Below are 366,269 nucleotides of genomic sequence, written 5' to 3'. Positions count from 1 at the left end.
GCCCACTGGTCAACGCGATCCGCACCGCGTCCTTGCGGAATTCGTCCGTCCGTTTCAGTCCCATATTCAGTCTCCTTTGTTGCAGTAAATGCTATCAAAGGAGCGGCATCAAACCGCGACAGGTCCAATCCTGCCGTCTCGATCTGAGTGACTGCGTCCCGGACCATTCCACGTTCTCGAAGAACCGGCACGGGCGCTTCCGCGAGAGCGAATTGCTGCGGCACCTGTTCGACACGACCGTCGCGCGGTGCATCGAAAAAGGTCTCGTCAGCGGCCAGCGCATGGCCATCGACGCAAGTTTGATCGAAGCGGATGCCAACAAGCAGAACTCGACGCCGAAAGAGGATTGGGATGCGGGGCAGATCGATCCCGCCGACGCGCCCCGGGCGGTTCGCGAGTATCTCGCCACCCTGGATGAGGCGGCGTTCGGTGCCGCCAGCGAGGTTCAGCCCAAGTTCACCTCCCATTCCGACCCCGCCAGCCAGTGGACAGCGGCCCGCAAGGGCCCGGCATTCTTCAGCTATTCCGATAACTACCTGATCGACACGGACCACGGCGTTATCGTGGACGTGGAGGCTACGAGATCCATCCGACAGGCCGAGGTCGGCTCGACGAAGACCATGCTGAAGCGCGTGAAGGCCAAGTTCGACCTCCACCCCGAGCGCCTGATCGCGGACACCGCCTATGGCACCGCCCCGATGCTGGGCTGGTTGGTCGATCAGAAGATCGCCCCGCATATTCCCGTATTCGACAAGTCCGGGCGCAGTGACGGGACCTGGACCCGCGCCGACTTCGAATGGGACGCCGAGAACGACCAATACATCTGCCCCGAAGGTCACGAGCTGAAGCAGTTCCGCAGAAACTACTCAGACCCAAACCGGGGGCCGAGCGGCAAGGGCACGCCCGCTATCGCGCCCTGAAGGAACTCTGCCAAGCGTGTCCTTCCAAGCCGAAGTGCTTTCCGAATGCAGATGCCCGAAAGATCACCCGCGAGGGACACGAAGACGCCCGCCAGGTCGCCCGCGACTTCGCCGACGTCAACTTCCGCCGCCTGGGAGCCCCGGAGAGGTACGAAGTCGAAGACCGCCTGAAGAAGTTCCTCGCGAACTTTCGCGCCGAGCGAGACCCAGCGCGCTCTCTGAGGCATATCCCTGCTGATGACCGCGACAAGATCGAACGCCGGGTCATCGCGTACTTCGAGGCCGTCCATCGCGCGTCCGGCATGGGGCACCTGGACCGCAGGGATCGCGAGAAGATGGAAGCTTTCCGCGGTGGCTTGGACCTCATCGAAATCAAGAGCGAGCATCAGGCGGACGAGATCGCGAGCGCCCTGCACACGGAGATGCCCTGGATGGCCGCAGCGACCGAGCGGGTCTGGCATGACCTTCGTTCATCAGTGCGCCGGGGTGATGCCGGGCCACGCATATCGCCACTGCTCTTGGTTGGTCCACCGGGGATAGGCAAGAGCCATTGGGCCCGCCTGTTGGGAGAGCACATCGGGGTTCCGACCACAACCATCGAAGCAACCAGCGAACCGGCCTCATTCGCGGTGAGCGGCTCACAGCGTGGCTGGTCGAGCGCCGAGCCGGGCAAGGCTGTTCAATCCGTCATGGCGTCCAGAATCGCAAACCCAGTCATCGTGGTTGATGAGATTGAGAAGGCTGGGTCACCGCAGTCGACCAGTGGGCGATCCTTTGATCTGGCCGAAGGCCTCCTGCCGCTATTGGAGAGGACCACGGCACAAGGTTGGGCGTGCCCATACTTCCGGGTGAAGTTCGACATGTCCTGGATCATCTGGGTGTTGACCGCCAACAGCCTGCAGGGACTCACGCAACCCTTCCTGAGCCGCTGCCCACCACTGGAGCTGTCGTCCCTGTCGCTCGAGCACCTGAAGGGCTTTGCTGCTCGGGAGGGAGCCAGAAGGGGCCTGCCGATAGATGGCGTAGACGCCGTTCAAGAGGTGATCGATGCCATCCGGCGGCCGCAGCTCCTCAGTCTCCGGAACGTCCTCCGGTTGCTGGATGCTGTTGAGGTGACTGTCCACCAGCCAGTGCTGCACTGATGCTCCAGATGATGAAAGGTTCCGGCGGCTGCTCACGGTCGTCGGGCTCTTGCGAGAAGGATAGGTAAGATGGCTGACGACGACGAAAATCGATATTTCAGCTTCGAGGAACGGCAGAAGCAAAAGGCGCGCTCCAGGGAGCGCGATGAAAACCGGCTGGCGCGGGGAGAGATCTCCGCGGCGGAACTCCAGAAGGAAAATCTTGCTTTTCGAAACCTGCGGGTCGACAAGATCGGCATTCGGAAGCGGGATGGGTCCGGTGAATGGTGGTGGATGTCGATTGCACGCAAGTCTGTGATGCCTGTCGATACAAGTGAGGACGATTGAAACTAGGGGTGTCGTCTCGGGGCGGAATGCGGACCTTCGCCGCGACAGCGAATTCTCATTTCCACCGTTGCGATAGCAGACCTTCAGATTGTCTGGGTTGGTGTCTCACTGCCGCCGCGCCACATGGGCGGTACGAGCCCCATTTTGGTCTGTTTCCGGGGATGAGGAGGTCTGGCGATTGGGAGCGCTCAGGACCTGCTTGAGCGCTCTGCGCGGCACGGTCGGAGGTTCCGAATTGAACGAAGCATTAATTTCGGCATAGTGGTTTCGTAGACCTTTTGTTTAGAGATATTTGCCGGAGCCTTTATTATGCTGCTTACCCTTGAAATCCGCGATCTTCAGATCTGGCGGCATATCGATGGGCGCAGCGATGCTCTTCCCGACAGCCGGAAGGTCGGGCATGTCTCGATTCTGGACAATTGGACCCGGCGCTATGCAAAGGCGGTCGAGGTCGGGGATCAAAGCAGCATACTCTTGGTCGGCCGCGAGATGTTGGCGTGGCTCGATGTAGGCGGTGCGCTTGCCGGTTGGCTTGACGCGAACCGGCGCGGGCTGGAGATCCTCGGGGCTGGCGTAGGCGAGGTCACCGACGCGTTGCTCGCCGCGCCGTGGGAGGTTCTCGCCGACGACAACGGGTTCCTCGCCGAGGACCGCATGAAGGTCTTCCTGCCGCGGCGACGGGTCGCCACCGATACCACCAGTGTTACGCCCGATCACGCCGACTTGGCGATGCTCTTCATGGCGGCGGCGCCCGAGGGCCAGCACGAATTGGACTACGAGGCGGAGGAGGCCGCGATCCTCGACGCGACACGCAGCCGGTCCACCGGGCAACCGCTGCTGCACCTGACCGTCGAAGAGAGCGGCGAGCTGGAGGTCCTGGCCGAGCGCCACAAGACCGACGGCCTCTTCGACATCCTGCACCTCTCCTGCCATGGCGACATTCAGAAGCTGGACGGCGAGACACGACCAGTGCTGCTTCTGGAGACCGAGAAGGGCGTTGGTGACACGGTCACTCCCGACCGGCTGCTTGGGGCGCTTGGCGAACGGGTGCCGCCGCTCCTGTTCCTCTCAGCCTGCCGTACCGGCCAACGCGGGCGTGCTAGCGGCGCTCCGACGCCGGAGGGACGCCGGGAGGGTTCGGCCGAGGCGCCCAGGGTCTTTGCAGATCACCCGCGCAGGGAGGCCGGGCCCACGGTGGCACCGGACCTCGCGGAACCGCTGGCCCGGCAGATGGCGGCGGGGGTTCCGCATGTGCTGGGCTGGGACGGGTCGGTCTATGATGCCGATGCAGCCGCTTTCGCCGAGGCGCTTTATGCCGGGCTGGGACGGGGCGAGACCGTGGCCTATGCGGCGGCAAAGGCCCGCCATGCGGTGATGGAGGCGACCGACCGGGGTGCGCCGGGCCAGCACTGGCACCTGGCGCGGGTCTATCTTGGCCCGGGCGGCGGCGGTGCGCTTTGTGACCGGGCCAAGCCCGCGCGTCCGGCGCCGCCGCCGGCCGCGCCGCGGTTCCTCGATGCGGACAAAAAGGTCAGGGTCGCCGGGCGTAACGAATTTGTCGGCCGCCGCCGCCAGCTTCAGCGCCTGCGCCGCGGATTTGCCGGCGAGGCCACCGGTGCGCTGGTCCACGGGCTCGGCGATCTCGGGAAATCGAGTCTCGCCGCGCGGCTGGCCGATCGGATGACCGGTCACCAGCTGGCGGTGATTGTAGAGAAGTATGACGGGCTGTCGATCCTGGCGGAGCTGGAGCGCGTGGCGACCCCGCTTCTGGGCAGGGTGTTCGCGAGTTTTGCCGAACAGGCGGCTTTCAAGACCGAGTTCGACGCGATGCGCGAAGCAGTCCGACACGACGAAGCGATGCTGGGCGAGGTTCTGCGATTCCTCTTCGACGGCGTCTTCGCCGGACATCCACTTCTTCTCGTGATCGACGATTTCGAGCGTGCTCTCGAGGATCCGGCACCGGGCGTAAGCCTGGTTGCGTCGCGGCCCGCACTGCGACCCGCCCTGACAGCGCTGCTTGGCGCCTTTGCCGCGCACCACGGCCTGTCGCGCCTCCTGATCACCAGCCGGTACGACTTCACCCTGCCCGACGGGTCCGGAGACGATCTGGCGGCCGGGCTGATCCGGGTGCCGCTCGTCGGCATGCGGTCCCGCGAGCGGCAAAAGCAGTGGCGTGCCAAGGCAAGGGCGGAGAACGCCGAGGCGGCGACCGGCGGCGACACTGCACGGCTGGTGGCGGCGGCGCTCGAGGCCGCGGCGGGCAACCCGGGGCTGCAGGATGTGCTGACCCGTCCGATCCTCAAGGGTGAGGAGGCGGCGGCCCGGGCGGCCGTCCAAGCCGTGACCACCTGGCGCGAGACCCGCACCGTGCCCGAAGACGGCAACGAAGCGCTCGCCTTCTTCGCTCGGATGACCTTCGATAAATACGAAAAGGCGCTGACGGAGACCGAACGCACGGTGCTTGCCGCGGCCTGCGTCTTCGAGGCGGAGGTCCCGCGTGGCGCGGTGGCCGCCGCCGCGGGGTCGCTTGGGGTGGCCGACCCGGATGCGGCTCTGGATCGGTTGCTGGCGCTCGGGTTGCTCGACGATTTCGGGCCGATGTCGGGCTGGCATGGCATGACGGAGGTTCCGCACCTGGCCGCCAACCCGCTCGCCCGACCGCTGGCCCCCGTCCTGCCCGTCGACCTGGCCGCGGCGGCGGCAGATGCCGCGCTGCCGGAACTGGCACGTGCTTGGCGCGACACCGAGGGGGATTTCCCCGTCGATCCGCGCGGCCCCGCCGCCTGCCGCCTCGCTTTGCGCGCCACGGCGCCCGACCCCGAGGTCCTGGAGGCCGCCGCCCTGGCCGCGGTGCTCCACCTGTTCCAACGGCTCGGCTTGGCCCCTGCGGCGCTGGCGCTGGCGGAGCCGGCCCTGGAGCGCCTGGCGGAGGTCGGACATGACCCCGGGCACCAGCTCAGTGGCCACACGATCAATGCCGCACGGCAGGCCGGCGACGTCGCCCTGCAGGCGCAGCTTCTGGAACAGGCGCTTCGATCAAATTCGCTCGACCGTGTTGCCCGCGCGAAATTGCTCGGCCTGCGTGGAGACCTTCTGCAGGCCCGGGGCGATCTCGACGCGGCGCTGCGCATCCGGACCGAGGATCTGCTGCCGGTCTACGAGGCGCTCGGGGACAAGCGGTTGCTGGCGGTGACGAAGGGCAAGATCGCGGATGTGCTTCAGGCCCGGGGCGATCTCGACGAGGCCCTGCGCATCCGGACCGAGGATCTGCTGCCGGTCTTCGAGGCGCTCGGGGACAAGCGGTCGCTGGCGGTGACGAAGGGCACGATCGCGGATGTGCTTCAGGCCCGGGGCGATCTCGACGAGGCCCTGCGCATCCGCACCGAGGAGGAGCTGCCGGTCTTCGAGGCGCTCGGGGACAAGCGGTCGCTGGCGGTGACGAAGGGCAAGATCGCGGATGTGCTGGAGGCCCGGGGCGATCTCGACGAGGCCCTGCGCATCCGCACCGAGGAGGAGCTGCCGGTCTACGAGGCGCTCGGGGACAAGCGGTCGCTGGCGGTGACGAAGGGCACGATCGCGGATGTGCTTCAGGCCCGGGGCGATCTCGACGAGGCCCTGCGCATCCGCATCGAGGAGGAGCTGCCGGTCTACGAGGCGCTCGGGGACAAGCGGTCGCTGGCGGTGACGAAGGGCAAGATCGCGGATGTGCTGGAGGCCCGGGGCGATCTCGACGCGGCGCTGCGCATCCGGACCGAGGATCTGCTGCCGGTCTTTGAGGCGCTCGCGGACAAGCGGGAGCTGGCGGTGACGAAGGGCAAGATCGCGGATGTGCTCGCCGCCAAGGGGAACATCAACGCAGCCCTCGACATGCATCTGTCACGTCTTCCCGATGCCAAGGCTATGGGATATCTCGACAGCCTGGTTCACATCCGCTTCAGCTGTGCCCGCCTGCGGCTCGACCGTGGTGACCACCAGCGCGAAGGGTTGCAGACCATTGCCGGTGAGCTTGCCGAGGCTTGGGCGGGTGCCAATCAGCTGGGCCGTCCGGACGCAATCGGCGCAATCGGCAGCCTGTTCGGCCAGGTTCTGGCCGGGAGCGGGCTGCCCGATCAGGGCATCGCGGTCCTGACGGACGCGGCCCACGCCTGGGACAAGCTCGGCCAGGCCGAACAGGCAGACCACTGCCGCCAGATCATAGCGTCAATCAAGGAGCAACACCCGTGAGCCTGACCCTGATCCTGGCGGGCCCCGGCGCCCCCGATGCGCGTGTTGCCGCGGTTGACCTTCTGACCACCCTTACCGGCATCCCCCCGCAGGAGGTCGCGCCCGAAGCCGTCCCTGAGGCGACCCGCGACCTTGGTCTCGGCCTCGCCATCGCCGCGGTTGTGCTGGCCATCCCGGGTGCGGTCGTGGCAACGCTCAATCTCGCCGACCGCCTGAGACGACGGCGGGCCCTGGCCCCAAAGGTGGAGGCCGTCAAGCGCGTCCTGGAGGTCACCGGCACGGAGGGCACGATCCGCATCGACGACACTGTGATCCGCCTGCGCGACGAAAGCGCCGACGCGATCCTCGATCGTCTGCTCCCCCCTGGGGACGACCGGTAGCTCACGCTTCACTCATCACAACCGGGCACGCCGAAACCGTCCTCGACGACGACAAGCCGACATTCGGAAGCTGTCCGAGATTGTCCGGAAGGTTCGCGCTGTTCTCGCCACGCGGCGCGAGAATGCTGCACGATGTCCAAACGTCCGCATTGGAGAAGCCGCGCTGCGGCGACGAACCGGTAACTGGAAGGCGGCTGTGGGCCGAAACCGACCGAAGCTGCGCGCTGAACGAACGTCTGCTAGTGCATCTCTGAAAGTTCCCTGATCCAGTCTGAAATCTGGTCCAGTGCGCCGGGCGCAAAGGCATGGCGTCCCTCCACAAGGAACCTCCCGATAGCGTAGGACGACCAGTCTTCAGACAGTTGCCAGTTGTAGGCATGTGCCTTCAGGAGACCATGCGTCGCATCCGGCATGATCCGGATGCGGGTAGGTGCATCTCGCAAGCCGAGCGAGTCCTTGAACGCGGCCGCATTTCGGTGCGGGTCGACGTTTAGGTCCTCGGATCCCCAGACCGCAAGAAGAGGAAGATCCAGCACAGACAAGGCCTGCCGCGCATCAGCGCTCCGGTTCTGGTGGATGAACCGCCAACGATCAGGCGACGTTCCCGCAGGTGCATCAGCGACCGTTGCATCTTTGCCAAACACTTGCTCGTCATCGATGGCCTGCTCGGCAAGAGCGGACTCGATCTCCTGCTCGTCAAGACCGGCGCGGCGCAACCGGACTCGGGTGAAGTAATCGCTCTGATCCTGCCAAGACACCGCTGCGCCGATCAGGATCAGAAAGTCGGCATCGGCGCGTGTCAGTGACGGCAGAACCCATCCGGCCTGGGAAAAACCAAGCACGCCTATTTCCTTGTCCTCGAAACGCTCGTCCAGAAGCTGAAGAACGCGACGCGCTTCGACGGTCCGATCCATCATTGTTTGACGCAGCCAGTTCCCTTCCGACAATCCGACGCCGGGCTTGTCCCAGGACGCGACAGCAATCCTTTGATCTAGAAGAGCGTTGATCATCGGCGCGTAGCCGCCTGACATTGTACGATCTTGCGCTCCGTCCCCGTGAACCATCGCAACGGCGGCGATCACCGCTTCGTCCGGAAGCCAGATCGTGCCCGATAGCTCGATGCCAGAGACCGTGACCTCGAACGGCTCGCTCACTCTGCGATCCACATCATGATCGGTCATGCGCCAAAGCAAGGCACCCGCTGTCGACGCCAGAACAATCCCAGCGAACAGAACAACCCGTAAGTTCATTTGAAATCAGACGTCATCGTAGCCACCTCTGTTTAATTATGGAGAGATCTTGACGTGAAAACAATCTACGCAAGTGAGACATTTCTCATTGAAAGCGGCTTCCGGGCAGAACATCGCCACCAAGCTGCCCTCGGATACTGGCGCGCCTTTTCGCGCAAGCTCCGGTATCCCCTTGGACCAGAGGGAAAGGCCGTGTCCTTCATCGAAGGTGTACTGGACCCGACCCACGCCATATCTGCCGTATCGAACGAAGGGCAGTTTCTGGGGATGGTTGGCTTCAAAACGCCGAATGGGGCGCTCGTCGGTGGCGGTCTTGGCGATCTTGCGCGCACCTACGGATGGATCGGCGCCACTTGGCGCGGTCTCCTGATCAACATTTTGGAACGAGACTGCAGCGACAGGTCACTGCTGATGGACGGGATCTTTGTCGAGCCTGAGGCCAGAGGCAGGGGCGTTGGTACAGCGCTTCTACATGCCGTGGAAAGGCACGCAGCCTCTATGCAGCTGCAGAGGATCAGGCTGGACGTCATAGATACCAATTCGCGTGCCCGCGTGCTCTATGAGCGTGAAGGGTTTGCGCCACTGTCTGTCCTGTCGCTTGGTCCGTTGAAACCGATCTTCGGTTTTTCCTCCGCAACGCAGATGACGAAGTCCATCGGTCGCTGACCAGGCCCGCAGGCCGCCAAATGACCTGCAAAGCATGTCATCGTCGTCCGCCCAGCGGACCTTGGGCGGCCGGAATTGCTGCGCAGTGCATGAACGACCGGTCTGGGGAAGCCGCGGCGCAGCCTCGGGTCCGATGATGAACGGCAGGTAATGGGATTACCGGCTGCTCCACCCGGCAGGTTAGGCTGAGCCTATTTCTGCAAACAGGAGAAGTAGCATGGCGAAGAACGACTTTGATGAGCTGATGTCGATAGGGGTCGATATTGGCAAAGACACATTCCACCTGGTGGGCTTCGATCAGTCAGGGCAGCGGGTCCTGCGGAAACAGATTAAACGCCTCGCGTTGGTCGCGACATTTGAAAAACTGCCGCGTTGCGTGGTGGGCATGGAAGCCTGCTTGAGTGCGCATTTTGTCAGCCGGACACTGCGCAAATTGGGCTTTGAGCCTCGTATCATCCCAGCGATCTACGTGAAGCCTTTCAACAAGGGACAAAAGAACGACTACATTGACGCGGAAGCGATTGCTGAGGCGGCGCTGCGTCCGAACTTGAAGTCCGTATCCGAGAAGAGCCAGGATCAGCTCGACCTGCAAGCTTTGCATCGTGTGCGATCACGTTTGGTGTCGCGCCGAACAGCGACGATCAATCAAATCCGGGCCTTCTTGATCGAGCAGGGCATCACGGTCCGCAAAGGTTTGCGTGCTTTGAATAATTCCTTTGAAACGATTCTGGAGGAGCGCAAAGACGAAATCTCACCCAGGATGCGTTCGATCCTGATCGGTCTTTATGGGGACTGGATGTGGATGGATGATCGCATCGACAAGGTCACGCAGGAGATCGAAGAGATCAGCCGAACCGAGGAGAACTGCGTCAACATCATGACCGTTCCTCGAATTGGTCCGATGATCTCGACCGCGATGGACGCTTCCATCGGTGAGGGAGAAGCGTTTGATCGAGGTCGGGATTTTGCGGCATGGGTCGGGTTGGTACCCCGTCAATATAGCACCGGGGGAAGAACGGTGCTTAGACGCATATCCAAACGCGGCAGTCGATATCTGCGGATGCTGTTCGTTCAGGCGGCAAAGATCATCATGATGCGACCCCACCGCTGGCCCGACTTCAGTTTTGGTGAATGGCTCGCACGCGCTTCCGAACGCATGCATCGCAATAAGGCAGCCGTCGCGCTCACCAACAAGCTGGCCCGGATCGCCTGGAGCATTTTGAGACATAAAACGGCGTTCGACGCCCCAAGAGACGAGGTTGCAATCGGCGTTTAACGACCCGAAGCAATCCAAAGGAGTTCGCTACAGATCGAAAGCATGGAACGGAACAATTACAACCCCAGAATCTGACGGCCCAAATGGTCACAATCGACCTGTCCGGTAATGAGATCACGGCGCGTGCGTAACCCCAACAAGGCCACGACCCGCGTGTCGATCAACAGGCCGGATACATATGAGCGACTTCCGAGAACATGCCAGAAATTCACTTGCGAACAGCAGCCGGTACATACATTTGGGCCGGAAGCGACGACGCACGAGGGACGACCAGGCGCTTGCCCCTGCTGCGCCGCCGCAAGTCCGGTTTGAGCCCTAATGTTGTAAGTTTTCTGCTTCGCAGCGAACGTCGGCTGTCAGGAGACGGTCAAAAAACCTTCAACAAGGTCTTGGGTTTCGAACAGGGTTTGTGGCAGCGTCAATCGAGGTCGTTTACGCCCCTTCCAAAAAAAGAGGGTTTTTGAAACGGCTGCGGACTTTTGTGCGGCGGCGGTTTTTGGTAGAGTTCGGAAAACTGAGGGCAGAACTTTGATCTATCGTGTTTTATTGGGGCTGCTCATTATTGTTGCCATCGCGTTTGGTTATACAAAAGTAATGGCAAGAATAGCTTCAGGCATTCCGCCTGTTTCAGTAGAAGCTGAACATCAAGCAGATCATATTTACGTCTCCAAGGATGACAGAATGATGTACTTGATGCAGGATGAGATTGTATTGAAATCCTATAGTATTGCTATGGGTGCTCAGTGGGATGCTGGGCCCAAGCAGCGTGAAGGTGACGAGCGGACACCAGAAGGATCTTACCATATTGATTGGCGTAATCCTCGCTCCGTAGCACATCTCAGCCTACATATTTCCTATCCGGACTCCGACGACCGTGCGCGTGGACAAGAAAACGGTTATGACCCGGGAAGTAATATTATGATTCACGGACTGCCCAATGGTTGGGGCGCTCTAGGGTCATTGCACCGACTGCTCAACTGGACCGATGGTTGCATTGCTGTGACAAATAGCGAAATGCAAGAAATCTGGTCATTCACACCAAATCAGACACCAATAACTATCGTCTCTAACTGGTCACCTAATAATAACTAACCAACTCCTCTGGCGTTCCAAAACCACCGTTTGTTGAACGGTTCACCAGACCGTACATTGTTGCACGTGCCGCGAAGGTCTGAAAAGTCCCGCACTGCGGACCTTCACCCACGAAGAATGCCGCGCGATGCACGAATGGCCGCTTCGGTGACGTTGCGTTGCCGCATCGACGGTCGCTTCGAACGGCAGGTCTGGTGAAGGATTTTCGATGCGGGCCGTGGTGCTACGTTGCCTGGTGGCGCTTCGTCGGCCCGCGTTGGAAATCCTCCCAAGGTGGAAGCCGCGGTGGCCAGGCGCTTTCTATGGGGAAAGTGGGCTGAGGTTTCCAGCGACGGTGGAGCGTTGCTGACGTCTCGAACGATGTCGACCGTCTCCAAGGGCGCCCTGATCTGCCCAGGAGATGATGGTCGGTCTTGGATGGCGCGTTTCATCCTCAGTTCGCGGTCGCGCCACCACGTGAGGCACGTCTGAGCGAGTCCGGAACTGTCGTGAGAACCGGAGTGGTGTTTGTTGCAGTGACGGGCGTTTCGTCATGCGGCCTGCTCCCGAGGGGGTGCGCGCGACATCGGCTTTTGACCACGGCGGAAGATCTCGACAATGCGCATCGGGCCGCCGCACTATGGGCATGGTTCGCGCAGGGTGAGCGGGATGATCTCGGCCTCTGGTCCTGGGGCGACGGCCTGTTCCGGGCGCAGCACGCAAAGAAAGGCACGGATCTTCGTGATGTTGGCCTTGCGGGTTGAACTGGCCAGCAGGCCGTAATGGCGGATGCGGTGGAATCCATCGGGCAGAACGTGGATCAGGAAACGGCGGATGAACTCGGGCGTGGCCAGGCGCATCACTTTCTGGCGGTTGCCGGATTTGATGCGGTAGTCCTTCCAGCGGAACGCGACGGTCTCGGCGTCGGCGCTGATCAGGCGAGGGTTCGAGATCGCGACGCGGTGGGTGTATCGGCCGAGGTAGGCGAGCACTGCCTCGGGGCCGCCGAAGGGCGGTTTGGCGTAGACGACCCATTCGGATTTGCGGAACGGCGCGAGCCAGGCGGTGAAGGCATCCGCTCGTGCCAGTCGTTCGAGATCTCCGTAGAAGTCCAGCTCCCCGGCGTGATGCAGGGCCAGCAGCCCGTCGAGGAACAAACGCCGGAACAGGCGTGACAACACCCGCACGTGCAGAAAGAACCCCGGTTTGCAGGCGACCCACCGGGTGCCGTCCGGCGACAGGCCACCGCCCGGCACGATCATGTGGATGTGGGGGTGATGCGTCAGCGCCGATCCCCGAGTGTGCAGAACGCAGGTCATGCCGATCCGGGCCCCAAGGCGTTTGGGATCGGCGGCGATTGTCATCACCGTTTCCGCGGACGTCCGGAATAGCAGGCCGTAGACTGCCTTCTTGTTCCAGAAAGCGATCTGCGCGATCTCGGCCGGCAGGGTGAAGACCACGTGGAAATACTCGACAGGCAGAAGATCCTCGGCGCGCGCGGCCATCCAATCGCGCGCCGCCGGCCCTTGGCACTTCGGACAGTGCCGGTTTTTGCAGGAATTGTAGGCGATGTGATGGTGGCCACACTTGGCGCACCCCGCCACATGCCCGCCGAGCGCCTCGGTCCGGCAGGCTTCGATGGCTGACATCACCTTGAGCTGGGTCAGGCTGACATGCCCCGCATTTGCCTGCCGCCACGCAGGACCATGGGCGCGAAAGATGTCAGCGATCTCCAGCTTTGGCCGGGGCACCCCGGCGCCCGGTCACTCCAGACTTCGCTTCACGGCATGATCCTGCAGCTTGGCCAGCATCTCGTAGGGACTGACGGTGTCGCGGATGGTCTTGGTCGCGACATGCGTGTATTGCGCCGTCGTCGTGAGCTTGGCATGGCCCAGCAAGACCTGGGTCACCCGCACGTCCGTGTTGGCCTCCAGCAGGTGCGTGGCGAAGCTATGCCTGAGGGTATGGAGGGTGGCGGCCTTCTTTACCCCGGCCATGGTCTTGGCCGACGTGAACGCCCGGTTCAATTGCCGTGGCGAGATCGGGTTGGTCTTCGGCTTGCCGGGGAACAACCAGCCCTCGGGTCGAGCTTCGCGCCAGTAGTCGCGCAGGAGTTCGAGCAAGCCGGGGGACAGCATCACCTTGCGGTCCTTCCGCCCCTTGCCCTGCTCAACGTGGATCAGCATCCGGTCGCTGTCGATGTCGCCGATCTTGAGATTGCAGACCTCGGCGGCCCGGAGCCCCGCACCGTAAGAGATGCTGAGCGCGGCCCGATACTTCAGACCGGGCCCGGGCGCCGCCTTCAGGACGTCGGACACTTCTTCGACGCTGAACACGACGGGCAACTTCCGCGGCTGCGTGCGGAACTGCATGTAGCGCTTCATGTCCTCGCGCCCGCAGGTCATGCCAAAGAAGAACCTGAGCGCCACGATCCGCACGTTGAACGTGCTGGCCGTGACCCCGGCGTCGGTCATGTGCAATTGGTAGGCGCGCAACTCCTCCGGGGTGGCCGTATCCGGCGAATGCCCAAGAAACCGGGCGAAATCCTTGATCGCCCGGATATGCGACTTCTGCGCCTTGTCGCCCATGCCGCGGATGCGCATGTCTTCGATCATCCGCTGGCGCAGCGGGCTTATTCTCTCCTGTGTCATGGGAACCTCCTGTCTGATGATTGAGAAGGATCCAATCGTCAGGCAGATGCCCACATTCCCAAATGCACAGGGTGGCGATCAGTCCGGAACGCCAGCCACGGGCGCCAATGCCGCGCGAGCGGCTTCATCCTTGGGCCGTTCATGTCGGCGGTAAGGCGGGCACCTCGGATGTAAGCCTCACCGTCGCAGGTCGGCTTCGAACCAGACGTCATGATGCTGCGCCGTTCGTATGTCCGCTCTTGTCATAAGTCCGTGCGATCCCGATCAAAGTGCTACCTTTGCGTTTCGGTAACGCAACGGCGCCGTTCCCGTCCAGCGCCGGAAGGCCCTGGTAAAATGTGCGCCATCGCTATATCCCAACTGGAGCGCGATATCGGTGACATTATGGTCGGTTGACCTCAGTAGCGTTAAAGCTCGGTCCTTACGCATTTCATCCAGCAACATGGAATAACTGCACGCTTCGGAAACGAGCGAACGCTGTAGAGAGCGGCGGCTTGTATCAAGTTTGGACGCGATCCAGTCAATCTTCGGCGGCCCTTCGAGCAGTGCGATTGCCAGAAGTGTCTTTACCTCCTCCCGATAGCCTGAGACGGGCGGAAGAATATAGTCCACGCTTGTCTCGACAACAGGGTGACGGCAGCCAACGGCCGAAATCAGCGAAGCATCGAATTCAACTGCCGTGACCTTGCAACCGTGCAGGACTGGTGCTTGAAATACCTTTTCCAAGGCTGCGGCCTGTTTGGAACCCACGCATGTCGAACGGATCAAGGCTGGGCTCCACTTGCTTCCCGCAAAGTGGCGCACGCCATCTATCAGGTAGCTGACGCCCAGAAGCTCATTCTGAAATCGACCATCAGCCCCGGGGTCCAGAAACTCGATCGACCATCTCGCAGTCTTGCCAATGACATTGAACTCGAGAACGGTGCCGGTCTGAAGGTACCTGTTAAGACCCCGGTTAGACCGGTCGATCGCCCCTTCAAGCGTCGCAGCGCAAGAGACCCATATACCAAAAGCACTCAGTTTCTCCATGCTGACGAGACGCCCGAGGGCTGCACCAAAGAAAGGCTCGCCAATCTCGCGTCCTGCCTCGCTCAGAACGTTGAACTGATCTTTCAGTGGAAGGGGCTGGTCCCGACTGTCCAGCAGGCCCACCGGCAGATCCGCGCGCTGGAAGACTCGAGTGATCGAACCGCCGCGGGTCTCGACAAAGTCTGCGATCGGCCCCAGTGCGCTCGCGCGTGTATACCCCCTCATAGCGCCACCTCCTCTGGAAGGATGGCATCAAATGGCAAGTATCGGAAGCCGCGATGTGCAAAAATAAGGCGACAGCTTTGTTTGGGAGGACGCAATGAAAAAGACGATAATTACGCGGCGCGAGGGGCTTGCCGGGGCAGGGACAGCCGTGGCCGCAATCGCCCTTGGGGGACACGATATATCGGCCGGTACCCCTGCGGGACATTTCGACCAGTCCAATATCCAGTGGTACACGCTCGCAGGTTTCGATCACGTTTGGTATCACATCTTAAAGGTCGACCCCGATGCCAAAATTGTCGACCTGCTGCTGAAATTCGCTGCCAATGAGCGCATCGTGCTGCACCGCCACCACGCCGATTACAGCACCTTCATCATCCAAGGTGAGCTGCGCATCTATTCGGCGGACGGGGCGATACAGGAAATCCGGCCCACCGGGAGCTTCGTCGAAAAGCCGGCAGGCGGCGCGCCACACACTGAGGGTGGCGGCGATACGGATTGCATCGCCTGGTTTAGCAACCGCGGCACCGATGGGATGATCTATGAGATTTTGGGGCCGAACGATGAGACCGTTGCCACACTGGGGCTGCCAGAGTTCAAGGCCCTGCTGGAGGCCCAGGAGGCGCCGGTCCAGGCCTTCGTTCCAGATTAGATAGAAGCCTCATGGTGGCTGAGGTGGGGCTTGTTGCACATATCAGTGAGAGGGAATCACCTTTGGAATCCTGATGTTTAGATCGATGGCATGCCAAAGCCTGCCAACACCCGCTACCGCACGACGAACTGGGCTGACTATAACGCTTCGCTGAACCGGCGAGGCTCGTTGTCCGTCTGGTTCGATCCGACAATGTCGTGGCAGGCAGACCGAAGCGGCAAGCGCGGCCACCCCGAGACCTTCTCCGACAGTGCGATCCAGACCTGCCTCACGCTGAAAGTGCTGTTCGGCCTGCCGCTTCGCCAGACCGTCGGGCTGGTTGCAAGCCTGATCGAAATGGCCGGGCTCGACTGGCCCGTGCCCGACTATTCGACGCTTTGCCGACTTCAGGCCCGGATCCGGGTGCAGATCCCGTATCGGCGCTCCGGTCAGCGGTTGAACCTCCAGATCGACAGCACCGGCATTCGTTTCCGCGGCGACGGCGAATGGCTTTCGCGCAAGCATGGTGCGACGCGCAGACGCGAATGGCGCAAGGTGCATCTTGCGATGGACACGGCCACTGGCGACATACGCGCGGTCGAATTCACCTCGAGCAGGCAAGGCGACAGCCCGGTCCTGCCGGAGCTTCTGTCGCAGATCCCGACCGGAGAAGAGATCGAGACAGTCACGGCCGATGGAGCCTATGACACCCGCCGCTGTCATGCCGCGATCCTCGAGCACGGGGCAGAACCGATCATACCGATCCGTCGCAATGGCCGAGCCTGGAAGCCCAACTGCCCCGCCGCGATCTCACGAAACGAAATCCTGCGGGCGACGCGATGTCTGGGCCGCTCAATCTGGAAGAAATGGACCGGCTACCACGCCCGAAGTCGCGTCGAGGCCCAGATGAACCGGCTCAAGCTCTTTGGCGACCGGATCATGTCACGAGATCCTGACCGCCAGACCGCCGAAATCCAGATCCGCATCGCCATCATGAACCGCTGCTCGGCCCTTGGAAGGGCCGAGATCGAAGCCGTCGCCTGAGGCCAGCGGGGAAAGGGGCAGAGCGTCCTGACGCCAGATTAATGCAACAAGGCCCGTCAGCGCCCGCAGGCGTGGCGCGCCAAGGTCAGGGGCCTGCCGCGCTGCCGCAGGTCTGCTTCGAGCCCTTTTCGCTCGCGCTGCCGCCTTCAATGTGTTCAGGCATCACATGGAAACACCTAGTGAAATTGGCACATGACCTTCCCAAATTATATCGACCTCTATTGTGAGCGCACTTCACCGGGGCTCTGGAATGAGCCTATCAATGCCTTCAGTAATATTGCCTTTCTGATAGCGGCGTGGACTGCGTGGCGTGCGCTGCAAGGCACCGATCGACGCGGCGCCATGGATATGGTTCTTATCGGGATGGCGGCTCTTATTGGCCTCGGGTCCTTTCTGTTTCACACCTACGCCAACGGGCAAACAGAGTTGCTGGATGTGATACCGATCTGGACCTTTGTGGCGCTCTATGTCGGCACGGTGATCTTTCGCATCAGCAGTGGAAACTATCTGAAAACACTGCGTATCATGCTGATTGTTGCGGTCAGCATCGGCGTCAGCTTTTGGGCGACAGGTGGCGATGTTGTGACTGACAATTCAGCCGGGCCGAACCACCTCAATGGGTCATTGCAGTATCTGCCCGCGTTGTCGGCGCTTTGGATCTTTGTGATTGTAACACGCATGGGCCGTCACCCGGCCAACAGGCTGGTGGTCACGGCTGCCATTTGTTTCACGGTGTCTTTGGCCTTTCGCTCGATTGATCTCATGACCTGCGACGCGACAGGCGTGGGCACACATTTCATGTGGCATGTCCTCAACGGATCAATGGTTCTGGCGCTTTTGCTCGCCCTGATCAGGCATGTCCCGCCGGTCAGCCAGTGAGGCGCGTTGCCTGACATCCGCTCAACAACGGCTTTGTCCGCCCAGCCGACCTTCACCCACGAAAAATGCTGCGCGATGCACGAATGGCTGCTTCGGTGACGGTGCGTTGCCGCATCGACGGTCGCTTCGAACGGCAGGTCTGGGCCGGAATCGACGCGGTCCTGTGCTTGCTGAGTGTGACCGATGCTGCCTTGGCGCTTGTCAGCGTCGTGCCAATTTTGTTGAAAAAGTCGTCTGCAGTGGATGCCTGCCCACATTGGTAGGACGTATGTACTCCTCCGACAGATCTTCCCCAAAACGCCCGTAGATATGGCGGTTTCCAAGAACGTTGTTCTCCGCCACAATAGAATACGGTTTGCGGCGAGACTTTTGCAACAGAACAAGCCCTAGGCGAACAGTCTGCCTCAACGAGGCGGCATCTGAGTGGGATGTATAGATAGCATGAATGAGGACTACCGATACGCCAAAGGACGGTCCCCGGACCGGCTACACATCTCCAAGCGGTTTCCCCATCCAAAGGGCGTTGGATACCAGAGGTTCGGTCACCGTGTTCTCAGCGAAGAGGGGTATGTCGGGATAGTGCGCGAAGGCGAGGAGATGGTCCTGCGAGAAACTCCGTCAGGTAAGCAACAGGTTAAGGCAAAGTTCCTTGAAGACGATGACCGCCGCATCTCACACCTCTGGATTCAGAGATGGAACACAACCACAGGCTATCCGATCGGGGAGCAAGTCGTCCTGTATGGCGATGAGATAAGGAGGCTGAAGGAGTTTCTGGCGGGCGTGAAGATGTTGGACATACCGCACGACGGAACCTTTAACGTCGATTACGACGAACTTCGGCTTGTCCGGGACCCAGATGCCGAGGCAAACCGCGTCATGGAAAGCCGCCCAGATCTTGTCGCGGAGTTTGCGCGGAACAACATCACCGCCGAGGACATCGTAGCCTTGGGCTACCGTCGGGCCCAACTCGAGGTTTTCGAGAGTATGCTTGCGGACCCGAAACTGTCCGAAGACGACTGGCAAAAGTTTTTTGAGCAGAACCGGTGGATATTCGGCTACGGCCTTGCTTACGTCTTCCTCACCGGGCTTGACGGAAAGAGTCTCCAAGAGACACTGAGGGGCTCCAGTAGATTCAAGCCCGGCAAAATACCGGACGGTATTATGAAAACCCGAGCCGCGATTAACGCTCTGTGTCTCGTTGAGATTAAGAAGAGCGATACCCAACTGCTGAAGCAGAGCTCCTACCGCTCCGGAACTTGGGCACCGACAGCCGAGCTGAGTGGGGCCGTCGCTCAATCCCAAGAAAACGTCAGGGTCGCTTTGGACGAGCTAGGGGTTGAGCACAAGGTAGCGGATGGCAGCGGATACCTTACAGGTGAGGAACTCTATTCGGTTCAGCCCCGGTCATTCCTCGTCGTCGGGAACCTCAATGAGTTTCGGGGAGATTACGGCGTCAATGCCGCCCGCTTTCGATCCTTCGAGGACTTCCGCAGGAACATCCGCCAACCGGAGATCATTACCTTCGACGAACTTTAGGAAAGGGCAAAGTTTATCGTGGACTCATCGTGCGGACAGATCAGCGAGACGTCGCCGCAGGATGACGAGAACGAGATCCCGTTTTGAGTCTGTGACGGGCTGTGATTGGGTCGCTTCCGCCCTGCAGGGTTAGCTTGGACCGATGGAAATGATCCATGTGCTGCACCTGAGTGACAGCTTTGCACGCCCTCGACCAAGTCACTCTTTTTGGGGTTCAGCGCCTTCTTTCAAAACGCTCCACCCATTGACGTCGATGTGAATCACACCCGCAACGTAGTCGAAATGCGGTGGAAACTCTTCACTGACCTTAAAATTTAGGATCGTGCCGGGCCACATCCCTTTCTTGTACGACTCCATGCAGATCGTAACCTCTGCGCCTATTGACGGCACTGCGCTGGAGCTGGTGGTGAATACAGTGCTTCCACTGATGCAGAATTGAATTTCCATATTTCCCTCAATGCCTCGCGGATTCTACCTTTGCAGCGATAGAAAGTGTTGTCGAGGGACCAAGCAGGCGATTTGTGATGTTTGCTCCGAGCTGCTTGGCGTGAATCGTGAGTGTGCTGCGGGATGCTAGAAGAGCTGTTCTCACGAGCCGGTCAACGGTGCGGCGATGGCACCGACCGTCCGCAAAGGGCCGTGAGCAACGGTCGCTACGGCCCGCCAGACGTTCGGCTCGCTGCGCCGCCGCAGTTCGGCGCCGAGCCCTATGTGGCAGATGCTACGGGACGCCCCAATGGCGGCTTCTGGGCGAGCGAACCAAATATGATTTTGCTGGGGAAGGGGCTAGCAATGTGCATGGTGGGGGGGGGGCAACCTTGACCGCTCTTGGGCTACGGGTGGTCTGAGAAATGGAGCCGGAGTCACCAGCGTTGTATTTGCGACGCTAAGAGACTATGTAAGAGGTACGAAAGTTGCGGCTCTCCGCGGTATAGGCGCATCAGCCTGCCAGAGCGGACCACAACCCCCATCATGAAAATTCAGCTGTCACGTCCTGTAACAGGGATCTGATGTTTGGGAAGGTTGCCGATGTCATCGCGCACGACCACGTCAGCTGTGACATTTCTTCATCCGTTTGTGGTCACTCGGTACACCGATGAACTGCCCGCGGACGACTACAAAATGTTGGCAGATGACGACGTCATGCAGAGCTACGGCTTTGCCGCGTACCGACGGACCGCGACGTTTCCATTAAACAATTGGCGCGCAGGAAAGTCAGTGCTGCGCGCAGTGGATCACCGTGAGCTGGAGGGGGTTCGCCACAGGATCAAGCCAACGCAAACACGAACGCAATCAGAAATAGTGCGGCGGCGCTCTCTCCGTCAAAGGATCAAAAATGACGCTTCCCGAATGGACGAAACCCGGTGTTTACGGCGCCTTGGTTGGCGCAATTGCCGTCTCTGTTCTTGGCTTCACGTGGGGCGGCTGGACAACTTCAGGCAGTGCGCAGGAGATGGCTGATAGCTTTGCCGCAGAGCAAGTCACCTTGGCCACGGTGCCGGTCTGTTTGGGCCTTTCAGAAGCTGATGTGCAACGCGTCGAAAGACTGGCCACGCTTCGAGAAGCTTCCAGCTTTCAGCGGCGCAATGTGATGATGGAAACCGGCTGGGCCACATTGCCGGGCACAGATGCCCCGAGCCGGGATCTGGCAGATGCATGTCTTGCGGAGCTCGCCTTAGATGGATCGTAAACCACACATCACAGAGCCTCGGGATCCATATGCAATGGCTGCCTGCGCGCCGGCCCAAACACCGCCACTCTTGGCCCTCTTCATCGGTTCGATCTTGGCGGTCATGCTTTTGGGACTGCCTATCTTTGCTTGAACCGCCGCACAGCCAATGCCTGAGAATGCCAGTGCCAAAAGCTACTGCGATGGTTGGGAATGCAACATTTGGTTCCGACTGAACGAGGATACCTGCGTCGCGTGGTTGTGCCGCAAAGCGCAAATGACGCCAAACGGTTCTACGGTTCTGGGAGGGAATGGGCACCGATTTCGCAAAACGCCCGTCTGGACAGAGCGGGCAACCGCTGGGGATGCAACAAGATTTCCAAGATCAAAGCGGCTTTGCGTCCTTAACAACCAGGCGCGGGACACGACACCATCCCCGTTCAAAATCCGCATGTGAGGGCAATTCTGCCCTCCGTACCAACGTAGAGAAGAGAACCACAATGGAAATCAAATCTGAAACCATTGATACCATTCGCCGCCCTGTCAGGGGAGCGCAAGCGCCTCCTATAAAACAGATCAAACCTGCAGGCTTGACGTCAGACAAGCAGATCGCGTCCTCACCAACGGCGGTCGTCTACTGCGAAGGAAACTTTGCGCAAATCGATGGCAAAACGGCAAATGGCCTTGTGCGTCATTCTCAAGCGCATCGCATCCTTTCCGTTATCGACAGCACTGTTAGCGGACAAGACAGCGGATCCGTTCTAGACAACGTAAGCAACAACATACCTGTCTTTGGTCATCTGGACGCCGCGGTTGCCCATGAAGCCGTCCTTCCCGATACGCTGATCTACGAGATGGCTCCATCAACGGGGCGTCTATCGACTGCGGACCGAGGCGTTGTTCTGAAAGCAATTGAGCTTGGTATGAACATTGTGAGTGGGTTGCATGAATATCTGAGCGATGACCGAGAAATAGCAAACGCGGCATTAGTTCGAAATGTCACGATCCGCGACATCCGCAAGCCGAAAGCCAGCAAGGACATGCGCCTGTTTGATGGCAGTGTTGCTGACGTCAAAGCGCTGCGTATTGCTGTTCTCGGCACAGATTGCGCCATTGGAAAGCGGACGACGGCGACCGTATTGGCCCAGGCCCTGAATGGCAGTGGCATCAAGACGGTCCTTGTCGGCACGGGCCAGACCGGCCTGATGCAGGGCGCGAAATACGGTATCGCAATGGATGCCGTACCGCCGCAGTTCTGCTGCGGCGAGCTTGAAGGCGCGGTTGTTGCAGCTTCTGAATCGGAACAACCCGATGTCATTTTGATCGAAGGTCAGGGTGCTTTGAGCCATCCCGCGTTTTGCACATCCGCCTTTATTCTTCGGGGGAGCCAGCCGGACGCTGTCATCCTTCAGCACGCGCCGAAACGTGCCCACCGCTGCGACTTTCCAGATATGCCGATGCCTTCTGCGGCAAGTGAGATCGCCTTGATCGAAGCCTTTGCGGATACGAAGGTTATCGGTGTCACCCTCAATCACGAAGGTATGACAGAGGCCGAAATCACCGAAACCATCGCGGCCCAATCCCACAAACTCGGGTTGCCCGTTACCGATGCATTGGCCAGACCCGTTGCACATCTGCTTGCGATGGTGGTCGCTGCATATCCGGGGTTGACGCAAGGGGCGCCCGTGGCCGCGCTATGAGTTGCCCACGCATCGAAGTGGACCTGGCCAAGATACGCTGCAACACGCAGACCCTTGTCAGTCGCCTTGGGCCACGCGGGATCAGCGTCACAGGCGTTACCAAGGCTGTCTGCGGCAATCCTGCGATCGCTCAGGCTATGTTGGACGGGGGCGCTTTGGGACTTGCGGATGCACGTATCAGTAATGTGCAAAGGTTGCGACAAGCAGGCATGATATGCCCGGTCACGCTGATCCGCACGCCGATGTTAAGTCAGGTCGATGAGGTCGTTGGGTTCTGTGAAGTGAGCTATAACACAGAAAGCGCTGTCATTGCGGCATTGGCATCTGCCGCCATCTGCAAAGATAAGGTTCACGGCATCATACTGATGGTCGAGATGGGCGATTTACGCGACGGGATAATGCCCGAGAACTTGGCTGACTTCGCGAAGCAGGTCATGACCATGCAAGGGGTGGCTTTGAAGGGCATCGGGGCAAACTTCGCTTGTTTTAGCGGGCTTGCCCCGACTGTGTCGCAAATGGCCGATTTTTGCGACCTCGCGAATGAGATTGAGGGCGTTTGCGGCCCCTATCTCAAGACAGTGTCTGGTGGCAGCTCAGCCAATTTGCCATGGGCACTTGGTGAGCACGCGACGGGTCGCGTCAATGACCTCCGTTTGGGGGAGGCGATCCTTCTGGGTGTCGAGCCACTAACCGGGGATCAGATGGACGGGATGCACACCGACGCATTCACGCTTGTTGCCGAAGTCATCGAAACGGACGCAAAACCCACGCCTTTCCCTATCGCCCCGATCGATCCAACCAGAGAGCCACTTCGTATTGTGACACCCAGTGCCGCCTCCGCGCGCATGATCCTCGCGATGGGACATCAGGACACCGACATTCCGGGGCTTACAATGCCTGTTGGAAGCACATTGATCGGTGCAACCAGCGACCATCTCGTCATTGGAACGCTCCGCCCCCGGCCAACGGTTGGATCCGAGATGAGATTCCAGATGAATTACGATGCATTGATGCATGCCATGGCCGCGCCGGACATCGAAGTGACACTGTTGAGTGAGCCATCCATGCGCCCATCACGGCTCCCGCAAGGCAAGGTCAACCACTTGGCGTTGGTATGAAACACCTCGCTTGGTCCGGCCGACCTTCAACAACAAAGGAAACTGAAAATTGACGAAACTTACAAAAGACAATCTGTTCAAAGTGTATGACTCCAAACCGGAAACCGCGATGGATAAGACGACGCGTGTCGTCAGACAAATGGTCGACGAAGAAGCGGAACAACGTGACGCCAAGAATTCCAGGCTACGCAACGCCCGCGCTGAAAGAGAAGCAAACACGCCGCCTGCACCAAAGCTTCAGCAGCGTCCGAACCGCGTAGGATCAAAACCCGTTCGACGCGGTAGTTGAACTTTGGCCGGTTTGTTTGCGTGATGTCTTCCAGCGGTCAACAGACACTTCAAAGAGGTTGAAATCGGCCAAGGCTGCTCTCAGAACTTCCAATCATTCCAGTCGATCAAAAGGATTCATCAATGACAGACGCACAGCATTCCCCGGAGAAAACCCACTATATCTGTCAAACGTATGTTGAGACGAAGGCTGGGCGCAATGGGCAGCCCGGCCTGAAAATTGCCAAGCAATTTGAATACTCCACTGCGTCGGAAGCAAAAAACAGAGCCGAACGAGAGGCTCTGTCCGAGGATTGCGCAGGCGCGGACGCCTACATGGTCACCGAGGATCAAACCAGTGGAGAAGTCGGCGACCCAAGCTTCCTTGTAAGACTAGGCAACGTTCCTGAATCTGACGACTTCTAGAATTCAAAAGTGCGCGTGGGCGGGTAATCCCCCCCATTTTTGCGGGGGCTTGGTCGTAGAATTTACGGGGCCATTCTCAGCTTCTGCGCGGGTGTCATCCCGCCGTTGCCCATGTTGGGGCGCTCGTTGTTGTAATACCAGAGCCATTCGGTGGCAATCTGCTGCACCTCTTCAATCGTTTCGAAGATATGGAGGTCCAGCCATTCATGTCGGACCGTCCGGTTGTAGCGCTCGACATAAGCGTTCTGCTGCGGTTTCCCGGGCTGGATGTGGGCCAAGGCAATGCCCTTTTGTTCGGCCCATTCCATGAGGGTACAGCTGATGTACTCAGGGCCGTTGTCGACCCTGATCTTCTTCGGTGCGCCGCGCCATTCGATGATCTGGTTCAGCGCACGAACGACGCGTTCGGCGGGGAGCGAGAAGTCGATCTCGATGCCCAAACCTTCTCGATTGAAGTCGTCCAGGACGTTCAGCAGTCGGAATTGGCGACCGTCCCCGAGGTGACCTGCCATGAAATCCATGGACCAGACTTCGTTCGGTAGGTCCGGCACGGCCAACTCGTCGGGCTTCTCCCGCTTCAGCCGCTTGCGCGGCTTGATTGTCACCCGGCAGGGCATCCCGCAGGGATGTCCCGAGAGGGGCGCAGGTTCAGCTCCAGCTCGCGGTAGATCCGATACACGCGCTTGTGGTTCCACCCGTGGCCTTGGACATTCCGCATGTACAGGAAGCACAGGCCAAAGCCCCAAGTCTTCTTCGCGTTCGTCAGCCCAAGCAGCAGGTCGGCGATCTGCTCGTTCTCATCGTCCAGCTTCGGGCTGTATCGATAGCAGGTCTCGCTGACCTCGAAGGCTCGACAGGCCAGCGCAATGCTGACGCCTATCATCGCCACCGCTTTCACGGCCAACTCTCGGCGCTGAGCTGGCCGATTTATTTTTTCCGAGCGCTTCCTTCAGCAGGTCGTTTTGCATGCTGACATCGGCAAACATGCGCTTCAGGCGGCGGTTCTCCTCCGCCATTGCCTTCATCTCGCTGATCAGGCTGGCATCCATGCCGCCGTACTTCGCCCGCCATTTGTACAGCGTGGCACTGCTCATACCGTGCTCACGGCAAAGCTCGGCGGCAGGCACACCGCCCTCCATCTGGCGCCGCACGCCCATGATCTGGGCCTCGGTGAATCGTGTTTTCTTCATCGGAATCTCCTCGTTCATCCTGCCAAGAAAATTCTACTTCCGCATCCCCTTAAAATCGGGGGGATTACCGCCTGATCGGGCGCACCAACGGCGGTATGAATACCAAGCTGCACGCGGTCTGCGATAGCCAGGGGCGGCCGATCAGCTTGTTCGTGACCGCCGGGCAGGTCAGCGACGACATCGGTGCCCGGGCCTTGTTGAGCAGCGTGCCAAATGTCGACTGGTTGCTCGGTGACCGCGGCTATGACGCTGATTGGTTCAGAGAAGCGTTGCGAGACAAAAGGGATACGCGCCTGCATCCCGGGCCGTAAGCAGCGCAAGACCACAGTGAAATACCCCTCTCGGGACATTGCTTTGCAATGCCCTGCCGGGCAAGGGACAAGCGCCGCTAAAAACGCTGAAATAGCATCGAGATCATGTTCGGCAGGTTGAAGGATTGGAGAAGGGTCGCGACCCGGTACGACATGTGCCCAAAGATCTTCTTGTCCGCAATCGCTCTCGCTGTGACCATCATCTATTGGTTATGAGTCCAGACCCTAAGACAATGAACGGGCCTTTGAACAACACCGCACCGAAACAACGCGGTTCGCTTTCGATCTGGTTTGATCCCGGGATGATCTCGGTGCCGTCGCCTAGCGGTAAGCGTGCTCGACAGCAGCAATTCAGTGACGCGGCCATCCGGATTTGCCTGACCACTGCCCGACAGCGCACTGCGCAGCACTGTCCCGAGAGGGGCTGAAACTCCTGTTCCCGATGTTCGTCATCGAGAGCGCCATTGGTTCGAGCAACAATGACGACCCGGCAAACCACAGGTTTCGTAGAAAGCCTCCTGTGGCTGGCAGACCTGAGCCGGGCCGTACTAGTTTTCAGCACCCTTTGTCGGCGCCAGAGGTCTCTGGACATGCGCCAGTGCTATCGCGGTCGCACAGGCCCACTGAACCTCCCCATCGACAGCACCGGCACCGTCATCGGGGCATCTGCCTCGGCCCTCCAGCATGGGCGCTGTCCTCTTGAGCTACCGCAGGAAGTTGTCGCGCAACAGCGACACAACTTCGCGCAGGCGACCGTCGAGCACCGCCTTCACCCCAAAGAGCGTGGTCGAGGCGACTTGCCCCACCTCAACCTTTGGGGGCATGACCAGCTCGACCGAGCTGACGCGCACATCCAGAACGGAGGGACCCTCGGCGGCCAGCCATTCGGCCATCGCGTTTTCCAGATCGTTTGCGTTATCGACCCGCCAGCCTTTTAGCCCGCAGGCGATGGCCACCTTGCTGAAGTCGGGGTTTTCCAGATTGGTGTAGGTGTCCAGCAGACCTTCGACCCGCTGCTCCATCTCGACGAAGCCCAGCGATCCGTTGTTGTAGATCAGGATCTTGACCGGCAGTTTTTCTTGCTTGAGCGTCAACAGATCGCCCATCAGCATCGTCATCCCGCCGTCGCCGCTCATAGAGATGACCTGGCGTCCCGGATAAGCGGCCATAGCCCCCATCGCCTGCGGATAGGCGTTGGCCATCGTGCCGTGCAGAAGGCTGGTCAGAAAGCGCCGGTCGCCCTTTGCCGTCAGGTGCCGCAGCAGCCATACCATCGGAGACCCCCCGTCTGCGGTAAAGATCGCGTCGTCCGCGGCCAGCCGGTCCAGCGCATGGGTCACGAACTGCGGGTGGATCAGCGATGCATCGCTTTCCTCGGCTTCGTGCTTATATCCTTCCAGATCTTTCGCCCACTGCTTGCGGCTCTTGTCCAGATGGGTTGTGTCGGTCTTCTGGTCCAGCCGCCCCAGCAAAGCCTCGATAGTGGGGCCGACATCGCCGACCAGACCCATGCCCACCGGCGCGCGGCGTCCGATGTGGGACGGGTCGCGGTCAACCTGAACGATTTTGTCCTGACCGGGATAGAACTGCGTATAGGCGAAATCGGTCCCAAGGCAGAGCATGATATCGGCGGCGTCCACCGCCTCGACCCCGGCCTTGTTGCCAAGGATGCCGATCATGCCGATGTTGTGGTCGTTGCCCCGTTCGATGAATTCCTTGGACCGGCTGGTGTGGGCGATGGGCGCACAGAGCTTCTCCGCCAGCGCCAGCAGCTGAGGTTTCGCGTCGCGCGCGCCGATCCCGGCATAAAGCGTCACGGTGCCCGCAGCATTCAACCGTTCGGCCAGCGCATCCAGCTCGTCATCGGCGGGGCGCAGGCGTGACTTGGGTCGGTGGACGGACCAGGGCAGGGCGTCCTTGGTGGTTTCCTCGAAAATGTCGCCGTTGACGATGACGACGGCAACGCCGCCCTTGGTCAGGGCCGCCTGTGCGGCCTGCACGACGATCCGCCGCGCCTGATCGGGGTGCGAGATGTATTCGCAGAACACGCTGCATTGTTCGTAGATCTTGCGTTGGTTAAGTTCTTGGGGGAAGCCCAGACCGGCTTCGGTGCGGGCGACATCGGTAGCGATCAGGACGACGGGCGCGCCGTTGCGGTGGCTTTCGAAGATGCCGTTGACGAAGTGCAACGTACCCGGCCCGCAGGTGCCAGCGCAGACCGCCAGCTCTCCGGTGAAGAAGGCCTCGCCGCCGGCGGCCAGACCGCCGACCTCTTCATGGCGGACGTGGACCCAGGCCAGGTCGGATTTGCGCACGGAGTCGGTGAAGTGGTTGATCGTGTCGCCCACGATGCCGTAGCAGCGCTTCGCGCCTGCCTGGACAAGAGCGTCGACGACAACGTCTGAAACTTTGGTCATATCTGTAGTCCTTAAAGGGTCGTTTAGCTTGCGCGGACGCGTGCCAAGTCAATGGCAGGACGGAAACTATCCGCCCGCGCCGCGCGCCAGAAATCCGCATAGATTGTGTCGTCAGGCGCCTCCCGCAGCGCGCCTTCAGCAAGGAAGGTCGCGATCCGGTCCATCGGCAATGCCCGTTCGGGGCCTCTGCTTTGCATCAGGTGGTGGGGTTCAAGCTGCCCGGGATGGTCCAGCCCGGCGGAGGCGACGATCTCCATCAGCGCATCCACCGTCTTTTCGTGGAACCGGGCCGAGCGTTCGCCCTGCACCTCCGGGATCAGCCCGCGTTGCCGCGCCGGTTCCTGCGCGGTGACACCAGTGGGGCAGGTGCCCAGGTGGCAGCGCTGCGCCTGGATACACCCGACCGAAAACATGAAGGCCCGCGCCGCGTTGCACCAGTCCGCGCCCTGAGCGATGTTGCGCGCCAGCCCCATCCCGGAATAGACCTTGCCGCTGGCCGCCAGCCGGATCTGCGACTTCACGCCTGCACCGACCAGCGCGTTGCGCATCAGGACCAGACCTTCGGACAGGGGCATGCCGACCCAGTCGGACAGCTCCAGCGGGGCCGCACCGGTCCCACCTTCGCCGCCGTCCACGACGATAAAGTCGGGGTGAATGCCGGTCTCGATGATCGCCTTCATGATGGCAAAGGGTTCGTGCGGCTGACCGATGCACAACTTCAGGCCAACGGGCTTGCCGCCGGACAGGTCGCGCATCTTGGCGGCAAATTCCAGCATCTCGATCGGGGTGGAAAAGGCCGAATGGCCGCGCGGCGACAGGCAGTCCTCGTGCGCGGGCACTTGGCGGATCTTGGCGATTTCATCTGTCACCTTGGCGGCGGGCAGCAGGCCGCCGTGGCCGGGTTTGGCCCCTTGGCTCAGCTTGATTTCGGTCATCTTGACCTCTTCACGCTGCGCGGTTTCCGCGAATTTTTCGGGGTCAAAGTTGCCGTCCTTGTCGCGCGCGCCGAAGTAGCCAGAACCCACTTCCCAAACGATGTCGCCACCGTTTTCCAAGTGGTAGGGTGACAGCCCGCCTTCGCCGGTATCGTGGTAATAGCCGCCCTTCTTCGCGCCCAGGTTCAGCGCCCGGACCGCATTGGCCGAAAGCGCGCCAAAGCTCATGGCCGAAATATTCAGGACCGAGGCCGAATAGGGCTTGCTGCACTGGTCGGAGCCGACCTCGACGCGGGGCGATTTGACCGGGTTCTGGGTCGGAGAGATGGAGTGCCCGATCCAGTGATAGCTGTCCGCATCGGTGTCCCGCTCGGTCCCGAAGGGCTGGGTGTCGGTGGCCCCGTCCGCACGGGCGTGAACCAGATTGCGCGCCGCCAGAGAGAACGGCTTGCCGTCCAGGTCCCCCTCGACGATGTAGCTGTGCAGGTAGGGGCGCAGGTCGTAGAACAACCACCGGATCCGGCCCGCGACAGGATAGTTGCGGGTGATCGTCCAGCGGGACTGAAAGGTGTCGTAGATCCCCAGCAGCACGACGGCCGCCATCAACAGTCCGAACACGACCCAGCCCTGGAAAATGGCGATCATCAGAAGGGCCGCCGCCACGACAGGCACGACCGCACGTTTCGCCATATCAAGAAGGCTTTCAAAGGTGATATTCATGTCGTGTTCTCTCATGTTGGGGTGTTCACTCTACTTGGGCGACTTGTCTTTGAAGTCAGCTACCCAGTTTGCATCAATGTATCGGGTTTCTTACATTTTTTTCAGGTGGGTCCGGGGGCCGCAATTTCGCTTGCGTGGATCGGGCCATGATCTCAAAGTTTCAGGCAAACGCAATCTTGGACAGATGCAAGCGCAAGAGGGGGGGAGCGATGGGAAACCTAATGCACAAACCCGTGCCAGCCTCGCATTTCGACCTATCTGACCGACACTTGTGAAACCCGGGGCCGGGGTCTGACCCACGCGAAGACCCCGGCTGTCCGAACCAGCGAAGGATTGAAACAATGGACGTCACACAGATCATCCTGCACGATCACGCCGAACAGCGCCGCCTGTTTTCCGCGATCAGCGAAATCGACCCGAAAGAAACCAAGGCACTGGCAGCGATCTGGAACCGGCTGAAAAATCTGCTCGATTCCCATGCCGAGGCAGAAGAGCGGTTCTTTTACCCGGACCTTTTGAAGGTCGGAACCGGCGGTGGCGATGCCGACGACGCCGAGGAAGAAACCCGCGACGCCATCGACGACCACAACGACATTCGCGACACGGGCGAAGCGGTGCAGAAGCACGAGGTCGGCTCGCCCGATTGGTTCGAGGCTGTCTCTGCCTGCGAGGTCGCCAACAGCGATCACATGGGGGAAGAGGAACGTCAGGGTCTGGTGGACTTCCGCAAGCACACCTCGCTGGAAGACCGTCACAAGCTGGGCGTCCAGTTCCTCGCGTTTCAATGCGCGCACATGATGGGCGTCCCGGTCGAGGACAAGGACGTGGACGCCTACATCGACGACCCGGCGCAGACGCTGCGCGACGTCTGACCAGGGGCCACCAAGAATTGCGCGGCGTCGCATTGGCGCGGGGACGACCCGCGCCGTCGTGGCCGTCTGACCGGCTCAAGGGTCGCGTGATGGAAAGGGCGCTGCTGGTCCTGCACGAGCTGATCGTCGTCGGGTGGTCTTGCCCCCTGATCCCGTAACAGGGGCTTGTTGGATTAGGCCGACATTCTGGTCACCCTGTCCATCCTTGCTTGAACCTGCGTGCGTTATCCGATGCTGGAATGGCGCCGTTGGCGGCTTCAGAAGATCTCGATGTACTCAAAGAGCGCAGCTTTCTGCTCTCGAAAATCGTTCGGGTCTCTTTGATCAAAGCGTCCAATCTGGTCGTCCGCACCGTCCTTTCCGGTGCTGTGCGGCGCCACGCGTGGACCCAGCTGCAGCACCCGGCGTATCGACCGAACGGCAGGATCGTGAGCATGGCTGGCTATGAAAGCAGGCTTCGCTGTCATGTTCTCACCGGCCACTGTGCGGAAAATGAATGCTTTACGCATCGCCTCGTTTTCTTACTTAAGACGCTCCAGGTCACGCCGCAGCTGCGCCCACTCAGCTGCCTCAGATTTGCTCTGATCTATTGCCGCAGCCGACCCTGCCGCCAGCAATTCAAAGTGCCACGTCTTCAGCTGGCCTGGGGTGATCCGCAGTTCCTTCGACAAGCTCGCATAGGTAGGAGAGCCGGCCCCCGCCTGTTCCTATCCGCCGGCGTAAACAGCATTCCTCTTCGTCATGTTTTTCTCCCGGTTCTGAAGTTTCATTAGCCCCAATTCCGGGATCAGGGGGCACTTTCACCGCAGGATCGTCGCGACCTTCCGCATCCAATTCGTTCGGTATAAAGCGAGCTGTCGCGCTTTGGCGCGCGTCGCCACGCCGCGTTCGAACCCTACACCCTTCGCGCGCGGCGTTCAGCCTTTCGCCAGTAGGGCGGCTTCTGGACTTTCGCGGCAAGGATCACCAATGTCCGTAAAGCCCAATACGCCAGCTTTTCGCTCTTTAGAATTGCCGATCGGTGGTCATTTTAGCGGCTTCGACCGGCGTCGGCAGTCAGCGCGGTCAGCCTGTAGAAGCCATGCGCCATCTTGGTGAACGGCGTGAGCAGGAAAAACGTCAGAACCGCCCCAAGATGGATCGCCAGCAAGACCGGCATAACCGACGTCTGACCGAGCGCATATAGAGCCAGCCCACTGAAGCCTGTGAAACCCAGCAGCCCGATAAAGGCCACCTCTTTGCCGAAGGCACCGGAAGCGCCCAACTTACGGTCCGAGCGCAGCTTCAACCGGATCATCTCGAAACATCCCACCACCAGCAAAAGTCCACCGGACAGGCCCAGCAGTTTCGGCAAGGAGAACAGCCCATAGGGCGCAGGCATGTCGAATATGTAATGCATCACGGTCGCAGTACTGGTGGAGGCAAAACAGAGCAGGAAACCGTACATGACCGCCTGGTGAACCGCGCGGCGGGCGTGGGTGAACCGATCCTCGTCTTCGTAATTGCAGCCGTCGCCATGCCCGCCCTTGAGGTTCTTCATGTTGGCCGCCTGGCGCAGCGCCTCAATCAGATGCGCGGGCCGGAATGGACCGGCGCCGATGTGACGCCAATAGCGGCGAAGGCTGATGGCGATGCTGAGCAGCGGGAACAGGAAGGCCGGCACGAAGATCGCGACCATCGCGTTGTGCGACAGCACCGCATAGAATCCATCTCCCCCCGCCGACGCCAGAGCGCGGGCCGCCCAAAACAACAAGGCAAACCCGATGACGGTGGCAACAGCGATCAGCACGCCGTTTTTCTGAAACGCCTTTCCGGCGGCGCGGGGGAAGGCGAGTTCCTCCCAGCTGTCCTGCCGCACGTTTGCCAGCGCCTGTGGCAGGTTCAGGTCGAATTCATGCGGGGCGGTGTATTGGCAGGCGTAGTAGCAGCCCCGGCAATTGTGACAGAGGTTCGCTAGCTGCGTCAGATCTCCATCGCTGAACGCACGTTCGGCGTGCAGGGCAGGGAAGACCGAACAGTAACCTTCGCAATAGCGGCAGGCGTTGCAGATCTCGGCTTGGCGACGGGCTTCCTGAAGAAGATCAGTTTGCATTTGCATGGGCCGCGGCCTCCTTGCCTGCGATGCGTCCGAAGACGGTTCCGATGGTCATGCCGAACCCGGCAAGGTAGCCTTGGCCAAGGATCGACCCGGCCATGGTTTCACCCGCCGCCCAGAGGTTCGTGACGGGACGATTGCCGATGGCGCATTGCGCGGTCTCGTCGACCTTCAGGCCGAGATAGGTAAAGGTCACGCCGGTGCGTAAGCTGTAGCCGTAGAACGGCGGTTCAGTGATCGGGCGCGCCCAGTTGGTCTTGGGCGGGGTGAGGCCGGTGGTCGTCACACCATCCAGTTCTGTGGGATGAAAGCCCGAGGTGTCGCCGCAAGCGTCGTTGAATGCGCTCACAGTCTGCACCAGCGCGTCGGCGGGCAGGCCCATCTTGTCGGCCAGCTCCTCCAGCGTGTCCGCCTTGATCGGCGGGAAGACCGAGGGCATGAACAGCTCCAGCGACTTGGCGTCGATGATCACATAGCCCACCTGATCGGGCTCCGCGGCAAGAAGGCGGCCCCAGATGGCGTAGCGCTTGGGCCAGACGTCTTCGCCTTCGTCGTAAAAGCGCTGCGCGTCCTTGTTCACCACGATGGAAAACGGCACACAGTCGAGCCGGGTGACGATGCCGCCGTCGAATTTCGGCGCGCGCCCGTCGATGGCGACGGCGTGGCATTGCGTCGGGTCGCCCACCTGCTCGATGCCCTGATCCAGCAGATCGGCCAGCACCACGCCACGATTGTAGGGCGTGCCGCGAATGAGGAAGTTCTTCGCCGCTGGCCCCCAAGCGCGGGCGAGCCAATCGGTGTCGGCCTGAAACCCGCCCGAGGCGACAACAACAGCCTTCGGCGTGATCGTATGTGTCTGACCGTTCTGAGTATAGTCGATGCGGGTTACACGATCATCGTCCAGCTCCAGATGCGTGACGGCGGCCTCGTATTCCACCTGAACCCCCAGCTTTTCAGCAGTGAGATAATAGGCGTTCACGAGGCTCTTTCCGCCCCCGAGGAAGAAGGCATTCGTCCGCGCCAGCGACAGCGTCCCCGAAAGCGACGGCTGAAAGCGCACGCCGTGTTCTTCCATCCATGGCAGGCATTCCTCTGATGTGCGGATAGCCAGCCGGGCAAGCCCCTCGTCGGTCTTGCCGCCGGTGACTTTCATCAGGTCGGCGAGGTATTCTTCCTCGGTGTAGTTGTCGACGAGCGGCCCGAGCGGACCATGGTGCATGCAGCGAAAATTGCGGGTGTGGCGGGAGTTGCCGCCGCGATAGGGCTTTGGCGCGGTCTCAAGGATTAGAACGCGCGCCCCGGCCTCGGCGGCCGTAATGGCAGCGCAAAGCGCCGCGTTGCCGCCGCCGATGATGGCGATGTCTGGGGAGGTCACAGCAGGTCTCCGTCATAGCTGGGGGTCTTGTGGCTGCTGGCGCGCAAATCGCGGACGCGCACACGCTGGGCGGCCTCGATATGGGCGCGCATCGCCGCTTCGGCGAAGGCGCCGTCCCGCGCCTTTATCGCGTCGAGAATGCCGAAGTGTTCCTCGGCGGCCTTCCTGGCGCGGTCGGGTTCGGTCAGCGTCGTCGGGCCGAGGATCATCAGCGCCTTCTGCAGTGCGTGGATGGACCGGGCGAGAAAGCGGTTCTTGGCCGCGTCCAGCAGCGCCGCATGGAACTGACGGTTCAGGATGAACGCCTCGGGCGCGTTGCCCAGCGTGGCCATCTGCTGATTCATGTCGATCAGTTCCTCGATTTCAATGTCAGATGCCGCGCGTGCCGCCAGTCGGGCGGCGGTGCCTTCGAGCACGGCGCGCATCTCATAAAGCTCCATCACCTCGGCATAATCGAGCCTGCGGATGGTGGCGCCGTGACGCGGCACATGGGTGACAATGCCGTCGGCCTCGAGCTGACGAATGGCTTCGCGCACGGGGGTGCGGGACACGCCAAGCCGGTCCGCCAGTTCGGTTTCGCGCAGCCGGTCGCCGGGATTCAGCCGGCCTTCGCGCAATTCGGTCAGGAGGCGCAGATAGGCACCGTTGCCCTGCGGGGCGCTGTCGTCATCCATGGTCATCAGCCCTTGGTTCAGTATTGTATCCGGGTGGATACAAGCGTATGCATTAAGCGTCAAGACTGTCAGGAGGCCGGTTTGCGCAAACATTTATCTCATCCCCATGCGCGGCGCGCGTTGACCTTCGGTCTGGCGGCGATTGGCACGGCATTGTTCTGGTGGCTGGCCCTGCCGCTGCCATTTCTGTTTGGACCGCTGGCCTTTTGCCTTGCGGGCGCATTGGCGCATTTGCCGCTGAAAGGGTTCGGGCAGGTGTCGGTGGCGGCGCGCACGATCCTTGGGGTCGCCGTGGGCGCGTCGATCACACCGCAGGTCATCGCAGAGCTGCCGCGCATGGCGCTGTCGGTGGCGATGATCCCGGTCTTCATCGCGTTGATTGCCCTTGTCGGCGTCCCGTTCTTTCGCAGGATCTGGGGCTTTGATGCGCCCACGGCCTATTACGCGGCCATGCCCGGCGGCCTTCAGGACATGGTGATCTTCGGCACCGAGGCGGGGGGCAATCCACGCGCGCTGTCGCTGATCCACGCGACACGGGTGTTGATCATCGTGACCCTCGCGCCCTTTATCCTCAGCCATTTTTACGGCGCACCTTTAACCAATCCCATCGGCGCGCCGGTGGCCGACCTGCCCTGGTACGAGCTGCTGATCATGGTCGCCGCCGCGTGGATCGGCTGGAAGGGCGGCGAACGGCTGGGCCTGTTCGGGGCGTCGATCCTCGGGCCGATGATCGTGACGGCGACCCTGTCGCTGGCGGGACTCGTGCATTTCCGCCCGCCCGCCGAGGCGATCCTGGCGGCGCAGTTCTTTATCGGCTGCGGCATCGGCGTGCATTTTCTGGGTGTCACATGGGGCGAGCTGACGCGCGTGGTCGCGGCAGGTGTGGCCTATGTGCTGGTGCTGGCGGTGCTGGCCGCCGGGTTCTCCGGGCTGGTGACGGCGCTGGGGCTGGGCGACCCGGTGCCCGCCTTCCTGGCCTTCGCGCCCGGTGGGCAGGCCGAGATGACGGTGCTGGCGATCGTCACCGGCGCGGACCTTGGCTTTGTCATCACCCACCACCTGACGCGCATCGTGATCGTGATCGTCGGCGCGCCAGTGGTGGCGGGGCTTATCGCTCGTAGACGGAAGGATTGACCATGTGGATCGGCGCGCCCTGGGCGTAAGCATTTACCTGCGTGAAAATGTCGGCGAACTGCTTGTCGTACTCGTCCTCGGTAACGAACCCAATATGGGGTGTCGCGATCAGGTGCGGATGCGCCAGCAACGGGTCGGCGGGGTCGCGCAATGGCTCGGCATCAAAGACGTCGATGGCGGCCATGCCGGGGCGACCCGCGTTCAACCCGTCCAGCAGCGCGCCTGGGGCGATCAGCCCCGCGCGTGAGGTGTTCACCAGAACCGACTTCGGGCCCATACCGGCTAGGTCTTCCTTGGTGACGGTCCCGCGGGTTTCCGGCGTCAGCCGCAGGTGCAGGGAGACCACGTCGCTTTCGGCAAAGAATGCCGCGTGGCTCGGCGCGACGGTTTCGCCGTCCGCTTGTGCGCGGGCGCGCCCGGCTTCGGAGGACCACCAGACCACATCCATCCCGAAGGCACGCGCATAACTGGCCACGACCCGCCCAATGCGGCCATAGCCGTACAGGCCCAGTGTCCGGCCGCGCAGGGTCCGGCCAACACCCATCTGCCACCCGCCCGCCTTGGCGCTGGCCATCTGCTGCGGCAGTTGTCGCATGGCGGCAAGGATCAGCGCGAAGGTCAACTCCGCTGCGGCGTAATTCGCGCCATCAGCGCCCTTGTTAGAACACAGCAGCACGCCCGCATCGGTGCAAGCGTCCACATCCACATGCGGCCAGGCCCCGCGCTGCGAGATCAGCCGCAGGTTCGGCAACCGTTCCAGCAGATCGCGGGTGACATGGGTGCGCTCGCGGAACAGCACAACGCAGTCCGCCTCAACAAGCCGCGCGGCCAGGGCCGCAGGATCGGGTTCATGATCGGTCCAGACAGTGACGTCGTGATCCGCCAGCAGGTCGAAACAGGGCAATCCGCGCAACGTGTCAAACCAGTCGTCGAGAATGTGGACCTTCATGTCGTGGTCTTTCAGAAACTGCCAGAGAGCGCCTTGATCGCGCGGCTGACCCGGTCATGCAAGAGGATCAGGTCAGCCTTGTCGGGCGCATCTTCGGCAATGCGCTTCGACAGGTCGTTGCGCGTTTCTTCCAGATCGCGGCGTGCGCGGGCGAGTTTTTCGAAATCGCTCATGGTTGGCTCCTCAGTGCGACAGCAAAACGGGGATGGTGCTGCGTGACAGGATTCCTGTGGTCACACCGCCCAGGAAATCCTCGCGAAACTTGGAATGCTCATAGGCGCCGAGCACCAACAGGGATGGGTTATGCTTGACGCACCATGCCAGGATCGTCTCCGCCACCGGGTGCGTGGTCGGCCAATCGTGCTGCGTCGCCTCGACCCCATGGCGGGACAGGTGCACCATCAGGTCGTCGATGGGCCAAGAATTGCGCGGCCCGACGGTCAGCACACTGACGCGACCATCATCTTCGAGCAGACGCAGACTGTCGGACAGCGCGCGCGCGGCGGCCCGGCCTCCATCCCAGGCGAGGGCCGCATGGCTGTGCGTGGCGCCAGCGTCATAGCCCGCAGGCACAACGATGACCGGTCGGCCCGATAGAAGCGCAATACGGTCAGGATGTAGCGTGACGTGTTCGTCATCGGTGTCGGACCGTGCGCCGACAATCAGCATGTCGTAATGGCGTGCAGCTTCGGACAGGACGGTATCGACGCGGCCCGTGACCTCTTTGAGTTGCAAGGCATTGGCCAGTTCAAGCGCTGTGCGTTCCGCCTCGAACCGGTCTTCGATCTCGCGCAGGATCCCCGTGTTGGCGGCGTCCAGCAGGGCGCGGGCTTCTTTCGGGATCCAGCGCGAGCGTTTGTCGATCACCTCGTGGCCGCTATGAGCCAGCATGGCGGTGACATGTGCGCCCAGGCGGTCGGCCAACGAGGCTGCGTAGCGCAGGGCCGCCACCGATCCGTCAGAGCCGTTGAAGGCTACAAGTAGGTTCATCACCGGCATGTCAGTGCCCTTTCCAGACAGAGGCGGGCACGTAAACCTGCCCATCCGCCAGCTTGCGCGCAGTGCGCAGCAGTCCGGCGGAGTTCAACGTGAATTGGTCGTTCATCTCGAAATCGACCAGCACTTCGATGGTGCCAGAGGCGTGTTCCAGCACCACGTTCGCAGGGCCGGTGGCCGGGCATTCGAGCATTCCGTCCGCCACCGTCCCGGGGGTCAGCGCGCAAGAGGCAAGGCATTGCGAGCCGGTGACAGCCATCGACGGGTGCGTCGTCCAGGGCATGAAATACCGCGTTGCGATTGTGCCGCCGTCGCGGGCGGGGGCGAGCAGGCCGAACTTCGGCGTCACCGATTTCGACACGTCACCCATACCCATCGCGGCCCCGGCTTGCAGGCGGATCGCCTCCATACGGGCAAAGAAGTCTCGGTTTTCGTCCAATTCCTGTACAGTTTCATAGCCGGTCAGGCCGAAATCCGACGCACGGGCGATGACCATGGGCATCGCTACATCCATGCAGGTCACCTCGATCCCATCGAACGTATCGCGCAGGTTGCCGCTGGGCAGAAAGGCTCCGGTTGACGATCCGACCACGCCCATGAAGCTCAGCGCGATGGGCGCCGCCGTGCCCGGAACGCCCGCGATCGCGGCGTCGCCGTCATAGCGCATGGTGCCGCCCGGCGTCTGGACCCGGGCCAGCACCCGCGCGCCGGTGTTGACGGCACGGATTTTCACTTCGGTCTCATCCCCGGTTGGGGTGATCAGCCCCATTTCAACCGCCGCTGGGCCGACGCCCGACAGGATATTGCCGCAGGTCGGTTTGAAATCCACCAGCCGATCCTCGACCGAAACCTGCGCAAAGAAGTAATCCACGTCCGCCCAGTCATCGTCCGAAGCTGAGAGCATGGCGACCTTGGTGGTCACTGCCACACCGCCGCCGATACCGTCGATGTTGATCGCATGGCCAGACCCGATGGCGGCCAGAAGCACCTCCGCCAGCGTTTCACGATCCTGCGGCAGGTCCTTGCGGTTGAAGTACGGCCCGCGAGACGTACCGCCGCGCATGAAGACGAAAGGAATGCCTGTCTGTGTCATATCATTCACTCCGTTGGATTACTTAAGCGGCCAGGGCAGATCGACGGCGTGCTGCAGCAGCCCCGGCGGGAAGTCGCGGTTCAGCGCGCCCGCCATGACACACATCAGCGCAATGCCAGCGGCGGTCAGGATCAGCGTCTTGGGCCATCCGGCCTGCGCGCGAACCCGCAGGAACGACACGAGGAAACCCAGCAGCGCGAGGATGAAGCCGATGAAATACGTTGCCACGATCAGACCCAGGAACCACGCCAGCGTGCTCCAAAGGCCATAAGGTGCATCTGCATCTTCTCCGGCCAGTTCCTTGTCGGCAAAGACAGCATCGGTTTCGGGGCGCAGGATCATCTGCACCAGCAGGATCAACAGGGCCGCCAAGGTGATGCCACCAATGACCAGCGGCACGATCTTGTCCGTCATGTTGTAGTCGGGGATCATGTTCGCGTTGATCAGCGCGGCGACCACATAGGCCATGATGATCAGCAGGAAGACCATTGGGGCGCGCTTGGAACCCGATTTCACATCGCCTTCGGCCATGATGGATTTCGCCTGACGCAGGCCCAGCACGACCGAGACAACGGTCACGATCAGCAGCACGATCACGATGGGTGAGAAGATATAGCTCATGCCCTCTTCGAACGAGCTGCGGAACCGGAAGGACGCGATCTGGAACGCCTGGTTGGAGAATTTCTCGACCGGGTTGGACAACACGAAACCGATCAGGAAGGCGGGGCGCGACCAGTCGAAGCGGCGCAGGAAAATGCCGATCAGGCCGATTGCGAACAGCGCGAGGATATCTTCGAAGTTCTGACCCGACTGGAACGCCGCGAAAGAGATCAGCATGAAGAGGAAGGGCGCGAGATAGGTGAAGCGGATGGTGGTCAGCTTGGCGATGCCGCCCGACGCCGCGATGCACAGCAATGTGCCAACCACGTTGGCCAGCGCCAGCAGCCAGACGATGGAATAGGTGATGTCCAGGTTATCGCGCAGCATGGACGGGCCGACTTCGATATCGCCGGACCCCAGCAGCGCGATGGCGCCGATGAAAATCGCCATGGAGCCGGAACCCGGAATGCCGAACAGCAGGGTAGGGACAAGTCCGCCGCCTTCTTTGGCGTTGTTCGAGCTTTCCGGCCCGATCACGCCGCGGATCTCGCCCTTGCCGAACTGGCTCTTGTCCTTGGTGGTCTGAACGGCATGGCCATAGGCGATCCAGTCGACGACCGAGCCGCCGAGGCCCGGGATCACGCCGATGACGACTCCGATCAGAGAACAGCGGACCGAAAGCCATTTGTTGGCAACCCAGTCCTTCACGCCTTCGCCCCAGCCAGCGCCCAGCTTGGCGTCCTTGGCGATGGAACGGTCCTGCCGCAGCAGCGAAATGATTTCCGGCACGGCAAAGATGCCAAGTCCGACAATCACCAGCTTCAGCCCGTCCGTGAGGTAGGGGATGTCATAAGACGCCATGCGCAGCGAGCCGCCCGCGTCCGCCTCACCGATGGTGCCGATCAACATGCCGAGGCCCGCCGCCGCCAGCCCCTTGAGCGCGACACGACCGGCAAGGACGGCGACCATGGACAGGCCAAGGATCGAGATCATCAGCATTTCCGGCAGGCCAAAGGCCAGCACCAGTGGCCGCGCCACGATGATGAAGATCGTCAGGAAGGCCGCGCCGACCAACCCGCCGAACAGCGACGAGGTGAACGCCGCGGACAGCGCTCGCGCCGCCTGACCTTTCTTGGCCAGCGGAAAGCCGTCGAGCACCGTGGCCTGTGAAGCGGAACTGCCGGGAATGCCCATCAGAACAGAGGCGAAGGTGTCCGAGGTCGGCACAACGGCCACCATGCCCACCATCAACGCGAGGCCCAGAACCGGGTCCATGCCGAACATGAAAGGCAAAAGCAGTGAAAGCCCGGCGATGCCGCCAAGGCCCGGGAAAACACCCACTGCCAGGCCCATCACCACGCCGAGAACGAGGTATCCCAGGACTTCAGGTTGTAGAATCAGGGCCCATGCCTGGCCAAGCGCAGGCAGGGCGGTGGCGAACATTTCCATCGCACCGGCTTTCGATTTTGAATGTTGGGAAAAATGATTCAGACGGCCCCGCGCCGATCTGGCGCGGGGCCGCAGGGGTGGTGCTTATTTCAGCGACACGCCGTAGGAGTCTTGCAGCCAGTTCTTCACGAAAGCTTTCGCCTCGGGCGACACGGTCGTGCCGGCTTCGGTGGCTGTTTTGGCGTTGGCGCCGACGAAGACCTCGTATTTGCCGACGCGCTTGCTGGCGATTTCCGGGAAGTCCGGACGGTTGCGCACTGCATCAAACGCGTCAGAGTAGGTCTTCGCGACGTCGTCCGGGGTGCCGTTGGGCAGGAAGGCGATCTTTTGCACCGGGAAACCGGCCACGAAGAAAGCTTTCCATGCATCCCATGCTTCGCCGGAGGTCTCGCAGCCATCTGTGGCCTCGCAAACTTCCTTGAAGGTCGGAATATCCGGGAAGGTCGGGTCACGCACGATGTTGCCCGCGTCGTCCAGCGCACCCCAGGTCATCATCGGCACGGCCTTGCCCTGCGCGACCAGCTCGGCGGAGGCACCGAGGTAAGCCGACGAGGTCTGGTAGTCGATGGTGGCCTCGCCGCGTTCGAACATCAGGCGACCGTCACCGCGCCCCTTGATGCCAAAGACCGGCTCGACGTTCATGCCAAGCATTTCCCATGCCAGCAGCGGTACGAGGTCGAGGCGCGTCGCCCCCTGCGAGCCGTAGATGAAGTCGACGTCTTTGAGATTGTTCGCGGAGCCGTCAAACTTCTCGCCGTCTTTTGGGTTGAGGTACGCGACACCGCCGGTACCGGACGACATGACCGGCACCCAGTCGGAATATTCATAACGTACGCGCGGATCATCCAGCAGGAAGGGGAACTGGGTGGACCCGGACGTGCCGAAAATCAGAGTGCCCTCATCATATTCCTGTTCCTGGAACCAGTTCGCACCCTTGGTGGAGCCTGCGCCCGGCATGAATTTCACCACAACGGTAGGGTTGCCAGGCAGTTCTTCGGACAGAAGCGGCGCAAAGAAGTTGGCCCATTTGGCCGAGCCCCCGGTTTCCGAGAACGGGATCACCCATTCAACCGTCTTGCCGGAAAGGTCGATCTCGGCGAGCGTCGGGGATGCCAGAAGGGTGGCTGCGGCAACTGAGGCTGCGAGTGTCTTGATGGTCATTGGTTTCCTCCCGTAGACCTGTCGCGCCGGGACAAAGGCCCGACGGTTCATGTATTTCGTATCAAGGGAATGATTCCCTCCTCCAATGTCGGCACCATGCCGTCTCAACCTTGCGCGAAACTTGCGCATCATGACAAAGATGTAGGCATGCGTATCGCTGTGATCGAAGATAACGAAGCATTGGCCCAGGGGATCGCCTTTCGGTTGCGCGGCAGAGGCCATGCGGTGGACCTTCTGCACGATGGGTACGAGGCGGACGCGTTCCTGTCTCGCGAAGGCGCGGATCTGGTGGTGCTGGACCTGAACCTGCCGGGCATGGACGGGATAGACCTGCTGCGCGCATTGAGACTGCGCGGCGACGGCACGCCGGTGATCCTGCTGACCGCGCGCTCTGAAACGGCGGAGCGGGTCGCGGGGCTGGATGCCGGAGCGGACGACTACCTGACGAAACCCTTCGAGATGGATGAACTGGAAGCGCGGCTGCGCGCCATGGCCCGGCGCAAGAACCTGGAATTCGCGGCGCGGGATACATTGGGGCCGCTGGTTTTCGACCGGACGGGCCGCCAGGTGCTGAAGGACGATCAGCCGCTCGACATTCCGCGCCGGGAGATCGCGACGCTGGAATGCCTGTTCGAACGGCGGCGGCGGATCGTGTCGAAGTCGGAACTGATCACCCATGTCTACGGCACCGGCTCCGACGCAGAAGACAGCGCCATCGAGCCGCATGTCTCGCGCCTGCGCAAGCGGCTCGAACCTTATGGCATCAGGATCAAGACCGCGCGCGGACTGGGTTACATGCTGGAGATTGACTCTCCATGAAGTCGATGTCGCTGCGTCTGCGGCTGTTCCTCGTCATTTTGCCGCCGTTGTTCGTGGTCTCGGCGCTACTGGGATGGTGGCGGTTCGAGGTGGCGCAGGAAACGTCGGAGGAGCTGTTCGACCGTTCCCTGGTCTCTGCGGCCCTGGCCATTTCACGCGATGTGGCCATTTCCGAAGGGGATGCGCTGTCGCCCAGCACCCGGCGTGTCATCTCGGATGCCGGGGGCGGCGAGGTGTTCTACCACGTCACCGGTCCCGGCGGCGTCTACGTGACCGGCTATGCTTATCCGCCGCGTCCCGAAACGCCCGTCGCACGGGATCTGCCGTTCTACTATTTCGCGACCTACCGCGGCGAGGACATGCGCGTCATGCGCATGATCGAAAACCGCACCATCGGAACATTGACCGGCGACACGGTCGTGACGGTGTGGCAGCGCGTCAGCGACCGCCGGGCTTTTGCCCGGGAACTGGCCTTCCGCGCAGCGGCGCTGATTTTCGGTTTGATGGCGGCGCTTGCCTTGATCATCTGGTTCGGTGTGCAGATAGGTCTGCGCCCCCTGAATGATCTGGAGGCCGCGATCCGACGACGCTCTCCCGAAGATCTCGGCCCGATCCGCCGTGCGGTGCCGCATGAAGTGTCTGATATCGTTTCGACGCTGAACCGTCTTTTGGGGCAGGTTCAGGATAGTTTCGAGGCGCATCAAGCCTTTATTTCGGATGCAGCGCACCAGTTGCGCAATCCCGCAGCTGCGATCCTGACCCTGGCCGAAGCGCTTCCGCACGTGCATGACGCGGCGGAGCGGGCACACTGCGAAGAACAATTGGTAGATGCGGCCCGCAAATCCGCGCGGCTTTCAGAACAATTGCTGTCCCTGGAACGCCTGCGATACGATGAAAGCACAGGGATGGCACCTTTCGACCTGAACACGGTCGTCGAAGATGTCTGCCGCGCCTTCGCCGCCAAGGCGCTATCTCGTGATCTGGACTTTGCTTTTGCACCGTCCGAGGAACCTCTTTTGGTTCTTGGCAATTCCGTTCTCGTTGGCGAGGCCTTGATCAATCTTCTCGAGAATGCGCTGAAGCATGGCGGAGGAGAGATGACCGCAATCAACGTCCGGACATCTTCGGACGAGGAGGGTGTCATGATCACGGTCGACGATGACGGGTTCGGCATTCCGCCCGACAAGGTCAGCACAGCCTTTCGCCGTTTCTCGCAGTTGCAGTATGGCGAGGGGACCGGGCTGGGGCTTGCCATCGTTGAACAGGTGATGGTCAGACACGCAGGACGCGTCGATCTTGTTCCGAGCGAGACGGGAGCGACGTTTTGTCTTTGGTTTCCTCGCGTCGTAAAGGCCTGAGACACGAGCATCATTTCAGCCGCGTGTGCACCGTGGCTCGGCCAGACGACTGCGTGCCGGATGGTCAGGACATTGACCATCCGATCTGAAAGGTCCCTCGGAGGGACACCACTTGAAACACTCTCACGCCATGTCCTGAAAACAAGTGGGGTTGAGACCGGCATCCGCTGCGCCGAATAGGGAGGTCGGCTCTGGTCCGATCTAAATCAACTTTTCGGCGCTCATCAGGACGCCGTCGGCATCGGCGTAGATCCAGTTTCCCGGGGCGATCCGAACTCCGCCCAGTTCCACAGTCCCACCGACCTTGCCGAGCCCATCCTTGGCACTTTTCACGGGCGAGGTGCCTAATGCGAAGACCAGTGTATCCATTGCAGCGATCTCGGCACTATCTCGGATGGCACCGCTGATAACAACACCTGCCCAGCCGTTGGAAATCGCCAGATCGGCCAACATGTCGCCGAGCACGGCGATCCGGGTCGAGCCGCCAGCATCCACGACAAGCACGCGCCCCTCTCCGGGTGTTTCCAGCTGTCCACGCAAGGCCGTGTTGTCCTCGAAGCACTTCACCGTTTGCGCCGGGCCGCAGATGTGGGGTTTCTGGCCATAGCGGCAAAACGGAAGATGCACGAGCCGCAACTTGGTGGCATGTTCGTCGATGAGGTCGGCAGTTTTCATTGGATAGATCCCACGTCCAGTGTCGCCGCAGAAATCGCGACGTGTCTCGGGCACTTTGACACAGGTCGAATACGAACCACCACCCGCATATGCCTCCGCCGACGAACTGGCCACGAATATAAGGGGAGTGGACAGCTCAAGCGCTTCGACCGAATTCGACATTTTTGGCAGCGCATCTTATGTGTGCCGCACCCGGTGCCAATGTTCATGTGATTGCAAACGGCGCGACGTTGACCCGGTGAAGCCTGGATTTGAACCCGATCACGCACAAGAAGGTAGATCGAGTAGCCCGCTTCGCTCCGCGTATCATAGGACCTTGTTTTGTCGACCCATGCTGCGCGCGCTTGGAGGGGTTGCTTCCGGGACGCCGAACCGTCGCGATGTGCATCAAGCCGAGGGTCGACTTTGGGCGGGGCGTTGTGCAATTCTGAAGCAACTGTGCCCAGCGCCAGTCGCATCTATGGGAGAGCGAGCTGGGCCACAGGCGCTCGCGCGGCTCTTTTCACGGCAGGCTGCATACTCATTCTCAGGAATGTCTTTCGTGGCTTTCGCGATTGATTTCCTGATCGGCGACATGCGGGGTGCATCCAGCACGCCCATGTTGAAATGCGAGGCCCGGCTACGCCACACGGCGCAATGATCAAACATTTCGCCAGACAGAACCCCGGGCGAAACAGCCCATTGAGCGGCGCTGGCGGATCAACTGGCTTAGAAGGACGTCGCCCCTGCGTGGTGATCGCCTGTCGGCTGTGGGTGGGCCAGACGGCGCAGGTGCCTCAGATGTGACAGCTTCAAGCTTGGGTTCCTGGAGACGCGAAAGCCTATCACAGCAGAAAAACACGTATCAATTCAAGGTACTGAGGCAGTCTATCCTGCCCTCGGCTGTGTTTCGAAGCTGCTTTGGAGTATCGCAAGTGGCGGGCAGGGCATGGAAACCACAACAGCGCTCTGAGTGCGTTTGCGAATATCCTTGGAGTGGCCTCTCCAACCGCTCTTTGTGCTCGAAAGCTGCTGGAGAGCGCCTTGGGGCCGGGTGGCGATGGGCTTCGGGTCCGGTACATCTGCGATGACCTGAAGGGAAGCCTTCTGTGTGCCAGCGGAAATTCGACCGCGCTGCCCATCGAAGCTTGACTTGTACGACATGACCGATCCTCGGGAATCGCAGCGATACGTCGAGGTGGTCATCTTCGATCACATAAACGGCTTATAGAATCCGCGCCGTTGCCACTCTGCACCGGGTTGGAAAAACCTGTCGCCTTCGAGGGAGCGGTGGCCCGAACGAGCACCTGTGGTGCCGTTAAGGCGTGACAGACCCAACTTGGCGCGGCACGCTGATATTGCGAGCCAGTCAGCAGTTGCACGTCCTGCGTGTCAGAGTCTTTGGAATGGCGATCGGCTCACAACGAGTGTGCAGTGCAGACGCGACAGTTGCGTGAGGGCCCGTCGGGTCAGGCAGCCGCAGGGTGCTATATTGCGTTATTGGGAAGTTAATAAATCTTAGGGCTTTGTTCGGCGCTTTCTCATCGTTATTCATAAGTCTATGAAAATACGTCACAACAAACTATTGTCACGGTGCCTGTCAATCGATCTTGAGGTCGATCCTTCCAATGCGAAGATCTTTGGCCTTGCGGCCGTGCGGAGTAATGACCGGCCGGCACTGAAAACGATGGGAGAGATTTCCGAGGGATTTCTTGACCAGCTCGAGGCGCAGATTGGTGATGTCGCGCATTCGATTGGCCACAACATACTGAAGCACGACCTGGAGCATCTTCTCGCGAGGCGGCCCGGTATCGGCAAGCTCACTCAGGCGCCAATCGACACGCTGTGGCTGAACCCGCTGGCCTTCCCGCGGAACCCGTACCACCACCTTGTGAAGCACTATCATGACGGACGCCTGGCCTCTGGACATGTGAATGATCCTGAGTTGGACGCGCGTCTTGTGTTCGAGGTGCTCGCCAACCAGCTGGATGCCTTTGCAAAGATGTTGGAGGTCGAGCCTGACGCATTGGCTGCATTCCACTATCTGACCACGCGAATGGAACGCGCCGGCGGCTTTGATGCCGTGTTTTCCTACGTGCGCGGCCGGAGTTGTCCAAGCTATGACGAGGCCAGTGCTGCGATCATGCGTCTACTTGAGGCGCGCGCCTGCGGATTGCGTGTCGAACAGACGCTGCGACGCCTGAGCAGCCCTCAGAACGGCTGGCCGATGGCCTATGCGCTGTCCTGGATCACTGTGGCAGGCGGCGATTCCGTCATGCCACCTTGGGTCCGGGCGCAGTTCCGCGAGGCCTCGCTGATCGTCAGGCATTTGCGGGACACCTCCTGCGAGGATCCGACCTGCGGCTGGTGCGCCGAGCAGAACGATCCAGTGCGCGCGCTAGAAAAATGGTTCGGGTTTCCCAGTTTCCGCCCCAAGCCGGTAGACCCGGAGGGGCGCCCGTTGCAGGAACGCATCGTAGACGAAGCCATGTCAGGCAACAGCCTGCTGGGGATCTTGCCGACGGGGACGGGCAAATCGCTGTGCTACCAAGTGCCGGCGCTGTCACGGTTCGACAAGATCGGGGCACTGACAGTTGTCATTTCACCACTTGTCGCATTGATGGCGGATCAGGTTCAGGGGATGGAACGCGCTGGTATCTCATGCTCGGTCACGATCAACGGCATGATGTCCATGCCGGAACGTCAGGATGCGCTCGACAAGGTCCGGATGGGCGACGCCGGGATCCTCATCATCTCTCCCGAACAGCTCCGCAGTACCTCGATCCGCAGCGTTCTGGCGCAGCGTGAGGTCGGCCTCTGGGCCATCGACGAGGCGCACTGCGTGTCGAAATGGGGGCATGATTTCCGGCCGGACTACCGCTACCTCGGTCGCTTCATAAAGGAGTTCTCCGGGGATCAGTCACCTGCGCCTGTGCTCTGCCTCACCGCGACCGCAAAGCCCGAGGTGGTTGCAGATATCGTTGAGCACTTCCAGACCAAGGCCGGGATCGAATTGCTGCCACTTGACGGGGGCGCCTCGCGGACAAACCTGGCGTTCGAAGTGCGACCGACGAACAAGGCGTCCAAATTATCCGACGTCATGAGTGTCCTCGATGAACTGCTGCCTGCCGAGGGGCGCTCCGGAGCCGTGATCTATTGCTCGTCGCGCAAGGAAACCGAGCGGGTGGCCGAATTTCTGAAATCGCAGGGCGTGGACGCAGCGCATTTCCACGCCGGAATGAGCGCTGATGACAAGCAGGCCGTTCAGGAACAATTTCGGGTAGGCGCGTTGCGCGTGATCGCCGCGACGAATGCCTTCGGCATGGGGATCGACAAGCCGGACATCCGGCTGGTCGTCCATGCCGATATCCCGGGGTCTTTGGAAAACTACCTTCAGGAGGCCGGACGCGCAGGACGGGACCGGGAGGATGCCCATTGCGTCCTGCTGTTTGCCGCTGACGACGTGGAGCGCCAGTTCCGCCTGACAGCCAGTTCGCGCCTCGCCCGGCATGAAATCGGAGCGATCCTCAAGGCGCTGCGCCGGATCGATGAACGCACCAAGAAAACCGGCAAGATCGTTGCGACGTCGGGTGAAATCGTGCGATCCGAGAAAGACTTGGAGTTCGAGCGAGACAGCGCCACAGATGACACCCGGGTGAAGACTGCCGTGTCCTGGCTGGAGGAAGCGCATCTTGTTTCCCGAGAGGAGAACCGGGTTCAGGTGTTCCCGTCGTCCTTGCGGGTGCGGTCAGTGGATGAGGCGAAAAAGCGGTTGGCCGAGGCAGACCTTACGTCGGCGCATCGCAAGCAACTTATGGCCATCGTGGCGCATCTGGTGTCGGCACCGGCTGACCAGGGCGTGTCGACCGATGAGCTTTGCGGTGTCGCGGGGATATCACCCGGTGCGCTGCCAAAGGCCATGGCGACTTTGGAAACGCTTGGCATCTCACGCAACGACGTGGCGATGACGGTTTTTGTCCACGTTGGCGTAGCCAAATCCTCGATGCACAATCTGGCTCTGGCGTCGGCATTGGAGTCCGACCTGATTGCCCTGATGCAGGAACACTCGCCGGATCTGGACGACCGCGCCCCTGCGCCGCTGAACCTTGCGGAGACCTGTCAGAGCCTTCGGGACAAGGGCCATCCCGATGCGAGACCTGATGCGGTCGACAAGCTGGTACGAGGCATCGCCCAAGATGGGCGAAGCCAGGATGGCGGGCGCGGGAATATTTCCTTGCGCAAAGCCAGCCGTAACACGTTGATGGTGACTTTGGTACGTCCTTGGAAGACGGTTGAAGAAACGGCAAGGCTGCGCAGGCTGGCGGCGGAGCTGCTGCTGAATTATCTCATCGGGCGGCTTGCCAAGGGCGTACGGGGCAAGGATCTTCAGGTTGAAACGACCATCGGAGATCTTCTGGCACAGTTGACGCAAGATGCCTTTCTGAACTCCAGCGGCGTGCGCGACATGACCAAGCTGATGGAACGGGCCCTGTTGTGGCTGCATGAGCAAGGGGTGCTGACGCTTGGCAAGGGGCTGACGGTGTTTCGCTCTGCCATCACGGTTTATATCGATCCGGCCGGGGGCCAGTTCACCCAAACGCATTTCACGCCGCTGGAGGATCATTACGGGGAACAGACACTCCAGACCCATGTCATGGCGGCCTACGCTGAAACCGGTTTGCGGTCCAAGAACGATGCGGAACGTCTGTCCGAGGATTATTTTCTGCTCAACAAAGAGCAGTTCATGAAGCGGTGGATGCCTGGCATGGGCCGCGAGGTGCGACGCCAGACCACCAGTGCCTCTTGGGAGGCGATCGTAGAGAAGCTGGGCAATAAGGGGCAGCAGGAAATCGTGACAGATGACCGGGACCGGACGAATGTCCTGGTCCTTGCAGGGCCGGGATCAGGCAAGAGTCGTGTCTTGGTTCATCGGATCGCCTATCTGCTGCGCATGAAACGCGAGGACCCGCGGGGCATTCTGGTCCTCGCCTACAATAGGCACGCGGCGGCCGAAATCCGCGTGCGGTTGCGCGCTTTGGTCGGGGACGAAGCCATCGGCGTCACGGTCTGCACCTGCCACGCGATGGCGATGAAGCTGGTCGGGGCCAGCGTCATCGCCATCGCGTGCTGACAGTAAGGACTTCGATGACATTGTGATGGAAGCGGTGCGCCAACTGGAGGGCGAAGGTCTGTCGAAATCCGAAGCAGAGGCGCAGCGGGACACGCTGATCCAGGGCTATCGCTGGATCCTTGTGGACGAGTACCAGGACATTGGACCGGAAGAGTATCAGCTTATCTCCGCGATTGCGGGAAGATCTCTTGATGATGCCGACCTGAAGCTCAGCCTGTTCGCTGTGGGAGACGACGATCAGAACATCTATGCCTTCAACGGAGCCTCCGTCGGTTTCATCCGCAAGTTCGAAGAGGATTACAAGGCGCGGCCGGCGTTCCTGGTCGAGAACTACCGGTCGACCCACCATATCATTGCAGCGTCCAACGCGGTGATTTCGGCGGCACCGGATCGGATGAAGCTGGACCACGAGATCAGGATCAACGCGGATCGCAGGCGTGATCCTGAGGGCGGAGTCCTCGCACAGGCGGATAGTGTGGGGCAGGGCAGGGTTCAGCTGCTTAATGTTCCCGCGGGCGACGGGCCCCAGGCGATCGCTGCCGTCGATGAGATGATACGGGTGTCGAAACTGGATCCGGATTGGTCCTGGGCCCGTACAGCCATCATCTCCCGCGACTGGAAAAGGCTTGGCGCGGTTCGAACATATGCTGAAAAGCAGGGTATCAAGGTAGAAATGGCCAACCAGGACCTGCCGAACATCTGGCGACTGCGCGAGACACAGGCGCTGGTGGCAAGTCTTCGTCGGCGACAGGGCGAGCTGCTGGGCGTTGCCGACATCATCGACCTCCTTAACGAACAGTCGGGCAACAAGTGGGTCGACCTGTTGGCAGAAGGCATCGCCGAACTGGCGAAAGAGTTGAAGACCAAGACGATGCCAGTTCCCGATATCATCGAATGGTTGGCCGAATGGTCGCGTGAGACACGGGGCGAGCAGCGTGGGCTGCTCCTGCTGACAGCGCACCGGGCCAAGGGGCTTGAGTTCGATCATGTCGCTATTCTGGATGGCGGATGGGACAGGGCATCAAAAAAAGAAGACCGTGATGCGCCACGCCGACTTTTCTACGTGGCAATGACGCGTGCCAAGAAAAGCCTGATCGTCATGACAGCGGGGGAGCATGCCCTCCTGAAGCCCGGCAGTTCCTCCGTGGTTGAGAGACAGCTCAGACCCCTTTCCCCGGCTGCAGGTCTATCTTCGAAGGTCTACCATTTGCCAAACCTCAAGCATTCGGACCTGTCATATGCCGGTCGGCAAGGGGATCGGAACGAGGTTCACCGTGCAATCAAAGAGTGTCGGGTCGGCGACCCGCTGCACCTGAACTATCAGGCTCCCAACTGGGAGCTGCTGGACCGTCACGGCCGCCTCCTGGGGCGCATGTCGAAGGCATGGGAGCATCCGCCGGGGCAGGTCTTGCTTTCCGGTGCGGTTGGAGCTGTGGTCCAGTGGCGCAAATCGGATGGTGACGAGCAATACGCGCACTATGCGCGCCGAGACGACTGGGAGACCGTTCTGCCTGAGCTGGTTTTTGCTCTTCCGGGCCAAGGGTTCCCTGCAGAGACGTTGGCCGACAAAGCTGTCGGGAGTGTTGTCGTTCAGGCCAACCCTGCTGATTGCTCGGAGGCCGGTGCTGCGCAGTTTGTGACAACTGCCAAGTCCGATAATTTGGCCGCACTCGGTGCGCTTGTGCAGCGCATCTATAGCGAAAGCGGGTCGTGGGAAGAATTTATCGCCAGCTTCAAAGAACGTGGCTTTGCAGTGGCCCTCAAGGGTGAAGGCCTCGTGCTCAAAGACGGAACCGATGGGCGCGAACTTTGCAAGATGTCTGCGTTGGGCCTTAGCTACAAGGCGATGGTGCAGGGCTTCGAGGAGGGGTTTCCCGGCCATCGACCTATGAATAGCGATAGCCGAATTACGCATGCTTGAGGTCGTCCGCGTTGACATCGAAACGGCGAACCGTCGGCCCCGTTCTGCCGCCGCAGATCTGAGCTGAGGTCTTATCACTCGGAATTCAGCTGAGCTGCTTCAACACCGGCCAGCATTTGACTGGTGTTCGACGTTGCGAGTGGCGACGACTGTCAGGGAAAGTTGTCCACCGAATTTCAAGTCCCACACTCTCTGAGGGGCAAGGCGCCGCGCACCTAACCCGTCTGGAAATAAATTTTGGCGCATCCTTGCCCATATCGAACCGGAATTGCCCCTTGAGAGCCTGCTTCTGACGCCAGAGAACAGCCTGATCAATCAAAGCCTTGATCCGGAGCTTCTAGGCCACTGTTTTGCTGGGACGCCCGCGGAATAGGCCGCGAATAACCGCCATCGGACATCCTCGAACGTTGCTCTATAGGACGCGAAATCACCGCGCGGCGATGCTTATGGAAAAACTGCGCTGCGCGCCCGGTGGGGGCGGCGGACAGGAGCCGACACGGCGGATCAGTTGAACCGCCACGCGGTCGAGCGCAGCATTGCCCGAGCGACCGGCCAGACCGACGCCGGTAATCCGACCACTGCTGCTCACGCTGAACGATACACGGACTGTGCCGCCACCGGACACACTGGGTCTTCCTGCCCGCGACACGCAGGACATGACCACCCCGGGATAGTTGCTTGCGGCGGCATTGCCCGTCGCCTTTTGCTTTCTGCCGCCGGACCCGCTTTGGCGGTTGGTCGCCGCGCGAGACCCCTTGGTCGAGCCGGCGCGGGCGTTCTGCTTTGCATTGCCGCGCGGGGCTGCGGCGGGCGTCTTTGTTCTTGCGGGGCGGGCTGCGCGCTGCTTGGCTTCAAACACCTTGGCCTTTGGGGCCACCGTTTCCTCGAAGGCCGCAGTGCGCTTGGGTGGCGGGCGCAAGGACCGTGCCACGCTTGCATGGGTCGGGGACTCGCCGGAGACGGACTCGGTCGCAGCCTCGGGTGTTATGTCTGGCGTCGTCTCAGCCGCGGGTGGCGTCTCCGCCAAGGGACCGGTTGCGGAGGTCTCAGGCCGCACCGCCTGCAAAGGTTGCACGGGCAAAGCGGCGATGCGCTCCGGAAGAGGCTCGGGTCGTGCCTGTTCAGAGGGAGTGAGCGCAATACTGCTCAAGGTATCAAGCGGCGCGGAAACTGTCGCCTCCGGAATGACCTTGGCACTTTCGCGCGGCGTTTCGCTCGGGATCGATTGGGGGCGCTGGGGTTGCGCGGCCTCAGGTTTGTCGGCAGGCGGGAGCGGCTCAGTCTCCGCCCTTTCCAAGGGGGGCGCCTTTTCCGGGGCTGTGGCAGATGGCTTCGCCGCCACTGTCGGCTCCAGCAGATCCTCCGTCTCCGCGGCGTGCATTGTCCCGGCCACGAGATCCGCGAAGGACGCGCCCAGCTGCACCTCGGAACTGCCCGACGCACCTTCAGTTTGGACAGGCTCGCCGGTCAGGAGCGCCAGCGCGACCGCGGCATGGGCACTGGCCGCGACGAGAGCTGCCGCGAGTTTTACCGTATGAGAGTGTGCGATCATTCCAGCCCCCTTTCTGTCACCAGGACCACGCTTTCGGCCCCGGCTGTGCGAAGCGCGCGGCCCAGTTGCACCAGTTCCTTCGCTGGCAGGTCGCGGTCCGGCACGATCCGTACGCGGACGCGCTCTTCCTCGGTCAGGCCGGCCACATGCGCCTCGGCGGAGGCGACCTCGGCCCCGCGATAGGTCATCCGTCCGTCCGCATGCACGACCAGCGCATTCGCCGGGTTCTGCCTGTCGAGGTCTGCGGTGCGCACGAGGGTCAGGTCCTTGTCCAGCGGTTGCGCGAGGGTGCCTGCGACCAGGAAGAAGATCAGCATCAGGAAGACGATATTGATGAGTGCGGTGGTGGGTTCGCGGTCGGATGTGCGGCGTCGACGTTGCATCAGGACTGCTCCAGCACTGTGACCTTGGCCCCGGGCACCTGCCGCAGGGCCACCAAAAGGTCCGTCAGCCGTTGCGCACTGACAGCCTCCCGCAGAGCGACCAGCACGACGGGATCCTGCGTCTCTCCGAAACCGCCGCTAAGCGTGTCGAGCGCCACGGCGCGGCCATTGATGTCCAGCGTCTCAGGCCCCAGGCGCAGAAAGAACGGAGGTGCGTCGCTGGAGGCCGCCGCGGCACCACCGGCTCCGGCAGCCGATAGCTCGACCTCGGAGAAACGGGTAAACGTCGAACTCAGCATGAAGAACAAGAGCAGCAGGAAGATGACGTCAATCAAAGAGGTCATCGAGAGCCTGCGACGTCGGGTGCGTTTACGCATGGGACGGCCCGCGCGTTTCAACCGGTTCCGGCTTGCGCCCTTGCTGCGTGCCGCGCCCCTGATCCTTTCCGGCGGGCGACAGGATCGTACGCAGAGATTGCCCTGCCAGCACGCGCTCCTTGTCCATCCGCGCCTCGAACCAGCTGAGCACGACCGAGGTGGGCATGGCCACGGCCAGACCAACCGCTGTCGTCAGCAACGCCACCCAGATGCCGCCCGCCAGAATGGAGGGATCGACCTGGCTGCCCGCCTCCTGCAGAGCCTGAAATGCGGAGATCATGCCGAGCACCGTGCCGAATAGCCCCAGGAGGGGTGCCAGCTGCGCCACGGAATCGAGCAGCCGGAAACCACGCTCCAGCCGGGCAAAGCGTATCTCCGCCTCTGCCTCCAGCCGCGCGCCGTCCTGCTGACCGTCCATGGCCATGGCGATCACGGGAGCAAGGTAGCTTGTCGACCTTTCGAGGTGCTGTCGCGCGATGGACCGATCACCACTGTCCCATGCCGCCACCGCTTGCCCAAGCGCTTTGTGTCGCCCGACGCCAGCCGCCTGGAATTGCCACAGCTTGTAGAGAACCACAGAAAACACCATGACCGACATGGCGCAGAGCAAAAGCACGACTGGCCCGCCAAGGTCGTAGATCCGCTCGATTGCATTGCGCAATTCCATCATCATCCGATCACCTCCACGTCGATCCGCGAGCGCAGGTTCAGGGCCTTGCCGCAAACATCTTGCGCGGTGCTCGCTTCAATATCCGTTTCGCAGGTCTGCGCACCGTTGATCAATACCCGCCCAAGGCTGTCGCAGGCCAGCTGCGGCACCACGAATTGCCGGACCCTCGTGCGCGTCGCCGGCAGCGACCCGAAATCGAATAGTGTCATCCGGTCCACCGCACCGGCCTTGTCGAAAAGCACCGCTTCGAAGACAGCGGATTTCAGGTCGGTGTCAAAACCGTTCAGAACGACAAAGCTCATGCGGCAATTGCCGTCCTGCGCTTCGACGGAATTCAGTTCGATGGTCAGCTTGTCGGACGCATCCTCCTGCGCCTGGGCGGGCAAGGCCAGTAGCGCGATGGTGGTCACGGCAAGAAGCGAGGTCAATGAACGTGGCATTCTGGCGGTCTCCTGCAAGAGGTCGGGTATATGGCTGGCACCGTGGCAAGGGGCGTTCCCACCGGGTTGACTGACCAGGAAGGCCTGAGACGGGCTGCGCTTCAGGTCAAGCCTTAACGCGACAAATAAGTTTGTTAAGTGGACCGGAGGGGGTGCCCCCGGTCCAGCGGGCTTCAGAAGGACTTGGTGAGCGCCACTTTGAAGGTACGCCCCGGCGCCTTGCGTGTGGCCGAGGACAGATGGCCGACGTAGTCGCGATCCAGCGCGTTTTCGATGCCGAACCGCACTTCCGAACCTTTCATCCATGCGACATCGGCGGGTCGCCATGTGGCGCGCAGATTGTGGACCGTGACGTCCGACAGGTCGGTGCCGGTGGCATCACGGCGGTCATCGGCATGAACGACTTCCCAGCTCAGGTCGAGACGGTCGTCCCACTTCTTGCCGATGCCCAGTTGCACACGGTCCGACGCGCTGTTGCGCCACGTCGCGCTGCTGCCATCGGGGTTGAACTCGGTGCCTTCGCCCACATGGCCGGCGAGGTCGAAATACAGACCCGAAGCCATGCCATAGGACGCTTCCAGCTCGACCCCCTTGGTTTCCACCCGGTCGAGGTCCTTCGTGGTGTCGCCCACAGCGGTGTAGGTGGTGATGTCCCAAAGTTCGGTCTTGTAGAGGTTGCCGCGCAGGGTCAGGCTGTCGCCCTGAGCAAAGACATCCGTCCCGGTATAGGCCGCGCCCAATTCGAAGGTCCTGGATTTCTCCGTCATGTCCAACCGGCGCTGGGATGTGGCGGTGGTGGCGAGATCGTCGATCAGCGGCAGACCCTCGGTATAGGCGGCCGAGCCGAAGACCGAGACACCGTTGCCGAAGTCATAGCCCAACGCGAGCCCGCCCATGAGCGCATCCTTTTCGTAGGTCTGCTTGACACCGGGCAGCGTTTCGGAGCTTTCGAGCCGCGAGGATTCATACCGCAACGCGGGCGTGACGGTGACCTGCCCGATGGTCATCTCGTCCACGACGAAGGCTGCCAGCCGCCGATCCGTGCCGCCCGGTGCCGATGCCGCATCCAGCCGCTCCTTTCGGATGGCCTCAACCCCGGCCAGCATGTCGTGCTGAACCATGCCGGTGCCGAACAGCGCGCGGTTGGAAATCGTGAGCTTCGTGGTTTCGTAACGATTGTCAGCACAGACCACCCCGGTGAAGGCGCTGGCGCAGAAGTCTTCCGCGGTACCGAACTGGAAGGATGAACTGCCGTCGATATATGTCGTGTCGATCTGCTGGTCGGCATAGGACAGCGTCGCGGTCATATCGATCAGATCGTTCACGGGGTTGAAACGGTATTGCAGCGTGCTTTGCGCCGTATCCGTCACCCGGTCCACGCTTCCGAAGGAGTCGGCAGAGGTCTGGAACTGGTCGTAGGGCACGTCCTTGTCATCGGCCACTGTGCGGGAATGGCTGAAAGTCAGCGACTGGGCGTCGTCCTCGCCGAAGGTGAACTTCGCCTTTGCGAGATAAGAGGGGGTGCGGAATGCGCTGTTGCCGATCGTGTTTCCGTCTCCGGCAGTCAGGTCATCCTGATCGCGCAGCGTATAGTTGAAGAGGAACTCAGCGCCCTCTGCCGGCATCCACGCCAGACTGGTCGAGGAGGCATAGCCATCGCCGTTCGAGCTGTATTCAAGCGTTTGCGAACCGCCAAAGCCCGGCACGCCGCCAGTGAAGTCCGAGGCATCCTTTGTTTCCAGTTTCACCACACCGCCAACGATGCCTGATCCATAGGCAAAGCTGCCGATGGTCCCACGCAGAACCTCCGCCTGACGATAAAGGAGCGGATCGGTGAACAGCTGCGTCCCGATGCGGTAGATCTCTTCGGACCCGACGGTGGCGCCGTCGATCATGACGGCGATCTTCTGGTCGCTGCCGTAGGTCGTATTGGCGCCAAAGCCACGGATGTTGATCCCCGAACCCTGTGGCGTGGTGCCGTTGACCAGCGTGACACCGGGCACCGAATCAACGAGCTGCGCCACAGTGCTAGCTTGCCGGTCCTTGATTTCTTCCTCGTCAACGACCGTTCTGGACAGCGCTGTGCCAAAGCTGAGGTCGCGCTTTCCGGCGGTGAGAATCAGTGTTCCGAGAAAGCCGGGGTCGCTGTTCTGCGCCATGGCGGGCATGGCCAGTGAGAGGCAAACAAGTGCGGTCGTGCCGCGCATCAGAGAGGTAAGCATTGGCGCATCCTTCGTGTGTTTCTTGCCATGGCTTGCGAAGGCTTGCGGGGCGGTTTTGATAATTTTGCGATACCCATTATCGCGATGGGTTGCAGCGTTAACCTTATCAAACTAAAACAGTCAAGTAATTAGAGACAGCCACGCACCGCTTCCCTCCGGGCGCAGCCATCGGAAACATTAACCCTCCGAGGACGCCCATGACGCAGCACACCCAATATGACCCATACGCCATTCGTGCCTTTCTGGCAGACAATCCAAAGCTGCGCGCCCGTGATGCCGCAGATGCCATGGGAATTTCCGAGGCGCAGCTCGTGGCCGCCGGAATCGGTCAGGGCGCAACACGAATCGCAGCCCATCCGGATCTGATCATTCCTGCCGCCGAACGGCTGGGTGAGGTCATGGCATTGACCCGTGTCGGTGCCTGTGTGCACGAGAAGGTCGGCACCTACGGCAATTACCATTCGGGCGAACACGCCGCGATGACCCTGACGGAGGAGATCGACCTGCGAATCTTCCCGTCGCAATGGGTCCATGCCTACGCGGTCGAAACAAAGTCAGAGGCTGATCAGGCGACGCGTCGCTCGTTGCAGATCTTCGATGCAGCGGGCGACGCGGTTCACAAGATCCACCTTCGTGCCGGATCAAACCATGACCTGTGGGACGGGATCGTGGCGGAGCTTGCGCTGGACGATCAGTCCGAAGGCCAGGCGGTCGCACCCCGCACGCCGACCGAGGCCGCGAAGGCCCGCCCCGACAAGGTCGATGTCCTGCGCGCCGAATGGGCAAAGCTGACCGATACCCACCAGTTCCTGCGGCTGTGTTCCAAGCTCAAGATGAACCGCCTGGGCGCTTATCGCATCGCGGGCGCACCTTTCGTACGGGCGCTGGAGCCTGCTGCGGCCAATGCCATGCTGCAGGCGGTACAGGCGGCAGGCATCGAGGTGATGATCTTTGTCGGCAATCGCGGCTGCATCCAGATCCACAGCGGCAAGGTCGAGACGCTCAAGCCCATGGGGCCATGGCAGAACATCATGGATCCCGGCTTCAACCTGCACTTGCGGCTCGACAAGGTGGCGGAGGTCTGGGCCGTCGAAAAGCCGACCCAGCGCGGACCGGCGGTCTCGGTCGAGGCATTCGACGCCGAGGGCGGGATCATTTTCCAGGTCTTCGGTCTCGGCAAGGAAGGCCGCGATTCACGCGCCGATTGGACGCGGATCGTGGAGGCGCTTCCCGCCGCTGAAAGCGTGGATGCGTGAGGCGTGGCGAGGTTTGGCGCAACGGCGCTCTCAATGTCGCGATGACAGTCGTAACCGGATGCGTGAGCACGACATACGGATGCGGCCATCCCTGGCCGGATAGCTACGGATGCAAGGATAACGGCAGCAGTAGCATGCCGGTGATACAAGAAAGGGATTGAAGCGATGTTTTGCAAGGCAGGTAAATCCGGTGGTTTCGCGGCTTGTAGTGGGATCTTGTTGTCTATGTTCGGGGCCTTGGTCCCGCTGAACGTCAGCGCGCAACAAAGCACGGGCGTGCCGAACCCCCATGCCGACGTGCTCTCCATCGGCGGCTCGGTAACGGAAATCGTCGTGGCGCTGGGGGAGCAGCACCGGCTGAAAGCGCGCGACACGACCTCTAGCTATCCGCCTGAGATAACGGCGCTCCCTGACGTGGGATACATACGCGCGTTGTCGCCCGAAGGTGTGCTCTCTGTCGGCCCCTCGCTTATCCTCTCCGAGGAAGGCGCGGGTCCGGTGGAGGCTCTTGACGTGATCCGCGCGGCGGATGTGGACTTCGTCGAGGTGCCGAACGCGCTCGATGCCGAAGGGATCCTGCGCAAGATCGATGTGATCGGCGCGGCGCTCGACGTGCCAGACAAGGCCAGTGACCTTAAGGACGAGGTCGGCCAGGCCCTCGCCGCCGCAATTGGCGATGCGGACCGGCCCGAGGCAGAGAAGAAGCGCGTGCTCTTCGTGCTCTCGACCGAGGGCGGCAAAATCAACGCAAGTGGCACCGGCACGGAGGCGGATGCGATCATTCGCATGGCGGGCGGCGTCAACGCGGTGACCGAGTACGACGGCTACAAGCAGATCACCGACGAAGCAGTGGGCCTGGCAGCGCCCGATGTCATCTTGATGATGAAACGCGGGGGCAACCACGGCGCGGACGACGATACCCTCTTCGAGATGCCCGCGATCCGGCTTACCCCGGCGGCGCAGACACGCTCCGTCGTGCGGATGGATGCGCTGCTGCTGCTTGGCTTCGGCCCGCGCACGGCAGAAGCTGTGCGCGATCTCAACGCGGCGCTCTACGGCGAAGGGGCCTGAGCGGTGGCGGTTATAACCGACAGCTTCACCACGCCGCGAGACAGGGTGGCGCGGGCCCGTGCACTGCACGGACTGCTGGCGGCTGCTCTGTTGGTCGCCTGTGCGCTGAGCCTGCAGATCGGAGCGACCGACGTGCGCCTGACGACCCTGCTGGCAAAGCTGGCGCAGGGCCAGGATCTGAGCCAGATGGAGCGTGTCGTCCTGTTCGACATCCGGCTGCCCCGTTTGGCTATGGGAGCGCTTGTGGGCGCGGCGCTGGCCGTTTCCGGCGCGGTGATGCAGGGGCTCTTCCGCAACCCGCTGGCCGATCCCGGCATCGTCGGCGTCGGCGCGGGAGCGGGCCTCGGCGCGATCCTCGCTATCGTGTTGGGGGGGCTTCTGCCCCTGAGCCTCGCGTCGCTGGTCGGGCCACACCTCGTACCGATCGCCGCCTTTCTCGGCGGCTGGGGCGGGACGCTCCTGCTCTACAAGGTCGCCACCCGTCACGGACGCACGTCGGTGGCGACGATGCTTTTGGCGGGCATCGCGCTGGCCGCACTGGCGGGCGCGCTGTCGGGGGTGATGGTCTATATCGCCGACGACAGCCAGCTGCGCGACCTGACGTTCTGGGGGCTGGGGTCGCTCGCGGGTGCAAGCTGGGCCAAGGTGCTGGCCGCCGGGCCGCTGGTCATGCTGGCGCTTGCCGCGTCGCTCACCCTTGGACGTGGGTTGAACGGTCTGGCGCTGGGAGAGGCCACAGCTGCCCATATCGGCATCGACGTGCAACGGATGAAATCCATTGCGATCCTGACGGTCGCCGGAGCCACGGGCGCGGCCGTTGCCGTCGCGGGCGGGATCGGATTTATCGGCATTGTCGTGCCACATCTGCTGCGCCTTGCCTCTGGTCCCGATCACCGTACGCTCTTGCCCAATGCGGCGCTGCTGGGCGCGACGTTGCTTATTCTTGCCGATGTGATCGCCCGCGTGGTCATCGCCCCGGCCGAATTGCCCATCGGCATCGTCACCGCCGTGCTTGGCGCGCCGGTCTTTCTCTGGATCTTGTTGAAGAGACGCGGAATGGTGGACTTATGAGCCTGATTGCTGAGGATATTCGCGTCTTCTACGGGCGGCGCGAAGCGTTGCGCGGCGTGTCGCTGCGTGCAGAGCCAGGCGAATTCACCGCCATCGTCGGGCCGAATGGATCGGGCAAGTCGACGCTGCTTGGGGCGCTGACCGCGTCGCTTCCATACGCGGGCCGCGTCATGCTGAACGGGCGCGAGATCGACGGGTTGCAGCCTTGGGAGCTGTCGTCCGAGCGTGCCGTGCTCCCGCAGGCCTCAAGGCTCGCTTTTCCCTTCACCGTGCTCGAAGTCGTGCGTCTGGGTGTGCAGGCGGGCACCGCCGGGGATCGCCCTGAAGTGCCGATGCAGGCGCTGGCCAGGGTCGGCCTTGCTCACTACGCCGAACGGACCTTTCAGGAACTCTCAGGCGGCGAGGCGCAGCGGGTGATGCTGGCCCGCGTGCTGGCGCAGGTCTGGTCCCCGATCGAAGACGGGCGCCCCCGTTGGCTATTGCTGGACGAACCGGTCTCAAGCCTCGATATCGCGCATCAGTTGCAGGTCATGGAAATCGCCCGCGATTTCGCCCGCGCGGGCGGGGGAGTGATCGCCGTCATGCATGACCTGAACCTCACAGCGATGTTCGCCGACCGTGTCGCTGTGCTGGCAGAGGGGCGGCGTCTGGCTTTTGGCACGCCGCGCGAGGTCTTCAGCGATGGCATCCTGTCGCGCGCCTATGGCTGTGACCTGCGCGTTTCGGCACCGCCACCCGTTGGAACACCTTATATTCTGCCGCACGCGGCCACTGCCTGAAGGATAACAATGCCCATCAATGCCTCCATCCCCGCTGTCCTGCTGCTCTGCCTCGCGATACCCGCGGTGGCTGATCCCGTGACCGATATCGTCATTCTGGGCGAGGTCCATGACAATCCGGATGCACATTTGGGGCAGGCCGCCGCCCTGAGGGAGCTGAAACCCACCGCTGTCGTCTTCGAGATGCTGACAGCGGAGCATGCGCGCAAAGCCGATGCCGATCGCGACGCAATCCCCGACGCGTGGGAGGCCAGCGGTTGGCGCGACTTCGAAATCTATGCGCCGATCTTTGACGGTTTGGGCGACGCACGCATCCTAGGCGCTGCCGCCCCGCGCGAGGCGGTGTGCAGTGTCTATTCCAACGGGGCCGCCACGCTCTTCGGGCCGGAGGCTGGACGTTTCGGGCTGGACACGGAGCTGCCAGAGGACCAGCTGGAGGCGCGGATGCAGCTTCAGTTCGAGGCGCATTGCGAGGCTATGCCTTTGGACATGATGGGCGGGATGGTCGCGGTCCAGCGCTATCGCGACGCGGTCTTTGCCCGGGCAGCGCTCGATGCGCTTGAGACCTACGGCCCGCCCATCGCTGTGATAGCCGGCAATGGTCATGCACGCACCGACTGGGGCATTCCTGCGATGATCGGCCGCGCCGCCCCGGATGTGAGCACCTACGCCCTCGGCTTCGTCGAAGCGGACAGCAGCGTGCCGTTCGACGATTTCCGCCTCGTGCCGCCCGCAGAGCGCGATGACCCCTGCAATTCCCTGACATCCAACTGAGGAAACTCCCATGTATCTTGCGATGAACCGTTTTACCGTGCCGCTGGAAAATGCCGCAGAGTTTGAGGATCTTTGGCTGAGCCGTGAGAGCCGGCTTCAGGACATGGACGGTTTCGTGTCCTTCCACATGCTGAAGGGCCCCGAGACGGACGGCCGCATTCTTTATGCCTCGCACACAGTCTGGCAGACGGAGGCGCAGTTCCGCGCCTGGACCACCAGCGAGGAATTCCGCGCTGCCCACGCCCGCGCCGGTCAGACGCGCAAGCTGCACGAGGGGGCACCGCGCTTTGAAGGGTTCACCGCGATCCAGCAAATTGACGCCAAGCTACCTGCGTGACCCTGCGTGTCAGCCACAGCGCGCCGGTGTTCCGCAGCTTTGATGCGGCATTGGCGCGCGCCTTCTACGTCGACTGGCTCCAGTTCGACTGGGAGGGCGAGCACCGCTTCCACCCGGGCGCGCCGCTCTATGCTTTTCTGCGTCTGGGCACCTTCCACCTGCACCTGAGCGAGCATCACGGCGATGCCACGCCCGGATCCACCGCGCTGGTTTATGCTGAAGGATTGCGGGCGTTTCACGCAGCGCTTCCGGAAAATCCCAACATGTGCCCGGGTCTGGATCTGCAGCCCTGGGGTCTGGAGATGTCAGTAACGGATCCATTCGGCAACCGTCTGCGCTTCCTCGACCAGAGAGCGACCGCGGACTAAAGCCACATCAACCATTCTACAGGTCAAGAAAGACAGTGGTCATTTCCATCCAACGAGTTGCGTCCGCAAGGGAGATGCGGTCATGCCGCGCGGCAGGTTCTGAGGGGATCATGTCGGCTGTCGTTGCCGACCCATATCCAGGCAGGGGCTGCTTGTCGCAATTGATTTCTGGCATGTTCTCGGAAGCCGCTCATAAACATCCGGCGCGGGTGATGGCCTTGTTAGGGTTATGCACGCGCCGTGATCTCGTTTCCGACAGGTCGATTACGAGCATTTGGGCAGTCAGACATTAGGTTCTCCCGGATGGTCACATAAGCCCTCCTTGTCCAGCCCTATTCATGGCAAGATCGGTTCTGATGACGTTCGGGAGGGTGTGCGATCAGGCTGATCCATCTTCACAAGGAAGCCACGACGCTGCGGGAAGTCCGGGCCGCAATACTGCCGAGCCAAGGGACTGCGACCGAGTAGGCCGGGCGTTTCGGGGACGTGGAGCAGAATATCTACAAAAGGCGGCAGCGCGAGAATGTCGAGGACTTCGGCCACACGCCGCAAACGCCTTCGGACGAGATTGTCGGCGACCTTGTCCACGACACTGCTGGTCTCGCTCGACGATCTGCTGACTTTGGTGCGCGCGATCCTGTGCCGTCTTTGGCTTTTCTTGTCGCTCAGGCGAAACTGCAGTCTCAAGATCTTGGAGGCAGGGCGAGAACAGCGCCTCAAGACTCGTTTTCAGGCATCAGCCTAAACGCTAAAAACATACCCAGTCGCCATGCTCCTGCCGGTAACGACACAAGATTTCGCCGAATTCTTGGCCGAAGTTTTTCCCAATCGAACCGCAATCACAGGAGCTTTCCATGGCTTTCACGACAATTTTCGCCCACGCCGTTCTGGGACTGGCTGCGCTGACCTCGACAGAGGCCCACACTCCCAAAGACCTCATCCTTGCGCAGGGGCAGCCCTATATCGGTTCCCAAGGCTATGTCGCGCCCGTGGCTGGCAATTACTTGACCACGGCGGACGGCTGCACGTATCGCCGCACACAGGCACCTGGTTATCCACCGCGCTGGGTCCTGGTCGTCAATCCTCAACACCTCGGCAAGGCGCCGGCCACGCGCAAATGCCGCGGGATGATGTGATGTTGAAATCTGGCGGACCAAGGGCTGCTGAGGCCGACCCTCAGCAGTCTAGAGGCATGCGATCCACCTCCTGACAGAGCGGGTGAGATGGGTGTTTGGCGTATCAAGTATTTAATTTCAATTAATTCAGGTGCGGAAGCCAAATTCAGGGCGAGTCGCCCTTTTCCTATCCCTCTGAAATGTCTAGCCTCCCGACTGGACAGACCATCGCGCGGCAACGCAGCGGTAGCTTGGGTCTAACAGGGGGGGATACAACTTGATCATCAAGGCTATTGATGCGGTCAACGAATTCATTGGCCGCATCGTTGTTATTTTGGCCGTGCTTTTTGCAACGATTATTATCTATGACGTGATAATGCGGTACGCGCTGAACGCGCCGACCCGCTGGGCCTTCGATCTGTCGAAGCAGTTGTACGGTTTTTATTTCATTTTGCTTGGGGCTTACGCGCTGAAGCATCAAGCTCATGTACGTGTCGATCTGCTGCTTGAGCGGTTTCCGCACGGCGTACAGCGCGTCGTCGAAATTCTCGGCTACGTGATTTTCTTCTTTCCCTTCACATGGGTCTTTCTCACACGCTCCTATGACTTCGCATCGACCTCCTGGGCGCAAGGCGAAACAACATATGGCGCGGTGGCCCTGCCAGTTTATCCGCTCAAGGCGGCTCTCTGCGTTGCGGCCGGTCTCCTCTTGATCCAAGGCGTCAGCGAAGTGCTCAAGCTTATTTTCGACCGTCGGGAGGTTGCGCAATGACCGGGCTTGGCGGCGAGAGCATCGCGCTCATCATGTTTGGCATGTTGGTTGTGGGCTTGATGATGGGTCATCCCCTTGCGTTCGTGCTCGGGGGCACCGCGGTGCTGGGCGCGCTGATCGCGGGCAAACCTATGGTCCTCGGCATCGTCATCAACCGTATCTTCGGCGATGTCATCGACAACTACACCCTGATCGCCATACCGCTTTTCGTGCTCATGGCCCAGTTCCTGAGCAATTCGGGTGTCACCGACAAGATGTTCGAATCCTTGCGGCTTTTGATGTCCAACGTGCGCGGTGGATTGGCGCTTGCGGTTGTGTTCATCTCGATCCTGCTGGCCGCAACCACAGGCATCATCGGCGCGTCGATCACCGTGATGGGCGTCATGGCCCTGCGCCCGATGCTGCAATACGGCTATGCTCCGACGCTGACCACGGGTGTAATCGCGGCGAGCGGCTGTCTGGGCATCCTTATTCCACCGTCGATCATGCTGATCCTGATGGCCTCCTACTCGCCGCTGTCTGTCGGCGAGCTGTTCGCAGGGGCCATGCTGCCCGGCGTGATCCTCGGCCTGCTGTACGCGGGGTGGGTCGCGATCGTGGCCGCCGTGCGCCCGGATATGGCGCCCTCGGTTCAGCCCGACGATATGCCGCCGCGGCGGGAATTGGTGCTGATGCTGCTCAAGGAGGCGATGCCGCCGCTCTTGCTGATCTTCGGCATTCTCGGCTCGCTTCTCGCTGGTATTGCCACAGCTACCGAAGCCTCTGCCATCGGTGCAGCTCTGGCTTTGGCCATCGTGATCGCGCGCCGCAGGTTCACGCTTGCAGGGTTTTACGACGCGCTGAAGGAAACCGGCAAAACCAGCGCGATGATCCTCTTTATCGTTGTGGGAGCCACCGCGTTCACCGGTGTTTTCAACATCACGGGCGGTCTGCGGGCCACGCAGGAAATCATCCGCGGGCTCGACATGGAACCCTGGATGCTGATGACGGTGATGATGTTCATCGTCTTCATCCTCGGGGCGTTTCTGGATTGGACCGGGATTGTTTTGCTGTCTTTCCCGATCTTCCTGCCCATCGTGCAGGAGATGCCATCGGTGGATCTGCTGTGGTTCGTTGTTCTCATGTCGATCGTTCTGCAAACGTCGTTTCTGACGCCGCCTTTCGGATATGCGCTGTTCTACCTGCGCGCCATCGCCCCTAAGGAGGTCAAGACCACGGACATCATCAAAGGGGTTCTGCCGTTTATCGGGCTGATCCTGTTGATGTGTGTGGCCGTGGCGCTGGTTCCCGGTCTGGTGACTTGGCTGCCCGCCACGCTTTATCGCTAAATTCAAGGTTAAACAGGGAGTAAGACCATGAAATTGCACCACTCTACACTCGCCGCGGTGACGCTCAGCGTATCGCTTGCTGCGCCTGCCATGGCGCAGGACAACTGGATGATGACCACCACGTGGCCGTCGTCGCTGGAACTGATCGAGTTCGACAAGCACTTCGTCGACCTCGCCAACAAGCTGACCGGCGACACGCTGACCATCGACTTCTTCGAGGGCGGCAGCCTCGTTCCTGCGGGCGAAGTCTTTGGCGCGGTCCAGTCCGGCACGGTTCAGGCGGGCGCGGATTGGCCCGGCTACTGGGCGGGGCGCGACGCGGCTTTCACGCCGCTGGCCACGACACCGGCGCTGTTCAATGCCGTCGACTATGTCAACTGGATCCAGCAGTGGGGCGGTCGTGAGTTCTACGAAAAGACCTACGGTGAGTTCGGGATGGTCTACCTCCCGTACGGTGTGACCAACAACGAATCCGGTTTCCACACCAACAAATCCATGACCACGCTTGAAGATCTCCAGGGCATGCGCCTGCGGGTTTCCGGCAACGAACAGGGACGGATTCTGGAACGTCTCGGCGGCAGCCAGGTCTCCATGGCAGGTGGCGAAGTTTACCAGTCGCTGGAACGTGGCGTCATTGACGGCGGCGAGTTTTCTACCCCGAACGTCGATTACTCCGCAGGCTTCCAACAGGTTACGACACACTGGTCCACACCTGGCTGGCACCAGTCTGCTTCCGTGTTCGGCGTGGCGATCAACAAGGGCGCATGGGACGCTCTGGATGCGGACACGCAGGAAAAGCTGCGCATCGCGGCCGACGCGACAATGCTCTGGTCTTTGTCCTTTACGGAAAAGCGCGCCACCGAGGCCTACTCGAAATGGGATGAAGAAGTGACCGTCGAACGCTACACGGACGAGGCGCTGGCCGAAGTCCAGAACGTCGCCAACGAGGTTATCGTCGAAGTGTCTTGCGAAAGCCCGACTGCTGGTGCGGTCTACCTTTCCATGGCGGAATACTTGGGCAACTACAGCCAGTGGCGCGAAGCATCGGCACCTTACAATCTGGGCCGCACACCCAACGGCCCTTCGATCGAAGAGCTTCAGGCTTGCGTCGACGGCTAAGCCTTTCAACGACCGCAAATGCGAAAGGCCGCCTTACTGGGCGGCCTTTTTCGCAACCTTATGACGAAACGTTCCTAGGAAACGCCGCTATCTCGGCACCTGCGCTGCCACTTTCAAAGAGCAGCGCCAGTTCGTTGCTTTGCAAGGGCTCGACACCGACGGATTTGTTTTCTTGGCGCAGTTGTGGTGGCTTGCCTTCAGATGTGAACGCGCGGGGCAGGGGGTGTATAGGCCAAGAAAATAAAGGCTACGGCTCCGTGGGCAGAAGGTGTCCGGCGCGAAACGTCTGCTGTGCGGCCGAGCAATGCAACAGCGGCGTCCCGAGAGTCAGCGTGCGGGCTCAAAAAAGGGAAACCGCGATCGGGGTTCGGCAATTCAAAATGTCTTTTCAAGCCCATGATCTGCCTTCGGCGCAAGGAGATACCTTGACGGCGTTGGCGAATAAAGACTGCCCGGGTTTCACATCACGAATCCCTTGGGTTCGATCGGTGGCATGCCAAAGCCGTCTGCCCCCCTCTGCTGCTCCACGAACTGTTCCAGCTACAACAAGCCGCGTCGGAGCCGGAGGGCGCTGCTGGTCTGGTTTGACCGCGACTTGATTGGCCGGTGCCGGACTGCCGCACTCTGTGTGGGCGTCAGAAAAACTTGAATGTCCAGATACCCTGTCGCCGTGTGGACGCACCGTTGAACCTTCTGGTGCTCGCGCGGGACATTGCTTCGCAATACGCTGGCGGGTGAGAGGCAGCACCGGGATCAAGTGGATGGGTGACGGGAAGTGGCAGGTCCGCAAACATGGAACCAGCCGCAGAGGCCAGTGGCGTATGGCATCTGGCGAGGGATACCGCCACGTCGGACATCCGAGCGGTGAAGTTCACGCCCCGCGGTGACGACCCCTGTCATGGTTTGCAAGCAAACCACTGTCGGGCAGTGGACAGTCCTGTCCTTCCCGACCTGCTGGAGCAGAAACCCGATAACGAGCAGATCGGCACCTCTCGGCAGATTGCTTTGCAATCGCCTTACGGGCAGTGGACGGCGCCTACGATAGCAGCCGGTGCCACACGGCTATCATCGAGCGCGATGCCGAGGCCACCATTGCGGTCAGGCGAAACGGACGATTGCGGACGGAGAACGGCCCTGCAGCCACGGCCCGCAACGAGCTACTGCGTGCCTCAAAGTGCCCTTTTGCAGAGCATTCTGGAAACGATGGAGTGGCTACCGCACACGAAATCGTATCGAAGCCCGGATGCGATGCCTCAAGCCGTTCGGCGGGCATATCATGGCGCGGGGGTCCAGTTTGGCAGACCGCTGATCCGCGTGGCTCTCAAGAACCAGTTCCCGACCTTTGGAACGGCCGGGATCACCTGTGTCAAAAAATCAAATTGGGAAAAGTCGTAATTCGTTCACTACCCGTTTTAGGCAACAACGCCTTTTACCACAATCGCTGGCCCCCATCAGGCGCTTGCCATGCGCACGTGTGTGGAGGCATTTAACCAACGGCCTGCTCTGAGCAGATTTCGCCGGATCGTATCAAACGTGCCGCTCTGGGGCGGACACCGGTGCGTGACCCAGCGCAGGGCGGGGCTCTCCGCGATGCCTGGCGCGCTTTTATGACGGAGATTGTTTTTCCCGTCAGCCCAAAGCTGTTTTGCAGATCATCCCGGTAATCTGGCCCCCTTAGCCGTTTCCCGCAGTAAGCGGCCAATATACAAATGAAAACGAAACGGTTGGCTCCCTGAGCCAGGCGCGGCGAGATGATTACAGGAGGAATTTCATGTCCTTGGCCCTCATTGAACGGACCGGCGACGGCGTTGCCATCATTCGGATCAACCGCCCGGAGCGACGCAATGCGCTGTCGAGTGCGCTACGCGCCGATATCGCGCAGGCGGTCGCGGAGCTTGACGCCGATGCGGAAGTGCGTTGCATCATTCTGACCGGGGATGAAAAGGCTTTTGCCGCCGGGGCCGACTTGTCGGAGATCGCCGAGGCACGCCCGATGGCCGAAGTCTTTGATCGCATGCCGGTGGCCAAGCGCGCTCTGGAAGCTTCGCGGACACCGGTAATTGCTGCGGTCCGGGGGCTTGCGCTGGGTGGTGGCTGCGAGCTGGCCATGATGTGCGACATCGTGATCGCCGGGGACACTGCCAAGTTCGGCCAACCGGAAATCCGATTCGGGATCATGCCGGGCGCCGGGGGCACGCAGAAGATACTGCGCAGCGCGGGCAAGGCGAAGGCAATGCGTTACTTGCTGACCGGCGACCTTTTTCCGGCCGATGTGGCCATGGATCTTGGCGTCGTCTCCGAGGTTGTGCCAGACGCGCAGGTGATGGAGGTCGCCACCACGATGGCCCGAAAGATCGCCGCGCAGCCGACCAAGGCGGTGCAGGCCATCAAGGACGCGGTGCGCGAAGGGGCAAACGCACCGCTCGATACAGCGCTGATGATTGAGAACAGACTGTTCCAGATGCTCTTCTCGACCGACGACCAGAAGGAAGGGATGCGTGCCTTCCTTGAGAAACGCGAACCCAAGTTCAAGGGGCAGTAACCGATGGCCTATGCATTCGAAGACATCAGGAAGGTTGGCGTTATCGGCGCCGGTATCATGGGTGCGGGTATTGCGCAGGTCCTGGCGACCTCCGGCTTTGAGGTTGTCCTGAATGACATGAGCGCAGAAGCCATTGAAAAGGCGCGGGCCGGGATCGACGCTCGCATTGACCGTCTGACAGAGAAGGGCCGCCTCCAGCCGGAGCAGGCAGAGGCGGCAAAGGCGCGTTTGTCCGGCTCGTCCGAGCTGTCGGCGCTATCGGACGTGCAGTTGGTGGTGGAGGCCATCGTTGAACGGCTCGACGTCAAGCAGGGTCTATTTTCCGAGCTGGAAAAGATCGTCAGCCCCGAAACCATCCTGGCCTCGAACACATCTTCGCTGTCCATTGCATCCATTGCGAAGGCTTGTGACAGACGGGGCCGCGTGGTCGGGATGCACTTCTTCAACCCCGTGCCTTTGATGAAACTGGTCGAGGTGATCGGTGGTGCGGCGACGGACCGGTCCGTGATCGACACGACGCGCGCATTGGCCGAGGCTATGGGAAAGGTGCCGGTTCTGGCCAAGGACGGCCCCGGGTTCATCGTGAACCTTGGCGGACGTGCCTATTATACCGAGGCCTTGCACATCCATGGCGAAGGTGTGGCCGACCCAGCCCAGATCGACCGGATCATGAAGATGGCCGCAGGGTTTCGCATGGGTCCGTTCGAGCTGATGGACCTGACAGGCATGGATGTAAACTACCCGGTGTCGACCCTCATCTTCGAAGGATACAAGCACGATCGCCGTCTCGCGACAACAGCCGGTCATGCCTACATGTTCGAAGCAGGTCTGCTGGGCCGCAAGGTCGGGCAGGGATTTTACGACTACGATCAAGATTTGCCCAAGCTGCCTTCGGTGCCCGAAGAAAGTGCGCGAACCGAACTGTCGGTGGTGTTGCCTGAACGTGCCACTGACTTCGCAGCCTTGACGGACAGAGGGCTGAGCGCGGCTGCCGATGATGGCGCAATGCCGATCCTGGTCAGTCCACTTGGCGAAGACTGCAGCAGCATGGTTGCACGGCTTGGGCTAGATCGTCGGCGGACGGTGGCGGTCGATCTTTCCGGCGTGCAGATGGGACTTGTGACCGTGATGACGGCACCCGGCGGATCAGATGTGCTGGAGGATGTGACGAGGTGGCTGACGCAAGCGGGCCTTCACGTGGAGGTCATAAAGGACAGTCCCGGTTTTGTAGCGCCACGCATCGTCTCGATGATCGTCAACCTGTGCTGCGAGATGGCGCAGATTGGTGTCGGCAGCCCCGCGGACCTCGGGAAGGCGATGACCTTGGGCCTGAACTACCCGTTCAACCCGCTAGATCACGGCGATGCCATTGGGGCAGAGCGGGTTCTTGCCACCATGCAGGAGCTTCAGGAGACGACCGGCTCCGAACGGTATCGCCCGAGCCTCTGGCTGAAACGACGCGCCCGACTCGACCTTTCGCTTAGCGCGCCAGATTGAGGGAATGCAACGGTGGCGGCGTCGGGGAGGGGCCGCTACCTCAGGAAGGATGAGCCTATGACGACCGTGATCTCAACCGAAGACCTTGCCCATCGGGAGGCCATCCGCGATTGCCTGTTTCGCTATGCGCGCGGCATAGACCGAGCGGATGAGGACGCCTTGAAAAGCGCCTATTGGCCAGGGGCCTGGGACCAGCACGGGGCCACCTCTGGTCCTGTCGAAGATTTTTACGACCGCGTGCGCGGCGCCTGGGCGCGGGGTGCGCGCAACATCCACCACATCACCAATATCCTGATCGAGTTTCGGGGTTCCGGATCTGCCGCTGTGGAGAGCTACTTTCATGCCTTGCAACGCGGTGTCGGGCCTGACGGCATCAATCGACAGGCAATGCTCTCGGGGCGGTACTGCGATCTGTTCGAACGGCGTTCTGGTGAGTGGCGCATCGCGCATAGGGTGGTGGTGTATGACTGGGTCGAGCCGCAGGCCGTGCCGGAGACGAGCGAGATCGACCGCTTCGGTCCGCGCCAGCCTATCGGAGGCGTGTTTCCGGACGACCCGGTCTATAAAATTGGAGCTTAAAAAGGGCGACCCATCGTGCGGGTCGCCCATAAAGGGCCGTCGTAGGGGAGGTCTCAGGCGGCCCATGTGCCTCGGCGCAACTCGCCATTGTAGTTGAGCAGAGCACCTTCGGTTTCGCCGGAATGAGCGCCGACCACTCGCCCGACGAGGATCGTATGACTTCCGGAAACGTGTTGGCTGTCGCTGGTGCAGATCAGAGCGTGATGCGCGGTGGTCAAGACCGGTGCGCCCAGAACATCCTGCGTCCACAGATCGTCGAAACGGTCGGCCCCGTGGCGGTCACGTTGACCGGCAAAGAGCATGGCTTCTTCTTCCTGCTCGGACGACAGAATATTGATCGAGAACGTCCCAGCGCCCGTGACGCAGTCGTGCGACCCGGAGGCGCGGTTCAAACACACCAGCACCATCGGCGGTTCGGCGGACACCGATGAAACGGCCGAGACGGTCATGCCGCAGCGGGTAGCGCCTTCGCCCGCTGCAACGACGCAGACACCGGAAGCAAACCGGCGCATGGCGTCGCGGAACGAGGCGGCATCGACCGAGGCAGGGATCTGCACTTCGTCTATGTGAGCACGGAAGCGGCCGGTCTCGTCGGTCCATCCGTTGCGGGCGGCATATGTCATCATCTCGTCGAACTTTTCGGCCCAGGAACCATCGCCTGACAGCAAGGTCAGCGCTCGGACGGCGTCGGGGCGCACCCAGACGTGTCGTCTGTCTTCTGCGAGCTCGCCGACCGGAGCGACAAGCGCGTCCAGCCGGTCCTCTGTCGCGGTCGGCACCGCGACAGAGAAGGCTTTGAAATCATGTGCGCGCTCAAGACGGGGCAGAACCCCAGGGGTCAGAACAAGTCGCATGGCTTACTCCGCCGCGATTTTCGTGCCGGCGCCGACTTCTTTCTGGATCGCAGGGATGATCTTGTCGCCCCAGACTTCCATCTGCTTGAGCATCGTCTTGTGGTCGAAATCCCCAAGTTGCGTCTGTAGCGCGATATGATCGGGCTTGAGCACTTCGATCTCGGCCAGCAGACGGTCTATGACCTGGTTCACGCTGCCAACTGGAAGGTTCTTTTTCAGCTCGTCGAGCGACGGATCGCTGTCGGTGGGAACCTCTTTCATCAGGTAGCCGTCGTCGGTCTGCTGGTTGCGGTTCTTGAGGCTGAAGGACAGGCGTCGCTGGAACAGCGCGTTTTCAAGGTAGTGGTCGATCTCTGCCATGTTGTCCGACGCATAACCAACGCGCAGGAAGCCAAGACGGGATTTGGACCCGTCGGTGCCGGAGGCGTCGATCGCTTCGTCGACCTGGCCACGGACGCGCTTGATCTGGTCCATGCCTCCCAGGAGGGCGGTTGTGAACAGGTTCCACCCTTCGCGGAAGGCACGTTTGCGCAGCTTTGGATTGCCGGTGGTTACCCAGATCGGCGGCAGCGGCTCTTGCAGCGGGCGTGTCGCGATGGAGGAGGGCGGAATGTCGAGGTATTCGCTGTGATGCTCGAAGATCTTGTTGCCAAGCGCTTTGGGGATCACTTCGAGGTATTCTTCAAAGATCTTGCTCGACTCATCAAGGTTGGTGCCGAAACGCTGGAATTCGAAATCCTGATAGCCCGAGCCGATGCCAAGCTCCAGGCGCCCGCCAGAAAGCGAGTCGACGAAGCCGACTTCCGCCAGGAACCGCGGCGCATGATACAGCGGCAGGATGCAGACCGCCGAACCCAGGCGGATCGTCGTGGTCTTTGCGGCTGTGTGCGCCACCATCATCAGCGGCGAGGGCGACAGAGAATAGTTGTTGAAGTGATGCTCGGCGTACCACGCGTTGGCAAAACCGGCCTGTTCTGCCATCACGGTTTGTTCGACCGAATTGGCGATGACCTCGTGCGAGGATTGGTGGTAGCCGCGCTGCTGCGCGAGGATGAATGCACCAAAGTCCATGATTGTCTCCTCCCTGAAACTGAAACTGACCCAAGGATAAATTATTGCAGTATTTGCCGGAAGATGATCTGAATGCAGTTCAGTTTTTCATTTTCTGAAAAGGTGCGGCATGGACAAATTGCGCGCGATGGAACTGTTCGTCTCGATCGCCGACACCGGTAGTTTTTCAGCGGCGGGGCGAAAGCACGGGCTGTCGCCAGCTTCGGTGTCGCGACATGTCAGCGCTCTTGAAGAGGAACTCGGCGTGGCGCTGGTGCTGCGCTCGACCCGCGCTCTGGGTCTGACGGAAAGCGGCGAGCTCTATCTGCACGACGTGCGCGAGATCCTCGCGAGCCTTAAAGCGGCGGAGACGAATGCTACGGCGCAGCAAAATCAGGTGCAGGGTGTGCTGCGCGTGCATTCCCGCACGATGTTCGGCATCAGCGTCCTGGCGCGGCTACAGCCCGAGTTCCAAGAGGCGAACCCGGAGCTCATTGTCGATCTGCACCTGTCGGAAAGTCCGGTCCGCTTGCGTGAGGACCAGTATGACCTGGATTTTCGCATCGCACCTCCCAAAGAGGCCGGGCTGGTGCGTCGGCGGCTATTCCACTCGCGGCGCATCTTGGTGGCGACGCCCCGATATATCGCCCGCGCGGGAGCGGTAGAGCAACCCGCCGATTTGCACGAACATGCCTGCCTGACCTACTGGCTGAACACCGAACCGGTGTGTTGGCGGTTTCGTCGCGGTGAGGGCGAGGCGGCCACGGAAATCAACGTGCCGACCAGCTTCATGTCCAACAATGGTCTGGTTCTGCTGGAAATGGCGCGCGCAGGAAAGGGAATTGCTTTGCTCGACGAATACACGGTGACAGACGACATTCGTTCCGGGCGGCTGGTCGAGATCCTGCCCGATATCCGCGTGACCAACACAACGTTTGACGAGGGTATCTTCGTCACCTATCTGCAAACGCCCTATGTGCCGGCCAAGCTGCGGCGATACATAGATTTCGTGGTCGACAACTGGGATCGCGTTCGTCAGGGGGCATGATTTGCGCACCTTGACCGGCTGGTCAGTCACATGCGAGGCTGTGCCTTCAGACCATGCGGGCGGACACCTATGACAGACCAGATTGCCGATGATACTACATCAGATGAAGAAGGCGTTCCAAGCGAAAGGGTGCAGTTCATCCTCGATACCGGGACTAACCTCTTCGCGGAAAAGGGCTACGACGCCACCTCGATGCGCGACATTGCCACGGCATCTGGTGTGTCGAAAGCGCTGCTGTATCATCACTTCGCCAGCAAGGAAGACATCTACGCGCGGATCTCATTTCAGGCGACGCGCAACCTGAATGCTTTCGTGCGCGGGAGCATCCCGCAGGATGCCACCGCGGCGGAAAAGTTACGCGCCTTCATGAGGGCTGCGGCCCGGTTTTTCTCCGAACACCGCTCTGCTTGGGTGGCGGCAAGCAATGCCTTCTGGTCCGACCCTGATCGGCACCGCATGGAGCGGAGGCTTGCCCGCCGGCGCGAGTTCGAAAAGATGCTTCGCGACATTATCAAGGAGGGCATCGCACGCGGAGAATTCAATCCCGTCGATCCCGCGATGACCGGCCGTCTCGTGCTTTCAGGGATCAACTGGATGCATCGTTGGCATGACCCGGAGAAATCCCTGACCCCGGAAGAGATCGTTGATAATTACGCCGATATCTTGCTGGGTGGTGTCTGCGTCAAGCGCGACTGACCCGCATTCCGGTTTGACGCTGACGGCACTGGGCTGCGCAAGGACGTCTTAAAACGCACCGTATAAAGAACAGCGCCTGCTCCGAGCTGGAACAGGCGCTTTTCATGAAATGTCACTGTACTTACTGAAGGTGGATGTCATTTTCCTTGATGACGGTGCCCCAGAAATCTTTGTCCCAATCGAGTTGCGCCTGCATGGCGTCCATGCCGCCAACCTGCGGTGTCATGCCGACATTCGACATCTTTGTTTGCAGATCAGGGTCTTGCATCGCGTTTTGCAGCGCTGTGGACACCCGCTGGATGTCTTCCTCCGGGGTGCCGGTGGGCGCCAGCATCCCGAACCAGAATGACGACACCAGGTCCGGGTATCCCAGTTCGGTCGTGGTCGGAAGATCCGGGAACTTCTCGTGCCGCTCCGGCGAGGAGATCGCGAGCATTTTCACGTCGCCTGCGTTCTCGTATTTCACCAGCGAAATCGGGGTCGAAAAGTTCAGATCGTTAAGGCCACCGATCAAGTCCACAACAGCGGAAGGGTTGTCCGGGTAGGCGACGTCGATCAAGTCGATGCCGAGCTTGTCCTGCAAAACCTTGCCGAACAGATGTGTGACCGAACCCGGTCCAAGCGTCGCGTAGCGCAAGGGTTGCCCCAGCTCATCGGCGTATGCCTTCAGCTCTTCAAGGTTGTTGGCCTCTATCGAGGCAGGAATTGTCACCGTCAGTGGCCCGCTCATCATGGTGCCAACAGGGGTAAAGCTGTCAAGGTCATAGGTCAGCCCCTCCCGCAACATCACATTGAGCGACAGCGGCCCGGTGGCACCGATGAAATAGGTCAGGCCGTCGGGTTTGGCATTGGCGGCGTAGGTCGCGCCGATGATGCCGTTGGAACCGGGCTTGTTCTCGATGATCACCGGCTGGCCAAGATCGTCGGACATCATGCCGCCGATCTCGCGCACCAAACCGTCGATGAGACCACCGCCGCCGTACGGTACGACAAGGGTGATCGGATCGCCGGACTGTGCGAAAGCAGCGAAGGGCATAAATGCGGATGCGCCTGAAAGCGCTGCGGCAATGATCAGATTTCTGCGCGAATACGTGGTCATGGATAGTCTCCTCCCTCAGGTGACTGGACGGTTGGTTGGTCCGAGTCGCCTAGACGCTATGTGGTGACCGGTCGGTCAGTCAAGACGGAATCTGGTTAAAAAAATTCTTGCGAATTCTCAGCTAGCTGGCTAGACCAAGGTTGTGACTGACCGGTCGGTCAGGTGCTTGACCTGGTCAAGATTTCTGCTCGGTCACTCGGAGGAAGCCGTAACGGCGCGATAGGGAGGACCCAGTTATGATGGGCAAAGAGCACGTCCGCGTGGAGATGCATGGTATGGTCGCACTGGTGACCCTCGCGCGGCCACCTGTGAATGCGCTGAATCGCAAGATGCGTCACGAGATCGTCGAGATATTCGACGAGATTTCCCAGAGAGACGACATCCGTTCTGCCGTTCTGACAGCCGAGGGCAAGACATTCTGCGCCGGTGCAGACCTCAAGGATCGGCCAGATCCATCGAACCCCGGTGATTTCCTCGAACACAACCGGATCACGCGCGAGACAGGCAACTCCATACGGGAATGTGCCAAGCCGGTCGTCGCTGCCGTCAACGGGACCGCGTTGGGTGCCGGCTTGGGCCTGATGGCCTCCTGCGACATATATTTTGCCTCCGAGAACGCGGTTTTCGGCATGCCCGAGATCAACGTGGGCCTGGCGGGCGGGGCCTCCATGCTCAACAGTCTTTTCGGGCGGTCCACCACGCGTCGAATGTTCTTCACCGGGATGCGGATGACTGCGCAGGATCTACTGGACCGCTCCGTCATCGAGGCGGTGACCAAGCCCGAAGATCTGCTCGACACCGCCATGGCCACCGCGACGGAGATCGCGTCCAAGGCACCGCTGGCGATCAGATACGCCAAGGAAGCGGCAAACATGGTTGAAAACATGCCGCAGCGCGACGCCTACCGGCTGGAGCAGAACTACACCATGGCCCTTTCCAAAACCGAGGACGCCAAGGAAGCCCGCATGGCCTTTCTCGAAAAGCGCCAGCCGGAATTCAAAGGACGCTGACATGAACAATACGCGTGACAAGGCGGGGCTGACCGCGATTTTCGAACCGCGTTCGATCGCTGTGGTGGGGGCGTCGTCGGATCCGCAAAAGACCGGCGGGCGCCCGATCCACATGCTGCTCAAGCATGGCTTCAAGGGTAATGTCTTTCCGGTAAATCCCAAGGCGGATGAGGTGCAGGGGCTGAAAGCCTATCCTACCCTCGACGATCTGCCGGAAGTGCCGGACCTGGTCCTGATCCTGGTGCCGGGAGCTGCGGCCGTGAGCGTGCTGGAACGTGCAGCGGCACTCGGCGTGGGGTCGGCCATCGTTTTGTCCGCCGGGTTTGCCGAAAACGGGGCCGAGGGGCAGGCGCTTCAGGCGCGGGTCACGGCGCTGGCCGAGACCAGTGGCATGCGCATCGTTGGCCCGAACTGTCTGGGAGCCGTCTCTGTCGCCAATTGCGCCATAGGCACCTTTTCCATCGCATTGGAAAAGGAAATGCCGCGTGCAGGCGGGATCTCCATCGCGTCGCAAAGCGGCAATATCGGTTCTGTCACGCTGGCGGGTCTGTGCCGCGAAGGTGCCGGGATCGCGCGGTTCATCGCGACAGGCAATGAGGCCGACGTTCAGGCGGCCGATGCGGTCGACTGGATGGCAGACGATGAGGCGACGCGCGTCATTCTCCTGGTGCTGGAAACCTGCCGGGATGGCGCGCGGCTGACCCGTGCGCTGGCCAGGGCGCGTGCGGCGGGCAAGCCGGTTGTCGTCATGAAGATCGGCACCAGCGAGGCGGGGCAGAAGGCAGCCCTTTCGCACACCGGCGGACTGGCGGGCAGCGACCGAGTGTTCGATGCGGTGTTCGAGCGTTACGGCGCGGTGCGCGTCCAGTCGATCGAGGACCTCGTCCAGGTTGGTGTTGCTCTGGAAGCCATGGGCGCGCGTCGCATCGGGACCGATCCGTCGGCTGCGATGGTCGCCGCCTCGGGGGGCTTCGGCGTGATGATGGCGGATGCGGCGGCAGCCAACGGCGTCGCGGTCAATGCACTGGCCGAAGACACGCAGGCCCGGATCAGGGCGCGGCTGCCGCTGGCTTCGGCGGTGAACCCGATCGACGCGACGGCGCAGATGTCGGCCAGTCCGGAGATCCTGGAACATCTGGTCGATGCCGCACTGGAAGACCCGAACAATTCGACCGTCTGCCTGATGCTGGCGATGGGCATGGGGCTGCCGCGTTTGCGCGCTGTCTACACCGAGGCCCTGCGGAAGGTCAGTGCAGCGCACCCGAACAAGGCGCTCGTCGCCATCATTGGTGGTCCACAGGATGCCATCGCGGATCTGCGCGCCATGGGGATCGTTTGCTTTCCCACCATCGACGCGACGATGCGTGGCATCGCGGCGCTGGCTAAGGCCGGTGCTCTGCGTGACGTCGGTGCGGAGCAGGTCGAAGAGATTGCCCCAGCGCCACTCCCGGCGGGTGCGTCGTGGAACGAAGCGACGGCCAAGGCCACGCTGAAGGAGGCAGGTCTTCCCTTTCCCGAAGAGATCGTCGTTACAACGGCACAAGACGCCGCGCAGGCTGTCACGCAAATCGGTGGCAAGGTCGCGATGAAGATCCTGTCTCCTGACATCCAGCACAAGAGCGACATTGGCGGCGTCGAACTTGGTGTGTCCGGAGAGGAAAATGCGCGCGCCGCGTTCAACCGGCTGATCACGGCGGCGGAGTTGCACGCGCCAAACGCCCGGCTTGACGGTGTGCTGGTCGCACCGATGAGCAGCCAGGGCACGGAACTGATCCTCGGCACCACGGAGGACGCGACCTTCGGTCCAGTGGTCATGGTCGGGCTCGGCGGCGTGTTCACCGAGGTGTTCGAAGACACCGCCCTGGCGCTTGCGCCAGTCACGGTCAAACAGGCGGAGCGAATGGTGCGCAGCCTGCGGGCCTTTGCGTTGCTCGACGGGGCGCGGGGGCGTCCGAAAGCGGACCTAGCAACCCTGACGCAGGCCATCGTGGCACTGTCGCGCTTTGCGGTGACCCATGCCGAAGACGTGACAGAAATAGACATCAATCCGCTCCTTGTGAGGGGCGTCGGGAACGGGGCCGTGGCGCTCGATGCGCTGATCGTGCCCCGGCAGACCGAAGCGGAGGAGGCAGCGCAATGACGACGCAGGAACGCATCGAACGCAGCTACGAACCCGGGGCCTACGCCGCTCAGGCACGCGGCTGGATCGCGGCCAATCTGACAGATGCGCTGCGCACGGACCGCGCGACGCAGGAGGCCAGCCTCGCCGAGAAAATCGCCTTCGAGGCGGCACAGCACGAAGCGGGTCTGGTCGGCATCACCTGGCCTGTCGAATATGGCGGCCACGGGCTTGGTCTGCGCGAACATCTGGAGGCCAACCGCGAAATCGGCCTGTCGCCGATGCCCAATGCGGTGAATTCCATCGGCAAGGAGCTTGCGGGTCCGATCATCATGACCGTGGGCCGCGAGGATCAGAAGCGCGACTTGTTGCCGAAGATCTTGAAGATGGAGAACATCTGGTGCCAAGGGTTCTCTGAACCCGGGGCAGGGTCCGATCTGGTGGCCCTGCGAACCAAGGCTGAAAAAACCGCTGACGGCTGGAAGGTGAACGGTCAGAAGATCTGGACCTCCGGCGCGTCCAAGTCGCAATATTGCCTTCTGCTGGCGCGTACGGGCAGTGCCGATGATCGGCACAAAGGATTGATGCTCTTTGCGGTGCCGATGGACAGCCCCGGCATCGACGTGCGCGAAATCGTGTCGATCGACGGTGCGCGATCTTTTTGCGAGGTTTTCTTCAACAACGTCATGGTCGCCGAGGAAAACATGCTGGGCGCCCCGGACGAAGGCTGGGCCGCGGCGAGCCGTGTGCTGTCGATCGAACGGGCCACCAACCGGATGTACCGCTCCTGGCGTTTTGAGAGCGAGATCGATCACCTTGTGGCCGCCTGTAGGTCTGACAACCGCGCCTATCAGATCCTGAAAGGCTACAGCGCCGAGGTCGCGCAAGCGCGGATCGCAGTCGAAAACCTCAAGGGTCATGTGGAAACCATGGTCGCCGATCTTCTGAACGGTCAGCAGATCGGGCCGCGCGGCTCATTGCCAAAACTCTACTGGTCCGAGGCGCACCAGCGTTGGGCGCAGATGGCCTATGAAGTTACCACGCGCTTTCCGCTGGACGGCGGGCAGGCGTTGACTGACGCCCGTGCGCGGTTCGAGACCATCTATCTCGCCAGCCGGGCCGAAACGATCTACGCGGGGACGACCGAGATCCAGCTCGACATCATTTCCAAGCGTATTCTCAATCTCAAGAAGGCGGCCTGAATGATGGATTTTGATCTCGACCCGAAAGAGTTCGAAGACACGGCGCGTGCCGTCATGGAAGCCTGCGCCGAAGCAGCGCCTTCAGCGCGTGCAACGCTTCTGGCCGAGGCCGGTCTGATCGGCGTTGCGGCGCCCGAAACCGTCGGTGGGCTTGGCCTGCCGCTCGAATTCGCGGTGCCGGTGGTGGCCGCGGCAGGCGAGGGGCTCCTGTGCTTTCCGCTGATGGAGGCGATGCTTGTGGCGCGGGCGCTGGCAGAGTTCGACGCGGCAGAGGCCGAGGCCGTCATCACAGGCGAAACCACCGTCACGATTGCATGGCAAGGCGTGGCAGAGGACGGCGTCGTCGGTGCGGCACCCATGGGCGAAACCGTCGACCGGGTGGTGATCTTCCGCGCCGACGGCAGCGCGGTTTTGGCGCGGATTGGCGCCACCGTTGCCTCGCGCCGCGGCGCAACGCTCGACACTGAAACGCCGGAGGCGCGGTTCATCCTGACCGGCCAGCCGGAGGGCATCGAGCTGTCGGTGGATGCGGTCGCGACGCTCTGCTCGGACGCGATGGTTTTGCGCTCGGCCTTTGTTCGCGGGTCCGCCGAGACATGCCTGACACTGGCCGTGGAGTACGCCCAGGACCGCAGTCAATTCGGCAAGCCTTTGTCCGCAAACCAAGTGATCCGCCACCGGCTCTCCCGCGACAAGCTGGCCACCGAAACCATGCGTAACGCGCTGGCCCGTGCCCTGACTGAGGTGCCGGGCGGTGACGTGCATCTGGCGCGCGAAGCTTGCTGGCTGGCCACGGCGCGCGCCGGTATCGCGGTTGCTGAAAGTGCCATCCAGGTCTTCGGGGGCATGGGGTTCACTTGGGAGGTTCCTTTGCACCGGCATCTGCGCCAGATGCGCACGCAGGCCCAGGCCGGCGGCGTGGCCGAAAAGACAGAAGCCTTGGGGCAGCGCCTGATCGGTGCCTCGACAAACGCGTGGTATGGGGAGATTGCCAATGTCGTCTGACAAGAAAACCGTCCTGATCACAGGAGCAGGCCACGGGATCGGGGCCGCCACCGCAAAACTGATGGCCGCCCGAGGATGGATCGTTGCGGTGAACGACCTCAAGGCAGAATTTGCCAACGAGGCCGTCGAGATGATTACGGCAGCGGGCGGCGAAGCCTTTGCCGTTGTCGAGAACGCTGGTACGAAGGCCGGCATCGAAGCCGCCGTCGCCAATACGGTAGCACGCACCGGGCGTCTCGACGGGCTGGTCAACAATGCGGCATGGGTGCGCTATCAAGCGATCCCCGACATCATGCCCGAAACTGTGGACCGCATGCTCAACGTCGGCTTTTCCGGGATCATCTGGGCCACGCAGGCGGCGTCTGCCGTGATGACAGAGGGCGGGACAATCGTGAATGTCGCCTCTGCCGCGGCATTTCGGTCGGCAAAGAACTCCATGGTCTATTCCGGGATCAAGTCCGGTGTCACCGGTCTGACCCGTGCGGCGGCAAGCGAGCTGGGCGACCGCGGCATCCGCGTCAATGCCGTTGCCCCCTCCGCCATCCCGACCGAAGGCACGGCACGCAACCGCAACGCGGAACGTGACGCAGCCCGCGCCGCGGCAACTCCGCTGGGGCGGCTTGGCACCGTCGATGATATCGCGCGGTCTATCGGCTATTTTCTTGGTGATGAAAGCGACTTCGTCACCGGGCAGGTGCTGTCCATCGACGGCGGCATCGGGATCGCGATCCGCTGATGACCCGTCTCTTGTCTTCCAGTCCCACGGTGCGTTGCGCGCTGGTCACCGGTGCGGCACATGGCATTGGCTGGGCGATTGCCCGGGCCTTTGCAGCGGAGGGCCTGCGCGTGGCACTTGCCGACATAGACATGGAGGCGGTCAAGGCTCGGGCGTTGGAGCTTGGTGACGGACATGTGGCACTTGGCGTTGACCTGTGCGTGCCCGGTGAGGCGCGAGCGCTGGTTGATCGCGCGCGGTCTGCACTTGGCGGTCTGGATGTGGTCGCGAACAACGCCGGTATGACCGACAGCTCGGGCCGCAGTCTGATGGAGATCGAAGAAGCGTCCTTCGAGCGGCTGATCGCGCTCAATCTGACGGCGACGGCAGAGATCTGCGAATGCGCATTGAACACTCTGCCGCGCGGCGGGTCGATTGTCTGCCTCGCCTCCGGCGCCGCGTATCGGCCACTCGCGTTGCGCGGGGCGTATTCCGCGACGAAGGCTGGAGTCGTTGCACTGGTCAGGGACAGGACAGACGACGCAGCCTCCAAGGGCATCAGCCTTTGCGCGATTGCGCCAGGCTACACGCGCACGCCACTGGTGGAAACCTTGGCACGTGAAGGCCGCGTGGACCTGGACCGCATTGCCGCGCCCATCCCACTCGGAGAGATCGCGATGCCAGAGGATATCGCAGCCGCCGTGCTGCACGCCGCGCTGGACGGGGATTGCCTGACCGGCGTCACGCTTGGCGTGGACGGGGGCAGTGCGCTCGGCGTACCAAGCAAAGACACCGCGCCCACTCGGGGCGATGCGGCGAAGGGCCGGCAGGACGTCTGGGGAGACGCGGCTTTGGCACAGGCCATCGGAAAAGGCACGCAGAGCCATGTTGCTGCCGTGATCGACGCCACGTTCCTTGATGGTGCGCTTCCCGAAGCGCAAAGCATCTTGGGACAGATCCGCAGCCGCGCCATCCGCTGTGCCCGCGAGCTGCCGCGCAGCCGCGACTTTGCCTTGACCATTGTCATCGGCGCAGGGGAGAGCACCGATGCCGTGACCTTGGCCGTGGTGGACATGTTGACGCGGACGCTGGCGCTGGAATGGGCCCCCGCCGGATTGCGGGTCAACTCCGTGATATGGCGCAGCCCATCACGCGAGGGACTTGCCGGTCTGTGCAGGTTTCTTGGGGGTGAGCGGGCCCGCTTGGTGACGGGACAGGTCATTTATTCATACCAGACGGCGCGCTGACGACACTCGGCGCTGTGCCACGCAAGCAAGAGATCCATGGGAGGAGAACATGCGCTTCGTATTCAACCGATTAGAAGATATCTTCGCTGCCGTCATCACGGCAGGGATCGGCATCTTCATCATTCTCGAGGCGGGGAACTACCGCATGGGCACCCTGACCAGCATGGGGCCGGGCTATTTCCCGACCATTCTGGGCTGGTCCATGGTCGTTCTTGCGGCACTGATGCTCATCACCTCGCGCGTCACTGGTGCGCCACAGATGGCAGGGCGCGACCAACTGCGCGGTATGCTCTTTGTAGCGGCGGCCTTCGGCGCGTTTGCCTTGACCATCGAACGCTTCGGCATGATCCCCTCGATCACCCTGTCCGTGCTGTTGGCAAGCCTTGCCAATGAACGCACCAAGCCATTGGTGGGGCTGATCCTTGGTCTTGGCACCGCGATCGTCTGCGCCCTGATATTCCGTCTGGGCCTCGGCCTTCAGATCAAGGCATTCTGAAATGGATACGCTATTTTCCAACATCGCGCTCGGGCTTACCGTGGCCGTTTCACTGAGCGGATTGTTCTACTGTTTCCTGGGGGTGTTTCTCGGGACTTTGGTAGGCGTTCTGCCAGGCATCGGGATCATGGCGACGCTTGCCATGCTGATGCCGATCACTTTTCATCTTGAACCGACGCTCGCACTGATCATGCTGGGCGGGATCTATTACGGGGCCTCCTACGGCGGCTCGACCGCGTCGATCCTCATGAATTTGCCCGGCACGGCGACAAGCGCGGTTACCGGCCTCGATGGCTATCCCATGGCGCAGCAGGGACGCGCCGGACAGGCGCTGTTCATGACGGCCATCGCTTCCTTTGTTGGGTCGATCTTCGGTGTTATCCTGCTCGCTGGGTTTTCAGTCCCGTTGTCGCGGGTCGCGCTGCGTTTTGGTCCGCATGAATACGTGGCGCTCATGCTGCTTGGTCTGATCGCGGCCTCGGTCATCGGGTCAGGGCGTTCGTTACGCTCGCTCGTGTCGGTATCGCTGGGGCTGGCGCTGGGTTTGATCGGGCTGGACCTGAACTCCGGCGTGGCGCGCTTTACCTTCGGCCAGACGGTGCTGTTCGACGGCTTGCCGCTGGTCGCCGTGGCCATCGGGCTTTTCGGCCTTCCGGAGATCATCGCCTCTGCCGGGCGCAAAGAGATCCCACGTGTCCACGAAGGCAAGATCCGCCTTCGCGAGATGCTTCCAACCCGCGAAGACTGGAAGCGCTCGATCATGCCAATGGCGCGCGGTTCCGGCATCGGCGGGTTCTTTGGCGCGCTTCCCGGCACTGGTGGCCTCGTGGCGACCTTCGTGTCCTACGCGGTGGAGCGCCGTGTGTCGAAACATCCCGAGGAATTCGGCAACGGCGCCATCGAAGGCGTGGCCGCGCCGGAGGCCGCGAACAACTCTGCGGTGCAGGCAGCGTTCATTCCGACACTCAGCCTGGGGATTCCCGGCGACCCGGTGATGGCGATCATGCTTGGGGTGATGATGGTGCACGGCATCATTCCCGGTCCAACGGTCATTCAGGACAGCCCCGACCTGTTTTGGGGGCTGGTGGTCAGCTTTGTCATCGGCAACCTGATGCTGTTGGTGCTCAACCTGCCACTGGTTGGCATGTGGGTGCGCATCCTGAAGATCCCCTACAACCTGCTGTTCCCGGTGATCGTCGCCTTTACCTGCATCGGCATATACAGCGTGAACTACCAGGTGGTGGATGTCTTCGTGTTGTTGGGGTTCGGCTTTCTTGGTCTGGGGATGCGGGCGCTGAATTTCGAGGTAGCGCCCCTGCTGCTGGGCTTCGTGCTGGGGCCAATGATCGAGGAATACTTCCGCCGGGCGCTGATTGTCTCGCGGGGGGATATCGGCTCCTTTGCCGACCGGCCCATCGCCGCCAGCATCTTGGCCATTACGTTTGCGATCCTCGTTTGGGCCGTTGTGTCTCGATTGGTTTCCGCCGGAAAGAAAAGCCGCGTAAAAGAGGCCGACGCAAATGGCTGATCTTCGTTTCGAACGTCTGAACACGGGATCGGATGCATTGGGCGAAAGCCCTGTCTGGAACGCCCTCAGCCAGAGCCTGTGGTGGATCGATGGTGTCGCGGGGAAGGTCCGCGAACTGCGCGCGGACGGCACCGTTCAGACCTTGCAGGTGACCGGACATGTCGGCGCCATCGCGTTGGTCGAAGGCAACGGTATTGTCGCCACCATCGACCAGCGTGTCTTCTGGCTCGATCCAGAGACCAAGGCGGAACGGCTTCTGGTGGAGATTACGGATGCACCGGAGGCAATGCGACTGAATGATGGCAAGCTGGACAGGCAGGGCCGCTTTGTCTGCATCGGCATGGGGCGCGGCGGCGAACCTGTCGGGGACATACACGGGTTCGGCAAGGCGCGGCATCGGGTGCTGGCCGAAACGGGCGTGATGATTGGAAACGGTATCTGTTTCAGCCCGGATGGCGGGACGCTCTATTTCACCGACACGCGTGCCCGTACGTCGTTTGCCGCCGACTATCACACGGAGACGGGCGATGTCGGCGCCATACGGCCTCATATCGACTGCACCGCCTTGGGTTCCGGCATCGACGGGGCCACTGTGGATGCCGCCGGCAATATGTGGGCGGTCCTGATCCACACTGGCGAAATCGGCTGCTTTGCGTCTGACGGCAGGGTAATCCACCGCACCAGGGCCCCGGTGGATTACCCATCCAGCCTGGCCTTCGGCGGGGCAGGGATGGATGTGCTTTACATGACATCGATACGCGACAGTGGAACCGGGCGTGTGGTGTCAAAAAGCCCCGATGGCGGTGGCCTGTTCTCGACCCGCGATCATGGCGCGCGTGGGATCGAAGAGGCCTGCTTTCAGGGCATGATGGACTAGGGGAGGGAGCGAGATGCTCGATCAAATGGACGGTCAAGGACCACTCAAGGGCCTCAAGGTGCTCGACATCGCGACCATCATCGCGGCGCCCTTCGCTGCGTCATTGCTTGCGGATTTTGGCGCCGAGGTGACGAAATTCGAGATGCCCGGACGCGGCGACGGCCTGCGGTACTTTCCGCCCTTTCGCGATGACAAGCCGCTGTGGTGGAAGGTGACAAACCGGGGCAAGCGCTACGGTACACTCGATCTGCGCAAGCCCGAGGGGCTTGAGATCATGAAAAAACTCATCGCCGAGCACGACGTGCTGGTTGAGAATTTTCGCCCCGGTACGCTGGCGAAATGGGGGCTGGACCGGGAAACGCTCTGGGCGCTGAACCCCGACCTGGTGATCCTGCGCGTCTCCGCATTCGGGCAGACGGGGCCGAAATCCCGGCAAGGCGGTTTCGCCCGTATCTTCGAGGCGATGGGCGGCCTGACCTATATCACCGGCATGAAGGAAAGCGCTCCGGTGCATCCGGGCTATCCGATCGCCGATGCCTTTGGGGGAGTTTTCGGCGCGTTTTCGATCATGGCAGCGCTTTACGGAATCAAGGCGAATGGCACGCGCGGCGAGGAAATCGACCTTGCACTGACGGAGGCGACCTTCCGGCTGCTGGAGAACATTGCCATCGAATACGATCAGCTGGGTCAGGTGCGCGAGCGCGACGGCAACAACAACCAGTACACGGCGCCGGCGAACGTCTTTCGCACGAAGGACGGGCGCTATGTCACCGTCACGGGGTCGACCGACAGCATGTTCGCGGCGAACATGCGTGCCATCGGCCAGGCTCAGTTGATCGACGATCCGCGCTTTGTCGGCAACAGGGCACGGATGGCGCAACGCGAGACACTGGACGAAATATTCCGCGCCTACATGGAAAGCCACACGCTGGACGAAACGCTGGACGCGTTCGCGCGGGAGGGCGGGGCCATCGGCCCGATCTACTCGGTCGAGCAGATCTTTGAAGATGCGCAGATGCAAGCGCGCGAAGTGGTGACAGCTGTTGCCGATGACGATTTTGGCACGGTGCGTATGCAGAACGTGGTACCACGACTGACGAACAACCCCGGTCGCGTGCGCTGGTCGGCTAAGGACCTTGGCGTCGACACGAATGAGATCCTCGCCGATCTGGGGTTCGACGCCGAGCAAATCGCGACGCTCCGCGACAACGGCATTATCTAAGGGACATATCATGACAACACAGATCGAAAGCTCCCGTTCCAGCGGAGTGCTGACGCTGACCATGAACGGGGCCGCGACAAAGAACGCCATAGGTCGGGACCAGTACGAAACGCTGCGTGCGGCCTTTGTCGATGCGGGCCACGACCCTGACGTCCGTGCCATCGTGCTGACCGGAGCGGGCGGGTTCTTTTCCTCCGGTGGCAACGTCCGCGCCCTCGAAGAGAGCCGGAAATTGCCCCGTTCGGAGGTGGCGCGAAACACCGATGCGCTGTTCGCTATGATAATGGCGCTTCGTGACTGCCCGAAACCAGTCATCGCCGCTGTCGAGGGAGGCGCGGCGGGACTTGGTCTGTCGCTGGCACTGTCCTGCGACATGGTGGTGGCAAGCGAAGGGGCGAAGTTTACCGCCGCATACGTCAAGATCGGCCTCACGCCCGACGGGGGCGCGACCTACTTCCTGCGCGAGGCCCTGCCGCGGCAGCTCGTGTCGGAGCTGTGTATGCTTGGCCGCCCGGTGAGCGCGGAACGCCTGTTCGCCGCGGGGGCCGTAAATGAGGTGGTGGAGCCGGGCGGGGCGCTCAATGCAGCCCTTGCGCTGGCCGGCGCCTGTGCGCACGGCGCGCAGATGGCCATCGGCACCATCAAGGCGGAGATCGCCACCGCAGGTCAGGCCGCGCTGGCTGAACACCTCGCCTATGAGGGGCGCATGATCAATCATCATCGCTTCGGTGACGAGGCGGGAGAAGGGCTTGCGGCTTTTCTCGAAAAGCGAAAACCCGATTTCAGCAAAGGTGATTCATGATCCGTGATCAGGAAAAGCTCGATACGCTGCTGCTAAATGTTCACCGCTGGGTGCGGGACGTGGCCCATCCCAGCGAGGACCGCGTCGAGGCGGAGGATCGCGTGCCCGACGAGATCGTGGCCGACATGGCAGCGCGCGGCTACTTTGGCTGGTCCATCCCCGAGGAATACGGCGGTCTCGGCCTGACGACCGAGGAGCTTGTCCTTGGCGCGATGGAGCTCAGCCAATGCGCGGTCGCTTTTCGCGCACGCGTCGGCACCAATACAGGCATCGGGTCCGAAGCGCTTGTCGCTGACGGATCCGAAGCGCAAAAACGCGAGTACCTGACGCGCCTCGCAAGCGGCGAATTGACAGGCTCCTTCGCCTTGACGGAGCCGGGGGCGGGATCGGATGCTTCGTCGCTGACGTCAGTCGCGGTGCGGGATGGTGACGACTACGTGCTCAACGGCATGAAGTGCTATATCACCAACGCGCCCATCGCGGATATCTTCACCGTCATGGCACGCACCGATCCGGATACGCCCGGCGCGCGCGGGGTTTCAGCCTTCATCGTAGAGCGGGCCATGCCGGGGGTGTCTACCTCCGCTCCCTACAAGATGATGGGGCAGCGTGGGTCCCCAGTAGGTGAGGTGCACTTGGATAACGTTCGCGTGCCGGCGCGAAACCTGATCGGTGGTGTCGAAGGGCAGGGGTTTCGCACCGCAATGAAGGTGCTGAACAAGCAGCGCATTCATCTGGCCGCGCTATGCACCGGGCCGTCGATCCGGATGCTCGACCTTGCGATGACCCACGCCGAGGGGCGCGAACAATCGGGACAGAAGATCATCGATTTCCAACTCGTTGCGGCACTGCTGGCGGATTGCCGTGTGGATATCGAGGCCGCCCGCGCACTGGTGATGCAGACCGCGAGAGCCCGCGACGCAGGTGAGGACATTGCGCTCGAAGCCTCCATTTGCAAATATTTCGCCTCCGAGGCGGCAAGCCGGGTCGCGGATCGGGCGGTGCAGGTCTTTGGCGGCGCGGGTTACGTGGCCGACCACGCGTCGATCGAACGTTATTACCGCGATGTACGGCTGTTCCGGCTCTACGAAGGCACCAGCCAGATCCACCAGCTCAACATCGTCAAGCAGGAGCGCCGGCGTCGGCAAGGAAATGGTCGGGCATGAGCGAGCATGACGTCATCATCGTTGGCGGTGGCTCTGCCGGCGCGACGCTTGCCGGACTGCTGAGCGAGGACGAAAGCTGCCGCGTGTTGCTGCTTGAAGGCGGGCGGCGCGACGTAAGCCCTTGGATCCACATTCCCGCAACCTTTTTCAAGATCATGCAGAAGGGTCGTGATGCGGTGATGATCACCGGAGAGCCGGAAGACAACCTCGCGGGCCGTCCATTTGTCGTGCCACAAGGCAACGTTCTGGGCGGCGGATCATCGGTCAACGCGATGCTTTACCTGCGCGGCCAGCCGCAGGATTACGACGACTGGGCGGCGAACGGCGCCGAAGGATGGAGCTGGGCCGATGTGGGGCCGGTCTTCAAGCGGCTGGAGAACAACGACACTTTCGACGACGACCATCACGGCAGCTGCGGACCGCTCGCGGTCTCCAGCCCGCGCCACAGGCATCCCTTGTCGGAGGCGTTCGTAAATGCGGGGATGCAGGCACAGATCCGGCCAAACCGCGATTTCAACGGCGCGCGGCAGGAGGGGATCGGTTTTTTCCAGACCACCACGCACAAGGGTCGGCGCGCCTCGGCGGCGCGCGCCTTTCTTTGGCCGGTACGACAGCGCAAGAACCTCACTGTGATGACGAATGCCCGGGTCGACCGGGTTCTGATTTCGCAGGGCCGCGCCACCGGGGTCCGTCTGGCGGACGGTCGCGAAGTCCACGCATCGCGTGAGGTTGTGCTGTCTGCGGGGGCTTTTGCAACACCGCTCATCCTGATGCGTTCCGGCATCGGTCCGCGTGCTGATCTGGAGGCGCAAGGCATACCCGTCGTCGCTGATCTTCCGGGCGTCGGCCAAAATTTTCAGGACCACGCCATCGTGCCCATTGAGGTCAAGACCCGCGAACCGTTGTCGGTGGTGGGTGAGGATCGCATGCCGCGCGGTGCCCTGCACATGCTGCAATACCTTGCGACCCGGCGTGGACTGCTGTCGTCAAATATGGTGGAGGCCGGCGGCTTCATCGACGTTGCGGGGGGCGGACGCCCCGACGTGCAGCTACATTTCATGCCGGGCTACAACGCGGCCAAGGGGGTTGTGCAGCTCGAGGGACACGGCGTTGTCTTTTCGGTCTGCGTGCTGCGGCCGAAGTCGCGCGGCGAGGTGCGGCTTCGCTCGGCCGACCCTGCGGATCCGCCGGTTTTTCGGAGTGGCGTCATGAGCGACCCTGCGGACATGGCCCTGTCGATTGCGGCCCTCCGGAAGGCGCTTGGCCTGCTCGAGCAGCCAGCGCTGCAGGCGGTGATGGCCGAGCGCAAGCGCCCTGCGCCCGGGCCGGACACGGACGAAACCCTGACAGAATACATCCGCAGCCATGCCAAGACGGTCTATCACCCGGCGGGCACGTCAAAAATGGGCTCGGCATCCAATCCGATGGCCGTGGTCGACCAGCGACTGGCGGTCCATGGCATCAAGGGTCTGCGCGTTGCCGATGCTTCGGTTATGCCGTGCCTGCCATCGGGCAATACCAACGCACCGACCATCATGATCGGCGCGCGCGCCGCAGACTTCATCCGCGCCAGCGCGTGATTGAACGACAAAAGAGAGACAGACCATGACCGACGTTTTCATCTGTGACTACATCCGGACTCCGATCGGGCGTTACGGCGGGGCGCTCGCACCGGTGCGGGCCGACGATCTCGGCGCGATCCCGATCACCGCGCTGATGGCCCGCAACAGCGATGTCGACTGGGCCGCGGTTGACGAAGTCTACTATGGCTGCGCCAACCAGGCCGGCGAGGACAACCGGAACGTGGCACGCATGTCGGCGCTGCTGGCGGGATTGCCGACGGAGGTGCCCGGCAGCACGATCAACCGGCTGTGTGGGTCGGGTATGGACGCGGTCACCATGGCCGCGCGAGCCATCCGCGCCGGTGAGGCCGACCTGATCATCGCGGGTGGTGTCGAAAGCATGTCCCGCGCGCCTTTCGTGATGCCCAAGGCCGAAACCGCCTTTTCCCGCGCCAATGCGGTTCATGACACCACCATTGGCTGGCGCTTCGTGAACCCCATGCTGAAAGCGCAATATGGCATCGACTCCATGCCGGAGACCGCAGAGAACGTGGCCGACGAATTCGGCGTGAGCCGCGCGGACCAAGACGCCTTTGCGCTGCGGTCACAGGACAAGGCCGCTACGGCGATCAAGAACGGGCGACTGAAACAGGAGATTACTCCGGTCACGATCAAGACACGCAAGGGCGAGACGATCGTCGATACCGACGAGCATCCGCGCGCCTCGACCATCGACAAGCTGGCCAGCCTGAAGCCTATAGTGCGACCCGATGGGACCATCACCGCCGGGAATGCCTCGGGCGTGAATGATGGCGCCGCGGCTCTGATCCTTGCCTCCGAGAAAGCAGCAAAACAGCACGGGCTGACGCCTGTCGCGCGTGTGCTGGGCGGGGCGACGGCAGGTGTTCCGCCTAGCATCATGGGCTTCGGTCCAGCCCCGGCTTCGAAGAAATTGATGGCGCGATTGGGTTTGACGGAGGATGACTTCTCGGTGATCGAATTGAACGAAGCCTTTGCCAGCCAAGGCCTCGCCACATTGCGCGACTTGGGCATCGCGGATGACGATGCGCGGGTAAACCCGAACGGTGGTGCCATCGCGCTGGGTCATCCGCTGGGCATGTCCGGCGCGCGAATTACGGGAACGGCCATGCTTTCCCTCAAGCCCGGTGAAAAGAGCCTGTCGACAATGTGCATCGGCGTCGGACAAGGTATCGCTATCGCGCTCGAACGGGTGTGATCCTTGATTGCAACGGACCAGTTCATGCATCTGGTCCGTTGTCACTTCAGTGCGGTACCCGGCGTCAGTTGTACGGATCTGTGCAGAGGATTTTCTTCGATAATCCTGGGTCGTCTTCAAAGACCTTGCGAAAACCACCTTTTATTCGTCGAGGGCCAACCATTTAATTGGTCCTCGGACAAAGCGTACCGCCGGCAGAGATGTGGTGCGTTTACCGTCGGGCTGGTTGCGTCGGGCCATTATTTGACGCGTCGGAGAGACCAGATAGCGGGGCCATCCGGAAACCTTTTCCGATGAAGTCACATGAGTCTGCGTAATCTAGGCGCGATTTGGAAACCCGCTCAAGGCAGAGGACAGGCTCCTCCGACAGCCGGCTGCCTCTGGGAGGGGGCGGTTGAAATGTCCAAGACTTCATCACCTTGTGTCGCCGTCAAAAAAAACGGCACGTCACCCTCCCTAAACCTAGTGGGTTGGCGCCACTACGATCTTCTGACCGGCGAAAAGGCATGTACCGCAATAGGTCCGGAAACAATGCCGTACGCGACGAAAGCCGAAGGTGAAGGCGTTTGGGGGCCGATCGTCTAGAGGCGATTTGATCCCCCGGATAATTTCCGAGACGCCCAGTACCCCGCAAGCATGGTGGGCCAAAGAAGGGCCTTTGACGTAAGCTCTATCTCGGAATGTGTTGGGAAACACCGAGGTTTCATGCGGTTGGCATCACGACAGACGAAATCGGCCCGTCTCGTGACGTTTGAGTTGCAAACGCAGTTCCGGACAATGGATGCCCTGCTTCAAGCTGTTTGGCCACGGCTTTATGGCCCGCGACTAAGATGGAAAAGCTGCTGAACTTCAGGTCCGGAACGCCGTGCTTGCCCGTTAAAAGTTCTGGTCATACCCGGGACACAGTCCAAGAGATAAGTTCCTCCGGCGAAAGGGGAAGTCGATTGACACTCAGATTTGTGGAGCAGAGCCGGTATCAATGAGTGGAACAGGCAATCGTTACGACAATTCCATGGTTGAAAGTGTCTACTATTCTCTGAAGGCTGAGTTGATCTGGCGCAACCGCTGAGAAACCAGACCCCAAGCTCAGGCTGCAATGCGTCATTAGATCAACGCGATATAACCCAAAACGGCAGCACTCGTCGTTGGGTGATATCCCCTTTGGCCTGCGAACAAGGGCTTGGCGAATTGAGTTGAGGGGAACGTAAGCGCGACATGACCAATTTTTCCAATTGCAGATAGCTTCCTTGTTTAGCGTCTCTCCCGCAGCACGTCAGCGCTGGAGGTAAATTAAATCATCAGGATTGCGGAAAATGACGCGACTTCTGCGGCCCTGTCGGCCCGTTCAACGTTTCGGCGAAGGATGTGCTGAACAGCACCTGAAACTCATCGGAGTTAATACGGACCTGGCTTGGTCGCGCATATCACATAACGATGCTCTGATCGGCGCAGACGTGATTTCCGCCATCCTAGCTGAGCTGCCTGCGCGCGGTGGATAGGTGCCAGACGGGTGTCGCTGACGATTGGATCGAACCCCGCCGCTTTGAGCATTGGAACCACATAATCCACGCGCGCCCCTTCGCTGAAATGCACTCGAGAGAGAATATCCCGGTGGCGCAAGCTGTTGGCCGTGGGTGTGGCGCTTTGCGGTTTTGCGGCCATAAGCCGTGCCAGCATCCGATATATCCAGCCGCTTGAGACGAAGTCGCCGTCCACGATCAAGAGCGTCCCGCCGGGGCGCAGCACGCGGAACCATTCGTCAAAGGCTGCGGCCGGGTCGACCAGAGTCCAGACCAAGTGACGTGTGACAATCACGTCCATGCTGGCCGGGGGCAGGGTCGTGCGCTCGGCGTCCGCTTGTATAAAGGGAATGTCCGGCAGCTTGGCTCGCGCGCGCTCCAGCATCGGTTCCGCCCAATCAAGGCCCGTTACCTTGAACCCCAGGCGCTGGCATAGACGCGCGATTTCCCCGGTACCGGACGCGAGATCAAGGAGTGCCCGCCCGTCGCCATCGCCCAGGTGACGACGAAACAAGCTCTCCCATGCGGCCATCTCGGCGCCGTCGTCAATGCGATGGCCAGGCTCTTCGTCAAAGGTGGCCGCGCGATCAGACCAGTATTCTCGAATTTTGTCACGAAGATTTCGGTTGCTTGAGGTCATGCGGCTGCTCCGGTGGCTTTTTTTCTGATGTCATTTAGCTGATTGGTTTTGTCAACTTTTTAGTTGATGGAAAGTGTCGGATATACTAGGCGGGCCGAAGTGACCTGACTCAGGAGCAACTGATGACCCTTCATTCCCTTCTCGGCGCAAGTGCGTTGAGCCTCTTCGCAGCCAGCCTCGTGCAAGCCGATCCGATCACCCTGACCGACATCGCCGGCAGAGAAGTTACCGTGGATGCACCAGTCGAGCGCGTGATCCTGGGCGAAGGACGACAGATCTTTTTCGCCTCCGTACTGGACCGCGAAGACCCGTTCCGTCGCGTCGTCGGCTGGCGCGACGATTTTCGAGAGGCTTCCCCGGAAAGCTATGACATTTATGCGGAAAAATTTCCGGAACTGACCGATATTCCAACTTTCGGCGGCTTCAAGGACGGCTCATTCGACATCGAGCAGGCGGTTTCGCTGAACCCTGATGTGATGATCATGAACCTCGAATCCAAGGCTGCGACCGACGAGGCAGGTTACGAGCAGAAACTGGCCAAGGTCGGCATCCCCATCGTCTACGTCGACTTCCGCGAAAAACCGTTCGAGCATACCTCGCAGTCGATGCAGATCATCGGAGAGCTCTTCGGTGAAGAAGAGAAGGCCGAAGAGTTCAACAGCTTCTACGAAGCACAGATTGCGCGCGTCACCGACGTGGTCGCCGCGCAAGACGATCTTCAGCGTCCGTTGGTTTTCGTCGAGCGGGCCGGTGGTTACTCCGAGGATTGCTGCATGTCCTTTGGCGACGGCAACTTTGGGCGTTTTGTCGAACTTGCGGGTGGAACCAACATGGCGTCGGAGTTCATTCCCGGCACCTTTGGCACGGTCAATCCGGAACAGGTCATCGCCTCCGATCCGGATCAGATCGTCGTCACGGGCGGCAATTGGGACGCCTACGTGCCCGGTGGCGCGTGGGTCGGCATGGGGCCTGGCTCGGACATCCCCGAGGCAAAGAAGAAACTTGCAGCGCTGACGAAGCGGCCCGCGTTCACGGGCGTAAAAGCAGTGGAAAACCATCAGGTTCACGGCATCTGGCACCAGTTCTACAACTCGCCTTACAGCTTTGTTGCCGTACAGAAACTGGCGACCTGGCTGCACCCTGAGTTGTTCCCGGATCTCGATCCCGAAGAAACTCTCAAAGAGTTGCACGCGCGCTTCTTGCCGGTGGATTACAAGCCCGGCTACTGGGTGTCTCTGGGGGACGCTGCGGCCAACTGAGCCTGTTTAACCTCTGAATATGGCGGCCCATACCGGGGCCGCCACACGCCATTGGAGATGAGATGTCAACGACGGAAATACACGCCTCCGAACCAACAACCGCGCAAAGCTACCGCGGGCTGGTGGCCCGGCGCATCACGATCCTTGTCGGATTGACCATCGCGCTGGTGCTGTCGGTCGCGGTGGACGTGTCGCTGGGGCCTGCACGCTACGGCGTACCGGAGGTGCTGCAGACGATCTTTGCACCGGGATCGGCAGATTTGCAGATGCGCGTCGTGGTCTGGGATATCCGCATGCCCATGGCGATTTTAGCTGTGACCGTGGGGGCGAGCCTGTCACTGGCAGGGGCGCAGATGCAAACCATTCTGGCGAACCCGCTGGCCAGCCCTTTCACCTTGGGCCTTTCAGCGGCAGCGAGTTTCGGTGCGGCCCTGGCGATGGTTCTGGGCGTCGCGTTGTTTCCCGGTGCTGTGTCATTGATGGTGCCGATTAACGCCTTTGCCATGGCGATGGCTGCGTCGCTGCTGATCTTTGGCCTCTCGACGCTGCGGGGCGTGACAACGGAAACGATCATCCTGCTGGGCATCGCACTTGTGTTTTCTTTCAACGCGGCGCTGGCATTGCTGCAGTATTTTGCCTCTGAGCAGGCGCTCTCTGCCGTGGTGTTCTGGACGATGGGCAGCCTGACCAAGGCGACCTGGGGCAAGGTCGCCGTCACCGCCGTCATCCTAGCGGTCTGTACGCCGCTTTTTGCCCGCCGGGCCTGGGCTCTGACAGCAATTCGTCTCGGCGAAGTTCGCGCCTCTGCGATGGGTGTGCCGGTCAAGCGTTTGCGGCTTGAGGTGCTGTTGCTTGTGTCGGTCCTCGCGGCTGTGCCTGTCAGCTTTGTCGGAACCATCGGGTTCATCGGCATTGTCGGCCCGCATCTGGCGCGGTTGCTGCTGGGCGAGGATCAGCGGTTCTTTCTGCCCGGCGCGATGCTGTCGGGGGCGGTGATCCTGTCGGCAACATCTGTGCTGTCGAAGGCAATCCTGCCGGGGGCCGTCCTGCCTATCGGGATCATCACGGCACTCGTGGGTGTGCCCTTTTTCGCCGCACTGATCCTCACGAAAGGACGCAAGTCATGGTAAGTCTGACGCTGGAACGGATCGGCGCACGGTATGGTCGGCGCGAAATTTTGTCCGATGCGTCGGCGCGCGTGCAAGGTGGGGTGCTGACGGCCCTTGTCGGGGCGAACGCGGCCGGCAAATCGACCTTGTTTCGCCGAATTGCCGGGCATCTGCGTGGCGCCGGTCATGTGCGACTGGACGGGGCGGAACACCAAGACCTGCGCTACATGCCGCAGGACACGGGCATGTCCGCAGCACTCACTGTGTATGAATCGATCATCTTGGCCTTGAAACAGGGGGGCGGGGGATGGCGGTTGTCTTCTGCCGAGCTGAGCAAGGTGGACGAAACCCTCCGCCGTTTCAGGATCACCCATCTGGCTGATCAGCAGCTGCCGGAGCTGTCCGGAGGGCAGCGGCAGGCGGTATCGATCGCACAGACGCTGGTGAGCCGGCCCAAGGTGGTGCTGATGGACGAGCCGACATCTGCGCTTGATCTCAATCGCCAGTACGAGGTGCTGGAGGCGCTGAGGCTTTATGCCAAGGAAAATGACGCGGTGATGGTTCTGGCCTTGCACGACCTCAACCAAGTGATGCGCTGCTGCGCCCACACCATGGCGCTGGGGGAGTCGCGGATTCAGGCATTTGGTCCCACGCTGGAAGTCTTGACCCCCGACATGATCCGCCGCCTTTACGGTATCGACAGTCGGGTCGAGCGCTGCTCCCGAGGGTGCCCGATGATGATCGTGGATGGCCCGGCGGATCTGGTTTCAATGTAGTGGTTTATCGATAAAAAGGCGGCGCGAGACTGCCGACGATTTATCCCCAGTCTGCGACCGTCAAACCGTGAGCTATTGCCTAGCGGTCAAAGATTGCTGACAGGTCCGGCGCAGCGATCCTCATGACCGAGTTATCGATCCACTGGTTCGCAGCCGTATTGCGATGGTGGGTCTGACCAACGCTCCTCGCATGAACACGATGACCTTCTCTTGGCCGTCCCTCAGTCATGACGAGAGTCCTCGGTTTTGATGGTCGTCTGTTTCGGGTGTGGCAAGCCCGCCGGGGCGATGCCATCACGTAGCTTGAACGCGGGGCGCGCTTCTGCCGGGGTCTTGTTGCCGAGCCAATAATGCGGCCTGACCTTATTTTAATCGTAGCGCCAGAGGGCCGGTGTTCGCTGGCCGTCGCCGCGCCACACCATGGCTAAAGCGCAGGTTCCGACAGAAATCGATATCACATCTCTTCCGGAATCGCCCTGCGGTGGACAGGTTCTTGATCTCTTCATCGCTGTAGCCAAGCGTCGCCTTCAGGATGCTATGGGTGTCTTGGCCCAGCAGGCTGGGGGCGGTGGCAGCCGATGGACCTTCGCCATCGAAGCGTATGGGGCCACGAACAAGCCGCATGGTGCCCTCGGTTGGATGATTGACCGTTTCGAGCAATCCTCGAGCAAGGGCATGGGGCTGTTCCAGCGCGTCCCCAACGGACAGGATCGGCGCCTTCGTGACATCGAAATCGCTCAGACGTGCAAGCCAGTACTCTGACGTGTCGCGGCTCATCCGTTCGATGATGATCGGGTTCAGGGCATCGCGATTTTCCAGACGCTGCTCATAGAGCGAAAATTGCGGATCTTCGATCAGGTCTTCGCGATCCAGACTGCGTGCGAAATTATGCCAGAAGCGATCGGTCAGGCAGGCCACGATCACATCACCGTCGGACGTCGGGAACGAGCCATAGGGCACGATGCTGGGATGCTGGGTTCCAACCGGTCGAGGGCTTTGGTCGGTGACGACATAAATCTGTGACAGGTAGCCCTGCATGGAGATGAGACTGTCCAGCATGGCGACCTCCACTTGCCGTCTCTTGCCGGTGGCATTGCGCTCATGCAGCGCGGCCAGAAGCCCGAAAACCGAAAGGATGCTTCAGGCCATGTCGCCCAAGGGAATGCCCAGCTTGTTCGGCGCCTGACCCTAGCGCGACAATGTCCGGATCGAAACTGAACTCGGGCCTTTGGGTAGGGACTTGAGTTGGGGCAGGTGTCTCGATCAGAGTGGTTTCCCCGGAGATGTGAAGGGGCTCTTGGATTCCGATGATCTCGGAGGGGGTGCTGTCGAGGATTTCCCGCGCAAGGGCGCGTGCTTGTTCCAGGCTCGGATCTTCCCGACCTTCAGATGCGGTCCATGCGCGCGCCGTCGCCCAATCGAGACGCCGGTATTCCTCGGATCCATCCGGCTGATCATGCGTTGACGCTCGATGCGGTCAAGCTCGCTGCGCACAACCGAAGTCAGCCAGGCCTTGGCCTGGGCGGGGGTCAGCTTTTTATCGGTGATTGCATCCAGCATCCGGTCGCACTCGTAGTTCAATCTGCGTGCGATGATACACGCGATCGACCGGTCCGTAGTGCGCAGAGACAGCTGCCAATGTCGGGTTTTTGTGGAAAACTCAGGCACGCGCCGACGCCAGCTCCAAGTGGAGCCGCGTTGTAGGAGGTAGGGGGTGGTCGCCAAGATGAGGCCTCCAGAATTGGAGACGAGCGACCCGCATTTCAGGAATTTGTGCTACAGTGCTGTGTGACACTGTACTTGCCAGATTCAGCCTATGCCTTGGTGTCCAAGGACTTAGTGGATGAATTGGCTCCGGCGGTAGGGATCGAACCTACGACCAATTGATTAACAGTCAACTGCTCTACCGCTGAGCTACGCCGGAATATGTGGGGTGTATAGCTATCTGGATTCCGGGCCACAAGAGGGTTTTCCAGATTTTTTGAGAAATTTTTCAACCTGCCAAATTGCGCTGAAATTGCGCGTTGGCATTTAAGTCGGAAACCGGTGCCACGACGGATCTTACGGTTAAATCAATGAGATGCGCCAAAACGTTGCGTGCCGCAGCCGGAAGCAGGGCCTTTGGAGTATCGACATAAATGCGCGCTGCCAGTTGCGCTGCCGTGGCTGGGCCGTCCTCCAGAGCGCGAACGATGGAGGACTCGCGTCCCTGTCGGTGAGCGATCAAATCAGACAGGCGTTGAGCAGGCATGCCAACAGGTGCACCGTGGCCGGGGTGAAAGATTGACCACGAACGGTTTTGCAAGCGCCGCAAGGAGTCCATGAACGCCGTCAGATCGCCATCTGGTGGAGAGACCAGCGACGTGGCCCATCCCATGACCAGATCGCCGCTGAAGAGTACGTCGCCCCAAGCAAAGCTGAGGTGGTTTGCCATGTGACCCGGCGTGTGCAGGGCCTCCAGCTGCCAGCCGTCCCCCTTGACCACATCGCCATCCGATAAAATGACGTCGGGGGAAAACGCCAGATCGACACCTTCGCCGCCGCCAACCGAACCACTGCGCGCCAGAGCCTGCATCACCTCACTGCGTCCTGCGTGTGCGCCGCCGAATCCTGAAACAGGCACACCGACACGATCCGACAAAGCAGCTGCCAATGGCGAATGGTCAAGATGCGCGTGTGTCACCAGAATTTGTGTTATCCGTCCCCCCTTGGGCACTGCAGCCAAGATCGCTTCCAGATGAGACTCATCCATGGGGCCGGGATCGATCACCGCCACCTCGCGCGTGCCAAGCAGGTAAGTATTGGTCCCGCGGAACGTCATGGGCGACGCGTTGGGGGCCAATACTCTCAGCAGACCGGGTGCGAGCGGTTCGGCTTTCCCAGGAAGCGGCTGGAACTCCGGTTGCGGGTCTTGCATGGTAGTGTCTCCGTTCAGCATCGCAACAAGGATAAAGATGTCTTTCGAATGGCTCAAACGCTATATGCCACGCAGCTTGTACGGGCGGGCGGCGCTCATTCTTGTTCTGCCGGTGATCACATTGCAACTGGTGGTCTCCATTGTCTTTGTGCAGCGGCATTTCGAGGATGTGACCGAACAGCTCTCCCGCGAGGCTGCAAGGGCCGTCAATCTGGCCATCGACATGGCCCGAAACGACCAATCGGCTTTTCAACTTGGGCTACAGCCAATACCGGTTGAGGCCGCCCCATCGCAAGATCAGCGGCGGTGGTATGATCTGACGGGCATCGTCGTGATGCGGGTACTCCACCAGCGGGTCACTGGCCTTGAGGCGATCGAAATACCCGACGACAGCCAGGTCATCCTCTATATCAATGCGAGCGGCCAGACATGGCGAGTCGCTCTCGCCCGTGGGCGGGCGTCTCCGACAAATGCGCATCAGCTCTTTGTGAATATGGTCTTTTTTGGCGTCTTGATGACCGTGATCGCCTTCCTTTACTTGCGCAACCAATTGCGACCTATCACGCGACTGGCGGATGCAGCCGAGGCTTTTGGCCGTGGACGTGTCGTGCGGTATGCGCCCTCAGGCGCAACAGAGGTGCGCGCTGCCGGAAATGCCTTTCTGGATATGCGCAACCGGATCGAGCGTCACATCGAACAGCGGACGATGATGCTTTCAGGTGTCAGTCATGACTTGCGGACCCCAATCACGCGGCTGCGGCTTGGTCTGTCGTTGCTCGACCATGAGGACCGCGAGCCGCTGGAACAGGACGTGGAGGATATGCAGCGCCTGATTGATACATTCCTCGATTTTGCACGTGGCGATGCAGAGACGGCTGAAAATGAGCCGACCGACATTTTTGACCTGATCCATTCCATCATTCAAGACGGGCAGCGGGCCGGGCAAGCGGTGACGATTGGCCTTCTGACGGGGGAGGGGCTGGTGCCCGTGCGGCCAAGAGCCCTGCGCCGCGCCATCGAGAACCTCGTCGGCAACGCTACGCGATACGGCACGAAGTGTAAGGTTTCCGCGACACTCACCGACAAATCTCTGAGGATTCGGGTCGAAGATGACGGTCCGGGCATTGCACCCGAGGACCGCGATTCGGCGTTGAAACCGTTTGTGCGTCTGGACCCCGCGCGCAACCAGGATCGCGGATCCGGTGTCGGGCTTGGGCTTGCCATTGCGGCCGACATCGCCCGTGCACATGGGGGTGTGTTGCGGTTGGGGGAAAGTGATGAGCTTGGTGGTTTGCGTGCGGATATCGTGATCGCTCTCTAAGCGTAGGCGATGTTCGGCTACACCTATAGCAAGGCCATGACATGCGTCGGTCCGATGGGTCGAATGCCAGTGGGATTCAGGGCTTTGATCGAATAGTAGCCCCGCGTGATGTGGTCCATGTTGACGGTCTCACGGACACCAGGCAAGGCGAGTATACGCTCCAAATAGGGTTGAAGTCGTGGGTAGTCCGCGATCTGACGGCGGTTGGTCTTAAAGATACCGTGATAGGCGGCGTCAAAGCGGATCAGGGTCACAAAGAGGCGGATGTCGGATTCTGTGACGCGGTCGCCAAACAGATAGTCTTCGGTCAGCCTGTCTTCCAACATGTCGAGTGTTGCGAATACGCGCTCCACGGCTTCATCATAGGCAGTTTGGGACGAGGCAAAGCCCGATTTGTAAACCCCATTGTTCAGATTGTCGTAAATGACAGGGTTCAGCGCGTCGATCTGCTCGGCCAGATCCTGCGGGTAAAGACGCAGGTCAGACCCGACCAGCCCCTCGAACGCCGTATCGAACATGCGCAGAAGATCAGAGCTTTCGTTGTTTACCATGACGTTGCGCTTCATATCCCAAAGCACTGGCACCGTGGCGCGTCCGGTGAACAACGGATCGGCCCTCGTGTAGAGCTGATGCAGGTAAGAACTGCCAAACAGCGGGTCCTCGTCCGCCCCATCATAGCCGCCGAATTGCCAGCCTTGATCGGTGAGGGTCGGGTTCACAACAGTCACCGGAACGATACCATTTAACCCTTTCAGCACGCGCGCTATCAGAACACGCGAAGCCCACGGGCAGATCAGAGCCACATACAATCGGTACCTCCCGGCCTCGGCAGGAAAGCCGCCGTCGCCGGTGGGGCCGGGCGTACCATCCGGCGTGACCCAGTTGCGAAAGCTCGACACCTGCCGCACGAAACGGCCCTGTTCATCGGCCTTCTGCACAGGCTGCCAATCTTCTTGCCATTTACCATCTACAAGCATCTCAACTCTCCTTATGCGTGGAACACAAAAGACCGCATCGACACTGATCCCAGGTCGATGTCATCGGTCATGAACGTAAGTTGATCGCGTGCGTCTGATGCGCCGGCCACGGTCAGCGCAGGCATGTAGTGGTCCAAAGACGGGTGGGCCATTGTCAGCAGCGAGCCCAGAGCCTTTCTATCGGCCAAGCCGTCGAAATCCCGGTCTTCCAGCCGGTCTGCAAAAAGCCGGTCAAATTCCAGCGCGAAGTCCTGCGGCGCGACGTCCTTGCCCCAGCGCATTGCGCGAAGGTTGTGCACCACATTTCCCGACCCCAGAATCAGCACACCTTTGTCGCGCAAAGCAGACAGTGTGCGCCCGATGTCCAACTGGTGATCCAGCCCCCAGGTGTCGTCCTCTTGTGCGTGGTGGCTGGCAAGCAATGTTGTGACCTCACGGGCAAGTTCCGGCGCGCCCTGTGCTTCGTAAGTCTGGGCGAAAAGAGCCTCCGGAAATCCGTAGAAGTCGTGGATCGTCCGAGGCATCTCTGACACATCCACCAGTGTTGTTCCGCGTGTCATCCAATGGGCGGACACCACCAGAATTCCGCGAGGCTTTGGCAGGCTGCGTCCCAGGTCCGACCAGGCGCGACCGTAACGCGTGTTCTCGATGGCATTCATCGGGCTGCCGTGGCCGAGAAAGACCAGCGGCATTCGATCCGACGGGGAGAGACTGGCCTTCAGATCGTCCAGCGTGCGTGTCACGGGCATTGGGTGTCCTTTCTCGGGCCCAGAAGGGGGCCCTGACATTGTTGGCAGTGTCTATCGACCGCCTGACCAAGGCTTATGTAGTCGCCCGACATACTCCATGATATGAAGAATTCAGAGAATGACTTTCCACGTTTTGTTCGGAATGGCCTTTGATGGATATTGTAGATGAATTGCGTGCCTTCGTGGCGACGGCGCAGACCGGGTCTTTTACCGGTGCAGCAGATCAGTTGGGGGTCTCCAATCGGCTGACGTCTAAATACGTGGCCGAATTGGAGCGGCGCTTGAGCGTCCGCCTGTTTCAGCGCACCACACGCAAAGTGGGGCTGACCCCTGCGGGCGAAGATCTGCTGGCCCGCGCGCCTGCGGTGCTCGAAGATCTGGACGATCTTCTTGCAACAGTGACAGAGGAGGGGCGCGCCTTGACCGGGACGCTGCGGGTGTCTGCCCCTTTGACCTTTGGCGAGGTTTGGGTGACCGGCATGCTGGGTCGCTTTGGCGCAGCGCATCCGGGAATAAGCCTCGACCTGCGTCTCAAAGACGACTTCGTGGACCTTGCCGCCGACGGGATCGACCTCGCGTTCCGCATTGGCCATTCTGAAATGCTGTCTCTCAAGACCCGCAAACTGGGGGAGATGCGGTCGGTTTTGGTCGCCAGCCCAGACTATCTGATGACACATGGCGCGCCTTCGTCGCCTCAGGCTCTGGCAGAACATACCTGTATTCTCGACATGAACCGGCAGATGCCGCGCCGCTGGTCCTTTGACAAAGCGGGTGAGACGCTGACGGTCGATGTGAACGGTCGTTTCCGTGTGAATTCAGCCCGAGCCGCCACGGACCTTGCGGCGGCGGGGCAGGGCGTGGCCCTTATCCCACGCTTTTCGTTGCGGGATCGGCTGGACCGCGGTGAGCTCATCGAGCTGCTGACCGATTGGACAGGACCCGCGAGCCCGCTGAGCGCCGTCTATCTCGAAGGCCGTGTTCTGCCACGCAAAACCCGGGCCTTGATCGATTTCGCGCAGGCTGATCTTGGGAAGGCCGATATTCTCTGAGCGGCAACCTGGCTCACACCGATCAGCGCTTATGGACAGGACGGGACACGGGCGATACATGTGCCCGAAACCTAACGCATGAGGGGCGCGCCATGGCCAGCCTGAACGACATCCGTTCGACTTTTCTGAACTACTTCGAGAAGCAGGGGCACCAGATCGTGCCGTCCAGCCCGCTGGTCCCGCGAAACGATCCCACGCTGATGTTCGTCAACTCCGGCATGGTGCAGTTCAAAAACTGTTTCACCGGGGTTGAAAAGCGTGACTACAACCGTGCCACGTCCTCGCAGAAATGCGTGCGCGCCGGTGGCAAACACAATGACCTCGACAACGTTGGCTACACCGCACGCCACCACACGTTCTTTGAGATGCTCGGCAACTTCTCCTTCGGCGATTACTTCAAGACCGAGGCGATCCCGTATGCTTGGGAGGTGGTGACAAAGGAATTCGGCATCGACCCGACACGGCTGCTGACAACGGTCTATCACACCGACGATGAAGCCTTTGAAATCTGGAAGAAAGTCGGCGTGCCAGAGGACCGGATCATCCGGATCGAAACGTCGGACAACTTTTGGCAGATGGGCCCGACCGGTCCGTGTGGCCCGTGTACGGAAATTTTCTACGACCACGGCGACCACATCTGGGGTGGCCCTCCGGGATCGGCTGAAGAAGACGGCGATCGCTTCATCGAGATCTGGAACGTCGTTTTCATGCAGAACGAGCAGTTCGAAGACGGCTCCATGAAGGCGCTGGACATGCAGTCCATCGACACCGGCATGGGTCTGGAACGTATTGGGGCACTGCTGCAAGGCAAGCATGACAATTACGACACCGATCTGATGCGGGCGCTGATTGAGGCCTCAGCCCATGCGACCTCTGCCGATCCGGACGGTCCGGGCAAGATGCATCACCGCGTCATTGCAGACCACCTGCGCTCTACTTCCTTTCTGATTGCCGATGGCGTGATGCCGTCCAATGATGGCCGTGGCTACGTCCTGCGCCGCATCATGCGCCGCGCCATGCGCCACGCCCACCTGCTCGGCGCGCAAGATCCGCTGATGTACAAGCTGGTGCCGGCACTGGTGCGCCAGATGGGCGAGGCATACCCAGAACTGCAACGCGGTCAGTCGATGATCGAGGAAACGCTGCTTAATGAAGAGACGCGCTTCAAGCAGACCCTGGACCGTGGGCTGAAGCTTTTGGACGACGAGCTGGCTGATCTGGGCGAGGGCGCGCAGCTGCCGGGCGAAACAGCCTTCAAACTCTATGACACCTTTGGTTTTCCGCTCGACCTCACGCAGGATGCTTTGCGTGAAAAGGGGCGCGCAGTCGACACTGATGGCTTTGATACAGCCATGGCGGAGCAAAAGGCACGCGCGCGCGCAGCCTGGTCGGGTTCCGGCGAGGCGGCCGACGGGGCGGTTTGGTTCGACATCGCAGAGACCCACGGCGCGACCGATTTCCTCGGGTACGACACCGAGCGGGCCGAGGGTCAGATTTTGGCACTGGTCCAGGACGGCGCTGCGATCACCGCCCTGGACGCCGGTGACGACGGCTGGGTCGTTCTGAACCAGACGCCTTTTTATGGCGAAAGCGGCGGCCAGGTGGGCGATACCGGCATACTGCGCCGTTTGGAAAATGAACGTGACAGCGCCCAAGTGACAGATACACAAAAAATGGGCGGCGGCAGGGTCTTCGCGCATCATGTAAAGGTGGAAGAAGGCACCCTGAAGGTCGGTGATGCAATGGCCTTGGAGGTTGATCACGCACGTCGGTCCGCCATCCGAGCAAATCACTCGGCCACGCACCTGTTGCACGAGGCTCTCCGTGAGGCGCTTGGCGATCATGTGGCACAGCGCGGGTCGCTGAATGCGCCAGAGCGGTTGCGCTTTGACTTCAGCCATAACAAAGGTCTGAGCCACGAAGAGATGGTGGGTATCAGCGCTGACGTGAACGCGTACATTCGTCAAAACACCCCCGTTATGACCCGGATCATGACGCCTGACGACGCCCGCGGATTGGGCGCGCAGGCGCTGTTCGGCGAGAAATACGGCGACGAAGTCCGGGTGGTGTCCATGGGGTCCAAATCAGGCTCCGGCAAGGGCGCTGACGGCACAACCTACTCTCTGGAGCTTTGCGGCGGCACGCATGTCCGCCAAACCGGCGACATTGGGGCTTTTGTCCTGCTGGGTGACACCGCGTCGGCGTCCGGCGTGCGCCGGATCGAGGCGCTCACCGGCCAGGTGGCGCTGGATTATCTCGAAGCGCAGGACCGGTTGCTGACGCAGGTCGCCAGCGATCTGAAGTCCCAGCCTGCGGATGTTCCTGCCCGCGTCAAAGCGCTTTTGGACGACCGCAAGAAGCTGGAAAACGAGGTCGCCAATCTGCGACGTGAGCTGGCGATGTCTGGTGGCAGCGGTACCGCGACGGAGGCCGAAGAGATCAATGGTGTCAAATTCCACGCACAGGTGCTGACCGGCGTCACGGGCAAGGATTTGCCGCCGCTGATCGACGAGCATAAGACGCGCCTTGGCTCCGGTGCCGTGTTGCTGATCGCGGAGGCCGGTGGAAAGGCTGCGGTGGCCGCAGGCGTCACAGATGATCTGAAAGGCACGCTGTCTGCCGTTGATCTCGTGAAGGCAGCCGTTCCTGAACTGGGCGGCAAGGGCGGTGGTGGCCGACCTGACATGGCACAAGGCGGGGGCGCAAGCGTAGACAACGCAGAGGCAGCCATTGCTGCAGCACGCGCTGTAATCGCCGGATGACGCAGCGTTTTTCCCGGGCCGACACAAGTCCGTGACTTGACCCCGGACCGAAAATAGACGCAAAAAGGGGCCTCGGTATAACAGCCGGGGCCTTTGCCTTTGGAGAGCTTCATGTCCGCACTTTGGATCGCCCACGTCACCGTCACCGACGAAGCGTCGTACAGCAAGTACGCGGCCTTGGCGGGGCCTGCCATCGCGGCACACGGTGGGCAGTTCATCGCCCGTGGCGGACGATATGTGCAGCTTGAAGGCAAAGACCGACCGCGCAATGTTGTGGCGCGGTTTGCTTCCGTCGACGAGGCTGTTGCCTGCTATAACTCCGATGCATACCAAGAAGCTCTCAGCCATGCGCGAGATGCGTCCGAGCGGGAGTTGATGGTGGTCGAAATCTCCGACTGAGTATTTTGGCAAGCTTGGCTGGCCTAAGTTCCGTACTGTATTTCGAATTGGCAGCTGGCTGCCAATAGCCGTTCTTTTCCAGATAGTTGAGTTGTGTGTTGAATAAAATCATCCGCGCCCGTTCAGGCCCGGCTCGGCGGTGCTTTGCCGTCGGCGGAATACAGCCTTGGTGCGGTTTCTGCTGCTTGGATGATTCGAGAAAATTTCCGGTAATTGCAGGGTTATCCACAGCATCGCTTTCGCTTTGTGGAATGGTTTCCGTTATCGAAAATGCAAAACACCTCATAAATGGCTGGAACCGTGGCAAAAATATGGCACTTGGGTCACAGAATGCCGATTTTCTTGGGGAATCCGGGGAGGTAGGCGCTTTTTGGCCCTCAAGTAAGGAATTCCTGTCGCGTCACCTGAGAATGTTTGGCTAAGGTGCTCGCACCTACAACTTTTCTTGGGAGAAAGATCATGAAAAAAGTTATCGCAGGCGCAGCAATTCTCGCAGCTCTCGCAGCCCCGGCATTTGCCTGGGAAGGTCAGGTCGTGGCGTGCTACGATAAAGTCTGGGTTCCGGCCAAGTACCACACCTCCAAGACCCTGATCATGGCGGCGCACACCGAGTGGGAGCACAATGCAAACGGCCAGATGGTCAAAATGCATTACCCGGCCGTGTACAAAGAGAACAAGTCCATGGCGGCTCCGGGTCACTACGTTGCAGTGAAAGCACCCTGCAGCTAATCCTCTCTTGAGGTAGGCATTAGAAGGGCGCGGGGGCTGCCAACCCGCGCCCTTCATCTGTTTTGACGGGCTGTATATTGCGTCCTGAGGCTGTGGATGGACTGGCGTCCGCTACATGCTGTGTGTGTTGCAGCCCGGTTTCCCCGGTGGAGAAATCTGTCCCGCAACCGGCGTAAATCTTGTCAAACCCCAGAAAATACACAAGACTTCTGGTCGGGACTGATGACTGGGATTGATATGCGCATCGTTGGGTGGACACTTTTGGCCATGAGCCTCGCGGGCCAGGCTGTTGCCCGGGATGAAGGTCCTGGTCCGATGTGCTATCGCAAGGTCAACGTCGAGGCGGTTTACGAGACCTCCCGCCGTTTGGTGCGCAAGGCGCGTCTGGTGCACAACGAGGCCGAGACCGGCCAGATCACCATGACCCACTTCCCGGCAATCTATATCGAGGAAAAGGCGCTGGTCTCGCCGGCCTACGTGCTTTTGAAGCAGGTGACGTGTACCCGTCGCATCCTGCGCCGAGCGGAGAGCCTGCCAGACGGCCAGTGTGACCCATTGAAGGGCTGCACCGAACTTGAGCCACTTACCCTTGTGGATCCAAAATAAACTCAATCACTGTGCGCGTTCATCAAACCCCCGGCAAGTGCCGTAGGGGCGGCTTGCGCGTGGCTTCGAACGCATGACGGCACCCGTAAGGGTGCCGTTACTATATCTTCGCTCACATCATTTGACGCCTACCGAATGGCAGGCGTCAAATGCTATCATGCAGAGCGGGACTGACGCTTGCGCTCGTGAGGGTCGAGGTACTTCTTGCGCAGACGGATTGCGTTCGGCGTCACTTCGACCAGTTCGTCATCGTTGATGTAGGAAATTGCTTCCTCCAGCGACAGTGTGATCGGCGTGGTAAGGCGGACGGCCTCATCAGTGCCGGAAGCGCGCACGTTGGTAAGCTTTTTCCCCTTGAGAGGGTTCACCTCAAGGTCGTTTTCACGGCTGTGCTCGCCAATGATCATACCGGTGTAGACGGGGGCTTGCGCACCAATCATCATTTTGCCGCGATCTTCGAGGTTCCACAGCGCAAAGGCCACAGCCTCGCCATTTTCCATGGAAATCAGAACGCCAGAGCGGCGGCCCGGGATCGGACCTTTGTGTGGAGTCCAGCCGTGGAACACGCGGTTCAGAACCCCGGTGCCGCGGGTGTCAGTCAGGAACTCACCATGGTACCCGATCAGACCGCGCGAAGGGACATGCGCGATGATCCGCGTTTTCCCGGCGCCGGCAGGTTTCATTTCAGCCAGCTCGCCCTTGCGTGGTCCGGTCAGCTTTTCGATCACGGCGCCGGTGTACTCATCGTCCACGTCGATGGTTGCTTCTTCGACGGGCTCCATACGGACGCCGTTTTCTTCCTTCATGATCACCTGCGGGCGAGAGATCGACAGCTCGAACCCTTCGCGACGCATGTTTTCGATCAGGACCCCCATCTGCAATTCGCCACGGCCGGACACCTCGAAGGCATCGCCGCCGGGCGTGTCGGTGATGCGGATCGCGACGTTGGTTTCCGCTTCTTTGTACAGACGGTTGCGGATGACACGAGACTGCACGTGCTTGCCGTCACGCCCTGCAAGCGGACTGTCGTTAATGCCAAAGCTCACCGTGATGGTCGGTGGATCGATAGGCTGTGCTTCGAGAGGCTCTTCCACAGCCAAGGCACAGACCGTATCTGCCACGGTGGTCTTGGTCATGCCTGCAATGGACACGATATCGCCTGCTTCGGCTTCTTCGATGTCTTGCAATTGAAGGCCGCGGAAAGCCTGGATCTTGGTCACGCGGAACTGTTCGATTTTTTGTCCGATGCGAGAGATCGACTGAACCGTCTGGCCGACCTTGCAGCGACCCGATTCCACGCGTCCTGTCAGCATACGGCCCACAAAGGGGTCAGAGCCGAGCGTCACGGCCAACATGCTGAAATCCAGGTCGCGCTTCTTGACCTGCTTGGGCTCGCGGACGTGGTTGACGATCAGGTTGAACAACGCGTCAAGGTTTGACCGTGTGCCGTCCAGCTCTGCGTCGCACCAGCCGGAACGACCGGAGGCATAGAGATGCGGGAAGTCCAGCTGGTCTTCGTCCGCGTCGAGGGCGGAAAACAGGTCAAAGACCTCGTCCAACGCACGATCCGGCTCGGCGTCGGGTTTGTCCACCTTGTTCAGCACCACGATCGGACGCAGGCCAAGCGCCAGCGCCTTGGACGTCACGAATTTCGTCTGCGGCATCGGGCCTTCTGCGGCGTCCACCAAAAGGACAACGCCGTCGACCATGCTCAGAATTCGCTCGACCTCGGCACCAAAGTCAGCGTGCCCGGGGGTGTCAACGATGTTGATCCGCGTGCCTTTCCATTCGACCGAGGTCGCCTTGGCAAGGATTGTGATCCCGCGTTCGCGTTCAAGGTCGTTGCTGTCCATTGCCCGTTCGGCGACAGCCTGATTGGCGCGAAACGCGCCCGATTGCTTCAGCAGTTCGTCGACGAGGGTCGTTTTCCCGTGGTCGACGTGCGCGATAATCGCGACATTGCGCAATTCCATGTGTGTTTCCTCTTGTCCGGATTGCCGCTCGCCTAGCGTCATAAGGGCCAAAAGGCTAGACCCAAACCGCTGCAAAGCCGCTTGTTGTGGATTTATCACGCTTGTTTGCAGTTACACGAACACATGAAACCGGCACCTTTTGGCCTATGACGCAGGGTTCATGGGCACTCTTTGGCCGTTTAGCCAAGCTGGGCGGAAAGTTCGGAACCTAAATGCGGATTACGCCGTTGCAAACGGGCATGCAGGTACCAGATAGCACTGCAGAGACGCCGGATCAGTCCACTAAAGACACCTCAAAAACGGCCGGCGATGAACGAGGAAAAGGAAACCGAAATGAAAATCCGTAATTTTGTACTCACAAGCGCTGCCCTGACCGCAACCGCACTGGCCCCGATTGCCGCGACAGCTGGTAGTGCAGACGTTGCAGTCGTGGAAGCAGCACCTGCCGCACCGGTCGTGGTGGCGCCCGTTGCTCCGATGGGCAACTGGACCGGTGCATATGGTGGTCTCAGCCTGGGCGCTCAAATGAGCGAATCCGGTAGCTATGATGACACCCAAGCCGTTTACGGTGTGTTTGGCGGTTATGACTACCAAGTCGGTCGCGCCGTGTTTGGCGGCGAACTGGAGTTCTCCGGTTCGGACGAAGTTGACCTGAACGGTGTAGACGTTGAAAACGTCGCCCGCGCGAAAATTCGTGGCGGTTGGGACTTTGGCCAAACTCTCGTGTACGCGACAGCAGGTATGTCCAAGGTTGAAACCAACATCGGCGATGCAACAGCGCCCGTGGGTGGCTTTGGCATGGAATACAAAGTGACTGACCGTTTCGGCCTGGGCGCTGAGTACTTGGCCGAAAACTTTGAAGATATCGGCAGCACAAATGTGGATGTGGTTAACCAGACCATTAACTTGCGCGGCACACTGCGCTTCTAATGTGTTCGATGCGTAACGCATCTAAAATGCAACGATTGGGTGCTTAGACATGAACCCCGGAACCTGCGCGTTCCGGGGTTTTTCATTCAATGTGTGGAAACCTTCGAGAAAACTTGGATCACAACGATGCCGCCAAGGATCATGGTCATTCCAAGGATCGCCGCCAGATCGAGCTTTTGCCCGAAAACCAGCCGACCGATGATGGCAATGAGCACGATACCCAAACCGGACCACATGGCGTATGCAATGCCAACAGGCATCGTCCGCAAAACCCAGGCCAACAGATAAAAGGCCGCGCCATAGGCGACGACCACCAAGATCGTAGGCAAGGGCCGCGTAAATTGCTGACTCGCCTGTAAAGCCGTGGTGCCGATTGTCTCGGCCACTACGGCGAGAACAAGGATGAGGTAGGGCATGAGAGGTCTCCGTTCTCTCTCTCGTCTGTCTGGAGCGGTCTGAAGGGTCAAGGTCCGGCGCACCAAATACCGCGTCGGCTGGGATCCGAGACACGGTTTGCTCAAACTGCACCGAGATTTACCGACTATCTTAACGCCAGGTCAGGGGTCTGCGCGTATCTTGTGGGGATCTGACACCCATACCGGAGCGACCCAAATATGCGCGCAGCACTGTTCTCGGCCACCCTTGGCACCTTTATGACCCTCGGCCTGCCGACCGTCACCACAGCGGCCGAGCCCGCTGATGCGTTGAACACCTATCTGGAGGCGAATGTACTGCCCTGGGCCGATGACCCCGTGATTGTTGAAGCGGTCTCTGCGCAAAATGCTGTGACCTCCGGCTACGATCAGGCCCAGATCGACGCCCTCGACCGAACTTGGAGAGAAGAGGTCGGAACAGGCGCGTCGGCACTTGTAGACGGAGTTTTGATGGGGCCGGCTGCTGATTTTTTACGTGAGCATGTGTCGGCCTTGGGCGGCACCATGACAGAAGTCATTGTCATGGACTCGCAAGGCCTGAATGTCGCTGCCTCCAACGCGACGTCCGACTACTGGCAGGGGGATGAGGACAAACACCAAAAGACCTACGGCGTCGGCGTCGGCGCGGTTCATTTCTCTGAAATCGAATTCGACGAATCGACTCAGATTTATCAGGTGCAGATCTCCTTTACGCTCACCGACCCCGCAACGGGCGCGGCAATCGGTGCGATGACCGTAGGCCTCGACGCCGAATCCCTCATGTAAATGACGTCGGTCACCCGAAACGTGTTTTTGGGTGACCCCTATGAAGCGCCCCTCCGGGCGAGGAGACCGTCCATGTCCGTTCAAGACACAGAAATTAAACGTAAGTTTGTGTGGCACTCTATTTTCGTAAGATGTGCGCTGCTCATGGCCGCAACGACCATTGTTGTCGCCGGTGTGCTTTCAGCGGGAGCCATGCAGCTTTTTGACAGGATGGCGGTTTCCGATGTCAACAGACAAGCGGAACGAGAGGTGGCTCGAGGTCTTGAAGCACTGCAAAAACCGTTGCGTTTTCAAGTGGCGGACAAGATCGAGGAAGAGTCGCTTCTGTTGTTGCAGGGCCTTGGGGCCAACGCGGAGTCTGTCATCGTCTTGAATGCCGATGGAAACCTCGTCTCAGCTCACACGACAGAGGGTTTGGATGCCGAACAGGATACTTTGATAGAACTTGGCCGTTTGGCCTTGGCTGGCGCCAGCGCCGTCACAGAGCAGAAAAACAGGCTGCGGGCGGCGCCCGTCATGGCGGGACCGGAAGGACCGGTGATCGGAGCGTTGGCGCTGGCCAGCAGCTACGAGGCGCAGCGGGCACTCGTTTGGCAGGATGCACGTTGGATATTTGTCCTCGCCGGTGTTTCGTTCGTAGTGATGATGGGCTTGACCCTTTGGTTGCTGAACCGGACACTTGGCGCACCGTTGCGACGTCTGACAAGGGCCGTAAAGCGGATTATCGACGGCGATTATGACACTGAATCCAAGATGGTCGGACGCAAAGACGAGATTGGTGACATCGCTCGTAACACTTTGGCCCTGCTCAAAGTGCTGCGTGAAGGTCGCACGGCCGAACAGGCGCGGGCCGAAAGACTTGAGCAACAGCTTAAAGTGGTGGGCGAACTGGGGCAGGCGCTAGACAATTTGGCGAATGGTATTCTGCACATGCGTATCGCAGGACCATTCCCAAAGGAATACGAAGCCTTGCGCGCCAACTATAACCGCGCTGTCGAACACCTTTGCGAAGTGGTGACGGACGTCAAAGGTGGCGCTGAAGGCATTCTTGCCAGCTCCGACCAAATTGCATCGGCTTCCGATGACCTTTCGCGCCGTACCGAGACACAGGCCGCAACCTTGGAACAATCCGCCGCTGCCATGGAAGAGATGCTCGCCGCCGTAAAATCTGCCGCCCGCAATGCTTCTGACGCAAACACTACCATGTCGCACACCCGGGAGACCGCCGAAAAGAATGGTCAGGTGATGAAATCTGCGATTATCGCTATGAAACAGATCGAAAAAAGCTCGGATAAGATTTCTGAAATCACCTCCGTGATAGACGATATAGCCTTTCAAACCAACCTCTTGGCTTTGAACGCCGGCGTTGAAGCCGCACGGGCGGGCGAGTCCGGGAAGGGTTTTGCCGTGGTTGCATCAGAAGTACGCGGATTGGCGCAGCGCAGTGCCGAGGCTGCCCAACAGATCAAGGAACTCATCCTCGGGTCCGGCGAGCGGGTGAAGCAGGGGGTACATCTGGTGGAGGCCTCTGGATTGGCTCTTGAAGATGTATTGGCCAAAATCGCAGATGTTTCCGCAATGGTGGAGCAGATTGCCTCGAGCGCCGAGGATCAGGCGCAGGGCTTAAATGAAATTAACGAGGGGATCAGCAACCTTGACCGCGTGACGCAGCAGAATGCCGCCATGGTCGAGGAATCCAACGCTGCTTCTCAAATGCTCCAAGAAGAGGCTAATCGTTTGAGCAAGCGGGTCGCAGGTTTTGAAACAGATTCTCACGCAACAAATGGCCCCGCTCGAGAGCAGCACGCAGCTTGATTGTTATGCTACGGGGGCGTTCGGCGCCCTTGAAAACGGCTCAAGAGAATCCGCAATCGGAATGAAAATACTAAAACTCTCGACTTTTTCTAGGTGGTGCACGGCGGAAGATGTCGGCTGCAGCAAGCGTCGCATGCGAGCGCTGCGTATTCCGCCTAGTTTTAGCTTGGTCGAGTCTCCTGAAAGCCGGGTGCATTCTGCAATTCCGGAAATGTTGTAGGTGGTGCGGCAATGCTCAAAACAGTCTCTGGCTGTTTATTACGGGAAATAGACCGCTCAAGGTATTTGCTGCGCCACCCCTTCAAGGAACTGCGCCAGTTTGTGACGATCCAAGGGTTTCGCCAAAAGTTCAACACCCACGACCTTACAGTCTTGGCGAAGTTGCGGTGATTTGTCTGCAGAGATGATGGCGCATGGAAGTGGTGCCAACTGGCTCTCATTTATTTTTTGTGAAAGCGCCAGACCGGTTGGTCCAGACCCAAGCTGATAGTCTAGCAGCAAGACATCGGGGCTCAATTGCAGATCATCCAGCAGCGCAATGGCCGAGTCCGCATCTTCCGCCTCAATCACGTTCACACCCCAACTTTCAAGCATTATGCTCAACGCACGACGCAAAGCTGCGTCATTTTCTACCAACAGCGCGATCAATCCGGCGTGGCCCAGGTGCACGGGCCTTGGCGCGCTGCGCCGAGGATCACGCGGCCCGGACTGAAATCCAGCGATGGGGACATTCACCATAAAGCAAGACCCGCGGCCGACCTCGGACCACAGACCGAGGGGATGTCCCAACCGCGCACATGCGCGCTCCACGATAGCCAGTCCGAGGCCCAGCCCCTCATTGCGTGATGCTTTCGTGTCCAGCCGTCGGAACTCTTCAAAAATGGCGTTCTGGTCATCCTCGGCGATGCCGGGTCCTGTGTCCCAGACCTCGATCCGTGCGGAGCCGCCGTTGCGCCGCACGCCGACCAGCACTTTACCCGTCTCAGTGTATCGGATCGCGTTTGCGAGCAAGTTTTGTACAACGCGACGCAGATAGGTGGCGTCAGAGTCCACGATCAGGTGGCTGTCAACGATACGCATCTCCAGCCCCTTGCGCTCCGCCAAAACGCTCATTTCATCGCGCAAAGGCTGGAGGATTTCCGTCAACTTTACTGCGCGAATGTCGAAATGCAGTCCGTCGCCGTCGAGTTTTGAGATGTCCAAAAGCGCATCGATGATCTGGGCCGCAGAGGTCAGAGCCGACTCCGCCTTTTCCAGTACCCTGTGCTCCTCAGTACCCGGAAAACGATCCGCCAGGGACGAGACATACAGCTTCGCGGCAGACAGTGGTTGCAACAAATCATGCGAGGCCGCGGCCACAAAACGCGACTTCGACGCATTTGCCCGCTCCGCGGCCGAGAGAGCATCTTCCAACTCCAGCGTCCGCTCCATCACACGCTGTTCGAGCACTTCGTTCATCTCGAACAAGCGCCGCGCTGCCTCGCGTTCCGCGGTCACATCCGTCACAGAAATTACAAATCCGCCGTCTGGCATCCCGCGTCCGAAGACCTGCAAAACTGTTCGTTCCCCTTGGACGACTTCAAATGAGATCGGTGCGCGATGATTGCCTGTCAGTGCCCATTGCAAAAAGCCCTCTCGGTCGATGCCTTGGGCAAAGCGTACATCTTGCGCGAGCCGATCAATTAGCCCAGAAAAAGATGCCCCGATCTGCAAACGCCGCGCGTCCATCGCCAGCAGCGCGCCCAGCTTGCCGTTCCATCCGACAAGCTGCCCAAGTTCATCAAAAATCCCAACGCCTTGGTTCAGGTGATCCAGCGTGGCGCGCACCATAACCGCCTGCTTGTCGCGCAGACGGTCACGTTCCGCGCGCTCAATGCGGATCAGATCTGTCACGTCAGTCTGCAAGATCACCGTGCCTTCGGTGCTGGTGCGATGCTCCGACACCTGCAACCAGCGCCCCAGACGCAGCTGCACGTTGAACATAACGTGCCGATCCTGGTGGCGGCGGATGCGCCGTGCTGCCCAATTGTCTGGCGTTTCTTCCGATGGCAGTAGTAAGAATGGCGACCGGCTGACCTGTCGTACATATTCTGAAAACGGCAAGCCCGGTTTAAGATTCTTCTGCATCTCATGGAAATCACGGCAAAATCTCGAGTTGCACATGACCAGAGTGTCACCGGAATCGAACAGGGCGAACCCTTCGGACACGGCCTCGATCGCGTCGGCCAGGTTCTGTCGCGCAGCCTCAGTTTGCGCGTTCGCCTCTGACAATTGCGCGTTTGAATCGTGCAACAGGTTCAGCGTTCTTTCCAGCTCCAACGTGCGCTCTCGAACCCGCTTCTCCAGCAGGGCCGCGCGCTCGAACTGGGCATAGGCCGCGCCGTTCTGCTCCGCGCCATATTCCACGCGGTTCATCAGCGACTGTGCAATCTGCAGCAACTTTTCGTTCTGCCGCTCAAGACTGTCGGCGGGGTTCACAAGCGACATGGGGGCCTCAGGGGTCTAGTCCAATGGTGCGCGGGGCGGATAGATCGCCACGCCTGTCAACGTCTGGTTCACGTGCAACCCACCGATTTGTTCCCCGTAGGTAGAGAAGCCGACCACATTGTGCCGTTGAAGAATATCGGAAATGTCGCGCGTCTTCTGCACTTGTCCAGCGTCCATGCGCCGCAAAAGACAGTCGAAGCCCAAGATTTGGTCAGGCGCTCCGTCTTCTGCCAGTTCATCCAATGCCTGGTCCAGATGCGCCACCATGTCTTGGTGCCGGGCCAGTGTCAGCACCATCCCTTCGTTGATGGCGGAAAAGAACACCAGTTCGCCCGTATCGCTCACTCTTTGAATGGCGCGCACATGGTGGGTGTCGCCCAGCTTTACCACCACGGGATGCGCGGCAAATGTAAACGGATCCAGCTGGTTTGGATCTTTGCCCAGCAGGCGTGCATATTCAAAAGCGGCTGGTTCGGCATTGATTTCATGCACGATGCGGGTGTCCGGGCTGGCTGACGTTACGACCATTCGAATGTCTGTCGGCACCAAGTGGTCTAAGCTGAAGACCTGAACCGGGCAATGCGACCTCACGATGGCCACCATCGCGGCGTTCTGCATCACATTGCCATTAAACGACAAAAGCGTTTCGCCGAATTCCGTCCCATCCCCTGCGGAGCCTCCGAACAAGGGGATCGGCCCCAAACCGCTCGCCAGAACGGCCGTCAAATGCTCTTCGCGCAGAGACAATCCATCCACCAAGGTAAAGGCAAATTCCGATACCATATCGGGCGCGCGGCGTGTCAGGTCCAAACGCTGATGGATCAGCCGGTCGATCAGCGCTTGCTCGTCGATCCGGTCGAGGTCTTCGATGGCGAAGGAGGTCACTTCAAAATAGGCGCGTGGAAAACCGACAGCAACGATCTGGCTATCCTCGTATCCTTGCGCGCCAAGCTCCCCTGCAGTGGTGCAGGCCAGCACATCCGCACCGGCGAAACCCGCGTTGGCCGCTGATGTGAGCGCTTCAAAATCAGCTTCCGGAGATGCGAAAAGGCAAACCAAGCCAAGATCTTCACCCAATGCCTGTGCCAACATGTCTACCGGGTTCGGCACGAAACACGACACCTGCCCTGTGCGCAACGCTTTCAAAGGCTGCATCTGCGGTGCGGTCAAAAAGCCGGATGGGGTCCGCGTGGGCCCCTCAGCTGTGCTGTTCTTTCCATCCACGTACCAGTTTCTCCTCCCTGGATGGGCGGCCGCACCGGGGCGCGACACGCGATGTCGAGCCGTTGACGCATGATGGAAGGACGCCCGTGGGGCAGGGAGCGGGCCTCCTGTGCCGAGCGATATGTCTCGACTCCCGATCCGTCACTTGACCAACAACACGTCAATGGCAAGCGTTGAAAAGCAGTATGGCGCTAAAGACCACTTGGCAAGTCTTTGCGGAACCCGCTTTCGGCCGCATTGGAAAATCGCGCCTCTTGTGAAACCAGCACAGCCTGCGTGCGGCTATGGACGCCCAGTTTGCGCATGATTGCGGTCACATGCGCCTTCACGGTTGTCTCTGCGATTGACAGGTCAAATGCGATTTGCTTGTTCAGCTTCCCCTCACAGATCAGATGCAGAATGCGCGCCTGCTGGTTGGTAAGGCTGGCCAGACGAGCAAGGGCGGTGTCAGAGTCGGTGCTGTGCCCACCCGCGGGGTCGATGAACCCGTCGGGGACAAAGGCACGGCCCGAGGTCACCGCCTCGAAGGCACGCCGAAAGACAGAGCGTTGTGAGTGCTTTGGCACAAACCCGTTGGCCCCCGCTTTCAACGCGTGTGCGATCATGGTGTTGTCGGCCATAGACGACGCCACCAAGATAGGCGCGCGCGCATTGGCATTGCGCAGCCGGACCAAGCCGTCGAGGCCGTTCACGTCTGGTAAGTTCAGATCCAGAACAATGAAACCAATAGCCTGATCTTGCGCCAGCACCTCCAGCGCCTGTTCCAAGGTTCCAGAGGTCCGGATTTCCTGAAAGTCAGCGATGGATTGCAGCGTCAACGTCAGCGCGTCGCAAAACAGCGGGTGATCATCGACCACCAGCGCCTTGATCGGTGGGGTGATTTCTGCCTGTGCTGCGGTGTTCATCTCAGCCGTGCCTCATGTCGCGTTGGACAGACGATAGACAGTCCTGCCGGTCAAATCTCTTACCCATTGGTCTTATGCCGTGATGCAACAAGATCATTTCATATTTCATTGAATCGCAATCAATGGGTTAACTTTCTTCGCTAACCCATTGATTTTTTGTGTCTAAAAGGTGCAAGAATTACAGCCAGCTCTGCACCGTCCTCGACCCGGCGGAGATATCTTGTCCGATGCCGTCAACGGTCCCACAGGATGCAAGCGCCAAGGCCATCATCACGATCAGAATTTTCTTCATTGTCTGCCTCAATGTTCAGTTTTTTAGCCGCGGGTTTGGTTCAGTGGGACGACAAAGCCCCACCGATTGTCACTACTCGGTCTTGTCCCACCACCAGACGTCAGGCTGAAATTCCAGCCAATCACCGTAAATTGGCAGATCCTCGGAATACTTCAGTTCCTTAGCGTGGGCGATACGGGTCTTGTCGTAGCGGTACATAATCGGGATCACATACCGGCCAGAGGCGAGCACGCGGTCCAGAGCACGGGCCGCAGCAACAAAGTCATCGCGGCTTTCAGCGCTTAACATCGTGTCGATCATTGCCTCTGCAGCCGGGGAGTTCATGCCCATGTAGTTCCGTGAACCCGGCGTTTCGACGCCGTCTGCGCCCCAATAAAGCTTCTGCTCGTTGCCGGGGCTGAGCGAGGCACCGCGCTCATAATACGTCATATCGTAATCATAATTTGCGATCCGGTCCTCGTACTGGGCGGAATCGACTTCGATCACGGTGGCGGCGATGCCGAGGCGTTCCAGTGCGGTGACATAGATATCAGCGATTGCGGCGTTGTCGCTTTGCCCTTGGCGGATCAGAATTTCGAACTCGAAGGGCTGACCGGCGTCGTCGACCAAAGTGCCAGCATCGACAGTCCATCCTGCCGCTGTGAGCAGATCCATCGCCTTTGCCAGGTTGGCACGGTTGCGCGGGGTGCCGTCGCTTTCAGGCAAGCTGTAGCCTTCAAGTGCGCCGGGCAGAAGGTCATCGGCGAACGGCTCCAGCAACTCACGCACACGCCCCTCGGCCGGACCGTCCTGTTTTTCCAGAACGGAGTTGGAGAAGTAAGACGTTACCCGAGGCTGACTGCCGCCTGTTTGAACGTCGTTAATGTACTCGAAGTTGAAGGCCAAAAGCATGGCTTCGCGGACGCGCCAATCTGCGAAGGTCTGACGGCGCGTGTTCATCACGAATCCGTAAAGCCCAGTTGGCCGATCGTGACCGATCTCGGACTTCACCACCTCGCCGTTTTGCACGCGGGGGAAATCATATTGGGTGCGCCATTTTTCGACATTCGTCTCGCGAATCGAATTCAAGAGCCCGCCTTTGAAGGCTTCGAAATGCGCGGTCGAATCAGCAAAGAATTCCATTCGAATCGTATCGAGGACGTTTGTGCCTTTGCGAAAAGGGATGTCTTTTCCCCAGTAATTCGGGTCACGACTCAGTTCGACGAATCGGCCAGGCTCATAGTCGGAAATGAGGTAAGGCGCAGAACTGATTGGAACCACGTCCAGTCCGGAATTTGCGAAATCGATCCCGTCCCACTGGGCTTTCTTCAGAATGGGCCGCATGCCGACGATCATCGCCAGCTCTCTGTTGTCCTCGCTGAAGGTGAACCGGACTGACCGCTCGCCGGTCTGCTCCATGCTTTCGATCTGGGGCCACAGACCACGATAACGTCCGTGGCCCTTGGTGCCGAGCGTCTCGTAGCTCCACATGACGTCTTCGACCGTTACGGGGGAGCCGTCGGAGAATCTCGCCTCCGGACGAATCGTGAACTCTGCCCACTCTCGATTCGGGCCGACCTCGATAGATTCGGCTAGCAAACCATAAAGCGTGAAGGGCTCATCGTAACTGCGGCCCATCAAACTTTCGTAAGCCAGAAAGCGCAGCTGCCACGGTGCGGTGCCTTTCAAAATGTGCGGATTCAAGCTGTCGAAACTGCCCACTTCACCCAGTACGATTTTGCCGCCAAAGGGGGCATCGGCATTTGCATAGGGAAGCGACACAAAATCCGGTGGCAGTTCCGGTTCACCATACATAGCTATGCCATGCTGCGGTTCAGCATTGGCGATTCCCGCAACGAGAATCGCCGCAATGCTGACGGACCAGCGTCGCGTCTTTGAGAAAATGTTCGCGTTCATATTAGAAACAATCCCGATCTGCCCTTGTTTTCTTGGCCGTAGCGTACCGATGCTTTTACGCCTTATCAAACTTTTAGCTTGGACTCCTGCGGGAGATTGCTTATACAGGTGTCACTGCTCGATAGGTTTCTTGCCTGTATGAAACCTGCCTCAATGACTAAACCCCGGCTTCGGCCGGGGTCTTTTTTGTCCAATCGACAAGTGGAATGTCACGTCTTTGCCCGAACCGTTAAAGGTGGATCGGCAGAAGCCTGCAATACCCAAGACGCGCGGCGGTTTCCATGCACGAAACCGCGATCCGGCCTTTCTTTTGGCACACGGGCGGCTATCCTTCGCTGCAAAGCAGCATAGGAGCGTAGCATGTCACTCAAAGGTAAAACGGCGATCATCACGGGGTCCAATTCAGGTATCGGTCTGGGTGTCGCACATGAGATGGCCAAGGCTGGCGCGGATATCGTCATCAACTCCTTTAGCGATACTGAGGACGATCACGCACTGGCAAAATCCATTGCCGACGAACACGGTGTGACCTGTCGATACATACAGGCAGATATGTCGAAGCCCGATCAGTGCCGCGCATTGATCGAAAAAGCCGGGGCCTGCGATATACTTGTGAACAACGCTGGCATTCAGCACGTCGCGCCCATTGAGGAGTTCCCGCAGGAGAAATGGGATGCGATCATTGCAATCAACATGTCCTCGGCGTTTCACACCACAGCCGCGGCACTGCCCATGATGCGCAAGGCGGGCTGGGGCAGGGTGGTGAACATCGCTTCGGCCCACGGTCTGACGGCCTCGCCCTACAAGGTGGCCTACGTGGCGGCCAAGCACGGTATCGTGGGGATGACCAAGGTGACGGCGCTGGAAACCGCAAAGGAGCCGATCACCTGCAATGCGATTTGCCCGGGCTATGTGAAGACACCACTGGTCGAGGCGCAGATCCCCGATACGGCCAAGAAATATAACATGACGGAGGAGGAGGCGATCGAGAAGGTCATCCTTGAACGTCAGCCGTCGCGCGAATTTGCCACCACAGAGCAGATTGGCGGCACGGCGGTGTTCTTGTGCTCTGACGCGGCGGAACAGATCACGGGTACGACGATTTCTGTTGATGGCGGTTGGACCGCACTGTGATCCATTGATAAGATGGGCCGTGACGGGCAGCGGGGCACAGCCCCGTCACGGCTATTTGTTTAGTCCCTGATTTTCAAAGATCGACATACGAAGAGGACCATTGAATGGCGAAGCGGATCAACCTTGCTCTGCAAGGGGGCGGCGCGCATGGGGCCTATACTTGGGGTGTGCTCGACAGATTACTGGAAGACGAGGAGATCGAGGTCACCGCTATTTCCGGGGCCTCTGCGGGGGCGCTGAACGGCGCGGCGTTCAAGGCGGGCATGGTGCAGGGCGGGCGCGACGGTGCCCGAGCCGCCTTGAACCAAGTGTGGAACAAGGTCGGGTCGCTGGACATGTCAGCCGTGCCGGATTGGGCACAGGCGTTTCTGCCCGATCCTGGCTTCGTGTCCAAAGGCATCGAGTATTCCTGGGCCTATATGTGGTCGGACGCCGTGTCGCGGTCGGTGTCGCCCTATTCGTGGGGTGCGTTATACCGAAACCCTCTGGAAGACATTGTGAATGCGTTGGATTTCAACAACGTGTGCGCCGACCAGGGGCCGGAGTTCTTTGTCTGCGCCACGCTGGTACGGACCGGCAAGATCCGGGTTTTCGAGGGCGATCGTATCAACACACGCGCGATCATGGCCTCAGCCTGCCTGCCGACGATGTTTCAGGCGGTCGAGGTGGAAGATCCTGAAACCGGCGTGGTCGAAGCGTTCTGGGACGGCGGCTATACGGGCAATCCGGCGCTTTTCCCGTTCTTCAAACCTTCGCTGCCCGACGACATCATGGTGGTAAACATCAACCCGCTTGTCCGGGAAAAGGTGCCTGTGACGCCTTCGGAAATTCAGAACCGGATAAATGAGATCAGCTTTAACGCGTCATTGCTCCGAGAGCTGCGGGCGATTGATTTCGTGCAGCGCCTTTTGCATGACGGCACGTTGATGCCAGGTCAGATGAAGGACGTGCGGGTGCATATGATTTCCGATGATGCACTGATGAACGAGCTGTCCGTGGCAACAAAGGCCGTGGCCGTGCCGTCGCTTCTGACGCAGATGAAGGCCGCCGGTCGGCGCGCGGCTGGTGCCTTTCTGGCGGAGCACCGTGACGACATCGGGGTGCGGCAGACCACCAATCTGCGAGAAATGTTCGCCTGATCAGCCCGTGATGGTGGCGCGAACGCTTTGGTTGATCAGTTCCGCCGGGGCCTCGGAGTCGAGGAAGGCGATGTCGTAGGCGTCACGGCCTACGGCGATCACCACAAGGTCGTCGGCATGGCACATACCTGTCCCGTCCACCAGATGCCATGCATCGTCAAGCCAGACCTCTGCCACGGCGTGGAAATCCGGCGGATTGACGAAAGGGCTGTAGACCGCAGCCATCCGGGCGGGGATGCCCGCCGCGCGGACCATCGAGCACAACAGATGTGCGTAGTCGCGGCAAACCCCCTCGCGCGAGGCGAATGTCTCCAGCACGTTGGTGTCAGCGTCAGAAGCGCCTGGGACATAAGACAGGTTCTGCTCGATCCAGTCGCGGATGGCTGCGACCCTTGCGCCACCATAGCAAAATCCGAAGCGCTTGTTAACGAAAGACAGGAACTTGTCTGACTGGCAATAGCGCGAAGGGCGCAGGTAGGGGGCGGCCTGTGCCGGGATGTCGTGGCGGGGCGCAGCGTTGAGGGTCGACAGATCAGACCGAGTGCGGGTGACGTTCATCGTGGACGTGTAGGTGAGCCACATGTCGCCTTGCGGCACCTGTGCCCAGATACGTTCGCCCACATCCGAGTCACCTTTGATCCGTTTCACGATCGCACCCGGCATGTCGATCCATTGCGACAGGATGGTTTGCCCATCCGTCTCTGCCGCCTCGATCGCGATAAAGACCGTGTTGGCGCGGGCGAAGCGGTAGTGCAGGGCGACGTCGATCTGGATTTGCATTTGATCTCCGGGAGAATCGGCTTGGCGAAGGATGTCCACCTAACCAGACAAAGCTTTGGCCGCAAATGAGTTCCATGGAAAAGCGCACCCTTGTTGCCAAGGGTGCGCTTTTCAGAGGCGTGTCATCGTTGTCTTGCATCACGCTAGGCCTTAGGCTGGGGCGATATTCCTTTCGGCGTCAGTCGCGCAGATCGGTTCTCAGGCGTCCGGGTCAGGGATACCAAGCGTCAGGATTATGGCAGAGAGGCCGGAGCGGACTTGAGGAGGGCGGGCAGGCTCTGCGCGCATCTCAAACCAGAGTCCCACCAAGGTCGGGCCCAAAGCTGACCGAAATGACGGTAGACCTTTCGGCGGTCGATCTCCTGTGGGGCGACGAAGCAGATGCCCGCCGTGTCAGACACGAGCAGGGGAATTGCGCCCCGACAGAGCACTTGCTGAATGGCGAGCGTGGGCGTTCGCGCCACTTGCTTCAGGAGGCCTGTGCCCAGGCTTCAACCGCCTCTTTGGCATCCTGCCCGTTGGGGTAGACCAGACCGGCAGAGATTACGAGCTTGGCCGCATCCTCAATGCTCATGTCCAGTTCGATCACGTCCTCGTTCGGAAAGAACAGCAAGAAGCCCGAGGTCGGGTTTGGCGTTGTCGGCACAAAGACCGAAGTGAGACCGGACATGTTCGGCGCGCGTGCCTTGATCTCGCCCTTGGCTTGGGTGGAGATGAAGCCGATGGCCCAGATGCCCTTGCGCGGGTACTCGATCAGGCAAGCCGTCTCAAACGAGCGTTCGGACTGGGCAAAGATGGTTTCGGCCAGCTGTTTGATCCCGGAATAGATCGAGCGCACCACGGGCGTGCGTTCCACCAGCCTTTCACCGACGGTGATCATGGAACGGCCAATAATGCCCTTGGCGATCCACCCCACCAGCATGGTGAACAGCAGGAACACGACGACGCCAAGGCCGCGCACGTTGACCTCGATCCGTCCGGAGAGGTCGTTCGCCAGCAAGTTGTAAAGCCACGGCCAATGCGCCGTTCCGTTATCGTCCAGCAGCCAACGGTTGAGAAGCGATGCGGGTTGGTAAACCTCCGGCACGAAAGGCCAGACGAAGCTGTCGACCCATCCAACCACCGTCCAGATCAGCCAAACGGTCAACCCAACCGGGGCGATCACGACGATGCCGGTCAGGAAAGAGTTGCGAAGGTTTGTCAGAAGCGTGCCGCGTTTCTTCGGCTCGGGCTCGAAAGGGGCGTTCATGGTAAATCCGATACGGGCCAGCGAAGCATGGCAGGGCAAGCGATGCGACAAAAGTATGCGCTGGCGCGCGGCGCCACAATGGGGGCCGCGCGGATTTGATGAATTATCAGGCCAAGCTGCGCAGTTCGCGGGCAATCGCGGCTGCGAGACGGGCATTGTTCAGCACCAGCTCGACATTGGCATCGAGCGACCGGCCGTCGGTCAGCTCGAATATGCGCTGAAGCAGATAGGGGGTGACGTTCTTGCCCGAAATGCCGTGCTTGGAAGCATCCGCAGTCGCCTGAGCGATGATTGGCCCGATGACGCTGGACGGAATCTCGGCCTCTTTCGGGATCGGGTTCGCGATAAGCTGTCCGCCGGGAATCCCAAGCGTGCCGCGCAGATGATGGGCGCGGGCGATATCGATGGCGGTATCCATCCGCAGCGGGGCCTTGATGCCCGAGGCACGCGACCAGAAGGCAGGCATTTCGTCCTGACCGAAGGCGATGACCGGCACACCGAGGGTTTCCAGCACTTCCCAGGTCTTGGGCAGGTCGAGGATCGCCTTGGCCCCGGCAGCAACCACGGTCACAGGCGTCTGGGCGAGCTCTTGCAGATCCGCAGAAATGTCAAAGCTGTTCTCGGCACCTTGATGCACGCCGCCGATGCCGCCAGTGGCGAACACCTGCACCCCGGCACGCGCGGCGCAGATCATTGTGGCGGAGACAGTTGTCGCGCCGGTACCGCCAGTGGCGAGACACGCGGCAAGATCGGCGCGCGAGAGCTTGGCCACATGCCGCGACTGTGCCAGCGTTTCGAGCTGTTCTTCCGTCAGGCCGACGTGGATCTGCCCATCCAAGATGGCGATGGTGGCAGGGGTGGCGCCATGGGCGCGGATTTCGGCTTCCACGCGGCGGGCGGTTTCGACGTTCTGCGGGTAGGGCATCCCGTGCGTGATGATGGTGGATTCCAGCGCCACAACAGGTTGCTGGGCGTCCACGGCTTTTTGCACTTCGGGGGATAGATTGATCATGTCGGCATGTCTCCGGAAACATAGGCGGCGGCGGCGGTCAGCGCGCGCTCCAGCGCGGCCTCTGCGGTGGCCCCGTCGCGTTCAGCGGCGATATGCGCCGCCATGAAAGTATCACCCGCACCGGTGATCCGGGTCACAAGGACCTTAGGCGGGCAGGCATGGATCAGACCGGTGGCACTGGCATCGGCACACGTCTCGCCGCCATTGGTGACCACGGCGCGCGCGGCCCCACGGTCCAACAACGCTTGAGCCGCGTCGGTCGCGGAGGCAAAGCGGGCCTGACAGAGGAGCCCAGCTTCCTCTAGATTGACATACAGGGTGCCACGTCCCGCGCGCAGAAACGGGGCAAGGCGCAGCGCCTTGCCGGGGCTTGCGGGCGCGATGCGCAGATCCGCGGCTGAAAAACCGGGATGTTCGGCAATTTCCGACAGGAGGCTTTCCGTCAGATTGCCGTCGAGCGCGATGGGACCCTCAAAAGGTGCATCGGCAGAGCCGAGTGTTCCGTCAGTCAGAGGATGCAGGATCTTGGAGCCTGCGGCCTCAAGCGAATGGGCGTCAGCAATGGCCGCGATCAGGCCATTCGACCCTTCCACGGCCATGTAACGATCTGTCGGCAAGTCATCGGACCGATAGACAAAATCGGTATTCAGGCCCAGTCCGCGGCAATCCGAGATCAGCTCATCTCCTTCGGAGTCGCGTCCCACAGCGGAAAGCAAAGCGGGCTTCAGCCCAAAACGGGCCAAGGTCATGGCGATGTTCAGCGCCACGCCACCCGGCAGGCGGGTGATGCGTCCAGGCACATCCGAGCCGCGCTGCATATGCAACGTGGCACGTCCGATCACGTCCCACAGGACGGAACCAATGCAAAGAATGTCTGGCCTATCAGTCATATGTGCTCTCTTGACTGCGATTTTGGCGATGGGCAAGAGGCCGCGGTATCGGAAGCCACGATCTGCGCCAACCAGTCGCGGAACAGCCGCAAGGCGGGCGGCATGGGGCGGTCCGTTGGCCAGACCAGATCATAGCGTCCAAGATGCACCGACGGCAGGTTGGTGGCCGGAACAAGGCGGCCTGCTGATCGGTCTTGTGTGCTGAGGAAATCCGGCAGCAACGCCACGCCCAAGCCGTGTGCAGCGGCCTGTGCGATCGTCGGGAACTGATCAAAGCTGGTGCCGGGCAGGCGTGCGGGGCGCAGACCTTGGATTTCGAACCAGTGCGTCCAAGCCCGCGGGCGGCTTTGTATGTGCAACAGTGGCATGTCAGCCAGCGCGGCGGGTGTGATAGGTTCGGGCACGAGCAACGGGCTGGCAAGGGGTTGCACCGCTTCGTCCATCAGGCGAAGGGACTGCGTGGCTGACCACTGCCTTGTGCCAAAATGTATTGCAGCATCAAAGGGTTCAGACGCAAAGTTGAACGGTTTCAGCCGAGTGGTCATGTTGATCGTCACATCGGGATGGGCGCGGGCAAAATCCGGCAGGCGCGGCACCAGCCAATGCATCCCGAAACTGGGCAGGATTGCAAGCCGTAGCGATCCTGCGGCGGGATCGAGGCGCAAGGCCAGCGCCCCTTCGGTCAGGCTGTCAAGCGACTCGCGCACCACCTGCGCATAAGTTTCTGCCTGAGGTGTTAGCCGCAAGGCCCTGCGATCCCTCAGGAAAAGCGGCGCGTCAAGCTGTTCCTCCAGGGTTTTGAGCTGGCGGGACACCGCGCTTTGTGTCAGGTTCATCTCCTCGGCGACCTCGGTTGCCGAGCCGAGACGGTCGAGCGCCTCCAGCGCGCGCAGGGCGGTCAGTGGGGGCAGGGGTCGATGCATGACATTACCTCATGAAATCCTGCGGAATTATCGTTTTTACATGCGACAAGCGCAAGATATAACCGTCGCAAAGATGGAGGATCATATGACAGACCGCCCCACCCTGAAACCCAAAGACGCTCCGGACCTTGGCACGTTTACATGGGACGACCCGTTCCGGCTGGACGACCAGTTGACCGAAGAAGAGCGGATGCTGGCGCAAGGCGCGCGCGCTTTCGCCTCTGAAAAACTGGCCCCGCGCGTAACCAAAGGCTTCCTGAACGAAGAGGTTGTGCCGGAAATCTTCACCGAGATGGGCGAAATGGGCCTGCTCGGCGTGACGGTCCCCGAGGAATACGGCGGCATCGGCTCGGGCTACGTGAGCTACGGGCTTGTGGCGCGCGAAATCGAGCGCGTCGACTCCGGCTACCGCAGCATGATGTCGGTGCAGTCGAGCCTCGTGATGTATCCGATTTATGCCTATGGCTCTGAGGAGCAGCGGCAGAAATATCTGCCCGGCCTGTCCTCGGGCAAGCTGATCGGCTGTTTCGGTCTGACCGAACCCGACGCGGGGTCCGATCCCGGTGGCATGAAGACCCGCGCGGTCAAGACGCCGACAGGCTATAAACTGTCCGGCTCGAAAATGTGGATTTCCAACAGCCCGATCGCCGATGTCTTTGTGATCTGGGCGAAATCCGACGCGCATGATGGCAAGATCCGGGGCTTTGTGCTTGAAAAAGGCGCCAAGGGCCTGAGCGCGCCGAAGATCGAGAACAAGCTGTCGCTGCGGGCCTCTGTCACCGGCGAGATCGTGATGGACGGTGTCGAGGTGGGCGAGGACGCGTTGCTGCCACATGTGCAGGGCCTCAAGGGACCCTTTGGTTGTCTGAACCGCGCGCGCTACGGCATTGCCTGGGGCGTGATGGGCGCGGCTGAGTTCTGCTGGCAGGCAGCACGGCAATACGGTCTGGATCGCAAGCAGTTCGGGCGTCCCTTGGCCCAGACGCAGCTTTTCCAGAAAAAGCTCGCGGACATGCAGACCGAAATCGCGCTGGGGCTTCAGGGCTGTTTGCGGGTGGGTCATCTGATGGATGCAGCCAACGCCGCGCCTGAGATGATCTCGATCCTCAAGCGCAACAACTGCGGCAAAGCGTTGGATATCGCGCGGATGGCACGGGATATGCATGGCGGCAACGGCATTTCTGCGGAATTCCAAGTGATCCGCCACATGATGAACCTTGAGACGGTGAACACTTACGAGGGCACGCATGATGTTCATGCGCTGATCCTTGGGCGTGCGCAGACCGGGCTACAAGCCTTTGCCTGACCTTGGGTGACTTTGCGACGGGGCGCGATGCGCGGCCCGTCGCTTGACTCGGCTGTGAGGTGGGTCATCTTTTGCCCAAACACCGGGAAAGGGTGACATATGATCCGACTAGTGACCGCCATGTTGGCTTGCGTGTTCTGGCTGTCCGCCGCACAGGCACATGAGGTGCGCCCTGCCATTGGCGATCTGACGACAGAGGGACAGGATCTGTCGCTTGTGTTGCGCCTGTCTGCTGAGCCTATCGTTGCTGGCGTCGACCTGGAGGGCATACAGGACACCAACGCAACAGAGGGATCAAATGCCGTCGACGCGCTGCGCGAACTGCCCCCAGAGCTGTTGCAAGCGCGGATAGAGGCCGACATCGACGCCATTCTGGCCCCGATCAAGATGACCGCCGATGGCGAGATCGTCGACCTGGCGCTGACGGAGGTCAATGTCGAGACGGTCGAGAACACCGAGCTGCCGCGCGAAAGTCAATTGTTTCTGAACGGTACGCTGCCGGCGGGGGCGCAGGAATTGGTGGTCGATTGGCCTGCGCAATACGGCACATTGATCCTGCGACAAATGGGGGTCGACGATGGTTTTACCGGCTACCTCAACGGTGGCCCGTCTGATCCGATCTCGTTATCCGGTGGCGATGAGACCACAGGTTGGTGGACGTTTGCCAATTATATTCCCGTGGGGTTTGACCACATCTTGCCCAAGGGGCTCGATCACATCCTGTTCGTGCTCGGCCTGTTTTTCCTGTCTACGCGTCTGCGGACGCTGGTCTGGCAAATCTCGGCTTTCACGTTGGCGCATACCGTCACGCTGGCCTTGGGCGCCTTGGGGTATGTGAACGTCCCCGGCAGCATTGTGGAGCCGATCATCGCGGCCTCCATCGTCTATGTCGCAGTCGAGAACATCGTCTCTGATAAGCTGCACAAATGGCGACCTGCGGTGATTTTTGTCTTTGGCCTCCTGCACGGGTTGGGGTTTGCAAGCGTCCTGCAGGAATTCGGCCTGCCACAGGGGCAGTTCATTCCTGCGCTCATCGGCTTTAACGTCGGGGTCGAGTTCGGCCAGCTGACGGTTGTGGCGATTGCCTTCCTGCTCGTGGTATTGGCGCAGCGGGTGGACGAGATGAAGGCAGATCAGCGCACGGCACAAGTGGTTTACGGGTTACTGGCCATTGCCTTTGTTCTGGCAGGTTTCCTGCTGAACGGACCCGGATTTACCCAGATCATGGGAGCCAGCGCGCCGGTCTTCCTTTGGCCGCTGGCCGGGCTGTCGCTGCTGTGTCTGGCGTCTGCGCATTTCGTGGACCACATCAACGCCTACCGCCGCATCGTCGCGGTCCCGGCATCCTGCGCAATCGCTTGCGTCGGCGCCTATTGGTTTGTGGAACGCGTTTTCCTGTAATCTGGTTCTCTTGACGCCGCTTGTGCCGCCCGTGCCGTCATGTCGACGCGCGGGCGTCTTTCTTTTTCTTCTTCTTACTTTTCGGAGAGGACTTTGCAGAGACAGATTTACCGGCCTTGGCCATTTTACGCGCGGCGCTTTCCTTCGCGGTCTTTGCGTTCTTGCGGGCTTTTTTGTCTGCCTTGTCTTGTTTGTCCTTTTTGGCTTTCTTTGAGGACTTTGTGGCCTTGTCGGCTTTTTTCTTATTCTTCTTTTTCTTGCCGCCTTTGGCGGGCTTTATCTTTACCTTTGCAGCTTTCAGCTCTTCCAGAATTTCGAGATCGATAGAGGGATCAGCGCTGGGGATCAGGGGGATTCCATCGTCCTCGGCATCCTCGACAGCGGCCGAAGATGCTTGACCCAGCGCTTCTTTGGCTGCGGCAATCAACATCCGAGCACGGGCAAGCTGAACGCGGGGCAGGGCGCACAGGTCTTGCGGTTCAGCGCGCGCCACAGCGTCTGGCGTAGACAGCCCAAGCGATTTCATGTCACGTTCCATCGCAGGGCCGATGCCACGCACATCAAGCAATTTTACCATGTTTTAAGTCTCCTTGACGTGGCACTTAAGCAAACTGTCCCATATCTGTCCAGAATGTGCGGACACTCGCGACGCGAGGGGCCGTAAGATCCATTTAGATCAGTCTGTGCTTGCGTTTCCGGAAAAAGCACTTTAATGGCCGCGTCACGAACCCGCAGGCGGGGGCGGGCCTTGGTGGGGAGACATCCCAACAGGTCCACCGGTTGACTTGGAACCCCAAGACAAATCCCCCGCCGAGGCATAAACCGGAAAGGATAGAAGCATGGCTCTTCCCGAGTTCACCATGCGTCAGCTGCTCGAAGCTGGCGTTCACTTTGGTCACCAGACCCAGCGTTGGAACCCCCGTATGGGCGAGTTCATCTACGGCGCGCGCAATGGCATCCACATCATGGACCTGACGCAAACTGTTCCGATGCTGGACCAGGCACTGCAGGCAATCCGTGATTGCGTCGCAAAAGGCGGCCGCGTTCTGTTCGTCGGCACCAAGCGTCAGGCTGCTCAGCCGATCGCCGATGCCGCAGAAAAATGCGCACAGTATTACATGAATCACCGCTGGCTCGGCGGCACGCTGACCAACTGGCAGACCGTGTCCCAGTCCATCAACCGTCTGAAGCAGATTGATGAGCAGATGGAAGTCGGCGCCGAAGGCCTCACCAAGAAAGAGCGCCTTCACATGGAACGCGACCAGACCAAACTTCAAGCTTCGCTGGGCGGTATCCGTGACATGGGCGGCGTGCCGGACATGTTGTTCGTCATCGACGTCAAGAAAGAAGCGCTGGCAGTCGCAGAAGCCAACAAGCTGGGTATCCCGGTTGTGGCCATCGTCGACACCAACTGCTCCCCCGCAGGCATCGACTACATCATTCCGGGCAATGACGACGCGGCCCGTGCCATCGCTCTGTACACCGATCTGGTGTCCCGCGCTGCACTGGACGGCATGACCGGCCAGATGGAAGCGGCAGGCGTTGACCTCGGCGCGCTCGAAGAAGCTCCGGCCGAAGAAGCCTTGGAAGGCGCAGCGCAGTAATCTGCATTGCCGCGCGCCTGACCATTCGGTTTGGCGCGCGCCTCCACAGGCGCTGTCGTGTAAGCGACATACAGCCGTGACAAAAGCGGGTGGCTGACCGGGCCACCCGGACCCGTTGACGAGAATAGGAGAGCCAAGACATGGCGATCACTGCTGCACAGGTGAAAGAACTGCGCGAGATGACCGGCGCTGGCATGATGGATGCCAAAAAAGCCCTGGTCGAGACCGATGGCGACATGGAAGCCGCCGTTGACTGGCTGCGCACCAAGGGCCTTGCGAAGGCTGCCAAGAAAGCGGGCCGTACCGCTGCCGAGGGCCTCGTGGCCGTCGAAGTGAACGGTGGCACTGGCGTGGCTGTCGAAGTCAACTCCGAGACCGATTTCGTTGCCAAGAACGGCGACTTCCAGGCGATGGTTGGCGGCATTGCCAAAGCGGCCCTGACCGTGAACGACGTCGAAGCGTTGAAAACCGCGGACGTCGACGGCAAGACCGTAAATGACCTGATCACCGACAAGATCGCCACCATCGGCGAGAACATGTCCCTGCGCCGCATGGCGAAGGTCGAAGGGGATGTGGTCGCATCCTACGTGCACAACGCAGCGACCGCTGGCATGGGCCAGATCGGCGTGCTGGTTGCGCTGAAGGGCGGCACCGAAGAGTTTGGCAAGCAGGTTGCCATGCACGTCGCGGCGGCCAACCCGCAGGCGCTGAACGAAGCGGACCTGGACCCCGCTGTTGTTGAAAAAGAAAAGCAGATCCAGATCGATATCGCGAAAGAGTCCGGCAAGCCGGACGCCGTGATTGAGAAAATGATCGTTGGCCGCATGAAGAAGTACATGGCCGAGATCACTCTGGTGAACCAGCAGTTCGCGCTCGACACCGACAAGACCGTCCAGCAGGCAGCAGAAGACAACGGCGCAGAGATCGTTGGCTTCGTCCGCATGCAGGTCGGCGAAGGCATCGAGAAAGAAAAAGAAGATTTCGCAGCAGAAGTGGCCAAAGCCGCTCAGGGCTGATCTTTCACAGATCTTTGGAAATCCAAGGCGTCGCTGTTTCAGCGGCGCCTTTTTTTTACATTCAAGGACGTTTGTTGTCTGACATTTGTGGAATTTTCGCGCCACAGTCACAGGCCGTCGAACGCCTGGACGCGGCCCTAAAAGACCGCAACGCTTATCGCGGCCATACGCGCTTCAGCACGGTGACAACGCAAAGCGGACCCCCCGGCGAAGACGTTGGGGATAATGCCGGGAGGTCCTGTCGCGGTGCTGGCTGCGAGGCAGAAATTTCCCCGCCGCGCCAGCCCGGAAAGCCACAACGCCCTGAAATAAACGACGCACAGCCATTCCAAGTCCCATGGCCAAAGCCACCACTCACGGAACAGTGACAATCTCGCAATTAACCTGCCGTTAGGGAAGTCGGGATTTCCTGACCGTGCGGTAAAATGCGATTTAGGGTTAAAGATAGGGGACGGATTTCAAAATATGAACCGCAAGGATCGGAAAACCAATACAATAGGCGATTTCTGGTCCGCACTTTTGATACGACTTTACATATTCAAAACCGTATAACGGGAAGCTAAATAACTTTATCCTCGATAAAGTTGAGTTGGGTCAAGCTTCGAGAATGTACATCTGGTTGTGGAATGCTGCTTTCGCCACGGCTTGTGCGGTGGTTTCCACGTTTAGCGTTTCGCGCGCGAGGCGTAAGTGCTTTTCGATTGTGGCCTGAGTCAGGCCCATGATCTGCGCAATGTCCTGCATGGTCTTACCATCACCGACCCATTCGAGCGCCTCGCGTTGTCGGGGGGTCAGGTTCTGATTTTGCAGCGGAACGGGCAGGGTGAGGATCTTGAGGTGTACGATATTGTTTAACAAGATGATGTCAGACCCATGTTCCGCCCAAATGGCGTCTGCATCGTCTTGCGACATCTCTGGCAAAGTTGTCATGGAAATCGCACCTTTTGCACGGCTCGACACGGATTTGAAGCTGATGGTGTAGCCCGCGTGCACCTTGTGATGCAGGTTGAACGCCATAACTTTCTGCGCTTTTTCGTCGAGAGCGCCAGCAGATAGCTGATCCGCGAGAACCTGCCACGAGCAATGACCTTCATTCTGCAGCGCCCAACGCACCATGGGAGCGTGACGGTACAGCCCATCCTCGACGAAGCCTTTGCGGTAGGCATGCGTATGATTGGTAAGAACGACGAAGTCATTGGGATCGCCCAGTGAATTGGGCGTCATGAACCGCGTGAACCCGTAAAGAAGCCGGTCAAACCCGTAGGCCTCCATCAATTGGCAATGCCGCTGCCAGAGGGCTTCGACACGGTCGATGTTGGTCAGTTCGATGAGGATGTCACGCTGATCGGATGTCACGCGGCGTCCTCCAGATGGCCCAGCAGGGCATCGATAGCGAGAGTATAGCCGCGAACGCCAAATCCGGCCATCACTCCGATCGCGACTGCGCTGAGATAGGAGTGATGGCGAAAGGCTTCGCGGGCGTGGACGTTTGAGATGTGCAGCTCGACCATTTTGGCTTCAGTGCCTTTGACCGCATCCGCCAAAGCGACCGAGGTGTGGGTGTAAGCTCCGGCATTCAGAATGATGCCGTCATAGGTACCACGTGCCTCGTGGATCCAAGTCACCAGCTCACCTTCATAATTGGACTGAAGGCAATCGACTGTGACGCCGTGGGCTTTGCCATGATCGCGGCACATCTGCTCGACATCATCAAGCGTGTCGTGGCCGTAGACGTCCGGCTGCCGGGTTCCGAGCAGATTGAGGTTTGGACCGTTAAGTACGAGGATCGATGTCATGACGCGCTCCTAATGTGTCGCAAGGAGATACCGAGTGGAGGCCAGTGTTGTCCAGTGATGGCTTACCGTTTGGTCAACTTTGCCGAGACCCGTAACACAGTGGGTGCGTTGAGGTCAGCTTGTGTTATTACGATAATCGTTTGTGTATGGACCTCATTATAACATAATACTGATTATTGGCCTTGCGTATGTAGTCAGGCACATTTTAAACTGGGTTGCGACAAATCCCCTACCTTGCCGGAAAGCAAGGATACCGGATATGACCTATGCCGACCTGGATTTGCGTAAAAGACGCGCAATTGAGGACACGCTGAACGCGAAAGTGCGGTGAGCAAGATCGCGGCACAGATCGGCAGGCATCGCTCAATCGTCTATAGCAAGATCACGCGGAAACATTTCACCGACCAAGACACGCTCATCTCAACGTGGTTGCAAAATGGATGAAGCATTAAGTCGCTCGGAAATACGTGCCCGTTGATGCTAGGATTGTGCCAAGCTTTTTTGGAGACCTAAAACCATGCCGCTCGCCGTAGCCAACCCTGACGATGAACTTGTTCAATTCTTTCAAGAGGTTTTCAGCGCATCTGAAGGTTCTGCTGCAGGTGACGTGATCGGTAATCTGGTTAATGATCTACTGGAATTGCCTGATGGCGAGGTTCATGTGTTTCGATCTTTCAGGGAGCGAGACTTGATCGCAGCGTGCCTTTTCAGCCCGCTGAGGTTTCCCGAGGATCCGCGTCGTGTTGTTCTGCTGTCTCCCGTGGCGGTCGCACCAGAGGTGCAGCGCACAGGTGTCGGGACTGCGATGCTTCGAGACGCGCTGAGTGCCATACACAGCGAAGGCGCTGATGTGGCGGTCACCTATGGCGATCCGGCGTTCTATCATCGCGTCGGGTTTCAACCGATCACGACCGAGAATGTTCAACCACCACAGGCGTTGAGTATGCCGCATGGCTGGTTGGGACAGGTGCTGAAGGATCAGAGCGCGCCGACTTTGCGCGGCCCGTCAGAAAGCGTCCCGCCGTTCGACGCGCCAGATCTGTGGTAGATGGGGCACTGCGAAACGTAGAGCCGCGCCCTGCCCTTTGGTGGCACGCACGCCTATCCTAAAGCGTATCCCGCACCACGCACGGTACGCAACGGATCGCCGCCGCCGTGTTGGCTCAGCGCTTTGCGCAGACGGCCGATGTGAACGTCCACAGTGCGCGTGTCGACGTAGATGTCACGACCCCATACACGGTCGAGCAATTGCTCGCGCGACCAGACCCGGCCAGGTTTTTCCATAAAGGTCGAGAGCAGCCGAAATTCCGTCGGTCCCAGCTTCAACGCAAGCCCAGAACGCGTCACACGGTGGGTTTCGGAATCGAGCATGATGTCCTCATACTCCAGCCGAAGACCAGCCGCAGAAGGCCGCGCGCGCCGCAGTTGGGCACGGACGCGTGCCATCAGCTCGATCACGGAGTACGGTTTGATCACATAGTCGTCGGCGCCGGTTTCCAGACCCCGGACGCGATCGACCTCTTCGGAGCGCGCTGACAGCATGATCACCGGCGTGCTACGTGTCTCTGCGCGCGATTTGATCTGGCGGCAGACCTCGATCCCGGACACATTCGGTAACATCCAATCCAATACGATAATGTCCGGATTTTCCTCCGCCACCATGATCAGGGCCTCTTCGCCATTTTCGGCTTGGGCCACGCGAAACCCTTCGGCTTCAAGGTTGTAGGACAAGACCGCGCGCTGCGCGGCCTCATCTTCTACCAATAAAACAGTCGGCTGATCTGCGGACATGGTGTCAGTCCTTCCGCGTCACGAGGTTTGGGTTCGGACCCATTTCAGTGGACGTTTTGTCCATCTTTTCGCGGGTTTCGTCAGGCAGCGCACCAGAGGTCAAAAAGACCACCTGTTCGCAGATCGAGGTCACGTGGTCGCCCATGCGTTCGATGTTTTTTGCAATGAAATGCAGATGCATACACGCCGTGATGTTGCGCGGATCTTCCAGCATGAAAGTCAAAACTTCGCGAAACAGCGTGTTGTACATCTGGTCGACGTCGCGGTCGCGGTAGATCACATCAAGCGCCAGCGCCTCGTCCCGCTGGATGTAGGAATCCAGCGCGTCCTTCAGCATAAGTTCCACTTCGCGCGCCATGCGCCGCAGCGATGACGCAGTGCCACCGATGCTTTGCATCTGCGCCAGAACCGAGGTCCGCTTGGCCATGTTCTTGGACAGATCGCCAATGCGTTCGAGGTTTGCAGACATCCGCATCACCGACAGTACAACCCGTAAGTCTGAGGCGATGGGCGCACGCAAGGCGATGACGCGCGCCGCTTCTTCGCCAAGCGCCTCATCCATGGCATCAATGGCCTTGTCGCCATCGCGCACCTTTTGCGCCAGTTCTTCGTCGCGGGTTTCAAGCGCCGTGGCGGCAGACATGATGGCCTCTTCGACAAGACCACCCATTTTCATGATTTGAGCCTGAATGCCTTCGAGATCACGATCAAAGGCCGAGGCAATATGTTTGTTCAGGTCGCTCATGGCTTATCCGATCCGTCCGGTGATGTAGCTTTCGGTGCGCGGGTCTTCGGGGTTGGTAAAGATTTTCCCGGTCTCGCCATATTCCACCAGATTGCCCAGGTGAAAGAACGCGGTTTTCTGCGACACGCGCGCCGCCTGTTGCATGGAGTGAGTCACGATGACCACCGAATAGTCTTTGCGCAGCTCGTCGATCAATTCCTCGACCTGGCTGGTTGCGATGGGATCGAGCGCGGAGCACGGCTCATCCATCAGCAGCACCTCGGGTTCAGTCGCCACGGCACGCGCGATGCACAGACGCTGCTGCTGGCCGCCCGACAGGCCGGTGCCCGGCGCATGCAGACGGTCCTTTACTTCATTCCAGATGGCGCCGCGTTTGAGGGCCCGTTCCACAATTTCATCGAGATCGGTCTTGTTCTTGGCCAGACCATGGATGCGCGGGCCATAGGCCACGTTGTCGTAGATAGATTTCGGGAACGGGTTCGGCTTTTGAAAGACCATGCCGACTTTGGCGCGCAGTTGCACCGGGTCGACGCGCTTGTCGTAGATATCCTCGCCGTCGATGCGAATGTCGCCTTCAACGCGGCAGATATCGATGGTGTCGTTCATACGATTCAGCGTGCGCAGAAAGGTCGACTTGCCGCAGCCCGACGGGCCGATAAAGGCGGTCACTGTCTTGTCTTCGATCTGGACGTCCACGTCTTTTATGGCGTGGGTGTCGCCGTAGTAAACCTGCACGTTGCTGGCGGCGATCTTTATCTCGGTCTGCGTCACGTCTCTCTCCGTGGTGTGCGGTGCGTCGTACATATTCATGTTCCTTTGTTCCGCAACGGATTACCAGCGGCGCTCAAAGCGGCGACGCAGGATGATGGCAATGATGTTCATGCTCAGCAGGAACACCAGAAGAATGATGATGCCGCCCCAAGCGCGTTCATAGTATGCGGGGTCGGCGCGTTTGGCCCATTCGTAGATCTGCGCGGGCATGGCTGAGTTTGGCGACATGAAGCCTTCGACCAGGCCATCCGGGGCGTTGGTGGCGATGTAGCCGACCATGCCGATCAGCAGCAGCGGCGCGGTCTCTCCCAAGGCCTGAGCCAGCCCGATGATGGTCCCGGTCAGGATGCCGGGCATGGCGAGCGGAAGGACATGGTGAAAGACCGATTGCATCTTGGACGCGCCAATGCCGAGCGCCGCATCACGGATCGAGGGTGGAACGGCCTTCAGCGCGGCGCGGGTCGAGATGATGATCGTCGGCAGTGTCATCAGCGTCAGGACAAGTCCCCCCACCAAAGGCGCGGACTGCGGCAGCCCGGCGAACTGGATGAACACGGAAAGGCCAAGGATACCAAAGACGATGGATGGCACCGCCGCGAGGTTGGAGATGTTCACCTCGATCAGGTCGGTGAACCAGTTTTGCGGAGCGAATTCTTCGAGATAGATGGAGGCAGCGACGCCGATGGGCAGCGCCAGCGCCAGCACCACCAGCATCATGAAGAACGAGCCAAGCATGGCGATACCGATGCCCGCCTGTTCCGGGCGGCTTTCAGAGGCATCCGCGCCGAACACGAATTCCCAGTTAAAGGCCTTGGCGAGCAAACCCCTTTCCCTCATTTGGTCAACGATATCAAGGTGTACAGCATCGATGTTCTTGTCGCGGGCAAGGTCTTCGCGCTGCACGCGGCCTTTGAGGTAGCCATCGACCCGAGACGCCGCGAGGATGCGAAAATCTACTGTTTCGCCCACGAGATCGGGGTTGGCGATGACACGGTCGCGCAGCTGCGCCGCGGCGGAGGCTGAAATCAGAGCCTTCATTTCGCTGGCTTTATCCAGGGGCGTGTCGATCCCGGCGGCTTGCACTTGCTCCAGAATGGCATTCTGGATCAGCGGGTTGTAGCCAAAGGTCGAGACCTTTTTCAGATCTTCAGGATCGCGGTTGCCATTTTTATCGAGCTTTGCTGCATCAAGGTAGACGGGCACCTCAATGAAAGTCTGCTGAAACGCGCTGAGCCCGTTGGACAGGATGGCGCCCAGCAGCACAAGCAGGAAGAAGACCCCTGCCCCGATGGCCGCCAGACCATAAGCCTGAAAGCGTTTCTCGGAGGCGTTACGCTTTTTCGTGTGCGCGTCAGCCACCATGATGGACTTGCCGTGGCGCGGAGTGTCGGTGGGCATGGATGCGTCGGTCATCAGTCGTACTGCTCCCGGTATGTGCGCACGATATAGAGTGCAAAGACGTTCAGCCCGAGGGTCAGAACAAAGAGGGTCATGCCAAGGGCAAAAGCCACCAGCGCCTCTGGCGAGGCAAAGTCTGCGTCGCCGGTCAGCTGTGACACGATGCGGGTGGTTACGGTGGTCATGGCTTCGAGCGGGTTCAGCGACAGGCGGGCCGCAGCCCCAGCCCCAAGCACCACGATCATGGTCTCGCCAATGGCGCGGGAGGCGGCGAGCAGCACGGCGCCAACGATGCCCGGCAGCGCAGCAGGCAGAACCACCTGCTTCACCGTTTCGGATTTCGTCGCGCCCAGACCGTAGGAGCCGTCGCGCATCGCCTGTGGCACGGCGTTGATGATGTCGTCAGAAAGCGAAGACACGAAAGGGATCAGCATGATGCCCATGGCGATGCCAGCGGTCATCACCGAGCGTGTGCCGGTCATCCAACCTGCACCGTCGGGACCGAAAACACTGATCAGGAGTGGCCCGATGGTGAGCAGCGCGAACAGGCCGTAGACGATCGTCGGGATACCCGCGAGCACCTCCAACGCCGGTTTGGCAAAGGCGCGCAGCTTCGGGCTGGCGTATTCGGACAGGTATACAGCAGCGAACAAACCGATTGGAACGGCCACCAGAAGCGCCACGAAAGAGATATAGAGCGTCCCCCAGAGCAACGGCCAGATGCCCAGCTCGGACCCGCCGCCAAAGGACGGCTGCCATGTGAGCGAGCCAAAGAATTCCGACGCCGGATAAAGGTTGAAGAAGCGGATCGTGTTCCCGATCAGCGACAGCACAATGCCAAGCGTGGTCAGGATCGCGATCGACGCGGCTGCGATCAGCAGGTATTTGACCGTTTGCTCCACCGTATTGCGGGCGCGGAAATCCTTGTAACTGTCCGACAGGCCCCAGAAAAGACCACCAAATGCAACCAGCAAGACGACCACGGTGCGGATCAGAGCGCCGGTTTCGCCCATGGCCCGGTAGTGTTGCGCGGCGTTCAGGATGGGTGTTGTCAGCTCAGACGTGACGATTTGGCCCGCGCTGCGCAGGCTGTCCGTCATCGCGACTGGATCGGCCAGGGTATCGCGCGCCTGGGTATCTGCGATTTGTCCGGAGGCAACGGCGGCCTCCAGTCCGTTGGCGGTGCGGCGCACTTCGGCCAGCACCAGATCGGCGCTCGACCCATCGTTGACACTGGCCTCAGGGATCAACCCGGCGACCGTCGCGTTGGTGTAGAGCGGATAGGCCAGTTGCCAGACCACCAGCACCAAAAGCGCCGGGATCAGCACCTTTAGCGCGACGTTCCAGCCGTAGTAGCCCTTAAGCGAATGCAGCGCACGGCTGTCGCCTTTCGCGCTTTGCAGTGCACGCATCCGGCCGAGCACAAAGCCCACAGCCGCGATGGCAAGCACGATCAGGAAAAGCCAGTAAGCAGGCATATGCCCCCCGAGGTCTTGGTTCGTTGAAGGTCCTAAAAGGGAACGGGGGCAGCGGATAGCGCCGCCCCCGCAGACACCGGGGAAATATCCCGGTGTGCTTGATTACATGCCTTCGCCCATGGTGGTCTCGTTCTCGATCTTTGCCTGCGTGTCGGCAAGCTCAGGATCGGACACGAGGCCGTATTCGGCCAGCGGGCCGTCGGGGCCTGCGATTTCGTCAGCCACGAAGAAGGATGCGTATTCCTTCAGACCGGGGATCACGCCGATGTGCGCTTTCTTCACGTAGAAGAACAGCGGGCGGGAAACCGGGTAGTCGCCTGCGGCGATGGTTTCGGTTGTGGGCGCGACGCCGGACATGGTCGCAACCTTCAGAGAGTCGGTGTTGTTCTCGTAGAACGCCAGACCAAACACGCCGATGCCATTCGGGTTGGAGTCAATGGATGCGAGCGTCTCTGTGTAGTCGCCGTCGATGTCCACGGAGCGGCCGTCAGCGCGCACGGACATGCAGGCGTCCTCTGCGTCGTCTTCGGACATGCCGTCAGCGATCATGGCTTCCATCGCACCAGTGGCTTCGCAGCCGGCGACGAGGACTTTCTCTTCGAACACTTCACGTGTGCCGTGCTTGGTGCCGGGGATGAAGGCCATGATTTCGGCGTCGGGCAGGTCGGCGTTGAAGGCGTTCCAGGTGGTGTAGTCGTTGTCGACCAGTTCACCGTCCTTCAGGACCTTGGCGCCAAGCGCGTTGTAGATGTCAGCCGGTTCAAACGCGGTGAACGCCGGGCCGTCGATCTGCGAGGCAAAGACGATGCCGTCATAGCCAATGCGGGTTTCGATGATGTCGGTGACACCGTTGTCGGCGCAGGCCTTGATTTCCTTTTCGCGGATCGCACGGGACGCGTTGGCGACGTCGATGGTGTTCTCGCCCACACCTTCGCAGAAACGCTTCAGGCCAGCGGAGGAGCCGCCGGATTCCACGACCGGTGTCGGGAAGTCGAAGTTTTCGCCAAAGGCTTCGGCAACGATCGAAGCGTAGGGCAGAACGGTGGACGAACCAGCGACCTGCACGTTGTCACGGGCAGCGGCGGAGGTCGCGGCAACTGCGGCCATCGCCAGAGCGGAGGCGGTCATCTTGAGGGTCATATCTTGCTCCTGAGGTTTAGGATGCGATCGCCTGTGTGGTGATCTTGGGGGCAGACCTAGTGTCCCTGCACGATGCTTTTGTGACGCTTGTGTAACAGTTTCATGAACTCTGAGCCGAAGCCCTGTTTTTCGGCCAAATCACTGCCTGAAATGGAGTTGGGGGTTTGAATTACACCTATAGATAGTTTTTCCTACGGTTTTTCGAGAAGGTTGCGGGTCATGGCGATAACCTTTGGCGACAGTTTTCGGGTCCACTTGGCCCAAACGAGCCAGAGATTCCCTTGTCGAAGAGCCGTCAGAGCGGATTTATGACAGTTTGTTCACGAACACTTACGCCATCGGCAGGGAGAAGATGAACTGAGTGCCCTGCCCCGGCTCGCTTTCCACCCGCAGACGACCACGGTGGCGGTTCACGATGTGTTTGACGATTGCGAGACCAAGCCCGGTGCCGCCCTTCTCCCGCGAGCGATGGCCGTCCACCCGGTAGAATCGTTCCGTCAGACGCGGAAGGTGGTAGTGTTCGATCCCCGGACCGGTGTCCGCCACGGTGAACCGCACCGCAGGACCGCGCAGGCGCGGATCGTCGGCGACGGGTTCGACGGTGACCGTGACCTGTGCAGCGGCTCCGGCATATTTGATGCCATTCTCAATCAGGTTGGTCAGCACTTGCCGCAACTGATCTTCATCTCCCATCATGGACAGCGGCGCCTCAGGCAAGCTTTCGGCCAAGGTGACACGCGCCTCTTCGGCCAAGGGCTGCAATCCGTGCATGACAGAGCGCACGATCCCCACGGGGTCAATCCTGTCCGTGGGGCGCACCCGTTCCTCTGCCTCTACCCGACTGAGGGATAACAGGTCCCCGATAAGTCGGTTCATGCGCGCGGCTTCTGCCTCCATGATCGACAGGAAACGCGCCTGCCCGACGGGGTCATTGCGCGCCGGGCCTTTTAGCGTCTCAATGAAGCCGATGAGCGCTGTCAGCGGTGTGCGCAGCTCGTGGCTGACGTTTGCGACGAAATCACGGCGCATCTGTCCGGCTTGCGCCATCTCTGTTACGTCGAGAAATGTGATCAACGCGCCACGCCCGCTGTCTAGCGGCAGCGCGCGGATGGTCACGCGATACGTCGTGTCCTGCCGCCCGTTGCTGGTCAGGTAGTCACAGGTACGCCCTTCGCCATCGCGAAGGCAGTTTTCGATCCCGTCCAGCAGCGTTGGCGCGCGCAGGGCGGTGATGAAATGCCGTCCGCGGATTCCCTGGCCCAACAGCGCCAGAGCCGCGTCATTCGCGGCCTCGATCCGTTCATCGCGTCGCACCAGAAGACAAGGCAGCGGAACCGCCTCGACCACATCCGAAGCATCGGCGCGCATCAGGCAGACCGCGCGGCGCTCAGGCCATCGTCAAAACAGGCGAGCAGCGCTTCGGGGTCTTCGAGACCGACGGACACACGAAAGAAGCCTTCCGTGATTCCCAGAGCTGCGCGGCCTTCTGATGTCAGCGCGCGGTGCGAGGACGAGGCAGGGTGCGACAACGTGCTGCCCACATCGCCCAAGGTCGGTGCGAACGCGATCCCCTTGGCGGCCTCGGCAAAGGCATTGGCTTGCGCACGTCCGCCGTCGAGGATGAAGGACACCATGTTCCCGCCCTGCCCTTTCAAAAGCGATTGCGCGCGGGACATATCCGGGTGATCGCTGCGCGTCGGATACAGCACCTTGGCCACACCAGCCTTTCCGGCGAGGTGATCTGCCAGCCGCTTTGCCGTCTCTTGGGCGCGCTGGAACCGGATCGGGAAGGTTGCAAGTCCCCGCTCCGCCAGCCAGCAGTCAAAGGGGCTGGCCGTCATGCCGGTGGTCACGGCGAACACATTCATCCGTTGCATCAGCTCGGGATCCTTCGCAGCCACCCAGCCTAATGTCGCGTCCGAATGGCCCGCCAGCAGCTTGGTCACCGAATGCAGCACGATATCGGCACCATGCTCGAAGGGCTTGACCGCCAGTGGCGTCGTAAAGGTGTTGTCCACCACCAGCAGCACGCCCTTGGACTTGCACAAGGCAGCGATGCCATCGAGATCGGCAAGCCGAAGCGTCGGGTTGGACACCACTTCGATAAGCACCATCCGGGTCTCGGGACGGAGCGCCGCTTCGACGGCCTCCACATCACTCACATCCGCAAGCGTGGTCGTGATCCCGAGGCGCGGCAGGTCTTCGGCCATCATCCGCAGGGATCGTCCGTACAACTGATCGCCGCCAACCACGTGATCGCCCGCCTTGGTCAAGCCGAGCAACACCGCTGTCACCGCCGCCATGCCGGACCCCAGGACGATTCCGCCGGAGACGCCTTCCAGCGCGTCGATGCGCGCCGCCAGCACAGACGCGTTCGGGTGCCCCTCCCGCGCATAGGTGTAGCCAGAGGCGCGGCCCTCATATTGGCTGTCCAACTCATCAGGCGTTCTGGAGGCATAGACAACCGACGGCATGATAGGCGTGATGACCGGAGTCGAAAGGCTGTCAGGAATGGTAACGGGACGTTGGATGGTGGGCTTCATGAAGCACCCCTGTCTTTTGGCGGAGACGCTTGCCCCGCGCTTCGTGTCAGTTTCGAAAGGGTTGGAACCGTGTACAAAACGCCCGCACTGGCGTTTCAGCGCTTCAGATCTCCGTAAGGCCAGAGGCGTAGCGCCGCGCGTTACGCTGGTAGGATTCGGCAGACTTGCGCAAACCGTCAATCTGTTCGGGGGTCAGATCGCGCACCACTTTGCCGGGCATGCCAAGCACGAGGCTGCCTTCGGGCACGTGCATGCCTTCGGTTATCAGTGCGCCTGCGCCAATCAGGCAGTTGCGTTCAATAACGGCCCCGTTCAGCACCGTTGCCCCCATTCCGATCAAAACATTCGCGCCAATGGTACAGCCGTGCAGCATCGCCTTGTGACCGATGGTGCAGCCCTCGCCGATTGTCAGCGGATAGCCCATATCCGTATGGCAGACGACGTTTTCCTGAATGTTCGACCCGATCCCGACGCGAATTTCCTCATTGTCGCCTCGCAATGTGCAGCCGAACCAGACCGAAGACGTCTCGGACAACACGATCCGACCGATGAGATTGGCGTCCGGTGCGACCCAGGCGGATTCGTGAATGCGCGGCGTGTGGCCGTCGAGCGCGTATATGGTCATTCTCCACTCTCCTCGAATTCCGCTTGTAGTCCGCGCACATGATCGAGCAGTTCAGGCTGCTGCGTGCGGCGCAAACGCGTGGCGGTAATGATACTTTTCAGGCGTTCTTCCGTGGTGTCCAGATCGTCGTTCACCAAAACGAAGTCATAGGACCCCCAGTGGGATATTTCATCCCAGCTTTTCTGCATCCGTTTGGTGATCACGTCTACGCCGTCCTGGCCACGGGCCTCCAGCCGACGCTTCAGCTCAGCGATCGACGGCGGGAGAAGGAAGATAGACAACGTATGCAGCGCCAGTTCTGAGTTGGTCATCTGCTGCGCGCCCTGCCAGTCAATGTCGAACAAAACGTCCTTGCCCGAGATGATCGCATCGCGAACCGGCCCCTTGGGCGAGCCATAGAAGTTGCCGAACACATGGGCGTGTTCCAGCATCTCTCCATTGCCGACCGCCTTTTTGAACGCCTGGTCGGTCATGAAATGATAATCCTCGCCATCGACCTCGCCGGGGCGCGGCTCTCGGGTGGTGGCGGAGACCGAGAAAATCACCGATGGATCCCAGGCGCGCAGCCGTTTCGCCAGCGTCGATTTCCCTGCGCCCGAAGGCGAGGATAGAATGATCAAGAGGCCGCGGCGGCTCGTATCGGGCATGGGTTACTCCACGTTCTGTATCTGCTCGCGCATCTGATCGATGAGCGTCTTGAGGTCGAGGCCGATTCTGGTCAGCTCGGCATCGCCGGACTTCGCGCACAGTGTATTGGCCTCACGGTTGAATTCCTGGCACAGGAAGTCGAGCTTTCGGCCCACAGGCCCGGTCTGGGCTAGCAGGCCGCGCGCTGCGGCGAAATGGGCGGTAAGGCGGTCAATCTCTTCTGTCACATCGGATTTCACTGCGATCATAGCCAGTTCCTGCGCGATGCGCGCCTCTTCGATCCCGTCGATGTTCTCCATGACACGGGCCAACTGGCCACGCATCCGTTCCGCTTGCGCGCCAGAACGCGCGGCGATTGCGGCAGCCGCCTGCCCCACAAGCGCCTCAATACCTGTCAGCTGACGGTTCAGAATGTCACTCAAAGCGGCACCTTCGGCCAGCCGCATCTCGATGAAACTCTTCAGTGCGCTGTGGAAATCCTCCATCAGCCGTTTACGAAGATCGTCCTGGTCCACGTCGGCTGCTTCGGTGGTCAACATTCCGCGCAACGCGACAACATCGGCCGCCGTCGACGGAGCAAGGGACAGGCCCCGCTGCATTGCCTCTTCTTCGATTCGGGTCATGGCCTGCAGGACGGCTGAAAGCTGCCCCTCATCAATCCGGACGGTGCCCTCGGCCCCGTCGGAGGTCAGCTTTAATCCTATCTGAATATTCCCGCGTGTCAGGGACTTAGTGGTTTCAGCACGCACCAAAGGCTCGAGGCCATCGACCCAGTCAGGCAGCCGCAACCGCACGTCCAGCCCCTTGCCATTGACGCCGCGCAGTTCCCATTGCCACGACAGGCCCAAACCCGAACCTTGCGCACTGGCGAAACCGGTCATGGATTGGCGCATGGAAGTCTCCTTCATAACATGCTCATTCGGGTATCGGCTGCGCCCAAATTAAGCAAGTCTCCGGAGGCCCATCCCCAAGGTCGGACCGCCTCGCCGGTGCTGCTTTTGCGGGGCATTAACCCTTGAGCCAGAATTGGGGCGAAATTAGGACACGGCTCTGCTAGTAATGTTTTCACAATAAGGGTTACAATGCAGGCATGGTGGCCGGGGGCCCGTCACGCCGCATCCGACAAGATAAGGAGCGGAAAGCATGTTTGGTAAAGGTGAGAACGGACAAGGTATCGTATCCATGACCGAGCGGGAAAAATCGCGTCGCGAGGCGCCCCTGCGGCAGGTAGAGGCCTACTGGCGTGGGCTTTGCGACGGCACAGCCGTCCCTCTGCGCAGTCAGATTGATCCGCGCGGCATGGAGCAGGCGCTGGAAAATGCCTTCTTGATGGAGCGTATCGCGCCCACGATGGCAAAGGTCCGCGTGGCGGGAACGCATCTTAACGAATTGATGGGAATGCAGGTCGCCGGTATGCCGCTGTCCTCCCTGATCGCCCCGTCCGACCGTGAGAAATTTGGCGAAGGGGTCGCGGCGCTGTTCGCAGATCCCGCCATCGTCAGGATGGAGCTGAGGGCCGAAGGCGGCTTTGGCAAGCCGGACATCACGGCCTCTCTGATCCTGCTGCCGCTGCGTTCCGACTTTGGTGATCTGACACGTGGCGTTGGTGCGCTGGTCTCCCACGGCCGGATCGGTCGTACGCCCCGCCGGTTCAAGGTGGAGCGGGTCGAGATCATCCCGGCGCTGGAGAACAATAACGGCACCGGCGTTATCAAAGAGCGTAAGACGCTGGACCTGAGCGACAAGCAGCCCGTGCATAGTCTGAGCGAAGACCGCGCGCCGTTCCGTCCGAAGTCGATCGCTGGCAGTGGCTCTGATACTATCCGCAAAGAGACCGAGCGCCATCATTTGAAGCTGGTGGTGGATAACGGCTAGGACACAACCAAGCCTTTCGAGCATGTGATGCAGGCCGTTTCTCTTTGTGGGGGACGGCCTTTTCCTTTCTGAAAGCGCTGCATGAAAAGGAACGCCCACCTAGACGGACCCGCCGATAAAACGCGAAAGGCCGGTCCAACAGGACCGGCCTTTCACAAATCTTGAGAGAACCTTAACCGTGTGCAACGGCCTTTGCGTTTTCGCGGCGCGTCGACAGCTCTTCGGCCACCAAAAAGGCAAGCTCCAAGGACTGGGAGGCGTTCAGACGCGGGTCGCAGGCCGTGTGGTAACGGTCAGACAGATCCTCGTCAGTCACGGCACGCACGCCGCCGGTACATTCGGTAACGTCAAGCCCAGTCATCTCGAAATGCACGCCGCCTGGGACGGTGCCCTCCGCGTCGTGCACGCCAAAGAACTCGCGCACTTCGCGCAGGACGTTGTCGAACGGACGCGTTTTGTACCCCGTTGCCGATTTGATCGTGTTGCCATGCATCGGATCGCAGACCCAAGTGACCTTGGCGCCCTCTTCCTGAACCGCCTTGATGAGGCGCGGAAGATGCTCTGCCACCTTGCCGGCGCCGAAACGCGCGATAAGGGTGAGCTTGCCCTCCTCGTTCTTCGGGTTGAGCTTTCGCATCAGGACCTTGAGGTCGTCGGCAGTCGTCGTCGGACCACACTTCAGACCCACCGGGTTTTGCACACCGCTACAGAATTCCACATGGGCCCCGTCAGGCTGACGCGTGCGATCACCGATCCAGACCATGTGCCCAGAACCGGCAAGCCATTTCCCGGATGTGGAATCCATCCGCGTCAGGGCTTCTTCGTATTCCAGCAAAAGCGCCTCGTGAGAGGTGAAGAAATCAACCGACTGCAGCGAATGCGCCTGGTCGCCTGTCACACCTGCCGCCTTGATGAAGTCGAGTGTATCGGTGATGCGCTGCGCCATCTCGCGGTATTTCGCGGCTTTTTCCCCTTCGGTGAATCCCAGCGTCCACTGGTGCACCTGATGCACGTCCGCGTAGCCACCGGTCGAAAAGGCGCGCAGCAGGTTCAACGTCGCAGCGGCCTGAGTGTAGGCGTGCAGCATCTTCTTGGGGTCGGGAATCCGCGCCTCGGGCGTGAACGCCAGTTCGTTGATGATGTCGCCACGGTAGCTGGGCAGCTCCAGACCATCAATCGTCTCGGTCGGCGCAGAGCGTGGCTTGGCGAACTGCCCGGCCATACGACCGACTTTGACCACGGGCACCTTCGCGCCGTAGGTCAGCACCATCGCCATCTGCAACATCACCTTGAAGGTGTCGCGGATCGCATCGGCGCTGAACTGATCGAAGCTCTCGGCGCAATCGCCGCCTTGGAGCAGGAACGCCTCACCACGGCCCGCCGCGCCCAGTTGGTCCTTCAGACGGCGCGCTTCCCCGGCAAAGACCAGCGGCGGATACTTGGACAGCTGCGCCTCGACGGTCTTCAGGGCGGCTGCGTCCGTATATTCGGGCATCTGAACCCGCGGAAGGTCGCGCCAGTTCGATTTCTGCCACTCGGTCATCTGATCTCTCCGGTTTAGCAATGTCGACGGTAACAAAACAGTCCGTGGCTTATACTTGAGCATTCTCAGGCTGAAAACCCGTGTTTTTCGTAAGATATCTTGACGGGAAAACGACTCTCTGTCCTTGTGACCCGATACTTTTTTGGGCGTAGCGTTTTGTTAACGTTTCACCTGCTTCACTCACTTTTGCGAACGAGGCCCTCATGCTGCCCCCGAGCCAGCGCCAAATTGTCGAACTCGACACTGTGCCAGCCAAGCCCAAACGGGTTATCTTCGTTCTTTTGAAGGACTTTACGCTTCTATCTTTCGCCGGGGCGCTCGATTGTCTGAGGCTTGCGAACCGAATGTCTAACCGCAAGCTTTATGAGTGGCGCGTGGTTGGCGAAGGCGGTGACACGGTGAACTGCTCAACCGGAACCATGTTTCAATTGGACGGCGATCTCGAAGAGCTGCACCGTGACGACGTTCTGGTTTTGTGTGGCGGAGCAAATGTGCAGGACGCCACAAGCAAGAAGCTGCTGAACTGGCTCCGGCGCGAGGCGCGGCGTGGGCTTGCCGTGGGGGGGTTGTGCACAGCGGCCTATTCGTTGGCACGCGCAGGCCTGATGGACGGCAAGCGCGCCACCATCCATTGGGAGAACCAGGACAGTTTTGCTGAAGAATTCGAGGATGTGATCCTCACCAAGTCCGTGTTCACCCTCGACGGCAACCGTATGACCACGGCGGGCGGAACATCTTCCATCGACCTGTTCCTGCGGATCATTGCCCGCGATCACGGCGATGAACTGGCAAGCGCTGTCGCCGATCAGCAGATCTACTCCTCGATCAGGACGGATCAGGACACCCAGCGTCTGTCTGTTCCGACCCGCATCGGTGTCCGCCATCCAAAGCTGAGCCAGGTCATTCAAATGATGGAAGCCAATATCGAAGAGCCGATCAGCCCCGCGCTTCTTGCGAAACAGGTGGGCATGTCCACGCGCCAATTGGAGCGATTGTTTCGGCGCTATCTGACCCGGTCGCCAAAGCGATACTATATGGAATTGCGGTTGCAAAAGGCACGTAACCTGCTGATGCAGACCGATATGAGCGTGATCAACGTGGCCTTGGCCTGTGGATTTGCCTCGCCGTCGCATTTTTCAAAATGCTACCGCTCGCATTATGAAACCACACCCTACCGGGAACGTGGGACGCAAGCGACATCAAAGCTGTCGGTCTGAGGGGCGGCCGGGGTGCAGTGCCCCGACGCATTCGCCCATAGCAGACCGCCCTGAGTAGCATGTCTCTCGGCTCCTTGCGCAGATGACGCACACGCCCTCTCACTCGGCCCGACGAATATCTGTGCCTGCGACTCGATATAGTGTCTTGTCGCAGTTTGGAATAATTTCGCGCCTTTCCGTAAAGTCACCGGGCACAGGCACATTCGGCAAACCGCCCAGCCCTCCGGCTACGATATTGCGCTACTGCCCCCGCGTGGGCAACGCGATGCCGTTGCCCACGGTCAGCACGCGCACGCCCCGATTGGTCGGTTCAATCGGCACGTCGTGTGGTGTGCCAACGCTACCCAAAGTACGCAAGCACTTGGCGCAAAACATCAATTCCAGCTCTCTGGCGCGGATCTGCACGGCTTGCGACACTGGCGGCCCAGCCAGCAGGAACAGGTCTGCGGTCGCCATCGCGCGAGTGTCGAATATTTTGCAACGTTGTCACGTCCAAAGCGTCGTCCTTGGTCGATAGAAAACCGTTGCAAGCAACGTTTAACGCGGCGCGACCCATCACCGGGGGCTTTTCTTTTGATAAAACCGAAACTAGCCTCCGCGCAGAACACATCGTTCCAACACAGGGAGTTGAGACATGAAAAAAATGATGCTTGCGGTTTCCGCAGCTGCGCTTGCAGCAGGTGCAGCACATGCAGAAAGCCACGCCTCCGAGGCGAAAATCGGCATTATGCTGGGCTTTACCGGGCCGATCGAATCCATCACGCCGATGATGGCGGACAGCGCCGAGCTGGCTTTGACCGAAGTCAACGACTCCGGCCAGTTCCTCAGCGGCGTCACGCTTGTGCCGGTGCGCGCTGATTCGACCTGCGTCGATCCGGCCGCTGCGACCGCTGCCGCCGAGCGTATGATCACCTCCGACGGCATCGTGGCCCTGATGGGCGCGGATTGCTCCGGCGTGACCGGCGCGGTTCTGTCCAACGTGGCTGTGCCGAATGGCATTCCGATGATCTCGCCGTCGGCCACCTCGCCCGCCCTTTCTGACGCAGAAGACAACGGCATGTTCTTCCGCACCGCGCCGTCTGATGCCCGTCAGGGCGCCGTTCTGGCCGAGATACTCGCCGAGAAAGGCATCACCGAAGTCGCGGTGACCTACACCAACAACGACTACGGTAAGGGTTTCGCCGACGCATTCGCTGAAAACTTCGACGGCACGATCACCCTGTCCTCGCCGCATGACGACGGCAAGGCCGACTACTCTGCCGAAATCGGCGCGCTGGCCTCTGCCGGTGGCGAAGCACTGGTGGTGCTGGGCTACACCGACCAAGGCGGCAAAGGCATGATCCAGGCGTCTTACGACACTGGCGCGTTTGACACCTATGTCATGGGCGACGGAATGTATGGCGATACGCTGTTCTCGGAACTCTCCGACGCGCTCGAAGGCTCCTACGGCACGATCCCCTGGGCCGAGGGCGAAGGCGCGGATGCCTTTGCGGCGATCACCGAGGGCGCGGGCTTTGACGCCTCTTCCTCCTACACCCGCGAAAGCTATGACGCGGCGGCGCTGATCGCGCTGGCGATGATGAAGGGCGGCGAGGTCTCCTCCGAGGCGGTTGCAGCCAACATCATGGACGTGGCCAACGCACCGGGTGAGCCGATCCTGCCGGGCGAGCTGGGCAAGGCGCTTGAGATCCTCGCAGAGGGTGGCGACATCGACTATGTCGGCGCATCCGGCGTGGAATTCATCGGTGGTGGCGAAGCGGCGGGCTCCTACCGTCACTATAACGTCGTCGATGGCGCAACCGAGACCGTCGAATTCAAGTAATTTGACCTGATTGGTGGGGCGATCCGGACACCCTGTCCGGGCCGCCTCTTTTTGTATGCGGGACGCGTGTGCGCGCGATCCCTAAGGGAGACACTCCTTGATCAAGGTAGAGAACCTGCACCGCCACTTCGGGTCATTTCGCGCTGTGGACGGTGCATCGCTGGAGATTGCAAAAGGCTCGATCACCGGGCTGGTTGGCCCGAATGGGGCGGGCAAGACCACGCTGTTCAATGTGATTGCGGGTGCATTGCAGCCGACCTCTGGCCGCGTTGTGATGGATGGTGAGGACATCACCGGCCTGCCGCCACATGAGCTGTTCCACAAGGGATTGCTGCGGACGTTTCAAATTGCGCATGAGTTCAGCTCCATGTCCTGCTGCGAGAACCTGATGATGGTTCCGGGGGCGCAGAGCGGCGAAACTCTCTGGAGCACATGGTTCGGGCGTAAACGCATCGCCGAAGAAGAACGCGCGCTGAAGGCCAAGGCCGATGAGGTTCTCGACTTCCTGACGATTTCCCATCTGGCGGACCATCCCGCGGGCGCGATTTCCGGCGGCCAGAAAAAGCTTCTGGAGCTGGGGCGCACCATGATGGTGGATGCCAAGATCGTGTTTCTGGATGAGGTCGGGGCCGGCGTGAACCGCACGTTGCTCAACACCATCGCCGATACGATCGTACGCCTGAACACCGAGCGCGGTTACACCTTCTGCGTGATCGAACACGATATGGATTTCATCGGCCGCATCTGCGACCCGGTCATCGTCATGGCCGAGGGCAAGAAGCTGGCCGAAGGAACATTGGCCGAGATCAAGGCCAACGAACAGGTGATCGAGGCCTATCTTGGCACCGGCCTGAAAAACAAGGAACAGGTTGGATGAGCGGTGGCGGCAATCCCTATCAGGATGATCGAGGCAACCACGATGCATCCATCACGAAGCCCGGCGCTGGCGGCTCGGTCGATCCCACGCGGCGGTCCGGCCCGGTGATCGAAGGCTCAGGTGGCCCGTTCCTGATCGGCGACAGCATGACCGGCGGCTACGGCAAAGGGCCTGACATTCTGCACGATTGCACCATCGCCGTGGATCGTGGCGAGATCGCCGTGATCGTCGGTCCCAATGGCGCGGGCAAATCCACCGCGATGAAGGCTGTGTTCGGGATGCTCGACGTCAGATCCGGGGCGGTTCGTCTGGATGGCGCGGACATCACTCAGCTGACCCCTCAGGACCGTGTGAAGCATGGCATGGGCTTTGTGCCGCAGACCAACAATATCTTCACCTCCATGAGCGTCGAAGAAAACCTTGAAATGGGGGCCTTCATCCGCGAGGACGACATGCAGCAGACGATGGAGCAGGTCTACACCCTGTTTCCCATCCTGCGTGACAAGCGGCGCCAGCCTGCGGGTGAGCTGTCAGGTGGGCAACGTCAGCAGGTGGCCGTGGGACGCGCCCTGATGACGCAGCCCAAGGTCCTGATGCTGGATGAGCCGACGGCGGGTGTCTCGCCCATCGTGATGGACGAGCTGTTTGACCGCATCATCGAAGTGGCCCGCAGCGGGATCTCCATCCTGATGGTGGAACAAAACGCCCGTCAGGCGCTGGAGATCGCTGACAAGGGGTATGTTCTTGTCCAGGGTGCCAATGCCCACACCGGGAGTGGCAAGGAATTGCTCGCAAACCCGGAAGTGCGCCAATCTTTCCTTGGGGGCTAGAATGGGTGTTTCGATCAAGCCGCCGCTGGTCTGTGCGATGTTAGGGGCGGCGCTTCCGGCCCATGCCGACAAGATGAGTCTCTCTGATGCCCCGATACATCAGCCCATTGTTCTGAACTGCGATTTCGTCACCGAATGCTACGAGGCCGAGCCCTGTCAGGACACGCGCTTTTCCGTGACGCTGGAGGGACAGGCCAGCGGATTTGAGGATGTAAATCTGCTGGTGGATGTTCGGATGCGAAGTGAGGCAGCAGACGTGCCGCTGATGGGCAATCGATCAAACGGCGCACTGGCTTTGGCTGGCAGTGTCGACGGCGGGCGTCACATGGTGACAACCAATGCCGACGGGACAGCCCGGTTTACGGTGCACGACGCGGATGGGCCGATGATGGTGTCCTACCTTGGCAGCTGTGCGCCGCAACCATGACAGATATTTTCGATAACAAGACTGGCCCGACCGCGCGTTTTCGGTTCGTGACAGCCAGCGAGGAGAGATAGATGGATTTTGTGAACGCCATCGTGGCGCTGACGAATTTCGTGCTGATCCCGGCCATGACCTATGGCAGTCAGCTTGCGCTGGGCGCGCTGGGGGTCACCATGATCTACGGCATCCTGCGGTTTTCCAATTTTGCCCACGGCGACACCATGGCCTTTGGCACGATGGTGACGATCCTGTTCACCTGGCTGTTTCAGTCTTGGGGCATCAGCCTTGGCCCGCTGCCGACGGCCCTGCTTGCGATCCCATTCGGCATCGCGGGCACAGCGCTGATGGTGCTGGCCACCGACCGGGTGGTCTACAGGTTCTACCGCGCGCAAAAAGCCAAGCCGATCATCTTTGTCATGGTCTCCATCGGTGTGATGTTCGTGTATAACGGTGTGACGCGGATCATCCTTGGAACCGATGATATCCGGTTTGATGATGGCGAACGCTTCATCATTTCGGCGGGTGATTTCAAACGCTCCACCGGGCTGGCCGAAGGTCTGGGCCTGAAAACGACACAGGCGATCACCGTGATCACCGCGATCATTGTCGTGGTGGCCCTGTTCTGGTTTCTCAACCGCACGCGCACGGGCAAATCCATGCGCGCCTATTCCGACAACGAGGATCTGGCGCTGCTGTCCGGCATCAACCCCGAGCGTGTGGTCATGGTGACATGGCTGATCGTCGCCGGGCTGATCACCATTGCAGGTGTGCTCTACGGTCTGGACAAAAGCTATAAGCCGTTCACCTATTTCCAGTTGCTGCTGCCGATCTTTGCCGCTGCCATCGTGGGCGGTCTGGGCAATCCTCTGGGTGCCATCGCGGGCGGCTTTGTCATCGCCTTCTCCGAGGTGGGCCTGACCTACGCGTGGAAAAAGGTCCTGGGCTACGCCATGCCGGAGGCGCTGGAGCCCTCCGGTCTCGTGCAACTGCTTGCCACGGAATACAAATTTGCCGTCAGCTTCATGATCCTTGTGGTGGTTCTGCTGTTCCGCCCGACCGGCCTGTTCAAGGGGAAATCCGTATGAACCAGACAGTGAAAACCTATGCGCTGTTTGCGCTGGTGGGCGTGCTGATCCTCATGACCGGCCTTTTCCAAAGCTGGGATTATGCGCTGAAATTGGTGGCCATGGGTTTGGTCAGCGCGATCATGGCGCTGGGCGTGAACCTGCAATGGGGCATCGCCGGGCTGTTCAACGTCGGTGTCATGGGCTTTGTCGCACTCGGTGGCATGGCCGTGGTGCTGACCTCTGTGCAACCGGTGCCAGAGGCTTGGTCCGCAGGTGGCGTCCGGGCACTTCTGGCACTGGTGATCGGGGCCGTCGTCGTGGCGGCCAGCGTCGTCGTCTACAAACGCACCCGCAGCGCGCTGATGCTGGTGGCGCTGCTGGTAGCGGGGTTCGTGTTGTATCGATGGGTCCGCGACGACGCGGTCAACGCGATCGAGGCAGTGAACCCGGCCGCAACCGGCTACCTCGGCGGCCTCGGCCTGCCGGTGGTGCTGGCGTGGCCCGTGGGTGGCCTGCTGGCCGCTGGCGCAGCGTGGATCATCGGCAAGACCGCGCTGGGCCTGCGATCCGACTACCTGGCGATTGCGACGCTTGGCATTTCCGAGATCATCATCGCGGTGATGAAGAACGAGGAATGGCTGACCCGTGGCGTGAAAAACGTGAACGGGCTGCCGCGCCCCATGCCCTATGAGATTGATCTGCAAAGCGATCCTGCCTTCATCGACCGCGCGGCGAATTGGGGCCTAGACCCGACGAGCGCCTCTACCCTCTACGTCAAGCTTGGCTACGTGGGGATGTTCGCCGTGGTTCTCGTGATCCTGCTGGTGCTGGCGCAATTGGCGCTCAACAGCCCGTGGGGCCGCATGATGCGCGCAATCCGCGACAACGAAACCTCCGCCCGCGCCATGGGCAAGGACGTCACGTTTCGTCACTTGCAGGTCTTCATCCTCGGCTCTGCCATTTGCGGCATCGCCGGTGCCATGATGACCACGTTGGATGGCCTGCTGCAGCCGACAGCCTATCAACCACTGCGCTACACCTTCCTGATCTGGGTGATGGTGATTGTCGGTGGTTCCGGCAACAACTTCGGCGCAATCCTTGGCGGTATGCTGATCTGGTTCCTGTGGATTCAGGTCGAAACGGTGGGACCGGAGCTGATGGTCTGGGCCACAAGCGCCCTGCCTGATGGCTCTGCGCTCAAGATGCATCTGTTGGAGTCGGTCCAGCACATGCGCCTACTGACCATGGGCGTGATCTTGTTGCTGGTGCTCAGGTTCTCGCCAAGGGGCCTGCTGCCGGAGCGCTGACGCGGCGCCGCGCAAGGAATTATCCGCGCGCAACCATGCCAGAATATCAACAGGCCCTCGGTTTACCATCGAGGGCCTGTTGTCTTATCAGCCTGAAAGCTCCGCATGCGCGGCAGAGGCTCGGCCGCGCAGCTGTTTCAAGGCGCTATATCCGAGGGGACCTTCATGACCGACGACAAAAACGCACAGGCCGCAGCCCATCCACCAGCCCGCCCGACCGTCGCAGTGATTGCAGTGGTGGTCAAAGACCAAGATGTCCTGCTGGTGCGCCGGGCAAACCCGCCGGATGCTGGTTTATGGGGCTTTCCCGGCGGCAAGGTTGACCTCGGTGAAGAGATCACATGTGCCGCCCTGCGAGAGCTGCGAGAGGAAACCGGCATACTAGCCAAAGCGCAGCAGGTCATCACCGCCCTTGATGCCTTTGACCATGATGCAACGGGGGCCCTTCGCTATCACTACGTGCTGATTGCTGTTCTCTGCACATGGGTGTCCGGTCAGCCGGTGGCGAACGACGATGCGCTGGACGCCAAATGGGTTGCGATAGTCGGGCTGGAAAACGGCCCCCTAAGTCTGAGCCGCGATGTCGCGTTCATCGCCCAACAGGGGGCCGCTCTGGCCAGCACCCTTTAGGCTGGCCGCCCTCACCCCAGCGTCACATCGAGAAACATCATCAGCACCAGACCGACGATGAACCCCAGCGTCGCCTTGTCCTGATGGCCGTGACGGTGTGTTTCCGGTACGATCTCATGGCTGATGATGAAGAGCATGGCCCCGGCGGCAAAGGTCAGCCCCCAGGGCAGCAACGCCGCCGACACAGACACGGCCGCCGCCCCCAGAACAGCACCGACGATCTCTATGGCCCCGGTCAGCGCTGTGACCCCCAGCGCCGTCCAGCGGGAATAGCCTAAGCCCATCAGCGCCACTGCCACGGCCAGCCCTTCCGGAATATCCTGCAGTGAGATCCCTGTCATCACCGACAAACCGTTGGCCTGATCCACGCCAAAGGCCACGCCGATCGACAGCCCCTCTGGAAGATTATGGATCGAAATCGCTATGACAAACAGCCATATGCGGGCCACGGTGGCCTGATCCGCGCCGCCTTCGGGTCCGGATTTGAAATGCTCGTGCGGGATCTTGGCATTCAGCAGCCAGACAAAGCCCGCCCCCATGCAGATCCCCGCCGCCGCAATGGCCGCCGCCCACCAGACCGATCCGGTCTGCATCTCGGCGCGCTCCAGCCCCGGCAGGATCAGCGAGAAATAAGCCGCCGACAACATTACCCCAGCGGCAAAGCCCAGCATCATGTCCGAGGTGCCCCGGCTCATCCGGCGCCCGATCACGGCTGGGAAGGCGCCAGCGGTGGTGGCGATGGCGGCAACGGACCCGCCCAGAAAGGCGGTCATGAGAGGGGTCATAGTGTCTCCAGCACCGGCGGAGTGCCGGGGTCGCGCAACAAGATCAATCACTTCGCCCCCAAGTCAAGGGCCAGCGTTCAGCTGAGCGACGTCACCCAAAGGATCGTGGCATCCTCGGACGAGACGGAGACCACATTGTGCCCCATTGTCGCGTCATAATAGGCGCTGTCGCCGCGCTTCATTTCGATTGGCTCGTAAAATTCGGTGTAGAGCCGCACCACGCCGGTCAGTACATACAGAAATTCCTCGCCGTCATGGCGGACCCAGCCTTCGAACTCTTCCATTTTGCGCGCCCGGACGGTGGCGCGATAGGGCAGCATCTTTTTGCGGGTCAGGGTCTCGGCCAGCAGATCGTGTTCGTAGGTCACGGTGGCCTGCCGCTTGCCCTCGCCCACGCGCGTTACCGCCATGCGACCGTTCACCTGCGCCTGTTGCGGCGGCGTGAACAGTTGCGGCACAGAAATTTCCAAGCCCACGGCCAGCTTTTTGAGCGCGTCATAGGTCGGGCTCATCTGGCCGTTTTCGATCTTCGACAAGGTGGACCGCGCCAGACCGGCCTTGCGCGCCGCCTGTTCCAGCGTCCAGTCCTTGTCCTTGCGCAGCTCACGGACCCGCAAACCAAGGTCGAGCGGTTCTGCCTGCACGTCTTCGCCGCTTTCGCGCGCAAGGCGGATCAGGGCGGTGTTGTCTTTGGGATCGATGGCCATGGCGCACGCTTATAGGAGCGGTCCCAGCCCCTTGCAAGCATGCGTGGCCTTGAATACTCCATCATACATGACAGTTTCGATCTTCGACGAAGGCGCCTTCGCGCCCTGCCCCGCGCCATTCAATCTGGCCGAGCACGTGCTGCGCGCCGGCAGCGCCACTCCGGACAAGGTCGCCCTGTCGGTGGTCAAACCAACGGGCGCGCAACGATGGTCCTACGGGCGTCTTATCGCCGCCATCCGTGGCACGGCCACAGGTTTGTTGCAGGCAGGTCTGACCCCCGGTGACGTGGTGCTGATGCGCCTGGGCAATACGGTCGATTTCCCCATTGCCTATCTCGGGGCGATCACGGCAGGTGTCGTGCCGGTGCCCTCGTCCTCTCAGCTGACCGCACCAGAAGTCGCCAGCATGATAACGCAGTTGGCCCCGCGCGCCATTTTGCGGGCAGAAGGTGTTGCCTGCCCGCAGACCGATGTCCCTGTCTACGGCCCCACGACCTACCAAGGATGGCACGATCTGTCGCCTGCGGACTTCGAGATGGGCGATCCGGAGCGCATGGCCTACATCGTCTACACCTCCGGTACCTCAGGCACACCGCGTGCCGTGGCACACGCACATCGGGCAATCTGGGCGCGACAGATGATGGTGGACGGCTGGTACGGATTGCGACGGGAGGACCGCCTGTTGCACGCGGGCGCCTTCAACTGGACCTACACGCTGGGCACCGGTCTGATGGACCCATGGACCGCAGGTGCCACGGCGCTGATCCCAGCTGCAGGCACCGAGCCTGCGCAGATCCCACTGCTGATGAAGCGCAACGATGCTACGATTTTCGCCGCTGCTCCAGGCGTTTACCGACAGATTCTCAAGTTTCCCCTTCCGCCAATGCCCAAGTTGCGGCACGGGCTCTCCGCCGGGGAAAAACTGTCCGAAACCATCCGCGAGGGCTGGCGCAACGCCACCGGCACAGAGGTATTCGAGGCCTACGGCATGTCCGAATGCTCCACCTTCATTTCCAACGCGCCGGTCTCGCCCCCAGTCGCCGGCACCTTGGGACGGCCACAGGTTGGCCGCCGTGTGGCGATCCTCGGCCCCGACAATCACCCCGTGCCGATGAACACTCCCGGTGTCATCGCCATCGACCGTCGCGATCCGGGCCTGATGCTGGAGTACCTCGGCGCACCAGAGGCCACGGCTGAAAAGTTCAACGGCGACTGGTACTTGACCGGCGACATGGCCTCGATGGATGCAAGCGGGCAAATCACCTACGCAGGACGCGACGACGACATGATGAACGCTGGCGGCTACCGTGTCTCCCCGTTGGAGGTTGAGGGCGCACTCGCGTCACTGTCAGGTGTCACGGACCTCGCCGTGACGGATGTTCAGATCAAGGACGACGTGCGGATCATCGTGGCGTTTTACACCGCCGAAACCGCGCTTGACGACGACGCCTTGAAAACCGAGGCCGCCGCGCGGCTCGCCAATTACAAGCAGCCGCGCGCCTGGGTGCGCGTCGACGCCCTGCCGCGCAACCCGAACGGCAAACTGATCCGCAAGGCGCTGCGAGATCACGCGATTTGATCCGCAGTGGCACAAATTGCGCGCCGATGCTATGAAACGCGCCACAGCCCGCCAAAACCACGCCGGGAGGCGACATGACACAACTCGATATCTTCTCCGACCCGATCTGCCCCTGGTGCTATATCGGCAAGGCCAACCTTGACACAGCGTTGGAAGCAAACCCCGGCCATCCTTTCCGCATCCGCTGGTTGCCCTTCATGCTGAACCCGACGATGCCCAAGAGTGGTATGGATCGGCGCAGCTATCTGGAGGAGAAATTCGGCGGCAAGGACAAGGCGGTAAAAGCCTACACGGCCGTTCATGAACAGGCCGAAAAGGCCGGGCTGACGCTCAACCTCGACAAGATAGAAAAGACACCAAACACCGTCGACGCACACCGCCTGATCCACTGGGCCGAGGTCGAAGGATGCCAGACGCCCATCGTCTCCGCGCTGTTCAAAGCAAATTTCGTGGACGGACGTGATATCGGCGAGCACGAGGTTCTGGCGGATATTGCCGACAGCTACGGCATGGACGCCAGCCTGGTTCTGCGGCTGCTGTCCTCTGATGCGGACCAGCGCGAGATGGTGGAACGCGATGCGGCGGCGCGCGGCATGGGCGTGACATCCGTCCCGACATTCGTCGTGGCCAGCCAGCACGCAGTGCCCGGAGCGCAGCCGCCCGAGTTGTGGGACAGCGTGATCAAGGAATTGCGCAGCGGGGCTGCCGCGCAGGCATGAATCGCCTGCGTGTGATAACTCTGCTTGGTACTCTGGTCGGGATTATCCTGATCGGCACCATCTTCTTTCGCCATGTCGAAGGTTGGTCGTGGATTGACAGCTATTTTTTCACAGTGGTGACGCTGTCCACCGTCGGCTACGGCGAACTGGTTCCGCAAACCGCGATTGGCCGCATCGGAACAACGGTGTTCATCCTGGTCGGTCTCGGGATTTTTGCGGTCGCGGTGCAACAGTTCGGTCAATACGCCATGCGCAAACGCGAAGAGCACACCGAATGGCTGATCGCGCGGCTTGGATCGGCAGATCACGCCGCCGCCAATGAGGATGACCCGCCTCATACGCAAGACCGCAAGCCCTGACAGCATCCAAGAGACAGCGACATGACCCATCCCACTGAAGCGCCCCAAGCGGCGCCGCTGTCCAGGCACAAGCTGCCTGGTCGCCGCGAATTCATCGCGCTCATGGGGCTGCTGACGGCACTCGTGGCGTTTTCCATCGACTCGATGATGCCCGCCCTGCCCGCCATTGCCGCCGACCTTGCCTCCGCCAACCCGAATGCTGCGCAGCTGGTCATCACGAGCTTTGTGCTTGGCATGGGAATTGGCACGTTTTTTACCGGGCCGCTGTCTGACCGTTTCGGACGGCGCAGCATCATCCTGTGTGGTGTAGTTTTGTATATCGTGGCCGCGCTGGCCGCGACGCTTTCGCAGAACATGACATGGTTGCTGGTCACACGGTTGGTGCAGGGGGTGGGCGCTTCTGGGCCGCGCGTTGTGGTGATGGCCGTGATCCGGGACCTCTATTCGGGGCGCGGCATGGCACAGATCGTGTCCTTTGTCATGATGGTCTTTGCGATCATCCCCGCATTGGCCCCGCTTATGGGCGCGCAGATTCTGCGTGTGGCGGATTGGCATGCGATTTTTCTCGCCTTTGCGATTTTTGGTATTGCAAGCACGGCGTGGTTCCTGCTGCGCGTTCCGGAGACGCTGCCGCTCGACCGCCGTCGCCCGTTCCGCTTTGCCACATTGAAGGCGGCGGTGCTGGAGGTTCTGCGGCATCAGCAGGTCCGTCTTGCGATCCTTACCCTCTCGCTGGTGTTTGCCGGTCTGTTTGCAACGATTTCTTCCATTCAGTCGATCTACGACGTTTGGATGGATCGTGCTGATTCCTTTCCTGCCTGGTTCGGCCTGACGGCTATCGTCACGGCCTCCTCAAGTTATTTGAACGCGCGGCTGGTCATGCGATTGGGAATGCGGCGCCTGGTGAAGGCGATGTTCACCGGTTACATCGCGGTGACGATTGGGGCGCTTGTGGCCCTGAACATGTCCCCCGGGCCTGTCGCGCAGCTGGTGATCTTGCTTATCTGGCAACAGGCGCAGTTCTTTCAGGCCAGTCTGGGCATCGGCAATCTGAACGCCTTGGCATTGGAACCTATGGGACATATCGCCGGCACCGCGGCCTCCGTCATCAGCGCCGGAGCGACGACCTTTGCCGTGCTGTTGGCAGTCCCGGTCGGGTTGGCGTTCAATGGCACGCCATTTCCGCTTATGCTTGGCTGTATCTGCTTCTCCGGCCTTGGCTTGACCCTCATGATGCGCTTGCCGGAGGACAGCTGACAGCGGCCTAGTGCAACGCGACAGAGCGAAGTCCACCACGCAGCGTTGCATCGCCATTCTGTTCCTGAAAAACATCCCAGTTCAGCGCATCCGCCGCAGCGGTCTTGGTCTTCAGCTGCTTGCCCCCCTCACCCTGCACCTCCAGCGAAGCGGTCAACGCGCGCGTGGTTTCGCTTAGGTTCACGATGTTTGACAAGATTGTCCGCAACGCCTCTGTCATCTCAGTGTGTGTCATGGCAAACCGCGCGGCGCGTCCGATGATGTTCTGAATGCTCAGCGCGGCCTCCGCCGTGGTGCGGTACAGGCCACGCGCTTCGCCTGCGATGCGCGCGATCTGTGCGTTCTGTGCGCCACTGGCTTGCTTTGCTTCCGCCTCGGTGATCAGCGCCAGCATGTCCGCCTGCAGGGAAATGTCCTGTATCAGTTCCGAGATCCGGATGATCTGACGGGAACATTCGTCCATGGGACACGGACCGCGCGCGTCCATTTGCCTGGGTGTCAGGTTTTCCGCCGCTGACATGCAAACCGCCATATCCGCGGCGATTTCCCGGGTTGCAATGGACATCTGGGCAACCACATCGGCATGCATGGCGCTCATCCTTTGCAGTTCCTCGAATGCTGGCTGCGCCCCAAGAGAGTCCGATGAAAACGCTGAAATCACCTCCGACATATCGCGAAAAGCCTGTCGCAAGCCTGTGATCGTCAGGTCCAATTCATCCGTAAGATTGGCTTCATCTGCCACGGAAGGCGCTTGGACCGGGTCCGGCGCGGGCTTTGCCCTCAACTGAGCGAAGGCACTCTGCATCCCTCTCAACACGATCCCCGTGCGGGCGCGAACTGTCTGCACCTCCGACCTCGCAGCCTCCGCCGCGCGCGTGCGAAGTTCGGCCTCCCGGAGCGCGGCGTCCGCCACTGCTTGCTCGTGGCGATGGTTTCGAACCGCAATGACCAAAATGGACGTTTCAAGCAAAATCATGCCCACATGCAAAGCCGCACGCAACAATTCCATGCCCAATGGGACACTTCCAAGTTCAAGGGCGGGCAATGCGATCTCCAGAGAGAGGTCGTGCGCTATCACGACCGCGGCGGCAAAGATCACGGGACCGGCCCGCCCTCCGAGCGCAATCATGGCCAGCAGCACGAAAAAGAGCATGTGAATGTCCGATTCCCATGGGTGCCCGGCGAAAACGGCCACCAACAGGACCGCTTGCCCCATCAACGCGCCAGCCAATACATATTCGGACAACACGCTGGTCATCCGAAAGCTGAGCACCAGCACAAACCCTAAAGTCGAAGCAGCAACGACCGTTAAAGAAACGTCAGCCTGTGTCAAAACACTTGCCAAGGGTGCCAGAGGCAGCAACAGCAGAGACACCGCACGGACCAAGCGCCTTATGCGATTTGCATTTTCTTCGTCCTGAAGGTCGAACATATCAGGCTCCTTCACAAATTTGCATACAACGCTCAACCTCTACCGAAACCACGCACCACGGTTGCGCGGGATGGATTCTCGCAAGGATCCGTCAAAACCCGCCAGCGCGACTTTCAAAGCGGCTTAGAACGCCAAGACATCAAGATTACGAGGGGGAACCCTCCACCGGTGGGCAGATATTGAAACACAATTGCAATGCAAATTCGTAAGCCGACCAAACATGTTGAGACGCAGAATCCGACGGCGCGTGACCGTGTTGATAGAAGCTGAGGGTGGTGAGCGTGTCATACTCTCACCGATACCGCCTCAACGGTTACTATTATCTTCAGCCCCATCTGGAATGCGCAGTTTTTCAGCGGTCAAACCACCCCAGTTCGACAAAATTCGCCGCATTCCAAGGCGCTCAATGGGATTTTACAGTATACATTGGTGTACCATGTTTCTGTTTAACACTTCATACGTTAGAACTCAGGCAACGACTCACACTCAAAGAGGGATTTCCCATGACCCGGATCAAGGTCGACAACCCAATCGTCGAGATGGACGGAGACGAGATGACCCGCATCATCTGGGCCTTCATCAAGGAAAAACTGATCCTGCCCTATTTGGATCTGGATTTGCTTTATTACGATCTCGGGATCGAAGAGCGGGATCGCACAAACGACCAGATCACGGTGGACGCCGCTGAAAAGACAAAAGAAGTGGGTGTTGCGGTTAAATGCGCAACGATCACGCCGGACGAACAGCGGGTCGAAGAGTTCGGTCTCAAAAAGATGTGGAAATCGCCCAACGGCACAATCCGCAACATTCTAGGCGGCGTGGTGTTCCGCAAGCCGATCATCTGCCGCAACGTGCCCCGTCTCGTACCGGGCTGGACCAATCCCATCGTCGTCGGACGTCACGCCTTTGGCGATCAGTACAAAGCCACAGATTTTCATTTTCCGTCCGCCGGAAAGCTGACGATGAAGTGGGAAGGCACCAATGGCGAGGTGATCGAACGAGACGTTTACGACGCGCCAGACGCCGGGGTGTATATGGGTATGTACAACCAGGACGAGTCGATCCGCGATTTCGCCCGTGCGTCCTTCAACTACGGTCTGAACGTCGGCTGGCCCGTCTACCTGTCAACCAAAAACACAATCCTCAAAGCTTACGATGGTCGCTTTAAAGATTTGTTTTCAGAGATTTACGAGGCGGAGTTCGCAGATAAGTTCAAGGCAGCCCGCATCTGGTACGAGCACCGTCTGATCGACGACATGGTCGCCTGCGCGCTCAAATGGAACGGAAAATTCGTTTGGGCCTGCAAGAACTACGATGGCGATGTGCAGTCCGATACCGTGGCCCAGGGGTTCGGGTCACTGGGCATGATGGCGTCGCAACTTATGACCCCCGATGGCCAAATTGTGGAAGCCGAAGCCGCCCACGGCACCGTTACCCGCCACTACCGCCAGCACCAAAAAGGTGAGTCCACGTCCACGAATTCCATTGCATCCATTTACGCTTGGACCGGCGGGCTAAAGCATCGCGCGAAGCTGGATGACAACGCTGCCCTGCTCGAATTTGCGGAAACGCTGGAACGCGTGATCATCGACACAGTGGAATCCGGCTATATGACCAAGGATCTTGCTTTGTTGGTCGGCCCTGACCAAGGCTGGATGACGACCATGGGTTTCCTCGAAAAGATAGACGAAAACCTCAACAAGGCGCTGAAAGGCTAACCTACCCTTGCTGTGCAAATCGCGCGGGCAGCTCTGTTCGGATATCGAATTTGAGTGCCCGCGTTTTCACGAGACTGTAACGTTCCACCCTCGCTGGGTTGACGGACAACTTTGCATGAGCGCGCGCCTCGGCCTTGTCCCAGTTGACCACGGCCTTCTCGGCAAAGCTCATGTGAAACCGATCGGCATCTGCATCGGCTTCTGACCAGCCGACACCGGGCAGCCCGGCCGCATCACCCTGTGCAACCGCCATGCGGACCCCTATCGCATCGCGCAAAGCAGCCCCGTTGGCATATTTCAGATGCGCAAGGTACAGGCCGCGCGGCATCCGAAAGGGAAACCCTGCCAGTCGACGCTGCGCAACCTTCACCCCATGAAGATGAAACGGGATCGCCCGTCTGGCCGCAATCGCTTTGGAATAATGCCCAGAGAAAGCCAGAGCTGTGCGTTGCGCAAAGACAGGCTCGGAATGCATCGGCGCATCGCCAGGCTGCTCGACCAGGTCAAAACCAAGCGCAGTGACCACTGGCACGTCCTGTGCGGCCAAGACCTGTGGCACATCACGCCACAGATCGGGGTCCACGCAAATAAGCTCATCCGCGTCGGTTCGGATGACCCAATCATAGACCTTGGACAAACCGGCGTGGAAACCGTCCAGCATCTCCGCCCGGGCCCGATCGAAATGCGCCAGATCATCGCGCGGGATCGTCAGGACGGAGGCGCCGGGGCACAGGCGCGCAATCTCCGGATCGGCGCCGTGCGCCACGATAAACAGGTTCTCCGCCCCGAACTGCGCGGCGTGATGTGCATACCACCGCGACAGCGCCCAGTGGTCGCGGTACACCATCGTCAAGGCAGCAATTTTCATGAACGACCTCAAATGCCATTGGGCTGACTGTTCCAGAGCGGAGCACCCAGCACAACCGCCCGATGCGCAATTAGCTCCCAATCACGGGACATTGGTTACACTGCAGCGCAGCTCCCTGCGCTTTACAGCCATGTGGATTAACGCGACGACAAACGCTCATCATCACCTTCTTAAAAAAGTTCAAGGAGTGCTGTCATGCCCCTGTTTTAAAACAAAAAAAGGACCCCGGAACGGGGCCCTTTGAAGTTTCGCTGACAGGGCTCAAGATTGTACCGCTCGAGTGTTTTTGCCTGCGGCCCTGCCCGCGCTTAGGGTCAGCGCACCGACCCCTTGTTCGGATGGATATGGTCCCATCCCGACCGAAGCGCCGGGTCCCGGGGACACGGTTCCCTACGCCCACCCCCCCCACCGGGGTATCGCGTTGGGGCGACCCGTGAGGGCCGCCCAAATCCCTTAGCTACAGCCGGATGTGCCGCCGCAGGTGTTGCACTTCATGCAGGTGCCGTTGCGCACCAGCGTGTAGTTGCCGCAGTCGCCGCAGGCTTCGCCCTCGTAGCCCTGCATCTTCGCCTTGGTGCGTTCGTCCATCGACATGGCAGCAGAGGCCGCAGCAACAGTTGACGTCGCCATCACAGAGGCCGCGCCCATGCCGCCTGACGTTTCCGGCACCAGCGTGTTCAGCGCCGCAACCGTGTCGCCACCACCGCCCTGGAACACCACCAGCTCTTGCGGCAGACGCTTGCGCAGATAGCCTGTCGAAGAGATCTGCTTGAGCACCTCCAGAGAGCGCGTCGCAGCGGTTTCAGACAGCTCCTGCACGTTGGCGACGCCTTCCTCGGACCCGCGGCCCAGATCATCAAACGCAGCGCCCGTGGGTTTTACATGCGCCAGATCCGTGCGGTCGAGGTAGCTGACCGCCAATTCGCGGAAGATATAGTCGAGGATCGAGGTCGCGTTCTTGATGCTGTCGTTGCCCTGCACCATGCCCGCCGGTTCGAACTTGGTGAAGGTAAAGGCATCCACGAACTCTTCCAGCGGCACGCCATATTGCAGACCGACGGACACGGCGATGGCGAAGTTATTCATCATCGCGCGGAAGCCCGCGCCTTCCTTGTGCATGTCGATAAAGATCTCGCCCAGGCTGCCGTCCTGGTACTCACCGGTGCGCAGATAGACCTTGTGGCCACCGACCACGGCCTTTTGCGTGTAGCCCTTGCGGCGTTCCGGCATCTTGGTGCGCTCGGAACGGATGATTTCCTTCACCACGACCTTTTCGACGATCTTTTCAGCCAGCACCTGCGCCTTTTGTGTCTGGGTGCCGGTTTCCAGAATGTCGGCAGCGTCCTCGTCGTCCTCGACCAGCGCAGAGGCCAGCGGCTGAGACAGCTTGGAGCCGTCGCGATAGAGGGCGTTGGCCTTGATCCCCAGCGACCACGACAGCTCGTAGGCCTTCTGGCAGTCTTCGATCGTGGCGTCGTTTGCCATGTTGATCGTCTTGGAGATCGCGCCAGAGATGAACGACTGCGCCGCCGCCATCATGTAGATATGCGCGTCGACGGACAGGTACCGCTTGCCCTTCTTGCCGCAGGGGTTGGCACAGTCAAAGATCGACAGGTGCTCGTCCTTCAGGAACGGCGCGCCTTCCAGGGTCATGGTGCCGCAGACGTGGTCATTGGCGGCGTCGATCTCTGCTTTGGTATAGCCCAGATGGCGCAGCAGATCGAAGGTCGGATCGTTCAGCTTGGCCTGCGGGATGCCCAGCACTTCGGTGCAGAAGGTCTCGCCCAGCGTCCACTGGTTGAACACGAAGCGGATGTCGAAAGCGGTTGCCAGCGCGGCCTCGATCTTTTCGATTTGCGCCGGGCCAAAGCCGTGGCCGATCAACGAGGTGTGATTCACGCCCGGTGCGTTGCCAAGGGTCTGGTGCCCGACCGCGTAGGAGATGATCTCCTCGATCTGGCTGGAGGTGTAGCCCACCTTGACCAGCGCCGCAGGCACGGACCGGTTGATGATCTTGAAGTAGCCACCACCGGCGAGCTTCTTGAACTTCACCAGCGCAAAATCGGGCTCGATCCCCGTGGTGTCGCAATCCATGACCAGACCGATGGTCCCGGTCGGCGCGACAACAGACACCTGCGCGTTGCGATAGCCGTGCCGTTCTCCCAGCTTCAGCGCCTCGTCCCAGGATGTCTTTGCCAGTGAAACCAGCTTCTCATCCGGGCAGCCGGCATGGTCCAACGCAACGGGCTTCACTTCGAGCCCCTCATAGCCTTCGGTGCGGCCATAGGCGGCGGTGCGGTGATTGCGGATGACACGCAGCATGTGGTCGCTGTTGGCCTCGTAGCGGGCAAAGGCCCCCACTTCGCCGGCGATCTCGGCAGAGGTCGCATAGGCCACACCGGTCATGATCGCGGTCAGGGCACCACACAGCGCCCGACCCTCTCGGCTGTCATAGCCATAGCCCATGTTCATCAGCAGACCGCCGATGTTGGCATAGCCCAAACCCAGGGTGCGGAAATCGTAGCTGCGTTGCGCGATGGCGGCGGATGGGAACTGCGCCATGAGAACGGCGATTTCCAGCGTCAGCGTCCACAGGCGCGTGGCGTGCATATAGGTTTCCGCGTCGAATTCCCCGTCATGCAGGAACGTCAGCAGGTTCATGGACGCGAGGTTGCACGCCGTGTCGTCGAGGAACATGTACTCGGAACACGGGTTGGAGCCACGGATCTCACCATCTTCGGGGCAGGTGTGCCAGGCGTTGACGGTGTCGTGGAACTGGATGCCGGGGTCTGCACAAGCCCATGCCGCGTGACCGATCTGTTCCCACAGCTCGCGGGCAGAAATGGTCTTGGCCACCTTGCCATCGGTGCGGCGGATCAACTCCCACGGCTTGTCTTCGCGCACAGCCTTGAGGAAGGCGTCGGTGACGCGGATCGAGTTGTTGGAGTTCTGGCCAGAGACCGAGGCATAAGCTTCGCTGTCCCAATCGGTGTCATAGGTCGGGAACTCGATCGAGGCGTAGCCCTGCCGCGCGTAGTCCAGAACGCGCTTGATGTAGGTCTCGGGGATCATCACCTGCTTGGCGGTGCGCAGGGCTTTCTTCAGCTTGGCGTTGGCAGAGGGCTCGTAGGCGTCAACCTCGGACCCGTCAAAGCCACGGATCGCATCGAAAATGCCGTTGAGCATCTTCTCGTGCATCTTTGACCCGGCCACGATGGAAGCAACCTTCTGCTCCTCCTTGACCTTCCAGTTGATGAATTCTTCGATATCGGGGTGGTCCGCATCGCAGATCACCATCTTGGCCGCGCGGCGCGTGGTGCCGCCGGATTTGATCGCGCCCGCCGCGCGGTCGCCGATCTTCAGAAAGCCCATCAGGCCGGACGACTTGCCGCCGCCGGACAGGCTTTCGCCCGCAGCGCGCAGCGAGGAGAAGTTCGTACCAGTGCCGGAGCCGTACTTGAACAGACGCGCCTCACGCACCCAAAGGTCCATGATGCCGCCTTCGTTGACCAGATCGTCGGTCACCGACTGGATAAAGCAGGCATGCGGCTGCGGGTGTTCGTAGGCGGATTGCGATTTGGTCAGCTCGCCGGTCTTGTAGTCGACATAGCTGTGACCCTGACCTGGCCCGTCGATGCCATAGGCCCAATGCAGGCCCGTGTTGAACCACTGGGGGCTGTTGGGCGCGGCGACTTGGGTCGCCAGCATGTAGCGCATCTCGTCGTAATAAGCCTGCGCGTCTTCCTCGGTCGAGAAATAGCCGCCCTTCCAGCCCCAATAGGTCCATGCGCCTGCCAGACGGTCGAACACCTGCCGCGCAGAGGTTTCGCCTACCTTCGGAGTATTTTTGGTTTTGGGAACGGAGCGCCACAGGAACTCGGGCACGTCAGCTTCGGCAACGCGCTTGAGCTCGACCGGGACGCCGGCTTTACGAAAATACTTCTGCGCGATCACATCGCTGGCGACCTGGCTCCACTTGGCGGGAACCTCAAGGTTGTCGAGCGCGAAAACGGTCGTGCCATCCGGGTTGCGGATCTCGGATTTGGTGGTGACGAAAGGCACCTCCGCATATGCATCCTGCCCGGCCTTGGTGTATTTTCTTTCGATCTTCATCGCATCCTGCCCCGTCGATTGGTGACCAATTCAACGCCGCGTCGCAGTCACAGAATGCAGACATCAGCCCCCATGCGCGGTGGGCGCATATGTTCGGAGTGTCCCCTCCGTCCAATTGGCTGACTTGTCTGCTCCTGATCTCGGCGCACTATATCTTGTGGCACTCTCGACCGGCATCACAAAATGGCCACGAGGAGCCCGCGTCGTCAACGGCTTTTTTGGCGAAGCTACCATATATTTAGTGTTGACCATGGCGTCCTCCACAAGGGCCTGTGGGGTGCCCACGATTCACTCACAAGCTGTTAATATTTGCCACGTGGAAGAAACCGCGATTTTGAACGCATTTGCACAACGTTATCCACAACCAGCCACCCGGTGGCAGGCAAACGTGAGCGCGCGGGAAGCACCGAAAATTTCCTGTGGACAAAGGCTGGTGCTGTTGCGCGGCAGTAACGCGCAAGCGTCACATGCGCCACCAGCGGCAGAAATCTGTCCACATGCCCGAATTTTTGGCAATCCTGGATTCGCAGCGATCTAGATGTTGTGTTTGCTGGCAATATCAGAGCTGCGGCCATCGTCTGTGTGCATCGGAGGAATATGGTTGCAACCGTCCCGGCGACTCGATGCGCCGTCTAAAGCACTTGACCGCGTACAAGGCAAGACGCCCGAAGCAGCTGCACAGCCTTTCCATGCCGAACAGACCTTCCGGGACTTACCGGCGCCTGATCATCTCACAGGCGATAGCGCTGGGTGTGCCGTCTGTCAGATTGTTGCGGCCCAGTTCGGTCCAGCCCTGTCCCTTGTCCGGAAACCATGTATCCGCGCCCGTAACCGTCGTGTCCACCTGGGTGAGCAACAAGCGATCCGCCAATGGCAACATTTCTTCGTAAATAGCTTGCCCGCCAATGCCATAGATCCGAAAATAGCCCTCTGCATAGGCCAGAGCAATGGCCGCCTCGACCGAGGTGACCACATGCTCGTGCAAGGACATGTCACGCGACACCACAATATTCAGGCGATCTTTCAGAGGCTTGAACGGAAGACTGTCCCAGGTCTTTCGCCCCATGACAATAGCGCCCCCCAAAGTCTCACGCTTGAACAGCGCCAGATCCTGCGGGATGTGCCAGGGAATGTCACCATCCCTGCCAATTGCACGATTATGGTCATGGGCTGCGATCAACGTGATCATGGACGCTCTCCGAATATAGGGACGGACCGCCAGATCCCGGCCCTGCCTGTGGGCGCCGAGTATCCCCAAGTGATGGAATCCTCAATCTTAAAGTCATGGATCGGTTCCGTCTGCACAATCCCAACATCCGCCTTGTTCCGGTCGGATGCCGGCTAGGAAAACCAAACTTTGATGACGGAGTTTGCCGCACTTGAAATCGCATTGGTTTAATTGACGCACAGGCCATTCAAACTGGTCTCTTTATCGTCCCACGTTGAAAGCTGGCAGAACCTCCAAAGAGCGCACACATCCTGGCAGATCGGCTTTCTTAGCCCATGCACATCCGTCAGCCACGTGATACTCTCATGACTCCCAAATCCCGTAAGTTTGCAATTGCACATGGAAAAAGCGTAGCAACGGGACGTTTTCTCAGTCCAACAACGGTTGTGAGAGGGGCCAGACGAAGGTCGTGGGACGTGGCCGCTCTCGCGACATTTCTCGCAGACACCCCCTTCTGGGCAGTGGAAACCACAATCACGCAGCGGTCACCAGCAAAGGGCTGAGTTCTTCATATCGATCTCGGATCTCAAGACAGCTACAACCAATCGCCGCTTCACCTTCGGATATATCTGTCTTGAGCCGCCGGTCACGTGCTTCTGCGAGCGTTCGCCAGCCAAGTGCTTTGCGTGGTCTCGTAGCCGGAGCCTGGTTAAAAGCGCTTCTTTCTTGGCGGCCATGTCGGTTGAGATCTGCGTCCTTCGGAATCGAATGGTAGAGCAGACCTATACGGCCGCACAGCCAGAGACTTTTATGATCGAAAAACTTTACATCGAGATCGCTGTCGATCTGAGGTTAGTGCGCCTTGCCACCTCGCCGCCCTTATGTCAGCGCAAGGACCTCTGTCGGCCTGGTCGGTCACAGCCCCCACAGTTTCCATACCGAGACGGACTTGGCACAAGCGAGGCCCTCCCGTTTGGCGATACGGCCAGTGGCGACCTCCACATGATCGCGAATCCAGAAATTGCGCATCATTTGCTGTGATCAGAAGGCCTTATACCAGCATGGCTTCCAGTTCTTCCCCGCTCTTTCATGTAAACAAAGGCTGCCGGGTTGCCGATCAGTGGTAAGGACAATTGCGATGGCATCGCCCTTCCCGAGACCTTGTTCTAAATCCTCCATGCCAAGCTAATCTGGCCACGGGCGTGGGAAACGCGGCGGCAGTCGGAGACAGTGATCATCGAATACATCGCCAACGTCTAAAATCTACGTCTCTCTTAGATTTATCAGCGCAACATTCCGTGTCAGACAAGGATCGACGCACCGCAGATGGCTCGGAAATTTCCGTTTTATTTGAACGGACGGTGGCCAGACCACAGCATCCGCAGCTCGGAAAGGCGCAATACACACACTATCCTGACACAGGAGAGTGACCTATTGGAAGGACCTACCAGTCAGTGCCTCTATTGGGCGATCCGCTTTTGCGCTGCGATGGCTTCGATCAAGTTTCAGAGTGTGATAGCATCAGGTCGATGCATCCGCTTTTGAGCACAGGCTGATTTCGGAATGGCACGTTGTTGCAAGGTGGCAGATGGTCGGACACATCGCGCCAGCCTGATTTCGCGGGACGCGTGCGTGGGCTTTCCAACCGCCGGGGTCTTTTACGAGGAAAAGCTCGGCGAAAAAGTCTAGCCTCCCATTTGATCCAAAAGCTGTAGCGCCTCTTGCCTGGCAAATAACGTGTTTGGCGTTTTGGGAAAACATGGCGATTGCCGCACGAACGGAATCGTTTTTGAACGTGAGCACCGTCTCTCCGTCGGCGTGACGTCCACGAGTGGCCCACGAGCGCCGTTCAAAGATCCGCCCAGACACACAAATTGACCGACGTCGTACATGTCGAGCGGCGGCAGCGCGCCCGATCTCTAAGACGTCGGCCAGGCTGCCGGTTTATGTAAAATGCTAGCCAGGTGAGAGGCGGCGAGCGACAACCGCCGAGGTCATTCGCATGTCACAACCTCAACGGGATATGGAAATGTCTGCCATATCGAAAGATTACGCCCCCTTCGTTGGCCTTTCAGCACCGGCGCCAAGATAGGACGCAAGCTGCCGCAGACGAGGCAACCCAGCCTCGATCGTGCGTTCAGGCTTGTATTCGCAACCGATCCAGCCGGAATAGCCGTTGCGCAGCAGGTGGTTCAGGGCAGCCGCCATGTCGACCGAACCGGCATGTGGCTCGGTCCGGGTCGGGACGGCGGCGATCTGGACATGGCCCACAGCGTCACGGAAACGGTCGAATTCCTTTTCAGGGCTCAGCCCTTCACGCCCCACATGGTAGATGTCGAACATGAGCTGCGTGCGCCCCAGGTCTTCATCCCGGATGACGCGGACGGCTTGTTCAGGCAGATGGTAAAAGTAACCCGGGGCGTCAAAAATGTTCAGGGGCTCGAGAAGATAGCTCAGTTCGGGCACAGTCGCCTCGACCCAGCGCAGGTTTGCGCCAAGGGTCGCCCGCGCCGCGGGCGTGTTGGGCGTGACCCCCGCCATGATATGCATGCGCGGCGCACCTGCGGAGATGGCGAATTCGGCGGCGCGCAGGAAGCCCTCGCGAAACTCCGCCTCGCGGCCTTGCAGCGCCGCCAAGCCGTATTCGCCCTTCGACAGATCGCCGCGCGGTGAGTTCAACGCCAGAAGCCGGACGCCAGCGTCCTGACAGCAGTTCAGGATGTCCTGCGCCGGGGTGTCATAGGGCCAGTGCAGTTCGACAGCATCGAAACCTGCGTCCGCTGCGGCCCTGATCCGGTCAAGCAGGTCGAGCTCCCTCCAGAGAAAACCGAGATTGGCGGAAAAACGTTTCATATCAGCCTCTCAGCCGGAAGGTTGCGTTCAACTTGTCGATGTCTCCATGCCCCAGAAGGCACACCGGGCGATCCCCGGCAAGGACGATCAGCTTGATGGTCTCTTCAAGGTTGTCAGCGGCGAAGACCGCGTTTTCGAGGCCGTCGGCGCTGACCACGGGGCCGTGGTTGCCAAGCAGCACCGCCAGATGGTCGACTGCCGCCCCCTCAATTTAGGGCATCACGGTATCCGCACCGGGCCTCGTGTAATGCACCATCGGCACATTCCCGAGCCACATCACCGCATAGGGCGTGATCGCCGCAAGGGGGCTTTCAAATCGGTGCCCTCGAAACAGGACAAAAGCCTGTTATTGACGAAAAGATGCTCCACGAACACCCGCTGACCGGTGCCCGGAAAAGTGAGCACGAGCAAGGTGCGGTCGGCTCCAAGGGCCTGCATCAGCGCTCCGGACATCGGGCAGATATTGTCGTCGGCGGTGCTGTCGAAAGTCGAGCAATACTTGCACAGGATCTGTGTTGCCCCCGGTGCGCGCAGCCAGTCAAGCGCCGCGAGCTTTTACGCCACCTCATCGTCTGCCGGAATAGATCGGGTCTTGAGCGCGATGAAACCCGTATCGCAGTCCACCGCATTTCTGTTGCCGGGCATCCCGGTCATCAGCGTGGTGCGGATCCCAGCACAAGTCAGCGTGTTGCCAAGGTCGCTGGCCCCGGTGAAATCATCGGCGATACATCCCAGAAGCATCTGCCCCACCTCCCTCAGAAGATCAGATCAAGGGACAGCAATTCAGTTTTTTGCGACCCGGTCGTGGCTTGCCTCGATCTGCGCGGTCAGCGCGGTGACCGGCAGCAAAGCGCAGGCCACGGTCAGACCGCCTTCGCCCCAAGCGGTGGGAATGCGCAGGATGGATGGAATTCTGACACGGCCACCTCGACCACGGTCTGACCCGCGCGGGTCAGCCAGGCGAAGAGCAGCATGGCCGCCGCATGGACCGGCAAGGACATGATTGTGGCGGCGCTGCAGGGATGACAGCAAGGCCTCGACGCAGATATGGCCACCGGCATGGGCCGCAAGCACGAAGGCGCTCGCGCATAGACAAGGGAACATGAGATAGGGGTCTCGTTCACCCAACCCGCGCCCTGTTCGGTCAGTTAGCGCAGCGCGACCCCGGCGGGGACGGCCACGATCAATCCGACCAGCGAGAGGATACCGGTGATCTGGGCCAGATGCGTGATGATCGCGTCCGTCCCTAAAGATCATCCGAGCTATACCCGGATCCTGCGCGCCGCGGCTGGTTGCGTTGCTGTCGGTCATGGCGAGACGGCCGCGGAAGATTAGGCCTGCGACTGGGTGAACAACGCTTCGACGAAGTCGCAGTACTTTTCGCGCCACGCGTCATAAACCGGTGCGGTTGCTTCGCGGAACGTCTCGGTGTTGATCTCGCTCACCTTCGCCGCCTCGGATACGATCGCGAGCAATGCCGCATTGGCCTCGGTGGCGTTGCTGCGCTGGTACTCGGTTGCGGCGGTCGATGCTTCGGAAAGCCGGCCATTTTCCGCGTCCGACAGCTGTGCCCATGTCACTTTGCTGGCCAGCAACGCCGGGAACTCCCGCTTGTAATCGGACAAGGCCATATAGTCCTGTTCTTCCTGGATCTTCTGGCTTTCGCTGTTCACCGCGGGATTTTCCCGTCCGCCGTCAGTCAGCAAGTCCGCGCCATCTAAGTGCATATCGAGGTCCGCCTATTCAGTCGCACTGGCCGCAAGGTGGTGCAGACCGAAGCGGGAGAACGGTATTCCCGGCCCGGTCCGGGACGAGATTGAGCGCATCACCGTGGCCACTGGGCAGACGCGGGGCGTGAAGTCCTTCATCCTTCTGAACATCCGCGTGGCGCCGACCTTCGCCAACAAATAGGTTCCCCCGCGCCTACCCGGTTTTATCAAAAGCAGCCGGGCATAGAGCTTCGCCTCGATGCCACCAATGCCCAGCCGCCGAAGGAGGAACCGCCAGATAAACCGCGGAAATCTCAGGGCAAGGCTCTCTTGCCTCCTCCAGCAAGTGTTCGGGCACACATTTTGAATAACCTCTGCTCTGAATGCCTGCTTAGCGCTCTGGACAGATGCCAGCGACCGTGACAATTTGTGCGTGATGGTGCCCCGCCCTTCAAGGGTGGGCTGAAAAGGGAATGCGGTGCGGGTTAACGCCCTATGCCGCAACTGCCCCCGCAACTGTAAGCGGCGAGTGCCCCGAAATGACCACTGGACCCATTCGTCCGGGAAGGTTCGGGACCACGACGACCCGCAAGTCAGGAGACCTGCCATCTCCGGTATGCGGTCCGCATATCGCAGTCACCTTCAATCCTCGGGCGGGGTGCCTCGGGAGAAAGCAGGCAATATGGTCCGATCCGACCTTTTGACATCGCTGTCCCTCACGACCCGCGTCCAGCTGCGCGGAGGGCGCTATGCTACTTGAACGCACGATTTCTCAACTTGATATTGGCCCGGTCCATCCCGGCCGCGCCACGGAAATGGGCCGCATGGGATATCTGCAATGGTTGGGCGCCCTGCCCGGCCACAGCGGATACGCCGCAGAGGCGCAGCGCGCACTTGCCATGGCGCAAATCTTTGCCGACGGCTCACCGGCCGTCGCGGTGTTTTGTGCGCTGCTGCGCCAGTCGTTGGACACACCTTTGCAGCCGATGACCCTGGCGCCACCACCACGGGTGCGGCGCGGCGGCGCGCGAACCCGTCGCCTGATGTCATAAGCACCGCTGGACGGGCTGATACCGTCACCATCTGCCTTAGAGTGTAACACCTTCTCGGGAAATGCGCCTTTTCCCGACGAGACCGAGAGACTACAATTGGGCAAAGTTTAACGTCCCATCCAAGGATACCCGAATTGACAGACCAGCCTAGCCAGACCCAGCGCGTCGCGCGTGCCGGATTGCAGATCAGCCCCAAGCTTGTCACTTTCGTAGAACAAGAGGTGCTGCCCGGCACCGACGTATCTGCCGACACTCTATGGGAGGGGCTGTCCACGCTGGTGCACGACTTTGGACCGCGTAACAAAGCGCTGCTGGACAAGCGCGAAGATCTGCAAAAACAGATCGACCAGTGGCACAAAGGCAATCGCGGCGGCCCGCACAATGCGGTGTCCTACAAGGGGTTCTTGCAAAAGATCGGCTACATTCTGCCAGAGGGGCCGGACTTCGAAATCGAGACCGCCAACACTGATCCTGAAATCGCGAAGGTTGCCGGCCCCCAGTTGGTGGTTCCTGTGACAAATGCGCGGTTCGTTCTAAACGCTGCAAATGCGCGCTGGGGCAGCTTTTACGATGCGCTCTATGGCACAGACGCCATGGGCCCGATCCCGACGGGTGGTTTCGATGACGGGCGTGCGGCCCGCGTGGTCGCACGTTCGGCTGTGTTCCTCGATCAGATATTCCCGCTCGAAGCGGTGTCTCATGCGCAGGCTCAGGCCTATCGCGTGGTGGATGGCGCGCTTTTGGTGGATGGCTCACCGCTGAAGGCGCCCGCCGGTTTTGCCGGCTACACCGGCAGTGCAGACGCGCCAACCTCCGTCCTTCTGCGCAACAACGGCTTGCATGTGGAACTCGTGTTCAACCCCGACCATCCCATTGGCAAGACGACGCCCTCCGGCCTTGCGGATGTGCGGCTGGAAAGTGCGATGTCCGCCATCGTGGATTGCGAGGACAGCGTCGCCTGCGTCGATGCCGAGGACAAGACCACTGCCTACCGCAACTGGCTGGGCCTGATGCAAGGCGATCTGTCCGAGACGTTCGACAAAGGCGGCAAATCGGTCACGCGCGCATTGCATGACGACCGGACCTTTACCGCGCCGGACGGCTCGACCCTCACGCTCAAAGGGCGCGCCTTGCTGCTGGTGCGCAACGTCGGCCATCTGATGACAAACACGGCGATCCTCGACCGCGACGGTCAGGAGATCTTCGAAGGTCTGATGGACGCGATGATGACCGTTCTCATCGCCATGCACGACCTCAAAAAGACATCTGGCGCGCGCAATTCCCTGTCCGGCTCCGTCTATGTGGTGAAGCCAAAGATGCACGGCCCGGAAGAAGTCGCCTTCGCCGATGAGATCTTCAGCCACGTGGAACAGGTGCTTGGCCTGCCGCAATACACTGTGAAGCTTGGCATCATGGACGAGGAACGCCGCACCTCGGTGAACCTCAAAGAGTGCATCCGTGCCGCCAAGAGCCGCGTATGTTTCATCAACACCGGCTTCCTTGACCGCACCGGCGACGAAATTCACACATCGATGGAAGCCGGGCCGTTCTCGCGCAAGGATTTCATCAAGCGCAAATCGTGGATCACCGCCTACGAGAACCAGAACGTGGACATTGGTCTGGAATGCGGCCTGTCTGGTCGCGCACAGATCGGCAAAGGCATGTGGGCGCAGCCCGACAACATGTCCGCCATGCTAGAGTCCAAGATCGAACATCCGCGTGCCGGTGCAAACTGCGCATGGGTGCCCTCTCCAACGGCCGCCACGCTACACGCCACGCATTACCACAAGGTTGACGTTCTGGCGGTTCAGGCCAAGCTCGCCGAGGGCGGACGCCGTGCCTACGTCGAGGCCCTGCTGGACATTCCGCTGGCCACCTACCGCAAATGGACCCGCGATCAGATCCGACGCGAGGTGGAAAACAACGCGCAAGGCATCCTGGGCTACGTGGTGCGCTGGATCGATCAGGGCGTGGGCTGTTCCAAGGTCCCCGACATCAACGATGTCGGCCTGATGGAAGATCGCGCCACCTGCCGCATCTCCGCCCAGCATATCGCCAACTGGCTGCACCATGGCGTTGTCTCGCGCCAGGAGGTGTCCGAGATCATGCAATTCATGGCAGAGGTCGTCGACCGCCAGAACGCGGGCGATCCGCGCTACCGCCCCATGGCACCGGGCTTTGACGGCATCGCCTACAAGGCCGCCTGCGATCTGGTATTTGAAGGGCGCGAGCAACCGTCCGGCTATACCGAGCCGGTGCTCCATCGCCGCCGCCTGGAGCTGAAGGCCCAGGGCTAAGCGCTAGTCTTCAAAGGTGCGCGGCGTGCGTTTCCCGGTGATCCGGTGCCAATGCTCGTCCGCGCGCTTTTCAAAGGTCGCAGCCTCCCGCGCATCGCTTTGGTAAAACGCGCCGCGCGGGACATTCTCCACATAGGTTTGGTCGACCCAGCCTTTGGGGTCCTTATGCGGCAGACGATAGCCCACATGGCCCAATTTCTTGGCGCCGGCATAATGCGCGTCCCTCAGATGCAACGGAACGGCCAGCTGAGGGTTGGAGCGTACATAAGACAGCGCCGCGCCGATGCCGCGACAGGCAGCAGCGGACTTCGGTGCGCGCGCGATATGCAGCGCGGCGTGGGCGAGGATGATCTGCGCCTCAGGATAGCCGATGCGCTCCACCGCCTCTGCCGCCGCAACAGCGGTTTGCAACGCGGTGTTGTCGGCAAGGCCAATATCTTCTGACGCGTGAATCATGATGCGCCGTGCAATGAAACGCGGGTCTTCGCCCGCATGCACCAGCACGGCGAGCCAATACAGTGTCGCATCAGGGTCCGAGCCACGCATGGATTTGATAAACGCCGAAGTCACGTCATAATGCTGATCACCGGTGCGATCAAAGTTCACGGGCGCGGCGGCATAGACCTCGTCGATCATGGCCTCGGTGACCTGCCCGGTGTGACCAATGGCGAGGCTCTCCAGCGTGGTCAAAGCGCGCCGCGCATCCCCACCAGACCGCCCGGCGATCAACGTGAGTTGGTCGTCGGTCAGCTCGATGTCCACGCTCTGCGCTTGCAAAAACGCCACGCCGCGCCGGATCACATCTTTCATATCCTCAAGGCTCAACGGCTCAAGTTTCAGCACCTGAGACCGGGAGATCAGGGCCTTGGGGATGGCATGATAGGGGTTTTCCGTGGTGGCGCCGATGAAATCGGTGGTGCCTTCTTCACAGATTGTCAGCAGATCATCGGCTTGGGTGGACGACAGGCGATGCACCTCGTCCACAAACATCAAGATTGGTTTGATCCGTGCCTCGTCGGCAATTTTGCGAATGTCCTGCACGCGCACCCCTGCGGCATGCAGAATGCGGAACTCCTTGCCCAGCATGTTGCCGACCGCGCGCGCAATCGAGGTCTTGCCGATCCCCGGAGGCCCGTACAACAAAAGGCTGCCAAGCGCATCAGCCGCGATGCGCCGCCGCAGGATCGACCCTTTGGCCACCAGCGGCTGCTGCCCGATCACCTCATCCAGCGTTGTGGGGCGCAGCACATCGGCCAGCGGACGGCGGCGGTCAGACGGCGCTGCGTCGAAAAGATCCATGGTCGCTCCTGTTGCGGCTCGCCCCGTCCTAGACCGAAGGCTCGGGCGCGACAACGGCTTCGCTCTCGCGGAAGTAGCGCACAAAGACAAAGCGCCGTCCATCGGGCGCCCAGCAAGGCACATTCAACGTGCCCTGCCCACCGAACAGCCGCACAAGCGTCTTTGGCTCGCCACCCTCAATGGGTATGAGCCGAAGTTCCACATCGCGTCCGAACGGATGGCCTTCGGTGCCTTCGGGGTAGCTGAGGTACACAACGTGCTGACCGTCCGGCGAAGGATGTGGAAACCAATCCACACGCGCCCCGTGCGTCATCTGTTGCGGGTCGCTGCCGTCTTGCCGGACCCGCCACAGGCTGGAGGGCAAATCGCCGCGTTCAGAATTAAACCAAATCCACTGACCGTCAGGTGTGATGTCCGGCCCATCATAGTGATGCGGACCACCGATCACGCGACGCTCCGCTCCGCCGTCGGCAGGTATAATGTAGATGCCAAAAGTTTCATCTCGCACGGCGGTGTAAATCAGGTTTGCGCTATCGGGCGTCCATGCGTGCCACCAGCTTGGAACATTTTGCGTGATGCGCGTCGGCGTGCCTCCGGCAGCGGGAAGGACATAGATACAGGCTTTCCCAGTCTCGACCTTGTCGGAGACTGCCATGAATGCGCCATCGGGCGACGGACCGTGATCGTTGTTCAACTTGTGGAGCGGGCCCGTGTCGATCTGCGTCAGCTCAGCTGTCCGGAGGTCCAGACGGTAAAGCTTCCCCTCGCCGTTCACGATCAAGCCTGCGCCGTCCCGCGCCCAGTTGGGCGCTTCCAACATATTTGGACTGTCGAGCACAACCTCGGTGTCTCCGGTTTCCAAATCGTAAATTTCGACACTGCTGCGCATCGCTTTTCCTACAGTCTGACCCAAACCAAGATTAGCGTAAGCTTTGACCTGGGGCCAGAGCTGCGCTTGACAGGTTCACCGCAATCCGCACGAGACTCTTACCGCAACATATTGATATTGCGTGAGGTTTCTGGTTTTTAAATGAATTAAATCAGTGTGAAACACCTGCGATTGAGACAATAGTTTGACTACTCCCTCACTCTCGCATTCGCGGAGTCGCATTCTGTCACCCGAAAGATCTGGCCCTTAGGACGCAACACGCGATCCCGGCGTAATTTTTCATCGCCCCCTCCTTGGCAAGCCGATCCGACCCGCCTATATGTCGAGTGTCCTTTCGGGGACTATGAGCATAAACGCGCATGTAATAAACGGATCGGACCCGGGGGCGGTACCCGGCGGCTCCACCAAATATCTCTTCGTTTGAGGGATCTTGGGGCCGAAACAGGATCGACGAACGCGTAAAGATGTAGCTTTGCTTCGGTGAGATACCACCGTTATCGGTTCACAAAGTACAATTGCAAACGACAATCGTGCTCCGGTTGCTCTCGCAGCGTAAGCTGTTCGAGTGATCGAAACTTAAGCCCTTGCGCCTAGCAGCGTAAGGCGGGGTTCGCAGGTACCTGGCAACAGAAACCTGCACTTTATCCCTACCCCGCCAAGTTTATGCCTTCTTCTTAAAGACGGGTATTGACCGGCCTTGGCCCGCCGCTACCTCCGCTTCACCAGAACGGAGCACACAATGTCCGAAATCGTGAACATACTCATTGCAGTGATGACCATCGCATTTGGCGGTTTTGGTTTCTTCGCGCCGCGCTTTACCGCAAAGACATTGGATATGGCTCCCACTGCGTCGACGATGGGACTGTCAGAGTACCGCGCTTCAGCCGGCGGGTTGTTTGTAGCAGTTGGCCTTGTGTGCATCGCGACCGGTGCCGGCTGGGCCTACGCCATGCTCGGCGTGGCGTACGCGGGTGCCGCCACCGGCCGCGCAGTCTCCATGATCCTCGACAAGCCGCCGCAGCCCAAGGCGCTTATGTGGTTTGCGCTCGAAGCGTTCCCTGCGCTTTGGTTGATCCTGGTGAACTGGCCCGAGGCCTGATTTCTTGCGGTTGTTACACTGCCGATTTAACGCAGATGTATGACACCGCTTCGCGACATCTTATTCAGTTTTGCCCGCATTGGCCTGCTGTCGTTTGGCGGACCTGCCGCACAGATCGCCCTGATGCACCGCACGCTTGTGCAGGAGCGCAAATGGCTTTCTGAGCAACATTTCCTGCGCGCCCTGAGCTTTTGCATGTTGCTGCCGGGACCGGAGGCGATGCAGCTTGCGACTTATGCGGGCTGGCGACTGCGCGGCACGCTCGGCGGATTGATCGCGGGCTGCTTGTTTGTGCTTCCCGGTGCGATCGTGATCGCTTGCCTTGCATTGGCCTATGCTCAATTCAGCGCGCGCCCAGAGACCGCCGCCATCCTTCTGGGCATCAAGGCGAGTGTTATCGCAATCATAGGTCAGGCGCTGTACCGGCTGTCGCAGAAGGCGCTGCATGGCAGAATCGATCTGTTGATCGCAGGTTTGGCATTTGTGGCTTTGTTCGCTTTCCGCTTGCCGTTTCCGCTGATAATCGGCCTTGCCGCGCTTTGGGGTGCGCTGCGTCAAACCGCACCGCTGACGGAAATCGCACTCAAAGACTACAAAAAGACGCGTCCCTTCACGGTCATAATATGGCTCATGCTATGGCTGGCTCCCCTGCCCGTCCTATGGCTGTCCGGCCAGATACTGCTTTTCGACCTCGCTGCGTTCTTTGCAAAACTCGCTGTGGTGACATTCGGCGGCGCCTATGCGGTGCTCGCCTACATGGCCCAAGAGGTGGTGGAAGTCCGCGGCTGGCTGACCGCGCCAGAAATGATCGACGCGCTGGGGCTGGCAGAAACGACGCCCGGCCCGTTGATCCTTGTAACGCAATTCGTCGGACAACTGACCGGACAGGCCGCAGGCGGCACAAAGATGGCGCTCGCGGCCTCCGCCCTGACGCTGTGGATGACCTTTGTGCCATGCTTTTTATGGATCTTCGCGCTGGCCCCACATGTCGAAAACCTGTTGCAGCGCCCGCGCTTGCAATCGGCGCTCTCTGCCATCACCGCCGCAGTGGTCGGTGTCATTGCCAATCTGTCGCTTTGGTTCGGGCTGAACGTCCTGTTCACACCGCATTCCGACGGCCTCCTGCCCGATCTGGCGACGCTCAGACCCGACGCATTGGCATTGGTGGTACTTGGCGCGATGCTGTTGCGCCTTAAAACCCCTGTGCCACTTCTGTTGGCAATTTGCGCGGCCGCAGGTTGGGGCTTGGGTCAGGCGGGATGACCCCCCTTTCGTTCCGCGCCAAAACCAATATGATAGGGCCAACAAAACCAAAGGCAGACCTCATGTCCGACAGTATCGATTACGGCAAGCTGATGCACCGCGCCATGCGGGGGCTGATCTACGAAGTCCTGCAAGGTGTGGCCGCTGACGGCCTGCCGGGCGATCACCACTTCTTCATTACGTTCGACACCACCCATCCGGATGTTGAACTGGCGACCTGGCTGACGGACCGTTATCCGGGCGAAATGACGGTGGTTTTGCAGAATTGGTATGACGACCTGGATGTGCGCGAGGACGGATTTTCCATCACTTTGAACTTTGGCGATGCGCCAGAACGTCTGGTGATTCCCTATGACGCGATCCGCACCTTTGTCGATCCGTCTGTGGAATTCGGGCTTCGGTTCGAAAGCCAGGAAGTCGACGACGAGGATGACGACGACCCAACACCGCCGGATGATGGCCCCGACGGACCTGACAGTGAGCCCGTGCAGCACGATGCCGAGGTCGTCAGCTTGGATCGCTTCCGGAAGTAACCACATCTAAAGCTTGGCGCAGTAAAAACTTCCCGATTGGTTTCAGTCGGGATGTTTCGTTTGAGCTCTATCAATTTTGATGCGCTGGATTACGTCGCGCAGCCGGTCTTTGTGCTCCGGCCCGACAAGGATGGCAGGCCGGTCTACATCTTCTGGAATCGCGCAGCCGAAAACCTCAGCGGTCACAGCCGACATTATGTGTATAACAAGACCGCACGCGACATCTATCCCGGCGCCTTTGGTGAAGGTGCTCAACGCAGGCACGAGGAAACCCTGCACAGTAAGCAGGCGCAATCCTACGATATAATGCTCTCTATCGACGATGAACCGATCGAAGTGCGCGTCACTCTGCACCCTATCCTGAACTATGACGACTCTATGCTGGCCATCGTGGGAACGTCAGTCGTTCTCACGTCGCTGCGCGCCTCCCAACAACTTGAGCTGGAGACATACGCCATGATTGAACGCGCTCGCGACGAGATGGAGCGCTATCTCGCATTTGCCGCCCACGATCTGCGCGCACCGATGCGCCAGATGGCCGGACTGGCAGAGATGCTTCAGGAAGAACTGCCAGCCGATGCGAACGAGGCCCGGGAGTTGGCCAGCATGATGGAGCAAGTCAGCCAAAAGGCTCAGGAACTGATTACCGACGTGTTGAAATTCAGCGAAGCGACCAATGCCACGGTAAAGGTCGAGAGCTTTGACCTGCGGCTGCTCGCACGGGACATTTTTACGGTGCTGGACCCCGCGCAGCGACATGATCTTGGCTCTGACGGCGGACGGATCACCGGTGATCGCACAGCGGTTCAGATCATTCTGCGTAACCTCGTCGACAATGCGATCAAGCATTCTGAAAAGGATCGCATCTGGCTGCGCATTCAGCTGGACGATATTGGTGACGGTCTGGACTTGCTGGTGCTCGATAATGGGCCGGGATTGCCGGAGGGCACCTTGGATTTCCTCGAAGGAAAAAGCTACGAGTACGGTCAAGGTTTTGGCCTGCTGGGCCTCAGGCGCCTTGTGCAGATCCGACAAGGCACCATTCAGGCAGTGAACCGGCCTGAGGGCGGCACTATGTTCCGCATCCATTTGCCTAATTTGCGCTATCAACAGGCGTTGGAGGCAGGCTGAAAAACAAGGGACACTTCTCCTCCAATTGGGGCATGGCCTCGCGTCAGTCTGTTGGGTAGACCTGTACGCAAAGCCGGATTGCCCAAGGGCACATTTTGGGGTATCCGGCATACAATCGCATACACATGCTCATCGCTTCCAATTGCAGGAGAGCCCCATGACCGCCACCCGTACCGAAACCGACAGCTTCGGCCCGCTCGAAGTCCCCTCAGAGAAGTATTGGGGCGCGCAAACTCAACGTTCGATCATGAACTTCCCCATCGGTTGGGAAAAGCAGCCGGTGGCCATCGTCCGCGCGCTCGGCGTGATCAAGAAAGCCTGCGCCATTGAAAACAAGGCGACCGGCAATCTGGATGCCAAACTTGCCGACGCCATCATTCAGGCCGCTGGCGAGGTGATCGACGGCAAGTTCGACGACAACTTCCCGCTTGTGGTCTGGCAGACAGGCTCTGGCACGCAGTCGAACATGAACTCCAACGAGGTGATCGCCAACCGCGCGATCGAGATCCTCGGCGGCGTGATCGGCTCCAAGGATCCGGTGCACCCGAACGACCATTGCAACATGGGCCAGTCGTCCAATGACACGTTCCCGACGGCCATGCACATCGCCTCCGCCATGATGGCACGCGACGTTCTGATCCCGGGCTTGACCAAACTGGCCGAAGGGCTGGAGGCCAAAGCGGATGAGTTCAAGGACATCATCAAGATCGGCCGCACCCATACGCAGGACGCAACGCCGCTGACACTGGGGCAGGAATTCTCCGGCTATGCCATGCAGATGCGCAACGGTATCAAGCGGATCGAACAGGCGCTGCCCGGCATCTACGAACTGGCCCAGGGCGGCACCGCCGTGGGCACCGGTTTGAACACCGTCGAAGGCTGGGGCGAAGCCGTCGCCGCCCATATGGCGGAGATCACCAGCCTTCCCTTTGTCACGGCCCCCAATAAATTCGAGGCACTGGCGGCGCATGACGCCATGGTCTTCATGTCTGGTGCCTTGGCGACCACCGCGGGTGCCATGTACAAGATTGCCAACGATATCCGCTTCCTCGGATCCGGCCCGCGCTCCGGTCTGGGCGAGCTGATCTTGCCCGAAAACGAGCCGGGGTCGTCGATCATGCCAGGCAAGGTGAACCCGACGCAGGCGGAGGCCATGACGCAGGTGGCCGCTCACGTGATGGGCAACGATGCCGCGATCAAATTTGCCGGGTCGCAAGGTCATTTCGAGCTGAACGTCTACAACCCGATGATGTCATACAATCTTCTGCAGTCCATGCAGCTTCTGGGAGATGTGGCCGACAGCTTCACCGAGCGGATGCTGAACGGGATTCAGGCCAACGGCCCGCGCATCGAGAAACTGATGACCGAGTCGCTGATGCTGGTGACGGCGCTCGCGCCCACAATCGGCTATGACAACGCCACAAAGGTTGCGAAGACGGCGCATAAGAACGGCACCACGCTGAAGGAAGAAGCCATCGCGCTGGGATTTGTCGATGCGGAGACCTTTGACAAAGTGGTGCGTCCCGAACAGATGGTCGGGCCCAAAGCCAAGTAAGGCTGCAAGGGTCCATCCCTCACGCCCCCCGTTGGCTTTACCATGACACAGCAAACAAACGCGCCCCGAGAAATCGGGACGCGTTTTTCTTTAGCGAAGCTTTAACCCGCGATAACGTGAGGCGAAGTGGCTTGAAATGCGGCCGCCCAGTGCGATGTTCTAACGGATGAAAAGACGCGCGTTCCTTGCCTCCGCCCTCGCTCTGCCTGCCTTGCCCGGCTTGGCACAAACGGATCCGTTTGCCGCTTTTGCCGGACGATACGATCAGTTCCGCTCCATCATGGTGCAACGCGGCCATGACAGTCTGGTGGCGGAAACCTTCTCTGGTCCCGGATTGGATGCGATTGCAAACATCAAGAGTTGCTCCAAAAGTCTTGTGACGCTTCTGCTGGGCTGCGCCATTGATCGCGGCGAAGTGGACTTGGAGGATATGCTGGCCGAGGTCGCGCCAAGCCTTGTTCCGGCGGACGCGGCGCCAGAGGTCTCAGAGATCACGCTGGGCGATCTGGCCTCCTTGCGAGCGGGATTGGAACGCACGTCGGGGTCGAACTACGGCAGCTGGGTCGCCTCCGGCAATTGGGTGCGCGATGCGCTGTCACGCCCCATGGTGGCAGAGCCGGGCGGGCCGATGCTGTATTCAACCGGGTCGACGCATGTACTTGGCGCGGCGCTGTCAGAGGCCACCGGGCAAAGCCTGCTGGCGCAGGCCCGCGCGCGCATTGGGCAGCCTTTGGGCATCGACGTGCCGGCGTGGACCCGCGATCCCCAAGGATACTACATGGGTGGCAACCAGATGGGACTGACACCGCGCGGGATGCTGCGGATTGCGGTGATGATGCGCGACGGTGGACGATTCGCCGGGCAACAGGTTGTTTCAAACGATTGGGTTACTCGTTCAACCCAGCCTCTGACGCGGTCTCCCTATTCCGGTCTGTCCTATGGTTACGGCTGGTTTTTGAGCGCCTCGGGCTGGGTTCTGGCGCGAGGCTATGGCGGGCAGATCATCGCAAGCCACGCTGAACGCGACCTTGCAGTGGCGATCACATCGGACCCGAACCGCCCGGCCAGGTCCGGCGGATATTTCGGCGCGCTCATGGGCCTGCTCGACGGCCCTATCCTGCGCATTTGAATAAATCGTGATGGACCATGCGCATGTTGCCGCGCTATCCTTTCCTTATGAGCAACATCGTGAACCTCAACACCTTTCGCAAACAAAAGGCCCGTGGCGCCAAGCGCACAGAGGCGGACGCCAATGCCGCGCAGCACGGCCTGTCCAAGGCACAAAAGGCCCTCGCCAAGGCGCGCAAAGACAAGGCGGACAAGGACCTCGACGGTCACGAAAGCGAATGAGCGGTCGACCGATCAAACACTCGCTTACCTTGCAGGGGCATCGCACGTCGGTCTCTCTGGAGGATGTGTTCTGGCGGGAATTTCGCCGTCTTGCGGAAGAGGAAGGCATGGCTCTGAACGCGCTTGCCGCCGCAATTGACGAGGCCCGCGATCCAGATGTCGGCCTCGCGTCCTCCATCCGGGTTTATGTCCTTCATCGGCTGATCGAGCAGCGCGACGCCCGCCCCTAAGGGTTCGCCGGGAAGACAAAGCACCGATCGCGGCGCAGCGTCAGCCACATGGGCGTGCCGACCTTGGGCAGGAACACATTGGGTACGGTGGCCTTGAGCACCTGTTGATCGTGGTCCATCAGAAACTCCACGAGGCTCTCCGACCCCATGAAACGTGCCCGCCGCACCACACCCCGCGCCGGAGTGCCCGCGATGACCGTCGGATGCGGTCCTTTGCCACCACGGTCAAAGTCGATGCCCACGTGTTGCGGCCGAAAGACGATGTCGACCTCTGTGCCATCGGCAACACCCGGCGCCATGAATTGACCAAACGGAGTTTCTGTCAAAGCGCCTTGGACTCTACTGCGCAAAACATTGATATCACTGAAGAACGCCATCGCGCCCTTATCGGCAGGCGCGTTGAAAATGTTATAGGGCGCGCCCTGCTGGACGATGCGCCCGTCACGCATCAGCGCGATCTCGTCCGCCATGCGCATGGCCTCTTCGGGCTCGTGCGTGACCAGCAGCACAGCTGCCCCGGCTTCTTTCAGCAGGTCCAGCGTTTCGTCCCGAATCCCGTCGCGCAGCCGGTTGTCCAGGCCGCTGAACGGTTCATCCATCAGCATGATCTTCGGCTCGGGCGCCATGGCACGGGCCAGAGCGACGCGCTGTTGTTCCCCCCCTGAAAGGTGGTGTGGATAAAAGTCGATGTAATGCGCCAGCCCGACACGGTCGAGCAGCCGTGTCGCCGTGGCCCGTTTTTCCGAGGCGCTGGTCCGCAGACCAAAGCTGACGTTTTCGCCGACACTCATATGCGGAAACAACGCGAAGTCCTGAAACATCAGGCCGATGGAGCGACGTTCCGGCGGGATCCGAAATACCGTATCGCAGACCAGGCTGCCATCAACGTGAATGGTGCCTTCATCCTGCGTATCGACGCCCGCGATCATGCGCAGAGTCGTGGACTTTCCGCAGCCGGAGGGACCGAGCAAGCAGGTCACTTGCCCGGGCGCGATAGACAGTGACACGTGATCCACCACCGTCTGGCCGTCGAAGCGACGGACAAGGTTGCGGATTTCCAGTCTCGGGGGAACGTGGGATGCGCTCACGCGGTCTCTTTCTGATCGGACTGAGCAAAACGCTCGGGATTGATCCGGGAGGTATCAGCCCGCGCTGTGGCCCGCAACCCTGCGGCCGCCCATGAAAACTGCGGCAAATCCAACGATCAGCACCACGACGCAGATGACGAAGAGCTGCTCATACTTGTGACCTTGAGGCAGAATCGCGGCGACGACGGCTCCCTCGCGCAAAAAATACACGCCCGCGCCGACCACGGCGGCGCCCCATGCCACAAGATAGGACCAAAGAGCCACGGGACGGTTCATGACCAGCCCGACGAAAAGCACGGGCGTCAAAAACATGCTTGCCGTTCCGCTTACGGCGACGGCATCAAACAAGGCTTGATTGCCCCAAAGCGTCAGACCGGTTCCGGCGATGGCAAAAACCGCCATGACCATGCGCCCGCCCGTCATGCTGCGCGGTGCAATGCGCAACTCCTCGACGCCGAGGCGCGCGGCGGAGGAAAGGGCCGAGTCGAGCGTCGACAGCGCGGAGACCAGCAGCGACAACATCAGCGCGGCAAAAATCGGGCCGGGAAACATAGCGGCCCATGTGCCGATAAGTTGGCCCTCATAGGCGGCGCCCATCAGGCTGGCCTGTATGCCGAACAGTCCGAATGCCAGGATACACAGCGCCGAAATCCAGAATGCATGCAGGAACGACAGCCGCGTGGTGCGCGGGTCGGCAACAAAACCGCGGTCCATCATCACCGGATCATGCGCCGGATAGGAAAACACCTGCAACGCCGCAACCACCAGCAACACCCACCCAAGATAGCCGCCGGATTGGCCCGGCGCGGTCAGCGCGGCGGACAGCGAAAATTCCGGCGACAGCAGCAACGCCACAAAGGCGACCCCAAAGACCACGAGAAACAGCAGCATCTGAACGACATCCGTCCGCAGCGCCGCCGCCAGCCCGCCCCAAGCGGAATAGGCCAGCGCAAGCACCGCCACAGCCAACACAGCCCAGACATCCGAGCCCGGCAACAGCGCAGCAAAGATGAGCCCGACCACCACGAGGTTGGCAAAGACTTCGGACAACAAGCGAAGCGCGATGACGAGGTTGTAGGTCACTCTGCCCGCTGCGCCGAACCGCGCGCCGAGCCAGTCCTGAACCGACACGGCCCCGGTGTCGCGCAGACGGCCGACGATAAATCCGCCGGTCAGGAACGAGCCGTAGTAAGCGGTGTAGGCCAGCACCCCGGCAATGCCATAGAAATATCCAAGGATTGCAGCATTCATAAGCGAGCGCGCAAAGATCCACGTGGTGACCTGGCTCAGGACCAGCGTCCAAAGACCGGGCGTGCAACCATCCGCGCCCTGCCCGCCAAAGAACCCCGCCTCCGTCACGCGTTTCGGCGCAGCCAGCAGACTCAGGGCGACAAGAACGGCGAAACCGCCAAGTATCAATATGGGAGACATAGGGACTTCCTGCGTACGAATTCCGTACCGGCTTAGCTCAGGCATGGGGGCAAAGGAACGCTGTTTCAGGCCCTTGGCGCGAACGTGACTTAGCGTCAGCCCGGCTGGGACAAGGCCTTGGCCAGTCGCGGCAAACGGGCCTTTTTCAGCAAAGCACGCATTTCCCAGTCTTTGCCGGAAAGCTGACAAGCGGTGGCCAAAACCCTGTTGCCCACGTCTGCCACCAGTTCGGGATGCGCCTGCCAGAACCCCAGCAAAAAGGCATCGGGATCGACGCGGGACAGCCCCTCTTCGGCGAGCGTGCCGCGCGGAAAGTCCGAGGCGTTCATGGTTACGATCACGTCAGCGCTGCCCGCGATGGCGGCAGCGAGCACATGCACATCCGCAGGGTCCGGCAGCCATAGCCGGCTTTCGAGCGAGGGATTCCAGGTGATCTCAGCCTTGGGCCACGCGGCACGGACCAATGCGATTTCGCCCCGCGCCTGAGGTTCGCCCGTTGGCCCCAGCTTGCGCGCGGCGCGTGCCCATTCCTCAAGAATGCGCTCCGACCATTGGGGGGTGTACAGCCCCTGCCCCGCGACGCCCAGGAGCACCTCGCGCATGACCGTAGGGAACATGACGCAGGTGTCGAGGACGGCGCGCATCTGGCTCACAGGCGGAAAACCAGCGCCTTGAGATACCCGGATTCAGCCAGTTGCGGCAGCAGAGGATGGTCCAGACCAGCGGTGCCGCTGTGCAGCAGCTGTGCCCGCCGTCCTGCACGCCCGATGCCCCGCAAGCAGGCGCCGGTAAAGGCGTTCATGTCAGCCGCATGCGAACAGGAGCACAACACAAGATAGCCGTCCTCGGCCACCAAAGGCGCGGCGAGACGCGCGATGCGCTCATAGGCACGCAGGCCCTTTTCCAACGCGGCTTTGGCCGGGGCGAACGCGGGCGGATCACAGATCACCAGCTCGAACTTGGCCTCTTCTTCTTTCATGGCTTCCAGCTGGGCAAAGGCATCGCCTTGACGCGCCTCGAACCGGTCGGTCGCGCCCATGCGCGCCGCACCTTCGGCGGCCAGCGCCAATGCCGGGGCAGAGCCGTCGACACAGATCGCCTTTGCCGCGCCACCCGCCAGCGCCGCCAGACCAAAGCCGCCAACATGGCTGAACATATCCAGCACAGACGCATCTTTCGCCAGTTTCGAGACAAAAGCATGGTTGTCGCGCTGGTCAAAGAACAGGCCGGTCTTTTGCCCGCCGGTCAGATCCGCCATGTAAATCGCGGCGTTCATTTCCACCGGCACGGCCTCGTCCGGCGCAGAGCCACGCAGCACTGCATCGGCATCATCCATCCCTTCGAGTGTACGCCCACGCCCGCCGGAATTTTTCAGCACATTCGTGACGCCCGTCACCTGCACCAAAGCGTCCGTCAGCATGTCCAGATGCGACTCAACCCATGCCGCGTTGGGCTGGATCACGCAGGTATCGCCAAAGCGATCGACGATCAGACCCGGCAGACCGTCGCCCTCGGCATGAACCAAACGGTAGTAAGGCGCATCATAAGCCCGTTCGCGCAGCGACAGCGCCTTGCTCAGGCGAATGGTGAACCAGTCAGCGTCAATGACGGCTTCCGGATCACGGTCGAGCATCCGCGCCACGATGCGGCTGGCAGTGTTGACCGCGACAGTGCCCAGCGGCGTGTGGTCGTTGTCTTCGAGCGTGGCGATGGTGCCGGGCGCGATGGCCTTGGACCGGCGGTCCATCACCAATTCATTGTCGAACACCCACGGCGAACCATGGCGGATCGCACGGGCGTTCGCCTTGGGCTTCAGTCGCAGAATGGGGCGGGCACCAACAGGTGAGGCGGAGGCTGTCATACCCCTCGCCTTACCCCGCTTTCTGCCGAGATAAAAGCGTCTCTGAACGTCTCTTTGAGGCGCTTTTGCAGAAGGTGGGATCCGTCAGTGGAATGGGTCGGGCCAATGTCTTTGCATGCCCAGCCAACAGGCCGCGCCGGAATCCGAATCTCGCAACCTAAGATACTATCCAGCGCGGCCTTCACGTCCGGCACCGTTGCGAACATCACCGCCGCATCCATGGATACTGGAGCTGGATGCATCTCGAGGAAGGCTGCTAAGGTGTCTCTACGGCGGCAAAGGCGCGAGTGTCAGCCGCCCATCTGCTCAATGGGCGCCGTCCGACCTACCGGCGACACAACCGGACAGGGCCGGCATCATCACGGCCCTGTCCTCGTGCTAACGTTCTGATCCGATGCCCGGACAACAAGCTGCAACCCCTTCAATCGCTTCTGTGTCGGGCGCGATAACGACAAAAGCAGGAAAGTTCTCACACGTCGGCATCCTTGGCCGCGCCAAGAGACGCCTTTACTGTTAGCGGTAACGGGGTTATGTTTCGCTCAAACCGGATACGGAGGCTTCGCATGACCCTCAACGACACCATTGCCCGCGTCACAGCGCGGATCGAGGACAGGTCCGCCGAGATGCGCGCCACCTATCTCGACCGCATGGCTCGCGCCGCCGACGAAGGGCCGCGCCGCGCGCATCTGACCTGCGGAAATCAGGCCCACGCCTACGCTGCCATGGGCGCTGACAAAGACAGCCTTGCAACCGAGCGCGCGCCCAACATCGGCATCATCACCGCTTACAACGATATGCTCTCGGCGCACCAGCCGTTCGAGCGTTTCCCCGATCTGATCCGAACCGCGGCCCGCAACAACGGCGCCACGGCACAGGTCGCAGGCGGGGTTCCGGCCATGTGTGACGGTGTCACCCAAGGTCAGGTCGGCATGGAGCTGTCGCTGTTTTCCCGAGACGTCATCGCGCTGGCAGCCGGGATCGGCCTCAGCCACAACGTCTTTGACGCCGCCGTTTACCTTGGCGTCTGTGACAAGATCGTTCCCGGCCTGATCATCGCCGCTGCGACGTTCGGTTATATTCCCGGCATTTTCCTGCCCGCAGGCCCCATGCCATCCGGCATTCCCAACGACGAAAAGGCCAAGGTCCGCCAGCAGTTCGCCGAAGGCCACATCGGTCGCGACGAGCTGATGAAAGCCGAAATGGCGTCCTACCATGCCGCAGGCACCTGCACGTTTTACGGCACTGCGAACACCAACCAGATGCTGATGGAATTCATGGGGCTGCATCTGCCCGGCACCTCGTTTGTGCAGCCGAACACCCCGCTACGCGATGCGCTGACCGACGCAGGGACAAAACGCGCGCTCGAGATCACCGCTCTTGGCAATGATTACCGTCCTGTCTGTGACGTGCTCGATGCCAAGGCTTTCGTGAACGGCATCGTTGGATTGATGGCGACCGGCGGCTCCACAAACCTCGTGCTGCACCTGCCTGCCATGGCCCGCGCCGCTGGCATCGCGTTGGAGGTCGAGGATTTCAACGACATTTCCGCCGTCACGCCGTTGATGGCCAAGGTGTACCCAAACGGTCTGGCCGATGTGAATCACTTCCACGCGGCGGGAGGTTTGCAATATATGATCGGCTCGCTGCTCGATGCGGGCCTGCTGCATGACGACGTGAAAACCGTGGTCGGCGAAGGTCTGTCTCCCTATGCCCAGGAACCCGTTCTGGCAGACGGCAAGCTCACGTGGCGCGACGGCCCGAAGGAGTCGCAAAACGACAGGATCCTGCGTCCGGCGTCCGATCCGTTCCAGGCCTCCGGCGGCCTCAAAGAACTGACCGGCAACCTCGGCACGGGGATGATCAAGGTCTCCGCCGTCGCACCGGAACGCCATGTGATCGAAGCCAAAGCGCGCGTTTTCCAGGATCAGGAGTCGGTCAAGACAGCCTTCAAGAACGGCGAAATCACCGAAGACACGATCTTTGTGGTCCGCTTTCAGGGACCCAAGTCCAACGGCATGCCCGAACTGCACGGGCTGACCCCCACGCTGGCAGTGCTTCAGGACCGCGGGCTCAAAGTCGCGCTCGTCACGGATGGCCGTATGTCCGGCGCATCAGGCAAAGTCCCCGCCGCCATCCACGTCTCGCCAGAGGCCGCCAATGGCGGGCCCTTGGCGCGCGTCCGGGACGGCGACATACTTCGGCTTGACGCCACAAGCGGGACACTTGACTGTCTGGCCGAAGACTTTGACCAGCGCACGCCTGCGACCGCCGATCTGACGGGAAATGGCCATGGTGTGGGCCGCGAACTCTTTGCAGCTTTCCGTGAAAATGTTGGCCTTGCCTCCAACGGCGCTGCCGTGGTGGTCTGAGCCTCCCCCGATCCTCTGCTTGAAAATACTCGAAAAGGACCCGCCCATGACGCCCCAAGACGCCAGCATCGAAAGCGAAAGACTATGTCGCCTCGCCCCGGTCATTCCGGTTCTCGTGATTGACGACGCGGCTCAGGCACGCGGTCTGGCGGAGGCGCTGGTAAAGGGCGGGCTGCCGGTACTCGAAGTCACGCTGCGCACGCCTGCCGCGCTCGACGCGATCGCCGAGATGGCAAAGGTTGAGGGCGGCATCGTCGGCGCGGGCACCCTGCTGACGCCTGATGATGTAAAACGCGCAGTGGATGCCGGCGCAAAATTCGGCGTCTCACCCGGTGCCACAGACACGATCCTCGACGCCTGCGAAGCGGCCGATCTGCCGTTGCTGCCCGGTGCCACAACCTCGTCCGAAGTCATGCGTCTGCTGGAGCGCGGCTACACCGTGCAAAAGTTCTTTCCGGCGGAGGCCAACGGCGGCGCACCGGCCCTGAAGGCCATTGGCGCTCCGATCCCGCAGGTGAAATTCTGTCCGACCGGCGGCGTCTCCATGAAAAACGTGAACGATTACCTGAGCCTGTCCAACGTCATGTGCTGCGGTGGCTCCTGGGTCGCGCCGAAGGACATGGTGGCCAAAGGCGACTGGGCCGGGATCGAGGCACTGGCCCGCGAAGCCGCCGCTCTGCCCCTTACCTGATATATCATCGCACCAACTACCAGACGCGCGCCTAAAATCGGCGCGCGTTTCCCGTTTATCACCTGACTTTTCAAAAGATCAGTCTCGCGGACGCGACCGCCATCCGCCACGCCGCTTTGGCTTTGTCATGCCTTCGAGACCTTCGCGCAGCACCTGCGTCATCGGATGCCCTTCGTCGCCGTAACGCTCCAAAAGCACTTCGATCAGGACCTTGGTGTCTGCATCCACCGGCACCGACAGCGCCCAGTCGAGAAAAATGGACCGGCATTCGCCCAGCGTGATACCATCAATGCGGTAGGATTCCCGAACCAGCCCCTTGGGGTCTGCGTCGCTCATGTCTGTTTCCCTTCCGGCAAGGCCGCGTCAATGCTCGCCGCAGCGGCGCTCGCGTGATCCTGCAATGCTTCACGCATCTGGTCCATGTCGTCTTGTCCCAACAGGCGCAACAAAAAGGAACACCCGCCGCCGCCAAGGTCCTCGGGCTCCAGGGGTTTCTCGCTCACCAACTGTGCGCCGATCTGTAGCGCCCAGGCCAGTTCATACGCCGCCACCAAAGCCGCACTGTCCAGCCAATCGCAACCGTGCAAAGCGCGCGGCGTCTGCCGCACGGCCTTGCCCGACAAAAGCGACGCGGCCTGCGCCATCAGGTCAATCTCCTGCATTTTTCCCGGCCCGATCTTGGCACTCCACGGGCCACCCGTTCCCTTGGCCGCGCGAATACGGCTGAGCATTTCGGCCACGGCCGTGAGAACCTCTTCCTTGTCGCGCGGTGCCGACAGGATCTCGCGGCGGAACGCCTCGACATCCTCTGCCAGGTCGCCCGGACCCGCAACAACGCGCGCCCGCGTCAAAGCGAGGTGCTCCCAGGTCCATGCTTCTTCGCGCTGATAGCGCTTGAACGCGGTGAGCGACGTCGCCACCGGTCCCTGTTTGCCGGAGGGCCGCAGACGCATGTCCACCTCGTACAGCCGCCCCTCTGCCATGGGCGCGCTCATCGCCGTCACCAAGGCTTGCGTGAGCCGTGCGTAATACGTGCGCGCGGGCAACGGTCGCCGCCCGTCCGAGTTTTCTACATCAAGCGGGTCGTAGATCACGATGATATCGAGGTCAGACCGCGCGTGCAGCCGCTGCGCTCCCAGCGATCCCATGCCCACAACCACCGCACCGCGTCCCGGCGGTGTGCCATGTTTGCGCGCAAATTCCGCCTGAACCTCGGGCCAAAGGGCCGCCAGCACCGCCTCCGCCAGATCGGCATAGGCCTTTCCCGCCTCCTGCGGCCCCATCATGCCGCGCAGCAGCTGCACCCCAATACAGAAGTGCCACTCCTTGGCCCACCGACGCGACCGATCCAGCCGCGCCTCGTAATCGGCCTCGCGGGACAACGTTTCGGCCAGCTCGCCGCTCAACGCCGCGCGACCCGGCCACGGACTGAAGAAATCGCCGCCGATCACGGCATCGAAAACGCTGGAATTGCGCGCCAGATGTCGCGCCAGATCGGGCGAGGTGCCCACGATGTCCACCAGCAAATCCATCAACTGAGGATTGGCCTCGAACAGGGAAAACAATTGCACCCCGGCCGGCAACCCCTTGAGAAACCCGTCGAATGCCAGCAACGCCTCATCCGGGCGCGCGGTTTCTGCCAGCCGCCGAAGGATCTCCGGGCGCAGACGTTTCCACAAGGCGCGCGCCCTGTCGGACCGCATGCAAGGATATGTGGTCCATCGGCTGACCACTGGATTGTCCTCGAAGTGCTCCGGCACCTCACAGGGCGTTCCAGACCCGGGCGCGAAGAACCCCTCGGTCAGGTCATGCACCTCGGACAGGCGTTCAATCAGGTCCGCCTCCATGTCATCGCGCGCGACGCCCATGAGGCAGGCCAGCCGCTCCATCCCCTCGGATGAATTCGGCAAGTCATGGGTCTGCGCATCCCCCACCATCTGCACACGGTGTTCCACTTCGCGGTGGGCCCTGTAATGGTCGGTAAGCGTGCGCGCCACGTCAGGCGGTATCCACCCCTTGTCGGCCAAAGCCGCCAGTCCTGGCACCGTGCCGCGCAGCCGCAGGTCCGGATCGCGCCCCCCGGCAATCAGCTGACGCGTCTGGGTGAAGAACTCGATCTCCCGAATGCCACCACGCCCGAGCTTCATGTTATGCCCCGGAAGGGTGATCGCGCCGTGAAAGCCCTTATGCTCGCGGATGCGCAGGCGCATATCATGGGCATCCTGAATGGCGGCAAAATCCAGATGTTTGCGCCAGACAAAGGGTGTGATCGTCTCAAGGAACCGCGCGCCCGCGGCCACATCGCCGGAAGACGCCCGTGCCTTGATGAAGGCCGCGCGCTCCCACGTGCGCCCAAAGCTTTCGTAATAGCGCTCTGCCGCCTCCATGGCGATGCAGACCGGCGTGACTGACGGGTCGGGCCGCAACCGCAGGTCCGTGCGGAATACGTAGCCTTCGCCGGTCAGATCGTTGAGCATCGCCGACGCCTTGCGCGTTGCCCGAACCAGCGCGGAGCGGACCTCGTGGTAATCATCAGGATCGTAGCGCGTCTCATCGAATAGCATGATGATGTCGATGTCAGAAGAATAATTCAGCTCCCCTGCACCCATCTTGCCCATGGCCAGCGCCACCATGCCAGCGCACTCCTGCACGTCATCCTCGGTCATGCCGGGCAGCTTGCCGCGCTTGATCTCATGACCAACGGTGGCCCGCATGGCCAGTGTGGTCGCCAGATCAGCCAGCGCCGTCAGCGCCTCCGTCACTTGTTCCAACGGCCAGGCGCCGGACAGATCACACAGCGCCGTCAGCAGCGCGACACGCCTCTTGGCCTGACGCAAGGCCGATGGCAGTTGATCCGCCGCGACCTCCGGCAAGGTGTTCAACAGCGTGGAGAACGCTTTTTCCGGGTCGGGGATCGCCCCTTCGAGCCAGTCGGCTTCGCGTTGGATCAATCCGTTCAGATAGGGGCTGGAGCCACCGGTCCCTTGGATCAGCTCGGCCAGCGCACCGCTGGCCCATGGCGTGGTGGACAGTGCCTCGGCCCCGCGATCGGGGTCAAAGGCACGCGGCAGTCGGGTGATGCGTTTGCTTAAATCCATAGCGGCAAATGGACATGCCCGCCCGCCCTTGGCAAGCCCCGGCTGCCCTGCGACAACCCTTCTGCCGCAAAGAATTGTCTGCAAAAGGTGAGCCATGTCCAAAAGTCTCAAACGTGTCCGCGCTGCTATAGAGGCCGCCAGCCTAGCCTCTGATATCCGCGAAGTCGACAAGGCCCGCACTGCACAGGAGGCCGCCGACACCGTCGGGTGTCACCTTGATCAGATCGCCAAATCCATCATCTTTCGCGCGGAAACATCGGGCGAGGCGGTGCTGTTCCTGACCGCTGGCGGCAATCGGGTCAGTGCCGAAAAGGCCGCCATGGTGGCGGGTGAGCCGCTGGGCAAGGCCGACGCGGCGCTGATCCGGGCACAAACGGGTTTTGCCATCGGAGGTGTCTCGCCATTGGGACACCTGAACCCGATCCGCGCGTGGCTGGACCCGCGCTTGCTGGAGTTCGAGGTGGTCTGGGCCGCCGCAGGTACACCGCGCCACCTGTTTGACATGCCGCCGACAGTGCTGATGACTTTGACCGGTGCGCAGACTGCCGATTTCACCGAATAGAGCGCAAATTCGCCTCCGCCCACTTGCTGAGGCGCAATTTACCTGTTGGTTTTCATATAAGCCATCAGTTTTCGAGGCCTCAATATCCCGTCTTACCCATTGGTACTAAATGCTTTTTAACTTAAACCGACGGCTAATGTAAAAAACATTCACATCATCACTTGAAAGACCGCCGGACAATCCCGATCTCCTATAATGTGAAACGCATTCACATTGAAACACAAACGGAGACACACATGACCACCGCCGCATATCAGTCCACTCTGCCCGCCAACGCCGGCTGGCTCACCCGGACCGAGGCTTGGCTGGATCACAAGGGCAAAGCTGCCTGGATCGCGGCCATGGTACTTGGGTTCATTATTTTCTGGCCCGTGGGCGCTGCCCTTCTGGCATATATGATCTGGAGTAAACGCATGTTTGGCAAAGGCTGCAATCGCACCGCACGCACCCCCAGTCGTCACACCGCCTGGTCGGCGATGAAACCTTCTGGCAACAGCGCCTTTGACGCCTACAAGGCCGATACGCTGCAGCGCCTTCAAAACGAGCAGGAAGCCTTTGAGGCCTTCCTGGAGCGTCTGCGCGAAGCCAAGGACAAAACCGAATTCGACCAGTTCATGGAGGACCGCGAAAAGCGCGCCGCCGAGATGGCAAAAGACACAGAAGCTGCCTAAATTGACTTGACGGGTGGGGCTGATGACGGCCCTGCCCCCACGCCTGATCCGAGGGACATAATCATGTACTACGAACCCACCAGCCATTTGCCCGACCCAGAGCGACAGGCCGGGTTCTACGAAGGCGTCACCGCAAAGCGCGGCGTCGCATGGGTGGCCGATATCATTCTCATCGGCATTGTGACCGCCGTCATCAGCACCGTTACGATTGTCGGGTTGTTTTTCATCCCCGTTATCTGGCTGGTGGTTGGTTTTCTCTATCGCTGGATGACGATCTCTGGTGGGTCTGCCACGTGGGGGATGCGCCTGATGGCGATTGAGCTGCGCGACGCCGAAGGGATGCGGCTCAGCCCGGTTCAGGCCATGCTGCATGTCCTCGGCTATATGGTCGCCATGTCCATGGTGATTGTTCAGATCGGATCGGTGATCTTGATGTTCGTCGATGAGCGTGGCCGCGGGCTGACCGATATGGTGCTGGGCACCGTCATGCTGAATCGTCGCGCTTGAGCTTTGGAACTCTCTAAAAACCGCTGCGTTGGTCCGGCAGCCGTTAACTCTATGTACAGAAAGGCCCCCATCACGGGGCCTTCTGGCGTTCAGAGGGGTTGGCGGCGCACCGCTTCGTTGTTACCGTTTCGTTAAACAGGTTCGGATAAGCCAAGACCATGCGCCATTCGCTGCCCCTCGCTCCGCAGTTCTATGTCACAGCTCCACAGCCCTGCCCCTACTTGGATGGCCGGATGGAGCGGAAATTGTTCACCGCTCTGCAAGGCGATACCGCGCAGAAACTGAACGATTCCCTCTCCAAACAGGGGTTTCGCCGGTCACAGAACGTGCTTTACCGCCCGTCGTGCGCGGAGTGCTCTGCCTGCATGTCGGCGCGCATCGACGTGTGCAAATTCGTGGCGACGCGCTCGCAAAAACGCACCCTGAAGAAAAACACCCATCTGGAACGGCGCGCGACCTCTCCCTGGGCGACGGAAGAGCAGTACAACCTTTTCCGCCGCTATCTGGACACCCGCCATGCGGATGGCGGCATGGCGGATATGGATGTGTTCGAATTCGCGGCCATGGTCGAAGAAACGCCGATCCGGTCCCGCGTCGTCGAGTATCTCGACCGTGAAAGCGGCGCGCTGATCGCCACCTGCCTGACGGATATGCTCGATGACGGGCTGTCGATGGTGTATTCGTTCTACGATCCTGAACATCAGAAAAACTCTCTGGGCACCTGGATGATCCTTGACCACATCGCCATCGCGCAGGAAACCGGCCTGCCCTATGTTTACCTTGGTTACTGGGTGCCCGGATCGGAAAAGATGGGGTACAAGGCGCAGTTCTCCGGGCTGGAAATCTATCATCGCGGTCAATGGCAGGCGTTGGACAAACCCGAAGATTTCGAGGAAGACACGCACCCTCTGTCCACTGCGCCCATTGCCGAACAGGTTGCCAATATCTCCATCCCCAACAGTCGCAGCTGACATCTGGCAAATGGCGCTTTGTCCCGATGAAGTAGCAACTGCCGCCATTCGGAAAACGACACTGCGGACCGCGCAACTCATTCGCAGATAGGTGTTGGTGGCGGTTGTCATCAACCTTCCTGGATGAGCAGCTGACCACAGTTCGGGACCGTGACAAATCGTCCGTTGAGCCATGCGCAGTCAGGGGGCCTTCATCCACCTGCGAACGCTGTAACGTGGCTCGCTATAATCGTGCCCCCTCCGGCGAGGTTTGCCCGTCTCCCCGAAACGGCTGACTGCTTGCCTGCGTTTCGAGGGCGCGGACACCCAAGCGCAGGACAAATTGCAGCGGCGCTGTCCCGGTCATAATCGCGCCGCGCTAAACGGCTTTCCCCAAACGCATAGGAACCCTGGCCATGACAGTGGCCAAGATGCGAAAAGGGCGCGCCCTATGGCACGCCCTCCTCATCCGCAACTGCGCCTTGTCTCAGCCGCCAAGAAGATTCGGCACGATGGTTACAATTCCCGGGAACAGCGCAAGCAACAGCAGCCCGAACACCTGGATCAACACGAATGGGATCACGCCGCGATAGATGTGGCCAGTGGTAACCTCCTTGGGCGCAACGCCGCGCAGGTAGAACAGCGCGAAACCAAAGGGCGGTGTCAGGAAAGACGTTTGCAGGTTCACCGCGATCATGATCGTCACCCACTTCGGGTCAAAATGCGCCCCGTAGATCACCGGCCCGACGATGGGCACCACGATGTAGATGATCTCAAGGAAATCCAGCACGAAACCCAGAACAAACAGCACGATCATCACGATGATGAACACCGTCCAGACATTGTCAAAGCTGCGCAGGAAGTCCTGAATGTAGTGCTCCCCCCCAAACGAAATCACCACCAGGTTCAAAAGCTGCGAGGCGATCAGGATGGTGAACACCATCGAGGTCACCTTGGCTGTCTCCCGCACCGCTGGTGTCAGAACACCGGCCTTGAACAAGACCCAGCAGCTGAACAGCAACCCAAACAGCGCATAAAGCCACAGGGCATTGGCAAAGAAGAAGGCAATCCAGCTTTCTGCGCTGACGCTCTCTGTATTGATGCGCAGGTCAAAGTTCACGCCCACCAGGATCAGCAGCACCACGGCCAACGTGGACCACAAGATCACCTTGGGCGAGCGGTCCTCTTCGGCCAATCTGCGATACGCTGCCAGCATGATCGCCCCCGCCGCACCCAGTGCCGCAGCAGGCGTCGGGTTGGTGATGCCGCCAAGGATGGACCCAAGCACAGCAACAATCAGGATCAGCGGTGGGAAGACGACGCGCAACAGTTCGTTCCTAGACAGGATGCCCATGGCAAAGATGACGCCATAGAGCGTGATCGCCCATGGAATCAGCATCGCGATCACGGTTGCCCCGGAGGACGTGGTCGGCGCAATGAACAGCCAATCAACCAGCAGCCCGAGCACCAGACCAGCGGCACCGATCTGCAACCGACGCGGATTGGCCGACGGTGACACCCCCCGCGCAAAGGCCAGGATCAGGCCAAAGATCACCGTCAACGTGGCAATTCCCAGACCAATCGGCGCAGCGACGGCGATTTTTGCGGTGCGGAGCGCTTCGATCTGCTCGGCGCTGCGCGCAACGCTTTGCTGAACGCCGCCGGACGCTTCGATCGCCGCCTGCTCTGCAACGGCGGCATCCCACGCGATTTGCCCGTGGAGCTCGATCATCGACTCCTGACACTGCGGCGACACCTGAGTGCGCAATGAGGCAGACTCGCTTTGATCGGAAAAGCTGGAAACGTCGGTTGCCTGTGTGCCCACCAGACCAATCTGGCCCAGCAGGACCGCAACCACGATCAGCGCGACCGGAACCCCTAGCAACCATGTGAACGCTTCGCCCCGCGTTACAGGCTCGCTTGTCGAGGTGCCCAATTCCACGGCTGGTGCTTTTTCAGGGTTCAGCATCGCGTAGCCAAACGCGTAGGCCGCATAAAGCCCCGCCAACAGGATGCCCGGCACCAGCGCCGCCTGGAACAGCGTCCCGACAGAGACCACCGCCGGTTTTCCCAGGTAGGTCAGCGCATCTGTACAACCCGCCAGAACAGCACGCTCTTCCTGAGCTGCCGAATACAAATCCCCCGCCAGGGTGCCCAGCAGAACGATCACGATGGACGGCGGAATGATCTGCCCCAAGGTTCCGGACGCCGCAATCACACCTGTGGCCAGTTCCGGCGAATAGTTGTTGCGCAGCATGGTGGGCAAAGCCAACAGACCCATTGTCACCACGGTCGCGCCCACGATCCCGGTCGAAGCAGCAAGGAAAGCACCGACCACAACGATGGACACGGCCAGACCGCCAGGCAGCGGGCCAAAGACCCGGGCCATCGTGGTCAGCAGATCGTTCGCGATCTTTGAGCGTTCCAGCACGATCCCCATCAAGACGAACATCAGAACCGCCAGCAGCGTCTCGATGCTTTGGCCCGCAATGACGCGCTCGTTGATGCGATTCACGATGAATGACAGGTTGCGGTCCATGGCGTATTCCCAGCCACGCGGGAAAAGCGCCTGATCAAGGCGCGGCAGGTCCGGGTAGCGAAAGACCGAAATGGCCTTTTCCGGAACGCCGCCGGCGATCAGCGCGCTGTAGGCATCCGACGATTGGTCGATGGCCTGATGGATCAGCAAACCCGCGCTGTCGAGCGCGGCAATGATGCCAAAGGAAATGATCCCGGCGCCGCCAATGGCAAACGCCACAGGAAAACCCGAAAGGATCGCGGAAAAAAGCGTGAGAAAGACGATAATCAGGCCGATCTCGACGCCATCAAGTCCAAACAACATCTGTGTCAGCCTTTCAGAATTCTGCGTGGTCGTAGGGCTCTTCGCCCTGTTCCAGCACGTCTTGGTCGAGGTGCTTTCCCTCGCTCGTAGGCCCTTCTTTCCATTCAAGGAACGAGCGGTAGAAGAACGCCCAGGCCTGAATGAAGATCAGGGCAATCATGAGCACCATGAGCATCTTGAACAGGAAGTAGCCGTTAAAGCCGTTGGGCGAAAAACCGATGGTCTCGACGTTCCAGCGCAAGGCGCGCGCCTTCATCACCAGACGGTCAAGTTCTTCGGAGGCGGACGGGTTCGGTACAATCAGCGACCGCCACATAAAGAACCATGTGTACATCCAGATCAGCACCGCCATCGGCACCATGAATATCATCGCGCCAATCATGTCGATCACCCGCTTGGCACGGAAGGAGATGGCGGAATACACCAGATCGACCCGCACATGCCCGCCTTGGATAAAGGTGTAGGTCAGGCAGAGCGTCACCACCATGGCATTGAAGAGCTTCAGCTCTTCGGCATACCAAGAGATGTCGAACTGCAACGGCAGACCAAATCCGAACACGATATCCGGCCGGGTAAAGATCCGCTGCATGAAGACGATGATCACCTGCTGCACCACCATCAGCAAACCGGCCCAGGCAAAGAAGCGCCCGATGGTGTTGCCGATGAATTCCAACCCCACAACGACTCCCCACAGGAACCGGTTCGACCAGATCCCGATCAGGAAGATGACAAGAAACGCGGTAAAGCAGATGAAGAAGAATTCCGACGACGCGCCATAATAGATGAAGGTCATCAGCGATTGCTTCGCCTCGGTAGAGCCGTCCCAGGCGATCCACTGAAACGCGTTGACCATGGGCGTCTCGCCCTCGGCCAATGTGGGCTGCCAGCCCGTAACGGCCGTGAACAGCCCGACAAGGGCCATCCAGATCCCCTGCAGGATGTGTACGATCGCCATGACCATCTCGGTCGCAATCCACACGATCAGGTTCTGCGAGCCTGTCTCGTCCATGTTTTCCCCCGCTTATGCCGGTTGCCCCGTTCGCATTGTTCGTGGTGAGTGCTTGCCCTGTCCCTAAAGGTCGCCAAGGCTCACCTCACGGCGAAAAGGCCCCCACCTTGGGGGCCTTCCATATGTTTAGATCAAGATTACTGACCCAGAACGCGGACGCGCTGCTCAACGTAGAAGTTGTCCGACTTGTTGATCCACGAGGCAGAGTTCGCCAGAGACTCCTCAAAGGAGGTGCGGATCTTGGCGAAGAGCTCGTCATTCATGTTCTCGTCCATGACCTCCTTGGAGGCCGCGCCGAATGCGTCCCACACATCGTCGGAGAACTGCAGCGTCTTGACGCCTTGGCTTTGCAGGCGGGCCAGCGCGGCACCGTTGTTGGCCAGCGTTTCGGCCAGCTGGTAGTGGGTGGTCGCCATGGAGGCGTAGCGCATGATCGCCTGCTGCTGCGGCGTCAGGTCATTCCAGACATCAAGGTTGACGTTCGCGGACAGCGCAGAGCCCGGCTCGTGGAAACCGGCGGTGTAATAGATCTTCGCCACTTCCTGAAAGCCCGCGCGTTCATCGGCCATCGGGCCAACCCACTCCAGACCGTCCAGCGCGCCCGAGGACAGCGCCTGATACAGCTCCCCGCCGGGAATGTTCTGAACCGACGCGCCGAGTTTGCCCAAAACCTGACCACCAAGCCCCGGCATCCGGAATTTCAGGCCGTTGAAGTCATCAGCGGACTTGATCTCGTTGCGGAACCACCCCCCGGACTGGGAGCCGGAGTTGCCCGCATTCAGGCCCTTCATGTTGAAGATCATGCCCAGTTCGTCATGCAGTTCTTCGCCGCCGCCGTGGTAGTACCAGTTTGTCACTTCCTGCGCGGTGCCGCCGAACGGAACGGCCGTAAAGAACGCATAGCCAGGGTGCTGACCAACGAAGTAGTAGTCGGCGGAATGGTACATGTCAGCCTGGCCAGAGGACACGGCGTCAAAGACTTCCAGCGCGCCCACCAGCTCGCCCGGGGCTTTTTTATCGATGGTCAGATTGCCATCGGACATCTCGGACACCATCTGCTCCAGATAGGTCGCGGCGTCATCGAGAACGGCGAAGCCGCGCGGCCACGAGGTGACCATGGTCAAAGTACGTTTGCCCTGCGCGTAGGCGGGCGCCGCCAGAGTGGAGGCAGCAGCAGCACCCGCGCCAACAGTCGAGGCGCGCAGGAAAGAACGACGATCCATATGGAATCCTCCCAGATTCGTTAACTTGCGCAAAGCTCCCCACCTTGCGCGGTTCCTTGAAAGTCCGGGAACCGTAGAAAACGTGTCCGACCATGGGAATACCCACTGCTACGGAGACGGAGCGCTTTTTTGACCGAAATATAGATGAAAAAATGTTTTGAGCGTGTATTCCGCCCTAGGAACTCTTCTTAAGGCGTGCAGCCATGCTGTCTTGCGCCATTTCTGCGGTGACCCAATCCAACAGCGACCGGACCTCGGGTCGTGTCAGTTTCTGAGCCGGGCCGCACAGGCGATAGCTTTCCCCACTGCGCAGCGCCCCCGGTTCGACCCGTTCCAACTGTCCTGTCTCTATCATATGTCGGACGGACCGCATTTCGGCCAGGGCGACGCCCTGCCCGGTCAGCGCGCCGGTCAGCGCCGCTTCGGGGTCGCCCAGCCGCAAACCGCCAAGCTGCGCCGGACGTCCCAGCTTCAGCACGCCTTCGATAAAAGCAGGCCAAAGATCACGATGATCGTGCAACAGATGCACCCCCGCAAAACCGCGCCCCTGGGCCAGAACACCGGGTTTGGCCACGGCGACGATCTCTGACGGGAACAGCGCCGCGCCTATCGGCACCAGACCGGCAGGCGGCTCTCCGGCGGTCAGCACCAGATCCGCCTCCGCGTCCTCAAGGGTTGTGACTTCGAGGGTCAGACCCGGCTGGGCCGCCAGCAGCAGATCGCGGCGCGGGTCCAGCCACCCCACCGCAAGGTCACCGGGTATCGCCAGCCGCACCGGCAGGTCCTCTTCATGCAAAGACGCCACCGCATCTTCCATGTGTTCAAAGGCCCGCTGCATCCGCGCATGCATCCGCCATCCCGAGCGGGTCAGCCGCACGCCGCGTGGATGGCGCTCGAACAGCTCCGTACGGAGCTTTTCTTCCAACCCGCGCACGTGTTGCCCGACGGCCCCCTGAGATACACCAATCTCTTCGGCGGCTGCCCGAAAACTGCCCAGACGCCCTGCTGCCTCAAATGCGCGCAGGCCGTTTAATGGCAGGTGTTCCAGTCCGGTCAGCATCGGGCGTTCTCGCAAAAGCGTCATGGTCCTTGCTACAGGCTACAGCAGATGGCGTTCATGCAGCAACATCAACACGGTATTCACAAGACGATAGCACAGCTACTGGCTGCGTCCCGCATTTTAACAATGCAAACACCCTCTTTCGCCGCGGCCGGCAACCTGATTTGATGTCCCGATGTCGCGCTTTCACCGCCTGTGGCTCACCTATGGCCAGAAAATGTTCCTGCTCGCCTCACTGCCGCTGATCCTGGCGGTGACGGCCATTGCGTTGCTCGTGGCCTTTCAGGCCCGCAGTTTGGCGGAACGGGAAATTCGCGGGCTGGAAACGCAATTGATCGAGGCCAAGAAACGAGAGCTGCGCAATTACGTCACGCAGGCGCGCAACGGGTTTTATTTCATCTACGGCTCCGCCGGGCCGGACAACGAGGCCGCCAAAGAGCGGGTCATGCAGATCCTGTCAGCGATGATCTATGGCGAAGACGGGTTCTTCTTTGTGTATGATTATGACGGTGTGAATCTCGTCTCTCCTCGGCAGACCGAGCTTATCAACACCAATCAATGGGACCGCACGGACAGCGAGGGGACGCGCGTCGTCCAGGACTTCATCGCCACCGCGCGCGAGGGTGCGGGCTACGTCGAACATCTCTGGCCCAAACCCACCACCGGCGAAGAGGCCCGGATGATCACCTATGTGACCTCATTCCCTTCGTGGCGATGGGCCGTCGGCACCGGGGTCTTCATCGACGATGTGCTGCGCACCGTCGCCGCCACCCGGGCCGAGACTGAGACCCGCGTGCGCCGCACTTTCTTGTGGATCGGCGCAATTGCCCTGGGTTCGCTGCTGCTGGTGTTCCTGTCCGGACTTGTCATCAATATCCGGGAACGACGGCTGGCAGATGCCAAGCTGAAAGAGCTGACCCAGCGTGTGCTGGACGCCCAGGAGGAAGAGCGCGGGCGCGTTGCCCGCGAGCTGCACGACGGCATCAGCCAATTGCTTGTCGGAATAAAATACGCCCTCGACATCGCCCGGCGGAGACTGGCAAGCGGCGATCCCCGGGCGCAGGATACGCTGGACTCCGGGGTCACCAATCTTGCGACCGCCATTCAGGAGGTCCGCCGCATCTCGCGCGATTTGCGGCCCGGCATCCTGGACGACCTTGGCCTTGGGCCCGCGTTAAAGGCGCTGACCGACGACTTTCGCACACGCACGGGCATCGACACGCAGTTCGAGACGGTCGTCTTCAGCAACCGCCTGAGCCAGGAGGCGAAAATCGCGCTGTACCGCATTGCCCAGGAAGCGCTGACCAATGTGGAACGGCATGCCGGTGCCACGGAGGTCCGCCTTGACCTGCGCGGCCATCGCAGTGGCGCGACCATGTGGATCGCCGACAACGGATGCGGCCTTGATGACCGCGCGCGTCCGCTCAAGGGGATTGGCCTGCGAAACATGCAGGAGCGTATTGATCAACTCGGCGGCACGCTGCGTGTGCATTCCACAAGGACGGGAACCGTGGTAGAAGCTCAGGTTCCCTTGACCCAACTGTTGCCGCCCGAGTAAGAGACCCCCAGCAAAAAGAGGCATCCGGCATGCGCATCCGCGTCGTGATCGTAGACGATCACCCCCTCGTGGCCGAAGGCATCGAGGCACTGCTCGAAAGCTACGACGACATAGAAGTCGCGGCCACGTTGGGCGACGGGCAGACCATGATTGACCGGCTGTCCGACCTGGATCCGGACGTGATCCTGATGGACCTCAACATGCCGGGATTGGGCGGGTTGTCCGCCACGGAAATGATCCTTGAACGCGCGCCAGAGACCCGGATCCTTGTGCTGTCGATGCATGACACGCCTGAATATGTTTCCACCGCGCTTTCGCATGGCGCGCGCGGCTATGTCCTCAAGGACGTGCCGACGGACGAGATCAAGGAAGCCATTGACGCGGTGATGCGCGGCGAGCGTTACCTGTGCACCGGGGCCACCGGTGCGCTGACGCCGATCAATGCAGGGGGCCGTGATCCGCTGACCACCCGCGAACAGACAGTTTTGCTGCAATTGGCGCAAGGCAAGTCCAACAAGGAAGTGGCTCTGGCGCTCAACATCTCGGTCCGGACCGTCGAGACCCACCGCAAGAACATCAAGCGCAAGCTCGATATCTCCACCACCGCCGGCCTGACGCGATACGCCATGGAACACGGCGTGCTGCAAGGCACAGGCGCCAACGTCTGAGCCAGAAAAAAGCGGCTCCCGTTGGAGGGAGCCGCCTGAGGTTCGTGCGCCTTGGTTATCTGAAGATATTAAATATCGATCCCGCTCTGCGCCTCGGCACAGTCGGAGTGAGGGATGTGCAACGCGACTGGAAGCATGCGCAGAGATGCATCCATCTCCTCCGCGATGTCAGGCTCAGCCTTGGGAACACTGCCCAACATCATCGCCGCGCCAATCAGACCAACGAGGGCTGCCGCCTTGCACAGGCTGAAGTCACGGTAAAAGATGTTGCGGACCATGTCGCGTCCTCCTTGGAACCAATTCCACGACGGGTTTGTCCGCCGCTTGGCGACACAGTTGCCCAAAAGAGTTTCGCGATCAATTCACTAAATTGAGCGCAATTGTTGCAATATCGGCACGCGCGACGGTCTACTTCCCTTGGGTCATCGCCAAGCCGCTGAATTCACGCAAAGATTGCATAACGTCAGAAATTGCGGACACCAACTCACCAAATTTGCACACAACCTCTGCGCAGAAACCCGCCGCGCGCCTGCGCACCAATCGGCGCGAAATCGCCGGTGCAAAATTCCATTTCCCAACCCGCTGACGCAACAAATGCAAAATTAATCGCCTTCACAGGCGGATTCCCGTGTTGACCCTTCTCGTTGTCCGACCTAATGTCGCCCGCGCATCAAGGAGCTTTTCGGATGACCATTCTAGTCGTCGTAGTACAGGAACAGCGCATGGGCCGGTAACGGTTTCCCTGAACAGGACCCCATGCGCCCCCGTCACCTGATCGGGGGCTTTTTTATGCGCAACAGCCAAGGCGGGATCGCCCGCCCCAAGTGTCAAGATCGGAGACAGTTATGACACGTCAGATGACCGGAGCGAAAATGGTGGTTCAAGCCCTGCGGGATCAGGGTGTGGACACGGTATTTGGCTACCCGGGCGGTGCCGTACTACCGATTTATGACGAGATCTTTCAGCAAAACGACATTCAGCACATTCTTGTGCGCCACGAACAGGGCGCCGTTCATATGGCAGAGGGCTACGCCCGCTCCACCGGCAAGCCGGGTGTCGTGCTCGTGACCTCCGGCCCCGGCGCGACGAACGCCGTGACGGGCCTGACGGATGCGTTGATGGACTCGATCCCGCTGGTTGTGCTCACTGGCCAGGTGCCAACCTTCATGATCGGCTCTGACGCCTTTCAGGAAGCGGACACCGTCGGCATCACCCGCCCGTGTACAAAGCACAACTGGCTGGTGAAAGAGACCGAGAAGCTGTCGAAAACCATCCACGAGGCGTTTCACGTCGCGACCGCGGGACGTCCCGGTCCAGTTTTGGTGGACATCCCCAAGGATGTGCAGTTCGCCTCCGCCGATTATCAGCCCAAGCCATCCGCCAACACCCGGCACTACCAGCCGCAGGTAAAAGGCGACATGGAGATGATCGAAGACCTCGTCGAGGCCATCGAGACCGCCAAGAAGCCGATCTTCTACACAGGCGGCGGCGTCATAAACTCCGGTCCGGCGGCCTCTCAGCTGCTGCGCGAACTGGTAGAGGCCACGGGCTTTCCGATCACCTCGACTCTCATGGGTCTGGGCGCATATCCCGCGTCGGGCAAGAGCTGGCTCGGGATGCTGGGGATGCACGGTCTTTACGAGGCCAATCTCGCGATGCATGGCTGCGACGTGATGATCAACCTCGGCGCGCGCTTTGACGACCGGATCACCGGCCGTATCGACGCGTTTTCGCCGGACAGCCGCAAGGCACACGTGGACATCGACCCGTCCTCCATCAACAAGGTGGTGAAGACCGACATCCCGATCGTGGGCGACATTGCCCATGTTCTGGAAGACGTTTTGGCGCTTTGGAAATCCCGTGGTCGCAAGATCAACCGCGAGGCGATCTCCAAGTGGTGGAAACAGATCGAAGAGTGGAAGACCGTCGATTGCCTGTCCTACAAAGGCTCCGAGACCGTCATCAAACCGCAGTATGCGCTTCAGCGGCTCGAAGAGCTGACCAAAGGCATGGACCGCTACATCACCACCGAAGTCGGCCAGCACCAGATGTGGGCGGCGCAGTACCTTGGGTTCGAGGACCCGAACCGCTGGATGACCTCCGGGGGCCTCGGCACCATGGGGTACGGCTTCCCCGCCTCCATCGGGGTGCAGCAGGCGCATAAGGACGCGTTGGTCATCAACGTGGCTGGCGAAGCGTCCTGGCTGATGAACATGCAGGAGCTGGGCACGGCCACGCAGTTCAACCTGCCCGTGAAGCAGTTCATCCTGAACAACGAACGTCTCGGCATGGTGCGCCAGTGGCAGCAGCTTTTGCACGGCGAACGCTACTCACAGTCCTGGTCCGAAAGCCTGCCTGATTTCGTCAAGCTGGCCGAGGCCTTTGGCTGCAAGGGGATCAGCATCAGCGATCCGGCGGATCTGGACGACGCGATCATGGACATGATCAAGTATGACGGACCTGTCGTCTTCGACTGTATGGTGGAAAAGCACGAAAACTGCTTCCCGATGATCCCGTCGGGTGCGCCGCACAACAAGATGCTGCTGGGCGACGACAACGCCACCAACGCCATTGCCGGCAAGGGCGCGGTGCTGGTGTGACCAGAAACGCCACGGAAGATGCCGGTGGAGGGCTCGCAGCAGCGGGCGCTCCGCCTCCGGCTGCAGAAATAACTGCACCGGCAACCAAAGGACGCGGTCGTATCGAATGGCTCGATCGCTCCAAGGGGGCAGGCATCTTTCTGGTGGTGTTTGGTCATTGCTGGCTGGGGCTGGCCTCCGCCGGCATTCTGACCGATACAGGGGTCATAAATACGGTGGAAAGGCTGATCTACAGCTTTCACATGCCGTTGTTCTTCCTGCTGTCCGGCTACACGTTTGAACGCTGGGCGGCGCGGCGCACCCCATCGGAGGCGATCAAGGACAGATGTCTCCGGCTGCTCTGGCCCTTGTTTTTGTGGCATTATATCTTTGCGGGGGCCCGTTTTCTCGCTGGTGATGCCGCCAACACGCCGGGCGGGCTCAACACGGTCTTCAGCCTGCCGCTGCCACCGGTCGACCACTTCTGGTTTCTGTGGGCGCTGTTTCTGGTGCAGCTGATCGTCTGGCCCTTGGTCCGTCTCATCGCCCTGCCCCGCGGCGTCTGGATAGCGCTTGCAGCTGTGACGGCGCTTTTGGTGTCAATTCCGGGCTTGCCGCTCGGGCCACTCACGGTGGGCGCAGCGCTTCATCTGCCCATCTTTCTTGTTGGCATCGCCTTGGCACGCATGTCTGCCCTGCCTGCCACGGGTTGGTATGTGGTCACGGCGGCTGCCGGGTTCATCCTGCTCGACGCCGCAACGCTGGCACTGCCGCCCGTGATCATCGTGCGGATCGCCGTGGCCGCCTGTCTGTCCATTGCGTTTGTCGTTTTGATGAATGCCCTGCCGAGTGGTCGCATCACAAGCTGGCTTGATGAGCTTGGACGTCTATCCATGCCTATTTTCCTGGCGCACACGTTGTTCACTGCCGCCACGCGCATCGGCCTGTCCCGTGTGACCGACGCCACACTGCCGCACCTTCTTGTCGGCACCGCATTCGGCCTTGCCGGGCCGATCGCGCTCTATCACCTCACGCGGCGCATCATGCCGCCCCGTCTCATCGGTTTTTAACAAACAAGTCAACGCTCAGGGAGCACGCCATGTCCGCTCTAAAGATCAAAAAAGGCTCATCGAAGCATTCTGCCTACAACCTGCGTCCGAATTTTTCCGACGTGACTGAAACTCACACCATCGCGGTTCTGGTGGAGAACGAACCCGGTGTTCTGGCACGGGTCATCGGCTTGTTTTCGGGCCGGGGCTACAACATCGAAAGCCTCACGGTGGCGGAGGTCGATCACCAGGGCCACCTGTCGCGCATCACGATCGTCACCAAAGGCACGCCCCAGGTGATCGAACAGATAAAGGCGCAGCTTGGCCGCATTGTTCCGGTGCGCAAGGTCAACGACCTGACGGTCGAGGGCCCCTCTGTCGAGCGGGAACTGGCGCTGTTCAAGGTGGAAGGCTCCGGCGAAAAACGTGTGGAAGCCCTGCGTCTGGCCGACATTTTCCGCGCTCAAGTCGTGGATTCGACGCTGGAGAGCTTCGTTTTTCAGCTTACGGGCACACCGGACAAGATTGATGCATTCGCGGACCTTATGCGACCCTTGGGCCTGATCGAAGTGGCCCGCACGGGCGTCGCCGCGCTGGCTCGCGGCGCATAGAACCTGCCGCGCTGGCTCGCGGCGCATAAAAACTGTCGCGCTGGCTCGCCGTGCGTTCTGACGGGCAAAACGTCCTGTGGCGGGAAAAATGCAAACACAAACGCCTCCCGTCCGAACGGGAGGCGTTTCTTTCCTGCGCCGGGTGACAACTGACATGGTTGCGCAGAGCGATGCGCCTTAGGTGATATTCCACTTCAGGTTGCGCTATCGCTTGCAATGCGGCGAGCGATAAAACGCTGCTTTGGAACGACGGACAACGAACCAGCGCTGACGCATAAGATCGGCGGCTTGGAACGTGGAGCCTGGAAGACAGCTCCCAACGCGCCAAATCCATCGAAGAAACGCGGCCCGCCCGCCCAAACCGCCAATTTAGATTCTCAACGCGACAAGTGGCCGGGCATATCTCGTATCGTGCATCACTAAGTTCAATGTACGCTTCGTCTTTTTGGCATACCGTGCCTGCGGCGCAATGGATACGGCAACGAAATATCCACGCAGCTGCCCGTTCCTGCGTCTTGGCAAAACCATTGCGCTGTAACGTCATTCTGGCAAAGCCAGATCCTCCCGCCAGTTGCCTGCTCGACGATTTCACCTCGCAAAATGTGCCGCCTCGCAACTGCTCCTTTCGGCTGCTTGCAACTCCCTCGGTCGAGCATATAAACTACGTCCAACAACTCAACTTATCCGATCCAAGGACCTTCCCTATGCCTGTGCGCTATATTCATGTGATCCTGGACAACGAACGCGAGCTGTTGTTGAAGGCATGGGGCTCCACGCAAGCCGAAGAAGGCTTGATCCGCCGGGACTTGTTCACCGAGCGCGAGGCGCGCACCCAGACCGAGATGCTGTATGATGCGCTCTCGAAGGGCGTGAAGGCCAGCGTCGAAACCGACCTTCTGGACCCCGACGCCGAGTGCTGGGACGACATGCGCGCGGCTTTGGCAGATGTCACGCGCGAGCGCACAAAGCGCGGTGTATCCACCGCCGAAATGGCAGCTTTTGTTCTGGCGCTGAAATATCCGCTGTTCGAACGTCTGCGCACAACGGTGGACGATTCCAACGGCAAGGTGCTCATTGACGCAGTGAACCAGTTCACCCGCCTGATCGACTCGGTGTCGCTGTACACCACGGAGCTTTGCATCTCGGAGCGCGACAAGACCATCAGACGTCAACAAGAAGAAATGATGGAACTGGCCTCTCCCGTGGTGGAGCTTTGGGATCGCATCGTCGCGGTGCCACTGGTCGGCACGCTTGATTCCATGCGCGCCCAGGAGGTGATGGAAAACACGCTGTCAGCCATCGTCGACAAGAAGGCCGACATCGTCATCATCGACATCACCGGCGTTCTGACCGTCGATACACAGGTGGCCCAGCACCTGATCCGCACCGCCGCCGCCGTCCGCCTGATGGGCGCAGAAGCGATCATCAGCGGCATCAGCCCGCGCATCGCGCAGACCATGGTGCAGCTCGGCGTGGACACCGGCGAAATCCGCACCCGCAGTTCGCTGCGCATGGCGCTGGCCGATGCGTTCCGTCAGTTGGACACTGACGTCATCTCTCGCATTGCGAAATAAGCGCGGAGCCGTCGATATGAGCCAGGCTGCAGGACTTTTCATGGTCGACGAGATCATGCTGGTCGCGATTGACGAAAACATCAACGACAGCGACATCGTGGCGCTTCAGGATCGGCTGGCCGAAGAGGTCCACGCCAACAATGCCCAGGGGATCGTCATCGACATCAGCGCGCTGGAAATCGTCGACACCTTTGTCGGACGGATCATCGCGCAGTTGGCGGGGATCGGCGTGCTCATGGATGCGCCGACCTACCTTGTCGGGATGCGGCCAGCGGTGGCGATGACTTTGGTGGAGCTGGGCATGACCCTGCCTGCGGTGAAAACCGCGCGCAATCTGCAACACGCGGTGACGCGGCTCAGGGCCAGTCGGTGAGACGGCTCCCGCCTTTGCCGGGAACACTTTTCGAAAGCTATGAAATCCGTACCGAACAAGATATCTTTCGTGCCCGGCAGTCCGTAGGACGTGCCATGGACGCCCTCGGCGCCAAGGTCATCCGCAAGACCCGGCTGGTGACAGCAGTCAGTGAGATATTTCGCAACGGGCTGATTTACGGCGGCGGTGCCCTGGCCCTGATCCATTGCCACAATGCCACGCGCACTGTCTGGATAGACTGTTGCGACGACGGCCCGGGGATCGAGGATATGGCGCTCGCCCTGAGCGACGGCTATACCTCCGGGAGCGGCTTGGGGCGCGGTTTGGGCGGCGCGAAACGTCTGGTCGACGCATTCGAGATCCTCTCCGAACCGGGGATCGGCACGCAGGTCAGATTGGCCGGGCGCGCGTAACGCCGCCAACGCAGAAGGGAAAGGTGCCTTATGCTGGAATGCCTCCACATCACCACACGCGCCGACGTGGCCGCCGCGCGTCAGCAAGCGCGCGCTGAAGCCGTGCAAGCGGGGCTCAGCCCGACGCGGGCCGAGGACATCGCCATCGTAGCCACCGAACTGACCACCAATATTCTGAAATATGCCGGCACAGGGTGCTTTCTGGCGCAGGTCATGCCCCAGCCGATGGGAGTTTCTCTCGCCCTGATTGCCTTTGACGACGGGCCCGGCATCGACGATCTGGACCGTATGCGCCAAGATCGCACCAGCGAAGGAGACAGCGCTGGCATCGGCATCGGCGCCATCGAGCGTCTGTCCGACCGGGCAGAGATCGTCACCGGGCCCACGGGCACCGTTTGGGCCTGCCGTTTTGACACGGCCGATGTGACGCGCCCGCATGGGCTGGACATCGCCGGTCTGCGTCTGTCCCATCCCACCGAGACTGTGTGCGGTGACGTTTGGGGCACGACAGAGCATCGCGGCGGGGTGCGGCTTGTGCTTGCAGATGGCATGGGACACGGCGATTCCGCGGCCGAGGCCGGTCAGGCCATGGTGGACGGCGCGCTCCACCGCCCCATTCATCCGCCAAAGCAGCGCCTGTTGCAGATTGCAGACGATCTGAAACGTACCCGAGGCGGTGTCATGTCGCTTCTGGATCTTCAGCCAGGCGCCCTTCGCGTCGACTACGGCAACCTTGGCAATATCAGCACCTTCTATCTGCGCCGCGGCGACCAAAAGCGGTTGGCCACACGCGACGGCTACATCGGAAGCCCCGCCGCACGTCCGATGGAAGAACGCATCGACCTTGAACCCGGTGATACCTTCGTGCTTCACAGTGATGGCTTGCGCACTGTAGGACCGGAGGACACAAGACCCCTGTTCGGGCAAAGCGCCCTGATGACAGCGGCGCTATTGATAGCCAATCGCGATTTACATCGCCACGATGACATCAGCGTCGCAGTTGCCCACTGGGTTCGCGCTGACTGACATGCCCCTTCCCTTAGCCCATCCGGAGAGGACGATGGCCCAGACAATCACTTCGCTTTCGCTGACCGTCTCAGACGACATCAAGATCTTGCAAAAGATTGCCAAGGCCGTCACCGCCACCATCGGGTTCAAACCGTTCCATGCGACACGGCTGACCACCTGCGCGATGGAATTGGCGCGCAACGTGATCGAGCATGGTCAAGGTGGACATGCACGGCTTAGCCTGCATGAGCCGCGCGGCGGTGCCGTGGTGTTGCGCCTGGCCTTTGCGGATCAGGGCTCGGGGATTGACGATCTGGATGCGGCGATGGCCGGTCGTGAGCCCTATGCCCACGGCGAAGGCATGGGGCTTGGGCTGGCAGGCGCCCGGCGCATGGCGGACAACTTCCAGATCGAGACGGGCAGCACCGGCACCCTGATCAAGGCGGATTTTGCGGCTCCGATCGACAGCGCCGACATCGCTCAATGCGCCGAGGCCGCAGGCAATCGCTGCGATGAAATCCTGATGCGCGAAGGCAATGCCGACCGCCGGATCCGCCAATTGGAAAGCGACCTTACCGCGCGGGACCTGACCATCGGAGAGGTGCATCACCGCACCGCCAATAACCTGACGATGATCGGGTCTCTGGTCCGGATGGAGCAGCGCCGCGCCCAGACCGACGAAGCCAAAGGCGTCCTTTCCTCGCTTGGCATACGCATCGAATCCATGGCCCGCACCCACAAGCTGCTGCAAAGCGGCGACACCGAAAGCGTGCGCCCCTTGACCTACCTGCAACAGATCTCCGCCCTGGCCGAGAGCTTCAACCGCTCCGATCTGATTGTGCACGTCGATGTGAATGCCGATGACACGCCGATACCGGCACGGCTTGCGCTGGACCTTGGGCTGATCACGGGGGAGCTGATCACCAACGCCTACAAACACGCCTTCGCGGATCGGTCCGAAGGGCGCATCGCCATCTCCATGTCCACCGAAGGAGAGACCATCACCTACCGCTTCAGCGACGATGGCATCGGTCTTGCGCCGGGCCAACAGCCCGAACGGTCAGGTTCGCTTGGCTGGCGGATGATCCGTGCCACCGTGTCCAGCAACCTCGGTCATCTCAATGTGTCCGGTGAAAACGGCCTGATGGTAGAGATGACATTCCCGGTGATCGGCTAGGGCCGGACCGGGTGTCCTGACCGCGCAGGACGGCTTGCCGTGTCAGGCCGGACCCGAGCGTCACACTCGGAGCCAGCCTTCTTTCCGATATAAGTTTCAATCACTTAGATGTCGAAGTTCGACGGCAGAACGACCATGTCCCGAATGGTCACGTTCCGGGGACGCGTCAGCATGTACATCATGGCATCCGCGACCTCCTGCGTCTCCATCAGGGCGCCTGCATCCTTCATCCGCTGCAAACGTTCCGGCTCCCAATCCGACAGCAAGGCGGAAATCACCGGACCGGGCGACACCTGCGCCACGCGAACTCCACTTTGCATCAGCTGACGGCGCATGGTCTGCACAAAGCTGGTGATCGCCCATTTGGACGCGGAATAGACAGGTTCCACATGGATGGCCGTATGTCCCGCGATGGAGCAGGTGACGATGATATCGCCGCTGCCGCGCTCTGTCATATGGGGGGCCACCGCGTGCACGTTTTTCATCACAGCGTTGACGTTGAGGTTCATCATGCGGTCGATGGCCTCGGGCGTGGTGTCCACCAGGTCGCCGCCGATGTAGCTGCCTGCGTTGCACAGCATGATGTCGATGTGATCCACCTTGGAGAGGATCTCCGGCACCATCGCGTTACAGCTTTGCGGGTCAAGAAGGTCCGTCACCTGCGCAATGGCGGCATCTCCCAGATCGGCGGTCAGCGCGTTCAACGCCTCTGCATCGCGATCGACCATGACCACTGTCACGCCGTCCGCCAGCAGCGCCTTTGTGATCGACAAACCGATCCCCGAGGCCGCGCCGGTGACCGCCGCAACCTTGCCCTTCAATGGCATTCCCATGTCTTGTCTCCTGTTATCCAATACGTGCAGCGCTCAAGCCACTGCATGTGGTGTGTGACGGGGCCGCAGCCGGCGGCGCTCCGATCAAACTGACCCGATCAAACCGAAAGGAACCCGCCGTCGACCGGCAGCATCGCCCCGGTGATCATCGCCGCATCGTCAGACAGCAGCAGCGCAATGGCACGGGCCACGTCCTCTGCCTCTGCAAAGCGTCCAGCCGGGTGCCGCGCCATCATCGGTGCGCTTTTGGCCGGATTGCTCCAGGCTTCGGCGGCCAGTTCCGTCATGGTGACCGTCGGCGCCAACGCCACGACCCGAATGCCATGCTGACCCAATTCCTTTGCCATGACGCGCGTCGCCCCCTCCAGCCCGGCCTTTGACGCGGCGTAGCACACATGGTCCTGAAACCCGCGATGCCCGGCGATGGAGGTCACGTTGACAATCGCGCCCTCACCACCTGCCGCGATGCGGGCCCGCGCAAACTCCTGCGCACAGATCAGGGCGGTGCGGAGGTTGATGCCCATGACGGTCTCGTACCCCTCCTCGGTCATGTCCAGAACGCTTTCAAGCACGTTGGTTCCGGCGCAGTTGATCAGCATATCGCAGGTCCCGGCCTCGGCCATTGCCTGCCGCGCGCCCTTTGCGCTGGCCAGATCCGCTGCAATGCTCCGACCTCCGATATCGGCACGCAGGCTATCAAGGTCGGACTGCGTACGGCTGATCGCGATGATCTCCGCGCCCCGGGCCGCTAGCAGCTCGGCGGTCGCGCGTCCAATGCCCTTGCCCGCGCCGGTGATGATGATGGATTTTCCTGAGAATTGCATAGGCTGCCTTTCCAAAGTTGGCATAGCGGGATGTCGTCTGATGGTGCGTTTCGATTACGCCACGGTCTGCGCGGTTTCGGCCCGAACATCGCGGGCGAGATTTTGAAACCTGAGAAAGGCATCGTAGCGTTGATCGTGGATCTGCCCGATGGCCCCGCCGGTCGGCTCTATCACCTCGGCGATATGCGACATGCGCGGCATGGCCGTTGAAATGTCTGGCAAAATGCCGGACGCCACGGCCCCCAAGATCGCCGACCCAAGCAAGACCGGTTCCGGGCAAACAGTGGTTGCAACCGGCAACCCCGTCGCGTCCGCCAGAATTTGGCGGATCAGGGGATGCTGCCCCGCACCGCCGCTGACCGCGATCGTGGAGACAGGCGCACCGTGCTGGCCTTGGGTTTTGATGATCTGGCGCAGGCCGTAGCCCAGCCCACAGATCCCCGCGACGTAGAGCGCCACCAATGACGCAAGATCCTGCTCCATCCCCTGCCCCACGATGACCGACCGCGCATGCGGATCGGCAAAGGGCGCGCGGTTGCCGAGGAACTCGGGCACCACATGCAGATCCCGCGCCAATGCGACGGCATCAGAGGGCGTCTCAGCGGCGGCCAGCGCCTGGTCGGCCAGCCACGCCGGCAGCGGCATGCCCTGCGCCTGTGCCTGTGCCAAGGCCGCGCCGTTGCTTGGGTGCAAGGACACAAGCTGGTCTATGGCCGCGCCCGCTGCGGACTGTCCGCCTTCATTGAGCCATGCCCCCGGCACCATCGCCGCGTAATATGGCCCCCAGACCCCCGGCACAAAGGTCGGCTCTTGGGTCGTGGTCATCGTGCAGGACGAGGTGCCAAAGACATATCCAAGGCAATCGGTCACGTTTTCTGACCCGCCCGCACCGACGGTGCCAACGCCACCCGCATGGGCGTCGATCAAACCCGCGGCCACGGCGGTTCCGGGCAAAAGCCCAAGCTGCTCAGCCGCGCCTTCCGTCAGCCCGGACCCAAGCGATGTGCCCGGTGCAACGATCTCTTGCCCGATCCGGACGAAATCACCCTCCGCCAGATCGCCCAGTCCAATCGCCCGGAAATACGCCGGGTCCCAACGGCCCTCATGGGCCAGAAAAGTCCATTTGCAGGTCACGGTGCATGACGACCGCGCAAGGCTGCCTGTTGCCATCCATCCCAGAAAATCGGTCAGGTCAAAGAAATGTCCCGCCGTCTCATAGGTCTCGGGCCGGTTTTCCTTGAGCCACAGCAGCTTGGGGGTTTGCATTTCCGGCGAAATCGTCCCGCCAACGTATTTCAAGACGGCATGATCTTCGGCATTGATCCGGGCGGCTTGTGCAATGGCGCGGTGGTCCATCCAGACGATGATGTCGCGTTCGGGATTATCCGGATCGCCCACCGGCAATGCAGCCCCCGTCTCATCACGCACCACCATCGAACAGGTCGCGTCAAAGCCGATACCGCGCACGCTGTCCGCCGCCACGCCAGCCTGTGTCACGGCGGCGCGCGTGGCGTCACAGACAGCCTGCCAGACCTGCGTGCTGGATTGCTCTGCGATGCCACCGGGTGCGCGGTGCATGGCAATGTCATGTTTGGCGGTCGCCAGCAAAGTGCCTTGTGCGTCGAACACGCCGGCCCGCGCTGATCCTGTGCCGACATCCACGCCGATGAAATGATCCGTCATAATCTTGTCCTGTTCGTGAGGCATCCCTGCGCCTGTCGACCCCGGGCTTTAGGAGGAGTCTTGTCCCGGGGCCGCAGGTTCAGTTCACCGCCATTCACGGCCAATGTAGATGGCCAGAAGGATGATGAGACCCTTGATGACGTCCTGGAGGTACGGGTTGATGCCGACCAGGTTCAGACCGTTGTTGATGATGCCCAGCAACACCGCGCCGATCAGCGTGCCAAGGATCAGACCCCGGCCCCCGGCAATTGCCGTGCCGCCCAGAACCACCATGGCAATTGCGTCCAGCTCAAACGCCACGCCAGCCCCCGGCTGCCCGCTCATCAGACGCCCGGTGAAGACAATCGCCGCCATGGCAGAGGTGAAGCCGGAGATCATGAACACGATCAGCTTGATCCGCTTGGTGTTGACACCGGACAACGTGGTCGCGGTCTCGTTGCCGCCGATGGCATAGACGTGACGGCCAAAGGCGGTCCGCTGCAACAAGACCCACGCCATCGCGTAAAGCACGACCATGATGATGATCGGCACCGGAATACCTGCGACGCGGCCGATGCCGAACCAGGAAACCCAGCCGGGCAAGCCGCTGATGGGATAGCCGCCGGAATAGACCAGGCCAAGGCCCCGCGCGATCAGCATGGTGGCCAGTGTCACGATGATTGCCGGCATCTTGCCCCAGGCCACCAGCAGCCCGTTGAACAGGCCAAACAGAATGCCCACGACAATCATCGCCAACAGGCCAATGCCGCCGGGCATGCCCATGTTGACCATCACACCAGTGCCAAGCGTTCCGCACAGCGCCATGACCGCGCCCACGGACAGGTCGATCCCGCCCGTGAGGATGACGAAGGTCATGCCGATCGCAAGGATGCCGATGATGGATTGCTGCCGCAACACGTTGACGATGTTGTCCAGGCTGAAGAAGTTGTCGCTGGCAAAGGCCATGGCGATGGAGACGACGATCAGACCAGCCAAGGGCAACAGCAAAGGCGAGTGCTTCAGACGCGCCGTCACCGCCTGCAAGGCCGATGACGACGATTGGGTGGTGGCGTCATGCGACATAGTTGAGCTTCCCCGTTGTGGCGTGTTTCATGATTTCTTCCGAGTTGATGGCGGCCCCTTCGAGCGTCGCCACGACGGCACCGCTCCGGAACACGCAAACCCGATCCGCAAGCCCGGTGATTTCCGGCAATTCCGAGGAGATCATGATGATCGAATAGCCTTCCTCGGTCAGTTCGCGCATCAATTGATAGATCTCGGCCTTGGCCCCGACGTCGATGCCGCGGGTTGGCTCGTCAAAGATCAGGATCGGCGTATGGTGGTTCAGCCAGCGCGCAATGACCACCTTTTGCTGGTTGCCCCCCGACAGCGTATCGCAGGGCGCATCCGGCCCCGGCGCTTTGACCCGGACGTCATTGATGGCCTTGACCGTGTGCTTGCGCTCTGCGGCGAGGTCGAGGAACGCGCCCATCTTGCGGTACTTGCCGTAGTTGTTCACCGACACGTTCTGCATGATCGAAAATGACGTGATCAACCCTTGTTCCTTGCGGCTTTCGGGCAGCAAGCCAATGCCGCGGGCCAGCGCCTCGCTTGGATTGCGTGGTGTCGTGGGGTCGCCGTTGATCTCGACGTTCACACGCACGGCCGGATAGGCCCCCATGATCGACAGCGCCGTCTCCGTGCGTCCCGACCCCACAAGCCCGGCAAAGCCCAGGATCTCGCCTTGGCGCAATTGAAAGCTGCTGAACGGACCTGCCTTGTGCAGTTGGATTGTCTGCGCATCAATGACCACACGGGCCTGCGGACGCGCCTCCGGTTTGGGTGGAAAGTTGCTTTCGATCCGGCGGCCGACCATCATCTCCACCAGCTCATTGGTGTCGATGTCACCCACCTTGCGCGTGCCCACGTACTCGCCGTCGCGCAGCACGGTGATCCGGTCGCAAATCTCGAAAATCTCTTCGAGGTGATGCGAGATAAAGACGATGGCCACGCCTTGGCTGCGCAGCTCGCGCATCACCTTGAACAGGTATTCGACTTCGCTGGGCGTCAATGTGGCGGTCGGCTCGTCCAGCACCAGAATGCGTGCATCCAGGGACAACGCCTTTGCGATCTCGACGAACTGTTGCTCGGCCACGCTCAGCTCTGCCACCGGTTTGTCGAGCGACACCTCGACACCCAGCTTGTCCAGCACTTCCTTGGCACGGGCGCGCATGGCCTTGCGGTCGAGCAACCCGAAACGGGTCTTTTTCTCGCGGGCCAGAAAGATGTTTTCCACCGCCGTCAGGTAGGGAATGAGGCTGAATTCCTGAAAGACGATGCCCACACCCGCGGCAATCGCCTCGTCGTAATGCGCAAAGTGCCGCGCCTTGCCGTCGATCTCGATCACGCCGTCATCCGCTCCGATGATCCCGCAAAGGATTTTCATCATGGTGGATTTGCCAGCACCGTTTTCGCCCAGAAGCGCGTGGACCTCTCCGGCCTGAACCTCAAGGTTCACACCGTGAAGCACCTGCACAGGGCCAAAGGCCTTCCGGATGCCCTTCATTTGTAGCATGTCTTGCCTCCCAACGTGATCCACGCCCGGACATTCCCGGGCGTGGAGAGGTGTCATGGCTTACCAGGCGAAGCCTTCAGCGCTGTCCGCATCCACGACGCGAACGTCGATCGGAACCTCGGACGGAACAACGCGCGCGCCCCAATATTGCGCCAGCGCCATGCCAAGGCCGACGCGAACCTGATCGCGCGGGAACTGCGCCGTGGTTTCGATGAACGGTGTGCCGCGCGCGATGGCGTCGATCGCTTCCGGTGCGCCGTCCACGGAGGTCAGCAGGATGTCCTTGCCGGACCCCTGGATCGCGGCCAGCGCGCCCATGGCCCCACCGTCGTTGACCGAAAAGATGCCGCCAAGGTTCGGGTTGGCCTGGATCATGTTCTCGACCACACCCAGTGCCACCGAGCGGTCCTGACGACCGTTCTGCGTGTCCACCAGCGTGATACCGGGGGCCTCTTCCAGCGCGGCCTTGCAGCCTTCGACGCGCTCGAGGATCGGGATGACCGGGATACCGTCAAGAATGGCAACTTCGCCCTCGCCGCCCATGGCCTCTGCTAGATACTGGCAGGACATGTAACCGGCGTCGCGGTTTTTGGAGCCGACGAACGTGTCCACCGGACCGTTGGCATTCGCGTCCACGGCGACCACGATCACGCCAGCGTCCTTGGCCATGCGCACGGCTGTTTCAATCCCGGCGCTGTCCGTGGGGTTGAGCAGCAGGATGTCGATGTCCTGTTGCAGCATGTCCTCGACGTCAGAGATCTGCTTGGCCACATCGTGCCCCGCATCGGTCACCACAACCTCAGCCCCAAGGCTTGCTGCCGCGTCTTCAAGCGCTTCACGCATGCTGACGAAGTAGGGGTTGTTCATTTCCTGGAACGTCATGCCGATCTTCAGCTGATCGTCCTGAGCCTGCGCGATGCCCGTCGTGGCAGTGACGGCCAGCGCCGCAGCGGAAACGGTTTTCAAAAAGGTCTTCATTGTATCCTCCCTTGGATAGTAGACAAAAATCTTCCCCGTCCGCAGGCAGCACGCCTGCGGATTATGGATCGGAGTGAAGATTGGCGATGGTCAGACGGGCATGGGCACCGCCTTGTTCTCTGCGAAGGTCTGTCGGAATTCAGACGGCGACATGCCTTTCAGTCGCAGAAAATGTCGATTGAAGTTGGACAGGTTCAGAAATCCCACGTCGAAACAGATGTCAGACACCCGTGCTTCGGGGTCGGAAACCAGCATCTGGCAGGCCAGATCAATGCGGATCTGATTGCGGAACCGCACCAGCGTGGTGCCGGTATGGCGTTTGAACGACCGCGAAAAGGCGCTTTGGCTTTGGCCGGTCATCTCTGCCAGCTCGCTTTCGCTGACCGGTTCGGTCAGGTGATCGCGCAAATGGGCGATCACGCGGTTCATGTCGGACTCCTCGGCTTTGGCCATGTCCAGCATGAAGCTCAGGCTCGACAGGGTCTGGGTCTTCTTGGCCTGCAACAAGATATCGAGGATTTCGAAGAACAGCGCCAACCGCAGCGTCCCACGCGCGCCGATCAAGCGCGCCATCAACGGGCGGATGGCCTCGCCGGTGGCGTAGTCGAACAGAATGCCGCGGTGGCTGCGCTCGAACAGCGCACGCGCGCCATCTGCCTCTGGAAAAGCGTCCAGCACCTTATCAACGAAGCTTTGCGGAAACTGGATCACCTCGGTGCGGTGCGGCACGGTCTCCGCATCTCCGATGTTGCTGATCCAGTTCTGCGGCAGGTTCGGGCCGGTCATGATCAGCTGACCGGGGGAAAACTCCCCCACATGGTCGCCAATGTAAAACTTGCCGTCCGTGGCAACGACCAGGTGAATTTCGTATTCCGGGTGGTAATGCCAGCGCACCGTGCGAAACGGATACCCATGCCGCCACGCAGCAAAGGACTCTCCGTCTCTGATATGGACCAATTCAAGGTCGAGTTGCATCACATCCTCCCAGCCCCGCCGAAGTCGCGCCTTGATGTCGTGGCATCGACCCTCCGATCAGCGTTGATTCTGTTTGTATCATTCCAGAGGGAGCCGAGCCACGACATCAGCCCCCGATTTCTGATACTTTTTTGACCGTCAGTTAACCTTGAAGGCGAATAGGCTTAAATCCGATGCCATGATTCAAGCCGCGACGAGCGTGCCAGATCGCGCTGCAACGCAGCAACAGCGTTGCTGAGAGCCGACCTTGCGCGGTATTTTAGCGATCCAGCACTTGATAACGCACATTAATTTTCAATGAAAACGTTTCAGACCCCACCCGCAGGCCACGTACTATTCTGCAGGTGAGAGTGCTGATTTCGTATCAGGTCAGTCGCAGATCATGCTTTCCGAAACCTTTACGCCGTGATCCGAAACAGAAAATGCGCCAGCCTCGCGGCCAGCGCACCTCGATTCTTCGTCTAAAAGCCCCGTCTCAGGATGCGGGCAGCTCGATCTGGATCTTCACATCCGTTTCCCGCGCCTCAACCGCACGGTCGAAGGCCGCGATGCTCTCCTCGAATGGCAGCGTCGCGGAAATCAGAGGCGTCAAATCCACCTTGCCCGCCCCGATCAAGGCAATCGCCCGATCATAGATATTGGCGTAGCGGAACACGGTCTCGATACGCAGTTCCTTGGCCTGCAGCCCGACCACATCCATCGGCACCGGATCGACCGGCATACCGACCAGGACAACCGTCCCACCGGGACGGGCAAGCGCCGGCACCCCCAGGATGGCAGGCGCCGCCCCGGAACATTCAAACACCACATCCGCACCCCAACCGTCGGTGGCCTCGGCAATCGCCTCAGCCACGGGCTTGTTACGGATGTTGATGGTCTCGATGCCGTCATAGGCCCCGATGATGTCCAGCTTCGGCTGCGCCAGATCTGCAACATACACCTTCGCACAGCCACCAGCCAAGGCCGCCAGCGCCGTCATCATCCCGATCGGCCCGGCGCCCGCGACCACGGCAATATCGCCGGGCTGGATGCGCGCGCGCAGGGCGCTTTGCATGCCGATGGCAAAGGGTTCGACCATCGCCCCTTCGGCAAAGCTCACGTTGTCGGGCAGCTTGTAGGTAAAGGCCGCCGGATGCACCACTTGCGGGGTCAGGCAGCCATGCACCGGGGGCGTCGCCCAGAACTGCACCGAAGGATCGACGTTGTAGATGCCCAGCTTTGACGCGCGCGACGTCTGGTCGGGAATCCCCGGCTCCATGCAGACACGGTCGCCGACGGAAAGGTGGCGCACATCCGCACCGACCTCGACCACGACGCCCGCTGCCTCATGTCCAAGGATCATGGGCTCATTGACCACGAAGGGGCCGATTTTGCCGTGGGTGTAGTAATGCACGTCGGACCCGCACACGCCGACGGTACGGATATCTATACGAACATCAGCCGAGCCGAGTGTCTGCTCCAGCGTAAAATCCCGCAGCGACAGTTCGCCCTTTTTCTCAAGCACCAATGCTTTGACCATAGGAAACCTCCCAATTTGGCATCTCGATAGCCATTTCCGACCATAAAGGTCAAATCTAAACCGGAATGTTGCGCAAAGGCACGGCAACTCTCCCAGCTGGCAAAATTTCTATCACTCACACGGTCGTTCAGTATCAAGTGACATGGCAACCCCCCGCGATCACGCGCGCGTCAAGCGGGGGCAGTTTGCCCCATCCCACCGCGGGCCGCCTCAGATATGGCGCGCCGCGCGCAGGCTGCGCCACCATTCCCGAAGGATCGCACCGCCTTCCCGACCGTACTGCCGTGTGGCTCCGCGCAATGACATATGCGGCTCCGGAGGACTCGACACCTCCACCTGCATCCCCAGACGGCGCGCGATCATCCGCACCCGTGGCCCGTGGAACGCATCCGTGACCACGATCACGCGTCCGGCTTCCCCGCGTTGCTCCAGAAGGACACGCGACAGCGCCAGGTTTTCCGCCGTGTCGCGCGCCGCCTCCTCCAACATCAACGCCTGCTCCGGCACGCCGCCCGCCCGGCAGATCACCGCCATGACCGCCGCCTCCGAAGGCGCATGCCACCGCTCTGCGCCCGACAGCACCATCGCGTCGATCTTCCCCGCCTGCCACAGCCTGACGGCATGCACCGCCCGCCGCCGCAGCGCGGGCGAGGCCAGTCCGCCTTCCAGCACCATCGCGCCAAGCACCAAAGCCACCGAACGATCACGCTCTCGTATCTGCCCTTCCACTCCGCGCTCCATCCGTTACCCTGCGCCCAAAGCGACAGGAGATCACATGACCGATACCTACACACCGCCCAAAGTCTGGACCTGGGACGCGCCATCCGGCGGCACCTGGGCCAATCTCAACCGCCCCATCGCGGGCGCCACTCATGACAAGCCCCTGCCCGTCGGCGACCATCCGTTCCAGCTTTACTCCATGGGCACCCCAAACGGCCAGAAGGTCACGATCCTCTTCGAGGAACTGCTCGCCGCGGGCCACGCCGCCGAGTACGACGCCTGGCTGATCAAGATCGGCGATGGTGATCAATTCGGCTCCGGCTTTGTCGAGGCCAACCCGAATTCCAAGATCCCGGCGCTGATGGACCACTCCGGCGCCACCCCGGTCCGCCTGTTCGAATCCGCCGCGATCCTGATGCATCTGGCGGAAAAATTCGATGCCTTCCTCGGCCCGCGCGACAACCGGGCCGAAATGCTCTCCTGGCTGTTCTGGCAAATGGGCAGCGCGCCTTACCTCGGTGGGGGCTTTGGTCACTTCTACGCCTATGCGCCTGAAAAGTTTGAATATCCGATCAACCGTTTCACGATGGAGGTCAAGCGCCAGCTCGACGTGCTCGACCGGCATCTGGCGGAAAATCAATTCATGGTGGGCGATCACTACACCATTGCGGACATGGCGATCTGGCCGTGGTACGGGCGCACCGTGCACGGCGAAAGCTACAACGCAGGCGACTTCCTTGACGTGGCCAGCTACAAGAACGTGATCCGCTGGGCGGATGAGATCGGCGCACGCACGCCGGTGAAGCGTGGCAAAATCATCAACCGCACCGGCGACGGCTTTGTGGAAAACCGCCACTCTGCCGCGGACATTGACGCCGTGCTGAACGCCTGAGGCGCGACATAATAGAGGGCGGGGGATCCCCCGCCTTCCCCTGCGCCGTCAGCCGCCTACCTCACCGCATATGAGCGATGACACCAGCCACCCCGTTCCCCAATCCCGGTTTGCCCGCGCCGCCGGCTTGGGCCGCCTGACCAGCCGCACCCTGGCCGGTGCCGCTTTTGGCGCTGCCGGTCAACTGGCTCGAGGGCACCGCCCCACTGCGCGCGGCCTGATGCTCACCCCCGCCAACATCTCCCGCCTGACCGAAGAGCTGTCGCGTATGCGTGGCGCGGCCATGAAGCTCGGTCAACTGATCTCGATGGAGACCGACGATCTGCTGCCGCCGGACCTGGCGCAGATCATGGCGCGGCTGCGCGCCGACGCAAAGCCCATGCCGCCCGCGCAGCTCAAACGCCTGCTGACAGAGGACTACGGAGCCAATTTCCAACGCCGTTTCAAACGGTTCGACCCGCGCCCCATCGCCGCCGCCTCCATCGGGCAGGTCCACCGGGCAGAGACGCTCGACGGTCGTCCCCTCGCGCTCAAGATCCAGTACCCCGGCATCGCCCGCGCCATTGACGCCGACATTGCCAACCTCGGCACGCTGATCCGGCTTTCCGGCCTGCTGCCGCGTGACGTAGATCTGCCCGCCCTGCTCGAAGAGGCCCGGCTGCAACTGCACGAAGAGGCCGACTACGCCCGAGAGGCCGCAAACCTCCGCGAGGCCGCGCAGCTCTTGGGCGACGATCCCGGCTTTGCCCTGCCCACACCGCATGACGACCTCAGCACGCCGCGCATCCTCGCCATGGACTTCATGCCCTCACAGCCGCTGGACACGCTGGAAGGCGCGGATCAGGACACCCGAGACAGGCTTGTCACGCGGCTGTTTGCGCTGTTCCTCCGAGAGGTCTTTGATTGGGGCGCCGTGCAAACCGATCCCAACCTTGCCAACTACCGCCTCGACGGTGACCGCATCGTGCTGCTCGATTACGGCGCGCTGCGTCATTACAGCCCAAAGACGGTGCAGGATCTGCGCCAGCTTCTGCGCGCCACGGCCACGGGTGACGGGGTCCGCGCGGCCATGGACCTGAACGGCTACACCGATGACGCGACGAGCGACGCGCAATGGCACACACTGACCGAAATCGCCGCGTTGGTCCGCGCACCGCTGACCAGCGACAGCCCCTTTGACTTTGGCGACACAAGCACTCTGGATCAAGCCCGGGTGCTCGGCCAGCGTCTGGCCTTGCAGGAAAACTACACCAAGGTCCCGCCGGTGGAGGCGCTGTTTTTGCAACGCAAACTGGCCGGCCTGGTGTTGATGGCGACAACCCTGCGCGCCAAAGTTCCCCTCAGCGCGCTGGTCCGTCCCTATCTCACTCCAGGCTGAGCTGCGCGTACAAGGCCCGCAGGGCGCCGCGCTCTGCGTCATCCAGCTTTGCCACACGCGACCGGAACAGCGTTGCCTGTGATCGCAACACTGGCTCTTCTGACAATATTTTCAGATGGTTGGCACGCAAAGTTTCACCAGATGAGGTGATGTCCGCGATGGCTTCGGCTGTCAGGTTCTTAACCGTGCCTTCGGTCGCGCCCTGACTATCAACCAACTGATAATCGGCCACACCGCCCGCGTGCAGGTAGGACCGCACCAGCCGGTGATACTTGGTCGCGATGCGCATCCGGAAACCGTGCTTCGCCCGGAAGGCAGAGGCCGCCGCATCCAGATCGTCCAGCGTATCCACATCGACCCAGCAGCTTGGCACAGCCACAATCAGATCCGCGTGGCCAAAGCCAAGCTCCGCCATCGGTTCGACCTTCTGATCCCACTGCACCAGCTTGTCCTGCACCAGATCGGTGCCCGTAACGCCAAGGTGAATGCGCCCGGCCGCAAGTTCCCGCGGGATCTCGCCCGCCGACAGCAGCACCAGTTCGACACCCTCGACGCCGTCGACCTCGCCGGAATACTCGCGCTCTGACCCGGTGCGCCGCAACGAGACTCCCCGCGCACCAAACCAGTCGAATGTCTTTTCCATCAACCGCCCCTTGGACGGCACCCCCAGCTTGATCGTCATGCGCCCGCTCCCGCGTCCATATCGACCAGCAGGCCGGCGCGGATCACCGCACCCACTGCCGGGATTTCCTTGCCCTGCCCCAATTGCCGGGTCAGCGCGTCATAGCGTCCGCCTGTGGCCACCGCCGGCCAGTTGGGTTGCTGACGGTTGAGAAAGCCAAAGACGAAGCCATCGTAATATTCCATCGAAGACCGACCGTAGCCCGCATCAAACGCCAGCGTATCGACGTCGACGCCGCGCTCTGCCATCGCGTCGCACCGCGCGCCAAACTGTTCCACAGCAACGGAAATCGCCGGCATATCCACCGCCAGATCGCGCAAATGCTCCAACGCAAAGGGACAAGCCTCGGAGACCTTCAACAGCGCCTCGATCAGGCTCACCTGTTCGGACGGCAAAGCCGGCGTGTCCGCGTCCTTGCGCAGCGCGTCGACACGCTGACGGATTTCGTCCTCGCCGCGCAGGCCAATCATCGGGCCAGCGCCGTCCAGCGGATTGTCAGCTGACAATAACGCCGCGCGCGAGGCCGGCATCGGCACCCTGCCCGCATATCGGTCGAGCAACGCCCGAAACCGCCGAGGCCGCCAGATGTGGCGCATCAAGGCCGCACGCCGTGGCTCAGACGTCTGCAAACCTTTGACCGCCGCCGTCAGAATACCAATATCGCCGGTGACGGGACTCAGGTGATAGTCCTTCAAGGTCTCAAAAAACAACGCAAAGACCTCTGCATCCGCCGCGGCCGGGCTTTCGCGGTCAAACACCTCGTACCCGACCTGGAAATATTCAGCCGCGCGCTCGGGATGGTCTTCCTGGCGCCGAAACACTTCGCCTGCGTAGGTGTAGCGCGCGGGCTCCGCGCCCTCCGCCATATGCATCTGCACCACTGGCACGGTAAAATCGGGGCGCAGCATCACCTCGCCCCGCACCGGATCACTGGTGACAAAGGCGCGCGTGCGCACGTCCTCGCCATACAGATCCAGCAGCACCTCTGCCGGTTGCAGCACGGCACAATCGACCGGAGCCGCGCCCGCGGCCTCGAAGCGCGCCTTCAGCGAGGCGGCTTTCGCTCTGTTCTCTGCGGTTGTCATGCGTAAAGGTCCAGAATCTCTTGCACTTTCTTGACAAGGTCGCCGCGCGGCACCTCGTATTGGCTGGGCCGGTCTTTCCATTCGTCCAGTGTCGCGTTCTCCGCCAGCTTGGCGCCAAGGATCAGGTCCTTGATCTGCACGACGCCGCGCTCCTTCTCGTCACCGCCTTCGATGACGGCCACGGGCGACAGCCGCTTGTCAGCGTATTTCAACTGGTTGCCAAAGTTCTTGGGGTTGCCGAGGTAGACCTCGGCCCGGATGCCAGCTTGGCGCAGCTCGGCAACCATCGCCTGATAATCGGCCATGCGCGCCTTATCCATGACCGTGACGACCACCGGACCCTGCTCCGTTCCGCCAATACGGCCCTTCTCGCGCAGCGCCGCCAGCAGACGGTCCACACCGATGGAGACACCCGTCGCAGGCACAACCTGGCCGGTGAAACGCTTCACGAGGTCATCGTAGCGCCCGCCGCCCGCGACCGATCCGAACTGCCGCTTGCGGCCCTTTTCGTCAAGGATCTCAAAGGTCAGCTCTGCTTCGAATACCGGACCGGTGTAGTAGCCAAGGCCACGTACCACGGACGGGTCGATGATGATACGGTCCGGGCCATAACCTTGGGCAGCAAGCAGCGATGCCATCTCCGCCAACTCATCCACACCCTCGGCGCCGATCTGGCTCTCGCCGACGGCGGCGCGAAGCGCGTCAAGCGTTGCCTCGTTGCTGTCCCGCTTGGAGGTCAGGAAGGCCACCACCGGTTCCGCCTGTTCCGGGGCCAGACCGACACCGTCGATATAGGCGCCCGACGCATCCAGACGCCCCTTGCCCAGCAGCTCGCGCACGCCTGCTTCGCCGACCTTGTCGAACTTGTCGATGGTGCGCAGCACGTCGGCGGATTGTGCATCGTCGGACACGCCCATCGCCTCCAGCACGCCATTCAGAACCTTGCGGTTGTTCACCCGAACCACGTAGTCGCCGCGCGGGATGCCCAGCACCTCAAGACAGTCGGACAGCATGGCGCAGATCTCGGCATCCGCCGCGACGCTTGCCGCGCCCACGGTGTCCGCGTCGCACTGATAGAACTGACGATAGCGCCCCGGTCCCGGCTTTTCGTTGCGCCAGACAGGCCCCATGGCAAAGCGCCGATACGGCAGCGGCAGGTCGTTGCGATGCTCTGCATAGACGCGGGCCAGCGGCGCGGTCAGGTCATAGCGCAGCGCCATCCAGTTTTCGTCTTCGTCCTGCCAGGCAAAGACACCCTCGTTCGGGCGGTCCACGTCGGGCAGGAACTTTCCCAGCGCCTCGACCGTTTCGACGCCGGAACTTTCAAGCGCTTCAAAGCCGTATTGATGATAGACCCCGGCGATGGCGCGCAGCATCTCGCTGCGCTCCGTCACCTCGGTGCCGAAATAGTCGCGAAAGCCCTTGGGCGTCTGCGCCTTGGGGCGGGGGGATTTCTTCACTTTGGCCATGGGAACCGTCCGGCTGTTTGTCCGTCGCGCTTCCTCTATCGGCTCCGGCCCGAGGGGGCAAGCAAGCGCCGCTCTTGCGATGTGACGCAGCCGCGCTTAGGGAAGACGAAACACCAAAGAGGACCGCCATGTCAGACCGTACGCAAGAGATGGAAGAACAGGTCGCCCACCTGTACAAAACCGTCGAGGAGCTGTCCGACGTGATTGCCAAGCAGGATATGGAGCTGCGCGCCCTCACCCAAAGGGTCGATCTGCTGGTCCGCCGCGAAGCTGACCGGCAATCCGAAGCCCCCGGTGCCGCCATCTTTGGCGACGAACGGCCCCCGCATTACTGAACCGTGATGGTTTAACGAAAACGGGCGCCCAGATGAGCGCCCGTTCGTGTGTCAGTTCGCCTTATCGTCGTCGTCCACAAGGTCCGGATCGTCCGGCGGCATGTCGAATTCCAGGCCGTGCGCGGCGCGGATCTTGTCTTCGATCTCCAGCGCCACACGCTTGTTTTCCTTGAGGTATGTCTTGGCGTTTTCGCGGCCCTGCCCGATGCGTTCATCGCCGTAGGAATACCACGCGCCGGATTTGTCCACGACGCCGGCCTTCACCCCGAGATCAAGCATTTCGCCCATCTTGGAAATGCCTTCGCCATACATGATGTCGAATTCCACCTGCTTGAACGGCGGCGCGACCTTGTTCTTCACCACCTTCACGCGGGTCTGGTTGCCCACAACTTCGTCGCGGTCCTTGATCGCGCCGATGCGACGAATGTCGAGACGCACGGAGCTGTAGAACTTCAGCGCGTTGCCGCCGGTGGTGGTTTCGGGCGAGCCGAACATGACGCCGATTTTCATCCGAATCTGGTTGATGAAAACCACCATGCACTTCGATCGGCTGATCGACCCGGTCAGCTTGCGCATCGCCTGGCTCATCAGGCGGGCGTGAACACCGACGCTGCTGTCGCCCATGTCCCCTTCGAGCTCGGACTTCGGCGTCAATGCCGCCACCGAGTCGACAACCACAAGGCTGACCGCGCCCGACCGCACCAGCGTATCGACGATCTCCAACGCTTGTTCGCCGGTGTCAGGCTGCGAAATCAGCAGCTCGTCCAGATCGACGCCCAGTTTTTTTGCATACTGCGGATCCAGAGCGTGCTCGGCGTCAACAAAGGCGCAGACCCCGCCCTTCTTTTGTTCCTCGGCCACCACATGCAGGGTCAGCGTGGTCTTGCCCGACGATTCCGGGCCATAGATCTCGATGATCCGCCCCTTGGGCAGACCGCCGATCCCGAGCGCGATATCAAGACCGAGAGACCCGGTCGACGTCGCCTCGATATCGTGCAGGACGTTGTCGCCGCCCAGTTTCATGATGGACCCTTTGCCGAACTGCCGTTCGATCTGGGCCAGGGCGCTGTCGAGCGCCTTTTGCTTGTCTGCGCTTTTCTTGTTGTCCATGCTCAGAAGATCTGCCGTTGCCATTGGGGTTGGCTCCTTATTTCACACGCGCCGTAACGCGGCAATGTCGCTTTTGTTCGCGGCTTGTTCTCATCAGATATGAGCACAAAGTGAGAACATATCAAGTTAAATCTTGCCTTTTTCAGGCTGACACTTGTTGGTTAAAAGAACATTGAGGAATGTGAGGGGCTTGAGAGAAATGCTGATATTCTGGAAGCCTCGGCTGGTGATGCTCGCTGTGCCCAAGACTGGAACATCGGCCTATGCCCGCGCTTTGGGTCCCCTCGCGTCAATGGTCGTGAATGACCCGCCAGAGCTGAAACATGCGCCGGTCTATCGCTATAACCGGTTCTTCCGACCCATGCTGGAAAAGGTTGGCGGCGATGACATGGAGCTGCTCGCGGTGATCCGTGAACCGATTTCCTGGCTCGGCTCGTGGTATCGCTATCGTCAACGCGGGTTTCTTGAGGGCCGTCCGACGTCGACACGCGGGATGAGCTTCGACGATTTCTGCCAGGCCTATGCCACCGGCGACCGACCGCCGTTTGCCAATGTGGGCAGTCAGGCGAAATTCGTCGAGCCGCGCCCCAATGGGATCTCCGTCACGCATCTGTTCAAATACGAGAATCAATCCGGTCTGATTGATTTCCTGGAAACGCGGCTGAACACGACCATCGACCTGCCACGGGAAAATGTGTCGCCCAGGCGGGACACCGAATTAACGACAGAGACAGAAGTCAAATTGCGCCGCAAATGTGCCGATGATTTTGCCATCTGGGACAGCGCCTTGTGAGCTAGTGGAGCTGTTGGTGAACCGTCTCCGTCAATTCCGACAATGAGAACGGCTTGGGCAGAAAGACGGAGTTTGGAATGGCTTCCGATCCTTCTCCAAAGGCATCCTCGGCATACCCGGAGACAAAGACCACCCGCGTGTCGGGTCGATTCACACGCGCCTTGCGCACCCAGGTCGGCCCATCCATTCCGGGCATCACCACGTCGGTGACAAAGATGTCCACGCCCAGGGCCTCGTCCTCCAGCGTGGCGAGCGCATCCTCCGCCGTCTCCGCTTCGATCACCGTGTAGCCGCGCAGCCGCAGTGCGCGCGCAGCAAAGGCACGGACCGGGGCTTCGTCCTCGACCAGAAGCACGACGCCGGACCCTTTTTCGGGAAGCTTGGCGACGGTCTTTTCCTCGACAACCGCAGTTGCAGCTTTCGCGTCTATCTCGTTCGAGGGCAGCAGCAGCGTGAAGCAGGTGCCCTGTCCGACCACGCTGTCGACAAAGATGAACCCTCCAGTCTGCTTGACGATCCCATAGACGGTCGAGAGCCCAAGCCCCGTCCCTTCGCCGGGACGTTTGGTTGTAAAGAACGGCTCGAACACCTTCTGCAACTTGTCCGGCGGGATGCCCATGCCTTCGTCGATCACGCGGACGGACACGTAGGTGCCGGGCGCCACCACCGCGCGATCGCGTTTGAGCGGCTCGCGCAGCTCGCGACGCTCTGTTTCCACGACGATTTCCCCGCCGTCCGGCATGGCGTCGCGGGCGTTGACCACGAGGTTCATCATCACCTGTTCAAGCTGACGACGATCACCACGAACAGGCGGCAGAACCGGGTCATGGCGCAGTGTCAGTCGCACCCGCTCCCCCACCAGACGGTTCAGCAAATGTGCCAGATCGGACAGCGTGTCGCGCAGGTCCAGCACCTCCGGCTGCATGGTCTGTTTGCGCGAGAAGGCCAGCAACTGCCCCACCAAAGCCGCCGCGCGATTGGCGTTCTGGTTGATCTGAACAAGGTCACCGTATTCCGGATCGCCCTGATCGTGACGCATCAACAAGAGGTCGCAATGCCCTGAAATTGCAGTCAAAAGATTGTTGAAATCATGCGCGACACCGCCGGCAAGCTGCCCGATGGCTTGCATCTTCTGGCTTTGCACGAATTGCGCTTCGAGCGTTTTCAATTCGGTCGCGTCGTTCAACACCGCGATCAGACATTTTTCGCCGTCTTCCACAACGCGATTCAGCGTAACCTGCACAAAGACTTCGCGGTCGGCGCGTGTCAGGCGCAGGAACTCAGACCGATGGAGGCCGCGACCATCAACGGCCTCTTGCAGCCAGTCTTTCAAAGCGCGGCCAAGCCCTTCCATATGCTCGGCAATATGACCCGGCTCACCACTCTCGAGGTTCAACATGCGCCGCGCCTCCGGATTGGCGCGCAGGATGCGCCCCTCCGGCGTGACCTTCAGCAAAGGCACAGGAAGCCCGTCGAACGTCCCGGCTGTGTCTGCCTGTTCGACCTCTTCAGCGATGGGAGAGATCACCAGTTCAATCCGCCCTGCGCCGATGTCATTGGTCTGTACCAGGGCGCGCTGGTCGCCGTCCGCGGCTTGTATGTGATGCACACCGCCGGAGCGTAAAGGCAGATCGCTGAACACATCCTGAAGCCGCTTTACCCGGCCACCGACCAGGGCGCGCGCGCAGGGATTCATGTAAAGGATCGCCCCATTGCGACCGACTGACATCACAGGTTGATCGGCGCGCGCCGGCGTGGCACCGCGATGGGCTTCTGTTTCAAACCGCCACAGGATCACGTCCGGCGAAAAGGCTCGAACGTAAATTCTGAAGCCTTCCGAATGGCTTGTCACCTCTTCCAAGGCGGTGCCCTCTTTCAGCGCCCTGTCCTGAAGCCGGTACAAGATCCCCTCGGTCGAGGCAAAGATATCGCGCAGTACATCAGCCAGCGGTTCCTGGTGAGAGGGTTGAAATCTGGCGCGGGCTGCGGCGTTGGCCTGCAACGTGATGCCGCCCCCATCGCAGATGAAACAAAACCCCGGTTCCGTTTCGACGAGATCCGCGAGTTGTTTCACCTGATGCGACCGTCGCTTCGCCAAGACAACATCCGCCAAGAGCCACAACAGTGCCACCGCACTGAGCGCGCCGGTGGCCGCCAAGGCCGCAATCTGCACCTGTTGCGTCGTCGCGCTTTGCGACAGCCAGAGCGCCCCAGCCGCAAGAACGATGAGCAATGCGGCCCCGAACACGGGGGTCAAGGATTGCGGTCTGTCCATCTCACCTGCGATATTTGACACTCCAACCTCACATTCGAATCTTGGCACCATCCAAGCCAGTCAGGGTTAAGGTTGCGTTAACGTCGCACCTCAACAGGTGATTGAACGCGATGACTGGGGTCGGACGTTGTCCCCGTCAATCAGGCGCAATCAGGCACGCGGCGTAAAACCCGTCACCGCCGTCGGACGGCAGGAACCCTCGGTTGGGACCAATGCGCCAATCGGTGTGGCTGGCGAGGAAGGCATCGATCTGTGCCTCGTTTTCTGCCCGCAGCAAGGAACAGGTGGCATAGACCATCGCGCCGCCGGGACGGACGAGCTTCGCGCAGGTGGTCAGAATATCCGCTTGAATGTCCGTGAGCTCCGCCAACCGTGCCTCCGTCAGCCGCCATTTGCCTTCGGGCGCACGGCGCCACGCTCCGCTTCCGGAACACGGCACGTCAGCCATGACGATGTCATAAACCCCTTTGGGCCTGGCGACACAGGTGACGGTCGCCCCGGCACGCAGCGCCCGTTTCGGCAGGTCGGACATGCGGCCGGGATCAGCGTCATGTGCAAACAGCTCTGCCTTTGGCGCCCGCGCCGCCAGTGCCAGACTTTTCCCGCCCCCACCTGCACAATAATCCAGAATGCGTGTCGGATCGCCGAGCGGGATCATCTCGACCACAGCCTGACTGGCCGCATCCTGAAGCTCGATCCAGCCGTCGGTGAAACTGTCCGTGCGGATCAGACCACGCGCACCGGAGGTGACCTCCAAGGCGGTCTCGGCCAAGGCGTGTGGCACCGTCTCGACCCCGTCTTCGGCAAGCCGCGCCCGAGCCTTTTCCCTGTCCGTTTTCAGCAAATTGGCACGGACAAACACCGGCGCGCGGGTGCGCAGCGCCTCTGCCGTCTCGTGGGTCCGCTCGCCGAGATCCTCGGCGAACCGGGCGGCAAGCCAGTCGGGCAAGTCGAGCGCCGCGGCCCCGTCCGGCGCATCGCCAGCGGCCACTTCGACGTCGGTCAAAGCCATAGGCGCATGACCCTGGCCGGTGAACAGCTCTGTGGGATCCTGGTTTTGCGCGCGAAACAGCCCGATCATCCGGGCGCGGCCGGTCTCCCCTCCGCCAAACGTGGCCGTCGAGCGCCACATGCGCAACACATCGAACACATGGTCACGGATGGCGGCCCGGTCCTTTGACCCGGCAAACCGCGCGCGGCGGCCCCATGAGGTCAGGGCCTTCTCCGCCGCTTCACCCGCCTGAACGCGATCCAGTATCTCGATGGCCGCCTGAACACGGGCCGCCGGGGTCACAGCGGCACCCGTTCAAAGCCATCGCCCACGGCCCGCAACCGCGCGAATTTAGACGGTCCACGCATGTGCGAGCCCGACCAGATCAGGTCCTTGTCGGCAATCCGGGCCAGCGTCAGCTGGCGCGTGTCCGCCGCCTGCGCCCCATCCACGTCATAAATCGGAGACAGGAACGGATCGGGCAATTGCAACGCTTCGGAATGCACGATGTCCGCCACCAGCATCAGATCACCGATCCGCAGTCCGCTGTGACCGGGCGTGTGACCGGGAAGGTGTTCCAGCGTCATGCCCTGCCCGAGGTCAGCGCCATGCGCGACCAGTTCAGGCGTGACCGCCTTGAGCAGATCATCCGCCGGCCCTTCTTTACCGGTCCAAAAGGCAACCTCATCCTTATGCACGACAACCCGCGCCCGTGGGAACGCCAGCCGGCCCTCCACCATCGCGCCCCCCACGTGGTCGCGATGCAGGTGAGTGAAGATCACGCGCCCCACGTCCTCTGCAGAGACACCGATTTCGGCAAGCAAGGCGCCAAGACGTCCCGCCTTATCGCCGAAATGCGCGCCACAGCCGGTATCGACCAGATCGACGCCGCCCGCGTGACGCAGCACGTAGACATTGAATTCGGACTGGATTTCCTTCAGCCCGACCAGCACCAGCCGAGCCTGCTGGATCTCCTCCGGACAGGTCTCGAAAACCGAAGGGTCAAACACGGTTGCACCATCGGTGAGGCAAATGACCTCGACCCCACCGGTGTCAAAACGATCCACGCCTTGCATCAGGCAACCCCGTCGAAATGCATTACGGTGACGACTTGTGCGCCCGCCATGCCAAGCAGGTGCCCGTGATCCATTTTCATAGTGACCAATTCTTTGCTCCGCCGCGCCAGTAGGTGATCTTTCAACATCAGCTTTATCCCGGCCACCTTCCGGAGGAAAGGCCGGCTCTCCTTCCAGAGCCGCGGTCACTTTCAAAGACCCTGCCGGAACTGTTGACCCTTCAACCGGAAACGGTCCGTGGGCGCCGCACGGGCCGAGCCGAACGCAATCGCGCCACATACGTGTCTTGGCGACACGACCGGCATCAAGCCGCCTATGTCAGCCCCTTTCCAGAGTACTTGGTGCAGCAAGCCCAGCCCGTCGGGTTGATTTATAGGACGAAAGTCGACATGATTGCTCCTTGAATCCATCAAAAGTGACGCTAGGCGGAAACAGTCCATGACGGAGTCCACCTCCAATTCGTCCAGAGTGACACGGGTCGGTGATAGAAATATACCAAAGGGTGAAGCTGCCAAGCCTTTGAAATCAAAGGCCCAGAAAGCACGCAGTCCCAGCCCCGCAGCGTTACGCAGCATGTTGGGGGCCAACCTGCGGCAGCTGTCGCGCCAGGCGAAGTCCATTTCTGCCCTGTGCCGCGAATTGGGCATCAACCGCACGCAGTACAACCGCTACCTCGGCGGCGAAAGCTTCCCGCGGCCGGACGTGTTGCACCGCATCTGTTCCCACTTTGGCGTGGATGCGCGCATCCTGCTGGAACCTGTGGACAGCATTTTGTTCAAAACCCACGTCCCAGAGCTCAAACCAGCCTTTTCAGCTCTGCTCAGGCGCGCGGCATCCCCCCTGTCCGAGGACCTTTTGCCTTCTGGGTTCTACCGGTTTACGCGGCGCTGTTTCATCCTGGACGATGTCTACGTCCAAGGCATCATCACCATTTCACGTCAAAACGATTTGACGGTTATCAAGGGGTTCGATCCCAAGGAAGCGGTTCTGGCCCAGGGGCTTGACGCCACCCAGCAGCGACGCGAATTCGGGGGAACCGTGATTGCGCAGGACGACGGCTTTGCCATACTGGTCAGTCGGCGCGGCTCCGCCACCACCCATTTCCAATACCTCGCGCCGATCCCGGCGCCGGAGGGTCATTTCTGGCTTGGCTACACCGCACGCGCGGCCCGCGACCAGGAAACGGCACGACGTGTTGAGCGGCAGACCTACGAGTTCCTTGGCCCCCGGATCAAAGACGCCCTGCCCGCCGCGCGCCTCGCGGGCTTGTGCAACCCTGACGACCTCATGCCGTGCATCCGATCGCTGCTGCGCATTGGTGAACCGTTTCAATCCTGACGCCTACCGAAACGACGCGGTCGCCTCCGATGAGGCCACCCCGCGCCCGGTCCCATAGGCCAGCATATCGTAAAGATGCCATGTGGCATGTCCCAGCAGCGGCAGCACGACCAGCAGTCCCAGGAACCCCGGCACCATGGCCAGAAATGTCGTCGCACCGATAAAGGCGGCCCAAGCGAACATGCGTAACGGTTCGCGCTGAACGTATTGAAATGAATGGATCATTGCGGTGACAAAGTCGATTTCCCGGTCCAGCAACATCGGCAGCGCCAGCACCGTGATCATATAGAGCAGCACCGCGAATCCAGCGCCTACCGTCGTGCCCACCGCCAGCATCGCCAGCCCGTTGGGCGTCAGAAACACATCAAAGCTGGAAGACACATTGGTCATCGTCGACAGACCAAGGAACAGCGCAAAGATCATATGCGCGATAAAAAACCAGAACAGGAACACCACAAGGATCACCGCGCAGATCGACGGCAACTGACGTTTCGACTGACGACCGATCACCGAAAAGATCTGCTTCCAGTCCAGCGGCCGCCCTTCTTCGAGCCGCCGACTGACGTCATAGAACCCCACAGCCGCAAACGGGGCAATCAGCGGAAATCCGATGGCCGCAAAGACCAGCCAATAGCTTTGCCCGGTGACCCAGGTGAGCCAGATCATGAACCATCCGCCCATGACCCACGGCAGACCAAAGACCAGAGCGAACCCCGGTGCACGCCGCATGTCGCGGAGCGCCCGCCTCAGGGCCTCTCTAAACATCGCCACAGTCACCGGCCCGAGGTCGCTCGGACCCAGCGGCGGCGTGCTGTCGATCGGTTCTGCCTGTCTCATCTCCGGCATACCGCCTCTCCCGTCCGCCGCAATCCGGCCCGCCCGCAGTTAATCGGATCACCGGGATCAAGGTCAAGCGAAGGAAAATCTGACTCTGACTTAGACCTTTGTCTAAGCGGCGTCCCTTGGTGACAAAAGATGCGCGCGCTTCGGGCGCCCCACGAAGCCGTGCGATTAATAAACCTATACAGCGCGTTACGGATCGAACTTAAGGCACACTTCCCAGGAGACCTTTGTGAACTCCGACCATCGTCTATGCCGCTCTCAGAATATAAGACTGGCGTCGTCGGCAGACCTGCGCAATCCTGACACCTACGCTGAAACGTCAATTGGAGGATAGACTGATGGCATGGAACACACCGAAGATCCGTGAGATCGAATGCGGCATGGAAATCAACATGTACGGCCCGGAGAACGACGAAGAGCGCGAAGTTCTGTTCTGATCTGACAGCGTGCGGGATAGCACTATGGCGTTTCGCACGCACATTCTTGGGGCCGCTGCCGGTGGTGGTCTGCCCCAATGGAACTGCGGGTGCCCCAATTGCACCCTTGCCCGCGAAGGCGAAATACCGACCCAGACGCAATCCTCGCTCGCCGTTACAGGCGATGGTGTGCATTGGTCCATATTGAACGCCTCCCCCGACATCCGTCAGCAACTGACCGATGCCAAACCGCTGCACCCCACGGGGCTGCGCGTCCTGCCGCTGTCGTCCGTGCTGATCACCAACGGTGATATCGACCACGTGGCGGGCCTCCTGACGCTGCGCGAGATGCAGCCCTTTACCCTGTTTGCCACGCAAACCATCCACGGCGTGCTGCGGGACAACCCCATATTCGACGCGCTCAATGCCTCGGTCGTGAAACGCACGCCGATCGCGCTGAACCGGCCCTTCGACCTCGCACCCGGCCTTCGGGCGACGCTGTTCGCCGTTCCGGGCAAGGTGCCGCTGTATATGGAGGGCGAGACGGTGGAGACGCAGCTTTTGGGCGAAAACACCGTCGGGGTCGAGCTGACCGCCGCCGGCAAGCGGGTCTACTACATCCCCGGCTGCGCCTGTCTGACCGATGACCTGAAGGCGCGCATCCGCGGCGCGGACCTGCTGTTCTTTGACGGCACGCTTTGGGCGGATGACGAGATGATCACCGAAGGCTTGGGCCAGAAAACCGGCGCGCGTATGGGGCATATGTCCATGAGCGGCCCCGATGGATCGCTCGGCGCCTTTGACGATCTCAACATCGGCCAGCGTGTCTACGTCCATATGAACAACACCAATCCCGTGCTGCGCCCCGGATCTGACCAGCGCGACACGGCAGAGGGTCACGGCTGGATCATCGCTCAGGACGGAATGGAGATAACACCATGAAACCAGCAGCTTCGGCGCAAGAGTTCGAGCATCGCCTGCGCCAGATCGGGGCCGACCGCTACCACGACAAACACCCATTTCACGACCGGCTGCACGGGGGCCACTGCACCCCCGACGAGGTCCGCGCCTGGGTCATCAACCGCTACTACTACCAGCATTCCATCCCGATCAAGGACGCCGCTTTCATGTCGCGCGTCGAAGACCCCGACCTGCGGCGCATATGGCGCTCCCGGATGGAAGATCATGACGGCACAGACACCAACGAAGGTGGCATCAAGCGCTGGCTGCGTCTGGCGCAGGCCGTCGGTCTTGATCCGGCCTATGTCCAGTCGCGCGAGGGTATCATGCCCGCGACCAAATTCGCCGTCGACGCCTACGTGCGCTTTGTCCGCGACAAGACGCTGCTGGAGGCTGTCGCCGCCTCTCTGACCGAACTCTTCGCCCCCGCCATCCACGAAAACCGCATCAAAGGTCTCTTGCAACATTATGATTTTGCGGATGATTCCTCTCTTTCCTATTTTCAGAACCGTCTGAAAGAAGCGCCTAAAGACGTGGCCTTCGGCCTGCAATGGGTGCTTGACCACGCTGACACTGCCGAAAAGCAGGACATGGCCGCCGCTGCGCTGGAATTCAAAACCGACGTGCTTTGGGCGCAGCTTGACGCGCTCTGGAACGGCTATGTGGAGGGGCGCATCCCACCGGGCTGCTGGCAACCGGGCGACGGGCTTTTGTTGGCAAAGGCATCATGATCGACGCAACCGCCATCCCGACCTTGCCGCGTGGCGTGCGCCTGCACTTCGACAAGGTGCGCGACACATGGGTTCTGCTGGCGCCGGAACGCACCGTGACGCTGGACATGATCGGCCACGCCATCCTGTCCGAGGTGGACGGTGTCCGCAGCTTTGACGACATCACCGCGGGTCTGGCTGAAAAATACCAGGCCCCCCGCGACCAGATTGCCAAGGACAGCGCGGCCTTTCTGCGCACGCTGGCAGATCGTCGCTTTCTTGACCTGATGACGGAGGTCGCATGACCACCCCGCCCCCCATCGCCATGCTGGCCGAGCTGACGCACCGCTGCCCGCTGTCCTGCCCGTATTGCTCCAACCCGGCGCAGATGGCCCGCGTCGATGCCGAACTGCAAACAGACGAATGGGCGCGCGTCTTTCAGGAGGCGGCAGATCTGGGCGTACTGCAACTGCACCTCTCCGGCGGCGAACCGGCCTCGCGCCGCGATCTGGTGGAGCTGGTCAGGGCGGCGCGCGACGCGGGCCTTTACACCAACCTCATCACCTCGGGCATCGGCCTGACGGAAAAGCGGCTGCATGCCCTGGACGCCGCCGGGCTGGATCACATCCAGCTCAGCCTGCAGGGCACAACGCCGGAAATGACCGACGAGATCGGCGGCTACAAGGGCGGCTTCGACCGCAAGATGATGGTCGCGGGCTGGATCAAGGAGATCGGCTTTCCCCTCACGCTGAACGCTGTGCTGCACCGCAAGAACCTGCACCAGCTGCCGCGCGCCTTGGAAATCGCACAGGATATGGGGGCACGCCGGATCGAAGTGGCCACCGTGCAATTCCACGGCTGGGCCTTGCAGAACCGTGACGCGCTGATGCCGACCCGCGAACAGGCCATCGAAGCCACCCGCATCGTGACCGAGGCGCGCACCGCGCTGAAGGGCACGCTGGTCATCGACTACGTGCCCGCCGATTACCACTCCGACTACCCAAAGCGCTGCATGGGCGGATGGGGTCAGGTGGGCCTGAACGTCGCGCCCGACGGCGAGGTTCTGCCCTGTCACGCGGCGCAGTCCATCCCGCATCTGACCTTTGACAATGTGCGCGACAAGGCGCTCAAGGACATCTGGTACGCAGGCGCGGCCTTCGACGCCTATCGTGGCACGGACTGGATGCCGGAGCCTTGCGCCTCTTGCGACCGCAAGCTCAAGGACTTTGGCGGCTGCCGCTGTCAGGCCATGGCGCTGCTGGGTGACCCCAACGCGACCGATCCGGTCTGCGTGAAGTCCCCGCATCACATCGACCTGCAAGCGCGCGCCGACGCCCACGCACGCAGCGATGCGCCCCTCGTGTACCGTCCGCAGCCGCCAAAAGTGGCAGAACCTGCACAATAGATATGCACACGGCTCTATGAGGCCGAATATCTCCCAAGTATCTGGGCCATATTAGAGATTTCTTTACCCACGCTCCCCAACCGTACTACCATAAGATGTAGGAGGGGAGACCTATGCCATATCAACACAACCCGATACGACGCGGGGACGACGGGCGGATACGCCACATCGACGTGCCGACATTGATGCAGGCGCCGGACGGTTTCGCACAGTTGCGCATCGCACTTGAAGAGCTTGGCGAAACGTTGCCGGACCGCAATCACAAGGGGGAGCCGCCTTGGCTATTAGCCCCTGAATCCACGAAAGATAGTCTGACGTGGAAGGTCCGGCGCGGCGAAACCCTGATGACGAATTTCGTCACGTGGTTCAAAGGTCTCGGACCGGACGAAAAGCAGACGTTCCGCAACCGATACCCGGAACCACCGGCATGGACGGGGTTTTACGATTCGTTGGCCTGACCGGAAAAAAGGCAGTCCAACATAGATGTCAGACTGCCTTCCCTACAACTCAAACGGTCCTTCAGATCAGAGGATCAGTCGTCCGACCGAGCGTCGGCACGGCTCTTGCCCGACACCTGCATGGCCAGCGTCGCTTCCATGAACGGGTCGAGATCACCATCAAGCACACCGGAGGTGTCCGCCGTTTCGTGGTTGGTGCGCAGGTCTTTGACCATCTGGTAGGGCTGCAAGACGTAAGACCTGATCTGGTTGCCCCAGCCCGCGTCGCCCTTCGCCTCGTGCAGTGCGTTGACCTCGGCGTTGCGACGGTCCAGTTCCATCTGGTAGAGCCGCGATTTCAGCGCCTTCATGGCGATGTCGCGGTTCTGGTGCTGCGATTTCTCGGAGGACGTGACCACGATGCCCGTGGGATGGTGCGTGATCCGCACGGCCGAGTCGGTGGTGTTGACGTGCTGACCACCGGCACCGGACGAGCGATAGGTGTCGATACGAATATCCGCCGGGTTCACTTCGATTTCGATGTTGTCGTCGATCACCGGATAGGCGCCGATCGCGGCAAAGGATGTCTCCCGCGTGCCCTTGCCAAAGGGAGAGATCCGCACCAGCCGGTGCGTACCGCTCTCCGACTTCAGCCAGCCGTAGGCATTCGGGCCCTTGATCTGATAGGTCGCGGATTTGATGCCGGCCTCTGTGCCCGGCGTTTCTTCCTGCAGATCGACCTCGAAACCGCGCTTTTCGGCCCAGCGGACGTACATCCGCGCCAGCATGTTGGCCCAGTCGCAGGCTTCCGTGCCGCCCGCGCCTGACTTGATCTCCAGGAACGCGTCATTGCCGTCGGTTTCGCCGTCCAGCAGCGCTTCGAGCTCCTTCTTGGCAGACACGTCAACCAGCGCCTTCAACGCGGTTTCGGCTTCTGCCACGACCTCTTCGTCCTCTTCCATTTCGCCCAATTCGATCAGCTCAACCTGATCTTCAAGCTCTTGTTTGAGGGCGTTGTAGGTGTCCAGCGCCGACACCAGCGCCTGCCGGTCCTTGGTCAGTTTCTGCGCGTTGGCCGGATTGTCCCACAGGTTGGGGTCCTCCATGCGCGCGTCGAACTCTTCCAGCCGGTGCTGCGCCGTCTCCCAGCCCAGCCGCTGCTTGAGCAGCTCCAGTGATTTCTGGATCTTCTCAACATTGTTCTGGGCTTCGGCGCGCATGATAGTGTCCTGAAACTGGCTGGGGTCTGTGGCCCCGCGTGATACCAAGGGGGAGCCACAGGAGCAAGGTGGCAAGTGATACAACACCGGTTGGCCATGGCGCAGGGCGATCACAACCTGCGTGATCCACTGTCTATGGCGCGGCTCCGGCATGTTCAGCGGCGCTGCGAAGGCACGGGGCCGCTACCGCCGCGGATAGACCCGCAAGGCAAAACGCGCGCCGGATCTCTCCGACGCGCGCTCAAATTGCTTCGAAAAGTGCGTGCTCAGTACAGACCACCCGACGACAGCGTGCCAAAGCCCGCCTTGGGCCCCACGACCGCCTTGCGCCCGGTGGAGGTGGTGACCTCCCGCGCGACAGAGTCGCTGTCCGGGTTGATCAGGTCGAAGCTGCCGGACACCGCAAAGCCCCCGTCCAGCTGAACGCCCCAGATGCCGTTCATCAGGTCATCCTCGCGGAAGCATTCCGACACCACGTTCGCGCCCGATGCCCCTGCCCCAAGGCGCGCACCGCTGAAGCGGTCGATGTTGACGAAGTTACAGGTTTCCGGCGTCTTGAATTCGCCGCCACCGTATTTCTTGACCGCTTCGCGCATGAATTGCGTGAATACCGGACCACAGAACCCGCCGCCTGACGCGCCACGCCCCAGCGAGCGCGGGTTGTCAAAGCCGATGTAACAGCCCGCCACGATGTTGGAGGTAAAGCCCACAAACCACACGTCCTTTGCGTCGTTGGTGGTCCCGGTCTTGCCCGCCGTGGGGACGGACAGCTTCACGGTTCTGGAGGCCGTGCCACGCTCCACCACGCCGCGCATCATGGATGTCAGCTGATAAGCCGTGATCGGGTCCATGACACGCTCCCGCTCGTTGACGATGCGCGGGCTGCGCCCTTCGGGCAGGTTGGGATCGAAGCAATCGACACAGACCCGCTTGTTGCCCTGCGCCGCATCGTGGCTGTAGACCGTGTTGCCATAGCGGTCCTGCACGCGGTCGACCAGCGTCGGCTCCACCCGCTCTCCGCCATTGGCGAACATGGCGTAGGCTGCGACCATGCGGAACAGCGTGGTCTCATCCGCCCCCAGCGCGTTGGCCAGAACGCGTCCCATATTGTCATAGACCCCGAATTTCTCGGCGTAGTTGGCGACCACATCCATACCGACCTCCTGGGCCAGACGGATGGTCATCAGGTTCCGCGAGCGTTCGATGCCCGTGCGCAATGGCGTCGGCCCGTAGAACTGGTTCGACGCGTTTTTGGGACGCCAGACACCCTGGGGGGTGTTGATCTCGATCGGGGCGTCCACGACGATGGTCGCCGGGGTATAACCGCTGTCCAGCGCCGAGGCATAGACAAACGGTTTGAAGCTCGACCCCGGCTGACGTTTCGCCTGTGTCGCGCGGTTGAAGACCGAGTTCTGATAGCTGAACCCCCCCTGCATGGCGATCACACGCCCGGTGTTCACGTCCATCGCCATGAACCCGCCCTGCACCTGCGGCACCTGCCTCAGCGTCCAGCGCAAGAAGTCGCCGGACCCGTCTTCGGTCATCTGGCGCACATGGATCACGTCGCCGGGCTCGAAGTTGTCGAACAGGCTGCCGGAGAACCAGCTGGTGTCCGACCGCGGGATCTCCATCCCACGGGGATCGTCCAGCGGAACGCCCTCGATCCCGATCAGCAGCGACTGGTCCCGCACTTCCCGCACCACGGCCACGCGCCAGATGTCGTCCAGGGTCACATCGCGGGCCGCACGAACGTCGGACAAAGCAGCGCGCCAGGCGGCCTCGTCATCGAGGGTTGCGGCGTCGATGCTTTTGCCCGTGCCCCGCCAACGGCCAAGGCTACGGTCGTAGCGCTCCAGCGCGCCTTGCAGCGCATGGGCCGCTTCGTTCTGCATCTCCGGGTCAAGCGTCGCCCGCACGGAATACCCGCCGGAAAAGAACTGCTCCTCGCCAAAGTCGCGGCTCAGCTGACGGCGAATCTCGTCGGTGAAGTAATCGCGCGGCGGCAGACCACGGGAATAGGGCTCGAAGTCGCCGTTCTGCACCGACCGCAGCGGCTGCGCGACTTCGTGTGCATAGGTCGCCTGATCGATATAGCCGTTGTCCAGCATCTCGGAGAGCACATAATCGCGGCGCTGGGTCAGACGCTCCTTGCGGCGCACCGGATGATAATCCGACGGCGCCTTCGGCATGGAGGCCAGCATCGCCGCCTCATGCGGTTCCAGCTCGCCAAGGGATTTGTTGAAATAGGTCTGCGCCGCTGCGGTCACGCCAAAGCTGTTCTGTCCTAGGAAAATCTCGTTCAGGTACAGCTCCAGGATCTTGTCCTTGTCCAGCGCCTCTTCGACGCGGGAGGCCAGAATGATCTCCTTGATCTTGCGCTCTGCCCGACGGTCGCCCGACAGCAGGAAGTTCTTCATCACCTGCTGCGTGATGGTCGAGGCGCCACGCACGTCGCGACCACCAGATTCGACCGCTTGAACCGCCGCTGCCGCGATCCCACGCACGTCATAGCCCTGGTGGGTGTAGAAATTCTTGTCCTCGGCAGAGATGAACGCGTTTTTCACCATGTCCGGGATCTCATTCGCCGGGGTGAACAGACGCCGTTCCTGAGCGAATTCGTCGATCACGCGGCCTTCGCCGTTGTAGATTCGGCTGATGGTCGGTGGCGTATATTGCGCAAGGTGTTCGTGGCTCGGCAAATCGCGGCCATACATCCAGAACACAGCACCAATGGTCAGCGCGATCATCATCGCACCCATGGTCACTACGGCAAAGATGCCGCCAAAGAAGGAGAAGATGAACCGCGTCACGCACAGCCCTCATTTTAGGGAAGTTCAAGCCTTGTTCCGCCTCGCTTAGCGGTTTTCGAGGCATGGGTCAAAACACAACCGCGCCAGAGCGGCACGGCTTTGCCGATCTGCTATCCGGACGCGCGACGGACACGGTCCGTAGCGTTCGCCTACTGCCGACGCAGCCGCGCCAGCGCCTTGTCCTCGATGATCCAAGCGGCCAGACCGTCGCGAATGCCAGCGGCCATGCCCCCGCGCCATGCAGGGTCCTGCAGACTGCGCAGATCCTCCTGTGATGACAGAAACCCCAGCTCGATCAGCACCGAGGGAATGTCCGCCGATTTCAGCACGGAAAACGCCGCCTGCCGCTCCGGGTCCTTGTGCACGTAGCCCAATTCGCTTCGGATTTCGTCCACCAGATGGGTCGACAGCGCCTGACTGCGCGGCGTGTTGTCCAGCCGCGCCATATCCAGCAGAATCGACGCCACTTTGTCGTCCGACCCGCTCAGATCCACGCCCGCCAGCAGGTCGTCGCGATCATGCCGCTCCGCCAGGGCCGCCGAGGCGGCATCAGACGCGTCTTCGGCCAGCGTGTAGACCGACGCGCCATGCGCCACGCCGCTGTCCAGCGCATCGGCATGCAGCGAGATGAAAATATCCGCGCCAGCCTCATGCGCCAGCGCCACGCGCCTTTCCAGAGAGACAAAGCTGTCCTCATTGCGCGTCAGCACCACATCGTAGTTGCCAGAGCGTAGCAGCACATCGCGCAATTCACGCGCGAAGGTCAGCATCAGGTCGGCCTCGTTGACCCCTGCCCGCTGTGCGCCGGGATCGACGCCGCCATGGCCGGGGTCCAGCACCACCACGATCGGCGCGCCGGCGGCACGCGGTGCGGGCGCCCGCGCCTTTGCCTCGGGCCGTTTCCAATCCGGATCGCTGGGCACACCGGCCCGCGCGCGAAAGCTCACATCGTCGGTGTCTTCCAAGCGCAGCAGCAGCTCCGCGCTGCCGCCCTCCGTGGCCACCGACAGGCTCGCCTCGGAGACCTGCAGCGGCCCTGTCAGTTCCGCCACCAGCCGCGACCAGCCGGGGCGAAAGCTGCCCATCTGCACCTGGCGCACGCGTTTGCTGGCGTTCAGCTCCCGATCTGTCACCCCGGACCAGTCGACTTCGCGGAAATCCACCACCAGCCGATACGGGTCCGCCACGGTGAACACCCGCCACGGCACGCCCTGCGACAGCGTCAGCCGCAGCTCACTGCCGCCACCAAACCGGCGGTCCTTGAACCCGCCGTCCTCGTAGCGCGCAAGGCCCGATGCCTCCTGCGCCAGGCCCGGCACAGCCCAGACCAGCACGAAAAGAAACGCGAATATTCTGCTCATCACCCGATGTATCCCCGGTCAGAGGTTGTTTTGCGGTATGCTATCAGGTCGCGCCTGCCCCGCCCAGAGGGGCCTCACCCCTGTGCAAGCCCCCGCCGTTTCATAAAGGCGTGCAGCCGCGCAAGCCCTTCTTCGATGTCATCGGTTCCGCGCGCATAGGAAAAACGCAGCGTGCCTCCCCCGCGCACCGGGTCGAAATCCAAGCCCGGCGTCACCGCGACGCCCGCCTCTTCGAGGATCTCGCGCGCAAAGCTGACACTGTCCTGCGTGATGTGGCTGACATCGGCGTAGAAATAGAACGCCCCGTCCGGCGGCGCGATGCGATCAAACCCCGCTGTGCGCAGGCCTTCCCACATCAGGTCACGGTTGCGGCTGTAAACGGCGAGGTTGGCCTCCGTCTCTTCTCTGGCGTCGATCGCGGCGAGCGCGGCCAGCTGGCTCACATGCGGTGCGCAGATGAACATGTTCTGCGCCAGCCGCTCCACCTGCCGCACCAACTCATCCGGCACCACCAGCCAGCCCACGCGCCAGCCCGTCATGGAGAAATACTTCGAAAACGAATTGATCACCACGACATCGTCGCTGATTTCCAGCGCGGTCACGGCGGGCTTGTCGTATTCGATCCCGTGGTAGATCTCATCCGACAGGAACGCCGCACCGCGCGCACTGGCGGCATCATGCAGGGCGCTCAGGGCAGGCTTGTCCAGCATCGTGCCGGTGGGATTGCCCGGCGAGGCGATCAGCAGCCCCTCGTAATCGACCCCCTCCAGATCCCCCGGCACCGGCTGGTAGCGGTTTTCCAGCGTGGTCTCGACCTCGACCGGCTGAAGGTCCATGGCCTTCAGGATCTGGCGATAGGACGGATAGCCCGGACGCCCCAGGGCCACCCTGTCACCGGCGTCGAACAGCGCCGAAAACGCCAGGACGAAGCCCCCCGACGACCCGGACGTCACCACCACGCGGGCCGGATCAAGGTCGACGTTGTACCATTCGCCATAAAGCTGCGCGATGCGCGCCCGCAATGCCGGGATGCCCAGGGCGACCGTATAGCCCATGGGGTCATGGCTCAGCGCCTCGGCCAGTGCCGTGCGCGCGGGCTCCGGTGCGGCGCTGCCCGGCTGGCCCACTTCCATGTGAATCACCCGATGTCCGGCGGCCTCGCGGGCCCGCGCAGCTTCCATGACATCCATCACGATAAAGGGATCGACGTTCCCGCGTCTTGAACTTCTCATGTCTGTCTCTCTACTCTGGGCGCAACCTGTCTGCCCCGACGCTTATGAGCGAGACCCCAGTGCCGTCAATGACCCTCTCCCGCCTGCTCGCCGCGATCCTCGCCCTCAGCCTGTTGGCCGCAGCCCCTCTGCGCGCCGCCACATTCCTGCGCGATGCAGATATGGAATACGCGTTGAAACAACTGGCAGCCCCGGTTCTGACCGCCGCCGGGCTGACGCCAAGCCAGGTGCAGATCGTCGTGTTGGACGACAGTTCGCTGAACGCCTTTGTCACCGATGCGCGTCACATCTTTTTGCACTCCGGCCTGATCATGAAACTCGACAGCGCCGCCTCCCTGCAATCGGTGATCGCCCATGAGGCCGCGCATATCGCCAACGGCCACATCGCGCGCCGTCTGGCCAACATGCGCTCCGCCCGCAACGCCGCCGGTCTGGGACTTGCGCTGGCGGCTGTGGCCGGGGCCTCCGGTGCCGATCCGAATGTCGCCCTCGGTATTGCGCTGGGATCGCAAAGCGCCAGCCAGCGCCGCTTTTTCAGCCACACCCGCGCCGAGGAAAGCTCGGCAGACATCGCCTCCGTCCGCTACATGGTACGCGCCGGGATCGACCCCCAGGGAGCCGTGGACACGATCAAGCATTTCACCGGGCAGTTGAACCTGAACGAAAGCCGCCTTGACCCCTACGCCGTCACCCACCCGCTGTCCCGCGACCGCCTCCGCGCGCTGGAGGCGCTTGTTGCCAGCGCGCCAAAGGCCGCGCCCAATGCCGCCGCCGAATACTGGTTCGCCCGCGCCAAGGGCAAGCTGACCGCCTTCAAACGCGCGCCCGGCTGGACCCTGCGCCGCGCCGGGTCCGATCCATACAAGGACGTGGCCCTGATGCGGCAGGCCGTGGCCTACCACAGGCAATCCGATCTGCGGCGCGCGCTGAAATCCATCGACGCCGCCATCGCCATGCGCCCCAAGGACCCCTACCTGCTGGAGCTCAAGGGGCAGATCCTGCTGGAAACGCGTCAGTTCAAGGCCGCTGAACAAGTCTACAGCGCCGCGGCCAACCGTGCCCCGCGTGAACCGCTGATCCTCGGCGGTCTGGGCCGGGCGCGTCTGGCCACCGGCAACGCCAAGGGCGCATTGCAGGCGCTCGAAGGCGCGCGGGGCCGTGACTTTTCCGACCCCCGCCTGCTGCGCGACCTCGCCGTCGCCTATGCCAAGCTCGGCAACACCGGCATGGCCTCGCTGGCCACCGCCGAACGCTACGCCCTGATCGGCCGCCTGACGGACGCGGAACTGCATGCCGGGCGCGCCGCCGATCAACTGCCGCGCGGTTCAGCCCCGTGGCAGCGGGCCCAAGATGTGTTAAGTGCTGCCAAACAGGCAAAACGTCGCTAGAGACTACACCAATACCGCAACCACGGAGACACCATGTCCAAGACACTTCTCAAAGCCGGCGTCACCGCCGCCTGCCTTCTGGGCGCCACCACGGCCTCTGCGCAGGACGCCTTTGACATTGACAACATGACGGACACGCAGCGTGCGGCCTTTGGTGAGGCGGTCCGCGACTACCTGCTGGAAAACCCGCAGACCATCATGGACGCCGTGTCCAAGCTCGAGGAAATGGAAGCGCAGCAACAGATCGTCGCAGATCAGTCGCTGGTGGAAACCCACCGCGAGGCGCTTCTCGACGACGGCTATTCCTGGGTCGGCGGCAACCCCGACGGCGATTTCACCATCGTGGAATTCATGGACTACCGCTGCGGATACTGCCGCAAGGCCGCGCCCGAAGTCACCGAGCTGGTGGAAAACGACGGCAACATCCGCCTGATCGTCAAGGAATTCCCGATCCTGGGCGAAGCGTCCCTGGAATCGTCGAAATTCGCCATCGCGACGCAGATCGTCGCCGGGGATGAGGCCTATGGTCAGGTCCACGACGCGCTGATCGCGCTCGAAGGCAACCCCAGCGAAAGCGCGCTGACCCGTCTGGCAGACACCTTCGGCCTCGACGGCGAGGCGATCCTTGCGGAGATGAACAGCGACGAAGTCAAGCGCCGCATCTCTGAAACCCGCGCGCTGGCGCAGGCCATGCAGATCAGCGGCACGCCGTCCTTCGTCTTTGGCGATGAAATGGTGCGTGGCTATGCACCGCTGCCCGCGATGGAACAGATCGTGGCGCAGGCGCGCGCCTCCGAGTGATACGGTATCTCCTTCCGGCGCTGCTGCTGATCGCGGCGCCGGGGTTCGCCCAGTTCGAACCCACGGCAGAGGAACGTCTGCGCGCGCTGACGGCGCCGCCGGCGACCGACCTCTACGGGGCGGAAAAAAGCGCGGATCGCAGCCGCATTGCCGCTGACGCGCCGACCTTGTTCGCCCCTCTGACCGAGGGCGCGCGTCCTGCCGAGATTGTCCTGTTTGTTGGCCCTGATTGCGAAGATTGCGACCGTGCACGCCGCGAGCTGACCGATCTGGCCAATGACCTCGACGTGCCGTGGCGATCGTTCTCCCTCGAAAACGCGGAGCATCGCGCCATGTTCGAGCGTCTGCAATTCGATGCGCTGCCCGCCTACGTGCTGCCGGACAGGCTTATCCAGGGACATATGCCCGACCTTGTGCTCCGGACCTACCTGAGCCGGTGATCCATGCGGTGCGGCCCGAGTTTCGACGCCTCGCTCGGTAGCGTACCAACCGCCTGCGTGACCGCCGCAAAATGCAGGGTCACGCAGGTGCCCTGCCCCGGTTCAGACGTGATGTCCAGCCGACCACCGGACTGTTCCACGATGCCGCGCACCATGGACAGGCCCAAGCCCGTCGCCTTGTTGCGCGTGCTGTAGAACGGATCGCACACGAGGCTCAGGCGGTCCGCCGCAATCCCCTCGCCGGTGTCCTGAACCGACAGGCTCACGGTCGGTATGTCCAGCGCCGTGGTTTCCATCGCCTCCAACCGGATATCGCCACCGCGAGGCATGGCGTCCCGGGCGTTCAGGAACAGCTCCAGAAGCACCGACTGCACCTTCCCCGTGTCCACCCGTATCTTTGGCAGACCTTTGGGCACCGGCGCGCAGATCATCCGGTGTTGTGGCCCGAGCACGTTGGAAATCAACGGCGTGACCCCGTCAAAGATCTCGGCCACATCGACGGTGCGCGTCTCCAGCCGCGCCTTGCGCGAAAACGCCAGCAACTGCTTGATCATCTCCGCGCCGCGTTTGGCGGACCGTTCCGCCTCCGCGATGTATTCCGCGCGATCCCCCGGCTTCGTCGTCAATCGCGCCAGTTCAAGATTGCCCAGAACCACCGTCAGCAGGTTGTTGAAATCATGCGCCATGCCACCGGCCAGCTTGCCCACCGCGTCGCGCTTGGCCCGCGCCACCTCCAGCCCCTGGGCCTGCCGCGTCTCTTTCCGCGCCCGCCAGACCGAGAAGTTGGCCATGACAAAATAGACCAGCACCAAGGCAAACACCCCAAAGCCCATCATGGTCTCGATCAACCCGCCGCCTTGCAGGTAGTAGATGATCGGCACCAGCATGACCGTCACCGCGATGGAGATGCTGTCACACACCCACAGCAGCGCAGATTCGGCGCGCACCCAGCTGACCGACAGCATAGCGGTCACGATAATCGCCAGCGCAAACAGGTCCAGCACGCGATCATCGAGATACCAAAGCCAGACGGCCATCAACGTGTAGCTCAGCGTATCGACCAGAATCCAGATCACCAGACCGATCAGGCGCCACCCGGTCAGCCGATCCGGCAAGCGCGCCGCGACCCACATGAAGGGCAGATAGATCGCCATGCGCCCCACGAACCAGATAAGCGTTTCGCCCATCCCGAAGACAAGGAACAGCGTCAGGCACGCAATGAAAAGGCTGAACCCGCGAAAGATCAACTCGCGGCGGCGCAAGATATGTTGGGCACGGATCACGTGCGTGTCCAACACAAACATAGTGTCCAGCCCGGGTAATCCTCTCATACCGCTCCTGCGCTGCTCATGCCCCCCCGCGTTCGGGGTCTCCCAATCCCTGTGTGTTACTCGGCCGCTTCGGTCGACACGGCCCCGGCCTCTATGGCTTCGGCGCGCTTTTCGACTTCTTCGACAATGTGATCGACCATCTGTTCGTTGTTCATCTTGTGGCTCGCCTTGCCCGCCAGATAGACCATGCCGGACCCTGCACCGCCGCCGGTAAAACCCACATCAGTCATCAACGCCTCACCCGGCCCGTTCACCACGCAGCCGATGATGCTCAGGGACATGGGCGTTTTTATGTGTTCCAGCCGCTTTTCCAGTGTCTCCACCGTTTTGATCACGTCGAACCCCTGACGCGCGCAGCTGGGACAGGAGATGATGTTCACACCGCGATGGCGCAGGCCAAGCGACTTGAGGATCTCGAACCCGATCTTCACCTCTTCGACCGGATCGGCGGACAGCGACACGCGTATCGTATCGCCAATCCCCATCCACAGCAGGTTGCCAAGGCCGATCGCGCTCTTGACGGTGCCGGACACAAGTCCCCCCGCCTCGGTGATGCCAAGGTGGATCGGGGCATCCGTGGCTTCCGCCAACTGCTGATACGCGGCTGCGGCCATGAACACGTCCGAGGCCTTCACCGAGATCTTGAACTCGTGAAAATCGTTGTCCTGCAAGATCCGGATGTGGTCCAGACCGCTCTCGACCATGGCGTCGGGACAGGGTTCACCGTATTTTTCCAGCAGATGCCGTTCCAGACTGCCCGCGTTCACGCCGATGCGAATCGAACAGCTGTGATCGCGTGCGGCCTGAATGACCTCCCGCACCCGATCCGGGGAGCCGATGTTGCCGGGGTTGATCCGCAGACAGGCCGCGCCGGCTTCCGCCGCTTCGATGCCGCGTTTGTAGTGAAAGTGGATATCCGCCACGATGGGCACCGGGCTTTCGCGCACGATCTCCTTCAGCGCCTTCGACGACGCCTCGTCCGGGACAGACACGCGGACAATATCGGCCCCCGCATCGGCGGCGGCCTGAATTTGCGCGATGGTGCCTTTGATATCCGTGGTCGCCGTGTTCGTCATCGTCTGGACGGAAATCGGCGCATCCCCTCCGACCGGCACGTTGCCGACCATGATTTGACGGGACGTGCGGCGGTAAATGTTACGCCACGGGCGAACATGATTGAGGCTCATGCCGAGTCTCCTGTTATGGTTGTCCTGTCAGGATATAGGATGGCCGAGGACAGAGCGAAAGTGCAACGCCCCGCCACCCCGGCCAATCAGCGACCCGGGCCGGTGTCTTGAAGCCGCAGCTCCGCAACAACCCGCGCGAGGGTCTGGTTCTGTGTCAGATCCGCCACCTGCAACTTCTGCGTGATGGCGTCGGCGGACAGGGCAAGGTTGCGACCGAATTGGCCGGATTGCCCATAGGGGCCAAAGGTCTGACCGTTCACCGCAAAGAAAACACCGCCCGCATTGCCGGAAAAGATCGTCGGCGGCTGGTCGGTCTGAGGCACTTGGTAGGTCTGGCCCGCCTGCAACGTCTGGGCAAAGATCTTTTTGCCGGAGGTCGTCGTCACCTCAACCCATGTTTCCGATGTTGCCACCACGGTGATCCCCGGAGGCGCGTCAGCCGTGACACGCGGGGAAACCGGCGTAACATCCGGCGTCTGGGGCTGCCGCGCCACCGGCGCTGTCAGCTGACGCTCTGGCACAGCGGAGGCCACCTGCACCGTGGGTTCCGCCGAATCGCCAAGCAGATCCATCGCCACCAGCGTGGTCATCAGATCCTCGTCACGCGATGTATCCGCCGGGCCATATTGCTCCGTCAGATCGGCCGCGGCGAGCGAGACATTCTCGGTCACCGCCCCACGCGATCCCGCAGGCCCATAAACCGTGCCATCGACGCTGAAATACACAGATCCGGATTCACCGACCTGAATGCGCGGCGCATTCGAATCGCGCGGCACGGAATAGCTTTCGCCCGCGTTCATCACGCGGGACAGCAAAACGGTCCCGCTCTCGTCAGACACCTGAACCCAAGCCGGACGCACAGCGATCACGGAGACGCCATTGCCTGCAAGCATCTGTCCGCTTTGCACAGCGGTCTGGCCCTGAGCACGGTCGATCATGCCTTCCGCCAAAGCAGCCGCTGCCAGCGCGCTGTCCTGAACGGACGGCAACGCCGCACCGCGCCCGGAAAACAGCCCACCGCTGTCGGGATCAAGCGTCGAAATCGGTTCATCCCGCGCCACCAGCACCGGCACATCCAGCGCCTGTGGGCGATACAGGCGGTCAAAGGCCTCGGTGGTCGGCGGCGTGAACACGCCCGCGACATCTTTCGTGACCTTTTCGGAAGGCGTGCGGTCCGCGCGCGCCGCGTCGAGAGGGTCAAGCTCGCTCAGCACAACAGGCGTCTGATCCACGGGTGTCACCTGCACGCGCTGCACTTCCTGCAGCACGGCCCAAGCGCCGTAGCCAATGCCGGAAATCAGCGCCAGCAGGACCAGGGACGACCCAATGGCACGCGGCTCGATGTGCGAAAAGATACTGTCGGAGGCCGGGGCAAAGGGCAGGTTCGGCTCTGCCAGGTGGTTGCGCACACGCGGCTTGAGCACATCGTCGGCAGTGGGTTTGCGCACCACGGACGCCTCGGAGGACATGCCGTGCGCGACAGCGAAACCGCTTTCCTTGCAGAACCCCGAAAATGCTTCGTCCGGGTCCATCCCCAGATAACGCGCATAAGAGCGCACGTAACCAGCTATAAACCCGGGTGTGTCAAAAGCGTTGGGATCACAGTTCTCGATCGCGGCGATGTAGCTCGCCTTGATGCGCAACTCCCGCTGCACATCGAGTAGCGATTTCCCCATGGTGGCGCGTTCGCCACGCATGACGTCGCCTAATTGCAGAGCGAAACCGTCAAAGCCCTGATGTTCAGGGGCGCTGTCGGTTAGGTTCTGGGTTTTACGCCCGATCATGCGCGACTGCCCCAACTTACTATCAATATGTGCCTGCCCATCCGGGCTCTCACGATTCGTGCAGCCCGGTTATTGATAAAACGTTACCACAAAGAAAGCACTTTGACAGGCACGCAGGGGGTCAGCCCGCCATTTCGGCACGATTCAGCGCGCAATGGCTCCAAAGTTCATCCATCGCGCGGATCAGGTGATCCATCTCTTTGGGGCCATGAACCGGGGACGGGGTAAAGCGCAGACGCTCCGTGCCGCGCGGGACAGTCGGGTAGTTGATGGGCTGCACGTAGATGCCGTAGCCCTCCAGCAGCATGTCGCTCAACTTCTTGGTATGCACCGGGTCGCCGACGATGACCGGCACAATGTGCGAGCCGTGGTCGATCAACGGCATGCCCAAGGATTTCAGACGTGTTTTCATGATCTTGGCCTGAGCCTGATGCTGCTCGCGCAGACCCGGATCACGCTTCAGATGGGCGACAGACGCCGCCGCACCCGCAGCCACCGCAGGCGGCAGCGACGTGGTGAAAATGAACCCCGGCGCGTAGGAGCGCACGGCATCACACATCTTTTCAGAGGCCGCGATATACCCACCCATCACACCATAGGCCTTCGCCAGTGTGCCGTTGATGATGTCGATGCGGTGCATCAGGCGGTCACGCTCCGCGACGCCGGCACCGCGCGGCCCATACATGCCCACGGCGTGCACTTCGTCGATATAAGTCAGCGCATTAAATTCGTCTGCCAAATCACAGATTTGCTCGATCGGGCCGAAATCGCCGTCCATCGAGTAAATTGATTCGAATGCGATCAGCTTCGGCGCGGCAGGATCGTCTGCCTCCAGCTTGGCACGCAGATCGTCCAGATCGTTGTGCTTGAAGATCCGCTTCGCCCCGCCGTTGCGACGCACACCTTCGATCATGGAGGCATGGTTCAGCGCGTCGGAATAGATGATCAGACCGGGAAACAGCTTGGGCAGCGTCGACAGCGTGGCGTCATTGGCGATGTAGGCAGAGGTGAACAGCAGCGATGCTTCCTTGCCATGCAGGTCGGCCAGCTCCGCCTCCAGCTGCTTGTGATAGACCGTCGTGCCAGAGATGTTGCGCGTCCCGCCAGAGCCTGCACCCGTTGCGTCGATCGCGTCGTGCATCGCGGACAGGACAACCGGATGCTGTCCCATGCCCAGGTAATCGTTGCCGCACCACACGGTGACAGGCGTCTCTGATCCGTCGGACTTGCGCCACGTGGCGTGCGGAAACTGGCCCTTCTTACGTTCGATATCGATGAAGGTGCGATAGCGACCTTCTTGGTGAAGCTGGTTCAGGGCATCGTCGAGTTTCGCGGTGTAGTCCACCGGGCTCCTCCTTCTCATCATGGGCGCGTCATTCGGCGGCGACCCTTTGGCGGAGCATATCCGCATTCAAGTTCGTGAATAACTAATGCCCGAAAAAGCATCTGTCTACCGTCTAAGTCCGGACGTTCCGTCGCATCCTTGACCCAGATCAAGCGGCACAAAGAAATATCCGGTCGTCATCTTTCCTGTCGAACACCTGTTTAGCGGATCGGAAACCATCGGCCTACCCCTGGGGATACCGACCTTTGGCCATACCATTTCCCCTGCGCCGGCCGGCCCCTCAAGGCGGGCGTTTACCCGGGCAAAAACGGGACACCGCGGCAAACAGACTGCCGTCGCGGGCTGATGTATCTCCGCAGGCCCGTCGGTGCCACTGCAATCTAATTGGATTTACACACATATTGTCGCATGTCGACGCACAGCCCCCTGCACACCGGCCTTGGCTGGACATGGCCGCGCGCCGTGATAGCTTCGCCGCAAAGCATGACAGGAGCATACATGACTCTCGACGCCACTCTCGCCCGCATCGATTCCGACCTGCCGCAGGCGCTGGACCGCCTGATGGCACTGCTGCGCATCCCCTCGATTTCCACCGACCCGGCCTACAAGGCCGATTGCGACACCGCCGCCGACTGGCTGGTCTCCGACTTGGCCTCCATCGGCATCGCGGCAGAAAAACGCCCCACCCCCGGTCACCCCATGGTTGTGGGTCACGTGGACGGCGACGGCCCGCACGTGCTGTTCTACGGACATTACGATGTCCAACCGGTGGACCCGCTCAACCTGTGGGACCGCGACCCCTTTGATCCCGCCATCGAGGAGACCCCCAAGGGGCGCGTCATCCGCGCACGCGGCGCATCCGACGACAAGGGCCAGCTCATGACCTTCGTCGAGGCCTGCCGCGCCTGGAAAGAGGTCAACGGCAGCCTGCCCTGCAAGATCACCTTCTTCTTCGAAGGCGAAGAAGAAAGCGGCTCCCCCTCGTTGATCCCCTTCCTCAATGAAAACGCCAAGGAGCTGAAGGCCGACATCGCGCTGATCTGCGACACCGGGCTGTTCGAATCCAAAACCCCGTCCATCATGACGCAGCTGCGCGGCCTGTGTGGCGAGGAAATCACCCTGACCGGCGCGACCAAGGACCTGCATTCCGGCATGTTCGGCGGCGCGGGCCAGAACCCGATCCGCGTTTTGGCGAAAATCCTCGGCAACCTGCATGACGACAATGGCCGCATCCAGGTGCCCGACTTTTACGAAGGCGTCCCGGAGCTTGACCCGGAGATCAAGGCGCAATGGGACGGCCTGAACTTCGACCACGCGTCGTTCCTTGGCGACGTGGGTCTGTCGAAACCCGCAGGCGAACAGGATCGCACCGCGCTGGAAATGCTCTGGTCCCGCCCCACCGCCGAGATCAACGGCATCATCGGCGGCTACACTGGCGACGGGTTCAAGACGGTGCTGCCCGCGCAAGCCCGGGCCAAGGTCTCCTTCCGGCTCGTCGGTCAACAAGACCCCCACGCCATCCGCGACAACTTCCGCGCGTGGGTGCAGGCGCAGCTGCCCGAGGATGTGACAGCCGAATTCCACGCCCACGGAGCTTCCCCCGCCAGCCAGATGGCCACCGATCACCCGGCGTTTGAACAATCGCGCGCCGTGCTGGGCGCAGAATGGGGCAAGGAGGCCGCCTTTACCGGCTGTGGCGGCTCGATCCCGGTGGCGGGCTACTTCAAGTCGATCCTCGGCATGGACACGATGCTCGTCGGCTGGGCCAAAGACGACGATCAGATCCACTCTCCCAACGAAAAATACGACGTCGAAAGCTTCCACAAAGGCATCCGCAGCTGGGCGCGAATCCTCGACGCCATAAGCTAAGCGGCAATGATGTCCGCCAGGTTAACGCCTGAGTGGCCCTCGGAGTGAAGGAAACAAAACACGTCAGGGCCGGAGCTGCACTTTCCACGCAATTCCGGCCCGCGTTCTTAAATTTTTCGCAACCAAGCCGACATGTTCGGGGCGATGGCCACAATCCGGCGTTATTTTGCCCGAATCCGGGGGTAGCAAAGCAGACATGAGCACAGCATTCCGCAAACTGTCCCAAGTTGACTTCCGCAAACGGGTCGCCCGCGTCGATTCACGCTTTGCGCGGATGGGACCCGCAGCCTACGCCAAGGATCGGACCCCTGCCCGGCCGCTCAGCATGGCGCTGATGGGTTTCGGCTGGATCTATCTGGTCGCCTCGATTTCCAACCGCCGCGATCACATCACCGCCTCGCTCAGCCAGGGCAACCTGCCCGACCACTACCACCAGTGGATCTTCTCCGGCCTCGCGGTGATGCTGGCCGCCTCCATGGTGCTGCTCTTGCTCCATGTGGTGCGCTACTTTGCCAAATCCGACGGGAAAAAGAAGAACTCCGGCGGCATTCTTCTGGGCGCGCTGCTCGCCGTTGCGCTATTTCATACGCCCGCAGGCCTGTGGCAGGGCGGGCTGGGCATGCTGGACCAGCACAGCCAGCGGATCATACTGGCCGCCGGCACCACGCTCACGGATAGCCCCGTGATGGCAATAAATAATATGCCGCTCAGCGACTGACCCGGCGTCTGTCACCGGACCTGTTTCCGTTTTCGGCCTGCTTCGGCAGCGTCTGGAAGCCGTCCGTGGGGCCGAAGCGAACCCGCCGTTCCAGCCCAAACCCAACTGACAGGGGCAGGCTCGTCAGACCGCAGTCGCCGACCTGACACGATACACCCGTCGTCCAGAGATAAAGCGCAGCGTGTCCATCTTCCGCATTGCGGTGGACCCGACGCCAACGACCAATCGCACGTCTTAGCTTCAAAACACTCCGGACGGGTCTGGGGAAGCCGATCCTCAGCTTCCCAAATCCGACGCCCTATTCCGACGCATCCACCAATATGGCGCGGAAATCATTGACGTTTGTGCCCGTCGGCCCCGGCGCGAACAGATCGCCAAGCACCTCGAACGCCGAGTACGGGTCTTGCCCGCGCATGAACTCGCGCGGATCATGTCCCGCCGCGCGCAGTCGGGACAGGCTCTGGCCATCGGCAAAGGCACCGGCGTTGTCCTCCGTCCCGTCGATGCCATCTGTGTCGGCTGCCAAAGCTGTGATCGGCGCCCCCTCGATGCCTTCCGCCAGACCCAACAGGAACGCGGTGTTCCGCCCGCCGCGCCCCGGCGCCTCACCCAAAGTCACCGTGGTTTCGCCCCCTGAGAGGATCACAACGGGCGCCTTGAACGGACGGTCGCGCCGTGCCACTTCGCGCGCGATGGCGGCATGGACCGCGCCCACATCCGCCGCCTCGCCCTCGATCGCGTCCGACAGGATCACAGCAGGGATGCCAAGGCTTTCCGCCTTCGCCGCCGCCGCCTCCAAAGACAAGCGGGCAGAGGCAATCACCCGCACCACATTGCCGTCAAAACAGCTGTCGGTGGGCTGCGGTGCCTCTGCCGGGCCGCTTTCGATATGCGCCATCACCCGCGCCGGCAGCGTGATGCCACGGGTGCGGATCATCGCCAGCGCATCGTCGCGGCGCACCAGATCCGGCACCGTCGGCCCGGAGGCCACCTGCGCCGGGTCATCGCCCGGCACATCCGAGACCACCAGCGACACAACCTGCGCCGGGGCACAGGCCGCCGCCAGCCGGCCGCCCTTGACGCGGCTCACGTGTTTTCGGATCGCGTTCATCACGCCGATGGGAGCACCAGAGGCCAGCAGCGCCCGGTTCAGCGCCTGCTCGTCTTCCAGCGTCAGCCCGTCAGGCGGCGCGGGCAACAGCGCCGACCCGCCACCACAGACCAGGGCCACCACCAGATCCTCCGCTGTCAGCCCTTCCACCGCGTGCAACACAGCCTCTGTCGCCGCGCATCCGGCGGCGTCCGGCACCGGGTGCGCGGCCTCCATCACGGGCAGATGCTTGCACGGCGCGGCATAGCCATAGCGCGTCACCACCACCCCTTCCACAGGGTCGCCCCACAGCTCCTCAAAGGCCGCAGCCAGTTGCGCCGCCCCTTTGCCCACGGCAATCACCACGGTCCGCCCTTTCGGTTTCGGTGGCATCACGTCCCGCAGGGCAACACGCGGGTCCGCCGCCGCGACGGCCGCGTCAAACAGCTCGACCAAAAAGGCTCTTTTATCCATGACTTGCTTCCTCATGTGATGGTCGCGCGCGTCAGCTGTCCGCCAGGCCCCGCGTCACATCATACCCATACCATTCAAGGATCTCACGCGCCGCGCGCAACCGTTCCCCGGGCCGCCCCGATCTGTCCAGAATGGCAAACCATCCGCCTTCGGGATCGCCAAGCGCCATCGTCCGATTGTCCGCATCCAGCCAGTGCACCCAGATCTGGCCCTCACCGCTGGCGAAACGCCCCTGCCCGCGCGCCTGCATCGGCATCATGCGGGCCCCGATGTGCAGCGCGGAGTTTCCCACATGAACCGCTGTGCCTTGGGGGGCCAAAGAGCTTTGCACCACCACCCAATCGCCCATCACCCGCGCCGCGGTGACATCCGCCTGGCTGGCCACTGGCGTCGTGGGGTTGCGCACAGGCACCCGGTTGATCACCGCGTCCGGCGGCTTGGCACAGCCGATCAAGGCGACCAGACCAACCACCCAAATTGCCCTCACGCCAGCGCTTCCCGCACCGCAGGGATCATGGCGCGGCCAATCGCCATCTGACCGGCCGCATCCATATGCACCCCGTCCAGCGGCGACACCTGCGCGTGTGCGCCCGCATCGAAAAACCCGCAGCCCTGTCGTGTGGCCATCTCGCGCAGCAACTCCGTCAGCCCTTGCTGGCGCACCTCCGCCCCGACAAAGACCGCCTCCAAGGTGCCGCACTCCCGCACCGGCACCGGCGCCACCACCAGGATGCGATCCACGACGTCTTCGGCCCGCGCCATCAGCACCAGCCGTTCCACCGACCGCGCGATTTCCCACGCGGTCACGGAAAACCGCGACTTCAGGTCATTGGTCCCCAGCATCACAATCAGCAGGTCCACCGGACGATGCGAATGCAAAATCGCCGGCAACACCAACGCGCCGTTGCGACACCCGCCTTCCACCGGATCATCATGCACCGTGGTCCGCGCGGGCAGCCCTTCGGCGATCACCTCATGATCCGCGCCCAGACCCTCGGCCAGCACATCAACCCAGCGCTGCCCCTTGGGATGGCGGTCATGGCTTCCGGGCCGTTCCAGCGGCGCGGTGCCGTGGGTGTTGCTGTCGCCGTAACACAAGATCACCGCCATGCCGGTCTTCTCCTCAAATGCCTGAAATTTACCCAAACGAAGCCCGCGTGCAGGGTCAACCGGAAAGGCCCATACAACTGGACTTTCAAGACACTTGGCAAGCCCGCGCCCACATGCCACTCAAAGCGCACCCTTCACCAGACCGGACCCGCACCGTGGCAGCCCCGAACGATCGCTCCCAAAGCTACAACCGCCTGTTCGCGCTCTATCAGCAAGAGCCGGAGGTGGACGATGGCGAAGACACGCCGCGCATCGACACGCGGCTCAGCAACACGCCCGCAGCGCTCTCTGGCGACGAAATCCGTGTGCTGCTGGACAGCGCCACACGCTCCCTGTCGCCGCCACGTCCACAAAAAGGCTTCTGGCGCAGGCTGCGCCCTTAACCGCGAAACCCGGTGGCCACGACGAACTTCTCCGAGGAATCGGATCGGCTCGCGGGCGGTTTGAAGTTCGACACCTTCTTGAACCGCTGCTTGAGGATGTGCTGCAAGGTGCCTTCGGCCCCGCCCGCCAGCACTTTCGCCACAAAGGTCCCGCCCTCTTCGAGCACGTCGAACGCCAGCTCCGCCGCCGCTTCGCACAGCGCGATGATCCGCAGGTGGTCGGTCTGCTTGTGCCCCGAGGCAGACGCCGCCATGTCGGACATCACCACATCGGCCTTGCCGCCAAGCCACGCTTTCACCTTGTCGTCGGCACCGTCTTCCATGAAATCAAGCTGGTGCAGTTCCACGCCGGCCAGCGGCTCCATCTCCTGCAAATCGACGCCCAGGATATAGCCCTGTTTCTTGCCGGCGCGTTCGCCCATGACGTTGACCCGCTTGGCCGCCACCTGGCACCAGCCGCCCGGCGCACAGCCAAGGTCCACGACCCGCGCGCCCGGCACGAGAAAGCGATACTTGTCGTCGATCTCAAGGATCTTGTAGGCCGCGCGCCCGCGAAAGCCGTCCGCCTGCGCGCGCTTGACATAGGGGTCGTTCAATTGCCGTTGCAGCCAAAGCGTCGAGGACAACTTGCGCCCGCGTGCGGTCTTGACCTTGACCTTCAGATCGCGTTGCCCGCGCCCCGAACTGTTCTTTGTCGGCCCGTTCGCCATGCAAATGACCCTCTGCTACTTCCTGGTTGAACTCTTTCGATCTGTCCGTGGACACGCCCCGGCGATCAGATTCACTCCCTATAAGGGACCGTCTTCCAAAACACCATCCGCCGACATTTGCGCATACAGCAACCCTTCGCGCAAACCGCGATCCGCCACCGACAGCCGATCCGTCGGCCACAGCCGCAGCAACGCCTGCAGGATCGCAGACCCGCTCATGATAAGGGCATGCCGGTCCGGCCCGATGCGCGGATCGCTCCGACGCCCCGTTGGTCCCATTTCAAGATAGCCGTTGATGACCGTGTCGATCTGGTCCGAGGACATGCGCAGCCCGTCCACCTTCGTCCGGTCATAGCGCCGCAGCCCAAGGTGTGACGCCGCCACCGTCGTCACCGTCCCGGAGGTGCCGACGATCTGAAACCCCTCGCGCGCCTGCTCGTCCTGATAGGGTGCGAAGTCCGCAAGGTTTTCTTCGAAGAACCAGCTCATCAGCGCGTAGCGCGCCGCGTCATCCTGCACGTCCGCAAACTGATCCCGCAAGGTGGCCACGCCAAGGGGCACCGAAATCCAGTCCACGACCTTGGCGCTGGGAAACGGGCTGTCGGGCGGGTGAAACCCGGCGTGCAACCGCATGATCGCACGCGGACGTTCGCGCGGCTCCACGGCAGACAGGTCGATCCAGACCAGCTCCGTCGATCCTCCGCCGATGTCCACCACCAACAGCTGCTCCGTCTTGGTCGAGACCAGAGGCGCGCAGGAAATCACTGCCAGACGCGCTTCTTCCTCGGGCTGGATGATCTCCAGCGTCAGGCCGGTTTCCCGGCGCACGTGACGGATGAAATCGCGGGCATTCTTGGCCCGGCGGCAGGCTTCCGTGGCCACCAGCCGCATGCGTTCCACTTTGTGCCGTTCGATTTTCTGGCGACACACGCGCAACGCCGCGACCGTGCGCCCCATGGACGCACGACTCAATCGGCCAGACATCTCAAGGCCCTGTCCCAACTGGACGGACTTGGAGAAGCTGTCGACCACATGAAACTGACTGCCCTTGGGTTGGGCAATCAACATGCGGCAACTGTTTGTTCCCAGATCCAGCGCCGCATACAGCGCATTGGGATCTGGGTTGATAGGCGCGAGGCTCTCAACCGGTCTCGGGAAAGCGCCCGCAGCCTTGGGACGCTTGGGCGCCATGTCATTGCGCCTTATCCGATGTCAACTTGAGGATAAGGATAGGGCTCTGAGCGGCATCAGGCAAGGCGCATGAACAAGAGAACCCGCAGTGTTTACCGAAATACGTTTCGACGTCGCGGCATTCCTGTTCCGAAAAGCAACGCACAGGTCCGATGTGCTGCCTCCATCTCCCGCAAATCGCAGACCAAACCAAGGCCGACCCACCCGTCTGCCCACCCCATTTCACCCAGCCGACCAGATAGCCAGCCAACGCCAGCTTGCGCGCCGAACACCTCATTGTCCCATGGCGGGCGTTTCTTCGGAGTTCGTTCACCTCCCCTGACGATTGCTTAAAAACGCCGCGCGAACCTGGCCGCGAAGTAGCAATCCGTTCATCATTTTCCTGAAAACTTTGGGGCATTGGCCCCGTTCCAACTGTCCGGCCTTTGACATAGGCTGTCGCGGATGGTGCGCCGAAAGTCGAAAAACGACGCCGAAACCGGCGCGCCATGGTTACGAATTGCACATGCGAACAAGGGAATCAGCCGACCATGGCCAGCTCTGACCTCACCATCGTTTATTGGCGCGACATCCCGGCACAGGTGATCGTCGGCAAAGGCCGGCGTGGCGCAAAGGTCCAGTTGGCCGAGCGCTTTGAACAAGCCATTGACCGTGCCGCGATGAAGACAGGCGCGGCCGGCACCGACGACTACCTCGCGGAATGGCGCAAGGCCGTCGACGGCAAGGTGGACGGCGACCCGATGGAGGCCGCGCAGGCAGCCGCCGCCCGGATCGAGGCCGAATACGACACCGACCGCATCAAGACCCTGATCGCAAACAACGGATGGGCCAGCACGCCCGCCGCTTCGTAATCACAATGAGACTGAAGGAGGCTCTCATGGCTCTGTTCAACTTCCGCACCCGCGATCCCCAGCGCGGGCTGAGCCCGTCGAACGGCGCTGTCGAGGCCTTCCTGCAAGGCTACTCCATCGAGGTGATGCCGCGCACGGCCGCCAAGGTCGAAAATTTCCGCGACCTCCTGCCCGAGGGCACCCGCGTCTACATCGCCCACATCGAGGGCACCCCGATCGAGGAAATGGTCGCCACCGCCAAGCGTCTCAACGACGAAGGTTACCCGGTCATGCCGCACTTCCCCGCGCGCATCATCAAGGACGCCGCCACGCTGGAAAACTGGATCGCCATGTATCAGGGCGAGGCCAATGTGAAACAGGGCCTGATGCTCGCCGGTGGCGTGTCCGAGCCGCACGGCGATTTTCACAGCTCCATGCAGCTGCTGGAAACGGGCCTCTTCGACAAGGCGGGCTTTGAGCGTCTGCACGTCGCCGGCCACCCGGAAGGCAACCGCGACATCGACCTCGACGGCACCGACACCGCCGTCATGCAAGCCGCCCATTGGAAACAGTCCTTCTCCGAGCGCACCGACGCAAAGATGGCCATGGCCACCCAATTCGCCTTCGAGGCCAAGCCGATCATCGAGTGGGTCAACCGCCTGAACGCCGAAGGCATCCACCTGCCCGTCCACATCGGCATCGCCGGTCCCGCCAAACTCCAGACCCTGATCAAGTTCGCCATCGCCTGTGGCGTCGGCCCCTCGTTGAAGGTTCTCCAGAAGCGTGCGATGGACGTGTCCAAGCTTCTGCTGCCCTACGAGCCCACCGATGTGCTGACCGAACTGGCCACCTACAAGGCCGCAAACCCGGACTTCGGCATTGAAAATGTGCACTTCTTCCCGTTGGGCGGCATCAAAACCAACGCCCAATGGGCCATCGACAACGGCGGCGACGCCGGGAAACCTGCGAATAGATGACTGACTGCGCTCTGCTTTTTGACCTCGACGGCACCATGCTGGACACCGACACGATCCATCAGGGTGTCTTTGCGGACATGTTGGCCCCCACCGGCCTCACCGTGACCGAGGACTTCTACCTCGAAAACATCCACGGCCGCCTGAACGCCGACATCTTTGCCGAGCTGATGCCCGACGCGGGCGACCCTCAGCAGCTCTCCGAGGACAAGGAAGCAGAGTTCCGCAAGCGCCTGCCCAAGCCCTATCCCGGCATGCCCGGTGTGTCCCGGCTGGTGGAACGCGCCATGGTCGAAGGCTGGGGGCTGGCCGTCGTCACCAACGCACCGCGCGTCAACGCCGAGGCCATGCTGAATGCCATCGGCCTGCGCGAGGCCTTCGAGGTGGTCATCATCGGCGAGGAATGTGAACGCGGCAAGCCGGACCCGCTGCCCTACCAGATGGCCATGCGGCAACTGGGCATCGCCCCCGACCGCTGCATCGCGTTCGAGGACAGCCCCTCCGGCATGCGCGCCGCCGCAGCCTCCGGTGCCTTGGCCGTGGGCATCCGGTCCAGCCTCGACGACAGCGCCTTGCGCGCCAATGGAGCGATCGAAACGCTCAAAGATTTCAATGACAAGGCGTTGGAGCCTCTTCTTCAGCGTATCAAGGGAGAGACAGTGATATGACCCGCACCGTTGTGGAGTCCAAGACCAAGACCGCCATCATCGGGTTTGACGAACCCTTCTGCGTGATCGGCGAACGTATCAACCCCACGGGCCGCAAGATCCTGAACGAAGAGCTGGAGCGCGGCGATTTCTCCCGCGTCGAAGCAGATGCCATCGCCCAGACCGCCGCTGGTGCCAACATTCTCGACATCAACTCCGGTGCCGTCTTTTCCAACAAGATGGCCGAGGATCCACGCTACGCCGACAACAACTTCGTTGAGCCGACGCTGATGCAGCAGCTCGTCGAATGCGTGCAACGCGTCGTAGACACGCCGCTGTGCATCGACAGCTCGGTGCCCGGCGCACTGGAAAACGGTCTCGCCGCCGCCGAGGGACGCCCGCTGCTGAACTCCGTGACGGGCGAAGAGGAGCGCCTTGAACTGGTGCTGCCGCTGGTCAAGAAATACAACGTGCCGGTCGTGGCCATCTCCAACGACGACACCGGCATTTCCGAAGATCCCGACGTCCGCTTTGCCGTGGCGAAAAAGATCGTGGAACGCGCTGCCGATTTCGGCATCCCCGCGCATGATATCGTGGTTGACCCGCTGGTGATGCCCATCGGCGCAATGGCCACCGCCGGGCACCAGGTCTTTACCCTCGTGCGTCGCCTGCGCGACGAGCTGGGCGTGAACACCACCTGCGGCGCCTCCAACATCTCCTTCGGCCTGCCCAACCGGCACGGCGTGAACAACGCGTTCCTGCCGATGGCCATGAGCGCGGGCATGACCTCTGCGATCATGAACCCGGTGGCCATTCCGATCAACGCCAAGAAGATCGAGGAAAAGAAGGCCGAGATCGCCGCTGCCGGTATCATCCTGCCCGAGGATATCGACGACGAAGTTTTTGTCACCCTCTTTGGCATGGGATCGACGACCGCAAAGCCGGGCAAGGAGATGGAGGCCATCCGCGCCGCCAACCTTCTGATGAACCAGGACGGCGGCGGTGGCGCCTGGATCGAGTTCAACAAGCAAGCCCCCAAGGCCGGCCAGGAAGGCCGCGGTCGCGCGGGCCGCACCGGTGGGCGTCGTCGCCGGTAACTTCGGCTGATGGTTAAGAAATCGTTAAATAGTTGCGGCTGACAATTTTTCACAAATCAGCCCCGAACGGCGCCCCAGCGGGCGCCGTTTTGCTATAGGAAGATGTCTGCCAGAAGCTTGAGGGCAATGACGGTCAGCAACAGAAGGATCACCCGGTCAAAGGTCGCCTTGTCCAGCCGCCGCGCCAGCCAGGCCCCCAGTGGCATCGCCCCCATCAAGGGCACCAGCGCCGCCGCACTGGCCAGCGCACGCACCGGGGTCAGCAGCTCGTACCAGATCATCGTCGGGATCTGGATCAAGGTCATGGCCAGGAAAAACAGACTGATGGTCGCGGCAAAGACCACCCGCTCCAATCTCATCGCGTTGAGGAACGTGATGGACACAGGCGCACTCAATCCCGTCGCCCCTTGCAAGACACCCGCCAGAACCCCGGCAGGCAGCACCGTGCGATCCGCCGTCCCACGCCCCAAGGTCCAATCCGGTCGCGCCAGACGGAAAGCCACGTAGAGCAGCACCATGATGGCCACCATCATCAGCAGGATATGCGGGGCCACATGCGCCAGCATCACCGTTCCCAGCCACGCGCCCACCAGTCCACCCCCGGCAAACAGCCACGCGAAAGCCCCTCCCGGCAGGGAGCTCCGATAGCTGATCGTTTGCAGCAGGTTGGTGCAAAAGTTCGGCAGCACCATCACCGACACGGCCGTCGGCACATCAAAGAACAACGCGATCACGGGCACAGCGACCACTGGCCCACCTGCCCCGGTCGCGCCCTTCAATATCCCGCCCATCATCAGCGCCAAAGCGCACCAGACCAGGCCGCCCCAATGCGCGGTGATCCACCCCTCGGTTACGAATTCCATGGCACCTCTTTTCGGAGCGGAACCCTCTACGCAAAACGGCCCGGACGCAAGGTCCGGACCGCCGCAACATCTTACCAGATTGCCGTGTCTCGCATCGGGCGAAAAGACGTCGGCACTCTCGCCAAACGTCTAGGACTAAAGGTAATCCGCGCGTTGCAAGCCGTACTTGGCCATCTTTTCGTTCAGGGTTCTGCGCGGCAGGCAAAGCTCGTCCATCACCGCTGCTATGGATCCCTTGTGACGCCGCATGGTGTTGTCGATCAACATGCGTTCGAAGGCCTCGACATACTCCTTGAGCGGTTTGCCCTCGGTGGTCATCACAGGCTGCATCTGATCATGGTCCGACATCAGCAAGGACGCGATGGTCCCCTGCCCACGCCGCGATTGCAGCACCGCGCGTTCGGCCAGATTGATCAGCTGCCGAACGTTGCCGGGCCACGGCGCTTGCAAGAGCTGCGCCGCCTCCTGTGCGCTGACCTTGGGCGCATCGCAGCCATATTCGTCAGCAAAGCTTTCAGACAGCCGCGTGAACAGAGTCAGGATATCCTCACCCCGCGCCCGCAGCGGCGGGACGACAATCTTGAGCGCGGCAAGTCGGTAATACAGGTCGGGCCGCAGCGCCTGTTCGCAGGTGCGCCCTTCCTCTTGCAGGTTGGAGATGGCGACGATGCGCGTCTCCGGCGGGTTGCCCTGATCGTTGATCGTGGACAGCAAACGTGCCTGAGCCGCGTCCGAGAGGACCTCGATGTCCTCAAGAACCAATGTGCCGCCACGGGCCTCTTCGATCGCAGGAAGCCGCGTGTCATCTGGCTGCATCGGGCCGAAGAGCCGCGTCATCAGCGTGTCTTCGTCATGAGCACCGCAGGAAATCAAGGTGAACTTCTTGCCCGCGCGGCTACCCACCGCGTGCAGCGCGTGCGCCACGAGGGTCTTGCCTGTGCCCGTCTCCCCCTCGATCAGCACGTGACCGTCGGCCTGGCCGAGATCAAGAATATCCTCGCGCAGACGTTCCATCGCCGGGGACGCGCCGATCAGCTTTTTCATGATCTGACCACCTTCGGCCAGCTCACGGCGCAGCTGCCGGGTGTCCAGGGTCAGACGGCGCGCATTGGTCGCCTTCTTGGCCAGATCCGACATGCGGTCCGGGTTGAACGGCTTTTCAAGGAAATCAAACGCACCGATCCGCATCGCCTCCACCGCAATCGGCACATCGCCGTGGCCTGTGATCATGATCACGGGCAGCGAGGAATCCGACCCCATCAGCTTTTTGAGCAGCTGAATGCCATCCATGCCGGGCATCTTGATATCGGAAATCACGATGCCGGGGTAGTCAGGCCCAACAGTGCCGAGCGCCTCTTCGGCGCTGGCAAAGGTTTCCGTGTCATACCCGGACAGCGCCAGCCATTGGCTGATCGACTGTCGCATGTCCTGTTCATCATCAACGATGGCAATCTTCATCGCGTTCGCCATATGGGCCTTCACTCCGCTGCTTCACTTGCCGCATTCATCACGGGCAATTGCATTTCAAACACCGCGCCACCTTTTTCGCCGTTGCGCGCGGTCAGACGTCCGCCGAGCTCCGACACGATCCCGGATGAGATCGCAAGGCCAAGTCCAGTCCCGTCGCCAGGCGCCTTCGTGGTGTAAAAGGGTTCAAAGAGCGCATCCAGGTCTTCGATCCCGTCTCCATTGTCGCGCACGCTGAGGGTCGCGGTCTCACCTGCTGCCAATATAATCTCAACTTGCGGATCTTCCACAGACTTGGTGGCGTCCAGCGCATTGCGCAAGAGGTTGACCAGAACCTGCTCGATCCGCATCCGGTCCCCGATGACGCGCACAGGATCGTCCGGCATGATCTTCGTGATCTTCACGCGGCGCGATTTCAACTGCGGTTCCATCATCGACAGGCTCGACGCAAGCGCGTCCCCCATGTCGAAAGGTGTGAATGATTCCTGACCCTTACGGGCGAACCCTTTCAACTGTCGCGTGATCGCGCCCATGCGTTCGATCAGGTCGTCGATGCGGTGAAATGCGGTCAGCGCCTCTTCTGGGCGGTTGCGGTTCAACAGCAGACGCGCCCCCGCGAGATAGGTTTTCATCGCGGCAAGCGGCTGGTTCAATTCATGCGCCACAGCGGCCGACATTTCCCCCAAGGCGGCGAGTTTGGAGGATTGCGCGAGCGATTGTTCGGCCGTTGCAAGGTTCTTTTGCACCTTCTCCCGCTCGGCGATCTCGCGTTGCAGACGGGCGTTGAGGGCGCGCAGCTCGTTGGATTCACGCTGGAACAGAGCCATACGCACGGCATTCTTGCGCGACAGCGCGTAGAACATCAGCGCTGCAAGGATGGCAAAGCCCATGATTTCCAGCGCTAGCACAGCATTCACCCGTTCGCGAACACTGCTGTAGGTGGTAAACGTGGACAGGGTCCAGCCGCGGAACGGGATACGTCCGTCGATCCGCATGACGGCCTCGCCACGCAGGTAGGCGTCGGCGGTGGTAGCGGTCCAGTCGGCGGCGGAGGCGATGAGCCGTTCGATGGCGCCGTCCTCAGGCGGGCCGAGCGCCTCTGTCGGCGTCAGGCCACGCCACCTCGGCTCCGTCGCCAGCACGATGATGCCGTCGGAATTGGTCACCATGACCGCGTCGGAGATCCCGGCCCAGGCGCGTTCGAACTTTGCCAGATCCACCTCGACCATGATGACGCCAACGGTGTCGCCGGCCGTTTCCATCCGCCGGGAATACGTGAAGCGATAGCCGCCCGCCTCGCGCGCGATTTCGGTAAAAACGGTTGTATTGGCGCGCACGGCATCGACGAAATACGGCGCGTTGTTGTGGCTTTCACCCAGTCGGTTGCGGTCGGTCGCGGCGACGGAGCGCCCCTCACGGTCGAGCAACATCAGGCTGGCCGCGCCGATTTCATCCACAAAAGAAATGAGCCGCTGAGAGCTTTGAGCGAAATCCTCGGCATTCAGAGCATCCAACAGCGCTTTGTCGCGGGCGAGCAACTCTGGCACGATGGCGTTGCGACGCAACTCTGAGATCAGGTTGCCGGAATAAAGTGCCAGGCGCAGTTCAGCACGATTGCGCGTCGTCTCGGTAAAGCGGTCCGTGAGCAACCAGTTGGTGACCCAGACGGTGGCAACGGCGCCAATTAACAGCAAGACAAGGGCCACACGTGCACGGCCCCCGATGGGGGCTGCGCGGCGCAAGCGTGTCGTGTTACGGGCGGATGCCATGAAACGTAGGATAGGCCGCCCGTCTTGTGGTCTCAAGTCAGGCTGTGGTCAGAGCGTTGGTGAGATGGGCGAAAAGACGCGCACCATCCTCGTTGCCGTGAGCGGCTTCTGACGCACGTTCGGGGTGCGGCATCATGCCGAGCACGCGGCGATTTTCTGACAAGACACCGGCGATGTCACGAGCAGACCCGTTCGGGTTGTCAGTGTACCGGAAAGCGACTCGATCTTCGCCTTCGAGCATGTCCAGCGTCGCATCGTCGGCAAAGTAATTACCGTCGTGGTGGGCGATGGGCAGCGCAATCTCGACATCTCTGCCGTAGCCGTCGGTGTAGATCGACGCGCCTTCAGCCTTCAGGCCCACGGTACGGCAAATGTATTTCAATCCTGCGTTGCGTAGAAGAGCGCCCGGCAGCAGACCGGTTTCGGTCAATACTTGTAACCCATTGCAGACGCCAAGGACGTAGCCGCCCCGGTCTGCATGCGCCTTGACCGCGTGCACGATGGGCGCGTTCGCGGCGATTGCCCCGCACCGCAGATAGTCGCCAAAGGAAAAGCCGCCCGGCACACCGACGATATCGACGGCCTCTGGCAATGCGCTGTCCTTGTGCCAGACCATCTCCACCTGCAAACCTGCGTTTTCAAAGGCGGTGGCCATATCGCGGTCGCAATTCGACCCGGGGAAGACAATCACGGCGGCTTTCATCTGCGCAGTCCTTTTTCAACGGCGGGCAAACGGCCCTTGTCCCAGAAGGCGGGCGGCGAGTCGCCGCGCGCGCTTGCTTTAGCACAGAAGTTTAAAGATGACAGGGGGACGTGGAGGTTATGCTCGGCGAAGGTTAGAACTCCTCCCCCCAATCGCTGTTGCTGCTGAGACTTGATGGCCGTGGAGAGGCGGATGTGGATGACGCAGCAGGTGGCTTTGCGGGAGTGGGCGCCGGGGCATTGACTGCCTTTTTCTCGACAGGCGGCTCAGGCGCTTTGGGTTTGGGCGCTGGCTTGGCGACCGGCGTATCCCAGTTGCCAGCCGTGCCTTTTTGCTGGAAGACACTCATGGTGTCAGTGAGCCGCTCCGCCTCGATGTTCAGGCTTTGACCGGAGGCGTTGAGCTCCTCGACGATGGCGGCATTCTCCTGTGTCGCACCTTCAAGACGTTGCACGCCGTCGTTGATGTCAGCGAGACCTTCGGTTTGCTCACGCACAGCGCCCGCGATGTTGGAGATCAGTTGCCCGAGACTTTCCACCTGGGTCTGGACCTCGGAGAGCGACGTTCCGGTCTTTTGCACCAGACGACTGCCTTCGCTCACCTCTTCGCCACTGGCGGTAATCAGCGCCTTGATCTCTTGCGCCGAATTGGCTGCCGTTTGAGCGAGGCCACGCACCTCGGAGGCGACCACCGCAAAGCCCTTGCCTGCCGATCCGGCGCGGGCGGCCTCGACACCGGCGTTCAACGCCAGAAGATTTGTCTGGAAAGCAATGTCGTCGATAGCCGAGATGATCTGATTGATCTTGTCTGAGGTTTCTTCGATGCGGTTGATCGCGGAAATGGCGTCCTGCACCACATGCCTGCTTTCGTCCGAGAGCTGGCGGGATTTGCGCGCCAATTCATCCGCCTGGTCGACGTTCTTCTTGATGTCCTGGCTGGTTGCGGTCAGGCCATTCAACGCCTCGGCGGATTGCATCAGCGTCGCGGCCTGCATTTCGACACGGCGCGCAAGTTCGTCGGACGTGGTCCCGATCTCCGCCGCGGAGGAACGCACACTGGAGGCGACCCCTTCGGCCTTGGCAAGCGCATCGGCGAGGCTTTCGACCCCTTTATCGAAATCACGCCGCAATGCTTCGTATTCCGGTGGAAAGCCCTCCTTCTCGATCCGCGCCGTCAGGTTTCGATCGGCCAGGGCTGACAGCCCCTTTCGCAGAGCTGCAACAACCTTTTCCTGCGCCACTCGCTGCTGTGCACTGGACGCTTCGCTTTCGGCTGCCGCGGCAAGCTGGTCTCGGAAGGTTTCCACCACGCGCGCAGTCATGCCGAGCTCGTCCGAGCGATCGGTATGCGGAACCGGATGTTCAAGATCACCCTCGGCCATACCCTGCAGGCGGCCCGAGATTGCTTTCAATGGCCGCAAGGACCATGTCAGCAGGCCGATCAAAAACACAAGACCGAACATCAATGCCAGTCCAGCCACGATGAGCTCGGTCACCAGCTGATTGGCGATCTGGCCGTCGACCACGGCTTTATCGACACCGACGTAGAAAATTCCGACAACGTTGTCCTGTGCATCGAGGACCGGCTGATAGACAGTATAATACGGTTTGCCGAGAATGACTGCTTGGCCCCTGAAGGTCTGACGGTCCATCATAATGGCGTGTACTGGATTTTCCTTACCCAGCCACGTTCCAACAGCGCGCGAACCATCGGGCTTCACGATGTTCGTGGTACGACGAATGAAGTCTCCTTCTTCGGGGACCCATTCGAAAAGCGTCGCAGTCTCACCAGACACCCGGCCAACCGAATCAATCAAGTCATGGCCTTGAGGAACTTCGAGCCCGGTCCAGCGCACCTCGTCCACGTTTCCGTCAGCATCCAAAGTGTAGGTCACGCCCGGAAACTGAGATGCGAACTTATCTGCCAAAATGCGCAGAGAAGTATTCTGTTTCATCTGCGCGTTTTTCACCGCGCTGGCCCGGCCTTGTATGTCGAAAGCCAGGAGCATGCCCGCGCACACCAGCAAAAGCAGCACAGCTATCCCGGCGGCAAGGGTTACTTTAAGGTTTTTCCCTAGGCGGCGCATGACGTCCCTCTCATTGCTTGTCGCAAGGGGGATGCCACACAGACCTTTAAGAGTTGGTTTCCACCATCCCTCCGGTCAGAGCGGAATACCGAAAATGCGCCCGAAACGAGCGAAGTGCCGCAGATAAAGGATCAGAGCGTCTCGATGCGGTAGCTTTCGATCACCGTATTGGCGAGCAGCTTTTCACACATTTCACCGATGGTTGCCTCGGAGGTGTCGTCAGCGAGTTCCATTTCAATGACCTTACCCTGACGCACGCTGCCTACACCCTCAAAGCCGAGCGCGCCCAATGCGTGTCGCACGGCCTCACCCTGCGGGTCCAGAACTCCGTTCTTCAGCATCACGTGCACGCGGACTTTCATCGCCATTCCTCCGGGATCAATGTTGCCGCGCAAAAACCGCATCGGCCGACTTTTTGCAAGGGGAAAGCCACCGGTTCCCCCCTCCAGACACACAAAAGCCGACCACAAAGGCCGGCTTTCGCGCATGAAATGCCGTCGCGCTTCAGTTGATCAGCGTCGGCTTGGCGTTGTGGGTCGCGTTCTTCGGCATGACGCCGAACCGCTTGGCCACCTCGGTGTAAGCATCCGCAAGATTGCCAAGATCGTGGCGGAAGACATCCTTGTCCAGCTTCTCGCCGGTTTCCAGATCCCACAGACGGCAGCTGTCGGGCGAGATTTCGTCCGCGACGATCAGGCGCTGGAAGTCCCCTTCGTAGACGCGACCGATCTCGATCTTGAAATCGACAAGCTTGATTCCCACGCCGTACATCAGGCCGGAGAGGTAATCGTTCACCCGCAAGGCCAGCGCCACGACGTCATCCATGTCCTGCTGCGAGGCCCAACCGAAGGCGGCGATATGCTCTTCGGTCACAAGCGGGTCGCCCAGCTTGTCATCCTTGTAGCAGTATTCGACGATCGGACGCGGCAAAGCGGTGCCTTCCTCGATGCCCAGACGTTTGGACAAAGAGCCGGCCGCATAGTTGCGAACGATGATTTCCAGCGGGATGATTTCACAGGCGCGCACCAATTGTTCGCGCATGTTCAGACGCTTGAGGAAGTGCGTCGGTACGCCGACGTTGTTCAATCCGGTCATGAAGAATTCGGACAGGCGGTTGTTCAACACCCCCTTGCCCTCGATCACGTCCTTCTTTTCGGCGTTGAAAGCGGTGGCGTCATCCTTGAAATACTGCACGATCGTGCCGGGCTCTGGCCCTTCGTACAGGATTTTTGCCTTGCCTTCGTAAATTTTCTTGCGCCGTGCCATGAGGGCCCTTTCACAAACGGTAAAAACCGCGCGGAAAACGCGCGGTGTTAGGGGCCTTTTACGGCCAAAGCGCGGATGCTGCAAGCCTTTGACGTATGGTCGGCGCGCGCGCGACCGCTCCTGTCGCAGATGCCGCAGCGGGCAACCGGCGCTTGCGCCCGCGCGCGGGGAACGGCATACGTTATTGCGACATTATTCCCGAGGGAGCGAGACAGATGACCAGCTTCGACGACCGCGAGAACGCGTTCGAAAACAAGTACGCCCACGATCAGGAAATGCAGTTCAAGGCAGAGGCACGCACCAACAAGCTGCTGGGCCTGTGGGCGGCAGAGATTCTGGGCAAGACCGGCGATGACGCCAACGCCTATGCCATCGAAGTGGTCAAGGCCGACTTCGAGGAAGCGGGCCATGACGACGTGATCCGAAAAGTTGTGGCCGATCTGGGCGACAAGGCGACCGAAGACGAGATTCGCGCCAAACGGAACGCGCTGATCGCCGTCGCCAAAGAGCAGATCATGACCGAGACAAAGTAAGCCCTAACGGTTTACCGATACCAGAAAAGGCGCGGTCCACACGGAGCGCGCCTTTTTCGCGTGGGCGGCGTATCGGGTTTTGCAGTGGTAGCGTTAACCCTGCCCTGCCATTATCTTAAACCGTTCCAGGTTCCAAAGGGGGCGTTAATCTCTGCCACCTACCTCCGACGCTCAGGATAGAAGCTGAGACATTGGAGCAGGTGCCTTGAACCAACACATCGCCCAGGCGTCAGATTTCGCGCGACGCACCCTTCCCACGGTTGCCGGTGGCCTCTTGCTGCTGCTTCTTTGGCAAAAGGCGCAGACGCTTGAGTGGTTGGCTGTGAAGGCCGCGTTCAGCGATATTTCGATGCTGGCGTGGGGCGTGGCGGCGCTGGCCTCTGCCGCGAGCTTCTGGGCGGTGGCGCAATACGACGTGGTGGCGCATCGACATCTGCGCACGGGCGTGGACTCCCGCGTGGCGCGCAATGCGGGCGCCGCAGCTATCGCGGTCGGACAGACCACCGGTTTTGGCCCTGCGGTGGGCGCGGCGCTGCGTTGGCGCATGATGCCAAGCCTCGGCCATGCGACGGTGCTGAAGATCACCGGCTTTGTCACGCTGAGCTTTTTTGCCGCCTGGGGGCTGATCGCCATCAGCGTGGCGTTGCCCGTGGTGTCGGGCGTGGGCTGGCTGTCGCTGCTGATGTTCCCTCTGGGGCTGACCGCAACCTGCGCGCTGTTGCTGCGGACGCCGCGCCTTTTGATGCTGGGGCGGCGGTTTGACCTTCCTTCGGTGTCCGCCTTTCTGACGCTGACCGCGCTGGCGGCTGTGGACGTGATCTTTGCCGGGACCGCGCTGCATGTCTTGCTGCCGGCGGAGATCGCGCCCAGCCTGTCGGTCTTGATCGCAGCCTTCACTCTGGCGCTTGGCGCGGGGATGATTGGCGGCACACCCGGTGGCGTCGGCCCGTTCGAGTTGGCGTTGGTCACCGTGATGCCTGGGGCGGCCTCTCCCGAATTGGCGGCGGCGCTGATTGCCTTTCGCGTCATCTATTACGCGATTCCTTGTGTGACGGGTGCGGCCTGGGCCCTGCTGATGCCCGCCCACAGTCATCGCCAATTGCCGCCGCTGGACGCCAAGCTGACCGGCGCGCGCGCGGAGATCGGAATTGCCGCGCAGAACGACCATGCGGCCATCGCGACACTGTCCGCCGAGGGGGTTGCGCTGCGCACACCGCAGGCGTTGACGCTGTTTCTTGGCGCGACCGAAGGCCGCCTGTCCGCGCTGCTGCCAGAGCTGCGCCGTGTCGCGCGATCCGAAAACCGCTTGGCCTGCCTGTATAAACTCACCGCCCGCGATGCGGCGGAGGCCCGGTGCGCGGGTTGGCATGTGGCGCCCTTTGCAGTGGAGGCGGTGATTGATCCGGCCCGCCATGCACTGGACGGGCCAGAGCACCGACAGTTGCGCCGTTTCTTGCGCAAAGCTGAAAAGGAAGGCGTAACCTATGGCCCGATCACCACGCCCGACTGGGAGCGCATGACAGAGATTCACACCGCTTGGGAAGATTTTCACGGCGCGGAGCGTGGTCTGACCATGGGGCGGTTCTGCCCGCTGTTCCTGCGCGACAAACCGATGTTCGGCGCGTGGCTGAATGGGGAACTGGTGGCGTTCACAAGCTGGTTGCAGGCGGGAGATGCCCTCTCGCTGGATGTGCTGCGACACACGGCGGACCTGCCGCAAGGCACCATGCACGGTCTCATCCAGACGGTGATCGACCATGCACGTGCCGAGGGGTTGGCAGAGGTGAGCCTTGCCGCCCTGCCCCACCCGTCGCTGCCCAAGCGGATCGCGGATTGTGCCGGACTGGCGCGCTTCAAGACCAGCTTTGCGCCGCGCTGGCGGTCCCTGTATATCGGCGCGCCCAACGCGCTGGCGCTGGCGATATGCGCGGCGGACATCCGTCAGGGCATCCTCACCCCGGCGCCGCTGCCGCGCAGCCAGCAGGATATCTGGGATCTGGACGCTCTCGTCACGCCGCTGTTGGGACCCACGCCCGAGGATGTCGCGCAGCATGATCTGGTCAGAGCCGGCTAAGGGACTGAAAAAGGGGCGGCTTGTCGCACAAGCGGTGGACATTCAGACCCGGCTCTGACCAGATGCGCGCACCACTCATGCGAACGAGCCGACAATGAACGATACACTGCGCGGATGCCTCTGGATGACAGGGGCTATCGCCTCTTTTACGACCATGGCCATTGCCGGACGCGCGGTCAGCATCGACCTCGATACGTTTGAAATCATGTTGTATCGGTCGCTTATCGGCGTGGTGCTTGTTGTTGTCGCAGCCTCGCTTGCACGGACCAGACAGCAGATCACCACCCGGTCAATGCACCTGCAAGTCGTGCGCAATCTGTTTCACTTTTCCGGGCAGAACCTATGGTTCTATTCGATCACCGTGCTGCCTCTGGCACAGGTTTTCGCGCTGGAATTCACGTCGCCTTTCTGGGTGATGCTGATGGGCGCGCTGATCCTTGGCGAGCGGCTGACGAAGAACCGGATCCTTGCAGCGGTCGTCGGATTCATCGGCATTCTGATTGTCACGCGCCCCTCCCCCGACACGCTGGAGTTCGGGCAACTGACCGCGGCGCTGGCCGCAATCGGATTTGCGGGATCGGCGGTCTTTACCCGGCTGCTGACCAGGACCGAAACCATCACCTGCATCCTGTTCTGGCTCACGGTGACGCAGGCAACCTTTGGTCTGATCTGTGCCGGGATCGACGGGGATATCGCCTTGCCTGCCGCCGAAAGCTGGCCTTGGGTCGCGTTGATCGCTTTTGCGGGGCTGGTGGCGCATTTCTGTTTGACGACAGCGCTCAGCCTGGCGCCGGCCACGGTTGTGATGCCGATTGATTTTGCCCGGCTGCCGGTGATCGCCCTGGTTGGAATCATCTTGTACCAGGAACCGCTGGACCCGCTGGTTCTGCTTGGCGCGGCGGTGATATTTGCTGCGAATTACGCAAACATCAGATACGAGACCCGTGCGCGCCGCGCGTAAGCCGATTTTTACGCATAATTTACTGTTACATAAACGTGACTCACAAAGATTCACAAAACAGTGACGTACCGTCAAAATTGATTGGACCGCAGTCTCGCGTCTAGGCTGATCCCCGGAGACTTCCTGATTTCAGGGATGAGGGACAACATCATGAAAACTTTTACGACAGGGGCCACCGTGCTGGCCCTCAGCGCCACAACAGCCATGGCCGCCGGTCTTGACCGATCCGGTCAGAGCGTCGCGGCGATCTTTTCGCCGGGTGGCACAACGACCCTGAGCTACGGCATCGTCATGCCCGAGGTCAGCGGCGAGGATATCGCCGGCGGCGGCTCTTACGACAGCGTGGCCGAGGATTATGGCCAATTCGGTGTCAGCTACACCTATGATATCAACGATAAAGCGAGCTTTGCGCTGATTATCGACAATCCGTATGGCGCGGATATCAGCTATGACTCCAGCCCGTTCACCACACGCCTCGGCGGCACGAGCGCGGACTTCAATTCCGTCGCGCTGACGGGTGTGGCACGTTACAAGTTCAGCGATCGTTTCAGCGTCTTTGGTGGTGTATCGGCGGAACGCCTTGACGCCACTGTCGCCCTGAATGGCGTCGGCTATGCGACCGCGATCAATCTGGCCGGAACCGCGCGCGCAATCGGCGTAGACGCGGGAACGCTCGGCGCGGCTTTGCAGGGCGATCCAGCGGCGGCGGGTGCCTTGGCGCCGACGATACTGGCCCTGCCGACATCGACGGGCAACCTCGCCACCGATCTTGGAAATATCGGCGCAAGCGTGCAGGCAAATGCCGGTCAGTTTCTTGCGAACGGCGGCTACAACTTCAAAATGGATAAGTCGACGCAGCCGCATTACTTGATCGGCGCGGCCTACGAGATCCCCGACATCGCGATGCGTATCTCCGGTACCTACCATTTTGAAACCAAGCACAAGGCCGACACGACCGAGACCATATACAGCCCGATGGCTGGCAGCCTGGTGACGGTGAATGACGAAGTCGATTTCGTCACCCCACAGAGTTTCAACCTGGAAGCCCAGACCGGGATCGCAGCGGGCACACTGCTTACGGCCACATGGCGCTGGACCGATTTTTCGGCCGTGGACCTGGTGCCCACCGCGCTGGGATCCGATCTGGTGAATCTGGATGACAGCAATCGCTACACGCTGGGCGTGGCGCGGCAGTTCTCGGACAAACTGGCCGGGTCGCTGACGTTCAGCTACGAGCCGGAAGGTGACGATCTTGTCTCCCCGCTTGGGCCGACCAATGGTTTGAAAGGGATTTCGCTGGGCGGGCGTTGGACCGATGGCCCGCTGAACATCTCTGGCGGGATCAACTACTCTGTTCTGGGCGATGCGAAGGCAGAAGTTGGTGGCGTCGCGCAGGCTGAAATGACCGACAACCACGTCGTTGGCATCGGCTTCAAGCTGGATATGAATTTCTGATCGTATCGAAGATCGCTGTATCTGGCCGCGCGGAGAGATTCCGGGCGGCCTTTTTCATGCGTGCGAGATCCCCGCGCCAAACGCCATTTGACGCGACAGCGCACGGCGCGTAACCCTGCGCTCCGGATCACAAGACGATGAGACAGCCCATGCTTTACCCCACTGCTGCTGACTGGCTGAAGGCCCCGCACAAGCGCGTCGTGCTGTTTGCCATGTCTGGTCTGGGCAAAACCCATGTGTCCAAGATGCTGCGCGACGCCGGGGGCTGGTTTCACTACTCGATCGATTATCGCATCGGCACGCGGTACATGGGCGAATACATCGCAGACAATGCCAAGCGTGAAGCGATGAAAAACCCGTTCCTGCGGGACCTTCTGATGACGGATTCGATCTATATCGGCTCCAACATCACCTTTGATAACCTGTCGCCCGTGTCCACCTATCTGGGTAAACCCGGTGATCCGGCCCGTGGCGGCATGAGCATGGGCGACTACACCCTGCGCCAGTCACAATTTGAGCGGGCGGAGCGGCAGGCGCTGCTGGACACCAGCTATTTTATCGACCGGGCCGACGACCTCTATGGCTACCCGCATTTCGTCTGCGACACCGGGGGATCGATTTGTGAATGGGTGGACCCTGCCGACCCGGCAGATCCTATTCTGACCGCGCTGTCGTCGGTGGCGCTGATGGTGTGGATTCGCGGCTCTGACGCGCATACCGAGGAACTGGTCCGCCGGTTTGATCGCGCGCCGAAGCCGATGGCCTACCGTCCGGATTTCCTGGCCAATGGTTGGGCGCGCTACTTGGCGGAAAGCGGTTTGACGGAGGCCGAGGTCGACCCGGATGCGTTTATCCGCTGGACCTATGCGCAGGCTTTGGCGCACCGGCAGCCGATTTACGAAGACATGGCCAACAACTGGGGCATCACGCTGGATGCCGCGGATGTGGCTGAGGTCAAAACGGCGGATGATTTCGAACGGTTGATTGCCGAGGCCCTGCCCGCCTGATTCACCTCCAGACTGTTCACGAAGGCCATGCGTCCTGCGCGTGGCCTTTTGCGATGTCATCGTTGAATTTAAGGGCTGAAAAACACGGGTGAGTAAACTTGACAAAAATACTCGTGAACCGTAGGCTGACGATACAAGCTTTGCGGATGGCCCGCTTCATGACAGATGAACGAGAGAAAAAGCCCATGTCCTTCCAGATAGATAGCTCCTCCCTGGCCTATGCCGATGCCACGCCGCGCTACGACGCACAGGCCCTGATCCCCGAAGGTACAAAGGCCGAGATCGATCTGAACGGCCAAGTCTACACCTTGCGTATCACCCGCGCCGGGAAGCTGATCCTGACCAAGTGAAGCTGGCAGCGGCGAGGGTCAAAGCACGCTTTGGCGCGGCTTTACACGCGCTTTACCCAGCTTGAACTATTCCTGTGAAGTGTCAGAGCGCAAACCGTTGCGACCCTTGTGAGAGCGGCGCTGTTGCCCTATCTGTCACGCCGACAACAGCCACAGGATTTTACCATGCCTATCCGCCTGCCTTCGGACTTGCCTGCCTTTGATGTGCTCACCCGCGAGGGCGTCATGGTCATGTCCGAGGAACAGGCGGCAACGCAGGATATCCGGCCGCTGCGCATCGGGTTGCTGAACCTGATGCCGATGAAGATCAAGACCGAGAACCAGTTTGCCCGGCTTATCGGCGCGACGCCCCTGCAGATCGATTTCCAGTTGATCCGCATGACGGAGCATCAGACCCGCAACACCGCCGCCGAGCATATGGAGGCGTTTTACCGCTCCTTCGCCGAGGTGTTGGCCAGCGGGGACAAATTCGACGGTCTGATCATTACCGGCGCCCCGATCGAGCAGATTCCGTTCGAGGATGTGACCTATTGGGAAGAGCTGACCCAGGTGTTTGACTGGACGCAGACCCATGTGCATTCGACCTTTGGCGTCTGCTGGGGCGGCATGGCGATGCTGTACCATTTCCACCGCATTCAGAAACACCTGCTGGACGAGAAAGCTTTTGGCGCGATCTGGCACACGGCGCAGGACGCCCCCTCGCCTTATCTGCGGGGGTTCTCGGACAGGTTCGTGATGCCCGTGTCGCGCTGGACAGAACTGCACCGTGAAGAGCTTCGGGCCGCTGGTTTGCCGATCCTGATCGACAGCGATGAGACAGGCCCCGGTCTGGTCGAGGACCCGGCGCATCGTGCGCTTTATGTCTTTAACCATCTGGAATATGACAACGGCACGTTGAAGGAAGAGTACGACCGCGATGTGGCGGCGGGCAAACCGATCAACGTGCCGGCAAATTATTACCCGGACAACGACCCCAGCAAGACGCCGCGCAACGCCTGGCGCAGCCACGCGCATTTGCTGTATGGCAACTGGATCAACCATATCTATCAAACCACGCATTTCGATATGCAGGCCATCGGCACGTAATGCGGCGCTTTGGGGGCTGAGATGCTGGGGCTCTATGTGCTTGGCGGTGCGGTGGCGGCCTGGGGTCTGAGCCACCTGCGCGCAACGCAGCGGACCCGCGCCGCAGAAGCGGCTTTTCCACCCGAGGGCCAGTTTGTCGAGGTCGACGGCACCCGCGTGCATTATGTGACACGGGGCAAGGGGCCGGACGTGGTGCTGATCCACGGCATGTCCGGCAATCTGCGCGACATGACGTTTTCGCTGATGGATCGGCTGGCGCAGGACTACCGCGTCACGGCCTTTGACCGCCCGGGCATGGGCTATACCGACAGTCTGCATGCGGGCGGCGAGACCCTTGTGGAACAGGCGACGTTGCTGATGAAAGCGTCGCGGGCGTTGGGGTTGGCGCAGCCGGTGGTCATGGGCCAGTCTTACGGCGGGTCGGTGGCCTTGGCTTGGGCGGTGGAATTCCCCGAAACGCTGTCGGCGCTGGTGCTGGTCGCCAGCCCGTCGCACCCCTGGGATGGGGGCATGTCTTGGCTGTACCGCATAAATTCTCACCGGCTTCTGGGGCCGCTGGCCATCCCGTTCGAGGCGGCGTGGGTGCCGAAGAGTTATATCAAGAAAGCCATTGCCGGCGTGTTCAACCCGCAAGATATGCCGCCGGGATATGACGCGCACATCGGGGCGGACTTGACGATCCGGCCCGGCGCGTTGCGCGCCAACGCGTTGCACCGCGCCGGTCTGCTGGATCAGATATCAGCGCAGGCGCAGCGCTACAGTGCGCTGGCCATGCCCATTGAACTGATACACGGCAACGCCGACGATACTGTGCCGCTGCACATCCACTCGGAGCCTTTGGCTGCGAAATGTCCCAATGCACATCTGACCGTGCTCGAGGGGATCGGCCACATGCCGCATCACGCCCGTGAAGGCGCCGTCGTCGAAGCCGTTCACCGGGCGCATCGTCGCGCGGTGCGGAGCTAAGGCGATTTGCCAAGCGCGCCCGCCCCGGCCATAGTCGGGACAAGACAGGGGACGATGACCATGCCACAAGATCTGCCATTCGACGGTGCCATTACCGAATACGCCGAAAATGATGCGCCAAAAGACGTGCGCAAGGCCATCAAGGACGCTGGGAAGGACGACATTCTCAGCAGCGCCTACCCGTATGACGCGGAAATGTCGCGCAAGGCCTACGAGACAGAGATGGAGGCGCTCCAGATCGAATTGGTGAAGGTGCAGGCCTGGGCCAAGCAGCATGGGCATCGCATCGCCATCGTTTTCGAGGGGCGTGATGCGGCCGGAAAAGGCGGCACGATCAAACGGTTTCGCATGAACCTCAACCCGCGTGGCGCACGTGTGGTGGCGCTGCCAAAACCCACCGACCGCGAGGCAACGCAGTGGTATTTCCAGCGCTACATCGACCACCTGCCCGCCGCCGGAGAGATCGTGTTCTTTGACCGCTCCTGGTACAATCGCGGCGTGGTGGAGCATGTCTTTGGCTTTTGCAGCAATGCCCAGCGGGAACATTTCTTTGCCCAGGCACCTGCTTTTGAACGCATGTTGGTGGATGAGGGTATCCATGTCTTCAAGTTCTGGCTCAACGTCGGACGTGCCGAACAGCTGCGCCGGTTCCTGAAACGCGAAAGCGATCCGCTGAAGCAATGGAAGCTGAGCTGGATTGATGTGGAGGGGTTGAAACGCTGGGATGCCTATTCCGCGGCCATACAAGAGACGCTGACCCGCACCCATACCGCCGCCGCGCCCTGGACGGTGATCCGGTCGGATGACAAGAAACGCGCGCGCCTGGCGGCCATTCGCCACGTGCTGACCCATCTGGATTACGACCGAAAGGACGCGCAGACAACCGGCCATCCCGACGCGTCGATCACCGGCGGGCCGGATATCTGGGACGCCTGAGCCCCTTTCGCCGACCGCTTGTGCAGGCTATGTCCCTGCGAAAGGAGACCTGTGCCCCCTATGCCCAAACGTGGTTATCATCACGGAAATCTGCGCCAGGCGCTTGTCGAGGCCGCGCTGAAACTGATCGAGGAAAAAGGTCCGACGGGCTTTACCCTCTCGGAGGCGGCCAAGCAGGCCGGAGTCACGCCTGCGGCGGTCTACCGGCATTTCGGTGGGCGCGAAGACCTGATTTCAGAAGCCGCGCGGCAGGGCTACGAGATCTTCGCGGATGTCCTGGAATACGCTTACAACGCGGGCAAGCCCTCTGATCTGGCGGCGTTCGAGTCCTGCGGGCGGGCTTATCTGGCCTTTGCGCGCAGGTATCCGGGCCATTACATCGCCATGTTCGAAAGCGGGATTTCGGTGAACCATTCGCCGGAGCTGGCGCAGATCTCCGCCCGCGCGCGCGGTGTCATGGAAGAGGCCGCCAAGCGTCTGTCCGAACATATCCCCGAGGACAAACGCCCGCCGGCATCGATGTTTTCCGCGCATATCTGGGCCATGTCGCACGGCGTGGTGGAGCTGTTTGCGCGAAACTCCCCCGGCACCCAATCGCCGTTTCCACCAGAGGATCTGCTGGAAAGCGGGATCGGGGTGTATCTGCGCGGGCTGGGGCTGATCCCACCGGACGCGTAGCCCGGCAGGAGCTGTCAGTCGAGGTTGTCCAGGCTGACCGGGGTCTTTGCCGCAACCGACTGACGCACGCGCCGCCCGAGGATACTGTCCAGATGCTTTGGCGCTGCGCCGAACCCCGGACGCACACTGCGCACCGCGTCCGGCGTGATAACCTCCCCGGCGGCGAGGTCTTTGACAAAATACAATGACCGCCGGAAGGTGACATTGCCCATCTCGGAAGATTTTTGGCCGTAGTCCACCGTCCCCAAGGCGTCCCAAGCGGTGCGCGCCGCGGTGGTGAGGGCCTTGAACTCTGCCGGTTCGAGCGAAAAGCTGTCGTCCGGCCCGCCGCCGTTGCGATCAAGGGTAAAGTGCTTTTCGATGACGCAGCCACCGAGCACCACGCTGGCGATGGCCGTGGTGTTGTCCAGCGTATGATCCGACAGGCCGACCGGCAGCCCGAGTTCGCGTTGCATGTCCGGCATTGTGCGCAGATTGTAGTCCGATGCGGGCGCCGGATAGCCGGACACGCATTGCAGGACAACGATCTGCTCGCACCCTGCCCCGCGTGCCGCTGCCACCGCCTCGTGGATTTCCTCCAGATTGGCCATCCCGGTCGAGATGATCATCGGTTTGCCGGTCTGCGCGACGCGGCGGATCAGCGGCAAATCGACGGCCTCGAAGCTGGCGATCTTGTAGGCGGGGGCGTCGAGCCCTTCGAGCAGCTCGACGGCGGTATGATCGAAGGGCGAGGAGAAAATCGTCAACCCGATGCTACGCGCGTGTTCGAACAGCGGCGCGTGCCACTCCCAAGGGGTGTGGGCCTCTTCGTAGAGGTCGTAGAGCCTGCGGCCATCCCAAAGACCGCCTTTGATGCGAAATTCCGGGGCGTCGCTGTCGAGCGTGATGGTATCCGCACGGTAGGTCTGGAGTTTGACGGCATCTGCGCCGCTGTCTTTCGCCGCGTCGATCAAACGCAGCGCCTGATCGAGATCACCGTTATGGTTGGCGGACATCTCTGCGATGACATAAGGCGGATGGGTCGGGCCGATCTTGCGACCGTCGATGGAAAGTGTCAGATCCTGCGTCATTGTGCTGTCCGCTCCCTTAGTCCTGCCGCCTGCTGTGACGAAATTTTCGCCCAGTCCTCGGCAAATATGGCCAGCCGATGCACGGTTTCGGCCAGCCCGTCAATCAGCACGTGATCGCGAAACACCCCTTCTTCGGCAAAGCCAAAGCGCAGGTGCATCCGAAGCACGCGACTGTTCCGGGCCAACACCTCGCAGTTCAGTTTCCGCAGGCCGAGCGTCTCGAACACATAGGTGAGCGCGAGATATTCCATGCAGGAGCCGCTGCCGCGCGGGGCATCGGGATCCGCGTAGAACGCCCAGTTGGCCGTGCCGTTGCGGCGGTCGATCTGCGTCACGCCCACCACGCCAATCGGTCGGCCGTCGCGTTCATAGATCAGATACTGCGCGCTTTCGTCGGTTTGGGTGCGCGCCCACCATGATGCGTGTTCGTCGGCGGAAATCTCGTGCTGCGTATACATCATCGCCCGCACGGCAGGGTGATTGCGCCAGGCGCGCATGTGGCCCAGGTCCACCTCTGTTGCGGGTCGCAGAACGCCGAAAATGTCGCTTGATGTCATGGCTGCTGTTCCGTGTTGAGGGCGATGTCAGGGCTGCCAGAGAGCGCGGCCAACACGCGCGCGACGCCAGAGCCATCGTAGAGCCGCGCGCAGGTGTCGGCCATGACGCGCATCCGCGCGGCCCTGTCCGATGCCCCCAACCGGCGCGCCAACTCTGCGCCCCAGTCCGGGTCGGAAATATCGCCTAACAGCCAAGCCGCGCCGGCATCGTGGATCTTTTGCGCCGCAGGATGCTGGTTTTCTGCGATGGTGAGCAGCAGGCTGGGCAGTCCGAGCGTGCAGCGCTCCCACGTTGTGCCGCCGACCGCGCCGATGGCGAGATCGGCACGCGCCATGCGTGCGGCCATGTCGGTGACATCCACGGCAACCTCGACGGTTTGCGGCATGGCCTCTGCCTGCGTACGCACGGCGTCGATGGCGGGCGCACGGCTGCCCAGAATGACCTCGATCTCAAGGTCGTGCGCGGCGCGGGTCTGCGCCAGAACCGAGAGCACCTGCCCGGTGGCGTTGGGCAGGTCGACACCGCCCATGGAGACCGTGATACGCCGCAGGTCACGCCCCTTTCGGGCCTCAAGCGCCTGAGGGCGGACGGCTGCGAATTCGGGTCGCAACACGGCGAATTGCGGTCCGGCGAGGATACGGCAGCCCGTGGGGACCAATCCGGCGTAGGCGTCCGCGGTGCGTCCGAGGTTCTGGTCGAGCAGCAAATCGCAGGCGTGCGTCCGATCCGCCAGATCATCCCAGACCATCAACCGGGTGCCTTGCGTAAGGGTCGCTTTCTGCCAGCGCACATCGAAGGCGTAATGGTCGACGATCAGCCATGCGGGCGACGTGGCCTCCATCACGGCGCGGGTCTGATCGGCGTCCACCTGCCACGGCACGCCTGCCCAGACCGCGTGGGCCGGGCCGTCGGGGGAAAAGGGAGCGCCGGTCGGCGCGGGCAGCAGCGTCAGCTTGAACCCCTCCGCCTGAATGCGTGCGCCCAGATGGCCCGGCAAATCGCGCGACACGAAGCGCACTGCGTAGCCTGTGCGGCGCAGTTGTTCGGCCAGCGTCAGGCATCGCATCACGTGGCCGGTGCCGATGTCGCGCGAGGCATCGGCGCGGATCACGATCTGAGGGGCATCATCCGAGGGGGGCGAAGCGCTCATGCGGTCAGCCCTCGGCGGCCTGCAAGGCCTGCATCATGAACTCGGCGCGCTGCCAGTCTTCCTCGGTGTCGATGTCCTGAACCCGGTGACGCGGCAGGACAAGGCCATGGGCCCCGGTGTCGAACATTCCGCCGCCAGAGGCCCAGACCCCGGCGCTTGCCCAGTAGAATTGCCCGGCATCGTGCCACCGCTCCGGCAGGTCCTGGCTGCGGGTCTGCATGAGGCCAGGATCGACCATGGCGATGCGCCCGTCGTCATCGCGGCTCAGCGCGCGCTGGATCGGGAAGGGAAAGCTCGTCACGGACACCACGCTGCGGGCGTGCTCGTCGTTGAGCAGCGACAGGCCGTCCTTCAGCGCCGCCGCGGTTACGAACGGCGCGGTGGCATAGAGGCAGCAGACCGGCGTATCCGGGGGCACGGACACCTGTGCGATGGCATCGGCAATGACGGGCACGGTTGGCGTGGTGTCATCGGACAACTTTGACGCGCGCATAAAGGGCACCTCTGCCCCCTCGGCCCGCGCGCAGTCTGCGATCTCCGGGTCGTCCGTGCTGACAACGATGCGATCAAAGACACCGGCCTCCTGCGCCGCCGCGATGGACCATGCGATCATCGGACGCCCGAGAAACGGGCGGATGTTCTTGCGCGGGATGCGTTTGGAGCCGCCCCGCGCCGGGATCACGCAAAGCGTCAAGACAGCGCCTCGGTCAGCGCGGCGATCACCTCGTCCTGCATGGCATCGCTCAGACCGGCATAAAGCGGGATGGAAATGGCGCGCGCATAGTAATCCTCGGACTGCAGGAAGTCGCCTTCCGCGAAGCCAAACGCCTTGTAATAGGGCTGAAGGTGAACCGGGATATAGTGCAGGTTCACGCCGATCCCGGCGTCGCGCAGCCGTTCAAAGACCGCGCGATGGCGCGTCTGGTCGTGCAACCGGATGACGTAGAGGTGCCAGGCACTGTCGGCCTTCGGGTCACGCCCCGGGATCGACAGCGGCATCCCCTGGAGCGCGTTGTCGTAGCGATCCGCCAGCGCCCTGCGACGCGCCACGAACGGGTCCAGCCGCGACAGCTGGCTGAGGCCAAGTGCGGCCTGCATTTCCGTCATGCGGTAATTCCAGCCAAGGTCGATCTGCTGGTAATACCACGGACCGTGAGACGGCTCGGTCATCAGCGCGTCGTCACGGGTGATGCCATGGCTGCGCAGCAGCGCCATGCGCTCCGCGAGCGCGGGGTCGTTTGTCGTTGCCAGCCCACCTTCGGCGGTGGTGATGATCTTGACCGGATGAAAGCTGAAGACCGTCACGTCGGAATGGGCGCAGTCCCCCACCGGTTTGCCGTCATAATCTGCCCCGATGGCGTGGCTTGCGTCTTCGACAACGCGGACGCCGTAACGCCGGGCCAATGCGCCGATGCGGACCATGTCCGGCGACTGGCCACACATATGCACGGGCACGATGACCTTGGGCAGGCGTCCGGCGGCCTCGGCAATTGCCAGTTTGGCTTCGAGCGCATCGGCACACATGTTGAAGGTCTCGGGGGCGATGTCGACGAAATCCACATCCGCACCGCAATAGCGCCCGCAGTTTGCGGAGGCGACAAAGGTGATCGGCGTCGTCCAGAGCAGATCGCCCTGCCCCAACCCAAGTGCGGCCACCGCGATGTGCAAGGCGGAGGTCGCCGAATTCACCGCGACCGCGTGGGAGGCACCGACGCGCGCGGCGAGCGCCTCCTCGAACCGAGGCACCGCTGGCCCTTGCGTCAGGAAATCGGACCGCAGCACCGCGTCAACGGCTGCACGATCCTCCTCCGAGATATCTTGCCGCCCGTAGGGAATCATCAGATGGCTCCGATCTTGCTGCGGTTGTCCTCGATCCAGGCGATCAGCGCCTCATCCGTCATCCAGTCCGCGTTGCTGTCGCTGGAGTAGACAAAATCGTCGGCAACCTTCACCCCGTCCTTGATCCGGGCGCTGTCGTTGAACCAATCATTCAGGTTCGGCAGGATCTTGAAGTGTTCCGCATATTCGTAGGTAAAGGGCGCATCCTCGGTCCCGACCATCTGTTCGTGGATTTTCTCACCGGGACGGATGCCGACGATCTCTGTCTTGCACTCCGGGGCCACCACACGGGCAATGTCGGTGACCTTCATGGAGGGGATCTTCTTGACGTAGATTTCGCCACCGACCATGTCGGCGAAGGCGTGCCAGACCAGCTCCACCCCCTCGTCGAGCGAAATCATGAAGCGGGTCATGCGCGGATCGGTGATCGGCAGGACGCCCTTGTCCCTGATCGACATGAAGAACGGGATGACGGAGCCACGCGACCCCATCACGTTGCCGTAGCGCACCACGGAAAAGGCCGTCTTGTGGCCACCGGCGTAGGAATTGCCCGCGACGAACAGCTTGTCGGAGGCCAGCTTCGAGGCGCCATACAGGTTGATCGGGCTGGAGGCTTTGTCCGTCGACAGCGCAACGACGCCTGTCACGCCCTTGTCGATGGCCGCGTCGATGACGTTCATCGCGCCGTTGACGTTGGTCTTGATGCATTCGAAGGGGTTGTATTCCGCCGTGGGCACGATCTTGGTTGCGGCGGCGTGCACCACGTAATCCACCCCGTCGAAGGCGCGGTACAGGCGGTCACGATCGCGCACATCGCCGATAAAGAAGCGAACACGCGGATCATCGCCAAAGAGCTTCGCCATGTTCCACTGCTTCATCTCGTCACGCGAATAGATGATGACCTTCTTGGGATTGTACCGCGCGAGGGTCATCGACAGGAAAGCATGGCCGAAAGAGCCAGTGCCACCGGTCACGAGAATGGTTTTGTTGTCGAACATGGCGGGGTCAAATGCTCCGGATTTTTTTGCACAGGCGGCATGCGATGGCCGCCCTTTCCGCTGCAATATCACTGCCGCCAGTCTTTGGCCAGATGATGCGCCGCCCGGCCCGTTGCACGCCCCGGAGGGCTCGGCTACCGTGACACTCCAGAGACCGGAGCCTGTATGAACCCGATTAAAGTCCTGTTCCCCTACACCGGGACCAGCGTTGGCGGCAGCCATATTTCTTCGCTTATCCTGGCACAAAGCCTGCCGCGCGAACGCTATACCCCCGTCGTTGCCCTGCACGAAGACGGCCCCCTGTGCGATTATCTCCGGCAGGAAAGCATCGACTGGATCGCGGCACCCGCCGTGCGCTACATCGAAGGCAGCACCGTGAAACGCGGGCTCAGGCGGCTGATGTCACGCGCGCCGCTGGCCGGTTATCTGCGCACGCATGGCATTGGCCTTGTCCACACGCAGGATATGCGGATGCATATGACCTGGGGACCGGCGGCCCGTGCGATGGGCTTGCCGCATGTCTGGCATCAGCGCACCCCGGCCAAGGCATCGAAGCACGCCCGCGCCGCCGTGCGCGCCAGCGCCGTCATCGCGGTTTCCGACTACATTGCCCGGGGGTTTCCCGCTGATATGCGCGCCAAGGCGGAGGTGGTTTACAATCCATTTGCCGCGCCCACCCTTACGGATCGAGAGGCCGCGCGCCACTACATTTGTCAGCAATTGGGCCTGCCTGTGGACGCACGTTTTGTGTGCTGCGTGGCCAATCTTGCCCCGCGCAAACGCCCGTTGATCTTTGTGGATGTCGCCCGGCGTCTGAAGGCGATGGGCCATGATACGCTGCATTTCCTGATGATCGGCGCCGCGTCCCGCGAGATGACGTCAGAGGTGGTTGCAGCGGTGCGGCAGGTGGATGGCCTTGAGGCGCGCTTTCACCTCACCGGGACGCGTCACCCGGTGAGCCACTGGATCGGCGGATCAGATGTGCTGGTCGCCCCCGCTGTCCAAGAGGCCTTCGGGCGCACGTTGGTGGAGGCGCAGATGCTTGGCACGCCTGTGGTCGCCAGCGAAGACGGCGGCCATACGGAGATCATCGAGAGCGGCAAGACCGGCATTCTGGTGCCGCCCGACGATGCCGAGCATATGGCACAAGCTGTGGATCGGGTTCTGACACAGCGAGAGGTGGCCACCAGCTTGGCGGAAGAGGCACAGCGGGCCGCAGTCGCGCGGTTCTCGACAGGGGCTCACGTCACCCGGATGCGCGCGGTCTATGACCGGGTCACGTCAGGCGGCCACTAGCGGGGCGCTCCAGAAGAAGACCAACGAAATCGCGCAGGGGCGGCACCTTTGTCGAGGGACCGCCAATTTCTGTCAGCAACCTCTGGTTCCACCCGTCTGCCTGGTAAAAGCTAATCAGGTCTTTCAGGACGTCTCCCTCGGACCAATGCTCCAAACCAAAGCTGATGCCACGCGCCGCGTATCCGTACAAATCGAAGCCATGCGGATCGAGCCCGGCAGAATGGATGACGGGTGTGCCCGCCTTCAGGATTTCGATCTGCGCGGCGGTGTTCCCGCAAATAACCACATCACAGCCCATGGCAAATTCGCCGAGGCTCTCCGCGCGCGGGCGGACGTCCCAGTCCGGCACACGCCCCGCATCAAAGCTGGACACGCGCGGATGTAAGCGAAGCGCAACACGGGCGTTGGGAAACAGCTGGTCGATCCGACTGCGCATGGTGTCGATTTCGGTGCCGACAAAGGCATTTGTCGCAACCCCCAACCGTTCGATCCGGGCGGGCACGCGCAGATCCGCAGACTGGCCGGACTCGATTGCCCACAGGCGGGTGGCCCGTCCTGCCAGCGCCGCTTCCGCCTCTGCGTTGAATATCGCGGCCTCTTGGTATCCGAGGTCCGGTATGGCCGTATCGTGGAAGCCGTTCTGCCAATACAGCGTCGGGCGACCCGCCAGCGCCGCGCCAGTCGCCAGCGCAATCCGGCGCGGCGAGCGATCCCCGATATGCACGGTCATCGTCGAAAGACCGGAAAATCGTTCCGCATGCAGCAGGCTGGCGACCACCAGCACCAGGTCGTTCACCTGCAGACGGCGGCGCCAAGGCTCGGACCGGAACGCCAGGGCGACGGCACGACACTTGATACCGAGCCGCCGAAAGGCCGACAGGCGCCCGGGTTGGGCAATCGCCTCGCTCGGCAGACCCGCCTGTTCCAGTGTGGAAACAATCCCTGCTGCTTTGCTTTGCGGCGACACCGTATCGAGCATCACCAAGCTTTTGTTCGATGCGCAAAAGGCTTCGAAATTCAATGAGGACACGAAGCTCAACGCCCACGCGCCCCGGATGACGCGAATGCTGCCCCGAACGCCCAACCGAGGCTCGGGACCGGAGGTCACGCCGCGCCCGACCCGCCGCCTGTATTCACGCAAGGCACGCAAGATCAGACCGGCTCGGCGGGATTGCTGCGGTTTTGGACGATCTTTCATGGGCACCCGATCACCTAAGGATATGCCGTTGCGGCGAACGTACCAAAGAAAAAGGGCGGTCCGCGATGGACCGCCCGATTGTTCGACAGATGTCGCGGATTAACGCTTGGAGAACTGGAAGGAACGACGCGCTTTGCGCTTACCGAACTTCTTACGTTCCACAACGCGGGAGTCACGGGTCAGGAAGCCAGCCGCTTTCAGAGCTGCGCGCAGCTCCGGGTTGTACAGCTGCAGCGCCTTGGAGATGCCGTGCTTGACCGCGCCGGCCTGACCGGTGAGACCACCGCCCTTGACCGTTGCGTAAACGTCGAATTCACCTTCGACGCCAGCAATCTGCATCGGCTGACGCAGGATCAGCTGAAGCACCGGACGTGCAAAGTACTTGTCCTGGTCCTTGCCGTTCACCACGACCTTGCCGGAGCCCGGCTTGATCCAGACGCGTGCGACAGCGTCTTTACGCTTGCCGGTGGCGTAGGACCGGCCCAGTTCGTCGCGAACCGGCTCACGCGGTGCTTCTTCAACACCTTGAACGCCGCCGATGTCGTCGGTCACGGCCTGGGCGAGTTCGTCCAGAGAAGAGATCTGATCAGCCATCATTACACCCGCGTGTTTTTCTTGTTGATTGCCTTGACGTCGAGCACTTCGGGCTTCTGCGCCTCCATACCGTGTTCGGCGCCAGCGAAGATACGCAGGTTTGTCATCTGCTTACGCGCGAGCTTGTTGCCCGGCAGCATACGCTTGACCGCCTGGAACACGACACGCTCGGGGTGTGCACCCTCGAGGATCTGTTCCTTGGTACGGGATTTGATGCCGCCCGGGTGGCCGGTGTGCCAGTAGAAGTTTTCCTGGCGCTTCTTGCCCGTCAGCTGGATCTTGTCGGCGTTCACAACGATCACGTTGTCGCCCATGTCCATGTGGGGGGTGAAGGAAGGCTTGTGCTTGCCGCGCAGGCGGGTGGCGATGATCGACGCGAGGCGACCGAGGACAACGCCTTCAGCGTCGACCACGATCCACTTCTTGTCGATATCTGCCGGAGTTGCAGAGAAGGTTTTCATGATATCGTCCGTTTTATTGAGATGAGCCGGGGTCTCCCCCAGTCCGAAATCCGATGGGCGGGTTATAAACGTGCCAGCGCCCCAGTCAATATCGAAAAGTCGCAATTAAACGAGTAAATTCAGGTAGTTAAAATTACGGTATTTAAATACCCCACATTTTTCACAGACTCGACTGGATCATACCGCCAAGCCCTCTGGCGGTGTGTCCAGCAGGTGCCGGATGCGCAGGATGGCGCGTTCGAAGTCCTCAAGCGGTATATGCGCGTTCACGGAGATGCGCACCGCCTGTGGCACAATGCCATCGCGCGGGACAAAGTGTTCGGCGCCGCGCAGGGTGATGCCTGCCGCCTCTGCCGCCTGAACGAACGCCCCGACGCGCCAGCGCTCCGGCAGTTTCAGCCAGAGGAACGGGACATCCTCGCTATAGGAGACGTCAAACCCTCCCAGCAGATTGACCGCGCAGCGCACGTAGCGCGCGGTTTCTTCGCGCAGCCGCTCGACGGTTTGCACGGTCTCGGGCCGTGTGAGCAGATCGGCTGTCAGCATGGCCAGCGGCACCGCGAGGCCGAAGAACCCGTGTTCCGCCGTGCGGCGCAACGCTGCGGCCTGCGATTGCGGCGCAACCACGAAGCCAACGCGCAGCGAAGGGGCAAGGGTTTTGGAAATCGACGACACGTACCAGCCCAGATCCGGCAAAAGCGCACGATAGGTGGGCGCGCGCGATGGCGCGAGACGGTAACAATCGTCCTCCATCACGGCGAGACCACGCTTGGCGGCGACGTTGGCAATGGCTTCGCGCCGGGATTGCGGGGTGAAGATGCTGGTGGGATTGTGCACCTCGGCACTGGTACAAAGCAGCTGCGCATCGTGCTTTTGTACCAACTCATCCAAGGCCTCGGGAATCAACCCTTGCGCATCCATTGGTACAGTGACGACTTTGGCGCGTGCCAATTCCGCTGCGCGGCGAAAACCGGGGTAAGAGAGCTCCTCGACCAAAACCACCGGTGCGGGGCCGCGCAACACGGTCTGCATGACCATCATCACGCCGGACTGGCCGCCGTGGGACAAGACCACATCGGTCTCTGTCGCGGGGCCAAGGACGGCGTCTGCCATCCAGCGCAACGCAGCGGCACGGGTCGGGCCGAAGCGTTCGGAACTGGGGTATTCCAACAAGGCTTGCGCGGGGAGTTGGCCAAGACAGCGCATGGCGTCCTGCAACAAGGCCACCTGCCCCACATCCGGCGGACGAGAGTAATATAGGTTCGTGATATCAGAGGCTGGGGGGAGATATTTCACCAAGGGCACATTGGCGTACTCGGTTTCCACCGCACTGCGGTCCGCCACGAATGTGCCGCGCCCGACCTCGGCCCTCAGCAGCCCTTCATCGGTGAGGATCGTATAGGCGCGGGCCACGGTCCCGGGGGTGATACGGAGCTGCCACGCCAGCTCCCGCACCGGCGGCAAACGGTCGCCGACCTGGAGTGCGCCCTGCTCCACCGCGTCACGCAAAGCGTGACAAACCGCGCGGTATTTCGGGCCATCCGCGTGCGCTGCAAAGCCGGTTTGAATTGTATCGAGCACAATGTTTTCCTCGACCAGTACATTCACATTATGTACCAACATTAGTGCCACAAAATGGCAAAATGTGTCAATACAATTTAAAAAGGACATCCCCATGGCACACATGATCGCACGCAAAGATCTGAGCTACCTCGTTTCCCACGCCCCGCTTCCGGCGGTGAGCATCGTGGCGCTGCGGATTGCTGTTCTGGTTGCGAAATGGGATGTCCTGCGTCGCACCCGAAACGACCTGTCAGGGCTCGACGACCATCTGTTGCGTGATATCGGCGTAACGCCGGATCAGGCTCGGCAGGAAATACGCCGCCCATTCTGGGAAGGCTGACACCCTGCCCGACCGTCTCGGATCACCCGAGGATCCGGGACGGTTTCGGTACAGGTCGCAGGACCTTGGGTCAGCCTTGGCCAGGCTGGGTTCGGATCAGCCGGCGCGGAATAGCCGCAAATCCAGAGCCGGGCCGGGATCCTTTTGATGCAACGCAAAACGCGCCCGACGAAGGGCGCGTTCAGCGATCTTAAACCAGAATCAGGTTTTCTTTTTCAGGAACCGTGTGGCCATGCGGGCCAATTGGCTTTGTGTGCTTTGGCGACCGCGGGGTGCGGCGCGTTTGTGTGATTTGGACCGGGCAAAACTGTTTGCCGCGCGGCGCAATGTGCTGGCAATGGACATGTTAGGTCTCCCTTTCGAAGTGCGTTAAGTCATCTGAAGGGAGAACCCTAAGCCGCCTCTTATCGTTCCGCGCGTTTCGGCGGAATCGAATAGGTGAGCGACGCATGAGCGACAGGTTGCTCATTGCCCTCGGAATAGAGCAGCACGTCGATCACCGCGAGGGCGCGCCCAAGCTTCAGCACGCGCCCCTCTGCCACAATATCCACGCCTGAGACCGGCTTGCGCATGAAATCGATGCTGCAGTGCGTGGTGACGGCCAGTGCCTCCTCGCCCACATGCATCATGACGGCCACGTAGGCCGCCACATCCGCAAGGCTGAACATCGCCGGGCCAGAAACCGTGCCTCCCGGCCTGAGATGTCGTTCGTCATTGTGCAGCCGCATCCGCACCAGCCCCGGCTCCATATGGTCGATGCCGAACATGCCGGTGACTTGTGGGAACACCTCTTCGAGATAGGCCGACATCTCTTCGCGGCCGATAATGATCTCCATGCTTTCCTCCCTGTTTGGGCCCAGCTAACCTTGCCTTCAAAGGGAGGACAAGATGACACTTTTGGAACGTCACGACGCGGGCGGCATCGCACACCTGCGGCTGAACAGCCCCGGCAACCTCAACGCGCTGTCGGACGAGATGCTGGCCGCGCTGCAAGAACAGATCGACGCGCTGAACGCGGATCGCGAGACACGCGTGGTGATCCTGTCCGGCGCGGGAAAGGCGTTTTGCGCCGGGCATGATCTGAAACAGATGCAGGCGGCGCGCGACCACGAGGACCAGGGCCGCGCCTATTATGCCGATCTGTTCACGCGCTGCGCCAGCGTGATGACCGGGCTGACCCGCCTGCCCCAGCCTGTCATTGCACAGGTTCATGGCATCGCCACGGCGGCGGGCTGTCAGATGGTGGCGTCCTGCGACATGGCGGTGGCGGCAGAGGGCACGCGCTTTGGCGTGAACGGCGTGAACATCGGGTTGTTCTGTTCGACACCGATGGTCGCGCTGAGCCGCAATATCCCGCGCAAGAAAGCGTTCGAGATGCTGACAACCGGGCAGTTTCTATCGTCGGAGGAGGCGTTGGCGCACGGGCTGATCAACCACGCCGTGGCGCCGGAAGACCTGGAGACGCGGACCCGCGTGCTGGCGGAAACCGTCGCGGCCAAGCTGGGGGCCGCCGTCAAGATCGGCAAATCCGCATTTTACGAGCAGATGACCATTGGGCTGGACGAGGCCTATGCATACGCCGGCAATGTCATGGTGGAAAACATGCTTTTGCGCGATACGGATGAAGGCATCACCGCGTTTCTGGAAAAACGCGCGCCGGATTGGGCGTGACGATGTACAGGGCGCGGCGCAGGCTGCGCCCCCATCGGGCGTGTTCTGCATGACTTCCCTCTTGGAACGGCGCCTCGCATCGCCTAAATCCCGCTCATGACACACACACTCCACATCGTCGGCGGCGGAATGGCCGGATCAGAGGCCGCCTGGCAGGCCGCAAACCTTGGCATTCAGGTCGTCCTGCACGAGATGCGCCCCAAGGTCGAAACCTTTGCCCATCGCACCGGCGATCTGGGCGAGATGGTCTGCTCCAACTCGTTCCGGTCGGACGACCATGAACAAAACGCCGTGGGCCTTCTGCATTGGGAAATGCGCGAGGCCGGCGGTTTGATCATGGACACCGCTTATACCCATCGCTTGCCCGCGGGCGGCGCGCTGGCCGTGGACCGCGATGCATTTTCCGCCGCTGTGACGGCCAAGATCGCGGCGCATCCGAACATCTCCGTCAGCCATGAGGAGATCACGGAGCTGCCGACCGAGGGGCACTGGATCTTTGCCACCGGCCCGTTGACGTCAGAGGCGCTCGGCGCGGCCATTCAGGCAGAGACCGGCGCCGACCGCCTCGCCTTTTTCGATGCGATTGCGCCCATCGTCTACGCCGAAACAATCAATATGGACGTGGCCTGGCTGCAGTCACGCTACGACAAGGGCGAGACGGAAGAAGAGCAGAAGGCCTACATCAACTGTCCGATGACAAAGGATCAGTACGAGGCCTTCATCGACGCGCTGCTCGCCGCCGACAAAACCGAATTCCACGAAGGCGAGACCGCGAAGTATTTCGACGGGTGTCTGCCGATCGAGGTTATGGCGGAACGTGGCCGCGAGACGCTGCGCCACGGGCCGATGAAACCTGTCGGGCTGACCAACCCGCACGACCCGGAGACGAAAGCCTACGCCGTGGTGCAGCTGCGCCGCGACAATGCGCTTGGCACGCTGTTCAACATCGTCGGCTTCCAGACGAAGATGAAGTACGGCGCGCAAACGACTGTTTTCAAAATGATTCCCGGGCTTGAGGAGGCGTCTTTCGCGCGGCTGGGCGGGATCCATCGCAACACTTTTCTGAACTCGCCGACGCTTCTGGATGACCAGATGCGGCTGCGGTCAAAGCCCAACATCCGCTTTGCCGGACAAGTGACGGGTGTCGAAGGTTACGTGGAAAGCGCCTCAATGGGGTTGGTCGCAGGCCGTCTGGCCGCGGCAGAGATCCTCGGACAGCCACTGGAGTCCGTGCCGCAGGACACCGCCCACGGCGCGCTGATCCACCACATCACCGGTGGCGCGGAGGCCAAGACGTTCCAGCCGATGAACGTGAATTTCGGCCTGTTCCGTCCGCTGGACGGGCTGAAAGGTGGCCGTCGTGGTCGAAAAGACCGCTACAAGGCCTATACTGATCGGGCAAAAGCCTGCTGGACCGACTGGCTGGCCACGCAAAAGGAGCTTGCATGAATTACGTCCTTGCCCTCTTTCTTCCGCCGCTGTCGATCTTGTTGCTGGGACGGATTTTCCTGTCGATCGTCGTCTTTATCATCTGGATACCGGCGATCATCTTTTCCGGCGGGTTGACGCACCCGATGTTCATTCTGCTGGCCTGGATTTTGATCTATCAGGCTGGTGAGGAGAGACGCGCGCGTCGCTACGGAAATCGAGATTAAGATCTACGCCCAACGCACTGTATGAAAACAAGATTTGCCCCCAGCCCCACAGGCCCATTGCATCTGGGCCATGCCTATTCGGCGCTTCTGGCGTTTGACATGGCGCAGGCGGCTGGGGGCCGTTTCCTCCTGCGGATCGACGATTTGGACCTGTCGCGCGCGCGCCCTGAATGGGAGCAGCAGATTTACGACGACCTTCATTGGCTGGGGCTTCATTGGCCCACACCCTGCCGACGTGAATCCAACCACATGGCAGACTACGACGCCGCGCTCGATCAGCTTTGGGACATGGGGCTTCTTTACCCGTGTGGATGCACCCGCCGTGACATTCGCGAGGCCTTGTCCGCCCCGCAGGACGCCCCGCGCGAAGGCCCCGATGGGCTGATCTACCCCGGCACCTGCCGCCCCGACCGGCCGCTCGCAGGGCCGCGCCCCAAGAACCAGACGCTGCGTCTGAACATGGACGCCGCCATGCGCCACGTGCGTGAGGCGCTCCCGCTGACGTTTACCGAGAGCGGTGCCGGGCTGTCTGGTGAGACAGGAGAAATTCTACTGTCTCGTAACGCCATGATTAACAACGTTGGCGACGTTGTGTTGTCGCGGCGTGACGCGGGTGCAGCCTATCACCTTGCCGTCGTCGTCGACGATGCCGCTCAAGGCATCACGCATGTGGTGCGCGGCGCAGATCTTTTCGACGCGACGCGCATCCATGTGCTGCTGCAAACGCTGCTTGATGTGGCTACGCCACGCTATCATCACCATATGTTGATCCGCGATGATCACGGTAAACGCCTGGCAAAGCGGGACGACGCCCGGGCCATCGCAGTCTATCGCGCCGAGGGAATGACGCCGGAGGATATCAGGCAGAAGATCGGGCTATAAGCCACTGGCACATATAAGCTTTTACTCCGCCATGGGCGCCATGATCTCAACTTCGGTCCCTTCAGTGACCGACGTGTAAAAACATGACCGGCGGTTCGTGTGACAGGCTGGACCTTCTTGACGCACCACCGCGAGCAGGCAATCGCGGTCGCAATCCACCCGCAGATCCACCAGCTCTTGCGTGTGACCGGAGGTTTCGCCTTTTACCCAAAACGCCTGACGTGAACGAGACCAATAGGTTACACGACGGGTCTCAAGCGTTTTGTTAACACTTTCGATATTCATCCAGGCCATCATAAGCACTTCTCCGCTGCCCTCTGCCTGGGCGATACAGGGGATCAGGCCGCGCTCATCATAGACCAAGGTCGCAGGATCGAAGGACATGGGTGAAAAACCTTTTGCTTGCCGCTATTGGCTGCCTATGTATTTAGAACCTTCCCGAAGCGAAAGCCCAAGGCATGACTGCGGAAACCGATCTGATCAAATTGTACTCTGGCCGCATTTTGGAGCTGGCCGCCGACATCCCGCATCTGGGCCGTCTCGACGCGCCCGATGCCTCGGTGAAGAAACGTTCGCCGCTGTGCGGATCTACGGTCACCGTGGATCTGAACATGCGTGATGGCAAAGTCAGCGGCTACGCGCAGGACGTCAAGGCCTGTGCCCTTGGCCAGGCTGCGGCCTCTGTGGTGGGCGGTGCGATCGTCGGCCAAACGCCGGAACAGATCGGAGCCGCTCGGGACGCGCTGCGCGATATGCTGAAATCCGATGGCCCGACCCCGCCTGCGCCCTTTGAGGGGCTGGAAGTGCTGCGCCCGGCAAGTGCCTACAAGAACCGCCATGCGTCGATCCTGCTGGCGCTGGACGCCGCTGTGGAGGCCGCCGCCGAGGCACAGACCGGCTAAGCGCCCTCGCGGGCCTTCTATCAAGTTTACATGAAAAAAACCGCCGCACTCCGGGACAGGAGGCGGCGGCAAAAGTGCGTGACGGTCAGAAACCACCAAGATCGGTTACAGGCAGGAAACCGACTGGGGGACAAACACCGACGCCGGGACAAGGCGCATGGTGCTGGTGGTCGCTTGCACGCGGGCAGAAAGTCGAAAGTTACAGGACAGAGGGAAGATGAAGCGCACCAAAGAGGATCACGGCGAGGCTGACTGCACCAAGCGCATCTTGCCATAGTTGGCCTTGGTGGCGGTGTAGCGTGGCTTTGACGATATCGAGCATTGGGTCACTCCGATGTTCCGTTTGTTGACCCTTTGTTCTCATGTTCTTAATCACCTGTAAAGAACTAAATGAGAACATTTCGTGAAAACATAGGAACACGCAGCAGAACACGCCGCGTGTGACCGTTCATCCGACCCCGATCAAGCGGATCGCTTCGTCTTGGCGCATCAGCCAGAGCAGCATCCGGGCGGCCTTGCCGCGCGGGCTTTCGAGTGTCGGATCCTGGGCCAGCAGCTTTCGCGCATCGGACTGTGCCACCGCCATCAGGGCCGCCTGACGTTCCAGATCTGCCACGCGGAACCGCGGCAGCCCGCTTTGCGCCACGCCGATCAGATCGCCCGCGCCACGCATCTCCAGGTCGACCTCAGAGATGCGAAAACCATCCTCGGTTTCGCGCAGGGTGGTCAGCCGCTTCATGCCGCTCTCTGACAGAGGCGGCTGATACATCAACAGGCAGGTGGAGGCCGCCTCCCCCCGTCCGACGCGACCGCGCAGCTGGTGCAGCTGTGCAAGGCCAAAGATCTCCGCCCGTTCGATCACCATGATGGAGGCATTCGGCACGTTGACACCGACCTCGATCACCGTGGTGGCGACCAGAACGCTGGTCTTCCCGGCAACGAAACGCGCCATGGCGGCGTCTTTTTCCGCGGCGGGCATCTGGCCGTGAACCAACCCCACCACGTCCTCTCCGAGAACCGCGCGCAGTTTTTCAAACCGTGCCTCCGCCGAGATCAGGTCGGAGCTTTCGCTCTCCTCAACCAAGGGACAGACCCAATAGGCCTGACGCCCCTCCGTCACCGCCTTGCGCAGGTGGTCGATGACGTCGCCGATTTTCTCCGTCGACAGCAAGGCGCTTTTCACGGGCTTGCGACCGGGTGGCTTTTCGTCGAGCACGGAGACATCCATGTCGCCATATTGGGCCAAGGCCAAGGAGCGCGGGATCGGCGTGGCCGTCATCACCAGAACGTCCGCGCCAGCCCCCTTTTTCCCCAGCTCCAGACGTTGTCGCACACCAAAGCGATGCTGTTCGTCAACCACCGCCAGCCGCAGATCGTCAAAGACGACGTCGGCCTGAAACACGGCATGGGTGCCGACGAGGATCTTTATATTGCCCTGTGCCAATGCGGCAAGTTTGGCTTTGCGCTCCGCCCCTTTGTCGCGTCCGGTCAGCAACTCCAGCACGACACCGGCGCTTTCTGCGAGGGGTTGAAGCCCCTCCATGTGTTGGCGCGCGAGGATTTCGGTCGGCGCCATCATGACACCTTGGCCGCCGGCCTCAACGGCGGTGAGCAAGGCCATGAAGGCGACCAATGTCTTGCCCGACCCCACGTCGCCCTGAAGCAGTCGGTTCATCCGCTCCGGGTGGGACATGTCTTCGGTGATGTCATCAATCGCGCGGACTTGCGCGCCGGTGGGTCGATATGGCAGCGATTTCAAAACCTTATTGCGCAACCGTCCATCGCCTTGCGATACGAGCCCGCGCCGTTTGCGTCTGTCCGCACGCGCGAGGCCAAGCGTCAACTGGTGCGCCATCAGTTCATCATAGGCCAGTCGCGCGCGCGCAGGCGCCGTTGGTGACAAGGCGTCCGTCCCGTCCGGGGCATGTCCGGCCCTCAGGGCCTCCGCCCAGTCCGGCCAGTTTTCCTGCGTTTTTTGCGATGGCTCAATCCATTCAGGAAGGTCGGGCACGCGGCTCATGGCATCGGCAATGCTGCGCACCATCAGCTTTTGCGTGATATTCCCTGTCAGCGGATAAATCGGCTCGAAGTTCGGAAGCTGATCCGCCTCGTCTTCCTGAAGCACATGATCCGGGTGGACCATCTGCGGCACGCCATCAAACAGCTCGACGCGGCCCGACACGATACGTCGTTCACCGGTCGGGAGCAGCTTTTGCTGGTAATCCGCGTTGCCGCGAAAAAAGACGAGTTGAAACCGGGTAAGCGAATCCTCAACCTCGATCCTGTAGGCCCCACCGCGGCTGCGTGGCGGCCAATGACGCCCGATCGTGACCGCGACAGTGACAACTCCGGGCAAATCCGCCCCCTGCACCGTGTCGCGCAACCGCCGGTCCGTGATGCTGTAGGGCAGCGTGTAAAGCAGATCGCGCGGCGACTCGATCCCTGTCTGCCCCAGAGACTGGGCCGACTTTGGCCCGATCCCATCCAGCACCTTGAGGTCCGCGAACAGCGGCCAGAGAACCTCGGGCCGTCCGCTCATCCGCCGATCAGCTCCAGCCAGGCATCCTCGTCCAGAACGGTCAGTCCCAGATCACGGGCCTTTTTCTCCTTCGATCCGGCGCCGGGTCCGATCACCACGATGTCTGTCTTTTTGGACACCGAGCCAGACACCTTGGCCCCCATCTTTTCGGCGCGCGCCTTGGCTTCGGCGCGGGTCATCCGCTCCAGCGACCCGGTGAAGACCACGGTTTTTCCCGCGACTGGAGAGCCGTCAGTATCAGGTCGTTCCGCATCCTGAACGTTCAGTTGCGCCACCAAACGGTCCATGGAGGCGCGCTCTGCCTCCTGGTTCATGGCCGAAACCAGAGATTCCGCCAGGACAGCACCGACGCCATCGATGGACAACAGCTCCTCCCACGCGTCACCTTCGCAGGGCTGCGCGGCTTGCATGGCGGCCTCAAAGGCCGTCCAGGTGCCGTAATGGCGTGCAAGCAGGTTGGACGCGCTCTCCCCCACATGCCGGATACCGAGGCCGAAAATCAGTCGCCCGAGCGGAATGTTTCTGCGGGCGTCGATGGCGTCGAACAGTTTTTGCGCCGATTTTTCGCCCCAGCCTTCACGGTTTTTCAACTGCTGCATCCCGCTGCTGTAGCGGTCCCGCAGGGTGAAGATGTCGGCGGGCTCCTTGATCCAGCCAGCCGCGTAGAATTGTTCGACCTGCTTGGCCCCCAGCCCGTCGATGTCAAAGGCCGAACGTGCAACGAAATGCTTCATCTTCTCAACGGCTTGCGCGGGACAAATAAGACCGCCAGAGCAGCGTCGAACAGCGTCACCTTCCTCGCGGATCGCGTCGGAGCCGCATTCGGGGCATTGGGTGGGGAACTGATAGGCGACAGCATCGTCGGGACGCTGCGTCAAATCGACGTCAGCGACCTTGGGGATCACATCCCCTGCGCGGTAGACCTGCACCCAATCCCCGAGCCGGATGTCTTTACCGCCCCGGATGTCTGCACCGGCATTGTCGCGTCCGGCGATGTAATCTTCGTTGTGCAGCGTTGCATTGGACACCACAACGCCGCCCACCGTGACGGGAGTGAGCCGCGCGACAGGAGACAAGGCCCCCGTGCGGCCCACTTGAATGTCGATGGCCTCCAGGCGGGTCCAGGCCAATTCCGCCGGAAATTTGTGTGCGATGGCCCATCGTGGGGTGGTCGAGCGAAACCCGAGCCGGTCCTGCAGCGCGAGGTCATCCACCTTGTACACGACGCCGTCGATATCGTAGCCCAAAGTGGCGCGCTGCGCTTCGATCTTGCGATAGTGCTCAAGCATGTCTTGGGGGCCGGTACAGAGTTCCGTCAGCGGGTTGGTCTGAAACCCCAGTTCTGACAGCCGTTTGATTGCGCCCATTTGAGTGTCGGACAGCGGGTCGGACAAAGCCCCCCATGCATAGGCAAAGAACTTTAACGGACGGGCGGCCGTGATCTTACTGTCGAGTTGGCGCAGGGAGCCAGCGGCCGCATTGCGCGGATTGGCGAACAGCTTCCCTCCACGCGCGGCCTGGCGTTCGTTCAGCGCTTCAAAATCGGCATGGGACATGTAGACCTCGCCGCGCACCTCCAGAACGTCAGGCGCGCCATCGAGGCGTTGTGGAATATCGTCAACCGTGCGGGCGTTTGCTGTGACATTCTCTCCCACCTGCCCGTCGCCGCGCGTCGCGGCGCGAACGAGGTCGCCGGCCTCATAACGTAAGGATAGAGACAAGCCGTCAATCTTGGGCTCTGCGGTGAAAGAAAGATGATCCTCGGTCCCAAAGCCAAGATAGCGGCGGATGGACTCGTCGAAGTCGTCGATATCGCCATCGTCGAAGGCATTCGACAATGAGAGCATTCTCACGTCATGGCGCACCTTCGAGAACCCTTCTGCCGGAGCGGCTCCGACACGGTCAGACGGGCTGTCTTCGAGCTTGAGATCAGGGAAACGTGCCTCGATCTCGGCATTGCGACGTTTCAGTCGATCATATTCCGCGTCGGAAAGCTCCGGCGCGTCAGAGGTGTGATACGCTGTATTGGCCTGCGCCAGAAGATCGTAAAGCGCGCGAAGTTCATCGCGCGCCTGATCTTCGGTCAATGTTTCGACCGCAATGTCTGTCATGCCCATATCCTCGGACGCCCTGTCGTCCTAGGAGTGATAGGGCCGACCCATGGCAAGGTCCAGCGGATCAGCCTCAGAAGTTTTAACCGTTTGCTGCGATGGCTTTTGCTTCATCCTGGTTTGGCTCCGGATCGCGCAGGACATAGCCGCGGCCCCAGACCGTCTCGATATAATTGTCGTCACCGGTGGCTTCCGAGAGTTTTTTCCGTAATTTGCAGATGAAGACGTCGATGATCTTCAGCTCAGGTTCGTCCATTCCGCCGTACAGATGGTTCAGGAACATCTCTTTGGTGAGGGTCGTGCCCTTCCGCAGGCTGAGGAGTTCCAGCATCTGGTACTCCTTTCCAGTCAGGTGAACCGACTTGCCGGAGACCTCCACCGTTTTGGCGTCAAGGTTCACGGAAATCTTTCCGGTTCGAATGATCGACTGCGAATGCCCCTTGGAGCGGCGGATGATGGCATGAATGCGTGCCACAAGCTCGTCGCGGTGAAACGGCTTTGTCATGTAGTCATCGGCACCGAACCCGAACCCTTTGATTTTGGATTGGGTGTCGTCCTCGCCCGTCAGAATAAGGATCGGCGTGTCGATCCGCGCCACACGAAGCTGTCGTAGAACTTCGTGACCGTTCATATCCGGCAAGTTGAGGTCAAGCAAAATAAGATCGTAATCGTAGAGTTTTGCAAGGTCGATGCCTTCTTCCCCCATGTCCGTCGAATAAACATTGAGGTTCGCATGGCTCAACATCAGTTCGATGCTCTTGGAGGTGGTAGGATCGTCTTCCACAAGCAAAATACGCATATGCAGTCTCCAGGGTGTCTTTTGGGCTATGACTAACGTGATTGAAAAAGGTTAACGCCCTGTTACCGTATCTCAGGAAGATGAATTATACCACCTAGGGTTGACGGTACTTCTGAACTCTCGTCACTTTCAAGGCATCTTCACCGTGAAGTTTCGCTGCGTTTACCCATTCCATCAACTCCTCTTCGCTAAGCGCATAGCGCTCTTTTGCCTGATCCTGGCTGAGCAATCCGTATTGCACAGCCTTTACCACTGCGGCCTTGCGCGAAGCCACCCAGCGGCGCGTTGACGACGGCGGAAGGTCCGCCCGTGTCATCGTCGATCCGTCGGGCAGCCTCACGGCGCGTGGGCCGTCGATCTTTTTCAGATACATCATCACACCTCCGAGCATCGCGTGCTGGAGGACTAAACCGCTTCAGCTCTTAACGACGGCTGAAACCACCCCTTGAGAGTATTTCGATTTTTCCTATATTCCGCGCAATCCACGGAGATCGTTCAATGCCCGAAGACATGCCCCTCAACAGCCTGGGCCTGCGCAAGCCCCCATCGCAAACCCGAGTCGTGGTCGCCATGTCCGGCGGCGTCGACAGTTCGGTTGTGGCCGCCATGCTCAAGGATGAAGGCTATGATGTCATCGGTGTGACGCTGCAACTGTATGACCATGGCGCGGCCCTGTCCAAGAAAGGGGCATGTTGTGCGGGGATCGACATCCATGATGCTCGAAGGGTCGCGGAAGAAATGAACTTCCCTCACTATGTTCTTGATTATGAAAATATTTTCCAAGAAGCGGTGATTGACGAATTCGCTGACAGTTACCTTGGCGGCGCGACGCCTGTGCCCTGCATCCGCTGCAATGAGCGGGTGAAGTTCAAGGATCTGCTGGAGACTGCCAAGGATCTCGAGGCGGATGTCATGGCCACCGGGCACTACATCCAGCGCAAGTCAGGCGACAACGGCCCGGAGCTGCACAGCGCGACCGACGCCAACCGCGATCAAAGCTACTTTTTGTTCTCAACCACCCCGGAACAGTTGGAATTTCTGCGTTTCCCGCTTGGACACCTTCCGAGCAAGGATGCAACGCGTGAACTGGCCGCGAAGTACGACCTGGTGGTGGCGAACAAGCCGGATTCGCAGGATATCTGCTTTGTTCCTGACGGAAATTACGCGGGCGTCATCGAAAAACTGCGCCCCGGCTCGGCGGAACCGGGTCAGATTGTGCACGCGGACGGCCGTGTTCTGGGCGAACACAAAGGTGTGATCCACTACACGATTGGCCAACGGCGCGGTTTGGGGATCGGAGGCCTGGACGAGCCGCTTTATGTGGTTCGTCTCGATGTGGACAAGAAGCATGTCGTGGTCGGCCCGAAAGAGATGCTGGCCACGCGCACCATCCCGGTGCGAGAGATCAACTGGCTGGGAGACGAGCCCTTCACCTCTCGCAAGGAGTGGCAGCTGAGCGTCAAGGTGCGCTCCACGCGTCCCCCGCGTGAGGCCATCGTGCGTCCCCTGTCGGACACAGAAGCAGAGGTGGAGCTGCTGACACCAGAGGAAGGCGTCAGCCCCGGTCAGGCTTGTGTGTTCTACGCGCAGGACCATGCGGAGGGTGACAGCCGTATCTACGGCGGCGGATGGATCTGGCGGGGCTGATACGCTTCCGCAGAACTTTTGTTGAATGCACATCATCGGCCCAGTGGGACACATGAGTGACCCGACGGTTCGCTTTCACAGATCACAGCGTTGGTCGGAATGGCAGATGGACGCGGACTGTTGACGGTATTGATGACCTGATTGGTCGCAATATACAAAACCGCCCCGTCGCTTTGGCGCCGGGGCGGTTTCCATAATAAATGTGCGCTTCATTCAAATCTTACACAAGAAGTGCATTGGCTTTCGTCAGAATGGTCGTCCGCGAAAGGTTATTCAGCCGCCGCTTTGTTCACCTGACCTTGCGCAATGCCTGAGAAGTGACGGTCACCGGACCATGATGCATCCAGCATCTCGCCCAGCGTCGCCGCGTCTTCGGTCAGGCCAAGGCGGTTTGCAAAGGCCGCGCAGCACCCGTAGCCGGCAATCGCATAGTGCGCCATGCGCTGGTACTGCGTGATGATCATGGCATCACGCGCATCGTCGTTGCCAAAGTCTTGGTTCAGACCGTGCGCTTTTGCTTCGGCCACGAGACCTTCCATACCTTTGCAGTGTTCGCCTTTGGGATCAGCTCCATGCGATTTGATCAGCGCTTCAAGATGGTTCAGCCCGTCGGCAATGCCGTCCTTGCCAGCGCCAAGAGCACTGCGCAATTCTTCGTTTTTGGCAGCCTCTTTGAGCGAGTCCATCACAGCGTGGGACTGGCGACATGCGCTGTGCAGGTCCTGCAATTGATCAACGTAGACGTCTTTCAGGGAATTGAGGGACATGAGATTTCCTCCTGTTGTTCTGTTCTGCCCACTCAACCCGCGGCAGCCACAGGAGTTCCTGAGCAAAACGCAGCCAACCGGATTTCCGCCTACGCAGATTCACCCACGGTCCCACACACGGCCCGAGGCCGAAAGCCGGAGGCGTCAGGCCGAGAGAACAGTGCGCGTCAGCGCTCCGCTGGATTACGCCTCAGATGCGGGCCAATGCCAGCACCGCGTTCAAGCCCCCAAAGGCAAAGGCATTGGACAGCACCACGTCCACCTCCCGCTCACGAGCCTCATTGGGCACCACATCGAGCGCGCATTCAGGATCCGGTTCCTCGTAGCCGATGGTGGGCGCGATTATTCCGTCGTTCAGCGCCATCAGGCAGGCCAACAGCTCTACCGCGCCGGTGCCGCCGATCAAATGACCATGCATCGACTTTGTCGAAGAGATCATCAAATCGTCCGCATGAGTGCCGAAGACATCCGCCACCGCGGCGCTTTCGGTCTTGTCGTTTGCCGCCGTTCCGGTGCCGTGGGCATTGATATAGCCGACCCGCGTGCGGTCCACCTGCGCGTCGCGCAACGCGCCAGAGATCGCGCGGGCTGCGCCCTGTTTCGACGGCATCACGATATCCGCCGCGTCAGAGGTCATGGCAAAGCCCAGAACTTCGCCCAGGATCTCCGCCCCGCGGGCGCGTGCATGGTCGTAGTCTTCGAAGACAAAGACGCCCGCCCCCTCGCCCTGCACCATGCCGTTGCGCGTGGCGCTGAACGGTCGGCAGGCGTCGCGCGACATGACACGCAGCCCTTCCCAGGCCTTCACACCGCCAAAACACAGCATCGCCTCTGACCCACCGGTGATCATGGCCGTGCACATGCCCGAACGGATCATCTGAAATGCCTGCCCCATGGCATGGTTTGACGAGGCGCAGGCGGTGGCGACGGTAAAGCTCGGGCCGCGAAGGTTGAACTCCATGCTCACATGGCTTGCGGCGGCATTGTTCATCAATTTCGGCACAACAAAGGGATGAACGCGGTTCTTCCCCTCTTCGTACACAGCGCGGTAATTCTCGTCCTGTGTGGTCAGCCCCCCGCCGGAGGTGCCCAGGACGACGCCGGACCGGTCTGCCATCTCGCCGTGAAACGTCAGTCCCGATTGTTCCACCGCCTGCCGTGCGGCAATCAGTGTGAACTGCGTGAAACGGTCATATAGCGACAGCTGCTGGCGGTTGAACACGCTCTCAGGCTCAAAGCCTTTTACCTGCGCGCCGATCCGGACGGTCAGGCGCTCGACGTCGCGAAATTCCAATGGACCGATGCCACAGCGGCCCTCGCGCATGGCCTCTTGCGTGGATGCCACGTCCTGACCCAACGCGTTGATCGTGCCCGCGCCGGTGATGACAACCCGTTTCACGACTTTTGCTCGGCAATCAGCCGTTCGATTCCAGCCACGATGGTCGCCACAGAGGAAATGTCGAAATCGGACTCCTCTGGTGCGTTTGCATTGAATGGCACGGAGATGTCGAAGGCTTCCTCGATGGCAAAGATCGCCTCGACCAACCCCAGAGAATCGATGCCGATGCTTTCTGGCGTGCTTTCCATGGTAATGTCCGACGGCTCAAGCATGGCTTGTTCGGCGACGATCTCGATCACCTTGTCCTTGACGTTCATTGATCTGGCCCCAGTCACCCTAAGTTGCCGAAGATCTAGTCATTCGACGTCAACTTTGAAACCGCCTTTTTCAGGTCAGCCACATCGCGGAACAATCTCGGCAGGCGGCGCAGGCCCTTGTAGCTTTCCACGTGGCTGTCCATCTTCATCGCCGGATAGCCCAGCATCACGCGGCCCTCCGGCACATTGGACAAGACCATCGTGCCGCCGCCAAGGATCACGCGATCCCCGATCTTGAGGTTGTCGGAAATTCCGGCACAGCCACCGACCACCACATTGCGCCCCAGCACGGACGACCCGGCGATCGCACCACCGGCACAGACCATCGTGTCGTCCCCTATGACCACGTTGTGGCCAATCTGGACAAGGTTATCCATCTTCACACCGTTGCCCACCTGCGTGTCGCGCACGGTGCCGCGGTCGATACAGGCGTTGCAGCCCATCTCCACATCGTCGCCCACCGATACCGCGCCGAGCGAGGCGATGCGCGCCCAGGGCTGCGCTGTCTCGTTGCCCTCTTCGCCAAGGCTGGCGCGTGCCTTTTCGACACCAGAGGGTTCCGGCGTCACGAAGGAGAAGCCATCGCCCCCCACCACCGCGCCGGGATGTGCGACAAAACGCGCGCCGATGCGCACCCGCGCCATCAGCTTTACACCCGCGTGCAACAGCGCCTCGGCACCAAGCACCACGTCTTGGCCGACGAAACACTGCGGCCCAACCACACTGCCCGCGCCGATCCTTGCCCCGGCCATCACGACACTCATGGGACCAATGCTGACCCCTTCACCAATCTCGGCGGTTTCATCGACGAAGGCAGAGGGGTGAATACCGCCACCGTAACCCTGCCCCAGATCCATCATTGCAGACAGCCCGGACAAGGCAAAGCGCGGGCGCGGCGCCATCAAGGCCGCCGAAAGCCCCATGCCGCGCCAATCGGCACCATTCCAGAGCATGGCGACCCGCGCCTGCCCTTCACCGATCCGCGACGCGAACTCCGGCTTCATGGCGAGCGCGATTTGCGATGCTGACGCCGTTTGAGGCTCGGACACACCGGACACCTCCAGCGTTTGATCGCCCTCAGCCGTGACACCGAGCGCTTCGGCAATCTGTCCCACAGTATAATGCATGGTCGTGTCCCTCACCGCTTCTTGGCCAAGGTCTAAGCGCCCATGCCCCGAAATGTCCATCCCGCAGGCCTCGCGCTGCGCAGAGGTCCGCCCGACACATGCCGCACATTTCTGGAACACGGCAAAACAAAACGCACGACCCCTGAGGGCCGTGCGCGTGATACCGATACAAAGACGAAAGGAAGCGGTCGCTCAGCTTTCCCAATGGGTCATCAAAGATACGCCCTCGGCCTGCAACGCCTCCCAGATGCGGGCGTCGCGGTTGTAGATGTCATGGCGGTAATTCACATGACCTTTCGCGGGCGTGAAGGCCGTGCGGTAGATCAAATGAACCGGGACATTCTGCTCCAGATTCACCTTTGTGTTCTGGCCGGACCGCAGGATCGACTGGAAATAATTCACCGGATCGGCCGTCTGCCGCGCCAGCAGCGCGTAGGCAAAATCGTGCGGGTCATCAAGGCGGATACAGCCATGGCTGAACGTCCGGACTTCGCGCGCGAAAAGGCTCTGCGAAGGCGTATCGTGCAGGTAGATGTTGTACTTGTTGGGGAACATGAATTTCACCGTCCCCAAAGCGTTGCGTGGCCCGGGACGTTGCCGCATGGAATACGGAAAACTGCTGCTGGAGAAGCGCGCAAAGCTCTGTCCCCGGCTCACAACCCGCCCACGGGAGTCGATGATATCGAGATGACCGGCAGCGCCCGGGTTGGATCGCAGAAGCGGCAGATATTCCCCGACAATGATCGAGCGCGGCACATACCAGTACGGGTTGATCACCATGTGGGTCATGACGTCGGAGAATTCCGGCGTGCGACGGTCGTGATCCTGATGTCCGATGACGGAGCGGGTCTCGAATGTCAGCTTGTCGTCGTCGATGATCTGAGCGTGGAAATCGACAAGATTGACGAGGATGTGGCGTTTGCCGCGCCCGCCCTCGATGTTGAGCCAACGCTCACGTTCCATGGCGACAATGACCGATTTCAGGCGGTCCTCTGGTGCGACGTTGATTTCCCGCAGGGTCGAAGAGCCAGCCACGCCGTCGATGTTCAGCCCGTGATCGTCCTGAAACTGCCGTACGGCGGCTTCCATGGCGCTGTCGTATGTGGTGGTCAGGGATGGCGCGAGGTAGTCCATTGACACTAGACGGTTGCGCAGGGCGACGACGCGGTCGCCGCTTTGCCCCGGCTCCAGCTTGGCGGCGGACACCGTCGCGCCCCACCCGCCATGACGAATCTTGCGTTCCAGCACCAGCTTGGCCCGCATCAAACGAGAGTATTCAGCCGTCGGCGGCACCAGGTTGCGCAACACGGCTTCAGGACGCTGTTCAATCAACTGAGTCAGAAGATCCTCAGGCGCGCGGCGCGGCAAGGTACGCTTGATCTGGCTGTCGACGCGACCGGGATTGTCAATGATACCCGACTGCAAGTCATTGGCGAAGCTGATGAATGTCCGGCTCAGCTCCACCTCGAGCAGACCGCGTTCCCGGCCTGTCCTGGCCGCTGCCATCTTGTTCATCAGGGCGCGCGCGTCGTATTTCGCCGTCGGCAGGCCATGCACGTCAGCCAATCCGAAACTCTCGATCAAGGCCCGGCGGCGGTCCGTGCTGGCCGCGTCGTCGCCGGTCCAGATCGGCTCGAATCCACGCGCGCGATAGAACGCCGCGATCCCCTCCTCGTCGCCGAGGCTTTCGGCAACGGCCTGCTTATACGCCGTCACTTTGAACGAAAAATTTTCGGCGCTGACCATTGCGGGCGCACAAGCCAACAGACCAGCAACGGCACCAGCCACGAAGAGCGACTGGATGCGTCCTCCAATCTGTTCATAAAACTTCTGCTGACCGCGCATTCCGTACCCCTTGTGCATAACATCCCCGGCAATATTAAACTTGTGTATCAATGTCGTAAGCCTGTAAACGCTTAATGCTTCACTATGCGGCAGCCAACGGCGCGTTGCAGTGACATGTGCGTGATCTGCGCATTTGCGCCACACCCTCATTGCTTTGCGCGGGTTTCTGCCAACTTCCGCTTGAAAGCTAAAATTCATAACAAATCCCGCTTTATGGAGTGCTCGATTCGTGCAATACCGAGAAAGACATCTGGGGATAGATGGCAGGTGCGCAGCAACGATCTGCGCAAACAGGTAACAGCGACCACGGGACAGGCGCCTTACATGACAGAAAACAATATGCGTATCACGCGCCGGGGCCTCCTCGGTGCATTCGCTGCAACAACGGTTGCAGCAGCACCCACATACTCGAACGCCGCGGGCTTCTTGCGCGGCGCAGGCGACATACGTCGTTTGCATATGTATTCGGGGCGAACGGGTGAGAGAATTGACATGATCTACTGGATCGAGGGCGACTACCTCGCCGACTCGCTCAAGGAGATAAACCTGTTCATGCGTGACTGGCGGACGGACGACGTCAAATCCATTGATCCGCGTACAGTGGACATCATGTGTGCGGCTCACAATCTTATGGATTGCTCGGAGCCATACATGCTTATCTCCGGCTATCGCTCCCCGAAGACAAATGCGATGCTAAGATCACGATCCTCTGGTGTGGCAAAGAATTCTCGTCACCTGCGCGGACAAGCTGCCGATCTTCGGCTATCTACGCGCTCGGTGTCGCAAATGGCCAAAGCAGCTGCGGCATGTCGTGGCGGCGGCGTCGGTCGATATTCCGGCTCCAATTTCGTCCATATGGATTGCGGCCCCGTTCGCAGTTGGGGCGCGTAACTCTAACTACCTCGCTTTTTCGAATGGGCGCCCACGTGGCGCCTTTTTCGTTTCCCTTTGCCTGCCCTCGCTTGCGAGGCAAGTTGGCATACACTTCGATTTAGGGTCAGTCAGGAATACTTGACGCTGCGTTTTCAACATTTTCCCAAAACCCTACGCTTCGAATTCTCTGACAGGTGAACGCAAGTGTCCGTCAAAGGTTCCGAAGAAAATCATCAAAAAATGTGGGGGTACGTCATCACCTTCGATCCGCCCCTATCAGGGGCATGTGTCACAACAAATCGAAGGGGGAAAGTGGCGCGGTTGACGGGGCTCGAACCCGCGACCCCCGGCGTGACAGGCCGGTACTCTAACCAACTGAGCTACAACCGCGCTATGGGGGCCTGATAGCCCCCGGCGCAGATGAGGGCAAGCGGAAAAATACGAAAATCGGGGGAGAAATTTACAAGCGTTTTGCGCCCTTGAAACGCGCGCGTCCCGACACCGATTTCTCGCGCAAAAGCCACCATCAGCGATCCCGGGAATCGAAAAAGCCCCCGCAATTGCGAGGGCCTTTCGATGAAACGGAAGTGGCGCGGTTGACGGGGCTCGAACCCGCGACCCCCGGCGTGACAGGCCGGTACTCTAACCATCTGAGCTACAACCGCTCTGCCGTTTCCAGCGCCCCGCTGCGTCCGCTCAACCCGTTCCGTTCGGTCCGTCGTGTCGCGTCTGCCTCGTGGCGTGAGGGGGCTTTTAGGGACAACGGCCAGACCCGTCAAGCACTTTTGTGAAGGTTTTTTACCCCACCAGAAAACCGCCGATTTCACCGCCGAAAACCGGTCTGCGTCGCACCTGGGTTGGTGCAGAAGGTTCATGCAGCGAGCTTGATATGCTAAAGTTGACGCGCTGAATGCTTGCGGCACCGATGTTTATCGAACAGACAGGTGCAGCCCCAGATGGTAGCAACCGACCCGAGGAAAACGCCGTGCCGACCAACTCGACATTTCCAGTGGTGTTCATCGACGTCTTCGGAACGCGGCACAGCCTCGACCCAATTGAATTTGCCTTGAAGTTGGTGGATCGCAGGACGCAGATCTATCTGTGCTTTGTGCTCGCGATCCTGGTCTTTGCCGATCCTCCGGGTTTGATCGGTCAATTGGCGCCACCGGCATTTGCGATCGTCTGGATCACGTTCTTCGGCAACTTCATACTCACGCATATCTCGCTTTTATTTGGCTTGGCCTGGGTTCAGCGGCGGACGGGAACCTTCGCCGTTTTCAACCCGCTGATGTCCATCGCGATCATGGCCCCGACACTGGCCCTGTCTGAGGCGTTGGTTCACGTCGTGACGGACGGCAACCTCAGCATCGTTTCGGTGCAGGAGGTCATTGTGTATCTGATCGTGACCGAAATTTTCTTGACGCTTTACCTGCGCTACATTCACGAGGCAGCACCAAAGCCGTCCCCTGTGCCCGAGGCCCCCGAGCCCGAAACGCCTCATCGTCAGATCCTGATCGGATCGGAACCTGTGCCATTGGCTGGCGTCTGCCACATCCAGGCCCGAGAACATCACGTACAGGTGGTCATGCACGGTGAAACCATGACCCATCGCGTGCGCCTGTCAGATATCGTGGCGCAGACCGACCCCGAAGACGGCATTCAGCCGCATAGATCCTGGTGGGTGGCGGTCCATGCGGCGCAAGCTCTTGAAAAAGAAGGCGCGAAACATGTTCTGCGCCTGAGTGATGGGACCCGTGTGCCGGTCGCACGGTCGCGTGTAGACAGCGTGCGCGACTGGCTCGCCGCGCACGCATGACATTCCGCATCCCGCTTCGCGCATGACATCCAGGCCGCGTCGCGCTAGGTCTTCAGACAACTTAGTCTTTTCACGACTGCGGCGCAGGTGCGCTGCGGCACGACCAATGGATGGCACGTATGACCGACACACCCGAGGAACAGCCAGAAACCGACATGATCCGGTTTGGCTGGGAGGAATGGGTTGCCCTGCCCGACCTTGGCCTCCCCGCCTTGCGCGCCAAAGTGGACACCGGGGCCCGCACATCTGCCCTGCATGCCTTTGACATCGAGACATTTGGCAGTGCCAGCGCGCCCAAAGTCCGCTTTACCGTGCATCCGGTCCCGGGGCGCGAAGATCTGGTGATTCCCTGCTCGGCGCGGATTGTGGATCGTCGTCAGGTGACGTCCTCCAACGGTGAATCCGAAATGCGCTACGTCATCGCGCCCACTCTGCGCGTCGGCGATGAAAGCTGGCGGATCGAGGTGACGCTGACCGACCGGTCCAACATGGCGTCACGGATGCTACTGGGGCGCGAGGCGCTGAAGGACCACATCACGATCGTGGCGACAGACCGGTTTCAACAGCCTCGGCTGTCGTATGATGTCTACACCACGTCGCGGGTCCGCAGTGCCGCGCCGAACCGATCCTTACGAATCGCGGTCATGTCGCGGGAGGATAACTATTCCACGCGTCGCCTTGTGGAAGAAGGTGAAAAGCGCGGTCATACGGTGGAGGTCATCGACACCACCCGCTGCTACATGCAGATCAACGCTCTGACACCCGAAGTGCATTACGACGGCAAGCGCCTGCCTCGGTATGACGCGGTGATTCCACGCATCGGCGCGTCGATCACCGCGTATGGTACGGCCGTGATCCGCCAGTTCGAGACCATCGGCACCTTTTGCCTGAATGGATCAGAGGGCATTCTGGCGTCGCGTGACAAGCTGCACGCCCACCAGCTCATGGCCCGGCACAAGATCGGGATGCCGAACACGGCGTTTGCCGCCTCCCCCAAGGACACGCAGTCGCTGATGCGGTTGGTGGGCACTGCGCCGCTGATCGTGAAGCTGCTCGAGTCGACACAAGGCAAGGGCGTGGTTCTGGCGGAAACGAAAAAGGCCGCCGAGTCGGTGATCGACGCCTTTCGTGGTCTGAAAGCGAATTTCCTCGTGCAGGATTTCGTCAAGGAAGCCGCAGGCGAGGACATTCGGTGTCTCGTGATCGGCGGCAAGGTGGTTGCCGCCATGAAACGCACAGGCGCAGACGGCGACTTCCGGTCGAATCTTCACCGCGGCGGATCTGCCAAGGTTGTCCGCATCAGCAAGGAAGAGCGCGAGACCGCCCTGCGAGCGGCCAAGGCTTTCCGTCTGAACATCGCGGGTGTGGACCTGTTGCGGTCCGAAGCTGGGCCGAAGGTTTTGGAGGTGAACTCCTCACCCGGTCTTGAAGGGATTGAAACGGCGACGAAAAAGAACCTCGCCGAAATCGTTTTCGAGCACATAGAGGCACAGGTCCGCCCTGCCCCGGTTCGCAAGCGGATCGATTCCGAGGATTAATGCCACCTGTCGCGGACAGATCGGGTTTTGCCCCCAGGCACCCCGGCCTGTCCGCGACGGAACACAAATCGCGCAATACCCTTTCCAGCCGGGGCCTTTACCCGGCGCGATGCGATCCCTATATGAATGCTCAGGTTTCCAGCGACGAGGACAGACATGACCGATGCGAGCCAACAGCTTGAAGGCGCCCCGCTGATCGCGCCGTCGAGCACAGACCATGCATTGTACGACTCCGTGGTCGAAGCCTGTCGCACGGTGTACGACCCTGAGATTCCGGTGAACATCTACGATCTGGGTCTGGTCTACACGATTGAAATCAGTGACCAAAACGATGTGCGCCTCATCATGACGCTGACGGCTCCGGGCTGTCCCGTGGCGGGCGAAATGCCCGGCTGGCTGCAAGAGGCCATTGAACCCGTCGCCGGCGTGAAAACTGTCGATGTCGAGATCACCTGGGAGCCGCCCTGGGGCATGGACATGATGTCCGACGAGGCGCGGCTCGAACTCGGCTTTATGTAAGCTTCGCCACATCAGTATTTAGAAAGGCGCGTAACTCCCCGGGTTGCGCGCCTTTTTCATGACGTCCGTTACAATGCCTTAACGTATCTTTCATCCTCGCGTTACAGTGCTGTCATGCGGTCGTTGCCCTGCGAGCGCATTGGGTCCATCATCCAATTCAGAGGAAAAAATCCCATGCTTACAACACGTCTCGCCGTGATTGCCACTTTGGCGGCCACTCAGGTCGCTGCCGATACCGATGCCATGTCTTACCAGAGCGGTCTGACCTACGGCGTTCGCCCCGGCTATCTCGTGTCAAAAATGAAAGACGGCCCGCTCAAGGATGAGATGATGGCCTGCCTGTCGCAGACGCCTGAGACGACGAAATTCTCCATTGGCCACCGTGGCGCGCCGCTGATGTTCCCGGAACATACCGCCGAGTCGAACCGTGCCGCCGCCGCAATGGGCGCCGGCGTCCTCGAATGCGACGTGACCTTTACCGCCGACAAGGAACTGGTCTGCCGTCACGCTCAGAATGACCTGCACACCACCACCAACATCCTGACCACGGATCTGGCGGACAAGTGCACGACACCGTTCTCGCCCGCCGCTGATGGCGCAGATGCCGCCGCAGAGTGCCGCACCTCCGATCTGACGCTGGCCGAATTCCAGACGCTTGCACCGAAAATGGACAGCGCCAACCGCGCCGCCACCACAGCCGAAGAGTTCCAGAGCGGAAACGCCGAATGGCGCACCACGCTGTTCAATCAGGACGCGACGCTGCTGACCCACGCCGAATCCATTCAACTGTTTGACAGCCTCGGCGCCGATTTCACGCCGGAGCTGAAGGCGCCTTCGGTCGAGATGCCCTTCGACGGCTTCACCTACGCCGATTATGCCGACAAGATGATCCAGGAATACCGCGACGCCGGCATCGACCCCGCGCGCGTCTGGCCGCAGTCCTTTGACATCGAGATCGTCAAGCACTGGGTCGACACCGCCGGTGAGTATGGCGAACAGGCTGTCTATCTGATGGACCAGTATGAGGGTAAAACCTTCTCGGCGATGGATGAAGCCAACTGGCCCAACACCATGGACGAGCTCAAGGACATGGGCATCAACTACATCGCGCCCCCGCTTTTCATGCTGGTGACGGTCGAAGACGGTGAACTGGTGCCCTCCACCCTCGCCAAGAAGGCGAAGGAAGCCGACCTCGGCATCATCACCTGGTCGCTGGAACGTTCCGGCCCGCTCGCGAATGGTGGCGGCTGGTATTTCTCGGGCCTGGACTCGGTGATCGATACGGACGGCGACTACTTCACGCTTCTGGATGCGCTGGCGCAGAAAGTTGGCGTGCAGGGGGTTTTCGCCGACTGGCCAGCCACGGTGACCTATTACGCGAACTGCAAAGGGCTGTAAGCTACATCGACAGACGCGCCCCTTTGAATGAGGGGCGCGTTTTGCCGCCGCAGAACGCGGCTCTGTTAAGAGATCATCACGTTTTCGGGAACTGCTTCGCAGGTTTGACGTTTGATCCCTATGCGACACATATTTGATCATACATTTCATTCGACCCTGGCGCTCTGGACCGTTCATCACGACGTCCCACCGCCGTGCGCCGACACCCCTGTTTGTGACGTCCGCGCTGCGGCGATGGCCCGCTGATGCAGGGTGACAGCATGAAGAAGACCTTTCGCCTGGCGGCTCTGCTGCTGGGCTTTCTCTTTGCCATCTCCCCCGCTGCCAATGCGCAGGAAACGCCGTGGTTCGAAGTCGAGACCCTCAACAGCGGCCTTGGCGCAGTGCCGGACGTCATTGGTCGCGCCACGCCACGCGCGACGATGGAGGCCCTGCTGCGGTACGACGAGCGCCGTGGCGAGCCGGGCACACAGGACCAGATCAAGGACACCGCGCCCGCGCACCTGCTGAACCTCAACGCCATCCCCCCCGAAGAGCAGGCAGAGACCGGCACAATGCTGGCGCGTCAGTTGATGACCGTGATGCAGCGGCGCGCCGTATTGAATTGGGGCCAGATCATCGACCGGCCTGATGCAATGGATGCGCGTGAGACCTCGAATGCCGCCACCGCCGGGATGAAGCGTCGGTCCCTGCTGGTCTGGGAAATCGAGCTGGACGGCATCCCGGCAGCCATCCGGCTTGACCGGATCAAGGCCGACGGCGAAGATCCTGTCTGGGTCATTTCGCGCCACACCGTGCAGAAAATCCCTGCGCTGTACGATGCCTATGGACCATCGCGCTTTGAAAAATGGCTGCCGGATCAGCTGCGCAACACGGCATTCTGGGGGCTGATGTGGTGGGAGGTCATCGGCTTGCCGGTCCTGCTTTTGCTTGCCGGCCTTGTCGGTTGGGGCACCTCCAAACTGCTGACACGCGTCGGACGCCATGCCACGCACCGCATCACCTCCGCCGCGTTCCGCGCCGCGCGGCTGCCGATGATCATCGCCGCCATTGCTTTGCTGGTCTCCATTGGGACACAGACGGTTTTTGTATTTTCGGGACGCCTGAGCTCCGTGATATCGCCTTTGATCGCCGCAGGTTTCGTTACAGCTATTCTGATGCTGATCGTCAATGTGATCGAGGTTGTTCTCGACCAGATCACCGGGTTCGAAGAAATGGACCTGACGCGCAAACAATTCGACGAGACCCGCAGTCAGGCCACGCGCATTGCCGCCGTTCGGCGCATTTTGGTGCTGGTGGTCTTCCTCGTCGGCTTTGGTATCGTGCTGTCGTCGGCCAATCTGTTCCGCACCTACGGGTTTTCGCTGCTCGCATCGGCCGGGGCGCTGACCTTGATCGTCGGCTTTGCGGCGCGCACGATCTTGTCAAACATCCTGTCATCCATGCAGATCGCGCTGAACCAGTCTGCACGGATCGGCGATCGCGTCGTTTTTAAAGGCTCTCTGTGCCATGTGGAACGCATTAATTTCACGTTCGTGCAACTGCGCGTGTGGACGGGCATCCGTCTTGTGGTGCCGGTGAATGAGTTCGTCTCGGAAACCTTTGAAAACTGGACTTTGAAAGAGCCGGAGATGCAGCGGGTTATTTCGTTCAAGCTCGTCCCGACCGTCGATATCGAAGAACTCCGCACCTGTTTCGAAGAGGTCATGGATGATCTTGACCCGGACCAGTTGGATGACCGTGACAAGGCACAGGTCCGCATTTCCGGGCAGGATGTGTTTGGCGTTGAAGTTTTGTTCATTCTCCCCTGCAAGGACCCGAACACGTCTTGGGATTTGACCTGCATCGCGCGGGAAAAATTGGTCAAGTGTATGAACCAGATGGCCAAGACCAAGGGCATGCCGGTTTTCCCGGAAACCAACATTGTCGAGGCCGCGTAAGGCGCGCAAGTGATTTCGCTTGCTTTCCCTAAATGCAAGCAATAAAGCTTGCCTATGAGTTATGTGGTTCTGACCGGTGACGTGATTGCCTCCACCGCGCTGGAGATCCCCGACCTCGATGCCACTTTGGCAGAGGTCGGCAGCGTCGTCGACAATCTGGCCGATTGGGGTGTCACAGCGCGGTTCGCACGTCGCGGTGGCGACGGCTGGCAGATCGCGATGGACACGCCCCGCTATGACCTGCGGGTCGCCCTGTGGATCGCGGCGAGGTTGCGGCGGCTGGACAAAGCCCGCGCCACCCGCATCGCCATCGCGCGGGACACCGGCCCGCTCACCGATACAGCTGACCTGAATGCCGCCCATGGCGCAGGCTACACAGCCTCCGGGCGCCTGCTGGACGCATTGGACGGCGGCGCGCGCATGGCGCACGCCTCGGGTGGCGCGATGCACTCTACCGTGGTGCTGGCCGATCACATCGCGCTGGGATGGACCCAAGCGCAGGCCCGCGCTGTCACACTGATGCTGCCGCCGGACGCTGGCCCGCGGGCCAGCGCAGCGGATCGGTTGGGCATCTCGCGTCAAGCGGTCGATCAGGCCCTGCACGCCGCGGGCTACCCTGCTCTCGACGCGGCGCTCACGGCGTGGGAGGCTGCGGAATGATCCTGACACAGCCCATTTTGAACGTCTTCGCGGCGCTTCTCCTAGCGCATATGCTTGGCGATTTCCTGTTCCAACCCGCATGGATGGCCGCCCGAAAGCGCAATGTTTTCATCCTCCTGCTGCATGTTGCGATTCACGGTGTTCTGACCACATTGGTGCTGGGTGGCACATGGCAGCTGGCGCTTTTGGTGATGCTGGCGCATCTCGTGATCGACGCTGCCAAAAGCTACGCCTTGCCTGCGCCGGCGCGCAACAGTTTCCAGGCTTTCCTGGGCGATCAGGCGCTGCACATCGGGACGCTGGGATGGATCGCATTCCGCTACCCCGGCGCGCTGAATGATGCCGTCGCTGCCCAGGCGGGCTGGCTGTTGCCCGTTGCGCTGATCATCTCCGGCGCCATCGCAGCCGTGCTGGCGGGCGGCTACGCCGTGGGGATGCTGACCAGCCGCTTCTCCGAGCATCTACCTCGCGGCGGCCTGCCAGAGGCCGGGCGGCTTATTGGTCAACTTGAACGCGCGCTGATCTTCTTGCTGATATTGGTCGATCAGCCCGCCGCCATCGGCTTTCTCATCACCGCCAAGTCGATCCTGCGCTTCAAGGAAGCCACCGATGACCAGAAAACCGCCGAATATGTCATTGTTGGCACGTTGGCCTCTTTCCTGTGGGCGATGGGATGCGGCTATACCACGTCAGCCCTCCTTGAGATTTCGGCAGGGATCCCTTAGGTTAGGAACGTAATCAAAGAGGCATCTCATGTTCGCCATTCCCGGCCAATCCCCCGTGACCATCACCGCCTCGGCGGTGAAACAGATCCGCAAGCTCATGGAGCGTGACGCCCGCTTCGGCCTGAAGATCGGCCTGAAGAAGGGCGGCTGCGCAGGCATGGAGTACACCATGGACTACGTCGACGCGCCCGAGGCGAACGACGAAGTCGTGGAAAAGGACGGCGCGCGCGTGCTCATCGCCCCCATGGCGCAGATGTTCCTGTTCGGCACAGAGATCGACTACGAGACCGCGCTGCTGGAATCCGGCTTCAAGTTCCGCAACCCGAACGTCACGGACGCTTGCGGCTGCGGTGAGTCGATCAAGTTCAAGGATATCGACGAGCTAGCCGCCGAACGCGGCGCGCAAAGCTGATCCTGTGGCGATCTCGGCAGAAGAGATCGCCTATGCCACGGACCTGTTTTCCGATCTCGGGGATCTGACGACGCGCCGCATGATGGGCGGTCTGTGTCTGTATCATCGCGGCACGATCTTCGCGTTGGTCCACTCCGATTACGGAATCATGATCAAGGGTGTGGGAGCCTTCATCCCAGTTCTAGAAGGTATGGGGTGCACACGCTGGACCTACCCGCGCAAAGACGGCAAATCTGCGGCGATGCCCTATTGGACCTTGCCACCCGACTGCGAGGACGATCCCGAAGCGGCCTGCGATCTGGCGCGCGCGGCGCTACAGCACCTTTAGCCCAGCTCCAACGTGGCCACGGCGTAGAAACCTTTGGGCGCTTCAGGACTTGCCGGACCACGATACATGCGCGCGGTTTCGAAGCCCGGTTCCAGACCGATCTGCCGACAAATTTCAGTCATCCCAGTGGCGCTTTGCGGCACGTCCAGCACGATCTGTGCCGCCGCATGCGCCTTGGCCCAAACGACGGCCTGCGCGATCAGCCTCCGGGCCTGATCCGAATTTTGCGCCACAAGCGGCCCTATCTTCACGCCGACCTGACATAATCTGACCGTTACAATGCCCGACGTGCCATCTACGAAGGTGGCGCGCGTCTGGCATTGCTGGAACCAGGCGCTTAGGAACTTTGGCTTCGCCCATCCGGACGCCGCGTTTTCCAAGGCAAGCATACGCTCCAAATCCTGAGGCAACGCCAACGGCAAATCTGGCGGGGTCGGCACATCGGGCGGCACGCCCTGCCAGCGGACCGTTTGACCCGCAGGCTCAAATCCGGACGATCGGTAGTTTTTCTGCTGTGCAGGGACACCATCCAAGCCAACGGTCCGGGATCCGGCATGGGCCAAGGCGTAGGTCCACAGCGCAAGTCCGATGCCGCGCCCCCGATACTCCGGCAAACAGAGGTACAATCCCAGAAAAGCAAAGTCTGTCGAATGGTTGACGACAGAGATGGCTGCCACCGGCGCGCCATCTTCCTCTGCCACAAAGACCCCGTCAGGATCGGCCGCAAGAAAGGCATTTGCATCCTCTACACCGGGGTTCCAACCTTCGGCGGCGGCCCAGCCCAGAACAACTGGCATCTCCTCGGGGCGTATCACGCGGCACAGCGTCATGGGCGCAGCGCCTCACGCAGAGAAACGCCCGTCCATGCCTGATCGCGCAGGTCGAGTTGTGACAAAAGGTCGAGGAGATGACCCTTCATCAGCTCCTCTGCCCCTGCTCCATCGCGCGCGCTCAATGCCTCCAACAGCGCATGGTGCGCATGACTTTCACACATGGCGTTGCGACGGCGCCAATAGAGCGCAATCACCAAAGAAGAGCGTGAGACCAACTGTCGAATGAAACCTTCGACCGTGGCCTGATCAGCGATGCGGGCGATTTCGACATGGAAATGACCGGACAAGTTCAAGGCACGCCCGTGTTGACCCGCGTCCAGGGCGGCGTGCTCGTCTGCGATGTGGGCGCGCAGGAGGGCCATGTCCTCCTTTGTGGTGCGCTCAGCGGCGGCGCGCGCCATGCGAGGCTCCAGCAAGGCGCGCGCCTCGAACACTTCGCGGGCCTCCTTGACCGACGGGCGCGCCACGAACGCGCCCCGATTGCGCTCAATGCTCACCAGACCGTCATGAGCCAGCGACCGCAGCGCCTGCCGTACAACCGTGCGTCCGACGCCATAGATGTCGCCCACCTCGTCCTCGGACAGTTTCATGCCGGGCAGAACGCGGTGTTCGTGAATCGCCTCCGTCAGACTGATGGCCAGAGTATCGGGCGAGGCAGGGTGGGAACGCGTGTCGGACATAGGCGCGAAAGAGGCTCCAATATTACCCGTGATTCCTTGCCAGATGCCCATCAGGACGACAACACCAACCGATATCGTGCACGGCGCCTGGCCAGATTGTGCACAATCATCGCCTTTATTTTGCACAATTCAAGACCTCTGTGACTTCGATTTAAGCAATTGCCCGGCACACCCATCACAAAGCCGCATGTTTCAGTTCACCGGAGGAACTCCCGCTCGTCATGGTGACGTCAGTTTCTCTGGGGGCCACATGCGATCCGATCTTGATCTTGAACTTGTCAGTCTGACCAAGCGCTACGGCGACACCACGGCTGTCGATGCCATCAACCATCTGTTTCATGCGGGCACCTATGCCTGTCTTCTGGGACCGTCCGGGTGTGGGAAATCCTCGACCTTGAGGATGCTCGCCGGGCATGAAACCGTCAGTGACGGCAATGTACTGCTGGGCGGTCGCGACATCGGTCGCCTGCCCCCGGCAAAGCGTGGCACTGCCATGATGTTCCAGAGCTACGCGCTCTTTCCACATTTGAACGTGACGGAGAACGTCGGCTTTTCATTGAAAATGAAAGGCACCGATCCGGACAAGCGCCGCAAAGCCGCGATGGAGATGCTGGAACTGGTCGACATGACCCATCTTGCCGACCGGCTGCCCGACCAATTGTCCGGCGGTCAGCAACAGCGTGTCGCCTTGGCCCGCGCGTTGATCACCCGTCCGCAAGTGCTGTTGTTGGACGAGCCGCTGTCGGCGCTCGACCCGTTCCTGCGGGTTCGGATGCGTGCCGAGCTGCGCAAGCTGCAAAAAGAGCTGGGCATCACCTTCATTCACGTCACCCACGGCCAGGACGAAGCACTGGCCCTCGCCGACGAGATCGTGGTGATGAACAACGCCGTGATCGAACAGGCCGGCCCGACCCGAGACGTGTTCGACCGGCCTGCCACCGCCTTTGTGGCGCAGTTTCTGGGCAGTCATAACGTGATCTCCCTCGCGGAGGGCAAAGTGGCGGTACGCTCTGACGAATTGCGGCTGGCTACCCCGGGGGCCGCCAAGCTCGAAGGCCGGATCATCACCGTCGAATATCAGGGCACCCATGTGGCGCTGACAGCGAAGGTCGCCGGCGACCAGGAGGTCACCGCGCTGCTGACAGACAAGGATTTCTTTGGGGCACCAAAGGATGTGGGCGAGGCCGTTGGCCTCGACTGGGACTGCACAGCCGCGCACCCGCTGCGCGCCTGAGCCGCAATTAAAAACCAAAAAGACCGACAGGGACCTAAGGGAGACACCCATGACAACGATTTCGAAAGTCCGCTATTCGCGGCGCTCTTTGCTGAAAACCGGCGGTGCCGCTCTGGCTGCAGCCGCCTTGCCCGCACCGATGGTCTGGGGCCAGGAGATCAAGAACATCACCCTGCGCCAGTTCGGTACAGGCGTATCCAACCTCAACGACGTGGCCAACAAGGTGAAGGAAGACCTTGGCATCACGCTGGAAATGACCGCGTTGGATTCGGACAGCGTCACGCAGCGCGCCGCCACGCAGCCGGACAGCTTTGACATCGCGGACATCGAATACTGGATCTGCAAGAAGGTCTGGCCGACCGGGAACCTCCAGGCAATGGATGTGTCGAAGATCGCCAATTACGACAAGATCGTCGGCATCTTCAAATCCGGCAAGCTGACAGAGGACAGCGTAATCGCCCAAGGCACTGCGCCGCATACCGTGGGCTTCATCCCAGAGCCTGGCGCCCGGACCTTCGCCGACGAGCAGACCAACTGGATGACGCTGATCCCGACGATCTACAACGCCGACACGTTGGGCATCCGTCCCGACCTGATCGGCCGCCCGATCGAAAGCTGGTCCGAGCTTCTGAACCCGGAGTTCAAGGGCAAGGCCTCGATCCTCGACATCTCGTCAATCGGCATCATGGACATGGCGATGGTCTGCGAGGCCATGGGCGAAATCCAGTACGGCGACAAAGGCAACATGACCCGCGAAGAGATCGACAAGACCTTCGCGATCTTCACCGAGGCCAAGCAGAACGGCCAGTTCCGCGCCTTCTGGAAGACCTTCGACGAGAGCGTCAACCTGATGGCCTCGGGAGAAGTGGTGATCCAGTCCATGTGGTCGCCCGCGATCACGGCCGTGAAATCCCGCGGCATCGACTGCGTCTACCAGCCGCTGAAAGAAGGCTATCGCTCCTGGGGCGGCGGCATCGGGCTGTCGCAATCTCTGTCCGGCATGGAGCTGGACGCAGCCTACGAATACATCAACTGGTACCTCTCCGGCTGGGTCGGCGGCTACCTGATGCGTCAGGGCTACTACTCGGCTGTGCCTGAAACCTCGAAAGAGTTCATGTCCGAGAATGAGTGGGGCTACTGGTTCGAGGGCAAGCCGGCCACGGGCGAGATCACGTCACCGACCGGGGATGTGCTGGCGCAGGCGGGCGACGTTCGCGATGGCGGCTCCTTCGAGGAGCGCATGGGCCAGGTGGCGTGCTGGAACGCTGTCATGGACGAGAACCAGTACATGGTCCGCAAATGGAACGAGTTCATCGCATCATAAGCGATTACCCAAGGCGACAAGACAGGGGGCCTTCGGCCCCCTGCACCCCCCGAGAGATTTTTGAAGCAAAGAAGCAGGGGCGCCGATTAGGTGGCCCACACGTCGCGCACCTCGCGGGCGGCGATGAACAGGGAGCGACAGAGTGTCTGAGCTTTTCAAGAACCGGCATGTGACGGGATGGCTGATGGCGTCGCCCTTGGTTCTGGTGCTGTCGGTATTTCTGGTGATGCCGATCATCATGATCGTGATCGTGAGCTTCTGGGGGGCGACCGAATGGTCGATCTACCCGGCCTTCCAGTTCGACAACTACGCGTTTCTCTTTGGGTCGGATGTGACCTACCGGGTATTTTTCAATACTTTCAAATATGCGTTTATCACCTGGGTCTTCTGCCTCGGGATCGGGTTTACCGCCGCCTATTTCCTGGCCTTCCACGTACGCTCGCTGACCTGGCAGGTTGCGCTGTTCCTGCTGTGTACGATCCCGTTCTGGACGTCGAACATCATTCGGATGATTTCGTGGATTCCGTTTCTGGGGCGCAATGGCCTGGCCAATTCCACGCTGATGTCATGGGGCGTGATCGACGAACCCCTTGAGTGGCTTTTGTTCAGTGATTTCAGCGTGATCCTCGCCTTTGTCCATCTCTACACACTGTTCATGGTCGTGCCTATTTTCAACACGATGATGCGCATCGACCGATCATTGATCGAGGCTGCCGCCGACAACGGCGCGTCCGGGTGGCAGACCCTGTGGCACGTGATCGTGCCTTTGACCAAGCCCGGCATCATGATCGGCACCATCTTCGTGGTCACGCTGGTGATGGGCGACTTCATCACCGTTCGTTTCATGTCCGGATCGCAATCCGCAAATGTCGGGCGTCTGATTTCCAACGACATTTCGCTGCTGCAGTATCCGTCCGCCTCGGCCACAGCCGTCGTGCTTTTGATCACCGTGCTGCTGGTGATCGGCATCCTGCTGCGCTTCGTCGACATTCGCAAAGAACTCTAGGAGAGCCTTTTGGAACCGCGTCCCCGCTCCTTTTACATCCTTGCAGCCTTCTTTGCGCTGTTTCTCCTGTTCCTCTACGGGCCGACGCTCACCATTGCGGTGTTGTCGTTCCAGGGCCCGGAAGGCGGCCTGACCTTTCCCATGCGCGGCGTGTCGCTGCACTGGTTCCGCGATCTGTTCCAGGAGCAGGCCGTCGGCGACATCTGGGGAGCCTTCCGGCGCTCTTTGGTGCTGGGCTTGATGGTCATGGTGACCACCGTGGTGGTCTCCGTGCTTGGCGGTCTTGCCTTTCGCAAGCGGTTCCAGGGATCCGCGATCCTGTTCTACCTGATCATCACAGCGCTTGTGATCCCCTCCATCCTTGTGTCGCTTGGCGTTGGCCTCATCTTTTCACAAGGCGGGCTGAAGGTGCATTGGGCGACCTCCGGCTTTGGGTCCCAGCTGACGTGGACGCTGCCCTTTGGCTTGTTGATCATGTTCGCCGTGTTCAACCGCTTTGATCGGTCATACGAGGAAGCAGCCCGCGATCTTGGGGCGTCCCCCTGGCAAACCATCCGCCACGTGGTGCTGCCGATCATTGCCCCCTCCCTGATCGGGGTGGCTCTTTTCGGCTTCACGCTCAGCTATGATGAATTTGCGCGGACACTGCTGACGGCAGGCAGCTACAACACCCTGCCGTTGGAGATCTTCGGCATGACCACAAACGTCACGACGCCGGTGATCTTTGCGCTGGGCACACTGACGACGCTGTTTTCCTTTGCCATCATCGGGGTCTTCTTGGTGATGGCCTGGATCATCGGACGGCGGCGCAAACGGGCCGGGTCCGACGCAGGCAAAGGGATGATCTGAGCCATGTCCGTCCTGATCATCAATCCAAACAGCACCGAGGCGATGACACAGTCGATGCTCGCGGCGGCACGCGTCGCGACACCGGACCTGATGTTTGACGCCATGACATCGCACGACGGCCCTCCCGCGATCCAAGGGCGAGAGGATGGTGCCCTGGCGGAGGGGCCGTTGTTGCGCCTGATCGACACGGTAACGGCAGAGGGCATCATCGTCGGTTGCTTTGACGACACGGCCTTGGCGGAGGCGGCCAAACGCGCGCCCTGCCCCGTGATCGGTCTGGGGCAGGCTGCATTCTTCGACTGCGCCCTGCGGCACCGCAGGTTCAGCGTGGTCACCACCCTGCCTGTATCCGTGCCGGTGATCGAGGCGAACATCGTGGGATATGGGCTGAGCGGCCACCTTGGTCGCGTGCGCGCCTCCGACGTGCCTGTGCTGGAGCTGGAGCGCGACCCGCAAGCCGCCTGTGCGCCAATTCTGGCGCAGGCACGGCGCGCCTTGGAGGAAGATCAGGTCGACGCCATCGTGCTGGGCTGCGCAGGCATGGTCAAGGTCATCGCCGCCATGCGTGCAGAGCTCCCCTGTCCCGTCATAGATCCGGTTGAAAGCGCCGCACGCGCGATGCTGTGGATGACGCGCTGAGACCTGCATCAAATGGGATCAGCCAGCGGCCAACGGCAAAGCCATCACCAATCCTCAGGTCGATTGCAGGTGCCGGTAGGTTTCCTTGAACCGCTTCTGAAGATGGTCACCGGCCCGGATCACCTGCCCGGAACCCATCGGCGCGACGTTCGTGTCGTGGTTCGGATTGAAGAACAGGGGCACTGAAATCCGCTCGTCCGTCGAGCCGCGCACACGGTGCAGCGTTGCCTTCACACGCCCGCCGGTCCACATCTCCAGCATCTCGCCAAAGTTGATGACGAACTCCCCCGGTGCCGCCTGAAGCTCGTGCCATTCATCATCCCGCCCCAGGACTTCAAGCCCCGGCACGCCATCGCTGCCCAGCAACGTCAGACAACCGTAGTCCGTGTGCGCCGCGATGCCGAAATCCTTTTCCCCCGCCCAATCGGGTCGCGGCGGGTAATAGTTGCCGCGCAGCAAGGCCATGGGGCGGTCGAACTTGTCGTCAAAGTAATGCCGGTCCTCGCCAATCCCTTCGGCAATGCCGCGCAGCAGATCCATGGCCACAGCGCTGGCATCGCGGTAATAGGCCTCGATCACGGCGCGAAACCCTTCTGGCTCTGAGGGCCACAGGTTGGATGCATAGACTGACAGACCCGTCTCCGGGGCCTCGAACCCGCTGTCGAACACCTGTTTGTAGTCCGGGTTGGCATCAGGATCGACCTGCTCCGACTGCGGTGCACCCCACCCCCGGTTGGCCCCGGTCACGGCCATGTCGACAACGCGCTTTTGTTTCTCCGGCAGGTCAAAGAACGCACGGTAGGCGGCCAACACAAGCCGCATGCGTGCCGGCCGGATCGCCGTGTTGCGCACCTTCAGAAACCCGATGTCGAAGGCCGCATCCCGCAACGCGTCCAGGGTTTGCGGGTCGCGGGTGGCGATCTTTGCGGCGTCCAGACTGGGTATCATTGGCTTGGCCCCTTTCAAATGACGCGGGTGCCATGCCACGCCCCCCGCTGTTAAGCAAGGACCCTTGACCTTTGCGCGTGCAGCGTGACACTTCGCGAAAGTGACAGGAGGGCTATCGAATGCGCACCAAACTCGCCGCAGGCAACTGGAAAATGAATGGCACACGCGCCGCGTTGGAGGAATTGTCGGCCATGGCTACGGCCGCAGACAAAGGCACGGCAGAGGTTCTGATTTGCCCGCCCGCCACACTGATCGCCAGCGCCGTGGAACAGGCGGGCCCGATTGCGCTGGGCGGTCAGGACTGCCACGACCAGCCCAAGGGCGCACATACCGGCGATCTGTCGGCAGAGATGCTCGCGGACGCGGGCGCGACCTACGTGATCCTCGGCCACTCCGAGCGCCGCACCGACCACGAGGAAACCGACGCCTTGATCCGCAACAAGTGCCGCGCCGCGTGGTCCGCCGGGCTCAAAGCCGTGGTCTGCGTCGGTGAAACCCTCGAACAGTTTGAAGCCTCGAACACGCTCGACATCATCGGCGGCCAGCTCGCGTCATCCATCCCGGACGAGGCGACCGGCCACAATCTTGTGGTGGCCTACGAACCCGTCTGGGCGATCGGTACGGGCAAGGTTCCGACGGTTCAACAGATCGGCGAGGTTCATGATTTCATCCGCTCCCGTCTGGAACGGCGCTTTGGCGCGGGTGTGGGCCGCTCGGTGCGGCTGCTCTATGGTGGTTCGGTGAAGGCTGCAAATGCCGAAGAGATCTTCCTTACCTCCAACGTGGACGGCGCGCTGGTGGGCGGCGCCTCTTTGAAGGCCGAGGATTTCGTGCCCATCATTGATGCGCTGAACAAAAGCGCCCAGTAAACCCTTGCGCCGGGCGCACGCATAGGGCCGCCCGGCGACACCTGTTCCTGAAGGGGCAGACCTTCGTTTCCCTCATTGGTTTTTGAAACGCCGAATTTCGTGCACGAAATTCCTTCAATGAGACACCACAGACCGGCAATTGCCCTGCGTGCGAGGGCTGCCAACTATTTCGGCCAAAGTCCGGTTTACCCGAATACGCCAATTTCCCACCACATGTTATCCGATAACCAGCCCGTGCTATCGTTTTCCGGCAGGACTTGCGGGCATTGTTTCGCGTGAGGCGCCTCTCTGCCGGGCGCCCGATCTCAGGCTATGGCCTGTGTTTTTCAAAAGAGGAAATTTCCATGTCTGCCAAATCCCTAACCGCCCTTGTCGCCGCCACTGCCATGGTCGCGTCCCTGTCCATGCCCACACCTGCTGCCGCGCTGAACCAAAAAGAGCGCAATGTCGTCGGCGGTGTCGTCCTCGGTGTGCTCGGCACCCTCGCCGTGCAGGAAGCGAAACGGCCCAAGCAGAAGCGTTACTATGTCTGCAACAGCCCCTACCGCACATATCGCAACGGCCAGCTCGTCACCGTCTGCCGCTGAGACCGGCCCATGTCGCATGGGCCGCCGCGCCAGCGTCCCGACAAAATGACAAAGGCCACCGAAAGCATCCGCTTCGGTGGCCCTTTTCTTACGCTGAGCGGGGGATCAGTTTGCGCCGAAACCATTCGCCTCGCAGAAAGCGCGCTCCAGCGGTTCCGACGGCAGCATCGTGCCTTCGCATCGGATCTGCGGCCCCATGACCTCGTTCGGCATCCAGGTCGAGATGATCGGAATATAGGTCACCATGATCAGGAAGACGAAGAGCACACCCAGGAAAGGCAGCGCGGCTTTCACCACACGCATCATCGGCATCCCCGCCACGCCTGAGGTGACGAAGAGGTTCAGACCCACTGGCGGCGTGATCATCCCGATTTCCATGTTCACCACCATGATGATGCCCAGATGGATCGGATCAATGCCCAGCTGCAGCGCGATCGGGAACACAAGCGGTGCCACGATGACAAGCAGGCCTGACGGTTCCATGAACTGACCGCCGATCAGCAGGATGACGTTCACGATCACAAGGAACATGACCGGCCCAAAGCCCGCGTCCAGCATGGCCCCGGCGATCTGCTGCGGGATCTGCTCATCGGTCAGCACGTGCTTCAGGATCAGCGCGTTGGCAATGATGAACATCAGCGTGACCGTCAGCTTGCCCGCGTCCAGCAAGGTGTTGCGCGTGTCGCGGTGGAAAAAGGCCGTCACCAGCGCGATGGGTTTTTCCCACAGAGCCTTGTGATGTCCATCCTCAGCCCGCAGTGGCCCCATGTCACGATAGATGAAGTTCGCAACCACGAAGGCGTAGACAGCGGCAACCGCTGCGGCCTCTGTCGGTGTGAACACACCGCCGTAGATGCCACCAAGGATGATCACGATCAGCAGCAGGCCCCAGACCGCATCCGCGCCGGAGGACCAAACCTCGTCCCAGCCTTTCCATTCGCCGCGCGGCAGGTTGCGCACTCTGGCGATGATGTAGATCGTCGCCATCAACATGCTGCCCGCCATCAGGCCCGGGATCACACCGGCCAGGAACATGCGGCCAACCGAAACGTCCGTTGCGGAGGCATAGACCACCATCACGATGGACGGCGGGATCAGGATGCCAAGCGTACCCGCGTTGGCGATGACCCCGGCAGCGAAATCCTTGGAATAGCCAACCTGACGCATCCCGGCGATGACGATGGAACCGATGGCCACAACGGTCGCGGGCGACGACCCGGACAAGGCCGCGAACATCATGCAGGCGAAAACGCCCGCGATGGCCAGACCACCCGGCAAATGCCCGACGATGGCGATGGAAAAGCGGATGATCCGCTGGGCCACGCCACCCGTCGACATGAACGACGACGCAAGGATAAAGAACGGGATCGCCAGCAGCGTGTAGTGCCCTGCCATCGCCTGAAAGAAGCTCTGCGCGACGGAACTCAGCGAGGTGTCCGACAAGAACAGCAAGAACACGATGGACGAAAAGCCGAGCGACACCGCAATCGGCACGCCGATCAGCATCAGGCCGATCACCATGGTAAAGAGAAGTACGACGTCCATGGGATCAGTCCTTGTTCATATGTGCGACGTCTTCGACGGCGTCTTCGGCTTCGTGAGAAACGATCAGGCTGTGGGAGTCACCGCGCACGATGCGGATGGTCGCCTGAATGAACCGGAACAGCAAAAGCAGGCAGCCGAACGGCAAGATGAAATACGGAATGAACCGCGGGATCTTCTCGTAGGCTTCGCCTTCGTTGATCCAGGGCTCGATGAACCGCAGCCACTCTGGCATCGGAATGTCGATCACCTCATACCAGCTGCGGTAGGAGGTGCGGGTCATGTCCTCGAACCCGGTGGGGAACCAGCGCCCCGTGGTCTGCGGCAGGTTGGCGAAGTTGGCCCAGTAATCCCACGCCCCTTTCAACATCAACAAAGCGTAGGCGATGCAGATGCCAGCGGCGATCAGCGCCAGAACCCGGCGACCCGCCGGTGGCACGATATTCACGACCGCATCGACCCCAAGGTTCGCCGTCGTCTTGACCGCGTAGCTGACGCCAAACACCACCAGCCATGCAAACAGCAGCGACGTGGCCTCCAACCCCCAGATCAGACCGGTGTTGAACCCATACCGAAGCACGACGTTGATGAAGGTGATGAGTGTCATCGCGCCCAAGATCAGCGCAATCGCGGATTTCTCCAATTCATCTATGACGTAGCCAAAGCCACTGTCCGGCCTTTCGTGATCACCTGACATCCTTCATCCCCTTCGTTGTCTGATGCCCGGCCAGAGGCGCCTGCCTCCGGCCGGTGAATAATTACTGTCCAGACGCAATCTCTGCGTTGATGCGTTTGGCGGCTTCGATCTTTTCGGCGCCGATGTCGTCCTCGAACTGCTTCCAGACCGGCAGCATCACATCGACCCAGGCCTGGCGCTGCTCCGGTGTCAGCTCACGGACCGTGCCACCGGCGTCAATGATTGCCTGACGAGCTTCCTGGTTGACCGCCTCGGACGCGCCGTTGCGGGCCTCGGTGACCTCGCGCAGGATCTGGCTGAACTGGTCGCGGATGGCCGGATCGAGTGCGTCCCACCAATCCACGGACGTCACCACCATGTAGTCCAGCAACAGGTGGTTGGTCTCGGTAATGCCGTCCTGCACCTCAAAGAACTTCTGCCCGTAGATGTTCGACCATGTGTTCTGCTGGCCATCCACCACGCCGGTCTGAAGCGCGCCATACACCTCGGAGAACGCCATCGGCTGCGGCGATGCGCCAAGCGCTTCCATCTGGGCGATGATCACATCGGCGGCCTGTACGCGCATCTTCAATCCGGCCACATCACCGGGATTGACCAGCGGCACATCGGCCGAGATCTGCTTCATTCCGTTGTGCCAGAACTCCAGCCCCAAAAGGCCACGGCGCACCATGCCCTCTTTCATCTCCTGGCCGGTTTCGCTTTGCTGGAAGGCGTTGACCGCCTCCATGTTGCTGAACAGAAACGGCAGGTCAAAGATGCGGAATTGCTTGGTAAACTGTTCGAATTTCGACAGCGACGGCGCGGCAAGATGGACGTCGCCATTCAGCATCGCCTCGAGCACCTGGTCGTCGTTGTACAGCGTGGAGTTCGGAAAGACCTCCATGCAGGCGGCGCCGTTCATTTCCTCGTTTACACGGGACTGCAACAGGCTGACCGCAATCCCCTTGGGGTGGCGGTCGGTGTTCACGACGTGTGAAAACTTGATCGTCACCTCGCCCTCGTCACACCCGGTGATACCTTCGGCCTGGGCCACGCCAGCGCATGCGAACAGGCTCGCGGCCACGGCTGCGGCGGCGGAAAACGTCGTCTTCATAATGGGGTCCTCCATTTTCTCCCTTGGGACTTCTCAGTCCGGTGAAGAAGGTTCCGCATATGCACAGCGCAGCGCAAGGTATTGTCAGATACCGAGAATATCACCCCGCCGACTGAAACAGCCGGCGGGAGAGTCTAGCTCAACGATTACATGGACTCGTTGATTTTCTGAGCGGCGTCGATGTTGTCCTGACCCACGTCCTCGACGAATTCTTCCCAGACGGGCTTCATCGCGTCGACCCAGACAGCACGCTGCTCTGCGGTCAGCTCGCGCACTTCGCCACCGGCATCGATCACGGCCTGCTTGGCTTCCTGGTTCACCTTTGCGGACTCGGCATTCCGGGTAGTGGACACTTCTTCGATGATCGTCGCAAGCTGGTCGCGCACATCAGCGTCAAGGCCTTCCCACCAGTCGATGTTGGTCACCAGCATGTAGTCGAGCACGCCGTGGTTGGTCTCGGTGGTGCCGTCCTGCACCTCAAAGAACTTCTGGCCGTAGATGTTGGACCATGTGTTCTCCTGGCCGTCGACAACGCCGGTTTGCAGCGCGCCGTACACTTCGGAGAATGCCATCGGCTGCGGGGACCCGCCCATCGCCGCCATCTGCGCCTTCAGCACGTCAGAGTTCTGGACGCGGAACTTCAGGCCTTCGGCGTCGGAGGGAGAGATCAGCGGCTTGTTGGCCGACATCTGCTTCATGCCGTTATGCCAGAATGCAAGACCAAGCAGACCACGACGGGACATGGTTTCCTTCATCGCTTCGCCGGTGTCAGAGGCCTGGAACGCGTCCACGGCGTCGATGTTCTTGAACATGAACGGCAGGTCGAAGATGCGGAACTTCTTGGTGAACTGCTCGAACTTGGACAGCGACGGTGCGGCCAGTTGCACGTCGCCTTGCAGCATCGCCTCGAGCACCTGGTCGTCATTGTAAAGCGTGGAGTTCGGGAAGACCTCCATGCAAGCGGTGCCGTCCATCTCTTCGTTTACGCGCTCTTCGAGCAATGAGGCAGCAATGCCCTTGGGGTGACGGTCGGTGTTGGTGACGTGGCTGAACTTGATAACCATTTCGCCTTCGTCGCAGGCGGCCATTGCGGCAGTTGCGCCGGTCACGCTCAAGGCGGCCACGGCTGCGGTCATGAGAAACTTGTTCATTGGTATCCTCCCAAGAATACAAAATTGTGTTTCCCACTGCCCCTCCTCAGGGCAGCGAATGCCGTTAAAAGAGCCATGAGCGATTCACAGCGCAAGACTGCTGGCACAAAAACTTGGGATGGATGAATTTTGCGCCTGATAACATAAAGATAGCAAAAGCCATGCACCTCGGACATGCCTGCCTTGCATTTCAGGCGTGCGGGATTCCGCACAGCCGTATTTGGCCTTTGTGCGAGTTTCCGCACAGATTCAAGGTTTGATTCGTCACATTTCGGTCAACGGGGGTTGAAAGCCGGCATCGCCCCGACCCGTCAGTCTCGCTTGAACGCCTCGGGTTTCAGCCCGTATTTCGCAAGTTTGTCGTACATGGTCTTGCGCGGAAGCTTCAGCGCCTTCGCGGCCTCTGACGCACGGCCATTGTGCCGCCCGAGCGAGGCGGCGAGCAAGGACCTCTCCACCTGCGCCATCTGCTCTGCCAGACCCAGATCCTTTGCCTGCGACAGCTCATCCGGCATCCCAAGGACAAATCGCATGGCCGCAGACATGAGAGACCGCGCATTTCCCGGCCATTCCTGCGCCATCAACCCGGCCTCGTGTTCCGGCGTAATTCTCGGCGCCTCGATCCCGGCCTGCTCCGCCGCCTGAGCAACGTAATGACCGAACAGGACCGGAATGTCCTCGGGGCGTTCTGCAAGTGACGGGATACGCGCCTGACAAACTTCCAATCGGTAGTAAATATCCGCGGACAGCCGCCCCTCGTCCACGGCACGGCGCAAATCCTGCGTGGTGCCCGCGATCAGGCGCGCGCCGCCACGCTCCAGCGCGTCAGACAACGCAACTTGCGTGTCCTCCGGCAGTTGGCCGAGCTCATCAAGGAACAACGCCCCGCCCTGCGCCGCCTCCCAGGCGATGTCCAGTCCGGCACGATCCAGCCCGGCGGCGGCGCGCTTCACGAACGGACCCTTGGACAGCAGCGACGACAGGTGAATGACTTCCGCGACCTTGGACACGCCACTGCCCGGCGCCCCCAGCACCAGCGCCTCTGTCCCGGCGCGCCCCGCCACGCGAACCTGCGACCGCAGCGACTCGACCTGTGGCGAGCGCCCAAAAATCATCCGCGCCGCCGGATCGGATGTTTCCAGCTGCGCCTTCATCCGGCGATTTTCCAGAACCATGCCGCGCACCGTCAGGGCACGCTCGACAACTGCGGTCAATTCCTTGGGAGAACAAGGTTTTTCCAGGAACCCAAAGGCCCCGCGCGACATGGCCCGCACCGCCATGGGGATGTCGCCCTCCCCCGTAAGCAAGATCACCGGCAAATCGGGGTCCGCCTCGCGCGCATAATCCAGCAAGTGAAACCCATCGCGCCCCGGCATCCGAATATCAGAGACGATAACCCCGGCGAAATCCGATGCGATGCGGTCCTTGGCTTCGACAAAGGACCCGGCAGTGACCGCAGAAAAATCGTGCAGTTCCAGCGTCTGACCCAAGGCCTCGCGCACCGCCGCGTCGTCATCCACCAAGAGCACCTGCCTGATCATCGCGCCATACCTTCCACGAAAAGACCCGGATGCCATGGCACCCGGGTCCAGATCTGGCTCAACTGCGCGCCGGGTTCAACCGGTACGACGTTCACCCCATGCGGTCAGAGCTGTAGGAGCCGGGCGATGCCGGGAAAACCACGGTCTTGTCACCGTTGAGGAACACGCGCCGTCGCGCATGGGCATGCACGGCCCGCGCCAGGACCTGCGCCTCGACATCGCGACCCAGCGACACATAATCGCTTGCTGATTGCGCATGGGTGACGCGCACCGTGTCCTGCTCGATGATCGGGCCTTCGTCGAGGTCGGCGGTCACGTAGTGCGAGGTCGCGCCGATCAGTTTCACACCACGCTCGTAGGCTTGTTTGTAAGGGTTCGCGCCTTTGAAGGACGGCAGGAACGAGTGGTGGATGTTGATGATCCGACCGGACATTTTCTGGCACATGGTGTCGCTGAGGATCTGCATGTAGCGCGCCAGCACGATGAGGTCGGCCTCGGCATCCTCGACCACCTGCAGGATGCGCGCCTCGGCCTCCGCCTTGTTTTGCTTGGTCACGGGAATGCAGTGGAACGGAATGTCCGAATTCACCACGACCTTTTGATAATCCATGTGGTTGGAAATCACGGCCACGATTTCGATCGGCAGCGCGCCGATGCGGGTGCGGTACAGCAGATCGTTCAGGCAGTGGCCAAAACGGCTCACCATCACCACGACCTTCATCTTCGCCGTCTCATCATGGAAAGCATAGTCCATGGAGAATTCGCCACCCACGTCTGCCATATCGGTGGTTAGCTGGTCCAGCGTTGCTCCGGTCTCGGAGTTGAAGCTGACGCGCATAAAGAACTGGCCCGTGCCGAGGTCGTCATACTGCGCGCTGTCGGTTATGTTGCAGCCATGATTGGCCAGAAAAGCGGACACCGCAGCGACGATGCCACGGGTCGAGGGACAGGCTACGGTCAGGGCGTAACGGGTCATGGGAGGGTCTCCGGTCAGGGGCGCGCGGGCGCGCAACGGTCATTGAATGATGCGGTAGCAGCGAGACAGAGCCTTGAATATGCCGCCGTCCTCCCGGTTGGCCGTCTTTTCAACTTTGTTCGCAACAATCGCTTACTGGCTGCATACCATCGGAAACCTGCGCGTCCCTCGCGGCGCAAAACGACTTCCTCAGCACGGAATCCGACCGCGACAAGATTCCTTTCACCGACCGGCACACCATACCCCGGCTGACAGGGGCACGCGGCGGCGTGTTTACTGCTGCGCTCGCCCATTGGCTCAGTCGGCCTCACCCGCCGTCCACGGCTCCAGTTCCACCGCAAATTCCGCGCCGCCCTCCACATTCGCGCCCCGGATCTTGCCGCCAAAGCTCTGCACCAGACCATAGGAAATCGACAGCCCCAACCCCATGCCATCGCCCACCTCCTTGGTGGAATAAAATGGCTCAAAGACCTTTTCCGGATCAGCGATCCCGGGCCCGCTGTCACGCACCTGAACCACCAAACGCTCCCCGGTTTCCACGCGGAGGGTCAGATGCTTCACGGGCTGACCCGCCATGGCATCGGCGGCGTTGTTGATGAGATTTACAAACACCTGCCCCAGCCGCACTTCGCCCGCGCGCACGTGAATATCCTCCGCCGGTGGTTGCCAGTCCAGCGTCACCCCATCCGCGACCAGACGCGCTTCGGTAAGATCGACCGCCTGCCCAATCACCGCCAGCAAATCGACGCGCGTCATCGGCTCGCTTTCGCCTTGGGCAAAGGCGCGCAGGTTCTTGATGATCCGTGCCGCGCGCGCTGCAAGGTCCGCAATACGTGACAGGTTCTCGCCCGCGCGTTCCGGTTTGCCCCGGTTCAGAAAGGCCTCGCCGTTTTCAGCGAATTGGCGGATTGCCATCAATGGCTGGTTCAATTCATGGCTGATGCCCGCCGACATCTGACCCAAGGCAGACAGCTTGCCCGCCTGCACCAGATCCGCCTGCGCCCGACGCAGCGCGTCTTCGGCATCTTCGCGTTCCACCACCTCGCGGCGCAGGGCAGCGTTAACCCCTTCCAGCTCCCGCGTCCGCGCCCGGACACGGCCCTCCAGCTGCGTATTGGCCAGCGCCAGTGCCCGCCGCCGTGCGCCAAGCGTCCAGAGCACCGCGCCAAACCCGAGGCACAGCGCCGCAACAACAACAGCCTGTAACGCCGCGATCTGCCGCGCGGGCCTGACGTCGATCAGCGCCTCGCCCATCATACCGATCACCGGAAGATTCTGTGTCAGATGCAGCGCACGAGGCGGCACGTAATCGCTCCAGCTCTGGTGCCAGATCTCGTAGCCCGCCACCATGCGCGCCTCCAACCCTTGGGGAGCCCCCTGCCCGTTCACGGGTTTCACGCCGTCCAGTTTCCAGAACATCATTTCCGAGCGATTGGTCACGATCACGCGGCCCGCTTCGGTGGTGAAAAAAACCGATGGCCGCGACCCGCGCCACGCGCCTTCGATGCCTTCCAGATCCACGACCATGACCAGCACACCGCGCACCCGCCCGTCCGGACCAAACGCAGGCGCCGCATGGGAATAGATGCGCGCACCGCTCTGCGGGTCCAGGCCGTAGCTCGCCCCAAGCGCCCCGCGCGTCGCCCGCGCAAACCATGGCTGCGCCGTCAGCGAACGCGGCACCTGCGGTTCGGAGGACGCCAGAACCCGCCCCTCGACGTCGGCATAAAACGCAAGGATCGCGCCTGTCCGGTCTGCCCCGTTCAGCAAAACACGCTCCGCCTGCGCGACATCACCGCCCGCATGCAACGCTTCCAAAGCGGGATGATCCGACAGCAAGACCGCGGTGGCACGATATCGCAGCAATCCCGTGACCAAACGGTCCGAGGCCAGCGCCAGATCAGCCCGCCCGCGCGCCGCCACCTGTCCTATGGCCTGCGCGTAGCCGTATCCAAAGACCACCCACGACAGCAGCGCAACGGCCAGCAAAAATGCAGGCACGGCCCAAGCCCTGCCCCTCAACACGGGTCCCGTGCCTGTGTCCCCCTGCAACATCGCATCTTTCATGGTGGCCAACCTATCAACCCCTTGCCAGCGAAGCCAAGCCTGTGTCACCTCGCGCCATGTTGCGTCTTTCCCAATCCCCCACCGATCCCGCCTTTGTCCAGGACCCGTATCCGTTCTACGACCGCCTTCGCGCGGGCGGAGACATGGCCTTTTGGACAGAATACGACATGCCCTGTGCCGTATCGCACCGCGCCGTGTCATCGCTGCTGCGTGACCGCCGCTTTGGCCGCGAAATCCCGCCGGAGCTGGCACAGCCGATTCCCGACCACCTCGTCGCGTTTTACAGCATCGAGTCGCATTCCATGCTGGAGCTGGAGCCGCCGCGCCACACCCGCTTGCGGGGCTTGGTCACGCGGGCCTTCACCTCGCGCCGGGTCGCGGCGCTGGAGCCGGACATCGCCCGCCGGACCCATGCATTGATCGACGCCCTGCCCGAAGAGACAGCCGATCTTATCCCGACGCTCTGCCAACCGCTGCCTGTCGAGGTCATCTGCACTCTGCTCGGTGTGCCCGACAGCCATGCACGCGACCTGCTGCGCTGGTCAAATGCCATGGTCGCCATTTACCAGGCCCGCCGCGACCGCGCAGTCGAAGACGCCGCAAGCGCCGCCGCCGCCGAGTTCACGGCCTTCCTCACCGACCTGATCGCCCATCGCCGCAAACGCCCCACCGACGACCTGCTGACCCATCTCATCGCCGCCGAAGAAGAAGGCGATCGTCTTTCGACCGAGGAACTGATCGCGACGGTCGTCCTGCTGCTGAATGCCGGCCACGAAGCAACGGTGCACACCCTGGGCAACGGCCTTGCCCGATTGCTGGCAGATGGGCATCGCGTGTCCCCGGAAAATGCCGTGCAAACGGTCGAAGAAATCCTGCGCCATGATCCACCGCTGCACATGTTCACGCGCTACGCCTACGAGGACGTGACCGTCTTCGATCACAGCTTCAAACGTGGCGATCAGGTTGCCCTTCTGCTTGGCGCGGCGAACCGGGATCCCGACCTCTGGCCCGATCCTCATCGGTTTGATCCCACCCGGACCGCGCAGCAAAACACCAGTTTCGGGGCGGGTCTGCACTTCTGCGTCGGCGCGCCTCTGGCCCGGCTCGAGCTGACCACCGCGCTCCCCATTCTGTTTGACCGCCTGCCGGACCTACGCCTGGCCAAAGCGCCAAGCTACGCCAATCTATACCACTTCCACGGCCTTGAGGCGCTGCATGTGACCTACTAGAGCCGAGGCCGAAACCACCCCTTCGCCGCTTCTTCGCTGCAAAACACTCCCGCCGGAGGCAGGTGGCGCGCGCAGCCGCGCCCAAATGCCACCCGCGCGGCAGCGCGGCCCGGCTCACAAAGGCAGCGCAACGGTGGTCTTGATCTCCTCCATGGACAAAAGCGCCGTCACATTGTGCACCTTCACCTCGGATATCAGCGCCTGGTAAAACGCATCATAGGCCCGCGCGTTCTTCACCCGCACCTTCAGAATGTAATCAATGTCCCCGGCCAGCCGGTGCGCCTCCTGCACCTCCGGACGTTCCTGCAAGGCTGTCAGGAACTTGCGCTGCCAGTCGGCCTCGTGCTCAGACGTTCGGATCAGGACAAAGAAACAGGCCTCGAACCCAAGCGCCTCGGCATCCAGCAACACAGTGTGCTGGCCGATGATCCCTGCCTCGCGCATCTTGCGAATCCGGTTCCACACCGGGGTTTTGCTCGACCCCACAGCCTTGGCGATCTCGTCCAGCGACTGACTTGCATCGCGTTGCAGTTCCACAAGGATTTTCCGGTCGGTGTCGTCGATCTTCATCCGATGTTCCTGATTTGCGCCGTGAGGGGAATATTCCTCCATTTCCCCACAAGGACAAGAACAAACTTCCTTATTGCGCCAGACCCATAGCCCAAAACCGGGACAATATCCTATATATAGGCAAGCAATCAGAGGTCACATCATGCGCCACTTCCCGATCTTTCTCGCGCTGAGCAACCGTGCCGTCGTGCTGTCCGGCGGCGGGGACGCGGCTTTGGCAAAACTGCGTCTTTTGCTTAAAACAGAAGCCGCTTTGCATGTTTACGCCCCCGATCCCGCGCCGGAAATCATCGCTTGGGACGCTGAGGGCCGGCTGAGCCTGCACCGCCGTCCGATGGAAGCCTGCGACCTGATTGGTGCCGCCCTGGTCTATGCGGCTGACGAAGACGATGCGCAGGACGCGCGCACGAAGCGTCTGGCGCATGGCGCGGGCGTCCTTTTGAACGTGGTCGACAACCTCGAAGACAGCCAGTTCATCACGCCCGCCATCGTCGACCGTGATCCTGTCACCGTCGCAATCGGCACCGAGGGTGCGGCCCCCGTGCTTGCCCGCGCGATCAAGGCCCACCTTGAGGAACACCTCCCCGCTGGCACAGGGACGCTGGCTCGCATCGGTCAGGGGTTCCGCAAGATGGCGGAAAAGCTACCGTTCGGTCGGGCGCGCCGTGATTTCTGGCAGGACTATTATTTCAACGCAGGCCCGCGCGCCCTGCCCCAAGGCGAAGCGGCCGTACAGGAATCGCTCGACACGCTGCTCGACGATCACCTGACACGCAAGGAACGGGCGGGCTTCGTGGCCTTTGTCGGGTCCGGCCCTGGCGACCCCGACCTTCTGACGCTGAAAGCCCGCCGCAAACTCGATGAGGCCGATGTGGTGCTTTACGACCGGCTTGCGCCCAAGGCGATCCTTGAATTGGCGCGCCGCGAAGCCATCATGATCGACGTCGGCAAGATCGGATTTGGTCCCTCGACCCCCCAGGAGCACATCAACGCCCTGTTGGTAGAGCACGCGCAAAACGGCTCTCAAATCGTTCGGCTCAAGGGCGGTGACCCGACCCTTTTCGCGCGTCTGGACGAGGAAATCGACGCGCTGACCGATCACGGGATCGGATACGAAATCGTGCCCGGTCTCACCGCCGCATCCGCCGCCGCTGCCGCCATCGGTCAAAGCCTGACCAAACGTGGTCGCAACCAGCAGGTGCGCCTGCTCACCGCGCATGACACCGACGGCTTTGCAGATCACGACTGGCGCACGCTTGCGGCACCCGGTCAGATCGCCGCGATCTACATGGGCAAGCGCGCCGCGCGCTTTATCCAGGGCCGCCTGCTGATGCATTCCGCCGCGCCGGATACGCCGGTCACCGTGGTGTCCAACGCCTCGCGCGCCGACCAGCATGTGCTGGAGACCTCGCTCGCCACCCTTTCCGCCGATCTGGACCGCTGTCCTGATGGCCCCGCGCTCATTCTGTATGGCCTCGCTCCGCGCGACGCCCTGCCCACCGTCCAGCATCTTCGCAAACAGGAGGTTTCCTGATGCCCCGCCCCTTTACCCCCAAAGTCGTCACGGCCAACGCGCTCATGTCCGGCGAGGTGGTTTACCTGTCCGCCGATGACCAATGGACCCCGCGCCTGACCGAGGCCGAAGTGCTCACCGACGAAGCGCACGCGCAGCTGCGTCTGGTCGAAGCTTCCGCGCGCCAGTCGGAAATCGTCGGCGTCTACCTCGCGGACATGGCCCCCACCGATACCGGTCCGGAGCCTGTGCATTTTCGCGAGGAATTCCGCCGCACCGGCCCGTCCAACTACGCTCACGGCAAACAAGTCGACCTCTGAACGGCAGCCGCATCTGCTGATGTGCGCCACCTGAAAGGACACTCATGTACACCTATTCTGACTTCGACGCCGCCTTTGTGGCAGAGCGCAACCGCCAGTTCCGCCAGCAGGTCGAACGCCGCATCGACGGATCCCTGACCGAGGACGAGTTCAAACCCTTCCGCCTGATGAACGGTCTGTATCTACAGCTGCACGCCTACATGCTGCGCGTGGCCATCCCCTACGGCACGCTGCGGTCCGAACAGATGGAGATGCTCGCCCATCTGGCAGAGACCTATGACAAGGGCTACGGCCACTTCACCACGCGGCAGAACATCCAGTACAACTGGCCAGAGCTGGGCGACATCCCGAACATGCTCGACGATCTGGCAAAGGTCGAGATGCACGCCATCCAGACCTCCGGCAACACGATCCGCAACGTGACCGCCGACCACTTTGCCGGGGCCGCCGCCGACGAGGTCGCCGACCCCCGGCCCGTGGCCGAGATGATCCGCCAGTGGTCGACCGATCACCCGGAATTTCAGGCGTTGCCGCGCAAGTTCAAGATCGCCGTGACCGGTGCTCAGGCCGACCGCGCTGTCATCCGGGCGCATGACATCGGTCTGCGCCTGCACGAGCAAAACGGCGAGCTGGGCGCAGAGGTCATCGTTGGCGGGGGCCTTGGCCGCACGCCCATGATCGGCAAGACCATTGCCGAATGGGTCAGCCTCGAGGACCTGCCCGCCTATCTGGAATCCGTGGTGTCGGTCTGGAACCTGCTGGGCCGCCGCGACAACAAGTACAAGTCACGCATCAAGATCACCGTGCACGAGCATGGCATCGACGACATCCGGGCCCGTGTCGCGGACCGCTACGAGCTGGTGCGCCCGGCCTACAGCGGCGCGCATATGGACCTTTACCATCAGATCGCCGCGCAGTTCGGCAGCCCGGCGTTCCGCAACGTGCCCACCGATGCCTATGCCGCGGCCTACAAGGCGGACCCGGTGTTCCGCTCCTGGGCCGACACCAATCTGTCGGCGCACAAGGTCGACGGCTACACGATCGTTCAGATCTCGCTCAAGGCGCATGGCGAAACCCCCGGCGACGCCAGTGCCGAGCAGATGCGCGCCATGGCCCGGATCGCCCGCGACTATGGTCATGACGAGCTGCGCATCAGCCATGAACAAAACGTCGTCTTGCCGCATGTGCACACCTCCGACCTGCCCGCCGTTCACGACATTCTCAAGGCGCACGGGCTGGCCACAGCCAACATCGGTCTGATCTCGGACATCATCGCCTGCCCCGGCATGGACTATTGCGCGCTGGCCACCGCCCGCTCCATCCCGATCGCGCAGGAAATCGCCACGCGCTTTGACGAGCTGAAGCTGGAGCATGAGATCGGCGAGCTGAAGATCAAGATCTCCGGCTGCATCAACGCCTGCGGCCACCACCACGTGGGCCACATCGGCATTCTTGGTCTCGACCGTGCTGGCGTCGAGAACTATCAGGTCACGCTGGGCGGCGATCACACGGAAACGCTGGCGCTTGGTGACCGCACCGGCCCCGGCTTCTCCGCCGAGGAGATTGTTCCCGCGATGGAGCGCATCGTGGACACCTACCTCACGCACCGTGACGGCCCCGAAGAAACCTTCTTGCAGGCCTACCGCCGACTTGGCATGGACCCGTTCAAGACGGCGCTCTACGGCGAGCAACCGTCAAAGCGGACAAAGGCCGCCTGAGCCATGACTGTGATGGAACATACCCTGCCGGACGGGGGCACCCGCCCTCCCGATCCCGCCGAGCTGGAGGCAAAGCGCGCCCGCGTCGCCACGCTGAACGCCCGCTACCGCCACCACTCGGCCACCGCTGTGCTGCAAGGCGCACTGCGCGACCCGGAGGCCGGGAAGATCGCCATGGTCTCCTCCTTCGGGGCAGAATCCGTCGCGCTGCTGCATCTCGTTGCGATGGTCGACCGCAAGACGCCGGTGCTGTTCATCGACACGCGTTTGCTGTTTGCCGAGACCCTGACCTATCAGCAGGACGTGGCAGAGCGGCTGCACCTCGAAGACCTGCGCATCTTGCGCACCGATCAGGCTTTGGTGGACAAGACCGATCCGTACACGGCCCTGAACATGACCGATCAGGACCGCTGCTGCACCCTGCGCAAGACTGTGCCGCTGGAGGCTGCTCTGCAGGGATTTGACGGCTGGATCACCGGGCGCAAGCGTTACCAGTCGCCGACCCGTGCCAATATGGAGTTCTTCGAGCTCGAAGAGGCCACCGGCCGGATCAAGGTCAACCCGCTCGCCCATTGGGGGCCCGACGACGTGCGCGCCTACATGGAGGAAAACCGCCTGCCCAAGCATCCTCTTGTGGCACAAGGTTACCCTTCGATCGGCTGCGCGCCCTGCACCTCCAAGGTCGCACCGGGCGAAGACCCCCGCGCAGGCCGCTGGCGCGGTCAGGACAAGGTCGAATGCGGCATCCACTTCGGCGCCGACGGCAAGGCCTCCCGCAGCGCTTCCTAACATGGGGTTCTCGCCCTACCGACCCTGAACAAGGACCCGACACCATGACGATCATCGTCCGCGACGACGGCTTTCACGCCGATGACCAGACCGACTTTCTCGACCTCGCCTCCGACACCGATCCGGCCACGCTGGACCCGTCGCTGGCCGAGAACATCCGCATCGCCTTCCCGTCCTCCGCCGACGGTCGCGGTTTTTCACTGGCGCGCATCCTGCGGCTTCAGGGCTTCACCGGGCGGCTGCGGGCCGCAGGCCACGTGCTCTCCGACCAATACACCATGGCGCGGCGCTGCGGCTTTGACGAGGTGGAGATCTCAGACGAGCTTGCAGACCGCCAGCCCGCCGAACAATGGTTGTTCCGTGCCGATTGGCGGGCGCATGACTATCAAGCCCGGATGCGCGGTTAGCCACATCCCGGGCGCGACACGCGACCTGCTTTCCCCTGACCCAGATCAAAGCTAGACATGAGGCGTCGGTTCAAAACACCGGCGAGAGGACACTATGACCGAGACAGTTGTGACAGACGCAAAACCCGCACCCGCGAAAAAAGCCGTTCCCGACACACAGACCGTCACCGCGGTCAAGCACTGGACCGACCGGCTGTTCAGCTTCCGCTGCACCCGGCCTTCGTCGTTGCGCTTCCGCTCCGGCGAATTCGTGATGATCGGCCTGATGACGACGGACGAAAAGACGGGCCGCGAAAAGCCGCTGCTGCGGGCCTACTCCATCGCCTCGCCGTCTTGGGACGAGGAGCTGGAGTTCTACTCGATCAAGGTCGAGGACGGCCCACTCACCTCCCGCCTTCAGCACATCAAGGTCGGCGACAAGATCGTCCTGCGCCCGAAACCTGTCGGCACGCTGGTTCATGACGCCCTGCTGCCCGGCAAGCGCCTGTGGTTCTTTGCCACCGGCACCGGCTTCGCCCCCTTCGCCTCGCTGCTGCGCGAACCGCAGACCTATGAGGATTACGACGAAATCGTCATCACCCACACCTGCCGCGAAGTGGGGGAGCTGACCTACGGCCGCGAGCTGATCGAGGGCCTCAAGGACGACGAGCTTCTCAACGAGGTGATTGGCGACGGCTTCTGGAAGAAGATCAAATACTACCCGACCACCACCCGGGAAGAATCGCCCAAGATGGGCCGCATCACCGATCTGATGCGCTCGGGCGAGGCGTTTCGTGACCTGGATGTCGCGCCGCTGAACCCCGAAAGTGACCGCGCCATGATTTGTGGTAACCTCGCCTTCAATCTCGAACTCAAGGAGATGTTCGAGGAGTACGGCCTGAAGGAAGGCGCGAATTCCGACCCGCAGCACTACGTTGTGGAAAAGGCCTTCCTGGACTGATCCACACGCCTCGGTGCGTTTACAGGGCCGTGCCTTCGGGTGCGGCCCTTTGCGTTTGTGACCCCGCTTGAAGGTACCCCCGAGGTACCCTCACCAGAGCCTACGAAAAAGGCCGCGCAGTCCAGCGCGGCCTTCTGTCGTCGCAAGGCCCGAAAGCGCCTTACTGTTCGTCGAGACCAAGAAGCGTTCTGATCTGCTCCAGCGCCACTTGCGTGAGATCCGGATTGTCCTGCACCGTTTTCAGCGCGGCCTGACTGGCAACCTTGGTTTGCAGATCCAGATCCGCACTTTCAATGTAAGCGACCAAAGCCTCGTAATCGAAGCCATCGACGGTGAGCAGCTCGTCCAGATCAATGGTGGCGGTGTCGACCTCTGGCTCTGGCACCTCGGTCACTTCGGCCTCTGCGCCAGCCTCCGCTCCGCTATTGGCCGCAAGGTCAGCCGCCTCTTCCGCTTGCAGCGCGGCATTGGCGGCCTCCTTGGCAGCAAGGCCGGCCTCCGCTGCTGCATCTGCCGCCATGTCCACCGCTTCCGCCGTGGCCGCAGCGGTGTCATTGACCGCCAGGGCACCCGTCGCCGTCGTGTCTTCGCTCGCCTCCGCTGCAACGCCGACCGCTTCGGCGGCCGCATCGACCGCTGCATTTGCTGCTTTTGTGGCCATCAAAGCGGCCTCCTCGGCCGCATCGCCCGCGCTTTCGGCAATTTCAGAGGCGGCTTGATCCGCAGTATCGGCGTCATCGGCCACTGCAATCTCCACCGTCTCCTCGCCGTCCGAAGCAACTTCGGATGTGCCTTCCGCGACCTGTGTCGCGCGGCCCTTGGCCGCTTTTTCCGCAGAGCGGGCCGCGCTGGTCGCAGCCTTCGCCGCAGTCTCGGCCGCTTCGGCAGCCTTCTCGGCGGCGGCTTCCGATGTTTCCACTGCCGTGGCGGACGCATCGCTGACGGCCTCGGCGGTGGCATCTGTCATATCATCAGCGGCGCTCAACGCCTCCTCCGCGGTGGTCTCGGTGGCAGACGCCACGCTCGCGGCAGAGTCCGCCGCCAAATCCGCCGCGTCGGCTGCCATATCGGCAGCGCCTGCTGCGGCCTCGGAGGCCTCTTGCGCGGTCTCGACACCAGCCTCGGCAGCCATTTCGGCGGCGGTTTTCACCGCTTCCTCGGCAGCCGATCCCGCCTGGGATGCAGCTGCGGCGGCTGTCCGGGCGGCATCTGTGGCCGCCTCGGCAGCTTTGGCGGTGGCTTCTGCTGCTGCGGCAGCGGCCTCGGTTCCAGACCCCACGGCGGCATCCGCCGCCACAGATGCCGCGTTGACCGCCTCTTCTGCTGCGCCTTCAGCCGCCTGGGCCGCCTGCGAGGCCGCGTCGGAGGCAAACATCGCCGCCTCACCCGCAGCTTCCGACGCCGCGCCTGCCGCGCCTTCCGCAGCTTCGATCGCATCATCCACCGCGTCGCGCGCCGCGCCCACGGCGTTGTCGGCCGCGTCCTGGGTGGCGGCCAGTGCCTCTGCTGCGGCATCCGTCACCGCCTGCGCTGCCGCCTCCACCGCCTCACTGGTCTCGGCGGCGGCATCCTGCGCCAACTGCGCTGCGGCATCAGCGCTCTCTTCGGCGGTGGCCGCGATCTGTTCGGCCTCTTCGCTTACCGTATCGGTCGCCTGATCGACCGATGCCGTCACCGTGTCCTGTGCCTCGTCCGCCTGTTGTCCTGTTGCAAAGAAATAAGCGCCAATCGCAACCACAGCCACGATGGCGGCCAGGATTTTCTTGTCCATGACGATGCCCCTTATGATGAATTGATTTACGACGCAGCAGCACGCCCGCCTTCGGTGTGCCGCCGCGATGCAGCAATCGCAAGCAAAAACAGCCCAAAACGCCCTGTTATATGGTCAATTGGCGCTTGAAAGACGGGCCGTCCAAGTCTACCTTGACGCCCTGAGATGAAATACAAGATGGAGCATTCCAATAGCCCGCAGACCTCATAACGCGCCGCCCACCCGTGACACTGGCCCTCGTGTAAACGATCGCATTCGCGCTCCTGAAATCCGCCTTATCGGCGCTGAAGGCGAGAATGTCGGCGTCGTAACGCCCCAACGCGCGATGGAAATGGCAGAGCAAGCCGGCCTTGATCTCGTCGAGATTTCGCCGAATGCGACCCCGCCCGTGTGCAAGATCATGGACTTCGGCAAGTTCAAGTATGAACAGCAGAAGCGTGAATCCGAGGCCCGCAAGAAGCAGAAGATCATCGAAGTCAAAGAGGTCAAGTTCCGTCCTGGCACTGACATCCACGACTACGAAGTCAAGATGCGTAACGTCATCAAATTCCTTGAGAATGGGGATAAGGTGAAGGTCACGCTGCGCTTCCGTGGACGCGAAATGGCGCACCAGAACCTTGGCCGCGAGCTGCTTGAACGCGTGGCAGAGGACGTCAAGGAACTCGGCAAGGTCGAGAACATGCCGAAGATGGAAGGCCGCCAGATGGTCATGATGATCGGCCCCGCGCCGGCGAAGTAAGCCCATCGTAAACGACGCACACGGCCCGCCCCACCCGGCGGGCCTTTTGCATGTCCGACGCTTGCCAATGGCCGACCTCCAAAATACGGTTTCCTGGAACAAACCAATGGATCCGCCATGCAGCCTCTCGACTGGAACGCCAAGTTCGACCGCCCTGATTACCTGTATGGCACCGCGCCCGTCGCCTTCCTCAATGACAACGCCGGGATGATTCCTCCTGCGACGAAAACGCTTTCAGTGGCTGAGGGCGAAGGGCGCAACGCAGTCTTTCTCGCCGAACGTGGGTGTGAGGTGACCGCCTTTGATGGCGCGTCCAACGCGCTGGAAAAGGCCACGCGTCTTGCATCGGACCGTGGCGTGACCTTGCAGTTGCACGAGGCCGACATCGCCACTTGGGACTGGCAGCCGGAAACCTATGACCTCGTTGTGGCCATCCACTGGCAATTCACGCCACCGGCTTTGCGAGATCAGGTTTTCGCCGGGATAAAGCGCACGTTGAAACCCGGAGGGCGCCTGATGTTGTCCGGCTTCAGCGTCACACAACTGAAATTCTCCAGCGGCGGCCCGCGCCATCCAGATCACCTCTACACGCCAGAGCTGTTGACCAACGCCTTTGCCGATATGCACATATTGCGTTGCGCCGAATACGAAAAACAGCTCTCTTCCGGAGCAGGCCACACAGGGCGCAGTGCGCTGGTCGATCTGATCGCAGACAAGCTCAGGTAGAAAACTCGGAACTTCGCCGCAACACGTCGCGTTTCCCTTTGGTTAACCATAATATAACCCGAGGGACATTCCATGCAGACACTCGCAGAAAAGCTGCGGCTGAGAACCGACCCGACCATCTTTTTCACCTCCGCAGGCTTTACGCTGGTCTTCGTCGTGGCCCTCGTGATTTTCCCCGGTCCGATCGGAGAGGCCTTTGCCGCAGGCCGTGCATGGATCGTGACGAACCTTGGGTGGTTCTTCATCCTCGGCGTCAATGTCTGGCTGTTCTTTCTCATATGGGTCGCCGCATCCCGCCACGGGCACATCCGCCTCGGCCGCAAGGGCTCCCGGCCCGAGTATACAAACCTCAGCTGGTTCACGATGCTCTTTGCCGGGGGCATCGGCACCGTTTTGATGTTCTGGGGCGTGGCAGAGCCGATTTCGCATTTCTCCAACCCACCTCTTCCGGGGATCGAACCCTATTCGGAGGCCGCGGCCCAGGACGCCATATCCATCGCGATCTACCACCTCGGCCTGCACACCTGGACGATCTTCACCCTGCCCGGTCTGGCCTTCGCCTATTTCATCAATCGCTATGAACTGCCGGTGCGCGTGTCCTCGGTCTTCTATCCCCTCTTGCGCGAGGGGATCCATGGCGCCGTGGGCAAGGCCATCGACATCGCTTCCATCCTTGGCACCTTGTTTGGCGTGGCCGTCTCTTTGGGTCTCGGCTCCAGCCAGATTGCCGCCGGTCTCGACGCGCTCTTTGGCACCGGTGACGGGCCTTGGGTTCAGGTGATGATCCTCGCGGTGCTGACCGGTGTGGCCGTGACCTCCATCGTGGTGGGCCTCGACAAGGGGGTGAAATTTCTGTCCAACCTCAACATCGGCATGGCCGTCGGGCTCATGATCTTTGTGCTGGTCTTCGGCTCCACGCTGTTCCTGCTGCGCGGCATCGTGGAAACCTTCGGTCTGTACATTGAAAATCTGCCGCGCCTCGCATTCTGGAACGACATGCTCGCCGACAACAATCCCGATACGGACGGCTGGGGCTGGCAAGGCGGATGGACCGTGTTCTACTGGGCATGGACGGTGACGTGGTCACCCTTCATCGGTCTTTTCGTGGCACGCATCTCACGCGGTCGCACGATCCGGGAGTTCGTTTTCGGCGTGCTCATGGCCCCGTCGCTGTTTACCCTGATCTGGTTCGCAATCTTCGGCTGGCAGGCGATGGAATTCGACGGCATCGGTGCAGGCGCACGCGCGGCACTGGGCGATCAGGCAGGCCAGATTTCTGCTGCCGTGGCGGAAAGCGTGCCGCTCGCCATGTTCGCCTTCCTCGAAGGGTTCCCCATGGCCACCTTCGTCCAGGGCTTCGCTGTGATCATCGTGGCGATCTTCTTCGCCACATCCTCGGACTCGGCGTCGCTTGTCGTCGACATGCTCTGCACCGGACAGCCCACTCCAGGACCCGTGCATCAACGGGTGTTCTGGGGCTTGGCCGAAGGGCTGGTGGCTGCCATGTTGATCCTGCTCGCCGGCGAGGCAGGCCTGTCAGCGTTGCAACAGGTCATCACCGTGGTCGGCCTGCCGATTTTCCTTTTGGTCTGCATGATGATCCCCTCGCTGATGCGCGGCCTCGCCATGGAAGACATTGACCACATCACCATCGGCCTGCGGCCCGAGCTGAGCGAATTCCACCGCGACGCCAAGGAGACCTCCGCCGAATAAACGACCTGCGGCCGCGCTCCCTTAGCGCGGCCGCTTTCCTGTTGCCAAGATCTGCCAATCCCAAAACATACGGGCGTAGCGCCGGATTACGCCTCGCGCAGGCGTCCGCGCACCGGGATCTCCTTGAGCAACCCGCCAACTCCCATGCGGGCCACATCGCCCGGCGTCAGGTCAACACCGCAGAGCATCCGCTCCAGGACCCAATCGGCCCCGTTCAAGGCGGGCGACCGCGCGCACCCCGGCAGACCGATGACTGGCCGTCCCCCCAATGTCCCGAAAAACAACAGGTTACCCGGATCGACCGGCATCCCGAAATGCACCACCTGACCACCAGCGGCCCGCAAAGCCTGTGGCGCCACGTCCGCCACGTCCGAGGTCGCAGACCCCGTCAGGATCAGAACCACGTCGGCGTCCGTGCCACGGATCGCCTCGGCCAAGGCGCTGATCTCATGCGGCACGACCTGAACCGGACCCAGCGCCACGCCCAGGCGATCCAGACGCTCCGCCGTGACGGCCTGCCCCTTGGCGCCATCGTCATCGCCGGACACAGAGGTCTGGATCAGCTGCGCCTGCTGTGCCACCACGGGCCGCAGCCGCAGCGCGCTCTGCCCGGCATGGCAGGCCGCGTCCAAAGCCGCCTCCCTCACCGCGTAGGAAATGATCTTGACCGTCGCCACCATGGACCGCGGGCCAACGCGCTGCCACTCTGGCACGGTGGCCACCGTGATCATCGGATCGACCGCGTTTAGCGCCTGAATGCGCTCGGCCAGGACCTCGATCACGCCGGGGGCCTCGGCGTGGATGTTCACCCGCCCGGTGGATGCGCGGCCCAGCCGCAGTCCCGCGCGGCCTGCATCAGGGACCAGGGCCTGCGCCAATCGCTCCGCCGCCACGTCCTCGGACAGGTCTCCCGGCTCCAACCTGGCGGCCATGACCGACTGCAACCCCGCGGAGCGCAGCGCCGCCACATCGTCCGGCCCGAGCACGATCCCCTTCTTCAGCTTGCCGCCGGGCACCTGCTGCGAATTGGCCAGAACCGCGCCCTCCGCCGCGTCCAATGCCACATCCCCAAAGATCATGCGCCTTTCCTCAACACCCGCGTCATCTCCGCTATGATCGACACCGCGATCTCCGCCGGGCCAGCGGCCCCGATGTCCAGCCCCACAGGCCCGTGGATGCGACCGATCTCCTCCGCCGTGAACCCGGCGGCCTCCAGACGGGTCTCGCGCTTGCCATGGGTCCGCGTGCTGCCAAGGGCACCGATATAAAACACCTCGGACCGCAACGCCTTTTCCAGCGCCGGATCGTCCAGCTTGGGATCATGTGTCAACAACACCAGCGCCGTGCGCGAGTCCAGACCCGCTGCCTCCACCGCCTCATCCGGCCAATCGTTCAGAATCTTTTCACCGGGAAAGCGCGCCTCGGAGCCGAATGTCTCGCGCGGGTCGATGATGATCGGATCGTAGCCTGCAATTCTGGCCATCGGCACCAACGCCTGCGCGATGTGCACCGCGCCCACCACCACCAGCCGCAGCGGCGGATTGTGCACGCCGATAAAGATGCGGCTGCCTTCGTCAAAACCAGACCGATCCATGCGAAACCGCTGGTTCAACGCCTCTGTCGCCTCGCCCTGCCCGATCAACGCCCGCGCCCCGCTGGCGAGGTCCGCCATATAGGCGACCGGCCGGCGTTCGGCCCGCGCGGCACACAGCTCCTCCAGCAACCCTTCGGGCAGCACCTTGCCCACCGGCTCTACCAGAACCCGGATCGTCCCGCCGCAGGCCAATCCCACGGCAAACGCATCGTCGTCCGAGACGCCGAATTCCAACTCGCGCGCGTCCCCGTCCGAAAGCGCCTCCAGCGCCTCCACGATGACCGCGCCTTCGACGCAGCCGCCGGACACCGACCCTTCGATCACGCCATCCCCGGAGATCGCAAGCTGCGACCCCACCCGGCGCGGCGCGGAGCCCCAGGTCTCCACCACCGTGGCCACAACCGCGCCTTTGCCCGCCTTGTGCCAGGCCAGGGCCTGCTCCGGAATGCCGTCGAACCGATCCATGCGCTTATCTCCTCTGAGGTTGCTCCGCTGACGCGGGTCCCTGTTGGCGTTGAACCTAAAGACAACCC

At 61.2% G+C, this 366,269-nt stretch carries 334 protein-coding genes, 3 tRNA genes, 1 other RNA gene, 9 pseudogenes and 1 riboswitch; of the genes and pseudogenes, 183 read left to right on the top strand and 164 right to left on the bottom strand.

The features are described 5' to 3' along the window. Positions 1-131: 131 nt before the first annotated feature. The 5 genes and pseudogenes from J4E08_RS04395 to J4E08_RS04375 all read left to right on the top strand — a co-directional run. Positions 132-1,081, top strand: a pseudogene (locus J4E08_RS04395) (transposase); the annotation flags it as partial. Positions 1,082-1,222: 141 nt separating this feature from the next. Then, positions 1,223-2,062, top strand: coding sequence for an AAA family ATPase (locus J4E08_RS04390; RefSeq protein ID WP_502949242.1), 840 nt, complete (start codon positions 1,223-1,225; stop codon positions 2,060-2,062). A 69-nt stretch (positions 2,063-2,131) separates the two neighbouring features. After that, complete coding sequence (locus J4E08_RS04385) at positions 2,132-2,389, top strand: hypothetical protein (RefSeq protein WP_349537442.1); 258 nt, start codon at positions 2,132-2,134, stop codon at positions 2,387-2,389. Between the two features lie 309 nt (positions 2,390-2,698). Beyond that, the gene (locus J4E08_RS04380) at positions 2,699-6,613 is read left to right on the top strand and encodes a CHAT domain-containing protein (protein ID WP_349537441.1); all 3,915 of its coding nucleotides are present in this window, start codon (positions 2,699-2,701) and stop codon (positions 6,611-6,613) included. Continuing rightward, the gene (locus J4E08_RS04375) at positions 6,610-6,993 is read left to right on the top strand and encodes a hypothetical protein (protein WP_349537440.1); all 384 of its coding nucleotides are present in this window, start codon (positions 6,610-6,612) and stop codon (positions 6,991-6,993) included. Before J4E08_RS04380 ends, J4E08_RS04375 begins: the two co-directional genes overlap by 4 nt. A 239-nt stretch (positions 6,994-7,232) precedes the next feature. On the opposite strand, the gene J4E08_RS04370 is transcribed toward J4E08_RS04375, so the two are convergent. Continuing rightward, complete coding sequence (locus J4E08_RS04370) at positions 7,233-8,174, bottom strand: alpha/beta hydrolase (RefSeq protein WP_349537439.1); 942 nt, start codon at positions 8,172-8,174, stop codon at positions 7,233-7,235. A gap of 123 nt (positions 8,175-8,297) precedes the next feature. On the opposite strand from J4E08_RS04370, the gene J4E08_RS04365 reads away from it, so the two are divergent. The 3 genes from J4E08_RS04365 (at position 8,298) to J4E08_RS04355 (ending at position 11,277) form a co-directional block, all read left to right on the top strand. After that, positions 8,298-8,909: a GNAT family N-acetyltransferase gene (locus J4E08_RS04365; protein WP_349537438.1), complete on the top strand. Its 612-nt coding sequence runs from the start codon at positions 8,298-8,300 to the stop codon at positions 8,907-8,909. A gap of 217 nt (positions 8,910-9,126) precedes the next feature. Then, positions 9,127-10,185, top strand: a complete 1,059-nt coding sequence (locus J4E08_RS04360) for an IS110 family RNA-guided transposase (RefSeq protein WP_349537437.1) — start codon at positions 9,127-9,129, stop codon at positions 10,183-10,185. Positions 10,186-10,713: 528 nt separating this feature from the next. Beyond that, positions 10,714-11,277, top strand: coding sequence for a L,D-transpeptidase family protein (locus tag J4E08_RS04355; RefSeq protein ID WP_349537436.1), 564 nt, complete (start codon positions 10,714-10,716; stop codon positions 11,275-11,277). 530 nt (positions 11,278-11,807) lie between these two features. On the opposite strand, the pseudogene J4E08_RS04350 reads toward J4E08_RS04355, so the two are convergent. The 3 genes and pseudogenes from J4E08_RS04350 to J4E08_RS04340 all read right to left on the bottom strand — a co-directional run bounded on the left by J4E08_RS04350 (position 11,808) and on the right by J4E08_RS04340 (position 15,161). Continuing rightward, positions 11,808-13,007: pseudogene (locus J4E08_RS04350) on the bottom strand (IS91 family transposase). A 12-nt stretch (positions 13,008-13,019) separates the two neighbouring features. Beyond that, positions 13,020-13,907: a tyrosine-type recombinase/integrase gene (locus J4E08_RS04345; RefSeq protein ID WP_349537435.1), complete on the bottom strand. Its 888-nt coding sequence runs from the start codon at positions 13,905-13,907 to the stop codon at positions 13,020-13,022. Positions 13,908-14,171: 264 nt separating this feature from the next. Beyond that, complete coding sequence (locus J4E08_RS04340; protein WP_349537434.1) at positions 14,172-15,161, bottom strand: AraC family transcriptional regulator; 990 nt, start codon at positions 15,159-15,161, stop codon at positions 14,172-14,174. A gap of 94 nt (positions 15,162-15,255) precedes the next feature. Between J4E08_RS04340 and J4E08_RS04335 the strand changes: the two genes are divergently transcribed. The 5 genes from J4E08_RS04335 to J4E08_RS04315 all read left to right on the top strand — a co-directional run bounded on the left by J4E08_RS04335 (position 15,256) and on the right by J4E08_RS04315 (position 19,248). Next, positions 15,256-15,810 (top strand): hypothetical protein, encoded by a 555-nt coding sequence (locus J4E08_RS04335; RefSeq protein WP_349537433.1) that lies wholly within the window; start codon positions 15,256-15,258, stop codon positions 15,808-15,810. A gap of 90 nt (positions 15,811-15,900) precedes the next feature. After that, positions 15,901-16,833, top strand: a complete 933-nt coding sequence (locus J4E08_RS04330; protein ID WP_349537432.1) for an IS5 family transposase — start codon at positions 15,901-15,903, stop codon at positions 16,831-16,833. A gap of 192 nt (positions 16,834-17,025) precedes the next feature. Continuing rightward, a complete protein-coding gene (locus J4E08_RS04325; RefSeq protein WP_349537431.1) occupies positions 17,026-17,712 on the top strand; it encodes a ceramidase domain-containing protein in 687 nt (228 codons plus the stop codon). 65 nt (positions 17,713-17,777) lie between these two features. After that, positions 17,778-17,975: a hypothetical protein gene (locus J4E08_RS04320; protein ID WP_349537430.1), complete on the top strand. Its 198-nt coding sequence runs from the start codon at positions 17,778-17,780 to the stop codon at positions 17,973-17,975. 178 nt (positions 17,976-18,153) lie between these two features. Continuing rightward, the gene (locus J4E08_RS04315) at positions 18,154-19,248 is read left to right on the top strand and encodes a Shedu immune nuclease family protein (protein ID WP_349537429.1); all 1,095 of its coding nucleotides are present in this window, start codon (positions 18,154-18,156) and stop codon (positions 19,246-19,248) included. A 198-nt stretch (positions 19,249-19,446) separates the two neighbouring features. Here the strand turns inward: J4E08_RS04315 and J4E08_RS04310 are convergent, their stop codons facing one another. Beyond that, positions 19,447-19,695: a hypothetical protein gene (locus J4E08_RS04310; RefSeq protein WP_349537428.1), complete on the bottom strand. Its 249-nt coding sequence runs from the start codon at positions 19,693-19,695 to the stop codon at positions 19,447-19,449. Positions 19,696-20,584: 889 nt separating this feature from the next. Here J4E08_RS04310 and J4E08_RS04305 point away from each other — a divergent pair. The 5 genes from J4E08_RS04305 (at position 20,585) to J4E08_RS04285 (ending at position 24,428) form a co-directional block, all read left to right on the top strand. Then, positions 20,585-20,938, top strand: coding sequence for a hypothetical protein (locus J4E08_RS04305; RefSeq protein WP_349537427.1), 354 nt, complete (start codon positions 20,585-20,587; stop codon positions 20,936-20,938). Between the two features lie 479 nt (positions 20,939-21,417). Further along, on the top strand, positions 21,418-22,617 hold the full coding sequence (locus J4E08_RS04300) for an N-acetyltransferase DgcN family protein (RefSeq protein ID WP_349537426.1): 1,200 nt from the start codon (positions 21,418-21,420) through the stop codon (positions 22,615-22,617). Between the two features lie 17 nt (positions 22,618-22,634). Continuing rightward, positions 22,635-23,735 (top strand): alanine racemase, encoded by a 1,101-nt coding sequence (locus J4E08_RS04295; protein ID WP_349537425.1) that lies wholly within the window; start codon positions 22,635-22,637, stop codon positions 23,733-23,735. 49 nt (positions 23,736-23,784) lie between these two features. Then, on the top strand, positions 23,785-24,024 hold the full coding sequence (locus J4E08_RS04290) for a hypothetical protein (protein ID WP_349537424.1): 240 nt from the start codon (positions 23,785-23,787) through the stop codon (positions 24,022-24,024). A gap of 122 nt (positions 24,025-24,146) precedes the next feature. Next, entirely contained in the window at positions 24,147-24,428 is a 282-nt protein-coding gene (locus J4E08_RS04285; RefSeq protein WP_349537423.1) for a hypothetical protein, read from the top strand. A 62-nt stretch (positions 24,429-24,490) separates the two neighbouring features. On the opposite strand, the pseudogene J4E08_RS04280 reads toward J4E08_RS04285, so the two are convergent. Continuing rightward, a pseudogene (locus tag J4E08_RS04280) lies at positions 24,491-25,618 on the bottom strand (IS3 family transposase). Between the two features lie 59 nt (positions 25,619-25,677). Between J4E08_RS04280 and J4E08_RS04275 the strand changes: the two are divergent. Together J4E08_RS04275 and J4E08_RS04270 are read left to right on the top strand one after the other, a co-directional pair. Beyond that, positions 25,678-26,145: pseudogene (locus tag J4E08_RS04275) on the top strand (IS5 family transposase); the annotation flags it as partial. Continuing rightward, positions 26,142-26,579: pseudogene (locus J4E08_RS04270) on the top strand (transposase); the annotation flags it as partial. The pseudogenes J4E08_RS04275 and J4E08_RS04270, both read left to right, overlap by 4 nt. 54 nt (positions 26,580-26,633) lie before the next feature. Here the strand turns inward: J4E08_RS04270 and J4E08_RS04265 are convergent. Then, on the bottom strand, positions 26,634-28,346 hold the full coding sequence (locus J4E08_RS04265) for a thiamine pyrophosphate-dependent enzyme (RefSeq protein WP_349537422.1): 1,713 nt from the start codon (positions 28,344-28,346) through the stop codon (positions 26,634-26,636). 23 nt (positions 28,347-28,369) lie between these two features. Then, the gene (locus J4E08_RS04260; RefSeq protein WP_349537421.1) at positions 28,370-30,001 is read right to left on the bottom strand and encodes an FMN-binding glutamate synthase family protein; all 1,632 of its coding nucleotides are present in this window, start codon (positions 29,999-30,001) and stop codon (positions 28,370-28,372) included. 341 nt (positions 30,002-30,342) lie between these two features. Between J4E08_RS04260 and J4E08_RS04255 the strand changes: the two genes are divergently transcribed. Next, the gene (locus tag J4E08_RS04255; RefSeq protein WP_349537420.1) at positions 30,343-30,873 is read left to right on the top strand and encodes a hemerythrin domain-containing protein; all 531 of its coding nucleotides are present in this window, start codon (positions 30,343-30,345) and stop codon (positions 30,871-30,873) included. Between the two features lie 257 nt (positions 30,874-31,130). Here the strand turns inward: J4E08_RS04255 and J4E08_RS04250 are convergent, their stop codons facing one another. From J4E08_RS04250 to J4E08_RS04235, 4 genes are all read right to left on the bottom strand, one after another. Beyond that, entirely contained in the window at positions 31,131-31,382 is a 252-nt protein-coding gene (locus J4E08_RS04250; protein WP_349537419.1) for a hypothetical protein, read from the bottom strand. A gap of 521 nt (positions 31,383-31,903) precedes the next feature. Then, positions 31,904-32,965 carry a tricarballylate utilization 4Fe-4S protein TcuB gene (gene tcuB, locus J4E08_RS04245; RefSeq protein WP_349537459.1) on the bottom strand — a complete coding sequence of 354 codons (1,062 nt, stop codon included), beginning with the start codon at positions 32,963-32,965 and terminating at the stop codon, positions 31,904-31,906. Further along, positions 32,955-34,343, bottom strand: a complete 1,389-nt coding sequence (tcuA, locus tag J4E08_RS04240; RefSeq protein WP_349537418.1) for an FAD-dependent tricarballylate dehydrogenase TcuA — start codon at positions 34,341-34,343, stop codon at positions 32,955-32,957. The genes tcuB and tcuA overlap by 11 nt, the downstream gene beginning before the upstream one ends. Beyond that, positions 34,340-35,023 carry a GntR family transcriptional regulator gene (locus tag J4E08_RS04235; protein ID WP_349537417.1) on the bottom strand — a complete coding sequence of 228 codons (684 nt, stop codon included), beginning with the start codon at positions 35,021-35,023 and terminating at the stop codon, positions 34,340-34,342. Before J4E08_RS04235 ends, tcuA begins: the two co-directional genes overlap by 4 nt. Before the next feature lie 75 nt (positions 35,024-35,098). Here J4E08_RS04235 and J4E08_RS04230 point away from each other — a divergent pair, with 75 nt between their 5' ends. Further along, positions 35,099-36,151 carry an AbrB family transcriptional regulator gene (locus tag J4E08_RS04230; protein WP_349537416.1) on the top strand — a complete coding sequence of 351 codons (1,053 nt, stop codon included), beginning with the start codon at positions 35,099-35,101 and terminating at the stop codon, positions 36,149-36,151. Here the strand turns inward: J4E08_RS04230 and J4E08_RS04225 are convergent. From J4E08_RS04225 to J4E08_RS04200, 6 genes are all read right to left on the bottom strand, one after another. Beyond that, a complete protein-coding gene (locus J4E08_RS04225; protein ID WP_349537415.1) occupies positions 36,126-37,100 on the bottom strand; it encodes a D-2-hydroxyacid dehydrogenase family protein in 975 nt (324 codons plus the stop codon). The two genes, J4E08_RS04230 and J4E08_RS04225, sit on opposite strands and share 26 nt — an antisense overlap. A gap of 11 nt (positions 37,101-37,111) precedes the next feature. After that, positions 37,112-37,273 (bottom strand): hypothetical protein, encoded by a 162-nt coding sequence (locus J4E08_RS04220; protein WP_349537414.1) that lies wholly within the window; start codon positions 37,271-37,273, stop codon positions 37,112-37,114. A 10-nt stretch (positions 37,274-37,283) separates the two neighbouring features. Beyond that, complete coding sequence (locus tag J4E08_RS04215) at positions 37,284-38,090, bottom strand: universal stress protein (RefSeq protein WP_349537413.1); 807 nt, start codon at positions 38,088-38,090, stop codon at positions 37,284-37,286. A gap of 10 nt (positions 38,091-38,100) precedes the next feature. Next, positions 38,101-39,189, bottom strand: a complete 1,089-nt coding sequence (locus tag J4E08_RS04210) for a 4-oxalomesaconate tautomerase (protein WP_349537412.1) — start codon at positions 39,187-39,189, stop codon at positions 38,101-38,103. Between the two features lie 18 nt (positions 39,190-39,207). Next, positions 39,208-41,238, bottom strand: a complete 2,031-nt coding sequence (locus J4E08_RS04205) for a tripartite tricarboxylate transporter permease (RefSeq protein ID WP_349537411.1) — start codon at positions 41,236-41,238, stop codon at positions 39,208-39,210. A gap of 84 nt (positions 41,239-41,322) precedes the next feature. Beyond that, positions 41,323-42,399: a tricarboxylate transporter gene (locus J4E08_RS04200; RefSeq protein WP_349537410.1), complete on the bottom strand. Its 1,077-nt coding sequence runs from the start codon at positions 42,397-42,399 to the stop codon at positions 41,323-41,325. A gap of 147 nt (positions 42,400-42,546) precedes the next feature. Between J4E08_RS04200 and J4E08_RS04195 the strand changes: the two genes are divergently transcribed. Both J4E08_RS04195 and J4E08_RS04190 read left to right on the top strand, forming a co-directional pair. Further along, positions 42,547-43,218, top strand: coding sequence for a response regulator transcription factor (locus J4E08_RS04195; protein WP_349537409.1), 672 nt, complete (start codon positions 42,547-42,549; stop codon positions 43,216-43,218). Further along, complete coding sequence (locus J4E08_RS04190) at positions 43,215-44,576, top strand: sensor histidine kinase (RefSeq protein WP_349537408.1); 1,362 nt, start codon at positions 43,215-43,217, stop codon at positions 44,574-44,576. The genes J4E08_RS04195 and J4E08_RS04190 overlap by 4 nt, the downstream gene beginning before the upstream one ends. A gap of 201 nt (positions 44,577-44,777) precedes the next feature. Here J4E08_RS04190 and rraA read toward each other — a convergent pair whose 3' ends face one another. Beyond that, a complete protein-coding gene (gene rraA, locus J4E08_RS04185) occupies positions 44,778-45,251 on the bottom strand; it encodes a ribonuclease E activity regulator RraA (protein ID WP_349537407.1) in 474 nt (157 codons plus the stop codon). 1,540 nt (positions 45,252-46,791) lie between these two features. Here rraA and J4E08_RS04180 point away from each other — a divergent pair. Next, positions 46,792-52,282, top strand: a pseudogene (locus J4E08_RS04180) (RecQ family ATP-dependent DNA helicase). A gap of 427 nt (positions 52,283-52,709) precedes the next feature. On the opposite strand, the gene J4E08_RS04175 reads toward J4E08_RS04180, so the two are convergent. The 6 genes from J4E08_RS04175 to J4E08_RS04150 all read right to left on the bottom strand — a co-directional run bounded on the left by J4E08_RS04175 (position 52,710) and on the right by J4E08_RS04150 (position 57,926). Further along, positions 52,710-53,834, bottom strand: coding sequence for a TonB family protein (locus tag J4E08_RS04175; RefSeq protein WP_349537406.1), 1,125 nt, complete (start codon positions 53,832-53,834; stop codon positions 52,710-52,712). After that, complete coding sequence (locus J4E08_RS04170; protein WP_349537405.1) at positions 53,831-54,217, bottom strand: ExbD/TolR family protein; 387 nt, start codon at positions 54,215-54,217, stop codon at positions 53,831-53,833. The genes J4E08_RS04175 and J4E08_RS04170 overlap by 4 nt, the downstream gene beginning before the upstream one ends. Next, positions 54,217-54,594 carry a biopolymer transporter ExbD gene (locus J4E08_RS04165; protein ID WP_349537404.1) on the bottom strand — a complete coding sequence of 126 codons (378 nt, stop codon included), beginning with the start codon at positions 54,592-54,594 and terminating at the stop codon, positions 54,217-54,219. The genes J4E08_RS04170 and J4E08_RS04165 overlap by 1 nt, the downstream gene beginning before the upstream one ends. Next, positions 54,587-55,267 carry a MotA/TolQ/ExbB proton channel family protein gene (locus tag J4E08_RS04160; RefSeq protein WP_349537403.1) on the bottom strand — a complete coding sequence of 227 codons (681 nt, stop codon included), beginning with the start codon at positions 55,265-55,267 and terminating at the stop codon, positions 54,587-54,589. The genes J4E08_RS04165 and J4E08_RS04160 overlap by 8 nt, the downstream gene beginning before the upstream one ends. Then, on the bottom strand, positions 55,264-55,704 hold the full coding sequence (locus tag J4E08_RS04155) for a hypothetical protein (RefSeq protein ID WP_349537402.1): 441 nt from the start codon (positions 55,702-55,704) through the stop codon (positions 55,264-55,266). Before J4E08_RS04155 ends, J4E08_RS04160 begins: the two co-directional genes overlap by 4 nt. 173 nt (positions 55,705-55,877) lie before the next feature. Beyond that, positions 55,878-57,926: a TonB-dependent receptor domain-containing protein gene (locus tag J4E08_RS04150; RefSeq protein WP_349537401.1), complete on the bottom strand. Its 2,049-nt coding sequence runs from the start codon at positions 57,924-57,926 to the stop codon at positions 55,878-55,880. Positions 57,927-58,123: 197 nt separating this feature from the next. On the opposite strand from J4E08_RS04150, the gene J4E08_RS04145 reads away from it, so the two are divergent. The 15 genes and pseudogenes from J4E08_RS04145 (at position 58,124) to J4E08_RS04075 (ending at position 72,534) form a co-directional block, all read left to right on the top strand. Continuing rightward, positions 58,124-59,182 carry a hemin-degrading factor gene (locus J4E08_RS04145; RefSeq protein WP_349537400.1) on the top strand — a complete coding sequence of 353 codons (1,059 nt, stop codon included), beginning with the start codon at positions 58,124-58,126 and terminating at the stop codon, positions 59,180-59,182. Positions 59,183-59,347: 165 nt separating this feature from the next. Beyond that, positions 59,348-60,253, top strand: a complete 906-nt coding sequence (locus J4E08_RS04140) for a heme/hemin ABC transporter substrate-binding protein (RefSeq protein WP_349537399.1) — start codon at positions 59,348-59,350, stop codon at positions 60,251-60,253. Between the two features lie 3 nt (positions 60,254-60,256). Further along, positions 60,257-61,324 carry a FecCD family ABC transporter permease gene (locus J4E08_RS04135; protein WP_349537398.1) on the top strand — a complete coding sequence of 356 codons (1,068 nt, stop codon included), beginning with the start codon at positions 60,257-60,259 and terminating at the stop codon, positions 61,322-61,324. Then, positions 61,321-62,103 (top strand): heme ABC transporter ATP-binding protein, encoded by a 783-nt coding sequence (locus tag J4E08_RS04130; protein ID WP_349537397.1) that lies wholly within the window; start codon positions 61,321-61,323, stop codon positions 62,101-62,103. Before J4E08_RS04135 ends, J4E08_RS04130 begins: the two co-directional genes overlap by 4 nt. Before the next feature lie 9 nt (positions 62,104-62,112). Further along, a complete protein-coding gene (locus tag J4E08_RS04125; RefSeq protein WP_349537396.1) occupies positions 62,113-62,877 on the top strand; it encodes a ChaN family lipoprotein in 765 nt (254 codons plus the stop codon). 10 nt (positions 62,878-62,887) lie between these two features. After that, positions 62,888-63,214 (top strand): heme-degrading protein HmuQ, encoded by a 327-nt coding sequence (gene hmuQ, locus J4E08_RS04120; protein ID WP_349537395.1) that lies wholly within the window; start codon positions 62,888-62,890, stop codon positions 63,212-63,214. Then, complete coding sequence (locus J4E08_RS04115) at positions 63,211-63,582, top strand: glyoxalase superfamily protein (protein ID WP_349537394.1); 372 nt, start codon at positions 63,211-63,213, stop codon at positions 63,580-63,582. Before hmuQ ends, J4E08_RS04115 begins: the two co-directional genes overlap by 4 nt. Before the next feature lie 854 nt (positions 63,583-64,436). Next, complete coding sequence (locus J4E08_RS04110) at positions 64,437-64,718, top strand: hypothetical protein (RefSeq protein WP_349537393.1); 282 nt, start codon at positions 64,437-64,439, stop codon at positions 64,716-64,718. Positions 64,719-64,974: 256 nt separating this feature from the next. Then, a complete protein-coding gene (locus tag J4E08_RS04105) occupies positions 64,975-65,469 on the top strand; it encodes a TRAP transporter small permease subunit (protein WP_349537392.1) in 495 nt (164 codons plus the stop codon). 32 nt (positions 65,470-65,501) lie between these two features. Further along, complete coding sequence (locus tag J4E08_RS04100; RefSeq protein WP_349537458.1) at positions 65,502-66,797, top strand: TRAP transporter large permease; 1,296 nt, start codon at positions 65,502-65,504, stop codon at positions 66,795-66,797. A gap of 27 nt (positions 66,798-66,824) precedes the next feature. Next, positions 66,825-67,916: a TRAP transporter substrate-binding protein DctP gene (dctP, locus tag J4E08_RS04095; protein WP_183964847.1), complete on the top strand. Its 1,092-nt coding sequence runs from the start codon at positions 66,825-66,827 to the stop codon at positions 67,914-67,916. 594 nt (positions 67,917-68,510) lie between these two features. Then, a pseudogene (locus J4E08_RS04090) lies at positions 68,511-69,311 on the top strand (transposase); the annotation flags it as partial. Between the two features lie 376 nt (positions 69,312-69,687). Beyond that, entirely contained in the window at positions 69,688-70,458 is a 771-nt protein-coding gene (locus J4E08_RS04085; RefSeq protein ID WP_349537391.1) for an enoyl-CoA hydratase-related protein, read from the top strand. 3 nt (positions 70,459-70,461) lie between these two features. Then, positions 70,462-71,955 (top strand): 3-hydroxyacyl-CoA dehydrogenase, encoded by a 1,494-nt coding sequence (locus J4E08_RS04080; protein WP_349537390.1) that lies wholly within the window; start codon positions 70,462-70,464, stop codon positions 71,953-71,955. Positions 71,956-72,012: 57 nt separating this feature from the next. Beyond that, the gene (locus J4E08_RS04075) at positions 72,013-72,534 is read left to right on the top strand and encodes a nuclear transport factor 2 family protein (RefSeq protein WP_349537389.1); all 522 of its coding nucleotides are present in this window, start codon (positions 72,013-72,015) and stop codon (positions 72,532-72,534) included. 53 nt (positions 72,535-72,587) lie between these two features. On the opposite strand, the gene J4E08_RS04070 is transcribed toward J4E08_RS04075, so the two are convergent. Both J4E08_RS04070 and J4E08_RS04065 read right to left on the bottom strand, forming a co-directional pair. Further along, positions 72,588-73,388 (bottom strand): flavin reductase family protein, encoded by an 801-nt coding sequence (locus J4E08_RS04070; protein WP_349537388.1) that lies wholly within the window; start codon positions 73,386-73,388, stop codon positions 72,588-72,590. A gap of 3 nt (positions 73,389-73,391) precedes the next feature. After that, positions 73,392-74,459, bottom strand: a complete 1,068-nt coding sequence (locus J4E08_RS04065) for an LLM class flavin-dependent oxidoreductase (protein ID WP_349537387.1) — start codon at positions 74,457-74,459, stop codon at positions 73,392-73,394. A 109-nt stretch (positions 74,460-74,568) separates the two neighbouring features. On the opposite strand from J4E08_RS04065, the gene J4E08_RS04060 reads away from it, so the two are divergent. After that, entirely contained in the window at positions 74,569-75,486 is a 918-nt protein-coding gene (locus J4E08_RS04060) for a LysR family transcriptional regulator (protein WP_349537386.1), read from the top strand. Positions 75,487-75,615: 129 nt separating this feature from the next. After that, on the top strand, positions 75,616-76,182 hold the full coding sequence (locus J4E08_RS04055) for a TetR/AcrR family transcriptional regulator (RefSeq protein WP_349537385.1): 567 nt from the start codon (positions 75,616-75,618) through the stop codon (positions 76,180-76,182). Positions 76,183-76,303: 121 nt separating this feature from the next. Here J4E08_RS04055 and J4E08_RS04050 read toward each other — a convergent pair whose 3' ends face one another. Next, positions 76,304-77,281, bottom strand: a complete 978-nt coding sequence (locus tag J4E08_RS04050) for a Bug family tripartite tricarboxylate transporter substrate binding protein (protein ID WP_349537384.1) — start codon at positions 77,279-77,281, stop codon at positions 76,304-76,306. Positions 77,282-77,517: 236 nt separating this feature from the next. Here J4E08_RS04050 and J4E08_RS04045 point away from each other — a divergent pair, with 236 nt between their 5' ends. Genes J4E08_RS04045 through pcaF form a run of 14 tightly spaced genes read left to right on the top strand, consistent with a single transcriptional unit; the run spans position 77,518 to position 93,469 of the window. After that, positions 77,518-78,291 carry an enoyl-CoA hydratase/isomerase family protein gene (locus J4E08_RS04045; RefSeq protein WP_349537383.1) on the top strand — a complete coding sequence of 258 codons (774 nt, stop codon included), beginning with the start codon at positions 77,518-77,520 and terminating at the stop codon, positions 78,289-78,291. Between the two features lies 1 nt (position 78,292). Next, positions 78,293-80,431: an acetate--CoA ligase family protein gene (locus J4E08_RS04040; protein ID WP_349537382.1), complete on the top strand. Its 2,139-nt coding sequence runs from the start codon at positions 78,293-78,295 to the stop codon at positions 80,429-80,431. After that, a complete protein-coding gene (locus J4E08_RS04035; RefSeq protein ID WP_349537381.1) occupies positions 80,428-81,612 on the top strand; it encodes an acyl-CoA dehydrogenase family protein in 1,185 nt (394 codons plus the stop codon). Before J4E08_RS04040 ends, J4E08_RS04035 begins: the two co-directional genes overlap by 4 nt. Beyond that, positions 81,613-82,617 carry an acyl-CoA dehydrogenase family protein gene (locus J4E08_RS04030; protein WP_349537380.1) on the top strand — a complete coding sequence of 335 codons (1,005 nt, stop codon included), beginning with the start codon at positions 81,613-81,615 and terminating at the stop codon, positions 82,615-82,617. After that, positions 82,607-83,353 (top strand): SDR family NAD(P)-dependent oxidoreductase, encoded by a 747-nt coding sequence (locus tag J4E08_RS04025; protein WP_349537379.1) that lies wholly within the window; start codon positions 82,607-82,609, stop codon positions 83,351-83,353. The genes J4E08_RS04030 and J4E08_RS04025 overlap by 11 nt, the downstream gene beginning before the upstream one ends. Next, positions 83,353-84,579 carry an SDR family NAD(P)-dependent oxidoreductase gene (locus tag J4E08_RS04020; protein WP_349537378.1) on the top strand — a complete coding sequence of 409 codons (1,227 nt, stop codon included), beginning with the start codon at positions 83,353-83,355 and terminating at the stop codon, positions 84,577-84,579. Before J4E08_RS04025 ends, J4E08_RS04020 begins: the two co-directional genes overlap by 1 nt. 49 nt (positions 84,580-84,628) lie before the next feature. Beyond that, positions 84,629-85,075: a tripartite tricarboxylate transporter TctB family protein gene (locus J4E08_RS04015; RefSeq protein WP_349537377.1), complete on the top strand. Its 447-nt coding sequence runs from the start codon at positions 84,629-84,631 to the stop codon at positions 85,073-85,075. A 1-nt stretch (position 85,076) separates the two neighbouring features. Continuing rightward, a complete protein-coding gene (locus J4E08_RS04010; RefSeq protein ID WP_349537376.1) occupies positions 85,077-86,603 on the top strand; it encodes a tripartite tricarboxylate transporter permease in 1,527 nt (508 codons plus the stop codon). Beyond that, positions 86,596-87,480 carry an SMP-30/gluconolactonase/LRE family protein gene (locus J4E08_RS04005; protein ID WP_349537375.1) on the top strand — a complete coding sequence of 295 codons (885 nt, stop codon included), beginning with the start codon at positions 86,596-86,598 and terminating at the stop codon, positions 87,478-87,480. Before J4E08_RS04010 ends, J4E08_RS04005 begins: the two co-directional genes overlap by 8 nt. Positions 87,481-87,493: 13 nt before the next feature. Further along, entirely contained in the window at positions 87,494-88,702 is a 1,209-nt protein-coding gene (locus J4E08_RS04000; RefSeq protein WP_349537374.1) for a CaiB/BaiF CoA transferase family protein, read from the top strand. 10 nt (positions 88,703-88,712) lie between these two features. After that, positions 88,713-89,504: an oxepin-CoA hydrolase, alternative type gene (locus tag J4E08_RS03995; protein ID WP_349537373.1), complete on the top strand. Its 792-nt coding sequence runs from the start codon at positions 88,713-88,715 to the stop codon at positions 89,502-89,504. After that, a complete protein-coding gene (locus J4E08_RS03990) occupies positions 89,501-90,670 on the top strand; it encodes an acyl-CoA dehydrogenase family protein (protein WP_349537372.1) in 1,170 nt (389 codons plus the stop codon). Before J4E08_RS03995 ends, J4E08_RS03990 begins: the two co-directional genes overlap by 4 nt. Next, on the top strand, positions 90,667-92,250 hold the full coding sequence (locus J4E08_RS03985; RefSeq protein WP_349537371.1) for a GMC family oxidoreductase: 1,584 nt from the start codon (positions 90,667-90,669) through the stop codon (positions 92,248-92,250). Before J4E08_RS03990 ends, J4E08_RS03985 begins: the two co-directional genes overlap by 4 nt. Before the next feature lie 25 nt (positions 92,251-92,275). Continuing rightward, positions 92,276-93,469, top strand: a complete 1,194-nt coding sequence (pcaF, locus tag J4E08_RS03980) for a 3-oxoadipyl-CoA thiolase (protein WP_349537370.1) — start codon at positions 92,276-92,278, stop codon at positions 93,467-93,469. A gap of 1,395 nt (positions 93,470-94,864) precedes the next feature. On the opposite strand, the gene J4E08_RS03975 is transcribed toward pcaF, so the two are convergent. Beyond that, a complete protein-coding gene (locus J4E08_RS03975) occupies positions 94,865-95,629 on the bottom strand; it encodes a class I SAM-dependent methyltransferase (protein WP_349537369.1) in 765 nt (254 codons plus the stop codon). A 122-nt stretch (positions 95,630-95,751) separates the two neighbouring features. On the opposite strand from J4E08_RS03975, the gene J4E08_RS03970 reads away from it, so the two are divergent. From J4E08_RS03970 to J4E08_RS03960, 3 genes are all read left to right on the top strand, one after another. Next, a complete protein-coding gene (locus tag J4E08_RS03970; protein ID WP_349537368.1) occupies positions 95,752-96,888 on the top strand; it encodes an ABC transporter substrate-binding protein in 1,137 nt (378 codons plus the stop codon). Positions 96,889-96,950: 62 nt separating this feature from the next. Further along, a complete protein-coding gene (locus J4E08_RS03965) occupies positions 96,951-98,018 on the top strand; it encodes a FecCD family ABC transporter permease (RefSeq protein WP_349537367.1) in 1,068 nt (355 codons plus the stop codon). Further along, the gene (locus J4E08_RS03960) at positions 98,012-98,773 is read left to right on the top strand and encodes an ABC transporter ATP-binding protein (protein WP_349537366.1); all 762 of its coding nucleotides are present in this window, start codon (positions 98,012-98,014) and stop codon (positions 98,771-98,773) included. Before J4E08_RS03965 ends, J4E08_RS03960 begins: the two co-directional genes overlap by 7 nt. 363 nt (positions 98,774-99,136) lie before the next feature. Here J4E08_RS03960 and J4E08_RS03955 read toward each other — a convergent pair whose 3' ends face one another. The 4 genes from J4E08_RS03955 to J4E08_RS03945 all read right to left on the bottom strand — a co-directional run bounded on the left by J4E08_RS03955 (position 99,137) and on the right by J4E08_RS03945 (position 101,690). Next, entirely contained in the window at positions 99,137-99,910 is a 774-nt protein-coding gene (locus J4E08_RS03955) for a CaiB/BaiF CoA transferase family protein (RefSeq protein WP_349537457.1), read from the bottom strand. A 126-nt stretch (positions 99,911-100,036) separates the two neighbouring features. Beyond that, a complete protein-coding gene (locus J4E08_RS24475; protein WP_502949235.1) occupies positions 100,037-100,498 on the bottom strand; it encodes a DUF6538 domain-containing protein in 462 nt (153 codons plus the stop codon). 124 nt (positions 100,499-100,622) lie between these two features. After that, positions 100,623-100,697, bottom strand: a tRNA-Asn gene (locus tag J4E08_RS03950). Between the two features lie 69 nt (positions 100,698-100,766). Then, a complete protein-coding gene (locus J4E08_RS03945) occupies positions 100,767-101,690 on the bottom strand; it encodes an MBL fold metallo-hydrolase (protein ID WP_349537365.1) in 924 nt (307 codons plus the stop codon). Between the two features lie 37 nt (positions 101,691-101,727). Between J4E08_RS03945 and J4E08_RS03940 the strand changes: the two genes are divergently transcribed. Continuing rightward, positions 101,728-103,011 (top strand): ATP-binding protein, encoded by a 1,284-nt coding sequence (locus tag J4E08_RS03940; protein ID WP_349537364.1) that lies wholly within the window; start codon positions 101,728-101,730, stop codon positions 103,009-103,011. A gap of 23 nt (positions 103,012-103,034) precedes the next feature. Here J4E08_RS03940 and J4E08_RS03935 read toward each other — a convergent pair whose 3' ends face one another. Both J4E08_RS03935 and J4E08_RS03930 read right to left on the bottom strand, forming a co-directional pair. Next, positions 103,035-103,988, bottom strand: coding sequence for a glutathione S-transferase family protein (locus J4E08_RS03935; RefSeq protein WP_349537363.1), 954 nt, complete (start codon positions 103,986-103,988; stop codon positions 103,035-103,037). An 11-nt stretch (positions 103,989-103,999) separates the two neighbouring features. Then, the gene (locus J4E08_RS03930; protein ID WP_349537362.1) at positions 104,000-104,737 is read right to left on the bottom strand and encodes a dioxygenase family protein; all 738 of its coding nucleotides are present in this window, start codon (positions 104,735-104,737) and stop codon (positions 104,000-104,002) included. 152 nt (positions 104,738-104,889) lie between these two features. Between J4E08_RS03930 and J4E08_RS03925 the strand changes: the two genes are divergently transcribed. The 5 genes from J4E08_RS03925 (at position 104,890) to J4E08_RS03905 (ending at position 110,282) form a co-directional block, all read left to right on the top strand. Continuing rightward, complete coding sequence (locus J4E08_RS03925; RefSeq protein ID WP_349537361.1) at positions 104,890-105,786, top strand: LysR family transcriptional regulator; 897 nt, start codon at positions 104,890-104,892, stop codon at positions 105,784-105,786. A gap of 92 nt (positions 105,787-105,878) precedes the next feature. Further along, complete coding sequence (alaS, locus tag J4E08_RS03920; RefSeq protein WP_349537360.1) at positions 105,879-108,548, top strand: alanine--tRNA ligase; 2,670 nt, start codon at positions 105,879-105,881, stop codon at positions 108,546-108,548. 111 nt (positions 108,549-108,659) lie between these two features. Then, positions 108,660-108,947, top strand: coding sequence for a DUF1330 domain-containing protein (locus J4E08_RS03915; protein WP_349537359.1), 288 nt, complete (start codon positions 108,660-108,662; stop codon positions 108,945-108,947). A 459-nt stretch (positions 108,948-109,406) separates the two neighbouring features. After that, a complete protein-coding gene (locus tag J4E08_RS03910; protein WP_183964793.1) occupies positions 109,407-109,676 on the top strand; it encodes a hypothetical protein in 270 nt (89 codons plus the stop codon). A 222-nt stretch (positions 109,677-109,898) separates the two neighbouring features. Beyond that, on the top strand, positions 109,899-110,282 hold the full coding sequence (locus tag J4E08_RS03905; RefSeq protein WP_349537358.1) for a hypothetical protein: 384 nt from the start codon (positions 109,899-109,901) through the stop codon (positions 110,280-110,282). 155 nt (positions 110,283-110,437) lie between these two features. Here J4E08_RS03905 and typA read toward each other — a convergent pair whose 3' ends face one another. After that, positions 110,438-112,255 carry a translational GTPase TypA gene (gene typA, locus J4E08_RS03900; protein ID WP_349537357.1) on the bottom strand — a complete coding sequence of 606 codons (1,818 nt, stop codon included), beginning with the start codon at positions 112,253-112,255 and terminating at the stop codon, positions 110,438-110,440. A 309-nt stretch (positions 112,256-112,564) separates the two neighbouring features. On the opposite strand from typA, the gene J4E08_RS03895 reads away from it, so the two are divergent. Then, complete coding sequence (locus J4E08_RS03895; RefSeq protein WP_183964787.1) at positions 112,565-113,185, top strand: outer membrane protein; 621 nt, start codon at positions 112,565-112,567, stop codon at positions 113,183-113,185. A gap of 86 nt (positions 113,186-113,271) precedes the next feature. Here the strand turns inward: J4E08_RS03895 and J4E08_RS03890 are convergent, their stop codons facing one another. After that, a complete protein-coding gene (locus tag J4E08_RS03890) occupies positions 113,272-113,601 on the bottom strand; it encodes a DMT family transporter (protein ID WP_349537356.1) in 330 nt (109 codons plus the stop codon). Between the two features lie 198 nt (positions 113,602-113,799). Between J4E08_RS03890 and J4E08_RS03885 the strand changes: the two genes are divergently transcribed. Together J4E08_RS03885 and J4E08_RS03880 are read left to right on the top strand one after the other, a co-directional pair. Beyond that, a complete protein-coding gene (locus J4E08_RS03885; RefSeq protein ID WP_349537355.1) occupies positions 113,800-114,384 on the top strand; it encodes a hypothetical protein in 585 nt (194 codons plus the stop codon). Positions 114,385-114,456: 72 nt separating this feature from the next. Beyond that, complete coding sequence (locus J4E08_RS03880; RefSeq protein WP_349537354.1) at positions 114,457-116,199, top strand: methyl-accepting chemotaxis protein; 1,743 nt, start codon at positions 114,457-114,459, stop codon at positions 116,197-116,199. 276 nt (positions 116,200-116,475) lie between these two features. On the opposite strand, the gene J4E08_RS03875 is transcribed toward J4E08_RS03880, so the two are convergent. The 5 genes from J4E08_RS03875 to J4E08_RS03855 all read right to left on the bottom strand — a co-directional run bounded on the left by J4E08_RS03875 (position 116,476) and on the right by J4E08_RS03855 (position 123,003). Beyond that, complete coding sequence (locus J4E08_RS03875) at positions 116,476-118,686, bottom strand: hybrid sensor histidine kinase/response regulator (protein WP_349537353.1); 2,211 nt, start codon at positions 118,684-118,686, stop codon at positions 116,476-116,478. Between the two features lie 15 nt (positions 118,687-118,701). Further along, positions 118,702-119,841: an FIST N-terminal domain-containing protein gene (locus J4E08_RS03870; RefSeq protein WP_349537352.1), complete on the bottom strand. Its 1,140-nt coding sequence runs from the start codon at positions 119,839-119,841 to the stop codon at positions 118,702-118,704. 260 nt (positions 119,842-120,101) lie between these two features. Beyond that, positions 120,102-120,815: a response regulator gene (locus J4E08_RS03865; protein ID WP_183964775.1), complete on the bottom strand. Its 714-nt coding sequence runs from the start codon at positions 120,813-120,815 to the stop codon at positions 120,102-120,104. Between the two features lie 178 nt (positions 120,816-120,993). Further along, complete coding sequence (locus J4E08_RS03860) at positions 120,994-121,107, bottom strand: entericidin EcnA/B family protein (RefSeq protein ID WP_183964773.1); 114 nt, start codon at positions 121,105-121,107, stop codon at positions 120,994-120,996. Between the two features lie 72 nt (positions 121,108-121,179). After that, positions 121,180-123,003 carry an extracellular solute-binding protein gene (locus J4E08_RS03855; RefSeq protein ID WP_349537456.1) on the bottom strand — a complete coding sequence of 608 codons (1,824 nt, stop codon included), beginning with the start codon at positions 123,001-123,003 and terminating at the stop codon, positions 121,180-121,182. Between the two features lie 360 nt (positions 123,004-123,363). On the opposite strand from J4E08_RS03855, the gene J4E08_RS03850 reads away from it, so the two are divergent. After that, a complete protein-coding gene (locus J4E08_RS03850) occupies positions 123,364-124,137 on the top strand; it encodes a 3-hydroxybutyrate dehydrogenase (protein WP_183964771.1) in 774 nt (257 codons plus the stop codon). A 104-nt stretch (positions 124,138-124,241) separates the two neighbouring features. Continuing rightward, positions 124,242-125,276: a patatin-like phospholipase family protein gene (locus tag J4E08_RS03845; RefSeq protein WP_349537351.1), complete on the top strand. Its 1,035-nt coding sequence runs from the start codon at positions 124,242-124,244 to the stop codon at positions 125,274-125,276. On the opposite strand, the gene J4E08_RS03840 is transcribed toward J4E08_RS03845, so the two are convergent. From J4E08_RS03840 to J4E08_RS03820, 5 genes are all read right to left on the bottom strand, one after another. Beyond that, the gene (locus tag J4E08_RS03840; RefSeq protein ID WP_349537350.1) at positions 125,277-126,056 is read right to left on the bottom strand and encodes a transglutaminase-like domain-containing protein; all 780 of its coding nucleotides are present in this window, start codon (positions 126,054-126,056) and stop codon (positions 125,277-125,279) included. A gap of 469 nt (positions 126,057-126,525) precedes the next feature. Next, the gene (locus J4E08_RS03835) at positions 126,526-127,305 is read right to left on the bottom strand and encodes a DUF502 domain-containing protein (protein ID WP_183964765.1); all 780 of its coding nucleotides are present in this window, start codon (positions 127,303-127,305) and stop codon (positions 126,526-126,528) included. A gap of 106 nt (positions 127,306-127,411) precedes the next feature. Beyond that, positions 127,412-128,317 carry a pseudouridine-5'-phosphate glycosidase gene (locus J4E08_RS03830; RefSeq protein WP_349537349.1) on the bottom strand — a complete coding sequence of 302 codons (906 nt, stop codon included), beginning with the start codon at positions 128,315-128,317 and terminating at the stop codon, positions 127,412-127,414. Continuing rightward, positions 128,314-129,207, bottom strand: a complete 894-nt coding sequence (locus tag J4E08_RS03825; RefSeq protein ID WP_349537348.1) for a PfkB family carbohydrate kinase — start codon at positions 129,205-129,207, stop codon at positions 128,314-128,316. Before J4E08_RS03825 ends, J4E08_RS03830 begins: the two co-directional genes overlap by 4 nt. Continuing rightward, positions 129,204-130,130, bottom strand: coding sequence for a LysR substrate-binding domain-containing protein (locus J4E08_RS03820; protein WP_349537347.1), 927 nt, complete (start codon positions 130,128-130,130; stop codon positions 129,204-129,206). Before J4E08_RS03820 ends, J4E08_RS03825 begins: the two co-directional genes overlap by 4 nt. Positions 130,131-130,215: 85 nt before the next feature. On the opposite strand from J4E08_RS03820, the gene J4E08_RS03815 reads away from it, so the two are divergent. Then, the gene (locus J4E08_RS03815) at positions 130,216-131,436 is read left to right on the top strand and encodes an acyl-CoA dehydrogenase (protein WP_349537346.1); all 1,221 of its coding nucleotides are present in this window, start codon (positions 130,216-130,218) and stop codon (positions 131,434-131,436) included. 99 nt (positions 131,437-131,535) lie between these two features. Next, positions 131,536-132,837 (top strand): HupE/UreJ family protein, encoded by a 1,302-nt coding sequence (locus J4E08_RS03810; protein WP_349537345.1) that lies wholly within the window; start codon positions 131,536-131,538, stop codon positions 132,835-132,837. Between the two features lie 37 nt (positions 132,838-132,874). On the opposite strand, the gene J4E08_RS03805 is transcribed toward J4E08_RS03810, so the two are convergent. Then, complete coding sequence (locus J4E08_RS03805; protein WP_349537344.1) at positions 132,875-133,414, bottom strand: helix-hairpin-helix domain-containing protein; 540 nt, start codon at positions 133,412-133,414, stop codon at positions 132,875-132,877. Between the two features lie 262 nt (positions 133,415-133,676). On the opposite strand from J4E08_RS03805, the gene rpsB reads away from it, so the two are divergent. Then, entirely contained in the window at positions 133,677-134,441 is a 765-nt protein-coding gene (gene rpsB / locus J4E08_RS03800) for a 30S ribosomal protein S2 (RefSeq protein WP_183964751.1), read from the top strand. A gap of 140 nt (positions 134,442-134,581) precedes the next feature. Next, complete coding sequence (gene tsf / locus J4E08_RS03795; RefSeq protein ID WP_183964749.1) at positions 134,582-135,457, top strand: translation elongation factor Ts; 876 nt, start codon at positions 134,582-134,584, stop codon at positions 135,455-135,457. A 594-nt stretch (positions 135,458-136,051) separates the two neighbouring features. On the opposite strand, the gene J4E08_RS03790 is transcribed toward tsf, so the two are convergent. Continuing rightward, entirely contained in the window at positions 136,052-136,813 is a 762-nt protein-coding gene (locus J4E08_RS03790) for a LuxR family transcriptional regulator (protein ID WP_349537343.1), read from the bottom strand. Beyond that, positions 136,810-137,253 carry a type II 3-dehydroquinate dehydratase gene (aroQ, locus tag J4E08_RS03785; RefSeq protein ID WP_349537342.1) on the bottom strand — a complete coding sequence of 148 codons (444 nt, stop codon included), beginning with the start codon at positions 137,251-137,253 and terminating at the stop codon, positions 136,810-136,812. The genes J4E08_RS03790 and aroQ overlap by 4 nt, the downstream gene beginning before the upstream one ends. Positions 137,254-137,512: 259 nt before the next feature. Here aroQ and J4E08_RS24470 point away from each other — a divergent pair. Both J4E08_RS24470 and J4E08_RS03780 read left to right on the top strand, forming a co-directional pair. Next, positions 137,513-137,664 (top strand): annotated as a pseudogene (locus tag J4E08_RS24470) (IS30 family transposase); the annotation flags it as partial. 106 nt (positions 137,665-137,770) lie between these two features. After that, on the top strand, positions 137,771-138,301 hold the full coding sequence (locus J4E08_RS03780; protein ID WP_349537341.1) for a GNAT family N-acetyltransferase: 531 nt from the start codon (positions 137,771-137,773) through the stop codon (positions 138,299-138,301). 53 nt (positions 138,302-138,354) lie between these two features. On the opposite strand, the gene phoB is transcribed toward J4E08_RS03780, so the two are convergent. The 11 genes from phoB to J4E08_RS03725 all read right to left on the bottom strand — a co-directional run bounded on the left by phoB (position 138,355) and on the right by J4E08_RS03725 (position 149,300). Next, entirely contained in the window at positions 138,355-139,044 is a 690-nt protein-coding gene (gene phoB / locus J4E08_RS03775; protein WP_183964741.1) for a phosphate regulon transcriptional regulator PhoB, read from the bottom strand. Positions 139,045-139,048: 4 nt separating this feature from the next. After that, positions 139,049-139,789, bottom strand: a complete 741-nt coding sequence (gene phoU, locus J4E08_RS03770; RefSeq protein ID WP_183964739.1) for a phosphate signaling complex protein PhoU — start codon at positions 139,787-139,789, stop codon at positions 139,049-139,051. Between the two features lie 3 nt (positions 139,790-139,792). After that, positions 139,793-140,593: a phosphate ABC transporter ATP-binding protein PstB gene (pstB, locus tag J4E08_RS03765; RefSeq protein ID WP_349537340.1), complete on the bottom strand. Its 801-nt coding sequence runs from the start codon at positions 140,591-140,593 to the stop codon at positions 139,793-139,795. Between the two features lie 27 nt (positions 140,594-140,620). Next, positions 140,621-141,973: a phosphate ABC transporter permease PstA gene (gene pstA / locus J4E08_RS03760; protein ID WP_183964736.1), complete on the bottom strand. Its 1,353-nt coding sequence runs from the start codon at positions 141,971-141,973 to the stop codon at positions 140,621-140,623. Next, positions 141,973-143,436 (bottom strand): phosphate ABC transporter permease subunit PstC, encoded by a 1,464-nt coding sequence (pstC, locus tag J4E08_RS03755; protein ID WP_183964734.1) that lies wholly within the window; start codon positions 143,434-143,436, stop codon positions 141,973-141,975. Before pstC ends, pstA begins: the two co-directional genes overlap by 1 nt. Positions 143,437-143,538: 102 nt before the next feature. After that, the gene (locus J4E08_RS03750; protein WP_349537339.1) at positions 143,539-144,576 is read right to left on the bottom strand and encodes a PstS family phosphate ABC transporter substrate-binding protein; all 1,038 of its coding nucleotides are present in this window, start codon (positions 144,574-144,576) and stop codon (positions 143,539-143,541) included. Positions 144,577-144,906: 330 nt separating this feature from the next. Beyond that, the gene (locus J4E08_RS03745; RefSeq protein WP_183964730.1) at positions 144,907-145,944 is read right to left on the bottom strand and encodes a sensor histidine kinase; all 1,038 of its coding nucleotides are present in this window, start codon (positions 145,942-145,944) and stop codon (positions 144,907-144,909) included. Further along, positions 145,944-147,119, bottom strand: a complete 1,176-nt coding sequence (locus J4E08_RS03740) for a trans-sulfuration enzyme family protein (RefSeq protein WP_349537338.1) — start codon at positions 147,117-147,119, stop codon at positions 145,944-145,946. The genes J4E08_RS03745 and J4E08_RS03740 overlap by 1 nt, the downstream gene beginning before the upstream one ends. Positions 147,120-147,222: 103 nt before the next feature. Beyond that, complete coding sequence (locus J4E08_RS03735; protein WP_349537337.1) at positions 147,223-147,744, bottom strand: gamma carbonic anhydrase family protein; 522 nt, start codon at positions 147,742-147,744, stop codon at positions 147,223-147,225. Then, positions 147,741-148,391: a guanylate kinase gene (gene gmk / locus J4E08_RS03730; RefSeq protein WP_183964724.1), complete on the bottom strand. Its 651-nt coding sequence runs from the start codon at positions 148,389-148,391 to the stop codon at positions 147,741-147,743. The genes J4E08_RS03735 and gmk overlap by 4 nt, the downstream gene beginning before the upstream one ends. 3 nt (positions 148,392-148,394) lie before the next feature. Then, on the bottom strand, positions 148,395-149,300 hold the full coding sequence (locus tag J4E08_RS03725; protein WP_349537336.1) for a YicC/YloC family endoribonuclease: 906 nt from the start codon (positions 149,298-149,300) through the stop codon (positions 148,395-148,397). Positions 149,301-149,535: 235 nt separating this feature from the next. Between J4E08_RS03725 and J4E08_RS03720 the strand changes: the two genes are divergently transcribed. Further along, complete coding sequence (locus J4E08_RS03720) at positions 149,536-150,267, top strand: PAS domain-containing protein (protein ID WP_349537335.1); 732 nt, start codon at positions 149,536-149,538, stop codon at positions 150,265-150,267. Between the two features lie 172 nt (positions 150,268-150,439). Here J4E08_RS03720 and J4E08_RS03715 read toward each other — a convergent pair whose 3' ends face one another. Further along, positions 150,440-151,810 carry a class II 3-deoxy-7-phosphoheptulonate synthase gene (locus J4E08_RS03715; protein ID WP_183964718.1) on the bottom strand — a complete coding sequence of 457 codons (1,371 nt, stop codon included), beginning with the start codon at positions 151,808-151,810 and terminating at the stop codon, positions 150,440-150,442. A 203-nt stretch (positions 151,811-152,013) separates the two neighbouring features. Here J4E08_RS03715 and J4E08_RS03710 point away from each other — a divergent pair, with 203 nt between their 5' ends. Beyond that, positions 152,014-153,027 carry a GlxA family transcriptional regulator gene (locus J4E08_RS03710; protein ID WP_183964715.1) on the top strand — a complete coding sequence of 338 codons (1,014 nt, stop codon included), beginning with the start codon at positions 152,014-152,016 and terminating at the stop codon, positions 153,025-153,027. Positions 153,028-153,267: 240 nt separating this feature from the next. Here the strand turns inward: J4E08_RS03710 and J4E08_RS03705 are convergent, their stop codons facing one another. Continuing rightward, positions 153,268-153,483 carry a hypothetical protein gene (locus J4E08_RS03705; protein WP_349537334.1) on the bottom strand — a complete coding sequence of 72 codons (216 nt, stop codon included), beginning with the start codon at positions 153,481-153,483 and terminating at the stop codon, positions 153,268-153,270. Positions 153,484-153,661: 178 nt separating this feature from the next. Between J4E08_RS03705 and J4E08_RS03700 the strand changes: the two genes are divergently transcribed. The 7 genes from J4E08_RS03700 (at position 153,662) to J4E08_RS03670 (ending at position 159,984) form a co-directional block, all read left to right on the top strand. Further along, positions 153,662-154,849, top strand: coding sequence for an ABC transporter substrate-binding protein (locus J4E08_RS03700; protein ID WP_349537333.1), 1,188 nt, complete (start codon positions 153,662-153,664; stop codon positions 154,847-154,849). A 97-nt stretch (positions 154,850-154,946) separates the two neighbouring features. After that, positions 154,947-155,726 carry an ABC transporter ATP-binding protein gene (locus J4E08_RS03695; protein WP_349537332.1) on the top strand — a complete coding sequence of 260 codons (780 nt, stop codon included), beginning with the start codon at positions 154,947-154,949 and terminating at the stop codon, positions 155,724-155,726. Further along, on the top strand, positions 155,723-156,556 hold the full coding sequence (locus tag J4E08_RS03690) for an ABC transporter ATP-binding protein (RefSeq protein WP_183964709.1): 834 nt from the start codon (positions 155,723-155,725) through the stop codon (positions 156,554-156,556). The genes J4E08_RS03695 and J4E08_RS03690 overlap by 4 nt, the downstream gene beginning before the upstream one ends. Before the next feature lies 1 nt (position 156,557). Beyond that, entirely contained in the window at positions 156,558-156,983 is a 426-nt protein-coding gene (locus J4E08_RS03685) for a hypothetical protein (RefSeq protein ID WP_349537331.1), read from the top strand. Between the two features lie 71 nt (positions 156,984-157,054). Further along, entirely contained in the window at positions 157,055-158,065 is a 1,011-nt protein-coding gene (locus J4E08_RS03680; RefSeq protein ID WP_349537330.1) for a branched-chain amino acid ABC transporter permease, read from the top strand. Further along, the gene (locus J4E08_RS03675; protein WP_349537329.1) at positions 158,062-159,354 is read left to right on the top strand and encodes a branched-chain amino acid ABC transporter permease; all 1,293 of its coding nucleotides are present in this window, start codon (positions 158,062-158,064) and stop codon (positions 159,352-159,354) included. The genes J4E08_RS03680 and J4E08_RS03675 overlap by 4 nt, the downstream gene beginning before the upstream one ends. A 165-nt stretch (positions 159,355-159,519) precedes the next feature. After that, positions 159,520-159,984 (top strand): NUDIX hydrolase, encoded by a 465-nt coding sequence (locus J4E08_RS03670; RefSeq protein WP_349537328.1) that lies wholly within the window; start codon positions 159,520-159,522, stop codon positions 159,982-159,984. An 11-nt stretch (positions 159,985-159,995) separates the two neighbouring features. Here the strand turns inward: J4E08_RS03670 and J4E08_RS03665 are convergent, their stop codons facing one another. Together J4E08_RS03665 and J4E08_RS03660 are read right to left on the bottom strand one after the other, a co-directional pair. Continuing rightward, the gene (locus J4E08_RS03665) at positions 159,996-160,769 is read right to left on the bottom strand and encodes a ZIP family metal transporter (protein WP_349537327.1); all 774 of its coding nucleotides are present in this window, start codon (positions 160,767-160,769) and stop codon (positions 159,996-159,998) included. A gap of 77 nt (positions 160,770-160,846) precedes the next feature. Next, on the bottom strand, positions 160,847-161,476 hold the full coding sequence (locus J4E08_RS03660; RefSeq protein ID WP_349537326.1) for a helix-turn-helix domain-containing protein: 630 nt from the start codon (positions 161,474-161,476) through the stop codon (positions 160,847-160,849). A gap of 67 nt (positions 161,477-161,543) precedes the next feature. Between J4E08_RS03660 and J4E08_RS03655 the strand changes: the two genes are divergently transcribed. The 4 genes from J4E08_RS03655 (at position 161,544) to J4E08_RS03640 (ending at position 165,390) form a co-directional block, all read left to right on the top strand. Further along, positions 161,544-163,055: a class I adenylate-forming enzyme family protein gene (locus J4E08_RS03655; RefSeq protein ID WP_349537325.1), complete on the top strand. Its 1,512-nt coding sequence runs from the start codon at positions 161,544-161,546 to the stop codon at positions 163,053-163,055. A 74-nt stretch (positions 163,056-163,129) separates the two neighbouring features. Further along, on the top strand, positions 163,130-163,774 hold the full coding sequence (locus tag J4E08_RS03650; RefSeq protein ID WP_349537324.1) for a DsbA family oxidoreductase: 645 nt from the start codon (positions 163,130-163,132) through the stop codon (positions 163,772-163,774). Next, complete coding sequence (locus J4E08_RS03645; RefSeq protein WP_183964692.1) at positions 163,771-164,133, top strand: potassium channel family protein; 363 nt, start codon at positions 163,771-163,773, stop codon at positions 164,131-164,133. Before J4E08_RS03650 ends, J4E08_RS03645 begins: the two co-directional genes overlap by 4 nt. Positions 164,134-164,154: 21 nt before the next feature. Continuing rightward, complete coding sequence (locus tag J4E08_RS03640) at positions 164,155-165,390, top strand: multidrug effflux MFS transporter (RefSeq protein WP_349537323.1); 1,236 nt, start codon at positions 164,155-164,157, stop codon at positions 165,388-165,390. A 7-nt stretch (positions 165,391-165,397) separates the two neighbouring features. Here the strand turns inward: J4E08_RS03640 and J4E08_RS03635 are convergent, their stop codons facing one another. Next, entirely contained in the window at positions 165,398-166,822 is a 1,425-nt protein-coding gene (locus J4E08_RS03635; RefSeq protein WP_349537322.1) for a methyl-accepting chemotaxis protein, read from the bottom strand. A gap of 503 nt (positions 166,823-167,325) precedes the next feature. Here J4E08_RS03635 and J4E08_RS03630 point away from each other — a divergent pair. Continuing rightward, positions 167,326-168,540 (top strand): NADP-dependent isocitrate dehydrogenase, encoded by a 1,215-nt coding sequence (locus J4E08_RS03630; RefSeq protein WP_349537321.1) that lies wholly within the window; start codon positions 167,326-167,328, stop codon positions 168,538-168,540. A gap of 1 nt (position 168,541) precedes the next feature. On the opposite strand, the gene J4E08_RS03625 is transcribed toward J4E08_RS03630, so the two are convergent. From J4E08_RS03625 to J4E08_RS03590, 8 genes and pseudogenes are all read right to left on the bottom strand, one after another. Next, the gene (locus J4E08_RS03625; RefSeq protein ID WP_349537320.1) at positions 168,542-169,408 is read right to left on the bottom strand and encodes a glycosyltransferase family 2 protein; all 867 of its coding nucleotides are present in this window, start codon (positions 169,406-169,408) and stop codon (positions 168,542-168,544) included. Between the two features lie 453 nt (positions 169,409-169,861). After that, positions 169,862-173,521, bottom strand: coding sequence for a vitamin B12-dependent ribonucleotide reductase (locus J4E08_RS03620; protein WP_349537319.1), 3,660 nt, complete (start codon positions 173,519-173,521; stop codon positions 169,862-169,864). Between the two features lie 712 nt (positions 173,522-174,233). Next, on the bottom strand, positions 174,234-174,710 hold the full coding sequence (locus J4E08_RS03615) for a dihydrofolate reductase (protein ID WP_349537318.1): 477 nt from the start codon (positions 174,708-174,710) through the stop codon (positions 174,234-174,236). A 2,028-nt stretch (positions 174,711-176,738) separates the two neighbouring features. Then, on the bottom strand, positions 176,739-177,542 hold the full coding sequence (locus tag J4E08_RS03610) for a hydroxypyruvate isomerase family protein (protein ID WP_349537317.1): 804 nt from the start codon (positions 177,540-177,542) through the stop codon (positions 176,739-176,741). Between the two features lies 1 nt (position 177,543). Beyond that, positions 177,544-177,699 (bottom strand): class II aldolase/adducin head domain-containing protein, encoded by a 156-nt coding sequence (locus J4E08_RS03605; RefSeq protein ID WP_349537316.1) that lies wholly within the window; start codon positions 177,697-177,699, stop codon positions 177,544-177,546. Between the two features lie 119 nt (positions 177,700-177,818). Then, positions 177,819-178,283, bottom strand: a pseudogene (locus J4E08_RS03600) (four-carbon acid sugar kinase family protein). A 42-nt stretch (positions 178,284-178,325) separates the two neighbouring features. Beyond that, the gene (locus J4E08_RS03595) at positions 178,326-178,646 is read right to left on the bottom strand and encodes a hypothetical protein (protein ID WP_349537315.1); all 321 of its coding nucleotides are present in this window, start codon (positions 178,644-178,646) and stop codon (positions 178,326-178,328) included. Positions 178,647-178,873: 227 nt separating this feature from the next. After that, entirely contained in the window at positions 178,874-179,248 is a 375-nt protein-coding gene (locus J4E08_RS03590; protein WP_349537314.1) for a type 2 periplasmic-binding domain-containing protein, read from the bottom strand. A gap of 423 nt (positions 179,249-179,671) precedes the next feature. Further along, positions 179,672-179,875: riboswitch (cobalamin riboswitch) on the top strand. Between the two features lie 125 nt (positions 179,876-180,000). On the opposite strand from J4E08_RS03590, the gene J4E08_RS03585 reads away from it, so the two are divergent. Then, positions 180,001-180,303 carry a hypothetical protein gene (locus J4E08_RS03585; protein WP_183964665.1) on the top strand — a complete coding sequence of 101 codons (303 nt, stop codon included), beginning with the start codon at positions 180,001-180,003 and terminating at the stop codon, positions 180,301-180,303. A gap of 134 nt (positions 180,304-180,437) precedes the next feature. Beyond that, on the top strand, positions 180,438-182,600 hold the full coding sequence (locus J4E08_RS03580; RefSeq protein WP_349537313.1) for a malate synthase G: 2,163 nt from the start codon (positions 180,438-180,440) through the stop codon (positions 182,598-182,600). A gap of 3 nt (positions 182,601-182,603) precedes the next feature. Here the strand turns inward: J4E08_RS03580 and J4E08_RS03575 are convergent, their stop codons facing one another. Together J4E08_RS03575 and J4E08_RS03570 are read right to left on the bottom strand one after the other, a co-directional pair. Next, on the bottom strand, positions 182,604-183,899 hold the full coding sequence (locus J4E08_RS03575) for a replication-associated recombination protein A (RefSeq protein WP_183964661.1): 1,296 nt from the start codon (positions 183,897-183,899) through the stop codon (positions 182,604-182,606). 28 nt (positions 183,900-183,927) lie between these two features. Further along, positions 183,928-184,788, bottom strand: coding sequence for a TolB family protein (locus J4E08_RS03570; RefSeq protein ID WP_349537312.1), 861 nt, complete (start codon positions 184,786-184,788; stop codon positions 183,928-183,930). Between the two features lie 289 nt (positions 184,789-185,077). Between J4E08_RS03570 and ssrA the strand changes: the two genes are divergently transcribed. The 9 genes from ssrA to J4E08_RS03525 all read left to right on the top strand — a co-directional run bounded on the left by ssrA (position 185,078) and on the right by J4E08_RS03525 (position 191,949). After that, positions 185,078-185,429, top strand: a transfer-messenger RNA (tmRNA) gene (gene ssrA, locus J4E08_RS03565). Positions 185,430-185,527: 98 nt separating this feature from the next. After that, positions 185,528-185,887, top strand: coding sequence for a DUF4345 family protein (locus J4E08_RS03560; protein WP_349537311.1), 360 nt, complete (start codon positions 185,528-185,530; stop codon positions 185,885-185,887). A 39-nt stretch (positions 185,888-185,926) separates the two neighbouring features. Continuing rightward, positions 185,927-187,150: a chromate efflux transporter gene (gene chrA / locus J4E08_RS03555; RefSeq protein ID WP_349537310.1), complete on the top strand. Its 1,224-nt coding sequence runs from the start codon at positions 185,927-185,929 to the stop codon at positions 187,148-187,150. Between the two features lie 62 nt (positions 187,151-187,212). Continuing rightward, entirely contained in the window at positions 187,213-187,683 is a 471-nt protein-coding gene (locus J4E08_RS03550; RefSeq protein ID WP_183964654.1) for an SspB family protein, read from the top strand. A gap of 60 nt (positions 187,684-187,743) precedes the next feature. Continuing rightward, on the top strand, positions 187,744-188,814 hold the full coding sequence (locus tag J4E08_RS03545) for an ATP-binding protein (RefSeq protein WP_349537309.1): 1,071 nt from the start codon (positions 187,744-187,746) through the stop codon (positions 188,812-188,814). 157 nt (positions 188,815-188,971) lie between these two features. Continuing rightward, positions 188,972-190,369, top strand: coding sequence for a class II fumarate hydratase (gene fumC / locus J4E08_RS03540; protein WP_349537308.1), 1,398 nt, complete (start codon positions 188,972-188,974; stop codon positions 190,367-190,369). A 166-nt stretch (positions 190,370-190,535) separates the two neighbouring features. Beyond that, positions 190,536-191,498: a serine hydrolase domain-containing protein gene (locus J4E08_RS03535; RefSeq protein ID WP_349537307.1), complete on the top strand. Its 963-nt coding sequence runs from the start codon at positions 190,536-190,538 to the stop codon at positions 191,496-191,498. A gap of 23 nt (positions 191,499-191,521) precedes the next feature. Continuing rightward, positions 191,522-191,719, top strand: coding sequence for a DUF4169 family protein (locus J4E08_RS03530; RefSeq protein WP_349537306.1), 198 nt, complete (start codon positions 191,522-191,524; stop codon positions 191,717-191,719). Next, the gene (locus J4E08_RS03525; protein ID WP_349537305.1) at positions 191,716-191,949 is read left to right on the top strand and encodes a ribbon-helix-helix domain-containing protein; all 234 of its coding nucleotides are present in this window, start codon (positions 191,716-191,718) and stop codon (positions 191,947-191,949) included. Before J4E08_RS03530 ends, J4E08_RS03525 begins: the two co-directional genes overlap by 4 nt. On the opposite strand, the gene J4E08_RS03520 is transcribed toward J4E08_RS03525, so the two are convergent. The 4 genes from J4E08_RS03520 to J4E08_RS03505 all read right to left on the bottom strand — a co-directional run bounded on the left by J4E08_RS03520 (position 191,946) and on the right by J4E08_RS03505 (position 196,329). Then, positions 191,946-193,037 (bottom strand): ATP-binding cassette domain-containing protein, encoded by a 1,092-nt coding sequence (locus tag J4E08_RS03520; protein WP_183964639.1) that lies wholly within the window; start codon positions 193,035-193,037, stop codon positions 191,946-191,948. The two genes, J4E08_RS03525 and J4E08_RS03520, sit on opposite strands and share 4 nt — an antisense overlap. A gap of 54 nt (positions 193,038-193,091) precedes the next feature. Continuing rightward, positions 193,092-194,468 (bottom strand): sodium:solute symporter family transporter, encoded by a 1,377-nt coding sequence (locus tag J4E08_RS03515; RefSeq protein WP_349537304.1) that lies wholly within the window; start codon positions 194,466-194,468, stop codon positions 193,092-193,094. A 95-nt stretch (positions 194,469-194,563) separates the two neighbouring features. Continuing rightward, positions 194,564-195,112 carry an RSP_2648 family PIN domain-containing protein gene (locus J4E08_RS03510; protein ID WP_183964967.1) on the bottom strand — a complete coding sequence of 183 codons (549 nt, stop codon included), beginning with the start codon at positions 195,110-195,112 and terminating at the stop codon, positions 194,564-194,566. Positions 195,113-195,117: 5 nt separating this feature from the next. Then, on the bottom strand, positions 195,118-196,329 hold the full coding sequence (locus J4E08_RS03505) for an RSP_2647 family RNA methyltransferase (RefSeq protein WP_349537303.1): 1,212 nt from the start codon (positions 196,327-196,329) through the stop codon (positions 195,118-195,120). Positions 196,330-196,892: 563 nt separating this feature from the next. On the opposite strand from J4E08_RS03505, the gene edd reads away from it, so the two are divergent. Together edd and eda are read left to right on the top strand one after the other, a co-directional pair. Continuing rightward, positions 196,893-198,698, top strand: coding sequence for a phosphogluconate dehydratase (edd, locus tag J4E08_RS03500; protein ID WP_349537302.1), 1,806 nt, complete (start codon positions 196,893-196,895; stop codon positions 198,696-198,698). A gap of 46 nt (positions 198,699-198,744) precedes the next feature. Next, positions 198,745-199,389, top strand: a complete 645-nt coding sequence (eda, locus tag J4E08_RS03495) for a bifunctional 4-hydroxy-2-oxoglutarate aldolase/2-dehydro-3-deoxy-phosphogluconate aldolase (protein ID WP_349537301.1) — start codon at positions 198,745-198,747, stop codon at positions 199,387-199,389. Between the two features lie 78 nt (positions 199,390-199,467). Here eda and J4E08_RS03490 read toward each other — a convergent pair whose 3' ends face one another. Together J4E08_RS03490 and J4E08_RS03485 are read right to left on the bottom strand one after the other, a co-directional pair. Beyond that, on the bottom strand, positions 199,468-199,725 hold the full coding sequence (locus J4E08_RS03490; RefSeq protein ID WP_183964629.1) for a hypothetical protein: 258 nt from the start codon (positions 199,723-199,725) through the stop codon (positions 199,468-199,470). Continuing rightward, the gene (locus J4E08_RS03485; protein WP_349537300.1) at positions 199,722-202,487 is read right to left on the bottom strand and encodes a [protein-PII] uridylyltransferase family protein; all 2,766 of its coding nucleotides are present in this window, start codon (positions 202,485-202,487) and stop codon (positions 199,722-199,724) included. The genes J4E08_RS03490 and J4E08_RS03485 overlap by 4 nt, the downstream gene beginning before the upstream one ends. Before the next feature lie 94 nt (positions 202,488-202,581). On the opposite strand from J4E08_RS03485, the gene J4E08_RS03480 reads away from it, so the two are divergent. The 4 genes from J4E08_RS03480 (at position 202,582) to J4E08_RS03465 (ending at position 205,198) form a co-directional block, all read left to right on the top strand. After that, entirely contained in the window at positions 202,582-203,049 is a 468-nt protein-coding gene (locus J4E08_RS03480; RefSeq protein WP_349537299.1) for a YbaK/EbsC family protein, read from the top strand. 236 nt (positions 203,050-203,285) lie between these two features. Then, entirely contained in the window at positions 203,286-203,720 is a 435-nt protein-coding gene (locus J4E08_RS03475; RefSeq protein WP_349537298.1) for a DUF2852 domain-containing protein, read from the top strand. A 63-nt stretch (positions 203,721-203,783) separates the two neighbouring features. After that, positions 203,784-204,227: an RDD family protein gene (locus J4E08_RS03470; protein ID WP_183964624.1), complete on the top strand. Its 444-nt coding sequence runs from the start codon at positions 203,784-203,786 to the stop codon at positions 204,225-204,227. Between the two features lie 158 nt (positions 204,228-204,385). Continuing rightward, entirely contained in the window at positions 204,386-205,198 is an 813-nt protein-coding gene (locus J4E08_RS03465) for an arginyltransferase (RefSeq protein WP_349537297.1), read from the top strand. Between the two features lie 466 nt (positions 205,199-205,664). On the opposite strand, the gene J4E08_RS03460 is transcribed toward J4E08_RS03465, so the two are convergent. The 4 genes from J4E08_RS03460 to J4E08_RS03445 all read right to left on the bottom strand — a co-directional run bounded on the left by J4E08_RS03460 (position 205,665) and on the right by J4E08_RS03445 (position 211,335). Further along, the gene (locus J4E08_RS03460; RefSeq protein ID WP_349537296.1) at positions 205,665-208,019 is read right to left on the bottom strand and encodes a TRAP transporter large permease; all 2,355 of its coding nucleotides are present in this window, start codon (positions 208,017-208,019) and stop codon (positions 205,665-205,667) included. A gap of 13 nt (positions 208,020-208,032) precedes the next feature. Beyond that, complete coding sequence (locus J4E08_RS03455; RefSeq protein ID WP_349537455.1) at positions 208,033-208,872, bottom strand: TRAP transporter small permease subunit; 840 nt, start codon at positions 208,870-208,872, stop codon at positions 208,033-208,035. A gap of 293 nt (positions 208,873-209,165) precedes the next feature. Further along, positions 209,166-210,251 (bottom strand): TRAP transporter substrate-binding protein, encoded by a 1,086-nt coding sequence (locus J4E08_RS03450; protein WP_349537295.1) that lies wholly within the window; start codon positions 210,249-210,251, stop codon positions 209,166-209,168. A 175-nt stretch (positions 210,252-210,426) separates the two neighbouring features. After that, a complete protein-coding gene (locus tag J4E08_RS03445) occupies positions 210,427-211,335 on the bottom strand; it encodes a LysR family transcriptional regulator (protein ID WP_349537294.1) in 909 nt (302 codons plus the stop codon). 151 nt (positions 211,336-211,486) lie between these two features. On the opposite strand from J4E08_RS03445, the gene J4E08_RS03440 reads away from it, so the two are divergent. Both J4E08_RS03440 and J4E08_RS03435 read left to right on the top strand, forming a co-directional pair. Then, positions 211,487-212,869, top strand: a complete 1,383-nt coding sequence (locus J4E08_RS03440) for a cache domain-containing protein (RefSeq protein WP_349537293.1) — start codon at positions 211,487-211,489, stop codon at positions 212,867-212,869. A 29-nt stretch (positions 212,870-212,898) separates the two neighbouring features. Beyond that, positions 212,899-213,537 (top strand): response regulator transcription factor, encoded by a 639-nt coding sequence (locus J4E08_RS03435; protein ID WP_183964618.1) that lies wholly within the window; start codon positions 212,899-212,901, stop codon positions 213,535-213,537. Positions 213,538-213,605: 68 nt separating this feature from the next. On the opposite strand, the gene J4E08_RS03430 is transcribed toward J4E08_RS03435, so the two are convergent. Then, positions 213,606-213,815 carry a hypothetical protein gene (locus tag J4E08_RS03430; protein WP_183964617.1) on the bottom strand — a complete coding sequence of 70 codons (210 nt, stop codon included), beginning with the start codon at positions 213,813-213,815 and terminating at the stop codon, positions 213,606-213,608. 567 nt (positions 213,816-214,382) lie between these two features. Here J4E08_RS03430 and J4E08_RS03425 point away from each other — a divergent pair. The 8 genes from J4E08_RS03425 to J4E08_RS03390 all read left to right on the top strand — a co-directional run bounded on the left by J4E08_RS03425 (position 214,383) and on the right by J4E08_RS03390 (position 222,321). Beyond that, positions 214,383-216,137: an acetolactate synthase 3 large subunit gene (locus tag J4E08_RS03425; RefSeq protein WP_349537292.1), complete on the top strand. Its 1,755-nt coding sequence runs from the start codon at positions 214,383-214,385 to the stop codon at positions 216,135-216,137. Then, the gene (locus J4E08_RS03420; protein ID WP_349537291.1) at positions 216,134-217,186 is read left to right on the top strand and encodes an acyltransferase family protein; all 1,053 of its coding nucleotides are present in this window, start codon (positions 216,134-216,136) and stop codon (positions 217,184-217,186) included. The genes J4E08_RS03425 and J4E08_RS03420 overlap by 4 nt, the downstream gene beginning before the upstream one ends. A 29-nt stretch (positions 217,187-217,215) precedes the next feature. Beyond that, on the top strand, positions 217,216-217,776 hold the full coding sequence (gene ilvN / locus J4E08_RS03415; protein ID WP_183964609.1) for an acetolactate synthase small subunit: 561 nt from the start codon (positions 217,216-217,218) through the stop codon (positions 217,774-217,776). A gap of 704 nt (positions 217,777-218,480) precedes the next feature. Then, a complete protein-coding gene (locus J4E08_RS03410) occupies positions 218,481-219,350 on the top strand; it encodes an STAS domain-containing protein (RefSeq protein ID WP_183964602.1) in 870 nt (289 codons plus the stop codon). Between the two features lie 16 nt (positions 219,351-219,366). Further along, positions 219,367-219,723, top strand: coding sequence for an STAS domain-containing protein (locus J4E08_RS03405; protein WP_183964600.1), 357 nt, complete (start codon positions 219,367-219,369; stop codon positions 219,721-219,723). A 95-nt stretch (positions 219,724-219,818) separates the two neighbouring features. Next, positions 219,819-220,136, top strand: a complete 318-nt coding sequence (locus tag J4E08_RS03400; protein ID WP_349537290.1) for an ATP-binding protein — start codon at positions 219,819-219,821, stop codon at positions 220,134-220,136. Between the two features lie 30 nt (positions 220,137-220,166). After that, entirely contained in the window at positions 220,167-221,162 is a 996-nt protein-coding gene (locus tag J4E08_RS03395) for a SpoIIE family protein phosphatase (RefSeq protein ID WP_349537289.1), read from the top strand. 34 nt (positions 221,163-221,196) lie between these two features. Further along, complete coding sequence (locus J4E08_RS03390) at positions 221,197-222,321, top strand: sensor histidine kinase (protein WP_349537288.1); 1,125 nt, start codon at positions 221,197-221,199, stop codon at positions 222,319-222,321. A 104-nt stretch (positions 222,322-222,425) separates the two neighbouring features. Here the strand turns inward: J4E08_RS03390 and J4E08_RS03385 are convergent, their stop codons facing one another. From J4E08_RS03385 to J4E08_RS03345, 9 genes are all read right to left on the bottom strand, one after another. Then, positions 222,426-223,154 carry an SDR family oxidoreductase gene (locus J4E08_RS03385; RefSeq protein ID WP_349537287.1) on the bottom strand — a complete coding sequence of 243 codons (729 nt, stop codon included), beginning with the start codon at positions 223,152-223,154 and terminating at the stop codon, positions 222,426-222,428. A 98-nt stretch (positions 223,155-223,252) separates the two neighbouring features. Beyond that, entirely contained in the window at positions 223,253-223,978 is a 726-nt protein-coding gene (locus J4E08_RS03380) for an SDR family oxidoreductase (RefSeq protein ID WP_349537286.1), read from the bottom strand. Positions 223,979-224,032: 54 nt separating this feature from the next. Then, a complete protein-coding gene (locus J4E08_RS03375; RefSeq protein WP_349537285.1) occupies positions 224,033-225,661 on the bottom strand; it encodes an FGGY-family carbohydrate kinase in 1,629 nt (542 codons plus the stop codon). An 84-nt stretch (positions 225,662-225,745) separates the two neighbouring features. Further along, positions 225,746-226,723: an ABC transporter permease gene (locus J4E08_RS03370; RefSeq protein ID WP_349537284.1), complete on the bottom strand. Its 978-nt coding sequence runs from the start codon at positions 226,721-226,723 to the stop codon at positions 225,746-225,748. Further along, the gene (locus J4E08_RS03365) at positions 226,713-228,215 is read right to left on the bottom strand and encodes a sugar ABC transporter ATP-binding protein (RefSeq protein ID WP_349537283.1); all 1,503 of its coding nucleotides are present in this window, start codon (positions 228,213-228,215) and stop codon (positions 226,713-226,715) included. Before J4E08_RS03365 ends, J4E08_RS03370 begins: the two co-directional genes overlap by 11 nt. 60 nt (positions 228,216-228,275) lie before the next feature. After that, the gene (locus tag J4E08_RS03360) at positions 228,276-229,193 is read right to left on the bottom strand and encodes an ABC transporter substrate-binding protein (RefSeq protein WP_183964581.1); all 918 of its coding nucleotides are present in this window, start codon (positions 229,191-229,193) and stop codon (positions 228,276-228,278) included. 90 nt (positions 229,194-229,283) lie between these two features. Continuing rightward, entirely contained in the window at positions 229,284-230,168 is an 885-nt protein-coding gene (locus tag J4E08_RS03355) for a helix-turn-helix domain-containing protein (protein WP_349537282.1), read from the bottom strand. A gap of 475 nt (positions 230,169-230,643) precedes the next feature. Next, complete coding sequence (locus J4E08_RS03350; protein WP_349537281.1) at positions 230,644-231,687, bottom strand: NAD(P)-dependent alcohol dehydrogenase; 1,044 nt, start codon at positions 231,685-231,687, stop codon at positions 230,644-230,646. A 210-nt stretch (positions 231,688-231,897) separates the two neighbouring features. Next, entirely contained in the window at positions 231,898-232,416 is a 519-nt protein-coding gene (locus J4E08_RS03345) for a YdcF family protein (protein WP_349537280.1), read from the bottom strand. A gap of 46 nt (positions 232,417-232,462) precedes the next feature. Between J4E08_RS03345 and yghU the strand changes: the two genes are divergently transcribed. Together yghU and J4E08_RS03335 are read left to right on the top strand one after the other, a co-directional pair. Next, a complete protein-coding gene (yghU, locus tag J4E08_RS03340; RefSeq protein WP_349537279.1) occupies positions 232,463-233,299 on the top strand; it encodes a glutathione-dependent disulfide-bond oxidoreductase in 837 nt (278 codons plus the stop codon). A gap of 70 nt (positions 233,300-233,369) precedes the next feature. Next, positions 233,370-234,677 (top strand): ABC1 kinase family protein, encoded by a 1,308-nt coding sequence (locus J4E08_RS03335; protein WP_349537278.1) that lies wholly within the window; start codon positions 233,370-233,372, stop codon positions 234,675-234,677. Here the strand turns inward: J4E08_RS03335 and hisG are convergent. Genes hisG through hisS form a run of 3 tightly spaced genes read right to left on the bottom strand, consistent with a single transcriptional unit; the run spans position 234,664 to position 237,913 of the window. After that, positions 234,664-235,359 carry an ATP phosphoribosyltransferase gene (gene hisG / locus J4E08_RS03330; RefSeq protein WP_349537277.1) on the bottom strand — a complete coding sequence of 232 codons (696 nt, stop codon included), beginning with the start codon at positions 235,357-235,359 and terminating at the stop codon, positions 234,664-234,666. The two genes, J4E08_RS03335 and hisG, sit on opposite strands and share 14 nt — an antisense overlap. After that, positions 235,356-236,444, bottom strand: a complete 1,089-nt coding sequence (locus J4E08_RS03325; RefSeq protein WP_349537276.1) for an ATP phosphoribosyltransferase regulatory subunit — start codon at positions 236,442-236,444, stop codon at positions 235,356-235,358. The genes hisG and J4E08_RS03325 overlap by 4 nt, the downstream gene beginning before the upstream one ends. Next, positions 236,441-237,913: a histidine--tRNA ligase gene (gene hisS / locus J4E08_RS03320; protein WP_349537275.1), complete on the bottom strand. Its 1,473-nt coding sequence runs from the start codon at positions 237,911-237,913 to the stop codon at positions 236,441-236,443. The genes J4E08_RS03325 and hisS overlap by 4 nt, the downstream gene beginning before the upstream one ends. Positions 237,914-238,041: 128 nt before the next feature. Here hisS and J4E08_RS03315 point away from each other — a divergent pair, with 128 nt between their 5' ends. Next, positions 238,042-238,248 (top strand): SlyX family protein, encoded by a 207-nt coding sequence (locus tag J4E08_RS03315; RefSeq protein WP_349537274.1) that lies wholly within the window; start codon positions 238,042-238,044, stop codon positions 238,246-238,248. Positions 238,249-238,299: 51 nt separating this feature from the next. On the opposite strand, the gene recA is transcribed toward J4E08_RS03315, so the two are convergent. Then, on the bottom strand, positions 238,300-239,382 hold the full coding sequence (recA, locus tag J4E08_RS03310) for a recombinase RecA (RefSeq protein ID WP_349537273.1): 1,083 nt from the start codon (positions 239,380-239,382) through the stop codon (positions 238,300-238,302). Positions 239,383-239,557: 175 nt separating this feature from the next. On the opposite strand from recA, the gene J4E08_RS03305 reads away from it, so the two are divergent. Beyond that, positions 239,558-240,151, top strand: coding sequence for a gamma-glutamyl kinase (locus tag J4E08_RS03305; protein WP_349537272.1), 594 nt, complete (start codon positions 239,558-239,560; stop codon positions 240,149-240,151). A gap of 1 nt (position 240,152) precedes the next feature. On the opposite strand, the gene J4E08_RS03300 is transcribed toward J4E08_RS03305, so the two are convergent. The 4 genes from J4E08_RS03300 to J4E08_RS03285 all read right to left on the bottom strand — a co-directional run bounded on the left by J4E08_RS03300 (position 240,153) and on the right by J4E08_RS03285 (position 244,621). Continuing rightward, positions 240,153-242,426 (bottom strand): ATP-binding response regulator, encoded by a 2,274-nt coding sequence (locus tag J4E08_RS03300; protein ID WP_183964963.1) that lies wholly within the window; start codon positions 242,424-242,426, stop codon positions 240,153-240,155. Positions 242,427-242,562: 136 nt separating this feature from the next. Next, a complete protein-coding gene (locus tag J4E08_RS03295) occupies positions 242,563-243,720 on the bottom strand; it encodes an RsmB/NOP family class I SAM-dependent RNA methyltransferase (protein ID WP_349537271.1) in 1,158 nt (385 codons plus the stop codon). After that, positions 243,717-244,493, bottom strand: a complete 777-nt coding sequence (locus J4E08_RS03290; RefSeq protein ID WP_349537270.1) for an MBL fold metallo-hydrolase — start codon at positions 244,491-244,493, stop codon at positions 243,717-243,719. The genes J4E08_RS03295 and J4E08_RS03290 overlap by 4 nt, the downstream gene beginning before the upstream one ends. After that, positions 244,493-244,621 (bottom strand): hypothetical protein, encoded by a 129-nt coding sequence (locus tag J4E08_RS03285; protein ID WP_349537269.1) that lies wholly within the window; start codon positions 244,619-244,621, stop codon positions 244,493-244,495. Before J4E08_RS03285 ends, J4E08_RS03290 begins: the two co-directional genes overlap by 1 nt. A 445-nt stretch (positions 244,622-245,066) precedes the next feature. Here J4E08_RS03285 and J4E08_RS03280 point away from each other — a divergent pair, with 445 nt between their 5' ends. After that, complete coding sequence (locus tag J4E08_RS03280; RefSeq protein ID WP_349537268.1) at positions 245,067-245,831, top strand: helix-turn-helix domain-containing protein; 765 nt, start codon at positions 245,067-245,069, stop codon at positions 245,829-245,831. Positions 245,832-245,834: 3 nt separating this feature from the next. Here the strand turns inward: J4E08_RS03280 and J4E08_RS03275 are convergent, their stop codons facing one another. Beyond that, positions 245,835-246,677, bottom strand: coding sequence for a DUF2189 domain-containing protein (locus J4E08_RS03275; protein WP_502949234.1), 843 nt, complete (start codon positions 246,675-246,677; stop codon positions 245,835-245,837). Positions 246,678-247,012: 335 nt separating this feature from the next. Here J4E08_RS03275 and pqqA point away from each other — a divergent pair, with 335 nt between their 5' ends. The 6 genes from pqqA (at position 247,013) to J4E08_RS03245 (ending at position 250,623) form a co-directional block, all read left to right on the top strand. After that, positions 247,013-247,111 (top strand): pyrroloquinoline quinone precursor peptide PqqA, encoded by a 99-nt coding sequence (gene pqqA, locus J4E08_RS03270; protein ID WP_183964554.1) that lies wholly within the window; start codon positions 247,013-247,015, stop codon positions 247,109-247,111. Positions 247,112-247,135: 24 nt separating this feature from the next. After that, on the top strand, positions 247,136-248,032 hold the full coding sequence (gene pqqB, locus J4E08_RS03265) for a pyrroloquinoline quinone biosynthesis protein PqqB (RefSeq protein WP_349537267.1): 897 nt from the start codon (positions 247,136-247,138) through the stop codon (positions 248,030-248,032). Beyond that, complete coding sequence (gene pqqC, locus J4E08_RS03260; RefSeq protein ID WP_349537266.1) at positions 248,029-248,781, top strand: pyrroloquinoline-quinone synthase PqqC; 753 nt, start codon at positions 248,029-248,031, stop codon at positions 248,779-248,781. The genes pqqB and pqqC overlap by 4 nt, the downstream gene beginning before the upstream one ends. Beyond that, positions 248,778-249,065, top strand: coding sequence for a pyrroloquinoline quinone biosynthesis peptide chaperone PqqD (gene pqqD, locus J4E08_RS03255; protein WP_183964548.1), 288 nt, complete (start codon positions 248,778-248,780; stop codon positions 249,063-249,065). The genes pqqC and pqqD overlap by 4 nt, the downstream gene beginning before the upstream one ends. Continuing rightward, the gene (gene pqqE / locus J4E08_RS03250; RefSeq protein WP_349537265.1) at positions 249,062-250,165 is read left to right on the top strand and encodes a pyrroloquinoline quinone biosynthesis protein PqqE; all 1,104 of its coding nucleotides are present in this window, start codon (positions 249,062-249,064) and stop codon (positions 250,163-250,165) included. The genes pqqD and pqqE overlap by 4 nt, the downstream gene beginning before the upstream one ends. A gap of 113 nt (positions 250,166-250,278) precedes the next feature. Beyond that, positions 250,279-250,623 carry a hypothetical protein gene (locus tag J4E08_RS03245; RefSeq protein ID WP_349537264.1) on the top strand — a complete coding sequence of 115 codons (345 nt, stop codon included), beginning with the start codon at positions 250,279-250,281 and terminating at the stop codon, positions 250,621-250,623. A 74-nt stretch (positions 250,624-250,697) separates the two neighbouring features. On the opposite strand, the gene prfB is transcribed toward J4E08_RS03245, so the two are convergent. The 4 genes from prfB to J4E08_RS03225 all read right to left on the bottom strand — a co-directional run bounded on the left by prfB (position 250,698) and on the right by J4E08_RS03225 (position 257,225). Continuing rightward, positions 250,698-251,822, bottom strand: a complete 1,125-nt coding sequence (gene prfB, locus J4E08_RS03240; protein WP_183964542.1) for a peptide chain release factor 2 — start codon at positions 251,820-251,822, stop codon at positions 250,698-250,700. Between the two features lie 266 nt (positions 251,823-252,088). Then, a complete protein-coding gene (locus tag J4E08_RS03235; RefSeq protein WP_349537263.1) occupies positions 252,089-254,632 on the bottom strand; it encodes a penicillin-binding protein 1A in 2,544 nt (847 codons plus the stop codon). Between the two features lie 149 nt (positions 254,633-254,781). Then, positions 254,782-255,993, bottom strand: a complete 1,212-nt coding sequence (locus tag J4E08_RS03230) for an N-acetylmuramoyl-L-alanine amidase (protein WP_349537262.1) — start codon at positions 255,991-255,993, stop codon at positions 254,782-254,784. 74 nt (positions 255,994-256,067) lie between these two features. Beyond that, the gene (locus J4E08_RS03225; protein WP_349537261.1) at positions 256,068-257,225 is read right to left on the bottom strand and encodes a pyridoxal phosphate-dependent aminotransferase; all 1,158 of its coding nucleotides are present in this window, start codon (positions 257,223-257,225) and stop codon (positions 256,068-256,070) included. Positions 257,226-257,293: 68 nt separating this feature from the next. Here J4E08_RS03225 and J4E08_RS03220 point away from each other — a divergent pair, with 68 nt between their 5' ends. From J4E08_RS03220 to J4E08_RS03210, 3 genes are read left to right on the top strand one after another with little or no spacing between them, the layout of a single operon-like run. Then, positions 257,294-258,613, top strand: coding sequence for a M48 family metalloprotease (locus J4E08_RS03220; protein ID WP_349537260.1), 1,320 nt, complete (start codon positions 257,294-257,296; stop codon positions 258,611-258,613). Positions 258,614-258,646: 33 nt separating this feature from the next. After that, positions 258,647-259,414: a DsbA family protein gene (locus J4E08_RS03215; protein ID WP_349537259.1), complete on the top strand. Its 768-nt coding sequence runs from the start codon at positions 258,647-258,649 to the stop codon at positions 259,412-259,414. Further along, positions 259,411-259,854, top strand: a complete 444-nt coding sequence (locus J4E08_RS03210; RefSeq protein ID WP_349537258.1) for a thioredoxin domain-containing protein — start codon at positions 259,411-259,413, stop codon at positions 259,852-259,854. The genes J4E08_RS03215 and J4E08_RS03210 overlap by 4 nt, the downstream gene beginning before the upstream one ends. Here J4E08_RS03210 and J4E08_RS03205 read toward each other — a convergent pair. From J4E08_RS03205 to hemA, 4 genes are all read right to left on the bottom strand, one after another. Then, a complete protein-coding gene (locus J4E08_RS03205) occupies positions 259,839-261,185 on the bottom strand; it encodes a sensor histidine kinase (RefSeq protein WP_349537257.1) in 1,347 nt (448 codons plus the stop codon). The two genes, J4E08_RS03210 and J4E08_RS03205, sit on opposite strands and share 16 nt — an antisense overlap. A gap of 56 nt (positions 261,186-261,241) precedes the next feature. After that, on the bottom strand, positions 261,242-262,372 hold the full coding sequence (ispG, locus tag J4E08_RS03200) for a flavodoxin-dependent (E)-4-hydroxy-3-methylbut-2-enyl-diphosphate synthase (RefSeq protein WP_183964526.1): 1,131 nt from the start codon (positions 262,370-262,372) through the stop codon (positions 261,242-261,244). Positions 262,373-262,458: 86 nt separating this feature from the next. After that, positions 262,459-264,156, bottom strand: a complete 1,698-nt coding sequence (locus J4E08_RS03195; protein ID WP_349537256.1) for a helix-turn-helix domain-containing protein — start codon at positions 264,154-264,156, stop codon at positions 262,459-262,461. Between the two features lie 121 nt (positions 264,157-264,277). Then, positions 264,278-265,501 carry a 5-aminolevulinate synthase gene (gene hemA / locus J4E08_RS03190; protein ID WP_349537255.1) on the bottom strand — a complete coding sequence of 408 codons (1,224 nt, stop codon included), beginning with the start codon at positions 265,499-265,501 and terminating at the stop codon, positions 264,278-264,280. A 498-nt stretch (positions 265,502-265,999) separates the two neighbouring features. Between hemA and J4E08_RS03185 the strand changes: the two genes are divergently transcribed. Continuing rightward, a complete protein-coding gene (locus tag J4E08_RS03185; protein WP_349537254.1) occupies positions 266,000-267,370 on the top strand; it encodes a M20/M25/M40 family metallo-hydrolase in 1,371 nt (456 codons plus the stop codon). A gap of 196 nt (positions 267,371-267,566) precedes the next feature. Further along, a complete protein-coding gene (locus J4E08_RS03180) occupies positions 267,567-268,088 on the top strand; it encodes a hypothetical protein (RefSeq protein ID WP_349537253.1) in 522 nt (173 codons plus the stop codon). A gap of 298 nt (positions 268,089-268,386) precedes the next feature. Here J4E08_RS03180 and J4E08_RS03175 read toward each other — a convergent pair whose 3' ends face one another. The 3 genes from J4E08_RS03175 to J4E08_RS03165 are packed head-to-tail and all read right to left on the bottom strand — an operon-like array spanning position 268,387 to position 270,762. Next, a complete protein-coding gene (locus J4E08_RS03175) occupies positions 268,387-269,652 on the bottom strand; it encodes a glycerate kinase type-2 family protein (protein ID WP_349537252.1) in 1,266 nt (421 codons plus the stop codon). Between the two features lie 31 nt (positions 269,653-269,683). Further along, on the bottom strand, positions 269,684-270,139 hold the full coding sequence (locus J4E08_RS03170; RefSeq protein WP_349537251.1) for a lipocalin: 456 nt from the start codon (positions 270,137-270,139) through the stop codon (positions 269,684-269,686). Beyond that, positions 270,136-270,762 carry an SGNH/GDSL hydrolase family protein gene (locus tag J4E08_RS03165; protein WP_349537250.1) on the bottom strand — a complete coding sequence of 209 codons (627 nt, stop codon included), beginning with the start codon at positions 270,760-270,762 and terminating at the stop codon, positions 270,136-270,138. The genes J4E08_RS03170 and J4E08_RS03165 overlap by 4 nt, the downstream gene beginning before the upstream one ends. 113 nt (positions 270,763-270,875) lie before the next feature. On the opposite strand from J4E08_RS03165, the gene J4E08_RS03160 reads away from it, so the two are divergent. After that, the gene (locus tag J4E08_RS03160) at positions 270,876-271,145 is read left to right on the top strand and encodes a hypothetical protein (RefSeq protein WP_349537249.1); all 270 of its coding nucleotides are present in this window, start codon (positions 270,876-270,878) and stop codon (positions 271,143-271,145) included. Here the strand turns inward: J4E08_RS03160 and J4E08_RS03155 are convergent. Continuing rightward, complete coding sequence (locus J4E08_RS03155; protein ID WP_183964508.1) at positions 271,142-271,855, bottom strand: RlmE family RNA methyltransferase; 714 nt, start codon at positions 271,853-271,855, stop codon at positions 271,142-271,144. The two genes, J4E08_RS03160 and J4E08_RS03155, sit on opposite strands and share 4 nt — an antisense overlap. Positions 271,856-271,933: 78 nt before the next feature. Beyond that, positions 271,934-273,046, bottom strand: a complete 1,113-nt coding sequence (locus J4E08_RS03150) for a Ppx/GppA phosphatase family protein (RefSeq protein ID WP_349537248.1) — start codon at positions 273,044-273,046, stop codon at positions 271,934-271,936. Positions 273,047-273,576: 530 nt separating this feature from the next. Between J4E08_RS03150 and J4E08_RS03145 the strand changes: the two genes are divergently transcribed. From J4E08_RS03145 to J4E08_RS03130, 4 genes are read left to right on the top strand one after another with little or no spacing between them, the layout of a single operon-like run. Next, complete coding sequence (locus J4E08_RS03145; protein WP_183964504.1) at positions 273,577-273,897, top strand: virulence factor; 321 nt, start codon at positions 273,577-273,579, stop codon at positions 273,895-273,897. Between the two features lie 26 nt (positions 273,898-273,923). Next, the gene (locus tag J4E08_RS03140; RefSeq protein WP_183964502.1) at positions 273,924-274,853 is read left to right on the top strand and encodes a methylenetetrahydrofolate reductase; all 930 of its coding nucleotides are present in this window, start codon (positions 273,924-273,926) and stop codon (positions 274,851-274,853) included. Next, complete coding sequence (locus tag J4E08_RS03135; RefSeq protein WP_349537247.1) at positions 274,850-275,518, top strand: HAD family hydrolase; 669 nt, start codon at positions 274,850-274,852, stop codon at positions 275,516-275,518. Before J4E08_RS03140 ends, J4E08_RS03135 begins: the two co-directional genes overlap by 4 nt. After that, the gene (locus J4E08_RS03130) at positions 275,515-276,594 is read left to right on the top strand and encodes a methyltetrahydrofolate cobalamin methyltransferase (protein WP_349537246.1); all 1,080 of its coding nucleotides are present in this window, start codon (positions 275,515-275,517) and stop codon (positions 276,592-276,594) included. Before J4E08_RS03135 ends, J4E08_RS03130 begins: the two co-directional genes overlap by 4 nt. 92 nt (positions 276,595-276,686) lie before the next feature. On the opposite strand, the gene J4E08_RS03125 is transcribed toward J4E08_RS03130, so the two are convergent. The 7 genes from J4E08_RS03125 to purC form a co-directional block, all read right to left on the bottom strand. Continuing rightward, positions 276,687-277,457 (bottom strand): sulfite exporter TauE/SafE family protein, encoded by a 771-nt coding sequence (locus tag J4E08_RS03125; protein WP_349537245.1) that lies wholly within the window; start codon positions 277,455-277,457, stop codon positions 276,687-276,689. 135 nt (positions 277,458-277,592) lie between these two features. Continuing rightward, positions 277,593-278,927 carry a sigma-54-dependent transcriptional regulator gene (locus tag J4E08_RS03120; RefSeq protein WP_349537244.1) on the bottom strand — a complete coding sequence of 445 codons (1,335 nt, stop codon included), beginning with the start codon at positions 278,925-278,927 and terminating at the stop codon, positions 277,593-277,595. Positions 278,928-278,935: 8 nt separating this feature from the next. Continuing rightward, entirely contained in the window at positions 278,936-280,693 is a 1,758-nt protein-coding gene (locus J4E08_RS03115; protein WP_183964492.1) for a sensor histidine kinase, read from the bottom strand. Positions 280,694-280,730: 37 nt separating this feature from the next. Next, the gene (gene purQ / locus J4E08_RS03110; protein ID WP_349537243.1) at positions 280,731-281,396 is read right to left on the bottom strand and encodes a phosphoribosylformylglycinamidine synthase subunit PurQ; all 666 of its coding nucleotides are present in this window, start codon (positions 281,394-281,396) and stop codon (positions 280,731-280,733) included. A 133-nt stretch (positions 281,397-281,529) separates the two neighbouring features. After that, a complete protein-coding gene (locus tag J4E08_RS03105) occupies positions 281,530-283,350 on the bottom strand; it encodes a methyl-accepting chemotaxis protein (protein WP_349537242.1) in 1,821 nt (606 codons plus the stop codon). A 263-nt stretch (positions 283,351-283,613) separates the two neighbouring features. After that, on the bottom strand, positions 283,614-283,844 hold the full coding sequence (gene purS / locus J4E08_RS03100) for a phosphoribosylformylglycinamidine synthase subunit PurS (protein WP_183964956.1): 231 nt from the start codon (positions 283,842-283,844) through the stop codon (positions 283,614-283,616). Between the two features lie 142 nt (positions 283,845-283,986). Further along, positions 283,987-284,748, bottom strand: coding sequence for a phosphoribosylaminoimidazolesuccinocarboxamide synthase (gene purC / locus J4E08_RS03095; RefSeq protein WP_183964488.1), 762 nt, complete (start codon positions 284,746-284,748; stop codon positions 283,987-283,989). A gap of 215 nt (positions 284,749-284,963) precedes the next feature. Here purC and J4E08_RS03090 point away from each other — a divergent pair, with 215 nt between their 5' ends. The 10 genes from J4E08_RS03090 (at position 284,964) to J4E08_RS03045 (ending at position 294,794) form a co-directional block, all read left to right on the top strand. Further along, positions 284,964-285,281: a DUF1476 domain-containing protein gene (locus tag J4E08_RS03090; protein WP_183964486.1), complete on the top strand. Its 318-nt coding sequence runs from the start codon at positions 284,964-284,966 to the stop codon at positions 285,279-285,281. Between the two features lie 205 nt (positions 285,282-285,486). Continuing rightward, positions 285,487-287,355 (top strand): phosphatidylglycerol lysyltransferase domain-containing protein, encoded by a 1,869-nt coding sequence (locus J4E08_RS03085; protein WP_349537241.1) that lies wholly within the window; start codon positions 285,487-285,489, stop codon positions 287,353-287,355. A 94-nt stretch (positions 287,356-287,449) separates the two neighbouring features. Continuing rightward, positions 287,450-288,316: a DMT family transporter gene (locus J4E08_RS03080; protein WP_183964482.1), complete on the top strand. Its 867-nt coding sequence runs from the start codon at positions 287,450-287,452 to the stop codon at positions 288,314-288,316. A 150-nt stretch (positions 288,317-288,466) separates the two neighbouring features. Then, positions 288,467-289,771, top strand: a complete 1,305-nt coding sequence (locus J4E08_RS03075) for an OmpP1/FadL family transporter (protein ID WP_349537240.1) — start codon at positions 288,467-288,469, stop codon at positions 289,769-289,771. Positions 289,772-289,920: 149 nt separating this feature from the next. Beyond that, on the top strand, positions 289,921-290,778 hold the full coding sequence (locus J4E08_RS03070) for an ATPase (RefSeq protein ID WP_349537239.1): 858 nt from the start codon (positions 289,921-289,923) through the stop codon (positions 290,776-290,778). A gap of 185 nt (positions 290,779-290,963) precedes the next feature. Then, complete coding sequence (gene hemP / locus J4E08_RS03065) at positions 290,964-291,128, top strand: hemin uptake protein HemP (protein WP_183964954.1); 165 nt, start codon at positions 290,964-290,966, stop codon at positions 291,126-291,128. A gap of 165 nt (positions 291,129-291,293) precedes the next feature. Further along, positions 291,294-292,214: a homoserine O-succinyltransferase gene (locus tag J4E08_RS03060; RefSeq protein ID WP_349537238.1), complete on the top strand. Its 921-nt coding sequence runs from the start codon at positions 291,294-291,296 to the stop codon at positions 292,212-292,214. 21 nt (positions 292,215-292,235) lie between these two features. Then, positions 292,236-293,180 (top strand): alpha/beta fold hydrolase, encoded by a 945-nt coding sequence (locus J4E08_RS03055; RefSeq protein WP_349537237.1) that lies wholly within the window; start codon positions 292,236-292,238, stop codon positions 293,178-293,180. A 60-nt stretch (positions 293,181-293,240) separates the two neighbouring features. Next, complete coding sequence (gene ppk2, locus J4E08_RS03050) at positions 293,241-294,116, top strand: polyphosphate kinase 2 (RefSeq protein ID WP_349537236.1); 876 nt, start codon at positions 293,241-293,243, stop codon at positions 294,114-294,116. A 60-nt stretch (positions 294,117-294,176) separates the two neighbouring features. Next, entirely contained in the window at positions 294,177-294,794 is a 618-nt protein-coding gene (locus tag J4E08_RS03045) for a TetR/AcrR family transcriptional regulator (protein ID WP_183964470.1), read from the top strand. A 14-nt stretch (positions 294,795-294,808) separates the two neighbouring features. On the opposite strand, the gene pseI is transcribed toward J4E08_RS03045, so the two are convergent. Genes pseI through pseB form a run of 6 tightly spaced genes read right to left on the bottom strand, consistent with a single transcriptional unit; the run spans position 294,809 to position 300,409 of the window. Continuing rightward, complete coding sequence (gene pseI / locus J4E08_RS03040) at positions 294,809-295,864, bottom strand: pseudaminic acid synthase (protein WP_349537235.1); 1,056 nt, start codon at positions 295,862-295,864, stop codon at positions 294,809-294,811. Further along, positions 295,861-296,421 carry a UDP-4-amino-4,6-dideoxy-N-acetyl-beta-L-altrosamine N-acetyltransferase gene (gene pseH / locus J4E08_RS03035; protein ID WP_349537234.1) on the bottom strand — a complete coding sequence of 187 codons (561 nt, stop codon included), beginning with the start codon at positions 296,419-296,421 and terminating at the stop codon, positions 295,861-295,863. Before pseH ends, pseI begins: the two co-directional genes overlap by 4 nt. Beyond that, on the bottom strand, positions 296,418-297,572 hold the full coding sequence (gene pseG, locus J4E08_RS03030; RefSeq protein ID WP_349537233.1) for a UDP-2,4-diacetamido-2,4,6-trideoxy-beta-L-altropyranose hydrolase: 1,155 nt from the start codon (positions 297,570-297,572) through the stop codon (positions 296,418-296,420). The genes pseH and pseG overlap by 4 nt, the downstream gene beginning before the upstream one ends. A gap of 4 nt (positions 297,573-297,576) precedes the next feature. Further along, positions 297,577-298,266: a pseudaminic acid cytidylyltransferase gene (gene pseF, locus J4E08_RS03025; protein WP_349537232.1), complete on the bottom strand. Its 690-nt coding sequence runs from the start codon at positions 298,264-298,266 to the stop codon at positions 297,577-297,579. After that, on the bottom strand, positions 298,263-299,411 hold the full coding sequence (pseC, locus tag J4E08_RS03020; protein WP_349537231.1) for a UDP-4-amino-4,6-dideoxy-N-acetyl-beta-L-altrosamine transaminase: 1,149 nt from the start codon (positions 299,409-299,411) through the stop codon (positions 298,263-298,265). Before pseC ends, pseF begins: the two co-directional genes overlap by 4 nt. Continuing rightward, the gene (pseB, locus tag J4E08_RS03015) at positions 299,411-300,409 is read right to left on the bottom strand and encodes a UDP-N-acetylglucosamine 4,6-dehydratase (inverting) (RefSeq protein ID WP_349537230.1); all 999 of its coding nucleotides are present in this window, start codon (positions 300,407-300,409) and stop codon (positions 299,411-299,413) included. Before pseB ends, pseC begins: the two co-directional genes overlap by 1 nt. 165 nt (positions 300,410-300,574) lie before the next feature. On the opposite strand from pseB, the gene J4E08_RS03010 reads away from it, so the two are divergent. Next, positions 300,575-301,705, top strand: coding sequence for a glycosyltransferase family 4 protein (locus tag J4E08_RS03010; RefSeq protein ID WP_349537229.1), 1,131 nt, complete (start codon positions 300,575-300,577; stop codon positions 301,703-301,705). On the opposite strand, the gene J4E08_RS03005 is transcribed toward J4E08_RS03010, so the two are convergent. The 4 genes from J4E08_RS03005 to J4E08_RS02990 all read right to left on the bottom strand — a co-directional run bounded on the left by J4E08_RS03005 (position 301,686) and on the right by J4E08_RS02990 (position 305,539). Beyond that, positions 301,686-302,903, bottom strand: coding sequence for a hypothetical protein (locus J4E08_RS03005; protein WP_349537228.1), 1,218 nt, complete (start codon positions 302,901-302,903; stop codon positions 301,686-301,688). The two genes, J4E08_RS03010 and J4E08_RS03005, sit on opposite strands and share 20 nt — an antisense overlap. Before the next feature lie 99 nt (positions 302,904-303,002). Further along, a complete protein-coding gene (rpsI, locus tag J4E08_RS03000) occupies positions 303,003-303,497 on the bottom strand; it encodes a 30S ribosomal protein S9 (protein WP_183964439.1) in 495 nt (164 codons plus the stop codon). 2 nt (positions 303,498-303,499) lie between these two features. After that, a complete protein-coding gene (gene rplM / locus J4E08_RS02995; protein ID WP_183964437.1) occupies positions 303,500-303,958 on the bottom strand; it encodes a 50S ribosomal protein L13 in 459 nt (152 codons plus the stop codon). Between the two features lie 177 nt (positions 303,959-304,135). Further along, positions 304,136-305,539, bottom strand: a complete 1,404-nt coding sequence (locus tag J4E08_RS02990) for an aminotransferase-like domain-containing protein (protein ID WP_349537227.1) — start codon at positions 305,537-305,539, stop codon at positions 304,136-304,138. Between the two features lie 94 nt (positions 305,540-305,633). Between J4E08_RS02990 and J4E08_RS02985 the strand changes: the two genes are divergently transcribed. Further along, positions 305,634-305,861, top strand: coding sequence for a DUF1127 domain-containing protein (locus tag J4E08_RS02985; protein WP_183964435.1), 228 nt, complete (start codon positions 305,634-305,636; stop codon positions 305,859-305,861). 201 nt (positions 305,862-306,062) lie between these two features. Here J4E08_RS02985 and J4E08_RS02980 read toward each other — a convergent pair whose 3' ends face one another. Both J4E08_RS02980 and J4E08_RS02975 read right to left on the bottom strand, forming a co-directional pair. Next, complete coding sequence (locus J4E08_RS02980; protein ID WP_349537226.1) at positions 306,063-306,206, bottom strand: hypothetical protein; 144 nt, start codon at positions 306,204-306,206, stop codon at positions 306,063-306,065. Positions 306,207-306,265: 59 nt separating this feature from the next. Next, on the bottom strand, positions 306,266-306,697 hold the full coding sequence (locus tag J4E08_RS02975) for a PaaI family thioesterase (RefSeq protein WP_183964433.1): 432 nt from the start codon (positions 306,695-306,697) through the stop codon (positions 306,266-306,268). Between the two features lie 52 nt (positions 306,698-306,749). Here J4E08_RS02975 and J4E08_RS02970 point away from each other — a divergent pair, with 52 nt between their 5' ends. From J4E08_RS02970 to gluQRS, 4 genes are all read left to right on the top strand, one after another. Further along, on the top strand, positions 306,750-307,532 hold the full coding sequence (locus J4E08_RS02970; RefSeq protein WP_349537225.1) for an enoyl-CoA hydratase: 783 nt from the start codon (positions 306,750-306,752) through the stop codon (positions 307,530-307,532). A 96-nt stretch (positions 307,533-307,628) separates the two neighbouring features. After that, positions 307,629-308,981: a methylenetetrahydrofolate--tRNA-(uracil(54)-C(5))-methyltransferase (FADH(2)-oxidizing) TrmFO gene (gene trmFO / locus J4E08_RS02965; RefSeq protein WP_349537224.1), complete on the top strand. Its 1,353-nt coding sequence runs from the start codon at positions 307,629-307,631 to the stop codon at positions 308,979-308,981. After that, a complete protein-coding gene (locus J4E08_RS02960) occupies positions 308,978-309,187 on the top strand; it encodes a hypothetical protein (protein WP_349537223.1) in 210 nt (69 codons plus the stop codon). The genes trmFO and J4E08_RS02960 overlap by 4 nt, the downstream gene beginning before the upstream one ends. Positions 309,188-309,208: 21 nt before the next feature. Beyond that, positions 309,209-310,069 carry a tRNA glutamyl-Q(34) synthetase GluQRS gene (gluQRS, locus tag J4E08_RS02955; protein WP_349537222.1) on the top strand — a complete coding sequence of 287 codons (861 nt, stop codon included), beginning with the start codon at positions 309,209-309,211 and terminating at the stop codon, positions 310,067-310,069. 21 nt (positions 310,070-310,090) lie between these two features. On the opposite strand, the gene hisI is transcribed toward gluQRS, so the two are convergent. After that, positions 310,091-310,453 (bottom strand): phosphoribosyl-AMP cyclohydrolase, encoded by a 363-nt coding sequence (hisI, locus tag J4E08_RS02950; protein ID WP_349537221.1) that lies wholly within the window; start codon positions 310,451-310,453, stop codon positions 310,091-310,093. Positions 310,454-310,527: 74 nt separating this feature from the next. On the opposite strand from hisI, the gene J4E08_RS02945 reads away from it, so the two are divergent. Beyond that, positions 310,528-310,971 carry an iron-sulfur cluster assembly scaffold protein gene (locus J4E08_RS02945; protein WP_349537220.1) on the top strand — a complete coding sequence of 148 codons (444 nt, stop codon included), beginning with the start codon at positions 310,528-310,530 and terminating at the stop codon, positions 310,969-310,971. Positions 310,972-311,170: 199 nt separating this feature from the next. Here J4E08_RS02945 and J4E08_RS02940 read toward each other — a convergent pair whose 3' ends face one another. The 5 genes from J4E08_RS02940 to sciP form a co-directional block, all read right to left on the bottom strand. After that, positions 311,171-311,293: a hypothetical protein gene (locus tag J4E08_RS02940; protein WP_349537219.1), complete on the bottom strand. Its 123-nt coding sequence runs from the start codon at positions 311,291-311,293 to the stop codon at positions 311,171-311,173. Positions 311,294-311,419: 126 nt separating this feature from the next. Next, positions 311,420-313,510, bottom strand: coding sequence for an ATP-dependent DNA helicase RecG (recG, locus tag J4E08_RS02935; protein WP_349537218.1), 2,091 nt, complete (start codon positions 313,508-313,510; stop codon positions 311,420-311,422). After that, on the bottom strand, positions 313,507-315,621 hold the full coding sequence (ligA, locus tag J4E08_RS02930; RefSeq protein ID WP_349537217.1) for an NAD-dependent DNA ligase LigA: 2,115 nt from the start codon (positions 315,619-315,621) through the stop codon (positions 313,507-313,509). Before ligA ends, recG begins: the two co-directional genes overlap by 4 nt. An 82-nt stretch (positions 315,622-315,703) precedes the next feature. Continuing rightward, the gene (ctrA, locus tag J4E08_RS02925; protein ID WP_183964415.1) at positions 315,704-316,420 is read right to left on the bottom strand and encodes a response regulator transcription factor CtrA; all 717 of its coding nucleotides are present in this window, start codon (positions 316,418-316,420) and stop codon (positions 315,704-315,706) included. A gap of 94 nt (positions 316,421-316,514) precedes the next feature. Beyond that, the gene (gene sciP / locus J4E08_RS02920; protein ID WP_183964950.1) at positions 316,515-316,793 is read right to left on the bottom strand and encodes a CtrA inhibitor SciP; all 279 of its coding nucleotides are present in this window, start codon (positions 316,791-316,793) and stop codon (positions 316,515-316,517) included. Between the two features lie 125 nt (positions 316,794-316,918). Between sciP and mnmA the strand changes: the two genes are divergently transcribed. Beyond that, complete coding sequence (mnmA, locus tag J4E08_RS02915) at positions 316,919-318,067, top strand: tRNA 2-thiouridine(34) synthase MnmA (RefSeq protein ID WP_349537216.1); 1,149 nt, start codon at positions 316,919-316,921, stop codon at positions 318,065-318,067. Between the two features lie 269 nt (positions 318,068-318,336). Here mnmA and J4E08_RS02910 read toward each other — a convergent pair whose 3' ends face one another. The 5 genes from J4E08_RS02910 to J4E08_RS02890 form a co-directional block, all read right to left on the bottom strand. Further along, complete coding sequence (locus J4E08_RS02910; protein ID WP_349537215.1) at positions 318,337-318,834, bottom strand: YciE/YciF ferroxidase family protein; 498 nt, start codon at positions 318,832-318,834, stop codon at positions 318,337-318,339. A 190-nt stretch (positions 318,835-319,024) separates the two neighbouring features. Continuing rightward, a complete protein-coding gene (locus J4E08_RS02905) occupies positions 319,025-320,233 on the bottom strand; it encodes a beta-ketoacyl-[acyl-carrier-protein] synthase family protein (RefSeq protein ID WP_349537214.1) in 1,209 nt (402 codons plus the stop codon). Next, a complete protein-coding gene (locus tag J4E08_RS02900; protein WP_183964401.1) occupies positions 320,230-320,490 on the bottom strand; it encodes an acyl carrier protein in 261 nt (86 codons plus the stop codon). Before J4E08_RS02900 ends, J4E08_RS02905 begins: the two co-directional genes overlap by 4 nt. A 35-nt stretch (positions 320,491-320,525) precedes the next feature. Next, the gene (gene lpxD, locus J4E08_RS02895; protein ID WP_349537213.1) at positions 320,526-321,617 is read right to left on the bottom strand and encodes a UDP-3-O-(3-hydroxymyristoyl)glucosamine N-acyltransferase; all 1,092 of its coding nucleotides are present in this window, start codon (positions 321,615-321,617) and stop codon (positions 320,526-320,528) included. Between the two features lie 192 nt (positions 321,618-321,809). Continuing rightward, positions 321,810-323,462: a L,D-transpeptidase family protein gene (locus tag J4E08_RS02890; protein ID WP_349537212.1), complete on the bottom strand. Its 1,653-nt coding sequence runs from the start codon at positions 323,460-323,462 to the stop codon at positions 321,810-321,812. Positions 323,463-323,786: 324 nt separating this feature from the next. Between J4E08_RS02890 and mepK the strand changes: the two genes are divergently transcribed. Beyond that, the gene (gene mepK / locus J4E08_RS02885; protein ID WP_183964395.1) at positions 323,787-324,353 is read left to right on the top strand and encodes a peptidoglycan L,D-endopeptidase MepK; all 567 of its coding nucleotides are present in this window, start codon (positions 323,787-323,789) and stop codon (positions 324,351-324,353) included. A gap of 295 nt (positions 324,354-324,648) precedes the next feature. Here mepK and J4E08_RS02880 read toward each other — a convergent pair. Together J4E08_RS02880 and J4E08_RS02875 are read right to left on the bottom strand one after the other, a co-directional pair. Then, positions 324,649-324,725, bottom strand: a tRNA-Asp gene (locus J4E08_RS02880). A 198-nt stretch (positions 324,726-324,923) separates the two neighbouring features. Continuing rightward, positions 324,924-325,000 (bottom strand) — tRNA-Asp (locus tag J4E08_RS02875). A gap of 260 nt (positions 325,001-325,260) precedes the next feature. Between J4E08_RS02875 and J4E08_RS02870 the strand changes: the two genes are divergently transcribed. The 9 genes from J4E08_RS02870 (at position 325,261) to J4E08_RS02830 (ending at position 333,671) form a co-directional block, all read left to right on the top strand. After that, the gene (locus J4E08_RS02870; protein ID WP_349537211.1) at positions 325,261-326,151 is read left to right on the top strand and encodes a LytTR family DNA-binding domain-containing protein; all 891 of its coding nucleotides are present in this window, start codon (positions 325,261-325,263) and stop codon (positions 326,149-326,151) included. Positions 326,152-326,270: 119 nt separating this feature from the next. After that, the gene (gene rimK / locus J4E08_RS02865) at positions 326,271-327,689 is read left to right on the top strand and encodes a 30S ribosomal protein S6--L-glutamate ligase (protein WP_183964391.1); all 1,419 of its coding nucleotides are present in this window, start codon (positions 326,271-326,273) and stop codon (positions 327,687-327,689) included. Between the two features lie 156 nt (positions 327,690-327,845). Continuing rightward, complete coding sequence (locus tag J4E08_RS02860) at positions 327,846-328,208, top strand: SUF system Fe-S cluster assembly protein (protein ID WP_183964389.1); 363 nt, start codon at positions 327,846-327,848, stop codon at positions 328,206-328,208. A 174-nt stretch (positions 328,209-328,382) separates the two neighbouring features. After that, positions 328,383-329,606, top strand: coding sequence for a glycerophosphodiester phosphodiesterase family protein (locus J4E08_RS02855; protein WP_349537210.1), 1,224 nt, complete (start codon positions 328,383-328,385; stop codon positions 329,604-329,606). Positions 329,607-329,866: 260 nt separating this feature from the next. Then, positions 329,867-331,546: a mechanosensitive ion channel family protein gene (locus tag J4E08_RS02850; protein ID WP_349537209.1), complete on the top strand. Its 1,680-nt coding sequence runs from the start codon at positions 329,867-329,869 to the stop codon at positions 331,544-331,546. 54 nt (positions 331,547-331,600) lie between these two features. After that, entirely contained in the window at positions 331,601-332,206 is a 606-nt protein-coding gene (locus tag J4E08_RS02845) for a MarR family transcriptional regulator (RefSeq protein ID WP_349537208.1), read from the top strand. Further along, a complete protein-coding gene (locus tag J4E08_RS02840; RefSeq protein WP_349537207.1) occupies positions 332,203-332,931 on the top strand; it encodes a DUF3307 domain-containing protein in 729 nt (242 codons plus the stop codon). The genes J4E08_RS02845 and J4E08_RS02840 overlap by 4 nt, the downstream gene beginning before the upstream one ends. A gap of 28 nt (positions 332,932-332,959) precedes the next feature. Then, a complete protein-coding gene (locus J4E08_RS02835) occupies positions 332,960-333,343 on the top strand; it encodes a HesB/IscA family protein (RefSeq protein ID WP_183964380.1) in 384 nt (127 codons plus the stop codon). A gap of 4 nt (positions 333,344-333,347) precedes the next feature. Continuing rightward, on the top strand, positions 333,348-333,671 hold the full coding sequence (locus J4E08_RS02830) for a TfoX/Sxy family protein (RefSeq protein WP_183964948.1): 324 nt from the start codon (positions 333,348-333,350) through the stop codon (positions 333,669-333,671). Here J4E08_RS02830 and J4E08_RS02825 read toward each other — a convergent pair. Then, complete coding sequence (locus J4E08_RS02825; RefSeq protein ID WP_349537206.1) at positions 333,668-334,501, bottom strand: GNAT family N-acetyltransferase; 834 nt, start codon at positions 334,499-334,501, stop codon at positions 333,668-333,670. The two genes, J4E08_RS02830 and J4E08_RS02825, sit on opposite strands and share 4 nt — an antisense overlap. Next, positions 334,498-335,184: a GntR family transcriptional regulator gene (locus tag J4E08_RS02820; protein ID WP_349537205.1), complete on the bottom strand. Its 687-nt coding sequence runs from the start codon at positions 335,182-335,184 to the stop codon at positions 334,498-334,500. The genes J4E08_RS02825 and J4E08_RS02820 overlap by 4 nt, the downstream gene beginning before the upstream one ends. Positions 335,185-335,434: 250 nt before the next feature. On the opposite strand from J4E08_RS02820, the gene J4E08_RS02815 reads away from it, so the two are divergent. The 5 genes from J4E08_RS02815 to J4E08_RS02795 all read left to right on the top strand — a co-directional run bounded on the left by J4E08_RS02815 (position 335,435) and on the right by J4E08_RS02795 (position 340,236). Then, a complete protein-coding gene (locus J4E08_RS02815; RefSeq protein WP_349537204.1) occupies positions 335,435-336,418 on the top strand; it encodes an ABC transporter ATP-binding protein in 984 nt (327 codons plus the stop codon). Positions 336,419-336,476: 58 nt separating this feature from the next. Then, on the top strand, positions 336,477-337,742 hold the full coding sequence (locus J4E08_RS02810) for an ABC transporter substrate-binding protein (RefSeq protein WP_349537453.1): 1,266 nt from the start codon (positions 336,477-336,479) through the stop codon (positions 337,740-337,742). Between the two features lie 184 nt (positions 337,743-337,926). Beyond that, a complete protein-coding gene (locus J4E08_RS02805; protein WP_502949241.1) occupies positions 337,927-338,748 on the top strand; it encodes an ABC transporter permease in 822 nt (273 codons plus the stop codon). A gap of 9 nt (positions 338,749-338,757) precedes the next feature. Next, positions 338,758-339,597 carry an ABC transporter permease gene (locus tag J4E08_RS02800; protein WP_183964370.1) on the top strand — a complete coding sequence of 280 codons (840 nt, stop codon included), beginning with the start codon at positions 338,758-338,760 and terminating at the stop codon, positions 339,595-339,597. Positions 339,598-339,600: 3 nt separating this feature from the next. Then, on the top strand, positions 339,601-340,236 hold the full coding sequence (locus tag J4E08_RS02795; RefSeq protein WP_349537202.1) for an aspartate/glutamate racemase family protein: 636 nt from the start codon (positions 339,601-339,603) through the stop codon (positions 340,234-340,236). A gap of 54 nt (positions 340,237-340,290) precedes the next feature. Here J4E08_RS02795 and J4E08_RS02790 read toward each other — a convergent pair whose 3' ends face one another. Next, on the bottom strand, positions 340,291-341,184 hold the full coding sequence (locus J4E08_RS02790) for an isopenicillin N synthase family dioxygenase (protein WP_349537201.1): 894 nt from the start codon (positions 341,182-341,184) through the stop codon (positions 340,291-340,293). Positions 341,185-341,303: 119 nt separating this feature from the next. Here J4E08_RS02790 and tpiA point away from each other — a divergent pair, with 119 nt between their 5' ends. Together tpiA and J4E08_RS02780 are read left to right on the top strand one after the other, a co-directional pair. After that, a complete protein-coding gene (gene tpiA, locus J4E08_RS02785; protein ID WP_349537200.1) occupies positions 341,304-342,053 on the top strand; it encodes a triose-phosphate isomerase in 750 nt (249 codons plus the stop codon). A gap of 344 nt (positions 342,054-342,397) precedes the next feature. Next, positions 342,398-342,640, top strand: a complete 243-nt coding sequence (locus tag J4E08_RS02780) for a hypothetical protein (RefSeq protein WP_349537199.1) — start codon at positions 342,398-342,400, stop codon at positions 342,638-342,640. Positions 342,641-342,745: 105 nt separating this feature from the next. Here the strand turns inward: J4E08_RS02780 and J4E08_RS02775 are convergent, their stop codons facing one another. The 7 genes from J4E08_RS02775 to J4E08_RS02745 form a co-directional block, all read right to left on the bottom strand. Then, positions 342,746-344,185 (bottom strand): TRAP transporter large permease, encoded by a 1,440-nt coding sequence (locus tag J4E08_RS02775; RefSeq protein WP_349537198.1) that lies wholly within the window; start codon positions 344,183-344,185, stop codon positions 342,746-342,748. Between the two features lie 4 nt (positions 344,186-344,189). Next, complete coding sequence (locus tag J4E08_RS02770; protein ID WP_349537197.1) at positions 344,190-344,879, bottom strand: TRAP transporter small permease; 690 nt, start codon at positions 344,877-344,879, stop codon at positions 344,190-344,192. Between the two features lie 61 nt (positions 344,880-344,940). Then, the gene (locus tag J4E08_RS02765) at positions 344,941-345,972 is read right to left on the bottom strand and encodes a DctP family TRAP transporter solute-binding subunit (RefSeq protein WP_183964944.1); all 1,032 of its coding nucleotides are present in this window, start codon (positions 345,970-345,972) and stop codon (positions 344,941-344,943) included. Between the two features lie 146 nt (positions 345,973-346,118). Further along, on the bottom strand, positions 346,119-347,123 hold the full coding sequence (locus J4E08_RS02760; protein ID WP_349537196.1) for a DctP family TRAP transporter solute-binding subunit: 1,005 nt from the start codon (positions 347,121-347,123) through the stop codon (positions 346,119-346,121). A gap of 311 nt (positions 347,124-347,434) precedes the next feature. Then, a complete protein-coding gene (locus tag J4E08_RS02755) occupies positions 347,435-348,664 on the bottom strand; it encodes a sigma-54-dependent transcriptional regulator (RefSeq protein WP_349537195.1) in 1,230 nt (409 codons plus the stop codon). Between the two features lie 91 nt (positions 348,665-348,755). Further along, complete coding sequence (purU, locus tag J4E08_RS02750) at positions 348,756-349,640, bottom strand: formyltetrahydrofolate deformylase (protein WP_349537194.1); 885 nt, start codon at positions 349,638-349,640, stop codon at positions 348,756-348,758. A gap of 297 nt (positions 349,641-349,937) precedes the next feature. Beyond that, positions 349,938-351,641 carry an ATP-binding protein gene (locus tag J4E08_RS02745; RefSeq protein ID WP_349537193.1) on the bottom strand — a complete coding sequence of 568 codons (1,704 nt, stop codon included), beginning with the start codon at positions 351,639-351,641 and terminating at the stop codon, positions 349,938-349,940. A gap of 122 nt (positions 351,642-351,763) precedes the next feature. Here J4E08_RS02745 and J4E08_RS02740 point away from each other — a divergent pair, with 122 nt between their 5' ends. Next, complete coding sequence (locus J4E08_RS02740) at positions 351,764-352,936, top strand: cytochrome P450 (RefSeq protein WP_349537192.1); 1,173 nt, start codon at positions 351,764-351,766, stop codon at positions 352,934-352,936. A 114-nt stretch (positions 352,937-353,050) separates the two neighbouring features. Here the strand turns inward: J4E08_RS02740 and J4E08_RS02735 are convergent, their stop codons facing one another. Next, positions 353,051-353,506, bottom strand: coding sequence for an Lrp/AsnC family transcriptional regulator (locus J4E08_RS02735; RefSeq protein ID WP_183964347.1), 456 nt, complete (start codon positions 353,504-353,506; stop codon positions 353,051-353,053). A gap of 142 nt (positions 353,507-353,648) precedes the next feature. Between J4E08_RS02735 and cysG the strand changes: the two genes are divergently transcribed. From cysG to J4E08_RS02705, 6 genes are all read left to right on the top strand, one after another. Continuing rightward, positions 353,649-355,040 (top strand): siroheme synthase CysG, encoded by a 1,392-nt coding sequence (gene cysG / locus J4E08_RS02730; protein WP_349537191.1) that lies wholly within the window; start codon positions 353,649-353,651, stop codon positions 355,038-355,040. Next, a complete protein-coding gene (locus J4E08_RS02725) occupies positions 355,040-355,339 on the top strand; it encodes a DUF2849 domain-containing protein (protein ID WP_183964343.1) in 300 nt (99 codons plus the stop codon). The genes cysG and J4E08_RS02725 overlap by 1 nt, the downstream gene beginning before the upstream one ends. A 44-nt stretch (positions 355,340-355,383) precedes the next feature. Next, positions 355,384-357,057, top strand: a complete 1,674-nt coding sequence (locus tag J4E08_RS02720; protein WP_349537190.1) for a nitrite/sulfite reductase — start codon at positions 355,384-355,386, stop codon at positions 357,055-357,057. Between the two features lie 3 nt (positions 357,058-357,060). After that, positions 357,061-357,846, top strand: coding sequence for a phosphoadenylyl-sulfate reductase (locus J4E08_RS02715; protein WP_183964338.1), 786 nt, complete (start codon positions 357,061-357,063; stop codon positions 357,844-357,846). A gap of 44 nt (positions 357,847-357,890) precedes the next feature. Then, positions 357,891-358,253 (top strand): DUF934 domain-containing protein, encoded by a 363-nt coding sequence (locus J4E08_RS02710; protein ID WP_349537189.1) that lies wholly within the window; start codon positions 357,891-357,893, stop codon positions 358,251-358,253. Positions 358,254-358,347: 94 nt separating this feature from the next. Then, the gene (locus J4E08_RS02705) at positions 358,348-359,193 is read left to right on the top strand and encodes a ferredoxin--NADP reductase (protein ID WP_183964335.1); all 846 of its coding nucleotides are present in this window, start codon (positions 358,348-358,350) and stop codon (positions 359,191-359,193) included. 160 nt (positions 359,194-359,353) lie between these two features. On the opposite strand, the gene J4E08_RS02700 is transcribed toward J4E08_RS02705, so the two are convergent. Beyond that, the gene (locus tag J4E08_RS02700) at positions 359,354-360,964 is read right to left on the bottom strand and encodes a hypothetical protein (RefSeq protein ID WP_349537188.1); all 1,611 of its coding nucleotides are present in this window, start codon (positions 360,962-360,964) and stop codon (positions 359,354-359,356) included. A 184-nt stretch (positions 360,965-361,148) separates the two neighbouring features. On the opposite strand from J4E08_RS02700, the gene infC reads away from it, so the two are divergent. The 3 genes from infC to J4E08_RS02685 all read left to right on the top strand — a co-directional run bounded on the left by infC (position 361,149) and on the right by J4E08_RS02685 (position 364,142). Beyond that, a complete protein-coding gene (gene infC / locus J4E08_RS02695) occupies positions 361,149-361,703 on the top strand; it encodes a translation initiation factor IF-3 (protein ID WP_425502966.1) in 555 nt (184 codons plus the stop codon). A 117-nt stretch (positions 361,704-361,820) separates the two neighbouring features. Beyond that, the gene (locus J4E08_RS02690) at positions 361,821-362,429 is read left to right on the top strand and encodes a class I SAM-dependent methyltransferase (protein ID WP_349537187.1); all 609 of its coding nucleotides are present in this window, start codon (positions 361,821-361,823) and stop codon (positions 362,427-362,429) included. Between the two features lie 72 nt (positions 362,430-362,501). Beyond that, entirely contained in the window at positions 362,502-364,142 is a 1,641-nt protein-coding gene (locus tag J4E08_RS02685) for a BCCT family transporter (RefSeq protein ID WP_349537186.1), read from the top strand. Between the two features lie 86 nt (positions 364,143-364,228). On the opposite strand, the gene J4E08_RS02680 is transcribed toward J4E08_RS02685, so the two are convergent. Beyond that, entirely contained in the window at positions 364,229-365,221 is a 993-nt protein-coding gene (locus J4E08_RS02680; protein ID WP_349537185.1) for a molybdopterin-binding protein, read from the bottom strand. Continuing rightward, entirely contained in the window at positions 365,218-366,201 is a 984-nt protein-coding gene (locus tag J4E08_RS02675; RefSeq protein WP_349537184.1) for an XdhC family protein, read from the bottom strand. Before J4E08_RS02675 ends, J4E08_RS02680 begins: the two co-directional genes overlap by 4 nt. Positions 366,202-366,269 lie beyond the last annotated feature (68 nt).

Source organism: Sagittula sp. NFXS13 (genome assembly GCF_040148795.1).
In the GTDB taxonomy this organism is placed as follows: Bacteria; Pseudomonadota; Alphaproteobacteria; order Rhodobacterales; family Rhodobacteraceae; genus Sagittula; species Sagittula marina.
The sequence above is the reverse complement of the archived record's forward strand: the minus strand, read 5'-3'. Positions and strand labels throughout refer to the sequence as shown.

What these genes read in the sequence shown, in the direction of transcription:
- J4E08_RS04390 (WP_502949242.1), top strand. Translation starts at nt 1,223, where the DNA reads ATGGGGCACCTGGACCGCAGGGATCGCGAGAAGATGGAAGCTTTCCGC.
- J4E08_RS04385 (WP_349537442.1), top strand. Translation starts at nt 2,132, where the DNA reads ATGGCTGACGACGACGAAAATCGATATTTCAGCTTCGAGGAACGGCAG.
- J4E08_RS04380 (WP_349537441.1), top strand. Translation starts at nt 2,699, where the DNA reads ATGCTGCTTACCCTTGAAATCCGCGATCTTCAGATCTGGCGGCATATC.
- J4E08_RS04370 (WP_349537439.1), bottom strand. Translation starts at nt 8,174, where the DNA reads ATGACCGATCATGATGTGGATCGCAGAGTGAGCGAGCCGTTCGAGGTC.
- J4E08_RS04360 (WP_349537437.1), top strand. Translation starts at nt 9,127, where the DNA reads ATGGCGAAGAACGACTTTGATGAGCTGATGTCGATAGGGGTCGATATT.
- J4E08_RS04345 (WP_349537435.1), bottom strand. Translation starts at nt 13,907, where the DNA reads ATGACACAGGAGAGAATAAGCCCGCTGCGCCAGCGGATGATCGAAGAC.
- J4E08_RS04340 (WP_349537434.1), bottom strand. Translation starts at nt 15,161, where the DNA reads ATGAGGGGGTATACACGCGCGAGCGCACTGGGGCCGATCGCAGACTTT.
- J4E08_RS04335 (WP_349537433.1), top strand. Translation starts at nt 15,256, where the DNA reads ATGAAAAAGACGATAATTACGCGGCGCGAGGGGCTTGCCGGGGCAGGG.
- J4E08_RS04330 (WP_349537432.1), top strand. Translation starts at nt 15,901, where the DNA reads ATGCCAAAGCCTGCCAACACCCGCTACCGCACGACGAACTGGGCTGAC.
- J4E08_RS04325 (WP_349537431.1), top strand. Translation starts at nt 17,026, where the DNA reads ATGACCTTCCCAAATTATATCGACCTCTATTGTGAGCGCACTTCACCG.
- J4E08_RS04320 (WP_349537430.1), top strand. Translation starts at nt 17,778, where the DNA reads ATGCTGCGCGATGCACGAATGGCTGCTTCGGTGACGGTGCGTTGCCGC.
- J4E08_RS04315 (WP_349537429.1), top strand. Translation starts at nt 18,154, where the DNA reads ATGAATGAGGACTACCGATACGCCAAAGGACGGTCCCCGGACCGGCTA.
- J4E08_RS04310 (WP_349537428.1), bottom strand. Translation starts at nt 19,695, where the DNA reads ATGGAAATTCAATTCTGCATCAGTGGAAGCACTGTATTCACCACCAGC.
- J4E08_RS04305 (WP_349537427.1), top strand. Translation starts at nt 20,585, where the DNA reads ATGACGCTTCCCGAATGGACGAAACCCGGTGTTTACGGCGCCTTGGTT.
- J4E08_RS04300 (WP_349537426.1), top strand. Translation starts at nt 21,418, where the DNA reads ATGGAAATCAAATCTGAAACCATTGATACCATTCGCCGCCCTGTCAGG.
- J4E08_RS04285 (WP_349537423.1), top strand. Translation starts at nt 24,147, where the DNA reads ATGACAGACGCACAGCATTCCCCGGAGAAAACCCACTATATCTGTCAA.
- J4E08_RS04265 (WP_349537422.1), bottom strand. Translation starts at nt 28,346, where the DNA reads ATGACCAAAGTTTCAGACGTTGTCGTCGACGCTCTTGTCCAGGCAGGC.
- J4E08_RS04260 (WP_349537421.1), bottom strand. Translation starts at nt 30,001, where the DNA reads ATGAATATCACCTTTGAAAGCCTTCTTGATATGGCGAAACGTGCGGTC.
- J4E08_RS04255 (WP_349537420.1), top strand. Translation starts at nt 30,343, where the DNA reads ATGGACGTCACACAGATCATCCTGCACGATCACGCCGAACAGCGCCGC.
- J4E08_RS04250 (WP_349537419.1), bottom strand. Translation starts at nt 31,382, where the DNA reads ATGCGTAAAGCATTCATTTTCCGCACAGTGGCCGGTGAGAACATGACA.
- tcuB (WP_349537459.1), bottom strand. Translation starts at nt 32,965, where the DNA reads ATGCAAACTGATCTTCTTCAGGAAGCCCGTCGCCAAGCCGAGATCTGC.
- J4E08_RS04235 (WP_349537417.1), bottom strand. Translation starts at nt 35,023, where the DNA reads ATGACCATGGATGACGACAGCGCCCCGCAGGGCAACGGTGCCTATCTG.
- J4E08_RS04225 (WP_349537415.1), bottom strand. Translation starts at nt 37,100, where the DNA reads ATGAAGGTCCACATTCTCGACGACTGGTTTGACACGTTGCGCGGATTG.
- J4E08_RS04220 (WP_349537414.1), bottom strand. Translation starts at nt 37,273, where the DNA reads ATGAGCGATTTCGAAAAACTCGCCCGCGCACGCCGCGATCTGGAAGAA.
- J4E08_RS04215 (WP_349537413.1), bottom strand. Translation starts at nt 38,090, where the DNA reads ATGAACCTACTTGTAGCCTTCAACGGCTCTGACGGATCGGTGGCGGCC.
- J4E08_RS04210 (WP_349537412.1), bottom strand. Translation starts at nt 39,189, where the DNA reads ATGACACAGACAGGCATTCCTTTCGTCTTCATGCGCGGCGGTACGTCT.
- J4E08_RS04205 (WP_349537411.1), bottom strand. Translation starts at nt 41,238, where the DNA reads ATGGAAATGTTCGCCACCGCCCTGCCTGCGCTTGGCCAGGCATGGGCC.
- J4E08_RS04200 (WP_349537410.1), bottom strand. Translation starts at nt 42,399, where the DNA reads ATGACCATCAAGACACTCGCAGCCTCAGTTGCCGCAGCCACCCTTCTG.
- J4E08_RS04195 (WP_349537409.1), top strand. Translation starts at nt 42,547, where the DNA reads ATGCGTATCGCTGTGATCGAAGATAACGAAGCATTGGCCCAGGGGATC.
- J4E08_RS04190 (WP_349537408.1), top strand. Translation starts at nt 43,215, where the DNA reads ATGAAGTCGATGTCGCTGCGTCTGCGGCTGTTCCTCGTCATTTTGCCG.
- rraA (WP_349537407.1), bottom strand. Translation starts at nt 45,251, where the DNA reads ATGAAAACTGCCGACCTCATCGACGAACATGCCACCAAGTTGCGGCTC.
- J4E08_RS04175 (WP_349537406.1), bottom strand. Translation starts at nt 53,834, where the DNA reads ATGATCGCACACTCTCATACGGTAAAACTCGCGGCAGCTCTCGTCGCG.
- J4E08_RS04170 (WP_349537405.1), bottom strand. Translation starts at nt 54,217, where the DNA reads ATGCAACGTCGACGCCGCACATCCGACCGCGAACCCACCACCGCACTC.
- J4E08_RS04165 (WP_349537404.1), bottom strand. Translation starts at nt 54,594, where the DNA reads ATGCGTAAACGCACCCGACGTCGCAGGCTCTCGATGACCTCTTTGATT.
- J4E08_RS04160 (WP_349537403.1), bottom strand. Translation starts at nt 55,267, where the DNA reads ATGATGATGGAATTGCGCAATGCAATCGAGCGGATCTACGACCTTGGC.
- J4E08_RS04155 (WP_349537402.1), bottom strand. Translation starts at nt 55,704, where the DNA reads ATGCCACGTTCATTGACCTCGCTTCTTGCCGTGACCACCATCGCGCTA.
- J4E08_RS04150 (WP_349537401.1), bottom strand. Translation starts at nt 57,926, where the DNA reads ATGCTTACCTCTCTGATGCGCGGCACGACCGCACTTGTTTGCCTCTCA.
- J4E08_RS04145 (WP_349537400.1), top strand. Translation starts at nt 58,124, where the DNA reads ATGACGCAGCACACCCAATATGACCCATACGCCATTCGTGCCTTTCTG.
- J4E08_RS04140 (WP_349537399.1), top strand. Translation starts at nt 59,348, where the DNA reads ATGTTTTGCAAGGCAGGTAAATCCGGTGGTTTCGCGGCTTGTAGTGGG.
- J4E08_RS04130 (WP_349537397.1), top strand. Translation starts at nt 61,321, where the DNA reads ATGAGCCTGATTGCTGAGGATATTCGCGTCTTCTACGGGCGGCGCGAA.
- J4E08_RS04125 (WP_349537396.1), top strand. Translation starts at nt 62,113, where the DNA reads ATGCCCATCAATGCCTCCATCCCCGCTGTCCTGCTGCTCTGCCTCGCG.
- hmuQ (WP_349537395.1), top strand. Translation starts at nt 62,888, where the DNA reads ATGTATCTTGCGATGAACCGTTTTACCGTGCCGCTGGAAAATGCCGCA.
- J4E08_RS04110 (WP_349537393.1), top strand. Translation starts at nt 64,437, where the DNA reads ATGGCTTTCACGACAATTTTCGCCCACGCCGTTCTGGGACTGGCTGCG.
- J4E08_RS04100 (WP_349537458.1), top strand. Translation starts at nt 65,502, where the DNA reads ATGTTTGGCATGTTGGTTGTGGGCTTGATGATGGGTCATCCCCTTGCG.
- dctP (WP_183964847.1), top strand. Translation starts at nt 66,825, where the DNA reads ATGAAATTGCACCACTCTACACTCGCCGCGGTGACGCTCAGCGTATCG.
- J4E08_RS04085 (WP_349537391.1), top strand. Translation starts at nt 69,688, where the DNA reads ATGTCCTTGGCCCTCATTGAACGGACCGGCGACGGCGTTGCCATCATT.
- J4E08_RS04080 (WP_349537390.1), top strand. Translation starts at nt 70,462, where the DNA reads ATGGCCTATGCATTCGAAGACATCAGGAAGGTTGGCGTTATCGGCGCC.
- J4E08_RS04075 (WP_349537389.1), top strand. Translation starts at nt 72,013, where the DNA reads ATGACGACCGTGATCTCAACCGAAGACCTTGCCCATCGGGAGGCCATC.
- J4E08_RS04070 (WP_349537388.1), bottom strand. Translation starts at nt 73,388, where the DNA reads ATGCGACTTGTTCTGACCCCTGGGGTTCTGCCCCGTCTTGAGCGCGCA.
- J4E08_RS04065 (WP_349537387.1), bottom strand. Translation starts at nt 74,459, where the DNA reads ATGGACTTTGGTGCATTCATCCTCGCGCAGCAGCGCGGCTACCACCAA.
- J4E08_RS04060 (WP_349537386.1), top strand. Translation starts at nt 74,569, where the DNA reads ATGGACAAATTGCGCGCGATGGAACTGTTCGTCTCGATCGCCGACACC.
- J4E08_RS04050 (WP_349537384.1), bottom strand. Translation starts at nt 77,281, where the DNA reads ATGACCACGTATTCGCGCAGAAATCTGATCATTGCCGCAGCGCTTTCA.
- J4E08_RS04045 (WP_349537383.1), top strand. Translation starts at nt 77,518, where the DNA reads ATGATGGGCAAAGAGCACGTCCGCGTGGAGATGCATGGTATGGTCGCA.
- J4E08_RS04040 (WP_349537382.1), top strand. Translation starts at nt 78,293, where the DNA reads ATGAACAATACGCGTGACAAGGCGGGGCTGACCGCGATTTTCGAACCG.
- J4E08_RS04035 (WP_349537381.1), top strand. Translation starts at nt 80,428, where the DNA reads ATGACGACGCAGGAACGCATCGAACGCAGCTACGAACCCGGGGCCTAC.
- J4E08_RS04030 (WP_349537380.1), top strand. Translation starts at nt 81,613, where the DNA reads ATGATGGATTTTGATCTCGACCCGAAAGAGTTCGAAGACACGGCGCGT.
- J4E08_RS04025 (WP_349537379.1), top strand. Translation starts at nt 82,607, where the DNA reads ATGTCGTCTGACAAGAAAACCGTCCTGATCACAGGAGCAGGCCACGGG.
- J4E08_RS04020 (WP_349537378.1), top strand. Translation starts at nt 83,353, where the DNA reads ATGACCCGTCTCTTGTCTTCCAGTCCCACGGTGCGTTGCGCGCTGGTC.
- J4E08_RS04015 (WP_349537377.1), top strand. Translation starts at nt 84,629, where the DNA reads ATGCGCTTCGTATTCAACCGATTAGAAGATATCTTCGCTGCCGTCATC.
- J4E08_RS04010 (WP_349537376.1), top strand. Translation starts at nt 85,077, where the DNA reads ATGGATACGCTATTTTCCAACATCGCGCTCGGGCTTACCGTGGCCGTT.
- J4E08_RS04005 (WP_349537375.1), top strand. Translation starts at nt 86,596, where the DNA reads ATGGCTGATCTTCGTTTCGAACGTCTGAACACGGGATCGGATGCATTG.
- J4E08_RS04000 (WP_349537374.1), top strand. Translation starts at nt 87,494, where the DNA reads ATGCTCGATCAAATGGACGGTCAAGGACCACTCAAGGGCCTCAAGGTG.
- J4E08_RS03995 (WP_349537373.1), top strand. Translation starts at nt 88,713, where the DNA reads ATGACAACACAGATCGAAAGCTCCCGTTCCAGCGGAGTGCTGACGCTG.
- J4E08_RS03990 (WP_349537372.1), top strand. Translation starts at nt 89,501, where the DNA reads ATGATCCGTGATCAGGAAAAGCTCGATACGCTGCTGCTAAATGTTCAC.
- J4E08_RS03985 (WP_349537371.1), top strand. Translation starts at nt 90,667, where the DNA reads ATGAGCGAGCATGACGTCATCATCGTTGGCGGTGGCTCTGCCGGCGCG.
- pcaF (WP_349537370.1), top strand. Translation starts at nt 92,276, where the DNA reads ATGACCGACGTTTTCATCTGTGACTACATCCGGACTCCGATCGGGCGT.
- J4E08_RS03975 (WP_349537369.1), bottom strand. Translation starts at nt 95,629, where the DNA reads ATGACCTCAAGCAACCGAAATCTTCGTGACAAAATTCGAGAATACTGG.
- J4E08_RS03970 (WP_349537368.1), top strand. Translation starts at nt 95,752, where the DNA reads ATGACCCTTCATTCCCTTCTCGGCGCAAGTGCGTTGAGCCTCTTCGCA.
- J4E08_RS03965 (WP_349537367.1), top strand. Translation starts at nt 96,951, where the DNA reads ATGTCAACGACGGAAATACACGCCTCCGAACCAACAACCGCGCAAAGC.
- J4E08_RS03960 (WP_349537366.1), top strand. Translation starts at nt 98,012, where the DNA reads ATGGTAAGTCTGACGCTGGAACGGATCGGCGCACGGTATGGTCGGCGC.
- J4E08_RS03945 (WP_349537365.1), bottom strand. Translation starts at nt 101,690, where the DNA reads ATGCAAGACCCGCAACCGGAGTTCCAGCCGCTTCCTGGGAAAGCCGAA.
- J4E08_RS03940 (WP_349537364.1), top strand. Translation starts at nt 101,728, where the DNA reads ATGTCTTTCGAATGGCTCAAACGCTATATGCCACGCAGCTTGTACGGG.
- J4E08_RS03935 (WP_349537363.1), bottom strand. Translation starts at nt 103,988, where the DNA reads ATGCTTGTAGATGGTAAATGGCAAGAAGATTGGCAGCCTGTGCAGAAG.
- J4E08_RS03930 (WP_349537362.1), bottom strand. Translation starts at nt 104,737, where the DNA reads ATGCCCGTGACACGCACGCTGGACGATCTGAAGGCCAGTCTCTCCCCG.
- J4E08_RS03925 (WP_349537361.1), top strand. Translation starts at nt 104,890, where the DNA reads ATGGATATTGTAGATGAATTGCGTGCCTTCGTGGCGACGGCGCAGACC.
- alaS (WP_349537360.1), top strand. Translation starts at nt 105,879, where the DNA reads ATGGCCAGCCTGAACGACATCCGTTCGACTTTTCTGAACTACTTCGAG.
- J4E08_RS03915 (WP_349537359.1), top strand. Translation starts at nt 108,660, where the DNA reads ATGTCCGCACTTTGGATCGCCCACGTCACCGTCACCGACGAAGCGTCG.
- J4E08_RS03910 (WP_183964793.1), top strand. Translation starts at nt 109,407, where the DNA reads ATGAAAAAAGTTATCGCAGGCGCAGCAATTCTCGCAGCTCTCGCAGCC.
- J4E08_RS03905 (WP_349537358.1), top strand. Translation starts at nt 109,899, where the DNA reads ATGACTGGGATTGATATGCGCATCGTTGGGTGGACACTTTTGGCCATG.
- typA (WP_349537357.1), bottom strand. Translation starts at nt 112,255, where the DNA reads ATGGAATTGCGCAATGTCGCGATTATCGCGCACGTCGACCACGGGAAA.
- J4E08_RS03895 (WP_183964787.1), top strand. Translation starts at nt 112,565, where the DNA reads ATGAACGAGGAAAAGGAAACCGAAATGAAAATCCGTAATTTTGTACTC.
- J4E08_RS03890 (WP_349537356.1), bottom strand. Translation starts at nt 113,601, where the DNA reads ATGCCCTACCTCATCCTTGTTCTCGCCGTAGTGGCCGAGACAATCGGC.
- J4E08_RS03885 (WP_349537355.1), top strand. Translation starts at nt 113,800, where the DNA reads ATGCGCGCAGCACTGTTCTCGGCCACCCTTGGCACCTTTATGACCCTC.
- J4E08_RS03880 (WP_349537354.1), top strand. Translation starts at nt 114,457, where the DNA reads ATGTCCGTTCAAGACACAGAAATTAAACGTAAGTTTGTGTGGCACTCT.
- J4E08_RS03875 (WP_349537353.1), bottom strand. Translation starts at nt 118,686, where the DNA reads ATGTCGCTTGTGAACCCCGCCGACAGTCTTGAGCGGCAGAACGAAAAG.
- J4E08_RS03870 (WP_349537352.1), bottom strand. Translation starts at nt 119,841, where the DNA reads ATGCAGCCTTTGAAAGCGTTGCGCACAGGGCAGGTGTCGTGTTTCGTG.
- J4E08_RS03865 (WP_183964775.1), bottom strand. Translation starts at nt 120,815, where the DNA reads ATGAACACCGCAGCACAGGCAGAAATCACCCCACCGATCAAGGCGCTG.
- J4E08_RS03860 (WP_183964773.1), bottom strand. Translation starts at nt 121,107, where the DNA reads ATGAAGAAAATTCTGATCGTGATGATGGCCTTGGCGCTTGCATCCTGT.
- J4E08_RS03855 (WP_349537456.1), bottom strand. Translation starts at nt 123,003, where the DNA reads ATGAACGCGAACATTTTCTCAAAGACGCGACGCTGGTCCGTCAGCATT.
- J4E08_RS03850 (WP_183964771.1), top strand. Translation starts at nt 123,364, where the DNA reads ATGTCACTCAAAGGTAAAACGGCGATCATCACGGGGTCCAATTCAGGT.
- J4E08_RS03845 (WP_349537351.1), top strand. Translation starts at nt 124,242, where the DNA reads ATGGCGAAGCGGATCAACCTTGCTCTGCAAGGGGGCGGCGCGCATGGG.
- J4E08_RS03840 (WP_349537350.1), bottom strand. Translation starts at nt 126,056, where the DNA reads ATGCAAATCCAGATCGACGTCGCCCTGCACTACCGCTTCGCCCGCGCC.
- J4E08_RS03835 (WP_183964765.1), bottom strand. Translation starts at nt 127,305, where the DNA reads ATGAACGCCCCTTTCGAGCCCGAGCCGAAGAAACGCGGCACGCTTCTG.
- J4E08_RS03830 (WP_349537349.1), bottom strand. Translation starts at nt 128,317, where the DNA reads ATGATCAATCTATCCCCCGAAGTGCAAAAAGCCGTGGACGCCCAGCAA.
- J4E08_RS03825 (WP_349537348.1), bottom strand. Translation starts at nt 129,207, where the DNA reads ATGACTGATAGGCCAGACATTCTTTGCATTGGTTCCGTCCTGTGGGAC.
- J4E08_RS03820 (WP_349537347.1), bottom strand. Translation starts at nt 130,130, where the DNA reads ATGCATCGACCCCTGCCCCCACTGACCGCCCTGCGCGCGCTGGAGGCG.
- J4E08_RS03815 (WP_349537346.1), top strand. Translation starts at nt 130,216, where the DNA reads ATGACAGACCGCCCCACCCTGAAACCCAAAGACGCTCCGGACCTTGGC.
- J4E08_RS03810 (WP_349537345.1), top strand. Translation starts at nt 131,536, where the DNA reads ATGATCCGACTAGTGACCGCCATGTTGGCTTGCGTGTTCTGGCTGTCC.
- J4E08_RS03805 (WP_349537344.1), bottom strand. Translation starts at nt 133,414, where the DNA reads ATGGTAAAATTGCTTGATGTGCGTGGCATCGGCCCTGCGATGGAACGT.
- rpsB (WP_183964751.1), top strand. Translation starts at nt 133,677, where the DNA reads ATGGCTCTTCCCGAGTTCACCATGCGTCAGCTGCTCGAAGCTGGCGTT.
- tsf (WP_183964749.1), top strand. Translation starts at nt 134,582, where the DNA reads ATGGCGATCACTGCTGCACAGGTGAAAGAACTGCGCGAGATGACCGGC.
- aroQ (WP_349537342.1), bottom strand. Translation starts at nt 137,253, where the DNA reads ATGACATCGATCCTCGTACTTAACGGTCCAAACCTCAATCTGCTCGGA.
- J4E08_RS03780 (WP_349537341.1), top strand. Translation starts at nt 137,771, where the DNA reads ATGCCGCTCGCCGTAGCCAACCCTGACGATGAACTTGTTCAATTCTTT.
- phoB (WP_183964741.1), bottom strand. Translation starts at nt 139,044, where the DNA reads ATGTCCGCAGATCAGCCGACTGTTTTATTGGTAGAAGATGAGGCCGCG.
- phoU (WP_183964739.1), bottom strand. Translation starts at nt 139,789, where the DNA reads ATGAGCGACCTGAACAAACATATTGCCTCGGCCTTTGATCGTGATCTC.
- pstB (WP_349537340.1), bottom strand. Translation starts at nt 140,593, where the DNA reads ATGTACGACGCACCGCACACCACGGAGAGAGACGTGACGCAGACCGAG.
- pstA (WP_183964736.1), bottom strand. Translation starts at nt 141,973, where the DNA reads ATGACCGACGCATCCATGCCCACCGACACTCCGCGCCACGGCAAGTCC.
- pstC (WP_183964734.1), bottom strand. Translation starts at nt 143,436, where the DNA reads ATGCCTGCTTACTGGCTTTTCCTGATCGTGCTTGCCATCGCGGCTGTG.
- J4E08_RS03750 (WP_349537339.1), bottom strand. Translation starts at nt 144,576, where the DNA reads ATGACCCTCAAGATGACCGCCTCCGCTCTGGCGATGGCCGCAGTTGCC.
- J4E08_RS03745 (WP_183964730.1), bottom strand. Translation starts at nt 145,944, where the DNA reads ATGCGCGCCGATGCTTCGGATGTGGTCGAGGCGGTTCCGCTGCCTTGT.
- J4E08_RS03740 (WP_349537338.1), bottom strand. Translation starts at nt 147,119, where the DNA reads ATGAAGCCCACCATCCAACGTCCCGTTACCATTCCTGACAGCCTTTCG.
- J4E08_RS03735 (WP_349537337.1), bottom strand. Translation starts at nt 147,744, where the DNA reads ATGACCATATACGCGCTCGACGGCCACACGCCGCGCATTCACGAATCC.
- gmk (WP_183964724.1), bottom strand. Translation starts at nt 148,391, where the DNA reads ATGCCCGATACGAGCCGCCGCGGCCTCTTGATCATTCTATCCTCGCCT.
- J4E08_RS03725 (WP_349537336.1), bottom strand. Translation starts at nt 149,300, where the DNA reads ATGAAGGAGACTTCCATGCGCCAATCCATGACCGGTTTCGCCAGTGCG.
- J4E08_RS03720 (WP_349537335.1), top strand. Translation starts at nt 149,536, where the DNA reads ATGTTTGGTAAAGGTGAGAACGGACAAGGTATCGTATCCATGACCGAG.
- J4E08_RS03715 (WP_183964718.1), bottom strand. Translation starts at nt 151,810, where the DNA reads ATGACCGAGTGGCAGAAATCGAACTGGCGCGACCTTCCGCGGGTTCAG.
- J4E08_RS03710 (WP_183964715.1), top strand. Translation starts at nt 152,014, where the DNA reads ATGCTGCCCCCGAGCCAGCGCCAAATTGTCGAACTCGACACTGTGCCA.
- J4E08_RS03705 (WP_349537334.1), bottom strand. Translation starts at nt 153,483, where the DNA reads ATGGCGACCGCAGACCTGTTCCTGCTGGCTGGGCCGCCAGTGTCGCAA.
- J4E08_RS03700 (WP_349537333.1), top strand. Translation starts at nt 153,662, where the DNA reads ATGAAAAAAATGATGCTTGCGGTTTCCGCAGCTGCGCTTGCAGCAGGT.
- J4E08_RS03690 (WP_183964709.1), top strand. Translation starts at nt 155,723, where the DNA reads ATGAGCGGTGGCGGCAATCCCTATCAGGATGATCGAGGCAACCACGAT.
- J4E08_RS03685 (WP_349537331.1), top strand. Translation starts at nt 156,558, where the DNA reads ATGGGTGTTTCGATCAAGCCGCCGCTGGTCTGTGCGATGTTAGGGGCG.
- J4E08_RS03680 (WP_349537330.1), top strand. Translation starts at nt 157,055, where the DNA reads ATGGATTTTGTGAACGCCATCGTGGCGCTGACGAATTTCGTGCTGATC.
- J4E08_RS03675 (WP_349537329.1), top strand. Translation starts at nt 158,062, where the DNA reads ATGAACCAGACAGTGAAAACCTATGCGCTGTTTGCGCTGGTGGGCGTG.
- J4E08_RS03670 (WP_349537328.1), top strand. Translation starts at nt 159,520, where the DNA reads ATGACCGACGACAAAAACGCACAGGCCGCAGCCCATCCACCAGCCCGC.
- J4E08_RS03665 (WP_349537327.1), bottom strand. Translation starts at nt 160,769, where the DNA reads ATGACCCCTCTCATGACCGCCTTTCTGGGCGGGTCCGTTGCCGCCATC.
- J4E08_RS03660 (WP_349537326.1), bottom strand. Translation starts at nt 161,476, where the DNA reads ATGGCCATCGATCCCAAAGACAACACCGCCCTGATCCGCCTTGCGCGC.
- J4E08_RS03655 (WP_349537325.1), top strand. Translation starts at nt 161,544, where the DNA reads ATGACAGTTTCGATCTTCGACGAAGGCGCCTTCGCGCCCTGCCCCGCG.
- J4E08_RS03650 (WP_349537324.1), top strand. Translation starts at nt 163,130, where the DNA reads ATGACACAACTCGATATCTTCTCCGACCCGATCTGCCCCTGGTGCTAT.
- J4E08_RS03645 (WP_183964692.1), top strand. Translation starts at nt 163,771, where the DNA reads ATGAATCGCCTGCGTGTGATAACTCTGCTTGGTACTCTGGTCGGGATT.
- J4E08_RS03640 (WP_349537323.1), top strand. Translation starts at nt 164,155, where the DNA reads ATGACCCATCCCACTGAAGCGCCCCAAGCGGCGCCGCTGTCCAGGCAC.
- J4E08_RS03635 (WP_349537322.1), bottom strand. Translation starts at nt 166,822, where the DNA reads ATGTTCGACCTTCAGGACGAAGAAAATGCAAATCGCATAAGGCGCTTG.
- J4E08_RS03630 (WP_349537321.1), top strand. Translation starts at nt 167,326, where the DNA reads ATGACCCGGATCAAGGTCGACAACCCAATCGTCGAGATGGACGGAGAC.
- J4E08_RS03625 (WP_349537320.1), bottom strand. Translation starts at nt 169,408, where the DNA reads ATGAAAATTGCTGCCTTGACGATGGTGTACCGCGACCACTGGGCGCTG.
- J4E08_RS03620 (WP_349537319.1), bottom strand. Translation starts at nt 173,521, where the DNA reads ATGAAGATCGAAAGAAAATACACCAAGGCCGGGCAGGATGCATATGCG.
- J4E08_RS03615 (WP_349537318.1), bottom strand. Translation starts at nt 174,710, where the DNA reads ATGATCACGTTGATCGCAGCCCATGACCATAATCGTGCAATTGGCAGG.
- J4E08_RS03610 (WP_349537317.1), bottom strand. Translation starts at nt 177,542, where the DNA reads ATGAAACGTTTTTCCGCCAATCTCGGTTTTCTCTGGAGGGAGCTCGAC.
- J4E08_RS03595 (WP_349537315.1), bottom strand. Translation starts at nt 178,646, where the DNA reads ATGTTCCCTTGTCTATGCGCGAGCGCCTTCGTGCTTGCGGCCCATGCC.
- J4E08_RS03585 (WP_183964665.1), top strand. Translation starts at nt 180,001, where the DNA reads ATGCTACTTGAACGCACGATTTCTCAACTTGATATTGGCCCGGTCCAT.
- J4E08_RS03575 (WP_183964661.1), bottom strand. Translation starts at nt 183,899, where the DNA reads ATGGATCTTTTCGACGCAGCGCCGTCTGACCGCCGCCGTCCGCTGGCC.
- J4E08_RS03570 (WP_349537312.1), bottom strand. Translation starts at nt 184,788, where the DNA reads ATGCGCAGCAGTGTCGAAATTTACGATTTGGAAACCGGAGACACCGAG.
- J4E08_RS03560 (WP_349537311.1), top strand. Translation starts at nt 185,528, where the DNA reads ATGTCCGAAATCGTGAACATACTCATTGCAGTGATGACCATCGCATTT.
- chrA (WP_349537310.1), top strand. Translation starts at nt 185,927, where the DNA reads ATGACACCGCTTCGCGACATCTTATTCAGTTTTGCCCGCATTGGCCTG.
- J4E08_RS03550 (WP_183964654.1), top strand. Translation starts at nt 187,213, where the DNA reads ATGTCCGACAGTATCGATTACGGCAAGCTGATGCACCGCGCCATGCGG.
- fumC (WP_349537308.1), top strand. Translation starts at nt 188,972, where the DNA reads ATGACCGCCACCCGTACCGAAACCGACAGCTTCGGCCCGCTCGAAGTC.
- J4E08_RS03535 (WP_349537307.1), top strand. Translation starts at nt 190,536, where the DNA reads ATGAAAAGACGCGCGTTCCTTGCCTCCGCCCTCGCTCTGCCTGCCTTG.
- J4E08_RS03530 (WP_349537306.1), top strand. Translation starts at nt 191,522, where the DNA reads ATGTTGCCGCGCTATCCTTTCCTTATGAGCAACATCGTGAACCTCAAC.
- J4E08_RS03525 (WP_349537305.1), top strand. Translation starts at nt 191,716, where the DNA reads ATGAGCGGTCGACCGATCAAACACTCGCTTACCTTGCAGGGGCATCGC.
- J4E08_RS03515 (WP_349537304.1), bottom strand. Translation starts at nt 194,468, where the DNA reads ATGTCTCCCATATTGATACTTGGCGGTTTCGCCGTTCTTGTCGCCCTG.
- J4E08_RS03510 (WP_183964967.1), bottom strand. Translation starts at nt 195,112, where the DNA reads ATGCGCGCCGTCCTCGACACCTGCGTCATGTTCCCTACGGTCATGCGC.
- J4E08_RS03505 (WP_349537303.1), bottom strand. Translation starts at nt 196,329, where the DNA reads ATGACAGCCTCCGCCTCACCTGTTGGTGCCCGCCCCATTCTGCGACTG.
- edd (WP_349537302.1), top strand. Translation starts at nt 196,893, where the DNA reads ATGACCCTCAACGACACCATTGCCCGCGTCACAGCGCGGATCGAGGAC.
- eda (WP_349537301.1), top strand. Translation starts at nt 198,745, where the DNA reads ATGACGCCCCAAGACGCCAGCATCGAAAGCGAAAGACTATGTCGCCTC.
- J4E08_RS03490 (WP_183964629.1), bottom strand. Translation starts at nt 199,725, where the DNA reads ATGAGCGACGCAGACCCCAAGGGGCTGGTTCGGGAATCCTACCGCATT.
- J4E08_RS03485 (WP_349537300.1), bottom strand. Translation starts at nt 202,487, where the DNA reads ATGGATTTAAGCAAACGCATCACCCGACTGCCGCGTGCCTTTGACCCC.
- J4E08_RS03480 (WP_349537299.1), top strand. Translation starts at nt 202,582, where the DNA reads ATGTCCAAAAGTCTCAAACGTGTCCGCGCTGCTATAGAGGCCGCCAGC.
- J4E08_RS03475 (WP_349537298.1), top strand. Translation starts at nt 203,286, where the DNA reads ATGACCACCGCCGCATATCAGTCCACTCTGCCCGCCAACGCCGGCTGG.
- J4E08_RS03470 (WP_183964624.1), top strand. Translation starts at nt 203,784, where the DNA reads ATGTACTACGAACCCACCAGCCATTTGCCCGACCCAGAGCGACAGGCC.
- J4E08_RS03465 (WP_349537297.1), top strand. Translation starts at nt 204,386, where the DNA reads ATGCGCCATTCGCTGCCCCTCGCTCCGCAGTTCTATGTCACAGCTCCA.
- J4E08_RS03460 (WP_349537296.1), bottom strand. Translation starts at nt 208,019, where the DNA reads ATGTTGTTTGGACTTGATGGCGTCGAGATCGGCCTGATTATCGTCTTT.
- J4E08_RS03455 (WP_349537455.1), bottom strand. Translation starts at nt 208,872, where the DNA reads ATGGTCAACGCGTTTCAGTGGATCGCCTGGGACGGCTCTACCGAGGCG.
- J4E08_RS03450 (WP_349537295.1), bottom strand. Translation starts at nt 210,251, where the DNA reads ATGGATCGTCGTTCTTTCCTGCGCGCCTCGACTGTTGGCGCGGGTGCT.
- J4E08_RS03445 (WP_349537294.1), bottom strand. Translation starts at nt 211,335, where the DNA reads ATGACGCTTTTGCGAGAACGCCCGATGCTGACCGGACTGGAACACCTG.
- J4E08_RS03440 (WP_349537293.1), top strand. Translation starts at nt 211,487, where the DNA reads ATGTCGCGCTTTCACCGCCTGTGGCTCACCTATGGCCAGAAAATGTTC.
- J4E08_RS03435 (WP_183964618.1), top strand. Translation starts at nt 212,899, where the DNA reads ATGCGCATCCGCGTCGTGATCGTAGACGATCACCCCCTCGTGGCCGAA.
- J4E08_RS03430 (WP_183964617.1), bottom strand. Translation starts at nt 213,815, where the DNA reads ATGGTCCGCAACATCTTTTACCGTGACTTCAGCCTGTGCAAGGCGGCA.
- J4E08_RS03425 (WP_349537292.1), top strand. Translation starts at nt 214,383, where the DNA reads ATGACACGTCAGATGACCGGAGCGAAAATGGTGGTTCAAGCCCTGCGG.
- ilvN (WP_183964609.1), top strand. Translation starts at nt 217,216, where the DNA reads ATGTCCGCTCTAAAGATCAAAAAAGGCTCATCGAAGCATTCTGCCTAC.
- J4E08_RS03410 (WP_183964602.1), top strand. Translation starts at nt 218,481, where the DNA reads ATGCCTGTGCGCTATATTCATGTGATCCTGGACAACGAACGCGAGCTG.
- J4E08_RS03405 (WP_183964600.1), top strand. Translation starts at nt 219,367, where the DNA reads ATGAGCCAGGCTGCAGGACTTTTCATGGTCGACGAGATCATGCTGGTC.
- J4E08_RS03400 (WP_349537290.1), top strand. Translation starts at nt 219,819, where the DNA reads ATGGACGCCCTCGGCGCCAAGGTCATCCGCAAGACCCGGCTGGTGACA.
- J4E08_RS03395 (WP_349537289.1), top strand. Translation starts at nt 220,167, where the DNA reads ATGCTGGAATGCCTCCACATCACCACACGCGCCGACGTGGCCGCCGCG.
- J4E08_RS03390 (WP_349537288.1), top strand. Translation starts at nt 221,197, where the DNA reads ATGGCCCAGACAATCACTTCGCTTTCGCTGACCGTCTCAGACGACATC.
- J4E08_RS03385 (WP_349537287.1), bottom strand. Translation starts at nt 223,154, where the DNA reads ATGGGAATGCCATTGAAGGGCAAGGTTGCGGCGGTCACCGGCGCGGCC.
- J4E08_RS03380 (WP_349537286.1), bottom strand. Translation starts at nt 223,978, where the DNA reads ATGCAATTCTCAGGAAAATCCATCATCATCACCGGCGCGGGCAAGGGC.
- J4E08_RS03375 (WP_349537285.1), bottom strand. Translation starts at nt 225,661, where the DNA reads ATGACGGATCATTTCATCGGCGTGGATGTCGGCACAGGATCAGCGCGG.
- J4E08_RS03370 (WP_349537284.1), bottom strand. Translation starts at nt 226,723, where the DNA reads ATGTCGCATGACGCCACCACCCAATCGTCGTCATCGGCCTTGCAGGCG.
- J4E08_RS03365 (WP_349537283.1), bottom strand. Translation starts at nt 228,215, where the DNA reads ATGCTACAAATGAAGGGCATCCGGAAGGCCTTTGGCCCTGTGCAGGTG.
- J4E08_RS03360 (WP_183964581.1), bottom strand. Translation starts at nt 229,193, where the DNA reads ATGAAGACCTTTTTGAAAACCGTTTCCGCTGCGGCGCTGGCCGTCACT.
- J4E08_RS03355 (WP_349537282.1), bottom strand. Translation starts at nt 230,168, where the DNA reads ATGCAACTCGACCTTGAATTGGTCCATATCAGAGACGGAGAGTCCTTT.
- J4E08_RS03350 (WP_349537281.1), bottom strand. Translation starts at nt 231,687, where the DNA reads ATGGTCAAAGCATTGGTGCTTGAGAAAAAGGGCGAACTGTCGCTGCGG.
- yghU (WP_349537279.1), top strand. Translation starts at nt 232,463, where the DNA reads ATGACCGATACCTACACACCGCCCAAAGTCTGGACCTGGGACGCGCCA.
- J4E08_RS03335 (WP_349537278.1), top strand. Translation starts at nt 233,370, where the DNA reads ATGAGCGATGACACCAGCCACCCCGTTCCCCAATCCCGGTTTGCCCGC.
- hisG (WP_349537277.1), bottom strand. Translation starts at nt 235,359, where the DNA reads ATGACGATCAAGCTGGGGGTGCCGTCCAAGGGGCGGTTGATGGAAAAG.
- J4E08_RS03325 (WP_349537276.1), bottom strand. Translation starts at nt 236,444, where the DNA reads ATGACAACCGCAGAGAACAGAGCGAAAGCCGCCTCGCTGAAGGCGCGC.
- hisS (WP_349537275.1), bottom strand. Translation starts at nt 237,913, where the DNA reads ATGGCCAAAGTGAAGAAATCCCCCCGCCCCAAGGCGCAGACGCCCAAG.
- J4E08_RS03315 (WP_349537274.1), top strand. Translation starts at nt 238,042, where the DNA reads ATGTCAGACCGTACGCAAGAGATGGAAGAACAGGTCGCCCACCTGTAC.
- recA (WP_349537273.1), bottom strand. Translation starts at nt 239,382, where the DNA reads ATGGCAACGGCAGATCTTCTGAGCATGGACAACAAGAAAAGCGCAGAC.
- J4E08_RS03305 (WP_349537272.1), top strand. Translation starts at nt 239,558, where the DNA reads ATGCTGATATTCTGGAAGCCTCGGCTGGTGATGCTCGCTGTGCCCAAG.
- J4E08_RS03300 (WP_183964963.1), bottom strand. Translation starts at nt 242,426, where the DNA reads ATGGACAGACCGCAATCCTTGACCCCCGTGTTCGGGGCCGCATTGCTC.
- J4E08_RS03290 (WP_349537270.1), bottom strand. Translation starts at nt 244,493, where the DNA reads ATGCAAGGCGTGGATCGTTTTGACACCGGTGGGGTCGAGGTCATTTGC.
- J4E08_RS03285 (WP_349537269.1), bottom strand. Translation starts at nt 244,621, where the DNA reads ATGTTGAAAGATCACCTACTGGCGCGGCGGAGCAAAGAATTGGTCACT.
- J4E08_RS03280 (WP_349537268.1), top strand. Translation starts at nt 245,067, where the DNA reads ATGTTGGGGGCCAACCTGCGGCAGCTGTCGCGCCAGGCGAAGTCCATT.
- J4E08_RS03275 (WP_502949234.1), bottom strand. Translation starts at nt 246,677, where the DNA reads ATGCCGGAGATGAGACAGGCAGAACCGATCGACAGCACGCCGCCGCTG.
- pqqA (WP_183964554.1), top strand. Translation starts at nt 247,013, where the DNA reads ATGGCATGGAACACACCGAAGATCCGTGAGATCGAATGCGGCATGGAA.
- pqqB (WP_349537267.1), top strand. Translation starts at nt 247,136, where the DNA reads ATGGCGTTTCGCACGCACATTCTTGGGGCCGCTGCCGGTGGTGGTCTG.
- pqqC (WP_349537266.1), top strand. Translation starts at nt 248,029, where the DNA reads ATGAAACCAGCAGCTTCGGCGCAAGAGTTCGAGCATCGCCTGCGCCAG.
- pqqD (WP_183964548.1), top strand. Translation starts at nt 248,778, where the DNA reads ATGATCGACGCAACCGCCATCCCGACCTTGCCGCGTGGCGTGCGCCTG.
- pqqE (WP_349537265.1), top strand. Translation starts at nt 249,062, where the DNA reads ATGACCACCCCGCCCCCCATCGCCATGCTGGCCGAGCTGACGCACCGC.
- J4E08_RS03245 (WP_349537264.1), top strand. Translation starts at nt 250,279, where the DNA reads ATGCCATATCAACACAACCCGATACGACGCGGGGACGACGGGCGGATA.
- prfB (WP_183964542.1), bottom strand. Translation starts at nt 251,822, where the DNA reads ATGCGCGCCGAAGCCCAGAACAATGTTGAGAAGATCCAGAAATCACTG.
- J4E08_RS03230 (WP_349537262.1), bottom strand. Translation starts at nt 255,993, where the DNA reads ATGAGCAGAATATTCGCGTTTCTTTTCGTGCTGGTCTGGGCTGTGCCG.
- J4E08_RS03225 (WP_349537261.1), bottom strand. Translation starts at nt 257,225, where the DNA reads ATGAGAAGTTCAAGACGCGGGAACGTCGATCCCTTTATCGTGATGGAT.
- J4E08_RS03220 (WP_349537260.1), top strand. Translation starts at nt 257,294, where the DNA reads ATGACCCTCTCCCGCCTGCTCGCCGCGATCCTCGCCCTCAGCCTGTTG.
- J4E08_RS03215 (WP_349537259.1), top strand. Translation starts at nt 258,647, where the DNA reads ATGTCCAAGACACTTCTCAAAGCCGGCGTCACCGCCGCCTGCCTTCTG.
- J4E08_RS03205 (WP_349537257.1), bottom strand. Translation starts at nt 261,185, where the DNA reads ATGAGAGGATTACCCGGGCTGGACACTATGTTTGTGTTGGACACGCAC.
- ispG (WP_183964526.1), bottom strand. Translation starts at nt 262,372, where the DNA reads ATGAGCCTCAATCATGTTCGCCCGTGGCGTAACATTTACCGCCGCACG.
- J4E08_RS03195 (WP_349537256.1), bottom strand. Translation starts at nt 264,156, where the DNA reads ATGATCGGGCGTAAAACCCAGAACCTAACCGACAGCGCCCCTGAACAT.
- J4E08_RS03185 (WP_349537254.1), top strand. Translation starts at nt 266,000, where the DNA reads ATGACTCTCGACGCCACTCTCGCCCGCATCGATTCCGACCTGCCGCAG.
- J4E08_RS03180 (WP_349537253.1), top strand. Translation starts at nt 267,567, where the DNA reads ATGAGCACAGCATTCCGCAAACTGTCCCAAGTTGACTTCCGCAAACGG.
- J4E08_RS03175 (WP_349537252.1), bottom strand. Translation starts at nt 269,652, where the DNA reads ATGGATAAAAGAGCCTTTTTGGTCGAGCTGTTTGACGCGGCCGTCGCG.
- J4E08_RS03165 (WP_349537250.1), bottom strand. Translation starts at nt 270,762, where the DNA reads ATGGCGGTGATCTTGTGTTACGGCGACAGCAACACCCACGGCACCGCG.
- J4E08_RS03160 (WP_349537249.1), top strand. Translation starts at nt 270,876, where the DNA reads ATGCCACTCAAAGCGCACCCTTCACCAGACCGGACCCGCACCGTGGCA.
- J4E08_RS03155 (WP_183964508.1), bottom strand. Translation starts at nt 271,855, where the DNA reads ATGGCGAACGGGCCGACAAAGAACAGTTCGGGGCGCGGGCAACGCGAT.
- J4E08_RS03150 (WP_349537248.1), bottom strand. Translation starts at nt 273,046, where the DNA reads ATGGCGCCCAAGCGTCCCAAGGCTGCGGGCGCTTTCCCGAGACCGGTT.
- J4E08_RS03145 (WP_183964504.1), top strand. Translation starts at nt 273,577, where the DNA reads ATGGCCAGCTCTGACCTCACCATCGTTTATTGGCGCGACATCCCGGCA.
- J4E08_RS03140 (WP_183964502.1), top strand. Translation starts at nt 273,924, where the DNA reads ATGGCTCTGTTCAACTTCCGCACCCGCGATCCCCAGCGCGGGCTGAGC.
- J4E08_RS03135 (WP_349537247.1), top strand. Translation starts at nt 274,850, where the DNA reads ATGACTGACTGCGCTCTGCTTTTTGACCTCGACGGCACCATGCTGGAC.
- J4E08_RS03130 (WP_349537246.1), top strand. Translation starts at nt 275,515, where the DNA reads ATGACCCGCACCGTTGTGGAGTCCAAGACCAAGACCGCCATCATCGGG.
- J4E08_RS03125 (WP_349537245.1), bottom strand. Translation starts at nt 277,457, where the DNA reads ATGGAATTCGTAACCGAGGGGTGGATCACCGCGCATTGGGGCGGCCTG.
- J4E08_RS03120 (WP_349537244.1), bottom strand. Translation starts at nt 278,927, where the DNA reads ATGGCGAACGCGATGAAGATTGCCATCGTTGATGATGAACAGGACATG.
- J4E08_RS03115 (WP_183964492.1), bottom strand. Translation starts at nt 280,693, where the DNA reads ATGGCATCCGCCCGTAACACGACACGCTTGCGCCGCGCAGCCCCCATC.
- purQ (WP_349537243.1), bottom strand. Translation starts at nt 281,396, where the DNA reads ATGAAAGCCGCCGTGATTGTCTTCCCCGGGTCGAATTGCGACCGCGAT.
- J4E08_RS03105 (WP_349537242.1), bottom strand. Translation starts at nt 283,350, where the DNA reads ATGAAACAGAATACTTCTCTGCGCATTTTGGCAGATAAGTTCGCATCT.
- purS (WP_183964956.1), bottom strand. Translation starts at nt 283,844, where the DNA reads ATGAAAGTCCGCGTGCACGTGATGCTGAAGAACGGAGTTCTGGACCCG.
- purC (WP_183964488.1), bottom strand. Translation starts at nt 284,748, where the DNA reads ATGGCACGGCGCAAGAAAATTTACGAAGGCAAGGCAAAAATCCTGTAC.
- J4E08_RS03090 (WP_183964486.1), top strand. Translation starts at nt 284,964, where the DNA reads ATGACCAGCTTCGACGACCGCGAGAACGCGTTCGAAAACAAGTACGCC.
- J4E08_RS03080 (WP_183964482.1), top strand. Translation starts at nt 287,450, where the DNA reads ATGAACGATACACTGCGCGGATGCCTCTGGATGACAGGGGCTATCGCC.
- J4E08_RS03075 (WP_349537240.1), top strand. Translation starts at nt 288,467, where the DNA reads ATGAAAACTTTTACGACAGGGGCCACCGTGCTGGCCCTCAGCGCCACA.
- J4E08_RS03070 (WP_349537239.1), top strand. Translation starts at nt 289,921, where the DNA reads ATGCTTTACCCCACTGCTGCTGACTGGCTGAAGGCCCCGCACAAGCGC.
- hemP (WP_183964954.1), top strand. Translation starts at nt 290,964, where the DNA reads ATGTCCTTCCAGATAGATAGCTCCTCCCTGGCCTATGCCGATGCCACG.
- J4E08_RS03060 (WP_349537238.1), top strand. Translation starts at nt 291,294, where the DNA reads ATGCCTATCCGCCTGCCTTCGGACTTGCCTGCCTTTGATGTGCTCACC.
- J4E08_RS03055 (WP_349537237.1), top strand. Translation starts at nt 292,236, where the DNA reads ATGCTGGGGCTCTATGTGCTTGGCGGTGCGGTGGCGGCCTGGGGTCTG.
- ppk2 (WP_349537236.1), top strand. Translation starts at nt 293,241, where the DNA reads ATGCCACAAGATCTGCCATTCGACGGTGCCATTACCGAATACGCCGAA.
- J4E08_RS03045 (WP_183964470.1), top strand. Translation starts at nt 294,177, where the DNA reads ATGCCCAAACGTGGTTATCATCACGGAAATCTGCGCCAGGCGCTTGTC.
- pseI (WP_349537235.1), bottom strand. Translation starts at nt 295,864, where the DNA reads ATGACGCAGGATCTGACACTTTCCATCGACGGTCGCAAGATCGGCCCG.
- pseH (WP_349537234.1), bottom strand. Translation starts at nt 296,421, where the DNA reads ATGACATCAAGCGACATTTTCGGCGTTCTGCGACCCGCAACAGAGGTG.
- pseG (WP_349537233.1), bottom strand. Translation starts at nt 297,572, where the DNA reads ATGAGCGCTTCGCCCCCCTCGGATGATGCCCCTCAGATCGTGATCCGC.
- pseC (WP_349537231.1), bottom strand. Translation starts at nt 299,411, where the DNA reads ATGATTCCCTACGGGCGGCAAGATATCTCGGAGGAGGATCGTGCAGCC.
- pseB (WP_349537230.1), bottom strand. Translation starts at nt 300,409, where the DNA reads ATGTTCGACAACAAAACCATTCTCGTGACCGGTGGCACTGGCTCTTTC.
- J4E08_RS03010 (WP_349537229.1), top strand. Translation starts at nt 300,575, where the DNA reads ATGAACCCGATTAAAGTCCTGTTCCCCTACACCGGGACCAGCGTTGGC.
- J4E08_RS03005 (WP_349537228.1), bottom strand. Translation starts at nt 302,903, where the DNA reads ATGAAAGATCGTCCAAAACCGCAGCAATCCCGCCGAGCCGGTCTGATC.
- rpsI (WP_183964439.1), bottom strand. Translation starts at nt 303,497, where the DNA reads ATGGCTGATCAGATCTCTTCTCTGGACGAACTCGCCCAGGCCGTGACC.
- rplM (WP_183964437.1), bottom strand. Translation starts at nt 303,958, where the DNA reads ATGAAAACCTTCTCTGCAACTCCGGCAGATATCGACAAGAAGTGGATC.
- J4E08_RS02985 (WP_183964435.1), top strand. Translation starts at nt 305,634, where the DNA reads ATGGCACACATGATCGCACGCAAAGATCTGAGCTACCTCGTTTCCCAC.
- J4E08_RS02980 (WP_349537226.1), bottom strand. Translation starts at nt 306,206, where the DNA reads ATGTCCATTGCCAGCACATTGCGCCGCGCGGCAAACAGTTTTGCCCGG.
- J4E08_RS02975 (WP_183964433.1), bottom strand. Translation starts at nt 306,697, where the DNA reads ATGGAGATCATTATCGGCCGCGAAGAGATGTCGGCCTATCTCGAAGAG.
- J4E08_RS02970 (WP_349537225.1), top strand. Translation starts at nt 306,750, where the DNA reads ATGACACTTTTGGAACGTCACGACGCGGGCGGCATCGCACACCTGCGG.
- trmFO (WP_349537224.1), top strand. Translation starts at nt 307,629, where the DNA reads ATGACACACACACTCCACATCGTCGGCGGCGGAATGGCCGGATCAGAG.
- J4E08_RS02960 (WP_349537223.1), top strand. Translation starts at nt 308,978, where the DNA reads ATGAATTACGTCCTTGCCCTCTTTCTTCCGCCGCTGTCGATCTTGTTG.
- gluQRS (WP_349537222.1), top strand. Translation starts at nt 309,209, where the DNA reads ATGAAAACAAGATTTGCCCCCAGCCCCACAGGCCCATTGCATCTGGGC.
- hisI (WP_349537221.1), bottom strand. Translation starts at nt 310,453, where the DNA reads ATGTCCTTCGATCCTGCGACCTTGGTCTATGATGAGCGCGGCCTGATC.
- J4E08_RS02945 (WP_349537220.1), top strand. Translation starts at nt 310,528, where the DNA reads ATGACTGCGGAAACCGATCTGATCAAATTGTACTCTGGCCGCATTTTG.
- J4E08_RS02940 (WP_349537219.1), bottom strand. Translation starts at nt 311,293, where the DNA reads ATGCTCGATATCGTCAAAGCCACGCTACACCGCCACCAAGGCCAACTA.
- recG (WP_349537218.1), bottom strand. Translation starts at nt 313,510, where the DNA reads ATGAGCGGACGGCCCGAGGTTCTCTGGCCGCTGTTCGCGGACCTCAAG.
- ligA (WP_349537217.1), bottom strand. Translation starts at nt 315,621, where the DNA reads ATGACAGACATTGCGGTCGAAACATTGACCGAAGATCAGGCGCGCGAT.
- ctrA (WP_183964415.1), bottom strand. Translation starts at nt 316,420, where the DNA reads ATGCGTATTTTGCTTGTGGAAGACGATCCTACCACCTCCAAGAGCATC.
- sciP (WP_183964950.1), bottom strand. Translation starts at nt 316,793, where the DNA reads ATGTATCTGAAAAAGATCGACGGCCCACGCGCCGTGAGGCTGCCCGAC.
- mnmA (WP_349537216.1), top strand. Translation starts at nt 316,919, where the DNA reads ATGCCCGAAGACATGCCCCTCAACAGCCTGGGCCTGCGCAAGCCCCCA.
- J4E08_RS02910 (WP_349537215.1), bottom strand. Translation starts at nt 318,834, where the DNA reads ATGTCCCTCAATTCCCTGAAAGACGTCTACGTTGATCAATTGCAGGAC.
- J4E08_RS02900 (WP_183964401.1), bottom strand. Translation starts at nt 320,490, where the DNA reads ATGAACGTCAAGGACAAGGTGATCGAGATCGTCGCCGAACAAGCCATG.
- lpxD (WP_349537213.1), bottom strand. Translation starts at nt 321,617, where the DNA reads ATGCATTATACTGTGGGACAGATTGCCGAAGCGCTCGGTGTCACGGCT.
- J4E08_RS02890 (WP_349537212.1), bottom strand. Translation starts at nt 323,462, where the DNA reads ATGCGCGGTCAGCAGAAGTTTTATGAACAGATTGGAGGACGCATCCAG.
- mepK (WP_183964395.1), top strand. Translation starts at nt 323,787, where the DNA reads ATGACAGAAAACAATATGCGTATCACGCGCCGGGGCCTCCTCGGTGCA.
- J4E08_RS02870 (WP_349537211.1), top strand. Translation starts at nt 325,261, where the DNA reads ATGTTTATCGAACAGACAGGTGCAGCCCCAGATGGTAGCAACCGACCC.
- rimK (WP_183964391.1), top strand. Translation starts at nt 326,271, where the DNA reads ATGACCGACACACCCGAGGAACAGCCAGAAACCGACATGATCCGGTTT.
- J4E08_RS02860 (WP_183964389.1), top strand. Translation starts at nt 327,846, where the DNA reads ATGACCGATGCGAGCCAACAGCTTGAAGGCGCCCCGCTGATCGCGCCG.
- J4E08_RS02855 (WP_349537210.1), top strand. Translation starts at nt 328,383, where the DNA reads ATGCTTACAACACGTCTCGCCGTGATTGCCACTTTGGCGGCCACTCAG.
- J4E08_RS02850 (WP_349537209.1), top strand. Translation starts at nt 329,867, where the DNA reads ATGAAGAAGACCTTTCGCCTGGCGGCTCTGCTGCTGGGCTTTCTCTTT.
- J4E08_RS02845 (WP_349537208.1), top strand. Translation starts at nt 331,601, where the DNA reads ATGAGTTATGTGGTTCTGACCGGTGACGTGATTGCCTCCACCGCGCTG.
- J4E08_RS02840 (WP_349537207.1), top strand. Translation starts at nt 332,203, where the DNA reads ATGATCCTGACACAGCCCATTTTGAACGTCTTCGCGGCGCTTCTCCTA.
- J4E08_RS02835 (WP_183964380.1), top strand. Translation starts at nt 332,960, where the DNA reads ATGTTCGCCATTCCCGGCCAATCCCCCGTGACCATCACCGCCTCGGCG.
- J4E08_RS02825 (WP_349537206.1), bottom strand. Translation starts at nt 334,501, where the DNA reads ATGACGCTGTGCCGCGTGATACGCCCCGAGGAGATGCCAGTTGTTCTG.
- J4E08_RS02820 (WP_349537205.1), bottom strand. Translation starts at nt 335,184, where the DNA reads ATGTCCGACACGCGTTCCCACCCTGCCTCGCCCGATACTCTGGCCATC.
- J4E08_RS02815 (WP_349537204.1), top strand. Translation starts at nt 335,435, where the DNA reads ATGCGATCCGATCTTGATCTTGAACTTGTCAGTCTGACCAAGCGCTAC.
- J4E08_RS02805 (WP_502949241.1), top strand. Translation starts at nt 337,927, where the DNA reads ATGGCGTCGCCCTTGGTTCTGGTGCTGTCGGTATTTCTGGTGATGCCG.
- J4E08_RS02795 (WP_349537202.1), top strand. Translation starts at nt 339,601, where the DNA reads ATGTCCGTCCTGATCATCAATCCAAACAGCACCGAGGCGATGACACAG.
- J4E08_RS02790 (WP_349537201.1), bottom strand. Translation starts at nt 341,184, where the DNA reads ATGATACCCAGTCTGGACGCCGCAAAGATCGCCACCCGCGACCCGCAA.
- tpiA (WP_349537200.1), top strand. Translation starts at nt 341,304, where the DNA reads ATGCGCACCAAACTCGCCGCAGGCAACTGGAAAATGAATGGCACACGC.
- J4E08_RS02780 (WP_349537199.1), top strand. Translation starts at nt 342,398, where the DNA reads ATGTCTGCCAAATCCCTAACCGCCCTTGTCGCCGCCACTGCCATGGTC.
- J4E08_RS02775 (WP_349537198.1), bottom strand. Translation starts at nt 344,185, where the DNA reads ATGGACGTCGTACTTCTCTTTACCATGGTGATCGGCCTGATGCTGATC.
- J4E08_RS02770 (WP_349537197.1), bottom strand. Translation starts at nt 344,879, where the DNA reads ATGTCAGGTGATCACGAAAGGCCGGACAGTGGCTTTGGCTACGTCATA.
- J4E08_RS02765 (WP_183964944.1), bottom strand. Translation starts at nt 345,972, where the DNA reads ATGAAGACGACGTTTTCCGCCGCCGCAGCCGTGGCCGCGAGCCTGTTC.
- J4E08_RS02760 (WP_349537196.1), bottom strand. Translation starts at nt 347,123, where the DNA reads ATGAACAAGTTTCTCATGACCGCAGCCGTGGCCGCCTTGAGCGTGACC.
- J4E08_RS02755 (WP_349537195.1), bottom strand. Translation starts at nt 348,664, where the DNA reads ATGATCAGGCAGGTGCTCTTGGTGGATGACGACGCGGCGGTGCGCGAG.
- purU (WP_349537194.1), bottom strand. Translation starts at nt 349,640, where the DNA reads ATGACCCGTTACGCCCTGACCGTAGCCTGTCCCTCGACCCGTGGCATC.
- J4E08_RS02740 (WP_349537192.1), top strand. Translation starts at nt 351,764, where the DNA reads ATGTTGCGTCTTTCCCAATCCCCCACCGATCCCGCCTTTGTCCAGGAC.
- J4E08_RS02735 (WP_183964347.1), bottom strand. Translation starts at nt 353,506, where the DNA reads ATGAAGATCGACGACACCGACCGGAAAATCCTTGTGGAACTGCAACGC.
- cysG (WP_349537191.1), top strand. Translation starts at nt 353,649, where the DNA reads ATGCGCCACTTCCCGATCTTTCTCGCGCTGAGCAACCGTGCCGTCGTG.
- J4E08_RS02725 (WP_183964343.1), top strand. Translation starts at nt 355,040, where the DNA reads ATGCCCCGCCCCTTTACCCCCAAAGTCGTCACGGCCAACGCGCTCATG.
- J4E08_RS02720 (WP_349537190.1), top strand. Translation starts at nt 355,384, where the DNA reads ATGTACACCTATTCTGACTTCGACGCCGCCTTTGTGGCAGAGCGCAAC.
- J4E08_RS02715 (WP_183964338.1), top strand. Translation starts at nt 357,061, where the DNA reads ATGACTGTGATGGAACATACCCTGCCGGACGGGGGCACCCGCCCTCCC.
- J4E08_RS02710 (WP_349537189.1), top strand. Translation starts at nt 357,891, where the DNA reads ATGACGATCATCGTCCGCGACGACGGCTTTCACGCCGATGACCAGACC.
- J4E08_RS02705 (WP_183964335.1), top strand. Translation starts at nt 358,348, where the DNA reads ATGACCGAGACAGTTGTGACAGACGCAAAACCCGCACCCGCGAAAAAA.
- J4E08_RS02700 (WP_349537188.1), bottom strand. Translation starts at nt 360,964, where the DNA reads ATGGACAAGAAAATCCTGGCCGCCATCGTGGCTGTGGTTGCGATTGGC.
- J4E08_RS02690 (WP_349537187.1), top strand. Translation starts at nt 361,821, where the DNA reads ATGCAGCCTCTCGACTGGAACGCCAAGTTCGACCGCCCTGATTACCTG.
- J4E08_RS02685 (WP_349537186.1), top strand. Translation starts at nt 362,502, where the DNA reads ATGCAGACACTCGCAGAAAAGCTGCGGCTGAGAACCGACCCGACCATC.
- J4E08_RS02680 (WP_349537185.1), bottom strand. Translation starts at nt 365,221, where the DNA reads ATGATCTTTGGGGATGTGGCATTGGACGCGGCGGAGGGCGCGGTTCTG.
- J4E08_RS02675 (WP_349537184.1), bottom strand. Translation starts at nt 366,201, where the DNA reads ATGGATCGGTTCGACGGCATTCCGGAGCAGGCCCTGGCCTGGCACAAG.